Source organism: Lysinibacillus sp. FSL M8-0337 (genome assembly GCF_038593855.1).
In the GTDB taxonomy this organism is placed as follows: domain Bacteria; phylum Bacillota; class Bacilli; order Bacillales_A; family Planococcaceae; genus Lysinibacillus; species Lysinibacillus sphaericus_D.
On sequence record NZ_CP151996.1, the window covers coordinates 1,672,468 to 2,133,840 of the forward strand.

The 461,373-nt window shown below is 36.5% G+C and carries 468 protein-coding genes, 1 other RNA gene, 5 pseudogenes, 1 riboswitch and 1 other annotated feature (1 of these 476 only partly in view); of the genes and pseudogenes, 347 read left to right on the top strand and 127 right to left on the bottom strand.

Annotated features, from left to right (window positions below; translation table 11 throughout):
• Positions 1 to 115 precede the first annotated feature (115 nt).
• Positions 116 to 2,794 (bottom strand): penicillin-binding protein 1A, encoded by a 2,679-nt coding sequence (locus tag MKY08_RS07760; RefSeq protein ID WP_069511584.1) that lies wholly within the window; start codon positions 2,792 to 2,794, stop codon positions 116 to 118.
• A complete protein-coding gene (recU, locus tag MKY08_RS07765; protein WP_069511582.1) occupies positions 2,791 to 3,441 on the bottom strand; it encodes a Holliday junction resolvase RecU in 651 nt (216 codons plus the stop codon). The genes MKY08_RS07760 and recU overlap by 4 nt, the downstream gene beginning before the upstream one ends.
• A gap of 383 nt (positions 3,442 to 3,824) precedes the next feature.
• On the opposite strand from recU, the gene MKY08_RS07770 reads away from it, so the two are divergent.
• From MKY08_RS07770 to MKY08_RS07900, 27 genes are all read left to right on the top strand, one after another.
• On the top strand, positions 3,825 to 4,019 hold the full coding sequence (locus MKY08_RS07770; protein ID WP_069511580.1) for an endonuclease: 195 nt from the start codon (positions 3,825 to 3,827) through the stop codon (positions 4,017 to 4,019).
• A 249-nt stretch (positions 4,020 to 4,268) separates the two neighbouring features.
• Positions 4,269 to 4,652, top strand: a complete 384-nt coding sequence (locus MKY08_RS07775; protein ID WP_069511578.1) for a YppE family protein — start codon at positions 4,269 to 4,271, stop codon at positions 4,650 to 4,652.
• Complete coding sequence (locus tag MKY08_RS07780) at positions 4,627 to 6,900, top strand: DEAD/DEAH box helicase (RefSeq protein WP_069511576.1); 2,274 nt, start codon at positions 4,627 to 4,629, stop codon at positions 6,898 to 6,900. Before MKY08_RS07775 ends, MKY08_RS07780 begins: the two co-directional genes overlap by 26 nt.
• A gap of 248 nt (positions 6,901 to 7,148) precedes the next feature.
• Positions 7,149 to 10,454, top strand: coding sequence for an InlB B-repeat-containing protein (locus MKY08_RS07785; protein WP_069511574.1), 3,306 nt, complete (start codon positions 7,149 to 7,151; stop codon positions 10,452 to 10,454).
• 578 nt (positions 10,455 to 11,032) lie between these two features.
• Positions 11,033 to 12,280, top strand: coding sequence for a ribonuclease H-like domain-containing protein (locus tag MKY08_RS07790; RefSeq protein ID WP_069511572.1), 1,248 nt, complete (start codon positions 11,033 to 11,035; stop codon positions 12,278 to 12,280).
• Positions 12,281 to 12,401: 121 nt separating this feature from the next.
• A complete protein-coding gene (gpsB, locus tag MKY08_RS07795) occupies positions 12,402 to 12,701 on the top strand; it encodes a cell division regulator GpsB (RefSeq protein ID WP_069511570.1) in 300 nt (99 codons plus the stop codon).
• 59 nt (positions 12,702 to 12,760) lie between these two features.
• Positions 12,761 to 13,139, top strand: an RNA gene (gene rnpB / locus MKY08_RS07800) — RNase P RNA component class B.
• Positions 13,140 to 13,419: 280 nt separating this feature from the next.
• The gene (locus MKY08_RS07805; protein WP_024363375.1) at positions 13,420 to 15,159 is read left to right on the top strand and encodes a GGDEF domain-containing phosphodiesterase; all 1,740 of its coding nucleotides are present in this window, start codon (positions 13,420 to 13,422) and stop codon (positions 15,157 to 15,159) included.
• Positions 15,160 to 15,162: 3 nt separating this feature from the next.
• Entirely contained in the window at positions 15,163 to 16,299 is a 1,137-nt protein-coding gene (locus MKY08_RS07810) for a class I SAM-dependent RNA methyltransferase (protein ID WP_025219161.1), read from the top strand.
• An 84-nt stretch (positions 16,300 to 16,383) separates the two neighbouring features.
• Positions 16,384 to 18,291, top strand: a complete 1,908-nt coding sequence (locus MKY08_RS07815; RefSeq protein ID WP_069511568.1) for an ATP-dependent DNA helicase — start codon at positions 16,384 to 16,386, stop codon at positions 18,289 to 18,291.
• Between the two features lie 278 nt (positions 18,292 to 18,569).
• Positions 18,570 to 19,976 carry a histidine kinase N-terminal domain-containing protein gene (locus MKY08_RS07820; protein ID WP_069511566.1) on the top strand — a complete coding sequence of 469 codons (1,407 nt, stop codon included), beginning with the start codon at positions 18,570 to 18,572 and terminating at the stop codon, positions 19,974 to 19,976.
• A complete protein-coding gene (locus MKY08_RS07825; protein WP_069511564.1) occupies positions 19,969 to 20,547 on the top strand; it encodes a response regulator in 579 nt (192 codons plus the stop codon). The genes MKY08_RS07820 and MKY08_RS07825 overlap by 8 nt, the downstream gene beginning before the upstream one ends.
• Before the next feature lie 84 nt (positions 20,548 to 20,631).
• On the top strand, positions 20,632 to 21,876 hold the full coding sequence (gene eutH / locus MKY08_RS07830; protein ID WP_069511562.1) for an ethanolamine utilization protein EutH: 1,245 nt from the start codon (positions 20,632 to 20,634) through the stop codon (positions 21,874 to 21,876).
• A 19-nt stretch (positions 21,877 to 21,895) separates the two neighbouring features.
• On the top strand, positions 21,896 to 22,237 hold the full coding sequence (locus MKY08_RS07835) for a BMC domain-containing protein (protein WP_024363381.1): 342 nt from the start codon (positions 21,896 to 21,898) through the stop codon (positions 22,235 to 22,237).
• Positions 22,238 to 22,247: 10 nt separating this feature from the next.
• The gene (locus tag MKY08_RS07840) at positions 22,248 to 22,745 is read left to right on the top strand and encodes a EutP/PduV family microcompartment system protein (protein ID WP_069511560.1); all 498 of its coding nucleotides are present in this window, start codon (positions 22,248 to 22,250) and stop codon (positions 22,743 to 22,745) included.
• Positions 22,746 to 22,765: 20 nt separating this feature from the next.
• The gene (locus MKY08_RS07845) at positions 22,766 to 24,187 is read left to right on the top strand and encodes an ethanolamine ammonia-lyase reactivating factor EutA (RefSeq protein ID WP_069511558.1); all 1,422 of its coding nucleotides are present in this window, start codon (positions 22,766 to 22,768) and stop codon (positions 24,185 to 24,187) included.
• Between the two features lie 5 nt (positions 24,188 to 24,192).
• A complete protein-coding gene (locus tag MKY08_RS07850; protein WP_069511556.1) occupies positions 24,193 to 25,563 on the top strand; it encodes an ethanolamine ammonia-lyase subunit EutB in 1,371 nt (456 codons plus the stop codon).
• A 9-nt stretch (positions 25,564 to 25,572) separates the two neighbouring features.
• A complete protein-coding gene (gene eutC, locus MKY08_RS07855) occupies positions 25,573 to 26,580 on the top strand; it encodes an ethanolamine ammonia-lyase subunit EutC (RefSeq protein ID WP_069511554.1) in 1,008 nt (335 codons plus the stop codon).
• Between the two features lie 12 nt (positions 26,581 to 26,592).
• On the top strand, positions 26,593 to 27,243 hold the full coding sequence (gene eutL, locus MKY08_RS07860) for an ethanolamine utilization microcompartment protein EutL (protein ID WP_069511552.1): 651 nt from the start codon (positions 26,593 to 26,595) through the stop codon (positions 27,241 to 27,243).
• A 15-nt stretch (positions 27,244 to 27,258) separates the two neighbouring features.
• On the top strand, positions 27,259 to 28,749 hold the full coding sequence (locus tag MKY08_RS07865; RefSeq protein WP_069511550.1) for an aldehyde dehydrogenase family protein: 1,491 nt from the start codon (positions 27,259 to 27,261) through the stop codon (positions 28,747 to 28,749).
• 15 nt (positions 28,750 to 28,764) lie between these two features.
• Positions 28,765 to 29,043, top strand: coding sequence for a BMC domain-containing protein (locus tag MKY08_RS07870; protein ID WP_024363388.1), 279 nt, complete (start codon positions 28,765 to 28,767; stop codon positions 29,041 to 29,043).
• A 100-nt stretch (positions 29,044 to 29,143) separates the two neighbouring features.
• On the top strand, positions 29,144 to 29,734 hold the full coding sequence (locus tag MKY08_RS07875; protein ID WP_103977019.1) for a phosphate propanoyltransferase: 591 nt from the start codon (positions 29,144 to 29,146) through the stop codon (positions 29,732 to 29,734).
• 12 nt (positions 29,735 to 29,746) lie between these two features.
• Positions 29,747 to 30,616, top strand: a complete 870-nt coding sequence (pduL, locus tag MKY08_RS07880; RefSeq protein WP_069511547.1) for a phosphate propanoyltransferase — start codon at positions 29,747 to 29,749, stop codon at positions 30,614 to 30,616.
• Positions 30,617 to 30,652: 36 nt separating this feature from the next.
• Positions 30,653 to 30,937 (top strand): EutN/CcmL family microcompartment protein, encoded by a 285-nt coding sequence (locus MKY08_RS07885; protein WP_024363391.1) that lies wholly within the window; start codon positions 30,653 to 30,655, stop codon positions 30,935 to 30,937.
• Positions 30,930 to 31,277: a BMC domain-containing protein gene (locus MKY08_RS07890; protein WP_069511545.1), complete on the top strand. Its 348-nt coding sequence runs from the start codon at positions 30,930 to 30,932 to the stop codon at positions 31,275 to 31,277. Before MKY08_RS07885 ends, MKY08_RS07890 begins: the two co-directional genes overlap by 8 nt.
• Before the next feature lie 11 nt (positions 31,278 to 31,288).
• Complete coding sequence (mdh, locus tag MKY08_RS07895) at positions 31,289 to 32,233, top strand: malate dehydrogenase (protein ID WP_069511543.1); 945 nt, start codon at positions 31,289 to 31,291, stop codon at positions 32,231 to 32,233.
• Between the two features lie 314 nt (positions 32,234 to 32,547).
• Positions 32,548 to 34,044 carry a carboxypeptidase M32 gene (locus MKY08_RS07900; RefSeq protein ID WP_069511541.1) on the top strand — a complete coding sequence of 499 codons (1,497 nt, stop codon included), beginning with the start codon at positions 32,548 to 32,550 and terminating at the stop codon, positions 34,042 to 34,044.
• Positions 34,045 to 34,093: 49 nt separating this feature from the next.
• Here the strand turns inward: MKY08_RS07900 and MKY08_RS07905 are convergent, their stop codons facing one another.
• The 4 genes from MKY08_RS07905 to MKY08_RS07920 all read right to left on the bottom strand — a co-directional run bounded on the left by MKY08_RS07905 (position 34,094) and on the right by MKY08_RS07920 (position 37,126).
• Positions 34,094 to 35,749 (bottom strand): b(o/a)3-type cytochrome-c oxidase subunit 1, encoded by a 1,656-nt coding sequence (locus tag MKY08_RS07905; protein WP_069511539.1) that lies wholly within the window; start codon positions 35,747 to 35,749, stop codon positions 34,094 to 34,096.
• Positions 35,736 to 36,227: a cytochrome b5 gene (locus MKY08_RS07910; protein WP_024363396.1), complete on the bottom strand. Its 492-nt coding sequence runs from the start codon at positions 36,225 to 36,227 to the stop codon at positions 35,736 to 35,738. Before MKY08_RS07910 ends, MKY08_RS07905 begins: the two co-directional genes overlap by 14 nt.
• Before the next feature lie 69 nt (positions 36,228 to 36,296).
• Positions 36,297 to 36,419, bottom strand: a complete 123-nt coding sequence (locus MKY08_RS07915; protein WP_255313800.1) for a hypothetical protein — start codon at positions 36,417 to 36,419, stop codon at positions 36,297 to 36,299.
• A 239-nt stretch (positions 36,420 to 36,658) separates the two neighbouring features.
• Positions 36,659 to 37,126: a chemotaxis protein CheX gene (locus tag MKY08_RS07920; RefSeq protein WP_069511537.1), complete on the bottom strand. Its 468-nt coding sequence runs from the start codon at positions 37,124 to 37,126 to the stop codon at positions 36,659 to 36,661.
• Between the two features lie 399 nt (positions 37,127 to 37,525).
• Here MKY08_RS07920 and MKY08_RS07925 point away from each other — a divergent pair, with 399 nt between their 5' ends.
• The 6 genes from MKY08_RS07925 (at position 37,526) to MKY08_RS07950 (ending at position 41,922) form a co-directional block, all read left to right on the top strand.
• Entirely contained in the window at positions 37,526 to 37,855 is a 330-nt protein-coding gene (locus MKY08_RS07925; protein ID WP_069511535.1) for a hypothetical protein, read from the top strand.
• 44 nt (positions 37,856 to 37,899) lie between these two features.
• Entirely contained in the window at positions 37,900 to 38,406 is a 507-nt protein-coding gene (locus tag MKY08_RS07930) for a hypothetical protein (protein ID WP_069511533.1), read from the top strand.
• A 623-nt stretch (positions 38,407 to 39,029) separates the two neighbouring features.
• The gene (locus MKY08_RS07935) at positions 39,030 to 39,644 is read left to right on the top strand and encodes a pyroglutamyl-peptidase I (RefSeq protein WP_069511531.1); all 615 of its coding nucleotides are present in this window, start codon (positions 39,030 to 39,032) and stop codon (positions 39,642 to 39,644) included.
• A complete protein-coding gene (gene pxpB / locus MKY08_RS07940; RefSeq protein WP_069511529.1) occupies positions 39,628 to 40,329 on the top strand; it encodes a 5-oxoprolinase subunit PxpB in 702 nt (233 codons plus the stop codon). The genes MKY08_RS07935 and pxpB overlap by 17 nt, the downstream gene beginning before the upstream one ends.
• On the top strand, positions 40,326 to 41,198 hold the full coding sequence (locus MKY08_RS07945; RefSeq protein WP_069511527.1) for a biotin-dependent carboxyltransferase family protein: 873 nt from the start codon (positions 40,326 to 40,328) through the stop codon (positions 41,196 to 41,198). Before pxpB ends, MKY08_RS07945 begins: the two co-directional genes overlap by 4 nt.
• Positions 41,188 to 41,922, top strand: a complete 735-nt coding sequence (locus MKY08_RS07950) for a 5-oxoprolinase subunit PxpA (protein ID WP_069511525.1) — start codon at positions 41,188 to 41,190, stop codon at positions 41,920 to 41,922. The genes MKY08_RS07945 and MKY08_RS07950 overlap by 11 nt, the downstream gene beginning before the upstream one ends.
• A gap of 95 nt (positions 41,923 to 42,017) precedes the next feature.
• Here MKY08_RS07950 and MKY08_RS07955 read toward each other — a convergent pair whose 3' ends face one another.
• Both MKY08_RS07955 and MKY08_RS07960 read right to left on the bottom strand, forming a co-directional pair.
• Positions 42,018 to 42,338 carry a DUF4183 domain-containing protein gene (locus tag MKY08_RS07955; protein ID WP_024363402.1) on the bottom strand — a complete coding sequence of 107 codons (321 nt, stop codon included), beginning with the start codon at positions 42,336 to 42,338 and terminating at the stop codon, positions 42,018 to 42,020.
• Between the two features lie 25 nt (positions 42,339 to 42,363).
• A complete protein-coding gene (locus MKY08_RS07960) occupies positions 42,364 to 42,789 on the bottom strand; it encodes a DUF4183 domain-containing protein (RefSeq protein ID WP_069511523.1) in 426 nt (141 codons plus the stop codon).
• Positions 42,790 to 43,143: 354 nt separating this feature from the next.
• Between MKY08_RS07960 and MKY08_RS07965 the strand changes: the two genes are divergently transcribed.
• From MKY08_RS07965 to MKY08_RS07980, 4 genes are all read left to right on the top strand, one after another.
• The gene (locus MKY08_RS07965; protein WP_069511522.1) at positions 43,144 to 46,755 is read left to right on the top strand and encodes a dynamin family protein; all 3,612 of its coding nucleotides are present in this window, start codon (positions 43,144 to 43,146) and stop codon (positions 46,753 to 46,755) included.
• Positions 46,756 to 46,765: 10 nt separating this feature from the next.
• Positions 46,766 to 47,575, top strand: coding sequence for a sulfurtransferase (locus MKY08_RS07970; RefSeq protein ID WP_069511520.1), 810 nt, complete (start codon positions 46,766 to 46,768; stop codon positions 47,573 to 47,575).
• A 160-nt stretch (positions 47,576 to 47,735) separates the two neighbouring features.
• Entirely contained in the window at positions 47,736 to 48,554 is an 819-nt protein-coding gene (locus MKY08_RS07975) for an MBL fold metallo-hydrolase (protein ID WP_069511518.1), read from the top strand.
• Positions 48,555 to 49,054: 500 nt separating this feature from the next.
• The gene (locus MKY08_RS07980) at positions 49,055 to 50,257 is read left to right on the top strand and encodes a malic enzyme-like NAD(P)-binding protein (RefSeq protein ID WP_069511517.1); all 1,203 of its coding nucleotides are present in this window, start codon (positions 49,055 to 49,057) and stop codon (positions 50,255 to 50,257) included.
• 60 nt (positions 50,258 to 50,317) lie between these two features.
• Here MKY08_RS07980 and MKY08_RS07985 read toward each other — a convergent pair whose 3' ends face one another.
• From MKY08_RS07985 to gdhA, 3 genes are all read right to left on the bottom strand, one after another.
• Positions 50,318 to 50,971, bottom strand: coding sequence for a Yip1 family protein (locus MKY08_RS07985; RefSeq protein ID WP_069511516.1), 654 nt, complete (start codon positions 50,969 to 50,971; stop codon positions 50,318 to 50,320).
• 172 nt (positions 50,972 to 51,143) lie between these two features.
• Positions 51,144 to 51,830, bottom strand: coding sequence for a phosphoribosylaminoimidazolesuccinocarboxamide synthase (locus MKY08_RS07990; protein ID WP_025219181.1), 687 nt, complete (start codon positions 51,828 to 51,830; stop codon positions 51,144 to 51,146).
• A gap of 241 nt (positions 51,831 to 52,071) precedes the next feature.
• On the bottom strand, positions 52,072 to 53,445 hold the full coding sequence (gene gdhA / locus MKY08_RS07995) for an NADP-specific glutamate dehydrogenase (RefSeq protein ID WP_069511515.1): 1,374 nt from the start codon (positions 53,443 to 53,445) through the stop codon (positions 52,072 to 52,074).
• 187 nt (positions 53,446 to 53,632) lie between these two features.
• Between gdhA and MKY08_RS08000 the strand changes: the two genes are divergently transcribed.
• The 3 genes from MKY08_RS08000 to MKY08_RS08010 all read left to right on the top strand — a co-directional run bounded on the left by MKY08_RS08000 (position 53,633) and on the right by MKY08_RS08010 (position 56,273).
• Positions 53,633 to 54,106, top strand: a complete 474-nt coding sequence (locus MKY08_RS08000; protein WP_069511514.1) for a YaiI/YqxD family protein — start codon at positions 53,633 to 53,635, stop codon at positions 54,104 to 54,106.
• Positions 54,096 to 55,418 carry a D-serine ammonia-lyase gene (locus MKY08_RS08005; protein WP_069511513.1) on the top strand — a complete coding sequence of 441 codons (1,323 nt, stop codon included), beginning with the start codon at positions 54,096 to 54,098 and terminating at the stop codon, positions 55,416 to 55,418. Before MKY08_RS08000 ends, MKY08_RS08005 begins: the two co-directional genes overlap by 11 nt.
• A 153-nt stretch (positions 55,419 to 55,571) precedes the next feature.
• Entirely contained in the window at positions 55,572 to 56,273 is a 702-nt protein-coding gene (locus tag MKY08_RS08010; RefSeq protein WP_069511511.1) for a YwqG family protein, read from the top strand.
• Positions 56,274 to 56,357: 84 nt separating this feature from the next.
• On the opposite strand, the gene MKY08_RS08015 is transcribed toward MKY08_RS08010, so the two are convergent.
• A complete protein-coding gene (locus MKY08_RS08015) occupies positions 56,358 to 57,530 on the bottom strand; it encodes an alanine--glyoxylate aminotransferase family protein (RefSeq protein ID WP_069511509.1) in 1,173 nt (390 codons plus the stop codon).
• 207 nt (positions 57,531 to 57,737) lie between these two features.
• Positions 57,738 to 58,226 (bottom strand): hypothetical protein, encoded by a 489-nt coding sequence (locus MKY08_RS08020; protein ID WP_069511506.1) that lies wholly within the window; start codon positions 58,224 to 58,226, stop codon positions 57,738 to 57,740.
• Positions 58,227 to 58,666: 440 nt separating this feature from the next.
• Here MKY08_RS08020 and MKY08_RS08025 point away from each other — a divergent pair, with 440 nt between their 5' ends.
• Positions 58,667 to 59,872, top strand: a complete 1,206-nt coding sequence (locus MKY08_RS08025) for an MFS transporter (RefSeq protein WP_069511504.1) — start codon at positions 58,667 to 58,669, stop codon at positions 59,870 to 59,872.
• A gap of 59 nt (positions 59,873 to 59,931) precedes the next feature.
• On the opposite strand, the gene MKY08_RS08030 is transcribed toward MKY08_RS08025, so the two are convergent.
• The gene (locus tag MKY08_RS08030; protein WP_069511502.1) at positions 59,932 to 61,176 is read right to left on the bottom strand and encodes a ferric reductase-like transmembrane domain-containing protein; all 1,245 of its coding nucleotides are present in this window, start codon (positions 61,174 to 61,176) and stop codon (positions 59,932 to 59,934) included.
• A gap of 217 nt (positions 61,177 to 61,393) precedes the next feature.
• Between MKY08_RS08030 and MKY08_RS08035 the strand changes: the two genes are divergently transcribed.
• Positions 61,394 to 61,882, top strand: coding sequence for a metal-dependent hydrolase (locus tag MKY08_RS08035; protein WP_069511500.1), 489 nt, complete (start codon positions 61,394 to 61,396; stop codon positions 61,880 to 61,882).
• Positions 61,883 to 61,978: 96 nt separating this feature from the next.
• Here MKY08_RS08035 and MKY08_RS08040 read toward each other — a convergent pair whose 3' ends face one another.
• Positions 61,979 to 62,800, bottom strand: coding sequence for a squalene/phytoene synthase family protein (locus tag MKY08_RS08040; protein ID WP_256093165.1), 822 nt, complete (start codon positions 62,798 to 62,800; stop codon positions 61,979 to 61,981).
• Between the two features lie 265 nt (positions 62,801 to 63,065).
• On the opposite strand from MKY08_RS08040, the gene MKY08_RS08045 reads away from it, so the two are divergent.
• The gene (locus MKY08_RS08045) at positions 63,066 to 63,800 is read left to right on the top strand and encodes an SDR family oxidoreductase (protein ID WP_069511498.1); all 735 of its coding nucleotides are present in this window, start codon (positions 63,066 to 63,068) and stop codon (positions 63,798 to 63,800) included.
• 437 nt (positions 63,801 to 64,237) lie between these two features.
• A complete protein-coding gene (gene coaW / locus MKY08_RS08050; RefSeq protein WP_024363421.1) occupies positions 64,238 to 65,074 on the top strand; it encodes a type II pantothenate kinase in 837 nt (278 codons plus the stop codon).
• Positions 65,075 to 65,135: 61 nt separating this feature from the next.
• On the opposite strand, the gene MKY08_RS08055 is transcribed toward coaW, so the two are convergent.
• Positions 65,136 to 67,616, bottom strand: a complete 2,481-nt coding sequence (locus tag MKY08_RS08055) for a LuxR C-terminal-related transcriptional regulator (RefSeq protein ID WP_069511496.1) — start codon at positions 67,614 to 67,616, stop codon at positions 65,136 to 65,138.
• Positions 67,617 to 67,825: 209 nt separating this feature from the next.
• On the opposite strand from MKY08_RS08055, the gene MKY08_RS08060 reads away from it, so the two are divergent.
• The 3 genes from MKY08_RS08060 (at position 67,826) to MKY08_RS08070 (ending at position 68,700) form a co-directional block, all read left to right on the top strand.
• Positions 67,826 to 68,050 carry a hypothetical protein gene (locus MKY08_RS08060; RefSeq protein WP_081327935.1) on the top strand — a complete coding sequence of 75 codons (225 nt, stop codon included), beginning with the start codon at positions 67,826 to 67,828 and terminating at the stop codon, positions 68,048 to 68,050.
• Positions 68,051 to 68,066: 16 nt separating this feature from the next.
• Positions 68,067 to 68,207, top strand: coding sequence for a hypothetical protein (locus MKY08_RS08065; protein WP_162832722.1), 141 nt, complete (start codon positions 68,067 to 68,069; stop codon positions 68,205 to 68,207).
• A 166-nt stretch (positions 68,208 to 68,373) separates the two neighbouring features.
• Entirely contained in the window at positions 68,374 to 68,700 is a 327-nt protein-coding gene (locus MKY08_RS08070; RefSeq protein WP_069511494.1) for a DUF3889 domain-containing protein, read from the top strand.
• A 30-nt stretch (positions 68,701 to 68,730) separates the two neighbouring features.
• On the opposite strand, the gene MKY08_RS08075 is transcribed toward MKY08_RS08070, so the two are convergent.
• On the bottom strand, positions 68,731 to 69,285 hold the full coding sequence (locus tag MKY08_RS08075; protein WP_069511492.1) for a DJ-1/PfpI family protein: 555 nt from the start codon (positions 69,283 to 69,285) through the stop codon (positions 68,731 to 68,733).
• Positions 69,286 to 69,540: 255 nt separating this feature from the next.
• Between MKY08_RS08075 and MKY08_RS08080 the strand changes: the two genes are divergently transcribed.
• Together MKY08_RS08080 and MKY08_RS08085 are read left to right on the top strand one after the other, a co-directional pair.
• Positions 69,541 to 69,939: a MarR family transcriptional regulator gene (locus MKY08_RS08080; protein WP_069511490.1), complete on the top strand. Its 399-nt coding sequence runs from the start codon at positions 69,541 to 69,543 to the stop codon at positions 69,937 to 69,939.
• A 5-nt stretch (positions 69,940 to 69,944) separates the two neighbouring features.
• Positions 69,945 to 71,135: an MFS transporter gene (locus MKY08_RS08085; protein WP_069511488.1), complete on the top strand. Its 1,191-nt coding sequence runs from the start codon at positions 69,945 to 69,947 to the stop codon at positions 71,133 to 71,135.
• Positions 71,136 to 71,268: 133 nt separating this feature from the next.
• Here MKY08_RS08085 and MKY08_RS08090 read toward each other — a convergent pair whose 3' ends face one another.
• Together MKY08_RS08090 and hmpA are read right to left on the bottom strand one after the other, a co-directional pair.
• Positions 71,269 to 71,895: an NlpC/P60 family protein gene (locus MKY08_RS08090; protein WP_069511486.1), complete on the bottom strand. Its 627-nt coding sequence runs from the start codon at positions 71,893 to 71,895 to the stop codon at positions 71,269 to 71,271.
• A 193-nt stretch (positions 71,896 to 72,088) separates the two neighbouring features.
• The gene (gene hmpA, locus MKY08_RS08095) at positions 72,089 to 73,297 is read right to left on the bottom strand and encodes an NO-inducible flavohemoprotein (RefSeq protein ID WP_069511484.1); all 1,209 of its coding nucleotides are present in this window, start codon (positions 73,295 to 73,297) and stop codon (positions 72,089 to 72,091) included.
• A gap of 348 nt (positions 73,298 to 73,645) precedes the next feature.
• Here hmpA and MKY08_RS08100 point away from each other — a divergent pair, with 348 nt between their 5' ends.
• The 13 genes from MKY08_RS08100 to MKY08_RS08160 all read left to right on the top strand — a co-directional run bounded on the left by MKY08_RS08100 (position 73,646) and on the right by MKY08_RS08160 (position 83,062).
• Positions 73,646 to 73,849, top strand: coding sequence for a hypothetical protein (locus MKY08_RS08100; RefSeq protein WP_024363430.1), 204 nt, complete (start codon positions 73,646 to 73,648; stop codon positions 73,847 to 73,849).
• A 233-nt stretch (positions 73,850 to 74,082) separates the two neighbouring features.
• Positions 74,083 to 74,730 (top strand): GntR family transcriptional regulator, encoded by a 648-nt coding sequence (locus MKY08_RS08105; RefSeq protein WP_025219194.1) that lies wholly within the window; start codon positions 74,083 to 74,085, stop codon positions 74,728 to 74,730.
• 178 nt (positions 74,731 to 74,908) lie between these two features.
• On the top strand, positions 74,909 to 75,664 hold the full coding sequence (locus MKY08_RS08110; protein WP_081327933.1) for a M20/M25/M40 family metallo-hydrolase: 756 nt from the start codon (positions 74,909 to 74,911) through the stop codon (positions 75,662 to 75,664).
• An 11-nt stretch (positions 75,665 to 75,675) separates the two neighbouring features.
• Positions 75,676 to 75,885, top strand: coding sequence for a M20/M25/M40 family metallo-hydrolase (locus MKY08_RS08115; RefSeq protein WP_069511482.1), 210 nt, complete (start codon positions 75,676 to 75,678; stop codon positions 75,883 to 75,885).
• A gap of 243 nt (positions 75,886 to 76,128) precedes the next feature.
• Positions 76,129 to 76,941 carry an amino acid ABC transporter substrate-binding protein gene (locus MKY08_RS08120; protein ID WP_069511480.1) on the top strand — a complete coding sequence of 271 codons (813 nt, stop codon included), beginning with the start codon at positions 76,129 to 76,131 and terminating at the stop codon, positions 76,939 to 76,941.
• Positions 76,942 to 77,042: 101 nt separating this feature from the next.
• Positions 77,043 to 77,699 carry an amino acid ABC transporter permease gene (locus MKY08_RS08125; protein WP_025219199.1) on the top strand — a complete coding sequence of 219 codons (657 nt, stop codon included), beginning with the start codon at positions 77,043 to 77,045 and terminating at the stop codon, positions 77,697 to 77,699.
• Between the two features lie 12 nt (positions 77,700 to 77,711).
• Positions 77,712 to 78,458 (top strand): amino acid ABC transporter ATP-binding protein, encoded by a 747-nt coding sequence (locus MKY08_RS08130; protein WP_069511476.1) that lies wholly within the window; start codon positions 77,712 to 77,714, stop codon positions 78,456 to 78,458.
• A gap of 343 nt (positions 78,459 to 78,801) precedes the next feature.
• Positions 78,802 to 79,656 carry a S8 family serine peptidase gene (locus MKY08_RS08135; RefSeq protein WP_069511474.1) on the top strand — a complete coding sequence of 285 codons (855 nt, stop codon included), beginning with the start codon at positions 78,802 to 78,804 and terminating at the stop codon, positions 79,654 to 79,656.
• A gap of 18 nt (positions 79,657 to 79,674) precedes the next feature.
• On the top strand, positions 79,675 to 80,628 hold the full coding sequence (locus tag MKY08_RS08140) for an SAR2788 family putative toxin (protein WP_069511472.1): 954 nt from the start codon (positions 79,675 to 79,677) through the stop codon (positions 80,626 to 80,628).
• 21 nt (positions 80,629 to 80,649) lie between these two features.
• Positions 80,650 to 81,177: a hypothetical protein gene (locus tag MKY08_RS08145; RefSeq protein ID WP_069511470.1), complete on the top strand. Its 528-nt coding sequence runs from the start codon at positions 80,650 to 80,652 to the stop codon at positions 81,175 to 81,177.
• Positions 81,178 to 81,286: 109 nt separating this feature from the next.
• Positions 81,287 to 81,607 carry a hypothetical protein gene (locus tag MKY08_RS08150; protein ID WP_069511468.1) on the top strand — a complete coding sequence of 107 codons (321 nt, stop codon included), beginning with the start codon at positions 81,287 to 81,289 and terminating at the stop codon, positions 81,605 to 81,607.
• Between the two features lie 309 nt (positions 81,608 to 81,916).
• Entirely contained in the window at positions 81,917 to 82,447 is a 531-nt protein-coding gene (locus tag MKY08_RS08155; RefSeq protein WP_069511466.1) for a hypothetical protein, read from the top strand.
• A gap of 102 nt (positions 82,448 to 82,549) precedes the next feature.
• Positions 82,550 to 83,062, top strand: a complete 513-nt coding sequence (locus MKY08_RS08160) for a hypothetical protein (protein ID WP_069511464.1) — start codon at positions 82,550 to 82,552, stop codon at positions 83,060 to 83,062.
• A gap of 569 nt (positions 83,063 to 83,631) precedes the next feature.
• Here the strand turns inward: MKY08_RS08160 and MKY08_RS08165 are convergent.
• Positions 83,632 to 84,024: a ribonuclease HI family protein gene (locus MKY08_RS08165; RefSeq protein ID WP_024363445.1), complete on the bottom strand. Its 393-nt coding sequence runs from the start codon at positions 84,022 to 84,024 to the stop codon at positions 83,632 to 83,634.
• A 183-nt stretch (positions 84,025 to 84,207) separates the two neighbouring features.
• Between MKY08_RS08165 and MKY08_RS08170 the strand changes: the two genes are divergently transcribed.
• Entirely contained in the window at positions 84,208 to 84,399 is a 192-nt protein-coding gene (locus MKY08_RS08170; protein ID WP_024363446.1) for a zinc-finger domain-containing protein, read from the top strand.
• A gap of 339 nt (positions 84,400 to 84,738) precedes the next feature.
• Here MKY08_RS08170 and MKY08_RS08175 read toward each other — a convergent pair whose 3' ends face one another.
• Positions 84,739 to 85,722, bottom strand: coding sequence for an SEC-C metal-binding domain-containing protein (locus MKY08_RS08175; protein WP_069511460.1), 984 nt, complete (start codon positions 85,720 to 85,722; stop codon positions 84,739 to 84,741).
• A gap of 224 nt (positions 85,723 to 85,946) precedes the next feature.
• Positions 85,947 to 87,752, bottom strand: coding sequence for an oligoendopeptidase F (pepF, locus tag MKY08_RS08180; protein WP_069511458.1), 1,806 nt, complete (start codon positions 87,750 to 87,752; stop codon positions 85,947 to 85,949).
• Positions 87,753 to 87,974: 222 nt separating this feature from the next.
• On the opposite strand from pepF, the gene MKY08_RS08185 reads away from it, so the two are divergent.
• From MKY08_RS08185 to MKY08_RS08195, 3 genes are all read left to right on the top strand, one after another.
• Positions 87,975 to 88,415 (top strand): DNA starvation/stationary phase protection protein, encoded by a 441-nt coding sequence (locus tag MKY08_RS08185; protein WP_024363449.1) that lies wholly within the window; start codon positions 87,975 to 87,977, stop codon positions 88,413 to 88,415.
• A 90-nt stretch (positions 88,416 to 88,505) separates the two neighbouring features.
• Positions 88,506 to 89,030 (top strand): general stress protein, encoded by a 525-nt coding sequence (locus tag MKY08_RS08190; protein ID WP_069511456.1) that lies wholly within the window; start codon positions 88,506 to 88,508, stop codon positions 89,028 to 89,030.
• Positions 89,031 to 89,155: 125 nt separating this feature from the next.
• A complete protein-coding gene (locus MKY08_RS08195) occupies positions 89,156 to 89,479 on the top strand; it encodes a helix-turn-helix domain-containing protein (protein WP_069511454.1) in 324 nt (107 codons plus the stop codon).
• A gap of 552 nt (positions 89,480 to 90,031) precedes the next feature.
• Here MKY08_RS08195 and MKY08_RS08200 read toward each other — a convergent pair.
• Complete coding sequence (locus tag MKY08_RS08200) at positions 90,032 to 90,559, bottom strand: GNAT family protein (RefSeq protein WP_069511450.1); 528 nt, start codon at positions 90,557 to 90,559, stop codon at positions 90,032 to 90,034.
• A 274-nt stretch (positions 90,560 to 90,833) separates the two neighbouring features.
• Between MKY08_RS08200 and MKY08_RS08205 the strand changes: the two genes are divergently transcribed.
• Together MKY08_RS08205 and MKY08_RS08210 are read left to right on the top strand one after the other, a co-directional pair.
• Positions 90,834 to 91,283: a DNA starvation/stationary phase protection protein gene (locus tag MKY08_RS08205; protein ID WP_069511448.1), complete on the top strand. Its 450-nt coding sequence runs from the start codon at positions 90,834 to 90,836 to the stop codon at positions 91,281 to 91,283.
• Between the two features lie 198 nt (positions 91,284 to 91,481).
• Positions 91,482 to 91,991, top strand: a complete 510-nt coding sequence (locus MKY08_RS08210; protein ID WP_069511446.1) for a general stress protein — start codon at positions 91,482 to 91,484, stop codon at positions 91,989 to 91,991.
• Positions 91,992 to 92,109: 118 nt separating this feature from the next.
• On the opposite strand, the gene MKY08_RS08215 is transcribed toward MKY08_RS08210, so the two are convergent.
• Positions 92,110 to 93,009: a DMT family transporter gene (locus MKY08_RS08215; RefSeq protein ID WP_069511444.1), complete on the bottom strand. Its 900-nt coding sequence runs from the start codon at positions 93,007 to 93,009 to the stop codon at positions 92,110 to 92,112.
• Between the two features lie 131 nt (positions 93,010 to 93,140).
• On the opposite strand from MKY08_RS08215, the gene MKY08_RS08220 reads away from it, so the two are divergent.
• The 3 genes from MKY08_RS08220 (at position 93,141) to MKY08_RS08230 (ending at position 95,317) form a co-directional block, all read left to right on the top strand.
• On the top strand, positions 93,141 to 94,007 hold the full coding sequence (locus MKY08_RS08220) for a LysR family transcriptional regulator (RefSeq protein WP_069511442.1): 867 nt from the start codon (positions 93,141 to 93,143) through the stop codon (positions 94,005 to 94,007).
• Positions 94,008 to 94,097: 90 nt separating this feature from the next.
• Positions 94,098 to 94,772, top strand: coding sequence for a phosphopantothenoylcysteine decarboxylase (locus MKY08_RS08225; RefSeq protein WP_069511440.1), 675 nt, complete (start codon positions 94,098 to 94,100; stop codon positions 94,770 to 94,772).
• A 389-nt stretch (positions 94,773 to 95,161) separates the two neighbouring features.
• Positions 95,162 to 95,317: a YezD family protein gene (locus MKY08_RS08230; protein ID WP_080653350.1), complete on the top strand. Its 156-nt coding sequence runs from the start codon at positions 95,162 to 95,164 to the stop codon at positions 95,315 to 95,317.
• 109 nt (positions 95,318 to 95,426) lie between these two features.
• Here the strand turns inward: MKY08_RS08230 and MKY08_RS08235 are convergent, their stop codons facing one another.
• The 4 genes from MKY08_RS08235 to MKY08_RS08250 form a co-directional block, all read right to left on the bottom strand.
• Positions 95,427 to 95,843 carry a hypothetical protein gene (locus tag MKY08_RS08235; protein ID WP_069511438.1) on the bottom strand — a complete coding sequence of 139 codons (417 nt, stop codon included), beginning with the start codon at positions 95,841 to 95,843 and terminating at the stop codon, positions 95,427 to 95,429.
• Positions 95,844 to 95,951: 108 nt separating this feature from the next.
• A complete protein-coding gene (locus MKY08_RS08240) occupies positions 95,952 to 96,440 on the bottom strand; it encodes a flavin reductase family protein (protein WP_069511436.1) in 489 nt (162 codons plus the stop codon).
• Between the two features lie 328 nt (positions 96,441 to 96,768).
• On the bottom strand, positions 96,769 to 97,920 hold the full coding sequence (gene ugpC, locus MKY08_RS08245) for a sn-glycerol-3-phosphate ABC transporter ATP-binding protein UgpC (RefSeq protein ID WP_069511433.1): 1,152 nt from the start codon (positions 97,918 to 97,920) through the stop codon (positions 96,769 to 96,771).
• Between the two features lie 110 nt (positions 97,921 to 98,030).
• Positions 98,031 to 98,930 (bottom strand): helix-turn-helix domain-containing protein, encoded by a 900-nt coding sequence (locus tag MKY08_RS08250; protein WP_069511431.1) that lies wholly within the window; start codon positions 98,928 to 98,930, stop codon positions 98,031 to 98,033.
• Between the two features lie 394 nt (positions 98,931 to 99,324).
• Here MKY08_RS08250 and MKY08_RS08255 point away from each other — a divergent pair, with 394 nt between their 5' ends.
• The 9 genes from MKY08_RS08255 to MKY08_RS08295 all read left to right on the top strand — a co-directional run bounded on the left by MKY08_RS08255 (position 99,325) and on the right by MKY08_RS08295 (position 108,797).
• Positions 99,325 to 100,236 carry a dihydrodipicolinate synthase family protein gene (locus tag MKY08_RS08255; protein WP_069511427.1) on the top strand — a complete coding sequence of 304 codons (912 nt, stop codon included), beginning with the start codon at positions 99,325 to 99,327 and terminating at the stop codon, positions 100,234 to 100,236.
• A 147-nt stretch (positions 100,237 to 100,383) separates the two neighbouring features.
• Positions 100,384 to 101,781: an extracellular solute-binding protein gene (locus MKY08_RS08260; protein WP_069511425.1), complete on the top strand. Its 1,398-nt coding sequence runs from the start codon at positions 100,384 to 100,386 to the stop codon at positions 101,779 to 101,781.
• 78 nt (positions 101,782 to 101,859) lie between these two features.
• Positions 101,860 to 102,735, top strand: a complete 876-nt coding sequence (locus tag MKY08_RS08265) for a sugar ABC transporter permease (RefSeq protein WP_069511423.1) — start codon at positions 101,860 to 101,862, stop codon at positions 102,733 to 102,735.
• A 12-nt stretch (positions 102,736 to 102,747) separates the two neighbouring features.
• Positions 102,748 to 103,587, top strand: a complete 840-nt coding sequence (locus MKY08_RS08270; RefSeq protein WP_069511421.1) for a carbohydrate ABC transporter permease — start codon at positions 102,748 to 102,750, stop codon at positions 103,585 to 103,587.
• A 26-nt stretch (positions 103,588 to 103,613) separates the two neighbouring features.
• Positions 103,614 to 104,303, top strand: a complete 690-nt coding sequence (locus MKY08_RS08275) for an N-acetylmannosamine-6-phosphate 2-epimerase (protein WP_069511419.1) — start codon at positions 103,614 to 103,616, stop codon at positions 104,301 to 104,303.
• A gap of 47 nt (positions 104,304 to 104,350) precedes the next feature.
• A complete protein-coding gene (locus MKY08_RS08280; RefSeq protein WP_069511417.1) occupies positions 104,351 to 105,235 on the top strand; it encodes an ROK family protein in 885 nt (294 codons plus the stop codon).
• Between the two features lie 16 nt (positions 105,236 to 105,251).
• Positions 105,252 to 106,106, top strand: a complete 855-nt coding sequence (locus MKY08_RS08285; protein ID WP_069511415.1) for a MurR/RpiR family transcriptional regulator — start codon at positions 105,252 to 105,254, stop codon at positions 106,104 to 106,106.
• A 52-nt stretch (positions 106,107 to 106,158) separates the two neighbouring features.
• Positions 106,159 to 107,346: an N-acetylglucosamine-6-phosphate deacetylase gene (gene nagA / locus MKY08_RS08290; protein ID WP_069512122.1), complete on the top strand. Its 1,188-nt coding sequence runs from the start codon at positions 106,159 to 106,161 to the stop codon at positions 107,344 to 107,346.
• A gap of 302 nt (positions 107,347 to 107,648) precedes the next feature.
• Positions 107,649 to 108,797 (top strand): cyclically-permuted mutarotase family protein, encoded by a 1,149-nt coding sequence (locus tag MKY08_RS08295; protein ID WP_069511413.1) that lies wholly within the window; start codon positions 107,649 to 107,651, stop codon positions 108,795 to 108,797.
• Between the two features lie 49 nt (positions 108,798 to 108,846).
• Here the strand turns inward: MKY08_RS08295 and MKY08_RS08300 are convergent, their stop codons facing one another.
• Together MKY08_RS08300 and MKY08_RS08305 are read right to left on the bottom strand one after the other, a co-directional pair.
• Complete coding sequence (locus MKY08_RS08300) at positions 108,847 to 110,826, bottom strand: nucleotide pyrophosphatase/phosphodiesterase family protein (protein WP_069511408.1); 1,980 nt, start codon at positions 110,824 to 110,826, stop codon at positions 108,847 to 108,849.
• Between the two features lie 200 nt (positions 110,827 to 111,026).
• Positions 111,027 to 112,493, bottom strand: coding sequence for an amidase (locus tag MKY08_RS08305; RefSeq protein WP_069511407.1), 1,467 nt, complete (start codon positions 112,491 to 112,493; stop codon positions 111,027 to 111,029).
• A gap of 124 nt (positions 112,494 to 112,617) precedes the next feature.
• On the opposite strand from MKY08_RS08305, the gene MKY08_RS08310 reads away from it, so the two are divergent.
• Together MKY08_RS08310 and MKY08_RS08315 are read left to right on the top strand one after the other, a co-directional pair.
• On the top strand, positions 112,618 to 113,370 hold the full coding sequence (locus MKY08_RS08310; RefSeq protein ID WP_256093163.1) for a LuxR C-terminal-related transcriptional regulator: 753 nt from the start codon (positions 112,618 to 112,620) through the stop codon (positions 113,368 to 113,370).
• Positions 113,371 to 113,671: 301 nt separating this feature from the next.
• Positions 113,672 to 114,457, top strand: a complete 786-nt coding sequence (locus tag MKY08_RS08315) for a VOC family protein (RefSeq protein WP_069511406.1) — start codon at positions 113,672 to 113,674, stop codon at positions 114,455 to 114,457.
• Positions 114,458 to 114,516: 59 nt separating this feature from the next.
• Here the strand turns inward: MKY08_RS08315 and MKY08_RS08320 are convergent, their stop codons facing one another.
• On the bottom strand, positions 114,517 to 114,717 hold the full coding sequence (locus tag MKY08_RS08320) for a cold-shock protein (protein ID WP_004269397.1): 201 nt from the start codon (positions 114,715 to 114,717) through the stop codon (positions 114,517 to 114,519).
• 215 nt (positions 114,718 to 114,932) lie between these two features.
• On the opposite strand from MKY08_RS08320, the gene MKY08_RS08325 reads away from it, so the two are divergent.
• The 4 genes from MKY08_RS08325 to MKY08_RS08340 all read left to right on the top strand — a co-directional run bounded on the left by MKY08_RS08325 (position 114,933) and on the right by MKY08_RS08340 (position 121,081).
• On the top strand, positions 114,933 to 116,612 hold the full coding sequence (locus MKY08_RS08325; RefSeq protein WP_069511405.1) for a formate--tetrahydrofolate ligase: 1,680 nt from the start codon (positions 114,933 to 114,935) through the stop codon (positions 116,610 to 116,612).
• 825 nt (positions 116,613 to 117,437) lie between these two features.
• Positions 117,438 to 118,058 (top strand): HD domain-containing protein, encoded by a 621-nt coding sequence (locus MKY08_RS08330; protein WP_024363477.1) that lies wholly within the window; start codon positions 117,438 to 117,440, stop codon positions 118,056 to 118,058.
• Positions 118,058 to 119,944: an ABC-F family ATP-binding cassette domain-containing protein gene (locus MKY08_RS08335; protein ID WP_069511404.1), complete on the top strand. Its 1,887-nt coding sequence runs from the start codon at positions 118,058 to 118,060 to the stop codon at positions 119,942 to 119,944. Before MKY08_RS08330 ends, MKY08_RS08335 begins: the two co-directional genes overlap by 1 nt.
• A 12-nt stretch (positions 119,945 to 119,956) precedes the next feature.
• Positions 119,957 to 121,081: a virulence factor gene (locus MKY08_RS08340; RefSeq protein ID WP_069511403.1), complete on the top strand. Its 1,125-nt coding sequence runs from the start codon at positions 119,957 to 119,959 to the stop codon at positions 121,079 to 121,081.
• Here the strand turns inward: MKY08_RS08340 and MKY08_RS08345 are convergent.
• Both MKY08_RS08345 and MKY08_RS08350 read right to left on the bottom strand, forming a co-directional pair.
• On the bottom strand, positions 121,067 to 121,246 hold the full coding sequence (locus MKY08_RS08345) for a hypothetical protein (RefSeq protein WP_069511401.1): 180 nt from the start codon (positions 121,244 to 121,246) through the stop codon (positions 121,067 to 121,069). The genes MKY08_RS08340 and MKY08_RS08345 overlap by 15 nt on opposite strands.
• Before the next feature lie 39 nt (positions 121,247 to 121,285).
• On the bottom strand, positions 121,286 to 122,245 hold the full coding sequence (locus MKY08_RS08350) for an alpha/beta hydrolase (protein ID WP_069511399.1): 960 nt from the start codon (positions 122,243 to 122,245) through the stop codon (positions 121,286 to 121,288).
• Positions 122,246 to 122,372: 127 nt separating this feature from the next.
• Between MKY08_RS08350 and MKY08_RS08355 the strand changes: the two genes are divergently transcribed.
• The 14 genes from MKY08_RS08355 to MKY08_RS08420 all read left to right on the top strand — a co-directional run bounded on the left by MKY08_RS08355 (position 122,373) and on the right by MKY08_RS08420 (position 136,265).
• Positions 122,373 to 122,789: an Rrf2 family transcriptional regulator gene (locus MKY08_RS08355; RefSeq protein WP_069511398.1), complete on the top strand. Its 417-nt coding sequence runs from the start codon at positions 122,373 to 122,375 to the stop codon at positions 122,787 to 122,789.
• Between the two features lie 80 nt (positions 122,790 to 122,869).
• Positions 122,870 to 123,637 (top strand): hypothetical protein, encoded by a 768-nt coding sequence (locus tag MKY08_RS08360; RefSeq protein WP_069511397.1) that lies wholly within the window; start codon positions 122,870 to 122,872, stop codon positions 123,635 to 123,637.
• Between the two features lie 221 nt (positions 123,638 to 123,858).
• Positions 123,859 to 124,503: a DUF3885 domain-containing protein gene (locus tag MKY08_RS08365; RefSeq protein ID WP_256093162.1), complete on the top strand. Its 645-nt coding sequence runs from the start codon at positions 123,859 to 123,861 to the stop codon at positions 124,501 to 124,503.
• Between the two features lie 346 nt (positions 124,504 to 124,849).
• Positions 124,850 to 126,079, top strand: coding sequence for a M20 family metallopeptidase (locus MKY08_RS08370; protein WP_069511396.1), 1,230 nt, complete (start codon positions 124,850 to 124,852; stop codon positions 126,077 to 126,079).
• Positions 126,079 to 127,161 carry a tartrate dehydrogenase gene (locus MKY08_RS08375; RefSeq protein WP_069511395.1) on the top strand — a complete coding sequence of 361 codons (1,083 nt, stop codon included), beginning with the start codon at positions 126,079 to 126,081 and terminating at the stop codon, positions 127,159 to 127,161. Before MKY08_RS08370 ends, MKY08_RS08375 begins: the two co-directional genes overlap by 1 nt.
• Before the next feature lies 1 nt (position 127,162).
• Positions 127,163 to 127,909, top strand: a complete 747-nt coding sequence (locus MKY08_RS08380; protein ID WP_069511394.1) for a glucose 1-dehydrogenase — start codon at positions 127,163 to 127,165, stop codon at positions 127,907 to 127,909.
• Positions 127,910 to 127,919: 10 nt separating this feature from the next.
• Entirely contained in the window at positions 127,920 to 129,374 is a 1,455-nt protein-coding gene (locus MKY08_RS08385) for an aldehyde dehydrogenase family protein (RefSeq protein WP_069511392.1), read from the top strand.
• 14 nt (positions 129,375 to 129,388) lie between these two features.
• Positions 129,389 to 130,417, top strand: a complete 1,029-nt coding sequence (locus MKY08_RS08390) for an ABC transporter ATP-binding protein (RefSeq protein ID WP_069511390.1) — start codon at positions 129,389 to 129,391, stop codon at positions 130,415 to 130,417.
• Positions 130,392 to 131,369 (top strand): dipeptide ABC transporter ATP-binding protein, encoded by a 978-nt coding sequence (locus MKY08_RS08395; protein ID WP_069511388.1) that lies wholly within the window; start codon positions 130,392 to 130,394, stop codon positions 131,367 to 131,369. The genes MKY08_RS08390 and MKY08_RS08395 overlap by 26 nt, the downstream gene beginning before the upstream one ends.
• Before the next feature lie 36 nt (positions 131,370 to 131,405).
• A complete protein-coding gene (locus MKY08_RS08400) occupies positions 131,406 to 132,392 on the top strand; it encodes a P1 family peptidase (RefSeq protein WP_069511387.1) in 987 nt (328 codons plus the stop codon).
• Between the two features lie 26 nt (positions 132,393 to 132,418).
• Complete coding sequence (locus MKY08_RS08405) at positions 132,419 to 133,948, top strand: ABC transporter substrate-binding protein (RefSeq protein WP_069512117.1); 1,530 nt, start codon at positions 132,419 to 132,421, stop codon at positions 133,946 to 133,948.
• A gap of 16 nt (positions 133,949 to 133,964) precedes the next feature.
• Positions 133,965 to 134,906 carry an ABC transporter permease gene (locus MKY08_RS08410; RefSeq protein WP_069511386.1) on the top strand — a complete coding sequence of 314 codons (942 nt, stop codon included), beginning with the start codon at positions 133,965 to 133,967 and terminating at the stop codon, positions 134,904 to 134,906.
• Positions 134,907 to 134,918: 12 nt separating this feature from the next.
• The gene (locus MKY08_RS08415; RefSeq protein WP_069511385.1) at positions 134,919 to 135,746 is read left to right on the top strand and encodes an ABC transporter permease; all 828 of its coding nucleotides are present in this window, start codon (positions 134,919 to 134,921) and stop codon (positions 135,744 to 135,746) included.
• A 78-nt stretch (positions 135,747 to 135,824) separates the two neighbouring features.
• On the top strand, positions 135,825 to 136,265 hold the full coding sequence (locus MKY08_RS08420; RefSeq protein WP_069511384.1) for a GNAT family N-acetyltransferase: 441 nt from the start codon (positions 135,825 to 135,827) through the stop codon (positions 136,263 to 136,265).
• Positions 136,266 to 136,501: 236 nt separating this feature from the next.
• Here MKY08_RS08420 and MKY08_RS08425 read toward each other — a convergent pair whose 3' ends face one another.
• The 6 genes from MKY08_RS08425 to MKY08_RS08450 form a co-directional block, all read right to left on the bottom strand.
• Complete coding sequence (locus MKY08_RS08425) at positions 136,502 to 137,221, bottom strand: hypothetical protein (protein ID WP_069511383.1); 720 nt, start codon at positions 137,219 to 137,221, stop codon at positions 136,502 to 136,504.
• A 625-nt stretch (positions 137,222 to 137,846) separates the two neighbouring features.
• Positions 137,847 to 138,809: a carbohydrate kinase gene (locus tag MKY08_RS08430; protein ID WP_069511381.1), complete on the bottom strand. Its 963-nt coding sequence runs from the start codon at positions 138,807 to 138,809 to the stop codon at positions 137,847 to 137,849.
• Positions 138,810 to 138,836: 27 nt separating this feature from the next.
• On the bottom strand, positions 138,837 to 139,715 hold the full coding sequence (locus MKY08_RS08435) for a DMT family transporter (protein WP_069511380.1): 879 nt from the start codon (positions 139,713 to 139,715) through the stop codon (positions 138,837 to 138,839).
• A 110-nt stretch (positions 139,716 to 139,825) separates the two neighbouring features.
• Positions 139,826 to 141,076: a glutamate-5-semialdehyde dehydrogenase gene (locus tag MKY08_RS08440; RefSeq protein ID WP_069511378.1), complete on the bottom strand. Its 1,251-nt coding sequence runs from the start codon at positions 141,074 to 141,076 to the stop codon at positions 139,826 to 139,828.
• A gap of 11 nt (positions 141,077 to 141,087) precedes the next feature.
• Positions 141,088 to 142,182 (bottom strand): glutamate 5-kinase, encoded by a 1,095-nt coding sequence (gene proB, locus MKY08_RS08445; protein ID WP_069511376.1) that lies wholly within the window; start codon positions 142,180 to 142,182, stop codon positions 141,088 to 141,090.
• Between the two features lie 489 nt (positions 142,183 to 142,671).
• Positions 142,672 to 143,055, bottom strand: coding sequence for a sodium:proton antiporter (locus MKY08_RS08450; protein ID WP_069511374.1), 384 nt, complete (start codon positions 143,053 to 143,055; stop codon positions 142,672 to 142,674).
• 230 nt (positions 143,056 to 143,285) lie between these two features.
• On the opposite strand from MKY08_RS08450, the gene MKY08_RS08455 reads away from it, so the two are divergent.
• On the top strand, positions 143,286 to 143,909 hold the full coding sequence (locus MKY08_RS08455; protein WP_069511372.1) for a LysE family translocator: 624 nt from the start codon (positions 143,286 to 143,288) through the stop codon (positions 143,907 to 143,909).
• 14 nt (positions 143,910 to 143,923) lie between these two features.
• Positions 143,924 to 144,721: a DUF1835 domain-containing protein gene (locus MKY08_RS08460; protein ID WP_069511371.1), complete on the top strand. Its 798-nt coding sequence runs from the start codon at positions 143,924 to 143,926 to the stop codon at positions 144,719 to 144,721.
• A 137-nt stretch (positions 144,722 to 144,858) separates the two neighbouring features.
• Here the strand turns inward: MKY08_RS08460 and MKY08_RS08465 are convergent, their stop codons facing one another.
• Positions 144,859 to 145,761, bottom strand: a complete 903-nt coding sequence (locus MKY08_RS08465; protein ID WP_069511369.1) for a LysR family transcriptional regulator — start codon at positions 145,759 to 145,761, stop codon at positions 144,859 to 144,861.
• A gap of 301 nt (positions 145,762 to 146,062) precedes the next feature.
• Between MKY08_RS08465 and MKY08_RS08470 the strand changes: the two genes are divergently transcribed.
• From MKY08_RS08470 to MKY08_RS08480, 3 genes are all read left to right on the top strand, one after another.
• Positions 146,063 to 146,815: an alpha/beta fold hydrolase gene (locus MKY08_RS08470; protein WP_024363503.1), complete on the top strand. Its 753-nt coding sequence runs from the start codon at positions 146,063 to 146,065 to the stop codon at positions 146,813 to 146,815.
• A 492-nt stretch (positions 146,816 to 147,307) separates the two neighbouring features.
• Positions 147,308 to 148,657, top strand: a complete 1,350-nt coding sequence (gene brnQ / locus MKY08_RS08475; RefSeq protein ID WP_069511368.1) for a branched-chain amino acid transport system II carrier protein — start codon at positions 147,308 to 147,310, stop codon at positions 148,655 to 148,657.
• Between the two features lie 162 nt (positions 148,658 to 148,819).
• Entirely contained in the window at positions 148,820 to 149,452 is a 633-nt protein-coding gene (locus MKY08_RS08480; protein ID WP_069511366.1) for a LysE family translocator, read from the top strand.
• A 56-nt stretch (positions 149,453 to 149,508) separates the two neighbouring features.
• On the opposite strand, the gene MKY08_RS08485 is transcribed toward MKY08_RS08480, so the two are convergent.
• Positions 149,509 to 150,267, bottom strand: coding sequence for an SDR family oxidoreductase (locus tag MKY08_RS08485; protein WP_069511364.1), 759 nt, complete (start codon positions 150,265 to 150,267; stop codon positions 149,509 to 149,511).
• A 153-nt stretch (positions 150,268 to 150,420) separates the two neighbouring features.
• On the opposite strand from MKY08_RS08485, the gene MKY08_RS08490 reads away from it, so the two are divergent.
• Positions 150,421 to 151,005, top strand: a complete 585-nt coding sequence (locus MKY08_RS08490) for a TetR/AcrR family transcriptional regulator (protein ID WP_069511362.1) — start codon at positions 150,421 to 150,423, stop codon at positions 151,003 to 151,005.
• Positions 151,006 to 151,090: 85 nt separating this feature from the next.
• On the opposite strand, the gene MKY08_RS08495 is transcribed toward MKY08_RS08490, so the two are convergent.
• Both MKY08_RS08495 and MKY08_RS08500 read right to left on the bottom strand, forming a co-directional pair.
• Complete coding sequence (locus MKY08_RS08495) at positions 151,091 to 152,278, bottom strand: ABC transporter permease (protein WP_069511360.1); 1,188 nt, start codon at positions 152,276 to 152,278, stop codon at positions 151,091 to 151,093.
• 59 nt (positions 152,279 to 152,337) lie between these two features.
• Positions 152,338 to 152,919, bottom strand: coding sequence for a TetR/AcrR family transcriptional regulator (locus MKY08_RS08500; RefSeq protein WP_069511358.1), 582 nt, complete (start codon positions 152,917 to 152,919; stop codon positions 152,338 to 152,340).
• Between the two features lie 263 nt (positions 152,920 to 153,182).
• Between MKY08_RS08500 and MKY08_RS08505 the strand changes: the two genes are divergently transcribed.
• The 15 genes from MKY08_RS08505 to rarD all read left to right on the top strand — a co-directional run bounded on the left by MKY08_RS08505 (position 153,183) and on the right by rarD (position 174,092).
• On the top strand, positions 153,183 to 153,497 hold the full coding sequence (locus tag MKY08_RS08505) for a helix-turn-helix transcriptional regulator (protein WP_069511348.1): 315 nt from the start codon (positions 153,183 to 153,185) through the stop codon (positions 153,495 to 153,497).
• A gap of 29 nt (positions 153,498 to 153,526) precedes the next feature.
• The gene (locus tag MKY08_RS08510; RefSeq protein WP_069511346.1) at positions 153,527 to 154,057 is read left to right on the top strand and encodes a DUF2812 domain-containing protein; all 531 of its coding nucleotides are present in this window, start codon (positions 153,527 to 153,529) and stop codon (positions 154,055 to 154,057) included.
• Positions 154,058 to 154,069: 12 nt separating this feature from the next.
• A complete protein-coding gene (locus MKY08_RS08515; RefSeq protein ID WP_069511344.1) occupies positions 154,070 to 154,975 on the top strand; it encodes an ABC transporter ATP-binding protein in 906 nt (301 codons plus the stop codon).
• Positions 154,953 to 156,203 carry an ABC transporter permease gene (locus MKY08_RS08520; RefSeq protein WP_342534876.1) on the top strand — a complete coding sequence of 417 codons (1,251 nt, stop codon included), beginning with the start codon at positions 154,953 to 154,955 and terminating at the stop codon, positions 156,201 to 156,203. Before MKY08_RS08515 ends, MKY08_RS08520 begins: the two co-directional genes overlap by 23 nt.
• 785 nt (positions 156,204 to 156,988) lie before the next feature.
• Positions 156,989 to 158,158 (top strand): toxic anion resistance protein, encoded by a 1,170-nt coding sequence (locus tag MKY08_RS08525; protein WP_024363515.1) that lies wholly within the window; start codon positions 156,989 to 156,991, stop codon positions 158,156 to 158,158.
• Positions 158,159 to 158,375: 217 nt separating this feature from the next.
• Positions 158,376 to 158,864 (top strand): nitrous oxide reductase accessory protein NosL, encoded by a 489-nt coding sequence (locus MKY08_RS08530; RefSeq protein ID WP_024363523.1) that lies wholly within the window; start codon positions 158,376 to 158,378, stop codon positions 158,862 to 158,864.
• Positions 158,865 to 158,906: 42 nt separating this feature from the next.
• Complete coding sequence (locus MKY08_RS08535; RefSeq protein WP_069511049.1) at positions 158,907 to 160,313, top strand: nitrous oxide reductase accessory protein NosL; 1,407 nt, start codon at positions 158,907 to 158,909, stop codon at positions 160,311 to 160,313.
• Positions 160,314 to 160,459: 146 nt separating this feature from the next.
• Complete coding sequence (locus MKY08_RS08540) at positions 160,460 to 161,041, top strand: redoxin domain-containing protein (RefSeq protein ID WP_069511051.1); 582 nt, start codon at positions 160,460 to 160,462, stop codon at positions 161,039 to 161,041.
• 533 nt (positions 161,042 to 161,574) lie between these two features.
• Entirely contained in the window at positions 161,575 to 162,084 is a 510-nt protein-coding gene (locus MKY08_RS08545; RefSeq protein ID WP_069511053.1) for a tail fiber protein, read from the top strand.
• A gap of 11 nt (positions 162,085 to 162,095) precedes the next feature.
• Positions 162,096 to 162,596, top strand: coding sequence for a tail fiber protein (locus tag MKY08_RS08550; protein ID WP_069511055.1), 501 nt, complete (start codon positions 162,096 to 162,098; stop codon positions 162,594 to 162,596).
• 22 nt (positions 162,597 to 162,618) lie between these two features.
• A complete protein-coding gene (locus tag MKY08_RS08555; RefSeq protein WP_069511057.1) occupies positions 162,619 to 163,143 on the top strand; it encodes a tail fiber protein in 525 nt (174 codons plus the stop codon).
• Positions 163,144 to 163,191: 48 nt separating this feature from the next.
• Positions 163,192 to 168,135, top strand: a complete 4,944-nt coding sequence (locus MKY08_RS08560) for an S-layer homology domain-containing protein (RefSeq protein WP_069511059.1) — start codon at positions 163,192 to 163,194, stop codon at positions 168,133 to 168,135.
• Positions 168,136 to 168,512: 377 nt separating this feature from the next.
• Complete coding sequence (locus tag MKY08_RS08565) at positions 168,513 to 172,217, top strand: S8 family serine peptidase (RefSeq protein WP_069511061.1); 3,705 nt, start codon at positions 168,513 to 168,515, stop codon at positions 172,215 to 172,217.
• A 272-nt stretch (positions 172,218 to 172,489) separates the two neighbouring features.
• Positions 172,490 to 173,023 carry a hypothetical protein gene (locus MKY08_RS08570; RefSeq protein WP_256093149.1) on the top strand — a complete coding sequence of 178 codons (534 nt, stop codon included), beginning with the start codon at positions 172,490 to 172,492 and terminating at the stop codon, positions 173,021 to 173,023.
• A 163-nt stretch (positions 173,024 to 173,186) separates the two neighbouring features.
• Positions 173,187 to 174,092 (top strand): EamA family transporter RarD, encoded by a 906-nt coding sequence (gene rarD / locus MKY08_RS08575; protein ID WP_069511065.1) that lies wholly within the window; start codon positions 173,187 to 173,189, stop codon positions 174,090 to 174,092.
• 69 nt (positions 174,093 to 174,161) lie between these two features.
• On the opposite strand, the gene MKY08_RS08580 is transcribed toward rarD, so the two are convergent.
• Positions 174,162 to 175,403 carry a helix-turn-helix transcriptional regulator gene (locus tag MKY08_RS08580; protein ID WP_069511067.1) on the bottom strand — a complete coding sequence of 414 codons (1,242 nt, stop codon included), beginning with the start codon at positions 175,401 to 175,403 and terminating at the stop codon, positions 174,162 to 174,164.
• Between the two features lie 205 nt (positions 175,404 to 175,608).
• Between MKY08_RS08580 and MKY08_RS08585 the strand changes: the two genes are divergently transcribed.
• Both MKY08_RS08585 and MKY08_RS08590 read left to right on the top strand, forming a co-directional pair.
• Positions 175,609 to 176,907, top strand: a complete 1,299-nt coding sequence (locus tag MKY08_RS08585) for an MFS transporter (protein WP_069511069.1) — start codon at positions 175,609 to 175,611, stop codon at positions 176,905 to 176,907.
• Between the two features lie 10 nt (positions 176,908 to 176,917).
• Positions 176,918 to 177,055, top strand: a complete 138-nt coding sequence (locus MKY08_RS08590; RefSeq protein WP_176723167.1) for a hypothetical protein — start codon at positions 176,918 to 176,920, stop codon at positions 177,053 to 177,055.
• On the opposite strand, the gene MKY08_RS08595 is transcribed toward MKY08_RS08590, so the two are convergent.
• The 4 genes from MKY08_RS08595 to MKY08_RS08610 all read right to left on the bottom strand — a co-directional run bounded on the left by MKY08_RS08595 (position 177,039) and on the right by MKY08_RS08610 (position 180,889).
• Positions 177,039 to 177,755, bottom strand: coding sequence for a lactate utilization protein C (locus MKY08_RS08595; protein WP_069511071.1), 717 nt, complete (start codon positions 177,753 to 177,755; stop codon positions 177,039 to 177,041). The two genes, MKY08_RS08590 and MKY08_RS08595, sit on opposite strands and share 17 nt — an antisense overlap.
• A complete protein-coding gene (locus tag MKY08_RS08600) occupies positions 177,755 to 179,182 on the bottom strand; it encodes a LutB/LldF family L-lactate oxidation iron-sulfur protein (protein ID WP_069511073.1) in 1,428 nt (475 codons plus the stop codon). Before MKY08_RS08600 ends, MKY08_RS08595 begins: the two co-directional genes overlap by 1 nt.
• Positions 179,183 to 179,207: 25 nt before the next feature.
• Positions 179,208 to 179,924: a (Fe-S)-binding protein gene (locus MKY08_RS08605; protein ID WP_069511076.1), complete on the bottom strand. Its 717-nt coding sequence runs from the start codon at positions 179,922 to 179,924 to the stop codon at positions 179,208 to 179,210.
• Positions 179,925 to 180,157: 233 nt separating this feature from the next.
• A complete protein-coding gene (locus MKY08_RS08610; protein WP_069511078.1) occupies positions 180,158 to 180,889 on the bottom strand; it encodes a FadR/GntR family transcriptional regulator in 732 nt (243 codons plus the stop codon).
• 468 nt (positions 180,890 to 181,357) lie between these two features.
• On the opposite strand from MKY08_RS08610, the gene MKY08_RS08615 reads away from it, so the two are divergent.
• From MKY08_RS08615 to MKY08_RS08635, 5 genes are all read left to right on the top strand, one after another.
• Entirely contained in the window at positions 181,358 to 183,037 is a 1,680-nt protein-coding gene (locus tag MKY08_RS08615) for an L-lactate permease (RefSeq protein WP_069511080.1), read from the top strand.
• A gap of 282 nt (positions 183,038 to 183,319) precedes the next feature.
• A complete protein-coding gene (locus MKY08_RS08620) occupies positions 183,320 to 184,030 on the top strand; it encodes a cytochrome c biogenesis protein CcdA (protein WP_024363541.1) in 711 nt (236 codons plus the stop codon).
• A 51-nt stretch (positions 184,031 to 184,081) separates the two neighbouring features.
• A complete protein-coding gene (locus MKY08_RS08625; protein WP_256093150.1) occupies positions 184,082 to 184,450 on the top strand; it encodes a response regulator in 369 nt (122 codons plus the stop codon).
• 24 nt (positions 184,451 to 184,474) lie between these two features.
• The gene (locus MKY08_RS08630; RefSeq protein ID WP_069511082.1) at positions 184,475 to 184,972 is read left to right on the top strand and encodes a cytochrome c biogenesis protein CcdC; all 498 of its coding nucleotides are present in this window, start codon (positions 184,475 to 184,477) and stop codon (positions 184,970 to 184,972) included.
• A 150-nt stretch (positions 184,973 to 185,122) separates the two neighbouring features.
• Complete coding sequence (locus MKY08_RS08635; RefSeq protein WP_069511084.1) at positions 185,123 to 185,314, top strand: hypothetical protein; 192 nt, start codon at positions 185,123 to 185,125, stop codon at positions 185,312 to 185,314.
• 78 nt (positions 185,315 to 185,392) lie between these two features.
• On the opposite strand, the gene MKY08_RS08640 is transcribed toward MKY08_RS08635, so the two are convergent.
• The 3 genes from MKY08_RS08640 to MKY08_RS08650 all read right to left on the bottom strand — a co-directional run bounded on the left by MKY08_RS08640 (position 185,393) and on the right by MKY08_RS08650 (position 187,614).
• Entirely contained in the window at positions 185,393 to 185,821 is a 429-nt protein-coding gene (locus MKY08_RS08640) for a DUF2621 domain-containing protein (protein ID WP_069511086.1), read from the bottom strand.
• A 384-nt stretch (positions 185,822 to 186,205) separates the two neighbouring features.
• Positions 186,206 to 186,352, bottom strand: a complete 147-nt coding sequence (locus MKY08_RS08645; protein ID WP_176723169.1) for a hypothetical protein — start codon at positions 186,350 to 186,352, stop codon at positions 186,206 to 186,208.
• Positions 186,349 to 187,614, bottom strand: a complete 1,266-nt coding sequence (locus MKY08_RS08650; protein WP_069511088.1) for a helix-turn-helix transcriptional regulator — start codon at positions 187,612 to 187,614, stop codon at positions 186,349 to 186,351. Before MKY08_RS08650 ends, MKY08_RS08645 begins: the two co-directional genes overlap by 4 nt.
• A gap of 460 nt (positions 187,615 to 188,074) precedes the next feature.
• Between MKY08_RS08650 and MKY08_RS08655 the strand changes: the two genes are divergently transcribed.
• From MKY08_RS08655 to MKY08_RS08695, 9 genes are all read left to right on the top strand, one after another.
• Entirely contained in the window at positions 188,075 to 189,430 is a 1,356-nt protein-coding gene (locus tag MKY08_RS08655) for a PqqD family peptide modification chaperone (protein WP_069508303.1), read from the top strand.
• A gap of 28 nt (positions 189,431 to 189,458) precedes the next feature.
• On the top strand, positions 189,459 to 190,520 hold the full coding sequence (locus MKY08_RS08660; protein WP_069508305.1) for a PqqD family peptide modification chaperone: 1,062 nt from the start codon (positions 189,459 to 189,461) through the stop codon (positions 190,518 to 190,520).
• Entirely contained in the window at positions 190,517 to 191,725 is a 1,209-nt protein-coding gene (locus MKY08_RS08665; protein WP_069508307.1) for an MFS transporter, read from the top strand. The genes MKY08_RS08660 and MKY08_RS08665 overlap by 4 nt, the downstream gene beginning before the upstream one ends.
• On the top strand, positions 191,722 to 193,026 hold the full coding sequence (locus MKY08_RS08670; RefSeq protein ID WP_069508309.1) for an NtaA/DmoA family FMN-dependent monooxygenase: 1,305 nt from the start codon (positions 191,722 to 191,724) through the stop codon (positions 193,024 to 193,026). The genes MKY08_RS08665 and MKY08_RS08670 overlap by 4 nt, the downstream gene beginning before the upstream one ends.
• Before the next feature lie 500 nt (positions 193,027 to 193,526).
• Positions 193,527 to 194,435, top strand: a complete 909-nt coding sequence (locus tag MKY08_RS08675) for a glycine betaine ABC transporter substrate-binding protein (protein ID WP_069508311.1) — start codon at positions 193,527 to 193,529, stop codon at positions 194,433 to 194,435.
• A 175-nt stretch (positions 194,436 to 194,610) separates the two neighbouring features.
• Positions 194,611 to 195,087, top strand: a complete 477-nt coding sequence (locus MKY08_RS08680) for a hypothetical protein (RefSeq protein WP_069508313.1) — start codon at positions 194,611 to 194,613, stop codon at positions 195,085 to 195,087.
• Positions 195,088 to 195,200: 113 nt separating this feature from the next.
• Complete coding sequence (locus MKY08_RS08685; RefSeq protein WP_069508315.1) at positions 195,201 to 195,719, top strand: GNAT family N-acetyltransferase; 519 nt, start codon at positions 195,201 to 195,203, stop codon at positions 195,717 to 195,719.
• A 19-nt stretch (positions 195,720 to 195,738) separates the two neighbouring features.
• On the top strand, positions 195,739 to 196,356 hold the full coding sequence (locus MKY08_RS08690; protein ID WP_069508317.1) for an FMN-binding negative transcriptional regulator: 618 nt from the start codon (positions 195,739 to 195,741) through the stop codon (positions 196,354 to 196,356).
• A 77-nt stretch (positions 196,357 to 196,433) separates the two neighbouring features.
• Entirely contained in the window at positions 196,434 to 196,790 is a 357-nt protein-coding gene (locus tag MKY08_RS08695; RefSeq protein WP_256093099.1) for a thioredoxin family protein, read from the top strand.
• A 31-nt stretch (positions 196,791 to 196,821) separates the two neighbouring features.
• On the opposite strand, the gene MKY08_RS08700 is transcribed toward MKY08_RS08695, so the two are convergent.
• Positions 196,822 to 197,571, bottom strand: a complete 750-nt coding sequence (locus tag MKY08_RS08700) for a MerR family transcriptional regulator (RefSeq protein ID WP_069508321.1) — start codon at positions 197,569 to 197,571, stop codon at positions 196,822 to 196,824.
• Positions 197,572 to 197,659: 88 nt separating this feature from the next.
• Here MKY08_RS08700 and MKY08_RS08705 point away from each other — a divergent pair, with 88 nt between their 5' ends.
• A complete protein-coding gene (locus MKY08_RS08705; RefSeq protein WP_069508323.1) occupies positions 197,660 to 198,364 on the top strand; it encodes a type II CAAX endopeptidase family protein in 705 nt (234 codons plus the stop codon).
• Positions 198,365 to 198,434: 70 nt separating this feature from the next.
• On the opposite strand, the gene MKY08_RS08710 is transcribed toward MKY08_RS08705, so the two are convergent.
• Positions 198,435 to 199,640, bottom strand: coding sequence for an MFS transporter (locus MKY08_RS08710; RefSeq protein ID WP_081327842.1), 1,206 nt, complete (start codon positions 199,638 to 199,640; stop codon positions 198,435 to 198,437).
• Between the two features lie 254 nt (positions 199,641 to 199,894).
• Entirely contained in the window at positions 199,895 to 200,791 is an 897-nt protein-coding gene (locus MKY08_RS08715) for a cation diffusion facilitator family transporter (RefSeq protein ID WP_069508326.1), read from the bottom strand.
• Between the two features lie 304 nt (positions 200,792 to 201,095).
• Here MKY08_RS08715 and MKY08_RS08720 point away from each other — a divergent pair, with 304 nt between their 5' ends.
• Complete coding sequence (locus MKY08_RS08720; protein WP_069508328.1) at positions 201,096 to 201,797, top strand: Type 1 glutamine amidotransferase-like domain-containing protein; 702 nt, start codon at positions 201,096 to 201,098, stop codon at positions 201,795 to 201,797.
• A 151-nt stretch (positions 201,798 to 201,948) separates the two neighbouring features.
• On the opposite strand, the gene MKY08_RS08725 is transcribed toward MKY08_RS08720, so the two are convergent.
• Positions 201,949 to 202,332 (bottom strand): RidA family protein, encoded by a 384-nt coding sequence (locus tag MKY08_RS08725; protein ID WP_069508330.1) that lies wholly within the window; start codon positions 202,330 to 202,332, stop codon positions 201,949 to 201,951.
• Between the two features lie 105 nt (positions 202,333 to 202,437).
• Here MKY08_RS08725 and MKY08_RS08730 point away from each other — a divergent pair, with 105 nt between their 5' ends.
• Positions 202,438 to 202,776: a helix-turn-helix domain-containing protein gene (locus tag MKY08_RS08730; protein WP_024363558.1), complete on the top strand. Its 339-nt coding sequence runs from the start codon at positions 202,438 to 202,440 to the stop codon at positions 202,774 to 202,776.
• Between the two features lie 106 nt (positions 202,777 to 202,882).
• Here the strand turns inward: MKY08_RS08730 and MKY08_RS08735 are convergent, their stop codons facing one another.
• Positions 202,883 to 203,080, bottom strand: a complete 198-nt coding sequence (locus tag MKY08_RS08735; RefSeq protein ID WP_069508331.1) for a hypothetical protein — start codon at positions 203,078 to 203,080, stop codon at positions 202,883 to 202,885.
• 529 nt (positions 203,081 to 203,609) lie between these two features.
• Between MKY08_RS08735 and MKY08_RS08740 the strand changes: the two genes are divergently transcribed.
• The 13 genes from MKY08_RS08740 (at position 203,610) to MKY08_RS08800 (ending at position 213,592) form a co-directional block, all read left to right on the top strand.
• Entirely contained in the window at positions 203,610 to 204,485 is an 876-nt protein-coding gene (locus MKY08_RS08740; RefSeq protein WP_256093100.1) for a cation diffusion facilitator family transporter, read from the top strand.
• A 428-nt stretch (positions 204,486 to 204,913) separates the two neighbouring features.
• Entirely contained in the window at positions 204,914 to 206,107 is a 1,194-nt protein-coding gene (locus MKY08_RS08745; protein ID WP_103976873.1) for an FAD/NAD(P)-binding oxidoreductase, read from the top strand.
• 16 nt (positions 206,108 to 206,123) lie between these two features.
• Positions 206,124 to 206,663, top strand: coding sequence for a hypothetical protein (locus MKY08_RS08750; RefSeq protein ID WP_069508335.1), 540 nt, complete (start codon positions 206,124 to 206,126; stop codon positions 206,661 to 206,663).
• Positions 206,664 to 206,677: 14 nt separating this feature from the next.
• Positions 206,678 to 208,072, top strand: a complete 1,395-nt coding sequence (locus tag MKY08_RS08755; RefSeq protein ID WP_069508337.1) for an MBL fold metallo-hydrolase — start codon at positions 206,678 to 206,680, stop codon at positions 208,070 to 208,072.
• A gap of 54 nt (positions 208,073 to 208,126) precedes the next feature.
• Positions 208,127 to 208,492: a hypothetical protein gene (locus MKY08_RS08760; protein ID WP_081327835.1), complete on the top strand. Its 366-nt coding sequence runs from the start codon at positions 208,127 to 208,129 to the stop codon at positions 208,490 to 208,492.
• Between the two features lie 3 nt (positions 208,493 to 208,495).
• Positions 208,496 to 209,530, top strand: coding sequence for an ATP-binding protein (locus MKY08_RS08765; protein WP_069508339.1), 1,035 nt, complete (start codon positions 208,496 to 208,498; stop codon positions 209,528 to 209,530).
• Entirely contained in the window at positions 209,523 to 210,158 is a 636-nt protein-coding gene (locus MKY08_RS08770; protein ID WP_069508341.1) for a response regulator transcription factor, read from the top strand. The genes MKY08_RS08765 and MKY08_RS08770 overlap by 8 nt, the downstream gene beginning before the upstream one ends.
• A 271-nt stretch (positions 210,159 to 210,429) precedes the next feature.
• The gene (locus MKY08_RS08775; RefSeq protein WP_141705558.1) at positions 210,430 to 211,206 is read left to right on the top strand and encodes a sulfite exporter TauE/SafE family protein; all 777 of its coding nucleotides are present in this window, start codon (positions 210,430 to 210,432) and stop codon (positions 211,204 to 211,206) included.
• 253 nt (positions 211,207 to 211,459) lie between these two features.
• Entirely contained in the window at positions 211,460 to 211,684 is a 225-nt protein-coding gene (locus tag MKY08_RS08780; protein WP_069508345.1) for a DUF1659 domain-containing protein, read from the top strand.
• Positions 211,685 to 211,700: 16 nt separating this feature from the next.
• Entirely contained in the window at positions 211,701 to 211,919 is a 219-nt protein-coding gene (locus MKY08_RS08785; protein ID WP_069508347.1) for a DUF2922 domain-containing protein, read from the top strand.
• A 76-nt stretch (positions 211,920 to 211,995) separates the two neighbouring features.
• Positions 211,996 to 212,118, top strand: a complete 123-nt coding sequence (locus tag MKY08_RS08790) for a YvrJ family protein (RefSeq protein ID WP_080653352.1) — start codon at positions 211,996 to 211,998, stop codon at positions 212,116 to 212,118.
• A gap of 102 nt (positions 212,119 to 212,220) precedes the next feature.
• A complete protein-coding gene (locus MKY08_RS08795; RefSeq protein ID WP_069508349.1) occupies positions 212,221 to 212,829 on the top strand; it encodes an SCO family protein in 609 nt (202 codons plus the stop codon).
• 232 nt (positions 212,830 to 213,061) lie between these two features.
• Positions 213,062 to 213,592, top strand: a complete 531-nt coding sequence (locus MKY08_RS08800; RefSeq protein ID WP_069508350.1) for a DUF1572 family protein — start codon at positions 213,062 to 213,064, stop codon at positions 213,590 to 213,592.
• Between the two features lie 82 nt (positions 213,593 to 213,674).
• Here the strand turns inward: MKY08_RS08800 and MKY08_RS08805 are convergent, their stop codons facing one another.
• The gene (locus MKY08_RS08805) at positions 213,675 to 215,072 is read right to left on the bottom strand and encodes an alanine/glycine:cation symporter family protein (RefSeq protein WP_069508352.1); all 1,398 of its coding nucleotides are present in this window, start codon (positions 215,070 to 215,072) and stop codon (positions 213,675 to 213,677) included.
• Between the two features lie 290 nt (positions 215,073 to 215,362).
• On the opposite strand from MKY08_RS08805, the gene MKY08_RS08810 reads away from it, so the two are divergent.
• The 13 genes from MKY08_RS08810 to MKY08_RS08870 all read left to right on the top strand — a co-directional run bounded on the left by MKY08_RS08810 (position 215,363) and on the right by MKY08_RS08870 (position 229,131).
• Positions 215,363 to 216,055 carry an aspartate/glutamate racemase family protein gene (locus tag MKY08_RS08810; protein ID WP_069508353.1) on the top strand — a complete coding sequence of 231 codons (693 nt, stop codon included), beginning with the start codon at positions 215,363 to 215,365 and terminating at the stop codon, positions 216,053 to 216,055.
• 24 nt (positions 216,056 to 216,079) lie between these two features.
• Entirely contained in the window at positions 216,080 to 217,138 is a 1,059-nt protein-coding gene (locus tag MKY08_RS08815; RefSeq protein ID WP_069508355.1) for a P1 family peptidase, read from the top strand.
• Between the two features lie 930 nt (positions 217,139 to 218,068).
• Complete coding sequence (locus MKY08_RS08820; protein ID WP_256093101.1) at positions 218,069 to 218,803, top strand: M15 family metallopeptidase; 735 nt, start codon at positions 218,069 to 218,071, stop codon at positions 218,801 to 218,803.
• Complete coding sequence (locus tag MKY08_RS08825) at positions 218,800 to 219,594, top strand: M55 family metallopeptidase (protein ID WP_069508357.1); 795 nt, start codon at positions 218,800 to 218,802, stop codon at positions 219,592 to 219,594. The genes MKY08_RS08820 and MKY08_RS08825 overlap by 4 nt, the downstream gene beginning before the upstream one ends.
• 21 nt (positions 219,595 to 219,615) lie before the next feature.
• Positions 219,616 to 220,683 carry a dipeptide epimerase gene (locus MKY08_RS08830; protein ID WP_069508358.1) on the top strand — a complete coding sequence of 356 codons (1,068 nt, stop codon included), beginning with the start codon at positions 219,616 to 219,618 and terminating at the stop codon, positions 220,681 to 220,683.
• A 20-nt stretch (positions 220,684 to 220,703) separates the two neighbouring features.
• Positions 220,704 to 222,530, top strand: coding sequence for a peptide ABC transporter substrate-binding protein (locus tag MKY08_RS08835; RefSeq protein WP_069508359.1), 1,827 nt, complete (start codon positions 220,704 to 220,706; stop codon positions 222,528 to 222,530).
• 140 nt (positions 222,531 to 222,670) lie between these two features.
• Positions 222,671 to 223,615 carry an ABC transporter permease gene (locus MKY08_RS08840; protein ID WP_069508361.1) on the top strand — a complete coding sequence of 315 codons (945 nt, stop codon included), beginning with the start codon at positions 222,671 to 222,673 and terminating at the stop codon, positions 223,613 to 223,615.
• Positions 223,615 to 224,589 carry an ABC transporter permease gene (locus tag MKY08_RS08845; RefSeq protein ID WP_069508363.1) on the top strand — a complete coding sequence of 325 codons (975 nt, stop codon included), beginning with the start codon at positions 223,615 to 223,617 and terminating at the stop codon, positions 224,587 to 224,589. The genes MKY08_RS08840 and MKY08_RS08845 overlap by 1 nt, the downstream gene beginning before the upstream one ends.
• 15 nt (positions 224,590 to 224,604) lie before the next feature.
• The gene (locus MKY08_RS08850; RefSeq protein ID WP_141705559.1) at positions 224,605 to 225,660 is read left to right on the top strand and encodes an ABC transporter ATP-binding protein; all 1,056 of its coding nucleotides are present in this window, start codon (positions 224,605 to 224,607) and stop codon (positions 225,658 to 225,660) included.
• Complete coding sequence (locus MKY08_RS08855; protein ID WP_069508366.1) at positions 225,650 to 226,597, top strand: ATP-binding cassette domain-containing protein; 948 nt, start codon at positions 225,650 to 225,652, stop codon at positions 226,595 to 226,597. Before MKY08_RS08850 ends, MKY08_RS08855 begins: the two co-directional genes overlap by 11 nt.
• Positions 226,594 to 227,526, top strand: a complete 933-nt coding sequence (locus MKY08_RS08860; protein WP_069508368.1) for an LD-carboxypeptidase — start codon at positions 226,594 to 226,596, stop codon at positions 227,524 to 227,526. Before MKY08_RS08855 ends, MKY08_RS08860 begins: the two co-directional genes overlap by 4 nt.
• Positions 227,527 to 227,530: 4 nt before the next feature.
• Entirely contained in the window at positions 227,531 to 228,319 is a 789-nt protein-coding gene (locus MKY08_RS08865) for a serine hydrolase (RefSeq protein WP_256093102.1), read from the top strand.
• Complete coding sequence (locus MKY08_RS08870; RefSeq protein WP_069508370.1) at positions 228,316 to 229,131, top strand: SH3 domain-containing C40 family peptidase; 816 nt, start codon at positions 228,316 to 228,318, stop codon at positions 229,129 to 229,131. The genes MKY08_RS08865 and MKY08_RS08870 overlap by 4 nt, the downstream gene beginning before the upstream one ends.
• Before the next feature lie 86 nt (positions 229,132 to 229,217).
• Here the strand turns inward: MKY08_RS08870 and MKY08_RS08875 are convergent, their stop codons facing one another.
• Positions 229,218 to 230,003 carry a glucosaminidase domain-containing protein gene (locus MKY08_RS08875; RefSeq protein WP_256093103.1) on the bottom strand — a complete coding sequence of 262 codons (786 nt, stop codon included), beginning with the start codon at positions 230,001 to 230,003 and terminating at the stop codon, positions 229,218 to 229,220.
• 256 nt (positions 230,004 to 230,259) lie between these two features.
• Between MKY08_RS08875 and MKY08_RS08880 the strand changes: the two genes are divergently transcribed.
• The 4 genes from MKY08_RS08880 to MKY08_RS08895 all read left to right on the top strand — a co-directional run bounded on the left by MKY08_RS08880 (position 230,260) and on the right by MKY08_RS08895 (position 235,793).
• Complete coding sequence (locus MKY08_RS08880; RefSeq protein WP_069508374.1) at positions 230,260 to 231,228, top strand: ABC transporter ATP-binding protein; 969 nt, start codon at positions 230,260 to 230,262, stop codon at positions 231,226 to 231,228.
• Positions 231,221 to 232,735, top strand: a complete 1,515-nt coding sequence (opuFB, locus tag MKY08_RS08885) for an osmoprotectant update ABC transporter permease/substrate-binding subunit OpuFB (RefSeq protein WP_069508376.1) — start codon at positions 231,221 to 231,223, stop codon at positions 232,733 to 232,735. Before MKY08_RS08880 ends, opuFB begins: the two co-directional genes overlap by 8 nt.
• A gap of 274 nt (positions 232,736 to 233,009) precedes the next feature.
• Positions 233,010 to 233,441 (top strand): hypothetical protein, encoded by a 432-nt coding sequence (locus MKY08_RS08890; protein WP_069508378.1) that lies wholly within the window; start codon positions 233,010 to 233,012, stop codon positions 233,439 to 233,441.
• Between the two features lie 117 nt (positions 233,442 to 233,558).
• Positions 233,559 to 235,793, top strand: coding sequence for a YheC/YheD family protein (locus MKY08_RS08895; protein ID WP_081327837.1), 2,235 nt, complete (start codon positions 233,559 to 233,561; stop codon positions 235,791 to 235,793).
• Between the two features lie 188 nt (positions 235,794 to 235,981).
• Here MKY08_RS08895 and MKY08_RS08900 read toward each other — a convergent pair whose 3' ends face one another.
• The gene (locus tag MKY08_RS08900) at positions 235,982 to 237,187 is read right to left on the bottom strand and encodes an ATP-grasp domain-containing protein (protein WP_176723125.1); all 1,206 of its coding nucleotides are present in this window, start codon (positions 237,185 to 237,187) and stop codon (positions 235,982 to 235,984) included.
• 151 nt (positions 237,188 to 237,338) lie between these two features.
• On the opposite strand from MKY08_RS08900, the gene murF (MKY08_RS08905) reads away from it, so the two are divergent.
• Both murF (MKY08_RS08905) and murF (MKY08_RS08910) read left to right on the top strand, forming a co-directional pair.
• Positions 237,339 to 238,748, top strand: coding sequence for a UDP-N-acetylmuramoyl-tripeptide--D-alanyl-D-alanine ligase (murF, locus tag MKY08_RS08905; protein WP_069508380.1), 1,410 nt, complete (start codon positions 237,339 to 237,341; stop codon positions 238,746 to 238,748).
• 212 nt (positions 238,749 to 238,960) lie between these two features.
• Positions 238,961 to 240,346, top strand: coding sequence for a UDP-N-acetylmuramoyl-tripeptide--D-alanyl-D-alanine ligase (murF, locus tag MKY08_RS08910; protein WP_069508381.1), 1,386 nt, complete (start codon positions 238,961 to 238,963; stop codon positions 240,344 to 240,346).
• Positions 240,347 to 240,538: 192 nt separating this feature from the next.
• On the opposite strand, the gene MKY08_RS08915 is transcribed toward murF (MKY08_RS08910), so the two are convergent.
• Entirely contained in the window at positions 240,539 to 241,471 is a 933-nt protein-coding gene (locus tag MKY08_RS08915) for an NlpC/P60 family protein (RefSeq protein ID WP_081327838.1), read from the bottom strand.
• Between the two features lie 587 nt (positions 241,472 to 242,058).
• On the opposite strand from MKY08_RS08915, the gene MKY08_RS08920 reads away from it, so the two are divergent.
• The gene (locus MKY08_RS08920; RefSeq protein ID WP_069508383.1) at positions 242,059 to 243,753 is read left to right on the top strand and encodes a methyl-accepting chemotaxis protein; all 1,695 of its coding nucleotides are present in this window, start codon (positions 242,059 to 242,061) and stop codon (positions 243,751 to 243,753) included.
• Positions 243,754 to 243,796: 43 nt separating this feature from the next.
• On the opposite strand, the gene MKY08_RS08925 is transcribed toward MKY08_RS08920, so the two are convergent.
• Entirely contained in the window at positions 243,797 to 244,159 is a 363-nt protein-coding gene (locus tag MKY08_RS08925; RefSeq protein WP_069508385.1) for a VOC family protein, read from the bottom strand.
• A gap of 385 nt (positions 244,160 to 244,544) precedes the next feature.
• On the opposite strand from MKY08_RS08925, the gene MKY08_RS08930 reads away from it, so the two are divergent.
• Positions 244,545 to 244,694 carry a hypothetical protein gene (locus tag MKY08_RS08930; RefSeq protein ID WP_103976839.1) on the top strand — a complete coding sequence of 50 codons (150 nt, stop codon included), beginning with the start codon at positions 244,545 to 244,547 and terminating at the stop codon, positions 244,692 to 244,694.
• 19 nt (positions 244,695 to 244,713) lie between these two features.
• Here MKY08_RS08930 and MKY08_RS08935 read toward each other — a convergent pair whose 3' ends face one another.
• Genes MKY08_RS08935 through MKY08_RS08945 form a run of 3 tightly spaced genes read right to left on the bottom strand, consistent with a single transcriptional unit; the run spans position 244,714 to position 246,133 of the window.
• Positions 244,714 to 245,268, bottom strand: coding sequence for a hypothetical protein (locus tag MKY08_RS08935; protein WP_069508387.1), 555 nt, complete (start codon positions 245,266 to 245,268; stop codon positions 244,714 to 244,716).
• Positions 245,265 to 245,696, bottom strand: coding sequence for a hypothetical protein (locus MKY08_RS08940; RefSeq protein WP_069508392.1), 432 nt, complete (start codon positions 245,694 to 245,696; stop codon positions 245,265 to 245,267). The genes MKY08_RS08935 and MKY08_RS08940 overlap by 4 nt, the downstream gene beginning before the upstream one ends.
• Complete coding sequence (locus MKY08_RS08945; RefSeq protein WP_069508394.1) at positions 245,693 to 246,133, bottom strand: LytTR family DNA-binding domain-containing protein; 441 nt, start codon at positions 246,131 to 246,133, stop codon at positions 245,693 to 245,695. Before MKY08_RS08945 ends, MKY08_RS08940 begins: the two co-directional genes overlap by 4 nt.
• Positions 246,134 to 246,538: 405 nt before the next feature.
• On the opposite strand from MKY08_RS08945, the gene MKY08_RS08950 reads away from it, so the two are divergent.
• The 6 genes from MKY08_RS08950 (at position 246,539) to MKY08_RS08975 (ending at position 252,679) form a co-directional block, all read left to right on the top strand.
• A complete protein-coding gene (locus MKY08_RS08950; protein ID WP_069508396.1) occupies positions 246,539 to 247,249 on the top strand; it encodes a hypothetical protein in 711 nt (236 codons plus the stop codon).
• Positions 247,250 to 247,452: 203 nt separating this feature from the next.
• Positions 247,453 to 247,644, top strand: a riboswitch (cobalamin riboswitch).
• A gap of 213 nt (positions 247,645 to 247,857) precedes the next feature.
• Positions 247,858 to 248,040, top strand: a complete 183-nt coding sequence (locus tag MKY08_RS08955) for a hypothetical protein (protein WP_024363603.1) — start codon at positions 247,858 to 247,860, stop codon at positions 248,038 to 248,040.
• Positions 248,041 to 248,191: 151 nt separating this feature from the next.
• On the top strand, positions 248,192 to 249,547 hold the full coding sequence (locus MKY08_RS08960) for a PepSY domain-containing protein (protein WP_069508397.1): 1,356 nt from the start codon (positions 248,192 to 248,194) through the stop codon (positions 249,545 to 249,547).
• 191 nt (positions 249,548 to 249,738) lie between these two features.
• The gene (locus tag MKY08_RS08965) at positions 249,739 to 250,827 is read left to right on the top strand and encodes a hypothetical protein (protein ID WP_256093104.1); all 1,089 of its coding nucleotides are present in this window, start codon (positions 249,739 to 249,741) and stop codon (positions 250,825 to 250,827) included.
• A 121-nt stretch (positions 250,828 to 250,948) separates the two neighbouring features.
• On the top strand, positions 250,949 to 251,914 hold the full coding sequence (locus tag MKY08_RS08970) for a quinone oxidoreductase (protein WP_069508399.1): 966 nt from the start codon (positions 250,949 to 250,951) through the stop codon (positions 251,912 to 251,914).
• A gap of 147 nt (positions 251,915 to 252,061) precedes the next feature.
• Positions 252,062 to 252,679 carry a CoA pyrophosphatase gene (locus MKY08_RS08975; protein WP_069508401.1) on the top strand — a complete coding sequence of 206 codons (618 nt, stop codon included), beginning with the start codon at positions 252,062 to 252,064 and terminating at the stop codon, positions 252,677 to 252,679.
• A gap of 139 nt (positions 252,680 to 252,818) precedes the next feature.
• Here the strand turns inward: MKY08_RS08975 and MKY08_RS08980 are convergent, their stop codons facing one another.
• Positions 252,819 to 253,526, bottom strand: coding sequence for a class I SAM-dependent methyltransferase (locus MKY08_RS08980; RefSeq protein ID WP_256093105.1), 708 nt, complete (start codon positions 253,524 to 253,526; stop codon positions 252,819 to 252,821).
• 236 nt (positions 253,527 to 253,762) lie between these two features.
• On the opposite strand from MKY08_RS08980, the gene MKY08_RS08985 reads away from it, so the two are divergent.
• Positions 253,763 to 254,029, top strand: coding sequence for a hypothetical protein (locus MKY08_RS08985; RefSeq protein ID WP_069508403.1), 267 nt, complete (start codon positions 253,763 to 253,765; stop codon positions 254,027 to 254,029).
• Positions 254,030 to 254,235: 206 nt separating this feature from the next.
• Here MKY08_RS08985 and MKY08_RS08990 read toward each other — a convergent pair whose 3' ends face one another.
• Positions 254,236 to 255,279 carry an NAD(P)/FAD-dependent oxidoreductase gene (locus tag MKY08_RS08990; protein ID WP_069508404.1) on the bottom strand — a complete coding sequence of 348 codons (1,044 nt, stop codon included), beginning with the start codon at positions 255,277 to 255,279 and terminating at the stop codon, positions 254,236 to 254,238.
• A gap of 265 nt (positions 255,280 to 255,544) precedes the next feature.
• Between MKY08_RS08990 and MKY08_RS08995 the strand changes: the two genes are divergently transcribed.
• From MKY08_RS08995 to MKY08_RS09015, 5 genes are all read left to right on the top strand, one after another.
• Positions 255,545 to 255,964, top strand: a complete 420-nt coding sequence (locus MKY08_RS08995; protein ID WP_069508405.1) for a MarR family transcriptional regulator — start codon at positions 255,545 to 255,547, stop codon at positions 255,962 to 255,964.
• 16 nt (positions 255,965 to 255,980) lie between these two features.
• Positions 255,981 to 257,177, top strand: a complete 1,197-nt coding sequence (locus tag MKY08_RS09000) for an MFS transporter (protein ID WP_069508406.1) — start codon at positions 255,981 to 255,983, stop codon at positions 257,175 to 257,177.
• Between the two features lie 166 nt (positions 257,178 to 257,343).
• Entirely contained in the window at positions 257,344 to 258,210 is an 867-nt protein-coding gene (gene efeO / locus MKY08_RS09005; RefSeq protein ID WP_069508407.1) for an iron uptake system protein EfeO, read from the top strand.
• A gap of 6 nt (positions 258,211 to 258,216) precedes the next feature.
• Positions 258,217 to 259,476 carry an iron uptake transporter deferrochelatase/peroxidase subunit gene (gene efeB, locus MKY08_RS09010; RefSeq protein ID WP_069508408.1) on the top strand — a complete coding sequence of 420 codons (1,260 nt, stop codon included), beginning with the start codon at positions 258,217 to 258,219 and terminating at the stop codon, positions 259,474 to 259,476.
• On the top strand, positions 259,451 to 261,169 hold the full coding sequence (locus MKY08_RS09015; protein WP_069508410.1) for an FTR1 family protein: 1,719 nt from the start codon (positions 259,451 to 259,453) through the stop codon (positions 261,167 to 261,169). The genes efeB and MKY08_RS09015 overlap by 26 nt, the downstream gene beginning before the upstream one ends.
• 50 nt (positions 261,170 to 261,219) lie before the next feature.
• Here the strand turns inward: MKY08_RS09015 and MKY08_RS09020 are convergent, their stop codons facing one another.
• A complete protein-coding gene (locus MKY08_RS09020) occupies positions 261,220 to 262,089 on the bottom strand; it encodes a pentapeptide repeat-containing protein (protein WP_069508413.1) in 870 nt (289 codons plus the stop codon).
• Between the two features lie 157 nt (positions 262,090 to 262,246).
• Between MKY08_RS09020 and MKY08_RS09025 the strand changes: the two genes are divergently transcribed.
• The 4 genes from MKY08_RS09025 to MKY08_RS09040 all read left to right on the top strand — a co-directional run bounded on the left by MKY08_RS09025 (position 262,247) and on the right by MKY08_RS09040 (position 265,314).
• Positions 262,247 to 263,104 carry a patatin family protein gene (locus tag MKY08_RS09025; RefSeq protein WP_069508414.1) on the top strand — a complete coding sequence of 286 codons (858 nt, stop codon included), beginning with the start codon at positions 262,247 to 262,249 and terminating at the stop codon, positions 263,102 to 263,104.
• 153 nt (positions 263,105 to 263,257) lie between these two features.
• Positions 263,258 to 264,130, top strand: a complete 873-nt coding sequence (locus MKY08_RS09030) for a LysR family transcriptional regulator (protein ID WP_069508415.1) — start codon at positions 263,258 to 263,260, stop codon at positions 264,128 to 264,130.
• Positions 264,131 to 264,149: 19 nt separating this feature from the next.
• Positions 264,150 to 264,890: a sulfite exporter TauE/SafE family protein gene (locus tag MKY08_RS09035; RefSeq protein WP_069508418.1), complete on the top strand. Its 741-nt coding sequence runs from the start codon at positions 264,150 to 264,152 to the stop codon at positions 264,888 to 264,890.
• 100 nt (positions 264,891 to 264,990) lie between these two features.
• Positions 264,991 to 265,314, top strand: a complete 324-nt coding sequence (locus tag MKY08_RS09040; RefSeq protein ID WP_069508420.1) for a YnfA family protein — start codon at positions 264,991 to 264,993, stop codon at positions 265,312 to 265,314.
• A 152-nt stretch (positions 265,315 to 265,466) separates the two neighbouring features.
• On the opposite strand, the gene MKY08_RS09045 is transcribed toward MKY08_RS09040, so the two are convergent.
• The 3 genes from MKY08_RS09045 to MKY08_RS09055 all read right to left on the bottom strand — a co-directional run bounded on the left by MKY08_RS09045 (position 265,467) and on the right by MKY08_RS09055 (position 268,681).
• On the bottom strand, positions 265,467 to 266,225 hold the full coding sequence (locus tag MKY08_RS09045; protein WP_069508422.1) for a class I SAM-dependent methyltransferase: 759 nt from the start codon (positions 266,223 to 266,225) through the stop codon (positions 265,467 to 265,469).
• 163 nt (positions 266,226 to 266,388) lie between these two features.
• Entirely contained in the window at positions 266,389 to 267,765 is a 1,377-nt protein-coding gene (gene nhaC, locus MKY08_RS09050) for a Na+/H+ antiporter NhaC (RefSeq protein ID WP_069508424.1), read from the bottom strand.
• Between the two features lie 148 nt (positions 267,766 to 267,913).
• On the bottom strand, positions 267,914 to 268,681 hold the full coding sequence (locus MKY08_RS09055) for a TSUP family transporter (RefSeq protein ID WP_069508426.1): 768 nt from the start codon (positions 268,679 to 268,681) through the stop codon (positions 267,914 to 267,916).
• Positions 268,682 to 269,065: 384 nt separating this feature from the next.
• Here MKY08_RS09055 and MKY08_RS09060 point away from each other — a divergent pair, with 384 nt between their 5' ends.
• The 11 genes from MKY08_RS09060 to MKY08_RS09110 all read left to right on the top strand — a co-directional run bounded on the left by MKY08_RS09060 (position 269,066) and on the right by MKY08_RS09110 (position 279,862).
• On the top strand, positions 269,066 to 269,686 hold the full coding sequence (locus tag MKY08_RS09060; RefSeq protein WP_025219331.1) for a DUF47 domain-containing protein: 621 nt from the start codon (positions 269,066 to 269,068) through the stop codon (positions 269,684 to 269,686).
• Between the two features lie 15 nt (positions 269,687 to 269,701).
• On the top strand, positions 269,702 to 270,718 hold the full coding sequence (locus tag MKY08_RS09065) for an inorganic phosphate transporter (protein WP_069508430.1): 1,017 nt from the start codon (positions 269,702 to 269,704) through the stop codon (positions 270,716 to 270,718).
• Positions 270,719 to 270,876: 158 nt separating this feature from the next.
• Positions 270,877 to 271,575 carry a response regulator transcription factor gene (locus MKY08_RS09070; protein WP_069508432.1) on the top strand — a complete coding sequence of 233 codons (699 nt, stop codon included), beginning with the start codon at positions 270,877 to 270,879 and terminating at the stop codon, positions 271,573 to 271,575.
• Entirely contained in the window at positions 271,572 to 273,020 is a 1,449-nt protein-coding gene (locus tag MKY08_RS09075; RefSeq protein ID WP_069508434.1) for a HAMP domain-containing sensor histidine kinase, read from the top strand. Before MKY08_RS09070 ends, MKY08_RS09075 begins: the two co-directional genes overlap by 4 nt.
• On the top strand, positions 273,017 to 274,081 hold the full coding sequence (locus MKY08_RS09080; protein WP_069508436.1) for a DUF2092 domain-containing protein: 1,065 nt from the start codon (positions 273,017 to 273,019) through the stop codon (positions 274,079 to 274,081). The genes MKY08_RS09075 and MKY08_RS09080 overlap by 4 nt, the downstream gene beginning before the upstream one ends.
• Complete coding sequence (locus tag MKY08_RS09085; protein ID WP_227665434.1) at positions 274,071 to 274,313, top strand: hypothetical protein; 243 nt, start codon at positions 274,071 to 274,073, stop codon at positions 274,311 to 274,313. Before MKY08_RS09080 ends, MKY08_RS09085 begins: the two co-directional genes overlap by 11 nt.
• A gap of 306 nt (positions 274,314 to 274,619) precedes the next feature.
• Positions 274,620 to 276,068: a tetratricopeptide repeat-containing diguanylate cyclase gene (locus MKY08_RS09090; RefSeq protein WP_069508438.1), complete on the top strand. Its 1,449-nt coding sequence runs from the start codon at positions 274,620 to 274,622 to the stop codon at positions 276,066 to 276,068.
• 337 nt (positions 276,069 to 276,405) lie between these two features.
• Positions 276,406 to 276,921 (top strand): sigma-70 family RNA polymerase sigma factor, encoded by a 516-nt coding sequence (locus tag MKY08_RS09095; protein WP_069508444.1) that lies wholly within the window; start codon positions 276,406 to 276,408, stop codon positions 276,919 to 276,921.
• Positions 276,908 to 277,576, top strand: a complete 669-nt coding sequence (locus tag MKY08_RS09100; RefSeq protein WP_069508445.1) for a TIGR04104 family putative zinc finger protein — start codon at positions 276,908 to 276,910, stop codon at positions 277,574 to 277,576. The genes MKY08_RS09095 and MKY08_RS09100 overlap by 14 nt, the downstream gene beginning before the upstream one ends.
• A gap of 139 nt (positions 277,577 to 277,715) precedes the next feature.
• Positions 277,716 to 278,267, top strand: coding sequence for a biotin transporter BioY (locus tag MKY08_RS09105; RefSeq protein WP_069508446.1), 552 nt, complete (start codon positions 277,716 to 277,718; stop codon positions 278,265 to 278,267).
• 11 nt (positions 278,268 to 278,278) lie between these two features.
• Positions 278,279 to 279,862, top strand: a complete 1,584-nt coding sequence (locus MKY08_RS09110; protein WP_069508448.1) for an amidohydrolase — start codon at positions 278,279 to 278,281, stop codon at positions 279,860 to 279,862.
• Positions 279,863 to 279,878: 16 nt separating this feature from the next.
• On the opposite strand, the gene MKY08_RS09115 is transcribed toward MKY08_RS09110, so the two are convergent.
• Complete coding sequence (locus MKY08_RS09115; protein WP_069508450.1) at positions 279,879 to 280,064, bottom strand: hypothetical protein; 186 nt, start codon at positions 280,062 to 280,064, stop codon at positions 279,879 to 279,881.
• A 322-nt stretch (positions 280,065 to 280,386) separates the two neighbouring features.
• Between MKY08_RS09115 and MKY08_RS09120 the strand changes: the two genes are divergently transcribed.
• Both MKY08_RS09120 and MKY08_RS09125 read left to right on the top strand, forming a co-directional pair.
• Positions 280,387 to 282,156, top strand: a complete 1,770-nt coding sequence (locus tag MKY08_RS09120) for a glycerophosphodiester phosphodiesterase (RefSeq protein WP_069508451.1) — start codon at positions 280,387 to 280,389, stop codon at positions 282,154 to 282,156.
• A gap of 124 nt (positions 282,157 to 282,280) precedes the next feature.
• On the top strand, positions 282,281 to 283,219 hold the full coding sequence (locus MKY08_RS09125; protein WP_081327840.1) for a stalk domain-containing protein: 939 nt from the start codon (positions 282,281 to 282,283) through the stop codon (positions 283,217 to 283,219).
• 284 nt (positions 283,220 to 283,503) lie between these two features.
• On the opposite strand, the gene fumC is transcribed toward MKY08_RS09125, so the two are convergent.
• From fumC to MKY08_RS09140, 3 genes are all read right to left on the bottom strand, one after another.
• The gene (fumC, locus tag MKY08_RS09130) at positions 283,504 to 284,892 is read right to left on the bottom strand and encodes a class II fumarate hydratase (protein ID WP_069508453.1); all 1,389 of its coding nucleotides are present in this window, start codon (positions 284,890 to 284,892) and stop codon (positions 283,504 to 283,506) included.
• Positions 284,893 to 285,201: 309 nt separating this feature from the next.
• Entirely contained in the window at positions 285,202 to 285,420 is a 219-nt protein-coding gene (locus tag MKY08_RS09135; protein WP_069508455.1) for a hypothetical protein, read from the bottom strand.
• Positions 285,421 to 285,576: 156 nt separating this feature from the next.
• Positions 285,577 to 287,196, bottom strand: a complete 1,620-nt coding sequence (locus MKY08_RS09140; RefSeq protein ID WP_069508456.1) for an AarF/UbiB family protein — start codon at positions 287,194 to 287,196, stop codon at positions 285,577 to 285,579.
• Between the two features lie 295 nt (positions 287,197 to 287,491).
• Between MKY08_RS09140 and MKY08_RS09145 the strand changes: the two genes are divergently transcribed.
• The 5 genes from MKY08_RS09145 (at position 287,492) to MKY08_RS09165 (ending at position 291,961) form a co-directional block, all read left to right on the top strand.
• The gene (locus MKY08_RS09145; protein WP_069508457.1) at positions 287,492 to 288,178 is read left to right on the top strand and encodes a DUF421 domain-containing protein; all 687 of its coding nucleotides are present in this window, start codon (positions 287,492 to 287,494) and stop codon (positions 288,176 to 288,178) included.
• Positions 288,179 to 288,313: 135 nt separating this feature from the next.
• Positions 288,314 to 288,862: a pyridoxamine 5'-phosphate oxidase family protein gene (locus MKY08_RS09150; RefSeq protein ID WP_069508459.1), complete on the top strand. Its 549-nt coding sequence runs from the start codon at positions 288,314 to 288,316 to the stop codon at positions 288,860 to 288,862.
• Positions 288,863 to 289,593: 731 nt separating this feature from the next.
• Positions 289,594 to 290,322: an AAA family ATPase gene (locus tag MKY08_RS09155; protein ID WP_069508464.1), complete on the top strand. Its 729-nt coding sequence runs from the start codon at positions 289,594 to 289,596 to the stop codon at positions 290,320 to 290,322.
• Positions 290,319 to 291,542, top strand: coding sequence for a GNAT family N-acetyltransferase (locus MKY08_RS09160; protein WP_069508467.1), 1,224 nt, complete (start codon positions 290,319 to 290,321; stop codon positions 291,540 to 291,542). The genes MKY08_RS09155 and MKY08_RS09160 overlap by 4 nt, the downstream gene beginning before the upstream one ends.
• Before the next feature lie 104 nt (positions 291,543 to 291,646).
• Entirely contained in the window at positions 291,647 to 291,961 is a 315-nt protein-coding gene (locus tag MKY08_RS09165) for a TIGR04104 family putative zinc finger protein (protein ID WP_069508477.1), read from the top strand.
• A 37-nt stretch (positions 291,962 to 291,998) separates the two neighbouring features.
• Here MKY08_RS09165 and MKY08_RS09170 read toward each other — a convergent pair whose 3' ends face one another.
• Complete coding sequence (locus MKY08_RS09170; RefSeq protein ID WP_069508484.1) at positions 291,999 to 293,402, bottom strand: PLP-dependent aminotransferase family protein; 1,404 nt, start codon at positions 293,400 to 293,402, stop codon at positions 291,999 to 292,001.
• Between the two features lie 308 nt (positions 293,403 to 293,710).
• Between MKY08_RS09170 and MKY08_RS09175 the strand changes: the two genes are divergently transcribed.
• From MKY08_RS09175 to MKY08_RS09245, 15 genes are all read left to right on the top strand, one after another.
• The gene (locus tag MKY08_RS09175; RefSeq protein ID WP_069508486.1) at positions 293,711 to 294,232 is read left to right on the top strand and encodes a hypothetical protein; all 522 of its coding nucleotides are present in this window, start codon (positions 293,711 to 293,713) and stop codon (positions 294,230 to 294,232) included.
• 115 nt (positions 294,233 to 294,347) lie between these two features.
• Complete coding sequence (locus MKY08_RS09180; RefSeq protein ID WP_218107207.1) at positions 294,348 to 294,776, top strand: hypothetical protein; 429 nt, start codon at positions 294,348 to 294,350, stop codon at positions 294,774 to 294,776.
• Positions 294,777 to 294,819: 43 nt separating this feature from the next.
• Positions 294,820 to 295,269: an SMI1/KNR4 family protein gene (locus tag MKY08_RS09185; RefSeq protein WP_069508488.1), complete on the top strand. Its 450-nt coding sequence runs from the start codon at positions 294,820 to 294,822 to the stop codon at positions 295,267 to 295,269.
• 1,388 nt (positions 295,270 to 296,657) lie between these two features.
• Positions 296,658 to 297,326 carry a hypothetical protein gene (locus MKY08_RS09190; protein ID WP_342534908.1) on the top strand — a complete coding sequence of 223 codons (669 nt, stop codon included), beginning with the start codon at positions 296,658 to 296,660 and terminating at the stop codon, positions 297,324 to 297,326.
• 164 nt (positions 297,327 to 297,490) lie between these two features.
• Positions 297,491 to 297,676, top strand: a complete 186-nt coding sequence (locus tag MKY08_RS09195) for a hypothetical protein (protein WP_069512181.1) — start codon at positions 297,491 to 297,493, stop codon at positions 297,674 to 297,676.
• A gap of 7 nt (positions 297,677 to 297,683) precedes the next feature.
• On the top strand, positions 297,684 to 298,331 hold the full coding sequence (locus MKY08_RS09200; protein ID WP_069512179.1) for a hypothetical protein: 648 nt from the start codon (positions 297,684 to 297,686) through the stop codon (positions 298,329 to 298,331).
• A gap of 155 nt (positions 298,332 to 298,486) precedes the next feature.
• Positions 298,487 to 299,002 (top strand): imm68 putative immunity domain-containing protein, encoded by a 516-nt coding sequence (locus tag MKY08_RS09205; protein ID WP_069512177.1) that lies wholly within the window; start codon positions 298,487 to 298,489, stop codon positions 299,000 to 299,002.
• A 96-nt stretch (positions 299,003 to 299,098) separates the two neighbouring features.
• On the top strand, positions 299,099 to 299,635 hold the full coding sequence (locus tag MKY08_RS09210) for a hypothetical protein (protein WP_069512175.1): 537 nt from the start codon (positions 299,099 to 299,101) through the stop codon (positions 299,633 to 299,635).
• Between the two features lie 274 nt (positions 299,636 to 299,909).
• Positions 299,910 to 300,347: a MarR family transcriptional regulator gene (locus tag MKY08_RS09215; protein WP_069512173.1), complete on the top strand. Its 438-nt coding sequence runs from the start codon at positions 299,910 to 299,912 to the stop codon at positions 300,345 to 300,347.
• A 54-nt stretch (positions 300,348 to 300,401) separates the two neighbouring features.
• Entirely contained in the window at positions 300,402 to 301,598 is a 1,197-nt protein-coding gene (locus tag MKY08_RS09220; protein WP_069512171.1) for a serine hydrolase domain-containing protein, read from the top strand.
• A 313-nt stretch (positions 301,599 to 301,911) separates the two neighbouring features.
• Positions 301,912 to 302,253, top strand: coding sequence for a hypothetical protein (locus MKY08_RS09225; RefSeq protein ID WP_069512169.1), 342 nt, complete (start codon positions 301,912 to 301,914; stop codon positions 302,251 to 302,253).
• Between the two features lie 414 nt (positions 302,254 to 302,667).
• Positions 302,668 to 304,022 (top strand): IS3 family transposase gene (locus tag MKY08_RS09230; RefSeq protein ID WP_141705601.1). Its coding sequence is split into 2 segments (ribosomal slippage): positions 302,668 to 303,121 and positions 303,121 to 304,022, totalling 1,356 coding nucleotides; the frame shifts between segments, so codons are not numbered across the junction.
• Between the two features lie 325 nt (positions 304,023 to 304,347).
• Positions 304,348 to 305,175: a hypothetical protein gene (locus MKY08_RS09235; RefSeq protein ID WP_069511092.1), complete on the top strand. Its 828-nt coding sequence runs from the start codon at positions 304,348 to 304,350 to the stop codon at positions 305,173 to 305,175.
• 15 nt (positions 305,176 to 305,190) lie between these two features.
• Positions 305,191 to 306,192, top strand: coding sequence for a hypothetical protein (locus tag MKY08_RS09240; RefSeq protein ID WP_069511094.1), 1,002 nt, complete (start codon positions 305,191 to 305,193; stop codon positions 306,190 to 306,192).
• Positions 306,193 to 306,432: 240 nt separating this feature from the next.
• Positions 306,433 to 307,119, top strand: coding sequence for an MBL fold metallo-hydrolase (locus tag MKY08_RS09245; protein ID WP_069511096.1), 687 nt, complete (start codon positions 306,433 to 306,435; stop codon positions 307,117 to 307,119).
• A gap of 170 nt (positions 307,120 to 307,289) precedes the next feature.
• Here MKY08_RS09245 and MKY08_RS09250 read toward each other — a convergent pair whose 3' ends face one another.
• The 4 genes and pseudogenes from MKY08_RS09250 to MKY08_RS09265 form a co-directional block, all read right to left on the bottom strand.
• Positions 307,290 to 307,784, bottom strand: a complete 495-nt coding sequence (locus tag MKY08_RS09250) for a hypothetical protein (RefSeq protein WP_069511097.1) — start codon at positions 307,782 to 307,784, stop codon at positions 307,290 to 307,292.
• Between the two features lie 172 nt (positions 307,785 to 307,956).
• Complete coding sequence (locus MKY08_RS09255) at positions 307,957 to 308,403, bottom strand: hypothetical protein (protein WP_069511099.1); 447 nt, start codon at positions 308,401 to 308,403, stop codon at positions 307,957 to 307,959.
• 162 nt (positions 308,404 to 308,565) lie between these two features.
• Positions 308,566 to 309,021: a hypothetical protein gene (locus MKY08_RS09260; protein ID WP_342534913.1), complete on the bottom strand. Its 456-nt coding sequence runs from the start codon at positions 309,019 to 309,021 to the stop codon at positions 308,566 to 308,568.
• Positions 309,018 to 309,500, bottom strand: a pseudogene (locus tag MKY08_RS09265) (SAR2788 family putative toxin); the annotation flags it as partial. The gene MKY08_RS09260 and the pseudogene MKY08_RS09265, both read right to left, overlap by 4 nt.
• Positions 309,501 to 310,105: 605 nt before the next feature.
• Here MKY08_RS09265 and MKY08_RS09270 point away from each other — a divergent pair.
• The 9 genes from MKY08_RS09270 (at position 310,106) to MKY08_RS09310 (ending at position 317,040) form a co-directional block, all read left to right on the top strand.
• On the top strand, positions 310,106 to 310,954 hold the full coding sequence (locus MKY08_RS09270; protein WP_069511103.1) for a helix-turn-helix transcriptional regulator: 849 nt from the start codon (positions 310,106 to 310,108) through the stop codon (positions 310,952 to 310,954).
• 160 nt (positions 310,955 to 311,114) lie between these two features.
• On the top strand, positions 311,115 to 311,288 hold the full coding sequence (locus MKY08_RS09275) for a hypothetical protein (protein WP_176723170.1): 174 nt from the start codon (positions 311,115 to 311,117) through the stop codon (positions 311,286 to 311,288).
• A gap of 4 nt (positions 311,289 to 311,292) precedes the next feature.
• Positions 311,293 to 311,460 (top strand): hypothetical protein, encoded by a 168-nt coding sequence (locus MKY08_RS09280; protein ID WP_167331266.1) that lies wholly within the window; start codon positions 311,293 to 311,295, stop codon positions 311,458 to 311,460.
• Between the two features lie 294 nt (positions 311,461 to 311,754).
• A complete protein-coding gene (locus tag MKY08_RS09285) occupies positions 311,755 to 311,937 on the top strand; it encodes a hypothetical protein (protein ID WP_069511105.1) in 183 nt (60 codons plus the stop codon).
• 90 nt (positions 311,938 to 312,027) lie between these two features.
• The gene (locus MKY08_RS09290; RefSeq protein WP_069511106.1) at positions 312,028 to 312,663 is read left to right on the top strand and encodes a response regulator transcription factor; all 636 of its coding nucleotides are present in this window, start codon (positions 312,028 to 312,030) and stop codon (positions 312,661 to 312,663) included.
• A 376-nt stretch (positions 312,664 to 313,039) separates the two neighbouring features.
• A complete protein-coding gene (locus tag MKY08_RS09295; protein ID WP_141705573.1) occupies positions 313,040 to 313,837 on the top strand; it encodes a hypothetical protein in 798 nt (265 codons plus the stop codon).
• A 1,362-nt stretch (positions 313,838 to 315,199) separates the two neighbouring features.
• Positions 315,200 to 315,769 (top strand): hypothetical protein, encoded by a 570-nt coding sequence (locus MKY08_RS09300; RefSeq protein ID WP_069511110.1) that lies wholly within the window; start codon positions 315,200 to 315,202, stop codon positions 315,767 to 315,769.
• 87 nt (positions 315,770 to 315,856) lie between these two features.
• On the top strand, positions 315,857 to 316,024 hold the full coding sequence (locus MKY08_RS09305) for a hypothetical protein (protein ID WP_176723171.1): 168 nt from the start codon (positions 315,857 to 315,859) through the stop codon (positions 316,022 to 316,024).
• Positions 316,025 to 316,098: 74 nt separating this feature from the next.
• On the top strand, positions 316,099 to 317,040 hold the full coding sequence (locus MKY08_RS09310) for an Rpn family recombination-promoting nuclease/putative transposase (protein ID WP_069511112.1): 942 nt from the start codon (positions 316,099 to 316,101) through the stop codon (positions 317,038 to 317,040).
• A gap of 103 nt (positions 317,041 to 317,143) precedes the next feature.
• Here MKY08_RS09310 and MKY08_RS09315 read toward each other — a convergent pair whose 3' ends face one another.
• From MKY08_RS09315 to MKY08_RS09330, 4 genes are all read right to left on the bottom strand, one after another.
• Positions 317,144 to 317,338 (bottom strand): hypothetical protein, encoded by a 195-nt coding sequence (locus MKY08_RS09315; protein ID WP_024361916.1) that lies wholly within the window; start codon positions 317,336 to 317,338, stop codon positions 317,144 to 317,146.
• A gap of 1,069 nt (positions 317,339 to 318,407) precedes the next feature.
• Entirely contained in the window at positions 318,408 to 319,052 is a 645-nt protein-coding gene (locus MKY08_RS09320; protein WP_069511116.1) for a hypothetical protein, read from the bottom strand.
• Positions 319,040 to 319,348, bottom strand: coding sequence for a hypothetical protein (locus tag MKY08_RS09325; protein WP_069511118.1), 309 nt, complete (start codon positions 319,346 to 319,348; stop codon positions 319,040 to 319,042). Before MKY08_RS09325 ends, MKY08_RS09320 begins: the two co-directional genes overlap by 13 nt.
• Positions 319,349 to 319,535: 187 nt before the next feature.
• Complete coding sequence (locus MKY08_RS09330; RefSeq protein ID WP_069511120.1) at positions 319,536 to 320,039, bottom strand: hypothetical protein; 504 nt, start codon at positions 320,037 to 320,039, stop codon at positions 319,536 to 319,538.
• 92 nt (positions 320,040 to 320,131) lie between these two features.
• On the opposite strand from MKY08_RS09330, the gene MKY08_RS09335 reads away from it, so the two are divergent.
• Together MKY08_RS09335 and MKY08_RS09340 are read left to right on the top strand one after the other, a co-directional pair.
• Positions 320,132 to 320,872 carry a TSUP family transporter gene (locus MKY08_RS09335; protein ID WP_069511122.1) on the top strand — a complete coding sequence of 247 codons (741 nt, stop codon included), beginning with the start codon at positions 320,132 to 320,134 and terminating at the stop codon, positions 320,870 to 320,872.
• Between the two features lie 11 nt (positions 320,873 to 320,883).
• Positions 320,884 to 321,819: a PD-(D/E)XK nuclease family protein gene (locus tag MKY08_RS09340; RefSeq protein ID WP_081327923.1), complete on the top strand. Its 936-nt coding sequence runs from the start codon at positions 320,884 to 320,886 to the stop codon at positions 321,817 to 321,819.
• 36 nt (positions 321,820 to 321,855) lie between these two features.
• Here MKY08_RS09340 and MKY08_RS09345 read toward each other — a convergent pair whose 3' ends face one another.
• From MKY08_RS09345 to MKY08_RS09355, 3 genes are all read right to left on the bottom strand, one after another.
• On the bottom strand, positions 321,856 to 323,034 hold the full coding sequence (locus MKY08_RS09345) for a tyrosine-type recombinase/integrase (RefSeq protein ID WP_069511124.1): 1,179 nt from the start codon (positions 323,032 to 323,034) through the stop codon (positions 321,856 to 321,858).
• 75 nt (positions 323,035 to 323,109) lie between these two features.
• Positions 323,110 to 323,559, bottom strand: a complete 450-nt coding sequence (locus MKY08_RS09350) for an ImmA/IrrE family metallo-endopeptidase (RefSeq protein ID WP_069511126.1) — start codon at positions 323,557 to 323,559, stop codon at positions 323,110 to 323,112.
• A gap of 16 nt (positions 323,560 to 323,575) precedes the next feature.
• Positions 323,576 to 324,007, bottom strand: coding sequence for a helix-turn-helix transcriptional regulator (locus tag MKY08_RS09355; protein WP_069511128.1), 432 nt, complete (start codon positions 324,005 to 324,007; stop codon positions 323,576 to 323,578).
• 387 nt (positions 324,008 to 324,394) lie between these two features.
• Here MKY08_RS09355 and MKY08_RS09360 point away from each other — a divergent pair, with 387 nt between their 5' ends.
• The 10 genes from MKY08_RS09360 to MKY08_RS09405 all read left to right on the top strand — a co-directional run bounded on the left by MKY08_RS09360 (position 324,395) and on the right by MKY08_RS09405 (position 329,386).
• Entirely contained in the window at positions 324,395 to 324,577 is a 183-nt protein-coding gene (locus MKY08_RS09360; RefSeq protein WP_069511130.1) for a helix-turn-helix transcriptional regulator, read from the top strand.
• 27 nt (positions 324,578 to 324,604) lie between these two features.
• Positions 324,605 to 324,793: a helix-turn-helix domain-containing protein gene (locus tag MKY08_RS09365; protein ID WP_256093153.1), complete on the top strand. Its 189-nt coding sequence runs from the start codon at positions 324,605 to 324,607 to the stop codon at positions 324,791 to 324,793.
• Between the two features lie 174 nt (positions 324,794 to 324,967).
• Positions 324,968 to 325,507 (top strand): hypothetical protein, encoded by a 540-nt coding sequence (locus tag MKY08_RS09370; RefSeq protein ID WP_069511134.1) that lies wholly within the window; start codon positions 324,968 to 324,970, stop codon positions 325,505 to 325,507.
• Between the two features lie 101 nt (positions 325,508 to 325,608).
• On the top strand, positions 325,609 to 325,770 hold the full coding sequence (locus MKY08_RS09375; protein ID WP_176723172.1) for a hypothetical protein: 162 nt from the start codon (positions 325,609 to 325,611) through the stop codon (positions 325,768 to 325,770).
• Complete coding sequence (locus MKY08_RS09380) at positions 325,763 to 326,488, top strand: helix-turn-helix domain-containing protein (RefSeq protein WP_069511136.1); 726 nt, start codon at positions 325,763 to 325,765, stop codon at positions 326,486 to 326,488. The genes MKY08_RS09375 and MKY08_RS09380 overlap by 8 nt, the downstream gene beginning before the upstream one ends.
• Positions 326,418 to 327,293, top strand: a complete 876-nt coding sequence (locus MKY08_RS09385; RefSeq protein WP_081327924.1) for a DnaA/Hda family protein — start codon at positions 326,418 to 326,420, stop codon at positions 327,291 to 327,293. Before MKY08_RS09380 ends, MKY08_RS09385 begins: the two co-directional genes overlap by 71 nt.
• A gap of 127 nt (positions 327,294 to 327,420) precedes the next feature.
• Positions 327,421 to 328,239 (top strand): phage antirepressor KilAC domain-containing protein, encoded by an 819-nt coding sequence (locus MKY08_RS09390; RefSeq protein ID WP_069511140.1) that lies wholly within the window; start codon positions 327,421 to 327,423, stop codon positions 328,237 to 328,239.
• Positions 328,240 to 328,515: a hypothetical protein gene (locus MKY08_RS09395; RefSeq protein WP_069511142.1), complete on the top strand. Its 276-nt coding sequence runs from the start codon at positions 328,240 to 328,242 to the stop codon at positions 328,513 to 328,515.
• Positions 328,512 to 329,141 (top strand): hypothetical protein, encoded by a 630-nt coding sequence (locus tag MKY08_RS09400; protein ID WP_069511144.1) that lies wholly within the window; start codon positions 328,512 to 328,514, stop codon positions 329,139 to 329,141. The genes MKY08_RS09395 and MKY08_RS09400 overlap by 4 nt, the downstream gene beginning before the upstream one ends.
• Positions 329,142 to 329,155: 14 nt before the next feature.
• Positions 329,156 to 329,386: a hypothetical protein gene (locus MKY08_RS09405; RefSeq protein ID WP_069511146.1), complete on the top strand. Its 231-nt coding sequence runs from the start codon at positions 329,156 to 329,158 to the stop codon at positions 329,384 to 329,386.
• 132 nt (positions 329,387 to 329,518) lie between these two features.
• Here MKY08_RS09405 and MKY08_RS09410 read toward each other — a convergent pair whose 3' ends face one another.
• Positions 329,519 to 329,935 carry a DUF3888 domain-containing protein gene (locus tag MKY08_RS09410; RefSeq protein ID WP_069511148.1) on the bottom strand — a complete coding sequence of 139 codons (417 nt, stop codon included), beginning with the start codon at positions 329,933 to 329,935 and terminating at the stop codon, positions 329,519 to 329,521.
• 283 nt (positions 329,936 to 330,218) lie between these two features.
• The gene (locus tag MKY08_RS09415) at positions 330,219 to 330,653 is read right to left on the bottom strand and encodes a hypothetical protein (protein WP_069511150.1); all 435 of its coding nucleotides are present in this window, start codon (positions 330,651 to 330,653) and stop codon (positions 330,219 to 330,221) included.
• Between the two features lie 218 nt (positions 330,654 to 330,871).
• Between MKY08_RS09415 and MKY08_RS09420 the strand changes: the two genes are divergently transcribed.
• The 29 genes from MKY08_RS09420 to MKY08_RS09560 all read left to right on the top strand — a co-directional run bounded on the left by MKY08_RS09420 (position 330,872) and on the right by MKY08_RS09560 (position 356,073).
• Positions 330,872 to 331,300 (top strand): hypothetical protein, encoded by a 429-nt coding sequence (locus MKY08_RS09420; protein ID WP_256093154.1) that lies wholly within the window; start codon positions 330,872 to 330,874, stop codon positions 331,298 to 331,300.
• A gap of 84 nt (positions 331,301 to 331,384) precedes the next feature.
• A complete protein-coding gene (locus MKY08_RS09425) occupies positions 331,385 to 332,032 on the top strand; it encodes a hypothetical protein (RefSeq protein ID WP_069511152.1) in 648 nt (215 codons plus the stop codon).
• Positions 332,010 to 332,162, top strand: a complete 153-nt coding sequence (locus MKY08_RS09430) for a hypothetical protein (protein ID WP_176723173.1) — start codon at positions 332,010 to 332,012, stop codon at positions 332,160 to 332,162. The genes MKY08_RS09425 and MKY08_RS09430 overlap by 23 nt, the downstream gene beginning before the upstream one ends.
• Positions 332,163 to 332,807: 645 nt before the next feature.
• Entirely contained in the window at positions 332,808 to 333,686 is an 879-nt protein-coding gene (locus MKY08_RS09435; protein WP_069511154.1) for a hypothetical protein, read from the top strand.
• 63 nt (positions 333,687 to 333,749) lie between these two features.
• Positions 333,750 to 334,187: a terminase small subunit gene (locus MKY08_RS09440; RefSeq protein ID WP_256093155.1), complete on the top strand. Its 438-nt coding sequence runs from the start codon at positions 333,750 to 333,752 to the stop codon at positions 334,185 to 334,187.
• The gene (locus tag MKY08_RS09445; RefSeq protein ID WP_342534924.1) at positions 334,187 to 335,500 is read left to right on the top strand and encodes a PBSX family phage terminase large subunit; all 1,314 of its coding nucleotides are present in this window, start codon (positions 334,187 to 334,189) and stop codon (positions 335,498 to 335,500) included. The genes MKY08_RS09440 and MKY08_RS09445 overlap by 1 nt, the downstream gene beginning before the upstream one ends.
• Before the next feature lie 14 nt (positions 335,501 to 335,514).
• Positions 335,515 to 336,921, top strand: coding sequence for a phage portal protein (locus MKY08_RS09450; RefSeq protein ID WP_342534925.1), 1,407 nt, complete (start codon positions 335,515 to 335,517; stop codon positions 336,919 to 336,921).
• Positions 336,918 to 337,994 (top strand): phage minor head protein, encoded by a 1,077-nt coding sequence (locus MKY08_RS09455; RefSeq protein ID WP_342534927.1) that lies wholly within the window; start codon positions 336,918 to 336,920, stop codon positions 337,992 to 337,994. The genes MKY08_RS09450 and MKY08_RS09455 overlap by 4 nt, the downstream gene beginning before the upstream one ends.
• A 6-nt stretch (positions 337,995 to 338,000) precedes the next feature.
• A complete protein-coding gene (locus tag MKY08_RS09460; protein WP_176723216.1) occupies positions 338,001 to 338,174 on the top strand; it encodes a hypothetical protein in 174 nt (57 codons plus the stop codon).
• Positions 338,175 to 338,290: 116 nt separating this feature from the next.
• Complete coding sequence (locus MKY08_RS09465) at positions 338,291 to 338,890, top strand: phage scaffolding protein (protein WP_069512799.1); 600 nt, start codon at positions 338,291 to 338,293, stop codon at positions 338,888 to 338,890.
• Positions 338,891 to 338,903: 13 nt separating this feature from the next.
• Positions 338,904 to 339,869 carry a major capsid protein gene (locus tag MKY08_RS09470; RefSeq protein WP_342534929.1) on the top strand — a complete coding sequence of 322 codons (966 nt, stop codon included), beginning with the start codon at positions 338,904 to 338,906 and terminating at the stop codon, positions 339,867 to 339,869.
• Between the two features lie 46 nt (positions 339,870 to 339,915).
• Positions 339,916 to 340,047 (top strand): hypothetical protein, encoded by a 132-nt coding sequence (locus MKY08_RS09475; RefSeq protein WP_342534930.1) that lies wholly within the window; start codon positions 339,916 to 339,918, stop codon positions 340,045 to 340,047.
• Positions 340,025 to 340,360, top strand: a complete 336-nt coding sequence (locus tag MKY08_RS09480) for a hypothetical protein (RefSeq protein WP_342534931.1) — start codon at positions 340,025 to 340,027, stop codon at positions 340,358 to 340,360. Before MKY08_RS09475 ends, MKY08_RS09480 begins: the two co-directional genes overlap by 23 nt.
• A gap of 1 nt (position 340,361) precedes the next feature.
• Complete coding sequence (locus MKY08_RS09485; protein ID WP_342534932.1) at positions 340,362 to 340,682, top strand: phage head closure protein; 321 nt, start codon at positions 340,362 to 340,364, stop codon at positions 340,680 to 340,682.
• Positions 340,682 to 341,098 carry an HK97-gp10 family putative phage morphogenesis protein gene (locus tag MKY08_RS09490; protein ID WP_069513059.1) on the top strand — a complete coding sequence of 139 codons (417 nt, stop codon included), beginning with the start codon at positions 340,682 to 340,684 and terminating at the stop codon, positions 341,096 to 341,098. The genes MKY08_RS09485 and MKY08_RS09490 overlap by 1 nt, the downstream gene beginning before the upstream one ends.
• A complete protein-coding gene (locus MKY08_RS09495; RefSeq protein ID WP_069513058.1) occupies positions 341,095 to 341,538 on the top strand; it encodes a DUF3168 domain-containing protein in 444 nt (147 codons plus the stop codon). Before MKY08_RS09490 ends, MKY08_RS09495 begins: the two co-directional genes overlap by 4 nt.
• A 45-nt stretch (positions 341,539 to 341,583) precedes the next feature.
• Positions 341,584 to 342,363, top strand: a complete 780-nt coding sequence (locus MKY08_RS09500; RefSeq protein ID WP_342534935.1) for a phage major tail protein, TP901-1 family — start codon at positions 341,584 to 341,586, stop codon at positions 342,361 to 342,363.
• A 61-nt stretch (positions 342,364 to 342,424) separates the two neighbouring features.
• A complete protein-coding gene (locus MKY08_RS09505; protein WP_069512807.1) occupies positions 342,425 to 342,901 on the top strand; it encodes a tail assembly chaperone in 477 nt (158 codons plus the stop codon).
• 50 nt (positions 342,902 to 342,951) lie between these two features.
• Positions 342,952 to 343,245: a hypothetical protein gene (locus MKY08_RS09510; protein ID WP_103976569.1), complete on the top strand. Its 294-nt coding sequence runs from the start codon at positions 342,952 to 342,954 to the stop codon at positions 343,243 to 343,245.
• A gap of 5 nt (positions 343,246 to 343,250) precedes the next feature.
• A complete protein-coding gene (locus MKY08_RS09515) occupies positions 343,251 to 347,912 on the top strand; it encodes a hypothetical protein (RefSeq protein WP_342534938.1) in 4,662 nt (1,553 codons plus the stop codon).
• 6 nt (positions 347,913 to 347,918) lie between these two features.
• The gene (locus tag MKY08_RS09520; protein ID WP_342534939.1) at positions 347,919 to 348,827 is read left to right on the top strand and encodes a phage tail domain-containing protein; all 909 of its coding nucleotides are present in this window, start codon (positions 347,919 to 347,921) and stop codon (positions 348,825 to 348,827) included.
• Positions 348,828 to 348,834: 7 nt separating this feature from the next.
• Positions 348,835 to 350,991 carry a hypothetical protein gene (locus MKY08_RS09525; protein WP_342534940.1) on the top strand — a complete coding sequence of 719 codons (2,157 nt, stop codon included), beginning with the start codon at positions 348,835 to 348,837 and terminating at the stop codon, positions 350,989 to 350,991.
• Entirely contained in the window at positions 350,988 to 351,200 is a 213-nt protein-coding gene (locus MKY08_RS09530; protein ID WP_069511246.1) for a hypothetical protein, read from the top strand. The genes MKY08_RS09525 and MKY08_RS09530 overlap by 4 nt, the downstream gene beginning before the upstream one ends.
• A 132-nt stretch (positions 351,201 to 351,332) precedes the next feature.
• Positions 351,333 to 352,070: a hypothetical protein gene (locus tag MKY08_RS09535; protein WP_069511244.1), complete on the top strand. Its 738-nt coding sequence runs from the start codon at positions 351,333 to 351,335 to the stop codon at positions 352,068 to 352,070.
• 76 nt (positions 352,071 to 352,146) lie between these two features.
• Positions 352,147 to 353,970 carry a phage tail protein gene (locus MKY08_RS09540; protein ID WP_069511242.1) on the top strand — a complete coding sequence of 608 codons (1,824 nt, stop codon included), beginning with the start codon at positions 352,147 to 352,149 and terminating at the stop codon, positions 353,968 to 353,970.
• 18 nt (positions 353,971 to 353,988) lie between these two features.
• Entirely contained in the window at positions 353,989 to 354,183 is a 195-nt protein-coding gene (locus tag MKY08_RS09545) for a hypothetical protein (RefSeq protein WP_069511240.1), read from the top strand.
• A gap of 80 nt (positions 354,184 to 354,263) precedes the next feature.
• Positions 354,264 to 354,707, top strand: coding sequence for a hypothetical protein (locus MKY08_RS09550; protein ID WP_069511238.1), 444 nt, complete (start codon positions 354,264 to 354,266; stop codon positions 354,705 to 354,707).
• Between the two features lie 203 nt (positions 354,708 to 354,910).
• Complete coding sequence (locus MKY08_RS09555; protein WP_069511236.1) at positions 354,911 to 355,318, top strand: phage holin family protein; 408 nt, start codon at positions 354,911 to 354,913, stop codon at positions 355,316 to 355,318.
• Positions 355,315 to 356,073 (top strand): N-acetylmuramoyl-L-alanine amidase, encoded by a 759-nt coding sequence (locus MKY08_RS09560; protein ID WP_069511234.1) that lies wholly within the window; start codon positions 355,315 to 355,317, stop codon positions 356,071 to 356,073. The genes MKY08_RS09555 and MKY08_RS09560 overlap by 4 nt, the downstream gene beginning before the upstream one ends.
• Positions 356,074 to 356,129: 56 nt before the next feature.
• Here MKY08_RS09560 and MKY08_RS09565 read toward each other — a convergent pair whose 3' ends face one another.
• The 6 genes from MKY08_RS09565 to MKY08_RS09590 form a co-directional block, all read right to left on the bottom strand.
• Entirely contained in the window at positions 356,130 to 356,447 is a 318-nt protein-coding gene (locus MKY08_RS09565; protein ID WP_069511232.1) for a hypothetical protein, read from the bottom strand.
• An 81-nt stretch (positions 356,448 to 356,528) separates the two neighbouring features.
• Positions 356,529 to 356,897, bottom strand: coding sequence for an RNase A-like domain-containing protein (locus tag MKY08_RS09570; protein WP_069511230.1), 369 nt, complete (start codon positions 356,895 to 356,897; stop codon positions 356,529 to 356,531).
• A 71-nt stretch (positions 356,898 to 356,968) separates the two neighbouring features.
• Complete coding sequence (locus tag MKY08_RS09575) at positions 356,969 to 358,093, bottom strand: RNase A-like domain-containing protein (RefSeq protein ID WP_069511228.1); 1,125 nt, start codon at positions 358,091 to 358,093, stop codon at positions 356,969 to 356,971.
• A gap of 548 nt (positions 358,094 to 358,641) precedes the next feature.
• Positions 358,642 to 359,259, bottom strand: coding sequence for a hypothetical protein (locus MKY08_RS09580; RefSeq protein ID WP_069511226.1), 618 nt, complete (start codon positions 359,257 to 359,259; stop codon positions 358,642 to 358,644).
• Positions 359,260 to 359,452: 193 nt separating this feature from the next.
• Complete coding sequence (locus MKY08_RS09585; RefSeq protein WP_069511223.1) at positions 359,453 to 360,469, bottom strand: S-layer homology domain-containing protein; 1,017 nt, start codon at positions 360,467 to 360,469, stop codon at positions 359,453 to 359,455.
• 74 nt (positions 360,470 to 360,543) lie between these two features.
• A complete protein-coding gene (locus tag MKY08_RS09590; RefSeq protein ID WP_256093159.1) occupies positions 360,544 to 360,675 on the bottom strand; it encodes a hypothetical protein in 132 nt (43 codons plus the stop codon).
• A 362-nt stretch (positions 360,676 to 361,037) separates the two neighbouring features.
• Here MKY08_RS09590 and MKY08_RS09595 point away from each other — a divergent pair, with 362 nt between their 5' ends.
• Complete coding sequence (locus MKY08_RS09595) at positions 361,038 to 361,190, top strand: hypothetical protein (RefSeq protein ID WP_176723177.1); 153 nt, start codon at positions 361,038 to 361,040, stop codon at positions 361,188 to 361,190.
• 55 nt (positions 361,191 to 361,245) lie between these two features.
• On the opposite strand, the gene MKY08_RS09600 is transcribed toward MKY08_RS09595, so the two are convergent.
• From MKY08_RS09600 to MKY08_RS09620, 5 genes are all read right to left on the bottom strand, one after another.
• Positions 361,246 to 362,600, bottom strand: a protein-coding gene (locus MKY08_RS09600) for an IS3 family transposase (protein ID WP_141705601.1) whose coding sequence is annotated in 2 segments (ribosomal slippage) — positions 361,246 to 362,147 and positions 362,147 to 362,600 — 1,356 coding nt in all. Because the reading frame shifts where the segments join, the coding sequence is not laid out codon by codon here.
• 564 nt (positions 362,601 to 363,164) lie between these two features.
• Positions 363,165 to 364,493 (bottom strand): ATP phosphoribosyltransferase regulatory subunit, encoded by a 1,329-nt coding sequence (locus MKY08_RS09605; protein WP_069512764.1) that lies wholly within the window; start codon positions 364,491 to 364,493, stop codon positions 363,165 to 363,167.
• A gap of 36 nt (positions 364,494 to 364,529) precedes the next feature.
• Positions 364,530 to 365,402 carry a DMT family transporter gene (locus MKY08_RS09610; protein ID WP_081327999.1) on the bottom strand — a complete coding sequence of 291 codons (873 nt, stop codon included), beginning with the start codon at positions 365,400 to 365,402 and terminating at the stop codon, positions 364,530 to 364,532.
• Between the two features lie 654 nt (positions 365,403 to 366,056).
• On the bottom strand, positions 366,057 to 366,287 hold the full coding sequence (locus MKY08_RS09615; RefSeq protein ID WP_069512763.1) for a hypothetical protein: 231 nt from the start codon (positions 366,285 to 366,287) through the stop codon (positions 366,057 to 366,059).
• Positions 366,288 to 366,429: 142 nt separating this feature from the next.
• Positions 366,430 to 367,212, bottom strand: a complete 783-nt coding sequence (locus MKY08_RS09620; RefSeq protein WP_069512762.1) for a hypothetical protein — start codon at positions 367,210 to 367,212, stop codon at positions 366,430 to 366,432.
• Between the two features lie 315 nt (positions 367,213 to 367,527).
• Between MKY08_RS09620 and MKY08_RS09625 the strand changes: the two genes are divergently transcribed.
• Positions 367,528 to 368,214, top strand: a complete 687-nt coding sequence (locus MKY08_RS09625) for a DUF1963 domain-containing protein (RefSeq protein ID WP_069512761.1) — start codon at positions 367,528 to 367,530, stop codon at positions 368,212 to 368,214.
• A 236-nt stretch (positions 368,215 to 368,450) separates the two neighbouring features.
• On the opposite strand, the gene MKY08_RS09630 is transcribed toward MKY08_RS09625, so the two are convergent.
• Positions 368,451 to 368,828: a VOC family protein gene (locus MKY08_RS09630; protein ID WP_069512760.1), complete on the bottom strand. Its 378-nt coding sequence runs from the start codon at positions 368,826 to 368,828 to the stop codon at positions 368,451 to 368,453.
• Between the two features lie 504 nt (positions 368,829 to 369,332).
• Here MKY08_RS09630 and MKY08_RS09635 point away from each other — a divergent pair.
• A complete protein-coding gene (locus MKY08_RS09635; protein WP_069512759.1) occupies positions 369,333 to 369,518 on the top strand; it encodes a transmembrane Fragile-X-F protein in 186 nt (61 codons plus the stop codon).
• A gap of 331 nt (positions 369,519 to 369,849) precedes the next feature.
• Here MKY08_RS09635 and MKY08_RS09640 read toward each other — a convergent pair whose 3' ends face one another.
• A complete protein-coding gene (locus tag MKY08_RS09640; RefSeq protein WP_069512758.1) occupies positions 369,850 to 370,278 on the bottom strand; it encodes a hypothetical protein in 429 nt (142 codons plus the stop codon).
• A 93-nt stretch (positions 370,279 to 370,371) separates the two neighbouring features.
• Between MKY08_RS09640 and MKY08_RS09645 the strand changes: the two genes are divergently transcribed.
• The 6 genes from MKY08_RS09645 (at position 370,372) to MKY08_RS09670 (ending at position 376,974) form a co-directional block, all read left to right on the top strand.
• Positions 370,372 to 372,060: an AAA family ATPase gene (locus MKY08_RS09645; RefSeq protein WP_069512757.1), complete on the top strand. Its 1,689-nt coding sequence runs from the start codon at positions 370,372 to 370,374 to the stop codon at positions 372,058 to 372,060.
• Positions 372,061 to 372,633: 573 nt separating this feature from the next.
• Complete coding sequence (locus MKY08_RS09650; protein WP_069512756.1) at positions 372,634 to 373,146, top strand: TetR/AcrR family transcriptional regulator; 513 nt, start codon at positions 372,634 to 372,636, stop codon at positions 373,144 to 373,146.
• Positions 373,147 to 373,257: 111 nt separating this feature from the next.
• Positions 373,258 to 373,677: a DUF3995 domain-containing protein gene (locus MKY08_RS09655; RefSeq protein WP_069512755.1), complete on the top strand. Its 420-nt coding sequence runs from the start codon at positions 373,258 to 373,260 to the stop codon at positions 373,675 to 373,677.
• 57 nt (positions 373,678 to 373,734) lie between these two features.
• Positions 373,735 to 374,346 carry a histidine phosphatase family protein gene (locus MKY08_RS09660; RefSeq protein WP_069512754.1) on the top strand — a complete coding sequence of 204 codons (612 nt, stop codon included), beginning with the start codon at positions 373,735 to 373,737 and terminating at the stop codon, positions 374,344 to 374,346.
• Between the two features lie 121 nt (positions 374,347 to 374,467).
• Positions 374,468 to 375,304: a serine hydrolase gene (locus MKY08_RS09665; protein ID WP_069512753.1), complete on the top strand. Its 837-nt coding sequence runs from the start codon at positions 374,468 to 374,470 to the stop codon at positions 375,302 to 375,304.
• A 410-nt stretch (positions 375,305 to 375,714) separates the two neighbouring features.
• Positions 375,715 to 376,974: a polysaccharide deacetylase family protein gene (locus tag MKY08_RS09670; RefSeq protein ID WP_069512752.1), complete on the top strand. Its 1,260-nt coding sequence runs from the start codon at positions 375,715 to 375,717 to the stop codon at positions 376,972 to 376,974.
• 77 nt (positions 376,975 to 377,051) lie between these two features.
• Here MKY08_RS09670 and gltS read toward each other — a convergent pair whose 3' ends face one another.
• Both gltS and hutG read right to left on the bottom strand, forming a co-directional pair.
• A complete protein-coding gene (gene gltS / locus MKY08_RS09675; RefSeq protein WP_069512751.1) occupies positions 377,052 to 378,236 on the bottom strand; it encodes a sodium/glutamate symporter in 1,185 nt (394 codons plus the stop codon).
• On the bottom strand, positions 378,233 to 379,198 hold the full coding sequence (hutG, locus tag MKY08_RS09680) for a formimidoylglutamase (protein WP_069512750.1): 966 nt from the start codon (positions 379,196 to 379,198) through the stop codon (positions 378,233 to 378,235). Before hutG ends, gltS begins: the two co-directional genes overlap by 4 nt.
• Positions 379,199 to 379,324: 126 nt before the next feature.
• On the opposite strand from hutG, the gene MKY08_RS09685 reads away from it, so the two are divergent.
• The 8 genes from MKY08_RS09685 to MKY08_RS09720 all read left to right on the top strand — a co-directional run bounded on the left by MKY08_RS09685 (position 379,325) and on the right by MKY08_RS09720 (position 387,222).
• A complete protein-coding gene (locus MKY08_RS09685) occupies positions 379,325 to 380,215 on the top strand; it encodes a LysR family transcriptional regulator (protein WP_069512749.1) in 891 nt (296 codons plus the stop codon).
• Positions 380,216 to 380,441: 226 nt separating this feature from the next.
• Positions 380,442 to 381,677, top strand: coding sequence for an acyl-CoA dehydrogenase family protein (locus MKY08_RS09690; RefSeq protein ID WP_069512748.1), 1,236 nt, complete (start codon positions 380,442 to 380,444; stop codon positions 381,675 to 381,677).
• Entirely contained in the window at positions 381,674 to 382,450 is a 777-nt protein-coding gene (locus tag MKY08_RS09695; RefSeq protein ID WP_069512747.1) for an SDR family oxidoreductase, read from the top strand. Before MKY08_RS09690 ends, MKY08_RS09695 begins: the two co-directional genes overlap by 4 nt.
• A gap of 11 nt (positions 382,451 to 382,461) precedes the next feature.
• Positions 382,462 to 383,508, top strand: a complete 1,047-nt coding sequence (locus tag MKY08_RS09700; RefSeq protein ID WP_069512746.1) for a phosphotransferase family protein — start codon at positions 382,462 to 382,464, stop codon at positions 383,506 to 383,508.
• A gap of 724 nt (positions 383,509 to 384,232) precedes the next feature.
• Positions 384,233 to 384,607 (top strand): hypothetical protein, encoded by a 375-nt coding sequence (locus tag MKY08_RS09705; protein WP_069512744.1) that lies wholly within the window; start codon positions 384,233 to 384,235, stop codon positions 384,605 to 384,607.
• 17 nt (positions 384,608 to 384,624) lie between these two features.
• On the top strand, positions 384,625 to 384,996 hold the full coding sequence (locus MKY08_RS09710; RefSeq protein ID WP_069512743.1) for a hypothetical protein: 372 nt from the start codon (positions 384,625 to 384,627) through the stop codon (positions 384,994 to 384,996).
• 77 nt (positions 384,997 to 385,073) lie between these two features.
• Positions 385,074 to 385,472 (top strand): hypothetical protein, encoded by a 399-nt coding sequence (locus MKY08_RS09715; protein WP_069512742.1) that lies wholly within the window; start codon positions 385,074 to 385,076, stop codon positions 385,470 to 385,472.
• A 1,327-nt stretch (positions 385,473 to 386,799) separates the two neighbouring features.
• On the top strand, positions 386,800 to 387,222 hold the full coding sequence (locus tag MKY08_RS09720; RefSeq protein WP_069512741.1) for a hypothetical protein: 423 nt from the start codon (positions 386,800 to 386,802) through the stop codon (positions 387,220 to 387,222).
• 438 nt (positions 387,223 to 387,660) lie between these two features.
• Here MKY08_RS09720 and MKY08_RS09725 read toward each other — a convergent pair whose 3' ends face one another.
• Positions 387,661 to 388,230 carry a GNAT family protein gene (locus MKY08_RS09725; RefSeq protein WP_069512740.1) on the bottom strand — a complete coding sequence of 190 codons (570 nt, stop codon included), beginning with the start codon at positions 388,228 to 388,230 and terminating at the stop codon, positions 387,661 to 387,663.
• Positions 388,231 to 388,970: 740 nt separating this feature from the next.
• Between MKY08_RS09725 and MKY08_RS09730 the strand changes: the two genes are divergently transcribed.
• From MKY08_RS09730 to MKY08_RS09760, 7 genes are all read left to right on the top strand, one after another.
• Positions 388,971 to 391,574 carry a cation-translocating P-type ATPase gene (locus MKY08_RS09730; protein WP_069512739.1) on the top strand — a complete coding sequence of 868 codons (2,604 nt, stop codon included), beginning with the start codon at positions 388,971 to 388,973 and terminating at the stop codon, positions 391,572 to 391,574.
• A gap of 147 nt (positions 391,575 to 391,721) precedes the next feature.
• The gene (locus MKY08_RS09735; RefSeq protein WP_024361879.1) at positions 391,722 to 391,943 is read left to right on the top strand and encodes a transcriptional regulator; all 222 of its coding nucleotides are present in this window, start codon (positions 391,722 to 391,724) and stop codon (positions 391,941 to 391,943) included.
• Positions 391,940 to 393,199: a UV damage repair protein UvrX gene (locus MKY08_RS09740; protein ID WP_081327998.1), complete on the top strand. Its 1,260-nt coding sequence runs from the start codon at positions 391,940 to 391,942 to the stop codon at positions 393,197 to 393,199. Before MKY08_RS09735 ends, MKY08_RS09740 begins: the two co-directional genes overlap by 4 nt.
• An 11-nt stretch (positions 393,200 to 393,210) precedes the next feature.
• A complete protein-coding gene (locus MKY08_RS09745) occupies positions 393,211 to 393,543 on the top strand; it encodes a YolD-like family protein (protein ID WP_069512738.1) in 333 nt (110 codons plus the stop codon).
• On the top strand, positions 393,536 to 393,883 hold the full coding sequence (locus MKY08_RS09750; protein WP_069512737.1) for an aconitate hydratase: 348 nt from the start codon (positions 393,536 to 393,538) through the stop codon (positions 393,881 to 393,883). Before MKY08_RS09745 ends, MKY08_RS09750 begins: the two co-directional genes overlap by 8 nt.
• A 294-nt stretch (positions 393,884 to 394,177) precedes the next feature.
• Positions 394,178 to 394,558, top strand: a complete 381-nt coding sequence (locus MKY08_RS09755) for a hypothetical protein (RefSeq protein ID WP_069512736.1) — start codon at positions 394,178 to 394,180, stop codon at positions 394,556 to 394,558.
• 73 nt (positions 394,559 to 394,631) lie between these two features.
• Positions 394,632 to 394,925 (top strand): hypothetical protein, encoded by a 294-nt coding sequence (locus tag MKY08_RS09760; protein ID WP_256093201.1) that lies wholly within the window; start codon positions 394,632 to 394,634, stop codon positions 394,923 to 394,925.
• Between the two features lie 230 nt (positions 394,926 to 395,155).
• Here MKY08_RS09760 and MKY08_RS09765 read toward each other — a convergent pair whose 3' ends face one another.
• Positions 395,156 to 395,704 (bottom strand): hypothetical protein, encoded by a 549-nt coding sequence (locus MKY08_RS09765; RefSeq protein ID WP_069512734.1) that lies wholly within the window; start codon positions 395,702 to 395,704, stop codon positions 395,156 to 395,158.
• Between the two features lie 388 nt (positions 395,705 to 396,092).
• On the opposite strand from MKY08_RS09765, the gene MKY08_RS09770 reads away from it, so the two are divergent.
• The 16 genes from MKY08_RS09770 (at position 396,093) to MKY08_RS09845 (ending at position 409,624) form a co-directional block, all read left to right on the top strand.
• Entirely contained in the window at positions 396,093 to 396,920 is an 828-nt protein-coding gene (locus MKY08_RS09770; RefSeq protein WP_069512733.1) for a polysaccharide deacetylase family protein, read from the top strand.
• 106 nt (positions 396,921 to 397,026) lie between these two features.
• Complete coding sequence (locus tag MKY08_RS09775) at positions 397,027 to 397,581, top strand: sigma-70 family RNA polymerase sigma factor (protein WP_069512732.1); 555 nt, start codon at positions 397,027 to 397,029, stop codon at positions 397,579 to 397,581.
• A 6-nt stretch (positions 397,582 to 397,587) separates the two neighbouring features.
• Positions 397,588 to 398,481: a DUF3298 and DUF4163 domain-containing protein gene (locus MKY08_RS09780; RefSeq protein ID WP_069512731.1), complete on the top strand. Its 894-nt coding sequence runs from the start codon at positions 397,588 to 397,590 to the stop codon at positions 398,479 to 398,481.
• A gap of 223 nt (positions 398,482 to 398,704) precedes the next feature.
• Entirely contained in the window at positions 398,705 to 398,890 is a 186-nt protein-coding gene (locus MKY08_RS09785; protein ID WP_069512730.1) for a hypothetical protein, read from the top strand.
• A gap of 183 nt (positions 398,891 to 399,073) precedes the next feature.
• On the top strand, positions 399,074 to 400,081 hold the full coding sequence (locus tag MKY08_RS09790) for an HNH endonuclease (protein ID WP_069512729.1): 1,008 nt from the start codon (positions 399,074 to 399,076) through the stop codon (positions 400,079 to 400,081).
• Between the two features lie 18 nt (positions 400,082 to 400,099).
• Positions 400,100 to 400,621 (top strand): SMI1/KNR4 family protein, encoded by a 522-nt coding sequence (locus tag MKY08_RS09795; RefSeq protein WP_069512728.1) that lies wholly within the window; start codon positions 400,100 to 400,102, stop codon positions 400,619 to 400,621.
• 245 nt (positions 400,622 to 400,866) lie between these two features.
• Positions 400,867 to 401,259 carry a hypothetical protein gene (locus tag MKY08_RS09800; RefSeq protein WP_069512727.1) on the top strand — a complete coding sequence of 131 codons (393 nt, stop codon included), beginning with the start codon at positions 400,867 to 400,869 and terminating at the stop codon, positions 401,257 to 401,259.
• A gap of 77 nt (positions 401,260 to 401,336) precedes the next feature.
• Complete coding sequence (locus MKY08_RS09805) at positions 401,337 to 402,131, top strand: hypothetical protein (protein ID WP_069512726.1); 795 nt, start codon at positions 401,337 to 401,339, stop codon at positions 402,129 to 402,131.
• Positions 402,109 to 402,906, top strand: coding sequence for a hypothetical protein (locus MKY08_RS09810; RefSeq protein ID WP_069512725.1), 798 nt, complete (start codon positions 402,109 to 402,111; stop codon positions 402,904 to 402,906). Before MKY08_RS09805 ends, MKY08_RS09810 begins: the two co-directional genes overlap by 23 nt.
• The gene (locus tag MKY08_RS09815; protein WP_069512724.1) at positions 402,906 to 403,688 is read left to right on the top strand and encodes a hypothetical protein; all 783 of its coding nucleotides are present in this window, start codon (positions 402,906 to 402,908) and stop codon (positions 403,686 to 403,688) included. Before MKY08_RS09810 ends, MKY08_RS09815 begins: the two co-directional genes overlap by 1 nt.
• Positions 403,689 to 403,703: 15 nt before the next feature.
• Positions 403,704 to 404,357, top strand: coding sequence for an ABC transporter ATP-binding protein (locus MKY08_RS09820; protein WP_069512723.1), 654 nt, complete (start codon positions 403,704 to 403,706; stop codon positions 404,355 to 404,357).
• 440 nt (positions 404,358 to 404,797) lie between these two features.
• The gene (locus MKY08_RS09825; protein ID WP_256093199.1) at positions 404,798 to 405,166 is read left to right on the top strand and encodes a MarR family transcriptional regulator; all 369 of its coding nucleotides are present in this window, start codon (positions 404,798 to 404,800) and stop codon (positions 405,164 to 405,166) included.
• Positions 405,163 to 405,642, top strand: coding sequence for a glutathione peroxidase (locus MKY08_RS09830; protein ID WP_069512721.1), 480 nt, complete (start codon positions 405,163 to 405,165; stop codon positions 405,640 to 405,642). Before MKY08_RS09825 ends, MKY08_RS09830 begins: the two co-directional genes overlap by 4 nt.
• Before the next feature lie 202 nt (positions 405,643 to 405,844).
• Entirely contained in the window at positions 405,845 to 406,585 is a 741-nt protein-coding gene (locus tag MKY08_RS09835) for a lysozyme (RefSeq protein WP_069512720.1), read from the top strand.
• A 557-nt stretch (positions 406,586 to 407,142) separates the two neighbouring features.
• A complete protein-coding gene (locus tag MKY08_RS09840; protein ID WP_069512719.1) occupies positions 407,143 to 407,562 on the top strand; it encodes an ester cyclase in 420 nt (139 codons plus the stop codon).
• 361 nt (positions 407,563 to 407,923) lie between these two features.
• Entirely contained in the window at positions 407,924 to 409,624 is a 1,701-nt protein-coding gene (locus MKY08_RS09845; RefSeq protein ID WP_069512718.1) for a hypothetical protein, read from the top strand.
• Positions 409,625 to 410,016: 392 nt separating this feature from the next.
• Here the strand turns inward: MKY08_RS09845 and MKY08_RS09850 are convergent, their stop codons facing one another.
• Both MKY08_RS09850 and MKY08_RS09855 read right to left on the bottom strand, forming a co-directional pair.
• Positions 410,017 to 410,358, bottom strand: a complete 342-nt coding sequence (locus MKY08_RS09850; protein ID WP_025219413.1) for a hypothetical protein — start codon at positions 410,356 to 410,358, stop codon at positions 410,017 to 410,019.
• A gap of 484 nt (positions 410,359 to 410,842) precedes the next feature.
• Positions 410,843 to 410,971 carry a hypothetical protein gene (locus tag MKY08_RS09855; protein ID WP_256093198.1) on the bottom strand — a complete coding sequence of 43 codons (129 nt, stop codon included), beginning with the start codon at positions 410,969 to 410,971 and terminating at the stop codon, positions 410,843 to 410,845.
• A 152-nt stretch (positions 410,972 to 411,123) separates the two neighbouring features.
• Here MKY08_RS09855 and MKY08_RS09860 point away from each other — a divergent pair, with 152 nt between their 5' ends.
• Positions 411,124 to 411,360, top strand: a complete 237-nt coding sequence (locus MKY08_RS09860) for a DUF948 domain-containing protein (protein WP_069512717.1) — start codon at positions 411,124 to 411,126, stop codon at positions 411,358 to 411,360.
• 1,434 nt (positions 411,361 to 412,794) lie between these two features.
• Here MKY08_RS09860 and MKY08_RS09865 read toward each other — a convergent pair.
• A complete protein-coding gene (locus MKY08_RS09865) occupies positions 412,795 to 412,962 on the bottom strand; it encodes a hypothetical protein (RefSeq protein WP_176723211.1) in 168 nt (55 codons plus the stop codon).
• 234 nt (positions 412,963 to 413,196) lie between these two features.
• On the opposite strand from MKY08_RS09865, the gene MKY08_RS09870 reads away from it, so the two are divergent.
• The 3 genes and pseudogenes from MKY08_RS09870 to MKY08_RS09880 all read left to right on the top strand — a co-directional run bounded on the left by MKY08_RS09870 (position 413,197) and on the right by MKY08_RS09880 (position 414,766).
• Positions 413,197 to 413,388 (top strand): hypothetical protein, encoded by a 192-nt coding sequence (locus MKY08_RS09870; protein ID WP_141705596.1) that lies wholly within the window; start codon positions 413,197 to 413,199, stop codon positions 413,386 to 413,388.
• A 434-nt stretch (positions 413,389 to 413,822) separates the two neighbouring features.
• Positions 413,823 to 414,512, top strand: a pseudogene (locus MKY08_RS09875) (DNA adenine methylase).
• A gap of 56 nt (positions 414,513 to 414,568) precedes the next feature.
• Positions 414,569 to 414,766 (top strand): hypothetical protein, encoded by a 198-nt coding sequence (locus MKY08_RS09880; protein WP_069512715.1) that lies wholly within the window; start codon positions 414,569 to 414,571, stop codon positions 414,764 to 414,766.
• Between the two features lie 102 nt (positions 414,767 to 414,868).
• On the opposite strand, the gene MKY08_RS09885 is transcribed toward MKY08_RS09880, so the two are convergent.
• Positions 414,869 to 415,339: a DinB family protein gene (locus tag MKY08_RS09885; RefSeq protein WP_069512714.1), complete on the bottom strand. Its 471-nt coding sequence runs from the start codon at positions 415,337 to 415,339 to the stop codon at positions 414,869 to 414,871.
• 493 nt (positions 415,340 to 415,832) lie between these two features.
• On the opposite strand from MKY08_RS09885, the gene MKY08_RS09890 reads away from it, so the two are divergent.
• Positions 415,833 to 416,201: a hypothetical protein gene (locus MKY08_RS09890; protein ID WP_256093197.1), complete on the top strand. Its 369-nt coding sequence runs from the start codon at positions 415,833 to 415,835 to the stop codon at positions 416,199 to 416,201.
• Positions 416,202 to 416,345: 144 nt separating this feature from the next.
• Here the strand turns inward: MKY08_RS09890 and MKY08_RS09895 are convergent, their stop codons facing one another.
• The gene (locus MKY08_RS09895) at positions 416,346 to 416,906 is read right to left on the bottom strand and encodes a TIGR00730 family Rossman fold protein (RefSeq protein WP_069512713.1); all 561 of its coding nucleotides are present in this window, start codon (positions 416,904 to 416,906) and stop codon (positions 416,346 to 416,348) included.
• A gap of 55 nt (positions 416,907 to 416,961) precedes the next feature.
• Here MKY08_RS09895 and MKY08_RS09900 point away from each other — a divergent pair, with 55 nt between their 5' ends.
• The 6 genes from MKY08_RS09900 (at position 416,962) to MKY08_RS09925 (ending at position 420,030) form a co-directional block, all read left to right on the top strand.
• Positions 416,962 to 417,276: a MazG-like family protein gene (locus MKY08_RS09900; protein WP_069512712.1), complete on the top strand. Its 315-nt coding sequence runs from the start codon at positions 416,962 to 416,964 to the stop codon at positions 417,274 to 417,276.
• A 474-nt stretch (positions 417,277 to 417,750) separates the two neighbouring features.
• The gene (locus MKY08_RS09905; protein ID WP_069512711.1) at positions 417,751 to 418,305 is read left to right on the top strand and encodes a hypothetical protein; all 555 of its coding nucleotides are present in this window, start codon (positions 417,751 to 417,753) and stop codon (positions 418,303 to 418,305) included.
• 202 nt (positions 418,306 to 418,507) lie between these two features.
• Positions 418,508 to 418,633: a terminase small subunit gene (locus tag MKY08_RS09910; protein ID WP_218107219.1), complete on the top strand. Its 126-nt coding sequence runs from the start codon at positions 418,508 to 418,510 to the stop codon at positions 418,631 to 418,633.
• Positions 418,630 to 418,902 (top strand): phage terminase large subunit, encoded by a 273-nt coding sequence (locus MKY08_RS09915; protein ID WP_069512710.1) that lies wholly within the window; start codon positions 418,630 to 418,632, stop codon positions 418,900 to 418,902. Before MKY08_RS09910 ends, MKY08_RS09915 begins: the two co-directional genes overlap by 4 nt.
• A 51-nt stretch (positions 418,903 to 418,953) precedes the next feature.
• A complete protein-coding gene (locus tag MKY08_RS09920) occupies positions 418,954 to 419,379 on the top strand; it encodes a thioesterase family protein (RefSeq protein WP_069512709.1) in 426 nt (141 codons plus the stop codon).
• Between the two features lie 183 nt (positions 419,380 to 419,562).
• Positions 419,563 to 420,030: a GNAT family N-acetyltransferase gene (locus MKY08_RS09925; RefSeq protein ID WP_069512708.1), complete on the top strand. Its 468-nt coding sequence runs from the start codon at positions 419,563 to 419,565 to the stop codon at positions 420,028 to 420,030.
• An 85-nt stretch (positions 420,031 to 420,115) separates the two neighbouring features.
• On the opposite strand, the gene MKY08_RS09930 is transcribed toward MKY08_RS09925, so the two are convergent.
• Both MKY08_RS09930 and MKY08_RS09935 read right to left on the bottom strand, forming a co-directional pair.
• A complete protein-coding gene (locus MKY08_RS09930; RefSeq protein ID WP_069512707.1) occupies positions 420,116 to 421,732 on the bottom strand; it encodes a hypothetical protein in 1,617 nt (538 codons plus the stop codon).
• 2 nt (positions 421,733 to 421,734) lie between these two features.
• On the bottom strand, positions 421,735 to 422,517 hold the full coding sequence (locus MKY08_RS09935) for an ABC transporter ATP-binding protein (RefSeq protein WP_069512706.1): 783 nt from the start codon (positions 422,515 to 422,517) through the stop codon (positions 421,735 to 421,737).
• A 209-nt stretch (positions 422,518 to 422,726) separates the two neighbouring features.
• On the opposite strand from MKY08_RS09935, the pseudogene MKY08_RS09940 reads away from it, so the two are divergent.
• From MKY08_RS09940 to MKY08_RS09970, 7 genes and pseudogenes are all read left to right on the top strand, one after another.
• A pseudogene (locus MKY08_RS09940) lies at positions 422,727 to 422,882 on the top strand (nucleotidyltransferase domain-containing protein); the annotation flags it as partial.
• 31 nt (positions 422,883 to 422,913) lie between these two features.
• A complete protein-coding gene (locus MKY08_RS09945) occupies positions 422,914 to 423,192 on the top strand; it encodes a hypothetical protein (protein ID WP_069512705.1) in 279 nt (92 codons plus the stop codon).
• 398 nt (positions 423,193 to 423,590) lie between these two features.
• Positions 423,591 to 424,910, top strand: a complete 1,320-nt coding sequence (locus MKY08_RS09950) for an SPFH domain-containing protein (RefSeq protein WP_069512704.1) — start codon at positions 423,591 to 423,593, stop codon at positions 424,908 to 424,910.
• 14 nt (positions 424,911 to 424,924) lie between these two features.
• A complete protein-coding gene (locus tag MKY08_RS09955; RefSeq protein ID WP_069512703.1) occupies positions 424,925 to 426,028 on the top strand; it encodes a hypothetical protein in 1,104 nt (367 codons plus the stop codon).
• 207 nt (positions 426,029 to 426,235) lie between these two features.
• Positions 426,236 to 427,132, top strand: a complete 897-nt coding sequence (locus MKY08_RS09960) for a DegV family protein (RefSeq protein WP_069512702.1) — start codon at positions 426,236 to 426,238, stop codon at positions 427,130 to 427,132.
• Between the two features lie 154 nt (positions 427,133 to 427,286).
• Positions 427,287 to 428,492: an EAL-associated domain-containing protein gene (locus MKY08_RS09965; RefSeq protein WP_024361843.1), complete on the top strand. Its 1,206-nt coding sequence runs from the start codon at positions 427,287 to 427,289 to the stop codon at positions 428,490 to 428,492.
• Positions 428,493 to 429,054: 562 nt separating this feature from the next.
• On the top strand, positions 429,055 to 429,339 hold the full coding sequence (locus MKY08_RS09970) for a hypothetical protein (protein ID WP_069512796.1): 285 nt from the start codon (positions 429,055 to 429,057) through the stop codon (positions 429,337 to 429,339).
• Positions 429,340 to 429,632: 293 nt separating this feature from the next.
• Here the strand turns inward: MKY08_RS09970 and MKY08_RS09975 are convergent, their stop codons facing one another.
• A complete protein-coding gene (locus tag MKY08_RS09975; protein ID WP_069512701.1) occupies positions 429,633 to 430,145 on the bottom strand; it encodes a TerB family tellurite resistance protein in 513 nt (170 codons plus the stop codon).
• 728 nt (positions 430,146 to 430,873) lie between these two features.
• Between MKY08_RS09975 and MKY08_RS09980 the strand changes: the two genes are divergently transcribed.
• The 3 genes from MKY08_RS09980 (at position 430,874) to MKY08_RS09990 (ending at position 434,232) form a co-directional block, all read left to right on the top strand.
• Positions 430,874 to 431,890: a linear amide C-N hydrolase gene (locus MKY08_RS09980; protein ID WP_024361838.1), complete on the top strand. Its 1,017-nt coding sequence runs from the start codon at positions 430,874 to 430,876 to the stop codon at positions 431,888 to 431,890.
• A 148-nt stretch (positions 431,891 to 432,038) separates the two neighbouring features.
• The gene (locus tag MKY08_RS09985; RefSeq protein ID WP_256093196.1) at positions 432,039 to 432,356 is read left to right on the top strand and encodes a hypothetical protein; all 318 of its coding nucleotides are present in this window, start codon (positions 432,039 to 432,041) and stop codon (positions 432,354 to 432,356) included.
• A gap of 826 nt (positions 432,357 to 433,182) precedes the next feature.
• Positions 433,183 to 434,232, top strand: coding sequence for a 2,3-butanediol dehydrogenase (locus MKY08_RS09990; RefSeq protein ID WP_024361837.1), 1,050 nt, complete (start codon positions 433,183 to 433,185; stop codon positions 434,230 to 434,232).
• Positions 434,233 to 434,404: 172 nt separating this feature from the next.
• Here the strand turns inward: MKY08_RS09990 and MKY08_RS09995 are convergent, their stop codons facing one another.
• From MKY08_RS09995 to MKY08_RS10005, 3 genes are all read right to left on the bottom strand, one after another.
• A complete protein-coding gene (locus tag MKY08_RS09995) occupies positions 434,405 to 435,355 on the bottom strand; it encodes an RNA methyltransferase (protein ID WP_069512795.1) in 951 nt (316 codons plus the stop codon).
• Between the two features lie 346 nt (positions 435,356 to 435,701).
• A complete protein-coding gene (gene csaA / locus MKY08_RS10000) occupies positions 435,702 to 436,034 on the bottom strand; it encodes a chaperone CsaA (RefSeq protein WP_069512700.1) in 333 nt (110 codons plus the stop codon).
• 295 nt (positions 436,035 to 436,329) lie between these two features.
• On the bottom strand, positions 436,330 to 437,274 hold the full coding sequence (locus tag MKY08_RS10005) for a YafY family protein (protein ID WP_069512699.1): 945 nt from the start codon (positions 437,272 to 437,274) through the stop codon (positions 436,330 to 436,332).
• A 113-nt stretch (positions 437,275 to 437,387) separates the two neighbouring features.
• On the opposite strand from MKY08_RS10005, the gene MKY08_RS10010 reads away from it, so the two are divergent.
• Complete coding sequence (locus tag MKY08_RS10010) at positions 437,388 to 437,918, top strand: dihydrofolate reductase family protein (RefSeq protein ID WP_069512698.1); 531 nt, start codon at positions 437,388 to 437,390, stop codon at positions 437,916 to 437,918.
• Positions 437,919 to 438,072: 154 nt separating this feature from the next.
• Here MKY08_RS10010 and MKY08_RS10015 read toward each other — a convergent pair whose 3' ends face one another.
• Together MKY08_RS10015 and MKY08_RS10020 are read right to left on the bottom strand one after the other, a co-directional pair.
• Positions 438,073 to 439,110 (bottom strand): serine hydrolase domain-containing protein, encoded by a 1,038-nt coding sequence (locus tag MKY08_RS10015; RefSeq protein ID WP_069512697.1) that lies wholly within the window; start codon positions 439,108 to 439,110, stop codon positions 438,073 to 438,075.
• A gap of 148 nt (positions 439,111 to 439,258) precedes the next feature.
• Positions 439,259 to 440,077 (bottom strand): Ku protein, encoded by an 819-nt coding sequence (locus MKY08_RS10020; RefSeq protein ID WP_069512696.1) that lies wholly within the window; start codon positions 440,075 to 440,077, stop codon positions 439,259 to 439,261.
• Positions 440,078 to 440,179: 102 nt separating this feature from the next.
• Between MKY08_RS10020 and MKY08_RS10025 the strand changes: the two genes are divergently transcribed.
• Positions 440,180 to 442,006, top strand: a complete 1,827-nt coding sequence (locus MKY08_RS10025; RefSeq protein ID WP_069512794.1) for a DNA ligase D — start codon at positions 440,180 to 440,182, stop codon at positions 442,004 to 442,006.
• A gap of 53 nt (positions 442,007 to 442,059) precedes the next feature.
• Here MKY08_RS10025 and MKY08_RS10030 read toward each other — a convergent pair whose 3' ends face one another.
• The gene (locus MKY08_RS10030) at positions 442,060 to 443,022 is read right to left on the bottom strand and encodes an MBL fold metallo-hydrolase (protein ID WP_069512695.1); all 963 of its coding nucleotides are present in this window, start codon (positions 443,020 to 443,022) and stop codon (positions 442,060 to 442,062) included.
• A gap of 138 nt (positions 443,023 to 443,160) precedes the next feature.
• On the opposite strand from MKY08_RS10030, the gene MKY08_RS10035 reads away from it, so the two are divergent.
• Together MKY08_RS10035 and acnA are read left to right on the top strand one after the other, a co-directional pair.
• Positions 443,161 to 444,645 carry a methyl-accepting chemotaxis protein gene (locus MKY08_RS10035; RefSeq protein WP_069512694.1) on the top strand — a complete coding sequence of 495 codons (1,485 nt, stop codon included), beginning with the start codon at positions 443,161 to 443,163 and terminating at the stop codon, positions 444,643 to 444,645.
• A 330-nt stretch (positions 444,646 to 444,975) separates the two neighbouring features.
• Positions 444,976 to 447,681: an aconitate hydratase AcnA gene (gene acnA, locus MKY08_RS10040; protein ID WP_069512693.1), complete on the top strand. Its 2,706-nt coding sequence runs from the start codon at positions 444,976 to 444,978 to the stop codon at positions 447,679 to 447,681.
• Between the two features lie 43 nt (positions 447,682 to 447,724).
• On the opposite strand, the gene MKY08_RS10045 is transcribed toward acnA, so the two are convergent.
• The 3 genes from MKY08_RS10045 to MKY08_RS10055 all read right to left on the bottom strand — a co-directional run bounded on the left by MKY08_RS10045 (position 447,725) and on the right by MKY08_RS10055 (position 450,436).
• The gene (locus tag MKY08_RS10045; protein ID WP_069512692.1) at positions 447,725 to 448,642 is read right to left on the bottom strand and encodes a TIGR03943 family protein; all 918 of its coding nucleotides are present in this window, start codon (positions 448,640 to 448,642) and stop codon (positions 447,725 to 447,727) included.
• Between the two features lie 11 nt (positions 448,643 to 448,653).
• On the bottom strand, positions 448,654 to 449,655 hold the full coding sequence (locus tag MKY08_RS10050) for a permease (protein ID WP_069512691.1): 1,002 nt from the start codon (positions 449,653 to 449,655) through the stop codon (positions 448,654 to 448,656).
• Positions 449,656 to 449,851: 196 nt separating this feature from the next.
• Positions 449,852 to 450,436: a DJ-1/PfpI family protein gene (locus tag MKY08_RS10055; RefSeq protein WP_069512690.1), complete on the bottom strand. Its 585-nt coding sequence runs from the start codon at positions 450,434 to 450,436 to the stop codon at positions 449,852 to 449,854.
• A gap of 141 nt (positions 450,437 to 450,577) precedes the next feature.
• On the opposite strand from MKY08_RS10055, the gene MKY08_RS10060 reads away from it, so the two are divergent.
• The 8 genes and pseudogenes from MKY08_RS10060 (at position 450,578) to MKY08_RS10095 (ending at position 455,587) form a co-directional block, all read left to right on the top strand.
• A complete protein-coding gene (locus MKY08_RS10060) occupies positions 450,578 to 451,015 on the top strand; it encodes an Lrp/AsnC family transcriptional regulator (RefSeq protein WP_069512689.1) in 438 nt (145 codons plus the stop codon).
• A 72-nt stretch (positions 451,016 to 451,087) separates the two neighbouring features.
• Entirely contained in the window at positions 451,088 to 451,603 is a 516-nt protein-coding gene (locus tag MKY08_RS10065; RefSeq protein WP_081327995.1) for a sigma-70 family RNA polymerase sigma factor, read from the top strand.
• Entirely contained in the window at positions 451,596 to 452,543 is a 948-nt protein-coding gene (locus MKY08_RS10070; RefSeq protein ID WP_069512688.1) for a DUF3221 domain-containing protein, read from the top strand. The genes MKY08_RS10065 and MKY08_RS10070 overlap by 8 nt, the downstream gene beginning before the upstream one ends.
• Positions 452,544 to 452,651: 108 nt before the next feature.
• Positions 452,652 to 452,975 carry a hypothetical protein gene (locus tag MKY08_RS10075; protein WP_069512687.1) on the top strand — a complete coding sequence of 108 codons (324 nt, stop codon included), beginning with the start codon at positions 452,652 to 452,654 and terminating at the stop codon, positions 452,973 to 452,975.
• 44 nt (positions 452,976 to 453,019) lie between these two features.
• Positions 453,020 to 453,493, top strand: a complete 474-nt coding sequence (locus tag MKY08_RS10080; protein ID WP_256093207.1) for a DUF2785 domain-containing protein — start codon at positions 453,020 to 453,022, stop codon at positions 453,491 to 453,493.
• 36 nt (positions 453,494 to 453,529) lie between these two features.
• Positions 453,530 to 453,768: a binding site (T-box leader), on the top strand.
• A gap of 54 nt (positions 453,769 to 453,822) precedes the next feature.
• Positions 453,823 to 454,113 (top strand): annotated as a pseudogene (locus MKY08_RS10085) (class I tRNA ligase family protein); the annotation flags it as partial.
• A 240-nt stretch (positions 454,114 to 454,353) separates the two neighbouring features.
• On the top strand, positions 454,354 to 454,497 hold the full coding sequence (locus tag MKY08_RS10090) for a hypothetical protein (RefSeq protein ID WP_176723210.1): 144 nt from the start codon (positions 454,354 to 454,356) through the stop codon (positions 454,495 to 454,497).
• 223 nt (positions 454,498 to 454,720) lie between these two features.
• Positions 454,721 to 455,587 (top strand): Rgg/GadR/MutR family transcriptional regulator, encoded by an 867-nt coding sequence (locus MKY08_RS10095; RefSeq protein ID WP_069512684.1) that lies wholly within the window; start codon positions 454,721 to 454,723, stop codon positions 455,585 to 455,587.
• A 47-nt stretch (positions 455,588 to 455,634) separates the two neighbouring features.
• On the opposite strand, the gene MKY08_RS10100 is transcribed toward MKY08_RS10095, so the two are convergent.
• The 4 genes from MKY08_RS10100 to MKY08_RS10115 form a co-directional block, all read right to left on the bottom strand.
• A complete protein-coding gene (locus MKY08_RS10100; RefSeq protein WP_069512683.1) occupies positions 455,635 to 456,852 on the bottom strand; it encodes an MFS transporter in 1,218 nt (405 codons plus the stop codon).
• 221 nt (positions 456,853 to 457,073) lie between these two features.
• Positions 457,074 to 457,196 carry a zinc ribbon domain-containing protein gene (locus MKY08_RS10105; protein ID WP_256093206.1) on the bottom strand — a complete coding sequence of 41 codons (123 nt, stop codon included), beginning with the start codon at positions 457,194 to 457,196 and terminating at the stop codon, positions 457,074 to 457,076.
• 35 nt (positions 457,197 to 457,231) lie between these two features.
• Positions 457,232 to 458,179, bottom strand: a complete 948-nt coding sequence (locus tag MKY08_RS10110) for a hypothetical protein (RefSeq protein ID WP_069512682.1) — start codon at positions 458,177 to 458,179, stop codon at positions 457,232 to 457,234.
• Positions 458,166 to 459,242, bottom strand: a complete 1,077-nt coding sequence (locus MKY08_RS10115; RefSeq protein ID WP_069512681.1) for an arginase family protein — start codon at positions 459,240 to 459,242, stop codon at positions 458,166 to 458,168. Before MKY08_RS10115 ends, MKY08_RS10110 begins: the two co-directional genes overlap by 14 nt.
• A 1,229-nt stretch (positions 459,243 to 460,471) precedes the next feature.
• Here MKY08_RS10115 and MKY08_RS10120 point away from each other — a divergent pair.
• A pseudogene (locus MKY08_RS10120) lies at positions 460,472 to 460,748 on the top strand (IS3 family transposase); the annotation flags it as partial.
• A 195-nt stretch (positions 460,749 to 460,943) separates the two neighbouring features.
• On the opposite strand, the gene MKY08_RS10125 reads toward MKY08_RS10120, so the two are convergent.
• Positions 460,944 to 461,373, bottom strand: the 3' portion of a protein-coding gene (locus MKY08_RS10125) for a LysE/ArgO family amino acid transporter (RefSeq protein WP_069512679.1). 173 nt of this gene lie beyond the right edge of the window; the window shows 430 of its 603 coding nt (coding positions 174-603); its start codon lies beyond the right edge, outside the window — the gene reads right to left on this strand; its stop codon occupies positions 460,944 to 460,946.

The window sequence follows — 461,373 nt, forward strand, 5'->3', positions numbered from 1 at the left end:
ATGTTAGATAAAAGGTTGTCCGGTAAGTGATTGAACTTACGGACAACCTTTTTTATTAATATAAAAACAGGAGTAGAAAATATTTCATTTTCTACTCCTGTTATGTTTAGATTAACTATTGTTCACTATCGTTATCTTCGTTTGGCACTACGGGGTCAGTTGGTGTTACAGGAGGTTGGCTACCAGCATTATTGCCATTGTTGTCAGTGCCATTGCCAGTATTTCCATTGTTACCGTTATTGCCGTTATTACCACCGTTGTTATTGCCATTATTGCCGTTGTTGCCATTGCCGTTAGGATTGCCATTGTCCTCACCATTGCCTTGATCAGGCGGTGTAGGTTGTTCAATATCTGGATTATCTGGATCTTCGGTACCTAAATCCTCATCAGGCATGCTCGAAATCTCGAAAGATGTCGTTCCTGGTTCACTGCGTGTACCATCTACAATCGCTACGACAGAAATCGTGTATTTCCCATCTTCTAATGTGTTGCTAACAGTTAAACCTTTATTGTCAGTAGTACCAAGCACTACCGTTTCGCCACCTTCACGTGTAGCAGATACTTCAAAAGTAGTAGCCATTGGTTCATCTGTTTCTGGGTCAAGAATGGCATCATGTTCCCAGCCAATATTAATAGATTGACCTGCTAAATCTAAACTTGCACTTACATTGTAAGGTGTAGAAAGTTCAGGTGCTTCATACTCATTTGAAACCTCTGTAGGTTCTGTACCACGAACAAATAGTTCTGTTTGGCGCAATTCACTTGGAGTATAATCACTAGCTAGTTTCAATGGGCTAGAGCCTACTTCAATCGTCGCTTCTACAACCGAGCTTGGTTTTTTGAAACGTGCAGTTTCAATGTTCGCAGAAAGGTCTTTCATAATATTTTTAAATAAATGTTGTGGTAAACGGCGTTCATCCCATGTTGTGATTGGATCTGAACGTTTTTCGTAACCACTCCAAATAGCGATTGAGTAATTAGTAGTGTAACCAGCAAACCATGAATCTGGCACACTCGTATCTGGTAAATTATATTTATTAAATTCATCATTTGAATAGTTAGTTGTACCTGTTTTACCAGCAATATCTAAGCCTGAAACATTCGCGGCTGTACCTGATGCATCTGGTTTATTGCTGACTACATCACGTAACATATCTGTGACCATATAAGCCGTGTAATCTTCCATAGCAACTGTAGATTTTGGTGTATAGTCTTTCGTTGATTTGCCGTCGCGGTAAACAATTTTCGTTATGGCATAAGGATCAGTGTATACACCGTTATTCCCAAATGCCGCATAAGATGCTGCCATTTGAATAGGGGACATTGTAATGTCACCACCACCAATTGCATCTGCCTCGTAAGCATTTTCTGCTTTAATTCCTAAGCGTCCGATAAATTCTTTCGCTTTGTCAGCGCCAACTTCTTTAAACGTTTTAACAGCTGGCACATTTCGAGAAGCATATAACGCTTTACGTGCTGTCATAGCACCTAAATACTTCCCATCCCAGTTTGTAATCGTTTGGTTTGTACCTGTATATTTCATTGGATCATCGACAAGTGTTTTACCTGTTGACCATTTTAAATATTCAATTGCTGGACCGTAATCAAGTAATGGCTTCATTGTTGACCCAGGGTGGTTAACCTTTAAGTCATCTGCATAGTTAAATGTACGGTTGCCGTAATTTCGTCCACCGCCAACTGCTTGAATTTGACCCGTTTTTGTATCAACAACAGCAACGCCCGATTCAATTTTCTCTGTTGGGAAATTGCTATCGTCGTTCATGATGTTTTCGACAATTTGCTGTGCATTCGGATCGAGTGTTGTGTAAACTTTAATACCTTCAGCCATAGCAGAACCATCGCCATTATTTTCTAGCTCATTAATGACGATATCTAGGAAGGCATCGTATTTAGAACCAGCAAATGATTGGCGTGTAGCATCGTCTGAAAGACCTGCTTGCACATCAACTTTTTTCGCTTCTTCCATTTCAGCTTTAGTAATTTTTCCATGCTGGTACATTAAGCCCAAAACTGTATTTCGGCGTTTCTCTGCCAGCTCTGGATTTTTTAATGGATTGTAAGCGTTTGGACGTTGAACTAAGCCAGCTAGTAGCGCTTCTTCATCCAATGATAAATCTTTTAACTCTTTACCATAGAAATATTGAGCTGCTGTCCCAAAGCCATAAATACGGCCGGACATCAACATTTTATTGAAGTACATTTCAAATATTTCTTCTTTTGAATATTTGCGTTCAAGTTGGAAAGCAAGCCATGCTTCTTGTGCTTTACGTTTTAATTTTTTCTCATTTTGTAAAAATGAATTTTTGACAACTTGCTGTGTTAATGTTGAAGCCCCTTGTGCCCCAAAACCATCACGGAAGTTGGCAAGTATTGCACCACCAAGACGATAAAAGTCCATCCCATGATGTTTAAAAAAGCGAACGTCTTCTGTTGCTAGAATGGCGTTAATCATATCTTCTGGAATATCTTCGTATTTTACGTATTTTCGATTTTCCGCACCGATTGTGGCAAAAATTTCACCGTTTTTATCATAAAATTCAGAGGAAACGGGGTCCTTCAATAAATCTTCATCAAGTTCTGGAGCTGTACTTGCATAATAGGCAAATACACCTGCCCCGCCGACTAAGCCAACAAGCCCTATAATAAGTATTGTTAGAACAATACGCTTGAACCAAGCTTTAGGCGAAGATTTCGCTGCTTTCGGCGCTTTCTTTTTATTTTTTTGAGCGAGAGCTTTTTGATGCTCCCCGCGTGTTTGACGACGTTCACTCATTTTTTTATCTCCTCACTTTCAGAGCCATGACTTGTTGCTTCAATAAACTGTTGGAGAACAGGTAAATAATCGATACGTGGATAATAGCTTGTTGGAATTTCATAAGCTTCCTTTTCTATGGTTGAAAAGGGAATCGATTTACGTTCACCATTGTTCATTGCATGCCAGGCCTTTTGTAAAACTTCGTATGGCACTAAAAAATACCGTTCAAAAGCTGAAAAACGAACGATAATAAATGCCACACCATTTTGTTCCTTCACTTGCTGCATATGTTTCATTTGATGTGTGTGTATATTTTTTAGTGGAAAGCTCGTCTTCGAGGCGGTCTCCTTTGCATCAAAATCAATATAATGCCCATTCCAAACACCATTGTAGTCAGTTGTAGAGGGCGTTCGGAAATAAGCTTCACGAATAACGGCAGCACTTCGTGATGGATACTCTACTTTGACGATTTGTACGGGAACAGGTTTCTTATGAATAATCGCAAGTTGCCTTTCTAAATAATAGTCGTTTGCTTCATTAATTTCATCTTCAAGCGTTTTCCCACGATTACTATAGGAGAAGTCCTTCTTTCTCCCCTTTTTTTCTGCTTTTTGAATAGCTTGTGCAGGGATATAGATTTTCCCATTTGGATAACGAATTGTCACTTAGCTCACCCTCTATAATACTGCTATTATACACAATAGTTTACCATGATTTTTGTAGAACTTCATCACAGTCAGCACATTGCTCTAAAGTTAGATGACAATTGCTAATCCGTGGCATGATTCGCTGTTTAAAGTAGAAAATTCGCCAAGGAAACAACTGCATTCGTCATAGAAATTGTCATAGTAATGCTTTCGTTTATTGCTAGATTCGTTGAAATAGAGTCTTTTATCAGCACATTTACGAATGCTACTCATAGGTAGCATTTATTAAAAATTTATCGAAATACTTCTTCTTTCAGCTAACTTACGCTTTTTTTGTCACGCATGAAGGTTATTTTATACATGCGAGGAATACATAAGTAAAGATAAAAGGAGGCGTTGTATTGAACAAATTAGGACAATTAGTTGCGCAGTTGGATCTGGTCAATCAATTACTTATCACGAGGGTGTCATTAGAAAATAATGCACATAACCTGCAATTTTTTATGCAGCTCAAATCTGTTAGCCAGAAAGTAAGCTTAGCAGAAAAGAACTGGCAAGTAAAGAATGCTTGTTCGCCTATTAGTAGTGAAAAATGATAGACTTTGGTACACTAACCTCATACCTATAAAAATGATTCATTAGATGCAATCATTTAATGCTTTTAGCGAGTGTTAAGAATGACGACAAGACGCTTTCAGGTAGTTTGAGTATGTCGTAAAGATAAGAATAAGGCATATGAACCTGAACTTATGTTTTATCTACATTTGACACAGTAAATTATTGGTTGGACATGATAATCACACAATCATTAGCTAAAGGTACAATGAAAGAGATGAGGTGCGAAATTGTTATTAATACAGCAAACTTCCATATTAATAGATGAATGTGAAAAATGTGTTGCACGCTTTTGGCAAATGCGCGAGGAGGATCGGACACCAGATTTTTTTGCAGAGGTCAAGCCGCATGCGGATGTCATCCATCAACTGCTGAAAGAGTGGCAGCAAGAGGCGACTGCTTGGATTGAAAAAAACAGACCGAAATATATGCATATAGGACAAATTGCTTCAGCGGCTGAATCAATGGAGCAATTTGTTGTGCAATCTTTTTATAAAGAAACAAGTAAAAAACGCTTTTTAGATGCAACGCATTCTACTTCCTTTACGTTAAATAATTTTTATCGCTTAGTGAAGGAGGCGCAACATAATGTTATCGAAAAAACGGACAATTAGTGCATTGTTAAATGAATGGCGCTATGATGACGAATTAAAAGAGCGAATCATTCATTGGCACACTTTAGAAGGCCGCGATGCTAAAAACGCGCCTTTCCCAGAGAATTTACATCCTGCACTTGTTAAGGCATTACATGCCCGAGGAATTACACAATTGTATACACATCAACGGGAAGCGTTTGATTTGGCATCGAGTCGTAAATCCTTTACTGCTGTAACACCGACAGCATCTGGGAAATCTTACTGCTATCATTTACCTGTATTACAAAAAATTTTAGAAGACCGCAATGCACGAGCAATTTATCTATTTCCAACGAAAGCGTTAGCGCAGGATCAAAAAAATGATTTAAATGAACTGATTGAACAGAGTGGAGAGGACATATTAAGCTATACGTATGACGGTGATACGGCTCCTGGCATTCGGCAAAAGGTGCGGAAAGCAGGGCATATTGTGATGACCAATCCAGATATGCTACATTCAGGTATACTACCGCATCATACAAAGTGGGTATCGCTCTTTGAAAATTTGCAGTATATCGTTATTGATGAATTACATACATATAAAGGTGTATTTGGTTCACATGTGGCGCATGTAATTCGCAGGTTGAAACGTATCTGTGAATTTTACGGTAGTAAACCTGTTTTTATTTGTACGTCAGCAACGATAAAAAATCCAAAAGAATTAGCTGAAAATTTAACAAATGATACCCACACTTTAATTGCTGATTCAGGTGCTCCGGTTGGTAAAAAAACATTTCTCTTTTACAATCCACCGATTATCCATAAAACGTTTGGCGTTCGGCGTAGTGCGGTTTTAGAGGTAAGTGATCTTGCCAAAAGACTTTATATAGCTGGCATTCAAACGATTATTTTTGCTAAAAGTCGTGTGCGTGTTGAAATGATTGTGACGTATTTGAAAGAACTGACGCGCAATAAGCTACAAGACGAATCTGTGCGTGGCTATCGAGGGGGCTATTTACCTTCAGAGCGACGTGTTATAGAACGTGGGCTTCGTGATGGTACGATTCAAACCGTAGTTAGTACAAATGCGCTGGAGCTAGGGGTGGATATTGGTCAATTACAGGCATGTATTATGACGGGCTACCCAGGAAATATCGCAAGTGCATGGCAACAAGCGGGTCGTGCTGGCCGACGTCAAGACGAGGCGCTTATTATTTATGTTGCACAGTCTACGGCACTAGATCAATATGTGGTAGATCATCCACTCTTTTTACTAGGGAGCGACCCCGAGGAGGCACGGATATACCCTGAAAATATGTTGATTTTAATGGATCATCTTAAATGTGCGGCGTTTGAGTTACCTTTTACAACAAGCGATACGTACGGAGAATATGACATACAAGAACTGCTCGACTATTTAGCAGAAGAAGGTGTTATTTTTAAAACGAGTGAAAAATGGCATTGGATGAGTGATCGGTTTCCTGCACATGATATAAGCCTCCGTTCAGCATCACAAGAAAATGTTGTAATTATTGATATGACAGTACCTGCTCGTACGAAAGTCATTGGGGAAATGGATCGCCATAGTGCTATGACATTATTACATGAAGAAGCAATCTATTTGCATCAGGGCATTCAATATCAAGTAGAAAAACTTGATTGGGAAGAAAAAAAAGCTTTTGTGCGAGAAGTAGATGTTGATTATTACACAGACGCGAATTTAGCAGTTGAGATGAAAGTACTTGAAGAAGATCGAAGTCGCAACTATCAAGGTGGGACTATTAGCTTTGGCGATGTAGGATTAGTCGCACAAGCTACCATCTTTAAGAAAATTCGCTTTGGTACACATGATAATATTGGCTCTGGCCCGATTCATCTACCACCTGATGAAATGCATACCAGTTCTTCTTGGCTCTCGTTTTCGTCGCCGCAAAAGTGGACTGAAGAAGAGCTGACAGATGCAATGATGGGTGTAGCCTATGCGATGAATGCCTTTATACCATTATTTATTCAATGCGATAGTAGTGATGTCGCGGTTGTGCCCCAAGTAAAAGCAACGCACAATGACCAACCAACGTTTTTTGTTTACGATAAATATCCAGGTGGAATTGGTTTAAGTGAAAAAGTGTATGATTTATGGGAGGATTTAGTGACAAAGGTACAGCATCATATTACAGCATGCCCTTGTAAATCCGGTTGCCCATCCTGTATCGGTCCGCAAGAATCTATCATTAATTCAAAAAGTAAAGTTATCAAACTGCTTCAATTGCTAAACGGAAATTATTAGTTTATAAAATAGCACATGCTACAAAGAGGAATGAAATTCTTTGTAGCGTGTTTTTTTATGCTGTTAATAAATGCTAGCATCATAATTTGTGTAGTTTTACAATTTTAACAATAATAAAAAAAATCAAAAAAATTGAGCGCGAATCTGAAAAAAATATTTTCTATTAGGCCATAAATCAGTATTATTAAAAAGTAGAAAAAAGATAAATATTTAACTGGCAATTTTAGGTTAAAGAGTGGGGGACACGGATGAACAATCAAAAGCAATTTCGGCTATCGGTTGTATTACTTGTAGTAGTTACAATAAGTATAGTTCTATTTTTTGGGGGAAGTGCTAAAGCAGCTACTTCTGATGTTTTGGATCAAGAGCAGACGAGTTATTCTGGTAATGTTTGGGTTAATTCTGATTATCCACGCTATCAAACATTTACGCCTTTCTATTCTGGGCAACTAAGCAAGATTGATATATGCATATTTGATAGCATGAGTTCTCCTGGGGCATTAAAAGTAAGTATTTATAAGGAAGGGGATTTATCGACACCCCTTGGCTCTGCACAATTAGCATCATTCGGCTCGGGTTGGACATCGGTTGATTTTTCAAGCATATTACCATATTTGACGAGGGAAACGATGTATCGAATGGTTGTTTCTACTGAAAACGGTGGCAGTGCTGGTTTTGGGTGGTTTACAAGTCACAATGATGCGTATTTAAGAGGGTACGCCCCAGCAATTGGAATAGATTTCACTTTCAAAACGTATATGATTCCTGATTACGCACTATCCCCAACAGAGAGTCAAGTGACAATCAATAATACTAGCCTTGTAGCGGATGGGACAAGCCAGACGACTGTCACTATCCAGTTAAAAGATGCACAAGGAAATAATATTACTACTGGTGGAGAGGCTGTAACGATTGCGTCATCATTAGGAACGGTTAGTGCTGTGACAGATCATAACAATGGTACCTATACGGCAACTCTAACTGCTCCAACGACAATCGGTACTGGTAGCATCAGTGCAAGTGTCGGTGGTAGCGCGATACCAACAACGGCTAGCGTGCAATTTGTCTCAGGTCCACCATCATTAGCAAAGAGCACCGTTACTGTTAATGATAATTCGCTGCTCGCGGACGGAATAAGCCAGACGACTGTAACCGTGAAGTTGAAAGATGCGCAAGGAAATGATGTTACAACTGGTGGAGCGACAGTAAGTATATTGTCAACACTAGGGACAATTGGTACTGTCACAAATCATAACAATGGTACCTATACAGCGACTCTAACTGCTCCTAGTACTGCTGGTACGAGTACAATCAGTGCAACTGTTAATGGCAATGCCATTGCTGCCACGACTAGTGTACAATTCACTCCAAAACCTGCACAAACAGTGGACGCTACGGTGGCATCCAATACGCCAACAGTAGGTTCCGATAATATGATTACGTTATCTGTAAAAAATGCATTAGGAGATATAGATACAACATTTAATGGCATAAAAAATGTTACTATTTTTGGCTACAATCAAGCACCAAATGGTTCAATTGGTCACTTAAATGGACAACCATTGACTTCATCAAGTCAATTAGTCGCTTTAGGCTTCACGAACGGAGTAGCTACAGTGAGTTTGAAATTGAATGCAGCAACGACACAGTCAATCGGATTTATAGTGTTAGGTGTAAGCACAGCTACTACGAATTCGTTAACGATTACGCCAGTTGCGGGAAGTGCAGCTAGCATGAAGGTAACGACAGATCTTAAAGCTCCCACAATAAATGGAGGGATATTTAGTCAACAACCTGTAGTGACGCTTTATGATGCTTATGAAAATATAAGTGTCAACGATTATACAAAAGTTATAACCGTGGCGAAAAAAGACGCAGGCGCATGGATGTTAACGGGGACGCTAACAGCGAAAGCAAATGCGGGAATCGTCAGCTTTTCCGATTTAGGGTCAGTGAATGCAGCGAATGTTTCTGGCGCACAGTTATCATTTGACGCAACAGGACTAGGTCAAATAACAAGTTCAGCCGTTACATTATTGCCAAAACCATTTACGGTCAGCTTTGATGTCAATGGTGGAAGTCCAGTAATAGACTTAACCATTTCTTATGGCGACAAAATCATTGCACCAACAGCGCCAACGAAAGCAGGTTATACATTTGCTGGCTGGTACAAGGATGCACCGTTGACTACGGAGTGGGATTTTGCGACCGAAACAGTGACAGAGAATACAACGTTGTATGGGAAATGGGACGCAAATAGTTATACGCTGACATTTAACACAAATGGCGGCACTGCGGTAGCCCCAATCCCTACAACATATGGCGAAAAAGCAACCGCCCCAACAGCGCCAACGAAAACAGGTTATACATTTGCTGGCTGGTACAAGGATGCACCGTTGACTACCGAGTGGGATTTTGCGACCGAAACAGTGACAGAGGATACAACGTTGTATGGGAAATGGGACGCAAATAGTTATACGCTGACATTTAACACAAATGGCGGCACTGCGGTAGCCCCAATCCCTACAACATATGGCGAAAAAGCAACCGCCCCAACAGCGCCAACGAAAACAGGTTATACATTTGTTGGCTGGTACAAGGATGCAACGATGACTTCTAAGTGGGATTTTGCGACCGAAACAGTGACAGAGGATACAACACTGTATGGGAAATGGGAAGCAAAAAGCTATACGGTGACATTTAACACAAATGGTGGTACTGCGGTAGCCCCAATCCCTACAACATATGGCGAAAAAGCAACAGTCCCAACAGCGCCAACGAAAACAGGTTATACGTTTTCGGGCTGGTATAAGAGCGATACTTTGACAACACAATGGGACTTCCTGATAGATGTGGTGACAAAAGATACAACGCTCTATGCAAAATGGTTTGTAAATAGTTCATCTGGTAGCGATGGTCAATCTTCGATACCAACAACGCCGTCTGTACCAGAGAATCCAGAAACGCCATCAAAGGAACCAAGTAATCCTGTGGAAACGCCACAAACTGAGCCATCAAAACCAGAGATCGAGCAAGAAATTATTTTCTCTGATGTTCCGAAAACGCATTGGGCATGGGAGATGATTCAGGACATGACGAGAAAAGGAATTATTACTGGCTATCCAGATAAAACATTTCGTCCGAATGATTACATTAAACGTCAGCATATTGCCGTTATGTTTGCACGTGCTTTTGAGCTAGAACCAATACGTGAGACGGTACCATTTAAGGATGTTTTGCCGAGTCATCCATATTATGAAGCTATTACGAAATTGTATCAGGCAGGGATTGTCGATGGTTCAAATGGAGAATTTCATCCAGATGCCTTTCTGACTCGTGCCCAAATGGCTAAAGTACTTGTAGAAGCGTTACAGCTAACACCAGATGGTACAAGTCATTTTAAAGACGTGTCACCGACACATTGGAGTTACAACTATATAGCGACCTTACAACAAGAAGGAATTGCATTAGGGGATGATGGCTACTTTAAACCAAATGATCCTATGACACGGGCACAATTTGTTGCATTGATGTCCCGTGCGATGAATCGCTAACAGAAGAAGCACATCTTCTCTCTTTTTACATAAGTGAGAAGATGTGCTTTACTAATGATTAAGATTGAATATGATAGTGTTAGAGGATCTAATTATTGAGGGAAGTAGTGGCTTAAAAGCGTTTTTGGTTGGAATAATTGTTAAACAATTGAAACAGTGCTTTGTCATTATGAAACTACCTAGAATAGAGGCTTGTATAAAAATTAATGTATGGACGCTTTTATAAATGAAGATATTCATATGCCAACAATCGTTGCATAACAATTCATTATGGTACGTATGATAACATTGGCTTTCTTCACCATATCTAAAATGTAATGTGATTATCGTACACCATTTTTGACTAACGGCTTGAGGCAATGATCGGTTCAGTATTGTGCGATGCGCCTTTATGTTGTTTAGATTTGGTATGATAGTATGTAGCATAAGAGATTCTAGGTAATCTATAAGGTTATACAGTTGATATATTTTAATAAGTTTCCTTAGGCAACAGGCTTTCCACCTTAATTGATAGCAGGGAATGGATGGCTTGCTAACAAGTATTGAAAAATTTTACAGTCAGAAAATGAGTGAAGTCGATGTCTTACGAAAATAAAATACTACAGATGAAAAAAATGCTTGGAAAAAAGGTGCAAAAACCAGTCGCTAATGAGCAATCAACGTATCAAAAGCCGGTTATACCAAACTATGTGAATCAGTGGGAGAAAGCTGGTCTTACGCGTATCGATAATGAGTTTGGTATTGTTTTTAAGCGACAAGTACATTATCCTTTCCATTATCAGCACGGTCATTATCCATTACAGTCATTTTTTGACGCGCTAATTAAATGGCAATCCGCTGATTTTGATCATCCTTATGCATTAGATGTGGATGAAAATGTCCTGTTTTTTGATACAGAAACGACAGGATTAAAGGGTGTTGGAACACAAATTTTTCTTCTTGGTTTTTTAGAAGTGACCAAACACGATTTTGTATTAACACAATATGTCTTAGCTGATCCAGCACATGAAGCAGCCTTGCTGTTTGAGTCAAGGCTTTGGCAAAAAACAGCGACAATTATTACGTATAATGGCAAAAGCTTTGACTGGCCACAGTTAGAAACACGTTGGACACTCAACCAAAAAGTTTTACCTAAACTTCGTACCCAGCGCCAAATCGATTTATTGCATAGCTCGAAGCGATTATGGAAAAATGATATGGAGCGGTTGAAACTAAAATCAGTAGAAGAAGAAAAGCTTGGTTTCTCACGCGTTGGGGATATCCCAGGCCACTTAGCGCCAATTATTTACTTAGATGCTGTGAAAAGTGGTGTGCCAGATGCACTTATGAAGGTACTTGTTCATAACGAGTGGGATTTGTTGTCGCTCATTACCTTGTATGTTCATTCCACTTACTTATTATTTGAACAATCGAGTGATGAATCAGCCAATACCTACACGAATATCGGGAAATGGTATGCTGATTTAAAGAAACGTCCACAAAGTGTTAACGTTTTAGAAAAGGTAACAGCTCAATTTGATGCGCGTGAAGCGGGAAATGCCCAATTTTATCTTGCCATGCAACTTAAAAAAAATAAGCAGTATAGCGAAGCAGTTGATGCCTTCGTTGCTTCACTCCATTTTATAGAGCCACGAAAAAAGTTGCAGGCACTAGAACAACTAGCCATAATCTATGAGCATCACTTAAAAGATATGAAACAGGCCCTTGTTTATACATTAGAAGGCATACAACTGATTACTTCGACTGAGGATTGGCGAATGGAACAAAAACAAAAATGGGAAATTTCTTGGGAAAAGAGATTGCACAGATTAGGAAATAAGCAATAATTTCCCGGGGAAGCGCAAGAAACGACAAGTTTAGCCTTACAATTAATGTTTTCAGACGATATAATGTTATGAAATATGCTATAATGAATTCGTGTATGTAGTGCGAGGAAGGGCGATGTGTATGGACATTAAATTAACTTCAAAAATGATTCTTGAAAAGGAATTTAAGAAAAATTTTAAAGGCTATAATGTAGAAGAGGTCGATTCTTTTCTTGATGAAATTATTCAAGATTATGAATCGTTTGAAAAAGTAGTTGCTCAATTAAGAGAAGAGAATAGACAACTAAAAGAAGAAATCGAGAATATACCAAAGAGACAACCACAACCAGCCGCATCCGCAGCGGGTACAACCAACTTTGATATTCTAAAACGTCTTTCAAATTTAGAAAAACATGTATTTGGTAGTAAACTTTACGAATAATTTTTATCATTTACATTGTATTTATCATAAAAGTCTAGTATAATCTTCGTATCATCATGAAATTCGAGTAATCGCTGCGGCGCTAGACGTCGTAGAGGAAAGTCCATGCTCACACGGTTCTGCGATGGCCGTAGTGTTCGTGCTTACTGAAAAAATAAGGTAAGGCAGCTTAAAGCTGACGGCGGAAGGAAGACCTAAGTCTATTGGATATGGTCGACACTTCCTGAAAGTGCCACAGTGACGAAGCTTGTTTGGAAACATACAAGGTGGAACGAGGTAAACCCCACGAGTGAGAAACCCAAATTATGGTAGGGGCACTCTCTTGAAGGAATTGAACGGATAGAGGGACAGAGTTCGCTCTGTAGATAGATGATTACTACCCGGTCGTACGAGGCGTAAGCTGTTTGAGTACTCGGGAACAAAACATGGCTTATTGAATTTTTTGATGCTTATCTACGAAATAACAAGCGCTCTCCAATTCGGTGGAGAGCTTTTCTTTTGAACTAATAAAAGAAGTAACTGTTACTTAACGATGTCTAGTCATACGCGATATAGGCCTGAGGTAATGTGAATACCATGGATTGTGCCTTTGTCGATACGCTTCGAAGTTATAACATCACCGTTATCGTATGAACGCGACATACATACCTACTAAATGAGTAGGAACGCGCTTTTCTAAAAATAAGGGTAGTATCGATAAATAGGATGGAGCGGAAATATGGGCGGAGTAATTACTAATCTGGATAAGATTAATTCGATTTCTAAATACCCCACTTCCTTACTGAAGAAAATTTTTGAAAATGTATCTGAAGGCATTATGATTACGGATAAACATAAAAAAATAGAGATGGTTAATCCAGCATTTGAATTCGTTACAGGCTATAAACGCGATGAAGTGATAGGAAAAACGCCCGCGGTATTGCAGTCAGGTGTACATGAGTTATCATTCTATTTGACAATGTGGGAAAAGATACGACAAGAAGGAATATGGCAAGGGGAAATTTGGAATCGTCGTAAAACAGGAGATGTGTATCCTGAATGGTTAACAATTGTTAGCATAACGAATGATAGTGGAGAAATTACTAACTATTGTGGCATTTTCTCAGATTTATCTGAAAGAAAAATAGTAGAAAATGAACTAGAAAAACGTTTGTTAACTGATTCATTAACAGATGTATCGAATCGATTTGCTTATATTGAGAGAATGGATAGCTTACTGGAATCGTCTTCTACTATTTCTCATTCAGTACAGCATGCTGTCTATTTCTTGGATTTGGACAGATTTAAACAAATAAATGATACTTTAGGGCATGCGGTGGGAGATACGATTCTGATAGAAGCAGCAAGACGTATTCAAACATTGCTCAAAAACAAAGATATCATTGCAAGATACGGTGGAGATGAATTTATCGTCACATTGACGAATGTAAAAAATGTTCGCGAAGCAGCAAAATTTGCAGAGCAAATTATTGCTATTATGGAACAGCCAATGAACATTAATGGACAAGAAATTTTTGTTTCAACAAGCATTGGCGTAAGTATGTATCCGGCTGATGGCGAAACATCCGAGCAACTTATTACTTGTGCAGATAAGGCGATGACCTATTCCAAAAAGAATGGTCTTAACGGCTATTCGTTTTATTTTGATGAATTACAAACAGACACGCAGCGCGTTCTTTTGTTAGATTCTGAATTGCGTAGAGCGATTGAAAATCGTGAATTTGAGTTGCATTTCCAACCTAAAATTATGTTGGAAAACGAACATATACAAGGACTAGAGGCGCTTGTTCGCTGGAATAATGAGCGACTTGGCTTTGTATCACCTGCAGAATTTATTCCTTATGCGGAAGAAACGGGCCTTATCATTCCTTTAAGTGAAGTAATTATTGAGAAAGCATGTGAAGCTGCAGCTAAGTTACAACAATTTGGTCGCAAAATACCGATTGCTATCAATATTTCGAGCATTCATTTTAAACAGCAAAACTTTTTAGAGTCCATTCAAACAATATTAGAACGTTATAACACCTCTGCCAATAATTTTGAAATAGAGGTTACAGAACGCACTGTTATGAATAGTGCAACGGAAACGGTAAGCAAGCTTGTCCGTTTAAAGCAGCTTGGCTTTAAAATCTCTATTGATGACTTTGGTACAGGCTATTCATCATTGAGCTATTTAGTTCGATTCCCACTCGACTGTTTAAAAATCGACCGTAGCTTTATTCAGCATATTTGCTCGCTCGATGAAAAACAGGCAGTTGTAGATGCTATTATTCAAATGTCACATCGTCTAAAAATGAAAGTTGTAGCAGAAGGTGTAGAACAAGCGCAACAAGTGGATATACTACGGAAAATGAACTGTGATATTATCCAAGGCTATTATTACAGCAAACCATTACCACTTCCCGAATTGCTGGAGTATATTGAGTATTGGGAAATTGAACATCAAGGAAGGAAATAATGTATGGCAAACTATAAATTAGTCGCAACGGCTGCAATGGGCTTAGAAGCGATTGTAGCACAAGAAGTACAGGCACTCGGTTATACAACGACAGTCGAAAATGGCAAAGTTTATTTTGAGGGTGATGAAACGGCCATTGCTCGTGCCAACTTATGGTTACGTGTAGCAGATCGAGTAAAAATTGTTGTAGGACAATTTCCTGCAAAGTCTTTTGAACAATTGTTTGAAAGTGTGAAGGCATTACCATGGGAAAAATATTTACCGGTGGATGCATCTTTCCCTGTTTCAGGGAAATCAGTAAAATCTAAATTATTTAGTGTGCCAGATTGCCAAGCGATTACCAAAAAAGCAATTGTAGAACGCATGAAGCAGCATTACAAACGCCTTGGTTTTTTAGATGAATCAGGGGCAACATACAAAATCGAAGTTTCAATCTTAAAAGATGTGGCTACACTTACTATTGATACTTCTGGCGCTGGCTTACATAAGCGGGGCTACCGACAAGCGCAAGGGGAAGCACCGCTAAAAGAAACATTAGCCGCTGCACTTGTTCAGATTTCTAAATGGAATCCGAACCGTCCGTTTGTCGATCCATTTTGTGGTTCAGGTACAATTGCCCTAGAAGCAGCAATGTATGGACAAAATATTGCACCAGGTTATAATCGAGAATTTATTTCTGAAAGTTGGCCGTGGATGAAAGCGAAAATTTGGGATGCTGTGCGAGATGAAGCGGATAGTATAGCCAACTATGACCAACCACTTGAAATAATTGGATCAGATATTGACCACCGCATGGTAAGTATTGCACAAGAAAATGCGCTAGAAGCAGGATTTGGGGATATTATTACGTTTAAACAAATGCAAGCTCGTGATTTTACAACACAGCTAACAGATGGTGTAATGATTGGGAACCCTCCATATGGAGAGCGTATAGGCGATGTAGAAGTTGTGGAACAAGTAATTCGTGATTTAGGACAAGTCATGAAAAACTACCCAACTTGGTCGGTATACATGCTATCCTCCATGAAAAACTTCGAAGAATTATACGGTCGTCAAACAACAAAAAAACGTAAATTATTCAATGGTTTTATTGAAACGAATTATTATCAATATTGGGGACAAAAGTCCAAGAGAGACTAACTAGAATAACGGAAGATAAGATTTTTTCTTATCTTCCGTTTCGTCGCGTATAATAGGAACAGATTGTATGAGGGGGAACGTCAATTGCGTAAATCTTTACCATTTGCATTAACGAAGGATCGCTCATTTTTCGAGTCATTAGGTGACTGGATGGGCGATGTCCTTTATGATGAATTACCAGAAAAAGGATTTGAATGCCGTGATGAGCAAATTTTCATGGCCTATCAAATTGAACAGGCGCTAAAAGAAAAAAATGTGTTATTTGCTGAAGCTGGAGTAGGAACAGGAAAAACGATTGCTTATTTACTGCCGGCTGTATCCTATGCACGCTATACAGGTAAGCCAGCGCTCATTGCCTGTGCAGATGAAACATTAATCGACCAGCTCGTGAAAGAGGGCGGCGATATTTATAAATTACAAAAAACACTCGGTTTAGAAATTGATGTCCGTTTAGCAAAATCACGTGATCAATATTTATGCTTAAAGCGTTTCGAAGAAGCAGAAAAAGTCGAAACGGATGAGTGGATCGATGATATTGCTTTTTCAATTCCCGATGGTGTATATGCACAAGGCTCAATGATTGCAGTGCAACCATATGGTGATCGCAGTGATTATCCGACGGTTAGTGATGAAGATTGGCATAAAGTAAATTATAATGCAATCATGCAATGTTCAGTATGTGATTTGCGTAATCGTTGTGGCCAAACATTACATCGTGCACATTATCGTAAATCAACGGATTTAATTATTTGTTCGCAAGACTTTTTAATGGAGCATTTAGCAACGAAAGAGTCCCGTGAACGTGAAGGGCAATTAGCGTTACTTCCTGAAGTATCAATGATGGTGCTAGATGAAGGGCATTTATTGGAATATGCGGCGCAAAAGGCAATGACATATAAGGTGCAGGCAACGACGATTGTCCCTCTGTTAGAGCGTTTAATGGTAGATGGGGTACGTGAACGAACTTTGTATGCAATGGAAAAATTGCAAGACGATCACGAACTATTTTTCGATCAGTTACGTGATGATATTGTGGCGTCTGAGGAAGAACGGAAGCGTATTAATAAATCTGCAACACTTTTAAAGTATGGTAAACAATTGATTGCCGATGTAGATGTACTTCTAGAAGAATTTGTTTTTGAATCAGAAATGTATATGATTCCAGAGTATGAGTTAAATATGGCAGAAGAATATTTGGAGCAATATCAAGCGTCACTTCGCATTTTTACGGCACAAGGTGATGCTGTTGACTGGTTAGAGGAAACAGATGGTGAAGAAACACTGGTTATTATGCCACGACTGATTACAGAAGTTTTAGAAGAAAAGTTATTCTCTAAAAAGCTTCCAATCGTATTTTCTTCTGCAACATTATCTGTCAATAAGGATTTCTCGTATATTGCTTATAGTCTTGGTATCCATAATTACCAATCTTTCTCAGTTCCATCACCATTTGATTATGAAGCAGTGATGAGAATTTATTTACATGAGCTATCTCAAAATAATAAAACAGCCCGTGTCCAACAATTGTTGCGAGACGGTGAGAAAACATTAATATTATTCAAATCAAAACAAGCGATGTTAAACTTTAAAGCAGAATTACCGCTAATGGAGCGCATGTATGTGGCGTTTGAAGGAGATCGTGAACTATCAGCTATTGTTCGTGATTTCCAAGAAGATACTGTCAAAACGCTATGCTCCTACCATTTATGGGAAGGTTTAGATTTGCCAGAAGAGGCGCTAACACGTGTTATCATTTATGACTTGCCTTTCCCACCACATGATCCATTATTTGACGCAAAACGGACGTTTGCTGAAAATCCGTATGAAGAAGTAGAGTTACCATTTATGCAATTGCGTTTGCAACAAGGAATGGGACGATTAATTCGCACATCGAATGATCATGGCGATATTCATATATTGTTAAATGAGGAAGAAGCGAAACAGCAGAAAACATTTGAAAATATTTTAGCAGTGACACCAGAAATAAAGTAACAAAAAGCGAGTTTGCCATTGGCGCAAACTCGCTTTTTGTTATTTTAAAATAATAATTATTGTGTCGCTTTTAGAGATTGTCGAAAAAAGTGTTGAATATTTCTGTTTTAAACTATATAGTTCTTTGTAATGCAATGAATTTTATTAAATATAAAAATTTTTCTTCTTGAAAATAATTTTGCAAAAGGTTTATAATGATGACAAGAAATTTTAAGGAATAGTCACAATCACTGTTGAGTATTCTATGATAGGGGGTGGACCTGTCGAGCATTCAATCGTTGTGTAGTAAATATACAAGCTTATCAGGTAAGGATATCGAGAAGTTAGTAGAAATAGAAACTACACTATCTTATTATGCTGAGTTGACAGATTGCTATATGTTTATAGATTGTATGATGGAAAATTTACCACATGCAATTGTTGTAGCAGAGGCATTCCCTACAAAAGAAATTGGTTTATACGAAAAATCAGTGATTGGAAAATTTGTCTTTGAAAGCTTCGAGCCAGCAGTATTTGCAGCTTTTAAGCATAAAGAAAGATCATCCATTTCGAGAGCAATCACACAGGAAGGTCTAACTGTAGAACAAAACGTTGTCCCCCTCTTTAATGATGATGGACAGGTTATCGCCGTGTTGATTCAAGAAAAAAAGGTTAAGATGCAAACTGCACCAAAGGATGATTTTCAAAATATGCCTTTTGCATTAATTGAGCATATCGTCGAACCCAACGCGCAGCCAATTCCAGTTGTATCTGATTTATTAGTAGAGTCAATTATTCTGACAAATCATGAAAATAAGGTCATTTATAGCAATCCTGCAGGATACCGATTTATAACGGAACTTTCAGGACTAGAAAATTTTGATAATATTGCTTTGGATAAAATATTGCCTTTTTTACAAGAGGTCTACGATAAAGGCGACGATGTCTTTTTCTTAGAAATTACGATTGATCGTAAATCTTTTATTGTGAAAAAGATTCCAATCCGCAGTCAAAATGATAAAGTGACACTGCTTATTATTCATGATCTAACAGAGCTAAAGCTGAAAGAAAATGAACTGATGATGAAAACATTTGCTATACGGGAAATTCACCATCGTGTAAAAAATAATTTACAAACGGTTACAAGCTTATTGCGACTGCAAATGCGCAATGACCTAGCAGCTTCAAATGCAAGTGCTTTTCAGGAAGCATTAAACCGCATTTATAGTATTTCTTCTGTTTACGAACTTATTTTAGAAAATGAGGATAATGCGGAAGAAAAAGTGGATGTTATCGCTTTGTCTAAAAAGATCGGGTATAAAATGGTTGGCACTTCTCATACAGCAGCCATTCAATTAATCTTCCATCATGATGAACTACAGCTATATTGTCATGCTAAAAAGGCGGTTTCACTCGCATTAATTATTTGTGAGTTATTACAAAATGCTTTAAAGTATGCTTTTATCGATCGTGAGGAAGGAACCATTGATATAAAATTTCTTCAGGATGCATCTTTTATTTCACTTCATATTTCCGACAACGGCGTTGGGATGCAAGAGGTGAAGGCATCTTTTGGAATGGAGATTATTACAAGACTTGTTGAATATGATTTAGCTGGCACATTTACAATTATCCCTAGTGAACAAGGTACACATACTCAAATTCAGTTTCCTGTAAGTGAGGAGGTATTTATCCTAAATGACTAGGAAAGTTATGATTGTCGAAGATGAATCACTTATTGCAATTGATTTGAAGTTTATGCTAGAAGATAATGGTTACGAAGTAGTAGCGCAGGCAAATAATGGCGAATCTGCAATTGAACTAGCTTATACACATAAGCCTCAGCTAATACTAATGGACATCAAAATGCCGAAGCTAGATGGACTAAAGGCGAGTAAAATTATTGAACAACAGCTCGGTATACCAGTGCTTTTTATATCTGCTTATAGTGAAAAAGAATTGTTATTGTACATGAAACAGGATAATATTTTAGGGTATGTTATGAAACCGTTTTCTGAGAAAAATGTCCTACCAGCGTTGGAAGTGGCGTTTCATCAAATCGATAAATTTAACCGCTTAAACGGAGAATTATTGCATAAGCAAAGCGAAATAGAAAAGCGAAAAGTCATCGAACGAGCGAAAGGTTTACTGATGCAAGCAGAAAATCTTAGTGAAGACGAGGCTTATAAAAAAATTCGCAATGAGAGTATGCAAAGTCAACAGGAAATGGTAACAATTGCAAAACGAATTATAAATACATTACAAGTAAATAGATGAAGCAAAGACGCTTTAAAGAGAATTTTTCTTTAATGCGTCTTTTTTTTATATATATTTATCAAAATCAAAGGGGGGATAAGTAGGATGGCAATGATAGGAACGATCATCGTTTATATTATTATGATTTGTGCAGTTTTAGGGGCAATCGGAGCGATTCGAGATGCAGAGTATGGAATTGGTAAAGAATTTATGAATGGACTCCATACAGTAGGTCATATTTTTGTACCAGCGGCAGGAATCATGGCAGCTATACCTTACTTAACGTGGTTTATTAGTCATTTTATTAGTCCGATTTTTGAATTGATTGGAGCTGACCCAGCAATTGCAGCTACAGCAATTTTAGCGTCGGACATGGGGGGCTATCAATTAGCAAATGCTTTAAAAGAGTCGTATGAAGGATGGGTGATGGCGCTTGTCGTTGGGTTTATGTCAGGTGCAACCATTGTATTCTCGATTCCAATGGGGCTTGCGATGTTAGACAAGCGTGATCATAAGTATATGGCATTAGGCATTATGGCAGGCGTATTAACTATTCCGATTGGTGCATTTATTTCGTCGATTATGATTGTGATGTTTAACACAGAGGTTCGTGAAGTGATTAGTACAACATCTGCACCAACTTATGTGTTTGCCATTTCTATTTTACAAATATTACTTAATTTATTACCGTTATTTATTTTCGTTATTTTAATTGCAATAGGGCTAAAGCTTATCCCGAATGGCATGATCAAAGGGTTTATGATTTTCGGTCGTGTGATGGATGCAGGTATTAAGCTTGTGCTTGTATTCTCTATTGTAGAAATTTTTACAGGCATTTTTACTAAGATTTTTGGGGCATGGGGCTTTGATCCCATCATGGCAGATAGTGTCGACCAATTCCGCGCATTAGAAACGGCTGGTTATATCGGTATTATGTTAGCGGGTGCATTCCCAATGGTGTACTTAATAAGAAAATATGCTTCTAAACCGCTTGAAACAGCAGGGAAGAAATTAGGTCTTTCTTCAGTAGGAAGCGCAGGGATTTTAGCGACAAGTGCTAATATTTTGGCCATGTTTACACTTGTTCGTCAGATGCCACCAAAAGATAAAGTAATCAACATTGCTTTCGGGGTTTGTTCAGCATTCCTGTTAGGCGACCATTTATCCTTTACGGCTAATTTCCAACCAACGATTATATTACCTGTTATTGCAGGAAAGCTGTTAGCAGGGGTGCTTGCCATTATTTTAGCTTACAAGCTATCAGTACCGACCGCATTGAAACTAGAACAAGAGGATCGTAAGGCAGGCATTATTAAAGAGGGAGAATATTTAACAGATCAAAAGTCTTGATAGAAAGAGGTGATGATATGTGAGTGAGGAAAAGAAACGTTTTATTCAGGAGTTTGTGCCGGGTAAGCAACTAACATTGAGTCATCTAATTGCAAATCCCGATCCAGATATGTTTCAAAAGCTTGGCATTCAAGAAGCGGGTGCACTCGGCATTATGACTTGTACACCGAGCGAAACAGTTATTATTGCTGGGGATTTAGCGACAAAGGCAGCCAATGTAAAACTAGGTTTTTTAGACCGTTTTACAGGTAGTCTCGTTATTGTTGGCAGTGTATCTGAAGTAGAAATGGCGATGTTGGAAATCAATCGTTTTTTATCGGAAATGCTCGGTTATACGCCATCTAAAATAACGAAGTCATAGGATGTGTCAAATGAAAAATCGAGTAATGATAATAGGTGGTGTGCAAGCTGGTAAATCAACGCTAATGAATGCGTTATTAGGCAAAGATAGACAAGCTATTAAAACCCAAGCACTCGTATTTGATGACTGGATTGTTGATACACCTGGAGAATATATAGAAAATCCAATGTACTACAGAAATATTATGGCAACATCACTTGAAGTAACACATGTGATTTATTTGCAAGATGCCACGTCATCAAGGAGTGTTTTTCCTCCACAGTTTAGCTTGGGCATACCCAAAATTCAAATTGGTGTCATTACCAAAATTGATGCACCCCTTGCAGATGTAGAAAGAGCAACAGCATTGTTGAAAAATGTGATGACGCACGGTCCAATTGTGAAAACATCAGCATGGCAAAAGCTTGGCATTGAGTTGATTGCACCACTTATTCAACTTCGGTCAGATGAAGAAATTCGCCAGTTTGTCAAGGACCGTGATAGTCCCTATCTCATATATTGCCCATAGTGGCATAGAGGAGGTATAGGTTGAAGACAGAAAAAATTTATAGTGCAGGCATTGATATTGGGACAAGTACAACAAAGATGGTTGTCAGTAGTTTTCTGTTGAAAAACGTTGCTGGGGTGACCCATGTGCCACGAATAGAAATTATTGAAAAAACGGTGTTGCATCAAAGTCCCATTATTAAAACACCGTTTGTTACGAAAGACATTATTGATATGGAACAAATAGAAAAATTTATATTTCAGCAATATCAATTGGCTCAAATTTCACCAGCGGATATTTCAACAGGCGCCATTATTATTACAGGTGAATCCGCTACGAAAGAAAATGCTAAAGAGGTTGTCCATACCATTGCAGATGCAGCTGGGCAGTTTTTAGTTGCCACTGCGGGTCCTGATTTAGAAGGGATTATTGCTGCAAAAGGGGCAGGGACTGTCCAACAGTCCAAAAACACAGCTAAAGTAATCGCCAATATTGATATTGGTGGCGGTACGGCGAATATTGCAGTGATGCAGTTCGGTGAAGTGATCGGTACATGCACCTTGCATGTTGGCGGTAGATTAATTGAATTCCAACATGGCAAAGTCTATTCCATCTCACCGCCTATAAAGCAATTAATGAAGCATTGGTCTAATCCATTACAAGTAGGTGACTCTGCAGAAGACGCGCGTGTTGTGCAATTGATTGAAGAAATGGCGGACTTTTTAGCTAACACGTTAAGCGGACAACTACAAGATGCTCAACATCCATTACTGTTAGGTCATTTACCAAATTGGCATAAGCCTGTGGATGCAATCGTTTTTTCAGGTGGTGTAGCTTCTTGCATTTATGATCATGATTGTTCGCAGCGCCAATATGATGATATTGGTGAAAAACTAGCGAACATGCTTCTACAACATGAGCAACTTCAATCATTTTTATGGTTACAGCCGCAGGAAACTGCTCGCGCTACAGTGACTGGAGCAGGAACTCAAACAACAGAAATTAGTGGTGCAACGATACAAGTTGATGCGGACGTATTACCGTTGAAAAATATTCCTGTATTTAATTGCGCAAATGTAGCAACGAAGGCGTTTGAGCAAATAGTAAAGACAGCAGTGGACAGAGCAGACGCCCTTTTTTCACTGGATGATCACCGCTCTCCCTTTGCACTTTATTTTAGTGAGTTACCGTATTTAAGTTTTGATGATGTCCATGCATTGTGCGAGGCCATTTTACGATACTTAGGAACAAGAAGCGCCAAGGACATACCAATTATCATAGTCATTCAATCAGATTATGCAAAGGTCATAGGGCAAACGCTACAAGCCATTAATCCAGCAGTTCCTATCCTATGCATCGATCAAATTAAAGTAGAAACAGGCGATTACATTGACATTGGGGAAGTGCTACCTTCTGGTGTTGTCCCCATTGTAGTGAAAACACTTGCTTTCCACTCAAAGTAAGGAGGATGAACGTGAATCTATCGGTGATATTTGGTGGAGAAAAATATAATTTTCATTCATTAAAAGATGTGATGGCTAAAGCCAATGAAGAAAAATCTGGAGATCAGCTAGCAGGGATTGCTGCTGAATCTGTTCAACAACGAATTGCAGCAAAAGCTGTTTTAAGTGAGTTGTTAGTCAAAGATATACGTGAGAATCCGCTAGTTCCAGCTGAAAATGATGAAGTGACACGCATTATTGAAGGCGATATTAATGAACAAATATATAGCGAAATAAAAAACTGGAGTATTGAACAGCTTCGAGAATACATTTTATCGAATGATACAGGTGATCGAGAATTAAAACGTTTAAGCAAAGGCATGAATTCAGAAGTTATTGCAGCCGTTACGAAATTGATGTCGAACTTGGACCTTGTTCATGCAGCCAATAAAGTAGAAATACTATCAACTTGCAATATTACGATAGGGCAAAAGGGCACGCTGTCTTCAAGACTACAGCCGAACCACCCAACAGATAATATTGATGGCATTATTGCCTCATTAAAAGAGGGATTGTCCTATGGAATTGGTGATGCAGTTATCGGCATTAACCCAGTAGATGATTCGGTCGAAAGCGTTAAAAAGGTGTTACATGCGACAAAAGAATTTATCACTGATTGGTCGATTCCAACGCAGAACTGTGTATTGGCTCATATTACAACACAAATGAAGGCCATTAAGCAAGGAGCTCCTGCCGATATGATTTTCCAAAGTATTGCGGGGACAGAAATTGCAAACCGTTCGTTTGGGATTTCTGCTGACTTAATTCGAGAAGCAGAGGAACTGGTGAAGAAACAGGGAACAGGAACTGGCCCAAATTTATTTTACTTTGAAACTGGGCAAGGTTCCGAGCTTTCGGCTGAAGCACATATGGGCATAGACCAAGTAACACTGGAATCACGCAACTATGGATTTGCTAGACATTTTAATCCGTACATAGTCAACACAGTTGTTGGCTTTATTGGCCCTGAATATTTATATAACAACAAGCAAGTTATTCGGGCAGGGTTAGAAGATCATTTTATGGGTAAAATGCACGGCATTCCAATGGGCGTTGATATTTGTTATACCAATCATATTAAGGCTGACCAAAATGATGTGGAAGATTTAAGTGTGTTACTCACTGCAGCTGGTGTGAACTTTATTATTGCCGCACCGATGGGAGACGATATTATGCTGAACTATCAGTCTATGAGCTTCCATGATGTGGCAACATTACTCCAAACATTTGGTAAAACACCAGCACCTGAATATTTAGCTTGGTTAGAAAAAATGGGCATTTACGAAAATGGTCGTCTTTCAGCTAGAGCTGGCGATTTATCGATATTTGAAAGGTAGGTGAGACCATTGAATGAACAGCTAGTATCCATGATTACACAACTTGTGATGGAGAAAATGACGAATACATCGGGCACTTCTTCAAAAACAGCTACACCAATTGAAGAACCACAACAACCATTAATTAAAATTTATGATAGTGCGGCTAAGCATACAGAAGAACTATCAAGTCCACAGGCAACATCAGATCAATCGTTAATTAAGCTTTACCAAGCATCTTCTACAAAGGATTATTCGCACAATACTACTAATTATGATGGATCTACAACTGTAGAAACGGCGAAGGCTTTTCAATTTGAAGAGCAAAATGTATCAGAAAGTGTGCAAGCAGCTAAAAAGCATACACCTGCAAGAATTGGTGTGGGTAGAGCGGGGACAAGACCAAAAACAAAAACTTGGTTGAAATTCCGACTCGATCATGCGGCTGCAGTAGATGCAGTGTATGGAGAAGTGACAGAAGCACTATTACAAAAACTGAATGTCTTCCAAGTAACAACAAAAGTAACGGATAAAGAAGAATACATTACGAGACCGGATTTAGGTCGCCGCTTATCTGATGAAGCGAAGACACGTATTCAATCAACATGTAAAGCACGGCCAACCGTGCAAATTATTATTTCCAACGGCTTAAGTGCGAGTGCGATTGAAGAAAATGTCCAAGATGTATATTTAGCATTACAACAAAGTCTTAACAATTTAAATATTGAAATAGGCACTACTTTTTACATCGATAAAGGGCGTGTAGCGCTGATGGATGAAATTGGCGAGCTATTGCAAGCAGAGGTCATTGTTTACTTAATTGGTGAACGTCCTGGTCTAGTGTCAGCAGAGTCGATGAGTGCGTATTTATGTTATCAGCCGAGAATAGGTACGGTTGAAGCGGATCGAATGGTTATTTCGAACATTCATAAAGGTGGTATTCCTCCATTAGAGGCAGGAGCTTATTTAGGTACTGTCGTGCAAAAAATATTGCAATACAAGGCAAGTGGCGTAAACCTTGTCGCAAAAGAAGGTTAGGGGGAACAAGCAATGCATCCTCATAAAATTATGGCTGATATTTTGGCTATGCAGATGATTCCTAGAGTGAATAGAGACTTAGCAGCACAGCTTGCGTTGAAGCCAAATCAGCATAGCATTGGGCTAGTCACGCTAACCATTGATGATGTCGGATATGTAGCTTTAGATGAAGCGACAAAAAAAGCAGATGTAGAAGTGGTTTATGCAAAAAGCTTCTATGCAGGAGCGGCTCATGCGTCAGGACCATTATCTGGTGAAATGATTGGCATTATAGCGGGTAGCTCCCCAGATGAAATTCGCAGTGGGTTGGAAGCAATTGAGCAAAAAGTACAATTTGATACGTATTTCGAAGCCATTAATAACAATGAAAACCATGCACTTTTTGCGCATACTGTGGCAAGCTGTGGCAGCTATTTAGCACAGTTAGCAGACGTTAAGATTGGCACTGCGCTCGCTTATTTAATTGCACCACCACTTGAGGCGGTTGTCGGTTTAGATGCCGCTTTAAAGGCAGCGGACGTAGAGCTAAAACTATTTTTTGGACCACCTACCGAAACCAACTTTGGTGGTGGCATAGTTAGTGGCAGTCAGTCTTCCTGTCAAGCTGCTGCAGATGCATTTAGAGAAGCAATTGAACATGTTGCGAGAAATCCGGTTATTTAGAAAGGAGGCGGCTTTATGGCGACAATAGATAAAGACTTATTAGCCATTCAGGAAATGAGAGACGCTGTTAGTCAAGCAAATGCAGCACAAGCGGCCTATATGCAATATTCCCAACAACAAGTGGATAGTATTGTGAAGGCTGTTGCGGATGCCGCATTTAAAGAGGCAGAACGATTAGGCAAAATGGCTGTCGAAGAAACAGGGATGGGTATCCAAAATCATAAAAAAATGAAAAATGAAGTAGCGTCTAGAGATGTATATGAAGATATTAAAGATTTAAAGACAGTTGGCGTGATTGGCACAGATCGACTAAAGAAAGTAACAGAGATTGCTAGTCCATTTGGCGTTATCGCAGGAATTGTGCCAACAACAAATCCTACATCTACAGCCATTTTTAAAACGCTTATTTCTTTAAAAACGAGAAATGGCCTTGTGTTAAGCCCGCATCCATATGCCGTTAAATGTACAAAGGAAGCTTTAGATATTTGTAGAGTTGCAGCAGAAAATGCTGGTGCGCCAGAAGGGTTGTTGCAATGTTTAACAATGTCTTCAATGGAAGCGACACAACAATTAATGAAACATCCACAGATTCACTTAATTTTAGCAACGGGCGGTGGGGCGTTGGTCAAAGCGGCATATAGCTCTGGAAAACCAGCCTATGGGGTAGGTCCTGGCAATGTACCAGCTTACATCGAAAAATCAGCCAATATTCAAAAAGCCGCTCGTCAGCTAGTGCAAAGTAAATCCTTTGATAATGGCACAATTTGTGCGACAGAGCAGGCCATTATTGTGGATAAAGCGATAGCTGAACAAGTATTAGCAGAATTAAAGAAACAGCATGCTTATATATTGAATGCTGAAGAAAAATTAAAGATGGAAAAGTTAATCTCTCCTGTTCCAGGCAAAGTGAATCCACAAATTGTTGGAAAATCAGCGGTGAGTTTAGCACATTCTATCGGCATTATGGTGCCAGAAGAGACGAAAGTACTTGTTGGGTTGGAGACGATGATTGGAAAAAATATTCCATTTTCACTAGAGAAGCTATCACCAATATTTGCTTTCTACACAGTAGAGGATAGCACAGAGGCCAAACAAGTGATGGTTGATCTACTGAATATTGGAGGACGGGGACATTCTTGTTCAATTCATACCGAAAATGCTGCGTTAGCAGAGCAGTTTTCGCTTGATTTACCAGTGTCGCGTATTGTTGTGAACACGCTATCTTCGATTGGTGCGGTTGGTGGTACGACTGGATTAGCACCATCCTTTACATTAGGTTGTGGGACATTTGGTGGTAATATTACGTCCGATAACATTACAGCTAGACATTTATTGAATATTAAGCGCATGGCTTATGGCATTAAAGATGTAGAGGTGCCAGCTCCGGAATTTGATTTACATCCGGTGGTAGAAAATATAAAGGCACAAGCACCATCATTGGATACAGAAGTGGTGCAACAAATTGTTGATCAAGTTTTAAAGCAAATTACATTACAAACTAAATAATTGGAGGAATGACAAATGAGTACAGCATTAGGAATGGTAGAAACAAAAGGTCTTGTAGGAGCAATTGAAGCGGCGGATGCAATGGTCAAAGCGGCAAGTGTTAATTTAGTAGGGAAAGTCCATGTTGGTGGCGGTATTGTTACTGTCTTGGTTCGTGGCGATGTAGGTGCAGTAAAAGCAGCAACGGATGCAGGTGCAGCAGCAGCTCAACGTGTTGGAGAATTGCTATCTGTGCATGTAATTCCACGTCCTCATAACGAATTAGAATTAATTTTACCAAAAGCAGAAGCTTAATTACACGACTGAAGAGGCATTCATCGCTTGTAAATTTGATGTGATGAATGCCTACTATCAACAGTAAAAAATTCAGTTACTAGATTTAGAGGTGGCTAACTTGAATATAAAATCACAAGCATTTCCAGTTGCCATTTCAGCCCGTCATATACATGTAAGTGAAAAAGATTTACAAGCACTATTTGGTCCAAACGCAACGTTGACAAAGGATTTTGACCTTTCACAACCGGGACAGTTTGCAGCAAAAGAGCGTGTCTCCATTGAGGGACCAAAAGGAGTCATTCACAATGTGCGTGTATTAGGACCTGTAAGGGCAGCAACGCAAGTGGAAATAAGTCGAACAGATGCGATGAAACTAGGTTTAAACCCTCCCCTAAGACAATCGGGAGATATCGAAAATTCAGCTAGTATTAAACTTATCCATCAACAACGAGAAGTTTTGATCGAACAGGGTGTCATTATTGCACAGGCCCATATTCATATGACAGAAGAAGATGCGAAAGCATTGGAAGTACACAATAATGAAATCGTTTCTGTCGAAGTTGACAGTGAAAGACCTGTAACATTTCGTGCTGTAGTAGTACGTGTCTCAAATGATTTTAGCTTAGAAATGCATATTGATACCGATGAGGCAAATGCAGGCTTTATTGCACAACAAGCACAAGGAAGAATTGTGAAATCATGTTCGTAAGGAGGGGGGTTGATGCAAGAACAATTAGTGCAAAAAATCGTCGAAGAAGTTTTACAGCAAGTATTAAAAAATCAGCCTTCCCGCCCAGATGACGGTAAAATTCCAATCGGTGTATCAGCGCGACATGTACATCTTGCACAGGAAGAAGTGGAGCAGCTTTTTGGAGAAAACTATCAATTAACACCGAAGTTTGAGCTTTCGCAGCCAGGACAATTTGCTGCTGAAGAAACAGTCGTCATTGCAGGACCAAAAGGCTCTATTGACAGAGTTCGTATATTAGGTCCAGCTCGTACATTAACACAAGTAGAAGTGAGTTGGACAGATGCGATGAAACTCGGCGTCAAGCCGCCATTAAGAATATCTGGGGATATTAAAGACTCTAGCCCTGTGACGTTAATTGGTCCAAAGGGTAGTGTTGTTTTGCCAGAAGGTCTTATTATTGCACAAGCGCATATTCATATGTCTCCTGCCGATAGCGAAAGATTCCAAGTAGTAGATGGGCAGTCCGTACAAATCAAAGTGCAAGGACTACGACCGATTATTTTATCCAAAGTGATGATTCGTGTATCTGAGCGCTATCGTTTGGAAATGCATATTGATACGGATGAAGCAAATGCAGGCTTAATTCAGCAAGGTGCTTTTGCAGAAATCGTCAATGGACAAGTGATGGAACCTTTGACTGTAAACGAAATGCCACTAGTCGCAAAGCAAGCGCCTGTAAAACAATCTATCTATCACTTTGAAAAAAAGCTACTTTCACAGGTAGATGTGCTGGAAATCGAAGCTCAAGAAATTGTCGTGCCCAAAAGAACCATCGTGACAGCATTAGCTTATGACAAAATACGAGAGCTGAATAAAAAAATAACGATTCGCTCTGAATAATAAGTATTATCCAGGCAACCTAAAGAGGGTGAGTTTATGCAGATGGGAAGAGTGATTGGCAGCGTATGGGCAACACGTAAGGAAGAAGGGTTAAATGGCTTAAAACTATTAATTATCCAACCAATTGATTCCAACCAACAGCCAATTCGTACGGAAATAGTAGCAGCTGATCGCATCGGTGCAGGGATTGGTGATGATGTACTCATTACGAGTGGAGGGTCTTCCCGTTATATTATGAAGGACAATCCCCTCCCTATTGATGCAGTTGTAATCGGAATTATAGACTCTACAGATGTAATGCGAGGTGAAGACAATGAGTAGCGCAATTGGCATGATTGAAACAAAGGGATTGGTGGGGTCTTACGAGGCGGCAGATGCGATGATTAAAGCATCTGATGTCACGATTGTTAAACAAGAATTTGTCGATGGTGGTATTGTAACAGTCGTCGTAACAGGTGATGTTGGCTCAGTACAAGCAGCAGTCGATGCTGGTAAAGAGGCGGCAAAACGCGTTGGAGAATTATTAGGCGCACACGTTATTCCTAGACCAGACGAAGATGTTTTCAATATGATTAAAGGATCAGAAACACCAAAGAAAAAACCGGTCTCAACACCGGTACGTGCTAAAAAAACAACAGAAGCAGCAACTACGGACAATTGAGGTGAAGCATAATGGCATTTCGCAAAAATAAAATTGCTGTTATTGGAGCCGGTCACACGGGTGCAACATTGAGTTTATTCCTCGCACAAAAGGAATTAGGCGATGTTGTGTTGCTAGATATTCCAGAAGCTGAAAATCCAACAAAAGGGAAAGCACTGGATTTATTACAAACAGGACCGATTGAAAAATTTAATGTGTCTATCCAAGGAACAAGTAATTATGAAGATATTGCAGGCGCATCTATCGTTATTATTACAGCTGGCATTCCGCGTAAACCTGGGATGAGCAGAGATGATTTAGTGACGACCAATGCGAAAATTATTCAACAAGTTTCGAGACAAATTAAACACTATGCACCTGATAGCATTGTTGTTGTATTAAGCAATCCAGTAGATGCGATGACGTATGTATGTTATAAAGAAACAGGATTTCCTAAAAATCGTATTATCGGGCAATCCGGTGTATTAGATACCGCACGCTTTAATGCATTTGTAGCACAAGAGTTACAAATTGCACCCGAAGATGTATCGGGATTTGTATTAGGTGGACATGGTGATGAAATGGTACCATTAATCCGTTATTCCTATGCAGGAGGCATCCCGTTAGAAAAGCTTATTCCCCAAGATAGACTACAACAAATTGTCGAACGTACACGTAAAGGCGGCGGTGAAATTGTAGGCTTATTGGGCAATGGTAGTGCTTACTATGCGCCAGCTGCTGCCTGTGCGCACATGGTGGAAATCATAATGAAAGATCAACGAAAAATTATTCCATCCATTGCTCTGTTAGAAGGAGAGTACGGCTACCATGAATTATTTTTAGGTGTACCGACGATTTTAGGCGGTAATGGCATTGAATCGGTCATTGAATTGCACCTTACACAGGAAGAACAAAAGGCGCTCCATCAATCAGCACAAGCCGTTAAGCAAGTTTTACAAATTTGCCAAAACATTTAACTAGTATTGATAATTCATATAATATTTCCCCAATGCTATATGAATAGTTTGTAAATATGTTTGATTGGAAACCGAGCATAAAACTAGTTGAAAACCCCATTTTAAAATAAATGCTCCCTTCAAATAGAAGGGAGTTCTTTGCTTTTTAAAAAAATTACTGATGATGGATGGGAGATGTGCGTGCCAACAGCAGTCCACTATTGGTAGTATTAATATTTTAAATAATCTAAATATTTTCAGTGACTGGCACTCGAATATACAAAATTTTCGGAAATATGCTAAACTAGTAACGTAAAAAAGGAGGATGATTGGATATGACTGTACAGCAATTTACAGACTATGTGAAAAAAATGCAGCACTATCAGGAAGCATTGGGGGTAATCTATTGGGATATGCGTACTGGTGCACCTAAGAAAGGGGTAGCGCAGCGTTCAGAGGTAGTTGGCACATTATCGGCCTCCTTGTTTGAGATGCAGACGAGTGAACAATTAGAGGAACTATTGACGGCTTTAGAGGCTCAAAACGCAGAACTGGACTATGTAACACGCCGTTTAGTCGAGGAAGTACGCAAAAATTACGATCAAAATAAGAAAATTCCCGCTGAAGAATATAAAGAATATGTTATTTTACAAGCGAAAGCGGAAACAGTTTGGGAAGAAGCAAAAGCGACAAATGATTTTGCTCAATTTTTACCTTATCTAGAGCAAATCATTGAATGGCAAAAGAAATTTATTCAATATTGGGGCGTTAAAAACGGTTCTACATACAATACGTTACTCGATTTATATGAACCAGATATGACGACGGATGTGTTAGATCAAGTATTTGGCGAATTACGTGAAACGATTGTGGCGCTTATCCAAAAAATCGCAGCTTCTCCAAATAAGCCAGATACAACGATGTTATTTAAACAATTTCCGAGAGAGGCACAACGAGCATTGTCATTAGAGTTGCTAACGCAGCTTGGCTATGATTTTGACGCAGGTCGCTTAGATGAAAGTGTCCATCCATTTATGATTGGTATCAATCATGGCGATGCACGTATTACAACGAAATATGATGAGCATGATTTCCGTTCTGCTATCTTTGGCACGATTCATGAATGTGGGCATGCGATGTATGAGCAAAATATTGATGCCAAGCTTGCTGGTACACTATTAGCAACTGGGACATCGACAGGCATCCATGAATCGCAGTCACTATTCTATGAAAATCTTGTCGGTCGCAATGAAAAGTTTTGGGCGCATAACTATGAGCGTTTGCAAAAGCATTCGCCAGCACAATTTGGGGATGTGGCATTAGCTGATTTTCTGCGCGCTATTAATATGGTGGAGCCATCGCTTATTCGTATTGAAGCGGATGAGTTAACGTATCCATTGCATATTATGATTCGTTACGAAATTGAACGTGATTTGTTCAATGGGGATCTGCAAGCAAAAGACCTTCCAAAAGTGTGGAATGCGAAGTATGAAGAATACTTAGGCATCCGACCAGACAATGATGCCAAGGGTGTTTTACAGGATGTGCACTGGGCAGGGGGGATGTTTGGGTACTTCCCATCTTACGCATTAGGAATGATTTATGCGGCGCAATGGAAGCACGCAATGGATAAAGATCTTCCAAACTTTGATGACTTACTGGCAAATGGCGAGCTCCTGCCAATTCGCGAGTGGCTAACAGAGAACGTACATCAATACGGTGCACTGAAAAAGCCGTTCGAGCTACTACAAGAGGCGACAAGAGAAGGCTTAAATGCCAAGTATCTTGCAAACTACTTACAAGAAAAATATACAAAATTGTATCAGCTATAAACAAAAAGCGATTTCTCAATCATGAGAAATCGCTTTTTTTTAAAATAGATTACCAGAACTTAAAGCCTTTTGAGCCTGCAGGTGAATTTGAAATAATATCAAAGATTGGAATTGTGTAAGCAAAAATTATTAACGCTACTAAAATGACCAGCCATACTTTAAAGTTTTCAAGCATAGGTGGTGTTGGACCACTGCTTTCATGGATTGAAGCAATTGGGAATTCCTCTTCGCCTTTTGGGGCAAACCAAGCTAGCTTAATCACGACATACGTAATAACTAAAATCGCAATAAATAAAATGGTACCACCAACCGCTTGCGCAATTTGATATGGAATCCAATCATATGCTTGTTGTGCACCGCCATATTCTGAATAGTCCGAGCGACGTGGAGCACCAAGTAATCCTGCAATATGCATGGCTGTTGACATGATCGTCATACCGACTGCCCATAACACGCCAGAAACAATACCAAGTGAATTTAATGACTTTGTCAGTTTACGACCTGTTAAATGAGGGATTAACCAAAAGGCAGCTCCAAAGTATGTTAAAACAACTGCACTTGCAAATGTTAAATGGAAGTGTCCTGGAACCCAAATAGTATTATGAATAAGTTGGTTCATCTGGTAAGATGCATTGACAATACCACCTGCACCACCAGGGATGAAAGCAAGCATACCGATAAATGGAACGATAAAACGTGCATCTTTCCAAGGTAATTTTTTAAACCAGCCGAAAAGCCCTTTACCACCAAGCTCACGACCACGTAATTCAAATGTTGCGAATAAAGAGAATGCAGTCATTAAGGAAGGCACAACAACTGCCATTGTTAATACTACTTGAATAAACTTCCATGTTGTATCAATACCAGGCTCTGTTAATTGGTGATGTAAACCAACCGGTACTGAGAAAATTAAAAACAGCATGAATGATAAGCGAGCTAATGAATCAGAAAAAACTTTTCCGCCAATGACTTTTGGAATGACTACATACCACACCATATAGGCTGGCAATAACCAGAAGTAAACGAGCGCATGGCCGAAATACCAGAATAGTGTACGAGAAAGTAATACATCTACACGTTCAATAAGACCGAGTGACCATGGTAATAGTTGGAATAAAACAGAAACGGCTACGCCTAAAGAAGCAACGAACCACAGTAAATTATTGACTACTACCATAAAAGATAATAGGGGAGACGTTTGGCCTTTATGTTCTTTACGCCACTGAACATAGCGTAAAATTTGTCCTGCCGAACCAATCCAAGAGCCGACTACTACGAGTGTTAAACCGAGATAAAAAATCCAGTGCGCTTGCAATGGTGCGTAAAATGTGTAAAGGACAGTTGCTTTATTTAATAACACCATGACTGCAGCAGCAACTGTACCGATAGTCATTAACCAAAAACCGATCCATCCAAGTAAGCGCTGTTTATCTGTAAAGGTACCAGAGGTACGACTAACACCTGCGATTTGAAAACCGAATATAAAGAACGTTGTTAAAATAAGACCGAGTAATACACCATGAACTGTTAATACTTGATAATAGCCAATACCAGCTGGCAATTTGAATTGACCTGAACGTACAAATACTTGTAATAAACCAGCGAGACCACCTAATAATAATGCGATAAATGCCACATACACATGGGCAAGGGCTAGTTTCGCATCACGACGATCCACCTTTGTCATAGCGTTATTTAGACTCATTTGGATCCACCACCTTTAGCATAGAATGCATTAGCGTATGTCCTGTACCGCAGTATTCATTACATACTATTAAAAACTCACCAGTTTGATTGATTTCAGCTACATATTCTGAAATATATCCAGGTTCAAGCATCATATTAATATTAGTACCTGCAATTTCAAACCCATGAATCACGTCTTCACTTGTTGCGATAAATTTTACTTTTGAACCAAGTGGCACTTCAATTTCTGGTGGATTGTAAAAGAAAGCAGATGCTAAAATAACAACCTCATAATCCCAATCCTTTCCTTCCACTTTGTGTACACCTGGATTCGTAAATGGTGCAATTTCTTTTACTTTTTCATAATCGATGGTTTTCTTATTACTGTTCGGATGAGATCCTTGATGGAATGCACCGATACCAAGAATAATAAGAAATGCAACTAACGTAGCTACGCCAAATACCAGCCAGTACTTCTCATATTTATGTATATGCATATCTCTGTTGTCCTCCTCTGTTGTATTACTTACATCATGTTAATGAAATAGTGCCTTTTACTAAGAAAATCAAAAGCGATCCATAAATAAATTGAAGCAGTAAATCCAAATTAAAATAATGATAAAGCCTACTCCGAACACGCCATAAAGTGAACCTTTTAGATTATCTTCTGGTTTTTTATTATTAGCCATTTTTTACTCCCTCCTAAGCTTTCATAGTGGCTTTCTTAAAGTCATAATATTAAAATTCACTTCAATTTGATGTGAAAAAAATCACACATCCAAGTAGAATGTGTGAAAAAAATGTGAAATATTGAAATGCAAAAGGAGTTGGCTCTAACATAAGCCAACTCCCTTTTATGCGTATAACAAAGCGTATTCATAAATACTAGCTGTAGTTACATAGAATATATGGTTTGAATGAGCCACAGTTAACTCGTTATGACTTCTTCTTCAATTGTCAGTAATACCGTAAGTGCACCAATGTTAGGAATCATAACGGGTAGTACAAATGCTTTTTCAAAGCCATAAAGTTTTGTATTTCCGACCATAACAGTTGGTGGTGTAATATCAATTTCTAAACTTTCCTGTCCTACTGCTGTACATAAATTTCCTGCAATCATATTGCCGAATTCACCAGTGAAGGATTCTAGCATTTCTCCTTCTAATGGCATACCAAACATTGTACTGCCGATACCGCTAAATACTTCAGGGGAGGAATCTATAATTACACGTCCCTTTACATCTCCAATTAGGCCAATTAATACACCCATTTGCTGTTGTTGAAAGGGCTCAGAAATAATACTTGGCGCTTTCACTTGGATGTCCATAGGTAGGATTGTTTTTAATGCATGGATTGTCCCGTTTAAAATAGTTTGAAAGTACTTCGAATTACTCATCATTACCGCATCCTTTTTCCGACTTTTCTACATCTTACCATGCTCAAAGGGTAAGATGAAAGTATGTCTTGACGAAATCGAATGAAATTTATATTATATTAATGAGAATGATTTTCAAAATCAACGAATTTGTGCTATAGTGTACATAATAAGAAGAAAAGGAGCGGTCAGCAATGACATTCGTTTTCATTGGAGCAACAGTAGCTATTTATATTGGAGTAGGGAAATACGTTATGAAGCAGGCGACTGCACATTTAAATTAATAGTACTATAGTTTGTGGTACTGATTTTCAATCGTATTTACATTACATTAATGTTTAATTCAAGAGTATGACTTGTGTCATACTCTTGAATCTTTAGATAATATATTTTATGCACAATTTTTCGGGAGTGGAATTTATGGGTTCATTATGTAATTGCAAGGAACTTGTGCAAATAAAAGTGGAAGCAGATATTGGTGCTGATCCATTATGGTGTAAGGTTTGTGGCTTTAATTTGGATATGGATAAAATGGAGATTTCTGATTCTTTAAAGATACAGTTAAGAGCATGGATAAATGATTATGGAGCATGGATAAATGTGGACTCTGATAGCTTAATTGTTGGAGGGGAGAATCTAGAAAAACAACATAATGAAATAGGACTAAGATTAACGGAAAAAGTGATGAGTGAAATAAAAAATAAAAAAATTGTTTTTCAACCTTCTTCAATGTTTTTGAATAGTAATTAAATAGAAAGGAATACTCTAAATGAAAAAAAGTACTTGTTCATTTAATGGTTTTTACTCTTTTATTTGCTACTATTGGGACAACTGTAAGTTATGCAAAAGATGATGAAGTTTTTAATGAAGATGATTACATAGTTGATTACCACGAGGGTGTTGAAGGTTTTGATTGGGCAATTTATCTGGATGATTCAGATGATAATGGAGGTTCTGACAATAATTTAGAAGAGCCTCAAATTGAAGCAAGGGCTCTTCCATTTGTTCCTATTGTTATTGGAGTCGTAGTAAGATTAGTTGCCAAATGGGTAGGAAAACAGGCTGTAAAGAAAATATCTAAGCATGCAGCTGAAAGAGCTGCTCAAAGAGGTATAACTGAGAGGCATTTTGCATCCGCAATGGCATATGGAACAAAATATGTAGATAAAAATACCGGAGCGAAAATTCTTTATCATTCTCCAACTCAAACTACTTTAGTACTAGATAAAGCTGGAGATGTAGTAGTGACTTCTTATAAGCAAATAGCTCCTAAAGAAGTATGGATACACAAAAATTGGTGAACGACAATCGATTACTAAAATCTATGAAATTCTATTTTCTGAAATCTGAGAGGCTGGGACATAACTAAAAAATTTAAGGACAGAGGAAAGGTGTTCATAAATTTTTTTCTAAATGGAGAATTTAGCTATGCTTGCTTTTGCAATAACTAAAAAATAGAAGTGTTCACTAGTTGTTGGTAGCGAGAGCGGTGACTCTTGCTCAGAACAGCACACAATGTTAGACGTAACAGACCGCGCTTTAGGGAGGATTGCGGCTTACAGTGCTGAGCGGAAAGCACCGCCTTAGCGGGTAACAACGGCATAGTAAAAAGTGTTAGATTGATTGGGTTCAATCTAACACTTTTTTCTTTTGTTCCAGATTCTTTTATTTATCGAATTTTATAGTTCGGATTTCAACTTGGATAAAAACCATCTAAAGTTTAATAGTATAGGACGAAAAATTTAGAATAATAGCATAATTTAATAGCCATCAAGGGCATTTATTTTTAATGTTTGATAAAATTGAAGCAGGTTGCAGGTTATAGATTTCGGGGAATTGGAGAACCGACTTTGCAGTATTCATTAAAAACAAAATGAAAAGGGCGTGCGATAAAGCAATGTCCGATAGAAATTAGGTGAAGAATATGAAAAAAATACTATTAACGGGCTTTGTCCCATTTCTAGATTATACAATCAATCCTACGATGGAAATTGTAGAAAGTTTAAATGGGAGTATAATGGACGGCTATGAAATTGTTGGACGGACGCTATCCGTTGATTTTCAGCAATCCGCGCAGCAGTTAAAGCGATATATTGGGGAAATACAGCCTGAAATTATTATGTCCTTAGGGTTAGCTGGTGGACGATTTAAAATCACACCAGAGCGCATAGCGATTAATGTGAAAGATGGAGAGCCTGATATCAATGGCTATGTGCCTGTTGATGAAAGCATTGATGATGGGGGGCAGGATGCCTATATAACCAATTTACCTATTCGGAAAATGGTTGATCGATTATGTAAAGAAGGTTATCCTGCAGAAATTTCAAATACGGCAGGTACCTATCTATGCAATAATATTATGTATGAAGGGCTAGCTTATGCTAAGCAACATACAGGGATTCGTGCTGGCTTTATTCATATTCCGGCATCTTTTGAATTAGCGATTCAGCACGGCAAAATACCAGGTTGGAATATGCAAGATTTAATGACGTGCATTAAGCTTTGTATCGAGGAAACCATTCGTGAAACAAATCATTGAGTTCCCTCATACAATGTGGATTAGTCAATACACTATCCGTTTTGCCTTCGATGAAGTCATTTCGCAAGAAAATTTTCAGCTAGTCCAACAGTTTAACCGCTTTTTGAAAAAAATGCTACATACCAATCTTATTGAAAGTGTTGCTAGTTATCATACGGTTACAGCATATGTGAAACACCAAGTCGATATAGCCTTCATACAAGAACAATGGCTTACAATGCAAAGGAACGCCCAGGTTGGTGAAGTAACAAGCCAACCATTACAAATACCAATTTGTTATGATGAGGAATTTGCTTTGGATATGCACCGTGTGATGGATGTTACAGCTTTGCCATTTGAGGCCATAAAAAAATTGCATATGGATAAAGTATATAGTGTCTATTTAATCGGCTTTTTACCTGGATTTCCTTATTTAGGGGACTTACATAGCCAATTATTTGTCCCACGTTTAACAAAACCACGCCCGCTTGTGTCCGCAGGTTCTGTCGGTATTGGCGGGTTACAAACTGGGATATATCCCCTCGATTCACCAGGGGGATGGAATATTATCGGTAAGACACCTTTCACATTATTTGATATTCATAGGAAAGCCCCTTTTCTCTTTACTCTTGGAGGTCAAGTGCAATTTTACGAAATAACCAAACAGGCGTTTTTAGAAATAAAAGTAAAGGAGTGTAGCAATTGAAGCCACTTCTTATTGTTAAAAAACAAGGTGTTTATGGTAGCATACAAGATCAAGGGAGGGAGGGCTACCGAGCATTTGGGGTCCCTCGATCAGGGCCAATGGACAAAGTATCATTTCAAGTTGCACATACTATTGTAGATAATGCGACAGTGGACCAAACGTCGTTTGAAATGTTTATAGGTGGTTTTGAATTTCAAGCGTTAAATGATGGAACTTATGTATTGACTGGTGCAACTTGTCTGTGTTTATTAAATGGACGTCCCATTGAAATGTGGAAAACCTTTCAATTATTTAAGGGAGATATTTTATCTATCAAAAGCGTAAATAACGGCTCGATTGTTTATCTCACACCTAAAGGTGGATTTCAAACAGACCTTATACTTGGTAGTAAAGCCAGCTTACCAATGGTAGGTCGTACTCCAGGTGTGGGCAGTGTGTTGTATGGGCAACATGTAACGCCATTATCATGGACAAGAGGGCTGTATGTACCTTACCGCCCTTATTTTCATACGGCTATTACAGTAAGGGTTTTTAAAGGGCCTCATTTTCAATTATTTACAGAAGAAAGTAGACAACAATTTTTAGCTAGCTCCTATCAATTTTCTGGCGGGAATCGTATGGGCTATTATTTAAAAGGGAACGCCCTCGATTTGAAAACGAGGAAAGATATACTTTCAGAAGCGACCCAATTTGGGACAATTCAAGTGCCACAAAGCGGTCAGCCTATTGTTTTAATGGCAGATGCCCAAACAGTCGGCGGTTATCCAATCATTGCTACCATCCATGAAGATGATTTACATAAAGTTGCCCAAATGCGTATGTTTAACACAATAAGATTTGTACTAACGGAGGAATCGTATGCCAATTGATATTAATTGTGATATGGGCGAAGGTATGGATGTTTTGACACTCGACAAAGATGAAGAAATTTTAGACTATGTAACGTCTATTAATATAGCCTGTGGGTATCATGCAGGGAATCATACAATCATGCATAGGACTGTACAAAATGCTATTCGTAAAAATATTCGTATTGGCGCGCATCCGGGCTATCCTGATCTTCAAGGATTTGGCCGTCGAAATATGGATGTTAGTGCGGAAGAAATTTATAATATGATGGTCTATCAAGTCGGTGCTTTGCAAGCATTTGTCTCGGTGGAAAAAGGCATTCTTCATCATGTGAAGCCACATGGCGCACTGTATAATCAAAGCGCCAATGATATAGAAAAAGCAACAGCCGTAGTCAATGCTGTATATGATTTAAACCCAGCGTATGTTTTATATTGTTTAGCTGGTAGCAAAATCGTGCACATTGCGAAGGAAAAGGGCTTACATGTCTATGAGGAAGTTTTTTCGGATCGTCATTACAATGACGATGGGACATTAGTTAGTAGAGAAGACCCGAATGCGTTAATCCAAACAGAAGAAGAAATGCTTGTACATGTCAAAGGTATTTTAACTGCCAATGAAGTGATGTCTGTCCAACAAAAGAAAATACAACTTTCTGCTCAAACATTATGTATACACGGAGATGGCCCACATGCATTGACTTTTGCAAAGAAGATTTTTGCGTTAAGAAAACAACTGGGATAACAAAATGTATGGATGCTCAACAAAGGAGCATCCATACAGCTAAAAAGCACATTTAATGACTCGATTTAATAGCAAAATACTTAATTCTGATGCTATTAAATAGTTGTCACTAATTCTACAGCTTCAATAATAATTGGAGTGCCTGCCGAGATAGTCGCTGTTACCGTGTTAAATGTTATTTCTGTTGCGGAAACTGTATAGGCATCACCTTCTTGAAGCACACCATTAATATATAAATTATAGTACCCATTAATTACGACTGGGAAAGCAGTTGCTGCAGTACCACTGTCAGTCAAAAACGTTGTTGCAGCAAGTGTTGTTCCATCTGTAATGGCAAGTGGTGTCGCTAAAATATTAAAAAATTTCGTGGATGTGCCAGAAACATTGACATTGATGTTAATAATGGAAAGTGCCACGTGCATTCACCTCCTTTCAATAGTGCTAGTGAGTTTCGTTAAAAAAGCCGAGAGATTCAATAATAATGGGTGTTCCTCTATAAATAGTTGCGTTATCAGCATTTAAGATGAGTGCATTTGGTGTTACGGAATAAATGCCACCTTCCTGCATAACGGCGTTAATATAGAGATTTACATAGCCATTTGGATAGGTAATTATAAATTCTTGTACATTGACGCCATTATCATCTGAAAATAGATTCGCTGCTAAAGTGGCCCCATTTGTCAATTGAATATCTGATGTTACTATATAGAAATATCTATTTACTTTAGGAATAACCCTCCCATCAGGAACAATAATGGAAGGGGGTTGGGGAATAGGGACATCACGAGCTATAATACGAGGCCATCTAAATTGATTTTCACAATCGCATAACGGTGTAATCTGAAAACAATGTTTTTGCTTTACCATCTATATAATCACTCCTTTTATTTTGATTTTTATGCCCCTATAGTTGTATCAAATTTCTTTAGTACTGAACCTCAAATCGTTATTTTGTCATCGCTTTTTAACCTTCACTCTTATTTAAAATATGAAAAAAAAGAAGAATTGCTTAGTTAAGTATCCATTCAGCAGATAAAAATAGTAGATTTTCTAGAAGGAACATGCTATTTCATTTTGGATAAACATGACTATGTTGACGAATATTACGTCTGAAACCTTGATATATATGCTTTTTAAAGTAAATTAGTGTTATACTTTGCATATCTAATAAGGTAGAATACTAATTGTGAGTAATTAAAAGGATAAAGGGGTTACAGTTTTATGAAAGAATTTGATCAACAACTAGAGGGGCTTTTAAAGCAAGCTTCATTACAATACATAATCTATCAGCATAACGGTGATACAGAGCGTATGGATAAAACCTCGCTATTTGCACGTAAATTACAACAGAAAGAGTATGTCATCGGTTTTGCCGGCCATTTCTCTGCTGGTAAATCAAGTATGATTAATGCCTTATCTGGTGAGAATTTACTGGCGTCAAGCCCGATACCAACGAGTGCAAATATCGTGAAGGTGCATAAGTCAGAAGAAGATTTCGCCATTGTGTATATGCATAATGAAAAACCTGTTAAGTTTGAAGCGGGATATGATTTTAAAACCGTTAAAGAACTTAGTAAAAATGGGGATCTTGTATCACAAATTGAAATTGGTCATAGCGCCTCTACATTACCTCTTGGCGTAACAGTGATGGATACACCTGGTGTTGACTCGACAGATGACGCACACCGTATGTCTACAGAATCAGCGCTTCATATTGCAGATATTGTATTCTATACAATGGACTATAATCATGTTCAATCGGAGTTGAACTTTCAATTTACAAAACAATTAATGAAATACAATCCGAATGTTTATTTAATTGTTAATATGATTGATAAGCATAAGGAAAACGAATTAAGCTTTGAAGACTTTAAGGCGACTGTCCACAATTCATTTTCAGCATGGGGCGTTGTGCCAAAGGGTGTATTTTTCACATCTTTACGAGAGCCAGAACATCCAAATAATGACTTTGAAACAGTGAAAAAAATTGTGATGGATAGCATGAACGATTGGCAAGATCAGCTTGTACAGACAGCAACCAATACGCTCCGTTTATTGCAAAGTGAGCATGATAACTACTTAATGGAAGAAAAGCAAGATCGTTTAGATATTGATGAAGATATTTTAAGTGCGGATGATTGGGCACATCATCAGGATATTTTAGAGCAGTATAATAAGTTAAATCGTCAAGTAGAATTATTCTCGGTGGAAGCTTGGAATGAAACATTCGAAGAAGAACGTAAAGAGTTACTTGCCAATGCAGTAATTATGCCAGCCGATGTGCGAGATAAATTACGTCTTTATTTAGAAAGCAAGCAGGAAGGGTTTAAAGTAGGCGGTTTATTTTCAGCGAAGAAAAAAACAGCGGAAGAACGTAATCGCCGTAAAGAGGATGCATTCGGTGCCTATCAAACCGTTGTACACGCTCAAATTACGGGTCATTTAAAGGCACTAATGAAAAAGGCATTAAAAGATGTAGGGGCGTTAAGTGAGGAACGTGCGCAAGCAGTGGATGCCTATGTATTTGATTTACCATTTTCGTTAATTGAACAGCAAGTACAAGTTGGTGCTATATTAACGGGGGATGCGGTTCTTAATTTTGCCAACCGTGTTGCAGAAGCAACAAAACGTTATTTTATACAGGAAACAGATGTGTGGAAAGATGCCCAAGCAACAACATTACAAGCTGTTGCAACTGAAACGGCCGCACCATCTAAATTGAAAATGGCTGGTATGCAGGCGAAAGTTGATGCCATTCAAGCTGTGCTCGAAATCGAAGGTTATCAGCAATATAGTGCAGGTGTTATGCATCAAGCAAGCAATGAAATTCGAAAAGAAGCAAATTATCAACTCACACTTTGGGAAAAAGCGTTTGAGCAGGATTTAGCAGAGATTCGATTATTTGACGAGTCAATGCTCAAGCCAAAAGAAGAGGTTATACAGCAAGAGGAAGCGCAGCACGCAGTGAGTGCATCTAGTTTACCTATTGAAGGTGTTATTAAACGGGCACTTTATACAGCCGATGCGGTGAAAGAGGTACAAGGTTTTGCAGAAGTAGCAAGCTATTTAGAAAACAAAGTAGAGCGATTACAGAAAAAAGACTTCACGATTGCATTGTTCGGGGCGTTTAGTGCAGGGAAATCTTCCTTCTCGAATGCATTAATGGGTGCGAAGGTGCTACCAGTATCACCTAATCCAACAACAGCGGCTATTAATAAAATTCGTCCAGTGACACCAGAGCATCCTCACGAAACAGCAGATGTTCAGTTAAAAACGGCCGCACAAATGCTAGAGGATATCCAAGGTTCTTATGCGGCGATTAATTTAACAGTTTCGTCTTTAGAAGAGGCATTTAACCGTGCAGATGAAGGACTAGCGGTACAGCTTACTGATGAACGGTTAAATGTGCATAAATCATTTATCCGTGCATATAAAGAAGGCTATCCATCATTTAAAACGGAACTTGGACAAGTGTTACGTGTAGAGCGTGAAGAATTTGAAAAATTTGTAGCACAAGAAAATAAGTCATGCTTCGTCGATAATATTGACTTTTATTATGATAGTCCGTTAACGCGTATGGGTGTAACGCTTGTCGATACGCCAGGAGCAGATTCCATCAATGCGCGTCATACAGGGGTTGCCTTTGAATATATTCGTAATGCGGATGCCATTTTATTTATTACGTACTATAACCACGCATTTGCTAAAGCGGATCGAGAGTTTTTAATTCAATTAGGTCGTGTAAAGGATGCGTTTGAACTTGATAAAATGTTCTTTATCGTCAATGCGATTGATTTGGCAACGACAGAAGAAGAACAGGAAGATGTAAAGGGTTATGTTCGTTCAGAATTACAACGCTTTGGTATTCGTTTCCCACGTCTATATGGAGTATCCAGCTTAATGGCATTAAAAGAAAAAGTAGAGGGCGCTTCATTTGCATCAGGCATGCCGCCGTTTGAGGATGCTTTCCATAAATTTTTAAATGATGAGTTAAGTGCATTAGCGGTGCAGGCACTTGCCGAAGAAGTGGACAAAACAGAGCAACGTTTAGGGGATTTAATTGCTCAAACAGAGGAAAACTTAAAACGTAAAGATGAGCGTTTAGCTGAGTTAACTACGCTTGAACAGCACATTAAATCGAAGTTTAATGCGTTAAATACAAGTATGATGGAAAGTGAAACAAAACAGGAATTAGATGAATTATTGTATTATGTTTTACAACGCGTCTTTTATCGCTACCCTGAATTCTTTAAAGAAGGATATAACCCTTCAACTTTTGCGGCTATGCCTGCACAGCAAGCATTAGAGCATGCGTTGAAAGAAGTCTTGCAAAGCTTACGATTTGACTTTACACAGGAAATGCGTGTTACAAACTTCCGCTTATCACAATTTATTAGTAAAAAAATGCAGCTTCGTTTTAAAGATGAAGTTCGTGAGCTGAAAGAAATGAACCGTAGCTTCTCGTTTTTAGCTTTTGAATCATCCGAACCAGATTTATTAGCATTTGAAGGTCCATTTGCAGATGTTACAAAATATGCAAGTGTGAAATCGCATTTCCGCAATCAAAAAGCATTCTTTGAGAAAAATGAAAAAATTAAGCTAAGTGAAGCGTTAGAAGCATTAACAAAGCCAGATGCTCAAAATTATTTAGATGGACAAAAAGTAGCACTCATGACTTGGGCCATTGCCTATATTGGTGAAGAGGCGGAAAGATTACGCTTGCATATTTACCATCAAGCACTAGAGCAAATTGCAACTGAACGACTGGTGTTACAAGAGGAAAGTCGATTAGCTTCGTGGAAATCAATTTACGCACAACTACAATACGCATGAGGTGATGCACATGGGAAAAGTATTCAAAACTGTTGAGGAAATTCAAGTTGACGGTGTCCGTTTTGTGGATGCTCGCTATGATTTACAAAACAAACAATTTGGAAAGCAAGCATTTGAAGCAGGACATGCACCAGGAGCGGTATATATTGATTTAGAGCAGGATTTATCGGATATGGAAAGTGAAAACGGCCGTCATCCGATGCCGAGTAAGGAAAAGCTTACGTCTGTCTTTCAAGAATTAGGTCTGCGCTACGAAGATCAAATTGTCGTTTATGACCAAGGTGCATCACCGTTTGCACCACGCGCTTGGTGGATGTTAACGTATGCAGGCTTTCCGAATGTTGTGATTGTCAATGGTGGTGCGACAGCATTGGAAGAAAAAGTGACGTTCACAAAGGATATTGTGAAATATGCGCCGACAACGCTTGATTTGAATTGGCAAGATCATCTGTATGCGCCGCGTGAAGCAGTAAAGGCAATTGTCGATGGAGAACAGTCAGCAACGCTATTAGATGCACGAGCTGCTGCCCGTTACCGTGGTGAAGTTGAACCGCTTGATAATGTAGCGGGTCATATTCCAACTGCTAAAAACTTTGATTGGGAGCAGTTAAAAGTTGAAGGAACACTGCAAGCTAATGATGCGCTTCGTGCAAAGGTTGCACAAGATGAACACATAGTGGTTTATTGTGGCAGTGGTGTCACAGCATCACCGCTCTACGCAGTACTTGCAGATGAAGGTTATGAAAATATTCAGCTCTATACAGGTAGCTATAGTGATTGGATTACAGCATACGATATAGAAACTGGAACAAATGAATAATTAGGAGAAGACGCTCACCTTGGTGGGCGTTTTTTTCTTCAGAAATACGGGATAGATTAAAATATATCGCTTATGGTGCATTAAATGGAAATTTACGCTAAAAATGACTCATCATTCATTTTATGCTACACTTTTTTTACAAAGGGGAAGGGGGAAACATATGTATAAATTAGGTATAGAAATCGAACAACATGGGAACGTGCAATGTGCACATGGTAAAGTAGCTGTTCAAGGTATAGGAATGAGTGTCTATAGCTTTTATGTGGATGGACTACTGATTGATACAGGTTCTAATTCGCTTGCAGAGGAGTTTCAATCTTTTTTTCGCGAGCTGTCGGTTGAACAAGTTGCATTGACTCATGCACATGAAGACCATTCGGGCAATGCTGCTTGGATTCAGCAACAACAGAATATCCCGATTTACGTTCATCGTGAGTCCATTGCGAATTGTGCGGAAGACGGAAACTATCCATTCTATCGTCAGGCGCTCTGGGGACAGCGACCAGCATTTATTGCACAGCCATTTGGGGACACGCTTGAAACGAAATCTGCCACTTGGGACATTATTGCGACACCAGGACATACAACAGACCATCTGTCGTTTTACAATCGGGTAACAGGTGCCATGTTTACAGGAGATTTATATATTCAAACGAAGACAAAGGTTGTGCTTGATGAGGAAAACATCGTACATACTTTGGCATCGTTAAAGAAACTATTACATTTTGATTTTGAACAGGTCTATTGTTGCCATGCAGGTTTTCTTGCGGATGGTCGGGCGAAAATAAGCGAAAAAATTGCTTATTTAGAAGAGTTGGAAGGAGAGGTGCGAAAGCTCTATTCTCAAGGCTACACAGACGATGCCATAACGAAAGCCATCTTTCGCCGAGAGTATCCAATCACTAAGGTGTCCGGGGAGCAATGGTCATCTAAACATATTATTACAGCTTTTACTAAACAATTTAAGCAAGAGTCCTAAAATACACCGCGGGTAAACCGTGCTACTTCGCGGGTATTTTAGCTCAATCCGCGGGTAAACTACACTACTTGGCAAGTATTTTCCTTTTTAATATGAGTTAGTCCTCGCTCTGAGAGTCCTTCTGCTAAGGACTCTTTTTTCTGTTGTTAAAAAAGTTTGTGAAAAAATGTGAATAAAATGTGGCGAAGTTAGATGTCACAATGGATGCGCTTACATGAGTTTGTGAAATTGTTCTCATTTACTGCAGTAAAATACTATGTGAAAAGCTGAACAGGTTGATTGCTGTTATGACTACGTTTTTACCAAGCTGAAAAAAATATTTATTATATCAAAATAATTGATTGTGAAATTAATAACAATACAATAAAACGTTATAATCGACAAGAAACATCTATTTATCAAAGAAAATAATGCTTTTTAAAGTTTTTTCGTTGACTACAATTTCACAAAGTATTATGATACTGACATACAATAAAACAGAAGAAAAAGGGGCGGATTGAATGGATATTATGAAAAAAGCGTTAGATATGCATGCACAATATAGTGGGAAATTAGAGGTGATTTCAAAGGTGCCTGTGCAAGACTCTTATGATCTTAGCCTTGCGTATTCGCCTGGTGTAGCGGCACCTTGTATTGAAATTGAAAAAAATCCATCGCTTGTTTATGACTATACAATGAAGGGCAATATGGTAGCTATTGTATCTGATGGCACTGCGGTGTTGGGGCTAGGGGATATAGGGCCGAAAGCAGCACTACCCGTAATGGAAGGTAAAGCAATTTTATTAAAGCGTTTTGCCAATGTTGATGCTTTTCCAATATGTTTAGATACAAAAAGTACGGATGAAATCGTCAGCATTGTGAAGGCGCTTGCGCCAACATTCGGTGGTGTTAATTTGGAAGATATTTCAGCACCACGTTGCTTTGAGATTGAAGATCGTCTACGTCAAGAATGTGATATTCCGGTGTTTCATGATGATCAGCATGGTACGGCAATCGTTGTAGGTGCAGGGATGATAAACGCAAATCGTATTGTGAAGAAGGATGTAGCAACGATGAAAGTAGTCATTAACGGAGCTGGTGCGGCTGGTATTGCCATTTTACGTATCCTTGTCCAAATGGGCTATAAAAATATTTATATGTGTGATACAAAAGGAATTATTTATGAAGGCCGTGCGGAAGGCATGAATCCAATAAAAGATGCGGTGGCGCATTTAACAAATCCAGAAAAATTACATGGTACGTTGGATGATGCTCTCGTAGGTGCAGATGTCTTTATTGGCGTATCTGTTGCCAATTTACTAACAGAGGCACATATTGCATCGATGAATGAAAATCCAGTTGTCTTTGCACTTGCAAATCCAAATCCAGAAATTACGTATGAAAATGCGAAAGCGTGGGGTGTTCGTATTATGGGGACTGGTCGTTCTGACTATCCAAATCAAATTAATAATGTCCTAGCTTTCCCAGGAATTTTCCGCGGAGCATTAGATGTACGCGCAACAGATATTAACGAAGATATGAAGTTAGCAGCAGTAGAGGCGATTGCTTCTCTTGTGAGTGATGAAGAATTAACAGAGGAATATATTGTACCTAAATCATTAGATGAGCGTGTTGTTGAAATTGTTTCACGTGCAGTGAGTGGAGCAGCCGTTGCATCTGGTGTATCTGAGTTATTCCAACAACAAACTGTCCTTTCGGTATAGTGTAAATTGTTATATACCAAAAAATCTCCCACTCTCAATAAATTGAGAGGGGAGATTTTTTTAAATCATACTGATACCGATTATTCCGATGAATATGATAATAAGAAGGATAAATAGTATGATTACACCAACAATTGAGGGAATAAGAACTGTAAAGAATGCCTTCCAATTTGAAAATCGATGTGCTTCTGCTACAACCCCAACTGTAATAACTATAGACCAAATGCTAGTAACAGCTGTCATGAGTAGCGACGGCCAAAAAATCCAAGGGGCTGATTCCATATAGTTAGCATCCATTAAAGACTCAGGTGATGTAAATAGCCATATTAAGTAGAATGGAATAAGCGCAATAAATGGTACACCCGCTAAGCTCAATCCTTTAAACATTTCTGAAAACGTTGCACTACCTTTAAATAATTTACCGATTAACCAAAAAATTAGGGTAGAAAACGCTGTACCAATAATTGCTGAAATCGGTGCTAAAATCACACAGAATAGCACGATAATCCAGGGGGATACATTAAGTAAAAAATCACTATCTATAAGACCAGTAAGCATAGCACCAATATAGGCAATGGACATAATAAGAATTGCATAACCGATTGATTTGGCATCAATCATATAGCGAGCAGTTTGCTTTGGATGCATCCAAGTAGACAGAAACGGATTCACTTTAGACCTTTCTTGTTGTGGTGTTTCATTATAGTTTTCCATTAAAGTACCTCCAAAGATGATAATATATGTTTCTATTCAATATACGAGTGAAGTGGTAAAAGGTTTCAAAAAATTTTTGATAGATTGGGGATTTTGGATTGAATGTAAAAACATTACTACTACACACTAAAGAAAACCCCTCCATGCATTGGTTGCATGAAGGGGTTAGTGATTAGTCAGCTAACATAATTTTTTCAAGTTCTAATGGCTCAATATATTGTTCACCTTTGTAAGCGCGCATATTGCCGCCAGAAATTTCATCAATTAATAATATTTCATTTGTTTGAGCGTCACGCCCAAATTCTAATTTAATATCGTAAAGTGTTAAGCCTTTTTTCGCAAGCTCTGCACCAACAAATTTAGAAATTTCAATTGTGCGTTGTTTTAAAATAGCATATTCTTCATGTGTTAACAGGTTTAACATCGCTAAAGCATCTTCAGAAATTGGAGGATCTAGACGATCATCATCTTTGATTGTTACTTCTACGAAAGAATCTAAAGGTTGTCCTTCTTGTACGTAAGCACCATAGCGACGTAGGAAAGAACCAACAGCTTTAAATCGGCAAATAACTTCTAACCCTTTTCCAAAAACCGTTGCGGGCTTTACAGTCATTGTAGCATCATCGAAGTTTGCGTCTACGTAGTGAGTAGGGACACCTTGTTCGTTTAGTTTTGAGTAGAAATAAGAAGTTAGGCGAAGACCTGCAAGACCTGCACCATCAATTGTTAAACCAACAGTATTTGCGCCTGGATCGAATACGCCATTTTCACCAGTTACATCATCTTTAAATTTTAATAAATAATGACCATCTTCTAATTTGAACACATTTTTCGTTTTACCTGTATACAATAATTCCACAAAAAACCCTCCAATATTCATAGTACACTGTAATTATAACACGAATGTTTTAATTATTTAATATAAATAATGTTCGTTTTAATCTTTGTTATACTTATTTTTCACCTATATTCTACAAAAAAATAAGATGATAACGAATGTTCGTTATCATCTTAAGTGAAATTAAGAAGATTCTAAATTTAATCAATAGGTTCTAGTTACTAGATGCTAGAAAGATTGAATAAATTATAAAAGGATTTTATTAATATACGCCTTCAGATAGCATACCATCAGCAACTTTAATAAAGCCAGCGATGTTTGCACCAACAACTAAGTTGCCTGGGTAACCGTATTTATCAGCAGCAGCTTTACTATCTGCATAGATATTTTTCATAATTTGGTGTAACTTCGCATCTACTTCTTCAAATGACCAGAATACACGGCTTGAATCTTGTGCCATTTCTAGTGCAGAGACAGCCACACCGCCAGCATTTGCTGCTTTAGCAGGGCCAAATAATACGCCAGCATTTAAAAATTCGTTAATTGCTTCAAGGTCAGATGGCATGTTAGCACCTTCACCAATTGCTTTTACACCGTTTGAGATTAATGTACGAGCAGCGTCGCCATTGATTTCGTTTTGTGTAGCACATGGAAGCGCAATATCACATGGAATTGACCAAATTCCTGTACAACCTTCTGTAAATGTAGCATTTGGACGGTAATTAACGTAAGTTGATATACGGTCACCTTTTACTTCTTTAATTTCTTTAACAGCATCAAGATCTAAACCTTCTGGATCATAGATATAGCCTGAAGAGTCAGAGCAAGCAACTACTTTTGCACCATAGGCTTGAGCTTTTTCAATTGCGTAAGTCGATACATTACCAGAACCAGAAACGACAACTGTTTTACCTTCGAAAGAATCATTTGCATCTTTTAACATTTCTTTTACAAAGTATACTGTACCGTAACCAGTTGCTTCTTTACGAGCTAATGAACCACCATAACCAGGAGTTTTACCTGTTAATACGCCAGATTCATTTGCTTTTGTTAAACGTTTATATTGACCCCATAGATAACCCACTTCACGAGCACCTACACCGATATCACCAGCAGGAACATCGACATCTGGCCCAATATGACGGTATAATTCAGTCATGAATGCTTGGCAGAAACGCATGATTTCTGAATCGGATTTACCTTTTGGATTAAAGTTAGATCCACCTTTACCACCACCGATTGGTTGACCAGTTAAAGCATTTTTAAAGATTTGCTCAAAACCTAAAAACTTAATAATCGATTCGTTTACTGAAGGGTGGAAACGAAGTCCACCTTTGTAAGGACCCATTACGTTGCTGTATTGAACGCGATAACCACGGTTCACTTGTACTTGGTTGTTATCATCTTGCCAAGCGACACGGAATGAAATGATGCGATCTGGCTCAACGATACGAGAAAGAATATTTGCTTTAATATATTCAGGGTGTTGTGCAAATACAGGCACTAATGAAAGGAAAATTTCTTCAGCTGCTTGTAAAAACTCCGCTTGATGGCTATTTTGTTGTTTCAGTTGCTCGAACACGCCGTCAACGTATTCTTGTGCTAATTGTTCATTGCTTAAAGTTGTTGTTGTCATAATGAAAACCTCCAAATTGGTTGATAGGTGTATCGTATATCTATTTTTCACACTATTCAATAAAATACTTTTTCCAAGTTGGTTAAGTTTGTGAAAAAATGAGCAAATAGGGTCAAGAAAATACTATATTGAAATAATATATAAGTGCTTGATTAATCTAATAATGAGAAGGGAATGATGCCTTATTGTGAAGGTATTAATTGACGCTGATGCCTGTCCAGTCGTGGATTTAGCGCTATCTATATCATCTGGGTTTGAGATTGAAACTATCTTGTTTTGCGATACATCCCACCGTATTGAACGTGATAATGTAATAACAATTATTGTACCAAAGGGTCCAGATTCGGTTGATTTCACGCTAGTGAATACGCTTTCAAAACATGATATTGTCATTACACAGGATTACGGTTTAGCGGCCATGGTGTTGGCACGCGGAGGTTATCCAATCGATCAAAATGGCAGGGAAATGTCTAATGAAAATATCGAACGTTTGCTCGATATGCGCCATGTTGGGCAGAAGATTAGACGAGCTGGAGGACGAACCAAGGGACCGAAAAAAAGAACGAAAGAAAATAATATGCTGTTTGAAATGAAATTTCGACAAATTTGTGAACGAGCAATTTTAGCGCAAAAAATGGAGGAATCAACAGATGGAAAATGACCTAAAACACGAATTATTTCACCAATATCCACTATTAGAAAAGATAAAAAATCGGGAGACTGTATTTTGGAAGAATACAAAATGGATGAAAAAGGCAAAAACGACGCTCTTTTCTAAAGAGGAGGTTAAAGAGGCGGAAGAAACGCTGCAACGCTTTTCTTCCTATTTAATTATTGCTTATCCTGAGCTATTAGAGAGTAAAGGACTGATTGAATCGCCTATTCAACAAATTGCACAAATGAAGAAGGCACTCGAGAAAATGTTCGCACTATCTATTCCAGGTAATTTCGTTTTAAAATGTGATCACTTATTGCCTATCTCTGGCTCCATCAAAGCTCGTGGTGGAATCTATGAAGTTTTAAAGCACGCAGAGCGTTTGGCAATTGCTAATGGTAAGTTAACAGTAGAAGATGATTATGCGGTGTTCGCCACTGAAGAACTACGGACGTTTTTTCAGCAGTATACGATTGCGGTAGGTTCAACCGGTAATTTAGGGCTCAGTATCGGCATAATGGCCACAAAATTAGGGTTCAATGTCGTTGTACATATGTCGAGTGACGCAAAAGAGTGGAAGAAAGCGTTGTTAAGAGAAAAAGGTGCAACGGTTATTGAATATAAAGCAGACTATAGTGTTGCTGTAGAACAGGGGCGTCTGGAAGCTTCACAAAATCCAATGTGTCATTTTATTGATGATGAAAATTCAAAAGATTTATTTGCTGGCTATGCAGTAGCAGCAAAACGCCTAAAAGTCCAGTTAGAAAAGACAAACATTCAAGTAGACAAAGCACATCCATTGTTCGTTTATTTACCATGTGGGGTAGGGGGTGGACCTGGAGGGGTTGCATACGGTTTACGTGAAATATTCGGGGAGCATGTTCATATCTTCTTTGCAGAGCCAACTGCCTCACCTTGTATGATGATTGGGCTTATGACAGGCTTACATGATGAAATCAGTGTAGAGGATATTGGCTTGGACAATCAAACAGAAGCAGACGGTCTTGCTGTAGGGCGTGCTTCTAAATTTGTAGGAAAAGTGATGGAATCGTATATTAGCGGTTGCTATACTGTAAAAGATGAAGAATTGTTTATGTCCCTTGCTTTAGCAATGGAAAGTGAAGGGGTATTTTTAGAGCCTTCTGCACATGCGGGAATGTTTGGTCCCATTCATTTGCTAAAGAACGGACAAAACTATATAGAAAAGCATCATTTACAGGATAAAATGGAACAAGCTACACATCTTGTCTGGGCAACAGGGGGAAGTATGGTACCACAAGAGATGCGAGAAGAGTACATGGCGAAGGTGAACATGTAGCAAAAATAAATAATGAAGAACAGTTAATGATAAAATGATGAGTAAAGTCAATGAAAAGACAGATATGCTCTGTTAGAGTGGTATGTGTCTTTTTATTTTGCAGGATGTTAATTAGGAAATTATTTTTAGTTAATAGGAAAGGATTGAACGTTATTGAAGGATTCATTAAAGCAGGCGATTATTTTACAAGCAGTAGAGGAGTCAGTTACTTATACGGATAGTAAATTAGGTGGAAGACCGTATTGTAAATTAGGTGATGACTTCCCAGTACATAGTAGTGGCATACCGTATATGTTTATAGCACAGCTTAATTTTGCAAAGCTACCTAAGCTAAAAGATTATCCACAGCAAGGGCTTCTACAGTTTTTTGTGTTGGCGGATGAAGATTATGGTGTTGACAAGGATGGCTATTATTGTCGGTATTATTCGGACTTTGATCCCTCTCATGATATCGAGCCATTTTCAGATGAAGAAATGGAGTATGAGCTATGTGAACCGATTATTTTTTGGGGTCCTTATGCATTGAAGGCAACATTACTTCAAGAGCTAGTACCGTATACGGATCCTCGCTCCGTTCATTATGACTTACCAATAGAGAATCCTGCTTATTCAAAGTACTTTGATGAAACAGATGGTAGTGGAACGAAAATAGGTGGCTATGCATTTATGGATAAAAATAGCTTTGATGAAAAAAATAGCAATGCTGAGTTACTATTTCAATTAGATATGGAAGGTAATGCCAAAAAAACATATGCTATGATAGCAGACTCGGGTACATTACAATTTTTTATAGAACGAGATTCGTTAATTGCAAAGGATTTTACTCAACTTTATTATTATCTTTATAGTCTGTAAGAAAATTGTCTAGATAAGAAAAAATGTTAGAACGACTTTAGTCAATCTAACATTTTTTCTCTTCTGTCCTCATAGGTCAGCTAATTAGGGGCTTGTAATCGTATTCGCCTGTGCGGCTAAAAACACTTTATGTGCTGCGCTGACACCTGCACCTGGCTCAAAGTCATAGGCAAAGTCTTGCAATGCCGCTTCCATTAAAGAAACGGCTTGTAAAATATCGCTAGGGAAGCAGTAGCCCATATGCCCAAATCTAAAAATTTCCCCTTGTAAAGGTCCAAGACCACCAGCAAAATCTAAATGATAGTGTTGTTTAAGGTGATGTAAAAACGCATCTAATGCAATTCCTTTTGGCGCCATGATAGCAGTAATCGTTGGTGAAGCGAACTCATCCGCTGTCAATAATTCAATGTGAAGAGCTGTCATTGCACTGCGCACCATATTTTTCATCAAATCATGGCGTGCAACAGTGTGAGCAAAGCCACCTTCTTCTTCAATAAGTTTACATACTTCACGTAATCCATAAATAAGTGTGATGGTAGGGGTATTTGGTGTCATCCCTTTGTGAGCCCAATCACGATAGCTCAATAAATTTAAGTAATAAGATGGCATAGTATTGTCTTCGATAACTTTCCAAGCTCTGTCACTAACGCTAACGAGAGAAAGCCCAGGTGGAAGCATCATCGCCTTTTGCGAGCCTGTTACGAGGATATCAATCCCCCATGCATCCATCTCAGCAGGAGCCCCACCAATACAGCTTACGCCATCAACGATAACTAACGCATCGCTTTCTTCACGCACGACTTGCGCTAACGCTGCAATGGGATTTAAAATACCTGTTGACGTTTCGTTGTACGTAATAAAAACAGCTTTAATATGTTGTAAAGGTTGTAAAAAAGTACGCAACTCTTCAGCTGTGCATGCTTGTCCCCATTGTTTTGCCAGCTTATGTACGTTAAAGCCATATTTTTCGCAAATTGAAACGAAATAATCTCCAAAAGCCCCTACGGTAATAACAACAACATCATCGCCCGCATTAACGGTATTGACAGCTGCAGCCTCCAGTGCCGCTGTGCCACCAGATGGAAGCAATAATATGTCCTGCTTCGTGCCGAAAACAGCTTTCACTAGCTCTGTCGTTTCACGATATAGCTCAACAAATTCATTGCTTCGATGGCTGAAGATATCTCGGTTCATTGCAAGTTGCACTTTTTTAGGAATCGGTGTAGGTCCTGGATGTCTTAAAATATTTTCATACATAAATAAAATCCCCTTTGTTTAAAAATTAGAAATTCTAAATTTTCTAACTATAATATAGCATATTCAGCGTGAGCGCTGGCTTCATTTTGGAAAAAATATTGGAAATAGGAGGGGGAATGAACAGAAACGATAGGGTATAAGCACAAAAAAATCCGCTTTCCGTCTTGCTGGACGAAAAGGGATTTAAAGAGGCTCTTTACACTACAACTATACGATAAATGGTCGTTTCATCCGCATTAAGCCGTAGATAGCATAGAATAAGCCACATGTAATAATAGATAAAATAATGTAGAGAACTGCTTTTCCAGACTCACCAGTCCAGCGGAATAGAAGACGATATGTGTAGTAAACCCAATAGCCGAACATAACAAGTGAAGCAATAAATCCAACTAATGGGACGAACGAAATGATAAATAATGCTGCATAAATGAATGTTGTTTTTTTCGCTGCTGCACGGATTGTCGCATCATCATCACCATTGGCGGTAAGTAGAAATAAACTATAAATATTGATAATCGGAATCCATGCAATATAAGCTACATCGCTAAAACCATTTGTTTTCGAAGCCATAAAATAAATAAGTGCATTCACAACGTACCCAATAATTAACATGCCCAATAATACGAAAAAGAAAACCACCATGAAACCACCAAAGACTGCATCATAATCACTATAATACGGATCATAATAATTCATTAAAACTCTCCCCTTTCAACACGTTTATTTGAGCACATAAAATCCACATCATTTCCCGAGAAAAGTCCTATAAAAGTGGACTAATTACTTTAGGAAACATTAAATCACTTTATGATATCATCCAGTTCAACATGCTCTGTAAGTAAATAAAAAAGCAACTATTTTTTATAAATATCGGTATAATTGTAAGTAAGATTTATTGTATGGAAAATAAAAATATAGAAAAATAAGTTATTCACTATAAAAATTTGATAAATCTTAATCCCCCTGATTTATCAGCTAGCAGAAGGAGACCGTTTGTATGAATCGTCCAATTTAAAAATCGCTCATTTTAATGAATGGTATTTCGTTAAAAATGGGGGAGGCAAGTTGCATGAATCGTCCAATTTAAAATCGCCCATTTCAATGAATTTATTTTCTTGAAAAATGGGGGATAGTTTATGAAATTGGGTAGGAATTTTTTGTTATTACTTGTAGGGCAGTCACTTGCCAATATAGGTGACGTTTTATATATCGTAAGTGTTATTCATACCATTTATCTTTTAACAGGATCAGCTATTGCCGCATCCTTTGTGCCATTTACGATTGCAACATCGATGTTTGTATCCAGTATATTGACGCCGCTTCTGTTCGAGAAGGTGAATTTAAAGTGGTTAATGGCGGGGTCGCAAATCGGAAAAACGTGTTTATTATTTGGCTTAGGGCTACTGTTATTAGGGATCTCCGCAACGAATTATTACTTGTTGTTTATTGTCATCAGTATGATTGCATTTCTTGATGGCTGTGCCAATCCTATAAGACAGACATTGGTTCCTTATTATGTGAGGGATGAACAATTATTGAAAGCAAATGGCATAGATGAAGGAGTCACGCAATTTATTCAATCCATTATGTGGTTTGTCGGTAGCCTATTTTTGCTTGTTCTCAGCTCTCAGCAACTTATTTGGGTTGTGGGATGTTTGTTCGCCATAGCGAGTTTGGTATTATCTTTATTAGAAAATATAGACCAACAATCACTCGAACAACAAGGGAAAATAGATCAGGTTGTTAAGGGCTGGAAAACATTGTGGAATACCCCTTTGTTACGTCAAATCGTATGGATTGATATTCTTGAAACCATTGCGGGTACGGTATGGATTGCAGCCATTATATTGGTATTTGTCCATGATGCTTTGCATGTTGACAAGCGATGGTGGGGCTTTATCAATGGCACATATTTTGTGGGATTAATAGTGGGCAGCATTTATTGTGTGAAATATAGCGCATCCATTGAAAAGAAGATAGCGCAAGTGATGGTGATGGGGGCATTATTTACGTGTATTGCCACCATTTTGTTCAGTGTCAACAGCATGCCGATGATTGCATTATTTTTAACTTTTTGTGTAGGGCTTTTTGGGCAAATAAAGAGCATCCCGCAGCATACCGTTATTCAAACAAGTGTTTCAAGAAATGAATTATCTGCTGTTTATACGGCTTTAAGCGCTATCTTAACGGGGGGATTTGGCATAGCCTCTTTAGTAATGGGCATAATAGCGGATGTATTCGGCATAAGAATAGTATTTATGATTTCGGGTCTGTTACTAGCAATAGTAAGTATCTTAATCAGTAAAAATAGACAGTTATTTGTAATCAAAATAAATCAATAATAAAGAGGCTTCCATCTCTTCTACAGGATGGAAGCCTCTTTTATTTGGAAATAAGGCTATTATTTAAATTTAAAAGCTTCAAAGTTGATATCGATATCGTTAGCGCTAGATTTAAACTGTTTTATAAAACGTTTTACCATTTTTTCAGGCCCACACATAAAGATACTCGTATGGGCTGGCACTGAAACATCATCAAATGTAAGCCTGTCCATAGTAGTCGTATCAATAAAATTCACTTTGAAATGTTTATTGTTTTCTGCATACTTTTGTAAAAAATCTTTGTGGATCGCATCGTTGTGTCCACGGTAAGTGTAAAATAACTCAATATCTCGATTGGTAGGATTAGATTGTAAATACGATAAAAAAGGTGTTATACCTACACCGCCAGCTATCCAAATTTGTTGCTGATAACCTTTGTCAAAGTCTAGATGACCATAGGGGCCTTCAACAGCTACTTTTGAATCTAATTGTATCAGTGCGTTGACCTTTTTAGTAAAATCTCCAAGTGCCTTAATCGTTACATATATTTTTTGCCCATCTCCACCTGAAATAGAGAAGGGATGTGGCGCTTTTTCTAGCCCCGTTTGGAAAATTTTTAAAAAGATATATTGGCCATTTTGATAACTCAGTTTGCGATCTAAAGTTATTTCTAATTCAACAGCACTGTCACCTAATTTTCGAATGCCCGAAACTTTACCCGTATGTTTAAACCGCATGTCTTGATACATTGTCAGCATGTACAGAGCGGACATAGTCCCGACAATAGCAGTAATTGCTGTAAATATCCCTAAAGGTGTCGGTTGAAACAAATCATATCTACTTGAGAAGTATGCATGGTAAAGACCTAATGCATAAGGAATTAACAATAGGCGGTGAATATAGCGCCAATGCTCATATTTTAGAAATTTAGCAAATAATGCTATCACTATAAGTCCGATAAAGCCATTTTGCGCAAGCTCTCCAAGTTCTTTTGCAAATTCACTCAGCGGCGTTTCAATCGCGTTATCTCCATGTGGAACCAAATCCTGTAATTGACTGTGTAGAATGACTAACCCTAATGACAAAATCGCCAAATATTTGTGGTACATATAAACATATTCTAATCCGTGAAACCATTTTTCAAGGATTTTCACTCTTGTTGCTAATAAAAATACTAGAAAAAATCCAGTAAGTGCCAATCCTCCAACGATGTGACTAAGCTTATTTAACACATGTATCGATTCAATCGGAGTGGCAAAATACCAGAGTAAGCCGCTGCCACACATTGTTATTAAAATAAATAGCATCCCTTTATACGATTTCATAGTAACCTCCAGTAATCATTTTTCTCTCTCGACATACTAGATATACACTAAGTTACTGAATTATTTCTGATATTTTGATGTTCGTGTAATAAATTTTTAAAAAGATAGCACGTTGTAAAATAAAAACATATGTTTGGAATGTATGTTCTATTTTAATGAGGAATATGGTACAGTAGAAAAGTAACACGTTTAATACATAAAAAGTGAGGGAGATATCATGCAAGGGAATACACATATTGTTGGAGGCATCACAGCTAGCCTTGCTTTTGCACAAATTTCGAATGATAATCCATTTGTATTAGTAGGAGCGGGTGTACTCGGTGCATTACTTCCAGATATTTGCCACGGAGGAAGTAAAATTGGGAGAACCTTTCCTCTTATTTCAAAAATGGTAAACAAGCTATTTGGACATCGCTCTTTTACACATAGTTTATTGTTTGTGTTTTTGGTAGCGCTATTGTTACAGACAATTATTCCATATCCGTCGATTGTTGCGGGACTTTTAATAGGGATGTCGAGTCACATTATATTGGATATGGGAACGAAACAGGGAGTGAAGCTTTTCTTTCCATTCAACATGTCGGTTCGTTTTCCACTAACAACAAGAACAGGTGGAAAAGTAGAAAAGATTGTATTTACATTATTATCTGTACTTTCGCTATACTTGAGCTATGAGCTAATTAGTCGATTCATTAGCGAAATATAAAAGCAAAGCCCTTGTCTTAAGCTTACTTAAGACAAGGGCCTATGCATTTTTATAAATTGAAGTGAATTGTCTGAATTGTTTGAGTGTCAGGCACCTCTATTCTCCTTGCACTTCTTCTACTGTTTGCTCCACTTCTGCGCGTGTCATTTTTTCACGACCTTCTTGCATCGCTTTCAATGTTTTGTGCGCTAGCGCAAGTGGAAGTCGGCAGAACAACAAAATGGTACGCTTATTAATAGCCTCCATATAAAGATCTGCTTTGGCTAAATTCTCCTCTGCATAAGCAAATAAATCTTCTCGTGTCCAACCGTCCGGCACGAAGCTGACACCACGCTCATCTAAATCTTCATGCTGGTTACGTAAAATATTGACGGCTTGTAGTCCGCGACCATAGCCAATCGCTAAATCACGATCTGTTTGAATGTCAGCACCCCACGCCCATAACTCTGACAGCATCGTTCCAACGAGTCCTGCCACGTAGTATGTATACTCGTCCAAATCTTCACGTGTATGCACTTGCCAGTTGGCTTTTGCCCATTTTCCCATACCATAAGCCATTTCACTTGTAGAAGCTTGGACAATTTTTCGAGAGCCATCTGGACAAAATGTTAGCCAATCTGCTAGGCGAAGGGAAACTTCAGGCAGTTGATCAGCATATGGAGCTACTAAGGTTTGATATGCTACAGCATCGAATTCATTTTTTAATAATTCACTTATTGCTGAAAGTAAATCAAACTTCACATCATTCGATAGCTTTTCATGGTCTTCAATTTCGTCAATGGCACGCATCGCTAAATAAGCAGCGGCAACAGACATTTTTAAATCATTTTTTAAAAAAGTAATAGGTATATAAAATGTGCGACTCGTTTCTTTTAAAACATGCATCGCTTCTTTATAAAGTGTTTTTTGATCTTTCACTTGTATTCCTCCGTTCAAATGGTCAAGCCTCTATCTATATCGTATCGCAAAACAGAAGAAAGATAAAACAGATTGTTTAAATTCCGGTCATAATCTTTGAAAACATTGCAAATATATGATAAAGTTTAATAGTAAACTATTTAAAGTTATACAATATTTGAATATGGTAATAGTTTTAAAGTACTTGGTGACTGTTGGTATAAAAAGATACGTTACAGCGCTTAAGACGCTTAGGCGAAATAGAACAGAGAGGAAGTTTTTATTCATGGGTCGTTTAGACAACAAAATTGCAATTATTACAGGTGGCGCATCAGGTATGGGTGCTTCAATGGCAGAATTATTCACTAAAGAGGGCGCAATCGTCATCGCTGCGGATATTAACGAAGAAAATTTAGCTAAAATTTCTGAATTAGAAAATGTAGAAGGTATGAAATTAGATGTTTCATCTGATGAAAACTGGGCTGCATTTACAAAAGCAGTTATTGATAAATACGGTCGAATTGATATTTTAATCAACAATGCTGGTATTTCTTCACAAAAATCTCCACAAGATATTACAGACCAAGATTGGGCCATTATGCACAAAATTAACTCATTCGGTCCGTTTTTAGGAATTAAACACGTTTCTAAATACATGAAAGAGGCAGGTAAAGGCTCCATCGTTAATACATCTTCATACACAGCAATCATCGGTTCGGGCTTAAACTCATATACAGCATCAAAAGGTTCTTTACGCGCCATCGCACGTGCTGCGGCTGCTGAATTAGGAAAATCTAACATTCGCGTAAACACAGTATTCCCTGGTGTAATTGAAACACCAATGACTGCGAACATCGGTCAATTTAAAGAAGCAATGGATATGTTAGTTCGTGCTACTCCAATGGGTCGTCTTGGCCAACCAGAAGAAGTTGCCAATGCTATTTTATTCTTAGCATCTGATGAAGCTTCTTATATTACAGGTGGCGAACTAGTAATTGATGGCGGATATTCTGCACAATAATTATGTTAGCTTGTTATACGAGTTACAAAAAGAGTCGACTGTTTTGACAGCGGCTCTTTTTTTACATAAAATTCAATAATTTGTTTAATTTATCTATTTAACGTGCTATTTTTCATGTTATTTTATATGAAAGTTCGCCAAGTTATTGCACAATCATTTCAACAGCGGTAAAGTTTAGGGAGAGCGAATATTCAATTTTGCCTCTTGCGTAATGATCGCTGACCTTTCGCTTTCACGCAAAATAAAGTGCGTCAGGATTTTGAATTGTGCATACACAAAAACTCCTTTTGAAATCCGTGACAATCGCCGGAGGCATGAACTTTTATCAGTTAGTGTTTAGACACACGCTGAATAAAAGAGTAAACTAGTATTCATATTCAACTAACCATCTATTTAGGTAGAAAAATTTCTGCTGAATAAAGTTAAAGGAGAATGGTATGCCAAAGGCTATAGGTATTGATGCAGGTGGCACATTGACAAAAGTTGCTTATTTAGACGAGCACAATGAGCTTATTTTAACAACTTTTCCGTCCAATGATTTGCAGTCTGTAATGGAGTGGATTCGAAATAATCCAGATATTGAGGATATTGGTGTTACGGGGGGACGTACAGAACAATTACTTGATGTCATCAAAACAATGAAATCGATTCATTATATAGTAGAGTTTGAAGCTACATTGAAGGGAGTTCGTTTTTTACTAAATAAAGAAGGATACTTTTTCGAGCGTAGTATGATTACCAATATCGGTACGGGAACGTCAATCCATTATATGGAGGGGAACACCCATATACGTGTAGGAGGGACAGGCGTTGGCGGCGGAACCTTGATTGGATTGTCAGCGCTTACAACAGGAATTACAGATTACAATGAAATCCGAGAGATGGCTACAAAGGGTAATCGCGAAGGGGTAGACTTGCTTGTCAAAGATATTTATCAAGGTATGGATACACCTATTGACGGGCATTTAACGGCAAGTAATTTTGGTAAAGTCAGTATTACCGAAGAATTGAAACAACCAGCAGAGGATATTATTGCCACTGTTCAAGGTCTCGTTGGTGAGGTTATTACGACGCTTAGTATACAATATGCCGAGGAAAAAAATGCCCAACATATTGTATATATTGGTTCTACCCTAAGTTATAATGAACATCTTGCACAAGTCATTGCTAATTATACACGCACGAAAAAGCATACACCTGTTTTTATCAATGACCACGGTTTTTCTGGTGCAGTCGGTGCCTTACTTAACATAACTGAATATACAATTGTCTAAAGGACAAATAAAAATGTACATCACTAACGTTTTTAGTGATGTACATTTTTTTTACGAATTGCTATCGTTGGTTTTTAAGTGCAATTACTTTCGCTCTTGAATTAACACCGAGCTTACTATAAATAGTAGATAAATAAACGCGAACTGTACCATTAGATAGATGCAGCTGTTTGGCTATTTCTTGATTGCTCAGCCCTTTTGTTAATAAATCGAAGAGTTCTTGTTCGCGCGGGGTAAGTAAATCATTCGGTTCCTTACTCACTGTACAATTTTTTTGTAAATAGTCAAAATAACTTTTAGGGACAGGATTCCATTTAGATGGTAGGGACTCTAATTGGAAATACTGGTTGAGAAGGGGCAGTATTTCTTTTTCGTCTAATAGAGTACGGACGTAGTAAAACTTTGCTGCCAATTGTAGCGCCTCGTGTAAAGTATCTAAAGCAATATCATGGTTGTCTAAACGAAGTTGACAAACCGCTTCAAGAACGGTTGCTTCAATAATTGTCCCAACTTGCTCGTCTTGTTGTGCTTTTGTTTTAACTTGTACGACGATAGATAATGCATCATTTGGTTGTTTCTTTACTAATAATAACCTAGCATACACTAGCATCCAAAACGGCTGTTTCGTTTTTGTAGCCTGTAGGATAGACTCTGCACGCTCGCCATCACCCTCCACAATGTAACAAAAAGCAATCATAATTTGGATAGTATTTCGCCAATGTTTTTCAACAACATCTTCTAACAGTTGTGTCAGCATAGCGCGCGCAGTATTGGTTTGCTGTTGATGCGTGTAAATGTTAGCCTTTAGCAAATACATAGGAACAAATAAATTAGGATCTGGCTGTTGTTGAGTTAATTGGATTGCAATATCAAGCTCCTTTTGCGCATCTTCTAGTAAATTTCTCTCATAGTACACCTCAGCAGCAATACCAGATATATAGGCGGTCACATATAATGTTTTAAAATTTGTATCCCGAAATAGCTGTGTAATTTTTGGAACTTCATCCATTGCAGGTAATTTGCCTTTTGAAGCTAAATTTGTGCGCGAAAGTTTATATTCAAAATTGTTGTAGGGCATTCGTACTTTATCCCAACGACACGGAGCTTGTTGTGTAGTAAGCTGCCTTTCTAATAATTCTTTCACCGTTTGTAATTTTCCACCCGAGGCAACTAAGGCATATGCTTTGGTTCGTTCGTAAATATTCGCGATAGCTATATTTTCTTTTTGTTCCATCCATTGTTCAGTGAGTTGACGCTGTTCAAGCTCTTCCATTATAGAGGTAGCGGTTGTCATCTCTAATATTGAAATTGCCCGTTCATAGCCCACAATAAGCATTTCATAGGGAACTGTTTGTTGATTGTCTCTTAGCTGTTGTAACCAGCGCATAAAAGTTGCTGTTTGACCTGATAAAAAAAGTTGAACAAGATGATGAGAAATCCATTGTTGGGCTTGCTCATACAATTGATGTTTTAATGCTAATTCAATCGCTGAAGTGTAATCACCTTTTGCATAAATTAATTGAACCGTTTTTTCGACAAGGGACTTTATTTCTTGTGCGGTATATTGTTTCATCAGTTCTTCTTGTAATGCTTCAGCAAATAAATGGTGATAGCGGAACACAAGTTTTGATGATTGAAGACAAACTGTGAACAGACCATTTTCTTCTAAATAAGCTAATAGTTCTGCACTATTCGTCCCTTCTATTAATTGGTCACATATAGCAGGCTCTAATTCATGTAAAAAAGAGGTTCTCAACAGAAAATTTTGTATTGTTTTTGGGAGTTTATGAATAATGCCTTGCCACAAAAAATTAGAAATAAATGGTTGTACTTCATTAAAATTAGTTAGACTCGTTAATAGTAATCCTGCGATCCATCCTTCTGTTTTATTTTGTATTGTTTGTAATTGTTGTTCGTTTAATGAGATTGAATTTTTTAACGAAAAAAACTGCTTTGTTTCTTGGTTAGTAAAGCGTAAATGTTCGGTATTGCATTCAAGGACCCATTGTTTTACTCGCCATATCGCAATCGGTAATGCAAGAGCTGTTCGAGTAGTCAAATATATATGAACATGCGAGGGGAGTTGTTCGATTAGTTTAATCATCGTACGGTGGATTGTTTCGTTTTCTATTAAATGGTAATCGTCCATAACAAGATGCAAGCATTTTTCAACCATATTTAGTTCGTGGATAAACGACTCTATCAGAAAATCGAAAGTGGAAACATCTTGCCCTTGTAATAGTGATGCGAGCACTTGATCGACATCTGTTTCACAGGCTTTCGCGACTGCCTGAAAGACAAAAGTCCAATATCTACTAGGATCATTATCTGCTTGGTCTATTGCGACCCAAGCAATGGGGTGTTGTGAATGGTTAAGCCATTGACTTAACAGTGTTGTTTTGCCGTAGCCTGCTGGCGCGCGAAGGATAGTAACCCTTTTTTGTTCATTTTCACGAAAGAAATCATATAATCTAGGTCTTTCTATTGTTTCGGTCGTACTATAAGGCACATTTAATTTAGCGGATGATAGAGAACTTGACATGGTATGTCTCCTTTTATGATTTAAGTTATGACGTACAGTGAAAGTATTATGTAGTATATCTTCTTAATAATATATGAAGTTTGCTAGATTGTTTATTACTATTTGTCAAGATGGCAAGTCTTGCAGTAGTTGGAATTTTTCCATTGAAGTTTTCACCATAGCATAAAACCTTCACGCGTGCGCACATTACAAGTAGGAGGTGAATATCTGTGGGAAATAGAAATAACAAAAATAATAATAAAACAATGAATAAAAGAACACATAATCCTTTTGGAACGTATAAAAGTAAAGACCTTGATGATAGTAATAGTAACAACAACAACCCAAATGATAATTTAAACGAAGAATTCAGTGCGGAATTTGATGCCAAAGCGAAAAATAAAAACAATAAAACGAACCATGATAAAAATCAACAATCCAATAAAAAGAGCTAAATAGGGGGCGTTAGCAATGGCAAAGAAAAGTAAAACAAGCTTCAAAAAGAAAAAGAAAGAAGATACACATAAAAGAAATGATCGGGAAGAATATTCAGCCGAATTTAATCAAGTTATTCATAATAATCCCCAACAACCAAGCAAAAAAAGTCGTTAAGTCAATTTATGTGGAATGCTCCAAGTTACCATTTGGAGCATTTTTAGTTTCAGCAGGGCTAAACAAATACATACATTTTAACAAGACGATTTTCTTTATTTTTGCTTAAGGCATAATGATTCTAAGGATGTTGCACATTCTATAAAAAAAGAAAGGGGCTTACAACATGCGAAAAATACTTGCGGCACTCGGAATTATGATGACAGTTTTGGCGCTTCCACAACAAATGCCAGATGCCCATGCCCAACAACAAACACCTGCTTATGCAAAATGGGGAAAGCTTGCGATTGAAAAAACACAGTCATCCTATCCTAATTCAAAAATTATTGACTATTTGCATGAAGGCAGTGAAATAAAAGAAGAGGCAACGATTGAAAAATTTAAACTGTGGTTACAAGAGGGTGACAAAGAATTTGGTGTTTATGTAACAATAAAATATACGACCAAAACACAACAAGTAGTTGATATCGAGCTTCAGGAAACGTCGAAATAGAGGATACCATTTTTGGTATCCTCTTCTTCCTTATGCTTCTATTTTTTTGATAAACTCACGCATTAATCCAGGTAAATCTGGCCATGCATGACCACTGACAAGGTTCCCATCGGAGTGCAGATTTGCGTCGATATACGTACCGCCTGCGACTTGGACTTCCGGTTTGCAGGCGATATAAGCTGTTAGTTCGCGACCTTTTAGGACTTCTGGTATTGTCGCGAAAATTTGTGCTGCATGGCAAACCGCTGCGATTGGTTTGTTTGCTTCAAAGAAATGGCTTACAAGCGCCGGTACATGCTCATTTAAGCGGATGTATTCAGGGGCACGGCCACCAGGAATAATTAAACCATCGAATTTTGCTGGATCGATATCCGCAAAGGCTGCATTTGCTTCTATGCCATATGCTGGACGCTCTATATACGTATCGACACCATCTACAAAATCATGACAAACCGTTTGCATCTTTTTTACCGACGGAGCGGCAATTGTAACATGATAGCCTGCCTCTAAACAGCGGTAATATGGATAGTAAATCTCTAAAGCTTCTACCGCATCACCTGCGATAATTAGTATGTTTTTCCCCATGTTTCCATCTCCCTTTTTTAGTCTAGTAGCTTTATTCGACATTTACTATAAATTTCCTGCTTTTTGGGATAAAACAAGCCATATCGCCACTAAACTAAAAGAAATCGCCACTAAACTCTTGAGAATCGCCACAAACCATAAGAAAAACGCCATTAAATGCATGCGCAACGTCAATAAAAATATCTTACTTTACAACATAAAAAATGAGGCGTATAGTATTTATTTAGCTAGGTAAATAAATAAGGGGGAGATACAATGAATCCGATTTTCCATGCATTATTTCAAAAAAGTCGTTATTTAACGAATTGTTTAAATGAGGTTTTAAAACAACATCAGTTGTATAGTTCGCAATGGACCATTTTATATTGTTTACATAAGCACGGTTCAATGACTTTGACACAAATTTGGAAGTATTTAAATGTCGAAGCGCCAAGTATAACAAGAGCTATAGCACGGCTTGAAGATTTAGGCTGGGTGGAAAGAGTTGAAGGAGAAGATAAGCGCGAAAAAATTGTGACGTTGTCAGCCATGGCGGAAGAACGTTTACCGATCATTACAAAAACGATATTAGCATTTGAAGCCGAAATGGTTGGTTCCCTGACTGAAGAAGAACAGTTACAATTTATAAATCTATTGCAAAAAATGAAAGGTTGATTGATATGCAACAAGAGGAAAACACACAAATATGGACGAAACGGTTCATTAGTTTATTTTTAACAAATATAGCAGTATTTTTTGTTTTTTATGGTCTAGTTACAACTTTACCTTTATATGCGATTGGTGAACTGCACCAAACTGATAAAGAAGCGGGATTATTACTATCGGGGTTCTTGTTATCTGCCATTATAGTACGCCCGTTTTCTGGTAAGTTATTAGACGTGTTCGGTAAGAAAAAGCTATTAGTGATCGCAATTGCAGGCTATTTTTTTTGTACGATTTTATATTTATTTATTCACCCATTTGGTCTTTTATTAACTTTGCGATTTGTGCAAGGGATTTTCTTTAGCATTATTACGACAGCAGCCGGTTCTTTAGCGGCTGATATTGTGCCAGCAAGCCGTAAAGGAGCAGGGCTAGGCTATTTTACAATGTCCACAAATTTAGCCGTAGTCATTGGTCCTTTTATCGGTTTACTACTAATTCAATATAGTAGTTTTAATGTTTTGTTTATCGTTATGAGTATCTGTATTTTAGTAGGGGGTATACTAGCTGTAACAGTTGATACAGAGGATTTATCGAAGCCTGAACATACGGGGAAATTGACATTTAAGTTTGATGATTTATTTGAACGGAAAGCATTGCCAGTAGCTGCCATTGCAAGTATGGTCGCGTTTTCTTATGCAAGTGTTTTATCATTTTTGTCAGTATACGCACAGCAAAAAGATTTAATGGCTGTGGCAAGTCTTTTTTATGCTGTGTTTGCAGCCGCTATGTTAATTACACGACCTTATACTGGCAAGCTTTATGATACGAAAGGACCGCAGTTTGTTATTATCCCCGGTATTATTTCTTTCGCAATTGGACTAATCCTCCTTGCTAATGTTTCAGGAGCAGCACTCTTTTTAATTTCGGCCGTTTTTATTGGCTTTGGTTACGGTGCTGTAACGACAAGCTTGCAAGCACTAGCAGTTCAATCAACCGCCCATACTCGTAGTGGCTATGCAACAGCAACATATTTTACAATGTTCGATCTTGGTATTGCCCTTGGATCCTATATTTTAGGTATGGTCGCGGTGCAAGTAGGGTACGCTTCTGTCTATTTGACAGGTGCAGCTGTACTTGGTGTTGTCTTTATTATCTATTTGCTTCGCTTAGCAAAATTAAAAGCCAAGAAAGTAGCACACACATAACATTTTTGAGATTGCTGATAAATCTAGAAGTCGCCCATTACGATTGTAAAGGGCGATTTTATTTTGGCATCAGCCTCCTGCTGAATACTATGAAAAAGAAAAACAGTTAGGGCATGCCTAACTGTTTTATAAATCATGATAAGCGTCCATAACCTACAAAATGTTTCTTCCAGTAGGAGCTGTGAATGTTGGCAATGCTAACACCGCCATCACTAGCATTAATCATTTGGTTATTACCAATATAAATACCTGCATGTGAAATGCCTGCTTTATAAGTATTGGCGAAAAATACTAAATCCCCAACTTGTGGTGATGTTATTTTTTTTGCAGCATAATAAAACCCTGCTGCTGATTTGCGGCTTGTCGAAATACCAGCATTATTATAAACATAAGTAATGTAGCCCGAGCAATCAAATCCTGTGCTCGGTTTGCTACCACCAAATGTATACTTTACACCTAATTGCTGTTTGGCAACTTGAACAAGGCTTTTCGGTGCGCTCGGGGTTGCTGGAGCTTTTGCAGGCGTGCTATTCAGCGTTAATTTTTGTCCAACACGAATATTTGAAGAAGTTAAGTTATTCCATCTCATCAATGTTTGATAAGAAATGCCGTTTTGACTGGCAATTTTCCATAGGGAATCCCCAGATTTCACTGTATATGTTGCAGCAGATGCTGTGTCAATTGTTGAAAAAAGTACAGAAGAGCCTAACGCTAATACTGCTAATTTCATCCCCCACTTATTTCGTTTATTCTTTTTCATGATATGTATCCTCCTAAAAACATTAAAACGTATTACTTGGTACAATAATGATATTAACATGCCAATATTACAGTTCTATGTCAACAAAATAACATTAAGGATACAATTCATATAATAATGGAGGAACGCTAATTAAGCTTATGACTTAAGCAATAGAAAAAACTAGCCCTGCGCATACAGGGCTAGTTCATTGTTACTTTGTATTTAATTGTAGTGCGGGACCGAAAAATTCGTAATGGATTTGACTGTCTGCGATATTGCATTCGTGTAAAGCATTTACTGCTGCTTCCATAAAAGGAGTTGGGCCGCAAATGTATACTTGTGTATCTTGTGTTAACAGAGGTCGAAGCACGTTCGCATTAATGTACTCCTTATTATCAGAATACAACACTTTATGATGGGCATTGCTGTCTTTTTTGAATACGCGGAACAGCTTGCTTAAACCAGTAGGACCATTTAAAGCATTCATTTTATTTTGAATATCTTCATGGAAAGCAAGGACATGTTCATTCCGTGCACATTGGAGGAACGTAACATTTTCTTTATTTTCAATCGTTTGTAACATCGCATTTAACGGTGTTACACCAATGCCACCACTAATGAATAGTACGGGAGCACTTGTTGGCTCATATGTGAATACACCGGCTGGTGCACTAACATCAATAGTTGTTCCAAGTGCAGCATCATGTAAGAAGTTGGACACTTTCCCTTTTGGATTGTGTGCACTTTCTCGTTTCACAGAAATTCGGAATTCTTGCCCATTACTTGCTTGGGATAATGTATATTGACGATTTAATAAATAATCTTCACCTGGAATTGTTACACGAATAGAAACATATTGGCCCGGTTTGTACGCAGGGACTTTTGAGTCGTCTATTGGTTGCAGGTAAAAGGATGTAACATCATCGCTTTCTTTGACAGTGCGCGTAAGTTTGAATTGTTTAAATGCGCGCCAACCATTATTTTGTTCTGCCGCTTTATATAAATCTTCTTCCACTGAAATAAAGATATCTGCAATCACGCCATACGCTTTGCCCCAAGCTTCGATGATTTCATCAGTTGCTGCATCACCTAAAACTTCTTTAATAGCTGCAAGCAAGTATTGACCTACAATTGGATAATGCTCAGGTAAAACGCCAAGACTGACATGTTTATGTGCAATTTGTACGACAACAGGTACGATCGGTTCTAAGTTATCGATATGTTGTGCAGCAGCATACACTGTATTTGCTAAAGCGCCCTGTTGGCGACCTTTTGTTTGATTAGTATGGTTGAAAATATTTAATAATGATGGATTATCTTTAAATAAATTGTGATAGAAAGTTTTTGTGATGGCAACGCCGTGTACCTCCAACACCGGTACTGTAGATTTAATCACGTTAATTGTATGTTGATCTAACATGTTGAACACGTCCTTTCGTGCTTTACTATATGCTTAAACAATCTTTAAAGCAATATATAAAATACATCTTTAACAAAATGGACACAAACATGTATCTATAATACTTCTTTTGTTTAAAAGTTCTTCGCGCTGTTTGGCATTAAGATAAATATAGTAGAATTGCGATAAAAGGAGACGTTTATAGAGATTGTTTGCTAAAAAACTATTCGTAAATGTGAACGATTACTTTGAAATGAAACGAAATAATTCTTCAGTCGTAAATATAGTTAGAAAAAGCATACATTTTTTAACCATGAATAATATGGCATCTATTGAACTTTTACATAGATCAAATAAGGAGGTTTTCGCGTGAATCAGTATCCGACAATAACGGAATGTCCAAAATGTGGTGGACTAGAATTAGGGAAGGGAAAACATAGTGGATATGCATTAATGCACCCAGTGAACAAGATGAGCTTTGGCTCAGAAGTTGAATATATTCTTTGTACAGACTGCGGTTTTATTATCGAAAGCTATGTCAAAAAGCCCGAGAAATTTAAAGGGACGCTTTAAAATACAACTTTTTTTACATATATATATAAATGGTATTTTGGTTTCCTATTCAGTATCCGATATATAAACAATGCATAATGGTTTTTTTATATATTTGTAAAGTAACATAAGAGGGAAAGCGATTTAACAAATAAAAATCCATTTCATGACTATGGCTAAGATACTTGAAAAAAGTGTATAGTGTATAGTAGATAAAAAGGATTGTAAAAATATTATTAAATAGAGGTTACTTTATGAATAATTATTTATCGTTAAAAGACCATGTTTATAATTATATCGTAGATCAAATCAACAACGGGAATTTGATTGCTGGAAAAAAGGTCAATGAAAGTGCGATTAGTGAAAGCTTAAATGTTAGCAGGACACCAGTTAGAGAGGCATTAATACAATTGTCTTCTGAAGGGTTATTAGAAAATGTGCCAAGAAAAGGGTTTGTAATTAAAAATCTAACAACAGAAGAAGCGAAAGAAACGTATTTTATTATTGGGGCATTAGATGGTTTAGCTGCTTCATTAGCAGCCCCTTTTTTAACCGAGAAACATATGAATGAAATGGAGTTTTATATTCAAAGTATTGATTTAGCCATTAATACTGGCAATTTCTCGATGTATCATAAAATGCAGGAAGCTTTTCACGGCGTCTATCTTTCTGTCTGCCCAAATAAAAGTCTTGTAAATCTTCTTTTACAATTACAAAAAAAGTTTTTGAAAAACTTCGCTCATTCTGGTGAGGCAGAACTGACAAAGAAAAGATTGTCTCAAACTAATAATGAACACCGGAAAATGATGGAATTATTTGAAAAAGGTGAGCTGGCTGAACTAGAGCGATATATGAAAGAAGTACATTGGAATATTGATAAAGCAGAGCTTATCCCACTTTAGGATGAAAAATGCTCGCTTATACACCAAAAATAATTCTGTCTTTAAAAAGACAGAATTATTTTTTTGTTGAAAAAATTAAAATATAAAATATAATATACAATATACATTATACAAATTTGTATAAATAGAAAGCGTCACGTATTGAAAAAATCAGGCAATTTTAGGAGGGAATTACACAGTGAAAAGTTTAAATTTCGATTTAGCAAAACAATTGCGACACGAATTGCATCAACATCCGGAACTTTCGAACGAGGAAGTTTGGACAAAGCAACATTTAGTTAATTTTTTGAAAACGTATACAAATCTAGAAATTGTAGATAAAGGAAAGTGGTTTTATGCCATTTACTATGCCAAATCAGCTACGCAAAATATCGCGTTCCGTGCAGATTTTGATGCCCTTCCGATGGATGAAGTAATTGATCTTCCTTGGGCTTCTCAATTTCCAGGTAAAGCACATAAATGTGGACATGATGGTCATGCAGCGACTTTAGCGGGTTTTGCACTGGAGGTCGATCAAATGGGCGCCGATAAAAATATCTTTTTCCTCTTTCAGCCTGCGGAAGAAACGGGCGATGGAGCCATTCAATGTGTAGATTTTATTAAAGAACATAGTATCGACGAAATTTTCGCCTACCATAATATGAGTGGGCTCGCTTATAAAACCGTCGGAATTATTGATGGTACAGCATTATGTACTTCTAAGGGGATGACCATCCATATGGAAGGTTCACCTACCCATGCCAGTCAGCCGGAAAAGGGCATTAATCCAGCATTTGCGATTGCGAACATTGTCCAAGCAATTCCTGATTTTACAGCTCCAGAACGCCATAATGGGCTTGTCCTTTGTACAGTTGTACATATTGATGTTGGAGAAAATGCTTTTGGTATCGCAGCTTCGAAAGGGGATTTACGTTTAACGATACGTGCCCTATAGGGGCTGAAAATGTGGTGGATAATGGATACCTCGGAGGCTCGGAAGACTTTTCTTACATTTCACAGGAAGTACCTTCTGCATTTGTTGTGTTAGGAACTGGCAAAGAAGGCGAGGCTCCAGTGCACAACCCGTGTATGCGCCAAAATGAAGAGATTTTTAAATATGGCGCTGCTTTACATGCAAATGTGGCAATAGAATGGCTAAAACAACAGCATAAATAATTTCTTGAAAAAACAGTTCAGCTAAGTTGAGTAGTTGAACTGTTTTTTTGTTGGAACAAGTTACGCTTCTGTTATATTCAAACGTTCATAATAGAGAAATTTTTATTGAATAATATTCTAATAATTCAATCAGGATATTGACAATAATGCGCCAGTTTGATATTCTTTAACACATTAGTAGTTTAGTAAGAGAAAGCGAAGTTTTGCTATTAAACAAATTACAATGTTAGGGGATATTAGATTATGAAGCGTATTTTTACACTACTTTTTATGCTTACAGCTATATTTGCTTTAGCAGCTTGTGGTACTTCTGGAGATAAATCGAGTACGACGGATAGCTCGAAGGAGACAACGAAAACAACAGACAAAGATACTATTATTATTGGAATCGATGACAAGTTTGCACCAATGGGATTCCGTGATGATAAAAACGAAATCGTTGGCTTTGATATTGACTTAGCACGTGCTGCTGCCGAACATATGGGAATGGAAGCTCAATTCCAACCAATCGATTGGAAAACGAAAGAAGCTGAATTGATTAGCGGTCGTATCGATGTAATTTGGAATGGTTACACAATTACAGATGAGCGTAAAGAAAAGGTTTTATTCTCAAAACCATACCTAGAAAACTCACAAGCTGTAATGGTATTAAATAAATCGTCTATTAAAAAATTAAGTGATTTAGCAGGAAAAGAAATCGGTATTCAATCACAATCATCTGCTGCTGAAGCACTGAATTCAAATCCAATTCACAAAGAAGTGAAAAACGTAACAGAATTTGCAGACAATGTATTAGCTTTAACAGATTTAAAAACGGGGCGTGTAGATGCAGTCATTATTGATGCTGTTGTAGCAGAATATTACATGACGCAAGAGCCTGACACATTCAAATTATTAGATGAATCATTAGCACCAGAACAATACGGAATTGGTGTCAAACCAGGTAACGAAGCATTATTAGAAAAATTGCAAGCCGCTTTAGATAAAATGAATGAAGATGGCACAGCCGCAGAAATTTCAACAAAATGGTTTGGTGAAAACAAGGTTTTAAAATAATGTAAAGAAATCGTGTATTTTACGCGCACATTTTAATTGAATGTTATCAGTCGATAAGAGTTTCCTCGTGAAACTCTTATCTTTTTGGAGGGAAAATGATTATGGCGGACTACTGGCAAACAATGATTTTGCCGATGCTTGAAGGCGCAAAAATGACGGTGTTGCTGTTCATTATTGCCATTTTGGTATCGATTCCACTAGGTTTTTTGCTTACATTAGCTGTGAAAAGCCGTATTAAACCACTGTCTTGGCTAGCCAATACGTATATTTATGTCATGCGCGGTACACCGCTATTACTACAATTGTTATTAATTTGCTTCGGTTTACCGATGGTGCCGGTAATCGGTGAATATCTCGTACTTGACCGCTTTGTTGCCGCATGTCTTGGCTTTATTTTAAATTATGCTGCCTACTTTGCAGAAATATTCCGTGGTGGCTTATTAGCAATTGATAAAGGCCAGTACGAAGCTGCGCAAGTGTTAGGCCTGTCAAAATGGCAAACAACAACACGCATTATATTGCCACAAATGTTCCGTGTAGCGTTGCCTGCTTTATCGAATGAATCCGTTACATTAATTAAAGACACAGCACTTCTTTATGCGGTAGCTGTACCTGAACTGCTGCATTTTGCACAAACAGCTGTCAACCGTGACTTTACCATTGTGCCGTTCTTTATTGCGGGCGCTATTTATTTAGTTATGACGCTTGTCTTAACGGTATTCTTTAAGTGGCTAGAAAAACGTTTTAAATTTGAATAGAGGTGGACACAGATGGCATTGCTTGAAGTATCGAATTTGAAGAAATCCTTTGGCAATTTAGAGGTGCTAAAGACCATCACATTGAACATAGAGAAAAATGATGTCGTGGCTGTTATCGGTCCTTCTGGATCGGGTAAAAGTACAATGCTTCGAAGCTTAATCCATTTAGAAGAAATTAATGGCGGCAGCATTTGTGTAGATGGTGATTATTTAGTACAAAACGGAACATATGCCAAGCAACAAGACATTAAAAAAATTACGGCAAAAATGGGCATGGTATTTCAACATTTTAATCTATTCCCTCATTTAACAGTACAACAAAACCTTGAAATTGCACCAGGCTTACTAAAAACGGAGTCATCGGATGCTATTAAAAAACGTTGTCAAGACTTACTACAAAAAATTGGTCTTGCTGATAAGGCACAGGCCTACCCAGCAAATTTGTCTGGTGGACAAAAACAGCGTGTGGCCATTGCACGAGCGCTTATGATGAATCCACAAATTTTATTATTTGATGAGCCCACTTCTGCCCTTGATCCAGAACTGACAGGTGAAGTATTAAAAGTCATGAAAGATTTAGCGGAAGACCAGATGACAATGATTGTTGTGACACATGAAATGGGGTTTGCACGAGAGGTCGCAAACAAAGTAGTTTTTATGGACGGCGGCGATGTTATCGAGGCCAACCATCCAGAAGCGTTCTTTACGAATCCACAACACGAACGGACAAAAGCATTTTTACAAAGGAATTTAAAATAATCTAGAAGCTGTCTCATTTGAGATGGCTTTTTTTGTTGATAGAGTCATAAGGGACTCGCCAGTAAAATTTCAGGTAACGCCAAAAAACCTCGGGTAACGCCACGATAACCACAGAAAACGCCATTACAAAAATTTGCAAGAAAATCGACATAAAATTTATTGACACTCTTTGTAGTGAAAATTTAGAATAATCTTAAAAAATATTCTCTTGAAAAACTTCAATTGTCTTGTAGAGAACTAAAAGGATTTATAGACATAAATCTATTTTAATTTTCCAACATGACCATCACTTAACTACGAAAACCCTACAGAATAACTCTCTTGACAATGAGAGAACCCATCCATGTTGGAAATTTTTAAACAACTACATAAGAAGGTGGCGAACACTATCAATAAAAAATTTAGTGTATTGTTGTCATTGATTATTTGCATTCTTTGTTATTTTACCTTCGGACAATTGGCAATAAAAAATGACAGCCATTTGATTACAGTAGCTATTTTGGACAGTGGTATAAATAAAGATTTGGATGTCTTTCAAGGTGTCGCATTTGAAGAAGTCAATTTAACGCACCCTGGGGAAAAAGTTAAGGATGATTTTAATCATGGTACGCCAGTCGCGGGAATTATTGTAGGAGAAGCAAAAGCTAAATTAAAAATATACGATATTAAACTTTTAGATGCACAAGGCAATGGCTCAATTGATCATTTAGTAGAAGCTATTACATGGTGCATAGATAAACAGGTAGATTTCATTAATATTAGTTTTGGCTTTCAAATGCCCAATGCTGAACTAGAATCTATTATTGAAAAAGCAGTAGAACAAGGAATTACTATTGTCGCCGCAGCTGGTAATACATATGGTTTAGCAACTGACTATCCAGCAAAATTGGATGGTGTATTGTCAATAGGTTCTATTAATGAAAAAAATAAACGATCCTCTTTTTCAGCTATTGGAAAAATTGATTATGTTTTTAACGGGGAGAATGTACAAAGTATTCATCATAATGGGCAAGCATCTGTCTTTACGGGAACCTCTTTTGCAGCTGCCTATGCAACACATCTATTTATTCAGTTGAAAGAAATATATAAGGAGGTTGAGCCAAAAGAAAATTTTAACGCTATTTTACAACAATATACTGTGACAAAAGATTTTTGGAATGCAGCTGAATATGGAAAAGGTACGATATTTATACAATAATAAAGGGGAAATGAAACGATGAAATGGAAAAAACAATTTATATCTATTATTATTGCAGCGTTGCTATTTGCAAATATTGCACCCAATTTGATTTCTGCACAGGAATATGATGTAGTATCTGATGAGCCTATTGTGATGATTTCCATAGATGAAATACAGGATGTGCATACAGAAGAATACAAACAAGAACTATACGATGAATTAAATAAAAATCTTATTTTTTCAGACGATAGTACGATAAATATTCGGAATATTGAAATATATGATAATGAATTACTTGTCCAAACAACTTTTGAGTCCGAGGATTTGAAAGCGGATTTAGACATCAAGTTTGATAGTGAAAGCGAAGAAATAGTAATCGATAGTGTCATCGAAGAAAACGGCACTGTAGAGCAAAACCATTATCGTGTGACGATGCAACAATTGGAAGATGACAATTTTAGTACAATCTTTACGAATTTAGAAACGGATGAAACCTTTGAAAGCAATCCTGTAAGGTTGCAGGCACACGTAATACCACCATTGGTATACTTAATCGGTGGTGCGGTCGTTAGATATACAGTACAAAAATTTGGTTTTAAACAGGTTCTGAAAATTGGCAAACGTACATTTTACAGTAAGTCAAAAGATGCAGCCAAAAAAGCCGTTGCCACCTTTGCAGATGTAACGATTGATGTAGGTGGTGGTAAAAAGGTTTATTTTACGAAAGCTAAAATGAGACATATTTTAGAAAATCATCATCCAAATTATTGGACTGGAAATAAAGGGAAAACGTTTTTTGATCCAGATTTATCGGTTCATGATATTAAAAATATTGTCACTACAGTAATTAATAATAATAAATTTGCGATATCTAAAAGATTAAATGATATTCAAGGTATAAATGTGCGAGCAAAAGTAAACGGAATTGAATATGAAGTTAGGCTTAATAAGTATGGTCATGTAAATTCAGCTTTTCCAGTTGGAAAATGATGAGAAAGTGTGGTGCTTTGTATGAGTAAACTAAAGATCGAGACATTTATAGGGGAAGAAGATATAACTGCTCCTGTTTATAAAATTGAAAGTTTTCCTATTACCTCTCCATTAGCAGTAGAAAAGGCGCAGAACATTTTAGAGGAAAACGAAGGAGATTACTTAAGTGGGTTTGTAAGCTTGATTTATAATGAGATGGTGATTTTTAGTGAAGAACAATTAACGGAAGATTTATTAGATACGTGGTGTGATTTAATCTATATTTTAAACCATAGATATGATGGAAGAAGTATTGATATTACTTTTTTAGATAATTACAAGGGCAATGCATTAGTTCAAGAAATTGGCCATTTTTATGAAATTCAACTAAATCATTTACAGCGTTTTCTCGTACCTATAGAGCTATTCCGGAATGAGGTAAAGAAGGAATTTCTTAATTTTGTGGAGTTTTGTAAAAATGAAAAACTACAGTTCGCCGAAGACAGTTTATATCGTGGAATTTTAGAAACGTATGATGAATTACTTTATGATGAAGATGAAAGAAGTTGAAAGGTAAAAATACAGACAAGGGACTGTTTATTTTCAATGAGCAGTCCCACAATATACAGTATTATTTAAAAAACTTGGAACTCATTTTCAAAAAAGTGTGGTGCTTTTTATGAATAAACTAAAAATCGAAACCTTTATAGGGGAAGAAGATATAACTGCTCCTGTTTATAAAATCGAAAGTTTTCCTATTACCAATCCATTAGCGGTGGAAATGGCACAGAAGATATTAGAAGAAAACGAGGGCGACTACTTATGTGGCTTTGTGAGTTTGATTTACAATGATGAAGTTATTTTTGGCGAAGAGCAAATGACGGAAAGTTTATTAGATACATGGAGTAGTTTAAGTAATATTTTAGAAAGTAGATATGATGGGAGCAAAGAGGAGATAATTTTTTTAGATAATTATCCCTATGTTTATACTACAATTTAAGAACTTGATCGTTTTATGAAATACAACTAGATTGTCACCAACGTTTTCTAGTTCCTATTGAACTTTTCAAAAATGAAGTGAAAAAGGAATTTATTAATTTTGTGGAATTTTGTAAAAATGAAAAACTACAGTTTTCCGAGGAGAGTTCTTATCGAGGACTTTTAGAAACATATGATGAATTAATTCAAAATGAAGAGGAAAAAACTTTGAGGGCTAAAAAAATATAGATGGGAGACTACTTGTTTTTAGCAAGTAGTTCCCACAATGTTTTTTGGATTACTCATATTACTCATAAGTGTGAGGTGTCGTATGAATAACCTTAAAATTGAAACCTTTATAGGGGAAGAAGATATAACTGCTCCTGTTTATAAAATTGAAAGTTGCCCCATTACCAATCCTTTAGCGGTAGAAAAGGCACAGAAGATTTTAGAAGAAAACGAAGGTGATTACCTATGTGGCTTTGTCAGCTTGATTTATAATGATGTGGTGATTTTAGGTGAAGAGCAATTAACTGAATGTTTATTAGATACTTGGAGTACTTTAAGTTATGTTTTAGAAAGCAGATATGATGGAAGGGGTCATCGGATTGTTTTTTTAGATAATGGTAAATATTTTGATACTGTAATTGAAAATACGGGACAGTATTATCGAATTCAACTTGATTCTTCCCAGGAATTCCTCTTGCCAAAAGAGGAATTCCTGAATGAACTGAAGAAGAAGTTTTTTGAATTTGTGGAGTTTTGCAAGAATGAAAAACTACAGTTTTCCGAAGAAAGTTCTTATCTTGGCCTTCTAGAAACGTATGTTGAATTACTTGAACAAGAGGAAAGATCAATTTAGAAGAAAAAAATATAAACAGGAGACTGCTTGAAATTTATCAAGCAGTCCCAAAAATTAAAGCATTTAACATAAGACTCATTTTCAAAAAGTGTGGTGCTTTGTATGAATAAACTAAAAATCGAAACATTTATAGGGGAAGAAGATATAACTGCTCCTGTTTATAAAATCGAAAGTTTCCCGATTACCAATCCTTTAGCGGTAGAAAAAGCACAGAAGATATTAGAAGAAAACGAAGGTGATTACCTATGTGGCTTTGTCAGCTTAATTTATAATGATGTGGTGATTTTTGGTGAAGACCAAATAACGGAGAGTTTATTAAGTACGTGGTGTGATTTAATATATATTTTTGATACTCACTATGATGGAAGAAGTCATCAGATTGATTTTTTAGACAATTATCCCTATTTCGATACTACAATTCAAGAAAATGGTCATTTTTATGAAATTCGATTGGATAAATACCAGCGATTTCTGGTTCCTATAGAGTTATTTAAAAGAGAGGTGAAGAAAGAGTTTTTAAAATTTGTGGAGTTTTGTAAAAATGAAAAATTACAGTTTGCCGAAGACAGTTTATATCGAGCACTATTAGAAACATATGATGAATTACTTTTTTGAGCTGCCCCTACAAAAAGATTTTTTAGTAGCATTACTTATAACAGAAGACTCATCATGGAAGCGGGGTGCTTTTATGAATGCGCTAAAAAAAATACATTCATTGGTCGACAATATGATAGCAATTTTCCAGAAGTAATAACTGATGCTGTTCCTATGGCTTTGTCAGCTTAATTTATAATGATGTGGTGATTTTTGGTGAAGAGCAAATAACGGAATGTTTGTTAGATACGTGGAGTACTTTTATTTATCTTTTAGAAAGTAGATATGATGGAAGCAATCATCATATAATTTTTTTGGATAATTATCCATATATCGATACTACAATTCAAGAAAATGGGCAATATTATGAAATTCAACTTGATCGTTATCAGTCTTTTCTTGTGCCGATTGAACCTTTTAAAGAAGAGCTGAAAAAAAGAATTTTTTAAATTTGTAGAGTTTTGTAACAATGAAAACTTTGGTTTTCTGAAGAAAGTTCTTATCGAGGGCTTTTAGAAACATACAATGAACTAAAATTAAGCGAATAGGGGATTGCTTGTGTTTAGCGAGCAATCCCCACTATATTATTATTAATTTTTTTCTTTTTGAATAGCGTTGCGTGCTAGTGCATCTGCCGCTTTATTTTGCCCATCTGGAATCCATTTGATGAAAAATAAATCAAAATTATTTGCAAGTGTTAATGCTTGTTCAAGAAAAGGTTTAAATTCTTCGTTTTTGACATATTCTTTTTCTATAGATGTAACGACCACTTTTGAATCGGAACGGACGGAGACAATGCTTGTACCTAGTTTTTGTGCTTCTTCTAAGCCCCGTACTAATGCGGTGAATTCGGCGATATGATTATTAGTATGACCGATGTACTCACTAATTTGTACGTGATGGCCTTCTCCTTTAATAAAAATGCCAATGCCGCTAGGGCCAGGATTACCTGCACTTGCCGCATCGATATAGACCTCTAACATGAAAATCCCTACTTTGCGATTAGACTTCCATTTTATTGTACAGCAATGGGGCTGTTTGACAACCTCCAAATGATTGAAACAATTTTTGTTAAATTAGGATGAACAAAATAGTTGCTTGAACACAATGTTGACTTCATAATAGAAAGACATGAAATTTGGACGTGAAAGGGGCGAATGTTCTTAATGGATAAAGTGACGGTTATGAAAGATATTGATGAACTACATGATATGTACTGTGCTGATTGCTTAGTCATTAAGCAACTGCGGAAAGAACGTGGGAAACAAGGGGCCCATCGTTTTTGTATTGAGGCGTGTACAGTAGGGGAGCGATTGCAGTTTTTAGGGGAAGAGCTAATGAAAGTGTATAGCAAATAAGGCGCTGATTGTGAGAACTCACATAAAAATATCCAATAAGAAATTTTTATGCATGAAATTAAGCATATGTAGTGCTTTTCTTGCATAAATAACTATATGTTCGGAAATAATAAAATTGGTTGGTTACCATAGAAAAAGCTACCTTGTTGTCTGTTATGCAGATAACGAACGTAGCTTTTTTCTATTTATTTATTGGAACGCGGGTAAAACAGTGTAAATCGTGGATAGAAGTCCACTAAACGCGGGTAAAACAGAAGAAATCGCGGATAGAAGGCAAATACCGCTTTAGCAAAACAAGTGTTAGATTGATTGTAACTCAATCTAACACTTGTTTTTGTTTTATTTTGTTGAAGCGTATTGACTTAAATCTTGGTAGTATTTTGTTAAAGAGGAAGGAGAAATATCGAAAGTCGCTGCAATTTCTTTGACTGTCATAGAAAGTGATTCAAATAGCTCTTTTTCCTGACCGTAGCGAATAGCACCTGCTGCGATGGCCGCTTCTTTACGTGCAGATGGTTGTCCTTCGATTAAGTAATCCTCTAATAGTTCAAGCATCGGTGCTGTTTCACGCTCATTTTGTTCAAGGAATTCCTTGACTTGCATAATAACACCGTTCTCGAAGTTTGTGAATTCTTCGCCCTTGTAGCCATTAGACATAAGTAGCTCCCAGAATGTTAGATGATCTTCTTTTAAGAATGTTTGAACCTTCTTATTCGAAGCCTCGAAGTTTTCTTTTAACTTCACAAATACCTGTTCATGGTCTTGTGGGAAGAATATAAGCGTTGATACCGCTAAATAATGCGCTTCCTGCTTTGTGCCATCTGGCAAGATAAACGCAAAGACATGCATTCCCTCAGGAATTGGCTTATCATTTTCGCGACGGATGTAAATTTCTTCATTTGAAAGAACATGACTAGCTTTAAAATATTTTTCCTCTACAACAGTTACCGTACCAATAAAGAGTGTAGGTTGAGACCAGCCTTCAAGCACTTTTAAAGTTGAAGGTCTTACCGTCTTTTTCTTCGTTTTCTTTAAATAACCTTTCCAAATAGATGGCTCTTGATGGAAGAAGAAGTCGTCTAACGCAATCGCTTCAATAAGCTCACGTTGTAGTACGCTCTCTAATTTAGGCTGCCATGTGCCAACATGCTCGATATAAGCACGAACATCTTTGCGTTCTGGATATTCTAAATAAAATGTTTGTAGTACACGCTCTAGTTCTTCGATTGCTACAGCTTCAACTGTAACTTGCTGTTTACCTTCACAACATTTTTTGTATTTTTTGCCGCTACCGCATGGGCATGGATCATTACGTTTTACCATAATTAGAAACACTTCCTTTGAAAATTGTTAGTCGATTTTTGCTAAATAAATTGCGTACACTTAATAATAACGGTACTTTTGTATGAAGAAAAATGATTATCTATTTTGAAATATCAAAAAATTAGAGGGACGCCCTAATTCTATTATATGTATGTATTTTCTAGCTTAGAACTAAAAAAAGAAAACCATCTACGCACTTGTATCGAGCGTAGATGGTAATACTATTAGACTTCAATCTCTGCTGTTAGTCTTTCAAGCTCGTCAATTAAATGACCAATGTAAGCAATTGTTTCTCGCAGCGGTTGATCTGTCGTGACATCAACACCTGCCATTTGGGCAAGTTCTACAGGCGATTTAGTGCCACCTGCTTGCAGTACTTTTAACCATTCGTCTACAGCCTGACTACCTTCTTTTAAAATACGTTGCGATACTTGTGTAGAAATCGTTAAACCAGCACTATATGTGTATGGATACAAGCCCATATAGTAATGAGGCTGACGCATCCAAGTCAATTCTGCACCTTCTGAAATATGGACAGTATCGCCCCAGAAATCTTCTAAAACAGTACGTTTTAATTGATTCAATACTGTAGCATTCACTGATTCGCCAGCATCCACTAATTCGTATACTTTACGTTGGTATGCTGCCTCTAGTAAATGTGTGACGAAGTTATGATAATATGTTTTCGATACGATGTTTGATATAACCCAACGTTTAAAGCGTTTATCATCATTATGTGTCAATAAATAGTTTGCTAGTAGCATCTCATTCATTGTAGATGGCGCCTCAATAAAGTAGAGGGAAGGGCGATTATTTAAATATGATTGATGGGCATGTGCATTAACAAAATGACCAGCGTGACCAAGCTCATGGATTAGTGTGAAAACCTCGTTCATTCGCTCATTCCATGACATTAAAATGTATGGATGGCTACCGTAAGGACTTGAGCAAAATGCGCCTGTAGATTTTCCTTTATTTGGTGCATAATCAATCCAGCGCTCGTTGAACGCTCTTTCAATCATTTCCTCATAATCTTTACCCATCACAGCTAATGATTTTTCAACATAATCTTTTGCTTCTGCCATTGTTAATTTTGGATCATAGCTTGGATCGAGCGCTATTTTTAAATCAGCAAACGTCATTTTATCTAAGCCATGCGCTTTTTGTACAAGCTTGGCATAACGACGCATATGTGGAGCAAGCTCTTTTGTAATAAGGTCAATTTGACGATTATAAAGTGAACGATCGACATCTTGGTCAAAAAGTAAAAAGTCAATGACAGAGTCGAAGCCCCGTAAATCAGCGATTGTTTTCTCTTGCTGGATATGCGTGTTATATACTTTAGCCGTAGTATGTTGATACTCACGAAGCTTGTTAGAAAAGGCATTGAATGCCGCTCGACGAATCGTTGGATCGCTTTCAAGTTCCCAATCATTTTCGAATAACACATAGCTAAGCGGATGATTTTTGCCATTTGCCTCAAACTCCCCGAAATGCATATCCACGAGCTTTGTCGTGTTGTAAATTTCATAAGGTGCGTCGAATGTAGAACGCAAAGCAGCAAGCGTTTTTTCTACTTCAGGATGTAGTTGATAAGGCTTTTGCTTTAATAGTTGTGTGATATAGCGCTTATATAGGGGACTTAACGCTGCAGCTTGCTCTAAAATGGTTTCGTCTAATGCAAGCAATTCGCTATTCACGAATGCGATGGAACTGCTAATTTTTCCAATTGCCGTGCTAAATTTTGCTGCGCGCATTTGTGCAACGTCATCCGTACGATCAGCCTGTATATTTAAGCTCGCATAGGTTCCAAGAGGGATAATACCTACTTGTAATGCTTCAAAGGCTGTCAGTACCTCAATTACCTTGTGTGCATCCGTAATGCTCCCTTTATAGGTGCTTTCAAATTTTACTGCATCTTCTACAAACTGAGCTAATGCAGGTTCAAAATCAGCGTCATTTTCAAGTAAATCCTGTAAATTCCACGTTTCCTCCACTGCAACATCTTTCCGTAATGGTAATACTTCCATGTCAGAACACCCCTTTTAACGTAAGTGATTCCATTATAACGAAACTATTTCGAAAAGTGAAATAATTATAAGAGTAAGATTTTAGTAGCCTAGCGAAATCATGAATTTTTAAAAAAAGAAGCATAACGTGTTTGAAATTGTGTCAGTTGGGAAAAATAAGGTATAGCCAGAGTACAAAGCAACGCATACTAAAGGCTAGTATGAATTATTGGAGGAGATATTATGTCACAAAATTTAAACAAGCAACTCAATAAGCTAGTAGCAACATACTCTGTACTGTATACAAAATTGCATAACTACCATTGGTATGTAACAGGCAGTGCCTTTTTTACACTGCATGAAAAATTTGAAGAATTATATAATGAAACAACATTAAATTTAGATGAAATCGCAGAGCGTATTCTATCCAAAGATGGCAAGCCAGTAGCTACTTTAAAAGAGCATCTGGAGCTTTCTTATATAGAAGAAGCAACAGGTAAAGAAACAACGGAAGAAATGGTTGCTACAACAATTTCTGATTTCCAAAAGTTGATGAAAGCTTTAAACGCAACGATGGAGCTTGCGGCAGAAGAGGGTGACGACCGAACGGAAGACTTATTAAACGCTATGTACCAGTCCCTTGAAAAACATGCATGGATGTTAAAAGCATTCCTGAACGAATAACATTAAAAGGAAGACAAAAAACGGTAAAGGCAGTTCCTCTGATACGAATAAGTATGGAGTGGCCATTAAAAATAGGAGGACATATATTGCATGAATGAACAAAATCCATATATTGAAGTGGCACACTCGAAAGAGGAAATGCTAGAAATATTAAAACAAATGCATAGCCGAGGTTTTCACACGAATGATATTCATATTATTGCGAAGGACGCTACGCCATTTGCGGACATTAAATGGGAAACAGATGTACACACGCATGAGGCAGGCAATTGGCTCGATCAGTTTAAATCATGGTTTACAGGTGAATCTGCTGTAAAAGAAGGCGTCAAACGTTTTCATTTAAGTGAGGGGCAAACGGCCTATTATGCACAACTTGTAGAGCATGGTGCTATTGTTGTGTTTGGCGAGAAGGCAAACACAGATGCCCCAGTAACAATAGCGATTGATCAAGAGGAAAATCGCTATTGGCATAATCCACTGGAACCTCGCGTTACTGCGCCTGAACCATTTATTGATACGATTGATCATGTCGAGACGCCTGAGCAACGAGAGCATCGGTTAAGAGCAGAAGAAAGTTTGGAAGAAGCGGAACAATTGAATAAAGACAATACGTAAGTAAAACCCTCTTCTGTTAAAGAAGGGGGTTTTTACTATATATTGCTTTACTATTCTGTTCTCGTTTATTGTTCTAACAATTATAATAGTATAAAAAAGGAATTGCTGAAAGGATAGCCGAACTGATGCCAAAGGGAAGAAAAACGACATTAGAGGAACGAGTTCAAATCGTTTACTTTTGTTTAAAGCACGATAAAAACTACCAACTTACTGCAGAGAGGTTTCAAGTATCGTACCAACAAGTTTACCAATGGGTTAAAAAATATGAAGCGGGTGACGAAGCATCGCTACAAGATAAACGCGGGCGAACTAAAGAAGAACAGGAGCGTACAATAGAAGAACAATTTAAAGAAGAAATAAAAAGTCTTGAACGCGAAAATGAACGTCTACGTACAGAAAATGCTTTGCTAAAAAAGCTAGAGGAAATCGAAGGGAGGAGAGTTATGTAAATAAATATACAGCCATTCAAGCATTGCATCACAACGACAACTACTCTATCTCGCTACTATGTGAATGCGCAGGAATTGCACGCTCTGCTTACTATAAATGGACACAGCGCGTACCAACAAAAAGGCAGCTTGAAAATGACGAGATTTTAAAAGAAATAAGCGCGTTACATGAAAAGGGACAAGCAAACTTTGGCTATCGCAAAATGAAGCTCCATCTAAACCATAAATACAATAAACAATTTAATCATAAACGGATTTATCGATTGATGAAACTAGCTGCTTCGCGATCACAAAGTATACAAATGGACGCACCACAGCCTACCCCAACTCTAAAAAATCCTGCTGGAAATCTGTTAAATGAGGAATAGAATTGCGGAATACTGCTAAAAATATATAAACTAAATCAATAAACCGAATGCTAAAATGAGGGACACTTGTAGTACCTACAATTTGCATTCGGTTTATTTTGTCTATCTACTATATTTTGGCTATAACCCTTCGTTGAAGTAGTTACTATTTTACGTGGTTATAGGATTAAATAAACCCGTATTGTTACAAACGGCTTGCCTCCGAATCGCTCCAATTATAATAAACAAACTTTGATTTTTGTCCATTCATTGCAAATTTTTCAGAACTTGTGCCAGTGTATATAAATCCATTTTTCTCTAATACTTTTTGCGAGGCTATATTGTTTGTTGTTGTTTTCGCAGCAATTTGTCGAATGCCTTTATTGCTCGCGATTGTTAATAATAACTTTAACGCTTTATTAGCAATGCCCTTGCCGCTATGTTCATCGCCAACTCGATAACCGATATTACCTAACTGTTGTTTTTTATCTATATCGGTTAAATTGATGCGCCCAACGATTTGTCCAAGTTCATTTTTGATTAAATAGAAATAAGATCGTTCTTGCTCTTGTTCATTTATTAGCATAAGGTTTTGCTTTTTAAAATTATTAAAATCATAATAATCATCACCACGAATAGGTACCAATTTTTCGAAATAAGCCCGATTAGTAAGCTCGAATGTATATAAACTTTCCATATCAACGTATGTCAATTGGCTTAATGTAATATTCATAGGGTCTCCTTTTTTGGCAAGATGTATTCAACGTTTTTATTTCATTATACGTAATTTAAGGACATAGTGCTTTAACGAACTGTATTCTATAAAGAATGCTTTTTCAAGTACTCAATGTAGCGTTCTTTTTATTTGGATGCTAATCGTACATAGCGTATTAAGATTTTTACCCTTTTTGTTATTTTTTTATTTTATTTATGGTGTCTACTTGACAGGGTTCGACAGTATATTGCATACTGAATTATATAAATAACAATAATTTGGAGGGGTAATTATGCCACAAGATTTAAACAAGGAATTGAATAAACTCGTAGCAACATGGTCGGTACTGTATACGAAACTACATAACTATCATTGGTATGTAACCGGAAATGCCTTTTTTACACTCCATGCAAAATTTGAAGAATTATACAATGAGGTTACATTAAATTTTGATGATACGGCTGAACGTATTCTATCCAAAGGTGGCGAGCCTGTCGCTACTTTAAAAGAATACCTTGAACTATCCTATGTAGAAGAAGCAACGGGAAAAGAGACAGCAGATGAAATGGTCGCAACTACGATTTCTGACTTCGAAAAGCAAATGCAAGCTATCCATAATACGATGCAGCTTGCTGCAGAAGAAGGGGATGACCGTACAGAAGATTTGCTTAATGCGATGTATCAATCCCTTGAAAAACATACTTGGATGTTAAAAGCCTTTCTTGATAAAAAAAGCGCTTAAAATACAGAGCACTTGGAGTTTAGTTAAAGCTCCAAGTGCTTTTTAATTTTTGGGGGACAAGCAATATGACAAATAGGCAACAGAATAATAATTGAGATGACATTTATTACAGTTATATAAAGGATGCATAAAAAGGGTTTTTTATTAAAGTGTCGGGGTACATACATAGTAAGCCTTACAAATTAGGAGGAATTGAACATGATGAATGAACAAAACCCAAAAATTGAAGTTGCACATACGAGAGAAGAGATGTTTCATATTTTAAAATGTATGCGCATGGAAGGTTACCACACGGATGAAATCCATATTATTGCAAGAGAAGCTAGGGATTTGGAAGATGTCAAATGGAACGCTGATGTGAAAACCCACGAAGCTGGAAATTGGTTTGACCAAATTAAATCATGGTTTACTGGAGAAACAGCGGTCACAGAAGGATTAAAACGTTTTGATTTGACAGAGGGTCAGACAGCATATTACGCACAGCTTGTGGAAGAAGGGGCCATTGTATTATATGCCGAACATGATGACAACACCAATCCTACCTCAGCTAAACTTGGCGCCAAATCACAACGCGCACAACTGGATGAGCTGGATACACGTGTAACGCCACCTGAATTGATTGGGGATGAGACACCAGCTCAACGTGAGGAACGCTTAAAGGCTGAAGAGCGTATGAATGATGCTGAACAAATGAGAAGATATTTGTAATTAACTATAATACTAGTAATTGATTATTGTTGCGGAAAGCGCTCACTGAGTGGGCATAGAAGCAAATAGTAGAAAAGAGTGGGATTGGTTATGGTCAATTTCACTCTTTTCGTATTTATTAATGCATCACTTTTTCCTGTTCATGTTTTCTTACAAAGCGTAAACTGTGAAGATGTTCCAATTGAGCAACAAGATTGCCGATTAAAATAAAGCTACCGCCAATCAGTAATTTAACCGTAAGTCCCTCCCCGATAAACATCATGGCAAACATCGCGGCAAAAATAGGCTCCAATGAAAAGATAAGCCCTGTATGTGTAGCAGATGTATACTGTTGTGCAACAGTTTGGCCAACAAAGCAAAATGCGCTACAAATAATACCAAGCCCTAAAATGGCAATCCATGAAGTAGTGGAATTTGGAAGTGTTGGTGTTTCAAAAAGTAGCGTTAAAACAAGTGCATACAAGCCAGCGAAACCGAGTTGATAGATGCCGTATGAAATTGACTCTACGTTGCGCGTAAATCTACCGTTTAACAGCAGATAAATTGAATAGCTTAAAGCAGCAATAGCGACTAAAATATCGCCGGTTTGGAACGTAAAAGAATGTTGTACAGTTAATACAGTAATACCAATCATTGTGCTAACAATCGCAAAACTAACAGCTTTTGAAGGCAATTTTTTGTCGATAAAGCTACTGAATATAGGCACTAGCACAACTGTTAGACTTAAAATAAATCCTGCGTTGGAAACGGAAGTAGTCTCCAGTCCGAATAAGCTAAGTGCAAACACAATGAATAAAAGCAAACCTTGAATAGCTGCGTATTTTAATGTTTTGAAATCGACTTTGATCATGCGTTTATAAAAGACTATGCCTGCTGCAAAAAATGCGATAATACAACGCAATGCTACCACATTATAAACAGCCAATGTTTCAAGCCCCATTACCATAAACGTATAAGACAATCCCCAAAACATTGTTACAATTACCATTAGTAAATTTGCTTTTCCTTGATTACTCATTATGCCACCTTCAATCTGTGTACTAAAACAGTTTTATACTAAAATTTACTATATATCTTGTATTGTGATTAGTAAAACGAATGTTTATAATGATTAATATTAAAAAAATTCATGTATAAGAGGGAAAGTGAATGAGTTTAGTCAAATACGAGATTTTGAATAAAGTTGCTGAAGTATCGAGCTTTACAAAAGCAGCGGAGGCACTTGGATTAACCCAATCGGCTGTTAGTCATGCTGTTTCAAGCTTAGAGAAAGAATGTGGATTTGCACTAATCCATCGAAGTCGAACAGGTGTAACCTTAACGAGTGAGGGACAAACGATGCTGCGTGCGATGCGTCAAGTTCTCGATGCAAATGAATTATTACAGCAAGAAGCGGCACATATTCTTGGTGTGACCCGAGGGAAATTGCGAATCGGTGTTATTTCTAGTATTTCATCCAATTGGATGCCCGAAATTATTCGTATTATGGACAATCAGTTTCCAGGCATACAAGTAGAATTGCGCGAAGGCGATTATTATGAAATCGAACAGTGGTTACAAAGCGGTGTAGTGGATGCTGGGTTTTTAAATGGTCAAAAATCGGAACAATTCCAATTTATCGAGTTAGTACAAGACCCCCTTTTATGTATCGTTTCCAATCAAAGCTCTCTCTATAATCGAGCAGAAATTGATATTGCTGAATTAGAGGATATGCCCTTTATTATGACATCGTATCGAGGTACCAATGATGTAAAAGTCCTTTTAGAACAGTATCATGTGAAACCAAACATCCGCTTTGAGCTGTCAGAGGAAGTAGGGATTATTTCAATGATTTCACATCATTTAGGAATTAGTATTTTACCTCGCTTAGTTATTAATCGTTTGCCGTCTTCATTAAAGGCCATCCCGTTAAAACAAGGTGGATATCGAACAATTGGGCTTGCAATGAAACACCAAGCCTCACCAGTGACGAAAAAATTTGCGGAAATTTTAAGTGCATGGTTGAAAGAAAAATAAGAAATAGGTTATTTTATCTTTTTACGTTAAAATAGAACATGAAGAATGCTTATTAATTCATGATAGTTTGAAAAGAAAAGGTGAGTGTGAGTGGGGACATTACAAGGAAAAACCGTACTCATTACAAGTGGGGGAACACTTGAAAAATGGGATCGTGTGCGCGGGCATACGAATTTATCGAAGGGCACGATGGGCTGCTATTTGGCTGAAGCAGCATTAGAAGCTGGGGCAGATGTTATCTATATGCATGGCTATTTTGCACAACTTCCGGTTAACCAAGATAAAATGCGTACTGTACGCTTTGAGGGTATTGAAGATTTAGGTGACAAGGTGCGCTATGCGGTACAGGAAGAACAAGTAGATATTGTAATCATGGCAGCGGCCGGCTCTGATTGGGTAATTGATAAAGTTTACGATCAATCGGGCAATCTCATGGAAGGTGCGGGCAAAATGCCATCGGACGAGCCTCCTATTATTCACTTTAAAAAAGCACCAAAAGTGTTAGGACAAATAAAGGGCTGGCAACCGAATGTCACGTTAGTAGGCTTTAAGCTAGAGGCAACAGAGGATGAACAGTTCTTACTATCGCGTGCACGTCTTCGTATGGAAACGGCGAACGCACAATGCATGGTTGCTAATAGCTCGCAATCGCTGTACGGTGGTCAAGAGCCTCATTGGATTGTACCTGCACAAGGTGATCCCATCAAAGTAATTGGCAAACAAGAAACGGCAAAAGTATTGATGAATTACTTACAAAACGTATAACCACAAGCTGTGTAGAAAACATTCTGCACAGCTTTTTTGTTGTCATACATCATTCCATTCCAAAATATGTATAAAGTAAAGACTATTTACCACTTGTCATTAAGACAATCTATAAAATATGAGTTATTAAAAAATATGGAATTGTTAGGTAAAAATTAAACTTTTTTCTTAATTACAAAGTATTCAGCTAGGTTTTATAATATTTATATTGACAATAGGTTTTCTGAATTATAGAATTATTTCCAAGAAACGTAGTGCTGATGCTAGGGGAGATGTTCAAACGCTCTTTGGCAAAATTCAGTGCAATTTTTAGAGATAAGAGAACAAACCAATCATCTTGATGTTTGAATGTTTTTATACAAAAAGTGAAAAAAGAAGGGGTGTATCGTATGTCTCAACTGTCTAAGATTGATGATAAAAAATTAGAAGTGATTGCGAAGGCCATTCAAAATTTAGAATTTGGTGAAGTGCAAATTACCATTCAAGATGGTGTGATTGTACAAATTAATCGACTTGAAAAGCAAAGATTTCCACAGAAAAAGTAAAGTGTTATTAGAATGGGAAAATTAACAAAAGACTACCTTAAAAGCGCCCTTTGACGCCACATAGGTAGTCTTACACTAAAAACCGCTAACGAACTCAATAAATGTTTCTTTATTTGACATCTACTAGTTTACTGTCTGTTAATGCTTCGAACAAAGTGCTAGAATCCTTTTCGTTCAAATGAACATACTGCTGTTCACCTTGCACGACCTCTAGTGTGTTTTTGTTTGGAGCAATCCAAACGGCATAAGTGATGGCTTTAGCATGAGTATTGGAATTAACAAATTGAAATATAAACTCATAGTCTGGCAATCTTGCCATATCGACTTTTCGTTTCTCCCAGTCAGCATGATGTAGTATTTGTTTAACCGCTTTTACCTCTTTGGAATGGGTAATTTCCTTGAAATCCTCATAAGCTCCGTCTTCTGCCATTTTTTGAACTTCAATTTTTTGTTTTTCTAAGCTTGTACAACCTACAATAATAAAAACGAATAATAAAGGGACAAGTATATTTCTATAATCGGGCATGATAATCGTTTCACTCCTTTTACACTCGTAATAATGCGATGAGCTGTGATTTTAAAACGTTAAAAAGGTATCTCAAAGGGGAAATTTGAAATACCTACTTAAACCAGATTATTCGTAAAAGCTCGTTGGAATTTGTCCAAGATGTCTACGGTGATAGAGCAAAGGTTCTTTCTGTCTATTATCAATTTGTAAAACTTGCCCGATGAAAATCGTATGGTCACCTGCATCAATTTTATTATATGTTTCGCATTGTAGCGTAGCTAACGTATCATGCAAAATAGGTAAGCCGTGTGCTGAAGTAGACCAATGAACTTGCGCAAATCTGTCAACGATTTTACTTGAAAATACCGTACATAAATGTGTTTGCTCATGCGCTAAAATATTGACCGCAAATTTTTTCGTAGTACTAAAAAATGGATGTAGTTGTGATTTTTTGTCCAATGACCATAGAATGAGAAGCGGATCTATGGAAACCGATGCAAAGGAATTGACCGTTAAGCCAATCGGTTCATTTAGATTATTGCAAGCTGTAACAACTGTGACACCTGTTGGATAATTCCCTAATGCCTGTTTAAATGCAGTTACTTTGTCCGTCATACACATCACCTCTTGTTATGTTATGGAGAAATCCGTTTGTTTGTTCTTGTAGCATTTTCTTCGTTCTATTATGGATAAGCCTACAAAATAATCTAGCAACTGTAAAGTGCATTTTCATTGAAACGGCTTGTTCTCTCAAAAGACGGACAAAAGGGATAGAGACTTTTCTGAGGTAAATTACATTATAAGAATATACGAGTGATAGTAGTGGCATACATATTATGTTTATAAAAAGCACCGCCGTAGCAAACAGCAATGACCATGTAAAAAGTGTTAGATTGATTGCGCTCAATCTAACACTTTTTTGGTATTAGTCGCCTTTTTTAGCTCACAACAAGTGGTTTTCATTGTCCTCATTGTCTTCGTTATGTTTGTTATCACCTGGAATAATTCGGTTTTCAGTGTCTTTATCGAAGAAGTGGACTTTGTTCATATCGAGTGCTAGTGGGATAACTTGACCAGGTTTAACATTGGCATGTGAATCCACACGTGCAATAAATTGCTGCCCTTCGACCTGTGAATAGAGCATGATTTCAGCCCCCATTAATTCCGCCACTTCAATCGTTACCTCGATTCTAGACCCTGGCGATGATTCAATAAACGCCTGTTCATCGTGGAAATCTTCTGGACGTATGCCCATTATAATTTCTTTATGGTTGTAACCTTGCGCTAGTAAGTATTTCATTCTTTCTTGTGGAATGGCAATAGAAGTACTGCCAATGTTGAGTTTGCCATCGGTAAGCGTACCTGTAAAGAAGTTCATGGCAGGGGAGCCGATAAAACCGCCAACAAAAACATTTTTAGGTTGTTCATAAACTTCTTTTGGTGCACCCACTTGTTGAATAACGCCATCTTTCATTACAACGAGGCGCGTTGCCATCGTCATAGCTTCCGTTTGGTCATGGGTAACATAGATCGTTGTCGTTTGTAGACGTTGATGAAGTTTAGTAATTTCTGCACGCATTTGAACGCGTAGTTTGGCATCTAAGTTCGATAAAGGCTCATCCATTAAAAATACTTTCGCATCCCGAACAATGGCACGTCCCAATGCCACACGTTGCCGTTGACCGCCCGAAAGTGCTTTCGGTTTACGATTTAAGTATTCCTCAAGACCTAGAATGCGTGCGGCTTCGTTGACACGACGATTAATTTCATCCTTCGGTAATTTGCGCAGTTTTAATCCAAATGCCATATTTTCATATACGCTCATATGTGGGTAAAGGGCGTAGTTTTGGAATACCATGGCGATATCACGATCTTTTGGTGCAACATCATTCATGCGTTTCCCATCAATGATTAAATCTCCCTGAGAAATTTCTTCGAGACCCGCGACCATACGTAATGTGGTAGATTTACCGCAACCTGAAGGACCTACGAAAACAATGAATTCCTTATCTTCAATATCCAAATTAAAATCTTTTACTGCCGTGACGTTTTTATCATAGATTTTATAAATATGTTGTAATTTTAGTTCTGCCATTTGGTTCATCTCCCTTAAAATGTAATGGTTTTTTTAGAGTATAAGAGAAAATTATGCAAAATGTATATGTATACATTACACAAAATGTCATTGGGCAGATTGAACAACTATTAATAATTTTCTGATTTTAGCAACAACATAGCAAGTGAAACAAATGTAGCATTGGCAAAGGAACGAATATCGATTCCTGTATTTTCTATAAACTTATCCAATCGATACTGTAGGCTATTGCGATGAATATAAAGTTTTTTTGCAGTCAAAGACGCGTTTAAATTACATTGTAAAAAGACTTGAATTGTATCAAGCATCTCCTGCCCTTGCATACTTTCAACAAACAAATTGGAAAGTATGTTTTTGTTAACGAGTGATGGAGCATGAATGAGTAGTAAAGGCAATGCTTCGTGAAATGTGAGTGATTTTTCCCGATCAGCGAATCGATGGATTGCTTTGAAACATTGGTATTCATAGCTAAACTTTTCTTTTACGAATAAATCAGCTTGATGCAGTTGACCGATATAACTATAAATTTTAACAAAAAAATCACTCGTTAATGTATCACTTAGTTGGCTAAACGCCTCTTTATCAAAAACGACTTGGGGCTTTTCATCTACGATAATGCCATGTGTATCGTCCATCATAAGTATTACCGGTTGCTGAAATCCTCCTGTAATGGCCTCTTTAAAATTATATAAATCATCAATAGGTTGTTTGAGATAGAAATAGCAAAAACGCAAAGTTTTTACATCTTGTAAAAAGGGTAGCTCTTTTCCATCGTTGTTTAAAAAATCATACCATTTTTGTTGAACGCTAGAGTTATTTTGTCCATTTATCGTATTATCTATGGGAAGAAATAAAGTCAGTAAGAGATTACGTTCGGCATCTGAAAGGGCTGTTTTGACGATGCCGAATTTACAATTATCCTCTGTTATAAACCAATATTTACTGTTGTCTTGTGCATTATATGTAGTTGTAAAGGCAGTCTGAAAATAATTTTCTAATTTCTTAAGCATTGGTTTCTCCTTTTTAGACTGATTGTAAACAATTGTATCTCCATCTGTAAAACAATTTAAATACTCCTAGACATGAAGTAGGCTAGTCTGGAGCCCTTTATATCGGACTTTCTAAACAGTTTTCAGTCATGTCTATATGGGGGCATTTTTTATTATTGTTTACGTAGGTGGAATTTTTCTCCGTGAATATAAAAAATAAAGAAAATTATTTACAACTTTTTTGACTTGTTATAATATTACTTGTAAGCGTTAACAGTAATGATTGGAATTTGAAAAATGGAAGAGGTTAATGCCATGCTTTAACATTTCGAAAATAGGGGCAATGAACCATGCTATTTTCGTGGTGTTTTGTCAACGTACAATGATATAAAAACTTTTTAGGTGGTGTTCAAAGGTGAATTTAGAAAAGTATAAAGGAATCATTCCTGCTTTTTATGCTTGTTATGATGAGCTAGGAGAAATATCTGAAAGTAGAACGAAAGAATTGTGTAACTATTTATACAAAAAAGGTGTTAAAGGGCTTTACGTTGGTGGAAGTTCAGGAGAATGTATTTATCACAGCTTAGAAGAAAGAAAAGCGACCCTAAAATATGTGGCACAACAACTACAAGGGAAGCTTACATTAATCGCACATGTGGGAGCACCTTCGACAAGGGATAGTGTGGTTTTAGCGAAATATGCAGAGGAATTAGGGTATGATGCTGTCTCAGCTATTCCACCTATTTACTTTAAATTTTCGGAAAGTTCAGTTTATAAGTATTGGACGGAAATTATGGATGCAACGAAAATGCCATTTATTATTTACAATATCCCACAAACGACAGGTTTTGACCTTTCAATCAATCTCTTTAAGAGACTAATAGAAAATCAAAAAGTGATAGGGGTAAAAAATTCTTCTATGCCTGTTATGGATATTGAAAGATTTAAGGCCACTGCTGGTGAGGAATTTATCGTCTTTAATGGACCTGATGAGCAATACGTTTCAGGTAGAATAATCGGTGCCGATAGCGGAATTGGTGGAACATATGGTGTGATGCCTGAGCTATTTTTAATGGCAGAAAAATTTGTGTCAGCAGGGGATTTCGAAAATGCTAGAAAAATTCAACATGATATTAATGATATTATCGTTGCTTTATGTTCGTTAAATGGTTCTTTATATTCCACGATTAAAGAAGTGTTAAAACTAAACGGGGTTTATATAGGCAGTGTCAGAGGTCCATTAGAGTCAGTATCAGGTGACGATTTAAATAAAATCGCTGGTATTAAAGCGTTAATCGACAACGCCATCCAAAAGTATAAAGGGTAGTCCACTTGAAAAGGACAGCCGTTAGTAATAAAGGTTGTCGATAATTACAAGCGTAATTTCACATAGGGGAGGACACAAGCTAATACCGTAGCTTGTCTTTCATAAAGGCAATTTTATTTTAATGACATTCATAAGGGGGAGTCGTTTATGTTTCAAAGGCGTTATTTCGCAACTGCAATAGCAATTTTGTTTGTGCTTTCGGTGCTAGCAGGATGTACAAGTAATTCTACTGATAGTTCAAAATCTAGTTCTAGTTCATCTGATGTGGTAGAGCTAAAAGTATGGTTAACTCCGCAATGGAAAGGGGTTTTAGATGCTTCTGAAGATGGAGCAGATTATGATAGCTTCTTCAAACATGCTGGGGAGCGTTTTGCTGCTGAGTATAAGGAGCATAACGTTAAGGTGAATGTAGAAGTAATTGCAGGGGAGCAACGAGATGAACTATTAAATGTCAATCTGAATGGTGGAACACCTCCAGATGTATTCTTTGAAAGTGTATTTGCCATGGGAGACTACGCTCATAGAGGAGCTTTAGTACCATTAAATGATATTGTGGATGAGCAATCAAAAAAAGATATTGCTCAAGGCTATTGGGACAGTGTGACATTTGGTGAAGATGTGTACTTCTTCCCGTTCTCACATAACCCAGGTACTTTAGCTTACAATGCGGATATGTTTAAAGCTGCAGGACTTGACGAGTACATTGGTGGAGAGTATGAAATTAAAACTTGGACACTCGCTGACTATGAAAAAATTCTCAACAAGTTAAAGTCGGATATACCGAAAGATCGATATTCCAATGCGTATCCTATGGGATTATATGCGTTAAATAATCAAGGAGATACTTGGAATCTTGCTTATTTAAGAATGTTTGGCAATCCATTTTTTGATAACAACGGCAATTTAATCATTGATGATGCTAACGGTGTGAAAGCAGCCAATTGGTTAAAGAAAATTTACGATGATGGCTTAACAAATCCAGGGGTAGAATCTGTTTCTTCAAATGACGTGAATGCAATGTTCCAAAATCAACAGCTTGCGATTAGTTTTACTAACGCAATATTATTCAATAACGCAAAGGCTGATATGGAAAGTGGAAAAGCTCCTAAGTTTGATATAAGACTAGCAAATATTCCTTCTGAAAGTGGCGATCCATTATCGTTCACGTATGTAACAGGTGCAACTGTATTTGACACAAAAGATGAAACGAGAATAAAAGTTAGTAAAGATTTTGTGAAATTTATTTCCACAGATGCTGAACTTGTCAAAGCTTCTAAAAATGGTGTCCCTGTTAGAACATCAGTTGCCAATGAGTTCAAATCTGAAAAGCCTTATTTCGAGGCGTATTCTGCTAACGACCCTTACATGTTTAACTTCACAGGTAACGTACCGGGCTACAGCCAATTAAGACAAGTTTTATATCCAGAATTACAAGCACTATACACGGGTGGAAAAACGGCGGAGCAGGCTGTGAAAGATTATGAAACAAAAGGCAATGAAGTGATTGAAGAATCAAAAGCAGATTCTGTAATTTATAAAAAATAGCATGGCGTGTATACAACTTTACAGCAATTTAAGCCCCTGGATGCTGGGGCTTAAATTGTAGAAAGGTAAATGATACCGATGAAAATCAATAAAAAATCGTTTAAAGAAAATATGACAGGTTACTTGTTTATCGCACCTCAAATGTTACTTTTTCTAATATTTTTAGTTTACCCTATTATAGAAGGAATCCGTTTAAGTTTATTTAAAATAAATTATCAAGATGAAGTGTTTATTGGTTTTGATAACTATAAAAAATTATTTAGTGATCCTGTATTCGTTCAGTCTACAATCAACACCGTTATTTTTGTAGTATGTATTGTCGCGTTGACGGTGTTTTTCGCCTTGTTTGTTGCCTCTACTGTATTTGATAAAAATGCGAAATATGTGTCTTTTATACAAGGTGCATATTATATTCCGGTAATGGTCTCGGCGGTTGTTATGAGTATGATATGGAGCTTTTTGCTAAACCCTGCAAATGGACTTATTCCTTTTATAGCAAGAAAAATGGAACTAGCCTCCGTCAACTTTTTAGGGGATACGAATTGGGTATTACCAGTCATTATTTTCGTTACCTTTGCGACAAATGTGGGGCAGGCTATTATCCTTTATATTGCCTCTATGATCGGGGTGCAAAAGGAACTTTTTGAAGCGGCTGAAGTCGATGGTGCAAGTCGCATGAAAATCATATTCAAAATCATTATTCCAATGGTTAAACCGACGACGATTTACATTATTATTATGAATATTATCGCAGTACTTAAAATATTTGTCGTTATTCAGTTATTAACAGGTGGAGGGCCAAACAACGCCTCTACGACACTCATGTATTACTTATACAATAATGCATTTAAGTATAATCAGCTTGGTATTGCTTCTGCAGTAGGTGTAATTATGTTCCTCATTACATTAGTTTTATCTACTCCACAGCTAAGAACAATGCTCAAGAAGAATTAGAGGTGAACGAGTATGCGAAGAAAGAAAAACAAGAGGAAAAGAGAAAAAATAGAAATCATAACAAATTGCATTGTACTATTTTTTGCTGGTTTAAGTCTTTTCCCGCTCTATTGGCTTGTGACAAGTTCCTTTAAGAACAGTGCGGATGTCGTAAAAATGCCACCAGATTGGTTTCCTAAAAGCTTAAACTTTAGTAACTATGTAGATGTATTTAACAATCAGCCAGCTTTTATATGGACTTATAATAGTTTGTTTGTGGCTTTAATGTCAACATTTGCTTTAATTGTTGTTAGTTCACTTGCGGCGTATGCCTTTTCCCAATTGAAATTTAAAGGAAAAAACATTATTTTCATTATTTTTATTTCAAGTTTAATGATACCTAAAGAGGTTATGATTGTTCCGCTATTTAGAATTATTCAAGATATGAATATGGTCAATACATTAAGTGGTATGATTTGGCCTAATGTCGCAACAGCCTTCGGGGTATTTTTACTAAAAGGATTTTTTGATACAATTCCAGATTCATTGAGAGAAGCGGCCAAAATCGATGGCGCAAGCGAATTCCGTATATTTTTTAAGATTATGTTGCCATTAGTTAAACCGGGTATAGGTGCTTTATTTATTCTTAACTTTGTGCAAGTTTGGAACGACTATTTATGGCAGCTTGTTGTTGGGCAAGACGTTCATTCCAAAACATTAATGGTAGGAATCGCAACCTTAATGCAAGATTTAAATCCGAACTTTGCTTATAAGATGGCTGGTGCTACTGTAGCAGCAATTCCGATGTTACTGATATTTATTTTCTTCCAGAAGTACTTTACAAAAGGAATAACGATTGGAGCAGATAAGTAAATGTTTATCCATGGAGATGTATGCAAATGAATAAAAAACAAAAAGTATTTGACAGTATTAAAAGACAACTGATTGTTTCATGTCAGGCACTTCCAGAAGAACCTCTTCACAGCCCTTTTATTATGGGGAAAATGGCTTATGCTGCGATGCTTGGGGGAGCTAAGGGCATTCGAGCAAATAGTATTGAAGATATTAGAGAAATTAAGCATATGGTTGAACTGCCGATTATTGGTATTATAAAAAAGACGTGCAATGGGTCCGACGTAGTGATCACACCAACTGCCCATGAGGTTGAATTGCTTTATCAGGAGGAGGTAGATATTATTGCGTTAGATGCAACGAAAAGGATACGACCTGATGGCACAACGATCAGCGAATGTTTCCCTAAAATTAGGGAAACATTTAAAGATCAAATTTTTATGGCTGATTGCTCCACGTATGAAGAAGCAAAAGTTGCCTATGAACTAGGGTTTGATTGCTTAGGTACAACATTAAGCGGTTATACGGAATATACACATGATAAAAAATTGCCAGATATAGCGTTAATCAAAAGATTAGTCCAAAGTTTTCCGATCCCTGTTATTGCGGAAGGTGGTATTTGGACTCCAGACGAATTGAAACGCGTTTTTGATTTAGGTGTTCATACAGCAGTGGTCGGTACAGCAATCACTAGACCGATGGAAATTACGAAAAGATTTGTTCAGGCTATACAATAGGGAAGATTGCTAGACGAAGAAGAATAGTGTTTTAAAGGATGATGCAAGTGAAAATATTAGCCGCTGATATTGGTGGAACATCGATAAAAGTAGGGATCGCAGATTATGATGGGCGCTTGGAAGTATTTAAAGAATATGATACGGAAAGTAAAAAAGGCGGAAAGTATTTAGTTAAAAAACTAATTAAGATAATCCAAGAGTTTCAAGGCTTTCAAGCAATAGGCATTAGTACGGCAGGTCAGGTTAATAGTGCAGATGGTTCTATTATTTATGCTAATGATAATATTCCAAACTATACGGGAACTCAATTAAAGGAAATTCTTGAGAGGCACTTTAAAGTGCCTGTTAAAGTTGAAAATGATGTCAATGCAGCTGCACTAGGCGAAAAGTATTTTGGTGCAGCACAGAACTATCATGATTTTATTTGTTTAACTTATGGTACAGGTATTGGTGGTGCCATTATCATAGACTCTAAAATTTATAAAGGGCATAATGGCTTAGCAGCAGAATTTGGGCACGTGATTACGCATCCTTTCGGTAATAAGTGTAACTGTGGTAAGGAAGGATGTTATGAAACGTACGCTTCTACAACAGCTTTAATCAAAAAAGCACAGCAAATAAACGCTGACTTTATAAATGGTAGAGTCATTTTCGAAAGAATGCATCAGGGAGATAAAAGTTTAGAAAAGGTTTTTCAAGATTGGATAGTAGAAGTAGCATTAGGGTTAACTTCCTTCATTCACATTTTTAATCCTCAAGCGATTATAATAGGTGGTGGTGTTATGGAGCAAGATCATCTTGTTGAAATCATAGCACATCAAGTGAAAGCGTTAACGATGGAGAGTTTCGCAGATGTTAAAATTATGCAAGCCTCACTTGGAAATAAAGCCGGCGTTTTAGGTGCTGTGTCACTTCATTTACGAGGCGATTAATAGAAGGAGTATTAAAATGGCAAAACAAGATATATTTTCACTTATTCATTCGAGATACAATTCTTTTACTAACACGGAAAAAAAGGTAGCTGATTATATTCTCGAAAATATTAAAGATGTAATTTACATGTCGATTACCGATTTGGCTGATGCGTGTAATGTAGGAGAATCAAGTGTATTTCGATTTTGTAAAACAATGGACCTAAAAGGCTATCAGGAATTTAAAATTATGTTAGCTCATAGCATTTCTCTCGATAATGAAACCCCGCAACTTTATAGTGCCATTACGATGCAAGATACGATTGCGGAACTATCGTCGAAGGTTTTATCTTCAAACGTTCAAGCGCTAACGGAAACCTTTAATTTACTATCGGAACAGGATATTGCACTAGCTGTTGAGAGCATGATAAATGCCCAAAGAATTCACTTCTTTGGCGTCGGCTCGTCCTTAATGACAGCAATGGAAGCCAAAAACAAGTTTATGAGAATTACGAATAAAACCGAGTGCTCGCTCGATTCACATCTGCAAATTATGTCTGCTGCTTTAATGACAAAGCAAGATGTAGCCGTGCTTATCTCTTATTCGGGTTCAACGAAAGATACCATTGAAGTAGCAAAAGTAGCAAAAGAACGAGGGGCAAAAATTATTTCAATCACGAGATTTGCGAAGTCTCCTTTAACAAGTTTCTCTGATATTACATTGCTTTGCGGTGCGAATGAAGGGCCGCTTCAAGGGGGCAGTTTATCTGCAAAAATATCACAGCTCTATCTTTTAGATTTACTCTATTTAGAATACTTTAAGCAAACAAATAAGGAATCCGTTCATAACAAAGAACTGACTGCACAAGCGGTTATTGAAAAGATGTTATAAAGGGAGGCAACATATTAGGCCAAGTAAATTGATTGGAGGGATAGTGAGTTTGATGGAACAATCAATTGTTTTAACGAATGCAAAAATATATGCGGAAAATGGCATTATTGATGATGGATATATAAAGATGATGGGAATGAAAATTCAAGCTATAGGATGGATGCACAATTATAGAACGGATGAGCAAGCCGTTATCATTGATTTACAGGGACATATCGTAATACCTGGCCTCATTGATATTCATATTCACGGTACGTCTGGCGCTGATGTAATGGATGGAGAAATTGCATCGCTGAAAACAATTGTCCAAGCATTGCCACAGGAAGGGACAACGAGTTTTTTAGCGACGACAATGACACAATCGGACGACCATATTTCACAGGCGTTAAAAAATGCAGCAAATTTTATAAAAAATCATCAACAACCAGGTCAGGCAGAGGTGCTAGGGGTTCATTTAGAAGGGCCATTTGTGAACCCTAGCATGGCAGGGGCTCAACCAGTGGATTTTATCGTGATGCCAGAGATCTCACTATTTGAAAAATGGCAAAAGCTAGCCGAAGGAACCATTAAACTGGTTACGTTGGCCCCTGAGCAAAAAGGTGGCTTGGAACTAATCCAGTATCTGAAACAACTTGGTGTTGTTATCTCAATCGGCCATTCGAATGCGACATTTGCGCAAGTCCAAAAGGCGATGGCTGCGGGGGCTACGCAAGTGACGCATTTATTTAATCAAATGAAAGGATTGCATCACCGAGAGCCGGGCGTCGCGGGGGCTGCTTTGTTGCTGGAAGAATTATACGCTGAGTTAATTGTAGATGGCATTCACGTATGTCCTGAAATGATTCAGTTAGCATATCAAAGTAAAAAAAGTGAGAAGCTCATCTTAATTACAGATTCCATGCGTGCAAAATGTTTGAAAAATGGCAATTATGATTTAGGCGGTCAGTTGGTCATCGTGAAAGATGGTACGGCTGAATTACAAAATGGCACATTAGCGGGCAGTGTGTTAAAACTGGATGATGCAATGAAAAATATGCTGCATTACTGTCATGACTGTACACTGGAAGATGTTATTAACATGACGTCAAGGAATCCTGCAAAGCAGTTAAATATTAGTCATCGAAAAGGAAGTATTGCAGTAGGGAAGGATGCAGATGTAGTAGTTTTAGACGATCATTACGAAGTGCTAATGACTTTTTGTAGAGGTGTCCTATCTTATCAAAAAGAATTATCAATGTAGGACTAGCATTGATTTATCTACGGAGTTTTGTTGTCGAAGCAGCTGATTGTTTTCTTAAAAACTAGTAAGTATAGTTTCAAATTGGATTTTGTTACGATGTCCGTCTTTCAATATTTTCACCTCTTTTCTCTTATCGTTTTCCTTCAAAAGAGTAATCTTTTTCACCCTTAAATATTCGGAATATTTAGAATTTTTATAAGGCTATTTAGAAATAAAAGCAATCCCCCAAAGGAGGTGATTTGCGCACTATTTTTTATATCCATAATAAGAAATTTATTATTTCCAAATGAGGAGGCGAACGTATGAAAAAATTTTTGGTAGTAGCTATGGCATCAATGTTGGTTTTAGGTGTTGGTATGGCAAATAAAAAAGTAGAAGCTTCTAAGGGCAGAGAATCAGTGGAAAGAATAACATGGGAATATGCAGGAGAACTTGAGGCACAAAAAGGATTTGACAAGAATATTGGAACAGCTGGCGTCTTAGCTGGCTCTTATAAAGATTATTTAATCGTAGGAGGAGGTGCTAATTTCCCTTATGATACAGTTTTAAATGGAGGGGCAAAGAAACATTACTCCGATGTCTATGTCTATAAAAAAGATAACAACAAGTTAACGCTGGTAGAACATACGAATCTTAATCATGAGATTGGGTATGGAGCGTCTATCACGACAGAAAAGGGAATCTATTATATTGGTGGCAGTCCTGACAAAGAATATGCAGATGATATCACATTATTGACGGTTGACAAAAATCAAAAATTGAAAGTAGAGAAAATAGGGGATTTGCCATTTACATTTAGTGATGGGATAGCGGCTGAAAAGAATGGTAAATTGTATATTGGACTTGGTAAGCAAAATGCAAAAGAAAGTAATAAATTATATGAATATGATTTAAAAACATTGAAAATAAAAGAGCTAGCTTCGATACCAGGGGAAAGTGTTCGAAACCAAAGTGTGGCCCAAATATTAAATGGAAACCTTTATGTATTTAGTGGTGGCGGATCTGTTGCCTATACAGATGGTTACCAATATAATATTGAAAAAAATCAATGGTCCAAAGCCTCCTCTGTAAAACTGGATGACAAAGAGCTATCTTTACTTGGCGCTAATTCAGTCAAATTAAATAACAATGAAATGATGGTCATTGGCGGTTTCAATAAAGATGTTTATGATGATGCAGTAAAAAATTTAGGGACATTAAAAGATGATGAACTATTGGCATTTAGAACTAAATACTTTACTGCAGATCCTTATGAATTTAAGTGGAATAAAGATGTACTCATCTATAATGCGCAAAAGGATACTTGGCGTTCTGTAGGCAAGATTCCATTTGATGCACCTTGTGGTGAGGGCTTGGTGTTAATGGATAACAACATTTATTCTATAAATGGAGAAATTAAACCAGGGGTAAGAACAAACGCAATTTATGCAGGTACACTATTGTTCGATTAAGAAAAAACGGCTGCGTCTTGCTCATACTTTGAGGGAATGATTGCATGAATCATTCCCTTTTTTGGGCGGTAACAATGTCTTCAATAATTTCGCCTTCAACAAATGAAGGGATATCTAAGCCAAGTACATGATAAATCGTTGGCGCAATATCTAAATTAGATGTGGTGTTTATTTCTTTCCCTTTTGCAATAGCTGTCCCAGTAGCGATAAAAATAGGTTGTAACATCTTTCTATCAGCATCTCCTCCATGTGTCCCTAATTCAATCGGTGGTGCACTATTTTTTTCCATGTCACTGCCCATCACATAGCCAGGAGCGCCAATTAATAGAATATCCCCTGCGTTTTGATGTTCTAAAAGGGTACTATTGTTGTCTGTATTTTTTATGACCCTTTCATACGGATGAATTTTTGGTTCCAAAAGATGGTGCCACAGATCTTTGATATGATGTTGAACAGTAGGGAAAGAGAAGCTCTCTACTTTAATGGCAGATTTGATTTTTTGTATATCATATTGAATAACTGCTTCCTTATTATCCGAAACTTTTACCTCTTTAAAAGCTTGCATTATTTGGCTACGGACATGTTCATATTGTTCACGTGGTACAATTCCCTCCTTTTCACGGTTTCTCAAACTAATATAGACATGTGCTACGGAGCCACTAGGAATGGCATAAGCTTGTGATTGTGCATAGTTTATGTTGTTTTTTTCATCTACAGTTAATAACCCGGCATCTTTTAATACTTTGTTAGGGAAAAGAGTAGTATGGGCTGGTTCCATTCCATGATCCGAGACGACAAATAAAGCATCATTCTCTTGCAAGGAATTCAATGTTTCACCAACTACCTGATCCGCTAAACGATATGCCCATTCGATGTAGTCCATATATTTTTCAGACTTTTTAACTGAAAAGTCTGGTTGCCGCGGATCAATTAATAAATACTTATGCTGTTCATGATCTATATGGGGCGTATAAAACATAAGTAAATCAGGGTTGTATTGCTGTTTTATATAAAGAGCCACTTTTGTAACCCACATAACAGATCGGGTACTGATTTCTTCATATTCTTTTCTTGTAATCCATCCTTTTTCTAGGGCACTGTCGTCATCTTGTACAGGATAAAAACCAAATTGTTGCTCAATCTCATCGGAAAATCCTTTAGGACCACTAATTAAGCTAGAAGTTACGGCCGTTCGGTAAAACTTTACAGGATGGCTAAGGTCTTGCTTCTCGGCTTTTACTTTAAAGTAAAAACCTGCGGATAGAGAGTCTTTTAACTGGAAGGAAAGAGCTCCCCATTCCTTTGCTGTTACCATCACGTCTTCCGCATCTACCTTTTTATCTGCAGATACTATAAAGGTGTCATAGTTTTGTATTTGATCGTTAGACGAGTCAATCGCTAAAATAAGGAGAAGACGATTTTTTTCATTTTTCATGTCAATAGACAATTCGGTTTCCTTAATAGGGCTGTAGCTTGTAGGGGCATCAATCCATGCGGAAGCGAGTTGAAAAGTTAATGACTCTAAAGTGCTTGGAGACCATGTTTCACCAAAATAAATAGCAAAATCACCTTGTTTTTCTTCTTTAGGATTAGCGCCAGGAAAAGCGATAGTAGCGGTTGTTTTGCCTTGTTTTCTAGCTTCTACCCACACGGGCGGTACTTCGATTTCTGCTTGGAAACCACTTTCTTCATTATCGATAGCTGTATTGGGTTCGTGAAAATGATTGCTTACGATGCCCGTCTGTTTCGGTGTCGCCCCTGTGGCAATGGCTGCGTGTGAAGGGGCAGTAAGAGAAGGGGTAATGGTAGAAGGACTTTTGGCAGTAACCCCGTTTGCTACCATTTGTTTGATATGAGGTAATTTATTTTCTTGAACATATTTTTTAGTATAGTCATTTTTCATGCCATCAAATGAGATAAGGACAATCTTTCGTTCCGTTTCATCATTTTCCTTTGCTATACCATCCTGCATGATGGTAAATAAACATAAATTGAGAGCGATGATGCTTGCATATAAAGTTTTTTTCATGTTTCTTATCCTTTCTTAGACTAACTAGCAATTGAAACAGCACCTAAATGCTTATCCTTAAGCTATGTATTCATTCACGAAGCGCCTTTATCCAAACAATACCCGTTGTCTCCTATTTCAAACGTTTGTCTTAATAGAATGTCCACTGTCGATAAACAAGAAAAAGGAGGTGCAAGCATGAATCTTGCACCTCCTTTCTCTTACTTTCTAGCAATTTCTGCAACTTCAGTACCTACATGTACGGGTGGAAGACGGTCTTTCCATGGAACCGCTTCCTCTAATTGTTTCCCAAGCTGAAGTAGTGTTAGCTCATCAGCGAAGCGCCCTGTAAATTGGAGTCCAATTGGTAAGCCTGACGCACTCATCGCAAGTGGCAAAGATAACGATGGTTGACCTGTTGCATTAAACAAGTTTGTAAACGGTGCGTATGTGAAAATTTGTTCTGTCCATTCAATTGCTGAAATAGTTGGATTATTAGCATTTAGCTCACCAATTTTCGCTGGTAATGTGGCGATTGTTGGACTTAATAGCACATCATAATCCGCAAAGAATGTTCCAACTTGGCGTGACACAAGTGCATTGGTATTGATGGCTTCTAATAGTGCACTAGCTTTTAACTCTTTGCCATATTCATAGCACTGCCAAATGGCCGCTTCAATATGATCGCGTGAAGGTGTTTTCCCAGTTAATGCGGCGGCACCTTCAATCATTTTATAAATATTCGCTGCCCAAATAGTGACCGTTGCGCTTGAAAAGGTTGCTTGGTCATAAACGGGTCGTGCTTCAACTACTTCATGCCCTAACTGTTCTAATAATTTAACCGTCTTATGAACGGCCTCAATACATTCACTATCGACAGATACACCAGAATTAGTTGCTGTAGTCCAGGCAATTTTTAGTGGTCTTCCCTTTTGTAGAATCGCTTTACTATAGGGCATTTCTGGGCTTTGTATAACCGAGTAGCAACCTAAGTCTGGTCCTGCTACTTGATCCAGTAAAGTAGCTGTATCACGAATCGTTTTAGTTAGCGCAAATTCAATAGCTAGTCCATTTAATGCTTCGCTATTGTAAGGGCCCATCGGTACGCGGCCACGTGAAGGCTTTAAACCGATGACACCACTGCATGATGCGGGAATACGAAGTGATCCGCCACCATCATTCCCATGTGCGATAGGGACGATGCCGCTAGCAACAGCAGCAGAAGCGCCACCACTTGAACCTCCTGGACTATGGTCTAGATTCCATGGGTTACGAGTAGGGCCGTAAACGACAGCTTCTGTTGCAGCATTATAACCGAATTCAGGTGTTGTCGTTGTACCACTTAATACAAAACCTGCATTTTTAAAACGTTTCATTAATTCACTGTCAACGGACATCACCGCCTTTTCTGCCACACGACTGCCCATACTATGTGGCACATCTTCCGCATGGATGACAAGTTCTTTAATTAAAAAGGGTACACCTGCAAATGGTTGATGTTCATGTAAACTTGAAATTGCTTTTTCAGCCTGTTCCTCTAATACGCTAACAACGGCATTAATCGAAGCGTTCACTTTGTCAATTCCTTGTAGCGCTAAGGTTGTAAGTTCTTGTGGTGTCACTTGCTTTGTTTTTACTAACTCTGCTAATCCAAGCCCATCATAAGAAGCATATTCTTGTAAATTCATCTGATCACCTCAATATTAGTGTGACTTACAAGTTTATTTTAAAATGATAAATAAAAAATTAATATTACCCAAAAGGATAAAATTACTTTAAAGAGAATATATGAGTTTAAAAGAGAAAGTAGAGGTGGTTATAATATTTTGTGAAATAAAAGAGGTGAACTATTTACTAGAAGCAACGTGTAGAATTTCGAATATCAATTTGCAACAAACAAGTGAAGACTTTAAATTGAATGTTTTGCAAGTATTGAGTGAATGTTTTCGCTACGAGCATACTATTTTTTGGGAAGTGATGGATGACGAGTTAATTAATCAACCAGTGTGTTTTAATGTGGAAGCGTTTACAGTACAAAATTATTTAAATGAATATAAATATTACGATCCTTTACATCCGATGAATATGCAAAACCAGCCTGATATTCAATTAATGCAACAAAACGAAGTGATATCAAGAAAGAATAAGCGTTATTATATAGAACGCTTTTTACAATACCATGATTTTATAGATGAAATGGTAATGTATTTGTCTATACAACATAAGCCAGCAGCAGCAATTGGCTTTTTGCGCAAAAAGGGGGAGAAGCCCTTTACCGAGCAGGATCGGCAAAAGCTATTAGTTATGAAGCGCTTGATTGAAAATAGTTATTTATTACATCAATACGTTCAGCCAGCAGAATCATTGCAAATGACCCAACGTGAAAAGGAATTGTTACGCTATTTATGTAAAGGGTTAAAAAATGCAGAAATTGCTAGTATTTTATATGTCAGTGAAAATACGGTGAAGAAGCATCTGCAAAATTTATATCGGAAATTTCAAGTCACTTCCCGAACACAGCTCGTGTTAAAATATGCTGAAAACCATCGTATCTATAACACGTAATCCTTACGTTAAACAAATTACATCCCATAAAAAATGACCAATAACAGTGTTGTATGTTAAGAAAGAACACTGGCATTGGTCATTTTTTATATTGTCTGATTGCCATAACAATCCTCTTAAGCAGCTACAAGTTTTGCAAAATCTTAAGACAAAATCCATTGTAGGTCTTACATAACATCTTTTAAAATAGTTTCATAGTATAGAGAAAGTACTATAACTATTTGAATATTCTTGATTTTAATTTAAACCTACAAAACTAACTGGTAAAGTATATAATGAAAGGACAAAAGGGGGTAGAAGTATGACTTTGTATTTTGATCATTTAGTGCATCAAGTTCAGTCACCAGAAAATATGAAAGTCTTTTTAAATAAACGTCATATTCATACCGTGAATGGTGGTCAACACACAATGTGGGGGACATATAATACGTTAAGCTATTTTGGATTATGCTATATTGAGCAAATAGCAGTATACGATCATGCACTATTTGAGGAAGCGGCTAAATTACCGTATTCCCTGCATTATACGTTCAAACAGAACAATGAGCGCTTTGGTTTGTCAAGAATCGCCTTACGTACAACAAATATAGAGCAAGAGGCACAACGATTAAGTGCTCTTGGTTTCGATGTTTATGGACCAGATGCTTGTAGTCGAACGAGACCTGATGAATCAGTTGTGCATTGGAAACTATTGCATTTTGGGAAAGCAGGGCAGGCAATTGATTTTCCATTTTTTATTGAGTGGGCAGATGGAGATGAGGAGCGCTATGCGCAGTTAGTAGAAAGCGGGGCGGTAAAAACATCACAAAGGATTACAATGGAATCCGTGCAATTTTATGTGCAAGATGCACAGGCAACAGCAAAGTTATGGCATGAAGTTTTACAATTACCGGAGCCAGTTACACATTCCGAGTTTATTTCCTTACATTTACCAAATATTCGTTTAGATTTCTATGAAGAAGCTGCTGCTACAAAAATGATGCTTGGACATAAAAATGAAGGACCATTCGGAGTGACATTGAAAGATACTGACCGAACAAAAGAAACATTAATGTTTCCTTCGGCATTTTATTGGCTTAACCCTTAGAGATGTTAGAACTGTTTATAAATAAGGAGCTGTTCAGTTGTTGAACAGCTCCTTGTACCTTATAATTTCACAACATTGGATGCTTGCGGGCCGCGATTGCCTTCCACTACATCAAATGAAACCTTTTGTCCTTCTTCAAGTGTACGGAAGCCTTCCTCTTGTATGCCCGTAAAATGTACAAATACATCTTCTCCATCATCACATTCAATAAAGCCATAACCTTTTTCGTTATTGAACCACTTTACGATTCCTTGTTGCATAAGCATTCGCCTCCAATGCGCTTGAATGTAAAATACTATCAATTAAATCGTGACATAATTGAAAAAATATGAAAAATTGCATTTTCTCTTAGAACATACATGAATTCATAAGAGATGTCAATTGATTGTCGAAATATTGCATAACTAACTGTGTATTCTTTCACAATAACGTCTATAATGGAGTTGAATCATATATAGAGAAAGTAGGGTTCCATATGACAACGAAAAATCAACCTTTATCAGATTTAGAAATTGCTAGCCAAGCGGTAATGAAGCCAATTATAGACATCGCCAAAGCGGCCGGCATTCCAGAGGATGCATTAGAACAATACGGTCGCTACAAAGCTAAAATCGATCCTTTAAAAATAACAGCTCATGGTGAGGATGCAAAGGTGGTATTAGTGACCGCCATTAGTCCAACGCCAGCTGGTGAAGGAAAATCAACAGTTACGGTTGGGTTAGCAGATGCCCTTCATCAATTAAAGAAAAATGTTGTTGTTGCATTGCGTGAGCCTTCCCTAGGCCCAGTAATGGGTGTCAAAGGGGGCGCAACGGGTGGTGGCTATGCACAAGTTGTACCGATGGAGGATATTAACCTACATTTTACTGGTGACTTACACGCCATCACAACAGCGAACAATGCGCTGTCAGCATTTATTGATAATCATATCCATCAAGGGAATGCCTTAAACATTGATCCTCGTCGTATCATTTGGAAACGTGTGATGGACATGAATGACCGTGCGCTTCGAAAAGTGGTGATCGGTCTTGGTGGGCCAGTTCAAGGGATGCCACGTGAGGACGGTTTTGATATTACAGTTGCTTCTGAAATTATGGCGGTATTTTGTTTAGCAACTAGCATCGATGATTTGCGTGAGCGTTTAGCAAGTATCGTCATCGGTTATACGTATAATCGTGAGCCGGTTTTTGTGCGTGATTTACAAGTAGAAGGCGCACTAACACTGCTATTAAAGGATGCCTTTAAACCAAACTTAGTTCAAACATTAGAAGGGACACCTGCTATTATTCATGGCGGTCCATTTGCTAATATCGCACATGGTTGTAACTCCATTATGGCAACACAAACAGCGCGTAAGTTGGCTGATATCGTTGTAACAGAAGCGGGCTTCGGTTCCGATTTAGGTGCCGAGAAGTTTATGAACATTAAAGCACGTAAAGCAGGTTTTAAACCAAGTGCGGTAGTAATTGTAGCAACAATTCGTGCATTAAAAATGCATGGCGGAGTAGCGAAAACAGCACTTGTTGGAGAAAACGTGCCTGCCCTGTTACAAGGCATCGAAAATTTAGCGAAACATGTGGAGACGATTCGTACATTTGGTGTTGAACCAATTATCGCGTTAAATCGTTTTATTACAGACACAGAAGCAGAACTAGAAGCCGTGCTAAACTGGTGTCAAGATAATCATGTGCGCATTGCCCGTACAAATGTCTGGGAAGAAGGCGGCAAAGGTGGATTAGCCTTAGCAGAACAAGTATTATCTGTGTTAGATGAAGAAAATAATTTCTCTCCTTTATATGATGTAACCGAATCAATTGAAGAAAAAGTACGTACTATTGTTCAGAAAGTTTACGGCGGGAAAGATGTCCAATTTACAGACCAAGCGAAAAAACAAATGGCGCAAATCGAAAAATTCGGCTGGGATACGTTGCCGATATGTATGGCAAAAACACAATATTCGTTATCTGACCAACCGAGCTTGCTTGGACGTCCAGAAGGCTTTACAGTAACAATTCGTGAAGTCATTCCAAAGCTTGGTGCAGGATTTTTAGTGTGTCTAACAGGCGATATTATGACAATGCCTGGTTTACCGAAACAGCCAGCTGCATTACGTATGGATGTTGATAGTGAAGGACATGCGGTCGGGTTGTTTTAATTAAATATCGCGGGTAAAAGTAGTTGTTTCGCGGGTAAAGTTTAAAAAAACGCGGATAAATTACCTCAATTCGCGGGTAAAAGCATTCACAATATAAAAGCTGCCAACATCTTAACAAGATGGGCAGCTTTTATTGTTCCTTCAGCGGGAGGGTATTACATGTAATCAATTTCTTTCCTACTTCCTTCGTAACGTATTACTTCTTTTTTGACTAAAATGAACTTCGGAAAAATGTTGCCTAAATGAATTATCGATATTTGTTAGCACAACTCCAATGATGCGGCTTTTCGCAAAATGATTACATAGTGGATGATACATGAATCATTAAAGGGAGGAGTTACGTTCCAATCTACTCAAGTACCGAATAGTAGAAGGTAACATCGTTTAATGAAGAATCCATCATACCTTGCTACATTTGGTAAAAGCCTTCGTGGTTGTGCAAACAAAACTAACTGGTTGTTCACAAATTTTTGTATTGTACATGTACTATGCGGGTTAACAAACTTGAAATTAAGGGAAAATGTTCACTTTTATTGAAGATGATCGGTTACACTATACGCATTTCATCATTCTGTAAAACAGTATTCAATTGTAAGCCCGCTGAAGTTATTTAAGCTAGTAAAACACATAGTTTTTTGTACGCTACGCAAAATGTGAGTGTACAGAACAATAGAGGTTGTTCTGTATGTTTATTTTACAATAGTCTGAATAATTAATCAATTGATATGTATTTTTTATTTGTTTTTCTCTAGAAAAGGCTACATCGTTACCAACTTCCGATAGCAATACAGTATAATAGGCAAAGAGGAAGGACTGAGAATGGATATGAATGATTTAAAAAACAAGGTACGTGGTATCTATGAGCAATTTGATGCGAGTCATGATTTTCAACATATTGAGCGCGTTTATGAAAATGCGGTAGCGATTTTACATACAGAACCAGATGCAGATGCAGAGGTTGTGAAAATGGCGGTGCTTTTGCATGATGTGAGTGATAAAAAGTATACAGATAGTAAAGAACAAGAAGAACAGCTTATTAATGAATTGCCGATTAGTGATGCAAAAAAACAACATATTCGTGATTGCATTGCACAAGTGTCGTTTAATGGGGGCAATGAACTGAAAGCCACTTCACTGGAAGCGAAAATTGTACGTGATGCTGATCGTTTGGATGCAATTGGCGCAATCGGTATTGCACGGACATTTGCTTATGGCGGTGCCAAAGGTCGTAAACTATACGATGATACAGAAGAAGCACGTACAACAATGACCGAGGAAGATTATCGAAGTAAAAATACATCTTCTGTAACCCATTTTTATGAGAAGCTTTTATTATTGAAAGATTTAATGACGACTGATAAAGGCAAACAAATGGCAAATGAACGCCATCAATTTATGGTCAGCTTTTTACAGCAATTACAGAACGAAAGAGATGGAAAAGCATAATGAGTCATTTAATCGTACAAAATTTAACGAAGACAGTGGGCGATAAAACGCTCTTTCAAAATATCGAATTTACAATTTATGAAGGGGAACGTACGGGTCTCATCGGCATTAATGGTACAGGGAAATCTACGTTGCTGTCCATTTTAGCTGGTCAAATCGAAGCGGATGCAATTGCCATTGATCGTCCGAATAAATATCGTATAGCTTATTTACCCCAAGAACCAACATTTAATAGTGGTGAAACGGTACTACAAGCCGTGTTTGCAGGCGATTCGCCCGTTTTACAACTGAACCGACAATATGAAGAAACTGTGGCAGCGCTTGCGATGAACCCAACGTCAGAAAGCTTACAAAAAACATTGTTTAGCTTACAGCAACGCATGGACGAGGAGCAAGCTTGGGATGTCAATGCCCTTGCGAAAACCGCGCTGACAAAGCTTGGCATTGAAATGTTTGATAAAGAAGTGTTAACCCTTTCAGGTGGTCAACAAAAACGTGTCGCTTTAGCAAAAGTGTTAATTGAGCCGGCAGATCTTTATTTATTGGACGAGCCGACCAACCATTTAGATGTACAGTCCACAGAATGGTTGCAGGAAATGGTATTGCGCTTAAAAGGTGCTGTTATTTTCATTACCCATGATCGTTATTTCTTAGATGAATTATCAACCCATATATATGAAATTGCCGACCAAACGCTATATCGTCATACAGGCAATTACGGGGATTTTTTAGAGGCTCGTGCGATTCGTGAGGAAATGGCTGCTGCTTCAGCCCAAAAAGATCGCAATCGTTATCGTTCGGAGCTAAAATGGATTCGTCGCGGTGCAAAGGCGCGCTCCACAAAGCAAAAAGCTCGTATTCAGCGTTTCGAACAATTGGAAGACAACTTAGAACGCAAGTCAGATGATGTGTCACTGGAATTGGGCTTAGCGACAACACGCCTTGGACGCAAAGTATTAGAGGCTGAAAATATATCAAAGGCTTTTGGTGCACAAAAAATCGTTGAGCATTTTACGTTTTTACTGCAACAAGGCGATCGTATTGGTATTATCGGTGCCAATGGCGTTGGTAAATCCACTTTACTTAATATGCTAGCTGGCGAACTCTCACCAGATAAGGGAGAAATACATGTCGGTTCTACCGTCAAACTTGCCCATTTTAAACAAACGTTACCGAAAATGAATGAAAATGAGCGCATGATTGAATATATTCGTGAAGCGTCAAATGACATTACCGATGCAGAAGGTGTACGCTATTCCGCTGCCCAAATGTTGGAGCGTTTTTTATTCCCACTACATGCACACGGTACACCAATCGGTAAATTATCCGGTGGAGAACGGAAGCGCCTGCACTTATTAAGACTTTTAATGGAACAACCAAATGTTCTCTTATTGGATGAGCCGACCAATGATTTAGATATTGAAACTCTAGGAGTATTAGAAGACTTTATCGAACATTTCCCAGGCGTTGTCATCACCATTTCCCACGATCGCTTCTTCCTTGATCGTATAGCTAAAAAGCTATGGATATTAGACGGGCAAGGACATGTCGATGAGTCGCTTGATATTTATAGCGATTATTTACAAAAGCGTGAGCAGGAAACAGCTGTCAAGGTAGAAGCACCAAAAGTGGAGAAACAAAAGGTTGATAAACCAAAATCTGACAAGAAAAAACTGTCGTTTAAAGAACAAAAAGAATGGGAAACCATTGCAGATGAGATCGAAAAAACAGAGACAACGATTATGGAAACCGAGGCAGGGATTGCAAACGCTGGCGCTGATTTTACTAAATTGCAGGAGTTAACGGCGAAATTAGATGAGCTAAATGCACATTATGAGCATCTCATTGAAAGATGGTCGTACTTAGATGAAATCGTAAACGGATAAGGAGTGTATTACATGAAAATACTTACAATTGAACCGACACCAAGTCCTAATTCAATGAAGATTATCGTCGATACGGAGTTACCGTTTGGCAAAAGCTTTAACTTTACAAAGGACAACAAAGGCGAAGCGACAGGAGAAGCGGCAGCTATTTTAGCCATAGAAGGGGTTAAAGGCGTCTATCATGTAGCGGACTTCTTTGCAGTCGAACGTAATGCAAAGTACGGCTGGGAAAGTATTTTATCGAGCATTCGACAAGTATTGGGGGAAGATGTAGCGGAAGCTAGCGACATCCAAATTGCCAATGAATTTTACGGTGAAGTTTATGTCCATGTCCAATTCTATAAGCAAGTGCCGTTACAAGTAAAAGTATTTGACAATCAGCGAGAATATCGTGTGAGCTGTGGTGATCGTTTTGTCGATGCATTTAATAACATTATTGCTACAGATGTCGATGAAAACTACATCTTCCAACGTAAATGGATTGACTATGGCGTTCGATATGGTGAACTTGAGGAAATTGCGGAAGCGGTCAAACAGGAAATCGATGTGACCTATTCTGCACAACGTTTAGCTGATATTGTTGCAACGGCGAATGATACAGAAAAGACCAATCAAAAACCGGCTAAGCTAAAAATAACGGTGGAACAGTTCCAACAGCCTGAATGGGAAAAACGTTTCCAATTACTTGATCAAATGGCAGATCCCGAGCTTGATGATTTACCACTTTTAGATTTAGCGTTGCAAGATGAGCAAATGTCCATCCGTCGTTTGGCAACGGTCTACTTAGGCATGATTGAAGATGTAGCAGTAGTACCATACTTGGAAAAAGCATTGCGTGATAAAAGTGCTGCGGTGCGCCGTACAGCAGGAGACTGTATGAGTGACTTAGGATTTGTGGAGTTTGAAGAGGCAATGCAACAAGCATTACAAGATAAAAATAAACTTGTCCGCTGGCGCGCAGCAATGTACCTATATGAAGTAGGAACAGAGCAATCTTTACAAGCGTTAAAGGCAGTCGAAGATGACAAAGAATTTGAAGTGAAACTCCAAGTGAAAATGGCGATCGCCCGTATTGAGCAAGGGGAAGAAGCAAAAGGCTCAGTGTGGAAGCAAATGACCGAATCACGTCAACAATAATTGCATAAAAGTCATTACAAGAGCATCTAATTTCGATGCTCTTGTTGTATTTTTCGCTGCTAGAATCAAGAGAATCGCCACTAAGATATCCAAAATCGCCATTAAAACAATGGGAATCGCCACTAAAGCATCCGAAATCACCATTAAAACTATAGAAATCGCCACTAAATTCTCCAGTATCGCTATCAGGCATGGAAAAGTAATTTAAGTAGTAGGTGAAGCCGCTTTTTCAAATGCTTTCTTAAAGGCATACATATAATTTGCAATTGCTCGTTGACTAATTTCTACTTGTGGGACCATGTGTTCAAAGCCATGAAAGCATCCAGGATATAGATGAAATTCGGTCGGTACGCCCGCTTTTGTAAGCCTCGCAACATATTCAATGGTTTCATCACGGAATGGATCCAAATTGCCGATAAATGTATACGTAGGAGGAAGATTAGCATAATCGTCTGCATGCAGAGGAGCTGCATAAATAGGCGCTTCAGTAGCGTAATGAGGCCCTAAATACATTTCCCATGCACGCTGATTTTGCGGGCCATTCCATACTCTAGCATCAGTAATTTCATCATTTGACGGTAAAATACAACGATTATCAATCATCGGATAAAGTGGCATTTGAAAAGCAATTTTCGGCCCTTTTCGATCCCGTGCCAACAAGGAAACCGCGGCAGTTAATCCACCTCCAGCACTTGCACCATGGACAGCAAGCCGTGTTAAATCAATCCCTAGTTCAGAAGCATTTGCCGCTAGCCATTCAAGGGCTGTATAGCAATCTTCTACACCAGCAGGGTAAGGATGTTCAGGTGCTAAGCGATAGCCAACTGAAACGACAACACAATCTAATTGAGCAACAAGCATCTGACAACTTGCATCAAACATCTCGATTGAGCCAATGATAAATCCCCCACCATGAATATATAAAATAGCAGGTACAGCGCCATATTTTTCAACTGGTTCATAAATGCGAATACGAACGTCTGGGGCCCCGTTAGGACTAGCAATAAAGCGCTCTGATATCATAACATTCTCCATTTTTACTTCGTCACCGCTAAGCATTTCATTCATCGCACCACGCGACTGTGCAATATTCTCTCTTGTTAAATGCAAATCTTCCATAGCTGAAAAGAACGTTCTTAATTCAGGGTGTACTCGGTTTTCCACTTGTATGCCCTCCTTATAGTGAAACGCTATTTTAATTGTGATTAAAATATCACAATTAAAATATAGTACAATGAGTAAGAGAAGTCAAATGAAAAAATAGAGTATTTTGAAAATTGGGGGAATGACAATGCAGTTACTTATCCAATCGGGTGATCTTGGGCCAAAATGGTTCCATGTCGCATTGCGAGCAATTGTCCTAATGGCGGAATCGAAGGAACTACTAAAAAGTAATGTGATTGCAGAGACACTAGGGGAAGATGCTACATTCATTAGAAAAATGCTCGCAAAACTCGCAGAACAGGATTATGTACAGGCGCATAGTGGTCGCTATGGGGGCTATTGTCTCAATAAAACACCAGCGCAAATTACGATGCAAGATATTTATAAAGTGTTAGGAAATGACAATGAAACACCCTATTGGTCGGTGCCATCTACCGGTTCAGAACGTTTTATCTCCATGGTTATTGCAAAAGCCGAAAAAACGTTTCAATCGGTACTGGCCGACTATACAATTCAAGATATTTTGGAGAATAGAAGTCAATAGGTGGTAGGTTCTTTGAAGAATTGAAAATTAGTTTTTGATAAAATATATTTAATATTCAAAAAAAGGAGGTGTATATATTTGTGCATAAAGAAATCGACTATCAATGGCGGATTACTAAATACAATCCTGCTTATCGAAATGCAGAAGGACATTATTTGAGAGATGAGTGGACAAGTGCTTCAGAAATCGGGAAATCTTTTCATGGAGAAATATTAACGTTAGACGACTATTTACAGGTCGAGAATGCGTATGTAGATACGGTAATGAAATTTCTTGAGGTTTATCAAATTGAGAATGTCCGACTAATCCATCTTGAGACATATGGTCTGTCTGACGTGGATAAAAGTTCTCCTTTATATGATGCTGCGTTTGATACGATTCCGTTGGCAGAAGATATGCTAGTAACCATTGCTCAAATTCCTATCGTCTGTAAAATGGTGTTGCGAGAGTTTATTCATTGCCAATTGATTACCGAGGATTTCTTTGTCCAGTTCGGTCATGACTACTATATGTTTATTGGAGCTAACAGCATACAGCAGGAAGCACTTCAATTTGCGAGCGAGCAATGTCTTTTTGTAGAGCAAATGATGTCTCCCTATTATCTTTCTGAAAACAATGTTATACGAGAAGTGTCATGGAGTTTTCCAGGAGAGGCAATAATCGAAGATAGTGAATTATTGACTGATATTACTTTAGAGGAGTTGCAAACTATTTTTCAACTATCTTCTATTCATCCAGTTACAGGCTCTTACAAAATTACAGAGGACAATGCGAAGTTTTTCCAAAAGAAAATCAAGCATAAAATGGACTTTAATAAGTATGAATACTATTTATTAGCTGGAAGTTAAGTAAATAGAGGTGTTCGAAGCTGTTATTAATATAATATATGAACACAAACACGCGCCTGAAACGTTGCTTTTAAAGCGTTTTGGGCGAGTGTAAGTTATTAGAAACCACGGTTTATTTGGGAAGGAGCTAATATACTAACATTTATAGTTATTTGAAACATAGTAGTTTGTGTTTCCCCGATATTCGAAATATTGAAGAGATAATAATGTGAGGTGATAAAATGCAGTTAAATGACTTTATGCACGAAAATTACGCCGATTTACAACTTCGACCACCTTTATTTTATAGTTGGGATATAGGGATTCGTTTTGAACTTGGGGTTAATTGGAAAAGAGAATATGATTATCCAAATAACCCTTATGTGTTAGGGTGTTATAAAAGAGCGATTACTTTATTTGAAGCACTGCATAGTCCAAATGAAGAGATTTTTGTAGTGATGGATATTCATGATGTTAAAAATAATAGAAACTTAAAACGTAAATTAAAAAATTTTCCACGTTATGTGAACAAATCTTTATTGTTGAAATTAAAGCATGAAGCGTTACCGTATATATTCCCTGAAGATGATGAAGATGGGAAATTAATAACGCATCGATTTACTTTACAATGTAAAACGTTTGATTTTAACTATATTCCACTGTTAAAAGCCATTTGCAATCAAGACTTGGGGTTGAAACCGCAGATTTACTATGATGTTTACTTCATAAATATTAATATGAAAACCATTTTTCATGTCTACGATGATAGAGGTTGTGATTTGTTGGCAACTTCTCCCGCTACAATAAAACATATTTACAAGAAGCATAATGACTGGATTTTAGACTATGACAGAGCGGAAATTGATAAGGTTTTTAACAGAACATAGTTAATGTCTGCCTTTATGAAAAATAAATGTGCCTTCTGTAAGGAAAGAAATCGACTATTGGAGCTAATAGCATCCACCTTAATTACCGAAGATATTGCGCACTAGTATCAAAAGCACACGATGGATTTAATTAAGTATGCGTAAAAGCTGAAGATTAAAATACATAAGCACTCGCTCAAAACGTAACTTTTATGGCGTTTTGGGCGAGTGTTTTCTATTGGAAAATAGCGGTAAAAAAAGTTCGTGTGATTCTATGAATGATTATCATTTTGTCCAATATATTAGTAAATATACAATATGAAAATATAAATTGTAAATATTTTCTAATATAAAGGAGGCTTCATATATGCTTGAACCAACTATCAAGACAACGGCAACGTATCAACGAGATCGGGAAACGGTTATTGCCTTAACACAAAAGCTCGTGCGGATTGAAAGTGTCTACCGCGAAAATGACCCGCATGGCAATGAACAGGAAGTAGCCAATTACGTGGCGCAATACTTGCGGGCTAGCGGTATTAAAACGTTTGTGGAAGAAGTTGTGCCTGGTAGACCAAATGTTATTGGCATTATTGATTCGGGGAAGCCAGGGAAAACGCTACTTTTTGAAGGACATACAGATGTTGTAACCGAAGGCAATCGTGAAGCATGGACATACGATCCTTTCGGTGCGGAAATTATTGATGGACGAATGTATGGACGCGGGACGAATGATACAAAAGGTAATCTCGCTTGTATGATAACAGCTTGTCAGTCATTGCTACTAGATGGGGAGGAATTTACGGGCAAAATTATTTTATGTATCCCATGTGATGAAGAAGGGCTTATGTTAGGCATAAAACATTTTATTCGCAAGGGCTGGGCGGATGGCGTAGATGGTGCCATTATTTGTGAGCCACAAGAAAATAATGTTTGCATTGCACAACGCGGTGCTATTCGCTTACAGGTCGATATTTTCGGCAAAATGGCACATGGCGCGATTTCTTGGAGTGGCATTAATCCGAATTGGCGGATGGCACGCTTGATTGTGGAGCTTGAAAAGTTAGAAAAAGAAGAGCAAGCGCGTTTAGGTCGTGATCCAATGCTTAACTGGCCATCCATTACACCAACGATTTTACGTGCACCAGTAAAAGGGGATGCGCAAATTAATGTAATCCCTGATCATTGTATGACGACGCTAGATATTCGCACCGTTCCAGCCCAGGATCATGATGAATTATTAGGCAAAATCGATGCCATTATTCAACGACTCCAAGCAGATGATCCAGACTTTAAAGTGGAGCTTACGGTGCTGGATAATCGCCCAGCAACCGCTACTGCAAAAGAACAGCCAGTTGTCCAGGCTATTTACGAAGCGGTAGCAGAGGTGACGCAAAAAGAGCCGATTTATAACGGAGTGCCAGGTGCTACGGATGGAACCTTCCTCCATGTATATGGTATACCAATCGTCACTATTGGGGCGGGTGACCGTGAACTACCGCATCAAATTGATGAATATGTCGATATTGAAGAGCTTGCAGAAACGACGGCTATTTATCGTTTAGCAGCATTAAAGTTTTTAGCAGGTGATGCATAATGGTCAAAATCGCAGTTATTCCTGGAGACGGTATTGGTAAGGAAGTGATGGCAGAAGCATTAAAAGTGCTTGCACAACTGCGGCAAGATGAACCATCTTTAGACATTGAAACGAACATTTTTCCGTGGAGCTCGGATTATTATGTGCAGCATGGTTGTATGATGCCAAAAGATGCGCTCACTACATTAAGAAACTATGATGCGATATTATTCGGTGCGATTGGTGATGCGCGTGTACCAGATGATGTTACGATATGGGAATTTATTATGCCGATTCGTAAACAATTCCAGCAATATGTCAATTTTAGACCAGTCAAATCACTACAGGGCATTGCTTCACCATTGGCGAATAGCAAAGATATCGATATGGTTATTTTCCGTGAAAATACAGAAGGGGAATATTCGAATAGTGGTGGACATATTTATCACAACCAGCCACAGGAAATGGCGATTCAAAATACGATAATGACACGGCTCGGTGTTGAAAAAATTGTACAAGCCGCGTGTGATTATGCTAATCAAAATGGCAAGTCGAAAATTACCAGTGCAACGAAATCAAACGCCATTATCTATGCTATGAAATTTTGGGATGAGATTACGAAAGATGTTGTGGCACAAGCTTCGCCAACTTTAACGTTGGAATCTCTCTATATCGATGCATTAGTCGCTTATTTTGTAGAGCGGCCGCAAGATTTTGAAGTAGTAGTGGCATCGAATTTATTCGGCGATATATTATCGGATTTAGGGTCGGCACTTGTTGGGGGGCTAGGGTTATCTCCTTCGGCAAATTTAAATCCTGAAAAAGCGTTTCCATCAATGTTTGAACCAGTGCACGGTTCTGCACCCAATATTGCAGGGAAAGGGATTGCCAATCCGATTGCGCAAATTTGGTCACTTGCTTTATTGCTTGGGCATATTGGAAGACCTGATTTAGAAAAGCGAATCGTTGCGGCAATTGAAGCAGTGTTAATCGAGGGAGCCGTGCAAACAGCAGATATTGGCGGACAGGCAACAACTACACAGATGGGGGATGCTATTTGTCAGGCGCTTGAAAACATTAAACAAACAGCAAGGGGTGTGTAAGATGGCAGTTACACAGCAAGTGATCATTGTAACAGGTGCTGGGGGAGGAATGGGGAAGGCGATCATAGAAGACCAACTTGACCGAGGACATATTGTGATAGGTCTTGATTTATCGGTTACTTCACTCGCACATCTAGCGCAACAATCTTTGCAAACATATGAAGTCAATGTTTTGCAAGAAGATAGCATACAAGCCATTGTCCATGAAGTTTACGTCAAGTATGGACGAATTGATGGCTTGGTCAATGCATTAGGCATTGCACAGGCTGCGACGCCGATTGAGCAAGTAACAATGGATGATTGGAATCGACTAATGGACGTAAATGTGAAAAGTCTGTTTATTACAACAAAGGCCATTGTGCCGTATATGAAGAAGCGCAAAAAAGGGTCGATTGTGACCATTGCATCGATTTCTGCGGTGCGTCCTCGTCCCGGTTTGCAGGCGTATATTGCTTCTAAAGGAGCGGCGGAAAGCTTTTCACGTGGGCTGGCAATTGAGCTTGCCTCCCATCAAATTCGGGTCAATACTATTCATCCAGGACCAGCAGACACGCAAATGCTAGCACAGTTTACTGCACATAATGCAGATGCTGAACATGCAAAGCACAATGTTTTTATACAATCAGTGCCACTTGGACGTTTAGTCGCTCCATCTGATATTGCAGGTGCCGTAAGTTACCTACTATCAGATGTAGCATGTATGGTAACAGGGACAACGTTACATGTAGACGGAGGCCGTGGCTTATAGGAGGAGTACGATGCAAATTATACCGATGCTAATAAATGGAAAGTGGGTACAAGGAGACGGTCAGGCGTTTATAGATGTGGTCAATCCTTCTACTGGTGAAGTACTTGCGCAACTAACAAATGCTAGTAAGGCACAGGTAAACGAGGCGGTACAAGCAGCGCGTATTGCTTTTGAAAGTGAAGAGTGGCGCCAAGTGAAAGCTTTTGAGCGTGGTCAATTATTACTCGAACTAGCACAGTATATTCGCATGCATGCTGAAGAATGGAGTTTGCTAGAATGTCGGGATGTTGGAAAGCCCTTAACACAAGCACGTGCCGATGTTGAAGCAGCAGCACGTTACTTTGAGTTTTACGGTGGGGCTGCCGATAAACTGATGGGAGACACGATCCCTATCGAAGACGGTATATTAAATGCTGTCGTGCTAGAGCCTGTAGGGATTACCGTCCATATTGTACCGTGGAATTATCCTTTACAAATTACGGCAAGAAGCGTTGCCGCAGCAATTGCAACAGGAAATGCAGTCATTGTCAAAAGTGCGGAAGATACCCCATTGACAACGCATGCTATGACACAATGGTTTGCCCGAAAATTCCCAAAAGGGATTTTCCAACATATTACGGGATTAGGTCGTGAGGTAGGCCCGCTGTTAACGAGGCATCCTGATATTAATCATATTACATTTACTGGTTCTGTTGCTACGGGTATAGAAGTGATGAAAGCCGCAGCCCAAAACATCGTACCTGTCACATTAGAACTCGGTGGAAAGTCCCCGAATATTGTGTTTGCGGATGCACCAATGGAACAGGCATTAGAAGGCGTAGTCCGTGCCATTATTCAAAATGCGGGGCAAACATGCTCTGCTGGTGCGCGCTTACTAATTGAAGAAGATGCAAAAGCGTTGTTTATCAAGCGGTTAGTTGACAGGTTTCAAACTTTAAAGATTGGCCCGGGGGAAGCGGATGTCGATATGGGCCCATTATTAAATGAACGGCAATATGTAAAGATTTCCTCACTGTTGCAACAAGCAAAAGAGGATGGTTATGTGATCACAGGTGGTGACACGCTAACAATTAAAGGCTATGAAAAAGGTTACTATATCCAACCAACGATTCTCGATGGCGTAGATGCCGACGCTGAACTGGCGCAGGAGGAAATTTTCGGACCGGTGTTAACTATATTGACATTTTCAACAGTGGAGGAAGCAATTACCTTAGCCAATGGTACGGATTATGGATTAGTAGCTGGTGTTTGGTCTAAAGATTTAGACACGGCTCATTATGTCGCTAGCCGAGTGAAGGCAGGACAAGTATTTGTCAATAATTATGGCGCAGCAGGTGGGATTCAAATGCCGTTTGGTGGTTATAAAAAGAGCGGAATTGGTCGTGAAAAAGGCTTTGTGGCACTAAGAAATTATACCCAAATGAAAAATATTGCGATACGCTATGCAACACCTGAGCGTACGTGAACAGGGGGGAGCAAGTGGAACAAGCACAAGACAAGCAAGTGTTATTGGAAGTAAAGCAATTACACGTCCAATTTCATTTAAAAAATGGGAAAAAGGCAAAAGTAGTCGATGATGTAAGCTTTGTTATTTATAAAGGTGAGACGGTAGCCCTTGTAGGAGAATCAGGCAGTGGCAAGAGTATGACATCGCTGTCAATCATGCGCTTGCTTCCGATGCCTCCTGGAGAAATATCCGCCGGTTCCATTACATTAAACGATAAAAATCTACTCGCTATGAATAATAAAGAAATGAGTAAGATTCGAGGCAATGAAGTGAGCATGATTTTTCAAGAACCGATGACATCACTTGACCCCGTTTTTACCATTGGCAATCAAATGATGGAAGCGATTCGTAGGCATCAAAAAATATCTGCAAAACAAGCGAAAGAAAAGTCACTACAACTATTAAAAGAAGTGGGTATCGCCAATGCAGAAAAGGTTCTCACTGAATACCCGCATCAGTTATCGGGTGGCATGCGACAACGTGTGATGATTGCTATTGCAATGTCCAATAATCCTCAACTATTGATTGCAGATGAGCCGACAACGGCATTGGATGTTACGGTGCAAGCACAAATTTTAACGTTAATGATGAAGCTGAAAAAAGAACAGCAATCAGCCATTTTGTTTATTACACATGATATGAGTGTTGTTGCTGAAACCGCAGATCGCGTCATGGTGATGTATGCTGGGCAAATTGTGGAGCAAGCGCCTGTTCGTGCGTTATTTCTCGAACCGAAACATCCCTATACAATTGCCTTATTAAAAACGATGCCTACCTTAGAAACTGATATAAAAAGGTTACCATCTATCCCAGGCACTGTACCACCTGCCTATGCATTACCAGAAGGCTGTCGTTTTGCACCACGTTGTCCATTTGTGATGGAGCATTGCCGTCATGTTTTACCAGAAGTTACGTTGTTGCAGCATCAACATCTTGTAAGGTGTCATTTATACACGGAGGAAGGGGCATTGGTAAATGACGGACAAAGAAGTATTACTTGAAATTCATCATTTAAAAGCTTATTTTCCTGTGAAACGTAAGTCTATGAAAGAAGCAAAAAAAGTCGTTAAGGCTGTTGATGATATTTCAATTGACATCTTCCGAGGGGAGACACTTGGTATCGTTGGGGAATCAGGGTCTGGAAAGTCAACATTTGGGCGCGCGATATTAAAGCTTGTTGAACCGACAGCTGGAGAAATTTTGTATAAAGGCCAAGCCATTCATCATTTGAAGGGGAGCGAATTGCAAAAATATCGCAACCAAATGCAAATGATTTTTCAAGATCCCTTTGCATCGTTAAATCCACGCATGCGTATAGGCGCCATTATTGACGAACCAATGGCTTTACAACTGCCTTTAACGAAAGAGCAGCGTAAAAAACGGGTCAGAGAACTATTACAAAAGGTTGGTTTACCGGAAGATGCTATGCACAAATTTCCCCATGAATTTTCAGGTGGGCAAAGACAACGAATAGGCATTGCCCGAGCACTTGCCATCAATCCGGAGTTTATCATAGCAGATGAGCCAGTTTCTGCTTTAGATGTGTCCATACAATCACAAGTATTAAACTTGATGATGGATTTACAGGATGAATTTCAATTAACGTATTTATTTATTTCCCATGATTTAAGTGTTGTCAAACATATTAGCGATCGTGTTGCAGTGCTGTATTTAGGAAGGATTGTGGAAGTAGGCACCAAAAAAGAATTGTATGCACATCCACTTCATCCATATACACAAGCATTACTTTCTGCGATTCCTGTTGTGAATTTTGATGAACCGAAGCAATTAGTCCCATTACAGGGGGAACTACCAAGCCCGATGAATCCACCGATTGGTTGCGTGTTTCATACGCGCTGTCCGTTTGTCATGGAGCAATGTCGGCTAGCACGGCCTCCATTGCAACAAAAAAATGAGCATCAGCAAGTAGCGTGCTTTTTATATGAAAAATAATCAGAATATTCAATTTTTAAAAAAGGGGGTGGGTTAATGTTTGGCAATATTACCGATGTACCAGGCGTGAAAGTAGGACATGCGGAAGATAGAGGAGGCATCACGGGATGCTCCGTTATTTTAGTGGAAGACGGTGCTGTTTGTGGTGTCGACGTGCGAGGCTCTGCACCAGGCACACGTGAAACAGATGCATTGGATCCTATTAATGAAATTCAACAAGTGCATGGCATTTGTTTAGCGGGCGGCAGTGCATTTGGTTTGGATGCCGCAACAGGTGTCATGCATTACTTAGAAGAACAAGGTGTAGGGGTAGATGCAGGTGTTACCAAAATACCAATTGTACCTAGTGCGGTATTATTTGATTTATTTATTGGTGACGCACATATAAGACCATCAGCTCAGATGGGGTATGAAGCAGCGAGAAATGCCAAGATTGGTGCTTTTGTAAATGGCAATATAGGCGCAGGCTATGGTGCAACAGTTGGCAAATTAGCAGGTCCACAATTTTGTATGAAAGGGGGTTTAGGCAGTAGTTCGCTTGTAGGGAAGGATGGGCTTATCGTAGGGGCTATGGTAGCGGTCAATGCAGTAGGCGATGTAAAGGACCCTACTACTCGAACAACGATTGCTGGGGCGCGTAACCGAGCAACAGGGCAATGGCTGGATAGTTGTTCCCATTTAGAAGAGCATGGTCAATCGCAGGCACTCGCGGGTACCAATACGACCATTGGCGTTGTTGCGATGAATGCAAAGTTAACAAAGGCAGAGGCGAAAAAAATCGCCCAACTAGCACAAAATGCCTTAGCACGTACGATTTATCCTGTCCATACAATGCTAGATGGCGATACGATTTTTGTTTTAGGCACAGGACAGCAAACCTACCCAGTGGACTATATTGGACATTTAGCAACAAAGGTCGTGGAGGAAGCGATTATTGCTGGTGTTAAAGGTGCTACTCAATTAGAGGATGTAGCAAGTTATACAAGTATACAACAACAGAATAAAGGGGGAGAAATACTTTGAAGCAGAGTAGAAATTGGGTTTTCCTAATGTTGTTACTGCTTTTAGGGGTGATGATTAGCGCATGTTCAAATGATAATGACAAAAAAGATACAAATAAAGTACCTACAAATGCGCAAGTAACAACAGATACACCGCAAGAAATTGTAGTCCGCATTAATGACGACCCGGATTTTTTAGATCCTCATAAAGCAACAGCATCGATTTCCTATCAGATGATTCTTAATATTTTCGAAGGATTGATAGCACCCGAAACAGATGGTTCCTTAAAAGAGGGACTTGCCGAAAGCTATGAAATTTCACAGGATGGTTTAACTTATACGTTTAAAATTCGTTCAGGTGTGAAATTTCATAATGGCGAGGATTTAACAATAGAAGATATTCAATATTCGTTTGATCGCTTAATGGGCAAAAATGGTGGCGAAAAAATGTCGAATAACTTTGATAATGTAGCATCTACCGAAGCCCCAGATACGACGACTTTTGTCATTAAGTTAAAAGAACCGAATTCTAATTTCCTCTATTCCCTGACTGCTCGCCAAGCAGCCATTATACCGAAAAGTAATGATGGCAAGCACAATGAAAACCCAATTGGGACTGGTCCTTTTGCATATGTAAAATATGCCCCAGGCTCAAATTTAGTGTTGAAAAAGAATGAAAGCTATTGGAAAGAAGGCTTGCCTTACTTAGATAAAGTAACTTTTGCGTTCCAATCCGATGATCAAGCAGCCATTATGAGCTTAATGGCAAATGAAGTAGATTTAACAAGTGTCCCTTGGCAACGCGTAAATGAGGTGGAAAATAGCCATCATTTATCGCATCAAAACAATAACTCTTCTTTAATTGTCACATTTAATGAAACGAAAGCACCGTTTGATAATATCAAAGTGCGTCAGGCCATGAACTATGCCATCAGTAAAGCGGATATTATTGATTCCGTATTTGCTGGTTATGCTGTACCACTTGGCTCGAACATGAGTCCAGCAATGGGAGACTATCAAAAGAAAGGGTTAGAAGATAAGTACAAACTTGATGTGGCAAAGGCCAAGGCATTATTAGCTGAAGCAGGTTACCCAGACGGCTTTAAAACCAAAATTACTGTATCTTCTCATAACGATATTTATTCCAATATAGCGCAAATTGTTGCCGCTAACCTTAAAGAAATTGGTGTAGATGTAGAGATTGAAGTGGTGGAATGGGGGATTTGGCTTGATCGTGTGTACTTTGGTCGCGACTATACAATGACGACGATTGATTTAACAGGTCGTGCCTCTGCCTATGAAATTCTAAATGACTATATTTCTACCAATGAGAGTGAAAACTTCTTCTTATTTAAGAATGAGGAATACGACAACATCATGGCTGACGTTTTAAAGGAAACAGACACAGCAAAGCAAATTGCTTATTACCAACGTGCACAAGAAATTTTAGCGGAGCAGGCAGTGTCGGTTTATGTAGCGGATTACCAAATCGTATGGGGTTCTGACAAGCAAATAACAGGGCTAAAGAGCTATCCATTCTGGTTCCATGATATGTCCGAGGTAAAATTCTCAAACTAGAAAGAGATGATTGCAAATGATGTATATGATACGTCGATTCATCCTGTTAATGACAACGATTCTTCTAGTGTCGATGATTACATTTGGTGTTTTTCAAATTTTGCCTGGGGATCCTGTTCGAACAATGTTAGGAACAGAAGCAGATCCTACACAAATTGAAAACTTGCGGTCTGAGCTTGGTTTGGACCGCCCCCTTTATGAACAATACACTGATTGGATAAAGGGATTATTGACTGGCGAATTAGGCCATTCCATTCGTTTCTCCATGCCTGTAAAAGACTTATTATTGGATAGACTGCCTGTTACGATGTCGTTAGCTGTCCTGACATTAACCATTGTATTAATGGTTTCCTTGCCACTTGGCATGTTTGCTGCGAGACGCCAAAATAAGCTGAGCGATGTATCCTTATCGACATTGACACAAATTGGGATGGCGGTGCCTTCATTTTGGCTCGGGATGATGCTAATTTTATATGTGGGCATGCAGTTTAGTTTTTTAAAAATTAGTGGCTATATTCCGTGGTCACAAAGTGTTGCCGGGGCGTTAAGTACGCTTATTCTGCCGGCGTTAACTATCGCTATACCTCAAATTGCTGTCAACTTCCGTTACGTGCGTACGGCCATTTTAGAACAAATGCAACTTGATTATGTACGGACAATTCGCAGTAAGGGGATGTCGGAACGGAATGTGATGTATAAGCATGTGTTAAAAAATGCCATGATTCCGATTTTGACCGTTTTTGGTTTGATAATGGCAGAAGTTGTGGCAGGTACGATTATTGTAGAGCAAGTATTTTCATTGCCAGGTGTTGGACAGCTATTGATTACAGCGATTAGTAATCGCGATTTCCCACTAGTGCAAGGCATCGTGATGTATATTACGGTAGCCGTTGTTGTTATTAATTTTATCGTCGATATTTTATATTCTGTTTTAGATCCAAGAATCCGATTACGATGAGAGGTGGATGCAATGGACATTGTGAAACGATATATGAAAAATATAAATTTACTCATTGGTCTACTCGTCATCGTCGGGTTTTTACTTGTTATGGTTATTAGCTTCTTTTATACGCCGTATGATGTGAATACGATGAATATTCCCGAAAAATTACACAGCCCAAGTAGTAAGTATCTATTTGGTACAGATGAATTTGGACGTGATATTTTTAGTCGGATGATGAAGGGGACACAAACAGCCTTTGCGGTAGGTTTATTAACGGTCATTATTGGTACATCATTTGGTATTTTAATCGGTGGACTAGCAGGTTTTCTAGGTGGCTGGGTCGATGAACTATTTATGCGCTTAATGGATGCGCTAATGGCTTTTCCAGGCATAATATTAGCGTTAATGCTAGTAGCTGTTTTCGGGCCTGGCGTAGTCAATACCGCAATTGCCCTCGGTGTGATTGCCATACCTGCCATTGCTCGAATTGCACGCAGTGGTTTTGTCCAACATCGAGATGCCGAATACGTACTCGCTGCTAAATTAATTGGTGTCAAACCTTATAACATTATGTTTCGTCATATTTTACCTAATATATCATCCCAAATTATTGTAGCAGCAACGGTTACTTTTGCGACGGCCATGCTTGCGGAAGCAGCACTGAGTTATTTAGGGCTTGGCGTTCAACCACCAAATCCTAGTTGGGGACGTATGTTAAAAGATTCGCAAGCGTATTTAGTAAAAGCATCGTGGTATACATTTGCGCCAGGCGGAGCGATTACTTTATTAGTGCTAGGGTTGTATATGTTGAGCAATGCATTGAGGGATTATATGGACCCCCGCTCAAAATCATAGTTTTAGTGATTGGCAATGTAATATAAAACGTTCTATACTATAGTAATTATATGCTCATAACTGAGGAGGACTATATTAATGAACGCAACCATTATTACAACAGACAGCGATTTGCAAACGGCTTTAGCTATTCGCAAAGCTGTATTTATAGAGGAGCAACAAATTCCAGCATCCGAAGAATATGATGAATTTGATACACTTGCTGCGTCTTGTGAACATATTCTTGTGTATATCAATGAACAACCCGTTGGTACAGCTCGATTACGTGTAGTAGACGGCTATGGCAAACTGGAGCGAATTTGTATTTTACAGCCATTTCGTAAATGCGGGCTCGGAAAAATAATCATTGAAAAGCTTGAGTCGTTAGCGCAGGAGAAAGGCTTAACGAAATCAAAACTTAGTGCACAAGTATATGCAGAGGGCTTTTATGAAAAGTTTGGCTATCGTCGCACAGGAGAGGAATATTTGGACGCAGGCATCCCACATGTTTTAATGAAAAAGCAATTTAACAAAGCTTAACATGTAGTAGATTAAATATCCGCGAATTGAATGCATTTACCCGCGGAAGTTGAGAGTTTACCCGCGAAATGAGAGCATTTACCCGCGAAAAACATAGGAATACCCGCGGTAAATACTATTGAATAGCTTATTTTAAAACGTGTAGTGTTGGAGAAGGTAAGAAAAAGAGTAGCAGAGAATTGCTACTCTTTTTTGATCGTTAGATGTCTCATAAAGTAAGAGGCTTTTAAATGATGTTATAAAACTACACCAGTTGGCAAACATATAAAGCTAATATTTAATGTGTGGTGACTTGTAACACCAACGTAGTCTAACCTACCACCGATTGTGAATGCATAAGTACTACCTAGACCAGTAATACGAGCGTTTACCCCCTTTGGGAAAAAATCACCTTCTGAAGCAGTGGTGCGTAAATTAGAATAGCTAGAAAATATTTGACGATTACCAGCTAGCTGTGTTGTAAAATTTGCAGATACTGCTATATCAACAGGAGTTGAACGATGCATAACTCTAACCTTCCGTGATGCAGAAGTAGTAGAGAATGGTGTTACTCTATTTGAAAGAGCTGCAACAGCTTTAGCTGGTGTCGCTGCAGTTGCTTGGTGATAATATACTTCTTTTGGAATCCAATCTTCTTGGAAATCATTCAAAGGAAGTACAACAACGCTAGCTTGTATCCTATCAATTACTCGTTGTTTATATTCTTCTACGGAAACCCAATCTTCTTCTTCAAATGAATCTATTGGAGAAACCTCAATGTCTACGAGACCATCTCCCCATGGCACGGTATACTTTACTTCGTTTAAAATTTCTATATATTGTTGATGGAGTTGTTCTTTTTCTTCTTGACTTAACTTAGCTGCTGAAGCGTTGCTATTTGAAATAAAGAGAATACAAGCGAAAGCGAAAAGGGCCGTGAAAAATTTGTAAGTTTTTATCGACGATTTTTTTTCCATTTTATCCTTCTCCTTATATTTCAAAATAACTCACTAGTGTCGCGTATAAAAGTTTTGAATATTCTGTTTTTTTTGGTTTTAACTAATAACAAAGACACTTAAGTAAAGCTAGTAAGCATCCATTTTAGACAATAACCTTAGACTGGTGCAATAGAGACAAAATCACTTTATGAGACGGTACTTCCTGATATTTTTTGCATCAATTTTTGCTTGTTTTAATAAAACTGCTTTTAAGTAGCAAATAATTTGTACTAGGTGTTTAACCCGTAGTATTGTAAAATTCAGTGATTTTTCCAAGAATACATGCAGTAAAGCAAAATAATGCGACGATAGTGAGGGTAATTAAATTTTAAATTGATTTTATATTTTTTGTCTAGTAAAAATATAAAATCCTTTTTTGATAGAATTAACTCACCATAGCCAATAAAATCAATGGGATTATCTCCCTGCATGTTATCAAAATTAGCATCTAGGTCTGTAATAATATCAAGATCACCCTGAACAGGTTCGTGGGAGCCAATTAGTCAGTGTAATCATAAAAGATAGAAGATGTATGAGTTTCGAGGAAGACCTTTAACTATATAAAACAACTCCATTTTGAGTATGTCAAAATGGAGTCTTTAATTTAAAACGAAATAGGGACTTCCTGTAATGTTGGGTAAGATGTGATGGCGCCATGTTTTGTTGTGGATATAGCAGCATAACGGTTGGCAAAGGTAAGAAGGGGCGTAGCAAATGTTTCGCAAAAGGCTGCGAGAGACTCCACTGCAATGTTTTTCTGTAACAACATACTTAAAATGGCACCGATAAAGGCATCACCTGCACCTGTTGTATCAAGTGTTTGTACAACTTCAGCAGCAGCTTTTACATGCTGTTGCTTCGTGTAAAGACTAGCTCCTTGTGCACCATGCGTGACGAAAATGACTTGAACCTTCTCTTGAAATAATGACTGCACGGCTTGCTGCTCATCGTCTATATGTGTTAAAAACGATAGTTCATCATCGGAAAGCTTCACGATATGCGCACGCGGAATAAAGTTTAAAATCGTTTGCCGACATGCTTCAGCGTCATGCCAAAGGGGGAGTCGTACGTTCGGGTCAAAAGATACAAGGCACCCCATTTCATGAGCTTGCTCAATAATCGCCTTATGTGTTTGCTTCATTGGACTATCCACTAAGTTCACCGAACAAAAGTGGAGAAGATCATGAGCTGTTAGTAAGTTAGTCGGCAATTGTTGTGAGCTGTATAACAAATCAGCTGCATTTTTTCGATAAAATAAAAAGTCACGTTCACCATCCGCTGTCAAGGATACAAAGGCAAGGCTTGTTTCACCATCCGCTGTTTGTGCGATATACTGCGTATCTACGCCAGCTTGTTTCACGGTAGCAATTAAAAAGTCCCCAAATGCATCTTGCCCAACTTGTGTTAGTAGGGCAGCAGATTGGCCTAATTTTGCGCAGACTGCTGCTACATTCGCCGGTGCACCACCCGCATTTTTCGTAAACTGTTCGACCGATAAAAGCGAGCCGCTTTGTCCAGCGGGCGTAAAGTCAATTAAGAGTTCACCAATTGCATACAATTTTCGCATACAATACCTCCTTGTCCAATCAAATCTTCATTCCTGCAAAGGAGCTTTTTGCTTTGGAATATAAATAGTATAAAAAATCCCAGAAAAAATGAGTAAGATACCAAGCGTTTGAATAGCGCTAGGCATGAAATCAAGCAGTAACATATCTAATAAGATAGCGACAACGGGATCTACAAATACTAAAACAGACACTAGTATAGTAGATAGGCTACGAATACTATCAAAAAATAAATAATAAACAAATCCAGTATGAATAAATCCTGTCCCTAAAATATAAAGCCAATTCGTTGTTGTCAATCCTTCAAATAATGAAAAATCTACAAACGGTACTAGCATCACAATACCAACAGCCGTTTGTATAAACGTTAAGGCATAGGCGCTTAAATTTTTTATCGTTCTGCTCGTTAACATCGTAAATGCATAAAATAAAGCGGAGAGCAATGCCCACACAAAACCGGACTGCATAAATTCAGATAATGAAATAAAATTTTGTAATCCAATAATAAAAATACTGCCGATAAAACAAGTTACCGTTGCGACAAGGGCTTGTATAGTCATTTTTTCTTTAAGCAATAACGCACCTAAAATAAGCACAAAAATAGGTGCTAAATTATAAATTGAAATGGCGATTGAAATCGACATCTCCTCAAAAGCTTTAAATAAAAACACCCAGTTTAAGACGATAAAGACTCCACAAAGAAGGGTGCGCAATAGTTCCTTTTTGTTCCAGATCTCTGTTTTATGCCCGCCCGTAATTAGCCATAAGGCGCCAAGAAAGAGTGTTGCACAAACACAACGGATAAAGACTAGCTCTGTAGCGGGTACGCCAGTATGGATCGTGAAAAAGCCGATGGAGCCAAAAATGGCCATAGACACTGTAAGTTTTATGATTGCTGAGACATTCATAACAAACCTGCTTTCTAGTAGTAATGAAATGGCTACTATTTTTTAGCTATCACTATAATGGAGAAACCGACAGCGTTGTCTACTGTCGGCTCTTGTTCATTAGAAAACGATTACTCACGGATTTGCCCATTTCCATGGATGAAATACTTTGTAGATGTTAATGCTGGTAAGCCCATTGGTCCACGAGCATGTAATTTTTGTGTACTAATCCCGATTTCAGCGCCATAGCCAAATTCAAAGCCATCTGTAAAGCGAGTAGAAGCGTTATGATAAACCGCCGCAGCGTCTACACTATTTAAAAATGTATCTGCCACAAGCTGATCTTCAGTAACAATGGCCTCCGAGTGGTTTGTACCATATTGATTAATGTGCTCGATAGCCTCATAAACGTTTTCGACAATTTTGACGCTAATCTTTAAATCTAGGTATTCTGTTGCAAAGTCTTCCTCTGTAGCGGGCTGCGCAAAATCCACCGCTTGGCAAACTGTCGCATCACCTACAATTGTCACGCCTGCTTCATGCAGTGCGTTTAGCAACTGTGTACCGTGTTCACTAAACCACTCCGGATGAATTAGTAAGCTTTCTGCTGCATTACAAACAGAAGGACGTTGTGTTTTTGCATTTCGACAAATGTTTTCTGCTTTTATGTAATCGGCTGTTTGGTCCACATAAATATGGCAATTGCCTGCTCCTGTTTCAAGCACAGGCACAGAAGCTTCACGAACAACTAAATCAATCAGAGCTTTACCACCGCGTGGAATTAGTACATCAAGATATTCTTTTAAATGGAATAATTCCTTTGCTGTGTCACGACTTGTATCTTCGATTAATTGCACTGCATCGACTGGGATAGACGTTTTTTCAAGTGCTCGGTGGATACTTGAAACAAGGGCAATATTTGAAAATTTGGCTGAGGAACTACCTCGTAATAGTACAGCATTACCCGTTTTCAATGATAATGTGGCTGCATCGACCGTAACATTTGGTCTAGCCTCATAGATCATGCCGATCACCCCAATTGGCACCATCCGCTTCTCAATAAGTAAGCCGTTATCCTTTTCAATATGCTCAAGCGTAGTTCCAACTGGATCATTTAATTTCACTAATAAATGAATGGCATCTGCCATTGCTGTGATACGTTCCTTGTTTAACATAATGCGATCAAGTGTTGAAGTAGGCATGCCTTTGTCTTTACCATTTGCTAAATCCTTTAAATTTTCAGAAATTATCATATCTTGATCGATTAGTAATTGTTCCGCAATTTTCGTTAAGGCATCATTTTTTTCGCATGTTGTTTTAATATTTAAAACATAGCTTGCTGCCTTTGCTCGTTTTCCTTTTTGGTATACTTCACTTGTCATTTGATTTCCTCCTATTTCGTTTGTATTTTTAACCATTTATCCCGATGAATAACCTCTATCGGGTAATTGGTTAATTCATCAGTTCGTTTTCCCATTGCGTGTGCTAGCTCAAGTGATGAATATAAAACTTCGCCGCGCCCAATCAGCTTATTATGGCTGTATACTTCAACAACGTCACCTTGTTCGAAGTCTCCTTCAACTCGATAGACACCTGCTGGAAGTAAGCTTTTGCCATTTTCTAATAATGCGTGCTCTGCACCGTTATCTATAAAAATTTTACCAGAAATTTCCGTTAGCGCAATCCACTGTTTATTATTTGTTAAGACAGCGAGTGCTTCATGTTCTACATATGTGCCATCGCCATGACCATCTAAAATATGGATTAGCTTTTGAGCCCCGTAGCCCGTTCCGATAAATACTTTAACGCCTGCATTTAAAGCTGCACGGGCTGCTAATAGTTTGGACTCCATACCACCTGTTCCAACTTTAGAGCCAGCACCGTCAGCGAAGCCTAGCATTTCGTCTGTTACTTCTGTTAACCGATCAATGCGTTTTGCTTGCGGATTTTTATTGGGATTGGCATCGTATAAACCATTAATGTCTGTCAGAATAATGAGCTGGTCTGCATGAACAAGCCCACTGACAAGTGCGGATAGCATATCATTATCCCCAAATGTTAATTCGCTAACAGATACCGTATCGTTTTCATTAATAATTGGGAGCATCGAGCGCTCAAGTAATTCCTCAAATGTTGCATAGGCATTTTTATAGCGTTCTTTTTTCGAAAAATCAGTCCGTGTAAGTAAAATTTGAGCAGGCATTATATCATAAATACTAAATAGTGCATGATAGGTTTGGATAAGCAAACTTTGACCGACTGCTGCTGCTGCTTGTTTCCCTTTTACTGTCACAGGGCGAGAAGGGTAGCCGAGTTGTTTAAAGCCTGCTGCTACAGCACCTGACGAAACTAGTAAAACTTCATGTCCACATTTTTTTAATTCCGCAATAGCTTGCACGTGATCCATTAAGCGTACTTTATCAATTTCGCCTTTTGCATTAGTTAAGGAGCTACTGCCGATTTTTACAACAATTCTTTTTCTTTCCATCCTAATTCCTCCAGTTCACCATTTGGGGCATTCCCATCGCCTAAGCCACAAATTGCTGAATAAAGATAAAAAAACCTTTTCGTCCTAAAAATTAGGACGAAAAGGTTGCTTTCCGTGGTACCACCTACATTGAATATCTTGAGATATTCCACTTTCCTCATAACGCTTGAGACTGCGCCTAGTTTGGCTAGGACGTTTCACGAAGTAGGTTCTGTAGTCTTTTTTGTACAATGTCTTACAGCCGATGGACATCGCTCTCTTACCAATTAGTTTCTACGTACTAATCTTCGTTCGTTTTATTGGTATCATGTATTTTGCAGAGATTGCGGATATAACATAACCACAAGTTCTCATTCATACTACTAATTGAATAAAGAATGCACTACTTCTTTGTGTCTGTCAAGCTGAATAGAAAAATTGTGTATAAATTAGGACAAATCGCAGAGGTTTACAACTATCAATAAACATTTGAATACTGAGAAGTTACTATTATTTTAACCACCAAATGGCAACGAATAGAGGCAGCATCGCCAATATCATCACAAAGAAACTCCACAAAATTTGTTTCCCTGTTGTCATGTTTTTAGGTTTAATACTCATTTTTTCATAGAGCGCGTTAATCGCACGTTGCTCTTTTGCATAGAGCATTGATTGAAATTCATCATAATCTTGAATATAACTAGATGGGGGCCTTGGACTAAAACGAAGATTTCGAATATCTTCCGTAATGTCTTTTTCGCCAATCCAGTAGGTAATAACGGGTGCTAAGCCAGCAGAATGCATTGCTTGAACCTCGATATCGTGTGTTTTCATTTTATAAAAAACATTTCCTTGCTCGTCCTCAAATTCTTGAACAATATCGCTTACTGCCATCGACGAATCACCTCTTTCTTAATACAATAAGGATTGAATTCATAGTGTTGAATTCTATTATAATGCATAAACGAAGAGAAATGTTGCGTGAGCGAGCATTAATGAGGATAATAATTTTTTTATAAAAAAATATATATAGTCATAAAGTTACAAGTGGCGTGTAGTATAATGTAAATACAACCATTGTAATTATGGTTTTTTCTAACAAATAGCGGGGGGGAAGGGTAAAATTGGAACTTTCGTCGTTACTAGCATTTTTAGGTGCAGCTATTATTTTAACTATAATGCCGGGGCCGGACAATTTATTTGTCCTTGCGCAAAGCATTACACAAGATAAAAAGGCTGGAATTGCGACTTCACTAGGTTTATGTACGGGCTTACTTGTACATATCGGAGCTGCAGTTTTAGGTATCTCAGCCATTGTCTATCAATCGACCGTTATGTTTTCGATTGTCAAATTTGCTGGGGCTGCCTATTTATTATACTTAGCATGGCAATCATTTCGAGCGAAGAATGATGCATTTACATTGGAGCACCAAAATATTCATACGTTCGCTTTGCTATATCGAAAAGGAATCTTAATGAATATCTTAAATCCAAAAGTTTCTTTATTTTTCTTAGCACTATTGCCACAGTTTGTAAATCCGTTACTTGGACATGTGGCGTTACAAATGCTCATTTTGGGTATGGTATTTTTAGTGCAGGCACTGATTCTATTTTCATTAGTTAGTGTTTTTGCTGGGAAAGTAAGGGAAATAATTATAGGTAAACCTACTATTGCAAAACGCCTGAATATCGTACAAGGTGTACTATTTACATTTATCGGTATAAAAATCGCACTTAGTAAACAATAAAAGGAGGAGATTGTATGGCTATTTTACATATTACCTTTAGCTTGTCTACACAAGGGTCCATTAAACACGCGATTCGACAAAACCATTTACAGCGGGAAGAGTCAGTGATTTGTATTAATGATAATTTCTCTATTGGCCCACTTACAAGTATGGAAGAGCGAAAAAAATGGTTGGATACCCATATTTTTAAGGATGTAGAAGAACAAGAATTATATGAAGACATCCACAACAAGTGGACAAAAGCGATAGCTGGCATCCCATGTGATCTGGATGTTTGGATTTGGTATAGTCAAAATGCGCATGAAGAAATTGCTTTACGTTATGTGATGAGTGAGTTTGTCAATAAATGCAGCATGGTATTTGGTATAGATGCCACGGCTGGTTTACAGCGCATTCAACAAGACATGTCCATTCGTTATACTGGTGAGTTATCAGCGGATATGTTAATGAAGTTACGTCCAGAAGCGAAGCGTTTTACAATTGAGGAGTGTCAGCGTCTAGCTAAAGAATGGGACGAGCTCAAGCGAAATCAAAGTATATTGCGAGTTTGGCAAAATGGCATTGTTCATGTAAACGAGAATATGTTTGATGAAAAAATTATGAACAGTGCAAAATATTTACAAGCTAGCAACAATGAGCAATGGCTTTCACCAGTGAATGTTATTGGGCAAATGGTAAATACGACGGATGACTATATTAGCGAAACATTTATTGAAAATCGATTACTCTACTTGGCTCAACAAGGACTATTTGAAATAAGCGGTGACACAACGGATATAAATGCATATAAAATAAACTATATTGGACAATAAGTTAAACGCTCATGAGAAAAAGTGTTAGATTGATTTGAAGTCAATCTAACACTTTTTTGTTATGTTGTTGTTCGCGTCTTACTTTTTGAGCAGAATTCACCCATCTTTTTGTTCCTTCATTTTGAGTGCCAGCCTCTTTAGTCGCGTTCTCTCGAAGGGCCCATCTTCTCATAATAATCAAGAACAAATTGCTGGAATTGCCGTGCGGACGGTGGAAGGTAACGATTTTCAATCCAAGCCATTCCAATTATGCGTTCACATACCATATCTTCAACATGTATTTTTACGACCTTATTTGGATTAAGGTCTTCATCATCAGGTAGTAGGGATACCCCAAGACCAGCTCCTACAAAGCCTGCAACGGTAGAGACCTCATCACCTTCATACGTAATTTTAGGCTTAATGCCCGCAGCATTTAACAGTCGATCAGCAGTCCGGCGTAATGCATAGCCTTTTTTCATAAGGACAAAGTTTTCATGTTCTAGTTCTTTCATTGTTATACTTTTACGATTGGCTAGATGATGATCGATGGGCACCATGATATAAAGCTCATCTCTCCATAGTTCTTTCCAACAAACAGGTGGTTCGGTATCAATTGCTGCAAGCAAACAAAGATCTAGCTCACCTGCAAGCAGTTGTTTAAGCTGGGAGTGCGAATAGTTTTGTGTGAAATGAAAGCGGATATGCGGATGTTGCTGACGAAAGGCGCGGATCAAATCAGGGACTATACTTGTTCCAAGTGTATGTAAGAAGCCCAGTGACACATCTCCAAGCTCTGGATTATTGAGCTCCTGTAATTCTAAAACAGCTTTTTCATATTCTTTACGCATACGTTGCACGCGATATAAAAACAATTCTCCGTAGCGATTTAGCATGATCGAACGTCCTTGGCGGTCAAATAAAGGAACACCTAATTCCTCCTCAAGCTTTGAAATCGAACGACTTAGTGCAGGCTGTGAAATCGCTAAAACATCTGCTGCACGTGTCATATGTTCAAGCTTCGCTACTGTTGCAAAATATTCCAATTGTTGCCATTCCAATTTCACTCACCTCTAATAATAGTATGGATATTAGTTACCTGCATTATAACGGTAAAAGGATAGGAAGTATAGGCAACTTGGGAAAATTTTAAATGGCAGCTCATCGGAAATTAAACAAATGAATTTTTTTAATTTAGAAGCACCTCCAAAGGGTGATTACAGAAGGAATTAACCTTACACCATTCATGCATAAAACGTATCGAAACGATAAAAACTATAAATTGTACATTATGAATAAAGGGTGTTAAGATAGACACATAAAATACACAAATACAAATTTCCGTGAAGGGGATATTATAAAATGAAGTTATCAAAGCCGCAACCTCTAACAATTGAGGGAGGCAAAAAAGCCGTACTATTACTGCATGGATTTACAGGTAGCACAAAAGATGTGAAAAAGCTAGGGGAATTTTTATCCAAACGTGGTTATACCGTTCATGCACCTATCTATAGTGGGCACGGGGTAGAACCGGAAGCCCTACTAGAAACAAAACCTGAAGACTGGTGGAACGATGTAGTAGAAGGCTACAACTTCCTAAAAGATAAAGGATATGAAGAAATCGCAGTAGTAGGCATTTCACTTGGCGGAGTTTTTTCATTAAAAGTAGCAGAGCAATTTCCTGTTAAAGGAGTTGTTGCCATGTGTGCGCCGATAACACGCGATAGCTCAAAAGGATTATTTACACGTTTATACAATTATGCAAGACTTTATAAACACTTTGAAAACAAGTCCAAAGATCAAATTATTTCTGAACTACATGAATTACGCATTTCACCAAAAGATTCTTTAGATGGCGTAACACGCTTAACAGAAGAAACACGTGAAGATTTACCTGCAATTAAAGCACCAACTTTAGTATTGCAAGGATTATTAGACGATGAGCTATATCAACAAAGCGCTCCGTTTATTTTAGATACAGTTAAAACAGATGATAAAGAAATTATTTGGTATGAAAATTCTGGTCATATTATTACGTTAGATAAAGAACGTGATAAAGTGTATGAAGACGTGTACAATTTTTTAAACCATATAGAGTGGTCTGTTGCAAACTAAGAGCTGTCTTCTGACAGCTCTTTTTATTTGTTAATTTTTACTTAATAAGCTAGGAACTGTACTATTAGCATTTATCTTAGAAAAAACTATTGTTTTTATAATAAATGCCTGTTACCATAATGAAATTGTAGTGAAAATTCATTCGATTTAACTTATTTCAGCAAAACACCTTTATTTCTATTAGTGAACAACGAATGCGATAAAATTACTGAAGAGTAGTGGTTCGAACTCTAGCTGAAGTAAGAGAAGCTTCATTGGATATTTTACATTCTAAATGAAGCATTTCGAGCAAGCTCGAAAAAAATCAGGAAGCAATTACGCTAAGGCGTAATTATTCTTGCTTCAATAGGGTGAAGCAAGAAAGCCTCCGGCGGATGTCACAGATTTTGAAGAGGAGCATTTCGAGCAAGCTCGAAAAAATCTGGACGCAATTACGCTAAGGCGTAATTGATTATTTGCTATAGTCAAACACATCTAAGGAGTACATCAATTATGCAAAAGAAAATACCTTTTTCTACATATGCAGTCATTGGAACGATGTTATTTGGACTGTATTTTGGAGCAGGAAATCTTATTTTTCCAATTCAACTTGGACAACTAGCAGGGACTAACTTTTGGTTTGCTCTTGTCGGTTTTTTAGTAACGGCAATCGGGTTACCGTTTTTAGGTATTTTAGCGATTGGTTTATCGGGCAGTAATGGACTGCGTGATTTAGCGAGTCGTATTCATCCTTTATTCGGCGTTATTTTTTCATTAGCGTTATACTTAACAATTGGTCCTTTCTTTGCTATTCCACGAACGGCAACAGTGCCATTTGTCGTTGGCTTTGAACCGTATATTAATGCGGAACATACAACCATGTTACTGGCTTTGTTTAGCTTTATATTTTTTGCCATTGTCTACTATTTCTCGTTAAATCCAGCGAAGATTATGGATTATATCGGGAAGGTATTAACACCAGCCTTTTTAGTTGTCTTATTTATTTTAATAATTATTAGTATTGTAAAGCCGATGGGGCACTTCCAACAGCCAATAGGTGATTATATTCAATCTTCCTTTATGACTGGCTTTAAAGAAGGCTATAATACAATGGATGCACTAGCATCGCTAGCATTTGGTATCGTTGTCATCAATGCTATTAAAAATGCAGGGATTACAGATCGTAAAGAAATTGCTAAGGCAACTTGGAAGTCTGGTATCTTTGCGATGGCATTAATGACACTAATTTATGGGCTTATTACGTATATGGGCGCATCTAGTATTGAATCAGTAGGAACATTTGACAACGGTGGTTTAATTTTTGCAGCAGTTGCAGATCATTATTTTGGCTCATTTGGTGCCATATTATTGGCAGTCATTATTGTGCTTGCTTGTTTAAAAACGAGTATTGGTTTAATTACTTCTTGTAGTGAATTTTTCCATGAAGTATTTCCAAAGGTTAGCTATAAAATGTTTGTTCTATTATTGTGTGTTGTGTCCTTCTCAATTGCGAACTTTGGTTTAAATAATATTATACAATTTGCTATTCCAGTGCTTATGTTCTTATATCCACTTGCCATTGTTCTGATTTTACTTGCCTTAAGCTCTTCATTATTTAACAATAAGCAAGCTGTATACGCATCGGCTATGTTTTTGACGTTTTTCGTTAGTCTCATCGACGGCTACAAAGCGCTCGTTATTAGTATACCTGAGGCACAATTAAGCTGGTTAGACACAATAGAGCAACTATACTCCGATGTTTTACCACTATATGATATCGGTTTAGGATGGATATTACCTGCTGTCATTGGGGTAGTGATTGGCTTGATTTTGCCTTCAAAACAAACTAAAACCATTCAATAGTTTTGCTATTTAAGTGATTGTACCTATAAAAGAGTGTTAGATTGAATAAATGTCAATCTAACACTTTTTCTTATTTTTATATTCAGAAATAATATATGCAGAAAATTTATTCAATTTAATTTATAATGTTACTTATGATTGTTATAAGGAGAAGGTGAGCAAATGCACGAACTTTGGATGTTTACAGCAGTGGCGCTAATGATTGTTATGGTGCCTGGAGTAGATTCACTGCTAGTTTTAAAAAATACAATCGTACATGGCAAAAAAGCAGGCTTTTTTACAATGGTAGGGATTGTCCTAGCACTAATCGTGTGGACAACTTTAGCAGTACTTGGTCTTGCAACGATTATATCAAAATCAATGGTAGTATTTTTAGTGATAAAGTATGCTGGTGCAGCTTATTTAATTTATTTAGGTATTCAGTCATGGCGTGCAAGGGCACAAAATATGATGTTGCAAGAAGAGGTTACTATCAAAGAAAATGGAGAAAAAAATATGCCGCTTAGTTGCATGACCCAAGGCATTACAACGGACTTATTAAACCCAAAAACATTGCTATTATATGTAACATTAATGCCTCAATTTATTCAACCAAATTTTAATATTAACGCGCAATTAATAGTGTTAGCAGGCATTTTAATTGCCTTATCCATTGTTTGGCTTGGCATTGTCATTCTTGTGATGAATGTAATTCGCAAATGGTTTATGAAGCAGACTGTACAAGCAATGTTTAATAAAATAACAGGTGTAATGTTAGTAGGCATTGGTGTTCGCATTGCCACTGAAAAAGTATAGGAAAATTGAAAAAAAGCACGCAATGGTCAATTTCCATTGCGTGCATTTTATTACCCTTAGTAGGCAGTCCAACCACCATCTACGGCAATAACCTGACCATTTACAAAGCTCGCTTCATCTGAACCTAAGAATATAGCAAGTTGGGCAATTTCTTCTGGTTGTCCAGCCCGAGGATTGATGGACAAGCCAAGTGCCTGACGAGCCGCCCCGACTTCACTCATATTGGTCATTGTTGAGCCAATGTTAGTCATAACAGCACCTGGTGCAATCCCGTTGCAACGAATATTTTGATTGGCATACATAAAAGCTGTATTTTTTGTTAAGCCTACGACGGCATGTTTAGAGGCAGTGTAGGCAGCGCCTGCGCGAGCACCATAAAGTCCGCCAGCAGAAATATTATTAACAAAGACCCCATGCCCTTGCTCAAGGAAAATTTCTGTTGCCATACGCATAGAGCGCATAACAGCTGTTGTATTGACAGCAAATACTTTATCCCAACGCTCATCGGAAATTTCACCGACAGGCTCCATACCATCCATAATACCCGCGTTGTTAACTAAAATATCTAGTTTACCAAAATTGTTTTTGGTCTCATCAAATAAGCGTAGCAAGTCTTCTGCTAGAGCAACGTTTGTTTGTATAGCGATAGCTGTGCCACCAGACGCCTGAATACCATCCACAACAGCTTGCGCACCATCTAAATTTAAATCTGAAACAACGACTTTCGCACCTTCTTTAGCATAACCTTCTGCGATTGCTTTCCCCATACCTGATGCTGCACCTGTAACAATTGCTACTTTATTTTCTAATCTCATGTCAAAAGACCTCCTATTCTAACGATTAATTATTGAACATGTGTTCATTAAAATATTATAATATCCATGTAAGCGATTTCAATATGCAGAATTCATAGAACTGTTCAGTAAGCAACACATTTTAAAAAATTGTATAGTAAGGGGTAGAAAAAATTGACCGTGAACGATTTACGAGTAGTCAAAACAAAGCAGACGTTACATAATGCATTGCTCACGTTGCTAAGTGACAAACCGCTAGAAAATATATCGATTGCTGAAATATGTCGTGTGGCAAAAGTGAATAGGGGGACATTTTATTTACATTACGAACAAAAGGAAAAGTTGTTTGAAGAATATTTTCAGGAAATTGTTGAGGATTTATATCATGCTTATGAGGAACCTTACCGTGCAGCATCGACTATTATTAAAAACGAGCTAGATCCAAATACGATCCAGATTTTTCATCATATAGAGCGTTTTAAACTATTTTATCGCATTGTTTTTTCTAAAAATGTTCCGCTAACCTACTATTATATGTTGTTTGATGAAATACAATCGTTACTAAAAAGAGATTTAGCGCAAAATAAAATTGGGGAAATAAAGACGGATTTTTATAGTGCTTATCAAGCAAATGCCATAATTGGCATAATAATTGAGTGGTATCGGCATGATTTTGCGGAAAGTGCCAGTGAACTAAACAAGCAACTCGCTGCCATTTTACGGTTTGAAGAAAATAGTGGAAATCGCCACAAACAATAAAAAATCGCACTATACTTGAAATACTCGTAAACTAGCAAAGAAATGTTAGATTGAAAGCCATCAATCTAACATTTTCCTCTTTTGTTCAATTATTGAGCTGTAGGGCTTTAGGTTTTTTTAGTGCAACTGCTACGATTGCGATTGCTAGTGTAACAACGATAATCATACCTAATGAACTGCTATTACTTATCAAGCTTTCAGTGTTACCGCCAAAAATAATTGTATAGTAGCCGTCAGCACCGTATGTCGCTGGCAAAAGAGAAGCGAGGCGGTGGTAAAATTCTGAAAGCAACGCATTCGGTACGAGGACACCAGATGTAACAAGCTGCAATGACAGTGCACAAATATTAAAGACCATGCCAAGATTACCAAATAAGATAACAAAAACTTGTGCTAAACATAGGAAAGCCCAATACATAAAACCTTGGAATAAATAAATAGTAATTAAACTTTCATCACTCGAAATCGCAAATAGCTGCATTAAACCAATTGTTAGTAAGGGCAAAATAAATGCAACAGCAAAATTGAGCAGTTGTCTTGCAAAAAATAAAGACCATTTCGAAACGCTATCTTGAAGCATTTGCGCTGCTTGTTGGTGTTGCATAATCATCACCATTGCACCAACGAATGAAGAAATAATCACCATTAACGGGACAAAATTCGCAGCAAACTCTTTCACATCATTTGTTTTCATAATAGTCGATTCAACGATACGATCTTTTACACCCATAATGGTTGTCGTGACAGTATCCTGAACAAGCAAGGCGGTGTTTTGTTCTATTGGAAGTTGCGAGAATTGTTGTGAAAACGCTTTGACAATTTCTCCTTGCTGTACAGGATATAGCTGATGATTGATTTCATTTGTAGTCTGTTTTGCTACGCCTTCCATCATTGTTTTGGCAAGGCTTGCGTTCGCCTGATTAATAGAATAAATAATGTTTGCGTCTTTACCTGCTTTGAGCTGAGCAGTGAAGTCAGCAGGTATGTGAATCATCATATGAATATAACGGTTTTCCAAATCCTTTTCCGCCATATCAATGGAAGAATAGTCTTTGGACGCAAAGGGCAAAGACTCTTTAAGCCCATCTATCACTTCTTGCCCAAAGGCAGTATCCTCGCTAATATAGCCAATTGTTAAATTATCTGTTCGATCATTTATGCCATCATATGCTGTCATCCAAATAGAAAAAAATATTAATTGAAATGCAACTGTAGCGACAATGCCGATATAGGTTTCACGAATTTTAAATAATGCTTGTAATCCTTTTGTCATATCCTCTTATTGCCTCCTGATAAGTAAGTACTTGCTTGCATAGTAGGGAAAAATTTTTTCTAGGAAGTTAAACCCCTAGAAAAAATTGCAACACTTGTTTTTAACAGTTCTTCTGTTGGAAGGGTAGAAACGATTGTACCTAATCGAGCGCGTGAAATAAAGTGACCAAAATTAAGGGCTATAAGAGATAGTGCAGCCGCTTCAAAGTTGACCTCTCGAATTTTTCCTTTATGATGCATTTCCTTAAAGTAATGTATTAGTTCATTTTTAAAGAGTAAAGGCACATTTGCTATTTCAGCATTTATTTCAGGAAATTGCATCGATTCCTTAAAGCCAATCATCACAAAGTCCTTGATAGACATCATATATTCGAAATATTGCATTGAAAAGCGGGTTAAATCCGTTTCTAAATCCCATGTCACCTCTTCACGCATTGTTTTTTGCAAAATTGGGTTGTAAGAAAATTTGTCTACAATCGTTTTTAAGAGCCCCTCCTTATTGCCAAAATGGCGGAAAATAGTGACCTCATTGACTTGTGCTAAGTCTGCGATTGCCTTCGTTGTGGCTGCGGTATAACCTTTTTCGCTAATTAATTGTAAGGCTGCATCAATTATGCGTTGTGCTGTTTCTTTTGTTGCCAATAAACTAAGTCCTCCTATGCAAGTAGTTACTTACATGCTACCATGCGCTATTTAGATTGGCAATAAAAATAAAGCGCTAAATTATTAAAAAATGTAGGAAGTCGAACTCCAACGTTTGGTTCGTGGGTAAACAAGTATGGTATTTAAATGATTATGCCATACTATTCTATTATCGTTGTTGACAACTATATCGGACGTTGATATATTTTAATTATATCGTCAGCCGATATATTGTTAGACGATATATTGAAGGAGGTTTTAGTATGACACAGGAATATCCTCCGTTAACTGAGGGTGTTTATTATATTTTGTTGGCATTATTTGAAGCGCGTCATGGCTATGGCATTATGCAATTAGTGGAAGAAATGAGTAAAGGTCGTGTTCGTCTTGGCGCAGGTACAATATACGGCGCTATCAAAACATTGTTGGAGCGACAATGGATTGAGGCATTGGACGATGATGGACGCAAGAAGGAATATATAATTACAGAAAATGGGAAGAGAGTGGTTGAATACGAAATTTTGAGATTAAGGGAACTTTTTGACAATGGTATCCGTATAACGAATGGAAAAGCTTAAAAACGTATTTGCATGTAGGAGGTGTTGACATGAAAAAAATTAAATTTCGCTTTTTTTTAGATTATGAAAAAGAAGAGGCATGGGTAAATGAATTGGCTGCACAAGGATGGCATTTACAAAAAAACATAATAAGTTTCTTTGTATTTGAACAAGGCGAGCCAGGAAAGTATATTTACCGCAATGAATTAGTTGAAGGTAAAAAGAAAGATTATTATGAATTTTTGGAAACGATGAATATTGAATGCGTTTCTAAATTCGGTGTTTGGGCATATTATCGAAAAGAAGCGATTGATGGGGACTTTGAATTATTCTCAGACGCACCTTCTAAAATACAATATTTAAAATCAATCACTAGATTGTTTATCCCAATTGCGTTGCTCAATATTATCATTGGAATTTTCAATATCATTACGGGATTTACGGCGTCGCCAGTAGCGTTCATGTCTATTAATCTTGGCATCTTGAATATGGTGATGGCGCTGTTCATGTATGTACCGATTCGAAAAATTCAAAGACGTAAAAAGCATTTGGAACATGATTTACATATATTTGAGGGGTAGGGAGGATGAAAGATGACATTACAATTACAGCATGTCACAAAAAAATATAAAGATTTCACAGCGGTGGATAATTTAAATTTCACTATTGAGAAAGGTGAGATTTTTGGGCTTATTGGTCAAAATGGTGCGGGCAAAACAACGACTTTTCGTATGATCTTAGATTTACAGGAAACAACTGCTGGTACGATATCTTGGAATGGGAAGCCAGTCAATTCGATTAACCGAGATGTACTTGGTTATTTACCAGAGGAGCGTGGGATTTTTCCTACGATGAAAGTAGAGGACCAATTATACTTCTTTGGAGAACTGCGAGGCATGAAAAAAGCAGAGCTTAAAAAAGATATTGATTTTTGGATTAGCCGTTTTGACTTAGAAGAAAAGCGCAAAGATAAAGCAGAAACCCTATCAAAAGGCAATCAGCAAAAAGTACAGTTGATTGCAAGCTTTATTCATAAACCCCAATTTTTAATTTTAGATGAGCCTTTTAGTGGTCTTGACCCCGTAAATAAAGATTTACTAAAAGATGCCATTTTACTGTTAAAAGAACAAGGTACAACCATTTTATTTTCAAGTCACCAAATGGATAATGTGGAAGAACTTTGTGATCATTTATGTTTACTAAAGCGGGGCGTCTCCTTATTTTCCGGTAGTTTATTAGATTTAAAGAAACAATATGGGAAAACAAAGCTGTCTGTGCGTAGTAATTGGTCTACTACGGAATTACTTCAGCTCGAAGGTGTGAAAGATGTGCGTGTAGAAAAAGAGCAAACAGTGTTATTGCTTGAAGATGAACGTTTTGCAGAAAGTATTTTCCAACAGTTGTCAGCGGGCAAGTATATTGAAAAATTTAGTTTAGATTATTTAACATTGGACGAAATCTTTAAAGATAAGGTAGGTGGTACCGTTGTCGAAGTTTAGTTTGTTAATGAAGCAATTATACAAATCAAAATTAAAATCGAAATCATTTATATCAATGACCCTTCTATATGTAATTGCGATGTCCGTTGCTATTTTTTGGTCGGATATTAAGGAGCTTTTTACAGGCAATGATGAGGCGCAGCAAATTGCCATTGTTAATAATACGAGCGCAGATTTAAGCGGGATTTTTGTGTCCAATAGTGATATGACATTTATTCAAGATGAGTCAAATATTAAAAAGTTGGAACAACAAGTCAAGGACGGGAAGCTCGCCGCACTTGTTGAAGTAAGTGATCAGAACGGTCAATTGCATGCGGAAATTTCAACATTTCAACCGTTAAAGCTAAATGATCAATCGACGATATCATCTTTATTACAATATGCAGGTCAGCATTATGCTGTGCAAAAGCTATCTCTAACTTCAGACCAAGCCGCACAAATTATGGCAGCAAAAACGGTTATTTCAAATAAAAATTTAAATGAAGCATCTACTGGCGGAAAAAGTGAGGAAGAAAAGCAATCAGGGCTTTGGGTATCCTATGCTGTCGGTATTTTAATTTACTTCTTTATTTCTACGTTCCTATCAATGATTACAACTGAAATTGCTTCTGAAAAAGGCTCACGTGCGATGGAAATGCTATTAGTAAGTGTGAAACCAGCAACGCATTTTAAAGCAAAAATTGCAGGTGTCTTGCTGCTAGCTATGACGCAAATGGGCATTATTGCAGTAGTCTTCCTTATCTATGCAAAATTCGCGAAAAACGGTGTGATTTGGGAAATGGCGACAAGCATTGTGAAGGAGCTATCGGTTGGCTATGTGTTATATGCGATACTATTTTTAGTATTAACAATTATTTTATATTTAATAGTCGGTGCATTATTCGGCTCATTAGTATCGAAAGTAGAGGAAGCAGGTCAAGTATTGATGCCTGCAATGATGATTACCTTAATCGGTTTTTATGTGATGCTGTCAGGTATTGGCAATCCAGACACAATTATTATTAAAGTCTTCTCTTATATTCCGTTCACTTCTGGAATGGTGATGCCTATGCGTATTGGGGCAACAGATATTGGCATGATCGAGCCATTACTGTCCCTTGGTATTTTATTGGTGACTATTATTGTCGCTTATTTATTTAGCTTGTCATTCTATAAACGCAGTGTCTTAACGTATAGCACAGGCGGCGTAATTCAAAAGTTTAAAACCGTATTAAAAGTAACAACATAATGATGGAAAGAGGCTGGGACAAAGGAGAAGAAGTGTTAGATTGACTGCCATCAATCTAACACTTTTTTGCTATGCCGTTGTTGTCCGCTACGGCGGTGCTTTCCGCGGGCACACCGTAAGCCGCAACCCTCGCTAACGCGCGGTCTGTTGCGTCTAACATTATGTGCTGTTCCCGCTGGAGTACCGCCTTCGCTACCAACAACTAGTGAACACTTCTAATTTTTTAAATTGCAAAAGCAAGAATAGCTAAGGTCTCCATATAGCAAAAAATTATGAACACCTTTCGTCTGTTTCTTAAATTTTTTTAGTTATGTCCCAGCCCCTTTTTTTAATAATATAAAAAACGTTGATTTCCGTTCCAAGCGCTCCCTTTTTTGCAAGTACGGCTCCAACGGCGGACACCACAAAAATGGATTTTCTGCTCGTGCTGTTCCTGCTAGAGTGTCGTGCTTTCCACTGCAATCAATTGCTCCTGCCCATAAAAAAATCGAGGTAACTTTCATAAAAATACATCATATTTATTATAGTCAGCAGTCTGATAGCTACTAGAATGTGACTGTTTTCGACATCAATATACTAATTTTTAGAAAAGATGTAAGGTGAATTGAAGAATCAGTCGAATTTTTAGTTCAAACAAGCTATAATTTGTGGAGTAGTCATTTTGTTGAAGAAACGATAAGTGTCGCAATCTAACTTAACTTTCACGTAAACGCTTGAGATAGATGAAACTTTTTCATCTCGTAATCGTATGTAATAAAAGAGATAAATCGCAGGGGGTATTACTTATGTCTGAAATGAACAACGACTTGTTAAAATCAAAAGATCCATTCGCAACCGAAAATCCACTGCTACAACCTAACCCGTTGTTGCAGGCTGAATCAGTACAAACACCAACACTTATTTCTGAACAAGAGTTATCACAAATTGCACAAAATCAACTGGCATTAAAGAAAGATCCTGAAGTGCATGCACTTGCGCAAAAAATTGATGTGAAAGACCAAATCGCCATGTTAGAGCTAGGCAAAGAAACAGCGAATGGTATTTCTACATTTTCAGATAAAATGTTGGCAACAATGAGAGCGAGCAAACTTGAAGAATCCAGTGTTTTATTAAATAATTTAAATAAAGTAATGGATAAATTTGACCCGCAAGATTTTGCGGAAGAGAAAAAAGGCGGCTTCCTGACAAAGCTGTTTAGTAAAGGGAAAGAACAATTAGAAAGATTTTTATCGAAATATGACAGCATGAATAAAGAAGTCGATGTCATTTACCGTGAAATTCAAAAATATGAAGTTGAAATGAAACGAAATACAATCGACCTAGAAAATTTATATGACCAAAATTTAAACTATTTCCAAACGTTAAGTAAATTTATTGCAGCTATTGAAGTCAAGGCAGAAGAAGTACGTTCAGCCTTACCTATGTTAGAGCAAAAAGCGCAAACAGGTGACCAACTAGCAGCTATGGAATTTGAAACGATGCAACGTGCTGTAGAATTATTGGAACAACGACGTTATGACTTAGAAATGGCGCAGCAAGTATCATTCCAATCGGCACCGCAAATTCGCTTAATGCAACAAGGTAATAACCATTTAATCGGTAAAATCAACTCAGCCTTTGTTACAACAATTCCAATTTTTAAACAAGGTCTAATTCACGCTGTAACATTAAAGCGTCAAAAGCTAATTTCAGATTCAATGAGTGAACTGGATCGTCGTACAAATGAAATGCTTGTACGCAATGCTGAAAACATTAGTAAAAACAGCGTGAATATTGCCCGTGCCGCAGGTAGCCCAAGCATTAAAATTGAAACGATTGAAACAACATGGCAAACAATTATGGCAGGCATTCAAGAGACAAAACAAATTCAAGCAGAAACAGCAAGAAATCGCGAAGAAGGCCGTAAACGTATTGAAAAACTACAACTTGAATATGAAAAACTAAAAAAAATGTAATAATAAAACAGAAGACTGTAGACAAACTTGTACAAAATTCAAGTTTGCCTACAGTTTTTTTATTTTCACTAATATTTAAACTACATGTAGTTCTCTTGAGTGGAAAATCCCCTTACAAACGCCCATTCCGATGAAATTTTTCATTTATTTCACAGTTATTTTCAACTTATTTCATATTTTTACCGTATCATGGTGAATTGAAAGGAGATTGGAAACAATGAAAAAACTAGTCGTTTTAGGAATGATTTTGTTAAGTATTCTCGCTATCAATTTTATAGACAATAAGCACGACCTGAATGCGGAGGCAGCTAAGTCTAGTTTAGAAAAGGATGTACCTAATAATACAAATTGTGCATTTTGTAATATGGTTGTGTACCAAAAAAAAGACAAAATGGGTGTTTTTTCAGGACAGGCTATAAAGAAGAAAGGGAAGGTAGTTTATTACGACGACATTGGGTGCCTTTTATATGATGAAGTAAAAAATAAAGCAACTTATAAAAAGTATGTTCGTGATTTCAATACACTAAAGTGGGTTCAAGCTGAAAAAGCGACTTATGTTAGAACTACGCTAGCATCACCAATGGACGATGGGTTTATCTGTTTTGCAAAAGCATCTGATGCCAAGGCCTATGTTGCCAAACATTCAGATACAGAAATTGTTTCGTTTAAAACCGTACAAAAAGAGAGCATTGAAAAATATCAATAGGTATATAAAAAAGAGCTTAATTGTGAAAGGAACATATTAAAAATGAAAAATATTTTACGCGTTGGATTGCTTATATGTGTAATGGTAATAGCGTTTTTAACTGGTAATCAACATTCAACTGCCCTTGCAGCGATGACAGATGTGCAAGTGATTAAAGATGGAGAAGTCGTTTATTATAAAGATGTATTTTCAGCGTTATATGATGAATTAAATGAGGGGGTAACACGCACAAAAAATGTAAAGGATTTTAGTACAAAAAGATGGGTTCCGTTAGATTCGGTTACAATCGTTAAATTAAATGCATTAAAAAATATTTATTTCGCAAAAGAAGTAGCGGCAGATAATTATATTAAGACGTATCAAGAGAAAAATAATAGTACTTTGAAGAAAGTTAAATTCAGTACAATTCAAGCGAGTGCTGAGGAAAAATATAATAAAGAAGCACCTAGCCTTGACTTGAATGTAAGTAAAACAACACCGACGACGACAGATGTGACAGTGAATGTAGCTGTTACAGATAATGAGAAAGTAATCTTGAAACAATGGGCAAAGGGTGCAAAGCCAGCAAATCAATTTTCAGAAACCGATACAACATTCACAGAGAACGCATTTACAGTAAGTGAAAATGGAACGTATACGGTTTTTGCTATAGACAATAATGGTAACAAAAGAACGAAATCCATAACAATCACAAATATTGATAAAGCGGCACCAACCATTACATTATCAATTCCTGAAAGCGATGTAACAGCGGTTAGTAAAAAAATCCAAGTTTTAACCACAGATGATAATGAAATCCAAAATCAGAAATGGGCTTATGGAGATAAAGACATCGAATACTTTATGGATAAAGGTTCAAAAATTGCCACTTTGCAAAATGAGAAACAAAAAGATAAAATTATTGCGCTGAAAAATGGCGTTTATACAGTATATGCAGAAGATAAATTAGGCAATAAAGCAGTAAAAACAATTACGATTGATGGCATTTCTGAATTTACAGAAGTAACACAAACGGGGGTTCATTGTGAAGTTTGCCGTATGGATCTACATAATACTGACCCAAATAAAGTGTACGCTGCCAAAGCAATTGACCAAGAAGGATATACGCATTATTTTTGTAGAATTGGATGTATGTACCATCAAGAACATTCAAATGGTTTAGCATTTACGAATAAATATGTTCGCGATTATGGCACAACAGCACCACGCATAAATAACTGGATTGATGTTGAAAAGGCGATAACGGTAAAATTTAATAGTAGTGAAACAGCTAAAGGCATTATGGGATGGAAACTATTCCACTTCTCTGATTTATCAAGTGCAGCAAACTACTTAGGTATGAGCAAAGAACATGTAGTGGCTGAAAAATTAGAAAATATTATGGAATATACAAAAACGAATAATAAGGGCATGAATTATCAATATGAGGTTGATAAAATAGCGCCGTAATATACGTTTGTCATTGAGACTAAATACCAAAAGCGAAAACTCCAGTATCGTATTTGTTGTTGAGACAAATCACGATAGGAGTTTTCGCTTTGTGTGATTATATGTAGCCATATATTATCCTTATTTACACTGGAGGTATTACTTTTGTGGTTAAAAATATGATTTCCATCATGATGATTATCACTTTAATAACGATTGTTGCTATTAATGTGAAAAAGCCAATCGATGAAAAAGAAACAATGAAAACAGAAGAAACAGCGCAAACTGAAACCAGTGCTCCGAATGCAACAGAGGGTACGCAAAATCAAGTAGAGTATAGAGCACCCAATTTTGAGTTGCAAACGTTAAAAGGTGAAACAGTCCACTTATCCGATTATGTAGGTAAAAAGGTATTTTTAAATTTTTGGGCAACGTGGTGTCCGCCGTGTCAAGAAGAAGTGCCACATATGCAAAAGATTTACGAAGAATATCAAAATCAAGGGGTAGAAATTTTAGCAGTTAACGTAACAAATAAAGATAAGGGAAAAGAGGTAGTTGCGCAATTTGTGAAGGAACATGGTATGACTTTTGACATTATGTTAGATGAAGAAGGGTTTGTAGGAAGTAAATATCAAGTTATTACACTGCCAACGACTTATATAATTGATACAAAAGGAAACATGGTAAATATCATTGAAGGGCCAATGAATGAGGCATTAATGAAAGAATTGATTAACACGACTAAATAATAAAAATGGACGATGTCATACTCCTATTTTTCTTTGTTGGAAGATAAATCGAATGGTTTAGTAAGCGCTACTTATATTTAAGTAGCGTATTTTTATTGAAGGATGCTGACACGGCTATGCAGATAAACTGCGACAAACTGAAGTTCATCTAATAGTTTCGTATATACATGTCATAGACTAACTATTTTTTAATGTTCCTGTTCTAACTATTAACATTTGTCAGTATTAGGTTGTTTTTTTCTTTAGTATTTTTAATTTGAATGTATTTATATGAGAGAAAATTAGTATCTCACAATGGAAGGATGTCAACCCAACTTGCATTGTAAATTATATACGTACATTTTTATTTTTTTGCAATTGAGGAGTGATAAATCATAACTACATAATAGGCCAATAGATATGGTTGAAATGAAAATGTTAATTATAGGTATATTATATTATTTTATGTAAACATTCTAAAAATTTAACCAATTTAATCTATTTTGCAGTAATGTAATGTTTGAAGTTAAAAATTTTAAAGGATGGTGTTATGGATGGAACCATATGTCGGAGAAATTCGAATGTTTGCAGGTAACTATGCTCCACAAGGATGGAGCTTGTGCAATGGCCAGCTCTTACCTATTGCAGAAAATGAATTGCTCTTTTCTTTAATTGGTACGACTTATGGAGGAGATGGACAATCGAATTTTGCTTTGCCAAATTTTCAAAGTAGAGTCGTTGTTCACCAAGGGCAAAACCTAATAACTGGGACTAATTATACTATAGGGCAAATAGGGGGGACGGAATCTGTCACTTTAAGTACATCACAACTTCCAGCTCATACGCACCTAGTAAAAGCTTCCTCCCTTACTGGTACGACACCTAGTCCTGAAAATGCTGTTTGGGCGAAAAACATGCAATATTCGACACAACCACCAAATAGCACAATGAAGGCAACAAGCATTTCAAGTGTTGGCGGAAATGCGCCTCATGACAATGTAATGCCCTTTTTAACCATTAGTTATATAATCGCTCTTTACGGAATGTACCCATCATTTAATTAGGAGGAAAAAAGATGATTGAAGCATTTGTAGGTGAAATCAAATTATTTAGCTTTGCAGGCGTTCCAAATGGATGGGCATTATGTAATGGACAATTATTACAAATTAATACAAATCAAGCCTTGTTTTCCTTATTGGGCACAACTTTTGGAGGTGATGGCATTCGAACATTCGCCTTACCTGATTTAAGAGGAAGGGTTCCAGTTCATGTAGGTAACGGTGTGACAATAGGACAAAAAGCTGGACAAGAAACGCATATGTTAACCTTGAATGAAATGCCGAAGCATAACCATACTGTCACAGCTAGTTCGGATAATGCTTCATTGAAAGTGCCTACTGGTAATGTATGGGGCACATCCTCTGATACTGTCTATTCAGTTAATGAGCCAAATACAAATATGAATGCACAAGCTTTATCAACATCTGGCAATTCACAGCCGCATCAAAATATGCAGCCATACAGTGTGGCGAATTATTGCATAGCTTTAGTTGGCATTTATCCACCAAGAAATTAAAGAAAAAGGAAGTGAAGAAATCATGTCAGAAGCCTACACGGGAGAAATTCGAATATTTGGTGGTAATTTCGCGCCACAAAATTGGGCATTTTGTAATGGTCAGTTACTAAGCATAGCTTCGAATAGTGCGTTATTTGCCATCTTAGGTACCGTTTATGGAGGAGATGGAAAGACAACCTTTGCTTTACCCAATTTAAATGGGAGGGCAGCGATTCATCAAGGAACAGGTGCAGGATTAACGCCAAGAAATATCGGAGCAGCTGGAGGTTCTGCTACTGTTACATTACTAACAACAGAAATGCCTAGTCATCATCATATGGCTGTTTGTAACAATGTACCAACAGCAAGTAATGAGCCAACGGGAGCAATCTGGACCGAACAGCAAGGTAGGGGCTCACTCCCTGCTTATTCAGTTTCAGGAAATACAACCATGAATGTGATGACGATCGATCAAGCAGGTGGAAGTCAACCACATAATAATATGCAACCATATTTGGGTTTGAATTTCATTATTTGTTTATTTGGAGAGTTTCCTCCTAGAAACTAGGAATTATTTTGTCGAAGGGTGTGAATCAACTAAAAAGGAGAAGCAAAAATGGGGAAAAAGATTTTTATAATCATGTTATGTTTGCTGTTGATGACTTTTAGCCAATTGACTGGGATCAGTTTTTTGTCACCTGTTCAAGTGGAGGCGGCTAGTTGTGATACACCGAATTTTCCTAAGTGTACACAAGATTTAACACAACCTACATGGCTAACTGATACGAATAATGGCTTTGTAGTAAGTCGTACTGGTGATGATGGTTTTGATTTATTAAAGTATAGTGATGGGACACAATTTCCTGCTGGGTATTATATTGATGCAAATGAATATTCGCCACCAAAATCAATTCGAATTTCCGCTGGCGAAAACTTTGCGGGCGGTGTCTTTAATTTAAAATCATTAAAGATTAATACAATTAATAAACATAACGCAAACGATGCGCTAAGTTTAACGATTCAAGGATATGATCAAGACGGAAATCTAAAAGGAAGTCCCGTAACCTTTAAGACCGTTGCCTTTCATGAACCAATTTATGATATTCCAGTAAATTTAGAGGGCATTCACTCATTTGTCATTACTGTCAGTGTACAGTATATAGCTACTGTACAGGCGGGGATATGGGATGTAACATTTACACATTTTACAATCGATATTCCTAATAATCCGCCAACCGTTACCAATAGCGCAATTACTGCGTCAAATATCAATGCATCTGAAGTACAGTTGGACTGGGTGAAAGCATCTGACGATTTAACAGCTCAAGGAGATTTAGAATACCGTGTCTATCAATCTAGTAGTAATAATATTGATACGGTTAGTGCCATTGAATCCAATGGAACAGCTTTAGGAAGCGGTTATGCTAAAGATATTATGTCCTATAATGTTACAGGACTTACTGCCAATACAAGCTATTATTTCAATGTTATTGTTAAAGATGCTGATGGCTCCAAGAGTGCTTATACGATGCAGCAGGTCACAACACTTACATTAAATAAACCACCGACATCCAGTAATGGAACGGTAAATGTCAATGAAGGTCAAGTGTATACATTTAATACGACTTCCTTTGCTTTTTCTGATGAAGATGCTGGTGACACATTAAAACAGATTCAAATCTCTGCCATTCCAACTAGTGGACAACTTTTCCTTGATAGCAATCTGAATGAACAGTTCGATGCTGCCGAGGCCATTACAAATGGTATGGCAGTTAGTAAAGTTGACTTAGATGCAGGGAAGTTAAAATATATTACCGACAATGGTGTTGCTTCCTCTTTTGCATTTAAGGTAAGCGATGGCATGAATGATAGCGGTGTCTATACGATGAATCTTATTGTCAAAGCACGTCCTAACGTGACAATTTCATCAAATAAGACTAGCCCAACTAATAGCAATCCGATTCTTATAACGACGGTATTCAGTGAGTCAGTAACAGGTTTTACGGTCAATGATATAGCTGTAACAAATGGTATTGCTACCTCTCTAACAGGAAGTGGTACCACATATACAGCACAAATATCACCTATTGCAGACGGAACTGTGAAAATCAAAATTCCTGAAAAAGTTGTTACTAATAGTAGTGGTGCATTCAATAAAGCTTCCAATGAATTACAAATAATTTATGATGCTACACCACCTACCAATATTGCGCTTAGTAATACGACGGTACAAGAAAAGGCGCCCATCGGTACAACTATTGGGACATTGGTAGCAACAGATTCAGGAAGTTCAGCAACATTCACATATGCATTACAGTCAGGGGATACAAGCTTCTTTACGATTGATGGAAATGTATTAAAGACAAATGCGCTGTTTGTCTACGATACGAAAAATAGTTATAAGATTACGATAAGCGTAACAGATGAGGCTGGCAATACGTTTGATAAGGAGTTTATAATCCAAATTACTAAAAATCACGCGCCTACAGGCACAATGACCATTAATAATGGACTAGCATCTACAAGTACTCCTAACGTTACCTTAACAATGACGGCAATGGATATAGAAGGAGAAGCGATAGAAATGCGCTTTTCGAATGATGGGATTACTTGGTCCGGTTGGGAGCCAAACATATCTACGAAAAGTTGGACATTATCAAATGGGGATGGTAGTAAAACGGTTTATATGCAACTAAAGGATACGGCTGGTAATCTATCGAATGCATTTTCAGATACGATTGTGCTCGATACAACGCCTCCAGTTATAACAGGTGTTGCCAATAGTGGGGTTTACAACACCGACGTAACGATAAGCTTTAATGAAGGAACTGCTACCTTAAATGGAGCTCCCTTCACAAGTGGCACTATTGTAAAGTCAACCGGAAATTATACTTTGGTTGTAATAGATAGCGTAGGTAACACGACTACCGTTGCTTTTGCGATTGATAAAGTGCTGCCACAAGCAGTAGAAGTGACCATTAAATCGACTAATCTAGATTCGACAAAGGCAAAGGTAGGCGATACTATCACATTAGCAATGAAAACAGATAAGACGATTCAAACACCATCTGTTACCATTGCTGGAAAACCAGCTACTGTAAGTGGCGCTTCGACGAACTGGCAGGCGACTTATGTGGTAGCGCATGGTGATTTAGAGGGCATAGCACCTTTTACCATCAATTTCAAAGATGTGCTAGGTAATGCAGCCATAGAGGTAACGGACGTAACGGATAGTAGCTTTGTTACAGTTGATGGCGTAAAACCAACTGTAAAGAAGGGTACTATGGTGTCAACTAATGCTAATCCAACAGTTGCAAAGGTCAATGATAGTATCACAATCGATTTTGAGACAAGTGAGGCAATTCAATCGCCAAATGTTACGATTCTAGGACAAACAGCAAATGTAAGCGATAAAGGTGATGGGGATGCTAAAACATGGCAAGCAAGCTATACGCTAAAGTCAGGTGATGCAGAGGGACCGATTCCTTTTACAATAGATTATCAAGATTTAGCGGGGAATGATGGCTTACAAGTGACAGACGTTTCATCAGGAACAGTTGTCGTGTTTGATAAAAAGGCTCCTGAAATAACAACCTATTTCCCTGCGCATCAGGCAACGAATGTACAGCCTACAGATAATCTTGTGTTAACATTTAATGAAAAGGTCTTGCCAGTTACGAATAAAAATATTGTTATTCGCAATGCTACTACAAATCAACTTGTTGAAACGATTGATGTTACACATGCCAATGTTTCAATCGCGAATCACAGCGTGACCATAAATCCTACAAAGGATTTTAATAATAACACGGCTTATAGCATTCAAATTGATGCAGGAGCATTTAGCGATTTGGCTGGTAATGTGTATGACGGCATTACCAATAATACGACTTGGTATTTTACAACAAGCGCATTACCAACATATACCGTTATGTATGACAGCAACGGAGCGGATGGGGGGAACGTGCCTATCGATTCGAAGCGTTATAAAACACAGGAAACAATAACTGTGTTAAATAATGGGGATTTAACTAAAGCTAGATTTTCATTTGTAGGCTGGAATACGAAAGCTGATGGAAAAGGCGTTACTTATAAAGCAGGGCAAACGCTTCAAATGGGGAAAGGGAACCTTGTATTGTATGCGGTATGGTCTCCAAACTATGTACCAGGAGATGGAGGATCATCAACATCAACATCAAGTCCTGACCCCGTTGTACCAAGTAATCAATTTATGGTGAATGTAGTAGATCCGCGTTTGCCTAACGAGGTGCTCTTGCAAACCGTGTTAACACGCGTATTTCTTAACGGTAGTTTCCAAGATAGCGTGAATTTTACGGTGGCCAATGCAAACGAGTTTCTTCGAAAATTAGCGAATCAAGAAGATAAAAAATCTCGACTTGTCATTCCCGATATGGCGCAACCAGCAAGTGAGACAAAGGTGATACTTGCTAGAGAGGCAGCTAAACGATTACTAGAGGGCAAATCCTATTTTGGTATTGATATGACGATGGTCAAAATAGATGTTCCCTATACTTCTATGGCTGACTTCAATGAAGATATTTACTTCCGAATCGTTCCGATTAAGGATGCCCTACGGCAAAAAGCAATCGAAGACCGAGCGAAACAAGCGGAAATAGTGTTACAACAGAGTCATGGCGCTAATGTAAAGCTTGTTGGTCAGTCAATCTCGATTGACACAAATCTACAAAATCGTCCGGTAACAGTGCTACTACCATTACCAGCGAATTTAACTTCAGCTCAACGAGAACAATTAATGGTTTACGTAGAGCATAGTAATGGTTCAGTCGAAATCATCCGTGGACGAATTGTAGAATTTGCGAAAGGGCAAACAGCGATTGCTTTTGATGTGCAGCATTTTTCTACTTTTACATTACTAAATGTAGAACAAGCGCATGAAGAACAACCCGAAAAGGAACCTACAGAAGTGAACAAGTCATTTGCTTCTTATATTCAAGGCTACGCAGATGGTACATTCCGTCCGAATGCCTATGTCACACGTGCGCAAATGGCAGCAATGCTAGCAAGAAACCTAAGTAATCATAATGTACCAGAAGCGTCTAATGTTTTTTATGCAGATACAGCTGCTTCGTGGGCAAAAAATGATATAGAGTATGTTCGTACCGAAGGAATTATGCAAGGTCGTCAAAATGGTTCATTTGGTCCGAACGATATGATAACGAGAGCCCAAATGGCGGTCATTGCTGTAAGGTGGATTGATAAGCAATGTGCAGAAGGAACTACAGATACGCCGTATTGTGAAATAACAGCAAATGGCGAAACATACAGTGACGTGGCATCTACGCATTGGGCTGCACAGGAAATCCAACGCATAAGCTCGATGGGTATTATGGTTGGCTCAGGGAATGGTCAATTTAGACCTGAAGAGAAACTAACGCGTGCACAGGCGGTAAAAGTCCTTAATCGACTTTTCAATCGTCCAGTATTGACAGATAGCACAGTACCAATCTTTAAGGATATTCCAAGCAATCACTGGGCTTTCTATGAAATTCAAGCCGCAGCAACAAATGAAACAAAATAAGGACATTACATTATCTTCTATTATGATGCTATTAGCTGGCGGTTTTTAATAATCGCCAGCTATTTTAATGTTCACCCGATTTCCCCTCACTACTCTCCTAATTTTCTGTAAATAACTAAACTATCTAATATAAAATTCCTATCTTTATAGGATTAATTGAATGTGAATTTTATAATTCATTTATCCTTTTTAAGTTCTAATTTTTAATAAATTACTAGGTATATAGATATAGTTTAACTAATTGAAAATGCTACTTTCTATCAATATTTCAAAATATTCAAATATTACGATATTCGAATTAGTTTATTTGTGATAAATTGGAAATATCACACTAAACTGAAAAGTGTGACAATTAAAGGAGGAAGGGGAAATGAGATTTGAAAAAGTTTAAGTTAACGACATTTTTAAGTAGTATTTTAGCTTTCATTATGGTGCTTTCTCTCTTGGCTCCAATATCGAGTGCTAGTGCTGAAGAATCGAAACCATTCAAGCAGGATGGTCAAAGCGAAAGTATCATTCAATTAAAGGCTGCTATCGCTGAACAGCTAAGCTTGTCTAAAGATGGTCCAACGCTCCATGAAAGCTTACAAAATGTATCAGGCAATCAAGAGGTGGCAGTTATCGTTCATTTATCTGAAATGCCTGTGGCACTAGAGCAAGGAATAAGCCAACTTAAAGGCCAAAGATTTTCTAAAGCTCAGGCAAATGAAGCTCGCTCTAATGTAAAAGCACAACAAGTACAAGTACAAAAAGAGTTAGCTGTTAAAAATGTTCAGATGACGCAAGGCTACACATTCGATACAGTTTTAAATGGCTTCGCAGCAACTGTAAAAGCAAATGATCTTCCAAAATTGCTTACAATCGAAGGCATTACATTAATCGAACCAGATGCCATTGTTTACGCATCAGAAGATGATACGATGAAATCATCGGAACTGGTTAAGGAAGATCAGCTAGAAGCGCAAATGAATACAAGTAATTCTTTCCTTGGCATTGAACAGCTTTGGAACGAAGGATTGGAAGGACAAGGCATTAAGGTAGCCGTATTAGATACGGGTATTGACGCCGATCACCCTGAATTTGCTGGAATTTATAAAGGTGGAAAAAACTTTATTCCATATTCAGCAACTTACACAAAGCCTCGTGCAGATAACGATGCATCGGAAACATTACCTTCGGAGCGTCCAGTTGGAACACCGGAGTTTAATGAAAAAGGAAGCGCATTCTATACTTCTCACGGTACACATGTTGCGGGAACAATTGCAGCAATCGGAGCTAATCAATACGGTATTAAAGGAATTGCACCAAAAGTAGACCTTTATGCTTACCGTGTTCTTGGGGCTTACGGAAGTGGTGCTACATCCGGTATTGTAAAAGCAATTGAAACGGCTGTATTAGAAAAAATGGACATTATCAATCTTTCGCTTGGCGGGGGAGCAAACTCTGAAACAGACGCTGGTTCATTTGCGATTAATAATGCAATGATAGCTGGAACAATCGGCGTTATTGCAACAGGGAACTCTGGTCCAAATCGCGGTACAATGGGTACGCCTGCAACAGCTCGTTTAGGAATTGCTGTAGGGAACACAACGAATCCTGAAACAATGTATAACGGGGAAGTCAAAGTTACCGTTGGCAATTACAACTTAACAAAACAACTTCCGTTAATGGGCACGACTTTTGGGAAAAATGTAGCAACGCAGCTGCAAGGGGAATTTGATTTAGTAGCTGTCCCTGGAAACGGAGAAGTAAAAGACTATGAAGGAATCGATGTAACGGGGAAAGTCGCATTGATTTCTCGTGGTGGTATTGCATTCGTTGATAAAATTGCCAATGCAAAGGCAAATGGAGCAGTTGCAACAATTATTCATAACTTTGCTGGTGGAACGAATGCACCAAACATTTCAGGCACATTCCTTGGTGATTCATTTGAGTTTTTACCAACATTTGATATGTCCCAAACAGATGGTACTGCCATTCGCGCTGCTTTAGCAGGTGGCACAGGAAAAGTAAGCTTTAGTAAATTTGCTTCAACAAATACTACGGGCGATGAAGTAAACTCTTCAAGTTCACGTGGCCCGTCTACACCAAACTTTGATATTAAACCAGATGTAAGTGCACCTGGGACAAATATTATGTCCACGATTCCAATGTATAAAAAAGATTTCCCTAATGCCAATTATGCTGAAGCATATGCTCGTAAAACAGGAACTTCTATGGCAACACCGCATATTGCAGGTATTGCGGCGTTAGTTAAACAAGCAAATCCTGATTGGAATGCGTTCGATGTAAAAGTAGCGCTTTCGAATACAGCAAAAGTTTTAGATAAGACAAAATACGATGTATTTTCTCAAGGGGCAGGGCGTGTCAATGCATATGCAGCAGCTCATCCAGAAATTCTTGCTTATGCACTTGATAGCGCAATTTTAGATGGAACGGGTGCAGTGGCAGAAAACTTGAAAGGTACTGTTACTTTCGGTCCACAATCACTTAAAGATAGAGATATTTCTGTCACGAAACAAGTTTTAGTAAAAGATATCAAAGGGAACGGTGGCAACTATAATGTTTCAATTGATGTGACAAAAACATTTGGTGATGCAACTGTTACAGTAGACCAGCCAACATTTAATCTAGTAGGTGAGCAAGTTTTAAATATTACGTTAACAGCTTCGCAAGCTTCCGCACCAAACGGCTCTGAATTACTAGGTTATATTTACATCGGCAATGGCGCTACAGAAATTTCATTGCCATTTGCAGCCGATTTTGGCGCAGAGGCAACAACTGAAGTCAAAGACTTGACTATTACAGAAACGGATCTTTCCTTTAACGGAGATGGAGTGAAAGACTCGGCTGTACTATCATTCACATTAACTGGAGATGTAACAACGAACTATATTGAACTTTGGGATATTATGAATCCAGAAGGCGGAGAATATGGAGATGGCTATATTGGCTATTTACATGCAGGTACTGCACTAGGAAAAGGTTCTTATACGCTAAAAGTAGGTGGGCAATACAAACCATGGGGATCAGCACCTGCCACAACGATTCCAGATGGTCTGTATACAATTGACTTTACTGGTCTTGCAGCATCAGGCGTAGTGTCAGACTATGTTGGACCAATTTTCGTCAAATCGACTAAACCAGAAATTACTGGTTCAGTAGCGCAAGGCGTTGCAACAGGTCAGGTAACAGATAAGTATATTGACTACAATGTAGCGTTAAGTGCATACGGTTTAAATTACAATTTAAATGATAAATTAAAAGCTTCCTATATTGCGACGGTAAATGGGGAAGTACAAGCGCCAGTTGCGTTTGAACTAAATCAAGACGGAAGCTTTACATTCCCAGTAACAGCAGAAACAAATGCTGTAACAGTAAAAATTAATGACGCTGCGGGCAATGTTGGGGAAGCTGTAATCTATGAAAAAGAAGTAGTAGAGCCAGTAGTGACACTTTCTGTAAATCCAACTGAGCTAAACCTAACAACTGGAGAAACAGCACAGCTGACGGTAACAGAAACGTCAACGCCTGCAGAAGGTGAAGCAACAGTGCAAGACGTAACGTCTAAAGCTACGTATGTTGTTGGAGATGAAAATGTTGCAACTGTAGTCAATGGTGTAGTAACGGCAGTAGGTGAAGGTACAACGACAATTACTATGTCATACGGTGCGAATGAAGTGACAATAAATGTGACAGTGAAAGCACCTAATGTAGAAACACCAATTGTCACATTAGAAATTGACCAAGCGCAGGTAGAAACAAGAATAGGTAAAGAAGTTGCGGTTAAAATTACGGAAGTAACTACTTTTGAAGGTAAAACAACAGAAAAAGATGTGACAAATCTGGCAACATACGAAGTAGCAAATGATAAAATTGCTACTGTAAAAGCAGGTGCCGTAAAAGGAAAAGGTCAAGGCAATACGACGATTACGGTAACGTATGGTGAGCATACACTAACATTTGATGTGTTGGTTGTAAAGCCAGGTAACGGCAATGGAAATGGAAATGGAAATGGTAACGGCAACGGAAATGGCAAGGGCAATAACAATAACAATGAAGTGACCGAGGGTGACTTATAATTACGATTAGTTTAAACAAAAAGAGAAATTGCACTGCGCAATTTCTCTTTTTATTATGGACTGTAAAGCAACACTAAGATGTATGTCTCTAGTAAACTAACTGGCTGTGTTCCTTAAATTTAAGAAGCCTGTATTTTTTATTTTGACAAAAAAGACTTTTGTCATTATGATAAGGTAAATGAGAATGATTATCATAACGAAGGAAGCTGAAAGATGTTGAACAAGGTAATCCCATTACACGAACAATTTAGTAATGGAGTGAGATATAAGTGATGAGCAAAATGGATCAATCAGCATTGACATGGGAAAAAATGCAAGATGGTACACTGGCTGTTAAAACAACGGAAACGCTCATGGTGTTAACACAAAGTCGCTATAAGGAATTACTTCATTTTGAAGAGTTATTAAAGGACATGCATCTGGATATAGATGAGAAGCAACTTATTTTGGAGCAAGAGCGGAAAAGTCTAAAAAAACAAAATACAAAGCTTGAAGCAGACATACAAAAACTAACACAGCAAAATGCGGTGCTACAAAAAAAGCTTACCGAGTATAATTGTGTCGTTGATGAGCTGAAGGAGCTTCGTCGACAGAATACCGACTTGTTGATCGAGCTTAGTAAATACACGGCTCTTTCAAAGGAATCGCTATCAGGTCCATTAAAATCAATGATTCGAGATATGCGAGAGCAAGGTGTAGGCATTAAAGAAATTCATATTCGTATAAAACGTCAAATTAATCCTGATATCAGTTATAGTATGGTGCGAAAATATATTTCTGAGCTTGAAAGTGAGAATAAAGCGTAACAACACGTGTTTCAGCGATAAACAACACGTCCATAGTAAATTTGTGCATTTACAGTTGCCACTCAAAGTCCTATAATTAGTCTATTCTTTATATTATGAATGCCATCATATGGAAATACGAGAAATCGTAAGTGATTTAAGAAGAGTAGGAGAATTCAAGACAATGTCAAACGAGAAAAAAGGCGTCTGGGCAGCATTTTTGGCCTATGCTATTTGGGGAGCATTCCCACTTTATTGGAAACTGCTTGAGCATGTGCCGAGTATGGAAATATTATTAGGGCGTGTCATATGGTCTTTCGTCTTTACAGTACTAGTAGTGATTATATTCGGTATGCGAAAAGATTTAATAGCTGATTTAAAATATTTATGGACGCACCAAAAGAGTTTTTGGCAACTCGCTTGTGCTTCCTTTGTTATTTCAATGAATTGGTACTTATATATTTGGGCAGTAACACATGAACATTTGATAGAGACAAGCCTTGGCTATTATATTAATCCACTATTGTCGGTTATTTTTGGTGTGGTCTTCTTTAAAGAGAGTTTGAGTCGTGCACAATGGGCTGCAACAGCAATTGCTTTTATTGCGGTCATCCTATTAACGGTAAACTATGGAACAGTACCTTGGGTGGCAATTCTTATTGCGTTATCATTTGCTATTTATGGAGTATTGAAGAAGAAAATTACCCTTGATGCAACAAGGGGACTTGCCATTGAAACGCTATTTATCCTACCGTTTGCACTAGGGTATTATATCTATTTATTTACAACGAGCCAAGCGTCTTTCTTACACATCAATATCCAAACAGATGTACTAATGATTGTCAGTGGGATTGTGACAGCAGTGCCGCTAATTTTATTTGCAAAAGGTGCTCAAAATATTCCACTTTATTTATTGGGCTTTATACAATATGTGGCACCAACTATTGTCTTAATTTTAGGTGTCGTTTTGTATAAAGAACCGTTTAGTCCAGTAGAGCTGCTGGCATTCAGTATTATTTGGGTAGCCTTATTATTGTTTTCTGGTTCGAAAATTTTAGAAATAAGAAAAGCACATCATAAATCTGCGTAACATAAGGTAAAAGTGTTAGAGTGACAGCGGTCATTCTAACACTTTTTTCAATGTCCCGTTCTTCGTTTATTACCTCGAATTGATTTGTGCTTTAATCGTCAAATAGGTTTCCTCAATTTTTCGCTTATAGGGAAGGTCAATTAAATCAATCGAGTCAATATAAGCTTTTTTGGCAATTTCATAGGCAGTCGTCAAATCACCATGTTGTACATAGCAAAGTGCTTTATAAGAAAAACATTCATTCATACTAAGCAAATCATAAGGGTGCGAGATGAAAATAGGAATTTCTGTAAAGTGGTTAAATGCCTCAAGTGATTCCGCATAACGACCAAGTAAATACAATGATTTTCCCTTTTCAGCGTAATAAAAGTTTTGATCCAATTTTGTGGAGCCGGTAAGTGCATGAAAATGTTCGATTTCAACTAATGCTTGCTTATAATCATGTGTATAATTGTTATAATAATGGGCTTTTAAGACGTAGATAAAGGCGTCGACATCAGCTTGTTCAACAAACATGCGATATTGCTCCAACTTCATAATCATTTTATCCGCCTGTTTGAAGTCACCATCTATCATCGCACAATAGGCGCCAATACGGTATAAATCATCAATATGATAAAACAATTGATTTTGATGTGCATGTTCTATCGTTTCTTTGATTAGTTGTTTACCAGCTTCATGTTCTCCAATGGCTAGCTGAAAAATGCAAATATAATAAGCCAATTTTGCAGTATCTCGGGAATCTAACTGATAGTTTTCTTGTGCCACTTCTTCTTTTACTTGTACTATACAGCTATAAGCCTCATTGTATCGACGATTTTCTGACAAAATGGCAAGTTGTAGGATATAGGTTTTTAACCAATGGCTTAATAAATTAATCTCTTTAAATATTTGCCGGGCTTGCTGTAGCGGTGCCTCCCATGTCAATAAACCTGCCTCATATTGGGCATCAGCATAAATATACAGTAAACGCCCAGCTTCATAGCTAAGAGGGAGATCCTCTATATAAGGTTGAATAATATCAACAATTTGCTGATGGTTATTTGCATCTCCTCGTTTTACTTCAGCAAACATAATTTCTACTTGCTCCAGCAACTGACGTATATCTGAGGATGCTACTTGTTCAAGTAATTCACTTGCTTTCACCCCAAGCCGTTCCGCAATATAGTCTAAGCTTTCCATTGATGGCTTCGCTTTATCGTTTTCTATTTGGCTGAGCATACCTTTTGTTAGACGATCGGCAGCAAGCGCCTCTAATGTTAATTTTCGTTCTTTTCGTAATTTGCGAATTCGGGTGCCTAAAGAGTCCACTGCCTCGCCTCCTTTCTTCACTATTAACAATAATAACTAATCTTTGTAAAGTCTATACCTTTTCCCAAAACCAAAAGAGAATCTAGATGCTAACTAATTGTTTAATTATATTAAACTTTTTATTGCGTGAAAAGCGGGAATTGTGTTATATTTTGTTTAATAAAATTAAACTTTTAAATTTAATTAAATATGGAGGGGTTTTTCGATGGATGAAGCGGCAAAATATAAAAAGGCGACCTATCATTTGTGGACTTTTACAGCCAGTAAAATGATTGCAATGCTAGGGTCGCATGTATTGTCTTTTGGTATTAGTTTGTATATTTTAGCGATGACGGGTTCTGCCACCAGCTTTGCCACAAATATGATTTGTTCCATATTACCTAGAGCACTTGTTGCGCCATTAGCAGGGTATGTCGCAGATAATTATTCAAAGAAACGAACAATATTATTGGCGCAAGCTGGGACGATTTTAACGATGGCAAGTTTATTGTTATATACAGAAACAATTGGAATGTCAGTGAACGCAATTTATGTGACCACTGTATTCTATACGCTTTGTTCAGCATTTTCGAGCGTAACCTTTACTTCAGCAATTGCAACACTTGTTAATCCAGAACGTTTACAACGTGCAATGTCATTTAATCAAATGTCGGTGTCTGTAGCGGCTGTTGGGGGACCTGTTATCGGTGGGATGATGTATGGCTTTTTCTCTATGGAAGTATTTTTAATTGTTCATATGGTAGCGTATGCGATAGCCTTTTGCTTAGAGGCAACGATGAATTTTAATTTGTATAGTACGCGAGGAGACACTGCTAAAACGGAAAAGATATGGCAAGGACTTGTTGGAGGCTTTAGCTATATTAAACAACATAAGGTCATTAAAGTTGTGATGTGGCTATCGTTGTGGATTAATTTATTTTTCTCTGCCATTGTCGTTGGTGGAACGTATATTATCATTGAATTACTAAAGGTTGAATCTACCCATTTTGGTTTTATCGAAGCAGCGGGGGCAGGTGGCATGTTAGTGGCTTCCATCTATTTTGCATCACGTGCCGAAATAAAAGTGCCACTTCGTTTTTCTAAAATAAGTTTATTGTTGCTTTCGAGTAGCTTAAGTTTTGCGATTATCCCATTAGTGACTGATCTTTCATATTCAATGATTGTTATCTTTTATATAGGGTTGTATTTTATATTTGCTATTTTTGAAATGGGTGTAAATATGCCTCTAGGTGTGTTTATGCAAAAGCTTATTTCCGAGGAATACCGTGGACGTGTATTTGGATTAATGGAAACAATGGCGATGTCCATGATGCCAATCGGTATGCTTGTCTATGGAGTACTATACGATTCTCTTCCAGCAACCGGTATATTGCTGGTGACAAGTGCAATTATAGTGGTAATGACCCTTGTATTACTGCGCACGTCAGTCTTAAAGGAAGCGCATCCAACTTTTTACGATGACAAAGCGCTAGCAAAGAATAACAAACTAATACCAAATAGGTAGTATTCTATTAGTGGTGATTGCATTAGTTTTAGTGGCGAAAACAAAGGATTTAGTGGCGAGTACCACAATCGTATCGATTCAATATAAAGCAAAGCAGGCATGCAGCGCATCTAGCATGCCTGTTTCGATCATTATTGATCTTCGATAACAATATAAGTTGCTTTAATCGGACCGTGGACACCAACGACAGGAATCATTTCAATATCTGCGGAATTACTTGGACCCGTAATAAAGTTAATGCAAGAAGCGATATGTTCCCCATTTTGAACTTTTTGGCTCATCCATCGAGCCGCTTGGGTGATGCGTGGAACGATTGTGCTTTTTGGCATTAAAATTATCGACTTTTCTGGTAAAAAGCTTACCGTTCGCCCTCTATATTTATCGCTAAATAGGACGGCTGTTCCGGATTCCGCTAAAGTCATCTCACTAATTGTAATCCCGATATTTGCTTTTTCTGCTTGTCGGATATTTTCCTCTGGCTGCGTTTCATCCCATATATACAGTTGGATTTCAGCTTGTGGCCATTGTGTCTGCATTAATGGTAATAAGCCATAGCTTTCAAAGCGTTCGTCTTGCCATGTAATGACAGAGCGTCCACCGTAATGATCTACGACTTTTTGTAAATCCGTTGCAAGATTTTCTGTAGTAGTAACTATTAGATTAGTATTAATATTTTTACATTGCTTCGCTAAGACAGCAACGAGTTCATCTTTCGTAGCATCTTTTAACACACGGTCTTGAGGTTGGTATTGCCAAACTGGTTTTGTTAGTTGTGTTTTTGGTGCTCGTCCAAGTTGCTTGGCAATATTCGATAAAAATGAATCTCTATTTACAATGCTTCCTGCCATTATTCAGAACCTCCTTTTGTACGGCTGTTAAACCAGCTTCGGAAATTTTCTTTATTCGGAGCTGGGAAATCTCTTGCTTCTGTCCACGCTTTTAATGGCCCTGGACCGTTTGAAATTTTATTATCCTTTGTAAATGGAGACATGGCTGGTGATGCCATTTTCGTTGCTATTTTGTATAAAGTAGGGGAGGAAGCACCTAAACCAAACGCCTTCATAAGAAGCTTTTCAGACACCGGGGCTCTCCCTTCATTTTCAACGATGACCTGACGATGGCGATGAATCAGTTGATGCAATGGGATTTTGACAGGACATGCATCTGTGCAAGCACCGCATAAAGTAGAGGCATATGGTAATTCCTTGAAATCATCATAACCACCTAACAATGGTGACAACACAACACCGACAGGACCTGAGTAAATCGAACCGTACGTATGTCCACCAACATGACGGTATACAGGGCAGGCGTTAACACAAGCTGCACAGCGAATGCATTGCAAAATTGGTTGGAATTCCCCTCCTAAAATAGCTGAACGGCCATTATCGACAATAACTAAGTGGAATTCATCTGGCCCATCCGTATCGCCTTCATCTTTTACACCAGTTAACGTCGTAATATAGCTTGTTAGCTTTTGTCCAACAGCACTTCTCGTTAATAAACTGACGAGGACCTCCATTTCTTCGAACGTGGGCACAATTCGTTCCATGCCCATCACAGTAATTTGTGTTTTAGGTAAGGCGGTTACTAAATCAGCATTTCCTTCATTTGTAACGAGTGTGATGGAGCCACTTTCTGCGATAGCAAAGTTACAGCCAGTAATGCCAATATCTGCTGTTAAGTACTCATTTCGTAGTTTTTCACGAACATAAAGGGCTAGTTCTTCGGGTTTTTCTGTTTGGTCATAGCCTTGTTTTTCTTTAAATATATCGCGAATTTGCTCTTTATTTTTATGCAATGCTGGTACGACGATATGCGACGGAGGTTCATGATCCCCAACTTGCAAAATATATTCGCCAAGGTCTGTTTCAATCACTTCACAGCCCAGTTGTTCGAGCGCAGGATTTAAATTGATTTCTTCTGTTACCATGGATTTAGATTTGACGATTTTTTTTGCCTGTTTTTTTTCGGTGATTTGTTGAATATAGCTAGTTGCTTCTGCGGCAGTTTTAGCAAAAAATACATGTCCACCACGATTTGCTACATTTTCACTTAGTTGATATAAGTAATAATCTAAATTGGCGAGAACATGCTGGCGAATTTCCTCACCATGTGAACGCCATTCTTCCCAGTGCCCAAGCTCATCTGCTTGCTGTAATCGGCGCGTTTGAAAACGTTCTTGCGCACTGGATACAGCACCTCGCATAAATGTATTTTCTAGCTCTTTCGATACTCGCTTGTTAAACCTATCATCGCTTGTTTTCATTGCCATTCGATTATCCTCCTCTAAAAGCCATTTATCGGCAGTTTAGTACTTCCGCAATATGCATCACTTTAATGGGTTTGCCTTGTCGCTCAATACGCCCCCCGATATTGATTAAACAGCCCGCATCCGCACCGATTAAAATATCTGCTTCCGTTTCTTCCACGTTTTGTACTTTTTCATTGACCATTTCTCCAGAAATATTCCCCATTTTTACTGAAAATGTGCCGCCAAAACCACAACAGCGGTCTTTTCCTGGGAGTTCTACGTATTGTAAACCTTTAACATTTCCTAATAATTTCATTGGTGCTTCTTTCACACCGAGCAATCTAGTCATATGGCAAGAAGTGTGGAATGTCGCTTTACCTTCTAAATGTGCACCTACATCTTCAATCTGTAGAATGTCTACAATAAATTCCGTGAATTCATATGTTTTAGCAGCTAATGCCTGAGCTTTCGGTTCCCAAATAGGATCACCTTTAAATACTTCAGGATATTCTTTAAACATATAAGCACAAGAGCCAGAAGGGGAGACGACGTACTGTGCATGTTCAAAAGCAGTTATCATTTTTTTCATCGCATTTTTCGAATCCTGTACATAACCACTATTATAAGCTGGCTGTCCACAGCAAATTTGATTTTCTGGGAAGTCGATGTCACAGCCTAGTCTTTCTAAAACTTCGACGACTGCTTTTCCTACCTCACCTTGAAACATATCGACTAAACAAGTCGCAAACAGTGTTACTTTCATGCTTATCGCTCCTTTTGTATGGATTTGCAATTTCAATTGATTAATCAACTGGTCATCAGATGACTTGGCGGACAGTTAGATTGTTTTTATCATACTACAACCTATAAGATGGGTGGAAGTGCTATTTGCAAATTTTCAAAAAATAGGGGAGGGACAAAAGAGAAAAGTGCTAGATTGTGTTTAATCAATCTAACACTTTTTGCGATAACATCAGCTCTGGCAATTTATGAATTTCATTCATTTGTAGATTCGGTTGTGTCGAAATAGTGCATTAAAACTTCCTCTACATTGCTTAAATGAGAAGACATTGCATGCTTTGCTAGCTCTTCGTTTTGTTGTTTAATGGCAAGGAAAATTTGCATATGTTCATCATATAATTTTTCGCTTGTCGTTTTTTTAGAATACAACCAAATACGACGCGTTTCTTTCATTGTTTCTATCATTAAACCGGATACTTGGTCTAAAATTGTTGCCAGTAGGGGGTTTTGAGAGGCAGCTGAGATTGCCGCGTGAAATTGAAAGTCCGCTTTTTCGCCAAGCTCTCCATCACCCTGTGCTAGTTTCATGTCATCTAAAATACGCAACATTGTTTGTATATCTTCATCTGTGCGATGAATGGCAGCACTAGCAGCGGCGCCCACTTCAATAATTTTTCGTACTTTTAATAGATGTGAGACATCTTTTTTATTTGTTAATGTAAGTGTTGACAGTGGGAAGTCAAGTTGTTTGGATGGAGTGCTCTTAACAAAAGTGCCGGAACCTTGTTTAATTTCGATTAAGCCCATTGCTTTTAGTGCGGATAAGGCTTCTCTTATGGCAGACCTACTTACTTGTAATTGTTCAGCAAGTTGTTCGACAGAGTCAAGACGATCTCCTGGTTTCAGGTCGCCAGCTCGAATTTTTTCATAGAGCATTTCTGATACTTCCTCATATATTTTTTTCGGTTTAATTTTCTTTAATTCCAAGGAGCTACACCTCATTCATCTCAATCAATTGCTCTATATAAGTATATTATACATGAAGAATGCTATTTTACTCACTGTTTATCATGAATACTTTGATTAGGTGTCTAGTATTGAAATATCGTACAGTTTTGCTAGTAATTGCTGCTTAAAGAAGCTAAAACAGAAATTTAATATTAAAAAAATATTGAATTTTTGAAATTTAGTTCATATAATTTTAACATGTAGTCATCAGATGACCTAATCTATTTAAGTTTGGAGGGTGTAATAAAAATAAGTGATGTAAAAGTAGTAAGTGTTTAGTTACAAGATAACTTCATTTGTAGTTTCTACGAAAGTTTGACAAAGCGAAGAGCGTAGCATTTGAGGAGCGAGAAGTTCGTGATTGTAGTGTCACACTTCTAGTAGGCTGCAACCGTTGATGTCGTATTGTCATGATTGGGGAGAAATTTTTATTTGGGGGTATGCAATTTGACATTTACACAAAATTTCACTGCTGTGGGGGATAGTTTGACGTGGTCGGCAATCGTCGCTGTTATACCCATACTTTATTTTTTCTGGGCATTAGCCATTAAAAAAATGAAAGGCTATATGGCAGGTTTAACAACTTTGCTTGTCTCTTTACTTTTAGCTGCCATTGCTTTTAAAGTGCCGCTAGGGACAGCAGTAATGTCCGCCACACAGGGGGCTGTTTATGGTCTACTACCAATAGGTTGGATTATTATTACATCGGTTTTTTTATACAATATCACGGTTAAAACAGGGAATTTTAATATTATTCGTTATTCCGTCTTATCGATAACGGAAGATCGTCGTATTCAAGCGTTACTTGTCGCGTTTTCATTTGGGGCATTTTTAGAAGGAGCCGCTGGTTTTGGCGCACCGGTTGCTATTTCAGCAGCATTATTAGTAGGTCTTGGTTTTAATCCGTTATATGCTGCGGGTCTTTGTTTAATTGCAAATACAGCCCCAGTTGCATTTGGTGCTATCGGTGTACCAATTACAGCGATGGAAGGACCAACGGGTATCGCTGCATTTGAAATTTCAAAAATGGTTGGACGTCAATTACCGTTTTTAGCAGTCTTTATTCCATTCTTCTTAATTTTTATTATGACTGGTTTTAAAAAAGCATGGGAAGTGATGCCAGCCATTTTAGTATCTGGTATTTCATTTGCTGTCACACAATTTTTAAGTTCAAATTTTCTCGGTCCTGAATTACCGGATGTTTTATCTGCTCTAGTATCACTTTTTGCACTAGCCGTTTTCATGAAGTTTTGGCAGCCGAAAACGATTTATCGTTTTGCTTCCGAACAAGAGATTACTGCTGATACAATTTCCAAAAAAGAGTCGTACAGCGGGGGAACAATAGTAAAGTCTTGGTCACCATTTATTATTTTGACGGCTTTTATTTCTTGCTGGGGGATTCCTGTTGTCAAAAGTGCTTTAACGGGAAATTATGACGGTACAAATATAATGTTAAAAGGGATAAATTTAGTAGGGCAAGCGATGACGTTTACGGCAGAAGTACCGTTTTTACATAATCAAGTAGTGAGTGGCGCAACGGGGGAAGCAATTGCTGCTTTCTATAAGGTAGAACTTCTAGGTGCGGCAGGTACAGCTATTTTATTATCTGCCATCGTTTCTAAATTTATTTTTAACGTTTCATGGCACGACTGGGGAACAACCTTTTTTGAAACATTAAATGAAATTAAATATCCGCTTATTACAATTTGTAGTGTCGTTGCCTATGCTTATGTCACAAATACGGCAGGTATGATGACAACGCTTGCCTTAGTTTTAGCGAAGACGGGTGTATTATTCCCATTCTTCTCACCTGTGCTAGGTTGGCTTGGTGTATTTATTACAGGATCGGATACATCTTCCAATGTCTTGTTTGCCAAGTTACAGCAAGTGACAGCTGATTCTGTTGGAATGGAACCGGTGCTTGCACTTGCAGCGAATGCATCCGGGGGCGTAACGGGTAAAATGATTTCACCACAATCTATTGCAGTCGCCGCCGCAGCGGTTGGACTTGTAGGGAGAGAGTCAGAATTGCTGCGCTTCGCGTTAAAGTATAGTGTGATGTTGCTACTATTTATTTGTATATTAACCTTTTTACAAAGTAATGTTTTATCTTGGATGATTCCATAGCACCGTGAAATTTTTAGTAAAAGGTATTGAGAGTTGCTTTCTCAGTACCTTTTTTCTAATTAGCAAACATAAAGGGGTTTTATTTTAAATTCTTGTATTATTGCAAATTTCGTTGACAGAAAAACGTAGCGGGCGCATAATTCAGAAGTGCCTTTTGCAAAGCAAAAAGATTTCGCAGTTTCTACAACTTTTCGTCAAGAAACGTTCACAAGCATTAAGGGCGCAATTTCCATTGTTTTTTGGTACGATGGAGGCAGTAACTGTAAGGAGAGAATGAAAAATATGGAAACTGATATTAACGTTTTTCTAGCGTTTGGAGCAGGTTTTTTAAGCTTCATTTCACCGTGTACTCTACCACTGTATCCAGCATTTTTATCATACATAACGGGGATGACTTTGGATGAGCTAAAATCTGAACGTGGCATGATGCAAAGGCGTGCTATTTTGCATACGCTATTCTTTTTATTAGGATTTTCAATTATTTTTATTATGATTGGTCTAGGCGCATCATTAGCAAGGGAATTCTTCCTAAACTATCAAACATTATTGCGTCAAGTTGGCGCCATTTTAATCGTTATCTTTGGGTTAATGATTGTAGGGTTACTGCAAATTGATTTTTTAATGAAAGATCGAAAATTCCAATTCAAAAATCGACCATCCGGTTATATTGGCTCCATATTAATCGGTATCGCATTTGCGGCAGGCTGGACACCATGTACAGGTCCAATTCTAATGTCCATTATTACGTTAGCTGGAGCAAATCCTTCTTCAGGGTTTAGCTATATGTTTGCTTATTATTTAGGTTTTGCCATTCCATTCTTCGTGTTATCATTCTTCATTTCACGTATGAATTGGATTCGCAAACATAGTCAAAAAATCGTAAAAGTTGGCGGCTATATTATGATTGCGGTAGGGATATTGTTATTCTTCGATGGTTTAACATATATCACGCGATTATTACAGCCTATTTTCGGTGGATTTATTGGCTTCTAATCTGCTAAACTAAAGGGCATACCATACTTTAACGTGGAGGGAGATGAATACGTGCCTACAGTTTTAGTAGTGGATGATACGCTATTTATGCGTGTTACAATCAGTAATATGTTTACTGAATGGGGTTATGAGGTAGTTGGCAATGCAGTGAATGGTAAAGAAGCTGTAGAGCTGTATCGAGAGTTACAACCAGATCTTGTAACAATGGATGTAACGATGCCCGTTATGACAGGTATTGCGGCTGTAAAAAGGATCATCCCAGAATTTCCAGATGCAAAGATTGTTATGATTACAGCATTAGGACAACAAAAATTAATTGTAGAAGCAATTGAAAGTGGCGCGAAAGATTTTATTACAAAGCCTTTCGAGCCAGAAAAATTAAGAGCTGTAGCAGACCAGTTAGTTGGTCAAAGTTGCTAATTTAACATCAGAGGAGGATTCTTTATGTTAAGCAATATCCCTTCTCAATATTATGTTATAGGTTCGACTATAATGGCCATTATAATGGGTAGCTTTGTGATGGTATTACGTATGCGAGCTTCCAAAAAACCTACAAATGAGAAGAAAATTATCATTCCACCTATTGCCATGTCATCAGGTGCGTTAATGTTTTTATTTGCACAATTTCGAGTGCCACCTATGCAGATTTTAGAAGCTGCTGCGGTAGGTGTGGTGTTCTCGACCATTTTAATTGCTACTTCGAAATTTGAAGTAAAAGGTCACGATATTTATTTAAAACGTTCAAAAGCGTTTGTATTTATTTTAGTTGGGCTGTTAATCTTCCGTATTGTGGCAAAAATGATTTTAAGTAGCTCGATAGATGTCGGGGAGTTAGCAGGTATGTTTTGGATTTTAGCATTTGCGATGCTATTGCCTTGGCGAATTGCAATGCTAGTTCAATTTATAAAAATCAAGAAAACGATTCCATTAAAAAATATGTAAAGAAAAGAAACTACACTAGCATATTTGCTGTTGTAGTTTTTTTAACGTACACAATAATTTTTTGTATTCAGGGGATATGTTACAATAAGCGCTTTCTAATCGACATCGTGGTATACTAGGAAGCATGTTAAAAAATGAGGAGTTACTTAGATGAAATATTTTAAACCACAGATGCAGTTGCTCGTAAAAGAAAACCGTGAATTGCATGACCGATTAAAAGCGCTAATGGCGGATATGGATTTGCAAAAAAACTATGCATTAAAAGCACTGTATCATGCAGAAGTGGCAGACGGTGGGCGCTATCAACAAGATTACCAAGCGCTTGATCATTTATTTAAATAAAGCATAAAACGCTAAACTAATTAAAGTTCTATATCAAAAAAAGCCGCACGTATTGCAGTGCGGCTTTTTTGCATCCTATTAGTCAAAAAGATGCTCATATGGGGAAACGTCAATTTGCATTTGATCTAATTTTTTACGTAAAAATTTGTGGTCACGTTTAGGCGTAGCTTGAATATAGCCGCGTATAATTAAATCATTGTCTATAGCTGTCGCCTTTTCTTCTAAAGCCAGTTCGCCAATCTTACCTGCAATTTTTTCTTTCGCCACTTGTCTAAATAGCTCAGGTACTGGGCTCACCAACTCATATAGAAATTCCTTCTCAGGTTGTCCCCATAGATGAATCGTTTTATCTAAGTAAAATTCCTGCCAATCTAAATCTGATTTCCCATCCTGCTTTGGTAAAGCCTTTAAAAATTTGCGGAACATGAAAAATCCGCCAATAGCCATTAGCGAAATAAGGACGACTACCCAAAATAAAATAAACCATAAAAACCAACCATCTAACAAATCGTTCACCTCTTTGTCTTCTCTCACTCTATTATAAAAGCTTAAACAAAAAAATTCATCCTTATTGTGCCTCTTTTTACAATTAGTCAGTGTATTGAACAAAAATCAACAATAAAGCGAATGAATGAATGAATATTTAGATAAGTAAAAGCATCGAAAAACCAAAAAAATTTTAGAGTAAAAAGAAGATAGGTATGATGGAAAAGACATTTTTAAAATCTAACAGTTGAAGTACCTACTAGTATTTTGCGCCATTAATAGCATATCTGAACCTTATTTCTATGAAAAAAACACCTCACGTTGAAGCTGTTAAGGTGCAATACCCTTTTTCAACGAAAGGTGTTTTTATTTGTCATACTTTTTAGGTCAGTGCGGAAAAAATATTTACACTTTTAAATTTTGAAAGGAACTTACTGTTTCAGCTTTTGTAATTTCAGGTAATTGATCTGTATAAGTTTTAATTTGTGCGAAACCGCTCCCTAAAAATATTGCCACCATTACAATAGCTAAAATCATTTTTATTTTTTTCATAGAATCACCTCTAAATTATTTTTCCTATATAAATCACAAGCTTTTTTATATTTTTTTATTTTGTAATAACATTCAGCCAAAATATAACTATATTTATTGAATTCCTCATCTTCTCCATTTTCCTTTAAATAATTTAATAGAAGTTCACCAGTTTTTTCCCACTTTTTATCCCCAGAATAAAATTGAAAATATAAATTGAAGATATAATAATACTTATTTTCTGATTTAAAATTGCTGTCATCAATTAGATTTATTCCTTTACATGTCCAATTTATCACTTCACTTTTCATTTTAAGACGTATAAAAAGTTCTATTAAGTCTACCATCGAAAACGTAATATCAAATAGCTCGCTTTTTGATACAATACTTTCCTTATAGCAATTAATGGATTGCTCATAATTTTCTTGTTTTCTGTACAGGGATGCTAAATTATGATAAATAATTCCTGTTTTTTCTACGTAATTATTTTGCAAGCAATAATCTAATGCAATTTGATAAGTGTCAGCAGCTTTTTGATAGCTACTATTATTTTTGTAAATAACACCTAATAAAATATAACAATCAATTAAGTTTTTAATATATAAATTGTGAGAGAAGAAATTAATGGTCTTTTTAATAGATTGTAATGATAATACATATTGTTTATTTTTTGCATAAACAATTGCTTGGATATAATAATAATCTGCAATTTCCCATTCTTCTACGTCCTTAAATAGGGTCATATCTCTCGACATTTTTTCTACTATTTCTATCGCTTTATAAATCTCTGAATGGTGGTAATAAAAAATCACTTCTACTAAATTTAATAAGAAACTACTGTAATCATCCATTTTCTCTTTATCTTTTTGCAATAAATTTAATTGTGTGTATAAATTATGATTTACAGAGTTATGTTGCATGATCGCTAATCTTAAGCAAATTAAAGAATATAAATAATAATTAGTCTGGATATAATGTGCTTCATTTTCTTTCAAATTATTAATTATGGCTTGTGTTGTTTCTCTATTTTTGCTTAAAATCGCATCTTTATAATAATTTTTAAGAATCTCCGTATTTTCTATAGTGCTATCTTCATTGGTTATTAAAAGTAAATCCTCTCTACCTAACTTCTTTAGAAGTAAAAGCAAGATTTCTTCGCTTGGAATAACAGTTTCATTTTCAATTTTTGACAGATACGATGGTGTACAAATATCTTTGCATAAATAGATCTGTTTCATACCTATTTTTTTTCTCTCATTATAAATGGCTTTACCAATTCCCATAAAATACCTTTGTCTATCGCATAGATGCATTTAGCAACATGTTAATTTCTAGTGTGTTTTGTTACTCTTTTTTTCGACCATCACCTCCATATTTACATAAATACTAGATTAACCCTTAATTGAGAAATGCACATGCGACATACACCTTTCTTAATTGTAATGTATAACTGGAAGCTTTATAAACGTAAAAAAATTGAGAAACTTACTTCTCTATTAATTATATATTTTATATTTTTTTCTATAAAATGTCTCAATTTAAATAAATTGAGAGTAATTTTTTTTAGTGTTATCGTTGAATTAAGGGAGGTGGCTACTATGACAAAAACTAAAAAAGTATATGTAAAACCTACTGTAAAATCAGCTACAGGTCCGTCTATGCAATGTAACTAATTTAGGTGAAGGAATGGGGAAACCCATTCCTTTATTCTTCTTAAAAAACAAAAGGAGGTTTGATTCATAAGTGACTAATCAAGTTCTTAATTTCGAGTCAATAATCAATAAAATTAAAAGCCTCAAGTTTCGTGAAGATGCAGGAATTCTTTTTGATAATATTACAGGGACAATTTACCGAATCGATAATGAGATTGGTCTATTAATTGTAAAGTTATTGAGAGACAATCGAACTTTACATCAAGTAGTAGAATATATCGTTGAGGAATATTTAATAGATAAGCAATCATTTGAAGAGGATCTTGAAGAATTTCTATTTAATATAGATAAAGTAAATGAAAATATTTGGGAATGGGATATCGAAAAGAAACATGAAGGTCTACTTGAATTTCCTTTACGTTTAGAAATTGAAGTTACTTCGCTATGTAATTGGAATTGTGGATTTTGTTACAATGTTTGGAAAATAGACCCTGATTTAAGTGACCAAGAAGTAAAACAAAAGATAAAAGCGTTCCCACAAAAGAACTTATCAAAAGAAAGTATCTTTAAGATTTTAGAAGAATGTAGTGAAAACGGTTGCTTCACAGTTCGTTATAGTGGTGGAGAAACTTTATTACATCCGGATATTGAAGAAATATTAGAATATGGCGGCAGATTGGGTTTATATCAAGTAGTATTTACGAACGGGCATTTCCTTAATGCTGAATATGTCCAAAGATTAAAATCTTATAACGTACAAACGGTTTTAATTTCTTTACATGGAGATGAAACAGTTCATAATTTTTTAGCTGGTCATAAAATGGCATATACAAAAGCAATTCAAGCAATTAAACTGCTCAGTGAATCTGAAATAGAAGTTGTGACTGAACTTACTTTAGTTAAAGATAACTTAAGTAAAACGCTAAGTGTAATTAAAGATGCATATAATAATGGCTCTAAAAAATTTAGTGTGATGAGATATGTACCTACAGGGAAAAATGATGAAAAGTATGGGGTACCTATATCTAATATGCTGCCTCTTATGGAGAAGATTGAAGAATTAATGCAAGAACTACCCGATTTGGTTGTAGGGTGGCCCTGCGGTCAAAGAATGTGTACTTCTTTAAATGACAAGCCGATTGATTCCAATGACATTACGATGAAACTTCGTAAAAAACAACTTACTGGACACTGTGAAGCAGGTTTAACTTGGGGAAGTATTTCGTTTACAGGTGAATTAAGACATTGTCCTCACAGTAATGTTTATTTTGGTAATATTGCTAATTCAACAATTAAAGAGAATTGGGAAATAATGACTAATAAAGTTGCAGAAGTTCTTACACCTCGCTCTACATGTAATGGCTGTTCATTATTAGATAGTTGTCGTGGAGGTTGTCACTTACCACACTTCTTTAATTCAAATTTATCTAATGCATCATGTAACTAATTTTCTATACTTAATGGAGGGATGCTAAATGTTATATTTAATTATTGGTGATAAGCAATTTTCATCTTGGTCAATGAGAGCATCAATTATTTTAAAAGAAAAAAAGGTTCCATACAAGGAATTAATAGCTGGATTGGATTGGCCTATTAAATTCTCAGAAAATGGTATTATCCCGATAAACCAAAAAGATGAATACGATTTACCTAAAGAACCTGCCTCGGGTTGCGGTTGTCAATTAACTCAGCTAATTAAGATGGATCCCACTAATTTAATAAAGGGAAGCATAGTAGAACATCTTCCAAGAGTACCGATTTTAATTGATACTGATACGAACGTAGTCATTTGTGATGTACTGGCTATATCAGAATATCTTGAAGAAAAATACCCAAGTTATCCAAGTCTTTTGAGTTCTGATATTAAGAAACGAAGTGATATCCGAGTGTTTAGTAGCCATATTCATGCGGATTTATTACCGCTAATGAGTGGTATCTCATATTCGCATTCATTTAGAAATCCTGGTGGACATGCTATTGATGAAGAAACTAAAAATCAAATAGAAGAAACCATTACGTTGTTAGAAAAGTCTATCCAAAGAAAGATGAGTAATAATTGGGAAGGGGATTTCTTATTTGGCGATTTTTCCTTAGCTGATGCTATGTTTGCTCCAATTGCTCAACAATTTAAAGGGTGGGAAATTGAAATAGAAGATACTGAAACACAAAGATATTTAGAAAATCTATTAAATAGATACTCTATTTTCACTTATTTACAAGATGCTAAAAAGCCGTATGAGCTTTTACATAGCTCTCCAAAAAATTCATATACTTGGGTTTCTCGTCATTACCGTTATTGGCCAGAAATTGGAATGATTCACAATATTTCTACAAGTGTTTATCATATTTTAGATGACATTTCTAAATATATGTTTGAATTAGCTTATGAAGGAAAATCAAACGAAGAGATTATTGATCACTTAGTTGAAGCTTATGATGTTGATTATGATATAGCAAAACAAGATGTTTTAGATTTATTCCGACAAATCCATCCAAGTAATATAGTTGCTAATAATTTTTCTGAAATTACTTTATGAAAAATATCATATTACTTATCGCTGAATCATTTCGCATCATAGCTTTCGAAATATTCTCTATTTTAATCCCTTTAATTGGATTGAAGATACTTAATTTGAATAATTTTTCTATTGGTATATCATTATTTTTATTTTCAATAGGCTATCTAATTTTTAGTTATACAGCAGGAAGAATAGTAGACGCTTATAATAAAAAGAAATTAATTATTTGGATATATATTACGCAATCCATTTTATTATGTGTATTTTATATGTACATTGACTATAACTCGTTATTCATTTGGATATATTACCTACTCATTCTAATGTTGGGACTGTCTGTTGTTTTTATTGAAACAGCTGTTACAGCTTGGATGCCAGATATATACGCAACCAACAGAATATCCAATGGAGCAGGAATTTTACAAACTGGTAAATCGATTTCTAACCTCATTGCCCCTACTATCGGAGGGGCATTAATTTCATTATACGGATACAACCATACGGTCGTTTTGCTTATTATGCTGTTGCTATTAAATATCCCTCTTACCATTTTATTAAAAAGCGAACATAAGCCCAATAGTCAGAAGAATTATATAAAACCTAACAAGCGTTTTAAAAGGACGTTTAAGTATATATTAACTACTCCATCTCTGAAAGCTATTATGCTAACGACTGCTACTATTAATTTAGCATTTTCGATTTATGGTTCATTAATAGTGATATATTTATCAGCGGATTTTCAATTAAGCGAATATATTATTGGAATTATCTTTTCCATTTCTGGAATAGGGGCACTAATCGGCTCCGTGCTCTCACCTTATTTAATTAAAAAATTTGGCTCTACTAATGTGATGATTTTTGGACCTCTAATACCAAGTTTTGGATTGCTATTACTTGCTATACCCAATAATCAATACACTGTTTTATTGTTCTCTCTAGGAATATTCTTTAGCCTGCTATCTAGAAGTTTGGGAAGTGTTGCACGACTTACTGTTCAATCACTAATTATCCCTTCTGAAGAACGTGCAGAAGTCAATGGTACACTCATGATGTTTACTTGGGGAACAATTCCTATAGGAACTCTCATTGGAAGCTATTTAAGTGTTTATTTAGGTATACAAAAAGTTATGCTTATAGCAGGTCTTATCTTAGTAATATCTAATATTTATATGATTAAATTACGGGCTTCAAAATATAAAATAACTCAGAGGAATGCGATATGAAGAAGATTTTTTGGAATGCTTTTGAAATGAACTGTGTTGGTCATATTAATCATGGTCTTTGGAAAATACCCGGTAATAAAAGGATTAATTATAAAAACTTAAACTATTGGACGGAGTTAGCTAAAACTTTAGAAAAAGGGAAATTTGATTCTCTTTTTTTAGCTGATGTTGTTGGTGTATATGATGTTTATAAAGGAGGATTTGATACCTCTGTAAAAGAAGCAGTACAAATTCCAGCGAATGATCCTCTTATTCCCATATCCGCGATGGCCCATGTCACGACCAATTTATGTTTCGCTGTAACGTTTTCTACGAGCTATGAGCCACCTTATAGCTTTGCAAGAAGAATGAGTACGTTAGATCATCTGACAGAAGGTAGAATGGCTTGGAATATAGTAACTTCCCATCTAGATAGTGCTGATAAAAACTTTGAAATAAAACATTTGTTAACTCATGATGAAAAATATGATTTAGCAGATGAATATTTAAATGTATGTTATAAGCTATGGGAAGAGAGTTGGGAGGATGACGCAGTATCTATAGAAAAGAATATGTATTATGCTGATCCTACAAAAGTTCATAAAATTAACCACAAAGGTAAGTATTTTGATGTAATTGGACCACATTTATGTGAACCATCTCCTCAAAGAACTCCTGTAATTTATCAGGCTGGCATGTCTGAAAGAGGTCGGGATTTTGCAGCTAAAAATGCAGAGTGCATTTTTTTAGGAGGGAAAACGATTGATGATATCACCTATATTATTAATGATATTAGTGAGCGGGCGCTTACTTTCGGCAGATCTTTAAAAAATATAAAAATGTTTATGGGCTTATGTATTGTTACAGGATTAACAGACGAAGAGATAAACAGTAAAGTGGATTTATATAAATCATTTTGGAGCTTAGAAGGCAATATGGCTCATTATTGCGGTGGACAAGGTATTGACTTATCTAAATACAGTCAAGATGATAATATAAATGGATTTGCAGTAGGTGAAATAGTAAATACATTAAATCGTATCGATGGTAAATGGTTTAAGGTGATTATTGGAAAACCTAAAGAAGTTGCTGATCAAATTCAGCATATTATAGAACAAACGAATATCGATGGCTTTAATTTAGTACAATATCATTCACCAGATTCATTCGAAGATTTTATAAAATATATTGTACCCGAGCTACAAAATAGAGGACTATATCAAAAAGAATATTCACCAGGAACATATAGAGAAAAACTTTTTAATTTAAAACATAAATATCGTTACAATAAGCCACAAGGGGTTAATAGTAGTCGATTTTAAGTATAACGAACTGGCTTAATTGATGAATAAGTTGAAATATTAGATTCTAAGTCTATTTTAACAAAAGTTCAAGAATGTACCAACGATGCATGTTATGCTACAACTTCAATGTATGAGCCAGCCATAAAAGGGAATGGATTTACGCCAGCAGTACAGACAAATAAAAAGCATCTTCAGTTGAATTGGGGTTTTGATACCTCAACTTCAATTTGGGGGTGTTTTTTCTATGGGTACAAAAGATTTAAATCATCGTCTTTTTCGTTATTTCTAATGAAAGAAGATACGCAATGCCCATTTTGATAATTAAATCGAAGGGTCAAAGTAAAGCCAAAATGGGCTATCTTTATATGCCTATAAATGGAAATATAAATTTACCTTCATTGACAAAAGTAACAACTTGTTGTTAAAATCAAGTTGTTACTTTGACCTCGACAAATTTTTATATAGAAGGTCAAAGGTCTAGAGACAAGGAAAGTCTCTTCTAATTAGGGGGATGTAAAATGGTCAAGTTAAAAACAGTAGGACTAACTTTTGGAATAGCTGTTTCGTTACTATTAGCAGGATGTGGTGATAGCAATCAAAATGATGGAGATGCAACAGGCAAGAACGTAAGCATAGGTGAGCAGGTGGATTATAAAATTATAGGGATTGAACCAGGAGCAGGATTGACGGAGCTTTCGGAAAATACGATAGCGGAATATCAAAATTTGCAAGGTTGGGAACTGGAGGAAAGTTCAACACCTGGGATGTTAGGTTCATTAGAGCAGGCTATTCGAAATGAAGAGCCTATTATTATTACAGGATGGACACCGCATTGGATGTTTTCATCCTACGATTTAAAATTTTTAGAGGACCCCAAAGGGACATTAGGTGGAACGGAAAATATTAATACACTTGTGCGCAAAGACTTGGCTAAAGACTTACCCGATGCCTATACATTGCTAGATCAATTCTATTGGGAGCCAGAAGATATGGAAGCTGTAATGTATGAAGCCCAAGCAACTTCTTTTGAAGAGGCGGCAGAAAAATGGATTGCACAAAACGAAGAGAAGGTAAATGAATGGACAAAAGGGATGACAAAAGTGAAGGGCAAAGAAATCGAATTAGCATCCACTCCATGGGATTCAGAAAGAGCTTCAAGCAGTGTACTACAGGCAGTATTTGAAGAACTTGGATACACTGTCACAATTACACCTGTTGATCCTGCCATCATGTTTCAAGCAATCGCATCAGGAGTAGTCGATGCAACTGTCGCTGCTTGGTTACCAACAACACATAGCTCCTTTTATGCAAAATACAAAGAGGACTTTGTTGATTTAGGAGAGAATTTAACAGGGACAAAAAATGGATTTGTTGTCCCTGCATATATGGACATCGATTCCATTGAGGATTTACAACCAAAACAATAGGTTAAGAGATAACAAGGGGAATTTCCTAATAGTTAGGAAATTCTTTTTTTGTTAAAGTGGAAGTAAAAAGGGATTCATTACAAGCGTGTCGAAATAGGATGAATTGTATTCTATGCAACTCACTATAATGAAGACTAAATAAGCCAGTTTTGAGCAAATAGAAGGAGTCAAAGAGATGACGTTATATTCCGTTCTAGTAGCAGATAGCAAATTACAAACCGTTGATTGTACAGGAATTACTGAAATTACTGTAAGAGAATTAAAAAAATTACATCCGATAACAGGGGATACGCCAGAACAGCCTTGGCACTCGATGGATGATGACGCACGGATTGTCTATGCGCCAGATGAATCAGCTTTCGGTCAATTGCATATTTTCGAATGGAATAATCCACCGTATGATTTAGCGCTTTATAATGAAAAAAATTATGTATATGGTATTGAGGGCAATTGGGGTCTGCAATTTTTAGATGATTTTTTAAGCTATTTAAAGGAACATATAAAACCGGAGCAAAATGTTGATTTAATTAGGTTTTGGGCAGGAGAATATGACCGAAAATTAAAAAGTCGTCGTATCAATATTGCCGAAATCGAATGCCATCACCTTGAAAGCTTACAGAATGAACAGTACATACGTGTCGCTTTTGTGTAACGAACAGCATGTGAAAAATTTTTCTTTTAGAAAGTTGGATTTTGGTATTTTCATTAGGGGAGATTCTCATGATTTATCAAGGAAATAAGATTTATAAAGGGGCTATATATTAAATGACTATACAAATCAAAAAGTGCAAGCTTGAAGATTTACATGTACTCCGAGACATAAGTATTGAAACGTTTCAGGATACATTTAGCAAACAAAATAAGCCTGAAAATATGCAAGCCTATTTGGATAGAGCATTTACTCCTCAACAATTGGAGCGAGAACTAGCGAATCGTGATTCCCAATTTTATTTTATTTGTTTTGATGAAGAAGCTGCGGGCTATTTAAAAGTTAATGCAAATGATGCTCAATCAGAAAAAATGGGGGAAGAGTACCTCGAGATTGAGCGAATTTATATAAGAAATAAGTTTCAAAAAAAGGGGCTTGGAAAAACGCTTATAAACAAAGCAATGGAAATCGCACAAGAACAAAACAAAAAATATATTTGGCTAGGTGTTTGGGAAAAGAATGAACAAGCAATTCGTTTTTATAAGAAAATAGGCTTTGTTCAAATCCGAACCCATTCGTTTTATATGGGGGATGAGGAACAACTGGATATAATGATGACAAAAACACTTCACTAAATTGGAAAGGCGGACGATTATGTATATACCTAAATACTATAAAGTGACAGATGTTCATGAAATTGAAGAATTTATTCAAATGAACGCTTTTGCTACACTTGTCACAACAAAACAAGGCACACCAATTGCCACTCACTTACCGTTAATGTTACATAAAAAAGGCGATGATACGTATCTTACTGGCCATATGGCATATGGAAACCCACAGTGGAGAACATTTGCATCTTGTGGGGATGTGCTCGTGATGTTTCAAGGGCCACATGCGTATATTTCTTCTTCCTGGTATTCGCACGAAAATGTTCCAACGTGGAATTATCAGGCGGTCCATATTTATGGCAAAGCAACACTTTTAGATAAAGATGAAGTAAGCGAAGACTTAACATCGCTGTTAGAAAAATATGAGAAGCATAGAGAGCAACCTGTTTTATGGGAAAACCTTTCACCAGAGCTATTAGAAAAAGAAATGAAAGGTATTGTTGGATTTCAAATAAAGATTAGTGATATACAGGCTGCCTATAAATTAAGTCAAAACCGTAACGAAGCAGACTATGAAAATATTATTGCACAATTGAATAATGAAGCAACACCAAATTCAAAACAAATAGCAGAACAAATGGCAATGCGATGTAAAAAATAACGAGAGGCATCTTTTTAATTGCGCTAGATGGACATGCGAGGCATGATTGTTTAACCATATTTTTAATAAATGTTATGATGAGACTAATAACTGTGAAAAAGGGGATTGTTTTAATGGAAAATTTACACTCAATAGAGCAATTTGAAAACTTAAAAAAAGGTGACCGTACAATATTCGTTTTTTCAGCAGACTGGTGTGGAGATTGTCGATTTATTGATCCTATTATGCCGACAATTGAAGAAAACTACAGCAATTATCATTTTGTGAAAATAGACCGAGATGATTTCATCGATTTATGTGTAGCATTAGATGTATTTGGTATTCCAAGCTTCCTTGCTTACGATAAAGGCAATGAAGTTGGCCGCTTTGTTAGTAAGGACCGTAAAACACAGCAAGAGATTGAAGCTTTTTTAGATGGATTAACTTTATCGTAAGACTTGCCTAAGCTATAGGGGACGCTATCTCCTATAGCTTTTTATTTGCCTGCTTGTCAGCCGTTACATAAGCAATACAACGCTCCACATACGCTAGTACCTCTTCTGAAATTGGGTATAATCCTGTTTTCTCTGTAGGGAGTTTTCTAACTTCCCAAAATTTATCCATTAACGCCGTGTCGCCTTGAAACGTATCATTTGATAATTCGATTATTTTGGAACCAATTTGAAAGCCTTTGTCCGATTCAGCTTGAATATTATGTTTGATACACCATTCAATTTGTCGTAGTAATCCAATATATTGCTGTGTCATTATGTCATTGCTACTAAGGTTTGGGATGGTTTGTTGTAAAAACGTTTGTTCATCCTCTTGGAAATAGTCCATCCATTTTTTAGAGGTGTTTTCAGAACGTTGAACCAGTTCCGTCACATGTTCCCACGATAATGATTCTTCTAAATCAATCATATTAATCAATGACGTCGTATGAGAGATACTCATTTGCAGTTCAGATAGTCGTTCTTGTAAGTAATGATAATGTGAAATTAAAATTTGTTTATAGGAAAGTTTATCTAATAAATCACGAATTTTATCGAGTGGAAGTGACAGCGTTTTTAGAATGATGATTTTCTCTAATTTAAACAAGTCTTTTTCCGAATAGTATCGTCGTCCATAATCATCTTTAAAACTTGGTGTCAGCAGATTAATTTGATCGTAATACCGAAGTGTGCGAATGGAAATATTCCGCTGTTTCGCTACCTCTCCAGTCGTCCATTGTTGCATTTTCATTCCTCCTAAAAAAAAGTTTGCAGGTGACGTTACGTCATCTCATACACTTAGATTACACCATATAAAGGAAGAAGGATAGAGAATGGAAACAAAAGAAATGAACTGGAAAAGTCAAGATAATTGGGGATGGAAAGAATTTATTTTATTACTGCTAGTAGAGTTTATTGTTGTGATTGGCATTATTAAATGGATACTGAAACCAGTGTACGCTCAGTTGTTCCGTAATGAGCTATATGCTGGAACATTAACAGGGTTCACGATTGCGATTACGCTTGTTTTTAGTGTTTATTTTATAGCGCTACGTCCTAAAAAGCTTTCTTGGCGAGAGGTAGGGATAACATCAATTTCCATGAAGCAATGGAAATTGATACTATGCTATTCGCTTCTGTTAATGATTGGCGCCTTACTAATCGTTGTGCTAACAAGTTATATCGGGATTTCGGTGGAAAATAGTAAAACACAGGCCATACAGCAAAACATAACATTTTTTACGGTACTAATAGCCTTTCTCTCTGCGGCTGTTATTTCACCAATATACGAAGAGATTTTTTATCGAGGGTTTTTATATCGCTGGTTACGTACACGCTTAGGATTGGTTGGTGCCATTCTCCTTAGCTCATTTATTTTTACGATTGCTCATATCCCAACCTATAATGTCATGCCCGTCAACTTCTTTAGTGGCATTATTTTTGCTTTAGCATATGAGCGCACGAATTCTATTTGGCCTTCTATTATCATTCACGGTTTAACGAATGGCATAATGGTTTTGCTAACAAGTTTAGGATGAATAGATGGTGAACATCGACAAAAAAACAGGTCTCATTAAACATGAGAACCTGGATTGGTCGATTAAATCATTATTTTGCTTGACGGTACCAGATAATCACAGGGATTAATAATAAAGATAATAGTCCACCCGTTAATGATAAAGTGGCGTAACTAGAATTAGCTACTATCATCCCTGAAAGAGCTCCACCTGAAGCACCTGCCAATGCGATAAAAACATCAATTGTGCCTTGGATTTTAGCGCGTGTTGAAGGTTCTGTGGCATCAACAATTTGAGCAGTTCCGCTTATTAGGCCGAAATTCCATCCTATACCTAATAAAGAAAGAGCAACGATCAGCATAAACATGGAATCACTTGGTGCATAGGCCGCTAGTAAACCGGCAAACAGTAAAATAACCCCAGCAGCAATACTCATGGCTGTTCTACCAATCTTGTCAACAAGTATACCTGTTACAAGAGAAGGAAGGTACATGGCACCAACATGGAAACCAATAACGATTCCTACAGCACTTAAACTATGTCCATGATGTTGCATATGGATGGGCGTCATTGTCATAATGGCTACCATAACGATTTGCGTAAGAATCATTACAACTGCACCAACCAAGATACCTTTTTTATTCATTGAAGGAGACGCCTGGTGAAGAGCTTTCCCAGAGACGATTTGATGTTGATGAGCTTCTATAGATGTTGCTAACAATAACGGGTCGGGACGAAGCATGATGAACAGAACTAAACCTGCTAGTATAAATGCAATAGCAGATAATAGAAATGGACCAGCTAATGAAGGAATACCGATAGAAAGAGCAAATTTCCCCATGACATCCACTAAATTAGGTCCTGCTACGGCCCCGAATGTGGTCATAACCATCGTAGTACTAATGGCCGTTGCACGTTGTTTGTTGTTTGCTAAATCTGTACCTGCATATCGAGCCTGTAAATTTGTTGCTGTTCCTGCACCGTAAACAAGTAAGGCAGCAAATAATAAAAAAACACTATTAATTAATGCGGCTATAACAACGCCAATGGCGCCAAGTCCACCAGTGATAAAACCTGTCGTGAGCCCTATACGGCGACCATAGCGTTGCGAAAGTCTTCCCACAATAAAAGCGGCCCCTGCTGAACCTAATGTAAATAGGGCAGAAGGTAATCCGGCAAGTGAGTCCGTGCCAAGCATTTGTTGGGCTAACAGAGCTCCTACCGTAATGCCAGCAGCAAGACCTGCTCCGCCGAAAATTTGCGATAAACTAACTACGAATAAAACTCTTTTATACATTTTTTTCAGCTTTTCGGGAGAATTTACATACTGCCCGATTGAATGATTTACACTAGCCAATTAGATGTAACACCATCTTTCTAACGATTTGATGAACAAAAATTTTTAGCTCATTTACCAAGCTTACCATACTCCTGCAATTGTAGATATATGCCAATTTGCGGTGGAAAATCTGGTATATTAAATAGAACTTGTGATTTTAAAACACCTCCTAACGAATAAGGCTTCGTTAGGAGGTGCGAATGATTTTACCTTTATTGATTATGATCGTACCAAGGATTTAGGTGAATCAGAACTTCTTCTACATTCGGATGTTTCTCCATAATCGTTTTCTTTATTTTACGGATAATATCATGTCCTTCTTGGATTGTTAAATCAGCAGGTACACCCACACGCAAATCGACCAATACATAATGCCCGTGTTCTCTCGCCCGTAGACGATCTATTCGTTTTACTTCAGGAATAGTGAGGATTAATGTTTTGAAACTAGCCAGCGTGTCAGGACTTACACTTTTTTCCATGAGTGTGTCGATAGCTTCTAATAACATGCCATAGGCAAGTTTGAAAACTAAAATGGTCACAATGATACCTGCAATGGGATCTCCATATGTAAGGATATGAATATGATAATTTTCCCCAATAAGTGCAAGCCCGATTCCTAATACGGCTGCTAATGATGCATATACATCAGCAAGATGATCATAAGCAGTGGCTATTAAGCCTTTACTATTTGTTCTTTTGCCAATTTTTATCGTATATACGTATAAAATAAGCTTCCAAACAAGTGATATAATGGCCGTGATAAAGGCAATTAAACTTGCTTTTTCAGGCTCCTGAAAGAATGCGGTAATGGATTCATAAGCAATATAAAGAGCTGCTATTATTAATATAATTCCTACAATGGCGGAACTGATCACTTCTGCTTTTCCGTGTCCGTACGGATGATCTTCATCGGCAGGACGTTTAGAAATACGCATGGATGTTAAAGCGGCACCGCTTGCTATCACATCACCTGCATTATGATAGCCATCAGCTAAAAGAACAGGGCTGTGGAAGATAGTACCAACTACTATTTTTAAAATAGTTAATACGATGTTGCTTATTAAACTAATCCATCCAGCAACTATTGTAGTATTTGTGCTTTGAGTCATAAATGTATACCTCCAATAAAATTCTTTCCTAAAAGCAACAAAAACCTTTGACTCGTTTTAAGTCAAAGGTTTTGATTAAAAAAATATAGGTTTTGTAAACTTGAAATTTGTATCATCTTTCTCACTCCAATATAGGCGTTCATTGAGTGTAGCATATTCTATTCATTGGTTCAATCATGGTTTATCCCACTTTTTTCTTAAAAAACAATGGGGATATCTATTGTTCGGTAGTATCATTTAGTAAAATAGGTAATAAAAGTTAAAAACGTTATATAACTTATTAAACAAGAAAGGACGTAGACTTATGAAACAAATTATAGCACTTGGGGGCGGTGGCTTTTCTATGGAGCCAGAAAATTCTTTGCTGGATAAATATATTCTTCAGCAATCTATGAAAAAAAATCCGAAGATTTGCTTTCTTGCAACAGCAAGTGGAGATTCAGAAAATTACATTTCTCGATTTTATCATTTCTTTGAAAAACAGGATTGTCAGCCTTCGCACTTATCCTTATTTAACCCATCTACAAGAAATATAGAAAGTTTCTTACTGGACAAAGATATTATTTATGTTGGTGGGGGAAATACAAAGAATTTATTAGTGCTATGGAAGGAATGGGGATTGGATACCATTTTGAAAAAAGCGTGGGAGCAAGGAATAATACTAGCTGGAATTAGTGCGGGTTCCATTTGTTGGTTCGAGGAAGGAGTGACAGATTCTTATGGGGATGGGCTGGAACCATTAACGTGTTTAGGGTTCCTAGAAGGAAGTAATTGTCCCCATTATGATGGAGAATCGGATAGAAGACCTTCGTATCAACAGCTTATCACTAATAAAAAAATTAAACCTGGTTTTGCAACGGATGACGGTGTTGCCATTCATTTCATTGATCAGGAAATCCATACTATTGTAAGTTCAAGACCTAACGCGAAAGCGTATAAAGTATATGATGATAATGATAAAGTTATAGAGAAAGAGCTTGCAACAAATTTTTTAGGTCTTCTTTAGAAATGATAAACGGGAAATTTCCTTTCAATAACATAAAACCCCGAATAGTTCCGCTTTTCTTGAAAGCGTGCTTTGCTCGGGGTTAGTGTTATAAGCGGGCTCCTAACTTAATGGTCCGAAGCTTACTTTCGCTGACACAACATGCCTTTACTTAGTTGGCATGTGCGATGGCGCTGATTTCAATTAGTTGTTCTGGTGATGCCAAGTAAGTCACCCCGATAAGGCTACCGGCTGGTCGATGTTGCCCAACGTATTCCTTGAATAGTCGAAGGACTGGTTCAGTATGTTCTTCCGCATTTGTTAAATAGATTTCCATATAAGCAAGGTTAGATCTTGTTGCACCGAATTTTTCCAAAACGCCATCTAGATTTTTAAGCGTTTGCTGTGCTTGTGCTTCGATATCGCCATCGCCAACGAATGTACCCTCCGTATCATGGGAAAACTGCCCCGAAATGTAGATAGTGCCGTTGACACTGTAGCCCTGTGAAATACCGTGATCCCAAAGGTCGTGATTGTAAATTGTAATATTCTTCATTTTTTTCTCTCCTTTACTTTAAAGTAATGTCAGTATAAAATGAACGCGAACAAAAAAATAGTACGCACTTTTTTGAAAGGTACTATCAGAAAGGATAGTGTAAATATGGGTTTGGCTGATTACAAAGACACGGGGACCATTCAAGAAACCCCGTTTGGCTATACATTATCAGTAATTGGTGGTAAATGGAAAATGCTGATTATTTATATTTTGGCGGAACATCAAACGGTTCGGTTTAATGATTTGAAACGCAAAATAGGGGCTATCACCTTTAAAACATTAAGTGCACAACTGAAAGAATTAGAAGCAGATGGAATTGTCAGTCGAAAAGAGTATCCACAGATTCCACCTAAAGTGGAGTACAGTCTTACAGCTAAAGCGGAAACGTTATTACCTGTTTTGGAACAGTTATGTGAGTGGGGAGAAAAAAACAATACGCATTAATGTCTTATTGTAAAGCGTACCTCACAAATTAAATGAAATGAGCGATGAATGGATGCAGGAGCTACAGTTAATTTGCCATTTCTATAGGGGAGATTGATTGTAAGCTTCAATCATCTCTTTTTTTCTGTTCCTTATTATCAATAATGTGGAATAGAAACAACAATAGACTACAAGAAAAAACAATAGACAGTACACCTTTAACCGCCCGCATGACAAAGTGATCAGTAGGGAAATCGAATAAAATATACCCCAAACAATAGATCCACGATACAACTATTAACAATTGAAATACTATTTTCTTCATGATATATTCTCCCTTAAAAGTACTGCTTTTTTTACTAGCTAAAAAATTTTATCTACAAGAATCGTAACATAGTAAGATGTAGGTGGATACAAATGTAGGATTAGATGAATTTTATTGCACAGGATTAAGGTTTATGTCAGTTTCTAACTTGAAGGTTTCTACAATTATGACTGTCATGGGCATTATATTTATTATGCTAATCGCATTTAATTTCAATCAAAAAGCACAAGATGTAGTATAAAAAGTGTTTCTATAATGGGCTACTAACCATAAAATATAGAACCAGCCACTCATTTAAAAGTGAGTGGCTGGTATTTTTGTCTAAAGTCTATAAAATGACAGCTCTAAACATTATTCAAAAAACATACTTTAATGGACGAGCAAAACTGCTAGATAAAGGAGCGTATAGCAAAGCCATTGCGCGGCATAATGATAGCAAGGTAAAATTCCGCAATGGAACAGTGAGGGTCTTCAACTGCTCTATTGGTTCAGCTTAGAATATATAAAAAGTAAAGAATGGATGATGAATTTGTCACATTTTAATAATCATGGGCAACAGGATGGGAGTAAAAATAAAATCGCCTTGAAATGGACTTTCTTTCTTATAGCGGGCTTTATGATTGTCGAAGTGATAGGTGGCATCATGACAAACAGTTTAGCGCTATTATCAGATGCAGGCCATATGTTAAGTGACGCAGCAGCGTTAGGGTTAAGCTATATTGCTGTATCCATTGGTCAAAAAGCCGTAACAAATCGAAAAACGTATGGCTATCGTCGGTTTGAAATATTTGCCGCTTTTATAAATGGTCTTACGTTGATTGCAATTTCGCTCTATATTTTTTATGAAGCTTTTCGTCGATTTTCAGAACCACCTGCAGTGGCAAGTACGGGTATGTTAATCGTGGCAACACTCGGTTTACTGGTCAACATTGGCGCAGCCTTTATCCTTAAACGGGGGGATAATGATAATCTCAATGTAAAAAGTGCTTTTTTGCATGTTTTAGGTGATATTCTCGGTTCGGTGGGAGCGATTACGGCTGCATTGCTTATTTTATTTTTCGAATGGAATTTAGCCGATCCTATTGCAAGTATGATTGTAGCGCTTCTTATCATTATTAGCGGCTATCGTGTTACGCGTGACTCCTTCAATATTTTGATGGAAAGTGCTCCAGAAAATTTGCCAACGGATGATGTCAAAGCGAAGTTAATGACTGTTGAGGAAGTCGAAGAGATTACCGATTTACATATTTGGCTAATTACAATGGATTTCCCTTCTTTAACTTGTCAAGTGGTGGTGCATCAAGAAGCGGATGAACAAATTGTTTTACGGAAAATACAAAATCTGTTACACGACGAATTTGCATTGCATCATATGACGATACAGATTGAAAAAAAGAGCAATTAGAACGGGAAAAATATTATGTGATGGGTAATCTACCTAATGCATATTGCCATGTAGATTATTCAATAGCGTAAAACGAATCAGCTTATCTTACGACAAATGCGCCGGCACACTTCAGAAGTTAACTTCCTCGTACTATCCTCCTTATTGTAAACCTTACTTGCTCTTCTATGCGTCTATGCAAAATATTAGCTGCTGTTTGTATGCATAAATTGTTGTAGTAAGCCGAGTGTTTTCAAGCGATGCAGCATAATCAACTTCACTAGTGCATTGTGTTTGAACTGCCTGAAAAGTTACATCAACAACTAAATTAGGGGTTTTCCTTTATAACAACTATTGTTTAGGGGAAAACCCCTATATTTTTTGACTATAGATTTCACTATGATGAGAGTGTAAGTTTCAAACACAAAATGCAGAAAGAAGGAAGAAGCATGAAAAATTCTTTCAAAATTGTCATTGTTGGTGGGGGAACAGCTGGTATATCTGTTGCTGCCCGCTTATTAAGGAAATCGCCAAGCCTCATTCATGAAGTGGCGATAATAGATCCAGCCTCAAAGCATTATTATCAACCGTTATGGACGTTAGTTGGTGGAGGTGCTGCTAAAAAGGAAGATTCTGAACGTTCTATGGAATCTCTTATTCCAGAAGGCGCAGTATGGATCCAACAACCCGTACTTGAATTTAAACCTGAACAAAACGAAGTCATTCTAGGAGACCAAACATCTATTTCATATGATTACTTAGTTGTAGCAGCAGGGATTGAAATTAACTGGGGTGCCATTAAAGGCTTAAAAGAAGCGCTTGGTACAAAATCTGTTTGCAGTAACTATTCATTTGAGCATGTTGATTATACTTGGGAAACGATACGCAATTTAAAATCAGGTACAGCCTTATTTACACATCCAAATTCACCTGTAAAATGCGGTGGTGCGCCACAAAAAATTATGCATTTAGCGGAAGATTACTTCCGAAAAACGGGTGTTCGTCAAAATATGCAAGTTGTATTTGGTTCTGCTAATCCAGCCATTTTTGATGTACTGAAATACCGTGAAGCGTTAGAGAAAGTGGTGGAACGCAAACAAATTGATGCACGATTCAGACGTAACTTAATTGAAATTAAAGCGGATGAAAAAATCGCCATTTTCGAAAATCTAGATACTGGTGCAAAAGAGCAATTGAAATATGACATGATTCACGTCACACCTTATATGAATGCACCGAAATTTATTGCGAACAGCCCTTTAGCGGATGACAACGGTTGGGTGGATGTGGATATGTATACATTGCAACATAAGAAATATGCAAATGTCTTTGGCATTGGCGACTGTGCAAACTTGCCAACATCTAAAACGGGAGCAGCCATCCGAAAACAAGCACCTGTGGTAGCTGAAAATGTTGTGGCATGTATGCGCAATCAAACAATGGACAACACATATAACGGTTATTCGTCTTGCCCAATCGTCACAGGTTACAATAAGCTAATTTTAGCAGAGTTTGACTATAAAAAAGAGCCTGCTGAATCAATGCCATTTAACCAAGCAGTGGAACGTGCAAGCATGTATATGATGAAAAAAGATTTATTACCAATTATGTATTGGGACGGCATGTTAAAAGGAACGATGTAGAAAGGAGGCATGTGTGATGGAAACGAATCCGTTACTAGAGCAACTAAAGCAGCCGGATATTCAAGCAGCGCTCGTATCATTGCTAAGCCAATTGCCGACATATGAAAAAAACTTACAAGCCATCGGGAATGTCGTCAGTTTTGGACAAGCGGTATTGCAAGATCAGCAATCCATTCAAAAATATGATGAACTTGTACGAAGCTATAACGTAAATCTTGAAACGGTGGAAGCATTAGTGGGCCTACTAGAAAAATTGCCGAAGCTTTTACAAATGGTCAATCAGTTAGAGGATATAGTCGATTTTGTAACAGCTGTGTTAGCAGATCAGCAAACAATTGATTATGCGACAGCTAGTATTAAATCTTACACAGAACCGATTGTAGAAAAAGGAAAACAAGGGTACTCGCTAGTTAAAGATATACAACAACAAGCAGAAGCAACAACAGAACCAATTAAACTCTTTACGATTATGAAGTGGTTAAAAGACCCGAGTGTTCAAAAGTCACTGAAATATGTACAAGCAACAATCCAAATTTTAAATAAACAAACCAATTAAAAGGAGAGAATTTTATGTTATTACGTTATTTCTATGATGAAAAATTAGCACATGCTTCTTACATGGTAGGTTGTCAACGAAAAGGCGAGGCAGTGATTGTGGATCCAATGCGCAATATTGAGCCATACATCCAAGTAGCTGAAAAGGAAAATATGAAAATCGTTGGGGCATTAGAAACGCATATCCATGCTGACTTTGTAGCAGGTTCTCGTGAATTAGCTGATCGTTTTGGTGCTACGATGTACATTTCCGATGAAGGCGATGAAAACTGGAAATATCAAAACTTAGATGGCATTCAACACGTACTATTAAAAGATGGTGACAAATTTGAACTTGGTAAACTTACTTTCGAAGTGATGCATACGCCAGGTCATACGCCAGAATCTATTTCATTCCTATTAACAGATGGTGCAGCGGCAGATAAACCAATTGGACTATTTACAGGTGACTTTGTATTTGCGGGGGATATTGGCCGACCAGACTTATTAGAAAAAGCAGCTGGTATTAAAGGGACTGCTGATGCAGGTGCAAAAGTAATGTATACATCTGTAGAGCGCTTTAAACAATTACCAGACTACTTACAAGTATGGCCAGCACACGGTGCAGGTAGCGCATGTGGGAAAGCACTTGGTGCAGTACCATCGACAACAGTAGGCTATGAAAAACAATTCAACTGGGCAATGCAATTCGACAATGAGCCGGACTTTGTGAAAGCTTTATTAGATGGTCAACCAGAACCACCTTATTACTTTGCAGTGATGAAATCCGTTAATAAAATTGGCATTGAGTTAATTAAAAATTTACCAGAGGTAAAAGTCATCACTTCTGTTGAAGAAATTGAAGGCTTGATTGCAGCTGGTCAGCAAGTTGTGGATACACGAGATGCTCAAGCCTTCTCACAAGGACATATTAAGGGAACGATGAACGTGCCATTTAATAACTCCTTCACAAACTGGATGGGCTGGATTGTGAACTACAAGGAACCTTTATATTTACTTGCTAATGCTGCTCAAATGCAAGACATGCTCATTGCACTTCGCTCAATCGGTATTGACCAAGTACTAGGTTATGCAGATGTAGAAGCAATGATTGAGCAAGCGAATGAACTAGATTCATATGAAAATATTACACCTTCTGAGGCAAAAGCGATGATGGACACAGAAGATGTAGCTGTATTAGATGTGCGTAATCTGACAGAATATAATGAAGAGCATATTGAAGGTGCACAGCACATTATGGTTGGTACATTAAAAAATCGTTTAGATGAAGTACCAAACAAAAAACTCATTGTTCAATGTCAAGCAGGTGGTCGTTCTGCCATTGCCGCAAGTGTATTAAAAGCAAATGGCTTCCACAATTTAGTTAATATGACGGGCGGCTACGGTCAATGGGTGAAAGAAGTAAAATAAAGTAATTAGTGCAAAGAGTGCCTTCCATGTGAGGCACTCTTTTTGGAGGTTTCTATGATCATTTTACTAATTGTTGTCCTAGCCATTGTTTTAGTGCGGGCTTACTATATTCGTTTTGTCCCTGTCAAACAGGTGAAAGATATACCGTACCGTCAAGTAGCTGAAGGATATCAACTACTTGATGTACGGGATTACAATACAACAGGCTGTTTAGTTTATAATAGTAAGCATATTCCATACGGCTATTTACCACGTTTCTATAAACAAATGGATAATCGCCCTATCCATCTGATAGTAGAAAGTCAAATGGATTTAAATCTGGCTAGCCGCTTTTTACGAAAAAAAGGGTATAGTGTAAATAGTTACACGATGATGAAAAGACCGTGTAAAGTAAAAGGAATGATGTATAAGGAGGTGTAAAGTATGCAATCCCAGCTACAAAATGAGTATTTACAGCAAATTTATGAGCATATTCAAGATGGGATTATTATTATGAAGGAAAGCAGGGAAATCATTATGATGAACCCTGCTGCACAGCGCTTAACCGGTTGGCAAAAAGGTGATTTTGTGCCGTATTGTTCCTATTGTATGACTCGTAAAAGGGAACAGGGTGAACCGACGTGTTATTTAATTGCCAACAATGAAGTGCCTTCATTTTTATCAGAAATGCCTATTTATCATGGTCGAAAGATTGATGTCGAAATGAGTACAGCCGCTATTTATGCTAATGAGAATACAGGGGAAACAGAATATTTACTTGTCTTACGTGATCAGGAAACATTAAAAAAAGCGCAAGAGGCTGCCATTAATAAAAAAATGATTCGAGCATTAATCGAAGCAAAGGAATCAGAACATAAACGCTTAGCGCAAGAACTACATGATGGAGTTGGTCAATCATTATTTTCGGTATCTATTGCACTGCAAGCGATTGAATCTTTTGTGCAAGATAATGTGCAGTTGAATGAGTACATTTCTGAAGTACGTGCGGAACTGCAAAAAGTCATGAATGACATTAACGCATACTCTCACCAGTTACGACCGCACAGTTTAGATCAATTAGGTTTAGAGCCGACCATTCAGGCGACAATTGATACGATAAAAAAACAAATAACGGGGTTGGATATTCAATTAACGACACGTGGTCTTGATCGATGTGACCCAGCAGTTGAGATTAATTTATATCGGATTACGCAAGAAGCATTGCATAACATTATTAAATATGCAAAAGCAACCCAAGTGCATATTCATATTAAAAAGGATAACACCCATATCTATATGACCATTCAAGATAATGGCATTGGCTTTGAACGGGACAAGATTCAAAATGCAGGGCTAGGGTTAAAGCATATGGAGGAACGGGTCGATCAGTTGGGTGGTACTTGTTCAATTCTGTCAAAAGTAGGACAAGGGACATGTATTGATATCGTCATTCCAAGATGGAGGCCGCAACATGATTAAAATATTGCTTGTCGATGACCATGTGTTAATAAGAAAGGGCATTGCGCTCCTGTTAGGGAATTATTCTGATATAACAGTTGTAGGAGAGGCAAGTGATGGGGAAGAGGCGATTCAACTTGCCTACCAAACTGAGCCGAATGTGATTTTAATGGATATTTCGATTCCAAATGGGTTGGATGGATTTACTGCGACAAAGGAAATTAAAAAAAATTTACCTGACACGAAAATAATTATGCTGACAATGCATAATGAGATAGCTTATATTCAACAGGCGATGGAAGTAGGAGCAGATGGCTATATTTTAAAAAATAGTCAAGGTGGCGAAATGTATGAAGCCATTCAAAGTGTCTATACAGGCCGCCGCTACTATGAAGTGGGTTTACCAAAAGGTCAACTAGAAAAATTATTTAAGAAAAAAGGAAAAAACAATGCGGATATCTTATCTACACGTGAGCAGGAAATTGTTCGTTTAACCATTTTAGGATTTACGAATATGCAAATTTCAGAAAAGCTATTTATTAGTGCTAAAACGGTAGAAAACCATAAAGCCAACATTATGCAAAAGCTAAATTTAAAAAGTAAGGCAGAGCTCATTCAATACGGTATTACAAATAAGTATATAACGTAGCTTACGTAGGCTGCCCAATAAAATCTTCTTTCTAAAGTCTATGCTTTTATAAGTGAAGAACCATCTATTAACTGTGCATAAGCGATAAAGCAATCTGCTTTATCGCTTTTTATATGTGAAGGTGTTGACCCAATTGTTTTCCTGCTCTGATTAATTTACGACCGTACAACAAAATCGCATTTTCTTCTGAAGTATAGGGGCTTCCCCCTATATTTTTAAAGCAGGACACACTCTATACTTAAAGAAAATAAGGTAGAAAGAAGGTGTGACGATGGAGTTGTCATTCATCGTTGTCATATTTTTAATTGGTTTTGTCGGATCATTCGTATCAGGAATGGTAGGCGTTGGGGGATCCATTATTAAATACCCTATGCTTTTATATATTCCACCATTATTTGGGTTAGCAGCTTTCAGTGCACATGAAGTATCCGGTATTAGTGCTATTCAAGTGTTTTTTGCATCGATTGCAGGTGTATGGGCATATCGCAAAAGCGGCTATTTAAACAAATCGCTTATTCTTAATATGGGTACAGCAATTTTAATAGGTAGCTTCATTGGTAGTTTTGGATCCAGCATGTTACCAGAATCAGCAGTAAATATTGTATATGGTGTTTTAGCCTTAATTGCTGCTGTCATGATGTTTATTCCGAAAAAGCAAATTGACGATAAGCAGTTAGATCAGATTACATTTAGTAAACCATTAGCAGCGGGTTTAGCGTTTGTCGTTGGGATTGGTTCAGGAATTGTTGGAGCAGCAGGTGGATTTTTATTAGTACCAATCTTACTTGTTGTCTTGAAAATCCCAACACGTATGACGATTGCCACAAGCTTAGCGATAACATTTATTTCATCAATTGGTGGAACAGTTGGGAAAATTATGACAGGTCAAATTGACTATGGACCAGCAGCAATCATGATTGTGGCAAGTTTACTTGCAGCTCCACTTGGCGCAAAAATAGGCGGCAAGCTCAATACAAAAGCACTACAAGCGATTTTAGCAGTTTTAATTTTAGGCACAGCCATTAAAACATGGTTAGATATTTTATAAGCAGTCTCACATTACAACGATATTTAGTAGTGATGATGACAGGCTTTAATAAATAAGCATCCAGATGCTCATTAAATGAGTATCTGGGCTTTTTTATTTAGGAAATATGGCAGTAGAAAAAGCGTTTTTTAAGTAAGAGTGAACTGTTCTATGCTATCACAGTCGCTGATGTTTTCCATGTGAAAATTTCGACGAAACATGTCACCCTTTTTACATATAGCTGTATATATTGTGTAGAAAGGAGGTGTTACCGATGGCAAAAACCAATTTTTTAGATGCATCACTTCGCTTAAAGTATTTGGTGGGACATACGGAAACAAACAAGCCAAAATTTGCAATTAAAACCTACCGTAATTTAAACGACACGCATACACCCACAGCGTTAGTAACGGTAGCGAAAGCGATTGCGAGTCTCTCATCAAAGCCACTAGACAGTATTAGCAAGCAAGAAATAACAGAATTGTCGTCATTACAATAAAAAGGAGGTAGGACTGATGGCAAAAGTTTTAGAGTTACAATTTGATACAGCATTAGGAAAAACGGCTACGATTGCCATTGATGCACCGAAGCCAAATGTCACATCTGCTGAAATTCAACAAGTGATGCAAACGATCATAATGAGCAATGTATTTGGTGGACAAGCTGGTGCTTTGATTGGCATAAAAGGTGCACGCATGATTGATCGTCAAGTTTCAGAGTTTGCCATGAACTAATGGATGAAATGGTCTTTGCGGTCGTTGCAAAGACCATCTTTAAGACGAGTACTGCATGTCAAAAGGAGGGGGCCGTATGGAACAATGGCTGACAATGTTATCTGATATTGGTTTTCCTATCCTCATGTCGTTTTACTTATTACATCGAGTAGAAGTTAAGCTAGATGCGATTCATGATGTCATTGTTTCACTTAAGTGAAGTTGACTTCACAAAGATGTACGAAAGCTGTCACGACAGGTAGTTGTCAACGCTTACATCATTCGATAAGATGAGGGTAGTGTAAGTAGGGAGTGTGTAAAGATGAAAAATAAAGTAATAGGGTTTGTATGTCTATTGGCTTTAGTGACTGTACTTAGTGCATGCGGGAACGCAAAGTTTAAAGCGGATTATAGTTTGGAGATGCAAGATTTTGAACATATTAATCAACGAGGAGAAACTGTTTCGCTTGACAGTTTAAAAGGGAAACCTTGGTTGGGTATGTATATATTTACGAATTGTAATTCAGTTTGTCCACCAATGACGTTTAACATGACACAAGTACAAGAGAAGCTGAAGAAAAAAGGGATAGAGGATTATAATATTGTCGCTTTTTCAGTAGACCCTGAGGTGGATACACCGGAAGTACTAGCTGATTATTTAGCGAGATACACTGTACCTGATGAATCTAAATGGAATCTCCTTACAGGATATTCACAGTCATATATTGAGCAATATGCAGTGAAATCAACAAAATTACTTGTCAAAGACGATCCGAATTCAGATCAAGTAATCCATGGTATTCAATTTTTCTTAGTGGATAAAGACGGTATTCTTGTAAAGCAATATGACGGTTATGCAAAAGATACAAACGATGTTCCAATTGATACAATTGTTTCGGATTTAGAAACGTATATAGATGAAAACTTATAACATGATAAGCTAGTGCTACATTGACATAGCACTAGCTTTTTTGTAGCATGATGACAATACTTCGCGGGTATTTAAGGTTAAATCGCGGGTATTTCATGATTTTTCGCGGATATTTATTAGTAAATCGCGGGTAATACAATGCTTTCCGCGGGTATTAATTTGTATCCATAGAGAAATGGTTTGAGAATTGAGAATTGTTTGGGTGACTGGCACAAGGGGGAGGTAGTTAGAAATGAGCATAGGTGAAACCTATTTAAAAGCTGTACGAGAAAGATTTAAAACGATTAAAGCGGACGGTGATAAAGCCATTGCACAATTAGATATTGAGCAATTGCACTGGGCTTTCAACGAAGAGTCCAATAGTATTGCAGTCATTGTCAAACATGTAAGTGGCAACATGATTTCAAGATGGACTGACTTTTTAACGACAGATGGGGAAAAAACAACAAGAAATCGTGATGAAGAATTTATTGATAGTATTGATACTAAAGAAGAGCTACTAACTATTTGGGAAAAGGGTTGGCAAGTGTTTTTGGATTCACTATTGAGCTTAACCGAAGTGGATTTAATGACACCTGTCTTCATAAGAGGGCAACAACATACAGTGATTGATGCGATAGAAAGACAGATGGCACATTATGCTGCACATGTTGGACAAATTGTCTATGTCGGGAAGCAAATAAAAGGAGCCGAATGGAAAACATTGAGTATTCCAAGAGGACAATCGCAGATATTTACAGAAGCGATGAAAAAAAGGAGCTAATTTTCAAAATTGTTTGGGTGTCAGGCACCGAAATAAAAAAAGCGCCATTCCTTCAAGTAATCCTTGAGGGAATGGCGTTTTTTTATGATTGTTGATCTTCCCAACAGTCTGTATTTTTCAAACCTGGGATGGATTTTGCGTAAAATACAGGATTTTTTCCTGCTTTTCGTTGTAGTGTAAAATCATCTAATACACGGAAAGCTATTTTACCAAGTATCATAATTACCGTAATATTGATGAGCGCCATAAGTCCCATAAATAAATCCGCTAAGTTCCAAACAAGTTGAACTTGCGCTACTGATCCGAACATTACCATGGCAAGCACTAGAAGACGATAAACAGTCATCCAGCTTTTATGAGCATTGATAAATTCAATATTGGATTCACCGTAATAATAGTTTCCAATAACAGAACTGAATGCGAAGAAAATAATACTAATCGCGATAAAATAAGGAGCCCAGTCGCCAACATGCACTGCTAGAGAATTTTGTGTAAGGACGATTCCATTACTTTCACCTGTTTTATATAAGCCAGCTAAAATAATGATAAATGCAGTGGCAGAACAAATCATAATTGTATCAAAAAATACGCCTAAACTTTGCACAAGCCCTTGTTTAGCAGGATGTGATGTATTGGCAGTTGCCGCTGCATTCGGCACACTCCCCATCCCAGCTTCATTAGAAAATAAGCCTCGACGAACACCTTGCATAATGGCTACGCCAATGGCTCCGCCCGCAGCTTCTTGAAGGCCAAACGCTTGAGAGAAAATAAGTTTAAACACAGTTGGGATTTCCCCTAAATTTGTTACAACGACATAAAGTGCAACGAGTAAATAAAAGACGGCCATTACTGGTACAATGACTTGAGTGAATTTAACAATTCTATGTACACCACCGAAAATAATCATAGCCGTTAACAATACTAATACAATGCCGATAATAAATGGTCTAATATTAAATGCTTCACCTACAGAAGTCGCAATCGTATTAGACTGTACTGCGTTAAAAATAAAGCCAAAGCTTAATGTTAAAAGGATACTAAAAACAATCCCTAACTTTCTATGACCTAATGCCTTTTCTATATAATAGGCAGGGCCACCACGAAAAGTATCGCCGTCTTTTACTTTATACACTTGAGCAAGTGTACTTTCAATAAAAGCGGTTGCCATACCAAGAATGGCAATAATCCACATCCAAAATACGGCACCAGGTCCACCAACACCTATAGCAAGTGCAACACCTGTGATATTACCTGTACCTACACGAGACGCTGCGCTAATCGTGAAAGCTTGGAACGGAGAAACCCCCGACTCACCATCTCTTTTTTCTGTTATTAAACGAAACATTTCTGGGAAAAGACGTATTTGTACAAATTTAGAGCCAAATGAAAAATATAATCCAGCAGCTAATAATAATATGATTAAAAGATACGTCCATAGAATATTATTTGTATTATCTACTATATTTGATATCCACTCCATTTATATTCCTCCTTTTTTTAATAAGTTTTAGTCTACACTCTTTTTTTATAAAATATCAAATTTTTAAATATTCTTAATAATAAAAAGATATTTTTCTCGAAATGATTTGCTGTGTGGTGGTAATATATAGAAAAGGTAACATGGATACGGTTCACCATGATAGGAACACAATACTTTTCCAAATTAGTATTCAACTTGCTTTTTCTTTTATACCTTTAATTTGAATACATGATAATGTATCGTGGGCAGTTTATTAAAAAATGACAATCAATGGAATAGGAGTGGAAGATGTGAAAACGATTGGCTTAATTGGTGGTATGAGCTGGGAATCTTCAGCTATGTATTATCGCCTTCTAAATGAGCAAGTAAAGCAACAATTGGGTAGTTTACATTCGGCAAAATGCATTTTATATAGTGTTGATTTTCAAGAAATTGAATACTATCAAGCAAATGAACAATGGCAAAATGCAGGAGAAATACTAGGAGAGGCTGCCTGGTCTTTAGAAAAAGCAGGTGCCGATTTCATTGTGATCTGTACGAATACAATGCATAAGGTCATAGAATTTATAGAAGCGCATTTGACTATTCCAATTTTACATATTGCGGATGCAACAGCCGTTCAAATTCAACAGGCTGGTCTGCAAACGATTGCGTTGCTTGGCACAAAATATACGATGGAGCAAGATTTTTATAAACATAGAATTGAACAGTTTGGCATAAACGTAATGGTTCCAAACGATGAAGAACGAACAATGGTCAATCAAATTATTTATGAGGAATTATGTTTAGGGAAGATTGAACCGACTTCAAAAGAAACCTATTTACAAATTATTGAGCGCCTTGTGAAATCAGGTGCGCAAGGAATTATTTTAGGTTGTACGGAGATTGGTTTACTAATACAACAAGAGGATGTCCAAGTCCCTGTTTTCGACACGACCATTATTCATGCGCTTGCTGCTGTAGATGATGCATTAAAAGAGTAAAAAGCATTGAGAAGGGGTGAAAAAATGACACAAAAAGTGCGGGAGTTGGGTATTGTTATTGGCACATTACCAGTCGGTAAAAAAAATTGCATTACGGATGTACAAGGTGTTCAAGTTGGGCATGTCACACTGGATGAAAAGTTAGATGATATGGGGGCTTATGCATGTACTGGGGTGACGGCGATTTTACCGCATGGTGGCAATTTGTTTCAACAAAAAGTTACGGGTGCCAGTTATGTGCTAAATGGTTTCGGCAAAACGACAGGTCTCGTGCAAGTCATTGAGCTAGGTGTTATTGAATCTCCCATTATGCTGACAAATACGTTTGGGGTGCCAGCTGTCACCCAAGGAACATTGCAATATATGTTACATACTAATCAGGATATTGGACTTTCTACAGGGACAATTAATCTAGTTGTTGGGGAATGTAATGATAGTTATTTAAATTCGATTCGAGCTTGTCCCGTCACACCAGAGCATGCACTGCAAGCAATTCGTAATGCATCCGAAAATACCGCTGAAGAAGGTGCAGTGGGGGCGGGGAAAGGCATGGTTTGTTTCGGTTATAAGGGCGGAATAGGTTCTGCATCGCGGATAGTGACTCTAGAACAAGATAAAATTAGCTATATGGTGGGCTGTCTAGTACTAAGTAATTTTGGTCATAGCACAGAGTTTGTAGCTGAACGTTACAATATGCCAAATCCTAATAGCAATGCTGCTGCGTTCTCACCAACAGATGGTTCTATTATTATTGTGTTGGCAACGGATGCACCGCTTAGTAGTCGCCAATTAACACGTGTTATTAAACGTTGTGGTATCGGGCTTGGACGAACAGGTAGTCATTTTTCTCATGGAAGTGGTGATATTGTCATCGGCTTTACAACGGCACACCATATTGCGCATCATTCGTCCCAACATTTGGAGACACGTTTACAGCTACGTGAAGATCATCCTATTATGAATCATTTATTTACCGCTGCTGCGGAAGCAACAGAAGAAGCTATTTTAAATTCCCTGTCACAAGCGCAAACAACAACGGGTCGAGACGGACACGTAGTAGAAGCCTATTCATTTAAAAAATAAACGAAAAGCTATTGAACATTCAAATGTTTCAATAGCTTTTTTGTTTACATGTTGAACGCTTGCCAAAAAAGTCTTTATTTTGATTTCTTTTTAGTGTAAATCCCCCTGATAAGCATCTAATACGTACATCAACTCTTGTGCTATCCACGCGGTACTTATTTTCCTAACTAGAAGGTCGGTTAACTGGATAGAGGAGACCCCTTTATGTTGCTTGAAGAGGTACATTCTTTCCCTAACATTCCTAGCATAATGTGTAAAGGCAATGCTACTGTAGAATGAAAAACAAAATCAGAGCAGATTGCACTTATTTCAAGCAATGAAACCAGGTTTACGTCCAGAAAAAGAAAAAGTTCAATGAAGAGCTCAGACGCATGCTACTATTCTAGATTCAATTATCAAGGCGAATGTATGGGTTCTTTTGCTGCAACGCTTCTACAAATGCCTGTCTATCTATTGGGGAAATCTGAATGGTTTTATATTTTTCGTAATTGATTTCTATGCGATGAACGGAAAGTGATGGTGCCACAAAAGGATTCGTTGTATTCCGATTGGATTTAATTTTAATAAGCCCATATGGTATTTGGAGTGTATCATGTTCGATTTTGTAGCGAGTATTGAACCATATTGTTCTTAATAATTATCATGGTATCACCTCCATAAAAACTTCCCTTTCATTAAGATATTTCGGCAATCATGTCTATTTTTAAAGTTTACTTAATCGCTAAAGTCGTATAAAAAAATAAATGTTTCGACCATAGGTTGTAGTGTTTAAGCGCTACTTAGCAAATTTTGTGTAATGATTAGATAATAACCATTATTATGTAATTATTGTTTTTTTATCTAGTCAATTATGAAGTGGTGTGTTACTATTCAATGAAAATACTGAATTATCTAAAAATTTAACATTCATTACGATAAAAGGTGATGCGAATGCATGAAAAATTATTGCTGCCAATTGCACACGAGACACCGACAAATCGATCCAATCCTATTGTGCTTAACAGTTGTGAGCCATTGATGAACATTGACCACCTACACCCAAGAATCTTTACCCAGCCCATGTACTATAAACAACAAATTGCTAGTAGCTTACAATCCATTTACTTGCGCCAAGCAGTATATGAGCGATTACAACAAGCTTTATTACTATTACCTGAAAACTATAGTTTGATTGTCTATGACGGGTATCGACCGCTACAAGTGCAACGATTTTTATTTACACATTTTGCTGCGCAGCTCAAAGCGCAACATCCAAATTTCACAAAAGAAGAAATTCATAACAAGACATTAAAATTTGTCGCTTTTCCAAGAGAGGGGCAAGAGCATCTACTACCACATTTAACGGGAGGAGCCATTGATTTAACACTCGGAAATAGTAAAGGGAAAGCGTTAAATCTTGGGACAGCATTTGATGAGCTTAGTGAAAAATCAGCGACCCGCTATTTTGAACAGCATCCTAATGAAAATAAGGAAGCCTGTGTTCATCGCCGTCTTTTGTATCACTGTATGACGGCGGTTGGCTTTACGAATTATGCTGAGGAATGGTGGCATTATGATTTTCACAATATTGCATGGGCAAGAAGGGTAAATGCCAAAGAAGCTTTTTACGGTGCAATAGAGGCACAGATTGATGACTATTTGATAAAGGAGTATCGATATTTATGAAAGTCTATATTAGTGCGGATATTGAAGGTATTACAGGTACAACCTCTTGGAGTGAAACGGAACTGAATGCGCCTGACTATCATTTTTTTCAAAAGCAGATGACAAAAGAAGTGGAAGCGGCAATTGAAGGTGCCATTTTAGGAGGCGCCACGGAAATTTTACTAAAGGATGCGCATGATTCAGCTCGTAATCTTGATATTTCGAATCTGCCAGTTAATTGCAAGGTCATTCGCGGATGGACATATGATCCGATGTGTATGGTAGCCGGTCTTGATAGTAGCTTTAATCGTGCTATTTTTATTGGCTATCACAGTAAAGGAGGCAGTGAACGTAATCCATTAGCACACACGCTATGTGTTACTGCTGATATTAAAATCAATGGCGAATACGCAAGTGAATTTCTTATCAATACGTATGCCGCTGCTTTACATGGCGTGCCCGTTTCATTTGTTAGTGGAGATGTTGGACTAACAGAAGAAATTGAAACCTTCAATCCCAACATTGTAACATTTGCTACAAAGGAAGGGGTAGGCAATGCCACAATAAGTGTCAGTCCTCGATTGGCAATTGCCGAAACAAAACGACTTGTGGAAGCCTCTATGAAGGTCTCCCGAAACAACTTACAAGTGACATTACCTAAGCAATTTGTAGTGGAAATAATTTACCGTGACCATACACGGGCTTACCGCAATTCCTTTTATCCAAATGCATCGTTTAAGCCCCACAACACAGTTGAATTTGTCACGGATGATTATTTTGAAGTACTTCGGATTTTACAGTTCTTAACATAAGAATAGACTGTAGGTGAATGTATGAAGATTAAAGATATTGTGGTTGCAACGGTGAAAGCTCCGCTTATTGTGCCATTTAAAACGGCATTAAGGACCGTTCAAAGCATTGAAAATATTGCCGTTTATGTGCATAGTGAGCATGGGCAAATTGGCATAGGTGAGGCTGCGCCAACTGCTGTTATTACAGGAGAAACTTTAGGGTCGATTAGAGATGCTATTGAACATTATATTAAGCCAGCCATAGTAGGTATGGATATACAAGAAATAGCCCTTGTGATGGAGCGAATGGACAACAGTATTTATCAAAATACGAGTGCGAAAGCGGCGGTAGATATGGCGCTTTATGATTTATTAGCACAGCTTCACAAGACCCCATTGTATAAATTATTAGGGGGCTATCGTAAGGCATTGACAACGGATATTACAATTAGCGTGAATAGTGTAGCGCATATGATAAAAGATAGCCTATCTGCGGTGGAACGAGGCTTTCAAATATTGAAGGTCAAGGTTGGCAAGGATCCAGCGACAGATATCCAGCGTGTGATGGCTATACGGGATGCAGTAGGCAAAGCCGTTACATTACGTGTAGATGCCAATCAAGGGTGGACGCCAAAAGAAGCGGTTCGGATTATTCGTGCACTTGAAGATGCGGATAGCAATATCGAGTTAGTGGAACAGCCTGTGCACTATGCTGATTTAACCGGCATGCAATATGTAACAGCCAATACGTTGACCAATATTCTAGCTGATGAAAGTGTCTTTTCGGCAAAAGATGCCCTCACTATTATCGAACGACGTGCTGCTGATTTCATCAATATTAAGTTAATGAAAACAGGTGGCATTTTTCATGCGCAAAAGATTTGCCATATTGCAGAAGCGCATGGCATTGCTTGTATGATGGGCTGCATGCTTGAAACAAAAATTAGTGTCAGTGCGGCTGCACATTTTGCTGCATCACAAAAAAATATCACAATGATAGATTTAGACGGACCAAGTTTATGTTTGAAAGATCCTATTGCAGGTGGTCCTATTTTTAACAATGATCGAATCACAATGACGGATGCAAATGGTATAGGATTTTCAAGATAAAAATACGTAGGGGGATGCTTATGAGGAAAAGGAAATGGTTTCTTTTAGTATGTCTAGTCGTCTTATTTTGTGCAGCCTGTAGTAATGATTCTTCGGATGAAAAAAAATCCGAATATCGGGTCGTCTATTCAGGAGAAATTAAAACATTAAACTATTTAAAAACATCTGAAACAAATGAATTTGCTGTAGCTGCCAATTTAGTGGATGGCCTCATTGAATATGATAAGTATGGGATTGTGCAACCAGGCTTAGCGAAAGAATGGTCGTCAAATGAAGATGCGACTGTCTGGACATTTAAGCTTCGTGATGATGTGAAATGGGTTACCCACAATGGTAAGGAATATGCAGATTTAGTGGCACAAGACTTTGTCGATGGTTTGCAGTATGTGTTAGATGCCAAAAATGAATCTTCGACCGTCTGGAGTGCGATGGTTGTCAAAAATGGTGAGGCGTTTTATAACGGTGAGCTAACTGATTTTTCAAAAGTGGGCATCAAAGCTATCGACCAACATACGATTGAATATACGTTGGAGGCTCCTACACCTTATTTTCTGTCGATGTTGAATTATGTATGTTTCTTCCCTGTAAATGGAAAATTTTTAACGGAAAAGGGGGAACAATTTGGAACTACACGTGAAAATTTCTTGTATAACGGTGCCTATCTATTAGACAAATTCGAACCTCAAAATGAGCGTGTTCTTGTAAAAAATGACACATATTGGGATAAAGACAACGTGCTGATTGACCGCATTCGGTATAAATATAACAAAGAAGCAGCAACCGTTGCGCCCGAACTATTTTTACGAGGTGAAATCGACACAGCAACCATTCCCACTTCCATTATTGACGAATGGCTGAAGGATGATAAGAAAAAATTGCAAGTACGTCAAACGCAAAATAATTTTTATTCGTATTTTTATGCGCTCAACTTTGACCCACAATTTGCTGTGGAATATGAACCTGAAAACTGGAAGGTCGCAGTCAATAATAAAGATTTCAGAAAATCGCTTTTCCATGCGCTAGATCGTGTATCAGCGATGCTAACGGTGGAACCATTTAATCCTCAAGATTTACTAAGCAATACGATCACACCGAGAAACTTTGTCGATGTTGAAGGAGTCGACTATACACAACTTGACCCATTAGCGGCGATTACCAACAATGATTCTTTTAATAAAGACTTAGCTTTACAGTATAAGGACAAAGCGAAGGCGGCGTTAGAAGGGAAAGCGACATTTCCAGTAAAGGTATTAATGCCATACAACGCGGGGATGCCTGACTGGGCTAATCGTACACAAGTCATTGAACAACAAGTGGAAAAATTATTAGGTGCGGACTATGTGGATATTATCGTTGAAGCAGGTCCTTCGACAGGTTTCTTATCAGAAGTTCGACGCCCTGGTAAATTTGCATTACTAGAAGCGAACTGGGGGCCAGATTATGCTGACCCGTCAACGTATACAGAACCATTTAGTGTAGATGGTACTTATAATAAGCCAGAGTTAGCTGAAGGTTACAAAGAAGCAAATGGTCAAACTGTGTACTTGAATTTATTAGAAAAGGCGAAAACGACAATCGATACAGCCGAGCGTTATAACCTATTTGCTCAAGCAGAAGCGTTCTTAATTGAAGAGGCCTTTGTTATTCCATATTCTGTAGGTGGTAGCGGCTATGTAGCTTCAAAATTAAATCCATTTGAAGCCCAGTACTCACCATTTGGTGTGACAGCAGAGAAGTTCAAAGGGCAGCAAGTGTTAGCAAAGCCAATGAGTAATGATGACTTTAAGAAAGCGTTGGCACAGTGGGAGCAAGAACGTGCGGATGCATTAGCGAATGCAGCCAAATAAAAGAATGGAATAATCATTGCCAAGTGCAACCCGTAGGCATATAGTGGTGATTTTTCAATACCGAGGAGATGACCGAAAATGCTGATTCGGCATCTCCTTCCTGCTTTTTGTAACCATTTTAATGGAGGGAGGATGCTTAAATGCTTAGGTATGTAGGAAAGCGTTTGTTACAATCCATTGTTACGCTATTTATTATTATCACAATTGTGTTCTCATTACTACGATTAATGCCGGAAGAAGGCTACTTAGGGGCAGCGGCAGAGAAAATGTCACCGGCTCAAAAAGAAGTGTATTTAACGAATTTAGGGTTACGTGATCCATTGCTGGTGCAATTGGGGAATTTTTATTCGGATTTATTACAAGGCGATTTAGGCAAATCCGTTACATATCGTACGGATGTGCCAGTTGTGACAATTATTGCAGATAAAATAATGTATTCATTGTTATTTGGATTAGGGGCAGTTGGCTTATCGCTGCTCATCGGTGTACCGCTCGGAATTTTAATGGCACAAATGAAGGGACGCTGGCTGGATCGGTTAGGGACTGGCTACATTGTATTTGTCGTCGCAGTACCAGCGGCAGTGTATTACTTAGTTATTCAAATGTATATTACAGATATTTTCCGTTTGCCGATGTTGTTTGATGAATATAAGCAAATCACCTGGCTATTACCGCTTACTTCGATGGCATTAGCCCCGACTGCTTCCTATGCAATGTGGATGCGCCGATACATGGTAGATGAATTAAACAAAGATTACATTAAGCTTGCACGTGCGAAAGGCGTGAAGGAGCGTACCTTAATGTTTAGTCATGTATTGCGCAATGCTTTTATTCCAATGGCACAATATTTGCCAGCAACGATTCTTTTTACGATTACAGGCTCCATTTATATTGAATCTTTGTATTCTATTCCAGGGATGGGTGGATTACTCGTGGATGCTATTCAACGACAGGATAATACGATTGTACAAGGTTTAGTGCTTGTTTTTTCATCGCTTGGCATTATTGGCTTAATTTTAGGTGATATTGCGATGGCGCTCGTGGACCCACGGATTAAATTAGGGAAAGGGGAGAGTGTGCGCTAATGAGCATGTATACAGAGGAAATCAATAATATGTCAGACAAGTCTCGTGCACAACTATTTGACTTTGTGGAAGCGACTGATGGTCAGGCAGAAGACACCGCCTACTCCAATTACTCCTATTGGCGCTCTACTTGGAAATCGTTTTTAAAAAATCGAGTGGCTGTTTTCTTATTAGTAATGGTTTGCATTATTGTGGCGTTCACCATGTTTCAGCCTTATTTGCCAGCACAAAAATCTCCGACCGAAATTTATCTCAATGCCCAAACGGGATTACAGGCACGTAATATTGCACCAAATGCTGAGTTTTGGTTTGGTACAAACTCGATTGGACAAGATTTATGGTCCCGTATTTGGGCTGGTACAAGGACATCGTTAATGATTGGCTGTGTGGTCGCATTGGTGGAAGCATTTGTCGGCATTACAATCGGAACACTTTGGGGCTTTTCTCGTAAGCTAGAAATGCCGATTACACAGCTTTATAACGTTGTAGATAATATCCCAACAACGATTGTCCTTATTTTAATGTCTTATATTTTACGACCGAGCATTTCGACCATCATTATTGCCATGTGCATTACGGGTTGGGTAGAAATGGCGCGCTTTATTCGAAATCAAATCGTAATTTTACGAGATCGGGAATACAATTTAGCATCAAAATGTTTGGGGACATCAGACTATCGAATTATAATAAAAAATTTATTACCTTACTTAATCTCTGTTATTATGCTGCGCATGAGTTTAGCGATTCCGTTTGCGATTGGCGCAGAAGTGTTTTTAACATATATCGGTTTGGGGCTACCAATTAGTGAACCATCATTAGGGAATTTAATTAATGAAGGGCGTGTCCTCATGATGTCACCTGATTTAAGGTATCAGTTAATTTTCCCTAGTATTGTACTAAGTATTATTACGATAGCATTTTATATTATTGGGAATGCATTTGCTGATGCAGCAGATCCAAAAAACCATGTATAGAAGGGAGATGATTTCGTGAAGCAAATAAAATCCCGTATTTTAACGATTGAAAACTTAGTCATTACATTTACACTACGAGGGCAAGTACTAACAGCAATTAGGGGAATCTCTCTTGATTTATATAAAGGGGAGAGTCTTGCCATTGTTGGTGAATCAGGTTCAGGAAAATCTGTGCTAATGAAATCAATTATGGGCTTGCTCGATAAAAATGGTTCGATTGCCCAAGGTCAAATTATATACAATGATATGGATTTAGCGCAGTTTAACACAGAACAACAATGGTTAACTATTCGAGGAAAAGAAATCGCGATCGTTACACAGGATCCGATGACTTCATTGAATCCATTGAAAACGATTGGCAAACAAATTGAGGAATGTGTGGTGTTACACCAAGGGCACAAGGGCAAGGCAGCCTATGCTGAAACATTAAAATTATTAACAGACGTCGGGATTGATGATGTAGAGAAACGCTATAAGCAATACCCTCATGAATTTTCAGGAGGCATGCGGCAACGCATAGTGATTGCCATTGCGCTCGCATGTAACCCGCAAATTTTAATTTGTGATGAGCCAACAACCGCATTGGATGTAACCATTCAAGCACAAATTTTGCAGCTGCTAAAACGTCTTCAGCAAAAATATAGCTTAACAATCGTTTATATTACACATGATTTAGGCGTTGTAGCAAAAGTGGCGGACCGTATCGCGGTCATGTATGCAGGGGACATACTCGAAGTTGGTCGTACACATGAAGTGTTTTTTAATGGAAAGCATCCGTATACAAGGGCGCTTCTTTCGTCACTACCACAGCTTGGGTCAAAAGGGCAACCGCTTTATTCGATTAAGGGGACGCCACCCAATCTTTTTAAAGAAATTAAAGGAGATGCGTTTGCCCCACGCAATCCATTCGCTTTAAAGATTGATTACGAAGAACGTCCACCATTTTTTCAAGTAAGCGATACACATTTTGCGCGCACTTGGCTATTGGATCCCCGTGCGCCAAATGTGGAGCCTCCAGCCGCGTTACAAGCTTTTTTTGAAGAAGGGAGGCAGTACGCCAATGAGCGATAAAGAAGTGTTAATAGAAGTAAAAAATTTAAACATTGTTTTTGGTAAAGGCAAACATAAATTTGTGGCAATAGATGATGTCAGCTTTCACATTTATAAAGGAGAAACATTCGGATTAGTAGGCGAGTCGGGCTCTGGGAAAACGACTATTGGCCGCGCTATAATGCGTATCAACGAAGTAACGAGTGGTCAAATATTGTATCATGGAAAGAACATTAACGGTAAAATCTCGAAGGATTGGGACAAACAAATTACCCAAAAAATCCAAATGATTTTTCAAGACCCGATGGCTTCGCTTAATGAGCGGGCAAAGGTAGATTATATTATATCGGAAGGTCTTATTAATACGAAAAACTTTAAAGATGAAGCGGAGCGTCAGCAAAAAGTACAAAATGCACTTTTAAATGTTGGTCTATTACCTGAGTTCGCCAGTCGCTTTCCGCACGAATTTTCTGGCGGTCAGCGTCAACGGATTGGCATTGCACGTGCATTAGTAATGGAGCCAAAGTTTATAATTGCGGATGAACCAATTTCAGCCCTCGACGTATCGATACGAGCGCAAGTGCTCAATTTATTATCGACGATTCAACAACAAAACAACTTAACCTATTTATTTATTGCCCATGATTTATCAATTGTTCGATTTATTACAGACCGTACGGCAGTCATTTATAAAGGGAAAATTGTGGAGTTAGCAGAGACCGAAAAACTTTTTTCTAATCCAATCCACCCGTACACAAGAGCATTGTTATCAGCAGTGCCAGAGCCTAATCCGTATAAGGAGCGAGAAAAGGTCGTGGAAATTTACAACCCGTTACAGCATCAATATGAGCTAGCTCCCCCCTCATTTATAGAAATAGAGGAAGGGCATTATGTATTAGCCAACGAGGAGGAACTAGCAAATTATCGTACATTACGAAAAGTAGAGGTGAGCGAATGATTGTACCTAGAGCTTTGACAAAAGGGGATACGATTGGTTTACTTAGTGCGTCTGGCGCTACACCATCAGAAAAGCTAGCTCCCGCCATTGCTAGTATAGAGAAACTTGGTTTTAACGTCATTGTAGGAGAAACATGTCGTGCAAGACATGGATATTTAGCTGGTTCAGACGAACTGCGCGCATATGATGTCAATGAAATGTTCCGCAATCCACATGTGGACGGCATTTTTTGTATTCGTGGAGGGTACGGGGCAACGAAAATTTTACCAAAACTAGATTATGAGACGATACAAGCAAATCCTAAAGTATTTGCAGGCTATAGCGATGTGACTGCACTACATATCGCCTTTAATCAAAAATGTAATTTAGTGACGTATCATACACCAATGCCTTCAACAGAATTTATTCAACAAAATATGGATCATTATACATGGGATTCATTTTTGAATTGTGTGATGGCAACAGATACCAAGCCGTTTCTGTTCGAAAATCCTCCACAGCAACCAATGACCACACTCCTAACAGGGACTGCAACAGGTCAACTTGTTGGGGGTAATTTAACATTGATTACAGCGTCACTTGGCACGCCATATGAAATTGATACAAAAGGGAAAATTTTATTTTTGGAAGATATAGATGAGAGTGAGCAACGTATAGATCGCATGCTGACACAGTTAAAATTAGCAGGGAAGCTTGATGATGCAGCAGGTTTATTATTAGGGGCATGGACAAATTGCGGGCCTGAAAACCCGAAGCATCCAGAACGGAGTTTATCCTTAAACACGATTTTTAAGGAGATTTTAACACCTTTGAAGAAACCTATTTTATCAAATCTTGCTTGTGGTCACTGTCTACCAACGATGTCTCTGCCTTTAGGTCGTATCATAACCGTAGACGCAGAAACGCAAAACATTACAGTAGTAGGGTAGGTGTATGATGCAGCAGACGATTCAACGTTTGATACAGGAAGCTCCCTATAAAGTGCATATGTTTGTAAAAGATTTTAAGACAAATGACTTTGTTATACATGAGCGTCTAGATGATGCTTTTTCCAGTGCCAGCTTAATTAAAGTCCCTATCCTGATTGCAGTTTTTGATTATATAGATGTATGCAATATACCTATCAATCAAGTAATAACCGTTACCCCTAGCGATTGGGTTGATTTTAGTGTGATTAGTGAACAGCGAGTAACATCCTGCACGATCTATGAGTTGTGCGTTTGGATGATTACGACAAGTGATAATACTGCGACAAATGTGTTAATTGATTTAATTGGTATGGATGTGCTAAATCAGTACTTTCATAAAATCGGACTCACTCAAACACAACTTCAACGAAAAATGATGGACTTTGAGCGACTTGCAAAAGGCATAGATAATATAACAACAGCGCGTGATATGGCACTTCTATTTAGCCGAATTTATGAAAAAAACCTGCTATCCCCAGTCTTTAGTCAGCTTGTTATTGATATATTGTGTCGTCAGCGTTTTCATGAAAACTTGCGGCGCTATATCGTCGATGATGTGACAATCGCCCATAAAACGGGTGGTCTTGATAGCGTTGACCATGATGTTGGCATTGTTTATAGTCACGGACAAGAGTATGCTATTGGTGTTTTTATCACAGAGGTCAAGCAAAATGATGTTGCCCGACAACTAATCGGTCGTCTTTCAAAGGTAGTCTATGACAATATGATAGTAGTGAAAGGAGAGGCAACATGAATGCGATTGTCATTGCTATGGTTGCGAATCTTTATGCTGAACCAGATCGTCATGCTGAACTTATTGATGAAATACTTTACGGTATGCCTGTTCAAATTATAGAAGAATTAGAAAATGATTGGCTGTATGTTCGCACCGCCTATCGCTATGAAGGGTATTGTCAGCGAAAGCATGTCCTTTTCGATGATGCGATTACAAATGCATGGATTCAAAAGGCGCAACATGTTATTGGACAGCGTTTCGCAGATATTTTACAAGAACCGAAAATACAAAGCACCAAAATCATCACATTGGTAAAAGGCTCTATTTTATACAATGTAGATTCCGACACGACATCAAACACGCCATGGGCTGCCGTTCAATTGGCGACGGGCGAAATAGGTTATTTGCGTTCACAATGGTTGCATCCTAAAATTGCTGAACATACTTTTGAAGAGCATGCGTTTCGAGAAAATGTTGTACAAACCGCACTAAGCTATTTAGCTACACCGTATCGTTGGGGAGGTAAGTCACCGCTAGGCATTGATTGTTCGGGCTTATGTTCGATGGCTTATATGCTCAATGGCGTGATAATCTTCCGAGATGCTAGAATTGTAGAAGGTTTTCCAATTAAGGAGATAACTATTGATCGCATGCAAAAAGGGGATTTATTGTTTTTCCCAGGGCATGTAGCATTGTATATAGGGCAGTCTCTTTATGTTCATGCTTCACTTGGTGGCAATGAGGTCAATGTCAATAGCCTAGATGAACAACACCCGTTATACCGCGAAGATTTAGCAACGACTATTACCGCAATCGGAAGCTTGTTTTAAATAGTGCTTGCTGGAAAATCGATGCAAAAAACGAGGTATTTGACGGTAGTTACATCGTCGAATACCTCGCCTTGAGTAAATTTACGCTAATATTGATAAATATTTAACTGTTGTCCAGCTTCAATATTATCTGAACGCAATTGATTCCATTGTTTAATGGATGTTACTTTCACATTATGCGTCTGTGCGATGTGCATCAGCGAGTCACCATCCGCGACTGTAATGGTTTTTTTATTTTTTACAGGGCTGTCGTATTGTTGTAAGTCGTACTTCGCAATTAGACTATTTAACTTTTCATTGTAAGTTGAATCTGTTGCGTAAGAGCCTGTTAAAAATTTGGTCGCATCTGCATAGGATGTTGTGTTGCTTTTAAAGACACCTGTATAAAAATTTTTGTTCCAAGATACACCATTGCGGAGTAATTGGACATAATCCTTCATGGATTCTTCGTAGGAAGGATATTTGCGGAATTCAGCCATCACTGTTGTCAGATTACCAGAGCCATCATCTTCAACTGTTTCAAGTGTCACGGAATCATTTTGAAATTTGCCTTTCATCCCAAATAAATTGTTATTAGGAGCTGAACTAAGACCACTTTGCCCATGCTTACTTTCTAAAATGGCTTGTGCAATCATGACAGATGCATATAAGTCATTTTCAGCACCTAGTTGTCGAGCTGTTTCTGCAATAGAGCCGATAAATTCTTCCACACTTGGACCTTCATCTACATATTTTTGAACGGCAGTGTCGGTTGGTCTCAAAAACTGAATCAAAAAATAAGTGGAAATACTGATAACAGACGCTATGACAATCATTCCGAGTAATAGTTTTTTGAATAATCTCATGTAGTTATAGATGTTGAATCTGTGCAACACCTTCCTCCTTTCTTTTCTCTTAAAAAATCGCTTACTCTTTTCATATTGTAAAACAAGTAGATAAAAAAAAGCATCGTTTTTCACTAGAATTCATAATTAATAGAACGAACTTTCATACGAAAAAGTTTCATCTAGCGCGTCTAGGATGGACATGTTGTAGGATTGTTAGTTTAACCGCTTGAATATGTGGAAAGATATACTGGTGGGTAGAATACTGACATTTAATCTATCAAATTTATAAGGAGCTTAGTCAATGATTGCATTTGAGAATGTTACAAAAAAGTACGCTAATAACCAAATTGCAGTGAATGCCATTAATTTTGAAATACAGAAAGGAGAGTTTTTTGTCATTATAGGGCCTAGTGGTTGTGGCAAGACGACATTACTAAAAATGATTAACCGATTAATTCAACTGACTGAAGGAACAATCCGAATTAACGGTAAAAGAATTAGTGATTATAATATTCATGAGCTACGCTGGAATATTGGCTATGTGCTCCAACAAATTGCACTTTTCCCTCATATGACAATAGCAGAAAATATCGCCATTGTTCCTGAAATGAAAAAATGGGAAACGACAAAAATTCAACAGCGAGTTCGTGAATTATTAGAAATGGTAGGGCTAGAACCAGCTCAATATAGTGAACGAAAACCAAATGAACTTTCGGGTGGGGAACAACAACGGGTTGGGGTTGTCCGCGCATTGGCAGCAGATCCCGAAATTATATTAATGGATGAGCCATTCAGTGCACTGGATCCAATCAGTCGAACAAAATTACAAAATGACCTGCTTGAGCTACAACGCGCTATAAATAAAACAATTGTTTTTGTTTCGCACGATATGCAAGAAGCGTTAAAACTAGGAGATCGCATCTGTGTGATGAAAGATGGAGAAATAGTACAAATCGGTACACCTAAGGAAATTATACAAAATCCCACCAATGACTTTGTCCGAAAATTTATAGGGGTCAAGGAAGATGCATTTAATGTGTTTACCATTCAACAAGTGATTGAACCGTTTGTAGAGGCGAAACATCAAAGTTATGTGATACATAGTGTTGATGAGCAGGCTACTTTACAAGTCATTTTGCAACAATTGGCGCACCATGAGTGTCTGGCAGTGAAAAGCGATGAGGAAATTATTGGGGTTATTACAAGGCAATCAATGTTGCAGTTTTTAGCCAGTCATTCCGCGGCGGAACGGGGTGAGGCAAATGACTGATTTTTTAAATGTGTTGGATGAACGCAAAGGTCAACTCTTTGCATCGTTAATAGAGCATATGCAAATATCATTTATTGCTTTATTTTTTGCAGTAGCCATTGCCATTCCACTTGGCATTTACTTAACGCATCAAAAGAAAATAGCGGAAAGTATAATTGGCATTAGCGCAGCCTTACAAACGATCCCTTCATTAGCGTTGTTAGGTTTGTTAATTCCGTTACTCGGCATTGGGAAAACGCCTGCTATAATCGCCCTTGTGGTCTATGCGCTCCTGCCCATTTTACGTAATACATTTACAGGCATAAACGAAGTCGATCCGTCTTTAAAGGAAGCGGCCATGGCAATGGGGATGAATACGGTAAAAAGATTAGTGAAGGTGGAACTGCCACTCGCAATGCCCGTTATAATGGCAGGCATTCGCACAGCCATGGTTTTAATAGTTGGAACAGCTACACTAGCTGCATTGATAGGCGCTGGAGGATTAGGCGATATTATCTTGCTTGGTATTGATCGTAATAATACTTCACTCATCCTATTAGGTGCAATTCCGGCAGCTATTTTAGCATTAGTGTTCGATTATCTATTGAAAAAGCTAGAATCACTGTCCTTTAAACGAACAGTTTCGGCATTACTTGCGATTAGTGTCGCGGCAATGATTGTGATTGCACTGCCTTTTCTAAACTTTAATAACAAAGCGGATATCGTCATTGCAGGTAAACTTGGTTCAGAGCCGGAAATTCTAATTAATATGTATAAATTATTGATTGAAAATGATACAGATTTAGATGTCGAATTAAAACCAGGACTCGGCAAGACGTCCTTTGTTTTTAATGCCCTAAAATCAGGGAGCATTGATATATATCCAGAATTTACTGGTACGGCAATCGCAGAGTTTTTAAAAGAACAAGCAGTAAGTAACGATCAAGTAGCAGTATATCGACAGGCAAAGGAAGGCATGCTGGAAAAATTTGATATGGTTATGCTTAGTCCAATGCAGTATAACAACACATATGCTTTGGCCGTTTCAAAACAACTGGCGGAAGCTTATCAATTACAGACGATTTCTGATATTAAGGCGGTGCAAGAGTCGATTAAAGCGGGATTTACGTTGGAGTTCAATGATCGTGAGGATGGCTATGTAGGCATTCAGAAGCGTTATGGGATTGATATTCCCTCTGTTACAACAATGGAACCTAAGCTAAGGTATCAAGCCATCCAATCAGGTAATATCAATTTATTGGATGCTTATTCAACTGACAGTGAGTTACGTCAATATGAGTTAACTGTTTTAGTGGATGACCAACAGTTATTTCCACCGTATCAAGGCGCGCCAATGTTAAGAAAGGAAACACTTGAAAAGTATCCAGAGCTTGAAAAGGTGCTAGGGAAACTGGCCAATCAAATAACAGATGACCAAATGCGTGAAATGAATTATCAAGTTAACGTGGAGGGAAAAAATATTGAGGATGTAGCAAGGGCATTTTTGAAAAATGCTGGTTTATTATAAACGTTTGTATGAATCGCGGGTAAAATGGGTTAATTCGCGGGTAAAGCACAATGAAGCGCGGGTAAAGTGCGATACTTCGCTGGTAAAGTACCCTTTTTCGCGGGTAAAGCGTACTTTATGTAAAAAGTTGTTATTTTTTTAGAGCGCCCCTTACAAATCATGTCGTCATAATTTAAAAACGGACATATTATAACGAGATAGGTCAAATAATGATTTTGCTATCGTTCGAGTAAGGAACTATTGCTAAAACGGAATAGGAAGGGGCTGGGAAACGTTGGGTATTGAAAAAGGAAGAAAGCACTTTGTCTGTGAAGCGCTATACGATATAAAAGCATTGCAAGATATCATAACAGATTTTCATTCAAAATATTATGGTCAGCTTCTTGTAAAAATAGTTGGTAGTGATACCATTCCCTTTTTTTTAATAACGCATAATGGAGCACATTTACGATTAATAGATACAGTCCAACAGTTTGAAACAGAGTTTTTTCGTATAGAAGCGATTGATATAGATCGTTGTCGAGGCACTATTTCGCTGTTACGAGCCTATGATTATGAAGGCAATGAAACAAATGCAATTGCTGATGTTGTGAGATTAGAAAGAACATCGACCGAAAAATCAATTGAGTTAGGGAGTATATCAGCTATTCAGCTATTAAATCCAGACTTATTAAAAAAGAAATTTATCATTGAGCCTAAATGGTAAAATAGATGATTTACCTATAAAACTACTAAAATAATTGCAAAACTAGAGCATCTGTCCATATGCAAGCTGCGTGATCTGAATTTAATAGAAAGAGTCTATAGAAAGGAAGATTAACGCATGACAATTATAGGAATGTTGCATCATCGTCTAGATCCTAAAACTGTTATCAAGTCATATGCATATGCAGCAGTTGCAAAAGCAGAAGGAGTAGAATTTTTTTACTTTACACCTAAAAAGGTAAACTTTGACAATCGTACAATCAATGGGCAGGTATTAGAAGATGGGCAATGGCATGAAAGAGTGATGCCCTTTCCAGATGTAATTTATAATGCTGGAAGTCCAGAAAAATTAGCGGTGTCAAAAAAAATAATAGAGAGATTGAAAAAGGAGATCCCGTTTACTACACATTCTATCGGTAATAAATGGAATGTTATGGAGCGACTTAAAGAGGCGAAAGAATTTGATCAATACATTATCCCAACAGAAATAGTAAAAAACACAGATGTCTTTCATAGCTATATAGCCCACCATAAAAAAATCGTATTTAAGCCGATTGACGGTCGGAAAGGAAAAGGAATCTATTTTATTATTAAAATAGGAGACCATTTTGAGGTACGGCAAAATAGCGAGAATCGTATGTACTCAAAGCAACAGTTAAATGCATTAATTCATGAACTTCTTACAACGGGTACGTTTATTATGCAACCGTATATTCAATCGAAAATGAAATCCGGTCAAGTTTATGATTTTCGCCTACATGTTCAAAAAAACGGTGAAGGTAAATGGGTGGTGACAACAGTTTATCCACGTATTGCACCACATGGCTCAATTATTCCAAATATCAACAATGGCGGTTATACAAATTATTTGGACCCATTTTTAGAGCAAGAGTTTCAAGAAGAAGCCTTTAATATTCGTCGGATGTTGGAACATTTCTCATTATCTTTGGCACGCCATTTAGATGACATTCAGATGACGAAGTTCGGAGAGGTCATTGATGAGATTGGAATCGATGTCGGGCTTGATGCGCAACAAAAAATTTGGATCTACGAGGTAAACTGGCGTCCTGGCTGTCCACCAGCGTTTTACTTAGAATTAGATGTTGTTATCCATTCCATTCGATATGCAAAGTACTTAGCAGAAAACCAACAACCGATAAAAAAATCCAAACCAAAGCCTACAGTTTCTAACACAAAAACAGTAGTACCAAAACCCGCAGATTCAAAACCAAAGCAAGTCGAAGTAAAAGCTACATCAAACCATGCAAAATTCGATAAACCGATAATTGCGATTACTGGTAGTGCAGGAAAGACCACATCTAAGGCATTTTTAGGGTCCATATTGTCTAAAAAATGGAATGTATTTGAGTCGAAGGATTACTGGAATACGACTGAACATACTAAAAAGCATGCAGAAGAAATCAATGATTCGCACCAAGCCGTTGTGCTTGAATATGGAATGGCTTATCCAGGTATTATTACAAACCACTGTAGCATTATCCAACCAAATATAAGTATCGTTACGAATATTGGACTTGCGCATGTTGGGAATTTTGATGGGGATGTTCGAAAAGTAGCGAAAGCTAAATCAGAATTAATTCAAGGTATGGACCAACAAGGATTACTTATTTTAAATAAAGATGATGACAATTCAAACTATTTATTGACTGATCAATTTAAAGGGAAAATCCTGACTACTGGTATTCACACAGAAGCGGACTATCGAGCATACGACATACAATATAAAGAAAATGGCATGGCATTTAAGATGGAGCTGCAAGGTCAGGAAATCCAATTATTTATCCCAATTTTAGGAGAACATCACGTTTATAATGCGCTTAATGCGGTCGCAGTTGCAGATTATTTAGGGTTTACGCCACAGGAAATAAAAGCAGGTTTGCATTTTAAAAAGCCGCCAAGAAGGTTGACGGTGTATAACTGCCGCGATCATATAACAGTCATTGATGATACTGTTCATTCCCATCCGCAAGGCGTAAGGGCAGCGCTAAATGTGCTGACAAATGTTAGCAAGAAACGGCGTGTGGCAATAATAGGGCAGATGCGTGAGTTAGGAGATTTAAGAGAAGAAGAATATCGAAAATTAGGCGAATTTATTGTTGAACAAGGCATTGACCTTTTAATTACCTATGGCTTTAGGACAGAAGAAATAGGAACAGCGGCCATGGCAAAAGGCATGGATTCAAACAAGATTTATCATTTTACGAATAAAGATCAATTGCATGCGCTATTGGAGAAAATAATCGAACCTCATGACACGATTCTTGTCAAAGGTGCTAGTAAAACGAATATGTTTGAAACCGTTAAATTTTTAGACCAAACATTTAAAGCATAACGAAGAAAACCCGAGTAGTTGCCCATTGGATAGGGCAATTACTCGGGTTGATGCTGTTCATGGAAACAATTCAAGATGATGTCTCCAGCGCTCTATTGCCTAAATTGCTCATAGTAAAGCGGATGAAGCTAAAGCCACATCCGCAACTACAGCATATTTAGCTTACGGTAAGCAATGCCCGCCCAACATTATAGTGCTTTTAATAGAAATTTGATTTCCATGGCGGCGGTTATAGCATTGTTTTTCGCTTGAGCTAAAGTTTTCCCCTCGGCAATAACATAGGCATAGCGATGACCCATCGACAATGGGGGGGTTAACAAAGTTCCTTTTCGTGGCTTTACATATACATCGACAACACCAGGTGCTTTTGTTGCCCTTGTTTTACCGATTACTCTTTCTAACACACCTTTGCTCTCTACTATAACATATTTTGTAAAGATGAATTTTTTATGCCTAGGTTGGACATTTGGTTGTTCACCTAAAAATAATTTAAGTGTTTCTTCCACTAAACTAAATCCGAAAGCCGCATGTAGCATATTATTCATAGCGCCACCTGAAATTCGAGGGTTAATCTCAATGAGCTTCCATCCATGTTCCGTTAAACGAAGCTCTAGATGCAATGTTCCATTTTCAATATCAAATACTTTGACAATAGAATGGAGCACTTCTTCAATCCCTTTTTGAATATCAGAAGGTACTTCCGCGAGTATACCATAGCCTGTAATAATGAATCGTTTTCCTTGTGTAATCTCTTGTTCAATAATACCGATTGTGTGAACTTGTCGCTTATAGACCATTGCTTCCACTAAGTATTGGGGTCCATCAATATATTCCTCAATCATGATGGTTTCACCAGGGTTTTTATTTTGGAGAAATGTAAGATGTGAATCGAGTTGGTTTTTATCTGTCGCAAGTAGTACGTCTTTTGAACCCGTTGATTTAGGAGATTTAACAATCAATGGAAATACCATGTTATTTGAAAATGATTCATGCGGTTTTTTTAGGAAAAATTTTGGGGAATACGGCTGATCCTTTAATAGATTTCTTGTTTTCTCTTTATCTTCCATCATTTCAATTGCTGCTGATGAAGTATAGTTTTGGCAAAATTCATCACATAAAATAGAGGCAATATGAACAAATGGATCTACAAAACTAACAATGGACTTTATCTCTAAACCGGTATCAAGCAAATCATGAATTTCTACTATCATATCTTCTATATTGGAAGTATCGATAAAAATCATTTTATGAATGTCTGGATAGGCTTTTCTCTGTTGTAATTGTTTTTCATTGCTTGTGAACAGTATTGTCAAGTAGCCCAATTTTTCTGCTGCTTTTATCGCTTCACGACTAGACCCAGATTTGTTTGTACCGATAAATATAATTGCCTTCAGTGAAATCACTCCTTCAATTGGCACTTGGATTATTAATATACACCTTATATATATGCTGTGAAATAGTTTTCTTCTAGTTATGTATCATGTTTACATCCAAGCAACTTTTAAAGTGCTTCATATAATAGAGAAGAAAGGAGTGTGAAATGATATGAAGCCTCTATCGGTGAAGAATTTAACAGCGATTACTGCAGGTAAATTATTGCAAGGGTCGGATGAGGTGCTGATCCAGTATGGCGCATATCGGCTAAAACAAGTGAAAAAACCGTACACAGCTCTATTTACAGACAAACGCATAGTAAACTGGAAAAGTCTTGAATCGCTTGCTCCTCTAGTGCTTGTTACAGAGTGGGTGTATAGTCAGCATGAAATTCCTCAACACGTAATAATTATTCAAGTAGAAAATACAGATGAGGCCTACTGGAAGTTTGTACATTATTATCGTAGTCAATTTGAAATCCCTGTTATTGCAATTACCGGAACATCAGGTAAAACTACAACAAAAGAGATGATAAAACATATTCTTTCTGCTGAAAAAGAAGTAACCGCTACGACATTAAGTAGTAATTCTAGAACCGCTTCATTGCAGTATTTACTTAGTATTGAAGAGGAAACAGAAGTAGCAGTTTTTGAAACAGCTGTTGGATCACCAGGAGATGTAAGGAAAGCAGGGAAGTATTTTAAGCCGACAATCGGTATTATTACCAATATCGGAGCGCACCATTTAAACTACTGTAAAACTTTGGATGGCTATATACAGGCGAAAGGTGAAATGGCAGAAATAGTGAATTCGGATGGTGCATTAATTCTCAATGCAGAAGATGCCAATATACGAAAAATTGATTTATCGAAATTTAAAGGACGTATTATTTACATCGGACAGCAAGCATCATGCAATTATAGAGCAAGTCATATTCACTATGTAGAAAATGGCATGCAGTTTACATTGCATCATAAAAAGAAAAAATATGACGTTTTCGTTCCTGGATTTGGAGAGCACCAAGTATATAATGCATTGGGGGCAATTGCGGCAATTCATGAATTACGTGTACCGATTTCCGAAGCGATTAAACAATTAGCGACATTCAAGAAAGTGAATAAGCAACTGCAACTTTTTGAAGGAATCAATGGTTCTATATTGATAGACGATACTTGGAGCTTAACAACAACGTCCTTAGAAGCTGCTTTAAAGGTCTTAAATTCATTAGGAGAGGGCAAGAAAAAAATTGCCATTATAGGAACGATTACGGATTTAGGGTCCTGGGGGTATATTATCCATGAGCAAGCAGGAGAATTAATCCATAAAATTGGTGTAGATGTGCTTATTACCATTGGAGAGCACGCCCGAATTATGGCTGATCGTGCAGTAAAATTAGGCTTCAGTAAGCCAGTATATATATTTAATAATAATATTCTCGTTTATGAGTTATTACATGAAATAGTAGATGAGAATACAATTATTCTAATAAAAGGAGATATGTATAGTAAGCAAATTTACCAACTGGCCGCTGATTTAAAAATTAAAAAAACGTTCCCAAAAGAAAATGATTCTAGGCAATAATGCACTTGTCGTGAAAGCTGGATAAAGACTGTGTCGCATAAAGTCATATCATAATATTGTATAGTAATCATCTAGAAAGGAGCGCTATAAATAAAGGATAAAGCACGTCATCAAATACTAGTTGTTACTAGAAATAGGGTAGGATGGTACTTCATTACCCACACTTCTAGTAATTATACTTCATACTATAATGAGAGGGGGGAGGAGTTCACGTGCAAAATATTCGCGTGACTGTGGTTAGAAAGTTACTAAAAGGGGATTTAGTAAACGGTTCTGAGCAATGGCTTATCAAACATGCCATCTATTATAATCGCCATGATTTGACGCAAAAGAATACACTCATGTTTGTCAATAGAAGTGAGACCATTAATTGGGAAGAAATCGATAAAAAGGGTCCATCCCTCGTTATTTCAGATAAACCTTTAGAAGAACTAAAAAAAGCACTACCGAATACAACAGTTATTCGCGTGAAAAGTACGTTGCAGGCATACTGGAAGTTTATTGAGTATTATAGAGGACTATTTGACATACCAGTAGTCGCATTAACGGGGACATGTGGAAAAACAACTACAAAAGAAATGATTAAACATATGGCGAGCAAAGACTGGAATGTGCAGGCATCTATTAGTAGCAAAAATGAACCTCGCCAATCTTTACCTTATTTAATAGGCATCGATGAAACTACGAAAGCTGCTGTTTTTGAGTTAGGGCTAGGGAATACGGGGAATATTAAGCATCAATGTATGATTTATCGGCCGACGATTGGTATTATTACAAACATCGGTGTGCATCATTTAGATGGCTGTAAAAATCTTGAAGGCTATATCAAAGCTAAGTCAGAAATTTTAGAAGGAATAGCTGAAGATGGCACGTTAATCATCAATGCAGATGATGACAATACAAAAAAAATTCCCCTGCATACGTTTAAAGGGAAAATTATTACAATTGGTGTTCATAGCAAAGCAGATTATAAAGCTTCGAACATGCAATTTATCAATAACGGTATGAAATTTACGCTCCAAGTAGCTAAGGAAAAATATTCAGTATTTGTACCTGGCTACGGAGAACACCAAGTGTATAATGCGGTAGCGGCCATCGTTGCTGTAAAAGAAATGGGCATGTCCATTCAGCATGCAATCTCACGTTTAAAAACATTTAAACCGATGGCAAGGCATCTAGAAATGTCAACCGGTCTTAAAGGAAGTACGATCGTAGATGATACATGGACGAATAATCCTACATCGGTTGAAGCAGCCTTGAAAGTTTTAGATACGATAGGAAAAGATAAAAAAATAATCCTTATATTAGGTGATATAAAGCGATTGGGTCTTTTCGAAGAAAAGTATCATCGTGAGATTGGCTCTATGGTGGCCGAGCGAAATATTCAGATGCTGATTACCATTGGAAAAAGAGCCGAACATATAGCAGAACAAGCAAAAAAAGATGGCACCGCTGCGGAAGTTCATGTTTTTAAAGATGTTGCAGGAGTTTTAGAATTACTCAAACCAAAACTTGATCAAGATACGATTGTGCTGATAAAAGGCCCAATGTCTAGTAGATCCATGATTGAATTTGCCAACCATCTAAAGGAAATATAACTGCATAGCAGGGCAATCTTTATGGTTGCAATAACAAGCAAGACTTGAACAATGTAACGTTCCATTCAACCATTTAAAGCGAAAACATAGCATACAAACGTGTCAATGACACTGCTTTGTATGCTATGTTTATTTAAATTTTAGTATAGTTATATATTATCTAACAATCATTCGATGGATTGTGTTTATCTTTTAAAATACGCGTTTTGCTGTTAAATAATGTTCCTTATAATAATCAACAAATAGTACTCTTGTCGTAACACCACTTGAAGTTGGGATGATGAGACGTTGATCGCCAGCGTAGATAGCTACAAGCGAAGGGTTTTTTGAACCTTTCACACCATTAAAGAATACTAAGTCACCCTTTTTCAAATTGGCACGTGACACCGTAGTTCCTTTCGCCATGAGTTCTTTTAAGTTGGTAGTACCAAGTTTTACGCCACTTTTACGGTAGACATATTCAACGAAACCAGGTGCTGTAAAACGTAAACTTTGCTCATTTATTGTGGAACTAATTGTTGCTTTATTTTTATAAGTAATCGCATTTTCTACGATTTTATCGCCCTTTGTTGCAGGGTTGGCTGATAATAATGTTGGTAATACTCTGCGAGCAGATACGTAATTGTCTTTATAATATGGCTTACTATTCATATCCGAAATGACAATATTTTGCTTGGAATCAGCCATATGAATAATTTTGTTATTACCAATGTACATGCCTACATGATCAGGATCTGTGCCTGTTTTTTTACTTTTAAAGAATACTAGATCGCCTTTTTGCAATTGGTTTCTTGCAACATATGTTCCTTGTTGTATCATGTAATTTTCATTATACGTACCAAGATCTACACCATTCTTTTCGAAAATATACATAAGGAATGAAGCACAAGAAAATTTGTAAGGATATGTAGACTTGTACACGGTATTACTGTATGTGGCCTTACCAATTAAGCTTTTCCCTGTTTGAATCAGTTGATCGGCCTTTGCTGCAACGGCCTTATCATTATTTTGCGTATTTGTCGTCGCTGCCTCCACTTTTATCGGTTCAAATGTACCTTGAACGATTCCGAATGAGCTAAACCCAATGGACAATGCTAATGTAGTTGTTAAAAAATGTTTTTTCATGCTGTTTTTTACCTCCTGTAAGCGAGCAGTTAAATTTTTCTGTTTGCTTGCCATTGCAATAATCGTAGCATGAAAAACACGGGGTTCTGCTAGGTAAATGTTTCCACAGGGCACGTCACCCTACCCGAAAACCTTGATAATAAAGGCTTTAGCGCTTGAATTTACAGTTTCATTACAAATGTTTCAGTTTGTGATGAATGAAGGGGTATTGTGTCATAAACAAGCGGTTCTTTTTCTATTTTAAATAACATTACAATAGAATTTAAAGGGAAGTCAGAATACTTAAAAAATGATAAGCAATGTGGCAATAGAGCGTACTGCCATACGAATTTTATAAATCAAAATAAGAATATTTTATGATAGAAAAATAACTTTTTTGCTCGAATAATGCTTATATAAGCACGCTTTACAACCTTATTTCTAGTTATCTTTTGTTTTGAAATACATAGTTCGAGTCATGGGAGTTAAAGGGGTAATATGTTATATTTAGGGGGAAAATAAAGAAATTTCAATCCTCAAAAGCTAGCGAAAAATGTTGTTTCGTGGAAGTAATTTATATAATTTCACTAACGAAAGGGGAAAATGGTATGTTACAGAAACTGAGGTTCAAAACAATTCGAGCAAAAATTTTGAGTGCATTTTTCATTGTTGTATTTTTTATTGCTTGTTTTAACACTTATAGCTACTTTGCCAATAAGCGTGTCATTTCTGCTGGCGAAGAAATTGTTTATAAAGAATTACAATTGTTAACAGCAAATGAAAAGTTAGCATCTACAATCAGTGTTCGAACAACTGCTGCAAAAAGCTATGTTCTGACTGGTGATCAAAAATACAAAAAAGAATTTGAAGCATACGTAAAAATTGCTGAAGAAAATAATAAACTATTAACGGAATTATCAACTGATACAAATCTATCGAAAACTGTCGAAAAAGCAAGGGAATGGCGAGGTTTTGTGCAAACGAAAGTGTTTGATGAATATGATAAAGGAAATGTAGAATTGGCTATCCAAAACTTAAATTCTATTGACTCGCTTGCTACAGAGGTTAGAAAAGGTTATGAGGGGCTTGCACAGGCAAGAGAAGCTTCTATTAATGATCTAGGACAGGCCATGATTGCCCAATCGAAAGAGTCACTGAATGTAGGGTTAGCAATAGGCGTGATGATAACGTTAATCGCAATTGTAACCGCTTACATTTCGGCGCATATGATTGCTAATCCGATAAAAGCGGTAATTGAAAAAATATCGCAAATGGCGGATGGCGATATAAGTCAGCCTCCTTTGCCAGAAAGAATGAAAGATGAAATTGGCTTGCTTGTGCAATCGACAAACACGTTGAATCAAAAGCTTCATGAAATTATTGGATCAATTCATGTTGTTTCGGGCAATGTAGCTGCAAACAGTGAGCAGCTTGCACAATCTTCCCTAGATGTAAAAACAGGTGCAGAACAAATAGCATTGACGATGCTTGAGTTAGCGGGTGGTTCGGAATCCCAAGCACATAATGCAAGTGACTTAGCACAAATAATTGATACATTTAAAGTAAATGTCCAACAAGCAAATGCTCAAGGTATTGATTTACAAGGCTATTCAAGTGAAGTATTACAACTTACGACAAGCGGTCAACAATTAATGAACACATCTACACAGCAAATGTTTGCCATTGATACAATTGTGCAAGAGGCTGTAGCAAAAGTGGAAGGTTTAAATAGACAATCGCAAGAAATTTCTAAATTAGTATCAGTTATTGACGATATTGCCAATCAAACAAACCTATTAGCGTTAAATGCTGCAATTGAGGCGGCACGTGCTGGAGAGCAGGGGAAAGGCTTTGCAGTTGTAGCTGCAGAAGTGCGTAAACTGGCTGAACAAGTATCTTATTCAGTCACAGATATATCAGCCATTGTGGGGCGCATTCAAAACGAAACAGTTGGTGTAACAGCCTCCCTTCAAACGGGGTATGAAGAAGTAAAAAGAGGGACAGAGCAAATAACAAATACCAATACAACCTTTGAACAAATAGCCTCTGCGGTTAATAGTATGTTTAGTAATATTCAAGGTATAACAGAAAACCTACAAGGTATTTCAACAACAACAGAGCACATCAATCGTTCTATTGATGAAATTGCTGCTATTTCCGAACAATCCGCAGCGGGAGTAGAGCAAACGACTGCAACAATCGACGAGACAGTTGTAACGATGGATGAAATTTCAAAAAATACAGATGATCTCGCTTCGATGGCTGAACGTTTAAACAAAGAAGTACAGCATTTTAAATTATAAACAATAAAAGCAGCCATTTCGCACTATTGGCTGCTTTTTTCATTTAGATGGGCTGAATCATCTCTACTCGATTACCGAAAGGGTCACGAAATTCAAAGCGTTCGAAATGTGGAATTGGAACGCAAGCAAGTATTTCAATTTGGTGTTCGGATAAGACGTTCTTCCAATGCGCTACGTTGTCAACTTGATAGGCAATATGCGCTTTCGTTGTATATCTATCAAATCCGTCCTCTGTCCCAACATGTACTTCTTGATTTCCTACTTGTAACCAAAATCCCCCACGTCCTTGAAGGGAGGTAGGTTTCTCTATTTCTTTTAGCCCTAGTACATGGCAATAAAACGCTTTGCCCTGTTCCTCACAACCTTTTGGAATGGTAAGCTGTACGTGATGTAAACCGACAATCATCATAATCCTCCTTTAATTCCTTTATATTTACGTATAACTATTTACTTCGCTTTACTGCTTAGAATACCTTCTTACGAATGAAAGGAAGCTTTTCAAAGCCTGTTAGAAGAATATTCGCATATGCCCATAATGGCCATGATGCAAAGTAACATTTAATTCGGCTGGTAGATTAATGAAAATAGAATCAAAAATAGGGAGGACAGTTGCACAATCAGCATCCCTGATAGTGCGAATACAAATTTAAGATAATTTTAAGTAAATTATTCTGTTTTTATGGATTTATGCAGGGTTAGCAGTATCGGAATAAGGTTTACTTCAGTAAAATAAGGTATAGTATATGTGTTGAGTAGATTTTTTTAAGGACGAGTAAAGTAGGTGAATAAGCGTGGGGAAATATCAATTGGATACTAAAGGTAAGGTAGCTGTGGCAAAGTATCATGAAAAAAACAAACCTGCCAAATTTGATAAAAAGCAGCAACTTGAAAAAATACGTGCGGAGTATTTGAAAAAGAAGCAAGAACAAACAGATAAATAAGATGAAAAACATAGGAAGACTAGAGCTCCCTATGTTTTTTTATTTCCTTCTTTAACATTAAAAATAAGAAAAGTACACCGACCTCTACGATTATCGGGATATACATACTATTTAAATGGAAGAATAACATACTTACTAAAATGGCTACACAAATAAAGATAGAGCTATATTGATAGTTTTTTGATTGGTAAAAAAATGCATAAGGTAACAAATGGGCACCGTAAATAATTGCATATGCAGGTAAGACCAACATCGGTGCTTTAATTAATAGAAGAATACAAATGATTAAGTATAAAATTTGATTGTTTGTCGCAATCAGTAGACCATTAATCAATGGATTTTCTTTATAAAATAAATCGACATTTACTATTTTGGCACAAACAATGGAAACGGGAAACAGTAAAGCACCACAAGATAAAATGCCAATGTTTTTAATCATTAAATCTATAGGAAGGAACGCGATAGTTGTAATCACTCCCCAAATAAAGAGGGAAGCCATGATAAAAGGGAGCCCCTTCTTTTGTTTTTGCGCAATATCATTTAATAGGACGTGTAAGCTAGTATTAATGTTCATTTTCTGTCTCCTTCATGTACTAGCGATTTATTCAAACTAGCTGCTAGTTTTTTATTTTCATATTTTGAGAAAAAGTAAAATCCGATGATATGACCGATCAACGTTATGGCGAAAATCAGCAACAAATAAGGTTGAATAAATGCTAACATTTGCACTGAAACAAGGTAGACCATGCCTACGCCACAGAAAAAATTTAAAAATGTACTAATGATAATTTTGGATGTACTTTTTAATGTAGAGTAGTTCCACAAGTAAGGGTAGGCGATACCAAAAACGATTCCAAGCAGTACGCTAATACTAATTAAATTCCAAATATAAAGAAAGTTGACCATTTCATTATGTAAATTAAATAGTGTCATTAAGAACATAATCCAAATCAATCCCAAAAATGAAATGGACAAAAAGCTGTTTTTTAAGTCTTTGATCATATCAATCTCTCCTTAATAGATTTTGCATAATGTCTACTGACCATATACTTATTTTGTTGTTTTGTTATAACTTCCAGTCTTGCGTGGCTTCCTGAAGCAAACGACTGAATTTGATTCAAATTTAAAATCATTGAATTGTTAATGCGTACTAATCTAAAGGATTCTAAGTAAGCTAGTTCTTTTAAAATCTTATTCAGTAATAGTTCAGTACCATCTATTAAAAAGATTTTAGTAAAATGACCAGCTGCTTCAATGGCTTCGATAGTATGGAGCTCAATCAATACCTGCCGATTTGTTTTAAAATCTGTTGCACTTAATGGTATAGATTGTAAATAATGCTGTTCCAATGTAGAAAGTAATGCTTTATTTGATGGATTACTAATAATGTCAATTTCAGATGACGATTGTTTGTTTTTCCAAATAAAATTGAATTTCATGTTGTTCTCCTTTCTGTTTTAATCGTAGCAACACCGCTTTGTTCTTACCATGAATTTTCGATTTGTTGCAAAAAAAATAGACTTTGTTGCAACTCGATTCAGTAAGCTATACAACGAAATATTGCATTAATATGTATTAAATGGAAAATAGGGGTTGCTATAATAGATATTAGTAATCTATATGGATAGTGTCAATGTATACAATTCTTTATGATGACAGAGACAGCCTAAATTGAAATATTATAATGTGCTATTAAAAGGGATAGTCTTCCACAAAATAAAATAGACCTCCTTTGAAGAATTGGCTTTTTTTATGATAAATGGAAAGGTTTATCCAAATATACTTGATTTGAGGTATTATAAAAGAGTTCGAATTAAATTGAACGAGAGAGAGGAGTATGTAATATGAAAATAAAAAGCGTAGTTATAACAATTTTCGCACCTTTACTTTTAATTATTGCAGGGTGTAGTTCGCAGCCAGAAGAAGCATCTATGGGCGAAGTGGAAAAGGAAATTTATACGCAAGAACAGGTAGAGTCTATGTTCAGTGAAGATAGTCTGGAGGCAGCGAAAGAACGAATAGAGGAACGGGGCGGCGCAGATTATATAGTACCACCTGAGCATACTGCTATCGGAGAAAATCAAGCAACGGTAGTAGAACTTAAAGAGTCGGACATTTTAGACGGAGAAGATTCTAGTTTTGAAAAGTATGACAACGTAGGCGAAATACGGCTTGATACGTTAGAGCTGGACTCTACTTTTGAGGATCAAGATAAATATACAAATGTGTTGCTGAAAGAACTAGGCATGCATGGTAGTTATTATGCAATACATTTTCCTCTATTGTGGACAGCCGGTATTCTTTCAGATGGACTCAAAGAGCATAGTGATGGCACCAAATCTTTTTATCTAAGTAAATACTCTGTGCTTGTAAATTGTCACTATAAGGGCGCTAATCCTGACGTGAACGAAAAACTTCTCAGCAATTTGAAGCACGCATATAAAAACAATATGCCTATAATTGTCTATGGCGAATATGAGCAGTATCTAAGCGAAGAAGGATACGCTGACTATCGTCTGATCATTCATCGAATAGGCTTTAAAGAGGTCATTTAATTCAAAAAGAAAAACTAAGGGTTTGAACAATCCTACATGACTAAAACTTTTCCAATGAAGAACACTCGTGAAGGAGGGCCTTATGAGATTTGGCTTTAAATAGTACCAACTTTACAATCAGATTTGATACATGATAAGTATCATGTTCACGAAATAATATACACATGTCAACGTACATAATTCTTTATGGTATAATAATAAAAACGGAATAATAAGATAGAGGTACAAATCGAAATTCGATTTGTTTAAAAGGGAAGTTCGGTGAAAAGCCGACGCTGTCCCGCAACTGTAAATGGGAGCACATTTCAAAAAACCACTGTTACGTTTGTGTAATGGGAAGGTGAAACGTGTGATGAACATAAGCCAGGAGACCTGCCTTTATCTAGTACAACCAAAAAACCTACGAGGATAGGGGGTGTTGAGTGTGACTAGAGAATTTCTTCTGCATGCTCATAGTACGACGATTGTCAAAAGGGTAGCTTCTATGCATAATAGAATGCTTTTTCTGTCATGGCCATCGACGTATTATGTCGTGTATTTGTCATAGTAGGCATCTTTCTAAAGAAGGAAAGATGTTTTTTTATGCTAAAAATGAAGGAGTGTATCACATGAATCCACATGTTATCGAATATTATGAAAATCTTTTTAAATATGAAATTATGCAAAAGCAGTTTGATGGGGCTAGAAAAACGTTAAATGAGCTTGTTGAACAATTTTTCGGGCAAGATGAAGCGCATCATTCAGACATTTATACAGCTTATTGCAATGTCAGAAAAGAAATAATCGGCTAAAATAGCGTTAGGCTACTTTCGGCAGCCCATTAAAGGGATGCGAGAGTAGTCTTTTTGTTTTATTAATTTTTTTCTAGGACTTCATTCTTATTTCACTTTTATTTTATATAATAAATTTGCTTTTAATATAAAATCGATTGGAGAACTAGAGATGAAAAATGCAACTTATTCAAGCTTTTGGCGAATGCATTTTTATGCGGCATTATTTATTACACCACTTCTAATCACACTGACATTAAGTGGCATTGGGTACTTGTTTTATACAGATGTAGAAGATCGTTTATATGATGACTACTTCTTTGGCAATAGTAACAAAACAGAAGCATTGACAATAGACGAAGGGGTTCAACAAGCGGAAGCGGCATTTGCGGGTTATACAACAACCAAAATTATTGAATTAGATGAGCCTTACAATACACGATTAACACTGACAAATAGTGAAGGCGATCAACGCTATGTGTTTTTAGATGATAAGAATCAAATTGTTGGTCATCAAGACCCTACATACACATTTTCAAATGTGTTAAGAAGCTTACATAGCTCTTTATTTATTGGTGGAACAGTTGTCAATTATTTAGTAGAATTAGCGGCATGTTGGGCAATCTTTTTATTGCTATCAGGTCTATACATGACCTTTAAAGGAAAAGTATTAAAGAAAGTAAAACAAGCAAATAAACGACAAAAAAATAGAAAATGGCACGCCCTACTAGGAACGATTATTACGATTCCAATGGTTATTATCATTTTTACAGGATTACCTTGGTCTGCATTTATGGGGAACTTTATATATACAGCAGCACAAGAGAATCCGTCCTTTGGTATTCCGTTATTACAACAACAACCGCCGACATCTGATATGAGTGAAATTCCGTGGGCAACACGTCAGGAAGAAGCACCTTCTTCGTCTAAACATGCACACCATGGTATGGGTGCTGCAAGTACGAGCCGAAACGAAAATCAGTTAGAAGTGGCAAGTTTACAACAACAAATTAAGGCGAATGGTATTACAAAGCCATATGCCATTATTTATCCGACAAGTGATGACGGTGTTTTTACCGTAGCCAAATCAAGTAATACAGGGGTAACAGGACTCGACGTAAGCCCTTATGACGAAGCGACAATGTATTTTGACCAATATAGTGGTGACTTTATTTCTAAGGTAAGCTATAGCGACTATGGCATTTTGGCAAAATGGTTCACATGGGGAATTCCGTTGCATGAAGGTCACTTATTTGGTTGGCCAAATAAGCTAATTAACTTACTCGTTTGCGTAGCCTTTTTAGGTGTTATTTTCTGGGGATTCCGTACATGGTTATTGCGCAAGAAAAAAGGCCTACTATCAGCACCCCCTCAATTATCACAGAAAATCTCGATTCCTTTTATCGTGATAATCGTTCTATTAGGTGTTATGATGCCGTTATTTGGCCTTTCGTTAATCCTTGTCGTATTAGTAGAATTCGTGATGAAAGCAATGAATAAAAATAAACCGACAAATGAAATGAACTAAAAACCTTTGAAACTAGTATGCTGGGAATTTCTCCTAGCATACTAGTTTTTTTGACTTAAAATCTTTGCAATGAGTAACAAACCCCTACGTATAACAATCTTACGGAGTGGGCAAGAATGGTAACGGAGGTAGACCAACTAGTTGCGATGTTGAAGGATTCGTGTGTAAAAAATTTGAAAGGGGTTAGCTAATTGACTATAAGAAAAAGCATTATGATACCCATTCTTTTAACAGGGTTGCTAACGCTAACAGGTTGTAATTTTCTGAATAAACAGGAGACATCCAAGCAAGGGCAAGCACAACAAGAAACAAAAAACGAAATAGCAAAAGAAGCAGTGCAAATTACAGAAATAAAGCCAATAAACATCATGACATTACAAGTCACTTTTTCTGAACCATTGTCCGAAGAAGGTGTGAAAGTAGAAAATTTAGAAACAATAAAAAAAGCCTTTTCATTCAATCATGATTTAAGTATTGTCAATGTGCCACGCTTGAAAATTGGTGCTACAAGTACGTATATTGTGCCAGTCACTATGCAAAAGGCAGGAACAAACTACACACTAAGATACAAAGATGGCGAAACAAAGGCCTTTGATGGCATCGATGAAAAAATAACGCTCAGCCAAACGAAACAAGTGACAAATGATACTTTTGAAATTGAATCATTTAAAGATGAAGGTGTAACCGATTATTCGAATATTATTGAAGCCTATAAAGAGGCAAGAGGTGACTTGTCGTTCCAATTGAATGATGACAATAAGGACGAAAAAGGTAAGCAGTATCAGGTCATTTCCTCTTTACGGGATCGTGTCGTAACAGTGACTGCAGAAAATGGTGAAAAGTTACAAGCTGATTATGTGTTGTTTACACAAGCTGCAGATGGCAGACAAGCACCAAAATTCCGCTTGCCAGAAGGAAAAGCGTTAAAGGCGGGGACAAACTATACTGTGTCAGCTGACTGGGCAACTATTAAAAATCCAACCTTTACAGCAACGGATATAGCGCCTTTAACGATTAAGTCAGTTGAACCACTTGATGCTACATCATTCCAAGTGACACTCGATCATGATCCTGGTATGGAGTTATTTGCAGGTCGCAGTGTCGAATTACAGGCTGAAGATGGCTCGATTTTACAAGCACAATATCGCTATTCATCTCGTCAAGGGGCTGTCGGGATATTTGATGTAAAGGACCAAACTTTAAAGGCTGGTGGCACATATAAAGTACTACCAATTAACAATTGGGCAACTGCTGATAATGTCACGTTAACAGCAAAGTAATAAGGCAAGAAGTCAGTAGTGAATGCTTTCACTACTGGCTTTTTTTCAAGCTTAAAGAGTTGTATTGACCTTTTTCTTTAGCGTAATATAGTGCTACATACATTTAACAAGGGGTTAGAAAATGAAAGCATTAGTTTTTGAAACATTTGGTGGACCAGAAGTATTACAATATCAAGAAGTAGCTGATCCTATCCTGACAGATAACGAAGTTCTAGTACGAACAAAAGCCGTTGGATTAAATTTTGCTGATATTTATCGACGGAAAGGCAATTACCATTTAGCAGGTCAACCGCCATTTATTTTAGGCTATGAAGGGGCTGGTGTCGTTGAAAAAGTCGGTGCAAATATACACAATATCCAAGTAGGCGACCGCATTGCATTTGCGGATGTACCCTTTGCGAATGCTGAATTAGTGGCAGTGCCACATGATAAAGTAATGTTATTACCAGCTGAAATATCTTTTGAAACGGCGGCTGCAATATTATTACAAGGGTTAACGGCACAATATTTAGTGACAGATAGTTATGCGATTCAACCAGGTGATACGGTTTTAATTCACGCAGCGGCAGGTGGTGTTGGTCAAAACTTAATCCAAATGGCTAAGTTAAAAGGGGCTAACGTCATTGGTCTCACATCTTCAACAGAAAAAGCACAAGTAGCATATGCCATCGGAGCGGACAATGTCTTTTTATATAAAGAGCAATGGGTGCAACATGTGAAGGATACTACTGATGGTCAAGGGGTTCATGTTGTGTACGAATCTGTAGGCTCTACACTACAAGATAGTTTAGAGGCAACAAAAATCGGTGGAACGGTTGTGTTTTTTGGCATGTCAGGGGGAGATCCTGTGGCGGTGGATCCTCGTCTGTTAATGGATACTTCGAAAACGTTAACGGGGGGAGACCTTTGGAATGTACTGACTTCCTTTGAGGAAAGAAAAATACGTTCACAACAACTGTTCGAATGGATGATAGATGGTAAGATAAAAATTTCTGAGCCGACTATTTTTGCCCTTGAAGACGGCGCTCAGGCACATACTTTACTGGAAAGTCGCAAAAGTATCGGTAAAATATTATTACAACCTTAAACAATGCAGATGGAGGATTGCTTGTCTCCTTTACTTTGATATTGTAACACTATCATATTTGAAAGTTGGAATATGATAGTGTTTATCCAACTACCAATTCATGATACGATAAAATACAATATGAACTATTGAGGTGAGCACAATCTCATGTTTCTAGATAAATTGAAGCATCAGTTACAGCAAAATCAATCGCTATTTATTGGGGAAGAGACTGCTTTTCGTTCGGCCGTTTTAATTCCATTAGTTCAAGTGGATGATAAGTGGCATATTCTTTTTGAAGTACGGTCATTGACGATGAGAAAGCAGCCAGGAGATATTAGTTTTCCTGGTGGACGAATTGATGCCACCGATGCATCTCCATTAGCTGCTGCGTTACGAGAAACGCATGAAGAGTTAGGCATCGATCCAACTACGATACAGGTTGTAGGACCATTAAGTCCATATGTTGCATCTTCTTCTTTTGTAACGTATCCATTTGTAGCGATTATTGATACCAATCAAATTATTCCTGAATACAACAAAGACGAAGTGGAAAAAGTTTTGACCGTACCAATTGATTGGCTATTAAACTATGAGCCTTATATGCATTTAGTATCGGTCGAACCAATGCCTTCAATCGATTTTCCATATGATAAAATTGTCAATGGTGCGCAGTATAAATGGCGAACGCGATCAATGGAAGAATGGTTTTTTGATTATGAACAATACACGATTTGGGGTTTAACCGCTCGAATTTTAAAACACTTTATAGAACTGATGAAATAGCAGAATAGCTACATTCAATAGCTTTGTTCCTCACACATATTCAAAATAGCTATGTGCTACATAAGGGGCATATCTCCATAATTATTTAAAAGGCGCGTATGCTTTTCTTTAGTTAGAAGAAAAGTATACGCGCCTTAACTTACTTCGTACAATAATAAATTCGATAATCCAAAATCCCATCATATTTTACATTTATCTCAATGTTTTGCTCCATGACTTGATACAATTCAGGCTCAATCTGTTGTGAGTAGTGAAACTCAGGCGCTGAAGAAAAAGATGTATTTTTGCGAATGTGAATCGTTTGAAAACCAGCCTGTTTAAATAGTGCTACCCAATCTTTTTTCGTGGACAATGTATCAAAGCCATAAAATTGTTTGATTTCCTTTGCACTCATGTTGTCAAGTTCTTGTTGGATCGTAAATTCAATCGCAATTAGCCGACCACCAAATTTCAATAAACGATAAATTTCATTGAGCGCTTTGTGTTTGTTGACAAAGGACAGAACAGATTCAGCAATTATGAAATCGAATTGTAGTTTAGGTAAAGGTAGTTGTTCAACGGAACCTGTAATAATTTGAACTGGTAGGGAGTGTTTTGCCATTCTGCTTTGAGCCTTCTCAACCATAATGGCATTGTTATCGATGCCCGTAACATTTGCTTTATAATGAGATGCTAAGTAGGCGGCGGTTTGGCCTGTACCACAGCCTACGTCTAATATTTGAGAGTGTTTGGTAATGTTCTCATTTTTCAAAAGTTGCTTTGTTAGCGCCATGCCCCCAGGATGTGCCCCACCAACACCAAATTTAGATAAAAAATCGAGATATTTGGATTTTTGAATAACGATCACCTTCTTTTTTCTTGTTGTTTGTATGATATGAAAAGAAAAATAGTATGGTTCCTAGTGGAGGAATGAAACGAACGATAGGATAAAAAGCAAAACGAAATGTCTGATTATAAGTTTTCAATAGGTTTCCATCGAACGCTTCTATACTATTTAATTTGATGTAGGTTCTTCAAAAGTCTAAACATAAAAAAATCTTAAACGTATACTATATAAACGTTTTATGTATAGGAGGTGAATTGATGCAATATTATTCGCAAAATCCTAGAAGGAGAGCTGTCCCAAGAAGATATAGACAAAGTTTTGATCCTATGAATCAAGGTAGACGCGTACAACCCTTCAATTTTAATAGTCAACAACCTTTTATGTTCAACAATCAACAACCCCAAACTTCTCGCTTTGGAAATTTATCAAATAATTTACAGGCAATGATGGGTCATGCAGGAACAATAACGAATGGGGTTAATATGCTAAGGCAAATGGGATCTTTATTAAGTCTATTTAGATGATAAGGGGAAATTATTATACTCTTCTTGTAAGAGGATAGACGTTTAATTTGGCGCGTTTATTCTCTTTTTTATGAAAATCGCCATTAAAAGCCTAAGTATCGCCAGTAAACCCTAAGAATACGCTCCAAAAACGTGCACCAATGTTTGTATCAAAAAAGTGTTAGATTGACTGCTGTCAATCTAACACTTTTAATTGTTTAACTACTTTATTTCGTCAAGCTGTTTTCGATAATCGAGCGATTTTTTTCTTTAAATACTTCGTTATGAGAGGATACTACTGCATGTCGATGAGCCGTTGGTTCTAAGTACGTTTTAATGGAGTTAACGGCGTTTGCTGCATCTTGAAATGTGCCAAGTAGAAGATGAATTTTCCCTTCAAACGATAAAATATCACCGGCTGCAAAAATTCCTGGTTGTGCTGTTTCGCCAGTTGCTTTTCCTTCAAAATAATAGTCATCTTTTTTAGGAATGGCAATGGCTTCATCAAATGTAAGCGAGGCTTCGCGATTATAACCGTGACTTACAATGACTTCATCAATTTGGCGTGTATAGCTTTGGTTGGTCCGAGAATTTTCACATGTAACGAATTGAATCGCTGTTTTATCTGTATTGGCAGATAGTTTTGTAATGGTTGTATTACATTCGATTTGTACACCAGCATCTAGCGCCTCTTGTATGGTTGCTTCGTGTGCTGAAAGCGTGTCCTTACGGTAGACAACGGTTACGTTTTTTGCTAAAGGGCTAAGTTCTACTGCCCAGTCGAGTGCTGCATTTCCGCCTCCTGAAATAATAATATCTTTATCTACAAAGCGTTTATAAGACTGCACTGTATAGTGTAAATTGGACATTTCGTATTTTTCCGCACCTTCTAGCGTCAGTTTTTGCGGATTAATAATACCACCACCAACAGCTAACAAAACGGTTTTCGAATAATGTTTGTCTCCCTGTGCTGTATGTATTACAAATAAATCTCCTTGGCGTTCGATAAAGTCAACTTTTGTGCCTGTTAGCATTGTTGGTTCAAATGTTTTGGCTTGCGCAATTAATTGTTTGACAAATTGTTCGCCTAAAATGGGCGGGTGACCACCTATATCCCATATTAACTTTTCAGGATAAAGTAGCACCTTACCACCTAGCTGTTCTTGGCTTTCGATTAATTTTGTTTTCAGACCTCTTAATCCGCTATAAAAGGCGCTGTATAAACCTGCAGGTCCACCGCCAATAATTGTTACATCATATAAATTTTGCACTTGTATCGCCACATCCTTAAAAATTTATTGGAAAAGTATTGTATATACTTATTGGATAGCTAAATCATTAAAATGATAATGATTATCAATATCACTTCGCTGCTATCATAACATGTGTATAAGTAAAAAGAAAGAGCTGCTTTTCCAATTGAATCCAACTATGTTAGTAAAGCTTGGGGATCTCTTTCGTATCAAAACTTCAATCTAGACAAAGAGAACAATTTACTATATAGTTAGCTAGGCTAACTATATAAGGAGGGATAGTATGACGATTGAACAACAGTTTTTTAATGAATATCGTTTAATGTACCGACCGTTTACTAACCAACTCAATATGCAACTGGAACACTTTCAACTTTATAGTTCACAGTGGGCAGTGTTGCGTTTTTTAATTGATAAAGGGCCACATTCACTTGTAGAAATTGCGAGCTTTATGTCAATTGAAAAGCCGAGCGTAACGAGGCTTGTACAAAAGCTTGTAGAACTTGGCTATGTGGAGACAGTGGCAGGCAAAGATAAGCGAGAGAAAGTGGTACAATTAACGCCATTTGGAGAAAACATCGTGCAAGAAGTGCAGGAGCACTTAAAACCATTTTTAGAAAAAGCACTAGCAGGTGTGCCGAAACAGGATATTGAAACGGCTTCTCGGGTTTTAGCGAACATATGTATGAATATTCATCAGTAGTAGGAGAGAAAAACAAGTGGAATCAACAAAACATAAATTATGGACAAAAGACTTTTTAGTTGTTTCTTTAATTAATTTTACGATTACGTTAATTTTTTATTTATTAATGGTGACAATAGCTGGCTATGCAGTGGAGCAATTTGACGCTTCCACAAGTACGGCTGGCCTAGTGTCGAGTATTTTTATTATCGGGACACTTTTTGGACGACTTGGCACAGGACGAATTATCGGTGATTTGGGCAGTAAAAAAACATTATTCATGGGCTTATTATTATTTATGCTATCGACCATGTCTTATTTTATTGCTTTAAATCTTCCGTTACTGATGATGAATCGTTTGATGCAGGGGATTGCGCTAGGTGTAGCGAGTACAGCTACAGGTACGATTATTGCACAAATTTTACCACCAGAGCGACGCGGTGAAGGTATTGGCTATTACAGCTTAAGTGCGATTTTAGCAACTGCAATAGGTCCGTTTATCGGTATATTATTAACGCAGTTGTTTGAAGATTATCGCATGATTTTCGCGGTCGATTCGGTTTTAGCAGTTGTTTGCTTTATGATGTATTTTATGGTGACCGTGCCAGATGCGCCAAAAAATACAAAGAGAATGGCGGAGAAATTGGGCTTCAAGCTATCCAGCTTTATTGAACTGCGTGCACTGCCGATTGCCTTTGTAGCTCTTGTTATTGGCTTTGCTTATTCAGGTGTGATGTCGTTTATGACATTTTACGCAAAAGAGCTTCATTTGGTAACAGCAGGCAGTTACTTCTTTATCGTTTATGCACTCGTTATTTTAGCAACTCGTCCATTTACAGGGAAATTACTAGATGCAAGAGGGGCGAATATTATTATTTATCCGTGTCTGATCTTGTTTGCGATGGGCATGTATGCATTTAGTACAGCGACAAGCACTGTTGTATTTTTAATAGCTGCGGCTTTTATTGGTATTGGTTATGGTAATTTTAACTCAGTAGCCCAAGCAATAGCTATTAAGGTTACACCACATGAGCGTTTAGGGCTCGCCACTTCAACGTATTTTATTTTGTACGATTTAGGATTAGGTGTAGGGCCTTATTTCTTAGGGCTTTTTGCACCGACGATGGGCTATAGCGCTATATTTTTATCGATGGTAGCGGTAATTTTTGTTTCGATCGTGCTCTATTATTTCTTATATGGAAAATATGAAAAAGTAAAACAAGTCAATATTTAGTAGATTATAATCATTATATTGTAGAACGAACGTCTTTTTGCTTGTTGAAAATAAAATTCAACTGCAAAATGACGTTTTTTTCTTAAATTAAAAATACTTCTTGCAATCAAATATGATAATGATTATCATTCACGATAGAGACTAATTCGGGAAGCAGGTATTTAGCATGAAAAACAAATCATTATTATCAGTGTTAGTAGCAGGTGGCATAATTATGGCGGGCTGTGGCAATACAGAAGACACAAAAAAAGAAGAGAAACCAGCAACGGAGCAAGCAGAACAAACGGCAACGGTAGATTTGACTACTGAACTATCAGCCTATCAACAATTTGCATTAGAACAGATGGATCATTTCTTACTAGATACAGAAAAGTTCGTCAACCTGTTTAAAGCGGGTGATATAGAAGGTGCAAAAGCAGCGTATGCACCGGCACGTATGTACTTTGAGCGTTCTGAACCAATTGCAGAAAGCTTTGGTGACCTTGATCCACGTATTGATGGTCGTTTAGCCGATATTGAAGAAGAAGGTAAAGGGAAAGAAGAATGGACTGGCTACCATAAGCTTGAATATGCACTTTGGGTAGAAAACACAACAAAGGGCTATGAGGCAGTGGCAGATCAGCTACTAGCAGACGCAAAAGAATTACATGCACTTGTTCAAACAGTAGAAGTAACACCAGATTTAATGATTACAGGTGCAGTTGATTTATTGAATGAAGTATCTACTTCAAAAATTACAGGTGAAGAAGAAATTTACTCACATACAGACCTCTATGATTTTAAAGCGAATATTGAAGGTGCAGAAAAAATCTTTGAAATTCTTCGACCAAAATTAGAAGCAAAAGACAAAGAGTTAGTTGCAGCGTTAGATGAAAAATTTAAAGCAGTGGATGACTTATTAGCACTACATGCAACAGCTGATGGCGGTTATATTTCTTACGAAGATTTAACAGAAGAAAATACAAAAGCATTAGCAGCAGCAGTAAACCAACTAGGTGAGCCATTAAGTCAAATGGGCATTATTTTGGAGTGATAAAGAATGACAACGTCTAATGATGAAAAATGGATAAATAAAAAAATATCTCGCCGTGACATGTTAAAGCTAACAGGCATGGGTGTGGCTGGCATTGCGATAGGTGCTTCGGGCTTTGGTGGTGTAATGAAAGCGATGGGTTACGATATGTTCGAGCCTGTCGCAGATAGCACAACAGCAAAAAATAAAGTTAATTTCTATGGTAAACATCAGTCTGGCATTATTACACCTGTTCAAAAACATATATATTTTGCTTCTTTAACGGTTTTAGTGACATCAAAAGAGGAGCTACAAGAGTTGTTCAAGAAATGGACACCTCTTGTTGTTCGTTTAATGAATGGTGAATTAATGGTAGATTTAACAACAAATACTAGAGTTCCAACGGGTGATACCGGAGAAGCAGAAGGCTTAGATGCTTCGAATTTATCCATAACGTTTGGTGTAGGTCCTTCATTGTTCGATAAGCTTGGCATGGCACATTTAAAACCAGCCGAATTAGCGGATTTACCACATTTTCCGAAAGACCAACTACAAAAGGAATATACAGGTGGAGATCTTTGCATTCAAGCCTGTGCGGACGATCCTCAAGTGGCGTTCCATGCTGTACGCAATTTAGTACGCGCTGCTTCCGGCAAAGTGGAGATTAAATGGTCCCAAGCGGGCTTTAACTCATTCCCAGCTGAAGGGGGGACACCTCGAAATTTATTTGCATTCAAGGATGGTACAGTCAACCCTTCTATTAAAGATGAACAAGACTTAAACAAAGTAGTATGGGTCGATAAAGGGTGGCTTAAGGGTGGCTCCTATTTAGTGGCTCGAAAAATCCAAATGCATCTTGAAACTTGGGATCGTACATCTTTAAAGGATCAAGAAGCAACGTTTGGGCGTTATCGCGATAGTGGTGCGCCATTTGGTAAAACGAAGGAATTCGATGATTTTGATGTAGAAGCAAAAGATAACAAGGGCGAGTATATTATGCCCGATACATCGCATGTCCATTTAGCACGTAAATCAGGTGCTCGCATACTACGTCGCAGTTATTCTTACGCATCAGGCGTCATGTCGAATACAGGGGCGCATGATGCAGGACTTCTATTTGTCTCTTTCCAAAAGGATCCAGCGCAATTTACAACAGTACAAAACAGTCTAGGACGAATGGACAAAATGAATGAATATATTACTCATCGAGGCAGTGCCGTTTTTGCTTGCTTCCCTGGAGTACAAAAAGGGAGTTATTTAGGTGAAGCACTTTTTAACGCGCTGTAGCATGATTGTATGCTTATTATTGGCACTTGCGGTTCCAGTACAAGCAGCAGAATCTTATAGTCACTTATACATTTCCATTAGTGACGCCCTGATGAATACGAAGCAAGATAAGCAAGCTGAAGCGACGCGTGCACTTGAACAATTTGCAACGGACTGGGCATCAGTAAATTCACAACAAACTGAAGCAAAAGAAAAGGTAGATCAAATACTTGAGCAAGCTGTAAAGGCTTCTTCAAAAGAAGAGCGTTTAACTGCATTGTCGGCTCTATCGAATGCATTACGTGCATTAGAAAAGCTCGAAAATCCAGTAGATGAAGCGGAGCAACGAGCTGACTTTGGGCTAAAAATGAAACCGATTATGACTGCCTTTGAGCAAGCGTTAGCAAGTGGTGATATGACAACGATTGACGCTGCGTACAAAGAGTTTAATATGAAATGGAATAAAAATGAACGACCAGTACGTGAACAAAGTATTGCAATGTACGGTCAAATTGAAACACAAATGGCTTTTTTACGTATTTCAATTTCTTCAGAACAGCCTGATGTAACATTAATGCAATCACAATTTGCAGAACTAAAGAAAACGATTGAAGATTTTGTAGCAGGTAACGATACAGCACAAATTGTAGCAGGTGAATATTCTTTAGCGTCTTTAATTGCGTATATAGATGAAGCCAATGATTTGATAGACGATGGTGACTACAAGGCAGCATCTGATACAATACGTGAATTTATTACGATTTGGCCAAGTGTAGAGATTGAAATTTCAACACGCAATGGTAATCTTTATACGAAAATAGAAAGTGATATGCCGATTATAGTAAGTGATTTATTAAAGACGCAGGTCGATGAAAAGGCCATTAAAAGTAAACTTAATCAGTTCCGTACCGAAATTGAATTAATCCAAGGTAATTCAGATTATTCCATTTGGGATTCAGCACTTATTTTACTGCGTGAGGGCTTAGAGGCATTATTGATTATTCTTGCGTTAGTGTCATTTTTAAATAAATCAGGACAAAAATCGTTACGTAAATGGATTTATATTGGGGCTTTAGCTGGGGTATTATTATCAGCTGTAGCTGCAGTGCTGATGTCAACTATCTTTCATTCAGCAACGGTCGATACAAACCGAGAAATAATGGAAGGTTATGTCGGTCTTGTTGCAGCTGCAATGATGATAGGTGTCGGTATATGGCTTCATAGTAAATCCAATGTTGCGAGCTGGAATCGTTATATTTCCAAACAAATGGGCAATGCAATTTCAAGTGGTTCTGTATTTGCTATGGCTTCTGTCAGCTTTTTATCGGTGTTCCGAGAAGGAGCAGAAACTCTTGTGTTCTATGCGGGAATTGCACCGAAAATGGCGACATCGCAATTTATACTTGGTATTGTCTTGGCACTTGTTATCTTAGCTGTTATCGCAATCGTCTTATTCAAAGCGAGTGGTAAAATTGCCATTCATAAGCTTTTTGCGGTGGCAACTGTGTTAATTTATGTTTTGGCATTTAAAATTATTGGTGTCAGCTTGCATACATTACAACTTAGAAATAGTGTATCCACAACAATGGTGGATGGTCTGCCAGTCATTAACTTAATCGGCTTCTATCCAACACTCGAAACAATTATAGGGCAAGCGATTTTACTTGTGCTAGTAGTAGCAACCATTATCTATAAAAAGAAACAAGCAAAATAGCGAAAAATGGGGACAAATCAAAGAGAGATTCTTTTGATTTGTCCCTTCTTTTATGGTGCAGTATGCCAATGCGAAGGCATATGCAAATAAAATGGTAGTTTTGTTTGGTGATTACCGATTGCCGAATTGATTTGCATTTGCGTTAAAAACATCGCAGTGGAAAGATTCGCTCCGCACAAGTTAGCATCACGTAAATCGGCACCGATAAAGTCCACGCCTCTTAAATTAGCATTTTGTAGGTTTGCCGCAATTAAATAGGCACCGCGCAAGTCTGTTGCTGTTAAATCTTTCCCCTTTAAATTTTTTCCAATCCAATTGGCCCCTCTCTGGTTCGGCGCATTTTTTTTACCTAAAGTGGTGACTGCAAGCTTATTGCGAATTTGTGCACTAGTTTCTAATAGTAGGTTGTTTACAGGTTGTCGGATTGGAGGAATATCTAGAGCAACTAATGCTGTTGCCTCTAATTTAGTAAGGGTTTGTAATGTCTCTAATTGTTCATGCAATTTGTCGTATAATTTAGGTGATATTCGATATGCCATTGCCTCTGCAACATAGGCAATCATTTCATATAACTGCTCCATAATCGGAAAAACTTGAAACATTTTTTCAGCCACTTCAGCGTTATCTCGCCAATTCTGTCCATTGAATGTCGTTTGAGCAACCATTTGTCCCGCCCCTAAACAATCATAGACGGTACACCCCTTAAAACCTTTGCTTCTAAGCCCACGATGTATTTGACAGTGAAAGTTAGATTGCAAATGGGTGCATGGTCTGCCAGCGGGCTTATTCATAGCAAAATCACTAGATGCTGTAATAGTTAGTGCTGTACAGCATAAGCCAAAGCAGTTTTGACAATCTGCTTGCATGCTTTTACGTACTTCTTTACTGAATGTAGTTCTTTTGTTCATCACTTCCGACATGATTATTCTCCTCGCGTCTCTACTAACTTACTATAATATTAACATTAAATAACTTTTAATGGATATTATTATCAATATTTTTTATACTGTAAAAAATCAAGAAACTTATTTAAGTTTGCTGTAAACTAAAGAGAATATAGAGTGAAAGAGTGATGGCATGCTACAGGTAAATGTGGAGGATTCAAGTTTAATATTAGAGGGTGGGACGTTTCGTACATTGTTTACATCTGGTGTCTTGGATGCTTTTTTAGAGCATGACATTATGATGCCTTATGTTGTCGCTATTTCAGCAGGTGCTATTAATGCATGCTCGTATGTATCACAGCAAAAAGAACGGTCTTTACGTGTATTAATGGATTATCGTCATGATAAGCGCTACATGGGCTTGAAAAATTTCCTTAAAGAAAAAAGCTTATTTGGCTTGGATTTTGCGTATAATGTGATTCCGAATGAGCTAGATATTTTTGATTGGGATACGTACAAGCAGTATGATGGAAAATTGCTTTTTGGCGTAACAAATGCAGCCACAGGACAAGTTGAGTATATGGATGCAAAAGAAATGGATCGCCACTGTATGATGTTACGTGCAACTTGTGCTATACCAATCTTATTTCCAGAAATCAAACTAAATAATACACCATATTTCGATGGTGGCTTAGCAGAGCCAATTCCAATCATGCATGGTGTTGAAACGGGTTTTAACAAACATGTACTGGTGTTAACCCGACCTAAAGGCTACCGTAAACAGCTAGATCGTCAAAGTAAATGGGCGATGAAACTACTCGCTAAACGTTATCCAAATTTAGTAAAAAGCATGCAAAAACGTGCAGACCATTATAACGCTTCACTTGATTATTGTGAAAAATTAGAGGCACAAGGAAAGGCATTTATATTCCGCCCAACACAATCGCTGAATAGCTTTGAGAAAGATACAGTGCAAATGCGTAAAAATTATGATATGGGCTATCAGCAAGCTATGCAACAAATAGATGCATTAAAGCAATTTTTAACATGAATGGTAAGGGGGAGGGCCAATGTGCATTTGGGGCTCTCTTTTTTCTTTTTCATAGCGTTTAGGTAGCAATGTTCCCTATGTAAAAATGTAGAAAAGATTTCATGTCTCATCACATTTCGATATAATAAATGGAAAACTAGAAGAGGCGTGTCTATGGAAACTGAATGGTTACGTACGTTTATCGTTGCGGCGAAAACGGAAAATTTTCGTGAGACGGCGGAAAGACGCTTTATTACGCAATCAACTGTATCAAAACATATTCAGCATTTAGAAAAGGAGTTACAGACTACGCTTTTTGAACGTCAAACAAAGCATGTCAAACTCAATCGAATTGGTGCACATTTTTTACGACAAGCTGAAAAAGTGGTAGAAATCGTTGATGAGGCAGTACATAGTACACAATTGATGGTCAGTGGTTTTACTTCCAAATTAACAATAGGCGTAGCACCTCAAATAGCGAATTCCACATTACCAGCTATTATCGATTGTTTTCAGCAACAATACCCTACCATTCACCTTTCTATTGAACTGTTAAAATCTAATGAAATTGGGGAAGCGGTTTATGCGGGAGCTATAGATATAGGGATTTCAAAATTAACCTCCACCCGTGCGGTGCACACGAAAATGCTTGCCCAGGAGCCACTCCAACTTATCGTACCGATAGGGAAAAAATGGACTGATCCAATGACGCTTTTACAACAAGAAACGATTTTAACACATGAATACGCGTCTTATTGGCAAGAAGTACAACAGGTACTTCAGCAATTGCCAAGCTATAAAAGCATGCAGGTAAACCAAACAGAAGTTATAAAAAACTTTGTCAAGCAAGGACTAGGCATTGCCTTTTTACCGAAAAGTGTTATGGAAGCCGCTTATGATGAGCAATCGCTCCATAGTTATTCGGTCAAGGAATTCTCGCATATTGTGTCCAACACTTATTTTTTATCGAAGTACATAACGGCAGATATTGAAGCTTTTTTTACGGTTTGTGATGCCGTCTATCAGAACAGAAAGAGCTCATACTAGAAGAGAGGGTGATATTGGCATGTATAATATAATGTCAGAAATAAGTCGAGTCGTTAGTGGACCCATCACGTTATTTTTAAATTCCTACGAACATTCTCCACTTGTTATCGCGTTACTTCTGGGGCTAGTTGGCGCACTAGCACCTTGTCAATTAACCGGCAACTTGAGCGCCATAACATTCTACGGTCATCGTACCATTCGAATGAAAAATAATTGGGGCGAAGTTATGGCTTTTATGATCGGTAAGATTGCTGTCTTTAGTTTAATCGGCATATTAGCTTGGCTATTTGGACAATCATTTGAAACGTCAATAACTACTTATTTTCCAATATTTCGTAAGACGATAGGACCCATTATGTTGTTAACAGGTCTTGTCCTAATCGGTATTTTAAAATTAAAATGGCTCCATCAACTATCGTCCCATATCCCGCTTGTATTGAAAGAAGGCAAGGCAGGTTCATTTCTAATGGGGGCATGCTTTGCCATTGCCTTTTGCCCGACGATGTTTGTGCTATTTTTCGTTTGGCTGATGCCTACAGTTGTTACTACTTCCTACGGATTGGTTTTACCAGCGGTTTTTGGTTTTGCGACTTCCATGCCACTTATTTTAATGTTGATACTGATTCAAATATTTGATACAAAACGCGCCGTTATGAAAACAAGTATGAGGATGGGAAGAGTGATACAAATCGCAGCAGGTATCATTTTAATCATTATTGGCGTAATGGATACCATTACATATTGGGGTATAACTATATAAAAAAGAAGTACGTTGAGCTTGAGTGGAACAAATTGGAGGCTGTTGCTGTAAGGACAGTCTCTTATTTTTATTTGTAAAAAATAAAAGAAAGAGGGTACATATGATTTACGCAATCGCATTATTTCTATTAGCAGGTATTGGTGAAATCGGAGGTGGTTATTTAATTTGGCTTTGGTTAAGGGAAGGCAAACCATTTTATTGGGGCATTTTTGGAGGGATTGCATTAGTTTTATATGGCGTGGTGGCAACTTTTCAATCATTTCCGACTTTTGGTCGAGTCTATGCAGCGTATGGAGGAGTTTTTATTGTGCTGTCCATCTTGTGGGGCTGGGGCATAGATAAGGAAAAGCCAGATATGTTAGATTTAGTTGGCGCTGGTATTTGTATTATCGGAGTCATGGTCATGTTAATACCGCGTTCATAATAGAGAGAAAGTGTTAGATTGACTGTCATCAATCTAACACTTTTTTACTGTGAACCGATGTTGTCTATTTGGGTGGCGCTTTATGAATCTTTAGTGGCGCTAACCTTTATTTTTGTGGCGATTCATGCCCCTATAGTGGCGCTAATCATTTTTTAGCACTTCGTTGCAACAAAACGTAAACGCCAATAATCAGCAATCCATTGTTTATCTCGATAATTGGTTGGTCGCAACAGCTCTTCACATTTTGCATAAACGCGTTCTTTTTCATGCTGACTTAAATGCTGGAGAATGTTGTTGCTAAACATAACAAGCCAATTCCGTAAGCCATCGTCACCTTGAAGCGGTGTCGGACGTTCATATAAAGTAATCATTTGTACAGTAAAGCCCGCTTTTTCTAGCATCGATTGATATTCGTCAGCTGCTGGAAAATACCATGGAAAATACTGCTCTTCATATGGAAGCCCAAGCGCATCCATACTTGTTCTAAGTGCCCCGACAATAGAAGCGATATTCCCTTGACCGCCCATTTCGGCAACAAAACGTCCTTGTTGTTTTAGTGCACGGTAGATATTGTCAATCACCTTATCTTGTTGTTTCATCCAATGAAGCGCTGCATTGGAAAAGACTGCATCAAATTGATGTGTGTAGTCCATTGTAGCCGCATCCTGTGTGTCAAACGTAAGCGTTGGATATTTATGCTGAGCGCTTAAAATCATATCATGTGAAGCATCAATGCCATGTACAACTGCCCCACATTGCGCTATTTCGTTGGCTAAATCTCCTGTGCCACAACCAACATCTAAAATATATTCTTGTTTTTGTGGTGCAAGTAAGTTGACTAAACTTTCTCCGAATTTTGAAACAAAGTCATGCTTTTGATCGTAAAGAGTTGCATTCCATTTTGTTGTCATTGTCTACCATCTCCTTTGTTTTTTAGCATAACAAAGAGAGGTGTGGAGAGGAAATTCGAAAAACAGGTTGTTTTGATTCCAATTTGGAATGATAGCAAGAGAAAAGAATCCGCTCGCTCTACGGGCAATTCGTAGAAACGGGCAGATTCTTTTAAACTAATTATTATAGCTTTGTCAGCGTTTTGCCGCTCCAGCCAAATAGTATTGTTAAAACTGGACCTAGCAAGCAGAAAAAGGTGAATGGTAAATAAGTAGTTGTTGGGATATCAAGTACACTAGCGATAAAAATTCCGCACACGCTCCATGGCACAAGTGGGTTCACAACAGTACCTGCATCTTCCATAACACGAGATAAATTTTTCGGTGCAAGTCCAACCCTTGCAAATTGCGCTTTAAATGCCTCTCCAGTAAGCAAAATGGACAAATATTGTTCGCCGATTAATGTGTTGACGCCAATTCCTGTTAGCGCAGCACCCGTAATAACGGAGCCAGCACTTGTAAATAAGCTTTCAATTTTTGCTAATATACTTTGAATAATACCAAGTGTAAATAATAATCCGCCCATTGTAAGTGCAAGTAATACTAAAGCGATTGTAAATAGCATACTATTCAATCCGCCACGAGTAAGCAGTGCATCTACGTCTTTAATTCCTGTATCGGATACATAGCCATTAAACAGCATGTCAAATACGTGGGAAAGGGCGAGTGGTTCTTGTATGTAGGCAAGTCCAACACCAACGATTGAAACAACTGCAAGTGTAATAAGAGCAGGTGCTTTATATAAGGTCATGATAACCAGTACAACGATTGGTAGTAATGTGTACCAATGAATAAGACCTGTTGAAAGTAATCCTATTTTAAATTGTTCAACCGTTTCAAAAGAAGTATTGGCACCAGACGGAGATAGCAAGGCATACAAAGCAAACGAAATCACAAAGGCAGGAATGGTCGTCCAACCCATATTTTTAATATGCTCAAATAAATCAACACCTACTGTACCAGATGCTAAATTAGTTGTATCAGATAGTGGTGACATTTTATCGCCGAAAAAGGCGCCAGAAACGATTGCACCAGCCGTGATGGCTAATGAAATATCCATTGCACCGGCGATTCCCATAAAGGCCACGCCGACTGTCGCAACTGTTGTTAAAGAGCTACCAACGGAAATCCCGACAATGCTGCAAATAAGAAAAACAATAGCAAAGAAAAAGCTAGGTGAAACAGTTAAAAAACCGTAATATATCAGCGTTGGAATGGTGCCGCCCATAATCCAACTCGAAATTAAAATACCGATAAAGAAGAAAATAAAGACAGCACCTAAACCAGCACTGGCACCAGCAACCATCCCAGATTCAAGCTCACGGAAAGGTACTTTTCTCAATAGTCCATAGGCAATTAAAAGTGAGATTACTAGAATAATGGGAATATGTGGCGTTGCTTTTAAATAGCCAATACTAATGGCCATTGTGGCAATAATTAAAAGTGTTATGAAGCAAGCCTCAAGAAATCGAGGGTTACTTTTTGCTTCAATGCGAAACATACGAATCCTCCTAACAATTACTTCTGCGCTTCAATGCGGTGAAGCCCAAAAGTATTATAGCACGCTTATAAATATTGTCAATTGATTGAAAATTCTGTCTATTAAATGCCGCTAAAAAAGATAGCGATATTACCTCGCTATCTGCTCGTTAAAATGCGCCAACATAATCCCATGCATTTTTTATAATTAAGATACACGTCATCACAATAAAAATAAGACGCATCATGTTCGTACCACGTGTTAACGCAAATTTAGACCCCAAAATAGCACCAAATATCATAACGAAGCCCATTGGTAAGCCATATAAAAAATTGACCTGTCCTAATACTAAAAACATTAAAAGTGCAGCTAAATTCGATGTGAAATTAAATGCTTTTGCATTCCCAGCAGCTTGCAAAAAATCATTTCCCATCATTAATAGAATGAAAATAAAAAAAGAACCTGTCCCGGGGCCAAAAAAACCATCGTAAAAGCCGACTGCCGCAAACGCACAAAGAAAGGCTATTTTCTTTCCTATACTTAACATACGTTGCTTAGGTTGTTGTCCCCAATCTTTTTTTATAACGGTATAAGTTGTGACTAGTACGAGCATAACAAGCATAAGTGGCTTTAAAATCGAAGGTGATACAAGATGTACAGTGTATGCACCAATTAAAGAGCCTAAAAAAATAAAAGGTAAGATTTTTCCAATCCTTTTAAAATCAACTTTGCCGGCCCGCAAAAATGTCAGCATGCTTGTGCCATTACTGATGGTATTTGCTAGTTTATTCGTTGCAATGGCTGTACTTGGGGGTAATCCTACCGCCATTAATGCTGGTAAAGAAATCAAGCCTCCGCCACCAACAATGGCATTTAAAAAGGATGCGATAAAGCCAAACACTAATAATGTACCAAGTGAAAGTAAATGAATATCCATGAAAACAACCCATCCTTTTTCATCATACAATGTTTTCTTGTAAGCGTACTGCTTATGGCTAAAAATAACAATGGCGTTTGTATATTTTGCGGATTTGAAATTTACAATTCCTTTACATTAAAAAATTATAAGAAAAAAATTTTTTCAAGTATTTTTATAAAAATTAAAGAAAAAACGTTACATTTAACAGCAAAAAACGTCTTTTTATTAGAACATTTCCAACGTTTGTAACTTGTTTACGTATGTTTGAATGAAATATGGCAATTTTAATATTACATTATTGTAAATTCAATTTATTTATCTTTAAAGTTATGTAGAATTATGTAAAGATTTTGTTATGATAGTTGCAGAAATCGACAATATTTATTCAACAGGAGGAACATAATGTTCAACTCAAGTAAGCAAGATCCATTTTTTCAGGCTTTATTAAAAATTTCTCAAAATGTGAAAGAAGGTATTTACTTCGCTCATAACGCGCGTATTCATGATATCGATGCATTAAAAGAGATTGCCGATACAATGAAACAATATGAAACAAGCGGTGATAAGCTAATTCATGAACTAATTGTTATGCTTAATAAATCATTTATGACACCTATTGAACGAGAAGATATATTAGCACTAGCAAATAAATTAGATGATGTAATAGACGGCATGGAAGGCTGTATTGCCCATTTTAATATGTACAACTTAACAGAAGTAACAGAGCCGATGCGTCAATTCCTGACGTACATTGCTAAAAGTACCGATGAAATGGTACAAGCAATGGAGTTGCTTAATAGTAAAAAGCTTGTAGAAATGCGTAAACATGCCATTCAAATTAAAGACTATGAGCGTGAATGTGATGAGATATTCCGTTCTTCTATGAAGCAATTATTTATTCAAGAAAAAGATCCAATGCGCATTATCGTATTCAAAGATATTTACGAACAATTTGAAGATATTGCAGATTGTTGTCAAACAGTAGCGAATACAATCGAAACAATAATTATGCGAAATGCGTAAGATGGAGTGTACTAAATGGATACAATATTACTGATAACAATATTAGTCGTTATATTCGCACTTGTGTTCGACTTTATTAACGGCTTCCATGATACAGCGAATGCCATTGCCACATCTGTATCAACGCGTGCCCTAAAGCCACGTACTGCTGTGTACATGGCTGCGGTAATGAACTTTATCGGAGCTATTACATTTGTTGGTGTTGCGAAAGCATTAACGAAGGATATTGTTGACCCGTTTACACTAAATACGTTTGACGGTGATATTACAGGGTCAGTTGTTATTTTGGCAGCTTTACTGTCAGCTATTACATGGAATCTATTAACGTGGTATTTTGGAATACCGTCTAGTTCCTCCCATACTTTAATTGGTTCGGTTGCAGGGGCGGCAATTGCTGCGGCAGGATTTGATATTCTAAATTACACAGGCTTTATTAAAATTATTCAGGCGCTTATTTTCTCTCCATTACTTGCGTTTGTAGCTGGTTTTTTCATGATGTCACTGTTTAAAGTAATCTTTAAAGATATGAATTTATATCGAACAAATAAAGGCTTCCGAACGATGCAAATCGGTACAGCGGCATTGCAATCATTTACACACGGTACGAACGATGCGCAAAAGGCGATGGGGATTATCACGCTTGCATTAATTGCAGGTGGTTTACACCAAGGCGACGATATTCCGTTTTGGGTTCGTTTTGCAGCTGCCTGCGCGATGGGTCTCGGAACATCAGTTGGTGGTTACAAAATTATTAAAACAGTCGGTGGTAAAATTATGAAAATACGCCCAGTGAATGGTGTAGCAGCGGACTTAGCATCTGCTTCGATCATCTTTGGTGCGACGTTAATTCATTTACCTGTATCGACAACACACGTAATATCTTCTTCTATTATGGGGGTAGGTACTGCACACCGCGTCAAAGGTGTAAAATGGGGTATGGCACGTAAAATTGTTACGACTTGGGTAATTACAATGCCAATCTCTGCTGTAATGGCTGCTACAATTTACTTTATTTTAAGCTTATTTTTCTAAAATAGTGAAGGAATGCACAAGTAATGTGCATTCTTTTTTCTTTGCTTTGAATTTGTCCTTGTTAATACAAGAAAGTCCATCTATGGTAATTATAAAGAAAGTATAAAGTTCAGAAGAAATACATCAATCCATAGTAAGGTGATAACAGGAGGAAAACGATGAATGAAAAGCTATTACTAATAGAGGATGATCACGCAATAGGTCGTATCGTCAAAGATACACTAGAGCAAGAGGGATACTTGGTCACATGGGCAACTACAGGTTTAGAAGGGCTAGCAGATTTTCAAGCGCAGCCATTTGATTTAGTATTAGTCGATTGGATGCTACCTGAAATGGATGGCCTTACTGTTTGTCAAAATATTCGTTGGGAAAGTGATGTGCCCATTGTAATGATGAGCGCCCGTAAAGACGAGGCGGATAAAGTGGAAGGCTTACAAGGTGCGGATGATTATTTAGCAAAGCCTTTTAGCTTAGCGGAATTAAAGGCGCGTGTTGCCTCCCATTTACGTCGATGGCAACGCTATAAGAAAATAGAAGTGACAGAACATATCGCTACATTTGCATTTGGCTTAGCGATTGACTGGCATAAAGAACTAGCGACACTGGAAAATAAAGAACTAGCCTTAACAACAAAGGAATTTGCCCTGTTAAAGCTATTGGCTAAAAATCCAGGCCAATTATTTACAAAGGAAGAGTTATATCAGCATATTTGGCAACAAGCAAGTGTAGATGAGACACATACAGTCACTGTGCATATTAAAGCATTACGAGAAAAATTACAGGATCCGGTTAAAACACCACATTATATTCAAACAGTTTGGGGCAAGGGCTATCGCTTCATAGGAGAGCCGTTATGAAAATAAAATCTTGGCTACTGATGATGTTTTTTATTGTGATGATTGTGCCAATTGGCGGGGCGTATGGCTTATATATATGGATTAATGCCTATTACCATGATAAAAGTTTTGCAGAATATATCGAAAAATGGACGACACTAAATGATGTCAAGTCTGTTCTTAACGATCCAACATTGTATGCCAAAAATGCAGATTTGCAACAAGTAAAAGCACTTACGAGTGATCAACTAGCTATAACGCTATATGCAAAATCTGGCTTTGTTTATTATTCATCTAATCCGTTAACCTCTGGCTTCGTTTCAAGAGAAAAAACGTTAAAAAACTTATATGTATTACAGCAAAAATACAATGCGTTTACATATAAGGAACCAGTTTATCAACAAGGCGATTTAGTTGGCATTTACGAAATTCAACTTATCAGAAAGGACTGGGTTCAAGGTGTGGAGAGGCGTTCATGGCTGGTGATAGCGAGCGCGATTACATTATTTCTAGCCATTTATATAGCTGTCATTTTATTGCTTAACCGTAAATTACATCGCCCTTTGCAAGCATTAATGCAACAAATGGATGCATTTGGGAAGGGGCAACATGTTGACGCTGTAATGGCTACAAGAAAAGATGAAATCGGGGAGCTTACAAACACTTTTCTAAGTATGCAGACGGAAATAGAGGTCGCACGTGCCCATTTAAAAAATGAGCAAAAGCAGAAGGAACTGATGATTGCCAGTATTTCACATGATTTAAAGACACCTTTAACAGCAATTCAAGCGTATGCCGAAAGTCTACAAAATGCCTCCCTCACTGCGCATATGCAGGAGGAATATCGGGCAGTGATTTTAACAAAGGCAATGGATATGAAGCAAATGCTAGAAGATTTACTTATGTATACGTTGCTTCAATCCACAAACTATGATGTTACACTGGTCCCAGTAGAAGGACAGGAATTTTTTGATATGGCAATTTCGGATTATGAACCACTTTGTCAAAGTAAAGGGCTATCACTGCAAACGTTTTGTGATGTAGAGGGTACCTTTGCTGTTCACCCCTCACAAATGCAACGTGTGATTGACAATCTGATGAGTAATGCAACTCATTTTGGCACTTTAGGCACGACCATTTATTTAGCAGCTATCAGCAATCAAAAACTCGATTGGGCTTTTGAGTTTGTGAACGAGGCGCTTACGAAAAAAAGCGGCATGTATTTAGTTGTTCAAAATAGTGGAGCAGGTGTAGGTGAACAAGAAATCGGACAATTATTTGAACCATTGTACCAATCAGATCATGCTAGAACAAAGACAGGACAACGAGGCACAGGGCTAGGTCTTAGCATAGCGAAACAAATTATTGAAAAACATGGTGGAACAATAAATATGGTATCTAAGCATGGAGTTGGCACAGCAGTACTGTGTTGGTTACCGCCTTACAAAGGAGAAAATGACAAATGAACTGGAAACAAACCATACGGGTTGGGGGACTTATAACGCTGATGACGTTGAGTTTAGCTGGTTGTAATTCAGAGACATCTTATTCCCCGCAAGAGATTATAGACCAAGCATTACAAGAAACACAAGAGTTGGAAAGTTATTATGGAGAATATACGTTGGATATAGATGAATCTGGGGTCGCTAACGTAAAAGAATGGATGAAGGGTGGCAAACGTCGGATTGAGATGACTGTTGATGGCGATCATGTTATTGCGGTTAATGACGGTAAACAAATTACTTCCTTTAGTAAAAAAGAAAACAAGGCAACAATTATTTCATTTAAAAATGGAGAATTAGATGAATTTATGGGGCAATCTGCAAAAGACAGTGCTCAAGTATTACTAAACTTAGTGAAGGATTCTCACGATATAACCATTGCTGGAGAAGAATCAATTGCTGGTAGAGATACGTATCATATTAAAGCGAAAGCGCAAAAAAAGAATACGTTATTAGGTGATATTGAAATATGGATTGATAAAAAAACATGGTTGACGTTAAAAACAATTACGACGAACGCAGGCAATGTGACGACGCAAGAATATTCTAAGCTTGATGTTAATAAGAAAATGGAGGATAAGTTGTTTACCTTTGATGTCCCAAAAGATGCAACGGTAGAAAGAATAGACCCCCAAAATCAAACAACAACGGCAACAATCGAAGAGGTGAAAGAACAACTGGGTAACTTTTTAATGATACCCGAGGTAAATGGCTTGTCCATATCCACAATCGTTGATATGAAAGTAAAAGAGCGTCCGGAATTTTCTTTTGAATTTGAAAAAGATGACCAACCTGCATTTTCATTTTCAGTTCTTAAAGAAGCTAGTAATGAGGAATTTGGTAATCTTGGGAATGAACAAGAAATACAAGTACGAGGCAAAAAAGGCACATGTATGGATTTAGGAGAACTTTTTGTTATATCTTGGTCTGAAGATGGCTACCAATATAACATTATAAGTGAAAATCCTGAATTTACTAAAGAAGAAATTTTAGCATATGCCGAGGAAATGACCAATGTTCAGTGAGGTGAACGGTGTGCAAAAGGCGAATTTTATAAAGTGCATAGCATTATTTTTATTTGCTACTGGGTTTTTATACGGTGTTGGTGAAACGTATAGCGTTCCGTGGCTACAATTTCAATTTTTAGGTGAATATAATAATGAAGGTTTTTATTTTAGCTTCAGTTCACTTATTCCGTTACTTGGTGGCATACTCATAGTGGCTATATATGAAACCATCGTTAAACGATTTATATAAAAAAGAGAAAATCCACTACTATTTGAAGTGGATTTTCTTTTTTTTATGGGATGGTTAGGGGCGTTCACTTTAGTTTCAAACGCAGGAGTCCGATGAAATTTAACTAAGTGAAGAAAGAGCTAAAAATAGAGAAATGTTAAAAATATACAAATTAAAACAAGTCTCTTTTAAAGGGGCTTGTTTTTTAAAAGTCCAAATTAGGTTAAATTACTCATATGCTGGAAAATAAATAAGGATAAAGAATTGTAATATTTTAGAAGCGAATGTAGTATTAAGGGAGTAGGAAAAGAAAAAGGAGGATGCGGTATGGATTTACAAGAATTTGAAGAACTATGGATTACGCTAAATGAATTATATAGTGCAAATCGCTATTTAGAATATATCGAGTTAAGCAGTCCCGCTATTGAAAGTGCCAATGCACTAGCGTTGTATGATAAGGCAATGCACTTATTGCGCTATAGCTGTATGAGCTATTATCAAGTGGGAGATCTACAAATTTCCATCAATTTATTAGAAAAATACCGCGAACTGACTTTTTTATATGGGAATGATATTGACGTAATTCAATATTATTCACTAGCTTCTATTTATTGGGGTACGTTCGGACAACAAAAAAAATCCGAAGAGCTATTAATGAAAGGGCTAGAAATTGCAGAGCGTATTCAACATATTGAAAGTATGGGCAAAATCTATAACAATTTAAGTGGATTAGAAATTGAACTCGGTAAATATGCAAAGGCAAAGCGACTTGCCTTAAAAAGCTTATTCTATACGAATGAATTTGATTTGAAGCACGATTCCCCCTATAAGGGTATTATACATGCCAAGACCAATTTAGCTATTGCCCATATTTGGTTAGAGGAATTTGAAGAAGCGAATATGCTCTTACAGGAATTACTGTCGACAATAAAAGATCCTCCATATAATAAGGCGCAATTAGAAGTATTTAATGCGCAAGCACTACTATATGAAAAACAGGGTCGTATTGGTGAAGCAATTGATATGTACCAAAAATCAAAGCATTATGCATTGCAAAATAATGATTTATCTTTGTTACAGACAATTTACAATTCATTAGTCAAGCTTATTGAAGAACAAGGGAATAAAATTATTTTAAGTGCTGTACAAAAGGAATATATTAATATTTTATTAGAAATACAAAGGGAGAATTATACGCAAGTACTATTCGAAATGGAGTATAACGATCAGAAAAAACATTTTGAACGAACTTCCTATATAGATCCGCTTACAAATATTTATAACCGACGTTTTTTTGATGAACAGGCGAAAGAAATGGTGAAAAATGCAGCGAGCAATCAAAAGCTACTAGCTCTCTTGATGATTGATTTAGATCATTTTAAATCAATCAATGATTCAAACGGTCATTTATTTGGAGACGATGCATTATCAGTGACAGCCACCACTTTGCAGCAGTTTTTTCAACCGTACGAAGCCATTGTCGCACGCTTTGGTGGTGATGAATTTATTGTTCTCCTTCATTTAAAAGAAGAGCAATCAATCTCCATAATAGCTCAAAACTTATACGATTCATTAACTTCACTTGTATTGACAGTCAATGATGATGTCGTGCAATTAGAATTTAGTATAGGTGTAAGCACGAATGAGCATGGTTACATTACGCAGCTCGAACAATTAATCCATCATGCTGATAGTGCACTTTATGCATCAAAACGGAATGGACGTAACCAAATAACACTCTATAACCAATATAACAATGTGGGAAATAGTAAATAAAGGAAAATGTTTACTAGTCCTTACTTACAATCGTGGCTAAACATCCGTGACCTTTCTAAGGACAAAACAATGTAATATCTTACTAGTAGATGTGTAAGGTATTGTAAAGTCCATAAAAAGCGAGCGGATTTTTTTTGACATAAAAACAACAGTTGAATGCAGTACCGTGTGCTTCACTTCCTTGTGTTGCACGTGATTCTTCTATCCGCTTGCAAACCAATTAAGCAGTAAGCAATCAAGAGTTAATGTCAGTAGCAAGAGGAAAAATTTTTTTATCAATAATGAATCGGAAGGTATTTGGCAAACGTCAGTAGTGTAGAAAGAAGGTGACGCAGCAATGGAGATTGAACAAATAATTGCAGAGCACGGGGATTATCTACTGAAGGTTGCCTATCTATATGTGAAGAATGAAGCAACGGCAGAAGACATTGTTCAAGATGTGTTTATTGCCTATTATCAAAAGCAACAGCAGTTTCGACAAGAATCATCTTTACGTACATATTTAGTTAAAATGACAGTCAATCGCAGTCACGATTATTTACGCAGTTGGAAAAGTAAACGGCTGTCATTATTTGAGAAAATAACAGGACGCACAACGACCATTACGCCGGAAAAAGAATTACTCGCTAAATCGACAAAACAGGAGCTAGTAGCAGCTTTATTCACTTTATCAGTGCCATACAGAGAGGTTCTAATTCTCTATTATTTTGAGGAAATGACCACTGTAGATATTGCGCAGCTAGTGCATTGCCCAGAAGCTACGATTCGAACAAGGTTGCAGCGGGCAAGAAAACAACTAGCTTCAATAATTGGTGACTATGATTGGGAGGTGTTACGTTATGAATCAATTTAAAAAAAACGTGTTAAAAGAGCTACAGCATGTAAAGCTGTCCGCTGAAAAAAAGCAACAGATTGCACAAAAAGCTAGGAGTAGAAATAGACAAAAACAGAATAGCCAGCGGCAGTATCGTATTGTGTTAGCAGCATTTACATTGCTTGCCATTGGTTTTAGCGTCCTTGTCACACTAAAAACGGAACATCCTACAAGGACAATGCAAGGAGCGACTTTACAGCAAGAAACAAATAGATGGAGCTTATGGATGCTTTTAGAGCATGATTGGATAAAAGGTTTAGTGCTTTTAAGTCTCTTTGTCACTATAGCATTGTGGATCAAGCGTATATTGCTGAAAAAAGGATATGGCTTGCCAGTATGTATGGCGTGTGGAGAAGAATGGACTGCTAAGCAAGTCCGAAAATATTATTGGAAAAATGGGCAAATGTCTTGCCCACATTGTCAAAAAGTACATTATCGCACAAAAAAGTCAGTACAATTAAATGGATTCCTCAATTTGCCTATACCATTTATGGTTTTTATAAATTATTTCTTTAGTAATCCTTTAATGGGTATTAGTTTTTATATCGTAAGTGTAGCCATTTATCTTTATATTTTAATTCCTGTTGTCATGAAATTACAGGAAGATGACCCTAGCAATGAACCACTGTGGTAAGTTTCTATGAGGACGATACGACATATAAAAAGTCTCTTTTTATATGAATTTGTCAAAAACGATTGACAACTGTTTTTATTTGCTTTATCTTTTGGTTAACTTATTTTGAAAATAGGTTAACTAAAAGGGGGATTTTCGTTTGAAGAAGAGTAGTACTTACAATTATGTGTTAGCGGCATTCGGAGCGGCTATTATCGCAGTTCTTGCACAGGTAACGATTCCGCTACCATTGATTCCAATTACAGGACAAACTTTAGCAGTAGGCTTAGTTGTCACAATATTAGGTACAAAGCTTGGTACACTATCTGTACTGGTATATATTTTACTTGGCACAGCAGGAATACCTGTCTTTAGTGGTATGTCAGGAGGATATGGTATTATCATAGGACCAACTGGCGGATATATTGTAGGCTTCCTTGCAGCGGCTGTTTTAATGGGGATATACTTAGATAAATTTGGTATTACTTATGTACAAGCTATTATTGCCAACATTATCGGCATGGTAGTAACATTGGCATTCGGTACAGTGTGGTTGAAAATTGTTGGAGATTTAACATGGACTGCAGCCTTTATGGGAGGAGCCGCACCATTTATCATTGTAGGTATTCTAAAAGCAGTACTTGCTGCATGGCTTGGTGTTGTTGTACGTCGACGCTTAGTAAGTGCACATTTAATTGAAGCAGTAGCATAGGAGGTTAAAGGATGGCAACGCTTTGGACAGGTGGAACAATTTATACGATGGAACGAGCTGGTGAAACAGTTGAAGCTATTCTTGAAAAAGACGGCAAAATTGTGGCAGTAGGAACGGTGGATACGCTATTACCACAAGCAACAGCTGTCCAGCATTTGCAAGGGAACATTATGTACCCAGGGTTTGTCGATAGCCATTTACATATTATTGGCTATGGAGAGAAGTTAATGCATATAGATGTTTCAAACGTAACTAGTAAGGATGAGCTGCTCCAAATCATTGGTGCACGTATGGAAGGTGTTTCGGCAGAGCAATGGGTCGTTGCCATTGGTATGAATGAAACAGCATATACAGAGCCCATTTTTCCAACTTTGTCAGAGCTTGATGCACTTGGTGAAGCTCATTTGATTATTAAACGAAGCTGCCATCATTTAATTTTAGCTAATTCTAAAGCACTTGCATTTGCAGGGATTACCAATGAATTACCTTCTCCAGAAGGTGGCATTATTGAAAAAAAACACGGTCAATTAACAGGTGTTTTAAAAGATACAGCGTTGTACATGATTGTTAACCACATGCCTTATTATACACCTGCATATATAGAGGAAGCGCTTCAAAAGGCCATTGCATCTCTTCAATCCTATGGTTTAGTTGGAGGGCATTCAGAAGATTTAAGCTACTTCGGACCACCGAGTCAACCAATTCATGCTTTTCGTAAAATTGTGGATGCCCAAAAATCGTTTAAAGTGCATTTATTGCAGCACCATTCCGTTTTTGAGGAAGTTGCTCTGTTAAACGAACAATCAACGCCTTATGTGGAATTTGGTGCCATGAAAATATTCGTCGATGGTGCTTTCGGTGGTCATACTGCTGCGCTACGTGAGCCTTATTGTGATGATCCAGACAATTATGGCATACTTGTTCATTCAAGCGCGCAATTAGAGCAATATGTGCAACTTGCACGGCGCTATGGACAAACAGTAGCTGTGCACGCAATCGGGGATTTAGCCATTGAGACAATACTAGATGTTTTTGCGGCATATCCACCACTTGAAGGACAATTAGATCGTTTAATTCATTGTAGCCTAGTTGATGAAGCCATTTTAGACAAGTTGGCAACATTACCGGTAGCTGTAGATATGCAACCACAATTTGTGCAGGGCGAATATTTAGCTGAAATAGTAAAATTAGGTGAGAAACGTTCGCAAGGTTTACATCCACTAAAATCTCTTTTAGATAGAGGGCTGATTGTAGCAGGTGGTAGTGATGCACCCATTGAAGTGCCGAATCCGTTATACGGAATTTATGCTGCCGTGGCAAGACGTAATTTTGGAGAGAGTCATGAAGGCTTTGGTCCTCAGGAGAAAATTTCGCGCTTTGAAGCAGTGCGTTTGTATACAGTAGGGTCTGCTGAAATCATCGGTCAGGAGCATAAGCGAGGTAAGATAAAAGAAGGCTTTAGTGCTGATTTTACCGTGTTCGACGATGATATTTTTACAGTTGATATTGAACAAATCCCACATATTCAAGTGGCATATACAGTTGTCGATGGTCGTATCGTTTATAAACAGACAAAAAATCGTTGTGAGGCATAGCCACACAACGATTTTTTTAGTGTTTCTCCAAATCTTGGACACGTGTTGTCAGCTCATCCACTTGTTGTTGTAGTTTGTCTCGAGATGGAAGGACGGCAGTAGACTTTACATTTTTAATCATTTTTATCATAACGAAAAACATAGCAATAAAAATGAGAAGAATAAAAATAGTACTAATGATGTCACCAATATATAGTTGCAACTAGATTTCCCCTCCTAATTTATTTGCTATCTTTATTTACTGGATGGGCAAGTAAAAAGTTTCAATTTTTTATCGAGCATGGCATACAAATATGACAATTGCCTCAAGTAAGGGCGTAAATAAATGCCGCATATGTTTAAATGCGCTTACAAGTCGCATGAAAAGTATGGGTGCCATTACATACAGCCGTATTGGATAACATTTTCTATGTTGAGAGTAAATTGAATTACAATATCTATCATACGTTAGTAAGAAGAAATAACTTAAAACGGATGCAAATTGTCAAACAGGAAATGGGATAGTACGAAACTGGGGTGAGGGAATGCAAAAAGCACGTCAAATTATGCGACAAGCCATCTATAACATTTATACGTATCGCATCGACTATATACGGGTTTTCGTTATGATTCGTGTATGTCAGTTTTCACTAGTAATACCGGTGTCAACACTCGTTTTCAATGTAATGCTAAATGTAACGGGCTACACGCATATAACGGAACAAAATATACAAAGTTTTTTAATGCACCCCTTTGTCATAGCGATGATGTTCCTTTTAGTCATGGTTGTATTGCTCTTTATTTACTATGAGATGGGTTTTCTGTTTATTATGGCTTTTAATCAGCAACAGGGTACTCGTTATCGGTTTTTAACAATGTGGCAACAACTAAATCGTAAACTTCCTTATTTTTATAGCTTACAAGTTCTTTATTTAATCGTCTATATAGCTCTTTTATTGCCCTTAGCTTCATTTTTATTCCCTCTTTCGTTAACACAAGGGATAGCTATTCCACACTTTATGACAAATGAAATAATGGGTACACCTACAGGTAGAATACTGTATGCTGCTGTTGCTAGTATCTTAGTGATGGTTGGAATAAGGAGTATGTTGACATTACCTATTTTTACAATACAGCCAAAAATTTCACTAAGGCAATCATTTCTCCAAAGTTGGCGTTTTTCAAGACGGGGCTTGTTTAAACTACTTGTATTATTGGCAATGGTTTTAACGGTTCATTTATTACTTTTAATAGTTGTAACAGTAGTTGGTGCACTACCACTATTTTTCTTGGAACGATTTATGCCAAGCGCAGCGCTGTTAACAGCAGGATTTACTTTGGCATTTCTTGAAATGGCCTTTGTTGTACTATTTTGTTTGTTGCAAGCTATATTTTCACAAGTCATGGTTGCGATGACGTATGATGTTCGTGTATTTGCGCCGACAAGAAACGCTTTTAAAAACAAACGCTATTTCCCTTTGCCACTAGTGCTTTGTGTTATTTTTTCAATTTTAAGCATGATCAATATTTTTTCGTTAGAGAAAAGTTTGTACGCACCAGATACTAAAATTATTGCACATCGTGGTTATACAGCAGGCAATGTGGAAAATACAATTAGCGGGCTTGTTAGTGCAGCGAATGCAGGTGCAGACTTAATTGAACTAGATATTCAGCAAACGGTAGATGGAGAATTTGTGGTCTTTCATGATCGTACATTAAGGCGTCTAGCAGGGAAAAATGGTGTTATTGCCAATATGACGCTAAGTGAATTAAAAACCATTACGATTTATGAGAATGGGATGAGCGATAAAATTTCTTCATTGGATGATTTTATCGAAATTGCAAAGGCGCTAGATGTTACATTACTCATTGAATTAAAAGTACATGGGAAAGAAAGAGAAGACCTATTGCCTCGATTAGTAGAAAAGTTACGTGCCTATAAAGTGCTCGATACGTATTATGTACAGTCCTCAGATGCGCAATTGATGACACAACTTAAAAATATAACACCTCATTTGCGTGTAGGAATTGTTTATGCGCTTAATATTGGACCGTTGGATCATTTAACAGTTGATTTCATTGCGTTAGAAGCATCGTGGGTGGACGAGAGCTTAATCGCAGAACTCAATGCTCAACATTTAGATTTGTTTATCTGGACTTTAAATAAGGATCGTTCTTTACAGGAATTTATTGAGAAAAACGTTTCGGGCGTAATTACAGATCATCCAGATATAGCGTTAGAGATAAGAGCAAAACAAAGTGAACAGCAATACTTTTTACAGCGCGTACTAAATCGATTATCATTCATTTTTTAGCTTTAGTAAGTTGCAATTATTCTCTTTTGAAAAGTTTTTGAAAATAATATGGTAATAATGTAACCATTTTCTTTTACAATCGACTACTTCAATGAACTCGTGAAATGAAGGAGATGTATTTTTTATGAAAATGACAAAGGTCGTACCATTTGCAATGACAGCATTATTATTAGGGGGCGTTGCAATCGCTCCAACTGCATCAGCAAATGAAGGAGAAGCAGTTGTCACAAATACCCAACAGGATGAACAAACGCCACAAGTGCAGCCGGTTTTTATTAAAGTAGCTGGTACAATTGAAAGCGTGGAAGAACGTAATAATGCAACGTATTACACAACGAAAGAGGGCGAAAATACGAACGTCTTTGTCGTAAATAAGGACACACTTATTTTTGATAATACGGGGAAAGAAGTAAAGCTACAAAAAGGTGATAAAGTAACAGCATATACGTATGCAAATAAGCCAATGCTAATGATATATCCACCACAGTATAATCCAGAAGTTATTATCGTGGAAACAAAGGAAATGGGTAGTGTCACTGTTGACTTTTTCAATAAGGATTTAGTCAATACGGATAACAGTTTAAAATTAAATGTTGGCAAAGAAACGGTGATCCAAAGCCAATCAGCTAAAGAAGTCTCAGCTAAAGATTTAGCCGAACAACATTTACTTGTGTTCTATACAATTACAACAAGAAGTATTCCTGCACAAACACCGCCAACAAAAGTCATTGTATTAGACGCTACAGTGAAAGAACAAGGTGAAGAAACTGAGGAAGCTTCAGCGAATGCAGCCGTACAAGAAATTATTAAAGCAGATTTTTATGAAGTGGATGGTACAACAATGGTTCCTCTACGTTTAATTGCAGAAGAACTAGGCTTTAAAGTAGAATCAACAGGTACTGGCGCTATTGTTTCAAAAGGGGCGCTATCCTACACAATTACACGTGGTGAAAAAGCATATGGCTACAATAAAGCACTTCGTTACTTTGAAGTAGCACCTGCACTGTTAGAACCAACGAAAACATATGTACCTGTTGAATTTTTTGAAGAACTAATGCAATAACATGTCTCAACCCCCTCCAAAGTACAAAGGAGGGGTTTTTATTTTAGAATAAACTAAATATTCTAAATAGTTTTGGTGCCTGGCACATAAAGATTTGAAAAGGGGAATTAAATCGCTGATAAAACAGGATAAATTGCGGAGTAACTCAAAGTAATCGCGGATAAAATACCAAGAACTGCTAATAGGGTTGGAATTCATGTTCACGGCAGTATTTGCTGGCTACCGCGACCATCAAAAACATAAAAGGCACCAAGAGTTCAAAAACTTCTTGGTGCCTTTTGTATTTATGCATTCGGATAAATCATCGTAGCAGGGTCAACATATTCGTTGAACTGTTCTTCTGTTAATAAGCCAGAAGCAATTGCAGCTTCTTTTAAAGTAGTGCCTTCTTTATGTGCTTTCTTCGCAATTTTTGCCGCATTTTCATAGCCAATATAAGGGTTTAAGGCTGTTACAAGCATTAGAGAGTTTTGCAAGTTATGATCCAGTACCTCTTTGTTTGGTTCGATGCCAATAGCGCAGTGATCATTAAATGATTTCATCGTATCTGCTAGCAGGCGCGTGGATTGCAGGAAATTGTAAATAATAACAGGTTTAAAGACATTTAGTTCAAAATTCCCTTGTGAAGCGGCAAAGGCAATTGTTGCATCGTTCCCAACTACTTGCGTCACGACCATTGTCATCGCTTCACTTTGCGTTGGATTCACTTTACCTGGCATAATGGATGAGCCTGGTTCATTTTCTGGAATAGTAATTTCACCAATACCAGAGCGTGGACCACTTGCTAGCCAACGTACGTCATTGGCAATCTTCATTAAATCAGCAGCAAGTGCTTTTAATGCACCATGTGCTACAACCACTTCATCATGACTTGTTAAAGCATGGAATTTATTTGCTGCGGAAGTAAACTGTTTGCCCGTTAGTTCGCTAATTTCAGCTGCTACACGATCACCAAATTCAGGATGTGCATTGATACCAGTCCCGACAGCCGTACCGCCAATTGCAAGTTCTTTCATATAGTCCACATTATGTTTAATCATTTGCTCGGATTTACCTAACATAGCAGACCAGCCACTAATTTCTTGTCCCAATGTCAGCGGAGTAGCATCTTGTAAATGGGTACGTCCGATTTTAATAATATCTTTAAATTGCTCAGCTTTTTCATCCAACGTTGCCTTTAATAAACGAAGGCGAGGCAGTAGATAGTCTTCCACTTTTAACACGGCTGCAATATGCAACGCAGTCGGAAACGTATCGTTCGAGCTTTGAGATTTATTGACATCGTCATTTGGATGAATGCGGTCAGCTTCACCAGCATCTTGTAAAATTTGGTTTGCACGATGCGCAATCACCTCGTTGACATTCATATTCGATTGAGTGCCACTACCAGTTTGCCAGACAACAAGTGGGAATTGATCATCCCATTGACCATTTAAAATTTCATCTGCCGCTTGCACAATTGCATTCGATTTAATAGCCGAAAGCTTTCCTAATTTATTATTAGCGATTGCTGCACTTTTCTTTAAAATCGCCATTGCTTGAATCAGTTCAATCGGCATGTGTTCTGTGCCAATTTGAAAATTCTCTTTACTACGTTGGGTTTGCGCACCCCAAATTTTACTGGCAGGTACTTTAATCTCACCCATAGTGTCTTTTTCAATACGATAATCCATTTAGAACAGCTCCTTCAATTTATGTAACTAAAAAACGGATATTCTTAGTCTGATGTAAGAATATCCGTTTAATGCATGTTTATTTCAAAAAATAAGGGGGGATTCTGAAATAAACAGTTTAGAGAAGAAATAATCTATATGATAATGATAATTGTTATCAATTAAAAAGTCAATCTTTCTGCTTAATAAAAATACTGTTAATGAGAATAGTTCGCATTTTGTTCAAAAAATCAATTGTTATTGCGATAACCGTTATGTTGTTTTGTATACCCACACCATGTATGTTGATAAACATAAAAAAGGGAAGAACTATCTTTTCTTCTTCCCAAGATCTTTTGTTAAAGGTTGTTTTTTTGCTATTTTTTCAAAAAGCACATTGACATGAAACTGGCGCTCATTAATTTGAATAACGTCCACTACTTTTGCTTTTCGACCTTTAATTTGGATGTTTTCATCAACAGTTGGTATGTGAATTAATAGCTGATTCAAAACGGAAGTCTTATTTTCATAAAAATGAACAACATGCATTTTCGCAGTTCTCCTTATTTTGTATTTTAGTCAATTTATGAGTAACTGGCTGATTATAGAACAGCTGGTATAACAGGGGGAACAGCATGAAAATCCCATTGGAAAGCATAAAGTAAAGCCTCCTAAACGTTAACATTAGGAGGCTAATGGTGTTATCTATAGCGTTTTTTTGGAGAGCCGTTGTAACCATCTTTTTTGTTTCCAACTACTTACGATATAAAAAAGACTAGAAAGCGCTAATAAGCCACTCGATGCTTTGATAAGGAGGGCATATTGTAAATACATGCCAAAGAAAACTGCGCCTAATGCTAGTACACTGATGATAAAGGCATGCTTTTTTTGATTTTCATAGATTGCAAAGACAAAATCCCTTTGCTGCAAGGCATCTTTTTGAATTAACATTCGCTGGGGTGTCTCCACAAGGTCTTGCAGAGAATGGAATACTTTAAAAAATGGGAACGCATTAAGCCATTGTAAAACAGTTTTCCAATTAGTTGAGCTTCCTTGCTTGATCCAATCTGAAAATACAGGTTTAATAATGTCTAAAATTTCTTTCTCTGGAGTAATGGACAGCAACATACCTTCAATTGTCACAAACGAGCGCCCTAAAAAAATAAATCGTGTAGGAACTTGTATTGGAAGTAATTTTATCATGTCATTCATTTCTTTTTTGACAGCAAATACATCCATTTCCTTTACTTTGTTTAAATCTAATTGTAGTACTTCTCGTAGAAGATTTTCAATGACTTTTAAATCCGCTCCTGGTAGTAAAAATCCTAAATTTTTTAATGTTTCAGCCGCTTGAGCATAATTTTTTAATAAAATGGCCTGCATTAAAATTTGAAAATTGGCTGCATCTTTTCTTGATATTTCGCCAACCATACCATAATCAAGAAGGACAATCGTACCATCTTCCTTTACTAACACATTGCCAGCGTGCGGATCAGCATGAAATATCCCAGCCTCTAGCCATTGTGGTAAGAAAATGCGCAGTAAGCGCTCGGATAATGCTTCTTTATCAATTTGATGGGACGTTAAAAACGCGTTATCTGTGATTCTTGCACCATCTATCCACTCCATGACTAATACTTGAGAGGTGCTAAGTTCGGGATAGGCAGTAGGAATCTTAAGTTCATCAATCGATTCAAAGCGTTCGCGAAAATGTGTCATGGTTTCTAGTTCTTTATGGAAATCTAACTCTCTACTGATTACATATTTGACTTCATTAAAAAGCAATTTAAAATTAATAAAGCCTTTAGGTACTGGAGCAAAATATTGTGCAAACCACATAATAATAGCTAATGAACGAAAATCCGTTCGCATAATAGTTGGTATAGTAGGACGTTGAACTTTAATTGCTACATTCGTACCATCTTTTAACTTTCCGCGATAAACCTCACCAATGGATGCGGAAGCGACAGCTTTTGTCTCGATTGAAAGAAGTACATGGTCAACAGGACTTCCCCATTCTTTTTCCAAAACAAGTTGAATGTCTTCCCAAGGAGAGGGTGGGACTTGATCTACTAAATCCTGTATTTGCCTAATAAAACTTTTTGGTAGTAAATCCTCGCGAATACTTAAAAGTTGCCCGACTTTAATTAACACACCTTCGAGTTCAAATAGCGTTTGACGAAATTGTCGACCAAGCTTTTCCCAGAGCAATTCCCATTGTGTTTCCGATTTTTTTCGAATGCGAAACCAATAAACTTGCAGCAACATGGAAAAAGCGAAAGAAAGTATTTTCCACATACGATACCAACTTTTCCTTTTTTTCATGCGACATACCTCCGATTTTTTTATTTGAGTAAAAAGACAAATTTTATGTAAATATTTCCTACAAATTGAATAACTAAATCATACACCAATTGCCAATCTAATTGGATTTTTTAGCTGTATTTTATCTATAAATCTAATAAAAAAACAGATAATACTAAAGTTATCCTGTTTCTAAAATAGGGTCATTTATGTCTTAAAAAGCTTCTTCTAGAAAAAAGCTACTGATGAAAACGGAGGATTGAGTGTATGTTATGGACTGCATAACGCATTCTATTGTATAGATAGGAGTGGTGACATGAAAGATGTAAGCTACTTACAAATTGCAATAGAAACAGTCGTAACTTTTTTCGTACTTCTTGCCCTCACACGTTTTTTAGGGAAAAAACAATTAAGTCAACTTACTTTTTTCAATTATGTAACAGGAATCACAATTGGCTCGATTGCCGCCAATATGATTGTTTTAAGTACTAAAGATTACATGAAAGATTTAGTAAGCTTAATTATTTGGTGTTCGTTGACGACACTAATCGGCTATATCAGTTTGAAATCAGGAAAAATAAGAATGTTGCTTGACGGTCAGCCTACAATTGTTATAAAACATGGCAAAATCGATCGAAAAGCATTGAAGCGAACAGGTGTCAATATTGATGACTTAACGATGATGATTAGACAATACCAAGTTTTTTCAATTGATGAAATAGATTTTGCCATTCTAGAACCGAATGGTACGCTTAGTATTCTTAAGAAACCGCCATTTCAAGGTACCCAAAAAATAGATATAAATATCTCACCAGAAAATCCACCTTTTTTGCCAATTGAAATAATATCAGATGGAAAATTATTAAAAAGAAATTTATTGGAAGTAGGAAAAAATCGACAATGGTTAAAAGATGAACTGAAAAAGCTGTCTATCGAAAATATTGAAGAAGTATTCTATGCTGAAATTCAATCAAATGGGCAATTATTTATCCAAAAATATTAGGCCAGCACGTTAATTAAAATACGTTCTGGCTTTTTAACGGTTTCTGTACCCATGGAAATTCCCAAAACTGTCCCTTCTTAAACGCATGGTTCTATTATAAACTTCCAATATCATCGGTAAGGAGAAGTGATATGGATGGAAACTAAAATTCGTAAGGCAGAACGAACGTGTACAAATGAAGGGCAAATTAATAACTTTTTACAAGAAGCCCAAACAGCTTTTCTTGGTTTGGTTGATCATAGCATGCCATATGTCATTCCGCTTAATTTTGTATTCAAAGATGGGATTTTTTATATTCACGGGGCAAATGAAGGAAGAAAAATTACCATCTTACACACGAATTCAAATGCCTGTATAACCATAAGTGAACATTACGGAACAATTGCCGATCCGATTCCTGCTAATACAGATACAGCTTATATGAGCGTTATCGCAAACGGTATCATCGAAGTGGTAACAAATTTAGACGAAGCAACGGCAGCCATGCAAGTAATGCTAGATAAATATGTCCCAGCTTACTATCAAGCACCCTTATCCAAAGCGCATGTTGAAAAATACCAATCTTCTTTAGGCAGTAAAACGATTGTTCTAAAATTGAAACCAATAACAATGACTGCTAAAGCACATCATGATAATGGACAAATGAAGTTTTATCCTGGCAGATCCATTCAACAGGATATTTAAAATAGCAACATGACGCAAATCAATTGAAATAATAGTGGGTAATGTTTACACGGTGGCTGTTGGTAAACAATTTGAGAATTCGTACAAGCGTCCTTGTACTGAATAAGATAGCTATAGTAGCCTACCAATATTGTTAAAGGGAGCCTTTATGTAATCAAAGTAGTACCGCAGATAACTTCGTCTCTCTATTTTTGGGAGATGAAGTTTTTTAATATAAGAAATAATGAAAAGTAGGGGGAGGCTATATGGACATCATAACAAACAATAACGTATCAATGATAGAACTGCTAGTACTTGTAGTTTCTACGCTCTTAACCGCCATAAGCCAAGTGTTGAATGCCAAGCAAATATAGGAAGTAGCGCCTTTTCTTATTTAAATCGTTATAATGACATAATTTTATTATCTTTTTTAGTAATTTGTGCTGGATGACTGAAATATTTCTCGGGAAATATTGGGTGGATAGTTATTGTAAAAGCAAGTAGTGTTGTGCTTTCCGTGTATTTATTGCCAATAGGCATTCGGTATTGTTCGGTTTTAATAGGAATGATGAGTTTATGATTTGTTTCAATTTTCTAATTTTTATTTCTATTTAAGACTAGTCTGGTCATCTATTTCCCTACTTGGCACTATGCTGTTACGGCTAGCAGGTATTTTTTAGTTGTATTTGGAAAAGAAGACCGTTTCACAGTAGCTATTGGGAGTTATAATAGGAATAGGGAGGGAAAAAAGGATGTATTTAAAAGCATGCAAAGTTTTACAGGACAACATAGAGGCAAAACACCTATATCCTTTTAATATACCTAGTTTGCAGGATTTACAAGAGCTAACGTTTCCAACGAATGTGACGTTTTTCGTTGGGGAAAATGGTTCTGGAAAATCGACGTTACTAGAAGCTATTGCGGATTGCTGTGATTTTAATACAGCAGGTGGGGGACGTCAAAATACCTATGAAGTACATAAGGCGGAATCGGCATTAGGGGATTATATTCGCTTATCTTGGTGGCCCAAAGTGACGAATGGCTTTTTTCTAAGATCGGAGACGTTTTATCAATTTGCAAGTCATATTGATTTGTTAGAACATCCGAATAAGTATGCTGCATTTGGTGGCAAATCTCTACACCACCAATCACATGGCGAGTCCTTTTTATCGCTATTTATGAACCGTTTTAAAGGCAAGGCGATTTATTTATTGGACGAGCCTGAAGCGGCATTATCACCTACGAGACAACTTAGTCTTCTTAAAATCATGAAAGATTTAGAGCATGAAGCTCAGTTTATTATTGCTACCCATTCGCCCATTTTACTTGGTTATCCGAATGCGACCATTTACAGTTTTGATGATGGGGGAATTGAATCGATTCGATACGAAGACACTATACATTATATTGTAACGAAGCGATTTTTAAATGCACCAGACACTATTTTTGCAGAGCTATTTGATGAGGAGAGAGAATCATGAATCAACGAAAAGGTTTAGTAATGCGAGAAATACGACTTGATGAGATGGCACAGTCGATTGATTTACTAAATTATGTATTTCAAATGTCTATGTCCATCCATAAGGATCGTCGTTTCGTCAATGCCAAAAGTAAACAGTTTGATGAAGGACATGCATTTGGATGGTTTGACGGCTCCCAACTTGTATCACAAATATTAAATTTACCTTTTCAAGTAAATGTACATGGAAAATTTTATGAAATGGGTGGTATTACGGCTGTTGGTACGTATCCAGAATATTCTAGACACGGCTTGATGGAAAGCCTTATTTTGAAATGCCTTGAACAAATGCGTGAGGAAGGTCGCTATATTTCTTATTTATTTCCTTATTCGATTCCGTATTATCGTAAAAAGGGCTGGGAAATTATGAGCGATATTGTGGAGTTTCAAGTAAAAGATACACAACTCCCGCATTATGGTGGGCTAAACGGTAAAATTCGCAGAGTCGATCCAAAAGATGAGGATGTAGTCGCTATTTATGCACGCTATGCCAAAAAAACACATGGTGTTATGGTGCGTAATAGCATTGCGTGGAATGAAAAATTTCAAGAAGACTTTTGGGAAGAAAAGTTTATAGACAGTGATGTCAAACTACAAGCAGCAATCTATTACGATGACGAAGATGTGCCGCAGGGTTATATGTTCTATCGTATAATGGAAGAAAATTTTTATATTGATGAGATTGTTTATATGCAGGAAGAAGCTCGTAAAGGGTTATGGAATTTTGTCTCTGCCCATAGCTCAATGGTTTACAATGTATATGGGAAAACAACGGGCAATGAAGCAGTCGCTTTTTTACTAGAAGATAGTGAAATTATCCAAAAGGTATCCCCTTACTTTATGGCACGTATTGTGGATGTGAAGGAATTTCTATTGCGTTATCCATTTATAGGGAATGACTTCCAGCTACGTTTTGCAGTAACTGACCGGATTGTCGCTTGGAATAATGGTACCTTTGTTGTAACAGTAGAAAACGGAGAAGTATCTGTTGAGAAGGTGAGCGAACAATTATCCGAAAATGCTGTACAACTAACCGTACAGACGTTAGCAACGATGCTATTGGGCTATAAACGACCTAGCTATTTAGAAAAAATTGAACGCTTACAAGGTGAAGCAATTGAATTGGCACTTTTAGAAGCTGTTCTACCTGTAGGTATCCCGACATTTATAGATTATTTTTAAAAGAATTTGTGCAGGGAAAACCTGCGCAAATTCTTTTTTGCTTTAATGGAGTGCTTCTTTGTGAAAGAATATGGCATAATTAGTGAATGGAGGGGATGCACTGTATGCCAAAATGTATTGAATGTAAGAAGAAATGGACTTGGAAGCAGTCGATGCGTTCGATTGTAACATTTTCACGATTCATCAGTTGCCCTTATTGCGCAAAAAAACAAATGCTCACTTCAATGACTCGTATTTCTATTTTACTTTTGGTCTTTGTACCTTATATTACAATGCCCTATGTTATTGAGGATGAAGTGAAAAGTTCGGCTGTGGCAATAGGAATTGCTATTTATTTATTGACATTACTGATGATGATGCCGTTGTTAATGGATTTACGAGAAATACCAAAGCATTTACAAAAATACGCTCAAAAATGATACATAGTAAAAACGCGGGTTTTTGAAAGCCCGCGTTTTAATGTTGTTTGGAACGTAGCAACGGCCATGCTTGTGATAATAATTGAACGCCTTGTTTGATATCCTCGATTGACAACATACTAAATCCTAGCTGTAATATTGGTTCAGTGTTTGTCTGTTGCAGATAATACGGGCTAGTTGGGTACACTTTTACACCGCAATGCTCAGCAGCTTGGAGTAGCTGTTCTTCGGTTTGTTGTACATGCAACTTAATCAATACATAAAGACCTGAATGCTCCCCTAATATCGTCATATTGTGCCCGAAGTGCTTTTTAAGTTCTTCTACAAGACAGTTCATTTTATGTTTATAAATAACACGCATTCTTTTAATATGACGTGTCCACTCACCTTTTTCCATAAATGCCGCCATCGTTAATTGATGGAGAGAAGAGGCATTATGTTCAAAATGATCAAATTGTTCTTTGTAACGAAGGATAAGTGACTTAGGCAGTACCATATAGCTTAATCGAATACCTGGTAAAAAAGATTTTGAAAAAGTTCCCATATAAATAACGCGCGAATGGTCGATAGAGGCAAGTGCCGGAAATGGTTGCTGCGTATAACGAAATTCACTGTCATAATCGTCTTCGATAATGTAACCACGTACTCTCTTTGCCCATTGAATCATCAATTGGCGTTGTTGAATAGACATCGAAACACCGTAAGGAAAATGGTGGGAGGGCGTCACATACAAAAGCCGGGATTGCATTTGCGTTAATAGCTGAAGTTCAGCGCCATGCGCCAAAACAGGTAGTGCTTCCAGTTCAAAACCATTTAATGTAAATGATTGACGTGCGCCGACATAACCTGGGTTTTCAACAATTACACTTGCAAAATCCTGCTTCAAAATAAAACCAAGATACAATAACAGTTGCTGTGTACTGCTACCAACAATAATATCGTCCGCCTCACATTTCACCCCACGTGCTTGGAGTAAGTAGTGAACAAGCTGCTCTCTTAATAAAGGCTCACCAAAAGGATCGCCATACACAAAACTATCTGCTAACTGGAGTGCTCGATTGGCAAATTGTCGCCAAGTTTTTAGCGGAAAATGGGATTGATCAACAGCACCAGCCCGAAAATCAATTTTTATAGCTGGCAACACCTGCTGTATTTTTTCTGTCCTTCTTGTTTGTTCCTCTTCCTGTAAAAACACTTGTTCCAATACATTAACGAAATAGCCTTTACGACCTTCACCACGTATGTAGCCTTCCGCTACCAACTGCTCATAAGCAGTCAATGTTGTATTACGACTGACCTGTAACGTCTGTGCCAATCGTCGAATAGAAGGAAGGCAATCATTCGACTGTAAGATTCCTTGCTCAATTAAAGTCTTTAATTGCTGATAAATCTGCTTATACTTCGCCTCATTATTGCGTATAGGAAAAATAAAATCGTCCATATCAAAACCTCCATGACATCTAAAAAAATACAAAAACCTCACTTTTAAGATGTCAATTACTTATTTATTAGCGTACAGCAATCTTTGTAGAAAGGGAATGCCAATATGCATTTGATATATACTAGTTTGTAATTTTAAATAATGGTAAAATAATGAAAAAGTACAGTGGGAATAAATGGTGTATTTTGAAGCGTTGGAATACGCAGGTCAGTATTTCGTAGCGTCGATGATATCAGCAATCTACCAGCATCAAAACAAAAAAAGATTATGTCTATGGTGCTAATAGCAGATGGAAGGGAGGATTTTAATTGTTTGCTCAATGTATTCCTTTTAATGATAATGTGAGGGGTAGAATAGGTGGTAATCCTCCCAAATTGATTGAAGAACAAAAACCTGATGATTACAGGTTTTATGCAACTCTAATTCATCCAGAAAAGGAGGATGTTATGCTTTCAATTATTATTCATAACGATTTTGATACTTTATTGGAAAAAAACATATATCCTTCAATTGAAGTAAAGGTTATAGAGCATAACTACTCCGAAATTGGAAGCAATACAGATAAGCGTATTTTAGATTTAGGTATGAACTCCATAAGCGATTATTTGCAAAAACAAGCGAATAATTTTTTGTTTATTAAAGTTTTAGGAGAACCACGTCTTATTCAACCGAAAAGTTATTATTATAAAGAGTTGAAAAATAATAATTATTCCTTTTTTCTACAAATAGACGAAGAAGGCTATAGTGATAATATGGATTATGTGTTTATGTACGGTGCATTATATCTATATAAGCATAATGAAACAGGAGAGGTTATTGCTGGTTTCTAGCAATGCTCTTGAACAACCATGCTATTAACGTGTAAAATGCGCACCTGCTGGAACTTTATTCAAATCCGTTTGTGCATGACTTACTTACTTGATAATGCTGGAGGAGAGAAGTGTCGTGGAAAATAGCAATGGGCTTCATGATTTTGTTAACTATTTAGATGATGAAGATGTGTATTCTTCTTTAGAAAAATATTGGATGGATATGTTTTTTATGTGGTTGCATCAAGAGAATATTGAGGGAAGTGATTGGATATGTCCTTATTACAACACTACCTTCAGTAATGGAAAAAAAATGATGGATGGAAATCCGATATTTTCGGCAAAATCAAAAAAAGAGAATAAAATAATAAAAATTATCCAAGAAAGCTCTAATAATGATGATGTATTTTCTTATTGGATTAATGAAAATAGCAGCCCGAACGAGTTAGTAATAGTTTGTACATTGAACAATAATAACAATGAAAAGATAAAAAAAGTAATAATAAATTGGATTAAAGAAATATTTAAAGATACAAAACAGAAGTATTTAGAAGAAACAAACTAGATTCTATTTTTCCGATAAATAGAATTTTGGAGGTAAATAAAATATGAAAGATATGAATGAATTACAAAATAAATACCAGGCTTTATATGATTTTGATGGAGTTACTAAAGAGTCTTTAGATAAAATTGAACATGAACTCCAAATAAAGCTACCCAATGATTTTCGTGAAATATCTGGCTTTTACAGTGGAGGTATTGTTGGTGGAATAGATATCCATTCTTTTCAATTTTCTGAGCCAACTAATTTTATACGCGAAACTATAAGAATAAGAGAAGCTGTTGGTTTACCGAATAGATTCGTTGTTATTGCTGAACAAGCTGAAAGTATTATTGTTATGGATACTGAAAAAACACCATCAATCATTTGGCTAGATTCTGTAGAAATAAATAAATTAGAACAGCAAGACTTTATTTCCAAGCCAGATGTATGGGAAGATTTTTCTGACTTTTTTCATCAGATACTAGAAGATGAGGAAGAAGAACGTATATATTAAGGTGAAATAAAAATGGGGGGTAGAACTTCTGGCAAAAAATACAGGTTGTGCAGAAGACTTAGAGATTGCTGAAGATATTCATGACAGTCTTTTTTATAATATGAAAATACTAAGTTAGGAAAATATGGACGATTTTTATGAGTTAATATTTATGCAAAGATGGGATTAAAATATGCATCGCAATATCGCAATATTAATAAGATGGTTCGTGTTTACGGAATACTTTTTATACATAGGGAGGGTCAGAAGATTAAAATCTTCCCATCTTCCTGATAATTAAGAGATGATATGTGTCTAGCGATGTTTTTCACAACAATGATGTGAGGTAACTACATGAAAAAAAATCAAAACAATTAAGCTACTGTTTTTGCCTTTGTTAGTGGCATTTGTTACTACCTTGGTTAGTCAAGTTGTCGCGGGCAATTCCAAATTAGAATTACTCCACTTTACGATGTATGAAAATCTCATGCTATTTGTTTTGATTTTTTTAGGTATTTATCTATTTACGCTAATCATTACAGTGCCTATCAATCTTTATTTATTGAGTAAAATCAACAATAAAATACGGTACTTTATTTTATTCAATATCATAGGTGTGGCGATAGTAGGGTGTATTAACCTTTGGGTGTTGAAAATTGAAGGATTAACTTCTATGTTTTTGATTTTTCCACTGTTTGCAATTTTCTCATTGCTTATAGAATTTAAGTTAAAAAAGTGATAAAACATTACGTTTTGAACTTTAGGCTTGTTCAACAGCTTTGATTTATTTATTTTGAAAATATAATGAGGGAATGGGATACGAATGGAATAAAATCTTTTTTCAAAAACAAGAAATGCCAAAAGATTTATGGTTAATTACTAATAAAAAATTAAGTTTGACTATTATGAGGGTTTTAATGGTCATATTTTGAGTAGTGATTTTTTTACTTTGATGAATCAAGTAAATACTTTACAAAAGTATGTTACATAAAATCTACAAGTTGTTAATTCAAAGGGAAAATCTAAAGTAAAGAAACCCTATTATTTTATTAAGTACTATAATAGGGAAGATTTCGTTGATTACGAGAAGTCGGAATATACAAAAAGAAGTGTTCCAGAAAATAAAGTTGTTGACTTACATTATATTGTTGAAAAATATCAGAAAATTGTTCTACAAGAAAATGACAGAGACGTGTTTTGCTTGAATGACTTAAAATTAGCAAGATATCTATTTTGTTCAGAAAGGTTTAAGCAACTTTGTGAAGAAAAGCAAATGAAAGGAATTTAATTTATAGAATTGGCAGATGTACCTCAATATTTTTCTTTCTATAATCGATAATCAAGTTCCTTAGTAATCAAAAACTTACAATAATAAAAAAGACTAGGTCATTGTTATTTGGAGGAAATAAATGATTTTAAATTTTAAGTCTACACCCTTAATCACTAAAACAACAAGAAACATTGATGCGCCTGAAATCAATACTTATTTTCAAACTAATATACCTTCGAGACTAATTGAATTTTGGAAATCTTATAATGAAGTTTCTTTTGAAAACGGAATCAATATTTATGGTTTTGACATCGCAATCGAAAGAAACGGGTTGTATGAAGTAAGTACTTACGCACCGGAATATATTTTGATAGGAGATGATGGAGGAGGGCAAGGATTGTTTTTAAAAAAGAATAGCGACCTTAACGTGTTCTATCAAGATTTCGGTGCATTGTCGTTGCCTTTTTATACTTTAGATACCGATTTATTTAGATGGCTAGAAAATGATCCTTTAATAGAAGATGATTTTACTTTAGATGAACCTGATTTGATAGATAAGGTAAAAGTTTATGTAGTCAGAAAACCAAATGAAGCAAATAAATTTATAATGGAAATAAGAAAATTTTTTAATTTGAAACTTTCTATTAACGCTATAAGAGAAAAACTGAATAGTTTACCTTTTTTGGTTATCCAAGATATCACAATTATGAAGTATGGCAAAACAATTGAGATTTTAAATCAAAAATACAATTGTATAGAGGTTCGTAATTCAAAGAATGTTATTATAATTAGCCCAGAGAAAAATTAGTAAATATAGCGCAACTACAAAGAAATAAAAATATCACTGTACAAATAGAGATATTTAAAATTTTATGGTAAAATAAGGATAAATACTTGAGGCATATGTAAAGAAAACGCTAAAAAACGCTTTCATTACATATGTTTTTTATTTACAAAAAAGGTGTGTTCTTCATGCATATATATCGACTTGGAAATGACCATGATTTGAAAGATTTAACTTATTTGAATATGGATGATGTTCGGCTTTTTTCAACTTTTGAGGGGCAGAAAATTACTCTAGATTGGACAGAAGAGATTTTACAAATAAATATGTTAAAAAATGATGTAGAAATACATCAAATAGAAACGAGAGGATAGGCTTTTTATGAAACAACTAGAAAAATCAATATTAAAATTTATAGAGGCGTTGAATGAATATCCAAAAGAAGAATCCCCCGTTGAAAAAAACGGAGGAGTCCGTTATAGGTCAAAATTGGCAAAACTTGATGTAGATGAAAAAATTTATCTTTCTCCTGAATTAATATTATTTTATCAACAGTGTGAAATAATTTGTAATATACGTCCTGATGGCCATCACTTAGATTGTACAGATATTGACTTAGGGAATAGCCTCCTTTTTCTGTATGCCACAGATAAATTGGTTCGTAGACAAGAAGGATTTCGTTGGATTGGAACCGAAAAAAGGGAAAATCCAAATTGGAATCCAAATTGGCTTGTAGTTGCAGATAAGGATGATGATCCAATTGTAGTTGTCACAAACCAAGAAAATTCACCTGTTTTTGCAAGTTATGAAACGAGTGCCTTATTTCCAATCGCGGATTCTTTTTCTGTCTTTCTAGATGCTCTTTCGGTGACATTAGAAATAATACATGAAAAATTCAAAGGAGAAATAATGGATGAAGAAACTTTCGAAATCTACGATGATTTTGTTGAAATATTAAAGTCTTCTTTGATTAGTATTTTGAAAAAAGAGGAATACGCTGAAAATTTTATTGATTACTTATACGGTTAATAAATAATTTTTTTCCGTTTTGTAAATGGTAGAGGGATATCTGCCTCTTAAGATGCAATGGTTGTAACATCTTCATGCAAAGCAAAGATAATAGTGGACAGTAATAGGCTATTTGTAGAACTACTTTGAATAACAAGGCTTTGGAGGGAATCAGAATGGAAGCGATGATGTACATTGAACGATGGTGGGGAGAATATATTGGTGGAACAGATGATACTTGCACTTTAATTGATTATTTGGTTAACAGAGAATTTGAGATAGAAATCCCCGTAGAGATAGACGTTAAAAATTTGTTGCAAGACTTCCAACTGACTAATGTTCGGGAAATAAAAGACTTTCGTCAAACGAAGGACATTTACTTTAGTGACGATAACGGCCATCGTCAGGATATAGGTTGTGCAATCAATTTTATAATGGATGTTACGGCTATTATAGTGGAATGTCAAAAAAACGAAAAGGTTCGTCTTGTGGATTTGGATGGAGGTAGCTTGGACAAAAATGCTGTTATTTCTTTAAAAGTAGAAAAAGAAGAGCTGGCGCTGCTAAGGGGAATAGTAGAGGATTTTGTTCATCACCCTTTACGTTATGATTTGGCTGAGTTTTGTTCTGAAGATGATATGAGAGAAATTGCAAAACACTGCAAGGAAATTATAGCAGAACTGAACATGTAAACAGTGATTGAAAAAGCAAAGATAAGAATTTATGGAGGGCTGTGAAAATAGTACTGTGTGAACGAGTAAAATTATAATTTCAGGAGTGGTTTTACAATGAGTATTGGCTTGAAAGAGATATGGGATGGGGAAATCCCAGCAGATGAAATGGCTTTAGCGGAGCTATCTGATAAAATATGGGAAATTGGAGGACTGGACACGATTAAAGAGAAGGTTTCGCCAGAGTTATTTCAACTTCACATTGCCATCAATACGATTGGCAACTGGCAGTCGGATGGTTGGGACTATATCTTTGCGTATCAGTCTGAACTCGTACCGCATATTTCAGAGGTTTTGGCGAAATTTGGCTTGCTTCATTTGCAGCATGCTTTTGACGAAGTTTATGCGATTTTTCCAGATTTCATAACATTCGAGGATAATTCACTTTATTGTGACATGATTAACTTCCTGCACAATATGCGACACAAGGTAAGTGAAGAACGTTTGAATATGTATACACAAGAAGAGCGTCAAGCGATGGTGAAACAATATCAGGAAAAGATTCATCAATTGGATAAAATGACGGGGCCTCTATGGGGATATGGCAGCCCAATGGATGGTTGGGCCGTAATCTTTGAGAATTTAAAGGATTAGAATGGATAAAGCTTTCATAAACTCTAAGAAAGAAAAGTTTTTATATACAGCATTTTTCAAAAGAGCAAAGATTAAAGGATAGATTAATCATGTTATTCCTGGATTATGGCCTTCGTTTTGGAATACGTACTACATAATTGTGACAAGATATTTATCACTAAATCAGCCTTTTACCTCCTGTATGCCCTAACAGTAAGACATTTCTATATAAAATTGACGTTTGACAAAATGCTTGCTAATATATTAGATATCTAACATATTAGTGGGTGGTTTTTTGTCTTTATACGAACAGGTTAAGCGCATTAATGAAGCAGAATATACGATAAACCGTTTGATTTATAAACATTATAAGCAATATTTAAATAGCGGTATTACAACGCAACAAGCGGTTGTATTGGATATTGTATACTTATCTAAACGTATTACGGTCGGTGAAATTGCGATTGAAATGAATATTAGCTCTAGTGCAGTTAGCCAATTAATAGCGAAGTTGGAAAAGAATAATTATATTAAGCGAGAAATTAATCTACAAAATAGGCGTGAAGTATTTATAACATTAGCTGAAAATGGCTTTGAGTATTTTTCGAAGCAAGATTATGTAGAACAGCAAATTGCTGATAAAATTTATTGCAAACTTTCATCAGATGAGTTAGATGAATTAGAACGGATTGTTGTAAAACTAAAGGAGATTTCGATGAAGGAGTTATTATAAAACTTTCTTCATACCTAATGTGTTAGATATCTAATTTATTTAGGAGGTTAACAAGTGGAGAGTATACTTAAAAATATTGCTTTTAAAGGTGTAGTGTATTATGAAAAAAACGGACAAATTATGCACTATTATGATGGTTATCAAGAACTCGAAAAGAAGCACAATATTAACCAAAATACACAATTTAATTTAGCATCATTAAGTAAAATGTTTACTGCCGTAATGACGTTCCAGCTAATTGAAAAAGGACGGTTACAGTTAGAAGATAAAATTTCAAATTGGTTTAATGCACCTCATTTTACAGAAGTAACAGTAGCGCAATTACTAACACATACATCCGGTATTCCAGAGTACATAGCAGAAGATACAACAATAAGTGTTGAAACATTTATTGAAGTAGGGCTACCACAATTTGCGCCAAAAGAGTACTGGTCTTACAGTAATACGAATTATGTTTTGCTTGCGAAAATAATTGAGAAAGTTAGCAATTTATCATATGAAACATATTTACGACAATATATTGCAGAACCATTAAATCTTACATTTACAACAACTCAACCAGCCAAACAATGGGAAGCGCATGGTCAAACGTATGATTATGAGGAGCAACGATATAGAAACGTTTCGGATGACCCGTATTTTCATGAAATTGAAAAATATAATGATGCATATGGTGACGGTGGTATTTATGGAACAGTAGCAGAGGTGGCGAAGTTTTTAAAGGCATTTTTGCAAGGTCAGTACATTAGCAAAAAGCATGTCCAATTAATGTTAACACCAACAGAATTAACTGATAATTATGGCTATGGTTTTATTATTCAAGATGGTTGGGTTGGTCATACAGGAGGATGGCTTGGTTGTTCAGCACAAGCTTTTATTAATACATCCACATCGGAATTGATCGTTTTAGCAACGAATCAAGAAGTGTTTCCTCAATATGAACAAGAAATTATGAATTACTTAATGGGAATACAATCCTCTGTTGAAGCACCAAAACATATCGACATATTATCGCTCTCTAAAGATGATGATATTACGGGTCGATATGAATTAGGAGATGAACATGGCACAAGATTTACGATTATAAAAGAAAGACAATTTATGATTTCATTTGAACATCAGTTGCCTGTGCCGCTTTATAAAATAGATGAGTCGTATTATTGGATACGTAATACGATGAGCTATGTAGATATCGTGAATCAATTATTTATCGATGAAGGTGTTGAAGTACCTTATCAAAAAGTTAATTGATATAGTCAGAAAAGTTGTGCATGTATGAAAAGCCCAAAAGCAGTATGTACATGATAAAGGGATTAATTTAAACATTGCCGCAAATACTGCAGAAAATTAACTTTATTTTTCAATTAGCAATAATAGATTAATGTGTCCGTTAGATAAGGAATTGGAGAAATCATTAGAGTCAAGGAGGCAATTTATATACGCAAATTTTAGAGGATTCAATTGTGAATCCTCTAAAAAATGAATGGCAATATTATTATAAGGTAAATAAATCTGAATGGATGTTCTTTCAGACTACTTGGGTATCTTTTGAAGGGAATAATTTATGCAAGAAGAAAAAAGATATAAAAATACAGTATGGTATAGATTTGGGGATTATGTATTTAAAGTAAGTAAATTAGATAGTGGAAATACTGTTGTTTGGGTTAGTTTTAAAGGTTATAATATAGCTTTTCCAATGATAATAAGAGAGTTTTTATATGAAATGGAAATATATAATTATTTTGATGATATGAGAGTCAATTGTGACTGGAATGGACATAGAGGTTTTGAAGTAAAACAAGAAGAAGTAGATTTATTGATTGGTGAAATACTAAATTTTTGTACCGAAAATGAACCTGAAACTATGGGTTTAATAGAAAAATATAATGATAATGAATGGCATTAATGTTAATGATTAACAACTAAAAAATTGCGAAGAATATTAATCTAACAAATTATTTCTTTGTAAATTTGCACGAAAATGTTACTTAAGATAAAATCTAAAGGGAGTATTTGAGAGTAAAGTTGATATATCTTTTGCTAAAATGTGAGGTGTTAAGTATAGAAAGACTAGTTGTCAGTGGTACTGCTTTTAGAGATAATGCAGTGTTATATATGTATAAAGCAGGAAAAGTTTACGCAGTCCGAGAGGATTGTTGTATTTGGAGAATTGGTAGCGAAATATATGAAGCTCTCAACAATTTATGTGAAGGGGGAGAGTAAAAAGTAATACATAAAAAAATAAGAAAATAAAAAATACCCAATGTGAACTGCACCCCAATTGTTAGACACATCTAACAATTGGAGGTGCAGTTTTTATATGGCTAAATTTAGTGGAGAAGAAAAGTTAAATGCTGTTTTAAGATATTTAAATGGAAATGAAAGTGCGAGATCAATTGCCAAAGAAATAGGCGTTTTACACCCTAATCTTTTAACTTGGGTGAAACATTATAAACAACGTGGTGTTGATGCTTTTGTAAAACAATATACAAATTACTCTGCACAGTTTAAACTAGACGTACTAAATTTTATGATTGAACACGGTACATCCTTAACTGAAACAGCTGCTATTTTTCATATAGTGGCTCCTTCAACCCTATGTGTTTGGAGAAAACAATTTGAAACAAAAGGATTCGATGCCCTTCAGTCAAGGAAAAAGGGGCGTCCATCCATGAAAAAAGAAACGAACAAACAACCAAAACAAGTACTAGTAGAGGGCTCACCGGAAGCACTTCGAGCAGAAATCGACCGACTACGTATGGAAAACGATTATTTAAAAAAGTTGAATGCCTTAGTTCAAGCCAAGGAAAAATCACCAAAGAAGACAAAGTAAAGGTCATCTATGAACTAAGGTACAAATACCCGGTGAAGGCTCTCGTGGCATTCGCAAAGATTCCACGTAGCACGTACTACGATTTAGTGAAGAAGATGAATCGACCAGATTCAGATGCCGAGTTAAAGGCCGAAATTCAAGCAATTTATAACGAACATGAGGGTCGTTACGGCTACCGTCGCATTCGTGATGAGCTCGCGAATCGTGGGCAAAAGGTGAATCATAAGAAAGTACAACGCATGATGAAAGAGCTTGGTTTAAAGTGCATAGTAAGAATGAAAAAGTATAAATCTTATAAAGGGACAGTTGGCAAAATTGCGGATAATATTTTAAATCGTAACTTTAAAGCCGATGCCCCAAACGAGAAATGGGTAACGGATATTACTGAGTTTAAATTATTTGGCGAAAAGCTTTATTTATCGCCTGTTTTAGACTTGTTTAACGGAGAAATTATCACCTATACAATTGGCTCTAGACCTACCTATTCATTGGTCTCAGAGATGTTGGAGAAGGCTTTAGCACGCTTGCCAGAAGAACATAAACTACTCATGCATTCCGATCAAGGCTGGCATTATCAAATGAAGCAATATCGCCACGCTCTAAAAGCAAAAGGTGTTGTGCAAAGTATGTCACGTAAAGGGAATTGTCATGATAACTCCGTAATGGAGAATTTCTTTGGCATAATGAAGTCCGAATTCCTTTATTTAAAGGAATTCGAAAGTGTGGAGCAGTTTAAAATAGAATTAGAACAATATATGAACTATTACAACACAAAACGTATCAAGGCAAAATTAAAACTGAGTCCGGTGCAATACCGAACTCAGTTTATCCAAGCTGCCTAAATGAAATAACCGTGTCTAACTTTTAGGGGTCACTTCAATGCCGAATGAATTTACTTACAAGAACCACTTATAGAACCTTTGAATAAAAAAATAAAGCGCTTGATTGCCTACAACAGGCTACAAGCGCTTTTTTTGCATGTTTAAATATTGAGTGGTTAAGATATAACCAAAAGAGGGCTTGGAACAATCTAGAAGTGTAGAAATTGACGCTACTATATGGTTTACATTCTCTTAATATTCAATTAGGAATATTTTAAATGAATTAACCAAAAATATTGTATAGTTATTTTCAATAAAAAAGAATAGAAGGATGGGATGATTAGAAATGAAGAAATTTTTCTCTCTGTTGTTTATTTTATCTTTGTTTGTATTTATGCCCTTGGTCACTAACGCAAATGATCTTTCTGAAGAGACCATAGAACTTCAGCGAAATGATAGAACCGACTTTTCTATTCCTGAAAAAAGCGATTTAACATCAATCATGACAGATGGGGATAGCAAAATTTATAAAGTTGCCCTTGGTATGAACAGAAGCGAGAAATTAACCTTGGTAACTAGAAAAACATTTGATGTAGAGATTACAGATCCAAAAGGGGATACAATCGTTCAGAAAACTGGATTAGGGGACGAGGGTAATAGACAAGTTGAATTTGATACAAGTATTGTTGGTAATTATCATATTCATATTAAACCCTCGGAAGATGGCAGAAATAATTATCCGTATAGTTTACGAACAATTGTAGGGGAGCCAGTCTATCTATATGCTAATCCAAGTTATCGAGTAGATTTACGTACTTCCTCTATTTCCTCAAGAAACACAACAAGTGCTATTCAATATTTTGATTTAACAAATGTTAGCAGTATTCCGGATGATGCTATTTTGACGGATTTTACAATAGGTGGTACGGAGACAAATCGTAATTTAGTTAGCCTATATTCTATTAAGAGAAGTTTACGTCCAAATTCTACTTCTTCTTGGATTGATGCTACGTTCCCTTTATATAATCCCAAACAATTAGATGCTGTACCTAAACACGCTCAAATAAAAGTAAAGCAATCTTATGCTTTTAAATACTCTGCCTCTTTCAATCGTCCAGGCACCTATACTTTGCACCCCTTTGTTTTAATAAGCTATAAACGGGAAATGAAATAATAGGAGGATTTAAACATGTTGCACTCATTACGTTCAATTTCTCAAAGACAAACTTTTAACTCTCCGTCTTATCCAAAAAAGGTGTTTTCTCGTAAAGAACAACAGGCTTCTTTAAACTCAAATCAATTAGGCTCCCAATTACGGGAAGTACATCACCATAAGCGGGATAATCGTTTGACCATCAAGAAACATCCAGTTGTAGGTAATCCAAATAATTATAAACGCTTCTCCTTAGAGGGAAAAAGCCAAATGTTAGCGAGCATACAAAATTATATTCATACCGGTAATCCTGCTTATCTAAATAGTGTAAGAGATAAGAATAAGGTTTTAAAGGGATCTCAAAGTTTAGGAAGTGTAGCTTCAGCTTTGAAAAAAATGGAGTTACATATTCAAAAAAAGCAGACTAAATTAAAATCAAATATAATAGAATCTCCATCAAGAGAAAGTAATTTTCACAATCAATACCAAGCAAAAGTTCTACATGTCGATCAAAATTTTAATTTGACTATCAAAAACAATAAAGTTTATGGCATTCCAACTGATTATGGGATTATTAATTATCAGTTTATTGATGATGGATCATCTAGATATGTAAAGTTATTACATTATGATAATCAAATATCCGATCACAAACGTGTTCATTTAGAGCGAAAACGGCAATTGTTACAGGACATCCAAACATTTATTCATACAGGTAGTTCTTCATGGTTACACACAGCGAGAGATAACAGTGAGATTTTAAAGGGCTTTGAAAGTTTTGGCATTACAACAGAAGAACCCTTTACCATAAATAATGGATCTAAACGATATCGAATTAGTCCGAGCGGTATTTTGCACGATGTTGATTTGGAAAGCAAGGGTATGCGTGAAAAAGATTGGCGCAAATATGGTCACGACGAAAATACAGTTTTTTTAATTCAAGGAAAAGAGTATAAAATGGATGAAAACGGAAGACTTCCTTTACCAGAAGATTATGTTCATAAATATGAGCAAGTGAAAATTTTTAAAAGAAACTAAAAGAGGGCTATAATGGCTCTCATTTTTATAAGGTCAAGGAGACGATGACAATGGGTACCATATCTAGTGAAAGGTAATAAAAAATAATGTACATTTCTTTATGCAAGTTGTCTTTGCAAAAATCCAAATGCATTGACAGCATATTCGGAAGCTGAAAAAAATTCCATATTGTCATGTATAATAAATGTATAAATTAATCTATTGATTCTTATAGAAGCGGACAGTATGGGGGAAAAGATAATGGAGATTTTAGAATTACCGATTGAATTTGAATTTAACGGACAAAGGAACACGATATATCCTAGCTTAATTGTATGGAACAATGAACTAACATTGGTCGATACAGGGTATATAAATTTTTTACCATTGATTGAAAAAGAAATTATTAAATGTGGCTATGAAATGAAATATTTAAAGAATATTATCATTACGCATTATGATGATGATCATATCGGCTCTTTACATGATTTCAAAGAAAAATATCCTTGGATAAACATTATTGCTAGTGAAATAGAATCATCATATATTAGTGGTGAAATGAAGTCTGAGAGATTAGTTCAGGCGGAGGAATTACTGGAAAATATGCCACTTGAAGAAATGGAATTTGGCAAATGGTTTATCAAGCAACTAAAGGAATTAAAGCATATTGCAATCAATCAAAAGGTCCATGACGGTGACATGATTTTACATCACGAATGTCGAGTAGTTGCAACACCTGGGCATACATCCGGGCATATTTCATTATATTTTCCAAAGTTAAATAGTGTTATTACAGGCGATGCTGCTGCTAATGAAAATCAACAATTAGTTATAGCGAATCCACACTTTTGTTTAAACATGGATAACGCAAAACACTCTTTGTGTAAAATTAAAAACCTTCAAGCTGACACGTACTATTGTTATCATGGTGGGAAAATTACTTTATAGTAGGGGGTGAAGCATGTTCAAATGGCAATTGTGATTGGAGAAATTAAAATTTTAGCGCATCACTTTATGTTAATAAGTTTTTTACATTAAGCAGCACGCTATTGACACATTGTGATGACATGTCTCAATAGCGTGCTTGTATTATAGTTTTCCATTTTAAAGTAGATGCATTAAAACTTTTTCTTAAGCTTACGTTGTAGCACTTTAAGAGAAGTTTTATTTTTCTTTGTTAATTTTTTCAAAGTTTCTTTAGCGTATTTATTCGCAGGGTCTAATGCCAAAATTTTATGGCAAGTTTCAAGAGCTTTTTCATTACTTACTAACTTATCGGGCACCTCATTTAGGAATAATAAGTGTTCTAACGTATCGGGATCTTGTTCATTTGTCAAAGCTACTAGCCTTTCAGCGTGAAATAGGGCGCAGTGATAGGCACCTTCTATATGCGTTAATGAACATATAAATAAAGATAATGCAAGATTGTGTAATTCAACAGATTCTTCCTTCATTAATAAATAGTGCAAAAAAGTATAATTCATCATATTGCCGTTATCGTAAACGATCGATATTAGTTCACTCTGAAATTGGTCGAAATCGCTTTTGTGATATAACGCTTCAGCTTCTTTAAAGTTGAATGATAGAATTTGATGCTCTAGATTTTTTAACATGGAATCAACACCTACATATTACTAATTTTTAGCTATTTAAACATTTTAAATCGCATCAATAGATAAGAAGGGCTCTTAACCATTTTAAATATCACTAGGTTAAAACGAATCCTTATAACTTTTTAACCTAGTGCTTGTATGTCTTTTCACAAATGTAATGAATAATTTTACTTCATTTTACTTGCAATTCTTTAAGGGAAGTTTTCGCAGTTTTATTCGAAGGGTCTAACGCTAAAATTTTATGGCAAATGTCAATCCCTTTTTCGTCACTCACTAATTGATCGGGCACAGTATTAAGGAATAATAAATGTTCTAAGCTAAGTGTATCTTGTTCATTTGTTAATTCGACAGCTCTTTGTGCGTGAAAGAGGGCACAATGATAGGCGCCTTCAATAGGTGTTAATGCATTTACAAATAATGAAAAGGCAAGATTATGTAACTTTGCTGATTCTTCTTTCATTAATAAATAAAGCAAAAAGGTGTAATTAATCATATTGCGGTTATCATAAGCGATTGATATTAGCTGATCATGAAATTGTTGGAAATCCATTTTGTGATAGAATGCTTCAGCATCTTTAAAGTTGGCTGATAAAATGAGCTGTTCTAAATTTTTTAACATGCTTCATTCTCCTTTGTTGTATTTTCATAATTAACAAAGTTTTATAGTTTCTAGGAGCTTTTTAGTTTTTTTAAATTTACGCCTATTTATTAATAGGCGTAATAGGGTAGAGAGCTAGATAAGAAAGGCGCTTGTACTTTTTTCACAAGTGCATAAGATCGTTTACTTCATTCTGCGTTGTAACTTTTTAAGTACACTTTTGGCAATTTCATTCGAAGGCTCTAACGCTAAAATTTTATGGCAAGTTTCAAGGGCTTTTTCATCACTTACGACTTGATCGGGCACCCCGTATATGAATAATAAATTTTCTAAATCCCCTACATCTTGTTCATTTGTCAATTCGATAGCTCTTTGTGCGTGATAGAGAGCACAATGATAGGCACCTTCGATAGGTGTTAAAGCATGTACACATAATGAAAAGGCAAGATTGTGTAACTCTGCGGTTTCTTTCTTCATTATAAGATAATGCAAAAAGGTATAGTAAATCATATTGCGGTTGTCATAAGCAATGGAGATTAATTCACTATAAAATTGCTCAAAATTGCTTTTTAGATATAATTTTTCAGCTTCTTTAAAATTGAATGACAAAATTAATTTTTCCAAATTTTTCAACATCATTTATTCACCCACCCATTACTAATTTTTATTTTACCTTTTTCTCTCACAAAAGTTATCGTTACTGTAGGACCATTTATATTTAATGTTTTCTGTCTTCCATTTTTCTTATACGGCTCCTCTTTTCCGTAGCGCATCACGTAAGACATTACTTTTGCTACATCATCCCAATTATTCTTCGTTACTTTATGCCAATCATGTTTTGGATCTAGGATGTGCTTGCGTGAATTAGCATCTAATCTTGATACAGAAGACAATACTTTATCAAAACTTTTACTGCGAATGGCATTAGTTACAGCTTTTTTACCAAATCTTTTAATCGCATAAGAAATACCGTATCTTGCTACTGCGGCTATAATGACTACTGGTAAAGCAGAAGATTGTGCTTCTAATGTATCGATATCATAAATTTCGCCATCAGATTGATCGACAAAAGTTGCTGAAAAATTTTGTCCTTCATTTGTATGAACGATTACTTGGTATGGGGAATACTTATTTTGGCATAATGTATAGAAGAAAAATTCCTGTCGAAAAGCAAGGGAGATTTTTTGGGTTTTTAAGTGCTGCCTTATTAATTTCCATTCCTGTCGGACAAGTCTTGACAGGTGTGTTGTTAGAAGCTTTAAATCCAAACCATATTATGGGGATCTTAGGCTTGCTAACTGTCGTTACTGCATTAGTCTCATTAAAGGTATTAGGTCGGGAACAAAAGAAAAAAATCGAATATTCGAATTGATGGAGCGAAAAGCTCTTACTTCCATTAATACGCTTTGCAAGCCCCTTTCTTTCAAGAGGTTTGCAAGGCTTTTATTAATGGACAACAAAAAAACGCTAATTGTACAATAAAGGTAGATTTGGTACGTTACTCGATTTTGAAATAGGGGAGAGTGGTTTTAAGAATAGTTTGATTTTCTTCAAATTAGCTTCCTCTCCCAGTACCGATTAACCAAAGTGTTGAAGTTGTTATTTCCATATTGCCCTCATTGATCAATTTAAATACCCCCTTGTTAACTACATCATTGCATACATTTCAATCATTTTAGAAAAATATTCATAAAAGAATATTTTGTAAGGAGTGAATGGTAACGTGAAAGGTTATGGTGAGATTACAAAACAAATAAGGATTAGCAAAGGGTATACGCAAAAACATGTGGCAGCTCATTTTTTAACACAGGGTGCGTATTCAAAGTTTGAGAATAACAATACGGACATCACCTTTGCCACGATGCATGGGATAGTAAATCAACTAGGTATTACATTTGAGGAATTTTTTTATATTCAAAATGGCTATCAATATAGTAAACGGGATGATATAATCATCCAATTTTTTCGTTTACCCTATAACAATGAAATAGTACTTTATAGACTGAAGGAAAAATGTAGACTTTATTTAAAAGAAGCTAGGGAAGATCAACAGATTATTCATATTTCTACTATTTTAGATGGATTAATCATTCTAGCTAAAGCAGGTGATTTGGAGCAAGCGAGGGCTATTGTTGAACCAGTTTGGCAAGACTTATCTAAATATAACCAACTTTTTGTAGCGGATTTATATATGTTGAATGCCATTCTATTTTTATTCCCTTTACCAACAGTTCTTCAAATCAAACAATTTGCTTTACGGCATATTGCTTTATATAAAAACTTTCGTCATGTTTCACGTTTAAAAATTAATATTTCGATGAATATTACTTTGCTATTAATACAAGATAAAAAATATTCAAAAGCACAAAAAGAAATTTCAAACGCGATATCTTTATGCAAAACAGAAAATGATTTCATCTTATTGGGTATTTGTTATGTCAGAAAGGGGATCTGTTTGAATCACCTCGGACAAGCAGGTGGAAAATGGATACGCAAGGGGAAAAATATGTTGATGGCGCTTGAACAATTCTTGTTATTACAGTTAGTAGAACAGGAAATAAAGCAATACTAAACTAAGTACATCATTGCATTTCATCATGACCACTTGCATAATAAGGCTTAAGAAGGACTGTCAATGTTGTAAACTATAATCTAATCTTGATTAAGATATGGCTATGGTAGTCATACTTAAATACAGCTGACTCATCGGAAAAAGAAAGGGTGGTACTTCTATGACGGAATGGCCCAAAGGCGTTGCTAAGCCAGCTATTCGAGCATTAAATGCTGCTGGCTATACACAATTGCGACAATTAAAAGAGGTCGACTTAGCGACATTAAAAAATCTACATGGAATAGGCCCAAAAGCACTCGCAGCAATAGAAGCGGCATTAAAAGAAAGTAGGTAATGGATTGAATAAACTCACATTATTTTTAATAGCCATGGTCGTCTATTATATCCTTGTTATTTTTATTGTAAGTAAGCTATTTATGTTTCCAATTATAAAAGGAATGATGCTCGTTTTCTTTATTGGGGCAGGCTTTATATACTCAAGAAGGATGCGCAAGAAGTTACAGTAGGTTTAATTCTTATAAAGAGGTTGAGGCAAGTACATAGGTATGTTGGTATTCACAATTTCAATTCAATCAATAGGCTGGAAACGTAATTTATCCCATGTCTTAACATTGTAAGATGGCGTGTGAAAACAAGAAAACAGTCGATTGAGAAGGTAAAAGCCCTTTAATTGACTGTTTTTTTATTCGTTTCGTGTTTTCTAAGCTCACATGTTATGGGTTTAAAAAAATTTGTAGGGAAGTTATGTAGAGGGTAGTATTGCTCTAGACTTACGATGAATTTAGTTAGAGGTGGATAAAATGAAATATTTAATCGCTTTATATGTAATGATGATGCTTATTGTTTTTGTAAATTTGATTAGTGAATTTATGTTAGGTGGTCGTTATTCAGCCATTGCTAGTTGGATTATTTGTATGTTGTTCTTTTTTGGAACGATCTTTTTTGCTAATGATAGATACTATTTAAGTAAGGATGGTAAGTAAATAATAATAGAAATAGTACATAAAAAATGTGGTTGATACTGTAAATGTGTCGCAACTTTAAATGAAAACTTTTCGAAAGAAGGGATACGATTGATTTCAGTTTTAGTTGTGGATGATCATTCAATTGTTTTAAAAGGGTTAAAAACGTTGTCACTGGAGATAGAAGATCTTAATTTTGAAATTGAGAAGAATCCTCATAAGGTTCTTGATAGAATGCAAGAGGAAGAATTCCATGTATATTTAATTGATGCTAGTATTGCCACCAATAACAATCTAGAACTTACGACAGAAATTAAAGCAAAACAGGAACAAGCAATTATTATTTTATATACGACTGATGGTGTTTGTTCGTATTATCCCCTATTAGTGGAGAAAAAAGTGGAGGGCATTCTTGTGAAAACCGCTCCGATTGATCAAATCATCTCAACAATTCGTTTAAGCTTTCAAGAGAAGATTGTGATTCCAATCGATTTTTTAGATTATGTAAATGAGAAAATAAATGATCGATATGCTAACTTAAAGTTAACGCATCGAGAACTAAAATTGCTGCAGATGTTAATGAAGGGCTACCCAAATAAGAAAATCGCAGCAATATGCAATGTTTCTGTACGTACAGTAGAACGCCATTTAACACAGCTTTTTAGCCTATTAGGTGTGTCTACACGATTAGAAGCGGTTGAGGTTGCAAAAGAGAAACAATTGCTTAATGAAATGAAAGATAATTGATGATAAAAAGTGTCGAGGGAAATCGGCACTTTTTTAGTTTTTTCAATTGCACGTCACCACTTGCCATTAGCAATTACTAGAAGCGAAAAAGCTCGAACTTGGGGTATTTAGAAGACTGTTAAGAAAGGAAATTTAATCGTGACCGACAGAAATTGTGACGGTACCGACAAAAATATTGTCGGTTGAAATGTCGGTTGGTGAGGAGGTATTATTAAATTAACTCGAGTGGAAGTGTGCTATAGCAGATAATATTATAAGAAAATTAAAAATCTTGTTTGCCACGGAAATTGATACACAGATAGCAATTGTTGGAATCAATACAAATAGTTATATTTTATTATGTATTAAATTTAAAAAAAGTAAAGGGGAAATGTATATGATTAAAAATACTTTAGTTGTTAAAATAGTTGTAGTTTTAAGTTTGGTGTTTTCAATTATTTTCGCTTCTTCTTTGGGATCATATAGAGATATTAAAGCAAGTGCAAAAATGCAAGAAAGACAAGATTTACTGCAAGATTTATTGATTAAATCTGAAGAATTCAATAAAAAATTTGATGATGCAAGTGAGTTAGTAACAAAAGAATTTGAGGAAAACACAAAAAAACTAATTTTTAATGATGATATTAGCTTAATTACAAATGGTGAATTATCTTTCTCTAATCTAGATGTTAAAACTAGTGACGAAAACAATGTGGTTTATCTCCCAATTGAGTATGAAAATGTAAATAGGGAGCTGAATAAATCTTTCCTTTCAATTATCTTTGATAAGACTGGTAATCTAGAATATTATGTTGAAACTAAAATTGTTGGTAATGATGTTAATTATTCAGCTGAGGTTGAGGTATATAATAACGGGATATTAGCAAAAAAAGAATATTTACAATTTGATAAAGAGGATTTTGATTCTACACTTTTAACTGAGGAGTCAATCTCTCAAAATAAAACTTTATTTATTAAACCCATAAAAGTAAGTGCTGGTTTTTGGAGTGAATTTAACGATTGTTTAGCGAGTAAAGGTATTGCTGCTTGGGCAATAACAGCTTTATCGGTTGCATGTGGATTAGCATGTATAGGTACAGCTGGTGCTGGGTGTATCCCTTGCTTGTTAGGAGCTGGCTTAGCTACTGAAGGAGTAGTAGCTTATTGTGCTTTTAAAGTCAGAGCAAATTCATAAAAAACTTTCCATAAAGAGGTGTTATTCTAATATGATTAAAAATATTTTTTCATTGATTTTAATGATTTGTGGGCTTTTAGTGGGTTTAACTTTACTTGATTTTATTCACCTACCTTTGTTCTTTCCTTATGCAGGAATAATTATTAGTACAACTGTTATATTAATCATTCTCTTCAAAAATAGAAGGAATTTAGCGGATAATTAATAATAGAATTTAAAAAAGCAACTTCTTATTGTCATGCTCCCCATTAGGTAGACAGATTAAAAATATGTTTATCAAATGAGGAGCTTTTTATGTCTAGAATGAAATTTACAACAAAGATAAAATTGGGATCCATTGTCTAGAGATAGTGTCACATACAGTAAAAAAACACTATTATATATTCCGAGAATTTTAACGGAAGGTATATTAAATGGATGGGTAATGGTATTTAAGAACATACTTGTCAATGCAATAAAAGCTGTTAAAGATGCTATTCCAGCTGAACTTATATGAACAAAATATAAGTAGTAAAAACCCATGATGCCTGAAAAGAAGGATTTGAGCAAGTTAGCCAAAAACTAGTATTTTGAATTTGCACTTTAAAACTATAATTTAAAAAATCGCCTCTTATTCATTAATGTCATAAATCAAGATATCAAATAATTTTTCGTTAGTATAGAGCAGTATTGCCCATTGGCCTTTCTCTGGTATTTGAACGCTCGATGGGGCGTGGGCATCTGCGCCATTATTTGGTCCTCCAATTTCAATTGTCCAGCCAGCCGTTAGAATCGAATGGATCGCTCCTGTTTCTTTATGATAGCCTACTACCGTTAACGCTGTAGGATTTTCAATGCCCCAAAGATGTCACATCCATTTTTGAACATTCAAGCTTGGCGCGTCTGCACCAATAGCACCTGACTTATTTTTATTTCCGAGAATATTGTTATTGAATGTCATCGCTTTTTGCTCCCAATCAATCTTTTCAAAATCACTTGCTTGAACAAAATTAGGAATGCCCTCGGGTAGCACTAACTTTTTATGCGTTTCGTTTGATGTACAAGCTGCTAAAAAAATAAACTTAAAAAGACGAACACAATCGGTAATTTCCTATTCATATTAATGTTAACCCCCTTTTATGAACTAGACGAAAAATAATTACAATAGTTTCTTTTTTACCTATAAATGTAAAAATTGGTGCGGATGCTGTAAAAAAATACTACAACCGACAGAAATTTTGTCGGTTGAAATGTTTGTCATAGGCAAGATAAAATTAAGTTAACAGATTATTGAAAGGAGAATTTATATGCCCTAAAAATAAGATATTTTTATTGTCTATTTGCCTACTTTTCTTAATAGTAGGCATTGGAGGTCAAATAGTATTGGGTAAAGAAAGCAATGCTGTAAGCAGTGGTGAGAGTGACCTTGAATTTGCTGTAGCGAAGGTGTTACGTGAAATGCCTGATATAGCCCATAAACTTCAAGAAACAACTATAAATAGTGGTGTAAATTTAGCTACAGTAGAAGAATCGTTGGATAACAGAAAAGTAGAGTTTCGATTAAAAGTTCATAATGAAATGAGTCATTTGAAACATGACAATGCTTATTTGGAAAAAGTCGCTGTAGAGGAAACAGAAAGGTATATAGATGCGTTACGAATAGCGAAAGAGATTTATGGTGTAAGTATTTCCCAAGATGAAGTCAATCAATATATTGCTACAAATGTTGCGGATATCGTATTGCCCGAAAAAGAACGCTACGCAAAGGCACTGGGGATATCTCTTTATGAATTAGATTATAGCTTTGATCGAGATTTTTATGTGATGGACACATTATGGGATAAGCTAATGCCTGTTTTAATGGAGCGTTATCCTCAAGAAGATGGGGAAGATAGTAATTTATATCTGGACAGAATAAAAGACGAATTTTATAGCCACTCATTAACAAGATAATCACTGTAAAGGTTTAATGGTTGCGGTGAATCGATTTTATTTAAAATACTGAGGGGTGCAAGCAAAACAGAAAGGGGACAATCAATAATGAAAAACATTCTTTCCTTAATTTTAGTGCTTTGTGTCGTCATCATTGCTTTGACTTTAATGGGTATTATTCATGTACCGTTGTTTTACCCGTACGCGGGAGTAATAATTTGTTCGACGATATTATTACGAATTATGATTAATACAAATATTCGTTCAGTTCAGTAAAACGTCTTTGTCTTAACTGTTCAAGCTAGTAATCGAGAACATTGAGAGCAAACGATACAGAGGTGAATGATAATTTGAATACACTTAGTCAAGTTCCGCTTCTAAAATTATTGGATTTAAAGATAGATTTTGCTTTTAAGCAACTTTTCGGTAGTGAACGAAATAAGCAATTAACAATCGCATTGTTAAATGCTATTTTACAACGTACTGGCAGAGTGCCTATAAATGAAGTAACTTTTATCACTCAAGAAGTCAGTGGCGAATATAAAGAGGATAAACAATGCCGTTTAGATATTGTTGTCAAAACACAATATGGAGAGTTCATAAATATCGAAATCCAATTAGCCAATAAAAAAGACATGTTTAAACGTACTTTATTTTATTGGTCAAGATTGTACAACCTACAGTTACAAAAGGGAAAGGGTTACCATACATTGAACCCGACCATTACAATTAATATTTGTGATTTTACTTTTTTTCCAGATGCAGCTCATTATCATAGCACCTATCATTTATATGACGATATTTCTTTACAACGTATACAAGATAATGTGTTAGAAATTCATTTTATTGAAATGGATAAGTTTTTGAAGGCATGGGCAAAGGAACAACATCCTTCTAATAAATTAGACAGGTGGTTGCTGTTGCTAGGTATGGTAGATGACAGTAAAAAGATAGTTCGTCAAGATATATATAATGCATTGGAGGACATCGCAATGACAGATGAAAACATACGTAAAGCGTTTCAAGCATGGCAAGAAATTAGTCAAGATCCCGAAACCATTCTTGCTTATCAATCAAGGGTCAAATATATGCTAGATGAAGCTGCTAAAATCGAAGATGCAAAATATCATGCAGAACAGGAAGGCATGGAAAAAGGCATAGAAAAAGGCATGAAACAAGGTATAGAAGGCATTGCAAGAAAGATGATTATAAAAGGTAACAGCAATGAAGAGATAATCGAGTTAACAAACTTATCACTTAAAGAAGTTCAATCTTTACGCCAAGAGATTTAATAAGAGAAAAAGCATTCAGGGAACATAGCCGTTCCTTGAATGCTTTTTCTCTTATAGTGGATTTGGAATTATCAATGATTGTTGATCTAGCGTGCTATGTCCACTAAACGCCCATTTTTCTACGCGTATTACTTGCTTTTTTAGTTTGCTGACTTTTCATTTTTTTTGTAGAAGTATCACCATTCATTTTCCCTTTAGTCGCAGCATTTTTGTTCTTTTTATTTTCTAGTTGTTGTTTTACTGCTTCTTGCAGACTCATTTTCTTTTTTGGTGCTTCCGTCTGATTATTTTCTGTCATAGGAGATTCCCCTTTTTGAATAAGATTGTTAATAGTTAGTTCCAGTATAATCTATTTTCCGTAATTTGTGAAACCCAGTACAAAAAACGGAAAATTTGTTGGGGGAGCGTTAAGTACTGCTTCTTTCTATTTCTAGAATAAAAACAACCCCTTGTTATTTTCAAATAAATGTTTATAAAATGCATATTTTTGCTTTATTTTTCTCATTCTAATATATACAAGCACATTAAAAGGATGTGGGAATATTTTGTACAGTAGAAAACAATTTATATGGGCATATTGTATTTCTAGTTTTACTTCGATTATTGGCACAATAAGCATTTTTCTAATATTAGATTATTATCAATATACAGCTGACTTTGGATTATTTTATAAATTGTTACTTGCATTTATTAGTGGAGGTCTTATTGCTTTTGCATTAGGGCTGATATTAATGAATTTATATTTTGAAAGTATCTTATCCCACAATAAAAAGAAAATGAATGATGTAATATAAATTGTAAAAGTCGATTGGTCCATAATTTTAGGATGCAATCGACTTTTTAAATAAACAATTGATTATTGCTATAAAGATTCAATACGCTCTTATAAAATGAGATTAGTCACTGTTAAATGGATATTTAAGAATGAAAAATATCCCAGTACCTATTACTGCTAAAAGAAAAGATGCTAGTAAATTCAGTAAACTTAAATCATCCATTTCCTTCACTAACTTTATGAAAAAAACAAGAAAGAAAAAGCCTGATGCGATTATTACTTTATCTTTTTTTGACGTATTCCTAATTGGAAACACCTCCTGATTGTTTGAAGAAGAGGCATGCAATAGCAATGTATTTAAACTATCATCATAGTAAGGGCAGTACTAGTCAAATCCAAAAGGAAATCTTATATCTAATAGTGTAACTATGCATGTTAAGAAAAGAGCCCATACCATAGTCGTGAATAACCTTCTTGTATAGGAGGATTTTGGTGTTTCTTTGTAAGGCGAACCTGTTACAAATAAAGATACGAAAATAATTAGTGTAAAATACAAAAAATAAGCGAGTGATTGATAATACCACATAATACTTCACCAACTTTCCTTGAAGTACGAAATGGTTGATAACTTGAATTGAACCTTTTGCACGAGAATGTTACTAATTAAAATTCTTACATGCCAAATACCTAGTTTCATAGTAGAAGGGTCAATTCGTAAATGAGGATTTGCCTGAACTTTAGTTGCGCCTTTTTCGAATCGTAAAAGGTTGTCCATTATATAGTACGTTTCTTCAGGACTAATCCATTCAATTGTGATAATATGCGCTGTTGTTTGCGCCATTTTATTGAAATGCAATGTGATTGACAATGAAATAAAAACATCATTTACAAATACTGTAGGTGTAATATTGACACCATCTATTTTTTGATTGTTTATAGTAACACTTGCTGTCATATTAACTTGTTGTGTTTTTTGCTTTTCTGTATAAACAGAATAAATCATTTGCCCATCTTGGTGAATTATTGGATTGCTCGGATCTAAGAAGTAGTTATCCTTTGTTTGAAAGAAATATAATGTATTATAAGGAAACTTTTCAAGCATTACTTCCCAATATTCTTTTACTGCATTATAAAAGCATTGTTGAGTCAATAACTCATCATGTATTTTGTAGCAAATATCCAAATGTTTTATATTTTCAGAAAAATTAAGTTTGAAAGAAGCGATTATTTCCACCATCCTCTTTCTTGCCCTAAACGATAGCCAAAGTTTACGCCAAGTGTTACGCCTAAGCCAATACCAGTTGTTTTTACTGCTGTTGAAACAACAGTCTTGGCAACATTTTTAACGGGCAAGTGAACATTAGCAACATTTTTAATGTGCACATTTGCTTTGTTTTGGTTGGCAGTTTCTCTAGCTATTTTTGCACCTGCTATTCCACCACCCACCGCACTTCCGATAGTTGTAACTGGCCAAATTTGATCTTTAGCCGTTTTTTTAGCAGCATTTACAATACTTGATCCCCAACTCGACATAAGTCGTCCTCCTTTGTCGTTTATTTACGGAAATTTTATCATTGAGAATAATTCTCGGTCAATGGTTTTATGGGGAAATTTTATTATTTTTTTGCTAATAGTTGATAAGGAAAAAGGGGCGCTAAAATCAGTAATTAGGCACTGTGTTATTATAAGAAAAAGCTAGTGCGCAAAAGTGATTGTGCAACTAGCTTTTTAATTTATGTTGGAGGTATAGTCCGCGAATAATACCAGTAATAAAGATGATAAATAATAACCCAAGAAATGCATATGCATGCCATTGTTGTAAAATACGATTATGTCCCATTGCCACTGTTAAATCATTAAAAAGTGAATATGTAAAATATAGCAAAATACTGTTTTTAATAAGACAAAAAGTAATCATACCATTTTGTCGCTCCAGATGAGAAAGGGATGGCTTGTGTTTTCGTACTACTGGATAAGCAGCCTTTATTTCTAAGTAGTGTAAAAGTAAAAAGAGCATTAACGCTACAAAGGGTAAATAAAAAATGGCGATTTTAGGGCCAAACTGTGCATGGTCAGTCGTAAAGCTTTGTAAAACAGGAATGGATGAGGGGAGCTTACGATATTGAATTAACGTTGCAGTAATGCCAGCAGTAAAAATGGTTGCTACAACTATCGTTAGTTGTTTACAAAGCCTCGGCATAGGTGTTTTTTGTTGTGCATGCATTAGATCACCTCAATATGTTCATCTTTCAAAATAGGATTCTGTTATACTGTAACATAAGATTAACATCATTTGGATGCAGAAAGAAGGATTAGATGGAATACGTTTTATTTTTAGTAATCGGTATTGCAGGAAACCTAATTGGTACATTAGTGGGCGGTGGTGGTTTAATCACATTGCCAACGATGATGCTGATGGGCGTGCCGGTTCACTCAGCGATTGGGGCAAATAAAGTTTCCAATATGGTCAGTGCTTTTTCTAGCTTTTATACGATTTTTAGAAGAAAGGAATTGTCCTGGGCGGAAATGCGTTCCGTTTTGCTTGTATCTTTAATTGGCGGAACATTAGGTGGGCTCTTTGCTTCCTTTATGAGTGGTCAGACGTTAACACTAATTGCTATTATTTTATTAGGCTTTGCATTAATCATGTCCTTTATCGGTGGGGCTGATTTTGGTGAAGTGGACAGCTTTAAAATGAATCGAAAAACAGGTCCCATTTTGCTTGGGGTAGGATTTTATGATGGGTTATTTGGTCCAGGTAGTAGTACGTTAGCGTTGTATACTTATGCCCATGAAAAACTTTCCTATATAAAAGCAGTAGGTTTGTCTCGTGTAGGCGTTTTTGCCATGTGTGCTGGGGCAGCTATTACGTATATTGCAACGGGAAAAATTGAATGGCCGCTAACAATTGTCTTAATGATAGGTTCCATTATTGGTGCACAAATAGGCATTATCCTAGCTACTAAGGTAAAAGCAAATCAAGTAAAAATTCTGTTACGCATTGTCACTATTGTGTTGATTTTGCAACTTTGTTATGATTTCTTCCACCAGTTATAAGGAGGGCTTTCATGTTTGATATATCACCATTCCCAGCTTTTTCTTGGTCACTTTCACGCCATAAAACGTTAACGAGTTGTGCAAGAAAATATGGATATGAATATTATTTTGCTCATAATGGTTGGTTGAGCTATCAGGTTGAACCTTTTCATCAGCATGTGTATCGCTTAAAAAAGCTGCAAGCGATGCCTATTTTATTTGGACAAATTGTTCACCGGCTCATCGAACAAACCATTATTGATTATTTGCAAACGAGGGCAGTGCCGTCAGTGGTGGAGCTTGTTAACCGTGCTCGTGGTCAATTAAATGCCGCCTTTATTGATTCGACCCGTCATGGAGACTTGTGGCGACAACAGCCTAATAAGTATTACATGATGCAGGAAATTTACTATGATGGTCAACTAAATGCTGAGTTGATAACAGATTATAAAAGTAGGTTGGAAGCAGTATTTACAAACTTTCTTCTAAGTGAGACGTTTATGCAAATAACTGCGCAAACAGGTTCATTACGGATTGGTGAACCCGAACAGTTTCGCTCAATGAAAATTGAGGATACACAGGTTTTTGTGGTGATGGACTTTCATTATTATGATGATATGGCCGATAAATGGATTATTATCGATTGGAAGACCGGAGGGAAATCCGATGATGATCGTCAGCAATTAGCGCTCTATGCCTATTACATCCAACAAAAATACGGGGTAACGTTAGAGAAAATTGAGGTATACAATGAATATTTACTAACGGGGCAGCGAAAACAATATACATTTACATCATTTGATATGGACACTATTTTACATACATTTCGACGTAGTGTACTGGAAATGAAAAAGTTTCAAGCAGATATTCTGACAAACGAGCCAGTGGATATTGAAGATTTTCAGCAAACGACGGATGAATGGCGCTGTAAGAGCTGTAATTATAAAGAATTATGTTATACCAAATGAGTGGAATTATGGAGCGAGTGACCAAAAAGTGACCAATTAATCTAAATCGTCGAAATGGTCGCTCGCATCATTTTTATCCTTACTTGTTAAATGACTATAGGTGTTGATTGTCATTTTTATATCGGAGTGACCTAGTTGTTCCTGGATAATCTTAAAGTTTACATTTCTGCTGACCATAAATGAGGCATAAGAATGACGTAAAGCATGAAAATTCAACTTTGGTAAGTTATGCTTTTCAATTATTCTTCTCCAAGCCATATCTATAGCAGCCGGTTTTGATGGATAACCGTCTGAATTAGTAAAGATAAAATTTAAGGGATTTCCATCGTCATCTTTTAGCGGATTCCAAATATTACACATTTCATTTTTTAACTGCAAATATTCTTCAATAAATACCTTTAGTTCACCCATCAAACCCTTTGGGACATCAACAAATCGAGGCTTTTTGTTTTTTGGAGGTAAAATTTTTAGCTTTCTAATTTCAATATCAAATTGAAGAGTTTTGTCTACATATATAGTATTATTTTCAAAATCAAAAGACTCCACACACAATCCTGCTACTTCTGCTAATCGAAGGCCTACCATTGCTGCTAATTTAATCTGGATCTTGTGTTTAGGATTTACACTTTCCAATACTCTGAAAAGATGTTTTAACTGTTCCTCATCGTAAAATTCTAAGTCCTTCTTTTTAGGAACCAAACGGGGAGATTTAATGCCATCCATAGGATTTTCCTTAAGTAAATTCCATTCCATCGCTTTAGAGAAGATGCTTTTTAAAGCTGTATATTGTCCTTTTGCTACACTAGGACATCTTGCTCTCCATCTTTTTAGGCATTCAACCAGATGTAGTGTCTTGATATTAGAAAGTTTACGATCGCCTAAATCCTCTAGTATCCCATTGTTTAAGCTTACTTTGTAGGTATCTCTTGTTTTGATCGATAATTCAGTTTTGACATACAAATCCATCCACCGATCAATAAAATCTCTAAATTTAATATTCTCAATCTTTTGCAGTTTTTCATTTTCTATATTTGCTACTTCAATTTCAAAATCGGTCACAGCCTTTTTTATAGCACGATCTGACATTGATTTCATACGAATAGTTTTAGTATATCTAAGTCGCTCTCCAGTATCTTCATCATACCCATGCTCAACAGTGACTTTTATTCGCGGTTCTCCTTTTTTAGTAGGTGATAAAACTGTATAGCTTGCCATAACTAATCTCCTTTCTTTTAATACTGCGAATCAAAATTTCATCATCACCTCCTTTAACGGGAATATTTGTTCTTTTTAGGGTAAAAATTTTTTACCATCTATAGTTTTTAAAGAAAGTAATTCAAGTGGAACTCCTTTTTCTTCAATTGCATCATAGATGGTAAAGCTTGAATCGTTTTGTTCTAAAAATAAATCGTCAGGTAATAATAGTTCTAAAGCAAAAGTATTAGCCTCTATTTCTATTTTATCCGTAGAAAAAAGAGTGTGTTTTTTTAAAAACGAAGTGTTGATATCTTCATGTTGAATGTAGTGACCTAATTCGTGACCGCAAATAAAAATCTGTAATTTCCTATCAGCATTTTCATTAATGTGAATCATAGGTACTCTAAAATGCTTATTATAGTACCCAAACGTATTCCCTAAAGGTTCGAACACAATAAGTACACCCATATACTCAGCGAGCTTGAAAGGGTCATTAGTCCCGTATTTTTCAATTAACTGATTAACAATTGACTTTATCAACATGGCACCCACACTCCCACTAATCTCTATATTTTTTAGGGGTGAATTTCTGTTTTGCTACACGTTTAGCTAGTCTTAACGAATTTTCTAAGCTAGATATTAATAACTCTCTATCTTCTAATTCTTCTTCACTTAACTCATCAAGAGTTCTACCATCGAATGCAGCATGCCCACCCTTAGATAGTCCTTCGACCATTTTTTGAAGCTCTTCTTGTATAGATCGTTCATCTTTCTCTGTTAAATCGTAGTAACGCTTCTTGTCAGTGCGACCTAATAGGTAGTCAGTGCTTACATCAAAGTAGTCTGCAATTGTTTCTAATTTATCTGCACCAGGAGTTTGTGTTTTTAGACGGTACAATGTATTTTTTGAGTAACCTAATGATTCTTCTAATTCGTTAATCGAGATTTTTCTTTCTTTACATAGATTTTTTATTATCTCAAACGTTGTCATATCAACCATCCTCAAAAGCATGTCAAATATTTTTAAACTTTTTGCATAAAAATCATTGACTTTTTTTATACTTATAGTTTAATATTACTGACATAAGCTAAGTTATTCGCTAAAAGACAATAGAAAAGACAACCTATAAGAACACAACTATTGCGTTGGGGAACGGATAAAGTGTTGGTTTCACAGGCTTTTTAAAGTCTTATTTAGCTATGTTTATATATTAAACTATTCGACTAAAATTAGTCAACAAAATTAGCGAATAATTTAGCTTGATACTTCCAATTAGTTGAAGAACTGTTGTGCCAAGCCAATGACGGTATGAATTATTCGGACTTATAGCTGATATGACGGTAGCAACGTTAATAAATTTTGAAAGGAGGCTAAGGTATGTCAGAAGAGTTAGGTGCACAAGTACGTTCGGAACTATTCAAACGTAAGATGAGCCAAAAGGATTTAGCAGAAATGATAGGCATTTCAACTGTATATCTTTCAGATATAATCCGTGGTCGAAAAGATGGCCCGAAAGCACAAGAACATATCAAGCATATTCGTAAGATTTTAGATATTTAAAATCAATTTATTGCAAGGGGAATTGAGATGATGCGCAAAGTGCGTGGAGTAAAAGAGTTGGACAAGTATCTTAAATCAAATAATTGTCCTATGTCTGTAGCAACTTTATATAGATTAGTTAAACGAAACGAAATACCTTTTAATCGTCCTGCACCAAGAGTTTTACTTTTTGACCTAGATGATATTGACAAATGGCTAGGTGGAGAAACCAAATGAACATAACCAACCTAAAGTGGAGAGCGATGTCAGATGAGGAGAAACGAAAAGCATTAGAAACAAAGTCAAATGTTACACGTTGAATCAAATTAATCTGGTTCCTGTTGAGTTAGTAGCAGTAGTAATCAAAACATAATAATCCAAACGTATGGGAATTTGAAAGGGGAAATTAAAATGACTCGAAATCCTTATGATTTCTATATCACGGACGAAGAGTATGAACTAGCAGAAAGTAAAGGTATTTCACAATATACACTTAATTATAGAATCCGTGAACTAGGATGGAGTAAATCAAAAGCATTGAATACACCAATTCAAAAACATCGTCGAAATCAATATCCTAAACACATTATGGATAAGGTGAAAGAAAATAATATTAATCCTCGTGCATTTCGTTGGAGAGTTGAAAATGGATGGGATATAGAAAGGGCGTGCACAGAACCAACACTACCACCAGATAATCCAGTGCGTATTAGTAGAACTGCTGAAAAAAGAAGAAAGTATCCAATTGAACTAGTACGTTTAGCAGAAAAGAATGGTATCTCGAAGAGTACATTTCAAAGACGTGTAAAAAAAGGGATGGACATGTATACCGCTGCTATCACACCCCTCATGACCAAAGAAGAGTCATTAGCTAAAGCTCGAGAAAAAAGTTCATTCCACTTAGGTAACAAAAACTTTTGGAATAGTGTAAAAGGTCTCTCCGCCAAGTGACCTTATGAAACTAAATTCCAAGAAAATATACCATATGTGAACAACTTAATCAAATAAAAAATAATCTATTTTTCGAGGTTGCTAGGAGGCGACACATAGATATGAGCATTATGAGTGTAGAGAAAAATAAGGATTATACTATCATGAACCGCACAGCACTCAACAATAAGCAGCTATCTTGGAAAGCTAAAGGCATTATGGCATATATGCTTTCAATGCCAAATGGTTTTTATTCCGTAGGAGGGGTCAGGGCAAATGGCTGAAAGAAATTTCAAAGGCGTATGGATTCCGAAAGAGATATGGCTTGCAAAGGATTTAGGGTGGTCGGAAAAAGTACTACTGGTGGAAATTGATTCATTAGATGGTGAGAATGGTTGTTTTGCATCTAATGAGTATTTAGCCGACTTTTTCAAACTATCAAAAGACCGCATTTCCAAAATGATTTCTAGTTTGAGAGAAAAGGGATATATCACGGTACATCTGGTTTATAAAGAGGGCACAAAGCAAATTGAAAAACGTGTTATTCGTATTGCAAGGCAACCATACCCTATAGGCGAAAACACCGATACCCCTATAGGCGAAAACGCCGAGGATAATAATACAGTCTTTAATAATACAACTAATAATACAAAAGACAAAGACAGTCAGTCGTCTAGTCCTCTCGTTAATCCAAATTTTGAACCTATTAAACAACTGTTCGAAAGTAAAGTTCGTGTTGCTACTTTAGCTGATTGTAACAACATACATGAAGCTCTCGAATTTTACGAACCGCAGTTAATTAAAGAAGCAATACTCACTGGGGCAAACAGTGCGAGAAGCTTTAAATACATTCTTTCGATTTTGGATAACTGGCGTAAAGAGCTTGGTGTAAAAACATACGCAGATTGGCAGGTGAAGGTTAGTGGATCCAATGCAGGAAGTACTTCAAAAATTACAAGAGAAGTACCTAAAATTATCAACCGAAGAAGTAGCAACGAATGAACAAAAAGTGTTCACCTGTCCTAAGTGCAAAGATGTTGGGGGTTTCTTTGAAATGAAAGTAGATGAGGATGAACGAAGCATTACTTACGGCAAATCTTTTCAGATATGGGTCGACTGTTCATGTGAAAAGCAAAAGATAGCGAACAAACTAATCAAGGCCAGTGAAATCACAGATAACTTTAAATCTATGACATTTGCAAACTATTACACAGATGGGCAATCGAGTCTAGTGGTTGAAGCAAAGGATTTAGCAATGAAATACTTTAAGGAATTTGAAAAGTTGAACACAGGGCGTACAGAGGCTGAGGAAATGGCTGTTGGGATTGCAGTACTTGGACAACCAGGCTTCGGTAAAACACATTTATTATCAGCGCTTAGTAACAACATGATGCAAAAGAAATTAAAGTCAGTCTTATATTTCCCTTATGTAGAAGGATTTGACGACTTACGAGATGACTTTGAAAAGTTACAAGCGAAGCTTATTCGCATGAAAGAAGTAGATATTTTATTCATAGATGATTTATTTAAACCTGTCAACAAACGTGATCGTAACGGCGAGGTGGTATTGGATAAAAACAATATGCCAATTAAGATACCACAAGCCAGCTCGTGGGAGATTAAGCAAATTTATTCGGTAGTTAATTATCGATACATGAATAAGAAACCAATCTTCCTTAGCAGTGAGCTAGATTTCGACGAAATGATTCTGCTGGATGAAGCATTGGGCACAAGGCTCTATCAGATGTGCAAACGATATTTTCTAATCATCGATAAGGATTTATCGCTGAATTACAGATTAAAGTAAGGGGCGCATAGCCCTTTGATTGGAGGGTGAAGGGATGAGGTACAGCAAATAGAGTTATTGCAACAAATCTATGATGAAAAATCAATGTCCCAGGCGGTAAAAAACACAAGAATCAGGAGGTATTATTATGAACGAATTACAAACATTTCAGCACTCTGTGTTCGGTGAATTACCATTAATCATTGTTGATGGGAAAGAATACTTCGGTGCTACAGATGTAGCTAAAGCTTTGGAATATAAACAACCCCATACTGCAGTAAGCAACCACTGTGATATAGAGGGGGTTATAAGTTATAACGTCCTTACAGATGGTGGAGAACAACAAAAGAAATTTATCTCACTAGGAAATGTATCTCGTTTAATAGTGTCAGCTTCTAAGCAAAGTAAAAATCCTGATATTCAGCAAAAGGCCAAAGTGTATGAAAAATGGATTTTTGATGAAGTTATTCCAACTGTCCATAAACACGGAGCATATATGACACCAAGCGTATTAGAACAAGCGATTGAAGACCCTGACTTCATGATTGGTTTATTCCAAAAATTAAAAATCGAAAAAGAAGAAAAGCGACAACTCATAACAGAAAATCTGGTTCTTGAACAACGTGTAAACGAATTACAACCAAAGGCTACTTACTATGATTTAATTCTACAAAATAAGTCGTTATTGTCCACAAGCGTTATAGCTAAGGATTATGGCATGAGTGCTATAACACTCAATAAAAAACTCCATGAGTTAGGTGTGCAATATAAACAAGGTGATATCTGGTTGTTATATGCGAAATATCAAGATAAGGGTTACACACAAACTTACATGCATGCTATTGATGCAGAAAAATCAAAACCTCACACAAAATGGACTCAACAAGGGCGATTGTTCATTTATGACTTGTTAAAAGGTGAAGGTATTGTGCCAACAATCGAACGTGATTATGAGGAGGTTAAATAAATGAACAACAAAACAAAGACTGTCCAACTACACAAATACCACATTCATACGATGGATGAATGTGGGAAAGAGGAAGGTACAACAACAATCAGCTTTGCTGTTTTTACTGAACGTATTGAAAATTTGATTCTGGGTGTTAAATGGATAAATCCGATTGGTTCAGCCGAAGAAATAAAGATCGAAGATATTGTTTATATTGACTTCTTAGGAACTGAAAATGTCGAATTGGATACCGAGATGGGCAAGCATTTAAAAGAGAGTGGTGTGGAAAAATGACAGTGAAACCTTCAGAAAAAAGCAAGTTTGAATTGTACAACGCTGCTTATCTACGTGTATTAGATACAACGTTGACAGAATTAAATGCAGGTGATGAGCAAGCTACATTGCGGAATATAGAGAAGATTATTTGGTACGGTGTTAAGCGTATAATTACGATGCCCGAATATAAGGATTACGAATTAGCGGTTAGTGACTTTCAATTGATTTGTAGCATCAAATCACTGATGGAATGTATGACACTCAAACAATTTATGACTACATTCCCAATTGAAAAAACTTACGATGGTGAAAGATGGGGTGTGAAGGATTATTATTACACGGTTAATTACATCAAAGAGATTGGGTTAAATTCACAAGATGAACTAGGAGAACATACCTTGGAACTGTTAACAGAGTACATGAACCCAGATATACACGATTTGTTCGTAAAGAGCCTAACTACTATGAGTGCTATTCGACGTTATGAGGGACATTTGTCTCTTTTCGAAGAGTTTATGGCTTCTGAAGGACATGGAACAACGAATACCTTTAAGGATCAAACGGGACAAGCTTACTATGTGCGTGATGGAAGACCTGAAAAAATTAAAATGAACAATAAAAATCATTTGATAGTTGTTAAATAGAGGAGTGGGTAATTATGAATGTTAAAAGAATTGAATATATCGGTGAAGGTTGTTCTTTATGGGTTGAGTCTGACCAATTAGATGGAATTTTTCATCTTATGATTACTGAATTTAAGCTGGATGCAAACAGAAATATAGAGGATGAAATCAAGTTTGGTACTGTATTAAGTATTGAAGAAATGAAAGAGTTTCATCGTGTGCTGAGTGAGGCTATAGATCATCAAGAAAGAGCAGCGTTGCAATAAGTAACAATTGTAGGTGGGCTAGGTGAGTAATTGAAAGATATTGTTCAAGAGGATGAAGAATGAATAAACCAAATTCTATAATGGTTCGCCAATAGTTTCACCAAAAGAGGTTTATTAAATTGACAGGATTGACTATTCTGTTGGATATTTATAAGTCTTTAAGTGGGTGTGATCTATCAATTTAATCTCGGGTCCAAAAGATATTTCATAGGTCATTCGGTCCTTCCCCAGTGGGATATACTGATCAACTGTAGGTTCAATTTCAAATGTAATCTGCACTATAAAGCCACGAAAACCGTTTACTCTTTTAGTTTCAATAACTTCAATTTTCCATGGAGTAACATGTGGTGTAACATCCTTGAAAATCTCCGGATAATAATAGCTAGTTAAGTCTTTTTCAATATAAGGAGTAAGCATGATCATGAGCATATCCTGCATCCTAAGTTCGTTAGAGTCTTGAGAGGGTTCATTTATTCCAAATCCTGTCTTTGGAAGGGAAAACAAAATAAAAGTAATTGATATTACTAAAGTAAATAAACCCTTTTTCATTTATTAAATACACCTCTTTAAAAAATTTTATAAATTTATTATTAACGATTCGTTTAAAAGTATGTAGCATCAAAGGTAGTTTACTGCACAATATGAGGAAAAAGAAACTAAAAAAGGGTCACTGAGGTGTGACCCGAAATGAGGGAGGTAATGACTGTCAACTAGCGCCACAACCAAATAAGTGCGTGTGATACACTCAATAATAATTTGTGAAGATTGAGGGTAAATATACATCTTAAATCTGTGCAGCACATTATGAAAATGTTCAGTCGAAATTTGTGAGTTAATTAGTAAATTTAGATAACTTTTCAACTTCTTCTGGAGTAATGTTTTTAGCCTTATATGCAATGACAGCTTTATTTGAAATAACTTTATACTTTTCAGAAGGTAATCCAGGTGGTATACGAAAAGTGATATTAATTAGTTTATGTGGCGGATTGTGTGCACCTTCAAACGAAATCACTCTTAAACTAACATCATAATAGTCATTTTGTCTATTTCTTTCAATCTTTTCGATTCTTCCAAATTCAAATAAATGATTATCGCCGTACGAAGACATTGTTTCAAGTATTGGTATACCTAGCTCACGTAAAAAGGCTAACTCTATCACACTAGGGGGTTGATCTTGTGGAAAATATTCTATATCTGATTTAGCAAATGCAGAATTTATGAGCAGAAGACTCATTAGAAGTAACGAGATGAAAATTATTTTTCGCATCTAAACAATTCCTTTTATTATTTTTCTTGTTATTTGCGAATACAAAAATTTTATGCGTAATTAATTCAAATTAATCTTACTGAACACTTTGAGAAAATTAGTAATAAATATAAATCAAAAAGCCGCAGCGTCGTCACACGCTACAGCTCGAATTGGTTCATGCCCTTTTAAGACAATCTAGTAAAAGAAGTATATCACAACTTAGGAGGGCAAACCTAATGGGCAAACAAGGGCAATTAGAATTAAATCGTTATCAGTTGGATAAGGCAATCAAGAAGTATCATGACAACATGTGTAAGTACATGAGAATGAAGGACGAGCTTGATTCATTAACAGCTGCTGCTTCTACAGCACAATATGGAATTGAAGCAACAATGCCAAAAGCAGCTGGTGGCACAAGTGATCCAGTCCACGCGCATGTCCAAATCAGAGCAGCGCGCGAGGTTCGAATTAACAAGATTAAAGAAGAACTACTTATGGTTCAAAATTTAACAGGCAAGGTAACTGGTGATATTGAGCAAGAAGTACTTTACTGGTTGCTAGAGGGCATGCCTTTCCGTTGGATTGGTGCTAAACTAAATATGAGTCATACAAGCGTACAACGAGTACGAGAACGTATTTTGGATTCTATGACAAAACAGCCTTAGGGCTGTTTTTGTTGTAATATGAAAAAAGTTCCACTATTAATGTGATAAATGATACAATAGAGTAAAAATATGGAGATATATAAAATGACTTTAACAGAAATCACTTACAGTGCCCTATTTGTTTTTTTACCAGGAATTGTTGGGGTACTTCTAATAAACTTATTGACATCTAGTAAGGTTTATGATGCAAAGGTGTTTTTCCTGTATTCCTATATTATTTCTTTGATATCCTACTCTATTATAGGTTTATTTATGAAACAAGGTTTTATAAAGTTTTTAGCAAGTAACGGAGAGTTTAAAATACTTCCCAAAGAAATTCTACTTTCTACAGGTGTTAGTATTATTTTATCAGCGATTGTTGTTTACGTAATAAATAAAAAATTGGCTTTCTCAGGTGCTATGAAAATGAAACTATCAAATAAGTTTGGTAGTGGGGACGTCTGGTTTGATGTTTTTAACGATGAAAAAACTAACTGGATAACCTTAAGACCGCCTAATTCTAATCAATATTTTGTTGGTGAAGTGGAGCATTTTTCCGATGATGAAAAAATCAGAGAGCTATTTTTGCATAATGTAGCGATTTATGATAACGAAATTGGTTACATGTATAGTCAAGAAAAAATGTATTTTTCATTTCTTAGAGATGCAGAAATAACGATAGAGATAGGTAAACATAATATTGATAACAGTAGGAAGGGGAATGTGGAAAATGCCGAAGAAAACAACGGATAATAAAAATGTCGGGAATAAGTCTAACAAGAGTAATGAAGGATGGAAAACACAATTTAATTCAAGAAAAAAAGAAGTGGGACAAATTAGCCCACCTCCAGCACCACCACCAAGAAAAACAACAACAAATTAAAAAGAGCGCAAATGCGCTCTTTTTTTTCTGCGGTCAAATGTGCCAAGTGTTCCAAATGTGACAGATGTTCCAAATGTTCCAAATGTATCATTTTGGGTAAGTTGAGATGTAAACTAAAGGGGAGGTCGGACAGGTAAATGTTTCTTCCCTTGGTATTTATATAATCCTAAATATTAGGGAAAGACAGACCGACGACCGACCCGCGCCCCATAAACTTGTTCGGGGCAAGACATACATGGCCGGCCTATATATTTAAAAAGATTAGGTATCTTAATTAATATAAAAGGCTAAAAATCGGAATAAGGAGTGGTTTTTATGTGAACTTCGTCCACTTTCCATAATTCAGTCAAACTTACTAAACGTGCACGGAAATGCACGAAAACAATTCGATTACGATAATAACGTGGTGTAGCTCTACCACGGTTGCTAGAAGTGAGCTAACTTGACAGTTTTACCACAATAGAATAATAGACGAATGCAGGCCTTCATCCAGCGCCGGGATGGGGGCTTTTATTTTGCTTTGAAAACTGCATCAAACAGCCAAAACGCTTACTGTCTAGAGGGTAGAGTTTGGTGTGGTTTTGAAAGTGGAAAAATAGTGAAATTGAACCTTTTTTACTCTATGATAGAGAAGGAGGGATGACAATGGTAGCATTAAGAAATCAAGACTTTAAAAAAGGGTTGATTGAATATTTCGAAATGCAAGAGGAGCATGATCTAGCATCAATAATGCGTTCTTGTGATTTTGAATTATCTGACACTGGTCGATTTACGTATAGAGTTTGGGATCAGACATCTATTGATTTAGAGATTAGGGTTCCAATTCCAATGTTTAAGAAGGTCGAGGGGGAATGGAGTAAGATTACAAAGGCTTGTTATGCTATATATCCTGCTGATGATAATCATGATTTAATGAACATTGATAAAAAAATCAAAATAGTTGAATCCACCTCTTTTGTTGATGAACAAGGATTGGAAGTTGTAGCTACAGGTGCGCAAGTCTATCAAAATTTAATAACAAAAGTTCACAAAAGTCATATGGACTCTATTGAAAAGGATTATATTTTAGAAGGATGTAATTGTGCTTTGCACGGGAACAGGTTAGCAGCGGCGACTATGATTGGCTGTGCTGCAGAGCGATTATTATTACAGTTGTGCGAATCATACCTGCAGTATATAAAGAACAACGGAGCCACAACAAGAGAAATCGAAAAATTTGAAGTTGAAGTATTAAATGCTAAGAAAGCTCACGCTAGATTAGATGGTTTTATAGGAAAAGTAAGAAATGCTGAAGAATTGTTTAAAGGTATAGGGTTAGAAAATTCTAATCTTCACTTTGGTTTTTTAGATATTGTTAGACAAGTACGAAATGAATCAGGCCATCCTACGGGAATTAAAATTTCAGAAGAAGACTTGAATACAATATTTGGTAATTATCAATTGTTAATCGACAGGGTCCATCCTGTTATAACTAGATTACCCTTAATCAAAAACGAAACTGAATCCGAAACAGAAGTACACTAGTCACGTTTATATAACGTGGCTTTTTCTATTTTACTTAGCAATTAGCAAAACGGGGTGATGCCATTGATTGAACGAAAATTAACTGTAAAGCAACAAGCGTTTGCTGATTATTATATTGAACTAGGAAATGCCACAGATGCGTATTTGAAGGCATATCCGAATGTTAAGAAGGAAGCGACAGCGAGAGCAGCAGGAAGTCGCATGTTAACAAATGTTAGCGTGAAATCTTATATAGACGGTCGCATGGAAGAATTGAAGTCTGAACGAGTAGCTGATCAGCAAGAAATATTAGAATTACTGACTGCAATCGCAAGGGGCGAGACAACTTCAGCAACTTTACGTGGCATCGGCGAAGGTGCCCAAACAATTGATGAAGATATGCCTCCGACTACTGCCGAACGAATTAAAGCCGCTGAATTATTAGGCAAGCGTTATCGTATGTGGATTGATAAGGTGGAAACAGACGGTAAAACTAAAGTTGTTATTGTGGATGATGTGTAATGACGGAACAGCGTATAAGTCTAGCTAGCATCATTACAGAGCAATTCAAACCATTTTGGCGCGCCTCCAGAGCAAAGGAACATCTTAGGTATGTACTAAAGGGTGGCCGTGGTTCCGGTAAGTCATTTCATATTCCAATGCGTATCCTGTTAGACATCATGGAATATCCAGTGTCAGCACTAGGTATCAGGAAAGTACAAAATACCATTCTAAAATCGGTGTACGCCAACTTTAAGGCAGCAGCCAATGTTATGGGAGTTCGAGATCAATTCCGATTTGTTGATTCTAAGCTCGAAATTACTTACTTAGGCAGAGGAAATAAGATTTATTTTGCTGGTGCTGATGACCCTGAAAAGATTAAATCTATTAAAGATGCTGATTTCCCTTTAGCTATCGTATGGTTTGAGGAATTAGCAGAATTTAAGTCAGAAGATGAAGTAACGACAATTGAAAACTCAATCCTACGTGAGGAGTTGGAAGGGAAAATCTTTTCGCAAGCTGATAGACAGCAAGCGTACCCTTTTGACTACTCATTTTATTATTCCTACAATCCTCCGAAACGTAAGCAGTCATGGGTGAATAAGAAATATGAAAGTTCAATGATTGATGCCAATACTTATGTAGATCATTCAACTTATTTAGGAAACCCGCATCTTTCAAAAAAGTTTATTGAAGAAGCAGAAAATGTTAAGAAAAATAAGCCATTAAAATACCGTTGGGAATACCTCGGAGAAGCGATAGGGAGTGGTGTTGTGCCGTTTGATAACTTACAAATTGAAAAAGGTTCTATCACGGATGAAAAGGTAGCAACCTTTGACAATATCCGTAATGGTGTTGACTTTGGTTATGCTACTGATCCACTGGCATTTGTCCGTTGGCATTATGACAAAAAGAAAAATGGTATTTATGCTGTAGATGAAATTTATGGTGTGAAAATAAGCAATAGAGAATTTGCGAAACAACTACAACAAAAAGGGTATCAATCAGATGAAATTTATGCTGATAGTGCTGAACCTAAGTCCATAGCAGAGTTAAAAAACGATCATGATATTAAACGAATAAAGGCTGCTAAGAAAGGTCCAGATAGTGTCCAGTATGGTGAGGAATGGCTAGATGATTTAGACTTCATCTGCATTGATCCTAAACGAACACCGAATATTGCACGAGAGTTTGAGAATATTGACTATCAAACAGATAAGGATGGTAATCCGATTCCGCGATTAGAGGATAAGGAAAATCATGCAATCGATGCCACTCGTTATGCATTCGAGCGTGATTTGAAGTCATCTAAAGGCATGAGAATATTGAAATAGAAGAAGGTGAAACAATGTTTCAAAAAACACATACAGAAGAGTTAAATGAGCATATCAACAATAATGCTCCTAAAACCCCAGATGAAATCAAAGAGCTTTACGATAACTTTGATACGTCTAAGATGGTTGAAGGTGTGAAGTATTATCAAGTCAATAATGACATTAACAAACGGAATATTTACACATATCAGGACGAAAAGAAAGTAGTTGATGAGGATGCAATAAACTCTAAAATCCCTTCAGGCTTTCATAAAATTTTAGTAGACCAGAAGGTTGCCTACCTAGTAGGAGAGCCAATGGTGTTTGGTAGTAAAAGCGATAATAAACAACAGCTAAAATTACTAGAGGAAATCATTGGTGAGCAGTGGGAAGATACAATCACAGAGATTGTCAAAGGCGCTAGTAATAAGGGCAAAGAATGGCTGCATGTGTTTGTGAATGAAGATGGTGATTTCGATTACATGGTTGTGCCTGCTGAAAACTTTATTCCTATTTATGACTACAGTAAACGCAAGAGGTTAATAGTTGGGATTCGATTTTATCCATTGAGTGACAAAATCATTAAATTCGAAGTATATGATGATGAAAATGTTACTTATTACGAAATGATTAATGGTGAATTAACATTGGATGCAAATATTGAAGTGAATCCAGCTCCGCATTTTACTGATGCTGAAGGTGTTTCAGGTATGGGTTGGGGAAAGGTTCCGTTTATTTGTTTTTCGAACAACGATGAGGAATTAAGTGATCTGCATTTTTATAAAGAGATTGTTGATAATTACGACTTGCTTGTGTCAGATGCACAAAACACGCTACTGGATATGCAGGCACTTATTTTTGCTTTACGAGGGTATGAAGGTGAGTCTTTGGCAGAATTTATGCTAAACCTCAAACGTTACAAAGCAGTCAATTTAGATGATAACGGTGGAATTGATACAATTCGTGCAGAAGTGCCAGTTGAAGCATATAAGACTCAAAGCGATACGCTGAAAGAGAACGTCTTTATGTTCGGGCAAGGGGTTAACCCTTCACCAGATATCATTGGTAACGCTCCTTCAGGTGTAGCTTTAGAAAATTTATATTCATTGCTCGATATGAAAGCATCAATGTTTGAACGTAAAGCTACATTGTCATTGCGTGAATTTATGTGGTTCATTCAAACATATTGTGAGCTTGCTAAGAAGGGTCAATTTGATTCTCGTGACGTGACATTTACTTTTAATAAACTTCTTCTAACTAACGAAGCTGAAATCATTCAAATGGCGCGGGATAGTGATGGTATCATTTCAAAGGCAACAATTCGTGAAAATCATCCTTGGGTGAAAGATGCTGCTCAAGAAGAAGAACGAATGGCACGTGAAGAGAGATTGTATGGTAAAGATTTAGAGCCATTGGATGAAGATGCAGAGGATGAAACATGAATCAACAAGAAATTAATAAAATCCTAGATGAGTTGGAATCGAAGGCTGAGAAAGACATTGAAGTGGTTTTTAGCAAGCGTTTAAAGTCGATACTTGCTCAAATGTTAGAGATGCATCGCAAGTTTGGTAAGAACGGTCAAGCTACTTGGACTGATGTTAATAAGTACAATCGTTTCAATCAAGAAATGAAGTTAATAGCTCACCAGTTGAATGCTGATTACAAAGAGATTATCAAGCTACTACGAGCATCAGAGGAAAGGCTTTACATTGAGAAATATTTAATGATGGCATATTTATTGCAGCAATCTACAGGTGAAGAAATGGGCTTTAAAATACCATCAGTTGAAGTGATTCAGGCAGCGCTTGATAATCCAGTTGAATTTTTAAGTTTACCTAAGATATTTGAAACACATAGGAACGACATCATCAGGCGTTTAAACATCGAAATTGCACAGAGTTTACAAGCTGGTGAAAGCTACACAGACATGGCTATAAGGATTGAAAATGCTATGGGCTGGACAAGGAAAAAAGCAATCCTTGTTGCTCGTACAGAGGGTGGCCGAGTAAGGTCACAAGCAGATTTGGCTGTAGAAGAACAAGGAAGTAAAACAGCGCGACTAACAAAGATATGGATGTCCTCACTAGATACAAGGGTTCGTAAGTCTCATAGGGTGTTAGATGGTCAGAAAGCTGATAAAGACGGATACTTCCACTATAACGGAATGGGAGGTAGCGACCATAAACCAGAACATTTGCAAGATAAAGCACCAAGTTTAGGGTGGAAAGCGAAAGGCCCGCGTTTGTGGGGCATTGCATCAATGGATATTCAGTGTCGTTGTCAGACGATTTTCATGGTGAACGGAAAGTTACCAGAGTACAGGCGGGGCAAAGACTTTATGGATGACACGTACCAAAAGAAATTAGCAGCTCGTATTGATGCTTACATGGAGGACTTAGGATTAACGTATAAAAAAGCGTTTAACAAAGCCTACAAAGAAGTTAAACCGCCTAGTGTGACGATGCCTTATGTAAGTTATAACGAGTGGAAAAAGAAATTTAGCGGAGAGGGGTAACATTTATTGGTTTATTTAATTGTAGTAGCTTGCGGTGATAAAGTTAGCAATCGCCGAGTAGCAGGAGTGAAAGACGTAGAAATAATTGATGGTATTTATAAGCTTTACGATTATTCAAATACAATTATCTTCTCTGCACCTGCCGATTCGGTAGTTTATATGGAACTTGATCAGTCGTAGAAATACGGCTTTTTATTATGCCTAAGTCCCGTCTTTTTGGCGTTTGCAGACGTTAAAGATTCAAAGCGATACCCTATCGTGCGTACTACGATAATGCGAAATAGGAGGATAAACACATGAAAAAAGAAGATTTAATTGCATTAGGTTTAAGTGAAGAACAAGCAGATAAAGTAATTGAAGGTTATGGTCAGATGGTGCCGAAATCGCGTTTGGATGACAAAATACAGGAACTTAAAACAGCAAATGATACTATTGCTGAACGTGATACACAGTTAAAAACTTTACAGACAAAGGCAGCAGGCAATGAAGAGTTACAAACTGAAATCACTCGTTTACAGCAAGAAAATGCAACTACAAAAGCAGAACATGAAGCCGAGCTACAAAAACGTGATTTTGAGCATGCATTAGATAGCGCGTTGCGTGATGCAAAGGCGAAAAATGTTAAGGCTGTTCGAGCGAATCTGAATTTAGAAGCTATAAAGTTAGATGGTGATAAATTACTTGGACTTGACGAACAACTTACAGCATTAAAAGCATCTGATGACTACTTATTTACACCTGATGGATTAGCAGGTAGAACACCACCAAACCCACCAGGTACACCGCCAGTAAAGAACCCATTTAGTAAAGATTATTGGAATCTTACAGAGCAAGGTCGCTTATTCCGTGAAGAGCCTGAAAAAGCAAAACAATTACAAGCCTTAGCAGGGCAGTAGGAGGAAATAGTTTATGACAACACGCATTGCAGATGTTATCGTGCCAGAGGTATTTAATCCTTACACGGTACTACGTACAAATGAATTATCAGCACTTTACCAATCAGGTATTGTGGCACCGGTGGCAGAATTGAAGGATGGTTTAGGTAAAGGGAATCGCTACTTTAACATGCCTTATTGGAATGATTTAAGTGGTGATGATGAATCACTAGAGGATAAATCAGGTTGGGCATTAACTCCTGACAAGATTACTTCGGATCAAGACATGGCTACTCAATTGTTCCGTGGTAAAGCATGGTCAGCAACAGATTTATCTCGCACATTATCAGGTGATGATCCAATGAAAGCAATTGGTGATTTAGTAGCCAGTTATTGGAATCGTCGTATGCAAGCTGCATTAATCTCAACTTTGAAAGGTTCTTTCACTACTATTGCATCTACCCACGTCAATGACATTACAGGTGGCACCGGTGAAGCAGCGAAGATTTCAGGCGCATCAATCGTTGATACGATGTCTAAGTTAGGGGATGCACACGAAGTCTTAACAGGTTTAGTTATGCATAGCGTTCCGTATTTCAACCTTGTGAAACAAGGGTTACTGGAAGATGTACGAGATGCTAACGGCAATGTACTTTATAAAGCTTACTTAGGCAAACGAATCATTATTGATGATGGTGTACCAACAGAAGGAACGGGGCCAAATACGAAGTATACGACGTATTTATTTGGTGCTGGTGCTATTGGTTACGCAGAAGGTTCACCAGAAGTACCAACAGAAACGGATCGTGACAAGTTAGCCGGTGAAGATATTCTTATCAATCGTAAACACTTTGTGTTACACCCACGCGGTATTAAATTTACAAATGCTACTGTAACTGGAACTGCGCCATTAAATACAGAATTAGAGTTAGCTGCTAACTGGTCGAAAGTCTATGAAGATAAAGACATTCGTATGGTTGCATTAATTACATTAGGTTAATCCAAGAGGGGCATCCCCTCTTATTTTTGAGTAAAGGGGTGATGGTATGAGTGCTACAGCTTATCAAAGACGTAGGCGTGAGCTTGCAAAAGCAAGACAGCTAGAGGAAGAAAAAGCAAAGACTCAAACAAAACGAGCACCTAAGAAGGTGAAAAATGATGTGGAAGCCGACAAGTGACGAAATCAACGGAATAATTATTCTAAACGGTGAAAAAGCTACCGCCAAACGTATAGAACATTACACAGCACTAGCACCTGTTTTATACGATGTTGGCTGTTCATGGACTAATAACATATTTGATATGTCTGAGGATGCTCACAGGCAAAAACAGAGTGCCATGAAACTGTTTATAGCGAAAGCTTGTCAGTTCTTTGAATTAAAAATAGGGCTTGTTAGTCGTTCAATGGGTACGGTTGCTTATTCTTACACCGATGAGATACCAGCAACTGTCTATAAGCCGTTAAAGCCTTATAGAAAGCTGAGGTGGTAGTATGTACGATGAATTTCCTCATGAAGTTGAAGTAGTTGAAAAGAAAAAAGTTTCTGTTGGTGCAGGAGATCATAAAACAGATTGGGTGCCAGTAGATACCATTGAGGCATTTGTAGATACACCAACAAGCAAAGAGCAGTATTATGCACAACAACTTGGTAATCCATTACAACGGTACATGTATTATCCGTATCGAACAGATTTAACATCAGCTATGCGATTGCGTTATGAAGGTGAAATATACGAATTTGCTGGACGTCCTGAAGATCAAGGTGGCCAACATGAAAAGATGCGTGTGGCTTTAAAGTTGGTGACTACCTAGTGGCTAAAATCACATTCAGTGGACGTCAACTATTAAGAGCAGCGCAACGTTTTGAAGAAGGATTACTAGATAAGATTTCAGACATCGTTTATGAAACAGCAAGGCTTATTCAATCAGAAGCAAAGGCACTTGCTCCTTTTGATGATGGAAGCTTGAAAGACTCTATCGAAATGAAGATGTTAGGTAAATACAACGCGGTAGTTACTGTTGGTGCACATTATGCAATTTACGTAGAGTATGGCACTGGCATTTACGCTGAAAACGGAAATGGCCGTAGAACACCTTGGACTTACTACAGTTTAAAACTAGGCCGTTATGTAACCACAGAAGGGATGAAAGCTCAACCTTTCTGGGTACCTGCTGTCGATGCCGGACAAGAGTATTTTAATACAGAAATGAGGCGATTGGGCTTATGAGTAATTACTACGCCTTGCCTTTCTTTGAGCTTCAAAAAGTCATTTTTCAAAAGCTAACTGCTTGTGAAGCACTTACAACAATTACTAAGAAAAGTGATGAAGATTCAGGTGTATATGATGCAGTAGACGAAAATACGCCTTATCCTTATGTAACAATTTCAGAACCCTACTCAAGCCCATTTGATACTAAGACAAGTAATATCGAGACGATTACGTTTACGATTCATGCTTGGTGGATGGATAACGACGACTACAGTGGTAAACGTAAGGTTTATGAGATGCTATCAGCTTCACAGAAAGCTTTAATGGCGCGAAATTACATGATTCAAAATGCGAGGGTATTAAGTGTCAAAAGACGTGAATCTCGTGTTATTGATGACAATAGCCCAGGTGTAAAGCATGGCATCTTAGTCCTGCAATATAAAATACAGAACATTTAACAGTCCTAATGCGGGGCTGTTTTTATTTTAGGAGGGAAAATACACATGCAAAACGGTAAAGATACAGTTTTACTTGTACAACTTGCTACAAATGCATTAGGTGAAGATGGCTACCTTATTGGGCATCTAACAGAAAATAGCCACTCGATGGAAAATGAATTAGTAGATGAACAAACGAAATTTGGTCGTATTGTGGCTTACGGCCAATCTAGTGAATCATTTGAAGTAACTATGTTTGGTGACAAAACGGATCCTGGTCAAAAAGCAATCTTGGATGCAATCCGTAATAAGGTGCAATTAAAAGTTTGGGAAGTTGATTTAAATACGGTCAAAAATGATGCTGGTGAGGATGTGCATGATTCAATCTTTGCTTACACGCTAGTTGAATCTGTTGAGAAATCAAATCCAGGTGATAACTTCCAAGAGGTATCAGGTACTTTACAGGTCATTGGAGAGTCGAAAACAGGTCAATTGCCTAAACTACCTAACTCGGTGATTGAGTTTGCAACATACGGCTTCGAAGCACCAGGAGAGAAAACAGGCGAATTCGGTAAAAGTCAAGATGATTCTGTGCCTGTATCAAGTGTGACAGTAACACCTGCAACAACTTCGATTGCAGTCAATGCTACCAAACAATTAAGTGTGGTGGTTGCTCCAGATAATGCATCAAACCAAAATGTAACATTCACATCTAGTGACACTACAGTTGCGAAAGTATCGCCTACAGGTCTTGTAACAGGGTTAACAGCAGGTACCTCAACGGTGACTGTCACAACGGTAAGTGGAGCAAAAACAGCAACGGTTGCAGTAACAGTAACAGCCTAATTTTAAGGGCGCTAAATGCGCTCTTTTCTTTTTGACTTAATTAACGGGAGGGCTATATAACATGGCTACATTAACAATTAAAGATAAACAGGAAGAAGCAAAATTTGGCTTCGCATTTAAAAACTTAGCAGATAAAAATTACAACCAAACGGATACAGAAGGCAATGAATTAGGTGGGTTTAGTGCTATCTATATAGGGCTGTTGCAATTTGATTTGGATGCTTTAAAAGCATTTTGGGATTGCGGATTAGCTCATTTAGGAACAAAAGGGCGTCCTTCAATTGCTGATATTGAGACAGCATTAGAGGAGCGAATTGAAAAAGATGGGGACACAACAGAGCTATTTAAAGAGGCGTTTCGTGTGATTAATGAATCGGGTTTTTTCAAAAAAGATGCGAAGACGTTTTGGAAGAACTTAGAGCTATTCAAAACGATGGTCAAAACCGACGAAGAGAAGGCGGAGAACGCGAAGGGTGCGCAGATTATGCTGGACGCGAAAGCAGAGCTATTGGACGAGGAAACAGAGTTGACGGACTAGAATGGCTAGATGTCTTAACAAACGCTGCTGAGTACTTAGGTGTTCATGATGTGGATTTAATTATGTCGTGGACACCAAACGAGTACAAAGCCTTTTTAAAAGGTGCACAAATGAAGATGGTGAGTGACTATGAAAATCTAGCGATTCAAGCAATGTATATCCGCAAAGCTGATAACGAGAAACGTTTGAAGCTAACTGATTTATTCGATGCTGATAAAGCTAGAAAGAGAATCCTAGAAGGTGATAAAGACTGGAAGGAATCTAAGAAAATGGACACGACACTTTACAAGAAAGCACAGGCTGATATGAAGGCTTGGGCAGAAAAATTAAACATGAAGGGATGATGCAGATGAACGCTAACTTTTCAGCTCGAATTGGCGCTCGTATTACAGAGTTTATGGCACGTATGCGCCAAGTACAAAATACTATTCGTACTACTGCAAACGATGTACGTGTAGATATTGGCGCAGATATTAGTCAATTTAATCGTCGTATGGCTGAAATTCGAGCGCGTATTGCATCTTTAATTCGTGAACGGGTCGTCATCAGGATTGAAGCTCGAATACAAGAGTTTCAGAATAAAATAAACCGGATTGCAACGAATATTCGCGCTTTTGGTGAGTTAATGCAACACACCTTAATGGGCACACTTATGGCCGTCTTTCCTGCAATAGCACCTATATTAGCTAACATTGCTGTTGCTATTGCAAATTTAGGTCCAATGATTGGTACTGTCGCTGGCTCTACATTTGCATTAGCCGGTGCATTTGCTGCAGCAGGTGCCGCAGCAGTTGCGTTCGGTGCAGTAGCAATCCCAACAATCAAAAATCTATTTAATGAGACGGGTCCACCATTCACAGCATTACAGAAGAAGGCGTGGAACACGTTTGAAAGCGTGAAGGGAACCTATCGTTCTCTTGTAAAAGAGACTGAAACACCAGTCTTAAAAGCATTTACAAGTGCGATGCAAGCAACAGATACGATTTTGAATAAATTAAGACCGTTATTTATTTCAAGTGCACAAGCAGTAGCTAACTTAATGGCCCAGCTAAATACAGCTATTGAATCACCACCTATACAGAAGTTTTTAGAATATCTAAATACTAGTGGAGCTCCTATGTTGGAGACGTTTGGCCGTTCATTCGGAAATATCTTTAAAGGCTTGTTATCCATGCTTACTGCATTTGCTCCTTTAAGTGCAAGTACAGCTAAAGGCTTCGAGGCAATGACAGCACGTTTTGCCGAGTGGTCAAATGGATTAAGCAGTAGTGCAAAATTCCAGACATTCATGGACTACGTGAATACAAACATGCCAAAGATTCGTGCTATCTTCCGAGATGCGATAGCTGGAGTTGTGTATTTCTTTAGCGCTTTTGCCGGATCATCTTCAGGCATGATGGATGGGCTTGTGTCAATGATGGCTCGATTTAAAGAGTGGTCAGCAACTTTAAGTCAAAATCAAGGATTCCAACAGTTTATAGCTTATGTACAACAAACAGCCCCTAGTGTCATGAAGTTAATCGGCAACTTAATTACGTTCCTCGTGAACTTAGGCATTGGAATGGCTCCTCTTGGTGCGGCCATTATAAATATTGCAAATAAGTTTTTTGATTTTGCTAATAGTTTGATGGAAAATAATCGATCAATAGGAATCATCATAGCAGGGCTTATTTCGTTTGGCGGAATTTTATTAGCTGTTGTTCCTAACATCATTGCATTTGGAACCTTATTTAAAGGTTTGGGTACCGCTATGACTAGTGGGCTTGGTAAAGCTTTTAAATTTATCAAACCTTTATTTACTAACTTTAGTGGAACCCTTGCACGAATCAGCGCATCCGTTTTACCGAAATTAGGATCAGCGCTAGGGCTTATTACTAATCCAGTTGGTTTAGTTATTGCAGCCATAGCTGCTTTAATCGCAATATTTGTAGGGTTGTATCGCACAAATGAAAAATTCCGTAGTCAGGTTCAAACAGTGTGGGAAGCGATTAAAACTGGAATTTCCATTGCAGTAACCGCAGTGAAGGATTTAATCATGTCAGTATGGTCTCAAATTACTTCTTTCTGGGCTGAAAACCAAGAGAGTATTATGTCTACGGCTTCTACTATATGGAATGTAATCGGAAAGGTTGTAACGACTGTGATGTCTGCAATCGGGGCAATCATGCAGTTTATATGGCCTGTTGTTAAAGCTTTAATTGTATCGACTTGGGGAGCGATTAAAAATGTTATCCAAGGTGCCATCGATGTCATTTTAGGAATCATTAAAACGTTCAGCTCACTATTTAGAGGTGACTGGCAAGGTGTTTGGGAGGGCATTAAACAAATTTTAGGCGGGGCATTACAGGCTGTTTGGGGAGTAATCAATCTTTACTTTGTAGGTAAGTTACTTGGTCCACTAAAAGCATTTGGAAGTACAGCTAAAACGATTGTACAAACTGTTTGGAATGTAATTAAGGGCATTTTTACAAATACACTTAATGCAATTAAAACAGTTGTAACAACGATTTTTAATGGAATAAAAACAACCATTTCAACTGTGTTAAATGGTATTAAGACCACAACCACAACAATTTGGAATGGAATTAAATCAGTGATAACCACTGTCTTGAATGCTATCAAGTCAGTTGCCACAACTATTTGGAATGGCATCAAGAGTGTAATAACATCAGTCCTTAACAATATTAGAAGTACTGTTTCAACGGTCTGGAATGCTATAAAAAGTGTGATTTCTAGCGTGTTAAATGGCATTAAAAGCGTCGTTACTTCTATTTGGAATGCGATTAAATCCGTTGTAACTACAGTAGTTAACGGTATAAAAACAACCATTACGACAGTTTGGAACAGTATTAAAACTACTGTCGAAACAGTAATGAATGGCGTTAAATCAGCCATTGAAACAAGATGGAATGCTGCTAAAACATTCTTGGAAGGTATCAACTTATTAAAGATCGGTAAAGACATTATAAATGGTTTAATCAAAGGAATTACAGATTCATTCGGTGCCGTTGCTACTGCTCTAAGCTCGTTAACAGATAAAATACCTAAATGGGTAAAAGAAGCATTAGGGATTCATTCACCATCAAGGGTCATGATTGCAATTGCTAAATGGATTCCGATTGGTGTTGCTAAAGGGATTGAGAGCACGACTAGCGTAGTAAAAAATGCAGTCAACAAAATGACTAATAAAGCCATTCCTGATTTCAGTAAGTCTCTATCCATCACAAAAGACATGGTGCAACAAACGCAAAAAGTAGTTAGTACTTCACTGAAAGAATCCAATAAAGAAGTTCTTGCTATTCAAAAGGATTATGAAGCAAAACGCGCTGAAGCAACTAAAAAGGCTGATGCTCAAATTAAAGAAATCAAAGCGAAAGCTGCTGATAAAGGGAAGAAGCTTACTGCTGCACAAGAGCGTCAAATCACGAAGATTCAAGAGGACGCAAAAGCGAGTAGAGAAAAGCTTGCTAAAGCAGAGGCACAAGCTATTTCAAAGGTGAAGTCTAAGTCACAAAAAGAGACGTTTGACGCCCTAAAAGATTTCGCGGACAAGCAAGTAGGATTAGAGAAGTGGTCAACTAAGCAACTGGCCGAGTATTGGCAGTATGCGGCTACTGCATTTAAAGAAGGTACAGACGAGCGTATTGAAGCTCAAATTAATTACAATAAAGCAATGTCTGAACTGACTAAAGAAAAGTTTGATAAAGAGAAAGATTACATTGATCGTAAGAAGAAATACAATCAAATGTCTCTTACGCAAGAACTTGCTGCTTATCAAAAATACTTGAAACAATACAAAGTTGGCAGTGAAGAGCGAGTTTACTATGAAGATAAAATTGCTGAAACGAAACAAGCCATTCATGAAAAACTAACGTCCCTTAACGATGAGTACATTACTAAATTTAACGAGGCGAAGCAAAAAGAAGTAGATGGTATCAAAGAACTCGAAAAAGCGTATGAAGATGCTGTTAATAATCGAGCTAATAGTATTTACTCATTCAAAAACTTATTTGATGAGATTGGTGAAAAGGCACAGGTTACAAGTCAACAGCTCACTAAGAATTTACAAGATCAAGTGGCTGTTATGGGTAACTGGGCAAGAGATATTCAAGCGCTTGCAGGCAAAGGTATAGATAAGGGGTTACTTGCAGAATTACAGGCAATGGGACCAAACGCTTACGCTGAAATCGAAGCTTTAAATAGTATGACAGCTACGGAATTGTCTTATTATAACGACTTATGGAAAACGAAAACAGCTCTTGCTAGAAGTCAAGCTGAATCAGAATTAGTCGGTTTGAGAGAAGATACAAACAAACAGATTGAAACGCTTAAAAATGATACGAAGAAGCAGCTCGAAACTTATAAAAATGAATGGTTGAATCAAATTAAATCCATTAAAACAGGCACTACTGGTGAATTTAATGCGATGACCGCATCTATGAAGCAAATCGGTGAAAATGTTATTCAGGGCTTGCGTAACGGTATGAAATCTCAAATTCCTGATATGATGGCCGAAGTAAAAGCAATGGCATCAGAGATTGAAAAAACAACACGAAAAGCTTTAGGTATTAAATCGCCTTCTCGTATCATGATGGCCGTCGGTAAGTGGATTCCACCAGGTCTTGCAAAAGGGATTAAAGGTAGCGCAAAAGTAGTAACAAAAGCTGCATCCATTATGGCAGCTAATGCTGTTCCTGATATAAGTTCAAGTTTAGCTGCTACAAAAGCAGAAATTAAGCTTGCAGCATCCCAATTAGCAGAAGCAGCAAGGGCTGATTTAAGCGTGATAACAGACGGACTATCGGTGAAAAGTGCAATCAGTAGTGCACAGAACACAAGTATTACAAGCGAATCTGTTCTTGATTCATCGATGCTGGATAATGTAATACAGCTCCTTCGAATCATTGCAGATAAAAACCTATCTCTTGAGCTTGATGGTCGCTTGTTATCTAGCTACGTCGATGAAAGTAATGCAAGAAAAGTAGATTTAAAACGTTCTATGAGAGGGTGAGAATGAATGGACGCGAAAATAGTTAAAAGTAGTGGGCTTGAAATTACCTTGTCTAATGAACGATTCATTACAAAGGACATTGTGGTTTCGCCGATTGAAATTAAACGAGATGTAGCCGATGTCGAAAGACGCGCCGGTGCCGTGAATGAGTTAATCAAACACGGCACTCGTAGCATACAGCTACAACTAATGTTTATTGCAAAAGACCATTCGGACTTTGAAATACTCCAGGATAGAGCGTTTGATTTGTTTACAGATTTAGAACCATATTATTTATATAAAGCAATACCAACAAAGCAATCCACTATGTATGAGTTCGAGCTACCTGGTAAGGATTGGGGTAAAGAGCTTGATTTTAAGCCTAGTGAGGTTGCTTTTCTACAGGGGAAACGATACCTTGTTATTAATAGTGATATGTCGATAATTGAACAGAAAGGCCTCACAGGGCTTTTCACTGTTGAACTTGAAACTTATTTGCTTCCGTACGGTGAGAGCGCAGCAACACTTAAAGAGCTAAAGTTATGGGACGTTAATAAGTGGGAGTGGAATCAAGGGTTAACGTGGGACGAGGATTTGCAGTACAAGTTTACAACTAATGATTTCACAGTAAAGAATCTTGGTAATGTAAAAGTTGATCCGCGCGAAAGTGAATTGAAAATAACCATTAAAGCAACAACATCGACTTACTTAGAAATTAAAAATGTATCTACTGGCGAAATATTTAGGTTTAATGGTGCTTTATCAGCATCTGACACAATCGTTTTGAATGGCATTTACTCTTATAAAAATGGAGTGAATGCCATTTTGAATACGAATAAAAAGTTACTAACGCTTGCACCAGGGAACAATATTTTTTCTGTGACAGGCGGGACGATTCAATCTATAGAATTTGATTTTAGATTCCTATACAAATAGAAAGGATGTGCAGGAATTGACTTTAGAATTGCATAATACAGAAAACCCTATAAGTAATACAGAACGGTTGAAAATTAACGAAAACTGGCAACGGATTATTTCTGGGTACTCTTATTTACAACAACAAATCAAGGTGTTGGCTGGTGGTGCGGAAGTCGATGAGTTGATTCAACGCTTAAATGAAGCTGTAGACGGTGCAAATGTAGCTGTTCAGCAAGCGATAGATGCCAACAATACGGCAACCCAAGAGGCAATAGAAGCCAATAACAAAGCCTTACAAGACGCACTTACTACGGTTTCACAAACATTAGTAGATGTTAATAAGGCGATTACTGATGCTAATACGGCTACAACTGAAGCCAATACAGCCAAACAAGGTGCCTTAGATGCAACAACACAAGCTCAAACAGCTCTAACTTCAATGCGATCACTCATTACTAATTTAGGCTCAAAAGGCGTTTGGAATGATACTACACAGTTTTACAAAAATAATTTGGCCGTCTTTAACGGTTCAACGTTCATTGCCTTACAGGATAACTTAGGAAAGACTCCGCCTACACTTCCTACTCAATCGAACGCATATTGGTCACTATTTGCTGAAAAAGGAGCACCAGGCAACACAGGATTACAAGGGCCACCAGGTAAAGACGGTACAGGGGTCACAATCATAGGCAGTTTACCAAGTGAAACAGATTTACCGCCTGTTGGTGCTCCTGGTGACGCTTATATGATTGAAGGTAACCTCTATGTATGGCAAGATAACACGAATACTTGGAAGAACGTAGGTCCTATTCAAGGTCCACAAGGTAAGTCAGCATACGATCTCGCTGTAGAAAATGGTTTTATAGGGACAATGGAAGAATGGATTGAATCCTTAAAAGGTATGCAAGGCCCTCAAGGTCCAGAGGGGCCTCCTGGACCACCAGCGGACTTAACAGAAATCAATCAACAGGTCTCTAATCTACAAACAGCAGTTACTGAACATTCGGCTGATAGTGTTACCAATGAAAATGGCGCTCATGACTTGCGCTACTTTAACAATAAGTTAGAGTGTAATGATGGTGGGGACTGGAATGAAATTAAAACTGGAATTGTTACTAAATCGTTTACTGGGGATTTAAATAACTTGGTAGAAAACGGTATCTATTCTGTTCCTGTAGGTACACTTAATGTCCCAATTAACGGAAATTGGTTAATATCTGTTGAGGTTTCACTTGACGGTAAAACTATATGGCAAGAGGCGCGTACAGAGAATCAAAACAATCCTAGAGATAACTTTTTCAGAAGGCTTGGACTAAGAGGTGCTGATGGAGTTGTTAATTGGAGTGTCACTCCTTCAAATATTCCGGGATATCTTAACGGATGGAAGTACGCGAATCTAAATCTTTCCAATGCTGTAGATAGTCATGTTCAAGTTACAGCGGCTTCATCCTATGCAGTAAAACAGGTTAATGACAAATTGATAGGATATCAAGTTGTTTTAGGAAATGGAGCAAAAGCAGATGTATCATTAGGAGTTATATCTATAGGAAAAAATGCTAACGTGAGTGGAGCTAACGCAATTGGTTTAGGAGCAGACGTTTTTGTAATAGCTGATAACAGTGTAGCAATAGGTGCCGGTAGTTCAGGGTTGATCCCAACTGAAGGTGTTTTGGGGGGTCCCACTAGTAATTCTTCTAGTACAAATAAATGGAAAATACCAGGCAACCTTTCTGTTTCTGGTACTAAAAACTTTGAAATTCCTCATCCCCATCCTAATAAAAAACATACTCACGTCATCAGACATGGTGCAGTAGAATCTCCTACAACAGGTGATACTCTTTACCGTTATACTGTTGAAGCAAAAAAGGATGGTGAAACTGTAGAAGTGCAATTGCCAGATTACTTTGAGCATCTGAATACAAATGTTGATGTGTGGGTTAATCCTGACGAGCACTTCGGTAGAGCTTTTGGTAAGGTGCTTGGTGATAAGTTACTTATTACCTGTGAAAAAGTGGGGAAATATAAAGCTTTAGTTATCGGTACTCGAAACGATGACAATGTACAAGATTGGTATGTTAAAGGTGTGGAACGTGAAATAGGAGAGTCATGGTTAGGAGAAACTTATATTTTTGAGGTAGAAGAAATCACAGAAGTAGCAGAATTTGAGGAGGTATCACTATGAATATCGTACTTAAAGAGTCAAAAATCCAATTTAAAAATCCTGTAATTGGGCAACCAACACGTGCTGTAGAAGAACATTATTATGCAAGACGAATTATTGCTTTAGTAGATAATGACGAACATCAGTTTAGATTTATGGCGAAAGAGTTACCATTTGTTGCTTCAGAAGATGAAATGATTGTTGCAATTAAAAATCAATTGACTCATTAATAGTTCCAAGGTGACCTATACAATTTTATGTACTGCTAGATAGACTAATGTTATTGTTAAATAGGAAATTTAGTAATTAACTTATAATTCTCTATACTTATTTTTGATATAATATATCAAAGGAGGATTATTATGGATTTAAAATTAATAAAAAACATTCTTTCAATGTTAACATTGTTTGGAGCTGTGGTACCTATTTTAAAAGTAGTGGTGAATGCTTTTACGGCTCATGAATTGGATAGATTTTTTAAAACACCATGGAAAAAATTTATAGAAACATCAATATTAATTTTGATGTCCTCATTACTTATTACAACGGCGATGTTTACTGAAATGAAAGACTTAGATGAAACTTGGCCAAGCAATAAAGATGAATCGATAACCCTTTTTATATTTTTGTATTTTTTAGTTGTAACCATTATCACTTTGGCGGTTTACCCCTTAAATGTATTGATAAAAAATTATTGTAACAGGAATTATTATTTTATCAAAGAACTGGGTGAGAAATGGATGATTGAGATATCAGAAGATAGGGGGAGGTTTTATCTTAGTAATGGAGATAGAAATAAAGTTGTGACTACTCTAGATAATTTAGAAATATTTAGAGAGGTAAAACAGACTGAACAAGGGAAAAAATTATATGGCAAATTAGTAAAATACTATTCTTTAAAAATAGCTATTATAATTCTACTAATATTACTGTTAGTTTCAGTGGTTATATCATTTATAATGTTAATCATTTATAATCACTTTTTATACTTTGCTATATTTGCAATGTTAGGGTATATATTAGTAGCAATAGCTATTTTTTTAACTGGTTGGAATGACTATGAAAACTGCCAGGAAAGCATGAATAGAAATAATCAGTAATTTATTTATAATGATAAAGGCACTCTCAACAATGGGGGTGCCTCTTTTAATGCTTGGAAGGATGTGAAATTATGAGATGTTAATCGTTACAAACTTCGCAGGTAATCAGACAGAGCCTTTTTTCACAACATCTGCACCGGTATTCGAGCAAGATACACAAGGTAATTTAACGCTTGAATTTACAGTCAATAAAATTAATAACGAGGCTGGATTTAACCTTCTTCAAGAAGAGTCAATTGTTACGGCTGCTAATTATGATTTTCGAGTAAAACAAATAATTGATGATAAGCTGGGGCGCAAAACTATTCTTGCCATCTCAACTTTTTTTGATTTAGCTTATCAGTTTAAAGATAAAACCTTTGGAGGCACTCATAGTAGTCAGGAATTTGTGAATTACTTATTTACCGGTAGTGGTTGGATAGCGACCTGTGATTTCACGGAAACTGAAACCATCGATAAATTTGGCTCCAAAAATATTATCCAATGTGCGAATCAAATCTGTGATGCCTTTAATTGTGAGTTTGAGATATTACCTAATAACCGAGTTCACTTTAGTAAATCACTTGGTCCTGATAATGGCGCACAATATCGATACGGCCATAACATTAAAGCCCTTAGCCGTAAGGTCGATACGAATCATCTTAGAACAAAAATCACAGCCACCGGTAAGGAAGATTTAACCGTTACCTATACTTCACCTAATCACACAATATGGGGGATTCGTGTTGCTGATCCGATAAGTGATGAACGTTTTACAGTGGCAGATAACCTGTTGAAAAAGGCTAAGGATTCACTTATTGACTATCCAGAAGTGTCGTTTGAATTGGATACAATTGAATTGTTGGATAAGGCATTAGGTGAGAAGGTATGGTTGATTTACGAGCCAATTGAGGAGTTAGAGTTACAAACTCGAATACTTAAACGAATTTGTATAGTAGACGAGCTTTCAGATGAACTAAAGACAATTGCGGTTACACTAGGCAACTCTTTACCTCGTACAATGTCAGATAACGAAGTTGATACAGAAGAGCTTATTGAAGATACAAAAGAAGAGCTGGAAGAAGTAATTGAGGAAAATAAAAAGGAATTTAGGTCGTCCATCACACAAACGGATAGCCGTATAACGATAGAGGTAGAGCAACTCAATAAATCAATAGCAGCTATCGACGTAAAAGCAGACCAGATTAGTCTATCGGTGAATAATCGAATTACTAATGAGATGGCTGCTATTAACATACGAGCCGATCAAATACAATCTACAGTAACTGCTCAAGCGACTCAATTACATGGGATAGACACAAGAGTAGCTAGTGCTGAATCATCTATTACTCAACAGGCTCACCAAATTACGCAGAAGGTTTCAGTCACAGACTATAACGGAAACACTATATCTTCGCTGATAAATCAAACGGCATCAGAAGTGCTTATCAAAGCAAGTAAGATAAAGTTTGTTGGTGAGATATATGCACTTTCAGATATAAACGGGAATTTAGGTAATATCCATGCGGGTAATATCAACATCCAACAGCAAATGAGTATAGGTAATCGCTTGAATATCCAAGGATCAGGCGGAGCTATTCAGTTTACCGAATCTATGGCGTCCATCTCATCAAGTGTAGGTTCAGGGTTGTCGATTTGGGATACTCAACAAGTACATTTGAATGCTAGCAATATAAGCTTCGGTAGTATTTTTGGAGGGGGGAATATTGATTTTGGTGGGATGTCGTCATCAAATTACAGCAACATTACGGTAGGTAACGCTAATAAACTGAACGGCTTCTGGCACTATGAATTTGCCCTAGCACATACAGCAGGTTTAGGTATTGCATATAGTCCTGCTGCAAGGCGTTTATATGTGCGTATGAATGGTTCTGATGTAGGCTATGTGAATCTAACATAATAAAAGGAGATTGATAGAATGGATTATCAAGTACAACTAAACAACGGTAAAGCAATAAATTTAACTAATGCAGAGTTTGATGCTGCGGTATTTACGGCAACATTAAATGACCAAAAAGTAAACTTCGTTAATATTGGTGGAGCTATTATTAATAAGCACGTCATTGTGGGTGTATTACCAGTTACAGCTATTCAACCAGAGACGCAAGCGTAGGCTTAACGTTATTTTTATTGGAAAAGTAGAAGGAAAACTTTCCCTTTTGTTTTATAATTAGATAGAAGGGAGAGAGTGAATTGAAAAAGAAAGTAATAGAATGGTTTGTAAAACTAGGGTGGCCAGTAGTTAAATTTGTTATTATAAATTTTGGTCAAGAAATTTTAAAATTTGCTTTTGAATCGTTAAAAGCACAAGCGAGAAATAGAAGTATTTATAAAATGGAAGAGGCTATGAAAAATGCTAGAAACGCTGAAAAGGCTGCAGAATCGACAGACGATTCTAAAGAAAAATTGCAGTATTATGAATTAGCAAAAGCTTATAAGGAAACAGCAGAATATCAAAGAAGATTTCTTAGCGACTTTTTAGAAGAAGTAGAATGCTCGTCTAAGGAAATCATAAAGACAGTACAACAAAAATCTTCAAATATTAAGGCTGAGGATTTATTTGTTTTAGATAAAAAAGAAGGGAAATTAAAGGCAGTTGAAAATCAGAAGCTATTAGAACAAAATACTACTAACTAAATTGTTTCTTAATTCAGATCAACATTTTTAACTGATACTTCTTTTATTATTCCAAACGTTTAGAATTTTGCCTTCCACACTGTGGAGGGCTTTTATTATGCGCTGTGAGAGCAATCGAGATAGGCAACGATACATGTTACTGAATCTCGATGCTCCTCATGGCGCTTGTTTATTTATAAAAAAGGGCAAAGGACGGTGTATTAATGGAGCAAGTCTCAAAATATTTAGTTACTACAGTAGGTGGTGCTGTCTCATGGCTTGTTGGTGGATGGGAGTTGTTAATGACAGTATTACTTATTTTAAATGCAATTGACTTCTTCACAGGCATGGCTGCTAACTGGGGAACGATTAATAGTAAAAGAGGTTATCAAGGCATTATCAAAAAAGGCATGATGTGGGTTTGGATTGTCGTAGCGAATTTAATTTATCTAGTGCTGTTAGACCAAGGATTTTCAATCGGGCAGATTATTCCTGATGCGGTGGTATTAATGTTCATTTTCAATGAGTTAGTTAGCTTGGGGGAGAATTCCGCAAAGCTAGGTATAGACATGCCTGCACCAGTTAAAAAGGCATTAGATATTTTTAATACTAAGGAGGAAAAAGTGAAATGAGCGTAAAAGAAATTGAAATTCACCCAGGGCATTGGATTAATCCTGGCAGTGGTGCTGTCGGTATCCTTAACGAAGTTATCGAGGCACGAAAGGTAGCTAAAAGAGTATTTGGGATTCTGAAAGCATCAAATGTGCCATGTACTTATTATGAGGACAATACCTCAACTAACCAACGTCAAAACATTAACTATCTTGTTAACCAACATAACAAGGATCGTGACAGTTTAATTGTCTCTATCCATCTGAATTCTGGTGGTGACGGCTCCAAAGCTATTGGCACAGAAGTCTTGTATTATGACCAGCAAGCTTTAGCAGCACGTATTTCAAAAGCTATTTCTGATGCAACTGGTGGCGAGCTACCAAATAGAGGTGCTAAACAACGCAAGGATTTAGGTGTATTAGCAAGCACATACGAGCCAGCGATTTTGATAGAGGTTTGTTTTGTGAATAGTGTAGTAGATGCAGTTGTTTATCGACGAGACTTTGAAAATATTTGTTATGCCATCGCTACTGAACTTTCTAAACATATAGGGAAAACATTGAAACCAACTACACAACCAAAAATAGAGCATAAGAGGGAGGAAACACAAGTGCCAAACACACTAACATCAACAGCTAAAGAGGATTTGAGAGGATTGTTAAAAGAAACGTATCAAAAAGGAATCTTGAAGGTGGACCATAGCGAAAGAGTTGGTTCAATGACTGATGGTGAAGTTTTAGGACTGTTAATTTCAGTTGTAAAACGAACACTTTAAGGTAAAAAATGACCAAGATAGCCTAATTGCTGTCTTGGTCATTTTCTAGTTCATGATTAAAAATTTATATAACCTTCATCACTGTCTGGGTCATAATAGCGAAAATCTTTTATTCCGTGTTTTTCCTGTAAGTATTCTTTTACTATTTCTATATCTTTACCGAAAGTAGGAAATGGAGAGCTTTTGAATCTTATTATATGGGGTCCTTCTTCAGATATAGAAGCGGATAGTATTTCTTTATCATCATAGTGAAAATCGACATTCCATCCTGTATAACTAATTAAATAAGTTCCATCGTCTCTTAGTCCACATTTGTCTTCATACGAAACGATATTAACATTACATATTTTGTTATTTATTAAAAATGAATTCATGTTGCCGTACTCCTTTATAAAATGTATTTTAGTGGAAATTCAAGGATGTGTATTCCGAACTTTTCCATTCAGGTAACTCCCTTATTGATTGTATTCTATTATTGGTGCTGTGAAAATAATGTAAAATCCTTCTTCGTGAAGTTCTGATTTCTCCAAAATAATATAACTTTTTGTTAAATCTGTATACTTTTGTTTTGTGCGCTGTGAAATACCGTATCCAATGGGATACTGATGGTTAGATTCTAATCTAATTTGTCTATGCGACTCACTGGAGTCTTCCCATAGCCATTGAGCAATTTCTTCACTATGGATATTCAGTATTTCATTGACAACTTGAATAGCTATATCTCTGTTATAAAAGCAAGTAATATCATTAAAAGAAATTCTAATTTTTCTTTCTAGTTCTTCATTTGGCAAATCATAAAACATTATTTCTCTTTTTGCTTGCATTCTTTCATCCCCCGCTTAAAAGCTTATAAAATTTATGTTAATAAACCATAAACAAAACTTCAAGATTTTTATTATTTAACAAATGGATATGCTGTTTTCACAACAAAGCCATAATCATTACTGTCATCTCTCTGTAGTACTACTATACCTGTATCAAGTTTGTCAGATTTATAAATAGTTCTTTCTTTTGCATTATATTTGTATCCATATCCTAAAGGGGTTGTAGATTTGTGTTTTCTAGAAACAAACTCATCATCTTTTGTATTTTTTAACCAAGAAGCAATCCTATCAGCTTCATCAACTAAAACAGTATTAACAAATTCTTGCATAACTTTATGATTTGAAAATTTACTAGCCCCTTGTTTGTTTTTTGTTTTAGATCGAGCTTGTAATTCTTCATCTGTAATATTCAGATGCTTTTCTTTTGTGTGTCCAGGGAGATTTTTACCTTCAGATGCGTTAATAAGTTTTTTTGTATCATTTATATCCATTTCTTTAATTTTTGCAGCTGACGTTTTCACTAAGGCATTATTTAATTTTCTTGCAGCAGAGGCATTCAAATCATATTTATCTATAATTACATCAGCAAATTTTTTTATCTTACTAACACTTGGCCCAGGAATTAAGTCAACTAAAGCCAATGCAATATCTTCTACCTTCGATTTAGGGTCTACTATTGTTTTATAAGCATTATAAATGTCTTTTGCAGTGCCGACTAAGGGAATAAAATCAGTTGCTACATCAAAAACAGTTTCTGCAATATCCATATATTTATTTGAAGATTTAGCCACATATAGTTGTCTTGATTCATCGGAAATTTCTACTGTATCTAACGATGCTATTCTCACGCCGTCCATGGTATTAGTAGAATACAGATTGTTAAGTGTTGTACCACCAATACTAGATGAATCAACATTATAAACAATTTGATAACCACTATCTGATCTAATACTAGTTGAATTGTTAGAACTTGAATTAGATTTTATGTTAGTAACGTGTGACTTTACAGCATTTTCTAGTGAAGATCTCGATTCATTTATAACTCTTTTAGGAATGTGTTTACTACCTGTTGATGAATTACTAGTACTTGCGTTTGATATTTTTTTTGCAGCCATTTCACCTAAACCTTTTGTAAGTTTAGAACTGTTTGTAACATATGTATTAAATTGTTTAGAACCAGGAATACTTCTAACCATACACAAAACCACCTATAATTTATTTTTATGAATTTATTTCTTAAATTAGTATATATTTCTAATAATGTATTAGCAATTCATTTTTAGGTGTTTAATTTTGTATATTAAGCTAATTTATTCTCTGTTAGGAATAAATATTAAATACCAAGAACATTGTTTTTTGAAAATACGGAATAATATCGCAATTATAATTGTTATTAATATGGTTGAAAGTACCTTATTGAGGATATCGAAAATTATTCTATTATTACAATAAAATCCATTTAACTATTAAATAAATGAATATGGGTGGAAATAAATAGTCTTTATCAAAATACTTAATTCGGTAGGTGTTTTTTGTGGAATCATACTTGAAGGATTTACAGAATGGTGTGATGACAAGCGATAGATTGTTAGGTTTGTATATTACGATTCAGCAACGTAGAAATAATAAAAAATAGTCAAAATCAGTACAGTCCTTGTTTGATTTAATCATAAAAATAATAAAGTCCAGGCTCGGAATTAATTGAGTCCTGGGCTTCGTTTTATAAAAGTAAGAAATTAAATCTTTATTTTGTTAATTCTGCATATATAAATGAGCATATTTGATTACACATATCACTAGCAGCAATCTCTGCGTGCTTTCCGTAATCGTCATCATGATCTTTTGTTACATTAAATTGAATTATGTCAGGTGTTCTTATACCTTTTCTAACAATAAGACTCCAACTACCTTCAGGATGTTGAGTCATTTCACCTTTACCTATACAAGCAGAAGCATTTTCAATTGTGCTTTCGGATTTATACCTACCATCTTTAATTTCAACTTGTATATAACTTATTCGTGGTCCATCAGCAGGTTTTTCGGAATATTCAATACCAGTAAGCGTAAAAGGTCCAAGTACATTGGTCTTACTTTCTCGCCTTGTTCCTCTTTTACAAGATCCAGGAGGGAAATCATCTAATTTATACCCTCTAACATTCCTGCAATGTTCCTCAAGCTTTCTTATTTCTTCCTCCGGAAGTGGAGTTGTTTCAACATTTGAAGATTCATTTACTAATCCATCTAAAAAAGATACAGTTTCATGATAGAGTTTATTATTAATTTCTACATTTTTCTTGTGTTCTAAATCGAATAACCTATTTTGATGTTCTTGAAAATTATTTTCAAAGTTATTTAATTCCATTTTTATACTCCTTTAAAATAAAATATATACATTTCTTTTAATTATATTGGTCTAATGAGACAGGATTTTAATCTGTCTATCCCTATCATCCCTATAAATAGGAGTTACATACATCTAATGTCTATACCATCTTTTAACAAAAGAATTACAAAAAAAAGCCACTCGATTGAGTGACTTAAATTAAAGTTTGTTTTTATTTACGAATTTCAATATCCTCAAATTTGAAATTTTTACTACCGAAGCTAAAAGTTAAAGTAGCAGTATTTCCATCAACAAGAGATGGCTTAAAATATTGAATGTTGGTTACTGTTCCATCTAAAAAGTTTATTGCTACTGGAGCATCCTTTGCACCATACATTTCTTTCATTTTTTGTTCAAACTCAAAATCAACTGCATCTTTACCGTTTACTTTTGTTGAAGCATCATATATTCCAGCATCATAAGGACCGTTATTACTATAATGAACAATAATTCTCAGGAATTCCGAAGTTAAATAAACATCTTCAATTCTAATTCTTAAATCTTCTTTATATTGATATGGAGAATCTAGGCTAGACCACAAGCGGTCTTCCGTAATTTTAATTTTTGGTTCATTTATTTTTATCTCTTCTTCAGACTGCTCAACATCGTAAGAAATTGCTCTAGCAAGAAATGCTGAAATATGGGCACGTGTTAAATTAGCTTCTGGTTTGAAAGTGCCGTCATCATACCCTGTCGTAATACCTGCAGCAACTAATTGTTGAACTGCTTCATATGCAGTGTGTCCCATTGGAACATCCTTAAAGGTTTGATTTCCTTCAGGTAAATCAAATGCACGTGAGATAAATGCAGCCATATGACCACGAGTTACTTTTGCTTGAGGTTTAAATGTTCCATCATTATAACCATTGATAATTCCAGCTTCTGCAGCAGATTGAATGTAACCGGAATTCAAATTTGTTTTAGGTACATCACTAAACTTTGTGTTGCGTTGTGTACCATCTAGACCTGCAGCTTTAGCTACCATCACAGCCACTTCTTCTCGGGTAACTATATCCGTAATTCCAAAGTGATTACTATTGTTGATAACTCCCTTTTCTATTAAATAATTTATATCTTTGTAATTAGGATGTGATGATGGTACATCATTAAATGCATTCGCTGTCATCGTGTTTGGTAAAACTAAAAAGAATGCAAATGTTGCTATTAATAGGGTGTATATTTTTTTCAATTACAACCTCTCCTTCCAATTTCCATTTTAGGAAAGTATTCATGAAAAGTATACATAAAAATACAGACAACTAATTAGTTATCTGTTTCATGTTCTACCTTAGAATCTTTAGCTTGTTCAATTACTTCCTCTACAGCTGATTTAATTTCTTCAAGCGTATAACCAGCTTTCAGTAATTCTTGGGTTGTCTGTTCTAGTTGGTTCATTTTGAAACCCCATTTTAATTTTTCTATCGCCCATATTAATTATATTTAAATTTGTTAGAAATATCAAAAGGCGCTGTATTTGTAGGGGCGTACAGTAGTGCTATTAACCGTTTAGAAAGTAAGTCAGGTAAATCTTTATTTCATAGAAGAAACTTCTTATAAAGAGCGTCCAGCTCCTTTTTATATTGGTTAAATAGATTGGTAGCCTACCACAATCAATAGTGCGTAGTAAACCAGCGTTAGATAATTGGGTGGAATGGTGATTGCTATGAACAATAGGGGAAGCTAAATAAAATTATAATATCCCTTATAAAGGTGAATTAGGATAATATTAGGTTATCAATACTTAAGAAGGTGAAAATATGAAAGTTGAAAAAGAAGAAGCTATTGCAGGTGCTGCAGTTGGAGGAGGAATGGCATTAGGGATTGTAGTTGTGGCAGCTGCCCCAATAGGTTTAGGTGTGACAGGTTTTGCAGCGGTTAAGGGATTTAAAAAATATAAAGCTAAAAAATAGGAAAAGACCACTCCGTGATGAAGTGACCCCTAAAAGTTAGACACGGTTATTTCATTTAGGCAGCTTGGATAAACTGAGTTCGGTATTGCACCGGACTCAGTTTTAATTTTGCCTTGATACGTTTTGTGTTGTAATAGTTCATATATTGTTCTAATTCTATTTTAAACTGCTCCACACTTTCGAATTCCTTTAAATAAAGGAATTCGGACTTCATTATGCCAAAGAAATTCTCCATTACGGAGTTATCATGACAATTCCCTTTACGTGACATACTTTGCACAACACCTTTTGCTTTTAGAGCGTGGCGATATTGCTTCATTTGATAATGCCAGCCTTGATCGGAATGCATGAGTAGTTTATGTTCTTCTGGCAAGCGTGCTAAAGCCTTCTCCAACATCTCTGAGACCAATGAATAGGTAGGTCTAGAGCCAATTGTATAGGTGATAATTTCTCCGTTAAACAAGTCTAAAACAGGCGATAAATAAAGCTTTTCGCCAAATAATTTAAACTCAGTAATATCCGTTACCCATTTCTCGTTTGGGGCATCGGCTTTAAAGTTACGATTTAAAATATTATCCGCAATTTTGCCAACTGTCCCTTTATAAGATTTATACTTTTTCATTCTTACTATGCACTTTAAACCAAGCTCTTTCATCATGCGTTGTACTTTCTTATGATTCACCTTTTGCCCACGATTCGCGAGCTCATCACGAATGCGACGGTAGCCGTAACGACCCTCATGTTCGTTATAAATTGCTTGAATTTCGGCCTTTAACTCGGCATCTGAATCTGGTCGATTCATCTTCTTCACTAAATCGTAGTACGTGCTACGTGGAATCTTTGCGAATGCCACGAGAGCCTTCACCGGGTATTTGTACCTTAGTTCATAGATGACCTTTACTTTGTCTTCTTTGGTGATTTTTCCTTGGCTTGAACTAAGGCATTCAACTTTTTTAAATAATCGTTTTCCATACGTAGTCGGTCGATTTCTGCTCGAAGTGCTTCCGGTGAGCCCTCTACTAGTACTTGTTTTGGTTGTTTGTTCGTTTCTTTTTTCATGGATGGACGCCCCTTTTTCCTTGACTGAAGGGCATCGAATCCTTTTGTTTCAAATTGTTTTCTCCAAACACATAGGGTTGAAGGAGCCACTATATGAAAAATAGCAGCTGTTTCAGTTAAGGATGTACCGTGTTCAATCATAAAATTTAGTACGTCTAGTTTAAACTGTGCAGAGTAATTTGTATATTGTTTTACAAAAGCATCAACACCACGTTGTTTATAATGTTTCACCCAAGTTAAAAGATTAGGGTGTAAAACGCCTATTTCTTTGGCAATTGATCTCGCACTTTCATTTCCATTTAAATATCTTAAAACAGCATTTAACTTTTCTTCTCCACTAAATTTAGCCATATAAAAACTGCACCTCCAATTGTTAGATGTGTCTAACAATTGGGGTGCAGTTCATGATGGGTGGTCTTTCGTTATAAAATAAGTGACCAATAAGTGACCTAAAATGATTTTCAGTAACAGTTAGTGATAAATAAAGAAAATACTACGACTGAAAAACGTTGGTAAATAGAGCTTTTGATTTACAGTGAAACTTTATGAAAGCTATAATTAAGTTTCAAGCAGATATTCTGACAAACGAGCCAGTGGATATTGAAGATTTTCAGCAAACGACGGATGAATGGCGCTGTAAGAGCTGTAATTATAAAGAATTATGTTATACCAAATGAGTGGAATTATGGAGCGAGTGACGGCGAAAGCGGATAATTCATAATCATGGCTAGCTTTATTATGCCTTGTGAAGTTTCGGTTATGAACTGACATTTACGACATATAAATAGGATTGCTACGTCTTGCAAAAGTTAACGTAACAATCCTCGTATCAATATTTCCATGGGGGGATGTTTTGTAATTGGCGTTCAAGAAAAGTTGTTTAACAATCGTGTTCCTAAAATCTTGTACGTATCATTAGATACAGTCTAAATTATTTAAAATATCAGTCACTTTCGACTGCATGGTCTCATTCTCTATGACAGCGTGAACTAATGGTCGTTTCCCAATAAGTTCTATAATCATTTGATGCTTATTTTGTTGAGCGAAATGGACGATGTCACCAAATGGAGATTGATTATAATAAATATCCACATCATAGTATTTTCTTAATTCACGAGCAATCACAAATAGTTTAGGATGGAACTCTACGTTGGTATCAGCTAACAATATTTTGGAAGGTAGCTCGATATTTTTATCAATATAATCTAAGCTTTTCAAAACGGATAATAGTCTTTCTAAACCGAAGGCTAAGCCAACGCCTGCTTCATTTGCATTGCCCACGGCAGAAACTAACTGATTGTATCGTCCACCGCCTAAAATTGCGCCGATTTCAGTGTCGATTGCAACGCCTTCTAATATATAACCTGTATAATAATCTGCTCCTCTTGCTAATGTTAAATCTATTTTTATATTGGATTGAACATTTTTTGGCAAATAAGAAATGATAAATTTCAAATCGGCTGCCGCCTGTGCTGCGGAGGGACAGTTATCAAAGAACTTTTCAATTTGATTGATTTGATTTTGTAAATCATCAAATGGAGTTAAAAGGTTAGCAAAACTCTCAATTTCCATAAGGATTTGATTTGCGATATTTAAAGGAATATTATTTTCTATTAGTTTGTTTTTAACACCTTGTAATCCATCTTTAGACACTTTATCAGCATAGTCTAGAGCTCTTTGTAATCCGAGGTGCTCTTCTTTGCTCTGCAAACCGACTTTCAGTGCTAAAGCTTGTATAAGTAGTCGGTGGTTAATTTTTAAAACAAAGTTTTTTATGCCTAATATAGTAAGTAGTTCATGTGCCATTACCGTAATGTCGATTTCAGCTAATAAACTGTCTGCGCCAATTATATCAGCATCGCATTGAGTAAATTCTCTAAAATGGCTTTTTCCAGGCTCGTCATCTCTAAAAGAGGGACCAATTTGATATCTTTTATAAGGTCTTGGTAAATCTGGATACATACTTGCTACTCTAGCCAGTGGAACGGTTAAATCATAGCGAGCAATTAAATCCTTATCGTTTTTATCTTTTATATGGAAAAATAACTTTTCTCCTTCTCCATGGTGTCCGTTAAATGTCTCTAAGTATTCTAAAATAGGTGTTTTATGTGGATTAAAACCATAGTTTTCATATACTTCTTTAATAATATTGATGATGTGTTCTCGATATCTCATATCAAGCCCTAAAACATCTTCGGTTCCTTCAGGAATGGATAGTTTCTGTTCACTTAGATTTAAAATCATCTTAGAATCTTCCTTTCGATGAGTAATTGAATTGAACTAAATTTTGTTTTGAAAATATATTAAAAAAGTTAATCCGATTAAGATAAATAAGCCTCCTAATAATTGAAGCGGTTGCATAACTTCCTGCAAAAATAGTAAGCCGAAAATAGAAGTAAATATCGGTTCGACCATACTTATCATAGAAACATTTGTTGAATTAAGAATCTGTAGAGATTTAAATAACGTTATTTCGCCAATAATGGTTGAAATAACAACAATGCAGAATACATAAATCCATGCATTTGAAGAAAAATTCCAATGTAGTTCATTTCTAATTAGGCCTATTAAAATTACACCTAGTGCAGCAAATAAGGTAACATACGTACTTGTTACGACTGGGGAGTTAGTATCAGTGACTTTTTTTCCAAGAATCATATAAAGTGCGTAGACTATAGCTGCTAATAACGCTAAAAATACACCTTTCATATTTATATCTTGAAAAGAAACCCCTAATAAAAAAATCATGCTAATAAAGGTGAATAATAAAGCGATGATTGATTGTATCTTTAACTTTTCTTTGTAGATAAAAAAAGAAAAAATTGATACAAATATAGGAAATGAAAATAATAATAAGACTGCCATTGATGATGTTAGATATTTTAATGATTCAAAATGCAAGACTGAAAGCAGTGTAAATAACACACCACCTAATAGAAAAAGTAACTTGAAATCCTTTTTGCCTATTGTAAACGTTGTTTTTTTCCATATTAGAAATATAAAGAATAATAAAGAGCTTATTGAAAATCTTAAAACGAGTAATGTATAAACGGACATACCAAAGCTATATGCTTTTATTGCGAAAATAGGCATTATGCCAAAGCATAAAGCGGAAATAATTGCGTAAATAGTGCCCTTTTTTAAATCTCTCACACGAACCTTCCTTCACGAATTTATGGAAAGATGAAAAAATAATAGCAATATAAATTTTTACTTATCGCTAGAATCTATATATTTCATAAGTTTGCTGCAACAGCAATAGATATACCCTCGAGTTAATTTAATCCTATCATTACAAATTCCGACATTACAATGGTGGGATTCCGAAATTTTTGCTTTCGGAGACCGTCAAAATTTGTGCGGACACCGTAAACATTTATGAAAAAGTGAATAATGAACGATAAAATTTATCAATTAAACGCCGGTATTGAGGCGCATTTGAATTCATTGAAGGCATTATTAAGCTGCTAGCTAACAGTTTTTACAAACGTTTAATAGACAGGGCGAAATTGATAGAATATGGCAAATTAATGGCGCTGATGAGGATTCATTTGGAACGGTTGAAATAGGGGAGTAAATGAGATTTGTAGACAAAGAACATAAAGGGTTAACTTTCTTCTCAAAAATGTGATGAAATTTTAGCGGAGAGTAGGGAAAATGCACAGAGCGTTAGCCTCAACCAACCAAGCAGAGGGTTGCGGTTAACGCTCTGTTGAATGAGAAGTGTCCGCACGTAGCGGAAATCAACTGCAGTAGTTAAATTTTACGAGTGGGTGTCCGCGCTAAGATAGCTATTGCTGTGTAAAGTTATTTTTGTAAAACAAAAAAACCAATAATCGCAATAAAATTGAATAATACATTTACAAGCATATAGACAGGTCGTTGTTCTTTATATGTAACAACCATTGAAATGATGGCTGATACAACCGCTAAAGGAATAGTGACAAAAAAGATACCCCACAAGTAATAGCCATCTATATATACCATAGCAGTCAGAACAGCAGTAATAATGGTCCATATCATTGTGTTTTTTGACATAATCTCTCCTCCTTATGCTTAAAAATACAAAAAAATAATAGCATAACAAGGCGATTATCGTAAACTAAGAGGCTAAGGTGATAGTGGCTACTAGAGGAAAATCGGTGGGATGAAGGATCCCACCGATAAAGTTTCCAGCTATTTAGTTTAATGCCATGAATTCGTTTAATTCTTCAACTGTTAATGGTTCTGTTTGACCAATCTCCGTATGCACATCAAAGACAGCCGAGTTTCGAATTGTTCCAGTTATTTCACCGGAAGTATTTTTTAGGACACTTGCTGCATTAAGGAACCAAAAGTAATGATCTTGTACTTTCTTTGGGAAATTTGCGCCAAACATGCCGTTGACAAAAATAGGTGCACGGAAATGCATCGTCTCTTTTTTTAATGTACCAACAATTACAATTTTCTTCTTACTTCTTGGGGGTACTGTCACCTCAATTTTGGCAGTGGCTGTTTTAGATTCTGTTTCACTCCTTGATTCTCCTGTAGTCGTACTAAAAGAGAACTCCATGCCCGATTCAAAAATTCCTTCAATCGTAAATTTGGAGGAAAAATTTAACCCAGTTGTACTTTCAGAAGACCATGTTTGTTGACTTTGCCAGCTACCTTGAACTTCTAAAGTCATCGTAGCTGCTTCATCTCCATGATTGACTGCGATATTGCTCCCAACAATGACTGACTTAGGTGGTGCCCCATCTCCTTTTGTATAAGAAAAATCACCAAGTGTTTTGAAACATGGGTGACCATATTGTTCAGTGATTGCAGGCTTGACACCCTTAAAATACGTTTCACTATTGACTGCGATTCCATCAGGGTTGACTTTGAATTTTTCCTTGAATGCTTCTCTCACTTTGTCATAACTTGAATTCACTGCTGGTAAATCTGCAAACGAAAATTTTTCTTGGATTAGTTGAGTTGTCATGTATCTTCCTCCTAGTATATACGTACTTTGTGCGAGTTACCTCGATGATAAATTGAATGTTTCCTACCAAGAAACCTCCTTTACTAATTTATTTATTGATACTTAATATTCAATAAGTACCTCTTTATCACTGTAAAACAATAAATGGAAATACAATACTGACAAATGTTAATATTTAGGATATTAACATTTGAATTGGACTTTTTAATGAACTCCATTCTTGTTTCTACTGAAGCGGGATAGTAGACAACAGTTTTTGAATTTCTACTAGGATATTTATATAATGGATAACACACATACGAGGAGGAGAAATTATTGAATATTGCACAAATTAAAAATGCACTATTTAAAAAAGCTACTATCTTTCAAACAGGAGGATACCGACCAACAGAGGAATTAGGAGAAAGTTGGATTGGCAAAGTTGTATGGGAAAAAGAAGGAGAAACTATTCCATCTAATTTCGATCCTATTTGTACAATGTTTTTATATAATTTACCTTATGTACCAAAGGAATTAACAAGCTATCAATTATTAACTCTATATATGGACTTCGATGTATTCAATAATCTAGATAGAGATAATTTAGTTTCATTTTTTAAGATAAATTGTTATACGGAACTGGATGAATTACAAAAGGTAAATAAACAATCTAAGAAAATAAAGCCTTTTCCTTTAACCCCTGTATTCATTAATAATGATGCACCTGCTTGGGAAGATTCTGATAGTATTGCCCCAGCCATTGAAAATGAAATATTACGGCTTGAATTTGAGGAGGATATTGAATATTACGATGAGATTGTTGAAAAAATATATGCCACGCATAAAATTGGCGGGTATCCTTCTTTTACTCAAAGTGGAGTTTCCTTCGGGGAAGATTACCCATTTGTATTTCAAATAAGTTCTGATGAAAAGGCTCGCTTCAATATTATAGATAGTGGTAGTTTTTATTTTTTCTACAATCAAGAGAAAAGGGATTGGATTGTGTACTGTGACTTTTATTAATGTCATTGTAGAAATTATTAAACTATCAAGTGTCAGGTGTATCAAAAGTTCCTTAGATTAAACGTAGAAAAAGAGAACAACTTGCCCTGTCCTTTGTTAAAAAATGAGCTTGGAGAATCATTTCCAAGCTCAATTTTCCTGCGCTTTTTAAAGCCATTGTTAGCTAGAAATTGCATAGCAATTATCTTCCGAGGTACTCTGTGTATCATAAATACCTCGTTGTTTGTCTCCTCAAATTAATAATTAGCAATTTCGATTAAATTGTTGTCAGGATCACGAATATAGACAGAAGTAATGGGGCCAAGAGCTCCTGTTCTATTAATTGGTCCTTCTTCTATTCGAATAGCAAATTGATGTAAATGTTTTATGACAGCGGGTAAAGGTACATCCGTAATGAAACATAAATCAGCACTGCCTGATGTAGGTCTAATGGCTTTAGGTTCGAATTCTTTACCTACTTCATGTAAGTTTATTTTTTGTTGGCCAAAGTGAAGTGCCATTCTTCCTTCTCCGAATGTCACGATTTCCATTCCTAATATTTGTTGATAAAAAGTACATGTTTCTTCAATATTTTTTACAGTTAAAACTAAATGATCTAGCTGTGTAATTTTCATTTGCAAGCTCCTTTTTTGTCTATTTCGCTTATATTGTAAATGAATAGAAGGGAGACTAAAACAAGCATTTTTAAAACAACGGGGGCTATTAGCTGAACATGTGACCAATGAATAATGTAAAAGAGATGATTCCTGCAAAAATCAGGGTTAATGTGATTAGTATAAAGCTTAATAATAATGACAGTATATTTTTGACATCTTTCAAACCAATCAGCGCTAGAAAAAAACAAGTGATTGTCATAAGCAATATAGCGCTTAAAGGGTGAAAACGAAAATAGGAGATAAAAAAATTAAAATATGTGGCAGATGAACTTATGATAAAAAATAAAAGGAGTGTGCAAATGAATAGCACCGTGGATGCTAGATTTGAATTTACTTCCATACAGTACCTCCTATCTATAGAATGCAAACGATTTTTTGGCAAGCTATGTTCCATACAATGCCAAAATACAAAGGGAATCGGTTATACTTTTTACTATAATAAGTAGCAATGGTGGTGACAACATGGGGATAGCAGAAGTATTAACGGTAATTTTTATTGTGCTAAAGTTAACAGAGGTTATCACATGGTCGTGGTGGTTGGTGCTGTTGCCAGCGATTATTTCTTTTAGTATCTACGTGCTTATTTTATTGGTAAAATTGGGCGTCATTATGGTCACAGTCGTGGCAATGAAGAAACGTAAAGAATGATAGGTGTTACCGCTATACGTCACTATTTTTTAAAGTAGGGGTGAAATTGCTTTTATAAGCAGAAGCCACTGCAATCCAAATGGGCGCCCAAAAGGCATTGTTAACTACCTATAATTTTCAAGTTCGAACGTTTTAAGCAAGAGGCTATCTAGTTGTGGGGGCAATAAAAGATTATCTTCCTGGAAGTAGCTATTTCACGATGGTTAAACAGTTAGTTTAATAACGTCATGAAAAAGATAAGGTACAGTGTAAGACGCAATATTTTGGATGGCGCAGTTTGCGTCTTACTACATATGCTGTTCCTGTTAATCTTGCTAATTTTTATTTCATATTAAAATAATTTTTCAATATATGTCGTGTCCAATTTATCTAACAGCTTATAGTCTTTCATATAATTTTCTTCATATAAATATACAAAAAGATGGGTTGAATCATCAATCCGTATGCCGATTTCACGATTATCATTAATTTGGAATGTTAACCAGTATGCCTCCTTTACGTCAGACTTGGCAAAAAGCACTTTGCGAATCGCTTTATCTTCGAACAAATGCATCATTTCATCGATTTTCGCTGTATCTGTTATTGTAATTGTTTTCTCATCAGATGCTCGGATAATTTCAATTTCCTTAATCTGTTCAATATCGAGTTGTTCAATTACTTCCTTATTAAAAGTAGAATCTCGAGTAAGTAATGTTGTCGCCACATATAGGATGATAAGGGGTAATAGAATCGTGAAAAGTATTTTATATCTTTTTTTCATGTAGTTCTCCTTAAATTCTAAAAATTCGCACATATGTATTCTGTTCCACGCTATAATTGAGCATATACTGAAATGATAAAGGATGGCAATAAAATGAACGATAATCATCAAGAAAAAGAGCTTTTTTACCCAGATGGAACATTAATGTACCGTGGTGGCGTTAAAAAAAATGATTTTGGTCATGATATATACGATGGCAAGGGGACGATTTTTGATCAAGAAGGTGAACGATTATTCGAAGGTGAATTTGTTAACCATATGAAGCAAGGTAACGGCATCATGTATTTAAAGGGAAAAATGATTTATCAAGGCGAATTTATTCAAAATAAAAAACAAGGCAATGGTATTTTATATAAAGATGGAAAGATTTATTACGAGGGCCATTTTCGTAATGATTTAATGGATGGCTATGGTATTTTGTATTTTGAAGAGACTGTCATTGCACCTTTTAAAGAAATACGGGCGCAATATCCACATTTAAATCGACCACACTATGAAGGTGATTTTGTACATGGCATGAAAAAAGGGAAAGGTAGACAATATTACCCAAGTGGTTTTTTACAATATGAAGGCGATTTTATGTGGAACCATATGCAAGGGGCAGGGAAGCTGTACTATGCCCCCGAAACACCAAGCCTAGCGGAAATTGAATCTGCTTTAACACCCCTTTACTATGAAGGGTATTTTTTTGAAGATATGAAGCATGGTAAAGGAAAAGTGTATTCAAGACAGGGTATGCTAGAAGCAGAAGGTCAATTTAAAGAGGATGCGATGACAGGAAAAGGCACTCTTTATTATGGCAATGGACAAGCATCTTATATTGGCGACCTTGTAAATGGGGAAAAGCATGGTCGTGGGGATTATTATAATGAGGCTGGTAAAATTATCTATAGCGGGGAGTTTATCAACGGAGAACGTTTACGTATTACGCCTGAAGTAGAGAGAGAGATTAACAAGCTACAGGCGCAATTAGATGGCCTTGTCGGGCTGCCGAATGCCAAGAAGGAATTACATAATTTAATTAACTTCATTAAAATTCAAAGTTTACGTGTCGATCATGGCTTAACGAGTTTTCCAATTACGTATCATCTAGTCTTCTCCGGTAACCCTGGAACAGGCAAAACGACTGTTGCGCGCATTATTGGGCAAATATACAAACATCTTGGTGTATTGTCTAGTGGGCATTTTGTTGAAACCGATCGAGCGGGATTAGTAGCAGGTTATGTTGGTCAAACCGCCTTAAAGGTACAGGAAGTAGTGAAAAAAGCGACCGGTGGTGTATTATTTATCGACGAGGCTTATTCACTAATTCATGATAAACAAGATGCATTTGGTAAAGAGGCCATTGACAGCTTATTAAAGGCGATGGAGGATTTACGGGATGATTTAGTCATTATTGTAGCTGGTTATACCGAGCTGATGGAGGCGTTTTTACAAGCCAATCCAGGTTTTAAATCGCGTTTTAATCATTTTGTGCAGTTTGATAATTTTACTACGGATGAGCTTTATGAAATTTTTGCGATGCTCTGTAAAAATAACGATTATCGTTATGGTGATACCTTTACCCACCATATGAAAGCTCAATTAACTCAAATTCCTGTTGAATCCATCCCGAACTTTTCAAATGGACGTTATATTCGAAATGTCTTTGAAAAGCTGGTGACGATCCAGTCGAATCGTTTAATTCAACAGCCTACTATTACAAGAAATGAACTGATGGAATTTACGGATTCAGATATTGAACAAGCGATTGCGGAAAATCTTTTTGATAGTACGTTTTAATAACTAGGGAGTTGACGACCTATAAGCATTCATCATATTGACTATGAAAGATTCATATAGTGTATAGATGATTTTTATATAGTAGGGAGCGTTTGATGAAAAAAATAGTGCCGTTACTATTGTTATTTGGGTGTGTTTTACCAACATTTTTACACATTACAATCACCTTTCATAACAACATCAATGTCAACAAGGGTAGTAAAAAGGAAGATTAGCTATTTATATGAATGCGATGAGGCTGGGACAAAAGAGAAAAAGTGTTAGATTGATGGCAGTCAATCTAACACTTTTTTGCTGCGCCATTGTTGTCCGCTTCGGCGGTGCTTTCCGCTCAGCACAGTAAGCCGCAACCCTCGCTAACGCGCAGAATACCAGCGTCTTACGGTTGTATGCGTTCTGAGCAGGAGTCACCGCATTCGCTACCAACAACTAGTGAACACTTCTATTTTTTTTGCAATTTACGAACCACCTTTCCTCTGTTCCTTAAATTCTGTACCAATGTTGTTTGACAAAATTTACAATATGTTATATTCTGTTGAAAACATACGACAGCGTATGTTGGAGGGTGAAATGATGCAATTAACAAGAGAAGACTGGATAAAGGCTGGTTTACATCAATTAGCGAACGCAGGCATACATAAAGTTCGTATCGAAACGCTTGCACGTATACTGAACATAAGTAAAGGTAGTTTTTATCATCATTTTCGTGACCATCAAGAACTGTTAGATGCTATGTTCAATTATTGGGAAATGGTTGCTACAAAGCGCATTATTCATAGTATGGAGCAGGAAGATTCTTCATTAGAAGAGCTATTTACAATCAGTTTTAGTAGTGATAAAAAAATTGAAATAGGCATTTATACTTGGGCTAAATATAACCAAGTTGTTGCAAAGCGGTTAGTCGACATCGAGGAACAGCGAATTCGTTGTATTGCTCATTTATATCAAAAAAAAGGAAGTGACGAATTAGAAGCAATCGAACGAGCAAGACTGGCTTATTTAACGTATATAGGATGGATGACTAGGTTTACAGAAAATCCTAATTTTACAATAGGAAAAATGCTTGAACTGTTACTAAAGATATAAAAAGAAACATGTCCCTTGCAGTTGAGTAACTATAAGGGACAAATAAATGACCAAAACATACGTTATCGTATGTTTTGGTATGTAGTATACAAAGTGGGAGGGGAATAGGTAATGATCAGTTTATTACTACTCGTTGTATGTGTTCTGTTTCTGATAAGCATAATACACGTCTATTGGGCATTTGGTGGTCGTTGGGGTGCGATGGTGGCACTCCCTATAAAGAAAGGGAGCCAAGAACCGGCTTTCGTTCCTCGTAAAATAGGAACGTTATTAGTAGCATTCCTTCTTGTGGTAGCAGCTTCCCTACTATTAATAAAAGGGATTTACTTACGGAATGTGCAAGAATTTAACTTTTTTACACTTGGTTGTACGGTTTGTGCAGTTGTATTCTTGATACGAGCAATAGGCGACTTTAAATATGTAGGATTTTTTAAAAAAATAAAACATTCACAGTTTGCAAGAAATGATACATGGTTGTATAGCCCACTTTGTCTCCTCATTTCTTTAGTGTATTTATTTGTACTTTTTTAACTTTGCTTGTACAATCTGACTAGCAATTGGCAATAGAGAGATAGAGGAGGAACGGGATTGAGTCAAATTATTTATTTGCTTCGTCATGGAGAAACGGTTTTTAATACGCAAGGACGATACCAAGGCCAGTTGGATTCACCCTTAACCGATGTTGGCATCGAACAAGTTCAACAAAATGCAGTTATGTTAAAAAGCTTACTAGGCAATCCTCAAGATTGGAAAATTATTTCAAGTTCTTTAGGAAGAGCATTACAGAGCGCAGAAATTATTTGCGAAACGATAGGCTATGATTTTAATGATGTAGCAAAGGACCATCGACTAGCTGAAGTGGCTGTTGGAGATTGGGCTGGGCTTACAATAAAAGAAATTGAAAAGTCTTGGCCAAGTCTTTTAGAAAACACGGACCATTATAATTGGTATTTCAATGCACCGAATGGAGAAAGTTACGACTCGGTTGTTGCTAGATTGACTGATTGGCTCGATAGTGTCGAAGATGAACAAAACGTGATTGTCATATCCCATGGTCTAACTGGGCGGATTTTACGGGGCATTTATGCTGGATTAGCCAAGGACCATGCACTCAAGTTAGATGTATCACAGGATGTATTTTTTAAATTATCCGATAAGGAAATCCATAACATTTCTCTAGCGTTCGATGATTTTTACTGATATATAGTGGCTTTTATTATGTAACGCGAAATATTCCGCAATCCTTAAGAATTTCTTCATAAATATCCTACAGGAATATTCATAATTGCCTCCTATTATAATGTGTGGGAGGCGTTTTTTTATGAAAAAGTTTGTATTAATTTGTTGCATTGGTGTCATCGCATTTTTTTTCTATACGAATAAGTCCAAAGAACAAGTAGTGGATATTGAGCTATCTTCGTTACATAGTAAAAATGCTTTATTGGTAAACGATAGCGGAGAGGTGTTATATGAAAAAAATGCGGATGCTATTATTTATCCAGCATCATTAACCAAAATTATGACAGCCATTGTAGCGATTGAGGCGAGTAAAGATCTTCAAATGCAAACGATGGTTACACCACAAACAATTGCAACATATACTGCGCAAAATGCTTCGATGGCGGGCTTTCAGGCAGGTGATTTTGTAACGATTGAGGATTTACTATACGGTACTTTACTTGCATCAGGTGCTGATGCAACAGCCACGCTAGCAACGGCCATTGCGGGGAGTGAGAAAGCCTTTGTGGAACTGATGAACGATAAAGCACTTGAACTAGGGTTAAATGATACTCATTACGAAAATGTTAGTGGGCTTCATGATCCAGCACATATATCGAGTGTTCGTGATATTAGCAAGCTCTTTCAATATGCGATTGAAAATCCTACTTTTTATCAGATTATGACGACAAAAAGCTATACAACGCAAGTGCCAAATGAGTTAACGATTGCTAGCACTTTATTTTCAAAAATGGATGGGGTGGAAGGTGCCATTCTTGGTGGTAAAACTGGTTATACACCTGAAGCAGGGCTTTGCTTAGCTTCTCTAATTGAAAAAAATGGCGAATTGTATATTTTTGTTACGACAAATGCGGAAGGGCATGTTTGGACGCCGCCTCTACATGTTGAAGATGCAATGGCTGCATATCAAGCACTATAGGAGGATAAGGCATAGCAAGCTGAACGGCTTATGCACCAGAAGTAGAGCAAACCACTTGGCAGCCGTTGATTGGCACATAATGTTGGGGATGCGATAAAGGTTAGCAAAATAGCGATTAACGTCTTTATGCATAGAGATACAGTGAAATTTAGATGTCTGAATAGATAAGAATACATTATCTTAAGGAAATGTCTTTTTTGATAAAGAAAAATAAAAGCATGAAGAAACAATTCAGCAGTATGCCGCCGATATGGATTATCAAAAATCATTCTTACAGAAGTTGTAAATTAGCAAATCTAGTTGATTCTTACTATTTTCTGGTATAATAACATTATCAGATTTCAATCCTATGTTTTTAATATTTTACACAGGAGACGACATCAGTGATTGTAAAAAGGCGGTGTAGAATAATGAAAAAATTATTACCTTTTGCGTTATTATGGGCATTTTTATGTAGTATGGCTATTGGGCATCATGTTTCGGCTCAAGCTAGTATGCCTGCTATCCAACAAGTTCTAAAGGATGCGACGGTGTATGAAGAGGCTTCCACAGAAAGCAAGGTGAATGGCTATATTAAACAAGGCAATTTTGTGCAAGCCTCAGCTTTCAATGAGGAATGGATACATATCCAAATGGCACAGTTAGAGGGGTATGTGGAAGCCTCAACATTAGCAGAGCTAACGCCGGAAAAAGCTGTAGTGGCGAAAAAAGGCGGCCTCAACTTAATGTCCTATCCAAGTCCAAGTGCACAAAAAGTTGGACAGCTATATGAAAATAGTATGTTAATGGTGTATGGCAAAGCACCTGGTGGTTGGTCATATGTGCAATATGGACATGAATTTGGCTATGTCGCGACAAATGCGCTGAAAAAACCAACTGCGATAAAAAAGCAGGTAAATGCACCTAAAGGGGCTATCATTCATTTAACTGCGAGCCCAAGCGGTGAAGTGCTAGGCACGCTAGCGCATAAAACGATTGTGCAGCAATATACAATAGTAGCAGGCTGGGCGTATGTGGAAGCTGACGATCAAAAAGGGTACATAAAGGCTTCAGAGCTAACGGACTTAACCGTAAATAATAAAGTCTACAATCAAGGAGTACCAGTAGCAAAAGGTGCGAAAAAGCGGGTAGCTTTAACATTTGACGATGGGCCGAATGCGAAAGTTACGCCACAAATATTAGCTATTTTAAAGAAATACAATGTAAAGGCAACATTTTTTATGGTGGGGAAAAATGCCTCTAGCAATGCAAAAATTGTAGAGCAAGTGTATATGGATGGTCATGAAATTGGCAATCATACGTGGAATCATCCGAAGCTAACTAATTTAGAGAAAACAAGCGTTAAAGAAGAAGTGGATCGGACAAGCAATGCCATTTACGCAGCTATTGGTCAATATCCAACTGTTTTTCGCCCACCATATGGAGCGACAAATGACCAAGTGCGCTCTGTTATTACAATGCCTTCTATTTTATGGTCGATTGATACACTCGATTGGAAGCATCGCAATGCCGATAAAATATTAACGTATGTCAAAGCATCTGTCAAAGATGGCAGTATTATTTTAATGCATGATATTCATCAAACGACAGCCAACGGGCTCGAAAATGTTATTCTTTATTTACAGAAACAAGGTTATGAATGTGTAACGGTAAGTGACATATTACAATAATGCATTCTATGAAGTTCTTTCTATAATGGAAGAAGCCGTGCAACGGTCTTATAAAGACTATGCACGGCTTTTTTAAGTTATTTAAATAAGTTAATAGTTGTAATAATAATAGGAATACCAAAGACATCAATTAGAAATGCACCTACAATTGGCACAACGAGGAATGCCTTTGTAGAAGGACCGAAGCGCTGAACAACTGCTGACATATTCGCCATTGCATTCGGTGTTGCACCCAAGCCATGTCCTGCAAAGCCCGCCACCATAACTGCTGCATCGTAGTTTTTACCGAGTAATTTAAATAATACAAAAATACAGAATAGAACGATGAATAGTACTTGTACAAAAACAATGACAAATAGAGGTAAAGCTAAATCGGCAATTTCCCATAGTTTAATGCTCATTAACGCCATAGATAGGAAAACACCTAATGTGACGTCACCGATTAAAGAAATACTTTTCATGTTAATGGCATTTGGTTTCACTTTATCTAAAATATTACGGACGAATACTGCGACAAACATGGCACCTACGTAACCTGGTAATACGAAACCTGTAGCTTCGGAGAATAGAGTTCCAACATACGTTCCGACAGCCATACAAAATGTGATGATTACCACTTGTGTAAAGAATGAATCCGATGTAATTTGTTCATGTTTATTTTCATACTCAACGGCTTTTGCTTCTTGTTCATCTGGTGTTAAATTGTATTTCCCAACTAAATATTTGACAATCGGTCCACCAATTAGACCTCCAGCCACTAAGCCACATGTAGCAGCCGCCGCACCGATTGTCATAGCTGATGAAATTCCTAAATCTTCTAATGTTTGACCGAAAGCAGCCGCCGCACCGTGACCACCTTCCATAGAAACTGCACCTGCCATCATACCGATTAATGGATGAATGCCCATTAGTGAAGCAAGGGATACACCGATAACGTTTTGCATTAGCGCAAGGAACCCACATGCTAGCCAATAAATGACTAATAGCTTACCGCCTAGCTTTACCAGTTTAAAGCTAGCACCTAAACCAATTGTCGTGAAAAAAGTAATCATAAATAAGCTTTGTAATGATGTATCAAGAGATATTTCTAATAGGCCAGTTGTTTTTAATATTGTGGCTAGTGCTGCAAAAAGTAAGCCACCAACAACTGGCGCTGGAATACAGAAACGTTTTAAAAAGTTTATTTTATTAATAAGGAAGCTCCCGAATGCAAATAACGCGACTGCGAGAAATATTGTTGTAATTTGATTAATTTCGATCATGAACCGTTCCTCCTAAGTAAGTTGTTGAGTGCATCATAGACAAAATAAGCACCCAATTTGACTGTTTGACCATTTTCATCTAGTAACGGATTCACTTCACATATATCAAAAGAATGGGTATGTGGATGTGATGCTACTTTTTGAATTACAGCTCGAACCGTTTTTGGATCTAGACCAAAAGGAGAGGGTGCACTAACACCAGGTGCGTAGGCTGTGTTGACAACGTCCATACATAAAGTAAGTAAAATATAATCATGATTATCCATAAATTGCTGTAGATCGTTCATAATATGCGCGTTGTTGTCTGCTGTCATTTGTTCTTCTAACACATATTTCACTTGTAGCTCATGTGCTTTATCAAACAGCTCTTGTGTATTTCCATAACGTTGAATACCTAGTACAAAATAGTCTGTATGTGGATCTTGTTCTAAAATTTGACGGAACATTGTACCGGATGAAGTTTGTTCATCATATGGTCGTAAATCAAAATGTGCATCGATGTTAATAATTCCGATACGGGCATCTTTTTGTAATGCTGCACGAACACCTAAGTAATGCCCGTATAATGTTTCATGACCGCCACCAAGGATAATACATTGCATGTTTTTTGCGCGTAGACCTTGAACAATTTCACCGAGCTCTTGTTGTGCATCCTCTAACGCATGATTGAGGCAAAGAATGTTACCGACATCGATAATTTCCTGTTGCTCATCAAATGTCCACGGTAAGCTTGCCAGTGCACCACGAAGTGCATTGGGTCCATTTGCTGCACCAACTCGCCCTTGATTGCGGCGTACCCCTTCATCACATATAAACCCGACAATCCCAGCATTTTTTTGTTGTGAAGCGCTTACATCGTTAATAGCCAATCGTTTTACTTTTTGATGTAATCGGAAACTACTTGGATTAGTAGTTGAATCGATGCGACCTTTCCATTGTTTTTGATCTGTCATTGTATACATCTCTTTATCAACTCCATTAACATTATTCTTGTAGTGTTAATTTATTATATATTCACATAATTATATTTACTAATATATAATTATTATTAATCTATAGTTTTAAACTATAAATGGGGGTAGGTTGTTTTGGATTTAAAACAATTACAATATTTTATCGCTGTTATTGAGCATATGAATTACTCGAAAGCAGCTGAAAAATTGCATATTTCTCAGCCTTCTTTAAGTAATGCTATTAAAAAATTAGAACAAGAAGTTGGTTCTTCTTTACTTGAAAGAAATACAAGAAATTTACAATTAACCGAAGCAGGTCAGCTTTTATATGAACGAGCAAAAGTTATTTTAAAAAATATGGAAGTGCTAAAAATTGAAATGGACGAGGTCATTGTACATGGTACAAGTGATTTGACCATCGGTGTAATGGAGTCCATTAAGCATTGGTTACCGAAAGCGATTGTCGAATATAAAAAGGGCTATCCACAGATGAAGTTTCATTTAGTCGATATTTTAGGTAGCAAGCGTGTTAAGAAATCACTGAAAGGCTATAAAACGCATGTTATTATTACCAATCAATTAATGGACGATGAAGAGCTCGAAGTGAAATGTTTGTATGAGGAACGACTTGTCGCTGTATTACCTTTACATCATCCGTTAGCGACGAAAGATTTACTGACCATAGCAGATTTAAGCAATGAGCCATTTATTATTAGTACGGATGGATTTCAAACAAGGCAGGATATTTTAAATGCATTTGAACAAGCTGGTCAAGCAATCAATGTTCAATTTGAAATCGAACGTTTTGAAACGGCTGTATCCCTTGTTCGCGAAAATTTAGGTATTACCATTTTGCCTGAAAACTATTTACAGGGGCCAACCGCGAAGACGATTGTTCAGAAAGAAATTGATTGCCCTAATTTACAAAGGAATGTTTATTTAGTGTATTTAAAAAATCGACATCTGCCCTTTGCAATCCGACAATTTATTGATGGTGTTATACATTATTTTGATAGTAAAAGATAATGTTGACGATATTTTGATATAGCTATTATTTTTATGTCTGTAAAAAAAAGGTGAAATAGAGATGCTTTTTTTAGCTATTTTTGCATATGAAATTTCTCTTTTATTCAAATTTTTGTGGAATAGATGATTGATTTACATGCCGTATAGCGGTAACATTTAATGTAAGAATAAGAATGAACAATCATTCATTTTTCATTCGCGTTGTCAATCAAAGGGGGGCTTTCATATGAATTTTTCTTATAGTGAAAAAGTAGTAGAACTGCAAGAAAAACTGACGAAATTTATGGAACAGTATATTTATCCAAATGAGGCACTGTATGCGGCACAGGTGGAAGCAATGGCGGATCGTTGGGGAGCGATTCCTCCGATTATGGAAGAATTGAAGCGTAAAGCACAAGAAGCGGGGCTATGGAATTTATTTTTACCTGATAGCGAGTATGGCGCAGGTTTATCGAATATAGAATATGCTCCTTTATGTGAAATTATGGGGCGATCATTAATAGCGCCGGAAGTCTTTAACTGCAATGCGCCGGATACGGGGAACATGGAGGTACTTGTACGCTATGGGTCGGATAAGCAAAAAAAAGAGTGGTTAGAGCCGCTCTTGCGTGGAGAAATCCGCTCTTGCTTTGCGATGACGGAGCCGGCAGTGGCCTCTAGTGATGCGACCAATATTGAGGCTAGCATCGAACGAGACGGTGATCAGTATATTTTAAACGGTCATAAGTGGTGGACAACTGGGGCTGGCGATCCACGCTGTAAAGTCGCGATTTTTATGGGAAAACATAAGGATTCTACGGCTTCTATCCATGAGCAACAATCAATGATTCTAGTTCCAATGGATACACCAGGTGTCAAAATAGAGCGCATGTTAACGGCCTTTGGCTATGACCATGCACCTGAAGGTCATGGAGAGGTTACGTTTACAAATGTACGAGTACCTGTGGAAAATATTTTATGGGGTGAAGGGAAAGGTTTTGCGATTGCTCAAGGTCGTTTGGGCCCAGGTCGCATTCATCATTGTATGCGTCTTATCGGAGCAGCTGAACGTGCTTTAGAAGAAATGTGTAGCCGCTTACTAGAGCGTCAAGCCTTCCATCGACCGCTAGCAGACCAAGGCGTGATGCGTGAACGAATAGCAGAATCACGTATTGATATTGAACAGGCAAGGCTGCTTACGTTAAAAGCAGCATACATGATGGATACAGTAGGGAATAAAGAGGCGAAGGCTGAAATTGCGATGATTAAAGTAGTCGCACCGAATATGGCATTGCGTGTCATCGACCGTGCCATTCAAGCATTTGGTGCTGCTGGCGTTGGACCTGATACGACGCTCGCTGCTCAGTGGGCCAATTCACGCACATTGCGTTTAGCAGATGGACCAGACGAGGTGCATCGCAATACTGTAGCGAAATTAGAACTGAAAAAACATGCCCCAAAGCAAAAGGAGCTGGTAAAATGACTGTTCTTGAGCTATTTAGCTTGCAAGGGAAAACTGCTATTGTTACAGGTGGTGGTCGCGGACTTGGTGCACAAATTGCGCAAGGCTTTGCAGAGGCTGGTGCCAACGTTGTGCTGTGCTCACGCAAAGTGGAGGCTTGTGAGGAAATGGCGACACAACTCGCACAATTAGGTGTCCAGACACTTGCGCTTGCCTGTGATGTGACGAAACCAGAGGAAATTGCCCATGTTGTGTCAAAAACATTAGAGACCTTTGGTAAGATTGATATTTTAGTAAACAATAGTGGTGCATCATGGGGGGCACCGGCTGTCGACATGCCATACGAGGCATGGCAAAAGGTGTTTGATGTGAACGTCAACGGTACATTTTTAATGTCGCAAGCTGTTGGTAAAGTGATGCTTGCACAAAAAGCGGGTAAAATTATTAATATTGCTTCTATTGCAGGGCTTGGAGGTACACTTCCTGACTTTATGGATACAATTGGTTATAACGCTAGTAAAGGTGCAGTTATTACGTTAACCAAAGATTTAGCGGTGAAATGGGGACCATCAGGTGTAAACATTAATGCCATTGCACCTGGATTTTTCCCAACGAAAATGTCCAATGTTTTAATAGAACGAGGACAAGATTATTTAATGGGGGCTACACCTTTAAAGCGTCTAGGTGCTGAAAATGATTTGAAGGGCGTTGCATTATTTTTAGCTGCTGCAGCTTCGGATTATGTTACAGGTGAGGTGATTGTGGTAGATGGTGGAATGAGTGCAATTATTTAAGGGGGGTTCCTATGGATACGATGCAAGTAAGGGCAAGTGAACGAATCGATGCAGAGCAATTACATGCTTTTTTAAAGCGACATTTCCCAGACTTACCAGAAGGGAAACTTGAAATTTCTCAATTTAGTGCGGGTCATTCTAATTTAACTTACTGTTTAAAAATAGCGGATTTTGAAATTGTACTTCGCAGACCACCTCTGGGGCCAGTGGCAAAAAAAGCGCATGATATGAAGCGTGAATTTACAATATTATCGGCGCTCCATCCGTTTTTAGCTGTTGTACCAAAACCATATGTATATGTCGATGATGCGAGCATTATCGGCAGTGACTTTTTCTTAATGGAAAGAAAAAATGGCGTCGTGTTAGACACACGTTTCCCATCAGGGACAGAATCGACAATAGCACTCGCACGTCAATTGTCTGAAAAAATGGTGGAATCACTTGTAGCGCTCCATGCCATTCCATATAAGGAAACGGCTTTAAAGGATATGGTCAAGCCTGAAGGGTTTATGGAACGCCAAGTGGTTAGTTGGGTTGATCGTTATGAGAAAGCAAAAACAGCTGAGCTGTCAGAGGTAGCAGCGCTAACGGCTTGGTTAAAGGCTAATATACCGACAAATAATGAAGCGACAATTATTCACTATGACTATAAGTTCAACAATGCGATGTTTTCACAAGATTACTCAGAAATGATTGGGCTTTTTGATTGGGAAATGACAACAGTAGGTGATCCGTTAGCAGATCTCGGTGTTGCGATGAGTTATTGGATGCATGCAGATGATCCAAAAATGTTGTTGTATGCATTAGGGGAGCCACCGATTACGGTTCATCCTGGATTTTATTCGAGAGAGGAATTTATCGCGCACTATGCGGAGAAAAGTGGTCGAGATGTCTCATCAATCGACTATTATATCACGTTTGCTTATTTTAAATTAGCGGTCATTTGCCAACAAATTTATTATCGTTATGTCAACGGACAAACGAAAGACGATCGTTTCGCACAAATGAATACGATGGTAGCTGCACTTATACAACAAGCTGCTAAAAGTATTAAATAGAAGTAGGTTAATAGAGGTAGTTTGATTGTAGATGCTCCTAATCTTGGGGAGCATCTACAATCTTTTTTTGTTGGTGTCTAATTTAATTGATAGATAACAACTACAGATTATCCGACACTATATTTTATAGTTTTAAATTATCCACTCGCACCAACTTTATTATGCAATACAAAATATTCACGATAAAGAAATAAAAGAGGGGGAATGCATGTTCTGCTTTGGGGGAAGGAACTAGGCAGAAATAGCGAAATCAGTATTTTGCGTAAAAACTTCATCAAGATGTTGCTTTTCTTAGGCTCTCTGAACTCTCTTGTTAAATTCCCTTTTAATAGAACCATCAAATTTAATGTCGAATATTTAAGAAATTCTCGTATTCGAACTGAAAAAAATGTCGAAAAAATGAATTTTAAGAGTAAATATGTATTAAATGTATTCAAATTTTTTTAATATTCAATTAATATATAATTGTCGAGAAAGACAAAACTATTAAATGTATTAAAGGAGGTTTATATGAAAAAGTTTCTTTTTTTGTATTTGCTACCTTAATCATTATCTTAGTGTTTACTCATCATGTTGTATCAGAAAATCAGGAAGTCCAAAAGGAAAAGTTTAAGGTGGCAATTTTAGATAGTGGCATTAATGAAGAATTTTTGGAAAGTGGTATTGTTGATGAATTTAATGCTATCGACCCGACATCTTAAATGCTTCTGTATTACCGGTCTTTGTGTATGTTGTTGGAGGAGTTGCAATTCGAACAACTGCAAGATATGTTCTTGGAATACCAATTAAAAACTTATCTCATAGAGGTTTTAATAGTTTTGACTCTTTAAAGAAATTCTTAGGGAATGCTGGTACAAATAGACAATGGCATCATATTGTTGAACAATCAAAAATTGCAAAGTCTGGCTTTAGTAAAACATCTATTCACAATACTCGTAATATCGTATCCATTGATATACAACATCATCAAAGAATTACAGGATACTATAATTCTATTCAACCTCATACGCAAGGTAAACGAGTAAGGGATTGGTTAGCAGGAAAGAGTTGGGATTATCAATACGATTATGGTATAAAAATTATGGATAGATTACGATAATAACTTGAGGTGATAATGTGCAAGATGAGAAAATATTAGTTGAAACATTTATCAAACATTGCTTGATAGCAGAAGAAACTCAGATGACTGGAGATTATAAAAGAGGAAACAAATCCAATAAGGCGCTGCTTGCTATTTTGGGGCAACTAAAGCAATCATCTGAAGTTGCAACAGGCGTGTTAGATGAGCTGTTTTTACATGAAAATCCTTTTGTCTTATATGTTTGTAGTATTTATGCAATTGTATTGAACTATCGCAGAGCTGAAGCTTTAAAAATGCTTGAAAAGATTGCAGGAATGGAACAGAATATGACCAGTTTTCATGCAAGCATAGTTCTTGAACAATATGAATCAGGCGAACTTTTTAAACTGTATGGCGTAAGTAAATAAGCTACCACTAAGGAAATGGCTCAGCGATAAATATATGAGGGTCTTTTTTCTAAATTAACTTAAAAGTGGTGATATAGATGGATAGTCAAATGTGTTTACTAATGGAGGTTCATGATTTAATTGAAGAATACTCTAAAATGGGTGATAGCCTACGAAATCCAGAAAACGCGATAATAGGCATAGAGGATGAGCTTAAATTAAGTGTTGAAGAAGTCAAAGCGTTAAAAGCAAATGAATTTGATTTTCATAGTATTTGTGGCATTGAAAAGATTGTTCGCGATCGGATGCTTTCAACCTTTTTTCACTTTTTCTGTATTATAGATGGTGTTGGTGATCCTAAATTTAGAAAAGATAATACGGTGTGGTTAGGGATGAAATTAGAACAGAGAGGTCTAGATGATGAGCGAGAGCACGAGGAATTTCTACACGATATGCTATATGAAGCATATTGGAAATGGCAAGAATTGAAATCTTAAGATTGTAGCTTTGATTTATGGAAAGATTTTAAATATCTATTAAGATAATCAATAAAAGTACTCTAAACAAAGATACATCCTTTTGAGTACTTTTATTGCATTAACAAGGGTTACAGACTAGGCTGTTTGCTTGGATACAAATGATGATAGATAAACGTTGCTATTCATTGCTAAGACTATAGAATGATAGTATCCCTAAACAAAAAATGACGAATAATGTTAAAAAAATATAAAAAACCGTTTTATTTTTCACAAAATTCACCCCTTTTATGCTAATATCTGTTGCTGAAGTAACTAATAAATGTCATATGTAGAACTACCTAATTTATATACTAGAATATAATAACTGAAATATCAATTAATTTAAAGGGTAGAAAGGGTGCATTGTATGTCTTATAAATATGTAAGCTATATTACTGCAATTACAATCCTTTTACTAATTTTATTCGTTACTAATAAAGTAAGCAAAGATGTGTTTTTACTCTTGTATGCGCCTCTATGTATAGCAATGCTAATCTTTTGAATTTTGGAGTTTAAAAACACTTTGAAAGATAAAGAAAATATTGATTCAGAAAACAAAAGCCAATTAAATAATCGAATGAAAACTAAGTAGTATGTCTGCATTCATAAGGAAACATTAGTTGAAGAGTTTATTAATCATTGCTTGATAGCAGAAGAAACGCCGATGACAGGAGATTATAAAAGAGGAAATAAATCAAATAAGGCGTTGCTAGCTATTTTGGAGCAACTAAAGCAATCATCTGAACTTGCAACAGGCGTGTTAGATTAGTTGTTTTTACATGAAAATCCTTTTATCTTATATGTTTGTAGTATTTATGCAATTGTATTGAACTATCTCAGAGCTGAAGCTATAAAAATGCTTGAAAAGATTGAATGATTGTAGATTTGATTTATGAAAAGATTTTGTTTAATTAAGTATAATTAAACATTCAATCAATAAAAGCACTCAAAACAATGATACACCTGTTTAGAGTGCTTTTATTGATTGAAGAAAATATAATGCAAAGAAAAGAATTCATTAAAAATGGTTACAGACAAGGCTGTTTAGTTTGGTCAGTAGTATTGTTTAGTATTTGTTCGGAACACAGTAGTAATCTAAACATGTAATCTTGTCATTGAATAAATAACCGTTATTAAAAGCCTAGGTACTCAATTAATATTGAGCCTGGACTTTTTTATTTCAAGAAATATAACACTTGCCAATAGTAAATTATTAATAGTGGTCCGAATTATAAAAATATTGAAAATAATGAGGTTATTAGTTATAATCAAAATGATTTATAATATAAAGGAGATGATGAAGGAAATGAAGAGACTAAGTATTTTGTTGTGCGCGTTTACATTAGTATTTGGAATTCTTGCATTTTCAGGAATCTCTTTAGCTGCCGAGGAAACAAGCTTTAATGATGTTGAGGAATTTACACCAATAGCAGAACCAGTAACAGAACTACCTCTTGGTTTTGACATCAATAAAGAATATGAAGATGGAGAAATAATATCAGATACAATCACTAAATCTGATATTAATCCACGAGGTTTTTATCTTTATGCAGATGCATCGCATCAAGTGTATTATACATTTAATAGCTCTATACCAACATTGTATCCTTACGAAAAATGGATTGATGGATATTTATATAAAGGAAATCTAAGATTACAAGGAGCTGTGCCAGCGGGAAAGGGTTATTTAGCTACATATAGTGGAAAGATTTCTACATTTATTAACTAAAATAAGGTTCTGCTATACAAGAAAAGCCACGTTCATTTATATGCGTGTGGCTACTTTTGGTTAAATTTGTAAAATACCAGTTATTTAAAAAGCTAAATAAAGTCAGCAAAGAGGTGTTTTTCCTCTTATTTGCTCCTCTAAGTATAACAATGCTAATATTGGGGTTTTTAGCGTTTAGAAACGCTTTGAAAGATACAGAAAAGATTGATTTACATGCATCAGAAATCAATAGCTTTTGCAAATATCGGTAAGCTTATATGATACTCTTGTTGATTACAAAGCCTGACTTGTTAAACTACTAATAGTAGGTGATGATGAGCAGATATTGAATGATTGTAGATTCGGTTTATGGAACCGTTTAACGCCACAAACATGTATGAAGATAAACAAATAAAAGTACGCTAAATAGAATAGTTCTGTTTAGCGTGCCTTTTCAATTTATTTATTGTACTCCTCTTGCAAAATGCTGTAAATTTCCAAATCAACAATACCTTTACCAGACCAGAAAGTAGCTTGTCTTAATAAACCTTCTTTCATAAAGCCACTTTTTAAAAGCACTTTTTTTGACGCATCGTTCATCGGCATAACCTCTGCTTGAATTCTATTAATGTTCGCTTCATCAAATAAAAATTTACAAATGGTTTGTACAGATTCCGTTGCAATGCCCTTATTCCAATAGTTCTCTGCTAAATAGTAGCCAATTGTTACCATATTTACTTTTTGGTTAAAATCCATCGCTTCGATTATACCGACTAAAGAATCTTGTTGATCTTTATAAAAAATCCCCCATTTCACTCTACTTCTTTTCGTGAAGTCACGTTCAAAATGACCAATCATTTTTTGGACAGTCTGAATATTGTGCTTCGGGATAATGCCGCAATACTCAAATACTTTTTCATTATCGTAGATAGCGAATAACATGTCTAAGTGGCTTTCTTCTATTTTTTTAAATTGTAGGTTGCTAGAACGTAATAGTGGGAAGCTTTCAAAGATTTTTTCTACATTCATGGGATTCTCTCCTTTGCTTGTCATTTTGCGAGATTATTTTAATGATTTGGAATTTTTCATTTGGGAAAGCGATTTAAATAAGTATGTATTTAATATTTTCTAGTTAAACCATTATATTGTAAAATGGGAATCGAGTAAATCTAAAATAAAAAAAGCTGTATCGTATAAAATACGCTACAGCTTCGAATTGGTTTGTGCCCTTTGATGGTGCTACTGAAAGCAGTATACCATAGAATAATAAATAATTGTGATATTTATGTATTATAAATCTTTTGAAATCAATAGTGGTACGTGATGTCATCTTCTTTTAATAGCCTAGGAGTAATTGGCTTTCTACATATTATGATAAGTTATTTACCCATAGCCCCTCTTGATGTTGAACGTCGGGAGGGGCTTGTTATTTTGTAAACTTCATAAGTTAGCTTTATCGTATAAAAAATTTAATCTCTCTATCAATTATTATCATACTGGATTAGGGTACGGAATAGATTGTTATAGTTCTACTATTAGGGATATGGAATCGAAAGCAAAAGAGCACATAATTTTTAATATTATGTAACAGAAATCACGGCTTGTAATAGAAAAAATACAAGTCAAAAGGGGCCAAGTGATCGAAACGACATTTTGATAGCTAAAAGACTGTGCAATAAAGATAAAGATGTTTTCCTTCTATTGCAATAGTCCGCTCTATGTTGAATAACACAACTATTATTAATAATTTACACTGGAAGGAGAATCAAATGACACAGTATCATCAGCAGTCGTCCGTTGAAGTCATGAATAAACTGAATGTGACCAATCAGGGATTGAGTGATTATGACGTTCAAAAGAGGCAAGAAGTTTACGGTTATAATGTTTTAGAGGAAAGTAAAAAGGTAAGTACACTTGCCGTTTTTTTCGGCCAGTTTAAAGATTTATTAGTAATTATTTTAATGATAGCCGCTTTTATTTCATTTCTATTAGGTGAAGTAGAAAGTACGATTGTTATTTTGATTGTTATTATTTTAAATGCAGTTTTGGGCACTGTTCAACATGTAAAGGCAGAAAAATCTTTAGGTAATTTGAAAGCACTGTCTTCGCCCATAGCGAAAGTAATGCGTAATAATCAGATAATAGAAATTCCTTCTGAAGATATCGTTGTGGGAGATCTGCTGTATTTGGAAGCTGGAGATTATATAAATGCTGATGGAAGATTACTAGAAAGCCATAATCTTCATATTAATGAAAGTTCGTTGACAGGTGAATCATTAGCTGTCGCAAAAAGTGCCGATTCGATTAAGGAAGATGTAACCATTGCGGATAAGAAAAATATGGTCTTCACTGGAAGCTTTGTCACGAATGGACGAGGCGTTGTTATTGTGACAGCTATCGGAATGGACACGGAAATTGGGAAAATCGCCAATTTACTTGATACTGCAAAAGAAAAGAAAACGCCGCTACAAGTAAGTCTAGATCAATTTGGAGAAAAATTAGCTTTAGGCATCACGATGATTTGTGTTGTTATCTTCACGATTGATCTAGTTCGAGGCCGTGAATTAGTAGAATCATTTATGTTTGCCGTTTCGTTGGCTGTTGCCGCCATACCAGAGGCATTAAGTTCGATTGTCACAATTGTCTTGGCTTTTGGGACACAAAAAATGGCAAAAGAAAATGCTATAATACGAAAGCTTTTTGCTGTTGAAAGCTTGGGAAGCGTTTCGGTTATTTGTTCAGATAAAACAGGAACGTTAACTGAAAACAAAATGGTTGTCCAGCATGTATATGTTAATCAGAAAGTGATTCCACACGATCAACTATATATGAAAAATGCAATTGAGAAAGATTTGATTTTAAAGGCGCTATTATGTAATGATGCATTGGAAAGAGATCATAAGGAAATCGGTGATCCTACTGAAATTGCCCTTGTGAAATTAGGAAAGCAGTATGATTTTGATGAATTACTTGTTAGAGACCATTGTCCAAGGGTGGCAGAGCTCCCTTTTGATTCAGATCGGAAGCTTATGAGTACGGTTAATCGGATTAATCAGCAAAATATTATGATTACTAAGGGAGCACTAGACGTTCTGCTATTCAAAATGTCAAAAATGAATACGTCGCAAGGTCTAGTTAATCTGACGCAAGAACATCGAAAAAAAATCGAAGAAGTGAATCGAGATTTTTCAATGAATGGTTTAAGAGTATTAGCCATTGCATATAAGGAAGTAAGAGAAGGCCGTCCAATTACCGTATTTGATGAAAGAGATTTAATTTTTGTTGGATTAATAGCAATGATGGACCCACCTAGAAAGGAATCGAAGGCAGCGGTTGAAAGCTGTATTAAAGCAGGTATTAAACCTGTAATGATTACAGGTGACCATAAAATAACTGCCACTGCCATAGCCAAACAAATCGGGATTTTACAGGACCCATCCGAAGCGATTGAAGGAGCTGAAATTGAAGGTTTAACGGATCGCGAACTGCAAGAAAAAGTTCAAGATGTTTCAGTTTATGCTCGCGTAACACCGGAACAAAAAATTCGTATTGTGAAAGCGTGGCAGGAAAAGGGCAATGTCGTTGCGATGACCGGTGATGGTGTCAATGATGGCCCCGCTTTAAAACAAGCTGATATCGGTGTAGCTATGGGAATAACTGGTACTGAAGTAGCGAAAGATGCATCATCTATGATATTAACAGATGATAATTTTTCAACGATTGTCAAAGCAATCTCGAATGGTAGAAGCATCTATACGAATATTAAAAATGCAATTTTATTTTTGTTATCTGGAAATGCAGGGGCTATTTTTGTCGTTTTATATGCTACTATATTAGGTTTACCCGTTCCATTTGCACCTGTTCATCTATTATTTATTAACCTACTTACCGATAGTTTGCCGGCCATTGCCATTGGACTGGAACCAAATAATAAAAACACCATGAAGGACAAGCCAAGAGATATTCGCACACCATTGTTAAATAAAGCTTTTACGACGCAAGTTATACTGGAAGGTTTATTAATTGCAATTGCTACAGCTGTTGCTTTTGAAATCGGATTGTCAACAGGAGATACTTTAACAGCTAGTACGATGGCGTTTACTACTTTATGTTTGTCGAGATTAATTCATGGCTTTAATTCCAGATCGAAGCAATCGATTTTTGCCATTGGTGTATTTTCGAATAAATATACTTGGTTAGCATTTTTAATCGGTTTTGTTGCTTTACATGCTGTATTATTTGTTCCATCATTTACGGGTATCTTCGAAGTGGCCGCATTAAGTGGCGCCCAATTAGGCTTTATTTATAGCTTATCGTTTATGCCGTTTTTAGTTAATCAGTGGTTTAAACTATTGTTTGTCAGAAGTAAATAAGGCAACTTCATAAAGTGTCAGGCACCCAAATAGTGCCTGACACTTTTAATATTTCTTTAAATTCCCAGTTGTAAAAAGGAACGTACGTGCGTAAAATATAAATACAAACAAATGTTCTTGTTACGGACGAGGGGAGAAGGATGTTGGATGAAAGAACAGTTAATAAAAGCAATGCAACGTAATCAGTCAGTTCATATGATGTATGTATCCAAATGCGGTGAAATTACAAAAAGGCAAGTGAAAATCATAAAAGTTGTAAATAACTGCTTTTCTGCATATTGCTTCACACGACAAGCAAAGCGTACTTTTATTATCAGCAATGTTCTTGCAATTATTCCAGTTATAACACAAGAGCGTGATGTCGTGTGAATTATGAGGCGATGCCCAATAGACCTATTATATGTATCGATATGAAGTGTTTTTACGCTAGTATCGTGGCGATGTTACATGGGCTAGATGTTTTAAAAACGCCAGTTGCAGTAGTAGCGAATTTTGACCAGCCAGGTAGCGTAGTGCTTGCTGCATCACCATTAATGAAAGAGAAATATAAAATCAAAACTGGCAGTAGACGTTATGAGATACCAAAGCATCCTGACATTAGATTGTTTGAGCCTAAAATGAGTTTCTTTATTCAAATGTCGATGACGATTACAAAATTGATCGCTAATTACGTACCTGTTGATGCGATACATGTGTATAGTGTAGATGAAAGTTTTGTTGATTTAACTGGCACGGAAAAGCTTTGGGGTTCACCCGAAGAGACGGCCAAGGAAATACAAAAGGCTATTCTTGACCAATTTAGTATACCTAGTGCAGTAGGTATGGGACCCAATATGTTAATCGCCAAATTAGCTTTAGACCTTGAAGCAAAGAAAACAGGTTTTGCTAAATGGACGTATGAGGATATTCCAAAGAAACTGTGGCCTGTTCGACCTTTAGCTGAAATGTGGGGCATAGGAAAACGAATGGAGGCAAATCTAAATGCTATGGGAATACAAACAGTTGGTGGTTTGGCTAATGCAGATTTAGCAGAATTAGAAAAGCGCTTTGGGATAATGGGTAATCAACTCTATTACCATGCATGGGGCATAGATTTATCCAAATTAGGGGAGCCGTTAATAACAAACGGAGCATTAAGTTTTGGTAAGGGTCAAATGCTGATGAAAGATTATCACACACGAAAAGATATTGCGGTAGTGCTTCTAGAAATGTGCGAAGACGTAATGAAACGCACACGTGATGCAGGGTTTGTTGGCCGTACAATCAGCTTAGGTCTTTCGTATAGTCATAATGCCATGACCAAAGGGTTTCATCGTTCTAAAACTATTGCAGTGCCGACAAGTGAAACGCTTGTGATGTATAAAGCTTGTATTGAATTACTGGATGAACATTTTGCTGGAGAGCCAGCACGACAATTATCAGTCAGAATATCTAACCTAGAGAAAGAGCATAGCATTCAATTGGATTTATTTGATGAACGCAAACCGCAACGTCAGATAATCGGACCTACAATGGATGCCATACGTAATAGGTTTGGAGCTACCTCAATATTAAGAGCCGTTTCTTATACAAAAGCTGGTACAGCTATTAAACGAGATCGCTTAGTGGGTGGTCATTTGGCATAGGAGTGATTGGAATGATAAAAGATAGAGGGACGATTAAATGGGCATCGATGATGTTGCCAGAACATTTAGAGCTTCTCAGAAAGTATAAAGAAGAGTGTATGGAACAGCCAAGAGAATTGACTGAATGGGAACTGGAAGAACTACAAAAAACAATTGATCAAGCTTTTAATCAGCAGTTGGCCGTTACAATAGAAGTGTGGAAGGACCATACAATCACACAATGGACTGGTATAGTTAAATCGATGAATACGAATGAACTCATACTTGAAACACTACTTAAAACGGAGAGTATCCCCATCCCAAATATTCAATCAGCCCAACTGGATGCTGATTACTATGATTAAAGCCGACGAAAGACAGTTACTTCATAAGTATCTTTTGTTAGAGCTAGCAGTTAAATCATTACAGGTTGATTATTGTAAATTAGAGCAGTTTAAAATGAAAACAGTATTTCTTCCAATGATGGATTTATTACTAAAGGAGCTAAGACAAGAATATTTTAATCTCAAACGAGAACTTGCACAAAAACGCATACGAGTAGTAGGTTGGCAACCAGTAGATGAATATTTTAGTGATGTGCAAGTTGCCACTGCAGGGAATGATGTAGTACTCCGTTATGCAAATCAAGCTCTTAAATCACAGGTGGAAAAGCTGTTGATTAATCATATAGGGCGCGTTGAATAAAGAGTGATGACAAAAAAATTTTCAACCTTTATTTATTAGCAAAACCGAAAATACTCCATTTTGCAAAGAGATTTGTCAAAATGGAGTTAATATTTTTAACTAAGTATAAGATTTTATGAAATTTGATTATAGTCTTATACAACTAAAGCACTCGCTAAGGCAAACCCAAATGGCATTACATCGGTATTCATGTTCTTATGAATCTATCTTGCTCCGTTAGTTCAAAAAAATTTTCTCAAAAATGTATGATATTATACAGTTGAATGGAAAGAAAAATAGAATTGGGGGTTCAATATGAAAAGTGAAGATAAACAATATGCCATAACTGTTATTACCAATATATTAAAAGTAATGCATAGTAAAGAATATGAAAAAATATTAAATTATGTGGATGAATCTAAAGTGGATGATATTGGTGAGTTATTCTATTATGTCCACGAAACATTAAACTTAAATGGATTGGATTCATTTGATGAATATGGAGCTCCATGTAATTTCCATCCCCAATACGAATATGCACAAATTAACTTTTATGAATTCAATGATAACAGTGGATTTGCTGTTGATTATGATTTAACTTCAAATTCAAAACTGGCAGATATGTGTTTACAAATGGAGTTTTTATATACGGAAAACGGAGTAAAAAGTGTTTTTATCACAGTTGATCCACAGTAAAACAATAATTTGAAAGAATCGCAAATCAACTTATAAATCTAAATTTAAAGGAGAATATATGGAAATATACAATATGAATTTGAATATTCATTATTCTGCACCACAAGAAGTTTGGGATAAGTTGGAGCGTTTATACCGGGAAATGCCTAACTGGAACCACTTTGTAAACGGCTGTCCACAGTGGTATGGTTCAGATGGTAAATTGATAGAAGTAAGTATTGAATCAAGTGGACTACAATTTTATGCTCAATTACCATCAGAAGAATGGAATGAATGGATTACATTATTTAAGAAACGTGCTACAAAATTATTGGGATATGAAGTGGGCGAACCAGAAGACGGTTTTGCATTTCATTATTATGATTAACTTTCAAATTGTCCGTAAGCCTTGAAAATACATAAGACACCTCGGTGTCTTTATTTTATCATCGACAATTCTTCACAAGATAAAATTCAATCACCCTTGATACAAGAACAAATGTAAAGCGCCTGTTTTGAAATCTTTTTTCAAAACAGGCGCTTAGAGTTTGATAAGGGGTGCCATTTATTTGAGAGCGAACGAACTACCATCCGTAGCACGGTGTAGTTGACTGTCCATCAGGGAGAAAAGACCTCTGGATTATCGTCTCGCCATGCGCCAATGCAGCCAATTAAACAAGCCGTATAGCTTCTCATCACGCTATTCATTTCCCTGTCCACATATTCAATAGCGATATTTATGTTCGACTTGCGCCATGCCAAAATTCGGCCGGAGAACCCAGGCCACGCACATTGTTCATCCATTTCAGGTTGGCCATATCCCTGTATTGACTCATCTGGTGTGGAACACATCGAGATGCCCTTAGGAAGCTTTCCAGGAAACGGCGTTTTAATTCGGTCATCCGATCCGGGAGCAAGAAAGTGTATAGCACCAATAATCCATTCATCTTGATTGGTATAATTGAGTCCAGTCAAATCATTTAGTTTTGATGCACGATAAAGATCAATGCGGATCGATGCTTTTACAGACCAGATAATATCGTCGTTGAAATAGCTATTCGGAGAAGGCATTCGCTTGACATTGAATGATTGTAGCAAAGCTTGAACATTTTTGGGGCTATATGGATGGCCCAGCATGTCAATAAGCAGTTCAGAAGGTTCTTTCATACATATATTCACTCCTTTTACTTCGGTTCAAGGGAACAACTCGATAAAGTCATTCACTCCCCTTGAGCGAACTTTTTAATACCCGTTCTCTGTCGCAAACCTATCGGCTATGTATTCATTTTTATATTCTACATTACTGCTAATTTTCCCTTCTTCCACTATACGCCTGTCAGCTATTAATGCCGTGTACTACCAACACTATCACACACCGAACTGTAAAGTCGCATCCACTGCGCATGATGAACACGTGATATTTATCAAGTCTTTTTATGCTTTTTTATTGTCCTACAAAATAATTAAAATTTTTTTAGTTTCATTGAAACTTTTTCAACTCTGTGATTCTCTTCTATATTAAGAAAGAAAAAATAGCAAAGAAAGGTGTATTGGAATGAAAGCAAGGAAAAGAATTAGATGGACAAGATTTGTAGCGGTCATTTTGTTCTTTACTATCATGCTAGGTGCGGGATACTACTTTTTAGGTGGGCAAGTGGAAGAGCATGGGCAAGCTGAAAATCTTGCAAGTGATAAGGCAAGATTTGAAGAAAACGATGATAGTGAGGATGTAATAGAGGAAGAGGAAGAAGAATTAGAAAATGAAACAGTTGCATTAAATCCTGATGGAAAATATATAGCACTTACATTTGATGATGGTCCGAGTGTCAAAGTTACACCACGAGTTTTACAAACATTAGCGCAGCATGAAGCAAAGGCAACATTCTTTATGTTAGGAAGCAGAGTTGAGATGTATCCAAATATTGCGGCACAAGTCGTTGCTGAAGGTCACGAAATAGCAAATCACACATTTAGTCATCCAAATTTAAAGAAATTGACGCACAATGAAATGACAGAAGAAATCAATAAAACACACAAAATTATTGAAGCGGCAACAGGTGTAACTCCAACCTTATTTCGACCTCCATACGGGATATACAACCAAGACATTCTAAATTATACAGCGTCAGAAAATTATACTACAATTATGTGGTCTGTCGACTCATTAGATTGGAAAAGTCGCAACCCAGCAGCTATAAAAAACGAAATTTTAAATAACATCGCAAATAAATCAGTAGTGTTAATGCATGATATTCATACAGCAACAGCTGAAGCCTTACCAGAAATATTAATGGCATTAAAAAAAGAAGGATATGAATTTGTAACAGTATCAGAACTATTATCGCTAAAAAGTGAAAAAGTCGATCCCTATTTCGGCAATTGATTGTGCAAAGGAAACGAATGTAGTCCATAAAACCATGACATAATAACAATGTTATTCAACATTCGTATATTGCATTCCCTAGTAACGTTTAACGGGAGGTGAGCCTTTGAATACGCAAAGAATCGAAGACAAATTTAACGAAATTTATGACAAAACCTATCATCAATGTGTAGTGTATGTCATTAGCAAATGCAATCATACGAGTGTTATCCCGGATATAATACAAGAAACTTATATAGCGCTGTATCGAATACTAAAGGACAAGGGCATTGATTATCTTAAGAACCCAGAGGCTTATGTTATACGAATCGCTAAATCTAAAATCTACCAACATTATTCTTTAAAAGAAAAGGTAAAGCGTATCATACCGTTGTTTGATATAAATAAAGAAGATGAAGAATATAATCATGCAGATACGGACATAGAGCAATATGAAAATGAGATAGAGATTGCAATAGAAAACAAAGAATTATTATCTGACATTTGGAGCTTTTTGCAAACAAAACCTCAAAAAGTGCAAAAGGTATTTTACTTATTTTATTATGCTGAACTATCAATTCCTGAAATTGCTCAATTACTACATTTAAATCACTCCACGATAAAAAATTATATTTACCGCACCACTCATGAAATACGAAAAAAGTTTGGGAAGGACGGTTGAGGCGATATGAAGCAGCATGAACGAAAGGTATTAAAACGTGTTATAGAAGAAAACTTAATAAATAAGGAAGGGATACGAAAAAAAGTATTAACAATGGCTGAAAATGAAACGATGCCCAAGAAGAAAGATTTTTTAACGTTTTTTAAAATGAAGTTTATCGTGATTCCTTTAACCGCCTGTCTACTATTCATGTTCTTTGTAAATCTAAGTCCGACTTTTGCTCTGGCAATGTCAAAGGTTCCTGTATTAGGAGCAGTAGTAAAAGTGATTACGATTGATGAATATATAGAAAAGACAGATTCGATTGATGCACATATTAAAATTCCTCAATTCTCTGATATAGGGAATCCATCATTAGAAAATCAGATTAATACGATGATTAAGGAAAAAATTGAGAGCCTTGCTGCGAAAGCAAAACAGGACTCAGCGGAATTTAAGAAAAACTTCCTTGGAGAGGGAGAGGATGCAAGAGATATTAATGAATATACACCTAGCACATACAAATTTGATTATGAAGTAAAAAGCTCAAATGCAAAAATCTTGTCATTTATCATTAATGAAACAGAAACTACAAATGGATTAACATTTGATACAAAGTATTTTTATAATATTGATTTAACAACAGGAAAGGAACTAACGCTAGAAGATTTACTAGGAAAAGATTACGAAAAAATAGTAGATCCAGAAATAGAGCGTCAAGTGAAGGAACGTGCGAAGACCGATGAAAATCTTTGGTCGTACTATCAAGAATATTATGCTTCAAAGGGAGATGGTGGAATAGACGAATATACGTCAAAAAACTTCTATATTAATGAAGAAGGAAATCCAGTCATCTTTTTCTATGAATATTACATTGCTCCACCCTATGCTGGTCCACAAGAATTTGAGATTAAACGCTAAACATATTGAAATAACAGAGAAAACCCAGTTCCGTATACAAAAGGTACTGGGTTTTTTCTATTGGTGAAAAAATAGTAATTTTAATGCACATTTTACATTTATAACTATAAAATATATATATTTTAACAAAAAATACTTTACAAAATAAACAGAATACTAATAAAATTAAGATAATTGAATGACCGAAAATAGTGAAACAAATTACAATTTGGAGGAAAGAAAAATGAAGAAGTACCAACTTTTTGCAAGTATTGTAGCTGTTAGTTTGTTGACTATAGGATTTGGTTCATTTGCAAATGCATCCCCTACATATCATGGGTATTCAGGAAAAGTTCAAATTATTAATAATTTAGAGACACTTGATGCTGTTAAAGAAACTACAGGTAGTGCTTACAATTTAGTTTCGTAGGTTGAGAAATAGAAACATGAAAGTTCAAATAATTTTGGTCATTCAACAACTAATTAGAGATGGTGAAGGTTGAGGTGATAATGAATCAGACACTGGTTAAAATTCCTCCTATAATAAACACACTAAAATAATAACTATAAATTCAGAAAATACTAAAAATTAAAAAGGAGAGAGAAAATCGAAATGAAAAAAATAGTATTATCACTATCACTATTAATATTATTACTTTTAGTTTCATTTACTCCAACTTTTTTAGCAAGATCATCGGTGTTAGAGTTAGAACACGTAAGTCATGAAGAAGATTATTTAGAAGCTGCTATTCAATTACAAAAATTATATGAGTTGGGATATATCGATGAATATATTACTGAGGAAGATCTTAGAGCAGAATTTGTAATAAACGATGGGTATATATTAAGTGAAGGAACATATATAGTTGCGTTAGATACTGAAACTGATGAAATTATTGATATAAATGAGTTAATTGACAACAATTCTCTAAAAAATACTTTCTCAAGAAATGCTTATTCAGATAACATTAGTAAGTATAATTCGTTATTAGTATATTCAGTTGCATTTAAAACGTGGATTAGCAATGCTGGTACAACAACATCAAAAATTAACCATTCAGCAGAGGTTACAGGAGTATATGGGGTAGGTACAAGACCAAAAGATTATACAATTATTGCAAGTATTCAAAGAGCTACAAGTGAAAATGGTTCATATATAAATGCGGACAATATTACTAAAACAGTAACCTTGAAACAAGTAGTTACAATTTCTGCTTATATAAATTCAACATATTATTGGAAATCTGATTCAATGGCATATGCTAATTATTCAAATGCATCTTATCGTGCGAGTGCTAAAAATGAAGGACCTTGGTTGTTGAATAAAAAAGGAATGAAATATCCAGAATATACAGACCCTAAGTCCAAAAAAGTAATGACTAAACCAGTTTCTACAACTTGGTCAGCAAATTCTAGTTCTTCTTGTGCTTTGACTAACTCTGATAGGAGAGCATATAGAACATGGTATGATGCAACTTATGGATCTTTAAATTGGAATGATTATGAAATTCATCATATTAGACCGTGTAAATGGGGAGGAAATAAGGATTATAGCAATTTAATTCCTTTGCCATATTCATTTCATAGAGGCACTGTATCTCCTTGGTGGGTAAACTATTAGAAATTAGGTGAAGATAGTATGTCAATTGAATTAATCTTAACAGCATTAAATAAAAGGTTAGATAAAGAGAACAGCATTATCATACAAAGGGAGAATGGAGAAATTTTAAATGTAACCTGTGATTGGAATTGTCCAATATCAAATCATGAACTACAGGAATTCACTTTAGAAACTCAGCATGTTTTACCGAAGGAATTGTGCTTATTTTTAAAACATAGTAATGGAGCGAAATTATTTAATGATAATGGTCTTGGTTATGATTTCTTTGAAATATTTAATTTAAGCCAGATATTAAATTATATCCATGAATATGAGACCAATATATACTATCAAAGTGCCTATGATAAAAATTGGTTTATGATGGGTAATTATAGAGGATATGGTGATTATATGTTCGTTGATTCTCAAAAAGTTGCTAATGGGGAGGATGATTATCTTATCTTTGTTCATGAAGGAGACATTCAAAGGTTACCTATGAACTTTGAAACTTGGCTGGACAGATTTATTGTTACACAGGGAGCTAGATATTGGCTATGGTAAAACTAGCTAAACAGTATAGAGATAAAGCGAGTAAACGAAGATCAGCTACTTAATTTAAATATTAGTAGCTGTTTTTTTGTATAAAACGAAAATATATCAACTTTAAAGCAAATGGTATCTTTAAATCTATTAAATGTATTTATTTTAACAAAATTCACTTTACAAAATAAACAGAATACTAATAAAATTAAGATAATTGAATGACCGAAAATAGTGAAACAAATTACAATTTGGAGGAAAGAAAAATGAAGAAGTACCAACTTTTTGCAAGTATTGTAGCTGTTAGTTTGTTGACTATAGGATTTGGTTCATTTGCAAATGCATCCCCTACATATCATGGGTATTTAGGAAAAGTTCAAATTATAAGTGATTTAGAGACTACCGATGCTGTTAAAGAAACGACGGGCAGTGCTTACAATTTAGTAACGTATATTCAGAGGGGCAAATTGGTATCATGGGTTGAAAAGGGGACTAGGAATGTTACGACAAAAGAAATGTATGCAGAGCGTACAACTGTTCCAATGGATTACTTAGGAAATGCCAGTTCATTAATAGGGGAAAAAGTTCACTTAAATATTTCTACTTCTATTGGAACATTTGAATCAGTTGATACTGCAGGAACATGGACACCTAATTAATCTAATAAGATATAAGATACTCAATTTTTGGTCATTCAATCCATTGGTTGGAAATGGTGAAGGTTGAGGTGTAAAACATGATTATGTATATTAGGCAAGAGTTTAAAAGAGCATTGTTATCCAAAATGGGACTTATCACAATAGCAATCTCTATTTTACTAGTGTTTATCGGTATGCTGGAAGCATTAATATGGATTAATAGCGGGGTGATTTCAATTGTGTACACCTTTTTACAAGGCTATAATGCTGGTACTGCATCATATATTGTCATTGTATTTCCAATTATTGCATGTATGCCATTTGCGAATTCTTATCGAACAGATATTCAAACAGGATTCCACCATTATATACAATACCGTATGAAAAAAAGCCGCTATATGACAATTCGTTTAGCGGTCAATGCACTTGCCGGAGGGGTAGCTGTTGCAATTGGCCCTGCCATTGCTTTTACTTTTTTAATGGTTTTAAAGCTTCTATTAAATGTACCAATGTTAAGACCTGAGCGAAGATTAGATCCTGTATACTTTTTTCAAGGTATCGGTGTAAACTCTCCAATCCTTATGATGATAATAATGATTGGAATTATGTTTTGTAGTGGGATGATATTTGCAACGCTAGGTTTAGGAATATCTGCGGTAATTCAAAATCAATATATTGCGTTATTTATACCATTTATGTATTTAATTGTATCAGTGACAGTATTGGCGAAGATTCACCCTGCATTAAATGCGATGGCATTATTTGATGTGGATATCATTGACAAATCTAACATTGGACAAACTTTTCTATATGGCATAGTGCTTGTTGTAGTGGGGATAACACTATTTTTTATAGGAGGGACAGCAAAGGTTGAAGAACGCTTTAAAGAGTAAAACACAACTAAAGCTATATACACCGAAGAAAGGTATTATTTTCGTTTATATTGTGTTGATGCTATATTTCTACAATTTATTGCTATCAACAAAAATAGTCGAAGGCAATATCTTTGATTTATTACTTCATCTTACGGAGTTTCATCCTCTTTTTTATGTTATCATGCCTGCATTTACAATGATGCTTATTTCATACTTTTCATTAGGGAATATGCAAAACTATTTGTTATTTAGATTTTCGACAAAACGGCAATGGTATCATGCAAACCTTTTACGAGTGGCAAAGTTAGCTTCATATTACTGCCTAATGATTGTCGCCATCATGATACTGGAAGCTGTATTTGTCTTAGATTTTAAAAATCAATGGAGTAATTATAGTGTTCATTACTATAAACATCATACAGAGCTATTAAGAAATAGCACACCTATCTTCTTAACAACATTGTCAGTTATACTTTTATGGTTGTTTTTATTGTTTTTCGGGATGCTTTTTTACATAAGCTATGTATTTACAGGGCGGATATTATCAGCTTGTTTAGTTGTTTTGTTCGTCAACATGTTGAATATAGGTGTATTTTTGTCAAAAATAACGCCGATATCTTCCTATTTATTTTATGATCATATTAATATTTTTCAATATACTAGCTCTAAATCTGCAATAAGTGCAGTTCCCTATACCATTCTCTTGTATTGGATTGTGTTAATGTTGCTACTTTATTTCATTGGATATTACATGATCGATAAAAAAGATATGTACATTGGAGAGAGAAAATAATGTTGAAAAAACTGGTTACTTATTATACATGTTCTTTCTTTAAAATAAAGTATGTCCTAGGTATCGTTGCCATTTTTGTACTGAATAGCATGCTTGTTTGTACTTCATACGCTGATCTCATACCGAATGGCTATACCAATCAAATTGTCTTTATGTTTTATATGCCATTAAATATCCAATTCGATATATTACGTTGGTTATTAATTTTTATTCCTGTTCTCTTATTACTGAGTTCATGTATAGTTCAGGAGCTGACTAACCATCCAACGTATCTTATTCAAAGAATGAAAAGCTATCGTGATTGTTTTCATAGCATATTTATTGCGATAGGCATCAGTTTGATTGGATATGTTGGAATAGGGTATATGGTAACAGCAATATTCGTTTACTTCATTAATAATAATATAGAGGGTCACAATGAAATACCATTATCGTTGTTCCACAATTCGGATGGATGGCAAGTGCTATTGAGCCATTTTATCCTATTTATTTTAACAGGATTGTTATTACTCATTATCCACACTATTTTTCTATTTATTATCAATAATGTAGTCTTCGCAATGTTTCTCGTTATTATTAGTATGATTTCTTCGGTTGCTGTTGGCTATTTATTTCCGCCTATTCTAAAGTTTTTACCGCTAACTTATTTTTTGCTCGGCTTGAGGGAATTACAGGGAATATCCTTTGCGTGGTTTAATACTATAATCGCGCTATGTATCGTGTTGTCCTATAGTGTGCTTTATGGCCTTTTTATTAAATTGAGAGAAAAAATAGTTGGGTAAAAGGAGGTTGTATTTATGACCATACTCGAAATACACAATTTACATAAAAAGATAAAGGGTCGTCAGTTGCTGAAAAATATAACATTAGTCATTGATAAACCCGGAATTTATGGGATTGTCGGCAGAAATGGTTCAGGTAAAAGTTTATTATTTAAGACAATTGCTGGACTTTTTGTTCCGAGTAGCGGCACTGTAAAAGTGTTTAATGACATTATCGGCAAAGGTAATTTTCCGAAATCTTTTGGTGCATTATTAGATACGCCTGGATTTCTAACCCAATATTCAGGTTTTCAAAACTTAAAGATACTCGCCTCAATTCAGAATAAAATCAGTGATCAAGATATCAAAAACGTTTTGACGTTAGTTGGGTTGGATTATAATGATAAAGGACCGGTACGGAAGTATTCATTAGGCATGCGACAAAGGTTAGGGATTGCACAGGCAATTATGGAAAATCCCAAATTACTATTATTGGATGAGCCGATGAATGGATTGGATCAATCGGGTGTAGCGGAAATGCGAGACATGATTCTGAACTTTAGAAAGCAGGACATAACCATCCTTTTAGCAAGCCATAACCCTGAAGATATTGCCTTACTTTGCGATGAGGTTTATAAAATGGATGGAGGGGAGTTAGTACGTTATTCAAGTCCAGTGAGACTATCATAGCTCAAGTATGAAGTGGGCTATATAGCCGAGCCGATTGAAAAACCGCTTATTAGAAGAAACATCCATGGTGATAAGAAACCCTACATCTCTTTCAAAGGATGAGCTAAAAGAGCCAGCAAGAAGGAGGTGATGAGGAACTTGAAACCAAGCACGCATAAACTTAAGAAAATTATAAGCCATACTTTAATTTAATGCATTCCCTACAGTATTGAAGACCGTTCTAACGGTCTTTTTTAGTTTGCATTTCCACCATTATCGGAATGTCCAATTGTTAAACAGTTCAATAAATTGACATATACATCGTATACGATATAAAATAAAAATAGATCGTATACGATGTATTGAGAGGTGGATAAGAAATTAAAGCATTTTTACTTGAAGATCAACTGTGTTTTGCTGTATACAAGGCAGCTAACCAATTTACAAAGTTATATCGGCAAGTGCTGGAGCCATTTGGTTTGACATACCCGCAGTATTTGGTGCTACTTGCTTTATGGGAACAAGATAGTCTAGTAGTTAAACAAATTAGCGAAAAATTGAGTTTGGGCATAGGCACCTTAAATCCAATATTAAATAAGCTTGTTGATAAAGGATGGGTGACGAAAGAAACATCGTCTATGGATAAACGTGCTGTGATTATTTCTTTAACTGAGAAGGCAAGAGTAACCGAATCGTTAATTACAGAAAAGTTAGTGGAGAAAATGGCGCATTGTGATGCTTTGACAGTAATAGACGGTGATTTAAGAGCACAGTTACAAAATTTAAATGAATTATTAACTCGATTAAATAACATGGAGGGTGAAAGATGAGTATTTATGATATCAATGTAACATTAGAAGATGGTTCAGAATATAGTTTAGAAAAATACAAAGGCAAGGCTTTATTAATTGTCAATACTGCAACAAAATGTGGTTTAGCTCCACAATTTCAAGAATTAGAGCAATTGTATACTTCTTATCGGGATATGGGGTTAGAAGTGCTAGGTTTTCCTTCTAATCAATTTAAGCAAGAAATGTCTTCAGCACTGGATGCCGCTGAAGCTTGCCGTTTAACGTATGGCGTTACATTTCCTATGCATGAAATTATCAAGGTAAATGGTAAAGAAGCACACCCTCTTTATGATTATTTAAAAACGCATTCGAAAGGATTTTTGGGTAATAATATTAAATGGAATTTTACAAAATTCTTAGTTAATCGAGAAGGAGAAGTAGTAGCTCGATTTGGTCCAACTGATAAGCCAAAAAGCATTGAGTCGGATATAAAAAAAGTTTTGAATTTACAATAATAATGTAAACAGTGAGATATGCACTTTTACCATCTTCAAAAGCCCTTCCTATATGGTGGGCTTTTATTTTGAATATTATTATTCCAGTTAATTGTATGAATGACGATTATATTTCCTTGTTCTGTATCTATGTAAATGTTCAAATATCAGGAATTGAATAGACTAGAGAAGGTGCAGAAAGAGAAGGGGGGATAATAGATAGATGGAAATTTCAAATAATGCACTAAATCTCATAGCGAAGTGGGAAGGGTTTCGCTCCGATGCCTATATAGGTCCTGACAATGTTTGGACCATCGGCTACGGAACAACAAAATGGCCAAATGGCAAAGCAGTTGAAAAGGGGCAAACCATTACAAAAGAGGATGCGTGGGAACTATTACGAAAGCAAGCACAGGAGCATGCCAATACAATTGAATACTATGTTAAAGTGCCACTTAACCAAAATCAGTACGATGCACTGGCAAGTTTTCAATATAATTTAGGACGATATATTTTAAGAAATAGTGCACTATTAGTATATTTAAATAATAAGCAATGGGAACAAGTAGGCAAAGAAATGCTATTATACTGTAATGCTAATGGAAAAAAGCTACAAGGGCTTGTGAATCGTCGTCTAGACGAAATTGCCCTTTTTTTAAAGCCTGTTGCTGTAATAGATGTAAGTAAAAAAATAGAATATATTGAGATTGACAAAGAGCCAAAGAAATTCCGTATTCAAAGTGGGAAATACAATAGTCAAGAGGCAATGATAGCGGCGATGAACGACGCATTAAAACAATATTATTTAGCGTATGCAGAACCAGTAAAAGGTAGTTCAAATGAAAATGGTTGGCGTTTTATAAGTGGTTGGTATAACGCAATAGAAGAAGCAAAAATCATTGCCGAGCGCGCTATTTTAGCAAATAAATTAAGTTACGCAACGATTCGTGGGACAACGCATTAGGGTGTCAGGCACTCAAACAATTCTGAATTGTTTGAGTGCCTGACACTAAACTTTCCTTGAGTGTTTAAGTTTATGTAGTTCCTTTGTCAAATATTGAACTTGTTTTTCTAATTCATCAATTTTGTTTGAATTATTATTATTGTTGTTATTTGATTTTTGTGCTTCCTCCAATGTCATTATTGCTGCGATAGTAGCTAAGACATCTCCTAATGTAGTAATAACTCCCGCAGGACTGCTAGCTTAGCAGCATCATTTTCCATACCCGCTAAAAGATCAGTAAAATTATCCTTGTTTTTACTCATCTTTTCACCTCCCTAACCGAAAATCCTTATTACATCTTATTCCTTATCTATTTTTTAATTCGGGAGTTTAAATCAAAAGTTCAGCATAAAACGGTTTAGCTCTTATATTAAACACTTTTGCTAATGGATAAAGTATGATTTTGAGCGCAAAGCAAAAGATAAATGTTCCAATTTATAAGCGTTCGAATTATGATTAATCATGCAAAGATAGTATTATCTTTACCAAAATATATTAAAGTACAGTGGAGGGTTCAAATGACACCAGAGCAAATTGTTAAGAAATTTTTTAAAGAAGTACGTTCGGGGCGTAATCCAGATTACGCAGTGGAATTAATGGCAGAGCAAGTATTGGCCCACCAAGTTATCTCTGAAGAGGAATTAACAGTACTAAGAACGCCTAAAGAATACGCTGATCATGTAAAAGAAATGATAGAAGCTTATGGTGACTTCTCATTAGAAATCCAAGAGTTGATGGTTCAAGATCTTAAAGTTTATGTGCGTTGGAAACAGGTTGGTAAGCATATTGGTGAAGTTGATGGATATCAACCAACAGGGCTTCCAGTAATTGAAATAGCAAGTGCAGTATACCGCATTGAAAATGAAAAAATAGCCGAATATTGGATTCAAATTGATCGTGCTGGTATGGAAAAACAACTGGAACGCAATAGAAATTAATAACATCCCTAGTGATTTAGAAATATTAAAAGGGGGTTCGTTGTTGGGCAAAACGTGCGCTTTCTCTTTTATAATCTAGTGCTAGAATTAAATATTGGATTTAAAAACAGAGTTAATTCTACATAGATTAATTCTGTTTTTTGTATTGCTTGGTCAAGCTTAAAACTTCGAGAGATTAGGTTAATGATATTACATATTATGGATTTATAAGTTTAACATGTATAATAAAGAGGTATTAAGGTAAATATTTCTATTTGTGTATTAAGGTTCATAATAGAATGATAACTGACCGGTACGCTACAATTTAAATCTTGGCAAAATGTATATTTATTATCGGTCAAAAAAATAGGAGTGATTTGATTTGACAAAATTTACAGCATTGCAAGAAGCTCACGCCTTCGCAGAGGCATTTCTACTAACGACTGAGCCGTCATCTTTAAAACATCCTTATAAAAAGGATAAAGGTCGATATCCACGAGTACGAAAATTTATCCAAAACTATTTATTAAATGGTTCTAGTGAAACATTCAATTCCTCTCCAATACAACAAGGTGTTGGGCAATTAATGATGTTTTGTGCTCAGTTCGCCCAACAAAAGGCTCAAACTGGAGAACGTGATGAAGTTTACAAGGAAATGGTTAACATAATTATTCCAAAACTAATCGATAAAGCATTAAATTTCCCAACAAATCCAATTGATCAATTAGCAGGCTTAATTTATTTAGGTGCAGCAATGCTTAAAAAGTTCGATGAAACGCAGAGCGATGTTTCTTTTTCTAATTTAGATGCGTTGTTAGCGCAATACCGAGAGCATTTTACGAATGAAGTATTAAATTCTAAAGAATACCATATTATTATGTACTATCGTACGCCATCTGCTTGGACATATGATGATGGAGAAAAATCGTATCGTTTTGCTACGGGGCCATATGCCGGTCAAATTGGCTACTGGATAACAACGGCAGAACCATTAACAGATCCACAGAAAACTTACTTAGATAAACTAACCGTTCTTGATGATGCAGGAAAGGTTGTGTTTGCTGGTATTCAACCAGGAACTAGTAGTAAAAATTATTTGAACCATCATGCAGATTTTAATACGAAAAACCAAAGATTTATTCTTAATTCTTCACTGAATGCGATTGCGTGTTGGATGGCAGCACATATATATGATGTAAAGGTTCATAAGACTGGAGCTTCCTTAGAACCTGCACATAATTTGAAAAACGCAATTCGTGATGTACTTAGTTATACTCAATGGGGAATCAATACTTCAGTGGCTAATGCCTCTAAAGGTTGTTTCCAGCAAGAGCCCTATAACAATTCATTATCTGCAAAAAGGGTTCTTCCAGTGCATGGGTTTTCTGAAGTGAACCTGACAAATAACATGTTACGTGCACGATTCGACTCTCCAGCATATAATGCATTTGCTATAACATTCTTGCAAATATATGCAAGCTTAATAGAAAATCCGACAGCTTCATCATGGAACAGCCTTGTTCCTAATAACGATTCGGATTCGGCAGTTATGGTTACGCAGTTAATTAATACTTACGAGGCTATTTTTGATAACTATGCAATTATTAAAAATAACCTAATAAGTCATTTGTTTAGCCATGCTAAATATTGGGGAATGTACATTCCTGAGAATGCCATGTTAGGTCCATCAGAGTTAATGAAGAATCCATGGCAAATGCCTAATAAAGGTGAGGGTATCAATCAAGCAATGATTGGATTATTTAATGTTTATCCTGGCGTTACGGGGCAAGGTTTTACAAGCATTGATAATAAAGTATCAAAGGCTATAAAACTTCAACTTGATATTGGGCAATCATTACATGGTCAAAGTAAGTTTCCTTCCCATGGTCGTTCAGGTCTTTGGGATTTAGCTCGCCTAGATATATTAGCCGATGCTTGCAATACAAATGGAACTGTTGATTTAGCTACAGACCTTACTACGACTGATAAAGAATCTCCAAACTGTGCTGGAGCACGCCGAGCATTCTACGCTTTAGCGATGGCATTAGTAGTGGATCAATCTAACAATTTTGCTTTAAATTAATAATTAAAGCTCACTACGGATGAATGGTAATAAACAAACGTAAGTTCTTTTTTGATTCACTAGAAATATCGAACGGGATGCTAGAAGTGAGCTAAATCGACATTAGAATCTTAGAGAATTGCATGCCTTTATCAACAGGGATGGGGGTTTTTAAGAATCCGTGAGCAATGCTTCTGCTAGTTTAGCTAAAACATGTCGTTTCTTGCGCTTACCCGGGAAATTTTTTTATTTCCTGACCTTACAACCATATTTCCAATAAGACATTTGGAATGTTCAAATAGAGCTACAAATAACAAAAGGCATAAAGAGTGCACTTCTTTATGCCTTTTGGTCAACAATATAAGCCTGTGAAAAATAAGACTTACACGTTTTTAACCCATAGATTTATAAAATTAAAGAATTTGTGTTAATTCTGAGTTCACAAATCTTTGAGCATCAATGATAACACCTGATGCTGTTCGCCCGTAAACGCTATATAATCCACCAGTTTGATTCGGAGCAATTTCAACTTCATATTGGAACGAACCAGCCACACTTGGTGTTACAAAAGTAGAAGCATTTGCAGCGGCTAAAAAAGGAGTTGTAGATAGTAATTGTCTTGTGCCATTAAGTCGATAAACTCGAACTACTCCAGATAGAGAACCTCCAGTGAGATTAAGAACTTTGACACGCACGCTAGAGGCATTAGCTGGTAGATTACCTGTATTTTCAATTGGACCAGTAGTTAAAGGCATATATATTCACCTCCTTCAAACAGAAAGTTATAATCTGCAGATTACATTTCTATAGTATGCAATGCTCTGTTACATTCTCTAGTCATATTAACCAAGTCTTTTTTAATAAAAATTAAATAGAAAAATTACTAAGTGAAAATATAAACAAAGGTGAGACTGTCTAGCAAGGCATAATACCTGATAGAAACACCTAGTGAGAGGGAATAAAAAATTATTAATAGTTAGTGATGGCGTTCAAACTGATGATTCTGTTCGTCTGAAGTTTTTTGTAGTGGTGCAGTCCACCATAATTCAAGACAGTGGACGATTTTGTCAGAAATATTGTCAATTTGTTCAAATTGAGAAAAATAATCTTGATAAGTTTGGAGGCAATGACTTCTTAAAATAAGTTCATAGTGCTTTCAGTGAGGACAAAGATTTTCAACAAATGGGGAAGTAAACAAAAATAGAGCGATTACTATCGCTCTAGAATACTATTATGTAATTAAAATTCCTTGTTTCTTTCAAGTTCCTTAACTCTTTTTTCCAATTTTTTAATTTTCTTTTCATTAATACCAGTAATGAAGAAAGCTGCAATTGCTATTGAAATAGTAAATATAGCAGAAGAATCCATTGTTATACCTCCAAATATTTTTAATTAAATTATAGCAAAAATAGCCATAGCTCTCCCTGCTGAATTACAGGTACTTGCTTTTGAGAGTAAGCTAATGATTAATTTGTTTTTAAATGGTAAAATTAAACTGTTGTACAAAGGAGGGGTAATGCGTGGGGGAGTTCTTTATTGCAATAGTATTTTTAGTCTTGATAGTAGGGATTTTAATTACCTTAAAAAAGATAAGAAGTACTAACTATAGTTCAACAAATCAAAGCCGTTCTAACTATTCAGGAAATAATACAACTGATTTTATTTCATCAGGTTCTGTCTTTTCGTTACAAGATACAAATGATTGTTCAGATACCACTTCAAGTAACAGTGATTCTGGAGGCTCTTCGTGCGATTAATTTTTTAAGTCGTTTCCGAATTGGAAATGGCTTTTTTATGTGCACTTGCTACTCGCATCTCAATAGCTTCAGGGCTTCTTCCCATAGAAAAAACACCTCCAAATTAAAATGTAGATACCTATACCCAATTTTAATTGAACATGTTTTTATTTGTTTATGCCACTGGTGTCAGTTCCAAAAGTATGAGTGACTTTCATATTAAACCTTTGCACCTGTTTAGTGCCAGTATACACTAATTTGTACCTTAAATTACATCTGTTTTAAATTATATTCCATTTGCGAACTTATTCATCAATTCAATTGATTTAATTTCATTTCATGGCAATTGGCCAAGTGGATCGTAAGCCAAGTGCCTGACAATAACGATTATCTGGACACACATTTTGGTAGTGGGGCAGTGTTATCTAACAAACGACAGCGGAAAATGAGAAGTTTAATGATATAGATGGAAACATCGTCAATCTATTTCAAGTGATTCGTGACCAACCTGACCAACTAGCCAACAAATTAACTTACACCTTACATCCTATTCAAGGCAAGAATATATCGAATCATTTACAGCATTGAAGAGGCGAAGAACGGAGCGATTACAACATGAACAATAACGAAGAAGATTGTTTTAATTATAGTGATCTACCTTATTTAGTAAGGACACGTACAAAACGACACTGTGCTCATGAAATGATAATTAAACCAGCATCGAGGATTTATCATGATTAGTGGATACAACAGCGATATGTATAAAGACATGATACGAAGATGGACAAGGATTTAGAAGATGTTAACAACCGAAGCGGCACAAGGAAAGTGTGAAAGTCTGTGGCTCAATCCTCAAATAATTGAGCGTGGGTTTATACAATAATTTCTTTTTGAAATGGTATAGGAAGGCAAATGTTCTCACAAGAATCCATACAATAAGCGATAAAAGAAAAAATCCCTTTTCACAGGATGTTTTCATAAAAGAAATGTAATTACATAATTCCTTCTTTTCGCTTGAATTTCACAAGCTCATCAGTAGGTTAAACCTATAAGAAGGAATGGCTTGGTTGAGAAAGACAAAGATAGTGATGATAGAACCTAATAAATTCAAGAGAAATGGGATTTTTGACATAATATCCACTCCTTTAAGTTCAGTTAAAATGCAAGTAAGTACAAATGTAGGAATCAATATGCCTGTCATCATCAGTAATGGTAAGCCACTCCCATTAGACACCTAAAGTGTTTCGACATTTTAATTATAGCACAATTCATTGGAAATAACACATTGGATGGAAAATAAATCAAAACAATTGAGAAGTAAGGAACGTAAGGTATGACAACTACTTTAAAGATAATCGAGTAAAAATGCTCTTATATTCTTGTTGTAAGAAATTCAGCTAATCATTACATGCAGCAGAAGGTATGGAATGATACATTTGCTGCACAATATGAGTATTAAACGAAAATAGAGCGACTAAAACATCGCTCTATAAATCTATTATGTATTAAAGAAATTACTTGTTTTTTTTCAAGCTCTTCGATACGTTTCTCTAACTTTTTAATCCTAGCATCAGCTGATGCAGCCGCAGCTAATGCAAAAGCTCCAAAAGCAAAAGTAATCATTCGAAACCTCATTATAATGATAAAGGAAAAAATGTTGGATTTAATTTACGAGTGAAAATGGAAAAAGTTTTGAATAGGATATACCTTTGAAAATGAAAAAGCCGCAGCGTCGTCACACGCTACAGCTCGAATTTGTTCATGCGCTTCTAGGCTAGTAAGTTTAAAACACAAAGTAGGAGGAGAATTTCAAGTAACTTCCTGAAAATTGTTCAGTAATAGTTTGTGAGTTAATTAGTGAATTTAGATAACTTATCAACTTCTTCAGGGGAAATGTTTTTTGCCTTATATGAAATGACAGCCTTATTTGAAATCACTTTATACTTTTCAGAAGATTCACCAGGCGGTATACGAAAAATGATGTTAATTAGTTTAAATGGTGGATTGTGTGCACCTTCAAATGAAATAACCCTTAAACTAACATCATAATAGTCATTTTGTTTATTTCTTTCGTTTTTTTCAATTCTTCCATATGCGAATAATTGATTATCATCGTAAGAGGACATGGTTTCAAGAATTGGTAGACATAATCACGTAAAAATGCTAACTCTATTATACTCGGGGGTTGATTTTGAGGGAAATATTCAATATCTGAATTAGCGAAAGCAGAATTGATGGTAAGAAAACACATTAAAAGTAACGAGATGATTATTATTTTTTTCATATAATAAATTCCTTTCGGTATTTTTTCTTGTTATTTGTAAATACAAAAATTTTATGTATCTTAATTTAACTTAAAATCGAAATAAACTTACTGAACAAAATGAGGATTAAACTATCAAATAATAATCAGTAACGAGAGGTGATTATTTGAAGAGGGTTTTAAATTATGTCGGTTCTAAATGGAATTTTGCTAGCTGGATATGCCTGAGCATAAGGTGTATCTTGAGCCATTCTTCGGAAGTGGTGCAGTCTTATTCAATAAACCAGCTGCCCGCATTGAAACAATAAATGATTTAGATGGCAACAACGTCAATCTATTTAAAGTGATTGGAGACCAATCTGAACAACTAGCCCAACAAATTCAACTTAAGCCCTATTCAAGGCAAGAATACAATGAATCATTTACAGCATTGAATGATGAATTAAATGCGGTAGAAAGAGCAAGAGTGTTCCTAGTCCGTTGTTGGATGGCACGCGGAGGAATCCACAATGTAGACTCGGCAACATTTAGTGCCCTACCTGATTGGTGAAAGCTACCATCTTTCGTTTTAGAGGCAACGGAGCGATTACAACATGTACAAATTGAATATTTAGATGCAGTAACTTTGATACGCCGTTATAACAAAGAGGACTGTTTGATTTACAGTGATCCACCGTATTTATTAAGCACACGTACAAAACGACATTATGCTTATGAAATGACGAATGAACAACATGAAACGTTATTGCGAGCTTTAAATAAACATCAGGGTTTTGCCATGATTAGTGGCTACAACAACGATATGTATAACGATAATTTACAAGGTTGGACAAGGATTTCGAAGATGGCCACAACCGAAGCTGCAAAAGAAAAATTCGAAAAGTTTGTGGCTCAATCTTCAAATAATTGAGCGTGGATATATACAAGAATTTCTTTTTGAAACTGTGTAGGAGGGGCGTATCTATTATGTGTGAAAAAGTTTGCTGGACTTGCGGACACTTTGCTTTTGGTTGCTTTGTAACAGGTGAGTACAACAATACGGTTAATGTAGATGGCACATGCGATAAATGGTGTCCAAAAGGAACGCAAGGTACTGTAACAGACTTTGGTTACGATGATGGGGAAAATGAAGAGTGGTTAGAAGATGATATGTCTAATCTTTAATCGAATGAAAATATTCAGTAGCAGAGATAGGTTGATAGAAATAGGGTGTTTTGTAAAAAAAGAAAAGGTGTTTCACCTAGATGAAGACACCTTAAAAATAAATTAATCCCAAATATCAGGGATTTTAACTTTTGCAGTTCGTAAATAATCGAGTAATTGACCAGTATGAACGGATTCATGATAGGCAATTCTCAACAACATATCTCCCAAATCTCTAATGTAACCCACATCTGAGCGATTAATTTTAATGTTTTTTAAATCTTCATTTGAAAATGATTTAATAGTTTCTATAAATTGATTTCTAAACGGTTCCGCAAAAATTAATTCAGCATCTATAGTGGAGAATGGTTGTTTTTCAAAAGGAGATTCAAATTCAGGCACACTGCCTTTATTTTTAAGCGCCTGATGGTAATAATATTCACTTTCTAGAACATGTCTAATCATCTCAATGCAAGACATAGCTTTATCATCTGGTCTCCAATTTAATAAATCTTGGGGGATAGATGTCCAAAGCTTTATACTACGTCTTCGCACTTCGTTGAAATTTAAAAGAATTAAATCAATTGTGTTCATAATTTTCCCTCCACTCATTAGTATATTAAGAATTATATACGAATGTATGTTTGTTAGGAAGTGGTTTTTAGGAGGAGTTTATCGTTTGTTTTTTAAATGCTATTGTACAATATGAGGAATAAACGAAAATAGAGCGATTATAATATCGCTCCAGAATCCAGTTATGTAGTAATCACTTATTTCTTTCAAGTTCTTCAATACGTTTTTCTAATTTTTTGATTTTCATGTCATTAAGGAAGGCAATGACTGTCGTTGATATAGCCAAAGAGAAGGTTAGAACGTGATACCAAGTATAAGTGCACCTCCTAATTTTTGTTAATTTAATTGTAACAAAAAAAGCCGTAGCGTTTGCAAATGCTACAGCTCGAATTAGTTTATGCCCTTTAAGTCTAGGCAGTGCCTTAATTATATCATAACTTAGGAGGGCAAACCTAATGGGCAAATTAATGTAACAAAAGAGAATTTACTTCAATGGATTGAAAATTATCGATAGATGGTTGAAACTATCGAGGAAGCAAGACAACCGGTAGCAAATGTTGATAACGGCAGTTATATTGGAGCTAAAACAGCTATGTATGGAATTGAGGGAACTTTGCCAAAAGCTAGTGGTGGTACAAGTAATCCAGTGTTTACAGAAGTACAACGCAGGGTTTATGCACTTAATTATCGCATTAAGGAATATGAACAAAAGATTGCGGAGATACAAAAACGTATTCCTTCAGTAGAAGGCGATAGAGAAGTAGAAGTCCTTCATAGATTGCTAGATGGTGATAGCATGCGAGCTATTGGTAAGCATATGAGATTATCTAGCACGACAATTTTTAGAGTAAGGAATACTATTTTGAATCAAATGACGAAGTAGCCGAAAGGCTGCTTCTTTTTAATAACATTTGTTCAACAATCGGGCCATATTGTGGAAGAACAATCTTTTAAGAAATGTTATTACCTAAGAAGTTATGGGAACGATATAGCCCGTCTTATAAAAAGATGGGCTAATTATGTATAATTAATATGTTCTTACTGAGACTGGTGTAAATTCTATTATATACTGTTCCATTTTTGTAATTGAATCTGTAAATAACATCGCCTTTTGATCAGCCATTGTTAAAAATCCGTTTGTTACCATATCATTGTAAAAATCCTTTAATTTATCGTAATAACCTGCTACGTTAAATAGGATGCTTGGATTATTGTGTTGCCCAATTCTTGCCCATGAAATAACTTCTGAAATCTCTTCCAATGTCCCCGGACCACCTGGTAATGCAATATAACAGTCTCCTAATTCAATCATTTTATTTTTTCTTTCAGACATCGAATTTACAATTTCTAAACGCGTTAAGTTCGGATGACTTAATTCGCGGTCTACTAAAAACGTTGGAATAATTCCAATGACTTCACCATTATGGTATAAAACTTCATCAGCAATGATGCCCATCAATCCTGCCTTCCCTCCACCATACACTAGCGTATGACCATTTTCGGCGATCCATTTACCTAATGCTTTTGCTGCTTCAATATAAACTTCATTGTTTCCTAAACTTGCGCCACAATAAACTGAAATATTCAAATATAATTCCTCCTTTATGCTATTATCATTATAGAAAAATAAGGAGTGGATTGCATTGAATATTTTAGAATATCAAAAATGGATTACAGAATTTTATAAAAAACGAGGTTGGTACGACCTAAATCCGTTTATACGTGTAAATTTTTTAACAGAAGAAGTAGGTGAAGTATCAAAAGCAATTCGTACAATTGAGATTGGTCGTGACCGTCCTGATGAAGTTACACAATCTAAAGAACAACAAGTCGAAAACTTGAAAGAAGAACTTGGTGATGTATTGGATAATTTATTTATTTTAGCTGACAAGTACGAAATTGATTTGACAGAAATTATGGATAGTCATAAAGATAAATTAACGAAACGTTATCAATAATACATATTGAAAAGTCCCCAAATGAAATTTTGATAATCCCCCTCATTCAATTGAATAGGAGGATAGCTGCGTAAACTCGGAGGTAGGTTCGGTGTGGTAAAGGTTTCCTCCCTTGTTATTTATCAAATCCTAAATATTAGGGAAAGACAGACCGACTACCGACCCGCGCCCAGTAAACTTGTTCGGGCAAGACATACATGACCGATCCATACTTGTTAAGGGTTAAAGGTTAAAGAAAATAATAGGCATTCATCTATGTTAAATATCCTGTAGAGAATAGGATGTTAGAAGTGGAATGAGCAACCACTAGGATCATTTGAAAACATTTTTATATCCCTTTGAACAAAGGCCACTCTAAGGGTGGTCTTTTGTTTTGATAAAAATAACTAATTTAATTAAACATACATAGTATATACGTCTATTTCCTTTGTCCTTATTTGAATAGTGTAGTAAAAACAAGGAGGGATTTTAAAAATGGGATGTAGAGATTGTAATAAGGCTACAATTCATCACCATGCTAACAATATGTGTGGTTGTGAAAAAAATCAGTGTTTCTTTAGATTTAAGGCACCGTGTATACCAGAAATGAATGGAGTTATTCCGCCACCACCAATTAATAGCTCTAGGGTGTGTGAAATTTATTTAGCGACAGATGAAGCAATAGCTAATGGTCAATATTTAGGATTAGGTACGGCGTCGGCTTTATTCCCGCGGAATACAGTTGTTATACCAGAAAATGCAATTATAACTGGAATAGTTTTAAACGTACGCGATAATACACTAACAGCTGCTGATACCGTTACTGCTGAAGTAGTAATTAGTAGAAGTTGTGGTTTTACTGACCCTATTTCAACAGGGGTGATTGCTTCTGTAACAGGACCAAATACTGCTGCAAATCCAAACTGTTGTGGGTCAGCAACAGCTAATTATCCTGTGAATAAATGTGATTTATTATCTGTGAGGATTGTAACAGGTGATGGGGCACTGCCATTTGGAGCAGCTGTTACAGTTATGTATGTACTTCCTTAATCCTATAGATTTAGCCACATCTAAATAGGTGTGGCTTTTATTTTGCTTTGAAAACTGCATCAAACAGCCATACAAATAACAACGGACTGGTTTACCTGATCAGCAAGAAATACTAGAGCTCCTAACTGCAATCGCAAGGGGCGAGACAACCTCGGCAACTCTTAGAGGTATTGGCGAAGGTGCACAAACAATTGATGAAGATATGCCTCCAACTACTGCCGAACGAATTAAAGCCGCTGAATTATTAGGCAAGCGTTATCGTATGTGGATTGATAAAGTGGAGACGGATGGTAAAACTAAAGTGGTTATTGTTGATGATGTGTCATGACAGAACAGCGTATAAGTCTAGCTAGTATCATTACAGAGCAATTCAAACCATTCTGGCGCGCCTCCAGAGCAAAGGAACATCTTCGATATGTACTAAAGGGTGGTCGTGGTTCTGGCAAGTCGTTTCACATTCCAATGCGTATTCTGATAGACATCATGGAATATCAAGTGTCTGCACTTGGCATTAGGAAAGTGCAAAACACCATTTTGAAATCTGTTTACGATTTTGTAAAATTAAATATTTATTTATTTTTCATCTCCAAAGCCTAAACCCCGCCAAATCAGCATTTTTGCGCTATAATGTAGGACGAGGTGAAGAAAATGTTTGTGAGTGAAAAACAGATTGAGATTCGCTATGCGGAGACAGACCAAATGGGCGTTGTCTACCATGCCAACTATATCATTTGGATGGAGATTGGACGTACGCAGTTAGTGAGCGATGCGGGGTTTGAGTACGCAGCATTAGAGAAGGAAGGGTATGTATCGCCAGTAATGGATTTATCTATTTCCTATAAGGCTGCTATGCACTATGGACAGGTGGCAACAGTGCGTACTTGGGTAGAGAAACACGACCGTCTACGCACAACATATGGTTATGAAATTTTACATGAAGATGGCACGATTGCTGCAATAGCACAGTCCGTACATATTCTAGCGCATAAAGAAACATTACGACCTGTTTCTTTAAGTAAAATTGACCCTGCTTGGGATGCTAAATATAAAGAAATTGCAGTTGCAACAAAATAATATCAGCAGCTTGATGTCTACGTTAATTGAATTGAAGTAAGCAAAAGGCAGGACCAGAATAATAACTGGTGCTGTCTTTTTTCTTTTAATCATATTAAATCCATCAAGTCTTTTTATCTTGCATAATATTTGTCATATTGTTATGATTGGAACAAATGTTCTATACGAGGGGTGGGGAGAATTATGCAACTATACATATACGATAATCGCTTTAAAGCGTTAATTGACCAGTATCAATTAACAGCTGAACAACTTGAATATACAGGAACACCGCAAGAGGGTATTGCGTTTGCTAAAGAGGATGTCAATCGACATGCCATTTTAGCAATTGAGGATGGAGTGCTTGTAGTATTCTTTGTGTTACATCGAAAAGAAGGTGTAAAGCCATATTGTGAAAATGATCATGCTATTTTATTAAGAGCTTTTTCTACAGATTATCGACATCAAGGGAAGGGCTATGCAAAAAAAGCTTTAATGTTATTACCTGACTTTGTCAAACAGCATTACTGTGACGTCAATGAAATTGTATTGGCTGTTAATGTAAGGAATGAGGCGGCACAGAGACTATATAAGAAATGCGGTTATACCGATAAAGGTGTGAGAGTGATGGGAATAAAAGGGGAATTAATCGTTATGAGCTACGATTTGTAAAAAGAATTGCAAAAAATCCACTGAGCCATTATAAGCAAAGTGGATTTTTACTAGCTATATAAGCAATGCCTATTTCGTTGAAGTATTACTTAGCTCGTTTAAACAAGTATTTCCAAGTAAAGAAATTGACAATGACAAGTACAATGAAATAAATAAAAATACCATAAGAACCGCTTGTTGTCAGTAGATAGTGTAGAAATGCAAGTATACCTAATGGAATAAATAATATTAAGGACTTCCAACTCTGTCCATCACCGATTTCATCGAAGGGCTTTGTGAAAGGAATTTTGCTTTCAAAGCCGATGTAGCAAATGATTGTGTACAAACAGCTTGCTACTAAAACAATCAATAAATCTGGAATGATTCTCGGGCCATAAATAAAGCAAAATACGATGCTTAGCACAATATACAGCGGAATATATAGCTTTATTAAAAAGGCTTTTAAACTACCCTTTTGTAAGTCTGTATAGTCCTTAATCGGAAAGACTTTGTAGATCCAAGCGGCTTTATATTTTGCGGAATGACCTAACATCATCACAGCAGATGGAATAATCAGCATACTAAAATAAATATTTAAATAGCTTATACTAGTCGAGTAGTCAACATTATCTGACCGCATCATATTAAACATAAAAATAAATGGTATCACGAAAGAAAAGCCTAACGATGGATACACTTTTAATTTAAAATCCCGTTCTTGTTTCATCATAAGAGAGGCAAAACGGTAAAATGCCCTTTCCTCACTTGTTCGGCATATAAAAGATAAGAAATAATCTTTTAAACGACTTCTCTTTTCCTTCTTTGACTTACTCGTGCTTAATAACTTTTGTAAATTGCGCTCAAAGGTTGGAATTAACTTTATATAGAGCCCTATTGAAATAAGTGGTATAAAGACGGAGAAGATAGTGCCTACTAACGTGAAGTAAGAGTTATTACCATTTAAGATAAGCTCATAAGGAGCGGCAAACCACATCGGAATGATGAAAATACTCCACCATGTGAATTTTACGACCATTTCAAGGTTAACAAACTCAAAGGATCGAATGAGCACTTGATAACCAATCATCAGCACTAAGGATAAACCAATTTGCACATAATTAATAATGTCCTTTAGCTTTTCTCCATCAAAAAATCTTAAAATTACAATATACAAAATGGTTGTAAGCACGACAATGAAAATATTGATAAAGGTAAGTGCGAATACGGTTAATAGAAAGAATACTATTCCTTGTGTAAACAAGCTAACTAAAAGGGGAATCGCGGTTAAGGCAATTGTTAAATAAGTTAGATAAATAAAGATATGCAATACTTTAGCGGCATTTATCGTTTTAGCATTGATCGGCTTTGTTGCCAAGATGCTTCTGTCACGGACATCAAGTAGTACAGAAGAAAAATCGGAAATCAAAGTAGTCATCACGATAAAGATAACTATGCCGTATGCAATGCTCATTTGAAAATGATAGTTATCACCAAACCCCATAAAAGGAATGAGTATAAGACCATAAAGGGCGTAAATCCATAAAGATTTGAAGTAGCTATTCTTCTGATCTTTTTTATTTTGGTTAAAGATGGTTGGTACTTTTCGTTCATCCATCGTTAGTTTAATATGGAGGATTTGTCTCATAATCGAATAATCAATGCCCATTTTCCGAAAAATAAATTGCACTTTATCAAGTAGTTGCAGGACTTTGAAATCTTTCATTACTACACCTCCTGGACAACCGCTACGAATTGTTCACCAATTTCTTTATGATTATGAAAACCTGTTAGTTGGTTGAAAATCCCCTCTAACGTTCCTGCCGTATTAGCGGCTTGTAGTTGAGCAAATGTTCCATCAGCAGCAATTTTTCCATCATTCAGTAATATAATACGACTGCTGATTTTTTCGACCACATCCATGATATGGGAGGAATAAAATATCGTTTTCCCTTGGGCTGCTAATTGCGTTAAAATCTCTTTGAAAATCATAACACTATTCGCATCCAAGCCGTTAATAGGTTCATCCAAGAACAGTAAATCTGGATTATGTATAAGGCTAGCGATAATTAATAGCTTTTGCCTCATGCCTTTTGAATAAGAAGATATTCTTGCATGATATGCTTCTCCAACACCGAACAATTCCATTAATGATTTAGATTTGGAAGTCGCTACATCTAAATGCAATCCGTAAAGCTGGCCGATGAAAGTCAAATACTCATAGCCAGTTAAATTATCATAAACATCGGCTATTTCAGGCACATAGCCAATTTTCCGTTTATAATCAATGCTATTTTGTTTAATATCCTCCCCAAATAGCTTAATTTCACCACCATATTCGCCTTCAATCCCTAATATAATTTTGACAGTTGTACTTTTACCAGCGCCATTCGGACCGATGTAGCCAATAATTTCGCCTCTTGACACATGTAAGTCAATTCCTTTTAAAATTTCTTTGCTGCCATAGCTCTTCGTTAAGTTCATAATCGTTAAAATCTCTTGGTGGTCCATGTTATAGCTCCTTTCTGTTTAGAAAATTAACCATACAACGGTATTAGCACCATTTTTCATAGTGCTATATATATTATACATGATTTTAGCAATTTGTTATTAATTACAAATTCCTTTGTAAAAATTTGATTCGCTTTAACAGGAGATTTTCTGCAAGTGTAGAAAGTATATTCTATATAATTCAGTAATTTTCAGGAAGAGGTGGCAATTTGGATTATTTAAAAAGGGATCACGCAGTCGAAGCAGCACTTCAGTTTATTACAAAACATTTCCCTCATTGCGATGGGGCTTTATTGGCTGGAAGTGTCATTCGAGGAGAGGCGACAGAGACCTCGGATTTAGATATTGTCGTTTTTGATAAAAATCAAAAGACAGCCTAATGAGGAGCTAGATAAAATGATTATTGATAATGTAGTTTTAAAATTACTTGAGTATAGTACTTCAAAGCCTAATATAGAAATAACTTGGGATAATAATCAGACCAGTTTATGCGAAATTGATACATTTTATGACACAGACAACGGATTAGAACTTCATGACGAAGGATATGAAGAATATCATGTTGCATTGGTGAAAGAGGTGACGAATAACAAATATATCGAAATAGGAATAGGTGATAAAAGACCTGTAATTATTAAATTAGCAGATACAGGGGAAGTTATATTTAACAAATAAATATAATGATTAACTTACTTAACATTTAAAAATGACCAAGTTCTCTATTAATATTGAATTTGGTCATTTTCTATTGCTATTAATTAAAACTATATGTGCAATAAATGTGTAGTTGAGCAAAGTTAATCGTAACATGATGATTATAAAGAATATCCCAAACTCTTATAAAAAATTAGTTATGCAAGACCTTTAGCGAAAATTATTAAATTCGCTTAGCTTCGCCTTGTACCATATGGTGGAAAATTATTTGACGGTTTTTCAGTAGGGAAGTAATAAGCATCCTAATGCCCAAGTAAAAATTTTGAAACAAATTGTCCTTTCTTGCGTAGTACAATAGGAAGGGCAATATTTTTAATGATAAAATAACATTAAGTATTTATTTAAAGGTGGGAAATAGAATGGGTTTATTAAAAGCAGGTATTGGGGCATTAGCAGGTGTATTAGAAGATCAATGGCGTGAGTATTTCTACTGTGAGTCCTTATCAGCAGATGTCCTTGTTGCTAAAGGTGTTAAACGCACTTCTAAACGAGGCTCAAATAAAGGAAACGACAATATTATTAGCAATGGTTCAATTATTGCCATTAATGAAGGGCAGTGTATGATGATTGTCGAGCAAGGCAAGGTAGTGGAGTTTTCTTCCGAATCTGGTGAATATGTTTATGACACATCTACAGAACCATCTATTATGTATGGGGATGATCTGTCAGCAAACATTACGGAAACGTTTAAGCTAATTGGAAAGCGTTTCACATTTGGTGGAGAGCCTGCCAAAGATCAACGTGTGTATTATTTCAATAAAAAAGAAATCGTTGGCAATAAGTATGGAACACCTGCCCCAATTCCTTTCCGTGTCATTGACCGCAATATTGGCTTAGATATTGATATTACCATTCGTTGTCATGGTGAATATTCTTATAAAATAGTAGACCCATTATTATTTTATACAAATGTCTGTGGAAATGTAGAGCGTGAGTATACACGTGATGCTATTGATAGTCAATTGAAAACAGAGCTAATGACGGCATTACAACCAGCATTTGCTCAAATTTCGGCAAGTGGCGTGCGCTATAGTGAAATACCTGCGCATACAGTGGCGCTAGCAGATGCTCTTAACAAAGTGTTATCAGAAAAATGGTTGGCAACACGTGGTTTGGCAGTTGTATCATTCGGAATTAGTTCATTAAAAGCATCTGAAGAAGATGAAGCGATGATAAAACAATTACAGCGCAATGCAGTGATGCGTGACCCAGGGATGGCAGCTGCGCATTTAACTGGGGCACAAGCAGAGGCGATGATTGCAGCTGCGCACAATGAAGGCGGTGCAATGGCTGGGTTCATGGGGATGAATATGGCAACACAAGCGGGTGGCGTCAATGCAAGCCAACTATTCCAAATGAGCGAGCAAAATAAACAGATGCAAGCAACGACGCCACAACAATCGAGCCCATCCAATACTTGGACATGTTCATGTGGACAAGAGAATACGGGTAAATTTTGCTCAAACTGTGGTGCAGCAAAGCCAGTAGAAGAGGGCTGGACATGTTCATGTGGCACAATCAATAAAGGTAAATTCTGTAGTGAATGTGGGGCGAAAAAACCGTCTGGCGCATTGCAATATGCTTGTGATAAATGCGGTTGGCAGCCAGAAACCCCTGCAAACCCTCCGAAATTTTGCCCTGAGTGCGGCGATGTTTTCGATGACAATGATCTAAAGTAAGGAGATGACTGGTGATGACGACGCAAGAAATGGAAAACGTCAAAGAGGCAAAGCTAGAATTCGATGCTGAATGTCCATCATGCAGTGCATCAATTGAGTTTAACCCCGCAACAGGCAAGCTAACTTGTCCATATTGTGGCTTTGAAACCGAGATTGCCAAACCTGAAAAGGAACAAGAAAAAGTGGCCCAAGAAATGGATTTTGCAAAGGCTGAGGAGCGAGGAAACTTTAACTGGGGCGTAGAGAAAAAAACGGTTATTTGTAAAGCTTGTGCTGCTGAAACGATTTATGATGCATTACAAGTAGCAGATAGCTGTCCATATTGTGGCTCAAATCAAGTAATGGAAGCGAGTGCTTCAAATACACTTGCACCAAATGGCGTATGTGCATTTGAAATAACAGATAAACAAGCAGGCGAAAATTTTCAAAAGTGGATTAAAAGTAAATGGTTTACGCCAAAAGCTGCTAAAATTAGTGCAAAGCCAGATGCTTTTAAAGGTGTTTATCTACCTTATTGGACGTTTGATACAAAAACAAGCTCTCGTTATTCGGCTAGCTATGGTAAGCATCGAACAGTCACTGATAAGGATGGTAATCAGCGTACGGTTACAGATTGGTATACTACGAGTGGTTTCTATCAGGAATTTATAGATGATCATTTAATTAGTGCAACGACTCGCTATGATCGTCAGATGATGCGTAAAATAGAGCCATTTAACTTATTAAATAACAAATCCTATAAACCGGAGTATGTAGCAGGATTTCTCTCAGAACGCTATAGCATTGGTTTACAAGATGGTTGGAACCAAGCAAAGAGAGAAATTCACGATTATTTAGAAGCAGAAATTACGGCAAAGATCCGTATAGAAAAATTTGCAGATGTTGTCTCCAATTTGCGGTTTTCTACAACACATGATGACATTACATATAAGTATTTAATGTTACCAATATGGCTTTCTTCTTTTAGATATAAAGAGAAAATTTATCGATTTATGGTGAATGGTCAGACAGGTCGTGTTGGAGGAGACGCTCCGATTTCGCCATTACGTGTAACAATTGCAGTCCTTGTAACGTTAATGATTGCGGCAGTTGTCTGGTATTTCTTTATGAATGAATAAGGAATAATAACAATATCCTAAAAGTGTGTACATTTTTTACTTTTGGGATATTGTTTTTTATTGTGAATTTTGTCGAAAAAATGTCGAACGTTGTAAAAAAATTAGGCAATTATGATAAATGTCACTATTCATCACGGTTCTGTCTATGTATAGTTGCATAAGTTATAAGGATTAATACTTTACAATAGACAGGGAGCACAGCATTTAATGAACAAGAAAATAGCATGGGTTACAGATACAGCAGCATTGTTAGATGAAAAATTCATACAGGACAATCAAATTCACGTATTACCACTCAATATTGTTTTTGAAGAGGGCGTATTACGAGAAACTGTTGATATGACACATGATGAATTTTATGACAAACTTCGTACTACTAAAACACATCCAAAGACATCGCAACCTGCCATTGGTGAAGTGGTAGCGTTATATAAATCGTTAAAACAGCAAGGCTATGACTGTGCTATTGCTATTCATACTTCGCAACATTTGTCGGGCACTTATTTAAGCGCTTTCACAGCAGCACAACAAGCACAATTTGAAGTATATCCAGTTGATTCTAAAATCGGTTCATTTCCAATGATGAAAATGATTGAACTTGGGCAGCAATTAGAACGAGAAGGCGTCGCACCACAACAAATCGTTGAAAAAATTAATGAACTTGCAGATCATAGCGAGCTGTCCTTTATCCCAGCGAGCTTATCACAATTGCATAAAAGTGGCCGTGTGTCAGGGACGCAAGCGTTTTTGAGCCAACTATTAAATATAAAAGTCGTTATTTCTTTTGATAATGGTAAAGTTGTCATGAAGGAAAAAGTACGTGCACTAGCAAAAGCAAAAGCATATGTAGAAAACCTTCTAATAAATGATTTAGACTCACATCATATTCCAGAGGTAGCTGTTATTCATTGTAATAATGAAGAAGGTGCGATGAATTGGAAATTAGCCCTAGAAAAAGCGTATCCTTTTATTATTTTTCACGTTCTGCCATTGAGTGCTTGTGTCGGTGTGCATGCAGGAGAAGGCACACTTGGACTGAGTTGGGTACGCAGACCGGAGACAATCGCACAAAAACAACAAGAAAAAGAATTAGTGACGGTCTAAACTAACAAACGAATAACAAAAATACGGCATGTGAAGTTGCGAAATTCCTATAAACAAACTATTATACAGTCAGAGAGCTTTTTCATTAAATGAACTGTAGTTGTAATGTTATTTTTGAATAATGATAGATTATTCAAGTATGGAGGTTTCGACAATGGACGCAATTGAAGTGTTAACTAATTTAGATCAAATACATGGGTATTTTCAACCTATATTTAGCGCTGATGCGCATACGGTGATTGCCTACGAAATTTCCGGACAGTTACAAATAGAAGGTCAACAAATCAATTTAAAAGATTTTGTGAATAATGAAGATATTCCAGAAGAATATCGGATTGATATGGAGCATAAAATTTTACACGCTGCATTAACACAGATAGACACAGTAGCACCCGATATTGATATTTATATTCCAAGTAATCCGAACTTGTTAATGCAAGATTTCGGTGAAAGTCATTTTAATATTATTCAACAATATATAGGGGAAGAAGATTTACATCGTATTGTCTTAGTTGTTTCTGAGCATCGGTTTTTAGGCGATATTAATAAATTGCACCACGCTCTTCGTTATTTTACAACGTTTGGTATGAAAATAGCTGTGCAAGAAGTCGGTGCTGAAAGTCATTTAGAACATATCGCATTATTATCACCTCAAATTTTAAAGGTTAATATACGTGATTTAAATTATGACTCATGGTCTGCACAATCTGACATGATTTCAGCAATTGGCAGCTTAGCTTATAAAATCGGGGCTAACCTTTTATTTGAAGGTATAGGGACTGTTTACCAATTGCAATTTGCTTGGAAAAACGGGGGACGATTCTATCAAGGTTCTTATTTAGCAAATGCTGCAAAGACATTTGTGGAGAAAGATATATTAAAGGAACGTTTTAAAGAGGAATGTCAGCAATTTATAACATCTGAAAAGAAGATGCTTCAGGCACAATATTTCGAGTTGAAGAAATTAAGAGAGGAACTAGAAGCAATTGTTCATCGAGTAAAGCCTTCTAGTGATAATATCTCACAATTGGAACATTTAGCAGAGCTTTTAGATCATTACTCTTTCCGATTATATATTTGTAATGAGGATGGTTTCCAATTAACGCCTAACGTGATGCGTGTAGAAGGGATATGGGAATTACAGCCAAATGCAATTAATAAAAATTGGAGTTGGCGACCGTATTTCCTACAAACGATTATTAAAATGCGAAATGATCAAAATGGCGAAATTTCAGAACTGTATCGAGATATCGAGACAGGAGAAATTACGCGAACATTTTCCATTGCCATTAATGAACACGAATATTTATTTGTCGATCTTTCCTATGATTTTTTATATGAACATAATATATTTAGATAGACCGATAAAGGCTTATATAGCAAGGGTGGAGGGGTACAAATATCGTTTGTACCCTAATAAGTGCCCCAAATAAGTGAAAAAATATGATTTATTCAAATTTAATTAACGGAGAAAGAACTTCTGTCGCCTTTAATTCCTCATCTGCCAACGAATGAGCATATGCCTTCATTAGCATTTCTGGAGTATTTCCAATAATTTTAGCTACCGTGGTAACGGGAATACCTTGGGCAATTAGAATACTTACATAAGTATGCCATAGTAAATGCGCGGAGATTCGTACAAAATGATGCTTGTTTTGAAAGCGTGAAACATCTACACAATATTAGCCATAACTATTTTTAACACCAACTAATAAGAAAAATAACAAATCTTATAAGAGTGCCTTTGAGGTGCTCTTTTTCAGTTTTCGACAGGGGCGACTATTCAATTTAAAAATATAATAGTTGATTGAAGTCTTTCATCCACTGTAATAAGGGGGAGCGTAATAATGCGTCCGGCGGGGGTGGGGAGGGAACCATTTAATTACAATTTATGTCTATATTGGAAAAAAGGAGGTATCATTATGTGGTTAATATTAGGTCTAATTACTATGATAGCAACTTTTATCAATCTATTTAGGTATATAACAGGTAAAGATTATAAACTCGCGATGGCAATGGGGTTATCGTTTACAGCATTGACACTCTGTGCAGAACATAGCCTAGTATCTAATTGGGTAAAAGTTGAAGATTGGGCAGCTTTATTGGATGTTGTACCGACTATGGAAAAAACGTTATGGTTTCTAACCATTGTTTCAATTTTACTAAATATAGCACCTATCCTATTAGAACGAAAAAATAAAAAATAATTACTAATTGTTGTTCGTTTTGATATACAGCGTTAAGAGCAAAATGTCCTCCGTCCGCTTTCGGCATGTTGAGTTATATAATATTCGTGACGTTGTTCTGGAATTATTGCAACAAATACTTTTGTGTAAGGAAAGATAATCTTGTCATATACAGCAGTTCCAAAACTAACAAAAGGAGAAACTAGATTAGCCACAAAGAGCCAATCTACACAAGCAAAAGAACGAGATGAATTTAACTTTGATTTTATTATAAACACAAAAACGTCACTCATTTAAAATGAGTGACTGGGATTTTATTTTGAAAGATTTACTTTATATCCAGTTTGATTTTTAGCATGGTTAGGATTTAAGAATACTGAACGATCATTTTTTAAAACAATGACTTCAAAGAAAGGTTTGAATCTTTCTTCAGAAATCCCGAAAGCTTTTAGGAATTTAGCAAATAGTTGTTGTTCTTGGATTTCAGCTTCACCATCAGATAAAGATGAATCGATAATATTAACTAAAATGCACATCTTTTGAGCATCAGTTAATGCTGGAGCCGCTTCAAGTAAAAATTGGTCTACGGAATTTCTATTTACGTATTTAATAACTTGGTCCATTAAATCATTATTGTTACCACCTACATAAACTGTACTGCCTTTTTTCTTACCTCCAATAACTGATAACAACTGACCTATTTCCTCATTATCATATTCACCATCTGCCCCCATCATATAAAGCAAAGATGTTACGAATGCAAAATGGTGATTCATACCTTGTTTGTTATGAACCTTGTCCCCTTTAAAGATATCAAATAATCCCACTAATTAATCCTCCTATTATTTTAATATTTATAAAAATTACATTGAAGATATGTAATGTTTTATCTAAAATTTATTGTTAAATCTTTAATTACCATCATTGTTAAGATTGTACCAATATCGGTAAGTGTTGTCAGTAATATCATGTAAATAACTAGTAGTTTATAAAAAAATTACTAATGTAAGAGCACATGCTTTTACATCAAGTTAAGGGAACAATCATATGAAACTTGCATCAGTTGCTAATATTGTTGCTACATTATAATAAAAAATCATCAAAGCTTATAAAGTAAGGAGCTCTTATATGTGTAAACGTATTTCAAATTTGACAGTTTAGTGAAAAAATGCATGTATATATAAATATGAATTTTATTAGAAAGTCAATTGTTAGACAGTGGATTTTTTAAAAATACTACTTTTATAGTAATAGAAAATAATGGTAACGCCAAATAATGACGGTGTATGTGGCGCGATGTGGCGTTATTGCATGAAATTAGACATTTTAGTATGAAAAAAAGGTGGGATGACCGCCAAAAAACGGCGTTAATTTATCCTTGAATTTCCATTAATGGAAGTGATAGTATGGTTTTGGAAGCGGAATAAATCTATTTTTAGTTAATTATGGTACTCGTGATAAGTGAAGTAAATTCTTTATTATGAAGATACGTTAGTTGATTTAAAAATAATTCCGTTACATTTTTTTAAAATACTTTTTCAAGGGAGTGTTTTTTATGTTAGGTTGCAGTAGCTTATCAATTCGTACAACAGATGATAAAAGTTTATTCGCTCGCACAATGGATTTTACAATGGAACCAGATAGTAAAGTGATTATTGTCCCACGTAATTACGGCATTCGATTGTTAGAGAAAGAAAATGTAGTCATTAACAATTCATATGCTTTTGTTGGAATGGGAAGCACTGACATTACATCACCAGTTCTCTATGATGGGGTAAACGAAAAGGGATTAATGGGCGCAATGCTTTACTATGCTACATTTGCGACTTATGCTGACGAACCTAAAAAAGGCACAAGAGGCATCAATCCCGTGTATGTAATTTCTCAAGTTTTAGGAAATTGTGTAACTGTCGATGATGTTATTGAAAAATTAACTTCTTATACATTATTGAATGAGGCCAATATAATACTTGGCTTTGCACCCCCACTTCACTATACATTTACAGATGCTTCTGGTGAATCAATTGTTATTGAACCGGATAAAACGGGCATTACCATTCATCGAAAAACGATTGGCGTCATGACGAATAGCCCTGGCTATGAATGGCATCAGACAAATTTAAGAGCTTACATTGGTGTCACACCAAATCCGCCACAAGATATTATGATGGGAGACTTGGATTTGACACCGTTTGGGCAAGGGGCAGGGGGCTTAGGATTACCAGGTGATTTTACGCCGTCAGCACGTTTTCTTCGGGTAGCATACTGGAAAAAATATACTGAAAAAGCCAAAAATGAAACAGAAGGCGTAACAAACTTGTTCCATATTCTATCTTCTGTAAATATCCCAAAAGGTGTTGTTTTGACAAATGAGGGGAAAACGGATTATACCATCTATACCTCAGCTATGTGTGCACAAAGTAAAAACTATTACTTTAAACTGTATGACAATAGTCGAATTTCAGCCGTTTCATTAATGGCTGAAAATTTAAATAGTCAAGATTTAATTACATTTGAGTGGGATCGTAAACAAGATATTAAGCAATTAAATCAAGTAAATGTAATGAGCTAAAAATTGCCTATTATATAGTACAAGGTACTAAAAAAATGCCCCTGATTGTTAAATATACGAACAATCAGGGGCTCTTTTTCTATGGTTAAATACATATGGTCGGTCACTAGAATGAAAACGTTTATGGAATTATAATTGAGGTGTTACTATGGAAGAAATTATATTAAATGATTGTATTGTAAAAATAGACAAGGAAAAAACTATTGAATTGTTTAAAAATTTGCCAAAAGTATCCGAAAAAGCTCATTGTGGTTGTGAGGATTGTCAACTTTTCACTAAACAAATTCAACATGCGAGTCCACAAGTTTTGGATTTCTTTAAACAACTTGGAGTTGATCCTACAAAAGAGGCAGAGGTCTGGAGAGCTATTCCTAATGAAGACGGTTTTGATACATATAGTGCAGATTATCATTTTATAGGTGCTATACAAGGCACAGATGATTTAGATTGGATTCAAGTAGAATAAGCATCTTTTGGATTTGCAAATTATAATAGCGATTTACCAAGTCCGATGATTCCAAGTACCTTTTCACAGCCAATTGTAGAATTAGCTGTGAGAATAACAATGCCCCATATGAGATGTAATATAGAAAAATTATTCTTATATACCATAAGGCAATGATACTAAAGAAAGGGAAGTCTTAAGTAGAGATTTGGGTTCGTTTAGTACAGATTATGGTTTATTTATAATTACTTCATATTAGTAGGATTTTTTTATTTTTCTGTTATAGATAATTGGATTGCTATTATTGTTAGTTTTATCATTACCTTGATTATAAGACAATTAGGAAAACAATTTTTGCATTATCATTCTTCTGTAAACTATATTATTTCATGTCGTTCTTATACGAGATTTCGAAAGAGAGTGTTCATTCTTTCCAACGATTCCGACAATGATGGGAACGATATTTCTTAAATCCTCGATTATCGTAACATTATTTGCTAATTTTCTTAAGTCAATTAGCATTATCTTAACAACAATTCATACTTTTAATCTTATTTCCACCTCAAAAATGCGCTCTAATTAACCAGAAAACATTTTAATATTTGAAACGTTTATTAATATACTAATAAAATATGTATTTTACTTTAAAGGAAATACCATCGTTTATAATATACAATATATAGTGTTATTCGCTATAAAATATCAATATATTGTTTTAGTTTAGTTATATACTAAATTAATCGGATTACTATAATTTTTTTGAGTCATTATATTTGTATCATTTTATTTTAGTGATAGAATGAAGTTGTGACAAAAAGACATAAATTCCATCGGAGGTTTCGACATTATGAAAGCAGCAGTTTGGTACGGAGAAAAAGACATTCGTATTGAGGACAGAGAATTAAAAGCTCTTAAAGATAATGAAGTTACAGTTCGTGTAGCTTGGGCTGGTATTTGTGGTAGTGATTTACATGAATATCAAGAAGGTCCTGTCTTTATTCCAACAAAAGAAAAAGATGAATTAACTGGTGAAATCGCTCCACTTATTATGGGGCATGAATTTGCAGGAACTATTGAAAAAGTTGGTGCAAACGTTACTAAGTTTAAAGTAGGCGATCGCGTTGCAATTAACCCAACATTAACGCACGGTAATAAACCTGAAGATATGGACGCTTATGATGGCTTTAGCTTCATCGGTTTACATGGCGATGGTGGCTTCACTACTTATGCAAATGCTCCTGAAAGTAATGTTTATTTACTACCTGAAACAATGACACTTGAAGATGGTGCACTTGTTGAACCGACAGCTGTAGCAGTACAAGCTGTAAAAGAGGGTAATTTACGTTTCGGTGATACTGTGGCGATTTTCGGTGCCGGCCCAATCGGCTTATTAACTGCTATTGCAGCTAAAGCAGCTGGTGCAAGTAAAATTATCGTATTAGATTTATCTGAAACACGTCTTGAAAAAGCAAAAGAACTTGGTGCAACGCACGTAATTAACTCTGGAGAAGTAGATGGTGTAGAAGCAATTCGCGCAATCGTTCCAGATGGTGTGGATGTATCATTTGAAGTTGCAGGTGTTGCGCCAACATTTAAACAAGCAATCGATGCAACAAGAGCTCGCGGTACTATGGTTATTGTATCAATCTTTGCTCGTCCAATTGAATGGAATCCAATTCATTTAACAAATACAGGTGTGAAAATTACTTCAAGTATTGCTTACACACCAACATCATTCCAACAAACAGTTGATTTAATGGGCAGTGGTCAATTAAAACCTCAAGGAATTATTACTGGCCGTATTCAATTAGATGATATCGTTGAAAAAGGCTTTGAAGCTTTAACAAACGATAAATCACAAGCGAAAATTTTAGTAGAATTAAGCGGCGAGAAATAATACTTATTTTTAATAAATTGTAAACAAGCAAGCACCTATTAGTGAGGACTAATAGGTGCTTTTTAATTGATAGGTTATTGCAATGTTTATTTTGAAATCCCATTCAGGCTGATGAAAGAAATTCTAATCAGCCTGAATGGGTTATTAATCATTTATTATGATAGAGAAGGCCTTATTGGCATAATAAAATCTGACGTAAGAAAGACTGTTTTTTCGCAATGCAGCGATCGGCGATAATGAAACCAGCATCATGTATTAAATCATCAATTGTTTCAATAGTAACGACAACTACTCTATCCGCAATTCGGCGAGCATGTTTAAGAATATTGTATTGATCTTCACGCGATGAATGGGTAAACAAATTATATGGTAAATCAATAATAGCTATATCATAGTGTTCTGTTATTTCTGAAATGGGACCTAAAGTAATCTTTCCTTGTAAACCAAAATAGGCTATATTTTCGCGAGAACCGCTACAAACAAAATGATTGATATCTCTTCCTTCAATATCAATACCCATAGAAAGAGCTTCTACTATTACCGTTCCTATACCACAGCAAGGGTCAATAGCACGAATATTTTGTGGCTGTGGAACGGCAATATTAGCAACGGCGCGAGCAACTCTTGTACTAAGTGCTGTTGAATAACTATTTGGTTTATGTAAATGTTTACGCCAAATGGACTCACTTTTCATATGTTTACCGAAATACCATTTTCCATCTATTAAAATAAGACCAAAAATAACTTCAGGATAATTGAGATCAGGGTCTCCCTCGATACACAATCCTAGCTCGCGTTCTATTCGTCGGCGCTCTGGCTGAGAAATTTTCTTTGTTTGACCTATAACAAAATTATTTAAACAAACTACCTTATAAGTTTTTTCACCAACTATTAAATTCTTCACTAATTTTTTTATATTTTCTACGCTATGGTCTTCAAACAGCACCTCAAGTCGATCTTGTATAAAAGGACTACGACTAGGGTCAACTTCTATATTGCTTATCATATAGTTTGATGAGGAATCTACACCGAAAAAAGAGCGCATCTCCATTCTACATAAATCGTATTCATCTACATGATGGACATATGTGTATATATATTTATTGGTATGTTGTTCGTTAATCAATGGGTTATCATCCTTTTCTATTATTGATCACTTGATATTGGTCAAATAATTGTAGATGTCTCTAGGCACTAAACTTCAAGTCTATCACAACTTCATCAATAATTGAAATGAACAAAAAAGCGTACGTTATTGTGGGCGATTTTGAACATTCTAAAAATAGAAAAGAGTCACTTCCCTAAAGAAAGTGACCCCAAAACAGGAGAGTTTTTGTAAAGGCTTTTTAAGCTTTACACTATTATTAATATGCAGAGGAAGTTATCAAGCTTTAGCCATTTGTCAGTGCAATAAAATAAAAAAATTTATACGGATGGCAGAGTGACAGTGAGAATGGGAATAGGGTGCTTTAACTAATTTTTGTGCCATTGGGTACTGATTGATCGGGTGTTAATAGAATGACATCTCCCTCTATCGGCACGCCACCGATTACGAGAACCTCTGATTTAAAACCTGCTACTCGCCGTGGTGGGAAATTGACAACTGCAACTACTTGTTTGCCGATGATTTCATTTGGTGTATATCGTTTTGTAATTTGTGCAGAAGATTGCTTAATTCCTAATGTTTCACCAAAATCAATGCTCATTTTGATAGCGGGAACTCGTGCTTTTGGTAATTCTTCCGCTTCCATAACTGTACCGATTCGAATATCCAATGCAATAAAGTCTTCAATGGTCGCCATAATTTCACTCCTTAATAGGGGTTTTTGTAAATGTTAACATAGAAGGGCTTGTTATCCAAGAAACATCTCTATACATAATGAGAGAGGCTGTTTAGTTACTATTAACGAGGATAAGGATTTCACAACCAACGTTACATAGTATACATATAAGGTGAACCTCTAGTTTAAGTGCCGTTACATCAAGGAGCAAACTCTATTTTACTGGTTACTTTTCCTTATTTTTAATCACTTATATAATAGTTATTTTCAGACCAACAAAAATTTTCCTGCGCAGATTCTAATTGGAACGAGCCATTTATAAATTTCCTTCATGATACATCGTTAAAATTTCTTTAGCCTGTTTCCGCATATGTTGGATTAATTCTTCTGGCTCAATAATCTTTGCATGTAATCCTAGTCTATAAAATAGAGGAGCGATAAAGTGAAGCTCACCTTCATCAATCGTCGCATCAATAGTACCAGTACCATTTTCGTTGATGGTCACGAAACCTTGGAAATTTGGCTCACTTAGACATTGACGTACGCCTTCTCTGGACAGTTCGACAAGCAATCTAATAGGGGTTTTTACTTCATATGAATCAAACCATTCTGCTAAATTTGTAAAATTGCTGTCGTCTTTTATGCTTGACACAATGGCATGGATACGATCCACTCGAAACAATAAAACTTTATCTTTATGAAAGTCGTATGCAGGCATATACCATAGCCCATTATGAGCATATACACCGATAGGACGAATATGCTTTGTTGTTATCGCTTTTTTTGAGTGGTATTGAATGTGAAGCTGACTTCCTTCAATTGACGCATCTAAAACCTTTTTTAATAAAGGGGTATCGATTGTTCTCTTAGGATTCCAAAAGGTAATATAAGAACGAAGTTTATCTACTTTTGCTTGGGCATCTTTTGGAAGTGAACGATATAGTTTATGCGAGACGGAGCGGATTTCAGCATCAAAAGGTAAATCACGATAATAATTGAGCGCTTGAAATGCAAAGAAAATGGATACAACCTCTTCTTCTGTAAATAACATAGGTGGAAGTAGACGGGTTGTAATAACGGTATAACCTCCATTCCTCCCTTGTTCTGCATATATGGGTAAACCCATATCGCTTAAATCCAATAAATCACGATGCACGGTTCGGACGGATATCTTAAATTCATCGGCTAGTTCTTGCGCTGTAAATTTTCTTTTCGCATTTACAAATAGTAGAATATCTAATAAACGTTTTGCTTTAGACATATTCTCACCTTTTCTTTTAATCATGCCATTACTTGTCATGTTTACTGTTTAGTATAGTTTGTGCTAATGATTTAATCAAAAGCAAAACGCTCATGAGAAAAGGAGACAACCCCATGAATAGAAAAATTGTTTTATTTATTGCGACTAGTGTAGATGGATTTATTGCGAAAGAGGATGATGACTTACAATGGTTATTAGAATCAGAAGGGGAAGGGGATAATGGGTACATGGATATGTATCAAACAATTGATACTATCATAATGGGGAAGCGCACCTATGATTATGTGATGGAACACTCTGATGCTTTTCCATATTCTGATAAAAAATGTTATGTTTTCTCGAAATCAGCAAAGAACAAAAATGATGATGTGGAATTTGTAAATGAAAATGTTGTATCGTTTACCCAACAGTTAAAGAAACAATCGGGAGCACATATTTGGATGGTTGGTGGAGCAGAGATTCTTGATGCTTTTATGAAAGAAAATTTAATTGACGAATACATTATTACCATTACCCCTCATATATTAGGTTCTGGCATAGCCCTTTTTAAAAAATATAATCCGCAAATTAATCTGGAATTAATAAAAACAACATGTTATGGACAGATGGTGCAAATGCATTATCAAGTAAAACAAGAAAATTGATTTTATCGTTGTCGCATTTGTTTTTAAGAAAGTTTTAGCTATAAAGAGATATATCTAAAAGGCGGTCAATAAAGCATCGTCCAACCAGTTGTCGGTATTAAACCAACGACTGGTTGTTTAGTTTTGTTTGGATTTTGGTAGGGGAAAACGTCGTTTATGAACAGGAGATAAGTGATTTGTATAGTTCACCTATGATTCCTTGCATTTGATGAACGCCTAAATCAGTATTTGTCATAACAATCATTCCTTTTTCTAAATAAGGAAAGAATACAAGCATACATTGAAACCCAATACCCCAACCAAGGGAGGAGATTTCTACTTCTTGTCCTGAGCCCTCAAGAAATACCCCTAAACCAGCCCATTCTTTAGCACCTTGTGGTTGAATTAGCTCTTCGACTAGGTTTGCAGAGATACCGATTTTACTAGAGCCCTTTAAAGCATTTATTAACTCTAGTAATAATTTAGCTAGATCAGCGGGGGATGTCCATAAGCCACAAGCAGCAGGGTAAGGATAAATTGGGTAGTTATCTGTCACCGATTTTCCATATTTGTGGTGACCACTAGCGAAAGATTGTTCTTTTGATGATGCAAATGTTGTAGAAAGTGTGCTATGTGTCATAGTTAACGGTTTAAATATATGTTCCTCTATAATCGAGTCAAATGATTGTGCCATTACATCTTCTATTAATAACTGTATAATACAAAAACCAGCATCCGAATAATGAAATGCATGCCAAGGTTCACCACTTACTTCTATAGGGCTTTGACAGTAAGGTGTTGTGCCATTTAACAAATTTACCATTGACGGTTTCGCATGAGAATCGTTTAAAGTTGAAAAACTATTCGCTGGATCTATAATGCCAGATTGATGACAAAGTAAGTTTCGTAATGTTACTTTTTTTAGCTTCGTATATTGATTTTCCGGTACCTTCCACGATTTCAGTTTGTTATTGACATCCTCATCTAAATCTAAATAGCCTTGTTCCACTAATACCATGACTACCATGCTTGTTAAAAATTTGCTTATAGAACAGGCATTGAAAATAGATTGGTCATTTACTTTTTGCCTAGTTCCTGCCATAAGATATCCATAATGTTCTATTTGACTAATTTGTCCCTTTTCAATTACCAATAGACTTAACCCTTGAACACGATAGTGATTCATACGTTCCTCAATATTTACTTTGGTCATTAGACACCATCCATCAATTTTTATACTAATTATAACATGATGAACAAACATACGTTTCCTTTTAAGGGGGTTTAGCTATACCACAAGAAAAAGGCATCGAGTATATAAGTTCTCGATGCCTTTCGCTCTATGGTTGGTGAGCGAGCCTTCACGCATTTTTCTTCGTTTTGGTTGCTCTTTTTCTTGTTGTAGGTTTTTTTGTTTTATCTAAAGAAGCTTGGAGTGCTGACATCAAATCAGTAACGTTGTCAGGTAGAGGACGCTTATCACTGGCAGATACTGAATTTGTCGCTTTCTTTTCTTCGATAAGTTCCATTAAAGCATTGCGATAGTCATCTGTATATTTTTCTGGATTAAATACAGTTGTTAACTGGTCGACTAGCATCAGTGCAGCGTCCAATTCCTTTTGAACAATGGTTGGCTCACTTGGGATGTTTGGAACATCTTGCACACTACGAACTTCGTCAGGAAAATGGATTGTTTCCATTACGAGAGCATTTTGATAAACACGAACAATCGCAAGCTGTTCCTTCGAACGAATAATAATTTTAGCAACGCCAATTTTACCTGACTCCTCTAACGTTTGTCGCAATAGGGCATATGCCTTACTGCCTGTAGTATCAGGAGATAAAAAATAAGTTCGTTCAAAATAGATAGGGTCAATTTCGCCTAATTTAACAAAATCGATAATTTCAACAGCCTTATCTTCGTTTTCTTTACGCAAGTTCTCTAGCTCTTCTTCATCTAGAACGACAAACTTATTTTTTGCATACTCATATGCCTTTACAATATTTTCTTCTGTTACTTCTTGATTACAACCCTCACATACTTTCTTATAGCTAATAGGTGTATGGCATTCTTTATGAAGTTGTCGTAATTTAATGTCTTTATTTTCTGTAGCAGCATGTAGTTTAACTGGTATGTTGACAAGACCAAATGAAATACTGCCTTTCCAAACTGTATGCATGTTGTCACCTCGTTTTTCTTACTATGTAATAATTTGATGTGTTTTATGTATGCTAAATAAAAATAGTGTCAACAGTACAAAATAAGAAAGTAGGTGTACAAGATCAAACCGATGTTACTAGTAGAAGTAAATGAACCGCCAAAAGGAGATGACTGGCTTTACGAAGGGAAATATGACGGATTCCGCTGTCTATTACAGTGGACTGATAAAGAGCCTATTTTGAAAAGTAGAAATGGCAATGTGTTAAATCATTTGTTTCCGGAAATTATTGATTATTGCAGAAGTCTTTATAATCAGATCAAAGTATTTTTACCGTTAGTATTTGACGGAGAAATAGTGTATTTAATCAACAACTATAAAAGTGAATTTGCAGTCGTGCAACAACGGGGAAGAATGCAAAAAAAAGAAGTGATTGCTGCACATGCCACATCCTTTCCTTGTCATTATATTGTTTTTGATTTACTTTCCTATCAAGGTGAAAGTCAAATGAATCGCTATTTAAAAACGCGAAAACAGCAACTAAACACTCTTTTTACATCGTTAAAGCTACCGACTGCTATTAAATATGAAGAAAACCATCGTGTACAAGCAATTGATGTTTTTGAAGATAGCCAAACTTTGTGGCATTTCATCAAAATTTATAATGGTGAAGGTATTATTGCCAAGAAAAAGACGAGTAAATGGCAGGAGGCTGTACGGTCAACACATTGGCTAAAAATTAAAAATTGGAAAATTGTCACAGTGATTGTGAACAAATTTGATAAAGGAAATGGATATTTTCACGGTTGTGTTCATCGTCAGGGTGTGCTAACGGAAGTGGTTGTTTTTAGGCATGGGATGAAAAAGGACGAGTTAAATACCCTAATTACATTCTTTCAAGCAAATGGGCAACAAAACAATGAAACATGGCAATTAGAACCATCCATCTGTATTGATATTGCCTGTATCGACTTTGATGGTAGTAAGTTAAGAGAACCTCGTTTTCATGCCTTTCGATTAGAAATGGAACACCAGTACTGTAATTGGCAACTTATGCAACGCCAGCTTATGCCAATACCGGATAGTGTGCCAGTCACACATCCCAACAAGCCGGTGTGGCCTGCTATTGCAATTACTAAAGAGGACTATTTGTACTATTTACAGCTTGTATCACCCTTTATACTGCCATTTTTACGAAATCGACCTATTACGTTAATTCGTTTTCCTCATGGGGTACCAGGAGAGAGTTTCTATCAAAAAAGCAGTCCGGAACATCTACCTGCATTTGTCGTAACAGAAAAAGTTAGCGAACATCATAGTATCCTATGCAATAACCTTGAAACACTGCTGTGGTTAGGGAACCAACTTGCATTAGAATTTCACATCCCTTTTCAAACGATTGACACTGAAAAGCCTACAGAGATTGTTTTTGACCTGGATCCTCCTTCCGTCGATGCATTTTCACTTGCTGTAAGTGGTGCACTACACTTAAAAGAAATATTTGATTATTTTAAACTACAGTCTTTTGTTAAAACTTCCGGTGGCAAAGGTTTGCAAGTCTATATTCCATTACCACACAATACATTTTCTTATGAACAAGTTCGTCTTTTTACAGAGTTTGTCTGTCGTTTTTTATGTGAGCAAAAACCCGAATTATATACGATTGAACGTTTAAAGAAAAATCGCAAAGATAGATTGTATTTAGATTATGTGCAACATGCGGAAGGGAAAACCATTATATCGCCGTTTTCCACCAGAGGTAATGAAATGGGCTTAGTTGCAACACCTCTACATTGGAATGAAGTAAACGACAAATTATCACCGGAACAATTTACGATACCTGCTGTTATAGAGCGAATCAAACGGGTGGGTAATCCATTGATCCATTTTCAAGCGATAGGGGAAGAACAGGACTTTCAAGCAGTGCTTCAGCATTTAGATAACCAATAAAAGAATCTGCAACATTTCTCAAAGTTACCGTGAGAAATGAGCAGATTCTTTATCTATTTGCTATTAGATGGTTTGTTTTTTTGCAAATAATCAAGAATGCCCATTGCTGATACTGCTGTATCAAAAGGAATCGTTTGATAGACGGGATGGTTTTCTGCAATACCATTTCGCTGTAGATATTGATGTAAAAGTGCTTGCAATCTCGTATCTAATAATTTAGCTTGCTGTGCTAAAGTACCAGGTGAAGCTAGTGCCTTTTCTCCTTCAACTAAAAACAACGGCGTCCAGTAGCGAACTTGACGATAGGCTTCTATTGGGTTTTGATAGGCACCGTAATGACCGAAATACAATTCCTGAACATTAAGTTTTTCATATAATTGAATCGATTGCTCCATCGTATCTGGATCATACTGATTCGGAGAAGTTGAAGGGATAATTAAATCAATTGCTTCATCAGCCAACTCTGGATAACAGACACCTGTTGTATCACCTACAAACATTCCATTCGTCGCAGAGTAATGCATGGATACGTGATGTTTAGCATGACCTTCCGTATGGTAAAAAGTTAGTTGATGATTGCCTAACGATAAAATATCGCCATGCCCAGCTTCCATAATCCGTTCAGGCGCAACCGGTACGATTGGGTCAAAGAGGCGATGGAATTCTTGACCATATACAGCCTTTGCACTTGCAATTAGGCGTGTTGGGTCAATCATATGCCCAGCACCACGGGGGTGTACGACTAATTTTGCTTTCGGGCAACTTTGAAGAAAAAGACCAGCGCCGCCTGCATGATCTAAATGAATATGTGTAACGATGACATAGTCAATATCATCTAGTGTAATTTGCAATTCATTTAAACCTTCTATTATATAGGGCACGGAAGGACTTGCAGATGTTTCAATCAACGCAATTTTCTCATCGATAAGTAAATAAGCGCTTGTGCGTTCCTTCCGATTCAAATCGTGCGTATCAATGCAAAAAAAGTTTGGTGCTATTTTTTGTGCTCTCTCCATTAAAAAATCTCCCTTCTGAATAGAAAAAAGCTAAATTTTCTCTAAAATACCTTTTTTGTCTATAAAAAGTAATGTTTATACTTTATAATAATAGAAAAACAAACTGAATGTCCATTCATTTTTTAGGAGGGAACTATAATGGAGGTCAATATTCGCTATGATACACGTAAAGTGCACCGTGTTAATGTAGCCATCATTTCAATTTTAGCTATTCTTATTTGTGGGCCAATGATACTTACAAAAGGAATGATGTTCTTATTTATTGGTTTAGCGGTAATTGCTTGCGCTTTATGTAATTATTTTTTACCAATCAAAACATATATTAAAGGGTTTATATTTGGCATGATTCCATCTAGTATCGTTTTTACATTGTTTTTACTAGATAGTTTTTCATTGAACAAGCATTATATTTTACTATGTACAATTGCCATTATTGCGTTGTACTTTAAAAAGGAACTAATTATCTTTTTTGGGATCATACTAAACGTAAGCTTCGTGATTTTATATGTAGTGAAATCGGACTCACTATTGGGTCCTTTTAACGATATTATTGTATTCGTTACATTATTAGCCATTACCAATGGCGTTATTATTGTTTTCTTTCTACTGGCTAAATGGGGAAATGAGCTACTTACACATGCAGCGGCGCAGCAAAATGAAGTAAAAGCTTCGCTCGCTCAACTACAGATGACCTTCAATCAAATTGAACAAAGTAGCTATAGATTAGATGAGCATATTACTCGTTTTCAACAAACTATGTACAGTATTTCGGGGTCAAGTAAGCAAATATTGCAAGCAACTGAAGATATCGCAGCGAGTATTCAACAGGAAGCCTCAAGTTTACAAATGATTCATGGTACAATGAAGGAATCCGTACAATTTGTCAATAAAACCTTTTCCATATCACAGGATACGGTAGCGAAATCTAGTAATCTCCAACATGAAGTATTAGCAGGGTGGGGCAAAATGCAAGAGGCGATGGCTCAAATGAGTGTTATGAACAATGCAATCGGTTCAACTGCCGAGACCGTCCAAGCATTGCAACAAAGTTTGCACACAGTTGATAACTTGTTGAAAGGCATCCAACATATAGCAGAACAGACGAACTTACTTGCATTAAATGCCACGATTGAAGCTGCTAGAGCAGGCGAGCAAGGAAAGGGATTTGCTGTTGTCGCTGAAGAGGTACGGAAATTGGCAGAAGAAAGTGCGGCCATTACGGTTAGTATTACAAATGTAACTAAAACAATATTCGAAAAATCAACGGAAGCTCAACAACGTTCGAATGATGGAGAACAAGCACTACAATATGGTGAATTGCTGTTGCAGGATGTCAGCCATTTCTTTAACGTTTTAAAAGATACCTTTGCTATAACCAATACGGATTTAACAAGTGGTATGAATGAATTAAGTAGTGCCATTTTGCAGTTTGAAAAAATTCAAGAACAAATTGAAAAGTTGAATGAGATGACGGAGGAAAATGCTGCTTCTACTAGTGATATTTTACTTTCGGTTGAGGACGAACATCACATGCTTGAAATGATGACTAGTACAACCGATCAAATACAAGAGCTTAGTATGGCGTTAAAGTCTTTGGTCACAAAGGAAACTGTATCGAACTAAATGGATTGATTTTCCTTTATTATTTGGTGCTTTGAGGGTTCAATCCCTGTATTTTTATAGTAAACAACTAATTTTATTATTGTTGCAAACTTAATGTGCATAGTTTTTAAAAAAATGTCTAAAATAAAACAGGCCGAAATATGTCATTTTCGTCACAAATTCGCTCATTCATGTAAAATAAATAAAAGACATCACTTGTCATAAGAAATACTTATTGAAAAAGATAATATTAATGTAATTTACTTATGAATATAAATACGTTATTATGGGTGGTGGAGAAAAGATGCTTTACATAGGCCTTTTCAAAAAGATATTTAGGGGGATCCGCAAATGGCACAAGGTAATTTACACAACAGCCGCGCATCATTCGAAGTTAATGGTAAAACTTACAATTACTATGACTTAGCTGCGATTGAAAAAGCTGGCGTTGCAAAAGTTTCAAACCTTCCTTACTCAATCAAAGTATTATTAGAATCAGTTTTACGTCAATATGATGCATACGTAATCAAAGAAGAGCACGTAAACGAATTAGCAAAATGGGGTAACGGTGCTGATCCAGAAGCTGAAGTACCATTCAAACCTTCTCGCGTAGTATTACAAGACTTTACTGGTGTACCAGTAGTAGTTGACCTTGCATCTCTTCGTTCAGCAATGAAAGAAATGGGCGGAGATCCAAACAAAATCAACCCTGCTATTCCAGTTGACCTTGTAATTGACCACTCAGTACAAGTTGACAAATACGGTAATGCATCTGCATTACAAGCTAACATGGACCTTGAATTCGAACGTAACGCTGAGCGTTATAACTTCTTAAAATGGGCTCAAACTGCTTACAATAACTTCCGTGCTGTACCTCCAGCAACAGGTATCGTTCACCAAGTAAACTTAGAGTATTTAGCTCCAGTTGTACACGTAAACGAAAACGCTGACGGTACATTTGAAACATTCCCAGACTCAGTAGTAGGTACTGACTCACATACAACAATGATCAACGGTATCGGCGTTCTTGGATGGGGTGTTGGTGGTATCGAAGCTGAAGCAGGTATGCTTGGTCAACCTTCATACTTCCCAATTCCAGAAGTTATCGGTGTTAAATTAGTTGGCGATCTTCCAAACGGAACGACTGCTACTGACTTAGCATTAAAAGTAACACAAGTTTTACGTCAACGTGGCGTAGTTGGTAAATTCGTTGAGTTCTTCGGACCTGGCGTATCTAAATTACCACTAGCTGACCGTGCAACAATCTCTAACATGGCTCCTGAATATGGTGCTACTTGTGGTTACTTCGCTATTGACGAAGAATCATTAAACTACATGCGTTTAACTGGTCGTGACGAAGAGCACATCGCGGTTGTAGAAGCTTACTTAAAAGCGAACCACATGTTCTTTGATCCAGCATTAGAGCCAGTTTACACTGACGTATTAGAAGTAAACTTAGCTGAAATCGAACCAAACCTTTCTGGTCCTAAACGTCCACAAGACTTAATTCCACTATCTCAAATGCGTTCTCGTTACAAAGAAGCAGTAGTGGCTCCACAAGGAACTCAAGGTTTCGGTTTAACTGAAGCTGAATTCGAAAAAACTTCTGTAGCTAAATTTGCTGAAGGTGATGTAGAAATTCCAACAGGTGCTGTAGCAATCGCTGCTATCACTTCTTGTACAAATACATCTAACCCATACGTTTTAATCGCTGCTGGTTTAGTTGCGAAAAAAGCTGTAGAAAAAGGTTTAACTGTACCGAAATGGGTAAAAACTTCTTTAGCACCAGGTTCTAAAGTTGTAACTGGTTACCTTGAAGATTCAGGTTTACAAACATACCTTGACCAAATCGGTTTCAACACTGTAGGTTACGGTTGTACAACATGTATCGGTAACTCAGGTCCATTACTTCCTGAAATCGAAGAAGCTATCAAAGCGAACGACTTATTCGTAACGTCTGTTCTTTCTGGTAACCGTAACTTCGAAGGCCGTGTACACCCACTTGTAAAAGCTAACTACTTAGCTTCACCACCACTTGTTGTAGCTTACGCACTTGCTGGTACTGTGGATATCGACCTACAAAAAGATTCATTCGGTAAAGACAAAGATGGTAACGAAGTATTCTTCGCTGATATCTGGCCTTCAACTGAAGAAGTTAACGCTGTATTAGGTACTGTAGTTAACCGTGAATTATTCCAAAAAGAATACGAAACTGTATTCACAGCGAACGAAAAATGGAATGCAATTGAAACATCAACTGAGTCTCTATACACATTTGATGACAAATCAACTTACATCCAAAACCCACCATTCTTCCAAGGTCTTGCAAAAGAGCCAGAAGCTATCAAAGGCTTAGACGGCTTACGCATTATGGCGAAGTTCGGTGACTCAATTACAACTGACCATATTTCTCCAGCTGGTGCAATCGGTAAAGATACACCTGCAGGTAAATATTTAATCGAAAACGGTGTTGCAATCCGTGACTTCAACTCATACGGTTCTCGTCGTGGTAACCACGAAGTTATGATGCGTGGTACATTTGCAAACATCCGTATCCGTAACCAAGTAGCTCCTGGTACAGAAGGTGGTTTCACTACTTACTGGCCAACAGGCGAAGTAGAGTACATCTATGACGCATGCATGAAATACCAAGAGCAAGGTACTGGCTTAGTAGTACTTGCTGGTAACGACTATGGTATGGGTTCTTCTCGTGACTGGGCTGCGAAAGGTACATTCCTACTTGGCGTGAAAACTGTTATCGCACAATCTTACGAGCGTATCCACCGTTCAAACTTAGTAATGATGGGTGTTCTTCCTTTACAATACTTAAACGGTGAATCTGCTGATTCTCTAGGTTTAACTGGTAAAGAAGAAATCTCTGTAAACATTACTGACGATGTGAAACCACGTGATATCTTAACAGTTACTGCTAAATCTGAAGACGGTACAGTTAAAACTTTCCAAGCTTTAGCTCGTTTCGACTCAGAAGTAGAAGTAGACTACTACCGTCACGGTGGTATCCTACAAATGGTTCTTCGCGCGAAAGCTGCTGAATAATTATTTTAGTAAAACCGATCTCTTAGGAGGTCGGTTTTTTTATTTACATACTAATTAAAATGTCAATTGGATAGATATACGGTTCAGCTGGCTCCTGTATGTTTTTCCATTGTTCAATTTTAATGATAGGTAGTTCAACGCCATTATAGTAACCAATATCAATTGTCCCTTCAGCCTCAATCCAGCTATCTTCTTGTAAGCTCGCAGCTTCGGGCATTTCCGTTAGAAACCCAATAATGCTTGCATCAGCAACACAATGCGTAATTAAAAATCGGGAAATGACGAATTGATTTTCTAGTAAATCAGTTTCTTTTAACACAAAACCACTTAGTCGTATTTTTTTACCTTGATATTGTGATAAATTATTATTAATATCCTCGTAATATACAGAGAATATATAATTTGTCATCTCAACAATTGAATTTTGTGCCAGTTGTTGCTTTAAAAGGTCGTATTCTTTTTTTGACATTTCCTGTTGTTCTTCTAATAGTTTTGGATCAATAGGATGATCTTCCACCAAACCATCGTTATTGACTTCGTTACGACTTGCCACTTCATCCTTTTTTGTGGCTTGGGATTGATTGGTCATCATTATCGTCGCGCCTTTTTTTTGCGCGATGGATGCATCTAAAAATTTTGTAGGCAATGTAAATCCAGTTAACAATGGAACAACTAGAATGAGATAAGATAATATTCTTTTCCAATTAAACGGTGGGTTAACTAAGCTATGAGCGCAACACCCGCATAAATCGTTATGATTGCGATGATTAGAAAAAGAGAAAATCCTTTTTAATTGGGCTACAAACAACACCAAAAAAATAATTGCTACGGTTTTACTTAACATCTCATATTTTGGGTTAATTAATTTTGTTATTTCACCAGTTGCATGTAAATTGAAAATCATAACAGAGAAAGCACATAAAATAACGGCCTTTACAGCTTGTTGCAAGTGAAATTTCATTAGTTGCCTCCTTAAAGAAAAGGTGCGATTAGCCATATTATAAAAAAGATAACGAGAAACACGATCGTTAGTACTGATAGGACAAATTTCAATCGAAATACGCCCAACATCATGATGGTGTTTTTAAAATCAATCATAGGCCCAAAAATTAAGAACGCAAGTATTGATGGCGTTGGAAAAATAGAGCTAAAAGATGCACCTATAAAGGCGTCTGCTTCGGAACATAATGAAAGGATATAGGCTAACAGCATCATGACTGACATAGAAGATGTAAAATGATCGCCTATATCTACAAGTGTTTTAGTGGATACAAAGGTTTGCACAAAAGCTGCTAAAAAAGCCCCGATGATTAAATATTTGCCCATATCAAAAAACTCATCAATCGAATGATTGACCATGTTTGAACATTTTTTAAAGAATGATAGTTTTGCTGTAACATGCTGGGCATGATTAGTTCGAATACCCTTTTTAAATTGTGTTCCAGTAAACAGCATACTAATAAGCAGTGCGACGATAATGGCTATGATAAAGCCTAATATCATGCGCAACCCTGCAATTTTTAGATCATTACCGAAAGCCATATATGTAGAAATAATGACAATAGGATTTATAAGAGGTCCCGTTAACATAAAACCCATTGCGGCATGGATAGGTACCCCCTTTGATACAAGTCTTCTTACAATGGGTACTATTCCGCACTCACAGGCGGGGAATAGTGCACCAATCACACAGCTCATGATAATTGCCAGAAATTTATTTTTTGGAATACACTTTTGAATATGTTGCTCCGTAATAAAAATTTGAATAAACCCAGCAATTAGAACCCCAATTAAAACAAATGGTAAAGCTTCTATTAAAATACTCAAAAATATAGTATTGAGATTTAATAGTGGCGTTCCGAAAGAAAAGAGCCATGCACTACTAGGAAAGAAAGTTGGGGTTAGAAACAAAATAATCATGAGCAGCAGAAAAAATCGAGCATTTAATAATTGTTTGGGAAGTGGACGATTCACATTTGCCTCCTAATTCTTTGACTTAATCGGGTTGTAACTATCATTCAATAAATGATAATCGTTACGCTTTACAGTAAGTTATGTTTACATAGCTTTTAATATAACTCGTCATATAAAATAAATAGGACCTTCTTATATGGCTTCGCACAGTGAATGGACGAAAGCAATATAAGCTGACCCTATTTCATGAAAATTATTATTTAAATCCCATTAGTTCTTTTACTTTTAATGTATTTGGAATAGATGTAAGCATTTCGAGTAAGTGAAAGGCGACATCGAACGCAGTGCCTGGATTTGAAGAGGTAATAATGTGTTCTGTGCAAACAATCCGTTCGTTGATAACTTCTGCTCCATAAGATTGTAACTGACCTAATCGTTTACTTGTTGGGTGATTGTAAGTAGTTGCCATCTTATTTTGTAAAATGCCACTATGTCCTAAAGCGAGCGATGCTACACAAATTGTCGCAATGGGCTTTTTATGTTCGTTAAAATGGCGGATAACTTGTTGAAATGCTTCACTAAATGCATCATCATAAAAACCCGCTTCTTCAAAACCTCCAGGAATCGCGAGTGCATCAAAGTCCTCTAGTGCAATTTCATGCAATAATTTTTCGGGCGTAACTTGAAAATTCCATGTACATTGTAATTTGTTATGTAATCCTACTGTAACAACCTCTGTTGTGCCATCTCCCTCCCATTTGTTCCAGCCTAGCACATCTGTAAAGACACTTGCTTCTACCGCTTCAAAGCCATTTGCTAAAAGTAGTAAGATTTTTTTCATATGGTTGATGCCTCCTTTATTGCTTTAATTGTAATAAATGGAGTAACTGAATAACAGAAGTTATATAATGTAATCAAGTCTATTTTCCTTATAAGGAAAGGAATTAATTAAAAAACAATTAATAAAAAAAGGTGGATTCTAATGGACAATATCGATACAGAAATTTTACGTCAATTACAATTAAACGCGAAAATCTCAATGAAGGAGCTAGCGTCAATCGTTCATTTATCTTCACCAGCTGTCATCGAACGTGTTAAAAAACTAGAAGAACAAGGCAGTATTGAAGGCTATACAACGAAAGTAAATCTTAAGAAAATGGATCGCTCCATTCAGGCGATTGTTTTGTTTAAGTCCATTGACTGTAAAAGCCTGTCAGACTTTTGTAATGCCCATCCAGATGTTTTGGAATGTTACCGAGTAGCTGGTGAAATTAGTTATATTGTTAAACTCGCAACTTACTCTGTCGAAACATTAGAGCAGTTTATTGATGCTGCAATGCCTTATGGTACACCCTCTACAAATATTGTGTTATCTTCAACAGAAAAAACGATGGTTCTTCCTTTTTTTGATGAAAAATAATAATAATTCCCTAAAAAACAAACCTTTCGCTTCTGAGCACCGTTTATAGGGTAGAGAAAGGGGCGCGAGACGTTGCAAGTAAAGGAACTAGAAGAAATAATGGAACAGCACACGGAACGACTTATTCGTCTTGCTTTTTATTATGTAAAGGACCTACAAGAAGCAGAGGATATTGTTCAGGATGTGTTTATTAAGTTCTATGACAATCAGCAAAAATATGAAGAACGTGGAGAATTAAAAGCCTATTTATCGAGGCTTGTCATGAACAAAAGTAAAGATTATTTACGTAGTTGGACTTATCGCAAAATTCAAGTGCAACAGAAAATTTTTGCCAAGCAGACAATCTCAAGAAGGGATATGCTCGTTCAGCATGATGAACAAACGCTCATCGAAAATGCTATATTCTCACTACCATTAAAGCAAAGAGAGGTACTAAGTTATTTTTACTTTGAAGATATGCCTATTGGTGAAATTGCGAAGCTTTTAAGCATCCCTGACAGTACAGTGAAAACAAGGCTGCGCAGGGGACGTGAATTATTAAAGCCTAAGCTACAGCATATTGAATGGGAGGTGTTGCTACATGAGTAAAGTGGATGTACGAGTAATAAGAGATTTAACAGAAAGTAAAAAACGTGTGATGACAAATGTAGTAAAGCAAATTGAACAACGTGCCATCCCGAAGAAATCGAGACGCTGGCAGTATAGTATGTTTACTGTAATCCTGACAATATTTATAGGGTTATTTATATACGCCCAAGTCAACAATGGGGACGAGTTATCAGCAAATGCTGTACCGATATTAGATGAAACATACTATGATATGATTTTCCAAGATGCAATTGAGGCAAATGAAAGCCAAGAATCTATTAATATGACTTTTCAATCATTATTCGAATTGGATGCTTATTATGTCTATGCAGAAAGTAAAAACATCAAATTTAGCGAAAAGGCAATTGCGAAGCAGATGCAAGCGGAAAGAGAAAAATATGAAAAGTCATATAAAGAGAGTACAGTATTTAAAGATGGTTTAACAAAACTCAATCTAACATTAGATGAATTTTTCGATAAATATATGGAAGCAAATGCACTTAAATGGTTTGCCCAAGCAGAACTAATGAAGGAATATTACCGAAAATACGAAAATAGTTACCAAATGCATGCTTACTTTGCAGTGAAAAAAGAAGCAATGGATTATTTCACTGCTAAATATGGCCAACAAATTGCCTATTTAGAAAACAAATACAACGTGTCTAAACCTAACATGTCTACACAATACAAATATGGGACAGTTGTTGCTATGGAGGAAGACCGATTTTTAGTTGTGACAGGGGCATTGCAAGAGGAAATCGGGCAATTATCGAATGAAGAAATCATTAATAAACACACGAATGGAGTCTGGTTTCCACTTCAGGAAGTACAGGATAAAATTGCAATTGGACAAAGTGTAAATGTCACGTACAATTGGCAAGTACCATTAAATCAATATGATTTTGTTGCTAATTTGGAGAAGATTGAAATCTCAGACTAGCACCATTTAGAAACAGCTTATCATGATAAGCTGTTTTTTCTTATGGATTAAGGTACAATTAATGTTATTAATTGTATGTATTCTAAACATAAGGAGAACTTACTACATATGATATTACATGAAACATTATTTAGTGAAGCGGATTTAAAATGTGAACTTCAAGCATTCCTAAATGACAGTAATGCTTGGCAACAAGTAGATCAAAATAAACTTATGCAGTCTATGCTAGTGCATATTGGCTCAGTTGATAGTGAGCTACGAGACGGACTAATCTATGGTTGCTTTTATACAATGATTGTAGAACAAGATTTACTACATCCTGCATTATTAAACGACACTCTACAATACTGTGTAACGGACTTACTAGATAAAGGCATTGGAGAGAGCCAATCCGATTCAGTTTTTACAAGAACCTTTACAATGTTGCACTAATATTAGCAAAAGATAATGAGTCGGATTTTATTGAAGCGAACAAGATAGAAGAATTAACAAATAAGTTAATCGCGTATTTATTAGCTGAAAAAGATGTAAGGGGATATGTGCCGGATAAAGGCTGGGCGCATAGTGTAGCACATGTCTCGGACGCAGTAGATGAATTAGTGAAAAGCCCTAAATTCAATAAAGCTTCTTTTCTAGATATTTTGCGTCCTTTATGGCAAATGATGTTACAAACAAATTATGCTTTTATTCATGATGAAGATGAAAGGTTGTTAGTACCTATATTCACCATGTTAGAACAAGGTTTGCAGGAGCAAGAAATTATTACATTAATAAGCGAAACTACGGAAATGCTGTCTGCTCAAAAGGCACAGCTTGATGTCTGGCACTATCGAATATTACGCTTTAACTGGAAATCATTTTTAAAAAGTTTTTATATTCAAACTGCAAGCAGTCCTCAATATGTGGCCCTTCATCAAAGCATCGCGGATTGTCTGAAAGTTGACAAGTAATTGCCAGTTTGTTAAGATGAGTCACAATAAAAGCATACAAATTCGTTGATGAGAAAGAGTAGTGTTACATTTTGTTCTACAGAGAGCCGACATGTTGGTGGAAGTCGGTGTGCAAATGTTTCATGAAGATCCTCTCTGAGAAAATTAGCTGAATAAAGTAAGCTAATTCGGGTGTCTACCGTTAAAAAGAACACGTATGATTGTACGTTGCTAAGTGCTATTGAGCGGGTTTCAATAGAATTAGGGTGGTATTCGCGGTTAACCCCGTCCCTTACTTGGGACGGGGTTTTTGTATGCCTTTTATACACGACTGTATAGGAGGAATTTACATGCAAGTTGACAACAACAAAGAGACAACTGTAGAAAGGGAAACAAGAATTCGTAAAATATGGGAGGAAGAACGAACGTTTCAAGCATCCATCAGTAATCGTTCTGCTAATAAGCCCTTTGTATTTTACGAAGGACCACCTACAGCAAATGGCTTACCACACGTCGGTCACGCATTTGGTAGAACGATAAAAGATGTTGTGGCGCGTTACAAAACAATGCAAGGCTACTACGTTAAACGCAAAGCAGGATGGGATACTCATGGGTTACCAGTAGAATTAGGGGTCGAAAAAAATTAGGGATATTAGTACTAAGATATTTTCTTTATTTTAAGAAAGCTTATTGTTTTCTTTAATGCCCAAAACAGTAGAAAGTGCCCCTATTAGAAAGAAGATTAAACCTTGAGAAAAACCTAAGACTATTTTTATAATTTCCGTTCACAAAATATTCAAAAAATAGACACTTTTCATCTTGTAAAAGGCATTTTATACTGGCTGTAAAAATAATATTTATTTTCAAAGAGGGTGGGTAGAATGTCTTTAAAATTAATAAAAGTAGAAATTATAAGTAAGAAATATAAAGAGAATGTTATTCTAGATGACATCAGCTTTAAAATAAATGCCGGCGAAATTTGTGCGGTTATTAGTAAAAATAAGGCTGGTAAATTGACTAAATAATGGCGGGACAAATAGCTGCTACTAAAGGGCAATTATTGTATAGCTATTCAGAAAGTAGTCCCTAGTATAGGTGCTTTGATTGAACGGCCTGCTTTTTTGATTAAGAACGCTAATTCTTTAATAATAGGGTTCAAAAGAATATTTATCCCGATTTCTTTATTATTATTTTTTTAGACAATTTGATCAATAATTTCTATTTTAATATATGATAAAGGTGATTTTTATGGATAACTTAGGTAATACTTTTCGCAAGTTACGGTTACACAAAGGTTATAGTCTTAGTAATACAGCAAAAGACATAATGTCTGTTTCTCATTTATCTAAATTTGAAAGAGATGAAACTGGCATAACTGTTTCTAAGTTATTATTGTTACTTAATCGAATTAATGTAAGTTTTGAAGAATTTATCTATATTAATAATGAATTTAAAGTAGAGCATTTTGAAGAATTAATTATAAACATGAAGGAATCTTATTTACGTGGAGATTTAAAGTTTTTAAATAAGTTAAGAAATGATGAAATTTTTAAATTTGAACTAACTAATGTATTGTCATATAAATTAAACAGTATCATGATCGAAGCAATTATTTCGGAGCTTACTGACAACAAAGTTAAACAAGAAAATTTAAAAATACTCGTTGATTATTTATGGCAAGTAGAGGTCTGGGGAGAATATGAAATAATTCTTTATGGAAATACGTTACATTTATTGGATATAGATGTTGTAATTATGCTATCATCAGAAGTCATTAAAAAGAGTATTTATTTCAAAAACATGTTAAGTTACAAGCGTAATTTATTTGATATCTATTTTAATACTATAAGAACTTGTCTTGAGCATAATAAGTTGAAAGAAACCGAAGCATACTTATATGAATTAAAAAATCAAAATATACCTGAAACCTTTATTTTAGAAAAAACAATTCTAAATTTTTACTTCGGTATATTCAAAATGCATACAAAATATAAACAAGGTCTTGAACTTGCTCAAGAATCAATATATATATTACATAAGGTTGAATCCTTGAATCATGCTCTAAATTATGAAGAATACTTACAATCATATATAAAAAAGCTTAAAAACGAATAAAAATATAATAGCCAGCTATCAATAAAAAAACAGATAGCTGGATTTTTTTAAGAATGCCTTTCTTCTAAGATTTGCTTTTTATCTCGTAAAGATGGTAAGTAGAAAATCGTTACTAAAGCAATTAATATTAAATAGGATGCAATAATAAAACCTGTATTAATTATGCCGAGACGATCAATAAAGTATCCGAAAAGTAGATATCCTGGCAAGCTTACTCCAGTGTAAACGAAATGGTATAAGCTGTATACTCGTGAAAGATATTTCTCTTCTACATTGCTTTGTAAATACGTATTTATAAAAATTAAAAATAAACCTTGTGCAAATCCACCGATAAGTAATCCTATTAACAATACCGCCAGTGGTAATTTCAATGAGAATAAAGCGATAATCATACCAAAGAATAGACTTGAAGCATAAATCCCTATTTTAGGATTAATTCGTTTGTATAAGTAAGGCGATATGAAAGATCCTAAACCAATTCCAATCAAACTATATGTGGTAATTATATATAAATCTTCATGTGGTCGTTCCAATATTTCCACTAAATACGATATTAAATAAAGATCCACTGACGAACCAACTAACCATGCAGCACCAAATATTTGAAACAGCTTACTATATAATTTATTTAATTTAATATAAGCTAATCCAGCTTTTACGTCCTGTATGATAGTTTTCGGTTCGTTGGTTGATAAATTTTTGTGATATGGCTTTACTGCTAAAATCATAATCATCGAAATAATGTAAAATGAGCCAACGATAAGTAGCAAACTAGAATAACTCAATCCACTTTTAATCGACCACGCCCCCACGCTATAAGAACCTATTTTTGCAAAGAGCATTGTGATTTGGATATAGCTATTTGCATTTGCTAAATATTCCTTCTTAACAATTTTGGGCAATAGAGACGAATTGGCCGGGATGTAAAATATATTACACAAAACAATGGCAAAGACAAATATATAAATGGTAGTAGGTGTTAAATGAATTGTGTTAATTAATGCTAGACATCCAACTAAAACAAATCGTATTATGTCAGTAAAACTCATGACCTTTTGAAGGTATTTTCTTTCAATAATTGCCCCCGCTGGCAAAGAAAATATAATTGCTGGAAGTGTAGAAAATATAAAGAAAATTGAAAGTCCGATAGCGCGAATACCAAAATTGCCCAACATAGATAATAGAATTATAAATAACATAGCATCTGCAAATATACTAAAAAAACGAGAGAAAAACAGTAAAACAAAATTATGATTTTTAAACATAGTAGTCCCCCTAGGCAAATGATTACTGGTTTGTCATCTTTACTTTGTAAACTACTCACCACTCAGTTAAACATAACAATTCTTAACGCTTGAAGTGAACGCTTCTTGGGGATAGAGTATACTTGCAAGTGTGTGTCTTTACTTGCAGTGGTGTCTCTTATTTCCTAAGCTATTCCCGTAGTTACTATTTCTAGCTAAGCGAATGCTTTTATTCTTAGACCTCAGTCAGAATATTGATACTTGCCTTTTATATCGCAGTCATGATAAGCATGACAAATAGGACAAGTCCATTCTTGAATTTCGAACGGTTTCTTGCTGTCTTTGTATCCACATGCTGAACAGATTTGACTAGCTGAATTAAGTTAAAATAATCTGCTGTTTAATAATCTAATTTGTATACATTTCCTGTAGTTAAATCTAATCCTAAGCCATTATTACTTCGCCAATCAATCGATGGACTATTTGTCATTGAATTTTTTATTTCTATCCAACTATTCACATAAAGATGATGCCTATACCAAAATCTCCATAATTCAGGATGATTGATTAGTGTGTTTCTAAAAATGGTGTAAATTTCATTTACAGATTGCTCAAAGTTCTCTTTCCTAAAGTATCTTAGATTCTCAGCTTTCAAACGAGGTTCTCCATCCGAATTTAAATCTGCCATTACAAGACACAGTGGCTTTTTAGTTAACTGCAGCAATCGGAAAATACCGCTTCTTAACCTTATTAATGATGTAATGTGTTGAACTTCAATTGGTTTTGAATCTTCACCAGCTCCTGTATTTCCATCTAAATATAATAGAAATGAGCCTCCTTGTTTAAGTAAGCGAAGCAACTTTAACCCACTTATATTTTCCTCTGCTATTATGTAACTTATATTATTCTCTTGCTTAATTTCATTCCACTTTGTTAATTCTAATTCACTATTATAAGATTCTCTGTCTACTACAATATCCAATGAAAAATTGTTACCTTTATTCAAAGATTTTGTTAACTCAAGAGGCACGTGACGGTAATGGCCAAAATGAAAAGTAGCAAAAATCCCGCCTTTTTCGAAGCAAGAAATAATATTCTCCATACCTATTTTTTCCTTGAATCCCGAAAAAGCAAATGGCTCCTGTCTTAAGTAGTTTTGTACTTCATTATTAAAGCGATACTTTTCCCATACTTGTAATATTTTTAATTTATCATATTGTAATAAAGGTTGTAGTTCTTTTGATAAATTTACTAATGCTATAAAATTATCAAAATCTGATCCATATATCGATTCCTCACTTAATTTCAGCATACAATAATGTTGAATTTGATTTTCACTTTTTATCATGACTACTTTTCATCTCCCTTTTAGTTAACCCTTCCAGTAGATATAATAAAATATGAAGAACCGAATCATATTGTTCAGGCTCACCTCCTGATTGTCCTTCGACTATATATACTGCTTTTATGGATGGTACAATTTTAAATATTTCCTGTATCATATTGATAACTTCTTGTAATTTTGGTCCTTCAATTTTTGGAAAATCTACTAAAGGGAAATCTCTAGGTTCTAATACATCAACATCGAATGAAACATACCCAATTATTTCATCTCCAGTATTTAATAATTCAGATACAATTGAATGAAGCTTATCTAAATCAGAAAAATTGAGTTGAAAAAGTTTAGGGTGATTATAATATTGCCCTAATGATCTCAGTCCTCTAACACCTATTTGAATGATTCCAGCAACCAATTCCTCTTGTAATAAAAAACGAACAAAATTGCTATGACAAATCTCTTTATCCATTTTTAAAATATCCGATCCGCAGTCGTGATGAGCATCAAATTGAATAATAAGTATTCTTTTCGATAATATCTTTGTTAGATTTCTTACAAGAGTATATGTGATTGAATGATCTCCACCTACTACACAAAATTTTGTTTTTTGTGGTTCTATGTAGTTCAATACTTGGAATATTTGGTGATTAGTTTCTTCAAAACTATCATTAACTATTGATAAATCACCATGATCGACTAACAAACAATTTTTCATCAAATATTTATCTCTTAAATAATCATAAATACCTGAAGTTTGTTCATTATATTCATCTAAATATATTGGAAGTCGTAGGCTCGATTCCCTTAAAGCAGCAGCAAAATTTTTCACTTTTGAATTACTTTTATTAGACCCTTTACTAAAGGGGATTCCGAATAAATGAACATTCCCTAATTTTTTTAATGGGTAGGAAAAGAAGGCTTTATCCACGGAGGTAAAGAAATTCATTTCTTCTTTATCTGTATTTTCTGTATGATAAATTTCAGATTCCCAAAATAAGGAATTGTTCTCGTTTGTTAAAAGAATTTTGGAATTACCATATCTTACTTTATATTTTTTATGAGTTGTTTCCATATTCAACGCTCCTATATTTACTTATTTTTCTGAAAATTTTATATAGTAATAGCGCGGGTAAAATCATAATAATTAATGTATTATTGAATGAACTATCGAATAGTACAAATAAATATTGCCATGTGAGGTAGATTGATATAAGGATAGATAAAATAAATAGCAAATAAAAGAAAATAATAGAACCTTTTATATTTTTAAATAGTGGCAATAAATAATATCCGTCTAACGGTTTTAAAGGCAAAATATTAATTAAAATTGCCGGTATATGAATAACAGCAACTATTTTTATGAATAAGTTATAGTTTTGTAACAAAATCAATATGGAAAGCGTTAGTTGCAATATGACCCCAGAGAGCGTTATGATGCAATTTTCAAAATTGCTTATTTTCCTTCCAAAACTGAAAGTAGTACAAGGGTTAACATTTTTAATATTTAGTATAATTCTTGTTTGTGTTGCTCCAAGAAGTTTTGCAGCAATAAAATGTCCAAATTCATGAACATATAGACTTAAATACGTATATAAATTAAAAACTATAAAGAATAAAAATAGATAAAATAATATCATTTTCCTCAACCTTCAAAGAAAATCATTTGTAATTTACTTTTCCTAATAAAAACTCAAACGTAAAGTAAAACACAAAGAGCGAATAATATTCGTTCTTTGTGTCTTAAAACTAGCATCGAATAACAGTAATCTTGTCACCGTTACGAACTTCTTCAAACTTTACTAATTCTTCTGAAGAAATAGGTTGTAAGTTGCTCATTTCTATATCCCTCCCTCTTATAATAATTTAAGTGTAAAACAATAAGTCAGATTATTATAAAAATTATAATATTTTAAAACTAGATAATTACATGAAAAGTGGGGATAGCATCCTCTAAATGTAGAAAAGTAATAAATACTAAGCTCTAATTAAAGCTGTTGAAGATACTTAAATTTAATAAAACTAAGTTAAGTAAAAGAAATATTTTTTCATATATTAGAATTCACTAGTATATATACGCCCAGATAATTTTAAATAAAATAGAGATGATTTTCACAAAGCTTACACCACATATGTAGATTTCCATGATTGTTAAAATAAACGTTTCAATTCAATATATAGTTTCCGTTAGATTTATAAGCAGTAGTGTTTTTGTTAGCAACAGCCTTTACGTTAGCTAATAAAATGCACTACTATTTAAATTATTTATAATTCAAAATAACCAATGTGGCTTCATAATTTCTATGGCATTATCAAATGAAACAATACGCTCACACATTAATAAAACATGGTATTATCCAAAGTATGTTACGTAAAGGTAATTGTAAGGATAACGCAGTTATGAGAATTTCTTTGGTCTCTTGAAATCAGAATTACTTTACTTCAAGAGTTTGAAAGTATGGAACACTTTAAGGAAGAACTTGAACAATACATTGAATACTACAATCACAAACGAATTAAGGCAAAATTAAAAGGATTAAGTCCCGTACAATACCGAACTCAATCCTTACAAGCTTCTTAACTAAATAAAGTGTCTAACTTTTTGGGTTCACTCCATAACGGGTGGTCTTAATGAAAATTAAAGAAGTATCATAGGCGACTTGGAGCGATCAACATTATAAATATGAATATCTTTATTAAAAGATAAGCTCATTATAACGTAATTCATAAAACGCAAAACGTTGATCAATCAATGAAATCTAAATTATGTACTAGATTAAAGTAAACCTCTCAGTAAATAAATAGCAGTTGCCCAAATAAAGATTGCTGAACATTTATTGAAGAAATTCATCAGCTTGCCGGAGCCATCAAGCTTTTTGAAAGAAGCACCGGCCAATATTAGACCGAAAAACCACAACCACGAAATGAGCACACATGCAATAGTAAAGAGTACTTGTGCTGTGCCATTATATTTTAATGCGCTGGTGCCAATTACACCAATTGTATCTAAAATAGCATGTGGATTTAATAAGGATACGGACAGCGCGAATAAAACTTGTTTTTTAACGGGCAATGTTTCGCTCTTTTGAGTAGTTGTCGAATTCGAGCGCCAAATGCTATAGCCCATATATAAAAGGAATACAATTCCGACGCCCATTAAGACAAGCCGTAGCCATTCAAATTGCAAAACAATAACGGATAACCCA

Bases quoted from the DNA above. Each gene is read 5' to 3' on its own strand.
- MKY08_RS08950 (WP_069508396.1), top strand. From the start codon at position 246,539: ATGAAAATAAAAAGCGTAGTTATAACAATTTTCGCACCTTTACTTTTA.
- MKY08_RS08165 (WP_024363445.1), bottom strand. From the start codon at position 84,024: ATGTTAGAGGTCTATATCGATGCGGCAAGTGCAGGTAATCCTGGCCCT.
- ugpC (WP_069511433.1), bottom strand. From the start codon at position 97,920: ATGGCAGAACTAAAATTACAACATATTTATAAAATCTATGATAAAAAC.
- MKY08_RS09365 (WP_256093153.1), top strand. From the start codon at position 324,605: ATGATGCGCAAAGTGCGTGGAGTAAAAGAGTTGGACAAGTATCTTAAA.
- MKY08_RS09545 (WP_069511240.1), top strand. From the start codon at position 353,989: ATGGATTATCAAGTACAACTAAACAACGGTAAAGCAATAAATTTAACT.
- MKY08_RS09420 (WP_256093154.1), top strand. From the start codon at position 330,872: ATGGGCAAACAAGGGCAATTAGAATTAAATCGTTATCAGTTGGATAAG.
- MKY08_RS09795 (WP_069512728.1), top strand. From the start codon at position 400,100: ATGTCAATTGAATTAATCTTAACAGCATTAAATAAAAGGTTAGATAAA.
- MKY08_RS09955 (WP_069512703.1), top strand. From the start codon at position 424,925: ATGACGACGCAAGAAATGGAAAACGTCAAAGAGGCAAAGCTAGAATTC.
- MKY08_RS09305 (WP_176723171.1), top strand. From the start codon at position 315,857: ATGAAAAACATTCTTTCCTTAATTTTAGTGCTTTGTGTCGTCATCATT.
- MKY08_RS09030 (WP_069508415.1), top strand. From the start codon at position 263,258: ATGGAAACTGAATGGTTACGTACGTTTATCGTTGCGGCGAAAACGGAA.
- MKY08_RS09075 (WP_069508434.1), top strand. From the start codon at position 271,572: ATGAAAATAAAATCTTGGCTACTGATGATGTTTTTTATTGTGATGATT.
- MKY08_RS08630 (WP_069511082.1), top strand. From the start codon at position 184,475: ATGTTAAGCAATATCCCTTCTCAATATTATGTTATAGGTTCGACTATA.
- MKY08_RS10020 (WP_069512696.1), bottom strand. From the start codon at position 440,077: ATGCATACAGTTTGGAAAGGCAGTATTTCATTTGGTCTTGTCAACATA.
- MKY08_RS09375 (WP_176723172.1), top strand. From the start codon at position 325,609: ATGAGCATTATGAGTGTAGAGAAAAATAAGGATTATACTATCATGAAC.
- MKY08_RS08270 (WP_069511421.1), top strand. From the start codon at position 102,748: ATGCGAAGAAAGAAAAACAAGAGGAAAAGAGAAAAAATAGAAATCATA.
- MKY08_RS08030 (WP_069511502.1), bottom strand. From the start codon at position 61,176: ATGAAATCGTATAAAGGGATGCTATTTATTTTAATAACAATGTGTGGC.
- MKY08_RS09535 (WP_069511244.1), top strand. From the start codon at position 351,333: ATGGATTTAAAATTAATAAAAAACATTCTTTCAATGTTAACATTGTTT.
- MKY08_RS08535 (WP_069511049.1), top strand. From the start codon at position 158,907: ATGAAAAATATTTTACGCGTTGGATTGCTTATATGTGTAATGGTAATA.
- MKY08_RS08265 (WP_069511423.1), top strand. From the start codon at position 101,860: ATGAAAATCAATAAAAAATCGTTTAAAGAAAATATGACAGGTTACTTG.
- MKY08_RS08300 (WP_069511408.1), bottom strand. From the start codon at position 110,826: ATGAAAAAAACTTTATATGCAAGCATCATCGCTCTCAATTTATGTTTA.
- MKY08_RS08865 (WP_256093102.1), top strand. From the start codon at position 227,531: ATGATGCAGCAGACGATTCAACGTTTGATACAGGAAGCTCCCTATAAA.
- MKY08_RS10010 (WP_069512698.1), top strand. From the start codon at position 437,388: ATGAATAGAAAAATTGTTTTATTTATTGCGACTAGTGTAGATGGATTT.
- MKY08_RS08745 (WP_103976873.1), top strand. From the start codon at position 204,914: ATGAAAAATTCTTTCAAAATTGTCATTGTTGGTGGGGGAACAGCTGGT.
- MKY08_RS07960 (WP_069511523.1), bottom strand. From the start codon at position 42,789: ATGGTAAAGCAAAAACATTGTTTTCAGATTACACCGTTATGCGATTGT.
- MKY08_RS08385 (WP_069511392.1), top strand. From the start codon at position 127,920: ATGCAAATTATACCGATGCTAATAAATGGAAAGTGGGTACAAGGAGAC.
- MKY08_RS07790 (WP_069511572.1), top strand. From the start codon at position 11,033: ATGTCTTACGAAAATAAAATACTACAGATGAAAAAAATGCTTGGAAAA.
- csaA (WP_069512700.1), bottom strand. From the start codon at position 436,034: ATGGCGACCATTGAAGACTTTATTGCATTGGATATTCGAATCGGTACA.
- MKY08_RS09185 (WP_069508488.1), top strand. From the start codon at position 294,820: ATGAAAGATATGAATGAATTACAAAATAAATACCAGGCTTTATATGAT.
- MKY08_RS07970 (WP_069511520.1), top strand. From the start codon at position 46,766: ATGGGAAAAGTATTCAAAACTGTTGAGGAAATTCAAGTTGACGGTGTC.
- MKY08_RS08235 (WP_069511438.1), bottom strand. From the start codon at position 95,843: ATGCCCGATTATAGAAATATACTTGTCCCTTTATTATTCGTTTTTATT.
- MKY08_RS08070 (WP_069511494.1), top strand. From the start codon at position 68,374: ATGCGAAAAATACTTGCGGCACTCGGAATTATGATGACAGTTTTGGCG.
- MKY08_RS07965 (WP_069511522.1), top strand. From the start codon at position 43,144: ATGAAAGAATTTGATCAACAACTAGAGGGGCTTTTAAAGCAAGCTTCA.
- MKY08_RS08790 (WP_080653352.1), top strand. From the start codon at position 211,996: ATGGAACAATGGCTGACAATGTTATCTGATATTGGTTTTCCTATCCTC.
- MKY08_RS08440 (WP_069511378.1), bottom strand. From the start codon at position 141,076: ATGACAAGTGAAGTATACCAAAAAGGAAAACGAGCAAAGGCAGCAAGC.
- MKY08_RS09145 (WP_069508457.1), top strand. From the start codon at position 287,492: ATGAAAGATGTAAGCTACTTACAAATTGCAATAGAAACAGTCGTAACT.
- MKY08_RS07865 (WP_069511550.1), top strand. From the start codon at position 27,259: ATGGCGACAATAGATAAAGACTTATTAGCCATTCAGGAAATGAGAGAC.
- MKY08_RS09055 (WP_069508426.1), bottom strand. From the start codon at position 268,681: ATGGATATTCATTTACTTTCACTTGGTACATTATTAGTGTTTGGCTTT.
- MKY08_RS07905 (WP_069511539.1), bottom strand. From the start codon at position 35,749: ATGAGTCTAAATAACGCTATGACAAAGGTGGATCGTCGTGATGCGAAA.
- MKY08_RS08320 (WP_004269397.1), bottom strand. From the start codon at position 114,717: ATGCAACAAGGAATCGTAAAGTGGTTCAATAACGAAAAAGGTTATGGC.
- MKY08_RS08435 (WP_069511380.1), bottom strand. From the start codon at position 139,715: ATGAATGTCTCAGCAATCATAAAACTTACAGTGTCTATGGCCATTTTT.
- MKY08_RS07935 (WP_069511531.1), top strand. From the start codon at position 39,030: ATGAAAAAAATACTATTAACGGGCTTTGTCCCATTTCTAGATTATACA.
- efeO (WP_069508407.1), top strand. From the start codon at position 257,344: ATGAAAAACAAATCATTATTATCAGTGTTAGTAGCAGGTGGCATAATT.
- MKY08_RS09060 (WP_025219331.1), top strand. From the start codon at position 269,066: ATGTTCAACTCAAGTAAGCAAGATCCATTTTTTCAGGCTTTATTAAAA.
- MKY08_RS09700 (WP_069512746.1), top strand. From the start codon at position 382,462: ATGGATACGATGCAAGTAAGGGCAAGTGAACGAATCGATGCAGAGCAA.
- MKY08_RS08415 (WP_069511385.1), top strand. From the start codon at position 134,919: ATGGACATTGTGAAACGATATATGAAAAATATAAATTTACTCATTGGT.
- MKY08_RS07785 (WP_069511574.1), top strand. From the start codon at position 7,149: ATGAACAATCAAAAGCAATTTCGGCTATCGGTTGTATTACTTGTAGTA.
- MKY08_RS09630 (WP_069512760.1), bottom strand. From the start codon at position 368,828: ATGAAAATTACACAGCTAGATCATTTAGTTTTAACTGTAAAAAATATT.
- MKY08_RS09905 (WP_069512711.1), top strand. From the start codon at position 417,751: ATGGGATGTAGAGATTGTAATAAGGCTACAATTCATCACCATGCTAAC.
- MKY08_RS09655 (WP_069512755.1), top strand. From the start codon at position 373,258: ATGATCAGTTTATTACTACTCGTTGTATGTGTTCTGTTTCTGATAAGC.
- MKY08_RS08570 (WP_256093149.1), top strand. From the start codon at position 172,490: ATGAGCAAAATGGATCAATCAGCATTGACATGGGAAAAAATGCAAGAT.
- MKY08_RS09500 (WP_342534935.1), top strand. From the start codon at position 341,584: ATGCAAAACGGTAAAGATACAGTTTTACTTGTACAACTTGCTACAAAT.
- eutH (WP_069511562.1), top strand. From the start codon at position 20,632: ATGGCAATGATAGGAACGATCATCGTTTATATTATTATGATTTGTGCA.
- MKY08_RS09850 (WP_025219413.1), bottom strand. From the start codon at position 410,358: ATGCCTTTAACTACTGGTCCAATTGAAAATACAGGTAATCTACCAGCT.
- MKY08_RS08815 (WP_069508355.1), top strand. From the start codon at position 216,080: ATGACACAAAAAGTGCGGGAGTTGGGTATTGTTATTGGCACATTACCA.
- MKY08_RS10110 (WP_069512682.1), bottom strand. From the start codon at position 458,179: ATGATAAAAAGTGAAAATCAAATTCAACATTATTGTATGCTGAAATTA.
- MKY08_RS09830 (WP_069512721.1), top strand. From the start codon at position 405,163: ATGAGTATTTATGATATCAATGTAACATTAGAAGATGGTTCAGAATAT.
- MKY08_RS09380 (WP_069511136.1), top strand. From the start codon at position 325,763: ATGGCTGAAAGAAATTTCAAAGGCGTATGGATTCCGAAAGAGATATGG.
- MKY08_RS09070 (WP_069508432.1), top strand. From the start codon at position 270,877: ATGAATGAAAAGCTATTACTAATAGAGGATGATCACGCAATAGGTCGT.
- MKY08_RS09480 (WP_342534931.1), top strand. From the start codon at position 340,025: ATGATGTGGAAGCCGACAAGTGACGAAATCAACGGAATAATTATTCTA.
- MKY08_RS08315 (WP_069511406.1), top strand. From the start codon at position 113,672: ATGACTTTGTATTTTGATCATTTAGTGCATCAAGTTCAGTCACCAGAA.
- MKY08_RS08190 (WP_069511456.1), top strand. From the start codon at position 88,506: ATGAATGAACAAAATCCATATATTGAAGTGGCACACTCGAAAGAGGAA.
- MKY08_RS08895 (WP_081327837.1), top strand. From the start codon at position 233,559: ATGACAATTATAGGAATGTTGCATCATCGTCTAGATCCTAAAACTGTT.
- MKY08_RS09920 (WP_069512709.1), top strand. From the start codon at position 418,954: ATGTTTGTGAGTGAAAAACAGATTGAGATTCGCTATGCGGAGACAGAC.
- MKY08_RS08795 (WP_069508349.1), top strand. From the start codon at position 212,221: ATGAAAAATAAAGTAATAGGGTTTGTATGTCTATTGGCTTTAGTGACT.
- MKY08_RS08365 (WP_256093162.1), top strand. From the start codon at position 123,859: ATGCAGTTAAATGACTTTATGCACGAAAATTACGCCGATTTACAACTT.
- MKY08_RS08220 (WP_069511442.1), top strand. From the start codon at position 93,141: ATGAGTTTAGTCAAATACGAGATTTTGAATAAAGTTGCTGAAGTATCG.
- MKY08_RS08155 (WP_069511466.1), top strand. From the start codon at position 81,917: ATGAATAACCTTAAAATTGAAACCTTTATAGGGGAAGAAGATATAACT.
- MKY08_RS08555 (WP_069511057.1), top strand. From the start codon at position 162,619: ATGTCAGAAGCCTACACGGGAGAAATTCGAATATTTGGTGGTAATTTC.
- MKY08_RS08920 (WP_069508383.1), top strand. From the start codon at position 242,059: ATGTTACAGAAACTGAGGTTCAAAACAATTCGAGCAAAAATTTTGAGT.
- MKY08_RS09835 (WP_069512720.1), top strand. From the start codon at position 405,845: ATGGAAATTTCAAATAATGCACTAAATCTCATAGCGAAGTGGGAAGGG.
- MKY08_RS08915 (WP_081327838.1), bottom strand. From the start codon at position 241,471: ATGAAAAAACATTTTTTAACAACTACATTAGCATTGTCCATTGGGTTT.
- MKY08_RS08780 (WP_069508345.1), top strand. From the start codon at position 211,460: ATGGCAAAAACCAATTTTTTAGATGCATCACTTCGCTTAAAGTATTTG.
- MKY08_RS10005 (WP_069512699.1), bottom strand. From the start codon at position 437,274: ATGTCTAAAGCAAAACGTTTATTAGATATTCTACTATTTGTAAATGCG.
- MKY08_RS08395 (WP_069511388.1), top strand. From the start codon at position 130,392: ATGACGGACAAAGAAGTATTACTTGAAATTCATCATTTAAAAGCTTAT.
- MKY08_RS08595 (WP_069511071.1), bottom strand. From the start codon at position 177,755: ATGGCAGGAAGCATTGTAAATAGAGATTCATTTTTATCGAATATTGCC.
- MKY08_RS09455 (WP_342534927.1), top strand. From the start codon at position 336,918: ATGAATCAACAAGAAATTAATAAAATCCTAGATGAGTTGGAATCGAAG.
- MKY08_RS09820 (WP_069512723.1), top strand. From the start codon at position 403,704: ATGACCATACTCGAAATACACAATTTACATAAAAAGATAAAGGGTCGT.
- fumC (WP_069508453.1), bottom strand. From the start codon at position 284,892: ATGGATTATCGTATTGAAAAAGACACTATGGGTGAGATTAAAGTACCT.
- MKY08_RS09435 (WP_069511154.1), top strand. From the start codon at position 332,808: ATGGTAGCATTAAGAAATCAAGACTTTAAAAAAGGGTTGATTGAATAT.
- MKY08_RS08860 (WP_069508368.1), top strand. From the start codon at position 226,594: ATGATTGTACCTAGAGCTTTGACAAAAGGGGATACGATTGGTTTACTT.
- MKY08_RS10070 (WP_069512688.1), top strand. From the start codon at position 451,596: ATGAGTAAAGTGGATGTACGAGTAATAAGAGATTTAACAGAAAGTAAA.
- MKY08_RS08835 (WP_069508359.1), top strand. From the start codon at position 220,704: ATGAGGAAAAGGAAATGGTTTCTTTTAGTATGTCTAGTCGTCTTATTT.
- MKY08_RS09315 (WP_024361916.1), bottom strand. From the start codon at position 317,338: ATGACAGAAAATAATCAGACGGAAGCACCAAAAAAGAAAATGAGTCTG.
- MKY08_RS09915 (WP_069512710.1), top strand. From the start codon at position 418,630: ATGACAGAACAGCGTATAAGTCTAGCTAGTATCATTACAGAGCAATTC.
- MKY08_RS08170 (WP_024363446.1), top strand. From the start codon at position 84,208: ATGGATAAAGTGACGGTTATGAAAGATATTGATGAACTACATGATATG.
- MKY08_RS08400 (WP_069511387.1), top strand. From the start codon at position 131,406: ATGTTTGGCAATATTACCGATGTACCAGGCGTGAAAGTAGGACATGCG.
- MKY08_RS09465 (WP_069512799.1), top strand. From the start codon at position 338,291: ATGAAAAAAGAAGATTTAATTGCATTAGGTTTAAGTGAAGAACAAGCA.
- MKY08_RS08275 (WP_069511419.1), top strand. From the start codon at position 103,614: ATGAATAAAAAACAAAAAGTATTTGACAGTATTAAAAGACAACTGATT.
- MKY08_RS09350 (WP_069511126.1), bottom strand. From the start codon at position 323,559: ATGTTGATAAAGTCAATTGTTAATCAGTTAATTGAAAAATACGGGACT.
- MKY08_RS09320 (WP_069511116.1), bottom strand. From the start codon at position 319,052: ATGGTGGAAATAATCGCTTCTTTCAAACTTAATTTTTCTGAAAATATA.
- MKY08_RS09090 (WP_069508438.1), top strand. From the start codon at position 274,620: ATGGATTTACAAGAATTTGAAGAACTATGGATTACGCTAAATGAATTA.
- mdh (WP_069511543.1), top strand. From the start codon at position 31,289: ATGGCATTTCGCAAAAATAAAATTGCTGTTATTGGAGCCGGTCACACG.
- MKY08_RS09745 (WP_069512738.1), top strand. From the start codon at position 393,211: ATGATAAAAGATAGAGGGACGATTAAATGGGCATCGATGATGTTGCCA.
- MKY08_RS08715 (WP_069508326.1), bottom strand. From the start codon at position 200,791: ATGACTCAAAGCACAAATACTACAATAGTTGCTGGATGGATTAGTTTA.
- MKY08_RS09385 (WP_081327924.1), top strand. From the start codon at position 326,418: ATGCAGGAAGTACTTCAAAAATTACAAGAGAAGTACCTAAAATTATCA.
- MKY08_RS07980 (WP_069511517.1), top strand. From the start codon at position 49,055: ATGGATATTATGAAAAAAGCGTTAGATATGCATGCACAATATAGTGGG.
- nhaC (WP_069508424.1), bottom strand. From the start codon at position 267,765: ATGTTTCGCATTGAAGCAAAAAGTAACCCTCGATTTCTTGAGGCTTGC.
- MKY08_RS07975 (WP_069511518.1), top strand. From the start codon at position 47,736: ATGTATAAATTAGGTATAGAAATCGAACAACATGGGAACGTGCAATGT.
- MKY08_RS08410 (WP_069511386.1), top strand. From the start codon at position 133,965: ATGATGTATATGATACGTCGATTCATCCTGTTAATGACAACGATTCTT.
- MKY08_RS08995 (WP_069508405.1), top strand. From the start codon at position 255,545: ATGACGATTGAACAACAGTTTTTTAATGAATATCGTTTAATGTACCGA.
- MKY08_RS08945 (WP_069508394.1), bottom strand. From the start codon at position 246,133: ATGAAATTCAATTTTATTTGGAAAAACAAACAATCGTCATCTGAAATT.
- MKY08_RS09575 (WP_069511228.1), bottom strand. From the start codon at position 358,093: ATGGTTAGAAGTATTCCTGGTTCTAAACAATTTAATACATATGTTACA.
- MKY08_RS09780 (WP_069512731.1), top strand. From the start codon at position 397,588: ATGAAGCAGCATGAACGAAAGGTATTAAAACGTGTTATAGAAGAAAAC.
- MKY08_RS08430 (WP_069511381.1), bottom strand. From the start codon at position 138,809: ATGCGAAAATTGTATGCAATTGGTGAACTCTTAATTGACTTTACGCCC.
- MKY08_RS09620 (WP_069512762.1), bottom strand. From the start codon at position 367,212: ATGACAACTCAACTAATCCAAGAAAAATTTTCGTTTGCAGATTTACCA.
- MKY08_RS08750 (WP_069508335.1), top strand. From the start codon at position 206,124: ATGGAAACGAATCCGTTACTAGAGCAACTAAAGCAGCCGGATATTCAA.
- gpsB (WP_069511570.1), top strand. From the start codon at position 12,402: ATGGACATTAAATTAACTTCAAAAATGATTCTTGAAAAGGAATTTAAG.
- MKY08_RS09355 (WP_069511128.1), bottom strand. From the start codon at position 324,007: ATGACAACGTTTGAGATAATAAAAAATCTATGTAAAGAAAGAAAAATC.
- MKY08_RS08760 (WP_081327835.1), top strand. From the start codon at position 208,127: ATGATCATTTTACTAATTGTTGTCCTAGCCATTGTTTTAGTGCGGGCT.
- MKY08_RS08545 (WP_069511053.1), top strand. From the start codon at position 161,575: ATGGAACCATATGTCGGAGAAATTCGAATGTTTGCAGGTAACTATGCT.
- MKY08_RS08925 (WP_069508385.1), bottom strand. From the start codon at position 244,159: ATGATTGTCGGTTTACATCACGTACAGCTTACCATTCCAAAAGGTTGT.
- MKY08_RS09790 (WP_069512729.1), top strand. From the start codon at position 399,074: ATGAAAAAAATAGTATTATCACTATCACTATTAATATTATTACTTTTA.
- MKY08_RS08130 (WP_069511476.1), top strand. From the start codon at position 77,712: ATGGCATTGCTTGAAGTATCGAATTTGAAGAAATCCTTTGGCAATTTA.
- MKY08_RS08105 (WP_025219194.1), top strand. From the start codon at position 74,083: ATGAATAATTATTTATCGTTAAAAGACCATGTTTATAATTATATCGTA.
- MKY08_RS08935 (WP_069508387.1), bottom strand. From the start codon at position 245,268: ATGAACATTAATACTAGCTTACACGTCCTATTAAATGATATTGCGCAA.
- MKY08_RS09720 (WP_069512741.1), top strand. From the start codon at position 386,800: ATGAAGAGACTAAGTATTTTGTTGTGCGCGTTTACATTAGTATTTGGA.
- MKY08_RS08550 (WP_069511055.1), top strand. From the start codon at position 162,096: ATGATTGAAGCATTTGTAGGTGAAATCAAATTATTTAGCTTTGCAGGC.
- MKY08_RS09405 (WP_069511146.1), top strand. From the start codon at position 329,156: ATGAATGTTAAAAGAATTGAATATATCGGTGAAGGTTGTTCTTTATGG.
- MKY08_RS08485 (WP_069511364.1), bottom strand. From the start codon at position 150,267: ATGAGATTAGAAAATAAAGTAGCAATTGTTACAGGTGCAGCATCAGGT.
- MKY08_RS09425 (WP_069511152.1), top strand. From the start codon at position 331,385: ATGACTTTAACAGAAATCACTTACAGTGCCCTATTTGTTTTTTTACCA.
- MKY08_RS08355 (WP_069511398.1), top strand. From the start codon at position 122,373: ATGCAGTTACTTATCCAATCGGGTGATCTTGGGCCAAAATGGTTCCAT.
- MKY08_RS09395 (WP_069511142.1), top strand. From the start codon at position 328,240: ATGAACAACAAAACAAAGACTGTCCAACTACACAAATACCACATTCAT.
- MKY08_RS10045 (WP_069512692.1), bottom strand. From the start codon at position 448,642: ATGAAATTTCACTTGCAACAAGCTGTAAAGGCCGTTATTTTATGTGCT.
- MKY08_RS09285 (WP_069511105.1), top strand. From the start codon at position 311,755: ATGAAATATTTAATCGCTTTATATGTAATGATGATGCTTATTGTTTTT.
- MKY08_RS08560 (WP_069511059.1), top strand. From the start codon at position 163,192: ATGGGGAAAAAGATTTTTATAATCATGTTATGTTTGCTGTTGATGACT.
- MKY08_RS08940 (WP_069508392.1), bottom strand. From the start codon at position 245,696: ATGATCAAAGACTTAAAAAACAGCTTTTTGTCCATTTCATTTTTGGGA.
- efeB (WP_069508408.1), top strand. From the start codon at position 258,217: ATGACAACGTCTAATGATGAAAAATGGATAAATAAAAAAATATCTCGC.
- MKY08_RS09890 (WP_256093197.1), top strand. From the start codon at position 415,833: ATGGTTGAAACTATCGAGGAAGCAAGACAACCGGTAGCAAATGTTGAT.
- MKY08_RS08970 (WP_069508399.1), top strand. From the start codon at position 250,949: ATGAAAGCATTAGTTTTTGAAACATTTGGTGGACCAGAAGTATTACAA.
- MKY08_RS09615 (WP_069512763.1), bottom strand. From the start codon at position 366,287: ATGTCAAAAAACACAATGATATGGACCATTATTACTGCTGTTCTGACT.
- MKY08_RS09865 (WP_176723211.1), bottom strand. From the start codon at position 412,962: ATGATTACTTTTGCTTTTGGAGCTTTTGCATTAGCTGCGGCTGCATCA.
- MKY08_RS08380 (WP_069511394.1), top strand. From the start codon at position 127,163: ATGGCAGTTACACAGCAAGTGATCATTGTAACAGGTGCTGGGGGAGGA.
- MKY08_RS08015 (WP_069511509.1), bottom strand. From the start codon at position 57,530: ATGTATGAAAATATTTTAAGACATCCAGGACCTACACCGATTCCTAAA.
- MKY08_RS09815 (WP_069512724.1), top strand. From the start codon at position 402,906: ATGTTGAAAAAACTGGTTACTTATTATACATGTTCTTTCTTTAAAATA.
- MKY08_RS10115 (WP_069512681.1), bottom strand. From the start codon at position 459,242: ATGGAAACAACTCATAAAAAATATAAAGTAAGATATGGTAATTCCAAA.
- gltS (WP_069512751.1), bottom strand. From the start codon at position 378,236: ATGATCGAAATTAATCAAATTACAACAATATTTCTCGCAGTCGCGTTA.
- MKY08_RS08285 (WP_069511415.1), top strand. From the start codon at position 105,252: ATGGCAAAACAAGATATATTTTCACTTATTCATTCGAGATACAATTCT.
- MKY08_RS08295 (WP_069511413.1), top strand. From the start codon at position 107,649: ATGAAAAAATTTTTGGTAGTAGCTATGGCATCAATGTTGGTTTTAGGT.
- MKY08_RS08665 (WP_069508307.1), top strand. From the start codon at position 190,517: ATGAAAAATATCATATTACTTATCGCTGAATCATTTCGCATCATAGCT.
- MKY08_RS09565 (WP_069511232.1), bottom strand. From the start codon at position 356,447: ATGAATTCATTTTTAATAAATAACAAAATATGTAATGTTAATATCGTT.
- MKY08_RS08785 (WP_069508347.1), top strand. From the start codon at position 211,701: ATGGCAAAAGTTTTAGAGTTACAATTTGATACAGCATTAGGAAAAACG.
- MKY08_RS09390 (WP_069511140.1), top strand. From the start codon at position 327,421: ATGAACGAATTACAAACATTTCAGCACTCTGTGTTCGGTGAATTACCA.
- MKY08_RS10090 (WP_176723210.1), top strand. From the start codon at position 454,354: ATGTCTTTAAAATTAATAAAAGTAGAAATTATAAGTAAGAAATATAAA.
- MKY08_RS08720 (WP_069508328.1), top strand. From the start codon at position 201,096: ATGAAACAAATTATAGCACTTGGGGGCGGTGGCTTTTCTATGGAGCCA.
- MKY08_RS08240 (WP_069511436.1), bottom strand. From the start codon at position 96,440: ATGACGGACAAAGTAACTGCATTTAAACAGGCATTAGGGAATTATCCA.
- MKY08_RS09080 (WP_069508436.1), top strand. From the start codon at position 273,017: ATGAACTGGAAACAAACCATACGGGTTGGGGGACTTATAACGCTGATG.
- MKY08_RS09650 (WP_069512756.1), top strand. From the start codon at position 372,634: ATGCAATTAACAAGAGAAGACTGGATAAAGGCTGGTTTACATCAATTA.
- MKY08_RS10060 (WP_069512689.1), top strand. From the start codon at position 450,578: ATGGACAATATCGATACAGAAATTTTACGTCAATTACAATTAAACGCG.
- MKY08_RS08585 (WP_069511069.1), top strand. From the start codon at position 175,609: ATGGATGAAGCGGCAAAATATAAAAAGGCGACCTATCATTTGTGGACT.
- MKY08_RS09035 (WP_069508418.1), top strand. From the start codon at position 264,150: ATGTATAATATAATGTCAGAAATAAGTCGAGTCGTTAGTGGACCCATC.
- MKY08_RS08880 (WP_069508374.1), top strand. From the start codon at position 230,260: ATGATTGCATTTGAGAATGTTACAAAAAAGTACGCTAATAACCAAATT.
- MKY08_RS08260 (WP_069511425.1), top strand. From the start codon at position 100,384: ATGTTTCAAAGGCGTTATTTCGCAACTGCAATAGCAATTTTGTTTGTG.
- MKY08_RS09690 (WP_069512748.1), top strand. From the start codon at position 380,442: ATGAATTTTTCTTATAGTGAAAAAGTAGTAGAACTGCAAGAAAAACTG.
- MKY08_RS09020 (WP_069508413.1), bottom strand. From the start codon at position 262,089: ATGTCGGAAGTGATGAACAAAAGAACTACATTCAGTAAAGAAGTACGT.
- MKY08_RS08420 (WP_069511384.1), top strand. From the start codon at position 135,825: ATGAACGCAACCATTATTACAACAGACAGCGATTTGCAAACGGCTTTA.
- MKY08_RS08005 (WP_069511513.1), top strand. From the start codon at position 54,096: ATGGAAAATGACCTAAAACACGAATTATTTCACCAATATCCACTATTA.
- MKY08_RS09670 (WP_069512752.1), top strand. From the start codon at position 375,715: ATGAAAAAATTATTACCTTTTGCGTTATTATGGGCATTTTTATGTAGT.
- MKY08_RS09985 (WP_256093196.1), top strand. From the start codon at position 432,039: ATGGAAGAAATTATATTAAATGATTGTATTGTAAAAATAGACAAGGAA.
- MKY08_RS08450 (WP_069511374.1), bottom strand. From the start codon at position 143,055: ATGGCAGTAAGCGATATTGTTCAAGAATTTGAGGACGAGCAAGGAAAT.
- MKY08_RS09495 (WP_069513058.1), top strand. From the start codon at position 341,095: ATGAGTAATTACTACGCCTTGCCTTTCTTTGAGCTTCAAAAAGTCATT.
- MKY08_RS09095 (WP_069508444.1), top strand. From the start codon at position 276,406: ATGGAGATTGAACAAATAATTGCAGAGCACGGGGATTATCTACTGAAG.
- MKY08_RS08335 (WP_069511404.1), top strand. From the start codon at position 118,058: ATGAGTCATTTAATCGTACAAAATTTAACGAAGACAGTGGGCGATAAA.
- MKY08_RS09335 (WP_069511122.1), top strand. From the start codon at position 320,132: ATGGAATACGTTTTATTTTTAGTAATCGGTATTGCAGGAAACCTAATT.
- MKY08_RS08205 (WP_069511448.1), top strand. From the start codon at position 90,834: ATGCCACAAGATTTAAACAAGGAATTGAATAAACTCGTAGCAACATGG.
- MKY08_RS09555 (WP_069511236.1), top strand. From the start codon at position 354,911: ATGGAGCAAGTCTCAAAATATTTAGTTACTACAGTAGGTGGTGCTGTC.
- MKY08_RS08515 (WP_069511344.1), top strand. From the start codon at position 154,070: ATGACATTACAATTACAGCATGTCACAAAAAAATATAAAGATTTCACA.
- MKY08_RS07805 (WP_024363375.1), top strand. From the start codon at position 13,420: ATGGGCGGAGTAATTACTAATCTGGATAAGATTAATTCGATTTCTAAA.
- MKY08_RS09805 (WP_069512726.1), top strand. From the start codon at position 401,337: ATGATTATGTATATTAGGCAAGAGTTTAAAAGAGCATTGTTATCCAAA.
- MKY08_RS08700 (WP_069508321.1), bottom strand. From the start codon at position 197,571: ATGCAACAATGGACGACTGGAGAGGTAGCGAAACAGCGGAATATTTCC.
- MKY08_RS09755 (WP_069512736.1), top strand. From the start codon at position 394,178: ATGAAAAGTGAAGATAAACAATATGCCATAACTGTTATTACCAATATA.
- MKY08_RS08230 (WP_080653350.1), top strand. From the start codon at position 95,162: ATGTCTCAACTGTCTAAGATTGATGATAAAAAATTAGAAGTGATTGCG.
- MKY08_RS08305 (WP_069511407.1), bottom strand. From the start codon at position 112,493: ATGAATTTACAAGAATATGCTTCTTATGATGGGCTTGGATTAGCAGAG.
- MKY08_RS09730 (WP_069512739.1), top strand. From the start codon at position 388,971: ATGACACAGTATCATCAGCAGTCGTCCGTTGAAGTCATGAATAAACTG.
- MKY08_RS09530 (WP_069511246.1), top strand. From the start codon at position 350,988: ATGAATATCGTACTTAAAGAGTCAAAAATCCAATTTAAAAATCCTGTA.
- MKY08_RS09370 (WP_069511134.1), top strand. From the start codon at position 324,968: ATGACTCGAAATCCTTATGATTTCTATATCACGGACGAAGAGTATGAA.
- MKY08_RS08470 (WP_024363503.1), top strand. From the start codon at position 146,063: ATGAAGTTATCAAAGCCGCAACCTCTAACAATTGAGGGAGGCAAAAAA.
- MKY08_RS08370 (WP_069511396.1), top strand. From the start codon at position 124,850: ATGCTTGAACCAACTATCAAGACAACGGCAACGTATCAACGAGATCGG.
- MKY08_RS07900 (WP_069511541.1), top strand. From the start codon at position 32,548: ATGACTGTACAGCAATTTACAGACTATGTGAAAAAAATGCAGCACTAT.
- MKY08_RS09205 (WP_069512177.1), top strand. From the start codon at position 298,487: ATGGAAGCGATGATGTACATTGAACGATGGTGGGGAGAATATATTGGT.
- MKY08_RS09485 (WP_342534932.1), top strand. From the start codon at position 340,362: ATGTACGATGAATTTCCTCATGAAGTTGAAGTAGTTGAAAAGAAAAAA.
- MKY08_RS08250 (WP_069511431.1), bottom strand. From the start codon at position 98,930: ATGCTTAAGAAATTAGAAAATTATTTTCAGACTGCCTTTACAACTACA.
- MKY08_RS08145 (WP_069511470.1), top strand. From the start codon at position 80,650: ATGAGTAAACTAAAGATCGAGACATTTATAGGGGAAGAAGATATAACT.
- pduL (WP_069511547.1), top strand. From the start codon at position 29,747: ATGCAAGAACAATTAGTGCAAAAAATCGTCGAAGAAGTTTTACAGCAA.
- MKY08_RS09760 (WP_256093201.1), top strand. From the start codon at position 394,632: ATGAATTTGAATATTCATTATTCTGCACCACAAGAAGTTTGGGATAAG.
- MKY08_RS10030 (WP_069512695.1), bottom strand. From the start codon at position 443,022: ATGGAGAGAGCACAAAAAATAGCACCAAACTTTTTTTGCATTGATACG.
- MKY08_RS09195 (WP_069512181.1), top strand. From the start codon at position 297,491: ATGCATATATATCGACTTGGAAATGACCATGATTTGAAAGATTTAACT.
- MKY08_RS09360 (WP_069511130.1), top strand. From the start codon at position 324,395: ATGTCAGAAGAGTTAGGTGCACAAGTACGTTCGGAACTATTCAAACGT.
- MKY08_RS09250 (WP_069511097.1), bottom strand. From the start codon at position 307,784: ATGTTAAAAAATCTAGAGCATCAAATTCTATCATTCAACTTTAAAGAA.
- MKY08_RS09445 (WP_342534924.1), top strand. From the start codon at position 334,187: ATGACGGAACAGCGTATAAGTCTAGCTAGCATCATTACAGAGCAATTC.
- MKY08_RS08080 (WP_069511490.1), top strand. From the start codon at position 69,541: ATGAATCCGATTTTCCATGCATTATTTCAAAAAAGTCGTTATTTAACG.
- MKY08_RS09595 (WP_176723177.1), top strand. From the start codon at position 361,038: ATGAAAGTTGAAAAAGAAGAAGCTATTGCAGGTGCTGCAGTTGGAGGA.
- MKY08_RS09885 (WP_069512714.1), bottom strand. From the start codon at position 415,339: ATGAACACAATTGATTTAATTCTTTTAAATTTCAACGAAGTGCGAAGA.
- pepF (WP_069511458.1), bottom strand. From the start codon at position 87,752: ATGGAAGTATTACCATTACGGAAAGATGTTGCAGTGGAGGAAACGTGG.
- MKY08_RS08075 (WP_069511492.1), bottom strand. From the start codon at position 69,285: ATGGGGAAAAACATACTAATTATCGCAGGTGATGCGGTAGAAGCTTTA.
- MKY08_RS10015 (WP_069512697.1), bottom strand. From the start codon at position 439,110: ATGACCAAAGTAAATATTGAGGAACGTATGAATCACTATCGTGTTCAA.
- MKY08_RS09275 (WP_176723170.1), top strand. From the start codon at position 311,115: ATGACGGAATGGCCCAAAGGCGTTGCTAAGCCAGCTATTCGAGCATTA.
- MKY08_RS09120 (WP_069508451.1), top strand. From the start codon at position 280,387: ATGCAAAAAGCACGTCAAATTATGCGACAAGCCATCTATAACATTTAT.
- MKY08_RS09980 (WP_024361838.1), top strand. From the start codon at position 430,874: ATGTTAGGTTGCAGTAGCTTATCAATTCGTACAACAGATGATAAAAGT.
- MKY08_RS08765 (WP_069508339.1), top strand. From the start codon at position 208,496: ATGCAATCCCAGCTACAAAATGAGTATTTACAGCAAATTTATGAGCAT.
- MKY08_RS09470 (WP_342534929.1), top strand. From the start codon at position 338,904: ATGACAACACGCATTGCAGATGTTATCGTGCCAGAGGTATTTAATCCT.
- MKY08_RS08460 (WP_069511371.1), top strand. From the start codon at position 143,924: ATGGCTATTTTACATATTACCTTTAGCTTGTCTACACAAGGGTCCATT.
- MKY08_RS09415 (WP_069511150.1), bottom strand. From the start codon at position 330,653: ATGCGAAAAATAATTTTCATCTCGTTACTTCTAATGAGTCTTCTGCTC.
- MKY08_RS09235 (WP_069511092.1), top strand. From the start codon at position 304,348: ATGAAGAAATTTTTCTCTCTGTTGTTTATTTTATCTTTGTTTGTATTT.
- rarD (WP_069511065.1), top strand. From the start codon at position 173,187: ATGTCAAACGAGAAAAAAGGCGTCTGGGCAGCATTTTTGGCCTATGCT.
- MKY08_RS07760 (WP_069511584.1), bottom strand. From the start codon at position 2,794: ATGAGTGAACGTCGTCAAACACGCGGGGAGCATCAAAAAGCTCTCGCT.
- MKY08_RS08480 (WP_069511366.1), top strand. From the start codon at position 148,820: ATGCACGAACTTTGGATGTTTACAGCAGTGGCGCTAATGATTGTTATG.
- MKY08_RS08755 (WP_069508337.1), top strand. From the start codon at position 206,678: ATGTTATTACGTTATTTCTATGATGAAAAATTAGCACATGCTTCTTAC.
- MKY08_RS09150 (WP_069508459.1), top strand. From the start codon at position 288,314: ATGGAAACTAAAATTCGTAAGGCAGAACGAACGTGTACAAATGAAGGG.
- MKY08_RS09140 (WP_069508456.1), bottom strand. From the start codon at position 287,196: ATGAAAAAAAGGAAAAGTTGGTATCGTATGTGGAAAATACTTTCTTTC.
- MKY08_RS08870 (WP_069508370.1), top strand. From the start codon at position 228,316: ATGAATGCGATTGTCATTGCTATGGTTGCGAATCTTTATGCTGAACCA.
- MKY08_RS08830 (WP_069508358.1), top strand. From the start codon at position 219,616: ATGAAGATTAAAGATATTGTGGTTGCAACGGTGAAAGCTCCGCTTATT.
- MKY08_RS08805 (WP_069508352.1), bottom strand. From the start codon at position 215,072: ATGGAGTGGATATCAAATATAGTAGATAATACAAATAATATTCTATGG.
- acnA (WP_069512693.1), top strand. From the start codon at position 444,976: ATGGCACAAGGTAATTTACACAACAGCCGCGCATCATTCGAAGTTAAT.
- eutL (WP_069511552.1), top strand. From the start codon at position 26,593: ATGCATCCTCATAAAATTATGGCTGATATTTTGGCTATGCAGATGATT.
- MKY08_RS09735 (WP_024361879.1), top strand. From the start codon at position 391,722: ATGAAAGAACAGTTAATAAAAGCAATGCAACGTAATCAGTCAGTTCAT.
- MKY08_RS08825 (WP_069508357.1), top strand. From the start codon at position 218,800: ATGAAAGTCTATATTAGTGCGGATATTGAAGGTATTACAGGTACAACC.
- gdhA (WP_069511515.1), bottom strand. From the start codon at position 53,445: ATGACAACAACAACTTTAAGCAATGAACAATTAGCACAAGAATACGTT.
- MKY08_RS08845 (WP_069508363.1), top strand. From the start codon at position 223,615: ATGAGCATGTATACAGAGGAAATCAATAATATGTCAGACAAGTCTCGT.
- MKY08_RS08065 (WP_162832722.1), top strand. From the start codon at position 68,067: ATGGCAAAGAAAAGTAAAACAAGCTTCAAAAAGAAAAAGAAAGAAGAT.
- MKY08_RS08085 (WP_069511488.1), top strand. From the start codon at position 69,945: ATGCAACAAGAGGAAAACACACAAATATGGACGAAACGGTTCATTAGT.
- MKY08_RS09840 (WP_069512719.1), top strand. From the start codon at position 407,143: ATGACACCAGAGCAAATTGTTAAGAAATTTTTTAAAGAAGTACGTTCG.
- MKY08_RS08605 (WP_069511076.1), bottom strand. From the start codon at position 179,924: ATGAAAGTAACACTGTTTGCGACTTGTTTAGTCGATATGTTTCAAGGT.
- MKY08_RS09990 (WP_024361837.1), top strand. From the start codon at position 433,183: ATGAAAGCAGCAGTTTGGTACGGAGAAAAAGACATTCGTATTGAGGAC.
- MKY08_RS10075 (WP_069512687.1), top strand. From the start codon at position 452,652: ATGATATTACATGAAACATTATTTAGTGAAGCGGATTTAAAATGTGAA.
- MKY08_RS09330 (WP_069511120.1), bottom strand. From the start codon at position 320,039: ATGCATGCACAACAAAAAACACCTATGCCGAGGCTTTGTAAACAACTA.
- MKY08_RS07850 (WP_069511556.1), top strand. From the start codon at position 24,193: ATGAACGTGAATCTATCGGTGATATTTGGTGGAGAAAAATATAATTTT.
- MKY08_RS08730 (WP_024363558.1), top strand. From the start codon at position 202,438: ATGGGTTTGGCTGATTACAAAGACACGGGGACCATTCAAGAAACCCCG.
- MKY08_RS08685 (WP_069508315.1), top strand. From the start codon at position 195,201: ATGACTATACAAATCAAAAAGTGCAAGCTTGAAGATTTACATGTACTC.
- MKY08_RS08510 (WP_069511346.1), top strand. From the start codon at position 153,527: ATGAAAAAAATTAAATTTCGCTTTTTTTTAGATTATGAAAAAGAAGAG.
- MKY08_RS09925 (WP_069512708.1), top strand. From the start codon at position 419,563: ATGCAACTATACATATACGATAATCGCTTTAAAGCGTTAATTGACCAG.
- MKY08_RS09715 (WP_069512742.1), top strand. From the start codon at position 385,074: ATGGATAGTCAAATGTGTTTACTAATGGAGGTTCATGATTTAATTGAA.
- MKY08_RS08045 (WP_069511498.1), top strand. From the start codon at position 63,066: ATGGGTCGTTTAGACAACAAAATTGCAATTATTACAGGTGGCGCATCA.
- MKY08_RS09170 (WP_069508484.1), bottom strand. From the start codon at position 293,402: ATGGACGATTTTATTTTTCCTATACGCAATAATGAGGCGAAGTATAAG.
- MKY08_RS09605 (WP_069512764.1), bottom strand. From the start codon at position 364,493: ATGATTTTAAATCTAAGTGAACAGAAACTATCCATTCCTGAAGGAACC.
- MKY08_RS09520 (WP_342534939.1), top strand. From the start codon at position 347,919: ATGGACGCGAAAATAGTTAAAAGTAGTGGGCTTGAAATTACCTTGTCT.
- MKY08_RS08670 (WP_069508309.1), top strand. From the start codon at position 191,722: ATGAAGAAGATTTTTTGGAATGCTTTTGAAATGAACTGTGTTGGTCAT.
- MKY08_RS09295 (WP_141705573.1), top strand. From the start codon at position 313,040: ATGATTAAAAATACTTTAGTTGTTAAAATAGTTGTAGTTTTAAGTTTG.
- MKY08_RS09930 (WP_069512707.1), bottom strand. From the start codon at position 421,732: ATGAAAGATTTCAAAGTCCTGCAACTACTTGATAAAGTGCAATTTATT.
- MKY08_RS08530 (WP_024363523.1), top strand. From the start codon at position 158,376: ATGAAAAAACTAGTCGTTTTAGGAATGATTTTGTTAAGTATTCTCGCT.
- MKY08_RS07890 (WP_069511545.1), top strand. From the start codon at position 30,930: ATGAGTAGCGCAATTGGCATGATTGAAACAAAGGGATTGGTGGGGTCT.
- MKY08_RS08635 (WP_069511084.1), top strand. From the start codon at position 185,123: ATGAAATATTTTAAACCACAGATGCAGTTGCTCGTAAAAGAAAACCGT.
- MKY08_RS08425 (WP_069511383.1), bottom strand. From the start codon at position 137,221: ATGGAAAAAAAATCGTCGATAAAAACTTACAAATTTTTCACGGCCCTT.
- MKY08_RS09580 (WP_069511226.1), bottom strand. From the start codon at position 359,259: ATGGAATTAAATAACTTTGAAAATAATTTTCAAGAACATCAAAATAGG.
- MKY08_RS07840 (WP_069511560.1), top strand. From the start codon at position 22,248: ATGAAAAATCGAGTAATGATAATAGGTGGTGTGCAAGCTGGTAAATCA.
- MKY08_RS09155 (WP_069508464.1), top strand. From the start codon at position 289,594: ATGTATTTAAAAGCATGCAAAGTTTTACAGGACAACATAGAGGCAAAA.
- MKY08_RS07930 (WP_069511533.1), top strand. From the start codon at position 37,900: ATGGTTTTTACTCTTTTATTTGCTACTATTGGGACAACTGTAAGTTAT.
- MKY08_RS09135 (WP_069508455.1), bottom strand. From the start codon at position 285,420: ATGCATGTTGTTCATTTTTATGAAAATAAGACTTCCGTTTTGAATCAG.
- MKY08_RS09450 (WP_342534925.1), top strand. From the start codon at position 335,515: ATGTTTCAAAAAACACATACAGAAGAGTTAAATGAGCATATCAACAAT.
- MKY08_RS08135 (WP_069511474.1), top strand. From the start codon at position 78,802: ATGTTGGAAATTTTTAAACAACTACATAAGAAGGTGGCGAACACTATC.
- MKY08_RS08735 (WP_069508331.1), bottom strand. From the start codon at position 203,080: ATGAAGAAAATAGTATTTCAATTGTTAATAGTTGTATCGTGGATCTAT.
- MKY08_RS07780 (WP_069511576.1), top strand. From the start codon at position 4,627: ATGTTATCGAAAAAACGGACAATTAGTGCATTGTTAAATGAATGGCGC.
- MKY08_RS09970 (WP_069512796.1), top strand. From the start codon at position 429,055: ATGTGGTTAATATTAGGTCTAATTACTATGATAGCAACTTTTATCAAT.
- MKY08_RS08495 (WP_069511360.1), bottom strand. From the start codon at position 152,278: ATGACAAAAGGATTACAAGCATTATTTAAAATTCGTGAAACCTATATC.
- MKY08_RS08985 (WP_069508403.1), top strand. From the start codon at position 253,763: ATGCAATATTATTCGCAAAATCCTAGAAGGAGAGCTGTCCCAAGAAGA.
- MKY08_RS09800 (WP_069512727.1), top strand. From the start codon at position 400,867: ATGAAGAAGTACCAACTTTTTGCAAGTATTGTAGCTGTTAGTTTGTTG.
- MKY08_RS08150 (WP_069511468.1), top strand. From the start codon at position 81,287: ATGAATAAACTAAAAATCGAAACCTTTATAGGGGAAGAAGATATAACT.
- MKY08_RS09110 (WP_069508448.1), top strand. From the start codon at position 278,279: ATGGCAACGCTTTGGACAGGTGGAACAATTTATACGATGGAACGAGCT.
- MKY08_RS07950 (WP_069511525.1), top strand. From the start codon at position 41,188: ATGCCAATTGATATTAATTGTGATATGGGCGAAGGTATGGATGTTTTG.
- MKY08_RS08025 (WP_069511504.1), top strand. From the start codon at position 58,667: ATGAAATTGGGTAGGAATTTTTTGTTATTACTTGTAGGGCAGTCACTT.
- MKY08_RS08375 (WP_069511395.1), top strand. From the start codon at position 126,079: ATGGTCAAAATCGCAGTTATTCCTGGAGACGGTATTGGTAAGGAAGTG.
- MKY08_RS08405 (WP_069512117.1), top strand. From the start codon at position 132,419: ATGTTGTTACTGCTTTTAGGGGTGATGATTAGCGCATGTTCAAATGAT.
- murF (WP_069508380.1), top strand. From the start codon at position 237,339: ATGAAGCCTCTATCGGTGAAGAATTTAACAGCGATTACTGCAGGTAAA.
- MKY08_RS09210 (WP_069512175.1), top strand. From the start codon at position 299,099: ATGAGTATTGGCTTGAAAGAGATATGGGATGGGGAAATCCCAGCAGAT.
- MKY08_RS07925 (WP_069511535.1), top strand. From the start codon at position 37,526: ATGGGTTCATTATGTAATTGCAAGGAACTTGTGCAAATAAAAGTGGAA.
- MKY08_RS08725 (WP_069508330.1), bottom strand. From the start codon at position 202,332: ATGAAGAATATTACAATTTACAATCACGACCTTTGGGATCACGGTATT.
- MKY08_RS09190 (WP_342534908.1), top strand. From the start codon at position 296,658: ATGATTTTAAATTTTAAGTCTACACCCTTAATCACTAAAACAACAAGA.
- MKY08_RS09325 (WP_069511118.1), bottom strand. From the start codon at position 319,348: ATGTCGAGTTGGGGATCAAGTATTGTAAATGCTGCTAAAAAAACGGCT.
- MKY08_RS08840 (WP_069508361.1), top strand. From the start codon at position 222,671: ATGCTTAGGTATGTAGGAAAGCGTTTGTTACAATCCATTGTTACGCTA.
- MKY08_RS09410 (WP_069511148.1), bottom strand. From the start codon at position 329,935: ATGAAAAAGGGTTTATTTACTTTAGTAATATCAATTACTTTTATTTTG.
- MKY08_RS08650 (WP_069511088.1), bottom strand. From the start codon at position 187,614: ATGGGAATTGGTAAAGCCATTTATAATGAGAGAAAAAAAATAGGTATG.
- MKY08_RS07870 (WP_024363388.1), top strand. From the start codon at position 28,765: ATGAGTACAGCATTAGGAATGGTAGAAACAAAAGGTCTTGTAGGAGCA.
- MKY08_RS09345 (WP_069511124.1), bottom strand. From the start codon at position 323,034: ATGGCAAGCTATACAGTTTTATCACCTACTAAAAAAGGAGAACCGCGA.
- MKY08_RS09540 (WP_069511242.1), top strand. From the start codon at position 352,147: ATGTTAATCGTTACAAACTTCGCAGGTAATCAGACAGAGCCTTTTTTC.
- MKY08_RS09340 (WP_081327923.1), top strand. From the start codon at position 320,884: ATGTTTGATATATCACCATTCCCAGCTTTTTCTTGGTCACTTTCACGC.
- MKY08_RS08055 (WP_069511496.1), bottom strand. From the start codon at position 67,616: ATGTCAAGTTCTCTATCATCCGCTAAATTAAATGTGCCTTATAGTACG.
- MKY08_RS10035 (WP_069512694.1), top strand. From the start codon at position 443,161: ATGGAGGTCAATATTCGCTATGATACACGTAAAGTGCACCGTGTTAAT.
- MKY08_RS08855 (WP_069508366.1), top strand. From the start codon at position 225,650: ATGAGCGATAAAGAAGTGTTAATAGAAGTAAAAAATTTAAACATTGTT.
- MKY08_RS09645 (WP_069512757.1), top strand. From the start codon at position 370,372: ATGAACGATAATCATCAAGAAAAAGAGCTTTTTTACCCAGATGGAACA.
- MKY08_RS10095 (WP_069512684.1), top strand. From the start codon at position 454,721: ATGGATAACTTAGGTAATACTTTTCGCAAGTTACGGTTACACAAAGGT.
- MKY08_RS09085 (WP_227665434.1), top strand. From the start codon at position 274,071: ATGTTCAGTGAGGTGAACGGTGTGCAAAAGGCGAATTTTATAAAGTGC.
- MKY08_RS07825 (WP_069511564.1), top strand. From the start codon at position 19,969: ATGACTAGGAAAGTTATGATTGTCGAAGATGAATCACTTATTGCAATT.
- proB (WP_069511376.1), bottom strand. From the start codon at position 142,182: ATGGAAAGAAAAAGAATTGTTGTAAAAATCGGCAGTAGCTCCTTAACT.
- MKY08_RS08680 (WP_069508313.1), top strand. From the start codon at position 194,611: ATGACGTTATATTCCGTTCTAGTAGCAGATAGCAAATTACAAACCGTT.
- MKY08_RS08175 (WP_069511460.1), bottom strand. From the start codon at position 85,722: ATGGTAAAACGTAATGATCCATGCCCATGCGGTAGCGGCAAAAAATAC.
- MKY08_RS08775 (WP_141705558.1), top strand. From the start codon at position 210,430: ATGGAGTTGTCATTCATCGTTGTCATATTTTTAATTGGTTTTGTCGGA.
- MKY08_RS09560 (WP_069511234.1), top strand. From the start codon at position 355,315: ATGAGCGTAAAAGAAATTGAAATTCACCCAGGGCATTGGATTAATCCT.
- MKY08_RS08125 (WP_025219199.1), top strand. From the start codon at position 77,043: ATGGCGGACTACTGGCAAACAATGATTTTGCCGATGCTTGAAGGCGCA.
- MKY08_RS08660 (WP_069508305.1), top strand. From the start codon at position 189,459: ATGTTATATTTAATTATTGGTGATAAGCAATTTTCATCTTGGTCAATG.
- MKY08_RS09960 (WP_069512702.1), top strand. From the start codon at position 426,236: ATGAACAAGAAAATAGCATGGGTTACAGATACAGCAGCATTGTTAGAT.
- MKY08_RS09640 (WP_069512758.1), bottom strand. From the start codon at position 370,278: ATGAAAAAAAGATATAAAATACTTTTCACGATTCTATTACCCCTTATC.
- MKY08_RS09240 (WP_069511094.1), top strand. From the start codon at position 305,191: ATGTTGCACTCATTACGTTCAATTTCTCAAAGACAAACTTTTAACTCT.
- MKY08_RS09430 (WP_176723173.1), top strand. From the start codon at position 332,010: ATGCCGAAGAAAACAACGGATAATAAAAATGTCGGGAATAAGTCTAAC.
- MKY08_RS08020 (WP_069511506.1), bottom strand. From the start codon at position 58,226: ATGAATTATTATGATCCGTATTATAGTGATTATGATGCAGTCTTTGGT.
- MKY08_RS09245 (WP_069511096.1), top strand. From the start codon at position 306,433: ATGGAGATTTTAGAATTACCGATTGAATTTGAATTTAACGGACAAAGG.
- MKY08_RS09400 (WP_069511144.1), top strand. From the start codon at position 328,512: ATGACAGTGAAACCTTCAGAAAAAAGCAAGTTTGAATTGTACAACGCT.
- MKY08_RS09695 (WP_069512747.1), top strand. From the start codon at position 381,674: ATGACTGTTCTTGAGCTATTTAGCTTGCAAGGGAAAACTGCTATTGTT.
- MKY08_RS09725 (WP_069512740.1), bottom strand. From the start codon at position 388,230: ATGAATGTAGAAAAAATCTTTGAAAGCTTCCCACTATTACGTTCTAGC.
- MKY08_RS09570 (WP_069511230.1), bottom strand. From the start codon at position 356,897: ATGCAAGCAAAAAGAGAAATAATGTTTTATGATTTGCCAAATGAAGAA.
- MKY08_RS09260 (WP_342534913.1), bottom strand. From the start codon at position 309,021: ATGATGTTGAAAAATTTGGAAAAATTAATTTTGTCATTCAATTTTAAA.
- MKY08_RS09505 (WP_069512807.1), top strand. From the start codon at position 342,425: ATGGCTACATTAACAATTAAAGATAAACAGGAAGAAGCAAAATTTGGC.
- nagA (WP_069512122.1), top strand. From the start codon at position 106,159: ATGGAACAATCAATTGTTTTAACGAATGCAAAAATATATGCGGAAAAT.
- MKY08_RS08960 (WP_069508397.1), top strand. From the start codon at position 248,192: ATGAAAAATGCAACTTATTCAAGCTTTTGGCGAATGCATTTTTATGCG.
- MKY08_RS09945 (WP_069512705.1), top strand. From the start codon at position 422,914: ATGATTATTGATAATGTAGTTTTAAAATTACTTGAGTATAGTACTTCA.
- MKY08_RS09935 (WP_069512706.1), bottom strand. From the start codon at position 422,517: ATGGACCACCAAGAGATTTTAACGATTATGAACTTAACGAAGAGCTAT.
- MKY08_RS09515 (WP_342534938.1), top strand. From the start codon at position 343,251: ATGAACGCTAACTTTTCAGCTCGAATTGGCGCTCGTATTACAGAGTTT.
- MKY08_RS08185 (WP_024363449.1), top strand. From the start codon at position 87,975: ATGTCACAAAATTTAAACAAGCAACTCAATAAGCTAGTAGCAACATAC.
- MKY08_RS09635 (WP_069512759.1), top strand. From the start codon at position 369,333: ATGGGGATAGCAGAAGTATTAACGGTAATTTTTATTGTGCTAAAGTTA.
- MKY08_RS08695 (WP_256093099.1), top strand. From the start codon at position 196,434: ATGAGACTAATAACTGTGAAAAAGGGGATTGTTTTAATGGAAAATTTA.
- hutG (WP_069512750.1), bottom strand. From the start codon at position 379,198: ATGTATACAATGACAGATCAAAAACAATGGAAAGGTCGCATCGATTCA.
- hmpA (WP_069511484.1), bottom strand. From the start codon at position 73,297: ATGTTAGATCAACATACAATTAACGTGATTAAATCTACAGTACCGGTG.
- MKY08_RS09065 (WP_069508430.1), top strand. From the start codon at position 269,702: ATGGATACAATATTACTGATAACAATATTAGTCGTTATATTCGCACTT.
- MKY08_RS07985 (WP_069511516.1), bottom strand. From the start codon at position 50,971: ATGGAAAACTATAATGAAACACCACAACAAGAAAGGTCTAAAGTGAAT.
- MKY08_RS08215 (WP_069511444.1), bottom strand. From the start codon at position 93,009: ATGAGTAATCAAGGAAAAGCAAATTTACTAATGGTAATTGTAACAATG.
- MKY08_RS09750 (WP_069512737.1), top strand. From the start codon at position 393,536: ATGATTAAAGCCGACGAAAGACAGTTACTTCATAAGTATCTTTTGTTA.
- MKY08_RS08975 (WP_069508401.1), top strand. From the start codon at position 252,062: ATGTTTCTAGATAAATTGAAGCATCAGTTACAGCAAAATCAATCGCTA.
- MKY08_RS09880 (WP_069512715.1), top strand. From the start codon at position 414,569: ATGTGTGAAAAAGTTTGCTGGACTTGCGGACACTTTGCTTTTGGTTGC.
- MKY08_RS09045 (WP_069508422.1), bottom strand. From the start codon at position 266,225: ATGACAACAAAATGGAATGCAACTCTTTACGATCAAAAGCATGACTTT.
- MKY08_RS09125 (WP_081327840.1), top strand. From the start codon at position 282,281: ATGAAAATGACAAAGGTCGTACCATTTGCAATGACAGCATTATTATTA.
- MKY08_RS09910 (WP_218107219.1), top strand. From the start codon at position 418,508: ATGCCTCCAACTACTGCCGAACGAATTAAAGCCGCTGAATTATTAGGC.
- MKY08_RS09665 (WP_069512753.1), top strand. From the start codon at position 374,468: ATGAAAAAGTTTGTATTAATTTGTTGCATTGGTGTCATCGCATTTTTT.
- MKY08_RS07910 (WP_024363396.1), bottom strand. From the start codon at position 36,227: ATGCATATACATAAATATGAGAAGTACTGGCTGGTATTTGGCGTAGCT.
- MKY08_RS08525 (WP_024363515.1), top strand. From the start codon at position 156,989: ATGTCTGAAATGAACAACGACTTGTTAAAATCAAAAGATCCATTCGCA.
- MKY08_RS08645 (WP_176723169.1), bottom strand. From the start codon at position 186,352: ATGAAAAAAATAAAAATGATTTTAGCTATTGTAATGGTGGCAATATTT.
- MKY08_RS08195 (WP_069511454.1), top strand. From the start codon at position 89,156: ATGCCAAAGGGAAGAAAAACGACATTAGAGGAACGAGTTCAAATCGTT.
- MKY08_RS09160 (WP_069508467.1), top strand. From the start codon at position 290,319: ATGAATCAACGAAAAGGTTTAGTAATGCGAGAAATACGACTTGATGAG.
- MKY08_RS09165 (WP_069508477.1), top strand. From the start codon at position 291,647: ATGCCAAAATGTATTGAATGTAAGAAGAAATGGACTTGGAAGCAGTCG.
- MKY08_RS09100 (WP_069508445.1), top strand. From the start codon at position 276,908: ATGAATCAATTTAAAAAAAACGTGTTAAAAGAGCTACAGCATGTAAAG.
- MKY08_RS09475 (WP_342534930.1), top strand. From the start codon at position 339,916: ATGAGTGCTACAGCTTATCAAAGACGTAGGCGTGAGCTTGCAAAAGCA.
- MKY08_RS08140 (WP_069511472.1), top strand. From the start codon at position 79,675: ATGAAATGGAAAAAACAATTTATATCTATTATTATTGCAGCGTTGCTA.
- MKY08_RS09765 (WP_069512734.1), bottom strand. From the start codon at position 395,704: ATGAAAGAACCTTCTGAACTGCTTATTGACATGCTGGGCCATCCATAT.
- MKY08_RS09785 (WP_069512730.1), top strand. From the start codon at position 398,705: ATGAAGAAGTACCAACTTTTTGCAAGTATTGTAGCTGTTAGTTTGTTG.
- MKY08_RS10055 (WP_069512690.1), bottom strand. From the start codon at position 450,436: ATGAAAAAAATCTTACTACTTTTAGCAAATGGCTTTGAAGCGGTAGAA.
- MKY08_RS08160 (WP_069511464.1), top strand. From the start codon at position 82,550: ATGAATAAACTAAAAATCGAAACATTTATAGGGGAAGAAGATATAACT.
- MKY08_RS09950 (WP_069512704.1), top strand. From the start codon at position 423,591: ATGGGTTTATTAAAAGCAGGTATTGGGGCATTAGCAGGTGTATTAGAA.
- MKY08_RS08600 (WP_069511073.1), bottom strand. From the start codon at position 179,182: ATGGCAATGAAAACAAGCGATGATAGGTTTAACAAGCGAGTATCGAAA.
- MKY08_RS09040 (WP_069508420.1), top strand. From the start codon at position 264,991: ATGATTTACGCAATCGCATTATTTCTATTAGCAGGTATTGGTGAAATC.
- MKY08_RS08210 (WP_069511446.1), top strand. From the start codon at position 91,482: ATGATGAATGAACAAAACCCAAAAATTGAAGTTGCACATACGAGAGAA.
- MKY08_RS08675 (WP_069508311.1), top strand. From the start codon at position 193,527: ATGGTCAAGTTAAAAACAGTAGGACTAACTTTTGGAATAGCTGTTTCG.
- MKY08_RS07915 (WP_255313800.1), bottom strand. From the start codon at position 36,419: ATGGCTAATAATAAAAAACCAGAAGATAATCTAAAAGGTTCACTTTAT.
- MKY08_RS09255 (WP_069511099.1), bottom strand. From the start codon at position 308,403: ATGTTAAAAAATTTAGAACAGCTCATTTTATCAGCCAACTTTAAAGAT.
- MKY08_RS09025 (WP_069508414.1), top strand. From the start codon at position 262,247: ATGCTACAGGTAAATGTGGAGGATTCAAGTTTAATATTAGAGGGTGGG.
- MKY08_RS09770 (WP_069512733.1), top strand. From the start codon at position 396,093: ATGAAAGCAAGGAAAAGAATTAGATGGACAAGATTTGTAGCGGTCATT.
- MKY08_RS09200 (WP_069512179.1), top strand. From the start codon at position 297,684: ATGAAACAACTAGAAAAATCAATATTAAAATTTATAGAGGCGTTGAAT.
- MKY08_RS08690 (WP_069508317.1), top strand. From the start codon at position 195,739: ATGTATATACCTAAATACTATAAAGTGACAGATGTTCATGAAATTGAA.
- MKY08_RS08770 (WP_069508341.1), top strand. From the start codon at position 209,523: ATGATTAAAATATTGCTTGTCGATGACCATGTGTTAATAAGAAAGGGC.
- MKY08_RS09225 (WP_069512169.1), top strand. From the start codon at position 301,912: ATGCAAGAAGAAAAAAGATATAAAAATACAGTATGGTATAGATTTGGG.
- MKY08_RS09855 (WP_256093198.1), bottom strand. From the start codon at position 410,971: ATGGATTCTTCTGCTATATTTACTATTTCAATAGCAATTGCAGCTTTC.
- MKY08_RS07920 (WP_069511537.1), bottom strand. From the start codon at position 37,126: ATGAGTAATTCGAAGTACTTTCAAACTATTTTAAACGGGACAATCCAT.
- MKY08_RS08340 (WP_069511403.1), top strand. From the start codon at position 119,957: ATGAAAATACTTACAATTGAACCGACACCAAGTCCTAATTCAATGAAG.
- MKY08_RS08090 (WP_069511486.1), bottom strand. From the start codon at position 71,895: ATGAAAAAGAATAAACGAAATAAGTGGGGGATGAAATTAGCAGTATTA.
- MKY08_RS08325 (WP_069511405.1), top strand. From the start codon at position 114,933: ATGACAACGAAAAATCAACCTTTATCAGATTTAGAAATTGCTAGCCAA.
- MKY08_RS08120 (WP_069511480.1), top strand. From the start codon at position 76,129: ATGAAGCGTATTTTTACACTACTTTTTATGCTTACAGCTATATTTGCT.
- coaW (WP_024363421.1), top strand. From the start codon at position 64,238: ATGCCAAAGGCTATAGGTATTGATGCAGGTGGCACATTGACAAAAGTT.
- MKY08_RS07810 (WP_025219161.1), top strand. From the start codon at position 15,163: ATGGCAAACTATAAATTAGTCGCAACGGCTGCAATGGGCTTAGAAGCG.
- MKY08_RS08035 (WP_069511500.1), top strand. From the start codon at position 61,394: ATGCAAGGGAATACACATATTGTTGGAGGCATCACAGCTAGCCTTGCT.
- MKY08_RS08710 (WP_081327842.1), bottom strand. From the start codon at position 199,640: ATGTATAAAAGAGTTTTATTCGTAGTTAGTTTATCGCAAATTTTCGGC.
- MKY08_RS09590 (WP_256093159.1), bottom strand. From the start codon at position 360,675: ATGAACCAACTAGAACAGACAACCCAAGAATTACTGAAAGCTGGTTAT.
- MKY08_RS08200 (WP_069511450.1), bottom strand. From the start codon at position 90,559: ATGAATATTACATTAAGCCAATTGACATACGTTGATATGGAAAGTTTA.
- MKY08_RS08820 (WP_256093101.1), top strand. From the start codon at position 218,069: ATGCATGAAAAATTATTGCTGCCAATTGCACACGAGACACCGACAAAT.
- MKY08_RS08620 (WP_024363541.1), top strand. From the start codon at position 183,320: ATGGAAACTGATATTAACGTTTTTCTAGCGTTTGGAGCAGGTTTTTTA.
- MKY08_RS08705 (WP_069508323.1), top strand. From the start codon at position 197,660: ATGGAAACAAAAGAAATGAACTGGAAAAGTCAAGATAATTGGGGATGG.
- MKY08_RS08800 (WP_069508350.1), top strand. From the start codon at position 213,062: ATGAGCATAGGTGAAACCTATTTAAAAGCTGTACGAGAAAGATTTAAA.
- MKY08_RS08330 (WP_024363477.1), top strand. From the start codon at position 117,438: ATGAATGATTTAAAAAACAAGGTACGTGGTATCTATGAGCAATTTGAT.
- MKY08_RS10100 (WP_069512683.1), bottom strand. From the start codon at position 456,852: ATGTTTAAAAATCATAATTTTGTTTTACTGTTTTTCTCTCGTTTTTTT.
- brnQ (WP_069511368.1), top strand. From the start codon at position 147,308: ATGCAAAAGAAAATACCTTTTTCTACATATGCAGTCATTGGAACGATG.
- MKY08_RS08955 (WP_024363603.1), top strand. From the start codon at position 247,858: ATGAATCCACATGTTATCGAATATTATGAAAATCTTTTTAAATATGAA.
- MKY08_RS09965 (WP_024361843.1), top strand. From the start codon at position 427,287: ATGGACGCAATTGAAGTGTTAACTAATTTAGATCAAATACATGGGTAT.
- opuFB (WP_069508376.1), top strand. From the start codon at position 231,221: ATGACTGATTTTTTAAATGTGTTGGATGAACGCAAAGGTCAACTCTTT.
- MKY08_RS07885 (WP_024363391.1), top strand. From the start codon at position 30,653: ATGCAGATGGGAAGAGTGATTGGCAGCGTATGGGCAACACGTAAGGAA.
- MKY08_RS08505 (WP_069511348.1), top strand. From the start codon at position 153,183: ATGACACAGGAATATCCTCCGTTAACTGAGGGTGTTTATTATATTTTG.